The following is a 426794-nucleotide window of genomic DNA, read 5'->3' as shown; positions in this document are numbered from 1 at the left end:
AAAAAGGAGGATAACAGATGAGCGCAACACCCACACATCAGAAGCACTTCCAGTTCCTGACCAACGACCTGCAAAAGGCCATCCAAAAAAAGGAATGGACACTACAGCAAAGTTGGTGCAACGAGAAGAGCCGCAAGTATATCACCGAAGAGCTGACCTTCTATAAGAAGATCATGCAAACCACCACCTCCATTTATAATGGTGTAAAACAGGACTTGGTACAGCGGCACAACGCTTTCGTTAGCCGCAATTCAATGAAAGTGCAATTGGAAAAAGGACGCATGGAATCAGCGCATATGCTAGAGTCATCCGACCTGATCGATAAGCACCGCATAGCAGAGTTTAAGGTGATGATGTTCAAGTTTTGGTTTGCCATCCAGCAGGAGACAGACCAAGACACGATCCAAGCAAAGAGCCGAAGCATTGTAAGGCTCTATGCCCTGATCAGATTTATGGAAGAAGAAATTCCCTACGAGGAAACAGAAAAGACATTAACCGCAGAAGACGCAATCAGTAAAATATTATGAATACCTCAACGATACTTTTTTCACAGGCAATTGAAGCTAAGATGACCATGGATGGAAAGAACCTTTCCAAAAATGTAATCATTGTGCTAGGGTCAGAAACCGAAGGAATTGAAGGAAGTTTACAAGGGGATGACATCGTATTGGTTCAAAAGTTTTACGACTTGTTCAATTACGATTCAATGGAGCCAGTAAAAGAGCTGACCGATATCCTGGACAAACTAACTCCTGAAGTACTGACAATACTCTACCCATCTGATACAAGAGTCAACAAATACCACCCAAACAAAGACCTCTATAAAAAGCCCGCAGGTTTGACAAAACAGATCAAGTCATTCCACAAGGCTTTTAACTACCTAACCAAACGGAAAGGTATTGCAACCAAAAGAATCGTACTGAAAGTAATCAAGGCGGACTACTGGCAGCAAGCCCGAACACTGGATAGGATGCTGTTCGAATTTCCGGATCACGAAGAAGAAATCATTAAATCCCTAAGCAGCGAACATGAAAACAAATGGTTTGATCATGTCAAGCTGGCTGATGGAGAAATGGAACACCTGTACCGCTACTTTGGTATCGACTTTCAGGATCACACGGTACAAGACTTCTATAATATCTATAACAGGTTTGGAGATATTGACAAGTCTGAGTTTATCTATAAGTCTTGCATTTACCAACTGATCAGGGGTGAGATCAAAAAGATCAAGCACGTAGATGCAGACAAGTATATTCAAATCTTGGATAAGATTGTACTGATGTCAGTCCAGTATTTGGGCGAAAATGCTGACCTGTTTGTACGAGGCATGCAGCCAACTTCCTACGAATCGGTAAAAAGGAAATATGGAGCGGATTTTATCAAAGACATCCCCGCTTATGATGGGCTGGCGCTTGAGCCGGACAACACCAAGAACTACCAACGGAGGTTTACCACCAGCAAAGGCAGGTTGGAGTTTGACTATTACAATGTCTACGAACCGCTGAATGTTTATCCTGGCAATTTCAAAACTGCTGAAGAAGCAGCAGAAGCATGTCCCAATATCCTAAGCTATTTCCACCATATCTCACAAGGGAATGCGGAATGGGATGCACCAATATTGGGAGACAGATTAACGGTATTGCTTGACTGGTTCCGGATTGCCTATCGCTATCCAAAAGCCAGACTCCCTATGGTCATCCTGATGAGCCGCGAGCGTGGAACAGGTAAGTCAACCTTACTCAACCTGATGCGATACATCTTTGGAGCCAATGCCATGGTTACTGATATCAACGACCTGTTAGGCAGGTTCAACTCACACAACGCTTACAAGACATATATAGGTCTGGAAGAAATTAAGGTAGAAAGTGAAAGAGACCAGGCGATGAACATGCTAAAGGATTTGATCACAGGACACACAAGATTGATGGAACCAAAAGGTGTGATCAAGTCTGAAGTATCCAACTTTGCTCACTTCATAGCCACCTCAAACCATGAGGATAATATCATGAAGATTGACTCTGATGATGAGGACCGTTTCTTTATGCTGAAACCGCCAGTACTACAAGAGACAAAACCAAACATGCTGCAGATGATGAAGGAAGAAGTCCCTGCATTCCTGAGCATGTTAGTCCAGACTCCTATCCACCATGTAAACCCCAATGCCCGAAACAACAGCATTGCCGAAATGAAGATGGGCCGTCTTTGGTTCAATGTAAAGCACATTCAAACGGAAGAGTTTTTCAATGTGATCAAGCATTCAAAGCCAATGGCCATGAAAGAGGTCGAAACCTTTATGAGAGACCTTTTCCTCAACTTCAATGTGCAAACGGTCAGGATACACCCAAAGGTACTTTGTGACCTGATGAAAGACACCGCCAAGTTTAAGTACAGCCCTGATGACATCAAGCGAGTGTTTGCAGAAAAAGGATACAAAACCCTAAGTACAAGTGTGTCATTTATCTACATCCCTTTGGATGTGGAAAAAGACCATAAAGGCAACCTTCAGTACATCTATTACAGAGAGAAAATCAAGAACACCAGCGAGTACAGGATTCCCAAAAACCGCTATTACGAGCTTCAAGCTGAAGATTGGTTAACACCTGAAGAATTTGAAAGAATCAAGGGTAAGACAATCGACGACCTGAACATTGATGAGGAAAACTACTTGGTTGAAACCGCCAAAATTCACCTGAACGGCAACGCTGAAGACCTGGTATTTGAATACCTCAAAGCTCAGCCAATTAACAGCAGGTGGATAGAAATGGAAGACTTGATGGAAAGGTTTAACCGAAAGGTAGATAACCCAATCAAACAGGATCAATGGCGCAAGCATATACAGAGCTTTCACGACTGGAGCGAGAAAGACAGAACAGTAGTGATCTCAGACAATTACGACAAGATTCAATTTAAACCTCCTTTCTAATATGATAACGATTCAAAGTGAAGACCTCGAACTAATATTCAAGGCTACAAAAGCAGCACTGGAGTACAGAGCCAACCTAGGTAAACTCAATAATTATCCGGATGAATTAAAGCCAGACTTCGACTGCTTCAGTGATTGCTTGAACTGGTACCATGATATGTTACAGGATCAAAAGTCAAAGAAATCTGAACAAATCAGACTTGCTCAGATGATGGGAGAAACCGATCCAAAAGTATATGAGGATAAGCAACTGGAATACCAGCTGATGCACCAGGAATATATGAGGATAAGAAACATTATCAGCTATCTAAACAAAGAAGGAGTAGCATGGACCTAAACAAAAACCTCAACCATATACAGCAACTGGCTGAAGGGCATAAACGGACAGATACCATCAACCCATTTGACCATGCTTGGCAGGTAACGGAATGGAAAGATCAGAACTGTCTGAAATGCCGAAAATGCCTATCAGCTCACCACCCGAAATATGAGCTGCCATTGCTGAAAGAGAGTATCCAACTGGTGAAAACAGGTCAGGAGTGTATCGGGAAACTGGCACTTGAAATCATCTTTTACCAGGATACTATCCCCATTGAAGTGGCTGAAATGATGGGCATTGCTCAAAACCTAAACGATACATGCAAAGCATTTGAGCCATTGACGAAACATGAGAAAAAAGATCCTAACCAACTAAACTTATTCTGATGCATATCCTAGACTATTACGAACCTAAGTTCAAAAAACCTGAAGGTGTAACCGAAGCAATAATCAACAAGGTTCACCGCTTCGAGACAGCCTTATATATCGCGCTGGCTTATTACCGCAGCTTTGCCAGTGGCAACCAAGCAATGAAGCTCAAGTACAAAAACTTCGAGAGGAAAGCCGAAAGCTTTATCACGCTGTATGAAATGCCTAACAGCCCTGAGTTTGACCTGCTGGACAAAAAGACCGATGAGATATTCCCATACGTCGAATCGCTTTCCGGCAGCGATGAGTATCACTTCAGACTTATGGTATCAGTGGCCAGCAGCTATTTTGAGGAATACAAAAACGTGATGTTTCAAAATGCCCGAGCCATAACCAAAGAAGAATGGGAAAAACGAATCAAACGAGCAATCAATAGACAAGCTAAACGCAAGATGGAAAAGCAGATGAAGCAGGACATTTCAAATGCAGGTCTGGGACTTTCCACTTTCTCTCGCATGATGCAAAAAATCAGCTTAGACCTTCCTGAGCAGATCAAAAGCGTCAGACGCTATATGGACAATAACATCATTGTAGAACTTGAACCCGAAGTATAACCATGGCAACGATTTATTATATCACAGAAAAGAAAACCGAGACAGGTAAGAAGTTTCAGGAACTGGAAAGAAGAATGGAACAAGCTTATGATGATCAAATTGATTTCTGTTTTAAGTACAACATTAAACATTACCGTCCTGATGACTTTGCAGCTCAAGGAGGTTTTTCCTCTGTAACCTTTGATAAGGATGTTGAGGTGGATACCAAGGTTTGGAAGAACGTCTATAATTCTAGTCATGAATGGATGCCAAAACTGAACACCAAATTAGGTAAGACGATACAAAAAGAAATGGATGAATGTCTTCTAATAGGTAGAAAAGAGCTGAATCAATGCGTCGGTTATAAAGGCTTTCCTAATCATATAGGATACTCATTTAGAAATAAAAAATACTATGGTTTTATGGTCAGCGATACATTTAAGTTTGACCCTCCAAAAGACTGTAAAGAAATCACATTCACTGAGTACAAACACCTTTTCATTAATAATAATGAGTAGTTCTAATGGAATAATTCTAAGCATTGAGTTAGGCTTTCTTTTCATGTTGATAGCCTTGGTCATTTTTCTAAATATAGATGATGCTAAAAAACTAAAAGAGTCTAAAAAACATCATCGAGAAATAAGAAACCATATCGATCAAGAAAAATTCAAACTTGAAATCTTCGAAAATAATATCATAAAGCTTATGAAAAAGCCAAAAGGTCATACTCATTACTATAAAGAGGTTGGTGTTTTTTATGATATGGATGAAGCTATAGAAGCAAAAGTCAATGCTGAGTTTAAACGTGATCAAAGAGATGGATCAGGGACTCCCACATCTTATTATTAATCAATAACCCCTAAAACCATGGCCCTTATAAAAGTAATGCTACTCTACTTTATTGTCTTGGCTTTCGTCTCACTACTGGGAAGCTTATTAGACAAGAAGAAAGGAAGTCAAAATATATGGTCATACGATGATGATGATGACGATTATTACTATGACAGTGATGATGATGATTCTGAATAAACTCGTGCATTTTTCACCTAACGGGAGGGACTTCTCACCCCTCCCATTTTAACTACAAAAATCAATGGCAAAATCAACTCGGCTTACTCAGTTTATACACAATGCCTATATCAGAGTAAAATCAAAAGACTTTAAAGAAGAAGAACATTGTCAATATCACAATATACTAAGGGCAAGCTCTGACCTGGGAAAAGCAGCTGAAGCTGCAAACCTCAACAAAAAAGCATATATCAAACATTACATTAACAGTTTAACTCTTGTGAATTTTGTAAATCCAGAAACGTTCAACTTCCATATTCAGACATTTTACCCAATCTTTATCAAAGACACTTTTGAGGATAAATTAGCAAGTTCTTTTCTTTGGATTTGTGATTGGATTAGCAACAATGAAGGGAAGCTAATGATCAGTACCATTGGCTATGTGTATGAAAAGAACCTGGCAGGAAAACAACCTACATTCAAAAGTATAGAACATGCCCTGGTATATGCCGAAAAAAAGGTACTAGCACTTGATCCGGAAGGACCAGGAACAACACGAGAATATCAGGCAGGTGCAGCGTTAGCCGCAATTATGCAAGTGGCCAACTACAAAGGCGTGGACTTGTTTCTTCATGCAGGATGGAGATTGGCATTTAATCGAACTAGACCAGTTGATAGACCAAAAAAAACCATGCAATGTTGGTATTGTGAAGACAAACTATACGTGGATGGTAAGACGTGCCCTAAATGTATGGACAACTAAACCTGTTTATGATGGAAAGAAATATTAATTACACCGCCATTATTGGTTTTATCTGTCTGATATGTGTGATGGTGCTGCTCCTACTCCCGGCTATTATCGACTTCAATAAAGACATAAAAGATACGGTTGCAGGAAAATCTTATAAATGGCAGGAAGAATATGCATTGGATAGTCTGGATTGATTATCAACAAAACAACAGATCAACAGCCTTTGGATTCCCAAAGGCTTTTTTATGCCTGAAAAAAAACGAATCGAAAAAAAAATAGGGATAATACAATAACTAAAGATTTAGTTCTCAGTAAAACTCAGCGAAGTTGAAAATAGTGTTGATTTTGTTGATTTGTTGATAATGGTATATAAAAAACTAACTATCAATAACTTACACAATCAACAAAATTTTTAAAAATGTTGATAATCAACAAAAGTGTTGATCAGCTAAGGAGAGAATTAGTCAGGTTTTTTAAAGTATTTTAACAAAACACACCAAAAAGGGTCAAAAACCGATCAACAAACAACATGCTGTTGATCAGATTTACCAAAAATGTTGATCTTATAACTCATTGATAAACTAACACTTAACATAGACTATCAACAAATCAACAAAATCAACACTTTTTCCCAACTCTCCACGGAGCCACTAAATCACTGAAATTTCGTATTTGGTCAGAATTATGGGAATAGTACAAAATCTGACATATCCAAGATTTTGACCATGTACATTTGTCCTATTTTATGTACATTTGTCCTATTAGAAAGGTCTATAACGGACAAATGTATATCCCAATCAACCCCTCTTACACTACCCATTATCCAGCTTATTTTTTTGTGGAAATCAAATCCATGACCTATGTCAATGAGGTTAAGCCCTACAGTACTTTTGCTGGATAATTACCTGTACAAGTTTTTGAAGAAGCGCAACAAGCAGAAACGGCTTCGCATCAATCCTAATTTATGTATCGGTCAGAAAGGACCTGACCGTAAACGTATGCTCCATATGCTGGAGCAAGCAGAGAAGTACAACCGTGTGCATGTACTGATGCACAACCCTACACTATCCAGACGGTACCGCCTCCAACGACTGATCAAGGAATGGTTTTGCAAAGAAATGCTGGACTTTGTGCTCTACAATGCCAAGCGTAACCATGGCCATAATGTGCTTTTGATCATCAGTGAGTTTTTGGAGCTTCACCAAATCTCTGAAGATGACCTCCAGCGTGAAACAGCCTACAAGACTTGGCAACGCTCAAACCACAAAAAAGAGCTGGATCATTTTCTCGCCACCAATACAAATGATGATATACTTTTCTAATTGATAACAACATGACAACCTACTCAGGACAAACCAATATTGGCGGACTGGCCAAGATCCAGTACGTACTGGAAGAGGAAATAGCCTCCTTTCCCGAACAAATAGGTGCCAAGCTGGATGGTGATATAGAGCTGTATCCTACCAAGGTGTGGAAGGAAATCTACTTCACGCAGGAAAGCGGCTCACTGACAGTTAAGGAAAACCAAAGTAGCCAGGGAGAATACTTTGATACGGCACTTTCTTTCCAGCTCCCAAAGGTGCGGGAGATTGTAACCACCGAGCTAAGCGAGATAATAGGGAAAGAGTTGATCCTGCTTTGTGAGTATCAGAACGGAGACGTAAGAGCCGTTGGCACCAAGGAGCTTCCAGCCCGGATCACCTATGATGACGGATCAGGCGCTCAAACTGCTGACAAAAACGGGTACCGCCTATCTTGCCGTTATCAGTCAGCTTGTGATATTCCATTCTATGAGGGAGCCACCGAAACAGAAGTCAAGATACCAGACCTTATTGTAGAGAGTGGCAACCCTGAAGCACTACTGGTACAGGGCACCAACAATTATGAATGGGTACATGATCCGGATGCAGGACTTTCCTATCTGTATTTGGAAGATGGTAAAAGCTCCGTATCAGGATTTCAGTTTTGTGATGCACTGATTTCGGGTGATGTAGACCTGAGCGATGCCGGATGGACCAACCTTGTTTACTTATGTTTGAAGAATGCCAATAACCTGAACCTGACTTTGGGTGATTGGATTAAGCAGCAAGATGTTACGGTAGATGTTACCAATGCCATACTCCAAAAGGATAAGCTTTTGTCAATACTGGAACAGGTCGATAACATTGGCAGTAATCAGACCTTTACAGGACGTACCTTTAAGATTGGCGTACTGGTAGATGAGTTTGGGTTTGAGTCTTCAGCACAAGGGTTTCCGCTTATTCCTGGAGAGGAACCAGACCAATCATGTATTGACCTGATGGAAAAGCTGGGCGGAGAGAACTTTGACGGCAACGGGGAAGGCTGGACATTTACGACCGCTACTTTTGGCCTTGTGAAAGTGAAGATGAAGAAAGGGTATTTTGATCTGCGTAACCGTTTTTCTCAGAATTCAGGAGAAGGGCTGATCATTGTCCGGGGACCATACAACAATGTGTTTATCAATGCCACTGGTATGGAATCGTACTATGGTTTGGAGGGATCGATTGTGGAATTTTACCATACGGAACCTGATAGCCTGATAGAGCTTGATATGAAAAAGCTAAGCATCTATAATGTAGATTTTACTGATGCGGCAAATGCTTCTACAGCCACCTATGACCTTTCACTTAACCGTATTGCAGCTGTCTATCTGGACGTGTTCAATGAGCTGTTGCAGGAAGCTGGCAGTCAGATGACCATCAAGCTATGGAGCCACTGGTTTTACCTGAGCTTCTTTGGGGATGACAACTATATAGAGCAGGTACTGAAAAACCCACTGCGGGAAAGGCTGCAATGTGCCAATGTCTTTTTTGAAAAGGATAGCGGATATCAAAGCGACCAAGGGGCATCAAGCAGTATTACCCGATATGCTATTAATGATGATGGTGATATGATGGTATTGGCGGTAGCCAGTGTAAATGATGATCCTAATAACTATCAGGATATAAGCATCAACAATTCAGAATTTGGCAATGATGCCATCAAGGGGACATTTAAAGCATTGTATGCAAGGTTTGGAGACTTTTTCACTATCAATGATCAAACAAATCTGGAGGAAATCATCTTCAAGGAGTCAATTATTGGAGATGAGGTAAATGGCGGAAGACAGTTTATAGCCAACAATAATGCGAATTTACGCCTGATAGACGGTAGTGACTCAAAGTTATCTGTACTTCAGGGCAATGCCTATTTCAGGTTATGGTACAATCCTAAACTGGAAAGGATCTCATTTGCAGATACAGCACTGGTAAGGTTCTATGCAAGGGACAATGATATATTGCAGGAGATTGATATGCCTATCAATTACACAGATGATCGTACTATAGAGCTGAGAATCAACAACCACCCATTACTGGAGAAGGTGAAATCAATACAAACTACCTATGCAGGTGGGTACCAAAACAACAATGGTGTATGTATTGTATCCAACAATCCATTACTGGCAACCATTGGTAATACAGTTGGTACGGCTGACTTTAGTGGGCTTGATTTTGATGTGGATATCAGTGATCCTTCGGATACTGGATACCCTCAGTTTAGCCTGTCGCAAATGGCTTGTGATACTTTGCTATTCTCTAACACTACCAACTTGGGTAAAGGTGACTTTGTGATTTCTTATTTGCCTAACCTTACAGGGGTACTGGACCTGTCAAACGTCAGGATACATAACGAGTTTGGTAATGGGTACCTCTATCTTTTTGAATTGCCATTGGTGACTGGCGTAACACCATTCAAGGCAGGTAGTTACTCAGTAAGGTCTCAGATCCTGTTCAGGAATATGGACTCCATGCCTGATAACTTTGATTATGATTTTGCCAATGTCGAGTTCGGCTTCAGGAGTTACAATTTCTTTTTCAATATAGAGGGTAAAATAAGGAACATGCTTAATGTGAATGGAGAACTGAGAAGACTCAACTACAGGGGAAATGGTATGAGTGGTGTCTTGGATTGGTCGGGTTGTCAGTGGGTGTCCCGCTATAACGATGATGGGAACTCCAATGCAAACTATATCATTACGGAAGGGGATTTGGAAATAACGGTAGCAGATACCAGCGATGTTGTTGCCGATGACTTTACCGTAATCAAAAACAGTGGCGGTACCTTTACTGTCAAGAATGTAAGTGGAACAACACTGGCCACTATATAACAAGAAAGCCTCCCATCACCGGGAGGCTTTTTCACCTTTCTATTGAACAACTTTTTGTCCTACGGGAAAACATCTCCTATCCTGTTATTGCTTCAAAATCGAATCACCGAACTGAAGCGCAATGAATACAGCACTTATTTCTACCATACTTAATAGCGTCTGGGCTATTAATCAAGACTCTGTCAAAGGATTTGTACCACTGATCAACTCCATATTGTCCGGACGTAGTTTCTGGGAAGGAAAAGACCTTGCTCAGCTTCGGGAAGCGCACCGCTCCAACACGATGAATTATACTGTTGCCTCCAGTGGAGTAAGTAAGCAGAGAAGATTCGGGGTTGTCAAGATCCATGGTGTTGTCATGAAGAATGACCAACAGTGTGGCCCTGAGGGGACCATTACCAAATCAAAACAAATTATTGCCTTTGATAATGATCCGGATATTGACGCTATCCTGTTGGATATTGACTCTCCAGGTGGTCAGGCTGATGGTACACAAACATTGGTAGATACAATCCGAAATACCCGTAAACCTGTTGCTGCTTTTGTCAGTGATGGAATGGCCGCTTCTGCTGCTATGTGGATTGCCAGTGCAGCAGATGAGATTATTAGCTCACATGATACCAACCTGATCGGCTCTATTGGTGCAATGATGAATTATGTAGATGACCGTGAGTATTGGGAAAGTTTGGGCGTAAAGTTCAATAGTATTTACGCTGATGATGCCTCAGAAAAAAACAGTGAGTACAGGGCATTGATGGAAGGTAACACTGAACCATATAAGCAAAAAATCCTGAACCCACTTAACAATGCCTTTGTGAACGGTATCAAGAAAAACCGACGTGGAAAGTTGAAGCTAAATCATAAGACCTTGTTCAAAGGAGCCATTTTCACCAGCAGCGAAGCATTGGAAGTTGGTCTGATCGATGCCATTGGAGATGAAAACTTTGCACTCAAAAGGTTATCCGCACTTACAGATAAATCAAATTCTTCAAAAAAGACCAATACCAAAATGTCAAATATCACCACCAACAAATGGGCACGCACTTTTGCAGCTTTAAACGCTACTGAGCTTGACGCTACAGAAGAGGGCGTTGTGCTTAACAACGAACAGATGGATACCATCGAGCAGTCTTTGGCTGCATCAGAAGCGGTACAAACGCAGCTTGAAACTGCCAATGCCAATTTGGAAACAGCCAACTCTGATCTTTCAGCAGCTAACGAAAATATAGCTACGCTTGAGGCTCGTATCCAGGAGCTGGAAAAGAGTCCGTCCGCAAGCAGTACGCAACCAGCTACTGGCAATAGCGACAACGACAGCAGCCCATCTACTGACGCTGAAGCCGCTCACTTTTCTACTGTCGGAAAACAAAGACAGGAGCGTATCGCCAGAATGAGAAAATAATCCTTCACCTTCTAACATTTCATAGAAATGCCTGACGCTATTAATATTGAAGCATTACAGCAATACTGTGAGGAATTTCAGCGAGAGCTGATTACCATCCCCACCACTTCCATGGATGACATTTTCAATCACTTTAATGTCTTGCCAGGAATCAAGGACCGTTATGTTCTTTCCACGCTGCAACTTGAAAAGCTCCTAAAACCTTACGGTAAGGATTGGTCTAAAAAAGCCAATGTGGGTGCCATCAAGCCAAGGACCTTGCAGGTACAGATTGGTGAGGTCAACTTGGAAGAAAACCCATTGGAATACCGTAAGTCATGGTTAGCCATGCTTATGAAAAAGGGTGTCGATGCAAGTGACCATCCTTTTGAGAAAGAATTTTTTGAGCAGATTCTCGCTACTGTAGGTCATGAACTGAATATGGATGTCCTGTTTAATGGCATCTATAACAGTGCTGGTACCGATGCGGTGGATGTGAATAATGGCTTCTTTAAGATCATCACGGATGAGCTTGCCATTGGCGCGCAATCAGCGATAGACAATGCTGGTGATGCAACAGAAGGTTTTGACCTTACAAGAGGTAACGTCATTGCTACAGGTGCAATCACTTCAGCGGATGCACTAACGAAGCTTAAAGACATGTACCGTCAAATTGACGATGCCTTCAGAAGCAGACCTGTTAAGATGTACATGAGTTACAATGTTTACGATAAATATTGTGACGATTACAAAGCCGAGACTGGTGCAAATCCATACAATACCAAGTATGAGCAAACCTACTTGGAAGGCTCAGCGGGTATGTGTGAGATTGTTCCTTTGGCTGGAATGGGTACCTCTCAACGTGTGATCATTTCTCCTGAATGGAATATGTGTGTGGGTATTGACGGTGAATCTGACCAGGAGAAAATCGAGGTAATGAAGACCAACCCTAAAACGTTGGCCATCTTCCTTGCGCTTGCCTTTGGTGTTCAGTTTGCCACCCTAGATGCGGTTTGGATCAACGACCAAGCCTAACCAATAAAGGTCTGATTGATAACGCCAATCAGACCTATTCTCTCACTTCTTACAAATCATATCAATCATGTTAGAAGATGTTTTATGGAACGATGGCGAGCCAAACCCTGGGGGACTGGAACAGATCCTTGCCATTGCCAAACTTGAAGATATTGTAACGCTTCCTGTTCCTGTATCTGACGAACCTGCTTATGTAGATAACCTGCTGTCAGATTTGGTGACGATCACGGGAGATATTGTATTCGCCAATACTGTAGGGTTCACGCGTGTCTATGGAACCATTGAGACATTGAAGCTTGATGGGGAATCTCAGGGTGAGTTTGACGGCATGTCAAAATTGAACTCCATAGAGTTTTTGCATCCGGGTTCCAAAGGGGAAATGCTTGGTTTTGACCAGTACACGCAGAATGGCAACTTCATTATCCTTGTGCGTGAAATGGATGGCCAAACACGTATGCTTGGACATCGTGGCTATCCGGCCAAGCGTGTATCTGGTGGAGTTGCTACAACTGGTGCTGCTTCAGCAGATCGAAGAGGTAATACATTCAATTTCCAATCAGCTCGAAAAGGTCCTGCACCTATTTTTATGGGTACTGTAAAGTTGTCTGATGACAGCGTGCAAGATCCATTCACGGGCGTAATCACTCCTGGCGTATAATGAAAGACATCAAAAAGTATTTGGAACAAAAGACACCCTCCTATGAGGCGGGTGTCAGACTATACCTGAAGTACGGCAAGAACCGTAACCTTGTAGCCCTATTCCAAAGAGGAAAGACAGACTACAATGTCCGGAAGCTTAACTCTGTACTGAAGTACATGTACCTGAAGTATGAGCAGGACACAAACAGTAAAAAGGCTCAGGAAGAAAAGGTAAAGCAGGAAAACCAGCCTATTAAACTTGAAGCTGCTGAAGAAACTACAGCAGAGCAGGAAGCTGAAGATACTGAAGCTCCAGCTGAGCAGGAAGCTGAGGAAGTTGATTTCAAGGAAGGCTTAACCGAGCTGACCGAACCTGATGACCGGGTGGATGAGGCAAGCTTGGAACCGCTGTACAAGGAAAGAAGGGCTTTGTATGATGAGTTCAATTTCCTGTTCCATAACAAGCTAAACGCTCAGACTCATATCGAGGAACGAAAGGAAGCCGCTCTCAGGTGCAAGGAGATTGCTATCAAGATACTTCCTGAAGTGCATAACAAACTTGATGCAGCCAAGAACGGGGAAAAGGTAGTGCCAACGCCTGAGCCTACAACTCTATCTGAGGAAGAGCAGGAAGAGGTTAAAAAGAAAATCGTGCATGCTCAGAAGATGATTAGCAAATACAGAAAAGATGATAGCAAGGCCCATTTAGTTGAGAAGTGGGAAGATACCCTTGCTGAACTGAAAGCATCCATCGCGTGAAAAGAAAATTAGGAGGTTACTACAAAAAACTGCTGAATGATAAAGGCAACCTGTTGGACAGGATCAAAGCCAACAGCATTGATGAGTCTGTAGAATTGAGCGCCAAAGAACAGGCTGCTTCAATCCGGATACGTGCTGCATGGTCGATGTTATTGTCTGGACAGAAAAAATCCAATGTAGTAATCTCCTTAATGGATGAGTTCGGTATCTGTGAAAGTCAGGCATACAAGGACTGCAAGGCAGCATATAGGCTTTATGGAAATTTGAATATAGCTGAGAAGGAAGGTCTAAGGGCTATTCATTATGAATTGGCCATGGATGCTTTCAGGATAGCGGCTAAAGCAAAGGATGTAGAGTTTATGCTCCGAGCCAATGAGCAGATGATTAAGCTCTCAAGGCTTGAACAGGCTGACGGTGCTGTACCTGATTTGCCAACACATCAATACTTGATCCAGCTAATTTCAAATGGTGAGGTAATCGATATTGACTTTGAGGACCTTTCCAGCCTTCCTAAGCAAAAACATCAAATGGTGGTTGATGCAATGGAGGAAATGGAAGTAAGTAGGGAAGAAATGAAAATGATACTCGATGGCAAAGAAAAAGAAGAAGAATGATCTTGTAATAAAGCAGCTGAAATTCAATAAACCTCAGCTTCGATACATGATTCACAAGTTTGCTTCTTCAATATCTATTTGGGGAAGGGGAACAGGTAAGTCTTCATTGATTGCATGGCTGATGCACTTGATTGTACAGCTTATGCCTCGCTCAAAGTGGATGCTTGTTGGCAGGACCTACAGTGCCATTTTAAGTAAGACACTTCCCTCTACGGTAGCTTCACTGGAACGGATTGGCTATATCAAGGACTATCATTTTTTCATTGGCCGGAAGGCTCCAAAGCTTTGGGACTGGGATGAGCCTTACGAACCGCCAGCCAAGTATGACAACTGTATTTATTTCTATACCGGGACAATCTTTCAATTTGTATCTCAAGATGGCAATAGTAGTTCTGCAAGGGGTGTCAACTCTGATGGAATTATAGCCGATGAAGGGTTGGAGCTTGACAAGGATAAGTTTGATAAGGAAGTCTCAGCCACCAACCGTGGTAACCTTGACTATTTTAAGCATATCCCTTTACACCATGGTGTTTTCATTTTTAGCTCCATGCCTTATATGAACCAAGCGGATTGGTTGCTGGAATATGGAAGTTATTACAAGGATGATTATCAGACGGATATCATCGACATCAGAAATGAAATTGTTGATCTACAGATAGACTTCCTGCAATCAAAAGAGCAGGAACAAAGGCTGCTGATTTGGGAGGATATCAAGAAGCTTAACAAGCTACTAAAGTACTTCCCTTCCAAAAAAGGGATGTTCTATTCTGAAGCTTCAGCGTTTGACAATATCCAGAACCTTGGCTTTAAATATATAGAGCAGCAATTCAGGGATTTACCGCTATTCATTTTCATGATTGAAATGCTGAATAAAAGACCAGGGAAAGTTGAGGGTGGCTTCTATCCTATGCTGAGTGACAGGTTACACACCTATGTAGCAGAGTCCAACTTCAGTTATCTGGAAAAACTGGGCTACAACCTTGAAGCACTCAGCAAACGAGATAGCCGATTTGATACGGATGTAGACCCAAACAAACCGCTGATCATTTCAGTGGACTGGGGTTCTATAGTATCAACACTACCAGTGTCACAGCAGCATGGACGGGAGATGCGAACAGTCAATGCTTTGTATGTGAAGCATCCGAAACTGACCTATGACCTGGCTAATGATTTTGGAGACTATTACCTCGCGCACCTCAAAAAGGAAGTGACATTCATTGAAGATCATTGGGGCAATACAAAATCGCCAGGATCAAAGACGACTATGAATGATGACTTTGTAGCGCAACTGAGAAAAAGAGGCTGGCGAATAAAACGAATCAATCTTGGCAGACCTGCACTACAATCAGAGAAGTATCAGATTGCTCACAAGATTTTTGCAGGCAACCATGAGCGTATTGACCGCTGGACCTTCAACCGTGAAAACTGTAAATGGCTATTGCTATCTATGATGCAGGCCAAAGTCAAGGAAGGACGCAAAGGCGAAATACAGAAGGACAAGAGCAGGGAGCGGAACGCAAGTGTTGACCAACGAACCACTACCCACTTTTCAGACTCATGGGATTTGCAGGCAGTGGCCGTCAATAAAGGAAAGATCACACCAGGTAGTTCTTTCGTGCCGAATGGCTAAAAAAAATTCTGTACTGGGATTTTCGAAATATCTACTCTAACAATATCAATAAGGCGGTTTTTCAATTTCTAAAACCTTTAAAATTCTATTTAAAGACAAAGTTGACCCCGCCGCGCACTGTTGCAAAAACTTCACCCTAAAGGTGAAAAATATGGTATATGACAGTTCACCCTATGGAAAATACAATCACTAGAACGCACGCAATAGAGATGATGAGGAAAGAAGGAGCAGTCTTTTCCATCACATTTGTCACTGCTGACAGCAACCGTAACCGTGGGGGTGAAATAGTTCACCTTTCGGATTGCCAGTTGCAGGGTATCAGCCATGTACATGGGAATCGCAGGGTGAAGACCAAAGCCGGGAAGATCCGAGAGTTCTGCATTTTCCTGATGACACATTTTAATGATCACCGAGTAATCCCTAGCTAATGAGCGCACAGAGCATATATATCAGTGAGAACGGAGCTGCTGCTTACATCGGTGGTGGTGTCAATGCATTGGTCAAGACCAACATTGGTCCAACCTCCAAGACTTCCAGCAGCAGTTCATCAGGTAATACAGAGATAGCACACTGGGGAAAGAACAACCTCAGACCACAAGAGATGTACGAGGATGTAAGCCGCTCAACAATACTCAAACGGACATTGGAGTGGAAAGCCAAGGCCCTATATGCTGGCGGTATGGTGTACGGTGTCACTGAGATAGATGATAAGGGCAACGAGACGTTTATCCGCAAGCAGGACAAGGAAGTGGAGGAATGGCTCAAGAGAACCAACTTCAAGCGTATGTACCTGTTCCCTGCTTGCCTGGACTACTTCTATTACCATACAGTGTTCCCTGAATTGATCATGGGTAATGGCCGTAATAAGATAGCCAACATCAACCGCATCAAAGCAGCATGGTGCAGATGGGGCCTGATAAAGAGTGGCCCACTCAAGAAATGCTATATCAATCCGGACTGGAAAGCAGCCAAGGAAGAAGACCAGACCATTGTTGATGTCATCAATGTAGAGTATGACCCTATACAATCGGTAAAAGATAGTAAAGCAGATAAGCTGATCTATCCCCTATCATTCCCGGCAATCGATGAGGAATACTATCCGCTCCCTGCATGGGATACCGTCCGTAAGTCCGGTTGGTACGAAGTAGCCATGGGTATTCCTGAGTTCAAGAAAGCTGCACTCAAGAATCAGCTAACACCCGCATTCCATATAGAAATAGCTAAATGGTGGTGGGAGGACAAGTACGAAGAATGGGGCACCATGTCAACCAGTGAAAAGGTAGCTACAGTAAAGAAAGAAATGGAATGGTTTACTGAAACCATGACTGGTACTGATAATGCCATGAAAGCCATCATGACTGCTACAGATGATGACGGAATGGGTAACATCCGAAAGGGTTGGACCATTACCCCAATTGACAATAAGCTGAAAGACGGTGCCTATATCGAGGATTCGCAGGAAGCCAGCTCACACACCCTATTCGCAGCAGGAGTTCACCCAACGCTTATTGGTAGTACACCAGGAAAGCAGATGGGTAACGCTGGCGGCTCGGAGCAACGAGTAGCTTTCAACAACTACATCCTCACTTCTCAGCCTGACCAGGATATCATCTTGGAGCCGGTGCAGTTCATATTCGACTACAATGGGTGGGAGTATGAAGTGAAATTCAAAAACAGCCTGATTAACAAGCTTGACTCAGGCGCTGAAGTAACCGAGAAAACCAATAGCTAATATGTTAATCTCTACACCTGAAGAACTGGCCAACAATCTTGACAACGTCAAGGATGACTTTGATATCGACCTGATAAAACCTGCCATCCGCAGGACAGAGCGCAAGCATATCATTCCAGTGATCAGCAAGGCATTGTATGACCGCATCAATGACAAGTACGAAGCCGACCCTGCTACACTGACAGATATTGAGCAGGAGCTATTGGACGAGATCCAGTCAGCACTCGCTAACCTGGCATTTGCCAGTTACATGACAAGTGGCCAATTGGATATCTCAGAGTCTGGTTTCCATATCAACCAAAGCGAGACGCAAAAAACTGCATGGCCTTGGCAGATTGCCAACCTCAAGAAACAGTTGTTGCAAACAGGTTTTGAAGGGATCGATATGTTACTGGAGTTTCTCGAAACAAACAAGGCAGACTTTCCGGAATGGGTAGCCTCAAATGCCTACACCATCAACAAGGAGCACTTTGTCAATACTATCGACCAGTTCCAGCTATACTATAACCTACACGGTTCACGGACTACATTCCGTAGTATGTCTTCCGTTATCCGCAAGGTGGAAGACTTCAACATCCAAGCCGAATTAGGCAAGGACTTCTACGATGAGCTAAAAGCCGAAATCAAAACAGGCAACGTCTCAGCCGACAACCAGACGCTGATTGACATGCTGGTTCCGGCAGTAGTACTGCTGTCATCAGCAACAGCCATCCGTGAGTTTGTGGTCATCATCACAGACAATGGCATCCGATCATTTGACAGCTACGAGGGAGCAGCCGAAAAAGAGAAAATGGCAAGCATGAGCGACATTGACATGACCAGCCAGAACCTTGAAAACGACGGGGGAGCATACCTCAAAAAGGCTATCGATTATTTAAAGGAGAAAGCATCAGACACCCTGTATGCCACCTTCTTTAATTCAGATAAATACAGCAATGAAAAAGAATGTCGGGACCCACACACCAAAATGTACTACTGATATGATTGAAGAAGCCAAACTCGCAACCGAAGCAGGAAGCACTTTTATTCAAAAAGCCAAGCAGCAGCCATTCATTGTAGTGCTGCTCATAGCAATACTTTTTATCTCCTATTTCGTCAACTGGATTCAGTTCAATGACTTCAAGGAAATCGCCATTCGTAGCGTCATTGCGATCGAGCAGAACACAGCCGCTATGAAAACAATTACCGACTCAAGCAAGGAAGATCAACAGGATATGGAGGATGGAATGAATCGGGAGTTTCAAGTAATCAATAAAAAGCTCGACCTGCTTATAGGTCAAAAATAATTCTTCACCTAAAAACCATTGACTAATGTCAGACATCATCCAAAAACGGAAAAAGCGCAAAAGTATCGCTATCACCATCTTATCATTATTGACCTTGGCAGGAACCTTCTTTGGGATCACCAAATACACAGGCCCTATCGTAGGCGCTGGTCAGGAGATCATCAAGAACATTCCAGACACGCCAGCTAATTATCAGGAACCCGTCGAAATCGACACAATCGCAATGATCTATGAGCAACTACAAAGCCACCCTGACAAGGATCAAGGGCAATTCCAAACAGACCGAGGGCATCTTTTCGCTCTACAACAACAGGCAGAAACTGTTCGAATGCCGCAGTTTAGAATTACCATGGCTCAACAATCAGCAGAACATATCCTGCATCCCGACTGGGACTTACCACTGTACACTCAGGACTACGGGCAAATACAAGAACAGAGCCTTTCATGTCACAGAGAAAAACGGTCAGGAAGTGAAAGGGAGATCAGGAATACTGATCCATTCCGGCACCTACAACAGCCATACAAAGGGTTGCGTCTTGCTGGGACTGGATCTATCCTCAGACCTCAATGCTGACGGGCAACTCGATGTTACCTACTCAGCCGCAGCCATTGAGCTACTGGTAAAACTGGCCATCACCTATGGCATGGAATCTTTTGATTTGACAGTCAACTAATAACCAAAAAGCCGCTCGCCATTGGGCGTGCGGCTTTCTTTCGCTTATGATCGAGGCAACAATAGGAAAGTACAAAAGGAACATAGCTGAAAACTGGAACGAGCTTACCCCAAAGCAGGTACGCCAAATCGCCAACGTATTCCATTCAGCCAAAAGCCATAAGGAGGCAAAAGTCAAGATGCTCAGAATACTTTTGGACGTTCCTTTCAGCACCTTCAAGCTGCTGACCAATGTCCAAATCATCAACATTTGGGACTGTACAGATTTCATATTCAATGAAACCCGGCTAACACAAAACCCCTATCCTGAACTTTCACTCGGTACCCTAAGAGGCACCAAACTGATCGGACCAAATGACAAGCTGAACAATATCAACCTGCTCGAATTTGCAGCAGCAGACAGCTACTATATCAAGTTTTGCGAAAACCCCGACAAGTACATCAGCTTCTTATACAAGATGGTAGCCGTCCTTTGGCGACCCGCAACCGCAACGCCAACCGAAACAGACAAGCGGATACCCTTTTCAGAACCAAGTGTCCAGCAGAGAGCCGACCTGATCCGCAAACACATCAAGCCCGACCAGCTGACCGCTATCAGGATATTTTACTACGGTTGCCGAAAGATGCTCAATGGCAGGTACAAGAATGTATTTGAAGGCGGTGAAAAAATCAAAGGAAAGTCATACGGATGGCTGGAACTGATCAACGGCATGGCTGGCGATAAGTTTGGAGACTGGCAAGCCACCTGCAACACCCTATTGCATACCGCTTTTATCAGCTTGGATATTGATATGCGAAACCAAAAGAACCTGAAGAAATGAGACACGGAGACTATATCACCATGATGAAGCAAATGCAGGAAGCCCATATTGACTTAAAAGGTTATGCCCGCATCATCACAGGAGCCGACCCCATCCAATCCGCCATGGACATTGAAAGTTTCTTGGTAGCCAAAGGCAAAAAGCGGCAAAGTCAACAGCTCCCACTGCTGATGGTCGAAACCACCGAAACGGGATACCTCGACAACGGAGCAGACAACCACCTACGGGACAGTGCAGCAGGTTTTTTTATCCTGGATAAAGCCACCACTGACGACGAAAAAGATGAGGCCATTTCAATAGCAGAAGTCATTGCAGAGGATTGTATCGGATATATCAAAAAACACCTGCTCGACAACCGAGCAAAGTACTTTATGAGCATTCAGGATTTGCGGATCGAAAAGATAGGCAACCTCGCCAGCCAATACTATGGCGTATACGTCAGCTTCCTGTTCCGAACCAACAGCACCACTGACCTGAAGTACAAACCAGAAAAATTCACAGCCAATGGCTAAAGCACTATCCAACGTCAAGCTGGTCGCACTCCTACTCGATGAGCTTTTTGACAAGTACCGTCTTGAGTTCCGGAACCTCAACATTGGCGACACTGGAGAGTTAGCCCGATCCATTAACCGCCACATTCTGGCCAACCCTCAGATGGTCAAAAGCATCAAGATATCATACCTCAGACGGGGTATGTATGTCGATCAGGGAACAGGACGGGGACTGAAGTTCAGCGAAGGAGCAGCCGCAAACTGGAAAAGAAAGCGGTTTGGCAAAAAGAAGATCAATACCGGAAAGTCTTATTACAAACGCAGAAGAATGATGCAAGCTGCAAACAAACAGACGCAGCTAAGGAAACCAAAACCATGGTTCACAACACATACAGCTTGGTTCTATAGAAGGCTGATGGAACGCACACTCGAAAACTCAAGCGACAGAGCTATTGAAGAACTGCTGGAAGCAATTCCACGAATGATCGAACTGTAATGGAAAAGAAAATAAGGAAAGTGCTAATTGTTGGAGCACCGCCAATGCTTGGAACCTTGGCATCTAAAATACTTAGAGCTGAAAAGAGCCTAGTTGTAGCTAAGCATGATTTAGCAAAACTACCTATAGGTTCAAGCGAGTTCCACCATAAAAAAGAAAGGATTAAAGCAGCTTCATTACTTCTAAAGCATATCAAAGACAATGGCATCTAATACAGATAAACGGACCGTCGAGATTATCATGAACGGCAAAAAAGCCGAGGCTAGCATGAAAGAGATGAAAGCCGCTGCTGCTGTTCTGAATAAGCAACTCGAAAAGATGCCGACCAATACCAAAGAGTTCGCTGATAAATCAAAGGAACTCAAAAAGGTAAGGACCCGGCTCGGTGAAGTAAGCAAGGAAGCACGCTCCAACAACCAAAACATGTCCATGATGGCCAAAGCCCAACCGCAGATTTTCAGCATGGCAAAAGCTGGATGGGCGGCAGTGGCGGCAGGTATCGGTTTGGCAGCCTCCGAGCTTCAGAGAATCATAGCCGAATACGCAAAGCTCAACCGAGTAACCCAACGTTATTCCGAGCTGCAAGGTGATGCCCTACATCAGGCTACAGGTCAGGCGAAAGCCTTGGCTGATACCTTTGACGCTGATGTAAACGAGGTACTAAGGGCATCCAACACCCTTGCAAAAACCTATGGCATGACCTTTCAGGACTCTTTGGAGATGATCAAGAAAGGCTACCTCCAAGGAGCAGACGCAAGCGGGGATTTCCTCAGCAAAATCAACGAATATACTCCTGTAATGAAACAGGCGAATATTCAAGCGGAGGACTTTGTAAAGCTGATGGTACAGGAAGAAAAAGGTACCATATTCGACGACAAGCTAATTGATGCGGTCAAAACATTTGCTGAACAGATAAGAGAATTAACACCAGCAGCAAAAGCAGCATTGGCACCATTGGGCGACGCATTCAATGAGGATGTAATCCAAAGGATCAACAGCGGCAAAGAATCCATGATCGACATATTCCAGGACATTATCCGGAAGGCTCGTGAGATGGGACTCAATGCCCAACAAACCCAAACCCTGATTGCAGATTTGGGAGGTGGCCCGCTGGAAGACTTGGGAGGATTGGAGAACGCATTCAACAACATTGATGCGGCCATGAAATCCAACCTCGACACATTGGATGACCTAGGAGAAAAGCAAAAGGAACAGGTCGATTATGCCGAAAAGATCAACACCGAATACGCTCGACTGTCAGCCAACACCAAAGACCTGGTAGAAGGGACAAAGAACTTTTTCAATGTCGTACTGGCTGAATCGCTTTCACTGCTAAACCGCATCATTGAGAGTTATGATACACTCGATGAAAGGATCGCCAAGAACCTGAAAAACATCAAGGATGCCACCACTGAGGACTTACCTCAGATGATTTCAGACAGTGAAAAAGAACTCACAAAGCTGGTCAAAAAACAGGAAGACCTTAATTCATTGATTGACGGTGGTCCCGGTGCCATGTCCGACGCATCCTATGAAAGTCTGCTCAGAAAATTAAGGGAAACCACCTTGCAGGTAGATACGCTCAAACAAAAGCTGGTAGACCTTAGAGCAGAAGAAGCACTCAGAGCCAAGCAAGCCAATGACGCTGAATGGGCTGCTGACAGAGACAAGCAACTCGAAGCACAAAGACTGGCAGAAGAAAAAGCAAAGCAGGAAGCCGCTGCTGATGAACGTATCGCAGCAGAGGAAGCCAAGGAAGTAAATACAGAAGAGGTTTATGACCAAAACCTTGAGCTGATTGGCATTGAAGAACAACTGGCAGCCAAGAGCATTGATCTTGAAGTTCAAAAACAAAACCTGATCAATATCTTACGGGACCAAACACTCGACAAACATAAAAAGAGGATGGCCGCTCAAAAGGCGTATGATCAGATGATGTTTGACAATATCATGACAGGCACCAACCTGATAGCCAACTCACTTTCAAGTGTGGCCGAATACATTGATGAGTACTCCAAGTTTGGCAAAGCGGTTGCGGTTGCTGAAATCTTTGCCCAACAAGGTTCTGCCATTGCCAATGCGACAGCAGGTGCTATCAAGGCCGCAAAAGATAAAGGACCCGCATTCCCATATGTAGTTGGGGCCTATATCGCTACAGGTATTTCAGCAGCAATCACAGGTATAGGACAAGCCCTAAAAGCTGTCAACAAATCCAAGCCACCGGAAGCACCTAAATACAATTCGGGAGGAGGTGCAACCGTATCAGGCGGTACCACATATGCAGCAGGTGGAGCCACCTTCTATGACCAAGGCAGATGGTCCCCTATCCGAAGTGCCGGAACCTTTGCAGGTGGTGGCCATGTAGGAAGTGCACACTATGGCATCATTGGCGAACGTGGAGCCGAATGGGTAGCACCTAACTGGATGGTAGACTCTCCAAGTTATGGACCAATCATTGGCATGCTGGAGATGATCCGAGCCAACAAGTTTGCAGCAGGAGGCAGCACACAAGCCGCAACCCCACCACCATTGGATACAAGCATGTTCGAAAAACAGACCATGCTATTAGGAGCGGTAGTTCAAGAGCTACAAACCCAAAGGGAGCAACCGAAATATGCAAAGATCATCTGGACAAATGATGACACCACCAATAGCCGGGAAGAAGTTGAGAAGCAAGAAACAATTGAAAACTTCGTAAAAATATGAGGACTTATATCCAGCAACCAGTAGGGCTTTTGCCAAGCCTCAACCGCATACTGATGCACTTTTCTGATACGGAAGACGACTTCCTTTTTGTCAAGGTGGAAGACCTCGAATATGGCGAAATGTCCATCATTCAAAAGCTGGTCAGAAACAACCAGGAAGAATTTCTCTTTGACTTATCCGAACTGACAGATTCACAGCTCGAATTTATTTCCCCCAATCCGGAAAGTGTCAGCATCCAGTTTCTGCCATTTCACCTAAAGTACTTCAAGCTACAGGAAAGCACCGACGGTGTCACCTATACGGATGTAGTGGAATGGTCAGCCATCAAATCAAAGATCCAGTTCGCCAACATCAACCAGCAATACAGCAGTAGCCTATTTGCCGCACTGACAAGCCGAACCGTAAGCGAAACCGCCAACTACTTTGTAACAGTGGCAGGCTATCCCAATGATCCGGTAGAGTTCAAGATCATCTACGATGACGGCACTACCCATACCGAAACACAGCTATTGCCATCGCCCACTTACAACGATGTCGTGTTTTCGGCCATCAAGCAAAGAGCCTATCTGGTACCCGTGGGTTTTCCTCAGCAAGGTTATGCAGACAAGCAACCAGGGAAAGTGATCAGCCGGGTGGTCATCACCTTCAACAACGAGACCTTGACACTTTACCCATCCAGCAAAAAGAGTATCTACGAAGTGGAACTCCTGTATTGGGACCGCTATTCCGGCAACTTCGAAACCCTGATCGCCAAAGGGCAAAGCAGCAGCGAAAGCGAGTTCCAGCGAAACGACTATTCCATCTATGGGCCAAGCTACAGCACCACACTGGTAGACAATGGCATGGTGCAGAAAGTGGAAGAAAAGATGATGATGAAACTTCGTACAGGCTATTTCAAATCCAAAAGCGAGTTCCAGTCAGCACTCAATATCATGTCGGCCGAAAGGGTACTGGCCAAACTGTCAGACAAGTATGTAGAGGTAGCCATCACCGACAAGAAAATCAAAGGCCCACAAGATGGAGACACCCTTTACAGTTTTGAGTTTTCAATCGATATCCCAAACAGATGATCAGCATAACCGTCAGCGGTGAAGTACTGCCAGTAGACAAAGACACCAGCATCAACTTTGTGGTGGACTCAGACTATTTCAACCTCGAATACCTTTCCGGAACACATACCTACTCGTTTGTGATCCCCTATACCGGTGCCTCAAAAAAAGTGTTCGGCTTTGAGCATATGCCCGAAGTGTACAAGAACAACTTTATCAACACCTACGACTGCCAAATCAGCTTCAAAGGATTTACCCTTATATCCGGTAAGCTCATCCTGCAACGCTGTACCAGCAAAGGCTATGAGGTATTTGTCACCTCCAACACCTCCATACTCGCAGAAATCAAAGAGGTTACTTTGCCTGAGCTATTCAGCATCAAGATAATCGGTTACTTAGACCGCAACACCCAACTGGTACAGGAAGGCTACACACCCGTAGCAGACCTGTTTGCTTCAGATGACTTTCAGCAGATCCTCACCCGAACAAATGAGGATTCGGTCGTGTTTGACGATTCCGTATTCTGCATCTCAACTACCTACCTATTGGAGCAGCTATTTGCAGCACTTGGCTATGAGATGGAAATGATTCTCAGGTTTCCGGCAGAGCAGTACAAATCCGTAATGTGGTTTACAGACCACCCTAACAATGGGCTGTATTGGGATACCGCCTACGATATCGCACCACCAAGCCTAACAGTTTCTACATTCCTGAATGCCCTGGCTAGAAATTTCGGCATCTTCACATACTTTGATACCGTCCAAAACAAAGTAACCCTGATGGATATCCACTCATTGCCGGGCTACCTATACTATGAGAATAACTACGGGTTCAAGTACTTGGATGTCCTATCCATCGAGAGTTCCGAAAAAGGGCATATAGACAAGGTCTCATTTTCACACAATACCAAACAGGGAGACCCAAAACCAACCCTGAACGGAACGGTGGACACCTATCAGGATTTGCCACCTGTAAACTTTGCCAGTGGCGAGACCTACTATGTAAGAGCCAACACCAGCTGGTACAAGTCAATCGACCTGCTTTGGCAACCAATATTAGGATTTAACCGATATCCAAAAGAAGTAGTCTTTCGGGAAGGAGACCAGAAGATGGAGATCAACACAGGCGTTGACCCTGTTTATATGGTCAATAGAGGAAAGATAATCAAACAAAGCAGCTTTGATTTGGTCAGGCCAATAGAACCCACTAACACCCCTGGGTATTTAGGTGTACAAATTCGATACGATGATACCGACCCAAACAACGAGCCGTTGCCTGATATCGAAGACCTAATGGAAGTGGAGATCTATTACAAAGACAATAATGTAGAAGTACGCAGAAGAGGGCTTATCACATCCCATGCACGTACACACTCACAAGGTGAAGAGCATTTCCTGAATATAGGCACCAATATTCCATTGACATTTCCTATACAGGAAGAATTGGACGGGGAGTTTGAATTTGAGTTCACCTATGGGTTCCGCTACTTTCCCGAAATAACAGGCGATAAGTCTGGCAGGATTGGACACCTTAACCATAGCAACTTTCCCGACTATCAGCCAATAGATGATTACGAAGGGAACAACTACAACTATGTTACGGCTACCAACTACCAAACCAGTAACCCACAAATCAGGCTATCCAACAGGCAAGACAACCAAATACAGTACTCCCTGATTTGGGACGATGAGGAAGGACTATACGAGACTTTCCACAAAAGGGCCATGCTGTTTCTAGCCAACTGCAAACTGATCAAGATCAAGCCCAAAATGACCATTGCAGACATTATCAGCTACCAGCCATTTAGCTGGTACCAAACAAACAACTTCCATTACCTCCCAAAAAAGTTAACATATAAGTTAACCCATGACGGGATTAAGGATGTCAAGATGGAAGCAAGGGTGCCAAAAGAGGGAGCAGTTCTGGAGTAATAAAAAAGCCCTGGTCAAAGCTAGATTGACCAGGGCTTTTCAAACAGTAGGGTATATCAATTACCACTAAGCATCTTCTTTGCATCATTAACATCCTTGTTATGATCCACTTTTGAGTCTTTTAGCTTCAAATCAAAGTCTTTCTTTGACTCAATGTCTAAATACATATAGTAAAATAGAACACCTGATGTATAAGAAGTACCTCCCATAGTAATGGTAAAAACACGATTTCCATTAATATCATTATAGCATGCCATCAAATCCCCTTTACTAAGTGCTGGTGACTTGGCATATTCTTTTTCGTAGACTACCTCATATTTAAGCTCATTTTTAAATAAGGACATTAGTTTGAATAAGGCCGCCTCTGTTGCATCGTGATCTAATGCTGAATACATAGTAAATGTTTTAAGCTCTTTTTCTCCCGCACCATAGGCTTTGTTAGTTCCATTAACAATAAACTCAATCCCATTGAATTTCATTCTATGGAAAAAAGCAGATACAGGCACTTCCTTTATTGCACTCCTATACTCTTTTTTACTCATACCAGCCTTAAAGTCCCCAATCAAAGTGGTTCCTTTTTGAGCATAAAGACAGGTTGAAAAGATTAGGGTGATGGTTAGAATCAATATAGTTCTCATAAAAAAATTGGGCTATATGTTAAACGAAATTAAACAGGAGGGAAAATATAAAAAGTTCGGCTAGCAACCGAACTTTTTTGTGTTCAATTATTACGTTGGTCTTGTTGATATTCTTGCAGGTAGGATTATAGTTTAGGCACTCAAGATCAAATCAAGTTCAGCCTCGATACTGATCTGTAGCATGTCTAGGTAATAGGTATCAGTTGTTCGTTCAGACTTGTGGCCAAGCATGCGGGCAATGGTCTGCCTTCTTACCCCTTGCTGGTATTGTACCATGGAGAAAGTACGCCTTCCCACATGGGTAGTCAAATTCTTTCGAATACCCATTACCTCAGCCAGAATCTTAAGGTTCATATTATAGCCACTATTACCAATCTTAGGGAGCTTGTAATCGTAGCTGTTCAGGATTTTCATCGCAACCGAATCAATCGGGACGATAAACTCAACCTTTGACTTGACACGCTTCTTCTTGATGCAAGCCTGATTGCCGATATAGTGCAGATGCTTCTCATAGTCAAAGTCCATCAGGTCCGCATAGCTCAGCCCCGTACGGCAAGAAAATACCAGCAGGTCGGCAGTTCGCTGCAATCGCTTCCTGAAAAACTTCATCTTCGTAATCGCCTCCAGCTCATCGCTGCTTATGTACACCCGTTCAGCGTCTGTAGTTCTGGAATACTTAAGCCCCAGAAGTGGATTAACATACAAGTACCCCTTATCCACCGAAAAGGCAACTACCGCTTTCAGCTCCTCCACCAACTTTGCTATATAGTTGACACTATACTTATGCTTTCGCATCCAGTTGATAAAGGTATCAGCCCAAGGCCTTGTTACCTTGTTCACATCCATATCAGATGCGCCAGTTTCCTTCAAAAACTCCTGAAACCGCAAGCACCTCCGTTCAATATTGTAGAGGGTGTTCGCCTTAAGCACCTTGCCCTTCATCTTGATCCATTCTTTCCAGACACCTAGCAGACTTATGGACTTTATCTCTACAAACTTCTCCCAACGTTCACGCAATGTTACAGGCGTGATAGACATTCTAAATTTGCGCATCTCCAGATACACCATCTTGACCTCATTTCGGATAATAGCAAGTTCCTCGTTGTCTGCACTGGCGTGTTTGTGGTTGATCATATCCCCATTCCAATGCTTTTCCAAACAGCGGATACCTGTACTGAACGGTGTACCCCGATCACCATTCACTTCGATACGGGCATAGATCGTAACATAACCATTTGATGCTTTGCGTGCCAGGTACTGCACACTCATGGATCTTGAATTGTTTTTAATCATGATTGAAACAAAAAAATTGAGTTATTAAAAAAATAAATCTCAATCTATCCTAAAATGAAATCGCAAGTGTTACCAAGACTACCTCAAGTGTTACCGGGAGTGTTACCAAAACATGCAATAAATCCCTGTTACCACTAGTGTTACCAAAATTGTAAGGCATTGAATATCAAAAACATGGGAATAAAAAAACCGTAAAACACTGTACTTGCGTTTTACGGTAACTCCCTGATCATCAGTAATATTGCGTTTTTTAATTAATCCCGAAGGGATTGAACAATAGTAGCCGTAGGCAAAAGCCTGCGGTATAAGTAAATCACATTTATCCAACTCCAAAGGAGTTGAACCTTTAAATCATTCAAGCGTTTAAAACTTCCGATTTCAATTATACCGCTACTTAAATCTTTCCTTTCAAAAGAGCTAATCAGGTTTTTATCCAATAGTTCTAAAAAAATACAATTCAATCCCCCATTAGAGCGCTTCCTGCCTATTCGATGATTTTTTCTTGTCTGATACAGGTGATTTTTCGATAAGAACTCTATGTAAAGATCTGCTGCTCCACGCCTTGTAATCACACCCTATTTCTGATACCGATATCACGGCTAACGATTATGCAAATTCAACTTTTACCTTACGTCCTTATACTTACTCATTTTTTCTTACGCTCCGATACATCCTTATTTTATTCCTTCAAAGCAACCTAAAACCAAAACCTTAGGCTTATGATTGACCCAAACGTTGAAATTGACGTCATGCAAAGGCACCTTGACAAGCTGCGCTTGAAACGGGAAGTAATAGAACTCGACCGGATGAAACTGTATGTCAAAATCCGCAAGCTGGAAACCAAGTATCAGGAGATGAAAACACAATACAGACGATTGGCTGTAGAGTTGGAGTCTATCTCCAAGTGGTTAAATGGAGAAGGGCAACTTGATCGGACTAGCCGAATAAAATACAAGATGCAGTACCAACAGTGCCTAATTAAGCTGTACAGGATCGAATCTTTTTTCCTTAACTATCTAGTAATACTGGTAGAAGAGCTCAAGATCAGGGAACAATCACTGAAGTCACTCTCCGAAAAGCTGGAATTGCTTTACGAAGAGGAGCTGCAAAAAATGCTAACCCTTCAAGACGACATGCCTGAAACGGTTGACATTGCTGCACAGTTCAAGGAAATGCCGCTTGTCAGTGCCCAATCATGGATCAGATCATTCTCTGAAAGCCTTTTTGTTCCAAAATCCGAATACGTTCCCATCACTGCCACCTTCGGATTTTCACCACACATCCCGAAGGCTGCAGGCTGATTCCTCCATACACAATCAGGTAAAAAATTACATCTGACCTCTGTGCATTACCGCATAAATGAGGGCGGGATAATTATGTTCTGGTAAATAATCTTCCCTTTCTTTTTACACTTCATTCTGCCACTTTCTTAACTTTAACCCGATTAATCACCTAACCAGACATACATTGAAAGTAAAAGCACTTTACATATACCCGATCAAATCATTGGGCGGAATTTTGCTTGACGAAGCCCACACACAGGAAAGAGGCTTCAAGAACGACCGCCGATGGATGCTTGTGGATGCCAATGGAAAATTCCAGACACAAAGGCAAAAAGCTGAGATGGCCCATTTGATCCCATTTTTTGAAAACGGAAATCTTCTTGTCAAAGACCGCCGTGACGATGACACTTTTGAAATTCCGATGCAGCCTGCCGGCGATCATATCTCTGTTACAGTATGGGATGATACTTTTATGGCTCAAAAGGTGGATAATGCTGCTGATAAATGGTTTTCTGATAAGTTAGGGTTTGAGGTACAGCTTGTTTATATGACAGACAAAAGCGAGCGTCCACTTCCTGCCGAATATGTTCCGGAAGAATCAGAAACCAGTTTTGCTGACGGATTCCCCTACCTGATCGCCAATCAGGCTTCACTGGATGACTTGAACCAAAAAATCAATGGCGAATACATCAGCATGGAGCGCTTCAGACCCAACATTGTGGTGGAAGGAGTTGAAGAAGCATTTGCTGAAGACAATTGGTATGACCTGGAAATCGGAACGATTCCTTTTAAAGCGGTAAAACCTTGTGGCCGTTGCGTTGTCACTACCATTGATCCCAATACAACAGAAAAAGGAAAAGAACCGCTATTCACCCTTTCAAAATATAGAAAGGTAGGTAAAAGCGTGATGTTCGGGGAGAATGCAGTCTCGCTGAAGGAAGGAACTGTCAAGGTTGGGGATACGGTTGAAGTAAAGTCCTTTAAAAAATAAGTTCGCTGGAGGTTGGCATTTGTGTCAACCTTTTCTTTTTGGAATGAAAAAATAGAGGGGATTAGATGCCGCTCCTACGGAGCTAAGTCAGGTGAAAATACTATTTGGTTACAACGATGAGGATCATATGAAACAAGAAAGTAAGTAGCTCCATAGGAGCGAAACCTTATTTGAATGAGGGTAATTACTTAATGCTTGGTTATAAAAGGAAAAAACACAGCAAAGGCGGATCTCAATCCGTCAAAAAAAAACCCATCGCCCACATTATCGCAATGTATTTTGATAATATTCCTTGATCTTATCAGGTGAAACTCCTTGCTCAAACATCCTGAAAGCCTTATAGTTCACCATACTCACTTTTAGGTAACTGTTATTGAAATATTTTCGGGATGATACCTGTGTATATTTCGGAATTATATGATAGCCATACTTGGGGGTCAATCGGTACGTCAATTCAAAATCTTCCATAATCGAGAACTCCTCATTGAAACCTCCCTCCTTCTCAAAAACTGCTCTAGGAATATATAATGTCTGGTCTCCTCCGCCCGAAAACTTGGTATGAAAATGTGTAGCCCATGAATTCACCCTTAATGGTAAGCTCCCCGGAACAAACCACATCCTGTAACCTCCCACCTGATGTCCTGCCTTCAGCGCATTGATAATATCAGTCGGAAAGGTCAAAGGCGGGTAGCTGTCTGCATGCACAAAATAGAGCACATCTCCCTTAGCTTGACTTGCGCCAATATTCATTTGAACTGCCCTGCTAGCCTTGTTGCTGTTGATTGAAACTACCCATGTAGGCATTGATTCTTTGTGTATTTTCACATCACTGGCATCTACTACCAACACCTCTTCCACCAATGGGTGATCCTTGATATTCGCCAAATGCTGAAGCTGCTTATGCAAGGCTTCACTGTCATTGTAAACTGGAATAATGATACTGATGGTTTCCATAGAACCTAGGTTAAGCAAGAATCGAATTGGAATAGAGGTTTTCTATCCTTTTACATATTATGATGTACTAAATGATGATGTTACCCTGTTTCACCCTTTCAGGGTTATGAGATAGTGAACACTGTCAACTCCGGATTACCATCCTGAGCTAATATGGTTTGTTTCCTTTGAAAACAGCGTTCGCTGTAAGAGAAATAATCCCAAAGGGATTCAATAATAGTAGCTGTAGACAAAAGCCTACGGTATAAGTAAATCCATTTACACAACTCCAAAGGAGTTGAACCTATAAATCATTGAAGCGTTTAAAACTTCCGATTTTAATGATACATCTGCTTACATGTGGGCTACTCAATTTAGCATTCACCCTTGCCTTACCAAAAATAAAAACCCTAAACATGTGACTAACCATCACTTGCTTAGGGCTTTTTTATGTCAAACCTGATTATCTTCAGTCGTTAATTACAATAGTCTTACCGGCAAAACTTACAGTGTCACCTTTGTAAAGCTTCTTGCCTACACGTGTTTCCACTTCATCATTGACCAGTACTTCTCCTTCACGGATAACTATCTTTGCCTCTCCACCAGACATGACAAGGTTAAAAATTTTTAGCAAATGGTTCAGCTGTATGTATTCTTCTCCTTCTCTAAGATTGAATTCCAACATCGTCTTTTGTTTAAATGTGAAAGGACAAAGATAGCGGTTTTTATGGCTGTTCCATATGTCCTTTTTACAGAAAAGGCTTCTACTACTGCTCTCTTGATGGGCTTGACTTTGGCTGCTCTGTTCCTACCACAATCCCATTTGCTATAAATGCATTATGCTTATCCAACTCAACAATGGTGTAAGTCTTCTGCATCTTATTTTCCTTCTGAATATTGATCACTGTGGTAGTTCCTGCCTCAGTTCTGACAGCATCCCCTGCCTTCAATAAGGCTACCTGATCAAACTGGTAATCTCCTTGCGTTTTTTGCGGATTCACGGACAGCCACTCCCCCTTTGCTGAGAGTAACGGGTGATCTTCTGTACAAGTCAATGTACTTCCATTTGAAAATTGGATTTTGACTAAATGCTTGTGATATGGGCTTGCCAACTTTTGAATAGTTGCAGGCATCATTTCTCCTGTCTTTTGATCAAAGCTAATTACCTTATCCCCGACAGAAAGGTCTTCAATATTTTGCTCTGAACCATCTGCCATCTTGATACGTGTACCCGCAGCAAAACAGTGTACATCAATTCCGTCAAAATAAATCTCCGAAATAACGACATCATCATACTTGTCCCCTTTATAGACGTCCACAATTTCAAACTTAATGGTCCAGTCCGGTTCCTCTCTCAACTTATCCCTATCAGCGCCATCCGTTATCTTGCCAAGAGGAGATATCCTAAAACCTTGTGACGATCGCTCGTCTTTCAGGTGAAGCAAAGCATAAGGCTTGTCATCTACATACATTTTCAGGGTCTTCACCCTTGAGTTGTTTCTCCATGCCGCTTCACTTTTCAGATAGCCATTACCGACTATGATTTGAGTTATCCTTGGGCTGGTTGCCTTAAAATGGTAAAGCAGGTACTCTCCGATTCCATATCCATCTACTCCTTCCACCCAAGCAGTTTCAAGATCAAGGTCATGGGCATTGTCCGGAACATATGTATTTTTTCCTTGCGCTGTCAGAAAAGATGAAGCCGTGACACTGAAAGGACCACCACCACAGTACCAACTGCAACCACCACCCACTGGATCAAAATAGCTTTCCTGAACTTCCGAGAAGTTATTCAGCAATTCTTTTTCTTCTTCAGTAAGGCTCTCCACTCCTGTTCCTTCTTCACCATATGCTTTTGTAAAAGCTGCTTCAGCCACTTTATACTTTTGCAATCCTTCTTCGCTATAATGCTGGATGGTGTAAGAGTTCAATTCTCTCAATGTCTGCGCATGGGTAAAAAGACTGCCAAGCATTAGCAGACCAAAAATCAGATATTTCATGTAAGTCTAATGTTTGTTATTGGGTTATTTATAATCAAAATTGAATATATCAATTATAGCAAAATTTCAAGATTGCTTATTAAGCTTTGATATAAAAAATGCCTTCACTCATGTGAAGGCTGCATCCTTTTATTTATTTCTTTATTCCCTCAAAAACATTCCCATCATTATTGGTCCAAATCATTTTTTCCACCCTCCCGTTATCATCTGCCACAAAATCAATAAACGCATAAAGTGTTCGGCTAAAAAACCTCCCATCCTGCAAGGGCACCAACTCTGAATATCCTCCTTCGTTGGCTCTAGCTTTGATCAAACCACCAACATATTCTACATATACTGTAAAGTTTGGTCCGAAAGCATACCCACCAAGTAGGTCTTCTGCATTAGGAGGATACTGGTCTGCTCCTGCAAAAGTTTTGGCCCTAGAATGATACTCCTTATCAAAAAGAATCGCTGCCAAGTCTCTCCTCAGGAAGTCGGCTACTCCAGTCTGGATATTGCCCAATATGATTACACTAATATCATCGTCTTTGTAATGCAAGTAGTCGGCTATATAGCCATTAATCCTACCATCATGACCAAACACGTCCCTGCCAAAAGACTTGTAAACCGAAATGCCGTAACCATAGCCATTTCCATCATCCTTGAAAAACGTATCCGTTTGCGCTTGGCTAAAAAATGTCCCTTTCTGAAGTGCGTTGATCCATTTCAATAGGTCCTGAGTCGTACTGTACAATGAACCGGAACCTTTCATCAGTTCTGAATCTACCTGCTTTGCCAACTCCAAGCCATCATATCCTTTCGGATTGTATCCCACTGCAAGGTTTTCCACTATTACACCTTGCTGATCATGCCCTGTGGCATTCATTTCTAGTGTATCAAAAATGGTTGCTTTCAGGTAGTCACCATAGTCTTTACCACTTACCTGCTCTATCAGCTGTGCCAAAACGGCATAGCCTCCATTTGAGTACTGATATTGGTTGGTCGATTCTAATTGATGACTAAGTAACAGACCTGCTAATTCACTCAGTGAGGTATTACTACATGAAAGTTGAGAGAAGTCCGGTAATGCGAAGATATCCACAACACCTGAAGTATGTGTAAGTAACTGATGAATCGTAACCTGTTTTGCATTGGGGTATTGTGGAAAATATTTTGACAATGTGTCTGTGATTTGAAGCTTTCCTGCTTCTTCCAGTTTCATTATGGCAGCAGCCGTAAACTGTTTGGAAATAGAACCAATCTTAAAGCGTGTCATCTCTTGGTTTTGTACTTGAAAGGCTACATTGGCGTCCCCATAACTTTTAGCAAAAACGACACTGTCTTTCTGTACAATCAGCACATTGCCACTGAAGTCATTGGTTTGGGTATAGGAAGAAATGTATTGGTCAATCTTGTCTGAAAGTGATTGGGAAAATAGGTTCATAGAGATCGTCAGCATAAAAGTAGCTATCCAGTACTTCATGGTATTTGCTTTAAATAGGTTGAGAAACAGTTTGTCATTAGAAAGACGGCAAGAATCTCGGATGGCTGCTTAACCAGAAAAAAATATAATCTAGGCCATCTCTTTTGAGCGGTACTTATAAACACCAAAACATCACTTAAAAAAATAAGGCACTGCCTTGATTTGCTGTAAATCAAGACAGTGCCTCATCTAGGTTTACACTAACAAGGACTACCACATCATCACTGCGGTATCTCCCGACGAGAAGTTGTAATACAACCTAATCCTTAATACATACTTCCTGTCCTTGAACAGTTTTACATTGAAATTTGCATTTAGGTCAGTGCCGCTATCATCGTCTCCAATCAGGTATTTCAACTCACCATTCACCTCCTCAAACAAGACCATAACTGTATCCGACCCTCCAAATGTCTGAAAGTTATACCGGCGGCTGGCATCTGGTGTCACGACAAAGTTTTTCTGCTCTCCTACATTAATGGATAGTTTTTGTGACTCCCAAGGCTTTAGCTCCGGAAAGCTTGGTTCCAGTGGGGGATAGAAAAATCGAACCCTTTCAATATCTTTTTCAGACAAGCCGTCCTCAGGTATCAATGGGGTATTCTGGTATTCGGATGGCTCCAATATCATCCCTGACTGAAACGGGTAATGCATAATGGAATCCTTGTCCCATACAGAGCCTTCCACTGTTTCAGGGGGAAGTTTTCTAATAATATTCCAATACGTTTTGTCTCTTGACCAAAAATTGGGCGGGCCAGCCAACTGCCTATAAACGGCTTCCTCATTCCACACAATTCCTGCATTTGCATTCTGATGTTCGTGCGGAAATCCCATCGCATGCCCGATCTCATGCAAAGCGGTATCAATCTCTCCGTCAGCGGTAAGGTCCCAACCAAAGTTCATGGTTCTTTCATTTTGACCGATATTAAGATTATCCCGTCCAACGTATGACCAGGCGCCATCATTCTGAAGAAACCCGATACGAAGTTCTGCCTCATCACGGGTATTTACTTCTCGAAACTCCAAGCCTATCCCCAAATCCTTCCACACCTTAAAAGCCTGCCTTACGATATTCTTTTGATCCTCACCACCACCCATTTCTCCATCCGTAAAAAAGTAATAATGCAGGATGGTTCCATTGACCCACTTCTTCGAAATGACACGCAAGAGTTCCGCTCTTTCCCGAGAAACTTCAGGGCCAAACACTCTTTCTGGTACTACTGGCAAGGAACATTTGATATCGATCTTTTTCTTGACCGCTTTTTTCGATTGGCGTTTATTGTCAGCACCATTGCTTGACAATTCTTTTTCAATCTTGTCTAAACGCTTCAGGATTTGCTCCTGTAACTTTTTATCACTCATTTTTTAGGGTTAATTGGGTTAAACTAATTGGGTAATTTAGAAAGCAGACCAACTATTTAGCCTACTGATAACCAAAAGAGTAACAAAGAAAAAGCCAAGCAACAATCTACTACGCCATAATACCTTCCTGTTTCACATCCATTAGTAACTATTCATAATCAGAAAACTAATAACAGTATAGATTACAACTGTCAATACGAGTAATACCATTACCCTTTTCTTTCTTTTTTCCCTAAATGGATTATCAATCACTTCTGTTTTAGCAAGTCGGTCTCCTAACCTTGCGTTACCCTTACTAGTCAAAAGTACCAACATTTCAACAGGCCATACTGCAAGAAAAAGGTTTCTTAGAAAGAGGTGCCCAATGGATGGGACCTTACGAATATCTCTATTGTCACGCACTTCAATTCCTGCAATCCACCTACCTGGACTGACCCCTCTGTAAAGGTCTTTGCACATAAACAATACTGCCCCAAGTGCTGACAGAGCAGAAAGGGCAAACTGCTCGTCTCCATAAATATCTCCAGCCAACAGTGCCTTTCCTTTCCATATCAATGCTATAATGAGCATAACAGCCGAGATCAATAAATAATCTAAAACAAAGGCTATAAACCTTTTGGTAACAGAGGCGGGGGTTATTGGATAAGTATCTTGCATAATGTGCGTCTAATTTTATCACAGAACACCTACTCTTAAGAAAAGGATTCCTGCTCTTGATCAACACGAATGTCTGGCTACATTCTTTTCATTACGGCAAGAAACGTATCTTTGCCCTCAGCTTAAAGGAGATTCACCAACTCAATAGGTTTATACAGTTACACTATAACAGGGTAGCTATTCAAAATATTAATCCCGCAATAGTTCAACAATGGAGTTTTTTAAATGCCTTCATCCGGATGTCATCGCATTTATCAATGATCACTTGAATGATGACCCGTCGCAACTAATGTTGCAGGCCAACCGCTTTCCTGAAATTCCAATGACCGAAGTGGTCATTCAGCTAACAGGTAAGCAAAAAGCTAAAGATAAATTGCCTGAATGGTACCATAATGACCAAATACTCTATCCAGTTAAACTATCTATGGAGCAGTGCTCTTCTACACTTACTGGTATGTTCAAGGCCTCACTGGTAGAAGGTGAAACAGGTGCAGACCTAACAGGTGGTTTTGGTGTAGACGCTGTATATTTTGCTGACAGGTTCAAAGACTTTTATTATATCGAGCAGCAAGAGGCTCTGACCAAAATTGCCGCCCATAACTTTAAAGTATTACAGAAAGACAATGTAGAAGTACGTTGTGAAGATGGTTTGCAGTTTGTAAAACAATTGGATGAGAAGCTCTCCTTCATTTACCTTGACCCTGCCCGTAGAGGAGACCGCAATGAAAAAGTGGTACGTATTCAGGATTGCGAACCCAATGTATTGGAGATGATGGATACCTTGTTATCGAAAGCGGATCAGGTAATGCTGAAGCTCTCTCCCATGCTGGATATCAAACAGGCTATACAGCAAATGCCTAACACCCAAAAAGTCCATGTTGTTTCTGTTCAGAATGAGTGCAAGGAGATTATCTTTATTTTAGCTAACGGAGACAAGCAACCTGTTGAGATCTGTAGTACCAACCTGTTGAAAGACGGCTCAGCCCAAACCTTTTCCTATATCCTTAATGAAGAGGAATACTTGGCTTCCAACTATGCTGAAACAAGCAAAAAGTACCTTTATGAACCCAGTACTGCCATTCTGAAAGGTGGTGGATACAAAAGTATTGGCGTTGCTTATGACTTAGAGAAGTTGCACCCCAACAGTCACCTGTACACTTCTGATAAGCTCGTGGAGGATTTTTCAGGAAGAGTATTTGAATGTGAGCAAGCTTTTGGTTTTGGCAAAAAGGAAATCAAGAAACACCTGAATATGAAACAAGCCAATATTACGGTCAGAAACTTCCCGCTGACTGTAGCGCAAATCAGAAAAAAAACGGGTATTCAGGACGGCGGAGAAATTTACTTATTTGCCACTACTGACATCAAAAACCAAAAAGTGATTCTGAAGTGCAAAAAAGTACTTAGTGATAGAGCTTGAGGTTAAACTGGGCTTCCTTTATGGAAGCCCAAAAGCGAGCTAAGCAGCTTCCCAAGATACCTTAACAGGGTTCTCTAGCATATCCAAAACAGGTGAAGTTTTCTTGACATACTCGAACAGTTCATCCAACTTTTCCTGAGGTGCATCTGCCTTTACTTTATATTTTACACGGATATTGTCATAGCCTGGTCTCTTTTGTTCAGATAGTCCCAGAAAGGCATGCAGGTCTATATCTCCTTCCAATTCAAATTCCAACGATTCGATTGCAATGCCACTTGCTGCAGCATTATAGACAAAACCAACAGTCAAGCAAGAAGCCAAAGCATGCAAGATTGCTTCCACTGCATTTGCCCCTCTGTTTTTACCTAGCAGTATGCCGGGTTCGTCACCTTCCACCACAATTGTTTCTGTCCTTGTACTGTCTTCTGTTTTGGCACCATAAAAGTTTCTGAATTCTGTTTTACAGTGTCCTCCTTCCACCCACTTTGTTTTAGACCTGAATTGAAATTTAGCCACTTCAGGATCACCTTTTACCGCTTCGATTGTTCCAATCAACTGATCTACATTAACACCGTTTTTTTCCATCTTTCTGCCTTTACTGGTTTCACAAACGTTTTGGCAACTGGCGGTTCAACACCGATGCTATCAGAAATTATCAATCCCATATCACAATTTCAATGTTATAAATCATCTAAAAATCCATCTTCTTTTGAAACTATGTTAGATGATAAATCCATCGTTCTGAATCAGATATCTCCCCTTTGTTCGTTAACATTGTACTTATTCGGGCTCGATTATTGTTAATTGAATCCCGTATCTATTAAACACTTGTTAATTATATCAATTTCATTATGACAAGAATCACTACACTTTATGTCTACTTTTTGTTAGCTACCTGCACCTTACTTTCAAGCTGCGACACTTTAGATAAGTTGACTCAATTTGAATTAAAATATACTTCAAATGTGACGATACCTGCTACTGTTCCAATAGCAAGTCCATTTGAGATTTTCACGCCTGAAATCAAATCAGACAGTGAGTCACAAATGTCTATCAACAACACTAAAAAAGATTTGGTAGAAGAGATCTACTTGAAATCAATGACCTTGACTATCAAGTCTCCTGAGGGAGAAGACTTCAGCTTCCTTGAAAGTCTGGCTGTTACTATCAGCGCTGAAGGACTTGAAGAGCAACAGATTGCTTTCAAAGACAATATTGGAGAAAACGTAAGTGATGTAATCGAAATGGAGGTTGAGAAGATCAACCTGCGTGAGTATATCCTGAAAGATGAGTTTAAACTAAAAGTAACTACAGTTACTGACGAACTGAATTCAAAATCTTACGATATCGAGATATTCACAAAGTATCATGTGAATGCTGAAATTCTAGGTATCTAGTCCATATACTTCACTACCATTTAAGCCGACAATCTAAAATTGTCGGCTTTTTTTATCTCAAGGCTCTTTTAAGGTTACTCCCCAAAAATCTATATCTTGCCCACTAACACAGGAAAAAGGCTCTCCGCTATTAGATCGATAAACTTAAACTAACTAAAATGGAACTGATTCAAACGCCTACAGCTCAAACTACTGCTGCCACAGACCTGCTATTGGGTTTGCTCTCTCTATTCTTCTCCTATTCCATTTATAAGATGAAAGCCAAGGATAAGGGTAAAGCCACTATATGGGCAGCTGCTTTTCTATTACTTTCAATAGGGGCGTTGGTAGGAAGTGTACGTGCCGGGTTTGTACTCTCGGATGCTACCAAGTTTGCTCTTAACCAACCTTTTTACCTTTCTCTCGCGTTGACGGTTGCCCTCTTTGTCATTGGTTTATTTTATGACTTGACGAATGGTCATATCACCAAAACACATGTGTTATCCATCTTAGGGATTGGTGCTTTCTTCTACATTCTGACCGTTATTTTCTCAGGAATGTTCTTTATCTTTTTAGGTTATGCTGCGGTAGCCATGCTGCTTGCCCTGTTTGCCTATTCTGTCTTTGCCGTTAGCGGAAAAGTAAAAGGGGCATCAATGGTTGCATCAGGTATTTTACTCACCCTGACTGCCTTTGCCATCCAAGCTTCAAAAGCCATTTCTTTTCACCTTATCTGGGACTTTGACCACAACGGAACTTTCCACCTCGTACAGATATTGGGTACTACCTGTATATTTATAGGCATCAGTATCTCATTACAAAAGACGGACAATACAAAAACAATCGCCTGATATTAATACTCAGGACGAAGACAAAGAGGGTACTGCATGCAGTACCCTCTTTTTTTTATATTTCTGATTAATCTCATTGACCTATCTCTTACTTAAATTTTTTTAGCTGAATACTTGTTTCTCCAATATTAGTATCATCAAAACCACTCAATATTATGCTTTCCAAATCACAGATTCATAATGCTTTTATGCGAGTAAAGACAGGTGATAAATTCTGTATGTTTCTTGCAGAATTGAACAAGTTAGGTGTTACCAAATGGGATTTCCATACAACTGATGGAGCTAATATTTATTACGGCGAAAATGACTATGTCATGGAAATGGAACCTATCTATGAGGAAGTTGATGTGGCCGAGTCTCCGTCACTGGACTTACTTCAAAAAGTACTACAGGAACATAAGGATGGCTTGACAGACTTTCATTCATTCTGTGAAAATACAGCTTCGGCAGGTGTTTCCAAGTGGGTTGTCGACCTACAGGAGATGGTAATCATTTACTTTGACAAAAATAACAACATGATGCTTGCAGAGCCTATTACTGACATTAGTCACAGCTATGACTAATACCCACAAATAGTTGAATATGAGATATATCATATGCTAAAATTTGGCAAAAACTTATATTCAAAAAAACCTTCAACTCATCTACTATGAAATACCTACTTCTCTTTATTTTCTGTTGCTGCTTTCAGCTAAAATCTTTTGCTCAGATTGATGAAGTTAAAATGATCCAAACCCTTTATGGGATGGAAAAAAAAGCCATTGTTGAGGAATTTATGAACTTATCCGAACCTGATGCTTCTGTGTTTTGGGATATTTATGCCTCATACGAAGCCGAACGGAGGGAGAATGGCCGGAGAGTACTTGAAACACTAAATGAGTATACTCAGAATTACAATGTGATGGATGACGCTAAAGCTGATAAGTTTATACAAGACGTATATGCCATTGACAATGTAAGCGATAAAATTTCCAAAAAGTATTACAAAAAAGTAAAGAAAGCCTTGGGTGCTCAAACGGCAGCCAAGTTTACACAAATAGAATCTTATATTAAAACAGCTGTCAGGCTGGAGGTGATGGAAAACCTACCTTTTATTGATGAGCTTACTGAAGATTAATGTGACGTCCTGAAATAGCGTTACAGATTTACAATGATACAACTTTATATGGATCCCACTAGCTCAAGTGCTGGTGGGTTTTCTTTTTTATAGGTCTTAATCTTTATCTCTCTTTGCAGGTGCATGTATTCTGGCGTTTTCATCCTGCAGGATAAATGGGGTCTTTCCGTGTTGTAGATGTCTATACTCTGCTTGATTATTTTCTTCATAAGTTGGATATCATTGATTTGGATTCCTCTTATAAACTCCTGCTTAAGGATGCCATTTACGCGTTCAGCTACTGCATTTTGATAAGGATCATACTTCTCAGTCATGCTACAGGTTACCTGTGCGTCGTCCAGCATTTCTTGATAATCATCACAACAATATTGTAACCCTCTATCGGAGTGATGGATCAAGGCTTCTGCAGGGTATTCCCGTTGCTGGAGTCCCCTTTTCAATGCCCGGATAGCCCCTTGTGCATTTAAGCTGTTGGATACATCATAGCCAACAACCTTTTTGGAATAAGCATCCGTGACCAAAGCCAGGTACATCGGGTTTTGCCTTGTGCCTATGTAGGTGATATCAGCCACCCAAAGCTGCTCTGGGCGCTTTACCTCCAAGTGTTGCGTCAGGTTCTTGTGCTTACGGAAACGGTGATGTGAGTTGGTGGTCACGTGATATCTTCTGCGAGGCTTTATCAGCATATGGTTAGCCCTGAGGATATCGAAAAGCCAATCTCTTCCTACATCAAGAGTCCTTAACTCCTGTTCCAAGATGGTGTACAGTTTGCGCACACCCAAGCGAGGCTGTCGCATGCGTACCTGCGTCACTAGCTCCAATACCTTCACCGTTAGGGCTTCCCGCTTCTTTTGCTCCTGCTTACATCTGTAATAAAACTGCCTGTTTACCCCGAGTAACTCACAACATTCAACCTTGCTCCAACCGTGTTCAATGTTGCTGCCCTCGATTACTCGGGGGATATATTTTTTCGCACCGGGATGTTATATTCTTTCTCTGCCATCTCCAGCATCATATCAAAGAGAATGATCTTCTTGTCAGCTCGTTCTACCTGCTTCTCTAGGGTTTGCTTCTGACGTTCCAGCAGCTTGACTTTTTGCTCCAGCTCCAATATTCTTTGCTCAGGGGTTTTCGACATTTTTAAGGGGTGTTTGTTGGACCAGTCCAAGTTACCAAATTTTCGCAACCAGTCACGAACAGTAGATTTGGCTTGAATACCATATTTGTCACAAGCGCCCTGTACTGAGAGCTTGCCTTCTTCCAATTCAGCGACCACTTGAAGCTTGAAGGACATTGTATAATCCTTCTGAGTTCGCTTTATATAAACCTGATTTACTTGCTTCTCTTCCATGACGTTACAGTTTTGGTGTAACGCTATGCTAAGACGGGACATAAGATTATAAAAAAACCTTCTACAATGGATATGTAGAAGGTTTTTATACCTTATCAGGCCTGTTCTAGTACTACCTTGTTCAAGATTTCTGATACCTCTTTGGCCCTTGTCCAAACCAGAAAATGGCTTCCTCCCTTAATCAAATAGTCATCAGGCTGATTGTAGATCGGTATCAGCTTATCCCGATCCCCATGAATCTTAATAATATTGGGTAAACGTTCGTCGTGTTTCCAGTTTACCACACTATCAATACCCCACCAAATAAAATCAGGGTGCATATCCTTGATCATCTGCCTAAACATTTCTACCCCTTCCCTCAAATATCCACTCTTCACATTATTCGGAACCCCCATCAATCGCTCCGTAAATCTTCCAGGGCGGGTAAACATTCCTTTTGGCACCACTTTATTTAACCTTAATTTGGTGACAATAGGTAACCAAGCCATCAACTCATTCTTATGGGAGGCACTGGCAATTAGTATATTCAATGGATTATTAATAATCTTTGAAATTTCGCTTGCCAACATACCGCCAAATGACGTTCCGACAATAATCGCATTTTCCCTCATCCCATACTTTTCAACCAAACGTTGTGCATATGATTGCATAGTATCCCTTTTCTCCGGCACCAACCAATCCACATACACGATACGCTCCTCAAAATCGAGCTTGAGTCTGCTATATGTACGTCGATCAGTACCAAGTCCGCTTATAAAGAAGATGTTTTTTTGCATAAAGAGAGGAGCTAAATAATCAAATATACAAGTGATTGACCCTGTCAGAAAATCGAAATATCATAGGTATTTTTATCTACTTTCTTGACCTTGTTTGGTGCTATGGCACTCACTATATAAGTAATAAAATTCTGATGACCATCCAGTAGTTGTAAACGAACGACTCTAAAACCTAAGTATGCCCGAATTGGCACTTCAAATGAGGGAAGGTGTTGAGAAAACAACCTTACTTTCAGTTTAAGCTTATCACCCTTAATAGAGGCTACTTTAAGCTCTTTTACCTTGTCCCCTTTAACTTGCCTCTTTAGAATCTTAACCAGAAATCGGGTAGGAATTCTTTCAAAATTGATTTTCAACATAGGTTTCAGTTTCAGTGAATGCTACATTTTTAAAAGCTCTATAGTCATCCACCACTTTGCCGAGCTGTGCTATCGCCAATGATACAATTCCGATATCATCCAACCAACCAACTATTGGCGCAAAATCTGGAACTGCATCTACAGGTGCCACTACATAGATAATGGCAGCAGTAATAATCGCAATTGCCCATTTGTCGAGCTTGAAACTTCCATCCCAACTGTCCTTGACCATATTAAGCAATAACCTGAAGTTCTCTTTCTGTTCTCCAAGCTTGCCCAGTTTCTCTTTCGCCACAGCTACATCTGCATTACTCAATTTCTTTCGCTTGTAACTATCGTATTTCTTCTCCGCTTTATTTCTGTTCAAAAATTTCATACAGTTTGATTAATTGCGTCGTTTAAGACGAGATTATTTGACAACAGGTTTCCCTAATCAACATTTATTAGGTTTAAAATCCAAAAACCTCCTGTAAAATAAGGTATTAGACAGTTGAATAAAGAAAAGCAGCAGACCTGTTTAACCAAGACTGCTGCTCTATAATGACCGAAAATGCTTCTTCTTATCTAGTTCAGCTTATAATTAAGACTCGCTCCAATACTGGTTATATAATAGCCTAAAGCATCAGAGTTGGGGACAAACGAGACCAGAAAGGCATCCATTTCCAAATACGTTTTCAAGTATAGTTTTCCCATATCTACTTTAATGCCTGGTGCTACAGACATAGATATAAAAGGCATTTCTTCTCCTATTTCATTATAATTGATTCCCCCTGAAAATATAAAATGAACACCTTTTTGAGGTGGAATATATCCATAAGTCACGGGAATCTTGAACCTACTTTTTTGGACTCCTTCTCCTTGATTACTTGTACTTACTTCTTGATAGTAACCAATCCCGAAGTAAGACTTTTCACTAAATTCAGGATTATTGATATGAATGATTGCCCCTACAAATGGACTAGGGTTCTCTCCTTCTACATCCAGCTTTTTAGAAAACCATCTGGTATCTGCTCCCACTTCAAGAATGTACAAGAGTTTATTTTTCTTTCTGTAAACCAAACACTCTTGTTCTGGACAAGCAATTCCATGATAAGTTGTACCAAACTTGATGACTTTCCTGTAATCGGGCTTATTCATCTGGTTGATGCTTTCCTGCATTTCAGGAACATCCACTGTCAGGCTTTTTAACAAGTAAGTATAAGGTTTACTTACCTTTTCATATTGCTTACCATTCACTGTAACGGTTTGCTTCTCATAAACCAGTTTTTGCAGCTCTGTAGTGTCATTAGCTACATAATACTGATTTACTCTTCCTTCATTTTGTAACAAGTAGAAGTCAAGCTCCCCATCAATCAAATATTCAAAAAAGTAAGCTTTTCTAGCTCCTTCTTCCTGAATGACTTTTGAGATATAAAATTTTCCTTTCTCGAATCGGTATCCATAAATCTCTTCAGGTTTATAGCTAACTACTGTATCGGTTCCTCTTTCTTTAAAGTTACAAAGAATAGAATTTTTGTAATAATTAGCATCTTCAATTTGACCGTACAGGGTATCTGTTTCATTGACAAGTATATGCCCATCTTTAAAGTTTTTTTGTGCGATTGTGGGTTGAATAAAAAATGCACATAACACCAGAAATAAAAATAATATCCTAGACATAAATCTGATTAGTAGTTCAAAATAGCAAAGATATCGGCTAAACATAGGAATACTATATCGCTTATAAAAAAAGCAGTAACCATTTGAAATGGCTACTGCTTTCTATTTCTACCCTAAGAAGGGCTATTGTTATGCTTTCACATCCAATTTGATGGAAAGGTCTTTCAGTTGATCATTGTCAATCACTGAAGGAGAATCGATCATCATATCCCTTCCTGATGTATTTTTAGGGAAGGCAATAAAGTCACGGATAGAGTCTACGCCACCAAACAGCGCACACAGACGGTCAAAGCCGAATGCTACACCACCGTGAGGAGGTGCACCATATTGGAATGCATCCATCAGGAAGCCAAACTGTTTCTGTGCTTCCTCTTTTGAGAAACCAAGTGCATCAAACATTTGAGACTGCTCCTCCTTATCGTGAATACGGATAGAACCACCGCCTACTTCTACACCATTGATCACCATATCATAAGCATTGGCTCTTGCTTCAGCTGGTGCTGATACCAACTTATCACGGTCCTCAGCTACACATGAGGTGAATGGGTGGTGCATTGCGTGATAGTGTCCTGTTTCTTCGTCTTTTTCCAACAATGGGAAGTTCAATACCCACAATGGTGAGAATTTGTTTCTATCTCTCAAGCCAAGACGAGAACCCATTTCCAAACGCAGTTCGCTCATCGCTTTGCGTGTGTGATCCAAATCACCTGACAGTACCAACAGCAAGTCTCCAGCTTTAGCGCCACACTTATCAGCCCATTCTTTCAGGTCCTCTTGGCTGTAGAACTTATCAACAGATGATTTGAATGAACCATCCTCATTGCATTTAACGTAAACCAGACCTTTAGCACCAATCTGAGGGCGTTTTACCCAATCAGTCAGACCATCAAGTTCCTTACGTGTGTAACTAACACAGCCTTCAGCACAAATTGCCAATACGATTTCTGCACTGTCAAACACGTTAAAGCCTTTGTTTTGCGCAACATCATTCAGCTCTACAAACTTCATTTCGAAGCGTGTATCAGGCTTATCATTACCATAGTATTTCATGGCATCTGCATACTCCATACGAGGGAAGTCTGGCAAATCAACACCACGTACTGTCTTGAAAAGGTGTTTTGTCAATCCTTCAAATGTCTGAAGGATATCCTCACGCTCTACAAAAGACATCTCGCAGTCAATCTGAGTAAACTCAGGCTGGCGGTCTGCTCTCAAGTCCTCATCACGGAAACACTTTACAATTTGGAAGTAACGGTCCATACCCGCCACCATCAGCAACTGCTTAAATGTTTGTGGTGACTGTGGCAATGCATAGAACTGTCCTGGGTTCATGCGTGATGGCACCAAGAAGTCACGAGCACCTTCTGGTGTAGATTTGATCAACACCGGTGTTTCCACTTCCACAAATTGAAGGTCACTCAGGTAGTTACGGATTTCTCTGGCAACCTGTGCTCTCAGTTCCAATTTCTGACGTACAGGGTTACGACGGATATCCAAGTAACGGTATTTCATACGAAGGTCATCACCTCCGTCTGTTTCGTCTTCGATCTTAAATGGAGGTGTTTGTGCACCATTCAGGATTGAAAGTGCTGTCAGCTTCACTTCTACATCACCTGTTGGTATGTTAGGGTTTTTAGAAGTACGTTCTACTACCTTACCAGTCGCCTTGATCACAAATTCACGACCCAGTTCTCTTGCTGTTTCAAGTAGTGACGCATCTGTATCCCCTTCCAACATCAGCTGTGTGATGCCGTAACGGTCTCTTACGTCAATCCAGATCAGTCCACCTTTATCACGGATTGTCTGTACCCATCCGCTTAGCGTAACTTCCTGTCCGATATGCTCACCGCGTAGTTCTCCGCAAGTATGAGTTCTTAGCATTATGATATATAGTTTAGAATTGTGTATTCGATTTAACTTACCTTTTTGCAAAGGTAAAATATGCTTAAAGCAGAGGCTAAAATCCAAGCCGCGTAAATTTAAATATTTTCGGGATAGATTATGGGTTACGTTCATTTAAAAAGCTCAAAAGGGTAGGTAATTACATTGAAAATCACCTACCCTTTTGTTTTGGTATTATTGTTTCTGCTCAAACAACCTTTTCAGTTACATTTTGTGTGCTTTTTTGGAAATGCTTGCCATAGCTTAACTTACGCCATACCCATTCCAATGGTCCCTGCCCTACCTTCAATTCCCAGAAATAATTAAAGGTCAGCAGCATCAAAGTGAACAACAGGCAATAAAGCTGTATCTGCAAAGGTGTTAGCAGGTTATATTGGGCAAAACCAAAAGCGTAAAAGAGGATACTTGATAAAATACTCTCTCCGATATAAGTCGTTAGTGACATTTTTCCCAACACTTGAAAAGGCTTCCATATTTTACTCTTTATTGTAACCACGACAAGCGAAACGAACAATAATGTGGTAATATACTGATCCCATTGCATCCACACTTTGAATGTAATGGTGGTTTTGAAATAGGTAAACAGCTCTATTGGCAAGTGATTCACGATGGATAGCATTACCTTCAAAAACAAAGTGATACCCAATAACAAATTGTAACGTCCTACATTACTGAGCGACTGTAAGAAATTGGCTTGACCTAAGTACAATCCCATTATATAGCAGGCAACTACAGGTGGAAAATAGAAACTCAATACCCAAGGGTTTTTCCAAATATGTTGGTACTGCTCAATACGGTAAAGACATTGGTCTATAAAGTTTCCTTGCTGAAACAATTGTACCATTTCCTCAACCGTAAGTGTCATCCCTTTATAGCTACTTGCTGCTCCTACAATTTCAAAGTGACGCAAAACCATTAATGCTGACGGATACAAGGCTAACAGTATTGCTATTCCCAACAACACCTTTTTATTGAAGCGTAACAACAGTACTCCAACTAATCCAAACAGTGCGTAATCAAGTAGTATATCCCCTCCTAATAACAATACGATGTGTAAAATGCCAAAAAGTGCCAACACCAGATTTCGCTTTATCAATAGCCAGCTACTTTGCCATTTATTCCATTGCATACTCATCCCTAACCCAAACAGCAAGGCAAAAACCGTTGCCGTTCTACCACCAAATAACTCTACCCGCACGAAATTAATGACATCATTATACCAGTTTGGACCTCCTCCATAAAGCTCACCAAAACGGGCTGAAGGAAATGAAAACCATACAATATTCACAATGAAAATTCCCCAAAGAGCTAATCCTCTGAGTGCATCTAAGTGGGGGTACCTTTTGTCTGCCTGCATGCTTTAAAAGTTTAGTTCTAATTATTAGTTGAAAAAATGTTTATATGTTATTTACAACAAACAAAAATATGTCAATAATGTGATTAGCAAAATAATTCCTGAAAAGAGACTGAAGATAAAGGTTAATATATCAGGCTTGTTACGTCAATCTGGTATTTGTTGGTCTTAGTCGCTGAGCCACCTTCTCCCGATAGCTTCTACCGATCGGCAGTTCTATATCCAAGATATCAATATGGTCTGCATTAAAGGCCTGTATCTTGTTAACAGCAATGATAAAAGACCGATGAATTCGCATAAAGTCCTGTTCCGGTAAATTATCCTCAAAATGACTGATCTGATGCTTGGTCACAATCACTTTATTATTGGTGTGTATTTTTACATAGTCCTTGAGACTCTCGATGTACACAATGTCTTTCAGCAACAGCTTTTGGGTTTTCTTATCCGCTTTGACATAGATAAAAGGTAAAGGTTGCTGTTCCACAATTCGATTGCTAATTTCATGCTGCAATGACTGATAGTACTTGTTCATAGCCTGCATAAATCGTGTAATGGGAATGGGTTTTACCAAGTAATCCAAAACATTAAGTTCAAAAGCATCCACAGCAAAATCACGGTATGCTGTCGTGATAATAATTTGTGGACGCTTGACTGCAGTTATCAACAGTGTTCTTAAAAAATCAATCCCAGAAACCTCTGGCATGTTGATATCCAAAAACAATAAATCTACCTCTTCAGTATGTAGCTTTTCGCTTGCTTTGATGGCATCAGTACAAACACCTAACAATACTACATTCGGTAGTTTGGAAAGGTAATTTTCAATTACTTCTGCTGCCAAAGGTTCATCCTCTACTATAAGGCATTTTGTTTTCAAATTCATAAGTGACTTGTTGTTCGTTTTTGTCAGCTAGGTATAAAGTCTATCTTTAACGTTACCGAAAATGATTCTGCCTTATCTTCTATTTTCAGTTGATGCCTATCTGCATATATCAATGAAAGATGGCGTTTTACATTCTGTAATCCTAGTCCGTTTCGGTGTTTGGCAGGCTCTAACCTTTTACTATTTTCCAACATCATGGTCAATTGCCTATTATTCACCTCTAGATCAAAATGCACCCATGCCTCATCCAACTTATTGCCTACACCATGTTTAAAACTGTTTTCCAGAAAAGTCAGCAACACCAATGGCGCTATCTTTTTACCTGTTGTTATACCGGCAATATTAAATTGGACTTCAACTCTGTCTCCATACCTTAGCTTCTCCAAAGCAATAAAATTCTCTAACTGCTCTATCTCCTGATCCAAAGAAACCTGCTGCTGTTTGGCACACTCAAACAACATATAATCCAGCAATGAAGACAACTTCATCACTACTTCAGGCGCTGCATCCGACTTTTTGAGTGTAAGGGCATACAGGTTATTCAATGTATTGAATAGAAAGTGAGGGTGGATCTGACTCTTGATCAGCTGAAGTTCTGTTTCTGTCTGTTGTTGCTTTAATAGCAAATTACTTTTTTCACTCTTGATCCAGTATCTGAGTAACCTTATAGCCATTGCCGCAAACACCACCATCAATAAGCTTACACCTAAAAGCTTAAAGTTATATACTTCCTGTGGCAATACATCCGTTTTCAGTTCCTGATCAGCATTATAATAAACAAATAGCCCTAGTGTTACGATCGTAAAAAGAAAAGAAACTGAGATTACAGTGTAGACAAAAAATAATAGAAATCTTTTGTAATGCCCTTGCAAAAGGTAGCGAGGTATGAGCAGGTAATTGGTAAAATATGCTGTTCCGATAGTAAGTGGAAGATAAAAGACAATAAACTGACGAAGCTTATCAGCTTGATCTTCACCTGAAAAAAACAGTCCCAAATAAAACAGCAGGACTATTGCCCAAAATACAATATGTGCAATGATACGGTTATACCGGTTCCAATATGCGCTGATACTAATCTCCATAAATTCAAAGATCACACTTTCGTTTAAAAAATGCTGCCACAGTAGATAAAGGTCCACTTATCTACTGCTTTTTACATGATTTGATCGACCAATAGCAGATTCAAAACTTCTTAGCCTCTCTTTTTTGCGTATTTCACTACGCTCATCAACCTGTAATCATTCATTTATCGGTTACCTGTCAAATCCTCCTATAATTATGTCGTTCGTCTACTTTTCAAGCATCCAGTACAGAAACTAGCTACATTGGTACCATAGTTTGGAACATAAAATCTGTCTGGCCGGACATTACCAAATCCAAAATTTATTTTAACTAAAAACCTTTTCAGACATGATTTCAAAATTTATAGAATTCCTGATCACGGGCGGTATGGAGTTTATGGGAACGCTTTCTTTACTAGCCTTAATTAATATAGCAATCACAACTTTTAAAACTTATCAACTCTTTTTCAAAAAGGTCAATTCAGATAAGTTATTTAAGTTACACAAAGGACTGGATGCTATCATCTTTATTGGTAGTTCATGTTTTTTTATCGGAATACTTGGTCAAATGATAGGCTTATGGGCTGCATTTGAAGCAATTGAAGCTGCAGGTGGAGTCTCTATGGGGCTGCTAGCTGGAGGGCTTAAAGTATCTATGCATACCACTTTATATGGCTCCGCAATATTTCTAGTGTCAAGTGTCGCTTGGTTTGTACTTCGCAGTCAATACAAGAAGTATGAAATCAAGGCTACAGAGCAAATGATGAACAAATTGAACAGCCTGTAGGTTTACTATTCAACAGGGGGAAACTATCTTTTCCTCCTGTTGATATCATCACATTGCTGCCAACCTACGATTATGAAGCTGCTATATGTACTTCTTTTTACACTGTTATTGGTCTCTGCTTCCTGTAACGATGACGACAGTTCCGTTATACCACCATCTATTCTAGGAGAAAATCCGCCAGTAAATGTACGCTACCTTGCTTTGGGCGATTCTTACACCATAGGTGAAGGCGTTACAGAGAAAAACCGTTGGCCTGCACTATTGGCTGAAAGGTTGAGGGATGACAATATTCAAGTATCCAAGTTACAGTATGTAGCCCAATCAGGCTGGACAACATCACAGCTGATTGAAGCTTTAGGAAGTGCAGATCTTACAAATGGTTATGAACTTGTTTCGATCCTAATTGGTGTAAACAATCAGTTCAGGCAACAAAATATGGAGGCATTCAAGGCTGAGTTAGGCTTTCTGATTGACTTCTCTATCACCTTGGTAGCCAATGATAGCTCAAGAGTATTGTTACTTTCCATACCCGACTACAGTGTTACTCCTTATGCCCAAGCCATCTATGGCAATACAGAAAGAATTGCTGAAGAAATAACAGTCTTCAATCGAGCAATTAAAGAATTGGCAGCTGAAAAAAACATCCCATACATCAACATTACCGACTTATCCCGTTTTGCTAAAAACGATTCTTCTTACCTCGCTGAGGATCAACTCCACTTATCTGCTAAGATGTATGCCCTTTGGGCAGGAAGGGTTGAACACACTGTATTAAGTCTTTTTAAGAATTCATCACCTTAGATTTTCACATATTCTACCGATATTATGTAGTCAACATTCCACACTGACCTATCTATTTCCACACAAATCCCCCTTTAACACTCTTTAATCCAGCAATTTTTCTTTTGGCATAGTTCTCTCAATTATGCTATTAAATTCAATACAATCATTCACAATTGTAAAATCAAAACTCTGAAAACTATGAACTCACTAAAAAAAGCCTTTCTGTTTCCTTGTCTGATTGCTTCAGTTGGTTTCTTAGCTACATCATGTGACAACTCTAAGCAAAACAACCAAACCACTATGGAAGAAAAAACTAGAGGTGTGCAGCAAGACTTGGAAGAAGAGTACAACGATGTTAAAGAAGACTTTAATTCAGCAAAAGAAAAGATGACTAATGACCTGAAAGACATTCAGGCAGATATAGATAAGAAAATCCAAGAAATTGATGCTGAAATGGCTGATGCCTCTGACGAGTCAAAAGCAAAACTGGAAGAATCAAAAGAAGCTTTAACCAAAGAAAAAAATAAAGTGGATGAAGCGCTGCAAAACCTGAGCAATTCAACTGAAGAAACTTGGGGAGATGTAAAGCGTAACACTGAAAACGTAATGAGTGATGTTGAAAGCTCTTACGAGAAAACAGTAAATGACGTTAAAGACTTCTTCAAAGACTAATAGTCAATAAGTATGAGGAAAAGAGACTGCTTTAAGGGGTAGTCTCTTTTTTTATGCCCTTCAATCGATTCTTTTATCAATTGTAGTAAAATGTCTTTGTGCGGTTGATAACTCAGCTTCTGCTGTAATTATTTCTTTTTCTACATGCTGTAGTTGTACCTTCAATGAACTCAGCTTTCCTTCAGAAGTAATAACAGTCTGCTCTGCATCAAAAACCTCTTCTCTTTTGCCTGATTTCTTTACAACCTTGTTGCTTTTTTTGATGAGCTTCTCATTTTCCTTGATTTCCTTCTCGATTTTTTTCGCCCTTTTATTCAGTAGTTTTAGCCTGTCTTCTTTCTCCTCTATCTGGTTTTTGTAGTAGTTTTTATAATGATATCGGATAAACTCTTTAACCGCCTGTTGCATAGAAGACATTGCCTCAGGGAAATCGGTAGAGTTAAGTGATACATCATACCCTAATTGGTAAGCAAAAGCGGCATCTGCTGTTCCGGGGATCACTCCAGGTGTTACATTTACCCATACATCACCTTTCTTGTCTGTAATGCCCTTCATCTTGATTTCTTTTGCAATAAGCACGCTTTTCTTCTCCTTTAGGCGAATACCATACTCCTGCTTTGCAAAACGCTTGATATCACCTTTTGCTTGATCGATATCAGACTCAATAGTTGTCACCCATGCTGACATTCTGTTACCTTTTATGGTTATCTCTTTTTCCTCCAGTGCCACCATTTGCTGAGACAAAGCTACTTCTGAAATAAAACAAGAAAGCACGACAATTAAACTTAAAGGGATGATTCTACTCATAGCTGTAGTAATTGTATAGTTAGGGTTAGTAGGTATATAAAGTAATCAATACCGGAAGGATATGTTAATTGTTACTGTTAAAGCATCTGAAGGAAAAGGTAAAAAAAAAGACCTTCAAGAAATTCCTTGAAGGCCTTGTGCGGATGGAGGGACTCGAACCCCCATGCCTCGCGGCGCTAGATCCTAAGTCTAGTGCGTCTACCAATTTCGCCACATCCGCGTCTCAGTTTCAGTCAACTTTGTGTTGTTGTTGTCCCTGATTGTGATACAAAAGTAGTATGAATTTTAGCAAATGCAATACCTCTAACATAATAAAATTGCACTATTCTTTTATTAAACTGATTTTCAGCAAGAAAAAATTCAAACTTTTTTTCTCTTCAGTTTATTTACCTGAATATTTCTCCCAGCGCTCTGAGTTAAAAAACTCAGGGTAGTCTTCTGCTGCAAATACTTTTGATGGTGTTGTCTCCATACTACTCGCTAATGTTTCTAGCTGGACAAGAAATTCACTGTACTTTTTTCGAATATAGTAGCAGTCCATCAGTAAAAGTCGTGCTTCTATCATTTCCTCCTTGCGCTGTATGATATCTTCACACATCTTCTCCCCTTTCTTGACTTTCCCCTCTTTCACTAATAACTCCGCTTTCTTGTAATCAAGGTAAATATCCCCGCCAATCAGTACATCCAAAAACTCATATTGCTTAAGCGCTTTGTGTGTTCTTCGTTCCTGTGTATAGATATCCGCTAAAACAAGTGTCAAGCCTGGACTTTGTGGATGCTTTACCAAATAACGGTTGATTAAGGCATCTTTACTTGAATCCTTGACAGCAAAAGCTGCTATAAGAGCAGAAATAAGCAATGCCTCTTTATCTTGATATACTGAAGGCAAACGCTTATAGTATTTCATGGTTTCTGAGAAATCTCCTTGCTGATTCATAATGAACACACTATCGATCAGCAATTGGTTTTCCCCTGCATTTCTGTTCTTAAGAGGAAGGTCAGACTCCATCACTAATACTGAAGAGATCGTCTCTGACAACCACAACCCAGCATCATAGGTATAGATATCCTCAATCTTATAAGAGTCTCCTATCTGACTGAGGTAAATTTCATGGTAGTTTAACCAGCCATCCTCACCTACATGTCTGAATAATAATGATTTTCGTACTGATGATTTTTCCAATATCCGTACAAACTCATAAATCCCATCAGTTCCTATCGACTGCAATACGATGTCTCCAATATTTAACTGCTGCTGTAATTCGCCTTTTAAGGACGAAGCTTCTACAGGGGTAATATTGAATGGTGCAAATACTTTTTTAGTAAAAGCATCATAGTCTATATTCTGTGTAAAAAAAGTAGGGTCACGGTGATAGAGTGAACTGTCAATCGTTAAAGCAAAATCTAAACAAGGGTCTTTCTTTGCTTGTGCATGAACCGCATTCACCATGCACCATAAAGTAATGATGCAAAAATTCACTCTCATAAAATATGTCATAGCCAAAGCAGAATTAGGAATTTCATCAACTAGGTTTCATAGTATTTTTCACAGTCTAATCTCTGTCACAGAAGTTATGCCGAAAAATCTAATTTGTGATAAATGTATGAAGACTTATTGTGTTTAAAAAGGATTATTTATAACTACTACTCAATGTGTTTCAATTAGATACATCTAAATCAATAGATATGTCATTACCTAAATATAAATTGACATTCCTTAAAGGTTATGAAATAGAAAAGCACTTTATGGAGAAATGACTTCACCAACAAAGTGCTTACATATAACATTCATAATACAACCAATGCTGTTATCTCATCACGACAGGACCTTGTTGATTAATCTTAGATACATACAACGAAGTTTCAACACCAACAGCAGCAAATGCATGTTGTTTAGCAACTCCCACTTGCTTTGCAATATCCTCTCCTTTACACAACGAGAAAATAGATGGACCAGAACCAGAGATCGATGTTCCTAATGCCCCTGCTGACAATGCTGCATCCTTTACCTGCTGATATCCTGGGATCAATATCGACCTGATAGGCTCTACAATTACGTCATGGATTGAACGCCCGATCAATTCATAATCTTCTTGTAACAATCCTGCCACGAGTCCCGCTACATTCCCCCACTGTACGATAGCATTCTTCATTGGGATCTCTTTTCTGAGAATTTCCCTAGCATCTTTGGTAGGCACCTCAATATTAGGGTGAATAATAGCACAATACAGGTCATCTGGCGTATTCAGACGAATTACATCTAAAGGTTCATAACTCCTGATAAGTACAAAGCCTCCATAAAGTGCAGGAGCTACATTGTCAGCGTGTGCGGCTCCGCAAGCAATTCGTTCTCCTTCCATAGCAAAAGGCAAGAGTTCCTCCCTTGTCAATGGGTTTCCTAACAACTCATTAACCGCCACAACACCTGCTACTGTACTGGCAGCGCTGGATCCTAGCCCACTGCCAAAAGGCATTTTCTTATGCAAGGAGATCTCAATACCCAAATCAGGTTTCCCTATGTGCTCAAGATACTTCAGGACAGAAATACTTACCGTGTTTTTTGCAGGGTCAAAAGGCAACCTACCTTCATCACCTGTTATTTCCACGATCTCCACCCCTGGTGTATCTTTTCGTTTCATGACGACTTCATCACCGGGTTTTTCTACAGCAAAACCTAATATATCAAACCCACAAGCAACATTTGCTACAGTTGCGGGGGCAAAGACTTTTACACTCATATTCAAAAAGTAGGATGATCAATTTAAAAGGTAAAGCACTTAACGTAAAAGCCAAACAGACTTTGCATCAAGATACAAAGTCTGTTTGAACTTAAACGACTATTCATGACTTGTATCAGGCATTGGTCAAGTAATTCCCGATCGTAATAATTTCAGCAAACACGCCAGCTGCTGTTACTTCAGCTCCAGCTCCAGGGCCTTTGATTACCAATGGTTCATTCAGGTATCGTTTTGTAGTAAAAACGACCATGTTATCACTCCCTGACAAATGGTAAAAAGGGTGGCTTTCATCTACAGCTTTTAAGACTACTCGCGCTTCTCCATTTTCAAGCGCAGCCACAAACCGAAGAACTTTGCCTTCCTCATTAGCTTCAGTCATTCGCTTTTCAAAAAGGTGTTCATGCTTCTGAAGCTGCTCAAAAAACTCATCTACTGAAGCGGCATTTAAGCATGCCTCAGGCAAGATATTCTCTACTTTTACATCTTCAGGTTCTAATTTGAACCCAGCCTCTCTAGCTAGAATCAATATTTTCCTAGCCACATCCATCCCACTCAAGTCATCTCTAGGGTCAGGCTCAGTAAAGCCTTTTTCCTTTGCATTCTTTACTATATCTGTAAAACTCTTACCCAACGTAAATGAGTTGAAGATATAGGACAGTGTACCTGACAGAATTCCTTCTATTTTATAAACCTTATCTCCGCTATGTTTCAGGTCATTCAATGGGGAGATTACAGGCAAACCTGCTCCCACATTGGTCTCGTACATAAACTTAACCTTTCTTCTAGCAGAGATGTCTTGTATCGCTTTGTAATCATTGTAAGTACCCGAATTACACAGTTTGTTTGGTGTACAGATTGAAATACTCGCATCCAAAATAGAGGCATATTCTTTTACACCATCCATACCAGGCGTACAGTCTACAAATACACTGTTCGCAAGGTTCATCTGCTTCATTCTGGCTATATAGGAAGGTGTATTAGAAGGTACACCTACCGACAGGATATCTTCTTTTGACAATTCCAGATTGATGCCTTTTTCATCCAAAAGCATTTTCTGCGAATTAGCAACTCCAATTACCTTAATATTCAGTCCTTGTTCTTGAGCCAAATACTCCTGCTGCTCCTTAATCTGACGTAATAATGTACCTCCAATAAGTCCCCAGCCAAGTACAAAAACATTGAGTGTTACTTTATCAGAAAGAAAGAAAGCCTCATGCAGTGCATTTATCGTTTTAGCCAAGTGACGCTGCTCAATCACCGTTGAGATATTCAATTCTGAAGAGCCTTGTGCTATAGCCGCTATGTTTACACCATTTTTCCCCATTGCCGCAAACATGTTTGCAGCAATTCCTGGTGTATGTTTCATATTCTCACCAATGATCGCCACCACTGATAAGCCTGTCTCTATTTCTATCGAATCAACTTTACCTGCATTGATTTCAATTGAGAATGCTTCATCTATTGCCTCTTTAGCTTTTACAGCTACCTCAGGCGCTACAGCAAAGGTAATTGAGTGCTCTGAAGATGCCTGTGTTATCAAAATCACAGAAATATCCTCTTGAGCCAAAGTAGAGAACAATCGAGCAGAAACCCCTGAGACACCTATCATACCGCTACCTTTCAACGTTAGCAGGGCTATATCTTTAATAGATGAAATACCTTTGACTGGCAACTCATCGTGACCACTCTCCTCAGAGATAAACGTTCCTTCAAAAGAAGGATTAAACGTATTTCTGATAACCAATGGAATCTTCTTCTTAAATGCAGGTTGAAGTGTTGGTGGGTAAATCACTTTAGCTCCAAAGTGAGATAACTCCATTGCTTCTTCATATGAAAGCTTTTCCAAAGTAAATGCTTCAGGAACCACTCTTGGGTCAGCAGTCAGTACGCCATCTACATCCGTCCATATTTCAATACAGTCAGCATTTAATGCTGCACCAAAGATTGCCGCAGTATAATCAGATCCTCCTCTACCAAGTGTAGTGGTTTGACCATCATCCGTAGAAGCTACAAAACCTGTGATAATATGAAGCTTATCATTTCCTGCAAAGTGTGTCCCTATATTAGCATTGGTCACTTCAAAGTTCACTTTTGCACTTCCAAAACTCTTATTGGTTTGGATTAAGGTTCTGGCATCTAAAGCTTCAGCAGGTAGCCCTTCTTGTTTTAAGAACTCTGCAATGATTTGGGAAGACAAACGCTCTCCAAAGCTTTGGAGCAGGTCCATAGCTCTCAAAGAAATTTCTTTCAGTAAAGATATTCCCCTAAGCAAATCTTCCAGCTCATTCAAAAGGCGTTTTGTCTGAGCAAAGACTCTACTTTGAGATTGGACTCCCATCAACTCCCTAATAGCTGTAAAATGGGTTTCCTCAATTTCTTTAAGCAAATGAAGGTAGTTTTCATCACCACCAGCAGATAATTGTCCTGCAGTGATAAGTTTGTTCGTAATCCCACTCATGGCAGAAACGACCACTGCCATGCGCTTTCCTTGTGCAGTATTGTTTTGTAAAATCTTACACACTTGCCGGATACTATCAACAGTACCTACGGAAGTTCCTCCAAACTTGAGTACGATCATAAAGTTGCGTGTCTTGGTGTCTGTACTTATTTAATAACCAAGGCGCAAAGCAGGAAGGTAAATAGAAAAAAACATTGATTAGTTAATGCTGTAATGGTCTACTTCCTAATGAGAGATGGCTTAAAACTCTCCACACACTTTCGCCTATAATTAAAAATTAGCCCACAGATAGAGTAGAATTTTAAATAATATCTAAATCTGACTATTAATTTTTGAAAAAATACAATTACAACCATTATTTTTTTAAAACAAAGGGAAATACAGAATTTTCATGCTACACATTCAATATTTATCCACAAATACATTTACCCTTCTCTATACTGATTTCCAATAAGATGTGTATTTTTGCGGCTTCAATAGATTTCAAGTGTAAAAGTCCGTCAACCAATTAGGCTTTATGCAAACAAACCTCTCATACAAGAAAAATAAAACAGTAAACGAAGTTCCTGCCTTCAGTAAGGCATGGTGGTTAAGTTATATCAAGGTATTATTAGGTGCTACTATTATTGCATTTGGATACGTGACCTTTTTCATCCCATTCAAAATTATCCCAGGTGGACTTTTTGGTTTCAGTACGGTCATAGGATACCTAACAGGATGGCCTATTGGTATGATTTCTCTTACTATTAATATTCCACTGCTTATTTGGGGAATAAGGGCTTTAGGCAACAGTTTTGGGGCCAAAACAATATTAGCCATGATATGGGCTTCACTCGCTGTTGATGGATTTACATATCTAACCGAATCGCAGGGATTCACTGATGACAAATTAGTTTCAGCCGTATTTGGAGGTGTTTTGATTGGACTTGGTGTCGCACTAACCTTACGTGAGGAGGCTACTACAGGGGGGACAGATACACTTGCTAAAATCTTATCTCATTATTTCAATGTCTCTGTTAGCCGTTTTGTCCTAATCATTGACGGCTCTATTGTTATTCTGGGGTTAATTGCATTTAAGGACCTTTCTTTAGCCCCTTATGCAATTGTTGCTGTCTTCTCTATCTCAAAAACCATTGACTCCGTATTAGGTGGGTTTAACAATAAAAATGTGCTGATGATTATTTCAGAATACCATCAGGATATTCGTCAGTATATTCTTACTGAATTAGACAGAGGAGGAACTTATATCAATGGTCATGGTTTATTCTTTACAGAAAAAGAAAAACAGATCATCCTTACTGCTATCAGCCGAAAAGAAATGGTTGCTTTAGAAAACTACATTAAGGTGATCGATCCAGAGGCATTTCTGATGGTGCTTCCTGCTCATGAAGTAAAAGGAAGTGGCTTCAACCCTTTGAACCAACATTAAGCATATAAAAAGCCTTGGAACTTACCATTCCAAGGCTTCTTTTATATTTCACCTTAAATACTTAGTGCTGTACAGGTACATTAACTACTTGACTTACCCCTCTCACTTCCTCTGTTTGCCCTTTTGAGTTTTTACGCAAAACAGTCTTTATATCTATTACAAGCCTTCCAGACTCTCTAGCCAGTCTATCCAAAGATGCATCTTGTCTTCCTCCTGAGAGCTTAATTGGAGATCCTACAGGTCTTGTCCCTCTAGCACCAATGATTTCCCACTCCATCGCTCTATAACTTGCCTCTTTTGGCAAAGCTGCAGCAAACTCTTCATTAGGTTTTACTCTGACTGAAATTTGTCTGGTGTTTTCTGGAATACCTCTTTTTAAGTCAACTTCTTTACCATCTGCAAGCACAACGATATCAGGTTTAGGAATTCCTCTAGTCTGAAACTTCTTTGTACCTATCATATTGCCGTCACTTTTTACAGTAAGAGCCACTTCTCTTGCCCTAACATCAGGGTAAATAGTTACAGCTTTACCTTTATTCTCTAATTTAGCATTAGAAGCAGTAAAAGTTGGGTTATAGCTTTGTCCCAAAGCTGGGACATCCACAATAAGTTCATTAGCACAGTTTCTATAAAGGGCATTTACTGTGGCTGAATTAATTTCTATAGTAGGTTTGACTACATAATACTCCTCTTCAATCATCAAGGTGGTATCACCAAAAGGAGTTCTGTAAGTAATACTTCCTTCCCATATTTTTTTCACTCTGCCATCTTTATCATATTGACCTGGTGTAGCAACAAACTCGATCTTACCTACTCCATCATTAACAGATACTGTTTCCCCATTATACATCATCTTAGGACGTGCTGCAGATGAAGAAGCTGCAATAAACATATCTGCTACATACTTAGTACCAGCTGCTACATATTTTGATTCGGGCTTAACGACAGGAATTACCTTATCGAAATCAACTTTTGCATCAACTTTCTTTGCCAAAATATTTAAGACAGAGGCTTCTGCCTGTAGTACATCTGACTCCAACTGACTAAGTACTGCTAATGCTGCAACATTTGGGGTGTGATCAAACTGCAAGTATGCAAAATCTTTTTTCCTGTTTTCCTTCATCATAGGGTCCTTGGAGTTAGCATACTCAGGAATTTCCTTACCATCTTTGGCTATTTTCTCAATAGGGGTAAACACTTTAGATGAGTCTTCGTGCTCTTTCCCTATTTTATTAAGAAAGTTGACATATTCATCTAGCTTAGCCTTTAATTCATAGGCTTTACCATTCTTTTTACCCTCAGGGCCAATTGTAAAGTTCATTTGCCCATCATAATTGGCTTTATCTGTCAATTCTCCTGTTTCAGGATCTTCACCTGCCAACTCTCTAATCTTATCCTTCATTCCCTTTATTAGCCCTGTAACTTCATTTGTCCTTGTCTTAATAGCCTGCGCATCATCAAAGGCTTCCTGAATAGGGTTCTGTTGTTTTTTTGCAGTTGCAACCTTACTGATTGCATCCATCATTTTATCATTTTCCTTTTCTGTAATGTTATTAGAGAATTGCAATGATTTTTCGATGAATATAAACTTGTCCAGTACAGTATTACTCACTTGCAATGCCAGTAATGCTAGTAATACCAGATACATAAGATTGATCATCTTCTGTCTTGGAGTTTCTTTTCGATTTGCCATGGTTTAATCAAATTATCAAAGCTGGTTTAAAAACAGGTCGATAGGCTCCATTTACAGCTATAGTTGTCCTTATTGAGGAATAAAGAACAATTTTATGGGTATTAGTAAGGGTTATTTGTATAGGAGTAAATGGAGTATAAAAGGTTCAAAGAAATGAATATCTGCCTTATGTCAGTTTTTTTTCACTTTATTAATTAACTGAAAATAAATCATTTAATCAACCTTACATATTACCTATTAAAAAATGAGAGCCTCGATTTACCTTCAATAACATATCCATGGCTATAAAGTGTTATTTGCAGGCATTAAAGACAACTGAGCATTACATGAGGGAATATTTTAAAAAGACTAATATGAGTTTCAAGAATAAAAAAAGGGTATCCATTTGAAATGGATACCCTTTTTTATTTGCTGTCAGAAATTAGTTAGACCACAAGTTAGACTCATACTCTAACAGTTGATATTGATATTGCTGACCTTTGATCAGAGCAATCTCACCTCTACCTTCGTCATTATAGATATCAAAGATATCACGACCTTTTGCATCAGTAAACTTCGTAACTTTTGCATTGTAAAGGCTCAGGTCAAAAGCTTCCGCTAAGTTTTTATTCTCAGCAGTGTTTTGCTCATTGAACCAAATTGCTTCTTTATTTTGATCAAAAAGGTTATCAACCAATTCTTTGTAAGAGAACGAAGCAATTGGGTCTTCAACCCCTTTAGCTCCATTCATATCTGCTGGTAGTACCAACGTGAGTGATTGAATATCACGAATCCACATACCACGACACTTATCAAAGATCATATCAACCTTTACATCAAGAAGTGAAATATCCTCTGGATCCAATTCGTCGGACTCTTGAGTAGCAGCTGAAGCTGTGCCGGTGTCTCCCCAGCCACCGCCCCAACCACTGTCTCCTCCACCCCAATCATCAATTGGGTCAGAGTTTTCAATGATATCGCGACGCTTGATCTTCTCCATGAATTCCTGATTAGTCATTCTGGTCGTTAAAGAGTCATTCTTGTATGGTCTAAGCAATGTACTCTTTACCGCTTCAATGATCAACTTCGAAATCCAATGCTCTTTAGCAAAGAAAGGAGTATTGACTTTGTCTTTCAAATCCATTCTAAGCCACACTGTTTTCTTGTACATGATATCCGCAGGCCTTACAGGTCTGACAGAGTGTGGATTATCTTCACTCTCATAGATCTCCTGAGCGTTAGCAGTCGAGGCAAATGCCAAACTTGCTACAAACCACACAAGAATTTTGAGACTCTTTAACTTCATAATTTTATTCTTTAGTTACTGGAACGTTAATTACGTTCGATGTCATACGAACACCTTCAACATTACCCAAAGAGTTCTTTCTTACAAGAGATTGAATTTCGATTACCAAACGGTCAGAATTCTTAGCAAGGTTTGATACTGATACTTTTTGAGTACCACCCGAAACTCTCTGAGGAGCTCCTACAGGTCTTGGTCCTCTAGCACCTAGTACTTCCCACTTCACTACACGGTATCTAGCCTCATTAGGCAATGCCGCTGCAAATTCTGAGTCAGGACGAACTCTCAACTCAACTGATCTAGTTCTCTTTGAGATACCACTTGCCAAGTCTACTTTTTTGCCATCAGCATAAATTTCAACTTCTGGAAGTGGAATACCTTTAGTTTTAAAGGTTTTCTTTCCAATCAAGCTACCTCCACTTTTTACAGTCAGGTCAACACTTTTCGCTTTTGCGCTTGGAATAATAGTTAAAGCCTTACCTTTATTAGATGTCGATGCATTAGTTGCTGAGAACTGAGGGTTGTATGATTCACCCAATGCTGGTACATCTACGATCAATTCGTTCGCACAGTTTCTGTAAAGTGCATTTACTGTTGCTGAGTTGATCTCGATTGTTGGCTTAACTACATAATACTCTTCTTCAATGTTCAGAGTTGTATCACCGAATGGAGTTGTATATGTAATAGTACCTTTCCAAGTTTTCTTAGCTCTACCATTGTTATCATACTTACCTGGTGTTGCCTTGAATTCAACGATACCTTCTCCATTTTCTACAGAAATGCTACTCTCATTGAATGTCATTCTTGGTTTTGCTGAAGAAGATGAAGCCGCAATAAACATAGTAGCTTTATAATCTGTACCAGCAGCTACGTATTTAGACTCTGGCTTAACTACAGGAACAACTTTATCAAAGTTTACTTTAGCACCTGATCTAGTCTCCAATACGTTCATTACCTCAGACTCTGCCTGAAGTACTTCAGACGCTAATTGACTCAATACAGCTAGAGCGGCAACGTTAGGTGTGTGATCAAACTGAAGTTGTGCAAAGTCTTTTTTAATATTCTCCCTCATTGAAGGGTCATTAGACTGTGTATACTTAGTATCTTCACTACCGTCTTTTGCTATCTTATTGATTTTATTGAAAGTAATTATCTCCTGAGTCTTTGCTTTGTGCTCTTCAATATTACTTACTCCAATCTTATTAAGAGTTTCTACATAGCTATCAAGTAATGTTTTCAACTCATATGCAGTTCCTGATTTAGAATCCCCAGGTCCTAAAGTATAAAGCATTTGACCATCGTAACCTGCCTTATCTTTTAGTTCTCCTGTTTCAATATCAGGACCAGCAATTTCAGTGATCTTGCTCTTCATTTCATTAATAAATGAAATCACTTCCTTGGTCTTATTCCTTATAGCTGTTGCATCATCCAACAAAGCAGCAGTCTCTTTATTATCTTTCTTCTGATTAGCTACAGAAGCAATTTTACTAACTACTTGCTCATTTGCTGTAGAAGTTATGTTATTTGAGAAATCGAATGACGATTCAATAAACATAAACTTGTCCAGTACCGTGTTACTTACCTGAAGGGCAAGCATGGCGAGCAACACTAAGTACATCAGACCAATCATCTTCTGTCTAGGTGTCTCTTTAGCTCCTCCTGCCATATTATTTTCAGTTTTTGATGTTTAAAAATAGGGTTTAACTAAAAATTGCAGGAAGGCTTAACCTTTCATTGCTGAAAGCATCTTACCATAGATGTTGTTCAACTTAGACAGGTTACCTGTAAGTGCTGACATCTGAGTTTTGAAATGCTCTGACTCTTTACTTGCATCTGACATATTCTGCATTGCAGAACTCAAGTTACCGTAGAACTTGTTCATTGCTTTCAAGTGGTTGTTAGCATCTTTCAACTCCATTTCATATACAGCGTTCAATGCTCCTAAGTTTTTACTTACAGCTTGAACTTGCATATGGTATTCTTTAGCGTCTTTAGATGCACCAGCCATTGCATTCATAGCTTCTGCAGTACCAGAGAATGACTTATTCAACTCACCCATTGATCTAGTAGCAACTTGTAGACTCTTAGTATATTCATCTGAAGCAGCAGCAGAATTTGAAAGATCTCTCATTTGTGCTACTGATGCGTTCAGCTTCTCCATACCAGAACCAAAGCTCTTGAATGTTTCAGGAGTCAAGTTCGCATTTTCGATCATTTTATCGATAGCAACTAAAGCACCACCGTTAGAAGATCTTGATGAAGTTTCAACAGCTTTAACTTCGTCAGTTAGCAATTGAGGGTATACATTTTCCCAGTTATAATGTTTATCTACTGGAGGTGTTGGGGCAATAGCACCAAGCAAAAACAGGAAAGCTTCAGCTCCAAGACCTACGATAAGCATTGGTCCCGCACCAGGCCAGTGCTGCAGCTTAAACAGTGCTCCTACGATTACTACAGCTGCACCAACAGCGGTGATCTTTGGCACCCAAACTCTGTTAAATTTCTCGTTAAATGTTTCTTTGTGATGACTCATTTTCGTTTGCTTTAAGTTAACCGGCTAAAATTTAAATAAAACTCGAAGAGTATGTATCGAGCATTACTCTCATTTATCAGTTTTAGGGTCAGGCTAAGAGCCTTAGCTAATATGATTCTATCTAAAAAAATTAGACTATTCCCATCCTTGGTACCCACCAAGACTAATCATTACACATCTAAATCCGATAAATGATCTTGCTTGTGTTTCGTACTCATAAGTACGAGTACCTGTTTGCACGTAGAATGGAATATCTTTCCAAGATCCACCTCTAACCACTTTTCTTGGTTCATTTGGATCTCTATAAGTAGGGTTCAAATCCCAAACAATAGGGTAACTAGCTGGGCTGTAGGCATCATCACACCATTCAGCAACGTTTCCAGACATATCGTATAAGCCAAAACCGTTAGGGAAATAAGCTCCTACTGGTGCTGTATAAGGGAAACCATCATCATAATAGTTACCTCTACCTGGCTTAAAGTTGGCAAGTGCACAACCTTTTCCATTACGGATATAAGGTCCACCCCAAGGGTACTTAGCCATATCTAATCCACCTCTAGCAGCATATTCCCACTGTGCTTCTGAAGGCAAACTAAATTTAGGCATAGGAGCCAATCCAATACTATCACGGTAATCGTTATAGTACTTTGTTCTCCATTTACAGAACTCCTCTGCGGCTTTTCTATTCACACCTACTACTGGATAATCTCCAAAAGAAGGGTGTGAGAAGTAGTATTCCTGCATAGGATCACCCATATGGTAAGAGAAATCTCTCATCCACACAGTTGTATCAGGGCGCAATTCGTCTTGAACTCTGTCAAAGTCGTAATCAGCACTAGTATCTGATGCAGAAGTCATGTAATTGATGAACTGGCGATATTCATTGTTTGTAATCTCAGTTTCATCCATGTAGAAACCACTGATTGTGATTTGCCTGTTCATGTTTATTTTTGATGAAGTAATATCTTCATCTGACTGTCCCATATGGAAGGTTCCACCAGGTACGACTGTCATGCCGTATGGTACAATTTGCGAATCCCAATCGCCAGGAGGTGTAGCACCTACAAGGTTGCCTTCATCGCTATTATTTCCTCCAAATATGCTACATCCTTGAAAAAACAGAGATAATACAAGGGCAGCCCAAGTCAAATTCCTCAAAAGTGATGAGTTATTCATAATTCTTTATATGATTTCGAGCGTTTCAAGGTACAACGTTAAGACTTTAAAATATATTAAGGAACAGCTATACCTTAATTTTTAATTAAATGTCAGTTTTGTTTTTGGGAATTTTTCCAACTGAATTGCAAAAATAAATCCAAAATTGATTCATCTAGAAAAAAGTCTATTACTTTTAAAAAATATTTCATAGAAAATCACTAAAAAAATTCCCAATCAACATCAAAACGCTATACTTTTTTAAAAAGTACAATATATTATAAAAAAATTACTCAATCCTAAAATCTAAACCTCGGAGTTCGCAAAATAGACGGCTCTGCTTTACCTGGTGCCATAAATTTGTAGGACAACATAATTTCATGCGAAGTTGCTGATTTAGCATCTTTTTGCTCTAATGTATAATCGAACGCATAACCTAGTGTTAAGCGCTTATCTCTTGTCAAGTAAGCTCCTGCCATCAATATTGCAGCCTCTAACTCTCTAGCAGAAAGTCCTATATAGGCTTTATCGTCATAGATAGCAAGAGCACTCGCCTCTATAGAATACGCTTTAAAGTCGCTTTTCAGTATAACGGATGGCTGTAAAGTTATTTTAGAAGACATATCCAAATTCATTCCCACCAGAGTAGTAAAATGTGTCGCTAATGAGTAAAACCCTGCGACTTCTGTATCAAAGTCACTCTGTTGTAGGTGGTTGGCAGATACCCCAACAAAGTAATTAGGGTGATCAAAATATAACCCCGCACCAAAATCAGGCGTAAATTCATTTACACTTCCTGTTGGTTTTGTTGGGTCATTAGGATTCACATATCGTAAACTATTATCCAAGCCAAAGTTAAAGACTCCTCCTCTTACACCAAATGACAGACTTCCTTTATTTACAGGTATATGATAAGAGAAAGAAAGTTGAACCTCTCTTCTTGTTTCAGGACCTAATTCATCATTGATTACATGAAGCCCCAAACCACCTTTTAATTGAGTCAGTGGCATACTAACACTAAAAAGTTGAGTAGTAGGAGCACCGCCTCCGTCAACCGTAGGCTCATAACCTGCCCATTGAGATCTATAGAGTACTTTTGTTTCTATAAACCTTGAGTCAAGTCCAGCCGTTGCAGGGTTGTAATAAAGCTGATTGAACATGTAATGACTAAACTGAGGGTCTTGTTGCGCATGTGCCGTCCCCAAACACCAAAATGTTAAGCATAAGTAAGCAGCCAGTAGTCTCTTCATAGCAGAGGAGTATTTCCTTGGTTATTGGTTATTGTTTTCAAGCAGTTCTGTCAGACGTCAGAAGATCAATTCAGTCAAGTCAACAACACTTATACCCCACATACTCTCTTATCCAAATGCTTATCAAGTGATCACACACCGCTAGACTGAAAGTCTATAATACATCTAATCGTTATTTAATGAAATTAGCACATTTTTTCAAATTCAGCTGTAAAATAGCCAACTAATCGACAAAGAAACGAAGAAGGCCGTATTTGCAACATTACAAATACGGCCTTCTCTAAATCTTGACTTCCTATACTAAATATCGTTGTGCTCCTTGATGTAAAGCTCAATCGCACCTGTCATGGAAGGGGCATTAGGAAGTGGTGCCTCAACATCCAATCTCAAATCATGCTCTCGTACAGCTTTTGCCGTAGTAGGTCCAAAAGCTGCAATTCTTGTATTGTTCTGTTTAAACTCAGGGAAGTTCTGGAACAATGACTTAATACCTGAAGGGCTGAAGAATGCAATCATATCATAGTAGATATCCTTCAAATCAGATAGGTCGCTAGCAACAGTTCTATACAAGACAGCCTCAGTCAAATCGAATCCATTCTCAAACATGAATGTAGGAATGTCATCCTTGCGAATATCAGAGCAAGGGAAGAGAAACTTCTCTTTCTTATGCTTCTTGATAATCTCAAGCAGATCATTAGCCGTTTTCAGTCCTGTAAAGATTTTTCTCTTTCTAACAACAATATACTTCTGCAAGTAATTTGCTGTCAGGTCTGAAATACAGAAATACTTCATATCAGCAGGTACTTCTATTTTCAGGTCTTTACAAATTCTGAAAAAGTGATCAATCGCATTCTTGCTAGTAAAGATTACCGCAGTGTGGTCAAGAATATTGATCTTTTCCTTGCGGAATTCTTTGGCGTCAACAGCTTTAACTTCGATAAATGGTCGGAAGTCGACTTGAATACCGTACTTTTTCGCCAAAGCGTGATAGGGTGAATTTAGGTCTGCAGGTTCAGGCTGAGATACAAGGATGGATTTGACTGCTTTTTTCTCAACTGTACCAACTCCTTGTTCGGTTTTGTTTGCCATGCTGTAAAATGATTTCAATTAGAAAACCAATTCAGTAAACGGGAACTAGATAAATACTTTGACTGCCAGCAATGTTGGCAGAAATTCTGTGGCGCAAAAGTACGAAATTATATACTTATTCCTAAATGAAATCTGTCGAGAGACTACAACAAACACTAGAAAGGACTTCAACAACAGACTCAATATCAACCCAATACCCACCAAATTTACATTTACAGCATCTATGTTAAAAAGACACAAACCACCTACTAAAAGGTACAGAATGGCAAAAATTTGGGTTACTTCGATAAATGAATAAACATGTATTGACATCAACTGCTTTTCATTATAAATCTTTCCCAAAAGCGCGATTAAAACAAATCGCCCTAACACAAACAAAAGTACCACTGTAAACAGGGTCAAAAACTTCCAATAAAAGGTGTTGGGTTCGTCTGCCCAATACTTATCTGATATAACACTTGCCTCCTGTCCGAGCAACAAAATAATAAAGGCTCCAACCAACCCATATGACACTACAAAAGTAATGACACTCAAGCCTGTCAGCTTTTCCTGCTCCACTTTTCCTCGCAAAATGGCATCAAATAATTTCCCCAATGAATACCTATCAATACGCAGATCAGATATTCTCCCAAAAAATGCCAATAGGATCATCACTGCCACACCAACTACTGTCATATTATGCAAAAATGGGGAGTCTGCTTTTGGTAAAATCTTTAATGCAGCATCCTTAAACTGTTCCAGTAAAGGCTTTTCTACCCCCTTTTTAACAATTTCCGCATTAGGTACCTTACCTGTTTTTAATTCATCATAAACAGTAAGTAACATACTTCCTTTTCCTTCAGACTTTACCAAGCTATCAATATCCAGCATCAACTGGTTGGCATCTTTACTTGTATGGAATAGTAATTTATTATTGATAAAGATACCGCTTTGGTTATTGAAGTTGAGTTTTAATTTATACCTCAAGTAAGGAGACGCATCAAACAACAGGTAGTAATTACTTACATCCTTATGAACAGATGGAATATAAGGCACAAAACCATCCGACCTCTTGTCGTACACCAACCAGTCATCGTTAAGTGAGTGTACCACATTTTCATCCTTACTTTTTTCCTTATCACTTTCTTGTTCCTGAGCATGAGCCATGCTAAGTGTCAACAAGCTGATAACCAAAAAAACATATTTCTTGAAGCCGTTCAGTGAATAATTCCCGTTCATCTTATATCATCATTTCCTAAAAGTACAAATCCACTTTCAGGTTTTAGTTACCTATCATTAAAATCTACTGACTAATCCAAAATGTACTTTAGCCAGTTTTGCACTAAATGGTTGTCCTGCCACTTTTCCAATAGCATATGCCAGGTTAAACACCCCCGCTTTTGTAGCAAAACTCAGTCCACTACCAATTCCTATCGGGATCTTTGTATCACCATCAACACCGCTATTTATCCACCCTCCATCTGTAAAAAGAAACAGATAGGACTGTTGTTCAAAAAACAGGCGCCACTCAACAGTACAAATACCATAAGCAGACACAAAAAACTCTGCCTCATTAAAACCTCTCAACGATTTAAAACCTCCTACTCTATATAAATCATTTAGAAATAAGGTATCGCTGTACATCCAACCAATATTTTCCCGCAAAAATAAGGTAGAATTCTTTCCCGTCTTAATGTACTGTTTAAAATCCGTGTTAATTTCTATTTGGGTAAGGTTTGATATACTATCAGTCATAGATTCGGTCTGTAAAGTCACCGCTTTATCACCTCCTGCTATAGAGAAATCTATTGTATATCCTTTTCGAGGAAAGAAAAAGTCATCTAAGTCTATTTGCTGATAGCTCACACCATACAGCAACACGTTGCTATCAGGGTATTTCTGTCCCTCACTTCCCTCTTCTTCAATACTTCTGCTATCCTTCCACTCAGTAAAAAAACCGCTCATTCCTCCTGAAGGAAATCGATATTTCAACCCTAGTTTCCTATTTAAGTTGATATAACTCGAGTCTTCCTTTTGCAAGAAAAATTTAGCTTCCAGATCAAGAGGTGTTTTCAGTAGGTTCGGATGCTCATACAAAATGTTTAGTGTTTGGGAAGCTTCCTTCAGTCGTTGCCATTCAAAAAACACATGTTTTCCGGTTCCAAGTGGGTTGTATAAATCTAACTTAAGTTGACCTGTCAGCAACAGTTTCCCTTCCTCCTGAGCATTCGGTAAAAAACCAACAATACCATCAATCGTATTGGCTTTTCTTCTCTTCAAGAATAGCTCAACATTTGCCTTATTATTTTCAAACCTCACTTCAGGGATCCGTTCCAATACAAGGTAAGGTAGTGCTTTGATTCTTTTTTCTACTTCCTTTACACCCTTTTGAGAGAATAAGTCCCCCTCTTTGATTCCTAAGTAAGTATGAAAGAATTTTTTTTGAACCTTCAACCGTTCATTTGATTTGACAATCAAGGTGTCAAACACGACTTCAGACCCTGCCCGATAATTTAACGCTGCAAAAACACCTTCCTGTGTTTCCTTCAAACTATCTAATTCCAGTTCTGCAAATGGGTAACCGTGGTTTTCTGAATAGTCTAGCATCAACTTTCTGACTTTGCCCCACTCAGTAAAACTCAACTTACGGTTAGTAAACCCTACTTTTTTAAGTATCTGAGGTGGAACATTAGTAGAAGTGAAATTCAAATATTCAAACTGCTTACCCCTATAAACCTGAACAGACAATGTATCTGCAAGTTTCATCACGTTATCTAATGAGGCTAACAGATAACCTTTAGTTCTCCATTCTTCCAAGATAGATGTAACCTTAGCCATCTGCCCCAAAGAATCCGTAGGTAAATTGCTATCAATAGCAAATTCATCCCCAGTCTCCGAATCTATCATTCGTAGCATGTACTGCCCTCTGACTGTAACAGAGCAGGCTAAAAATAAGATTACAAAGGCTAATCTAATCTGCATGCTATGCATTTTCCTCTTACTCCCAAAAAGTCAGCAGTATACAAACAAAAAATTCCGCTTCCAAAGGGAAGCGGAATCTTATATTTATTCTATCATTTTTATAATTTATTGGACAGTTACCTTACCTGCTCCATGGTAGGAGTGGTACTCGCCATTGTACATGGCATCTGCACTGACTGGTCCCATTCTAAACTCACCTTTGGAAACAGCCCTTACTACATAGTAGTAATCCTTAGGCTTACTTGTGGCTGTAGTAAAGAAGTTAACTCGATCATCTCTAAAGTCAGAATGCTCAGGCGCACTTCCTTTTGCCCACTCCATTCCAGGTACTTGACTGATTCTTGGGTTTTCCACTTCAAAACCTGCTGGCAACATGTCTGTAACTACTACATTCTCTACATTTCTACCATCAGTTTCCAAAGTAATCTTCACTACAATCAAGTCATTTTGATTAAAGGCATCAGCACTTATCTGGTTACCATTTCTATCAAGGAAACTTCTTCTCACTTTCAATTGGCTATCTCCCTCCTTAAACTCTCCTGTTGTACTCAGACCTTCCATTTCCCAGAAGTAATAAAGTTTTCCAGCACCTTCTGCCTTAATTTCAACCTGCTTGCCCAACACTCCCTCTTTTGCTACTAAGTCATTTCCATTAAATGAATCTACTTTTTTACCATCAGCGCTTACCACCCCTGTCACATTACTTGATTCATTTTTACGGGTAAATTTACCTAGTGCCAGCATTCCAAAAGCGCTTTCCTGTGTAGAAAGATACTTGCTGTTTTTCATTTCCTGTGTAAGCTCACGTGCCAATGAACCTATCTGAGCATTATTTGGATCAGCCTCAAGCATTACATTCAACACCAATGCCCTATCTCGGATAAATGAAGCGAAACTACCACCAAACTCTTTTTCCGTTTTCTCCTTTCCAAAAGCAGCTGGCAAGACAGTTCGGTAACTTTTCATATCTCCTGACAAAAGGTAAGTTGAAGCCAACAGGTATTTAGAATCTGTTGTCAACAATTCAGGTTTTGCCTTGTAATAGTTCATGGTAGCTAGATCGTGATACCCCATATTTGCCAATACATACATAGAATAGAACACTTCTCTTGAAGCCACCTCTCTCTCATATCGTGAGCCACTTACATAGTAATAATACTTATGCGTTCTCTTTTGCTTCAGTCTTCCTTTCAGGTAAGCATAGAGCTTGTCCAATAATTTTTTATCCACATGATACCCTGCCTTAGAAGCCTCTTGCAAGAAATGGGCAGCGTAAACACTCCCCCACCAACTCTCATAAGAGCCTCCTTGCCAATAAGAAAGTCCACCACTGTAAAGCTGCATTGTCTTTAGCTTGTTGATAGCTTCCTTTATATTATAATCGGCATTGGCTTTAGTTGACTCACTTCCTTGCCCCAACACATTGGATAGGTCTGCAAAATAAAGTTGAGGGAACACTGCGGACACAGTCTGCTCTACACATCCGTATGGATACCTAAGCAAATAATCAAGGTTATCTGCAAACTGAACCACAGGTGATTTACTTACCAACAGCTTTCCTTTGATGGAAGTATCCAGATAATCTCGCTTCAAATCAACCTTAGCTGTCTTTCCTGCATCCACAACACCTGCACCACTTGCCTTCAGCAATGATGTGGAAGGTCTTACCGTCAGGTCTGTTTCACTGATAAAGTTCTCGCCATTTGTTTTAGCAATCACCTTTACCTTACCTGTCCCTATTGCTTTTGCAGCACTCAACTCAAAGTTAATCAACTTCTCACTATTGGCAGGTATGGTAACACTTTCTTTACTATCTCCTTCATTTTTCAATGCTCCCTCCAATTCAAAAGAAGCATCGACCTTCATTGCCTTATCTGTTGTATTCGTAAGCGTGACAGGCATCTTTACCTTATCAGAAGGACTCATAAACCTTGGCAATGCCGTACTAACTACCAATGGGTCTGCTACTGTAATATGGGCCGAACCTGCACCAAATGCATCTCCTTTTACTGCTACAGCCATTACACGAAGACTTCCTGAAAACTCCGGAACATCTATCTTGTATGTTACTTCTCCATCACTGTCTGTCTTGAGCGTTCCACTCCAGAAAGAAACCAGTTTTACCCTTTTGTTTGAAAGTGGGTTCACGCGTTTTCCCATCTCATCCGCAAAGGCTCCTGCACCAAACCTTGCGGCTTGAGGTTTCAGTTCAGGGAATAGCTTTGGATACAAATCATAAGAGTTCACTTCCAACGCTCTTTTCTGGAAGAAATAACTGAAAGGATCTGGTGACTGATAGTTTTTGATCTGCAATACACCTTCATCCACTACCGCTACCGTTACTTCAATATCTGATTCCTCCAAAGAAGATTTAATCGTAATTTCCTGCTGCTTACGTGAGCGTGACTTTTCAGGAGCTTCTACCGTCAGCTGAATCTGCTTCTCCGAGTTTTTCACATTGATTGGCTCAATACCATGTGCTACGGTCAGTGGTATAGCATCATCGGTTAATGGCTTAATCAATGTTGCAGAGATATATGCATTTGGCAAATAGCTTTCTTTGATTGGGAGTTGCAGCGTTGCCGATTTCTTTTCTGTATCAATGACAAAATGATCCAAGACTTCTTCACGCTCAACTGTTACCAGCAGTTTCCCAGAGAATGGTGCTTTGAACAAGACATTAGCAGTTTCACCAATTTCATAGTTCTCCTTATCCAGTTCCATTGAAATACGCCCTTCCTTATCTACTTCAAATGAAGAGTTGGTAGTACTACCCCATCCGTAAGCATAAAATTCTCTACTTACATAGGTATCCGAACCTTCTGCATAGACTCTCAGCTCATATTCTCCTGACTCTTGTGGCACAAATGAATATGAAGAACCTGAGCCATTCAGTGAGATCTGCTTATCTGCAATTACTCTTTCCTTCTTATTGGATACATAGCGGTACCTGCCATAGTTGTTTCGCTCCAATACAGATTGCCAATCGTACTTGATTAATTTCAATCTTGCTTTGGCTGACTTATACACTTTCCCTGTATGGTTGACCGCCACAAGAGGTACTTGCATTTGGCTTCTAGCTTTGATGTACCTGTCTGTGTTCTTGATACCAACAAACACATCCTGTGTAACCACCTCGAAGCGAGTGATCCTGTTAACAGGTCTTCCCGTTTCATCAAAAACAGTGGTATATATTTTCCCTTCTAATAGACCTTTATTCTTAAAGTTCTTAGCGATTGCAAACTGCTCTTCAAGGTTACCTTCATTGTCGGTCTGACCTTCACGATATTCCTTTTCAAAGCGAAGGTTATCCATTCCTTTCAAAGAGAAATCATATTCACGCAGGTCTTTAGGAGAAAAATACTGCTTACTGAGTTGCATTTCCACTTCATAATTTCTTCCTGCAGCAGGTGGTCCAAACAAATTCAAAGCTTGTGCTTTCAGCACTAACGCTTCTTCTGTTTTCAGCGATTCCTTATCTGTATTTACATTGACCTTAATTCGGTCAGGCATAAACTCTTCTACACTAACCTTATAGCTACTTAAAAGCACATCATTCGCTGTATGTAACTCTACGCTATATGTACCTGTAATCGTAGAAGCTGGTAGTTTTACATCTGTCTCATACGTACCCTGCTTATTCAGCTCAGCCTTCTCGGAAACAAACTCATTACCATCAGGCATCAGCACTTTCAACTTGATTGGTAAGTCCTGTACCGCTTTCCATTGACTGTCCCTAACTACTGTCTTCAGGTGAATCGTCTCACCAGGACGGTACAAGTTTCTATCACCATACAGGTAAGCCATTAGCCCTGTCACATTGCTACGCATACCACCAACCTCATAGCGATATTTCTCAACCTCAGTCTGTCTGAAGTGCATATAGTTAAAGTCATTGCCTTTTTTAGCCAATAACATATTCACATCAAAACCCGGTACCGTAGACTTCAGATCCTTAAACTGTGCTACACCAGAAGCATTCGTTTTCAGTGTATAGACTTCCTGATTGTTGGTACTTACCAATGTGACTTCCACATCTGCCAAAGGCTCCGTAGTCATTACAGAGTTAGCAAAAACCGTAATTGAATTACCTCCTCTTTTAGCAATAAGCCCAATATCAGAAACGGCAACCAGCTTACGAGCTTTCAAATAGCGCTGATCTGTACTTCTCACTGTCAATACATAAACTCCTTCAAAGGGTTTGCTATCAGGAATATTCAAGTCAATCAAATATTGTCCCTCCGCTTCCTTTAAAGCTTTGGTTTCGATGGTTTCATTGAATATCTCATCTCCATACTTACCAAAATCAGTATAGTAGTAGTTCTCATCGTAATAGCTACCCAAATGCCCGTTATCTCTCAGGTAAGCCAACAGGTTGTTTTTATAAATCTTATGGACAGCAACTTCAATTTCTTTTACATTGACAATCTTAACGCCTACCTGTCGTACTCCTTTTTTATTCAGGTAAATCGCCTTGCTATCTCCAAACCCGATAGAGGGATCTACATTTCCAAACATGACATCCTGAGTGAAGTCCGTCCCAAGCTTATCTTGAAATACACCTTTAAGGCCTTTATCAACCACAAGCTTGTACTCCTTGCCCATTTCAAAATTACCTTTGACCAAAAAGCCATAATCCAGCTTTTCAATTTCAAAAGGTAACTTAGGAACTACCTTCACAAATGGCTTCACCTCTTCGACTCCTACCCCTTGATTGGTATGAATATGCACGATATACTGTCCTTGGTGGTATTCTGACTCAGCTCTCAGCACCTTAAACTTTTCTCTGGAAGGCACTTCTGATTCAAAAAGTATATCATCCGCTTTATAGGCACTTTCAGTTGTACCCAAGCCCTTGGCAATTTCAACCTTAAGCGGCTGCTTCTCCATCTTTCCAGAACCAACCAAGGCTATTTGAATCGTTTGTCCGTCAGCCGTAGTATTCAGCTTATAGGGAGCTTCTTTGTCACTTGTTTTCACTTTCAGAAGCTTATCCAGTTCCTGCGGTGAAACTTTATAGTTAAAATTCAGATTCATTCGAACTTCAGGCTCACCTTGTTGCCCCATAGTCCAAAAAATATCCGTATTTTGAAGTGTTAGGTATGGTGTGTGAAATGCAAAGCGGCTGCTTTCCTTTTCAATCTTAGTACCAGCTGCCTGCTTGAAAAAAGCCTCTGTAAACTCGGCCTTATAATCTGTACTAGGCATAAACCCTTGCTCAGGAGAGAACTCAAGTTCCTTACCCGATTTCCAACGGAATTTACCCACTACTGCAGGCTCAAATTTGATCAGTTCGTCATCTAGCCAATCTCCGATATAGACCGGTTCAGCGACCTCCCTGTCAAACATGAAAGTAAGATTCTGTTTCAGGTCAATTTCTTCATCAAAATTTCTGTAGGTTACACGAGCTTGGTTGGAATTCAGCGTTGAGCACGCTGTCAGCCATAAGGCACCAAAAAGTACAAGCAGTGTCTTGAATAGTTTCTGAATAGTCATCATTTAAATTAGAATAAAAAAACTACGAGCAGGATTATTATTTTTGTTAATAAAAGGTATTTGTAATTTGTATGATTTAATGTAAGTATAAGTATTCAACAAATCACCACCAAGATAAATTGTATTCAAATTATAATTTAATGAATGCTGCTAATTACAACAACTTCATACACAGCTAAAACCACTATTATACATGTTTTGTAGAGATCGGAAAATTTGCTTTGCATCGCTTTTGCTTTCCATTTTCGGGACTATTTTAGTCTCACATATTTCTCATGCCCAAACCAAGCAGGAAAAAGCAGCGATAGAAGCACTTTTCAACAAGAAATTTGAAATAGCTGAACAAAGCCTTCGTAAAGCAATGGCTACTGACACTTCCAGTACTATTGCCTGTTATGCATTAGCCAAGACACTTTACGAAAAGGAACAAAACCTGAAATCTATCGAAGCTTATGAGGTTCGCTTCAAAGACTTCCAGCCATATTTTGATATGCTCTCAGAAGCATTCACGCTAAGTAAAGTGGCGGCCAAAATGTATGCGGATCTCTCTGATCAGGATAAGGCGACTGTAAGGCAAAGTATTTCTTCCTCTGACACGGAAGTGACCGGCTACCTCTCCTCTCGAATTGAAAAGGAAGCTTATTTTTTGATCTATAATGCTCCCTACCGCAGAAACACTGCCCAACTGTACAGTACAGGTATTTATAACCGAACAACAGATGCCGAAAGGGTCATGGGACTTCGGGAAGAACTTATACGCCAGTGTGGTGATTACTTGGTGGATTACCCTAACTCTCCGTACTACAAAAGAGTCCAACTACTCAGAAAAGAAATTCTGGAAGAATACACCCAAATCAAATCACTCAGGCAATATGGGGAACGTGATGGACAGCTATACGAGAAATACTGCAAAGACATAATAGCGCTTTATACCCCTGATGAGCTTCAACATATTGTCCCTGAATTTTATACAGCTGAATATGAATTTGACGCACGCTTCAAAAGCCGCTCTACCTCCTATCAAAAACTGAAGACTTTTGCCGAAAAAGAGGGATACAGCATTTTGGAGGTATTGTGTAAACTGAATATTCATTACAATGGGTGCGATGGGACAAATGACGCTCTTTACGATCGCTTTATTCGCACACTTGCTCCTGCTGACATAGCTTACATTGCGGTTCAGCGCAAAGCCAAAAAAGATATTGATAACAAGGACTATAAGTCAGCTGCAAAAACATTTCACACATACCAACCACTCTTCCCTAAAAAGAAAAAACTCTTCAGTAAAACCATACAACTCCTGATGGAGCAAGATCAACCACATGTACTGAAAAACCTTGGTGCATCTATCAACAGTATTGCCAAGGATTTTCAACCTGTCATCACATTGGATGGAGAAGAACTTTTCTTCGCTCGTAAAACAGCCGATACAGGGGAAGACGTTTTCTATTCACAAAAAAATGAAGACGGATCATGGAGCGCAGCAAAGCCATTATCCCATAATATAAATTCCAAATCACATGAAATCCCGCTTGGTGTCACCACTGACAAGCAAACCTTGTTACTTTATGGTAACTATAGTAACCTTCCTCGCTTTTCTTATGTAAATGGAACCGAAAAGCAGCTTGGGAAAGGTGATTTCTACTACGCTCAAAAAGATTCTTCAGATAATTGGGGAGGCTTGAATGTGTTCACCAATCCGATCAACACACCACACTACGAAGCTGGCTTGAGCATGACTGCTGATGGTCAAGCTTTATTCTTCTGTTCAGATCGTCCAGGTGCTGTAGGTGGGCACAATCCCAACTACCCTTCTGATAAGCTATATTACCACGGCTCCGGTGAGTTCAATCTGGATATTTATGTATCTGTCAAAAAAGCTGACGGGACTTGGGGCACTCCTATCAACCTTGGAGAGGTAATCAATACACCTTTTGCAGAAAAGAACCCATACCTACATCCTGATATGCAAACCCTCTATTTTTGCTCTGATGGACATTACGGATTAGGAGGATATGACATTTACATGTCCAAACGCTTAGACCCTAATTCTTGGACAGCTTGGAGTGAGCCAATTAATTTAGGAAAGAGTATTAACAGCACAGGTAATGATGCCTTTTACCTCACTCCTACAGGTGAGTCTGCATTGGTTGTATCTGCAGGGCAACACGACAGTTTTGGCAAAGAAGATATTTATGAGGTCAGTATTCCAAAAGAGAAGCGCCCTGCTCCAATTGTATTTGTTCCTGGTAAAATCACAGATAACAAAGGCATTCCTATAAGAACCAATATTCACTTAATTGATCCAGAGGATACCCTTAACGTTAAAAAGATCCCTACCAATAGCGACGGAACTTTCCTACTGATGCTAGAACCTGGTAAAGACTATTTCTATTATCCTGAAAAAGACTGGTACTTCAGCAGTGGTGTTGACATCAACCTGACTGTAACCAGAAATCCTCTTATCCTTAAGCGAAATAAGCTACAGCTAACGTCTCTTAAGCCTTCTGATAAGGACAAGACACCTCTCGTCCTCAAAACGCTCCATTTCGATACGGATTCAGACGTTATCAGGCCTGATTCTTTCATTGACCTCAACAGGCTAGCCAATTATATCAAGGCACACCCTTCTCTACGCATCAAGATCGTTGGCCATACAGATAATGTTGCCGAGGATGACTTCAACTTGGACCTATCTGAACGAAGAGCTGCAGCCGTCAAAAATTACCTTGTTGACAAAGGATGTGAAGAACAGCACCTTATTGTTTCAGGTTTTGGAGAAAGCAGACCAATCGCTACGAATGATACTTCAGAAGGACGACAACTCAACAGGCGTGTTGAGTTTATCGTATTGAACGAATAGTTTTTATACAAAAAAATCCCTCTCAGGTGATTTTCCTGAGAGGGTAAAAAGTTAAAATGTTTCGCCCTGTTGAATATTGAAACATTTAATCAACGATGTTGATGAGTTAATAAACTAAAATCAGGTTTCTGTAAAAAAAACACTTAAGATCAGTAAAGTATCACCTTATAACATAGTAGTAGATAACACGCTTAGTTACTGATTAAGTAGCATACTGTAAAATGAAAAATGTGAAAGCAGTATATCTTGATGCTGTCAAATACTTTAGTACAACAGCAGAATAATCATATAGTGTATAGAAAGTAAAAATGAGAAATGATGTATCTCTTTTAAAGGTCCTAAAAGGATCTTTTTTGTTGTTCTTACTGAAGCAAATTTACAATCGTTTTGTTAATAAAAACAAAAATAATATTCACTTTTTTATCTTTTATTATAAAAATCAAATACAATCTCAATAATAATTCACTGTGTTGTTGGTATATATAAAAATAATACCATTCGCCATTTGAGCGTTTTTTAGTAAAGAAAAGTTAATCATATCTATTATCTTTCAGCTTCGGCTCTTTAAGCCAAACAATCGACCAATTCATTCGTCAATGGCACAGGACGTATTACACCTGCCTGACATTCAATTGACCAATAAAATATCATAAGTTAAAACGCAAACATTCTATGAACTACCAACCAACAAAAGCATTTGCTCAGCAAATGGACCAGCAAGATAAGTTATCGGAATTCAGAGATGAGTTTCATATCCCACTATCAAATGGAAAACCTTCCATTTATTTTTGTGGCAACTCCCTTGGCGCTCAGCCAAAAAGTGTTGAGACAGAAATAGCCCTCCAGATGGAAAACTGGCGTAAACTTGGTGTTGACGGACACTTCTATGGAGACACGCCATGGTATAGCTTTCATGATAAGATGGCTGAAAAGGCTGCTCCAGTAGTAGGAGCCAAACCTCATGAGGTTGCTATCATGAATACCTTGACGGTCAACCTGCACCTAATGATGGTTACGTTCTATCAGCCAAGGCCTGGAAAACATAAAATCATGATGGAAGCAGGGGCGTTTCCTTCAGATCAGTATGCTGTCGAGTCTCAGGTAAAGTTTCATGGATATGATCCTGAAGAATCAATTATAGAGTTAAGTCCTAGAGATGGTGAAAAATTACTTCGCACTGAGGATATCATCGAAGCTATCAATACACATAAAGATGAGCTTGCTCTGATCATGATGGGAGGTATAAACTATTATACAGGGCAGGTTTATGATATGGCAGCTATTGCGGAAGTAGGTCATAAAGCGGGTATTTATGTCGGTTTTGACCTTGCTCACATTGCAGGCAATGTACCTGTAAAACTCCATGATTGGGACGTTGACTTTGCTGTTTGGTGTACTTACAAGTACATGAACTCAAGCCCTGGAGGTATTTCAGGAGCATTTATCCACGAAAGATTTGCCAACAATCCAGACCTTCCAAGGTTTGCAGGTTGGTGGGGACATGACAAAGAAGAGCGATTCTTGATGGAAAAAGGGTTCAAGCCTGTATATGGTGCAGAAGGATGGCAATTAAGTAACTATCCAATCCTACTGATGGCAGCTCATTGGGCTTCCCTCCAAATTTTTGACAAAGCCGGTATAGATAATTTGAGAGCCAAAAGTATTGAGATGACCAACTATCTCGAATTTTTGGTCAACAAAATCAACACAGAAGTAAAAACTGATATTTCAATCATTACTCCAACCGATGTAAACCAAAGAGGTTGTCAACTTTCATTGGTATTTGGGCAGCATGGCAGAAAAGTTTTTGAGATGATATCAGAAGCAGGTGTCATTTGCGACTGGAGAGAACCTGACGTTATCAGAATTGCTCCTGTACCACTATACAACACCTTCAGTGAAGTTCTTGAGTTTTCAGAAATCCTGAAAGCCTCTTTATTGAAACTGGAAGAAGCATTAAGTGCAGAAGTAAATTAATCATACCACAATAGAGCAGATAGGGAAACAATGTACATTTCTCTATCTGCTTTCATACTAACTCCTCTAGAGTTATTTTTTTTCTTTAACTTCAAACAACTAAAGAGGCTATATAGCCTTTAAACCCAAGAAATAGCTAAAAACATGAGAAAAACAGTTGTTTTCCTGTTATTGACACTAACAGGAACAATAGCTACGCACTCACTTTCACTTTACGCACAAGAAAAACCCAAATTTGCCATTACCACTATCAAAAAAGCTGACTATTGTCCAAGTGGTGGCGTCAATTACAAAGAAGGTTTTGTGAAAGCTGACATGCCTGACACTGAAGTAGAAATTACGCTATACCTTCAGAACTATGATAACACCTGGACAAAAAAGCACTTTAAACACAAAGGCTCAGGTTTTATACAACTCAACCTCTCCTCCTGTAATTTTACCGGAAACTATTATGCTTATGCTAAATACACCAACGTATTAAGTATGTCTGTTCCTTCATTGCAGGATATCAAAGAAAAGCATAAGCAATTGGGAAACCATCCAAAGTTCCGAATTTCCAAACAAACAAAAATAAAGGATTGTACTAGTGAGCAGGATGGAATATGTTTTCAGGAAGGACAGGTATTCACTCCAAACGGTGAAGCTGTTTCTATCACTATTTTCATGCAGAAACAGGATGGCTCATGGCGTAAAAAGCATTTTCGGTATGTAGGCAGTGGTACTCTACCACTAGACATTAAGGATTGTGACCTGAATGGAATTTACAAGACACGTATAACTGTCGAATCATCCAGATAAAAAAGCGGGAACCTGATGGCTCCCGCTTATATATAACTTGTCTTATAGATTACAGCTCCAATGGCTTGTACTCCAAGTCAAATGCGTCTGCAACAGCCTTGTAAACAACATCACCTTTGATGATATTAAGACCTTTTTTAAGCTCTGCATTATCTTTACAAGCCTGCTCCCAGCCTTTTCCTGCTAGCTCAATTGCGTATGGCAATGTAGCGTTAGTCAAAGCAAGAGTTGAAGTGTAAGGAACTGCACCTGGCATGTTTGCTACACAGTAATGCAGGATACCGTCTACTTCATATACTGGCTCAGCATGTGTTGTTGGTTTTGTTGTTTCAAAACAACCTCCTTGGTCAACAGCAACGTCAACAAGCACTGCACTTTCTTTCATATCTTTCAGCATCTCTCTTGTAATCAAGTGAGGCGCTTTAGCTCCAGGGATCAGTACCGCACCAATCACCAAATCAGCTTCTTTAATTTCTGCTCTGATGTTGTACTCCGAAGACATCAGAGTCTTAACATTTGCAGGCATGATATCATCAAGTTCTCTCAATCTAGGCAAGCTGATATCCATGATCGTAACATCAGCACCAAGTCCTGCTGCCATCTTAGCAGCCTGGGTACCTACGATACCACCACCAATTACCAAAACTTTTGCAGGCTTAACACCTGGAACGCCACCCATCAAGATACCACGACCTCCCATAGGTTTCTCCAAGAATTTAGCACCTTGGTTAGTAGCCATTCTACCAGCTACCTCAGACATAGGAACCAATAGAGGCAAGCTTCTGTCAGCTTTCTCAACAGTTTCATAAGCCAAGCAAACCGCCTTACGATCAATCATTGCCTTTGTTAGTGGCTCATATGATGCAAAGTGGAAGTAAGTGAATAGCAACTGATCTTCTTTGATCAACTCATACTCAGGCTCAATAGGCTCTTTCACCTTCATGATCATTTCAGCAATAGCATACGTTTCTTCAATTGAAGAAAGGATCTTAGCACCTGCTGCAACGTATTCCTCATCCGGAAAACCACTGCCTTTACCCGCAGTAGATTGTACATAGACAGTATGTCCTCTTTTTACCAGTTCTTGTGCACCTGCTGGAGTCAGTGCCACACGGTTTTCATTGTTCTTAATTTCTTTAGGAACACCAATAATCATGGTTACAAATGTTTAATAATTGAAAACGTCATTGCTATGATTGGCCTGTCACAACGCAACACCGCCATTTGTAGAAGTCTGTCAGTAGTAATGATACATAAGACATTACTCCCCTTTGTTGCCGCAAAACTATAAATTTGTTTGATATATGCACACGGTTTATTTCAAAAAGTTGTGTATAAAATACACTAATTGAATAGGTTTTATCTTAAAAGCACTGATATCCGTGATTATCATTTCATGATTAGACACAAAAAAGCCGTAAACTACTGATTTGCAGCTTACGGCTATTTACAATATATACTATGGCTAAAGATACTTTTTAGTAACCAAGTGATTGGTTTTCTACTGATGCTTGCTCCAAAAGTTTGGAGTACTGGTCAGGCGTAATGTCTTTTGTGAAGTATTTGATAGGATTTACTTTCTTTCCTTTATAAACTACTTCATAATGAAGGTGCGGTGCAGTAGATCTACCCGTATTTCCTACTTCCCCGATTAACTGACCTCTCACAACCTTCTCTCCATTCTTAACATGGAATTTTGACATGTGAGCATATTTGGTTGCATAACCAAAGCCATGGTCTATCTCAATTTGCCAGCCATATCCACTGTTTGACTTTTTGGCCATTGTGACTTTACCATTACCCGTAGCGTAAATTGGAGTTCCTTTATCTGCTGAGAAGTCAATACCTGTATGAAGTTTTCTAACTTTCAGAATCGGGTGGAATCGCATACCAAAACCAGAAGCCAACCTTTTGAGGTTCTTGTTATCAACTGGCTGAATCGCAGGAATTGAAGAGAGCATTTCAGCCTTATTTAAAGCCAACTCTGTAATATCATCATACGATTTCGTCTGGATATACATTTGTCTCTTCAGGTTATCTATCTTTTCAAAAGAAGACGTGATAAGATCCTCTCTGGATAACTTCTTATCCAAAAGGTCTTGATATTTTTGGCTACCGCCAACACCCGCCGTTCTTACTTCAGAAGGGATTGGATCTGCTTCAAAAATAACGCGATAGATGTTATTGTCTCTGTCTTGCAGCATCGCCAAGACTTGGTTGGCTTCCTGTACTTCGTCATCCAACAACTCATATTGGTATAACAACTCATCATTTTCTTTACGAAGTCTTGCCTCTTCTGCTGATGGGAAATACTTATCGTATACCAGCGAAAAGATGAAACCGAATACAGAACATAAAAAAAGTATTCCTATACCATTGATAATAATATCGAAGTTTGATGTTCTGATTCGCTCATAACGACACGTTTCCGTATCGTAGTAATATTTGATCTTAGCCATAACAACTTCAAATTCGGTTCTTTTTTCTAGCTTTTGGATGCAATTGCAACTAAAAAGCGGGGGAAATTACAAAATCACCCGTACATAATTGGGCTGAAAAGTATGCATTTTTCTTGAAAAAATCACATAATTGAACTTTTTCATAGATTTTTATGCATTTTTCTTAGCGATTTTACAAACTCCGTGCTATAAAACACCTAACGGAATTTTTTCAAACTTATTCCTCTAGAACGTTTTTCTATTAACTTTGCAGGAACCTGTTTTTTCGACAGATAAGAAAGGATAAATAGACTGAAATACAGCCAATATTAAGATACATTTGGATAATAAGATGGATGCAAAAACGATAAGGAAGAATTTCCTCGATTTTTTTCAGGAAAAACAGCATGAGATTGTGCCATCCGCACCACTGGTAGTGAAAAATGACCCGACACTGATGTTTACAAATGCGGGGATGAACCAGTTTAAGGACTATTTTCTAGGCAACAAGACAGCTGAAACAACTAGAGTAGCAGATACACAAAAATGTCTTCGAGTATCTGGTAAGCACAACGACCTTGAGGAAGTAGGTATCGATACCTACCACCACACCATGTTTGAAATGCTGGGTAACTGGTCATTTGGTGACTACTTTAAAGAAGAGGCCATAGCCTGGGCGTGGGAGTTGCTTACGAAACGTTTTGACCTACCTAAAGACCGCATGTACGTTACTGTATTTGAAGGTGACAGCAGTGATGGGCTTGAGGCTGATAATGAAGCAGCTGAATTCTGGAAAAAACATATCGAGGAAGACAGAATCATTTTTGCATCCAAAAAAGATAATTTCTGGGAAATGGGTGATCAGGGCCCGTGTGGACCTTGTTCAGAAATCCACATCGACTTAAGAGATGAAACTGAAGTATCAAAAGTTTCAGGTAAATCTCTAGTAAATGAGGACCACCCATTGGTAGTGGAAATCTGGAACCTTGTATTCATGCAATTCAACAGAAAGGCAGACGGTTCACTTGAGCCACTTCCTGCCAAACACGTGGATACAGGTATGGGCTTTGAACGTCTGGCAATGGCGATTCAGGGTAAGAAATCCAACTACGATACAGACGTATTCCAACCAATGATTCAGTTCCTAGCGAAGAAAGCAGGAAAAGAATACGGTAAGGATGAGAAAACGGATATTGCTATCCGTGTAATTGCTGACCACATCAGAGCAATCACGTTTGCGATTGCGGACGGACAGTTACCATCCAACAACAAAGCTGGCTATGTGATCAGACGTATCCTGAGAAGAGCTGTACGTTATGGTTACACTTTCCTTGGTTTTGAGGAGCCATTTATGTACCAACTTGTGGACATTCTTGCTGACCAGTTCAAGGAAGTTTTCCCTGAGGTTGTAGCACAGCAAGACCTAATTGAAAAGGTAATCAAGCAAGAAGAAGCTGCTTTCCTTAGAACACTTGACAAAGGTCTGCGTATCCTGAATGATTTGATGGAGAGCAACCAATCGTCAAAAGTAATCCCAGGTAAAGAAGCTTTTGAACTTTACGATACTTATGGCTTTCCATTTGACCTGACTTCACTGATTGCGCGTGAAAACGATTTTAGTGTAGACGAAAAAGGCTTTAATGAAGCGATGACAGAACAGAAAAACCGTTCAAGAGCAGCGGCTGTTTCTGAGAAAAGTGACTGGACTGTAGTGCACCCTGGCGATGAAGTAAACTTTGTAGGGTACGATTCAACTACGGCATCCGCTCAAATTTTGAGATACCGTGAGGTAACTGAAAAGAAAAAGACGATTTTCCAACTGGTATTGGACAACACGCCATTCTACCCTGAAGGTGGTGGACAAGTTGGTGATAAAGGTATCCTGATTTCAGGTGATGAAAAAGTTGCCATTTTCGATACGAAAAAGGAAAATGACCTGATTATTCATTATGCCAACAAGCTACCTTCTGACTTGGAAAGCGAAGTGTTCTGCCAAGTGAATGAAGATGCTAGAAGGCTGACTGAAAACAATCACTCTGCAACTCACTTGCTACATGCTGCTTTGAAAGAGGTATTGGGTGACCATGTAGCCCAAAAGGGTTCATTGGTAAACGACAAGGTACTTCGTTTCGACTTCTCTCACTTCCAAAAAGTGACAGAGGAAGAAATTGCTGCAATCGAAAAAAGAGTGAATGAAAAGATCCGTGAAAACATCCAACTGAACGAGCAACGCAATACGCCTATTGAAGAAGCGAAAGCAATGGGTGCTACAGCTCTGTTCGGAGAGAAATACGGTGACAGCGTTCGTGTAATTACATTCGACAAGGATTACTCTATTGAACTTTGTGGTGGTACACACGTTCCTGCTACAGGCAAAATCGGTCTATTCAAGATAGTTACTGAAACTTCTGTAGCAGCTGGTGTAAGACGTATCGAAGCAATTACAGCTGATGCGGCAGAGGCTTATGTAAATGAGCAACTAAACCTACTTGCTGAAATCAAGGCGCTACTGAAAAACCCGAAAGACCTTGTTAAGTCTGTTTCGGATATGTCAGATGAAAAGGCTGCCTTGAGTAAAGAAGTAGAGAAGCTACGTAATAAAGAACTTCAGTCAGTAAAAGCTGAGATTGCCAAAAGTGCAGAAGTAAAAGACGGCTTCAACTTTATTGCTCAAAAAGTAGAGGTACCTAATGCACAACTGTTAAAACAATTGGCTTACGACCTGAAAGCAGTTGTGGACAACATGTTCTTGGTACTTGCAGCAGATATCGAAGGCAAACCTCAGATTGCCGTGATGATTGATGAGGAACTGGTAAAATCTAAAGACCTTCATGCTGGTAAGATTGTAAAAGAACTAGCCAAGGAAATCAGAGGCGGTGGTGGCGGCCAGCCATTCTTCGCTACTGCAGGTGGTAGTGACATCAGCGGACTCGACGCAGTTGTTGCGAAAGCCAAAGAATTGGTCTAACAATATTTCAAAAGGGTTGAGCTTGAATGCTCAATCCTTTTTCTTTTAGAATAAGATATCAGAGGCTTTGTATTCATTCCTGAAAACAATTTCCTCTTATCACCTCTTTTCTCTAAAAAGAATTAAACCTGAACCACTATGTTTACTGGAATCATAGAAGCATTAGGCGAAATTGTCAACATTGAAAAAGACAGAGAGAACATCACTTTCACCGTCAAATCAGCTATTTCGCACGAACTGAAAATTGACCAAAGCTTGGCACACAACGGTGTTTGTCTAACAGTCACTAAAATCGAAGGGGACGAGCATCAGGTAGTAGCCATCTATGAAACGCTTCAGAAAACCAACCTTGGCAAACTAGAAAAAGGAAGCCTTGTCAACCTTGAGCGTTGTATGCCTGCTCATGGTCGCTTTGATGGCCATATTGTACAAGGACATGTTGACCAGATTGGTACTTGTATCGCAAAAGCAGACGAACAGGGAAGCTATAGGTTTACTTTTGAGTACGACCCCAACAAAGGAAACTTCACGGTTGAAAAAGGGTCTATCACAATCAACGGCACCAGCCTTACAGTGGTAGATGATACTGAAGGACAGTTCAGCGTCGCTATTATCCCATACACTTATGAACACACCAACTTCAAGCAAATTGAAGTAGGGACTACTGTCAATCTGGAGTTTGACATTCTAGGTAAATACATGCAAAAGATGATGGAGAGAATGAAGAAATAACACTCAACATCATAAACATACCAAAAGTGATTTGAGGTATTAAAACAGGATTTTATTTGTATGAGTAATGAATCCTTTTTATACTTCAAATCATTTTTATTTTTGTACATATTTCTCAAGCCCCAAACGGTACGTTTAGCTTGAAACCAATTACAATTAAATCGAAGGTATTGGTAACATTCATCAGGCGTTAAGGCCAACAAACCTGAGTTACGTGACAAAGCCTTAAACCATAGGCAATACCAATATCAACTAAACAAAATAAATCATGAACTGCATTATCGTTGACGACGAAGAAGTATCGAGAATGATTGTCAGAGATTTCGTGGAAAGAACCCCTTCATTGAAACTGATTGCGGAATGTGACAATGCGGTAGAGGCTTTCAAAATCATGAAAGAAGAAGCCATTGACATCATTTTCTTGGATATAGAAATGCCTGAAATGACCGGTATTGAACTGGTTCAATCCTTGGATAGCCTGCCACAAGTAATCCTGATTACAGGCAGAAAAGATTTTGGTGCTGAAGCTTACGAATACAGTTTGACTGATTACCTGATCAAACCCATCAATTACCCTCGCTTTATGAAAGCGGTGGAAAAAGCACAAAATAACCTGCAAAAGGATATTCTGGACACACAAGGCAATGACGACAACATTTATGTCAAAGCTGACAACCGTATTGTCCGTATCAAACTGTCTGATATATACTTTATAGAAGCTCTTTCCGACTATGTGATTATCAATATGGAAAGCAAGAAATATATCATTCACTCTACCATGAAAGGACTTGAGCAGAAGCTCCCTTCCGATATGTTTACACGAGTGCACAGGTCCTACATTGTCAACCTCACCAAGATTGACAGCATTGAGGATATGTCGATTGTAATGCCACAAAAAGCCATTCCAATCGGTAACTCCTATAAGAGTGCGTTCCTGTCTAAACTGAATTTCTTGTAATCGACCATTGAAGTAATCATCACTTGGAAGTACCTTTTTTATCTTTTGAAGACTCAAATAAGCAAATACGCTCTCAGGTACTTGCTGCATTTGAAGCTTTTTATGACGGACAACAGTACATCATGGGGCAAAAACTGCAAAAGTTTGAAGAGCAGTTTGCCTCCTTCTGTAACTCCAACTATTGTGTTGGTACAGGCAATGGCATGGATGCCCTTTATCTTGCACTGAAAGCCTTGGGAATAAAAAAAGGAGATGAGGTGATCGTACCTGCACTGACTTTTGCCGCAACTGGTTTAGCTGTTATACATACAGGTGCTACCCCTATTTTTGTGGATGTAATTCCTGAAACAGGTAATATTTCCCCATCACAGGTTAAAAATGCTATTACTTCTAAAACAAAAGCTGTAATCCCTGTCCACCTTTATGGACATCCCTGCCAAATCAGTGAGATAATGGAGATAGCATCCACACAGGGACTTTTTGTCGTTGAGGATAATGCACAAGCTCAAGGGGCTACCTTCAATAGAAAGCGAACGGGCAGTTTTGGACATTTAAGTGCAACAAGCTTTTACCCTACCAAGAATCTTGGTGCGTTGGGAGACGCCGGAGCCATTACAACCAATGACCAAACGCTTTACGAAAAATGCCTTCGGTTACGGAACTATGGTTCATCTGACAAATACATTCATGATACTTTTGGAACCAACTCAAGACTTGATGAGCTTCAAGCCGCTATCTTAAATATTAAGCTTGAGTATTTAGAAAGGTGGAATGAAGAAAGAAGAACGATTGCCCGTTGGTATCTGGAAAGGCTTTCATCACTTGTACAAATAAAGCTTCCTGTCGAACAGGAAGGTTATCAACATGTCTACCATTTATTCACAATCCAAACGGAGAAAAGGGATGAACTTCAGACTTTTTTACATCAAAAAGGCATCGGCACTTTGATTCATTATCCTGTACCGATGCACTTACAAAAAGTCTTTGCTGACTTATCCCGAAACAAGAAGAGTTTTCCAGTTGCTGAGCGCATTGCAAAGACAACATTGAGTCTTCCAATTTATATTGGGTTAAGTGAAACAGAGGTTGACTATGCCTGTCAGCAAATCCACCAATTCTTTACCTCTTAGAATGAGAATCCAAAACGGAAATTGAAAAGCCAACTATCCTCTTCAGAAAAACTCATATAAAGTGATAGGGCAGCGATGTTAAATGGTGCAACAAAAAAGCCCCCACCAAAGCCATTGTGCCACTTATCTGAGTCTTCACCATCCAACCAAACCCTACCGCTATCCCAAAAGGCCGAAACACCACCTGACCCTCTTAAGTAAGGGGTATTGATTCGGAACAATTGTAATCGGCTTTCTAGGTTGGTAAACATGTAATGTCTTCCCCAAAATATTTCTTTTCTATAACCTCTCAGGTTTTGTACGCCTCCCAATCTATTTGACATAATGAAAGAATAGTCACCAAAGTTAGCAGCGCCTCCCACTCTTCCTGCCAAGGTCAACAATGTTGGCAAGCGAAAAGAATAATAAATAGAACCTTCCCCTTTCAAATTGAAATAATGTTCATAATCATTTGAGAGTGGTGCATAAGCTGTAGCCTCAGCTTCAAAAACAGCCCCATAAGTAGGTAACATAGGTCGATCTCGACCGTCTGCTTTCATATTGACTTGAGCTCCCAAGTAATTATAGTGAGTTTCAAAAACTCCCTCATTTTCTTCAGCAAATTGTCCAATAAAGCGTTCATTATTATCCCTATCTTCATCGATCTCTGCTCTATTTAATGCTGCGCCAAATGCAAAGTGACTTCTCTGTCTCTCTCCCATAAACTTCTTGAGCATGATTTTTCCCATAGAACGTTCATGGTTCAGTCTATAAAACTTGAAGTTATCGCCGTCATATTCATTCTCATTCCCAAGGCCTGCAAAGTTACTGACATAGGTTGGCACATTAATATCTGCCTCTACTGACAAAGCCAAGTCACCCAACACCTTTGTAAAATCTCCACGGTAAACGATGCGGTTCGCTGCTGTAAAAGGGGAAATACCCAACAATATCAAATGCTGTGAAGAGAATGGCTCTTTTCTGAAACCATATCGCTGAATCAGTGTCCCCCCTCCTATGATTAGAAGGTCATCCACATTATAAGTGGCAAAAAGTAAAGGATACGCCACATTTGGCTTATAAGCTTTACGGTTATAGTTGTTGACTGACACGTCATCACTCAACATTAGGCGAGTATCTTTTCCCTTATTGACTTTAGTATCCCCTTTGGTGTCATATACCAATGTTCCATTTCCTAAAAAAATCCCTGCATTACTGTTATCCTCGACTACATCTTCTCCTTCTCCTCCAATAATCCTTACCTTGATGCCATTCTTGGATGTTCCATTCAGCTTAAACTCATCTTCTCCTCCAAAGCCATAAAGGCGTACTTCCTTGGTTTCATCAGGGTAAAAGGTTCGATGATAAAGCTCCTGCTTCAAGTTTCCTTTCTTACTGATTTTCCTTACGGTTACTGCTGTCTCCCCATTCTCTTTCCGTTCTACTTCAAACAACTCTTTCTTATCAGAACCTGTCACATCCACCTCTTTGGCTAGTGAAGTGTACAACTCTGCCGCATACTCAGGTATCTTATCCCGTCTGGCTTTTAGTTTTCGAACCGTTTCACTCCCCACTAATGCTTGTACTGTATCCGGCCATTCTGCTACAGCCTTTTCAATAGACGCATCCGTCAATCTTGCTTTCAGAGAATCTGCTTCAGCAATCCATTCCTCTTCTGAGGCTTCAGATAAAAATGACCTATCAAAATAACGGGCGTTAAAAGCTAATCCCTCTGGCCACCTAATTTCATCATTAAAACCTTCCAGTTTAGGAAGTGCCCACTTTCGGGAAGCTATTTTCGGAAGAATACCTTCATTAATAAAAAATACCTGATCCCGGTCTCGAGGTATTGGACGAAACATCTTTCCTTTGCCCTCATTTTCAAAACTCGCCCATCGCCATTGGTCATCATGTCTGTCCCAATCGGCAATCACCATATCAAAAAGGCGGCTTCTAAGTACAAACTTATAGTCAATTACATTATCGTTATCTTCCTTAACCTTTTCCAATACCTTACCTGTACTGTAAATCTTTTCAGAGTTACCAAAATAAGCAGCATCGCTCCAATCATCGTCCGGTCTTTCCTCATATAAGTAAAGTCCATTCGCAAACTCCTCTCTATAATCACCAAATCGGGGATCATCAGGAACGTAAACCAGTTTGGGGTTTGTATGGTAAATACCTGCTGCTTCAGCCAAAGAAGGAACTATATATGCGCCATACGGGTTGGATGCCGAAATTTGATCCTGCACAATATCTTCTGCCACTGTTCCACGCAGGAATACAGGAATCGCCTTTGCAGGGTATTTCTCAACAGAACGCAATACATACTGTTTTTCATCAGGAGCCTCCAACCGTAAAGATCTTGTTTGCATGCCGCCACCCCGCTTCACTATCTTCAAACCTCCATGCTCACTACCAATATCAAAAACAGGCACTTCCACAGGAGCTTTCCATACATCTCTGTAATTATCTCCCATGTAATTCCTCTTGGATTTACCTGCTGTATACTGGTCACTTGCTACTGCCATAACCGTGCTGTCTGCAAATGCTTTCACATTCACTATTTCAGGTTCAGGCTCTCCTTGGTAAGGAGCTGTAAACAGATATTGGGAATATATTACCTCTCCCTTTTTATCTCCTTTTCCTACATAAAAATCTACCCATACCGCTCCATCCTTGTAAAAGCTTACTTCGGCAAAACCAATTTCCTCTGCATGAAACCTTGAGTAAGAACCGCCTTTCACATAAGTCGTTTTACTACCCGATCCACTCACAATGTACTGTACACTGTCCTTGACTATATGCTGTAAACTATGCTCATGCCCTGCTGCATAAATCAGATTGGGATGCTCCTTGAATATGGCTTCAAAGCGTTCCACCATGTATTTGTAACGGAAATTAGACTTGTCTTGAGGGCTAATACCCAGTTTGCGGGAAAGGGGGTGAATAGACCCTATTATAGGCAATGGTACATACAACCAAGGTTTAATGAGTGTAAGAGGAAACACATGGTCATTGAAACTGAACTTTCCTCCATGGGAACCATAAGTGTACATTGGGTGATGCCCAACCACTATGATTTTCTTATGCGAGTTACTTTTGATAATATCCTCAAGCTGCGAGATTACATCCTCTTCTGTTTCGATTTCATCACATTGATCTCCTTTAGGCTTATCCCAAGGGAATACCATCCATTCAGTATCCAGCACCACCATGAGAATTTCATCATTTAGGGGTATGGCAATTGGCCCTGGGCAACCACCGTCAGGTATAAGCACATTTTTGTTCATCAACTTATCCACATAAGCATTTTCTCTTATGATGTAAGCATACCCATCTCGACTTCCTTGATTCCAATCATGGTTACCAGGAATCATGACTATATCACCCTTATAATCCAAAAATGGGCTAAGCTGATTAAACAACCTTCCTGTATCAAGTTGTACAAATAGGTCATCCCCTTCCCTAACTCCCCAAGGGTATACATTATCTCCCAGATAAATTACAGCTGAATTGACTCCTGCCTTTTTTGCACGTTCCTTCAGTAAGGTGACATTATCATCTTTTTCGATAGCATCTCCTCCATCACCGATAAGTAGAATGGTATAGGATTTTTCAGTATCAGAAGGTCGCTCCTGTGCAAAAAGAATTACAGGAAAGCATAAAAGCAGAGATAGTAGACTATGTAAATAGTTTTTGTTCATTATGATAAAAATTGGCGCTTCCGCATTAGAGTTCACCTCAATCCTTATAACCTACGGTTACCTTTCATAAGGAAAGTACAATATATAACCTCTTTTACCCCGCCCCTCACTTCCTATCAGTAGGTCTCCATTGGGCAAGAAGGTAATCGCTTCAGGCTGTCTGTAGATTTCATCATCCAAGAGAGCCACTTCTTCCAGTTGCTGGTCAGGAGAAAGCACTACGAGCTTTTTGCCTTGATGCGCCAAAACAAAATAAGACTGTGTGTTTGGGTGGATGGCTATTCCAGAAGGCATAAAATCTTTGTCTGCATCTTCATTTACCTTATCAAAATCACCTGAATCGATTTCTATAAAAGCCGATTCCTCCAGTTGCTCCGTTTCCAAAGACCATCGGTAAACAGGCGTTTTCTTTTTCTTTTTACCATCAATGCCTCCACGTCCTTTCGGAACCACAAGTAAGTATGCTCCATCAGCAGAAAAGCAAAGTCCTTCCAAATCATTCTTTCTTGTAAAAGGAAGTTCATAAACTGTTGTTTCGGCTTCCTCATCCATCAACCTTACCCGATGAAGCTTTCCGTCACTACTGATTACAAATACCTCATCTCCTCTTACAGCAACGCCTTCATAGTCATCCGGCTTTCCAAACTTCTGTTTCCCAACCACCTCTTCAGCTTTTAGGTCATAAAAGAATAGATAGCCCAACTCGTCCTGCACACAAACGATCAGATCATCTTTCCAATAAGATATTCCTGAAATCTCCTGTAACTCGGCAGGCATATTGTATTTTTTGGTAGGTGCATTGATAGCATATCCAGCGATCATGTCAACATAATTTGAGGTGTCATGCTCTGAGTATTCTGTCGATTGGCTGTTTCGCCCACATGAGCAGGTCAAAAAGAGAAGAATTATGGGCAGCATCGCCATTATGTGTTGCTGTCTGACAGCTTGTAGAATTTTGTCCATCCGCTTTCGGTATTGTAAAACATTGTTACCGAGTGTAACAATTTCAATATATTATGGTTTTCTTGCAAGGTATAATTGTTGTATTATCAGACAAGTTCATTTTACCGATAATCAACTTCAATACAATTGCTTAGCTCAATTCACATAGCTTAATCAATTAAAATGCAAGAAGCTACAGTTCAAGATAAAGCTCCTTCTAGTAAGAAAAAGAAGCGAAAGGAATACACCAAGGGAGTGGAAACAATGTTCAGGATTACATCCCGAAACCACATTAACCTAAGTGAAATGGCTGACAATAAAGCCAATATCATGATTACGGTTAATACCACCATAATTTCCCTCTTCTTCTATTTGATCTACAGGTTCTATGTAGAAGGGGTTATGATTATTCCAACTACACTTTTTATGCTGACGAGCCTTGGCTCAGTCCTGTTTGCAATATTGGCGACCCTCCCGAATATTACAAAAGGTACTTTCAGCCGTGAGGAGGTCATGCAAGGAAAAACCAATCTGCTGTTCTTTGGAAACTTCCATGAGGTTTCGCTGGAAGAATTCCAATGGGGCATGAAGTACATTATGGAGACAGAAGATGCTGTTTACCAAAGTATGGTCATGGACATCCACCTTCTAGGTAAAGTGCTTGCCCGTAAATACAAGCTGTTGAGGATTTCTTATACGATCTTCATGATCGGTATTGTCATTTCGTCAATAACCTTTTTAGTCCTGATGAATATTTACGGCATCTAGTATGTCCCAACTCTTTGTTACTTATAATGGTTATAGGTATAACAGCAGGTTTTGATTCACCAAAATTTCCCTGATTCCTAATGCAAGAGCGACTTATTCAACAATCCATTACAGAAAAGGCTGAACAATTCGTCAATGAATTTTTCAAGGAAAAGAAAGACCACAAGTTCTTTTTCCATTCACTTGCGCACACCAAAGAAGTAGTGGAAAACGTCAAGAAGATTGGTCAGGCTGAAGGTATTTCAGAAGAGGAAGCTGAAGCCCTCTGCATTGCCGCATGGTTTCATGACACAGGGTACCACCACTCCTGTTATGCTCACGAAGAAAGCAGCGCCATCATTGCCGAGAAGTTTCTGAAAGCAAATAATGCTGATAAAGCGCTGATTGAAAAGGTAAAGCAGTATATTTTGGCTACCAAACTTCAGCAGCTTCCCCAAACACTTCCAGAGAAGATTATAAAGGATGCAGACCTTTTTCATTTAGGGACTGAGGATTTTGAGAAAAAAAGCAAGCTCCTCCATCAGGAATTGAAAGAAGTGTTTGGTAATACTTGCAGTTCTGAAAAATGGAAGGAAAACAATGTCACTTTCCTAAGCAAGCACCAATACTTCACAGACTATGCATTGGAACATTTGGAGCCTGTAAAGCAAGCTAACCTAGAGAAGGTTATCAAAGAAACAGAAAACAATTCAGGTGCTGTAGAAGAAAAAAAGGAAAAGAAGAAGAAGAAAAAAAAGAAGAAAGAATATGTAAAAGGGGTTGAAACCATGTTCAGAATTGTTGCCCTGAATCATATAAACCTGAGTGATATGGCTGACAAGAAAGCCAATATCATGATTTCAGTCAATTCCATGATTTTGTCTTTGATCTTCTATTTGATCTACAGACAGCATGTTCAGGATTTTATGTTCATTCCAACAACAATTTTTGCAACAACTTCCTTAGTAACAGTCGTATTAGCATTAATGGCTACTCGTCCTAATATAATGGAAGGGAAATTCAGCAAGGACAAAGTATTGGATGGCAAAACCAACTTGATGTTCTTTGGTAATTTCCATAACTATACTTTAGACGAATATACATGGGCCATGAAGCATACCATGAAAAAAGGCGATGCCGTCTACGATAACATGATCATGGATATTCATGCATTAAGCCATGTCTTAGCCCGTAAATACAAGCTGCTCCGAAGGTCTTATACAGTATTTATGTATGGAATCGTACTTTCTGTAATTGCATTCCTACTTACTTTAGGCTTTGAGAGTCATCTTGTTAATTAATCCATAAAAGCATTTATAAATGGTCAACTACTATCAATATAAAACATGGAAAAGCCTATTCCACACCCTTATTACTTGGATATTGGCAGTACAGCTTTTCCGCTTGATTCGCCTTGTCGGCATTACTGAGTATGAATCAGACTCAATGGTCACCAGTATATTCAAACAGACTATGTTTGATCATAGCTTACTGATTACTACCATAATTGGTGCTGCGGTTGGTGTTCTTTTCTGGTTGAATCAATATATCTTCAAAAAGGTAGAACGCAAGTACATGATGTGCTATGCAAATTCATTGATTTACAGAGGGGTATCGTTCCTTACCGCTGTCATTATTGCAATCGTACTAAGCCTTATCATTTTGGCTGTAGCCGCTACACATTACAATAATGTGGGTTTAGTAGATGTCATCAGTATTTTCATTTTTGATAAAACTATATTGGTATTTTCGCTCTATATACTGGTTTGGGCAACCATCATCAACTTGATTGCCCAAATCAAAGACAAGTTAGGTCCTGGTGTATTCTTCCATCTTATGACAGGTAAGTACCAGATCCCAAAGGAGGAAGATCGCATCTTTATGTTTATTGACCTTAACAACTCTACCCAGCTTGCAGAGAAACTGGGACATTTGAAGTATAGTCAAATGCTGCAAGAGTACTATCGTGACCTGACTGACAGCATCTTCAAATACGGAGCTGAAGTTTATCAGTATGTAGGCGATGAAGTAGTATTAACATGGAAGACAAAAGAAGGATTGAAAAAAGCCAATTTCATTAGATTGTTTTTTGACTTCCAAGATAAGATTAAACAGAAGGCTCAAGTATATACAGACAAATATGGAGTTGTACCTAGCTTCAAAGCGGGTGCTAATATGGGGCTCGTCACTGTAGCTGAGGTAGGAATCATCAAAAAGGAAATTGCTTATCATAGTGATGTCTTGAATACTGCCTCAAGGCTTATGTATAAATGTCAGGAACTGCATGAAAAGTTTTTGATTACAGAAAAGTTAGCGAAGGCTATTCCATCATTGGTTTATGTAAACCTTGGCTCTGTACCGTTGAAAGGAAAAAGTAAGGAAGTCAATGTTTGTGCTATACGTACTTTAAAACAACTTCAAGCTAACACAAGTAAAGTTATTGTACCCTCCGGACAGTTGAAACAGGCTTAAGGCTTTTCTATTCTAAAAGCTTAAAACCCCTCCTAGATACAACAGGAGGGGTTTTTATTTGCTCTTTTAGTAACATACTAACCTTTACCTTAAAAATTTATCAATTAAACTAGCCATCAAAGCCGATTAATTAAAAATAATTCAACATTTCTATGTTTAATTTGAAAATACAATAAAAATCAATTCATTTACTTAAATTATTTGCAATAAAAGAGAGTTTTATTTTACTTTGTATCAACAAGAAAGGGAAATACTTAAAGAAATATCAATCAAACGAGATGATATTTGAAAAAATAGTAAAGTTCAACTTTAGGGAACTTTATCTACAGACAGAATAGAACCACACACTGTAGGGTGATGAAACTGGCAGACATGCCCTCCTGTCTCGGGGGTGGGGAGTCCGGCACAAAGCCTCAAGGATTTGATGATTTTCTATCTACAAACCTTTGTTGCCTAACCGCCCCGTGAAGGTTCGACTCCTTCCCCTACAGCTGCTCTTATAGCAAACGGCTATAATTGAGTATTTGAAATAGAATATACAACTACACACTGTAGGGTGATGAAACTGGCAGACATGCCCTCCTGTCTCGGGGGTGGGGAGTCCGGTACAAAGCCTCAAGGATTTGATGATTTTCTATCTACAAACCTTTGTTGCCTAACCGCCCCGTGAAGGTTCGACTCCTTCCCCTACAGCTGCTCTTATAGCAAACGGCTATAATTGAGTATTTGAAATAGAATATACAACTACACACTGTAGGGTGATGAAACTGGCAGACATGCCCTCCTGTCTCGGGGGTGGGGAGTCCGGTATAAAGCCTCAAGGATTTGATGATTTTCTATCTACAAACCTTTGTTGCCTAACCGCCCCGTGAAGGTTCGACTCCTTCCCCTACAGCTTTCAACTGAATTGAGATTTCAGACACAAAGCAAGAGAAACAAAGTCTCAACTCTTAGGTCTAACATCTCAAATCTAAATCACACTGTAGGGTGATGAAACTGGCAGACATGCCCTCCTGTCTCGGGGGTGGGGAGTCCGGTATAAAGTCTCAAGGATTTGACGATTTTCTATCTGCAAACCTTTGTTACCTAACCGCCCCGTGAAGGTTCGATTCCTTCCCCTACAGCATACTGTAACTTTCAAAAAAAGTAGTAACCCTCTGGTCAGTGTCACTCATTGGCTGGGTTACTACTTTTTTTATTGGTCCTTGCCAAGGTTTCGATCCATTTCTTCAGCCACAGCCGCCAAAAAACTCACTACTTCTTGGTAGAACTTAATGTCTATTTTTTCAAATGTATCTGTTGGTTTGTGATAATCAGGATGGTCCTCAACTCCAAAGTAGAGAAACGGGATACCTTTTTTATGAAAATAGCCATGATCTGAAGCAAACACCCAATTCTCAGCTCCCTTATCCTTTGGTCTATCATGACCAAACTTCAACTTGAAATCAAAACTTGAAGCTACTCGTTTCACAATAGGTTTAAGAAAAGCGTACTGGTGAGTTCCTGCTGTATAAAGCACGTTATGCTCACCGCCTCTACTTACCATGTCCAGATTGATATTCAAAACGATTTGGTCTTTTGAAAGCGGCCCCTCATAGATAAACGACTTCGCCCCTTGTAATCCCATTTCTTCCGCATCAAACGCTGCAAAAAGTATTGAATACAATGGAGGGTTTATATTGAAAAAATTTGCTATTTCAAGCATTGCTGCCACACCAGAAGCATTGTCATCAGCTCCGTTGTAAATCTCTACGCCATTAGCGCCCATATGATCATAATGAGCAGAAACCACTATAAACTTGTCCTTGTACTGGCTCCCTTCAATAAATCCTAAAATATTAACCCCATCAAAATTGCTTCGTAGAAACTTATTGTAGAAAGTGAATGGGAAGGTATACCCTCCTCCACTTAAAGGTTTCAGGCCTATTGTCTCATATCGGCTTATGATATAATCTGCCGCTTTTTGACTACCTGTAGTCCCTGTTTTTCGTCCTTCCATTTCATCACTCGAAAGAATTTTCAAGTCTTCCACTAAAAGTGACTTTCTCTCTAATTGCTGCCCCTTTACTGTTAGAGCAGATAGCAGTAATACACAAAAAAATACAAAAAAAGACCTCATAGTATTTAGATAGTAAAAGTTAGTAGCATAAATAGGGTTGAACTCTTTTCAAGTCCTTTTCATTTACTTCTTTGATGTTAAGCAAATCAGTAAAACCCTTAAACGGCCCGTGTTGTCTCCTGAATCGAATAATTCGTTCAGCTATTTTATGCTCAACGTACGGGTGTTTTGATAATGTACGTTCATCAACTTGATTTATGGATATTTTTTTGATGAAAATAGTATCTAACAAAGCATGTTGTTGCAGTTTCTCTAACTGATAAGCTTGTATTCCCCAAACTTCCTCCAACTGACTTAAGGAATAAAAGCTTCCTCCCAATAGATTTCGGTATTTAATAATTCTTGCAGCTGTCTTTTCTCCAATTCCTTTTAAGGTGACTAGCTCTTCCTTCTTCACTTTATTGATATCAAAAAGGTCTAACCTTTTCTCCTTTATCTTTGCTCTTGGCAAACTATCAGGCAGGTCAATATAAGATGACACCATCTGATAAGTCTTCTCCGGAAAACCATATATTTTCTGCAAATCCTTTTTCACATAAAAGCGTCCTCCTTTTGCCCTGTACTTCAAAATACGTTCAGCAATATAGGATCGCACTCCTAACTTCTCCCATCCTTCTTTTGATAAAGTATTCGGATTAAAGTTAAAATATTCAACCCTCGTTTTTGTAGGAGCTGAGTCAGCTTTCAGTGTCTTATTTTCTTTTGCTGCAAGTAAAATAAAAGGCTCGAGTTCTTTATATAAAGTATCTGGAAAACCATATATCTTTTTCAGGTCTGACTTCTTATAAAACCGTCCTCCTTTACTTCGATAATTGACAATCCTGTTAGCCAATCTTTCTGATACACCCAATTTTATCCATTCTGCTTCTACTATTTCATTTGGGTCAAACACAAAATAAGCAGGAGGTTCTTGGATATGTTTTTGACTTTCAATCACAGCAACCAAACTATCCAGCAAAATCCTATCTGACTCGCTGTGATCTTCTATAAACAGGACTGACACTTTTGAAAAGATCATTGGAAAGACCAGAAACAGCACCGTAAGTGGCATCAGTACAATAAAGCCGTTGCGCTCACGGTAACTCCAACCGAAATAATTGCGTAGCCATTGATGAATGTTTTGCATTGGAAATTATTGATTGATAATCCAGACTAGGAAAAAAAGGTAGGTTTAGTTTTTTTTGCGGTATTATTTGATGCACATGGAGTCCGAGTGATCTTCATTGGGTCTCCAAGGTTTCTGTGCATAATCTCTACACGGACTTTGTTCCGTTAATTACTAACTTCTTGAATTTAAATCAACAATCATTTATGAATAACTGCATTTTTGTAGGTGTTGCTGGGGGAACGGGATCTGGAAAATCAACCGTCTCACATGAACTGATGAATATCAAAAAAGGGATTGTACAACTAGAGCAAGATGCTTATTACAAAGACCTTAAAGGGCTAAGTGTAGAAGAAAGAGCTAAAACTAACTTTGATCATCCTGATTCGATTGACTTTGATTTGTTGATTTCACATATCCTTGAGCTTAAAAAGGGAAATGCCATTGAAAGACCAGTCTATGACTTTACGACTCACTCCCGCAAAAAGGAGACGATCAGAATAGAGCCTGCACAGCTTGTTATTGTCGATGGTATACTGATTTTTGCGATCCCTGAACTACGCAAGTTACTTGATATGAAAATCTTTGTGGATACGGATGATGATGAACGTTTACTGCGAAGAATTGAGCGTGATATCAAAGAAAGAGGCAGAACGTTTGAGTCTGTAAAAGAGCAGTACCTTAAAACTGTAAAGCCAATGCACCTTGAGTTTGTAGAGCCTTCAAAACGCTATGCAGATGTGATCATTCCTAGAGGAGGTAAAAACAGGGTAGCCGTTAATATGGTCATTGCCAAAATGAAACGAATCCTGCAAAAAGGACATATGGACTAAGAGTGTCCTAAAAAAATTAGACTAGAGATTAAGTAATACCTTAAATCTCTAGTCTAGTATATCTTCAACTATATTTTATCAAACCTGTTCAGGTCATATTTTTCGATAATGTCAATTAGTTTTCGGGGGTATTTAGGGTCTGTTGCATAACCTGCCTTCTTAAGACCATATGCCCATCCTTTATAATCTGTGATTTTCAGCTCGAATAATGGTTTGTACCAAGTGCGAGAGCGAAGAAAATCTCCATGATCCTCATAAGAATGCAATACTGACTGATACTGCCTGAAGCATTCATTCTTGGCATCATCATCCATTCTGATAAAAGGTCCATCCCATGTTCCTCCACACTTTACTCCAAAATGGTTATTGGCTTCTTTTGCCAAACGGCTATTCCCTACACCCGACTCCAAAAGTCCTTGAGCCAAAGTAATGCTGGCTGGCACTCCCTTTTTCTGCATACTCATAATGGCGTAGCGCTTATAAAGGTCTATATACTCAAAAGGAGTCAGTATTTTATTAGGGTCAACATACACCTCCTGAACATTGTCTGATAGCCTGTCTGAGTCACTAATACGCTCACCTGTTGCTTCAGAATAATTGGTGGATGATAAATTATTTTTAGATGACTCAGAACGAACAGCATAACCACTTTCTGCTTTTCGTTTGATAAGGGCTTCATTTCTCATAGCCCTGTTCTGATAAGTAAATGATTTGAACTGCTGGCATGAGGACAATAGCGCCAGCCCGAACAATAGCAGTACGGTTGATACTCTCATGTGTGGAAGTAGTTTTAGTTTATCCTAAGATACGCTGTCTTTGCACTGCTATTTCTTAATATTTGTTGTTGGCTATTTGGAGCAGCATTGCAAAAGAAGACTGTTTGTCTTAATAAAAGTGTGATACGTAAACAAGTTTTGAATCACTTTGCCCTAATAAAAGGTATTCCTGTGATATATTAAAATGCAATATACATGGTATTACCAAGCATCGTATCACGAAGAAATACAATTTATCCAAAACATAGTATCAAAAAAAGCCATTTCCCATTAGAAAACAGGAAATGGCTTTTGTATTTGCTAAGACGCCTAAAACTACTTCAAGTTTTTCAGCAATTCTTTCAGTGATACTTTCTCTCCAATAAACTTATTCAGTTCACTTACAGGCAGACGGAACTGCTCCATTGTATCACGCTCACGCACCGTCACTGTATTGTCTTCCAATGTTTGGTGATCGACTGTGATACAGAAAGGAGTACCAATCAAATCCTGACGAGTATAGCGTTTTCCGATTGCATCTTTCTCCTCATATGAAACGGTGAAATCGTATTTCAACTCTTCCATCACTTCTCTTGCCTTGTCAGGCAAACCATCTTTTTTGGTCAGAGGGAAAATTGCAGCCTTGATAGGTGCCAGTGCAGGGTGGAACTTCAGGTAAGTTCTTTCCTTCGTCTTGTCACCATCCTCAATCTTCTCTTCAGTATAAGCACCACAAAGAACGGACAGGAACATACGATCCAAACCTACTGATGTCTCAATCACATATGGCACTACGTTTTTATTCAGTTCTGTATCGAAATACTGAAGTTTCTTTCCTGAAAGTTCCTGATGAGCTGTCAAGTCAAAATCTGTACGAGAATGAATACCTTCCAACTCTTTTGTTCCGAATGGGAACTTGAATTCGATATCTACTGCAGCATTGGCATAGTGTGCCGTTTTCAGGTGGTCGTGGTAAATATAGTTTTCCTCACTACCTACCAACAAGTGCCACTTCAGACGCAGGTCTTTCCAGTACTCATACCATTGCATTTCAGTACCTGGCTTCACGAAATATTGCATTTCCATCTGTTCAAACTCCCTCATACGGAAGATAAACTGACGAGCAACAATCTCGTTACGGAATGCCTTACCAATCTGTGCAATACCGAATGGAGGACGCAAACGCGTAGTATTCATTACATTCAGGAAGTTCACAAAGATACCCTGAGCTGTTTCTGGACGTAAGTAAACTTTTGCAGCATCACCAGCTACAGCACCTAGCTCAGTATTGAACATCAGGTTAAACTGACGAACCTCAGTCCAGTTTTTGGTACCACTGATAGGACAAGCAATATCACAGTCTTCAATCAACTGCTTCATAGCTGCCATATCCTCATCCTCCAACGCTTTCTTCAGTCTGCCCTCAATTTCCTCGATTTTACCTTTGTTACGAAGTACATTGGGGTTTGTCGCCAAGAACTGCACTTCATCAAATCCGTCTCCAAACTTCTTCTTCCCTTTTGTTACTTCCTTATCAATTTTTGCCTGATATTTGGCAATATGGTCTTCAATAAGTACGTCGGCTCTGTATCTTTTCTTGGAGTCCTTGTTGTCCACTAGCGGATCATTAAAGGCATCCACGTGACCTGACGCTTTCCACACTTGTGAATCCATAAAGATGGCTGCATCAATGCCTACAATGTTTTCGTGCATCTGCACCATCGCAGCCCACCAATAGTCCTTGATGTTCTTCTTTAGTGCTGCACCGTTGGAGCCGTAATCATATACAGCCTGCAATCCACCATATATTTCACTTGAAGGGAATACAAAACCGTATTCCTTAGCATGGGAAACCACTTTCTGGAACAGATTGTCCTGATTTTGATCCTTATTTGCCATTTGGGACAGGTATTTAAAGCTTGTTTATAAGATGTTTCTATTTCAAATTCCTCAGCAATTGCCGAATCATTGGGCAATTGCCAAGATGCAAAAATAACCAACTTATACGAATTAAAAATTGTATGGAAAAGGTTATATCCTAAAACTCTTCCCAAGGAGTAGTTATTTCAAACATAATTGGTCAGAAAAATAAAAAATTGGAATAAATTTTTACAATTTTGTGCTTATCCAATCTATTTCAATTTTTAAGATTTACTTTCTGTGTCAGTTCCGCAGACAGACCTGACCTGTAGAACATACATATCATGTTTACCACAAAACTGATCAAAACACTTAAGTTTCACCTTACCGAGGGAGAAGAAGGTAAGCAGTTGCTCGTTGACATTGTAATGCTCACCTTGCTTTCTGTCAACCTCGTTCTCATTTTTTTTAACGGCTTTTTTTCCAATGAATGGGTACAAGACATACTTCAGGAATACCTACCATCCTTCTATTATCTTTATCATGATAATATTTATGAAAACTTCAACCTGATTGACGGTATCTTCGTTGTCATCTACCTTTCAGAGTTTTTTATCAGCTGGATTATCGCAGTCAGGAAGAAGACTTATGACAAGTGGTTTTTCTACCCTGTTCTTCACTTCTATGACTTATTAGGTAGTTTACCTTTTGATAGCTTCCGTTGGCTCAGACTCCTCCGTTTTTTAGCTATTCTATACCGTTGGCACAACCTAGGCATCATCAACTTATACAAGAGTGACATCGTGCGTACGGTGGTTCATTACTACAACATTATTATGGAAGAGATCACTGATCGAGTGGTGGTCAATATTCTACAAGGCATCAAAGCTGAAATCCAATCAGGCAACAATGTCACAGATCAAATCATTAACGATGTTATAAAACCCCATAAGACCGAAATCATCCAATGGGCATCAGAAAAGGTAAGTATTGCAACAGAAAAAGCTTATAACGAATACAAGGACGAAGCAAAAGAATACATTGATGATGTAATCAAAGAAGCTGTGAATGACAACAGTGAAATTCAGGATATCAACAAAGTACCGTTGGTAGGAAGTTACATCACAGGCAGGTTAGAGCATGCAATTGGGGAAATTGTGTTCAATGTAATTGAAGGTCTTTTCACAGATGTCTCTACAGCTAAAAATAAACAGATGATTGAAGAGATCGTAGACAAGGCTGTGGATTATATTCTGACAGATGAAGAGAATGGAAAATTGAATGACACATTTGTAGATATCACCTCCAAAGTAATCGACATTCTGATCGCTCAGGTCAAAGTCCAACAATGGAAACTGAGAGAAAAGAAAGAAAAAGAGGAAACAGGACAGGTCATAACGACAGAAAGGTATACGGGAGATACGGATGATCTTCCAAGTGATGTAACAACTATATGATGTGCTGCAACACATCATATAGTTGGTGCTTACATTTTTTCAGGACTCTTTTGAACGTCGTCTGTTCCTATACTCCAGCAAAAGCATAAATACAGCAGAAAAAGCTGCTGAGAAACCCCATGCTCTCAAGACTGGACTTCCTTCCGAAACAGCATATAGACTCAATAGAAGTCCAATAATTAATAATGGAATACCTACTGTTATAAAATTGATGCGAGGTGGTCGGTTTGCAGCTGCTAATACCCTTTCGAGTACTTCGTCATCAATTTGCCTTATGGTATCTGAGATTTCTTCAGAAAGATATCCTTCAGATTCCATGATTCTACGAATTTCAATGTACGTTTTGCCTGAGCGTTGCAAGTTACGGTAGTGGTTGAGGTCAATCGGTCTTCGGGTTTTCATTCGGATTGGATTAAAGGTTTTTGTGAAATGAGTGATGAGGTTGCCTGCAACGGGTTTTGCAGGTAAAAAACCTTTGAAAGCTTTTGCAAGTGTTTGCAAAGCCAACGGTAGCGGCACTCGAGTAATATCAGAAATGATTTAGCTGTGTTGCTGTCTTCAAATAAATTACAAAGATGTGCCCACAAATAAAATAATTGAATTATTAAAACTGATTATATCTATACACTACCGTAAGTTGACATACATATTGAATTATCCCCATAATAATTAGTCTGATAACTGTCCGCATAGAGTGTTAGGAAGATTTGCATCAATACGTTGTTGCATAATTCCCCTATTTAGTTTTTACTTTTCTCGGAACTTATGAGGAGATGGCTGTTTTTAGAAGATGATTAATTAAATTCTACAAACCTTACGTAAGGTTTTTTGCTTTTATCAACCCCATTTAAGCTTCCCTACTTACTTTTCAGAAATTTCCCCATGAAAAAGCTATACCTACTCTTTTCGCTGTGTGCCTCTTTTTTTCTCCTCAACTTACCTAAAGGCTATACACAAGAAGACCTTCAGAATCGGACTGATAATATCATCATACATGATTCACTGTATTTCTATGGCAATGCCCGAACATTGACAGCTTATTACGATGAAAACATTGAGGTTCAGGACAACGTGTCATGGATCGGTTTCAAGGTAAATAAAGGTGTGTTAGGACATAAAGACATAGCTGTTATCGCCCACTTTGAATGGGGTGTCAACATTGTAGACAACAATGTGCAGTTGAATGCCAATGGTGGTTCTCCAAATGCCGATTCTTTCTTTGATGACAAAGATGATCCTTTCACTACCAGACAAGGATACCTTGGTGTCAAACTTGCCAAATATGGTGAGTTAATCTTAGGAAAAAGATGGGGTGTTTATTACGATGTAGCTGGAGTTACTGACAACTTCAATGTTTTTGGTGGGCAAGCAAGTGGTACTTACAACCCATTTACCGATGGAGGTCTTGAAGGTACAGGGCGTGCTGCCAAAGCGATTATGTATAGAAACAAGATTGGAAACCTCGGAATAGGACTTCAAACACAGCTAAATGGCTCATCTGAAAACTATGCTGCCTGTTTACATTATAACTTTCCAAATGGCTTACTTATCGGCTCTGCTGTAAACTTCGCTGAATTTGTCGATGAGTTGGATAGTCTGTCTATTAATGTCTCTGAACATGAATATATACGATCCCTAGTTGTAGGGGTACGTTACCAGACTGACAGGTTTTATGGAGCTATTACTTATATGAATGCCAATGATGAGTTGTTTGTAGGAAGCTCCGTATTAAGTAAGGAAACAGAAGACCAAGATGTTCAGAATGTTTACATCTTGCCTGCCCAAGGACTAGAAATCTACCTTAGGTACAGGCTCACCAGACATTTCGATATTTATGGGGGAATAAACTATTTAGATCCAAAAGACGACCCACTATCTGTAGGTGCTGACGCTGACACAAAGCTTGAATACTATGTCATAGCAGGTGAATACCGTCCTGTACCAGATGTCTTTATTTATTCAGAAGTAAAATTCAGTAACAGTGTCACCACCAATGGTTCAGAAGACCCTAATGTCTACACTATTGGGATAACCTATAACTTTAACTGGTCTTTAAGCACCAATAAAATATTCAAAAAATTCTAAGGCTGTGTATTCAGGGTATCATGCTCAACAGCCCAAGCTTCAAAAGAATGAGTTTGAACGTCTACAGGCTGAGGGTGATACCACATCCAATACAGTCGTGCTCTTAGATCCGTTGAAAAACCTAAAAGTCCAATCAGCATAAAAATGCCCACACCGAATAGTAACCACTTCTTTAACCTGTTCATCTTTGTTTCTTTTGTCAACTAACAAATATAAACATTTACAAACTCATTATTCAAGGTTCTCCGTATCCAAGGCATATAACTTTAATTCCTCAAAGGTGACAAACTCCAAAGCAGCTTCATGAGTAGACTCCAACAGTAACGGTGGCGCTACACCTGCTTCTAAAGCCTCTTTCCACCTTAATACACACAGACACCACTTGTCTCCTTCTTTTAGTCCCGGAAACTGGTAGGCGGGTATTGGTGTAATCAAGTCATTTCCTTTAGAGACAGAAAACTGTAAAAACGCCTCAGTCATCACTGCACAAACCACATGTGCTCCCCTATCTTCTGGACCTGTTGAGCAATAGCCATCACGGAAGAAACCAGTTCTAGGTGAGTAGCAGCAAGGCATAAGTTTAGTACCTAATACATTTTTTTCCATGTTGATTGTTATAAAAAAATAGCCTTCCATCTTAAGGGAAAGGCTATTTGAATTGATTACTGCTTAGCAATAGTCTCTTTAACCATACCACATGTCAGCATTTTATCACCAAAATATGGGTTTCTAATTTCTTTTTCACTGCTCAACCAAAAAGCGCCTTTATTATCAAAAGCCATTGGGCAGTATTGTTTATAAATAGGAGCTGTTACATCAGCTGTTTTTACTACTTCATAAACTTTTTCTGAAAGCACCTCAAAACTTGTGCGCTGAGCTTCCACATCATCAGTCGCTGCTACCTGACCTGCTACATCCTTAATCGCAGCAAATGCTTCTTCAGACAACTTTTCTGCAAATTCACTTGCTGCTTTTTGAGCAGCCTTAGCATCAGTTTTCACCAAGGCATCCTTAATTGGTAAATATCCATCCAGTAACACTTGTACTTGTTCATTGGAAATCTTAGCTACAGGTGTTTCAGCTATATCCTCAGCTTGTGCCGGTACTGTTTCATGCTGATGGTCATGCCCTTCATGATGTGTATCTTTCGACTCACTGCCACAAGCAGTGAAGCCCAATAGTACCACAATCCCTGGAAGTAATAATTTGAATAGTCGGTTCAGTTTCATCTTTAATTATTTAATAGTCACTATCGTTTGTATCGCAATATAAGCAGAGAAACAGAATATGGTTAAAATGCCATTCTCAAGTATCTGACAAAAACTTATGTTCATCTCAAAAAATGACTTTACACATACTCTATCTCACTCACTATCAGTAAATTTAAAGAATGTATAACATTTTCAAGAGCTAAAAAACTGTACTACCCCTTGAAAATGAAGTGTATTACAAAACTTTCAATTACTATGAAACTACTCAAAGTAACCTTGACTGCCATCTGCATTTGCCTGTTGACAGTCAACTTTGGATTCTCTCAAACCAGAGGTGCTGAAGGCGTAATGTCAGCCACTGACATGATAAGCAAACACGTTTCCAATCTCGAAGAATGGGCTAATACTAACCTTAGTCTCGATGATACTCAAACCTCCCAGATGAAGGAAATGAACAGCGATCTGGTAAACCGAATCAATGAAATCGATCAGAGTGATGCATCTCCTGATGATAAAGTTTCTATGGTTAAAGATGCAGCTAAAGAGCGTAAAAAAGGCATGAAGGACCTACTTGGAAAAGACGATTTCCAAAAACTTCATGAATGGCAAGAAAACACACTGAAGGAAGTTGACATGGGAGAACAACTTGGCGATGCATTGGAAGGCACTAGCCTAGTGGATGAAAATGGTCACTTAACCCAACAGGCTATCAATAAAATTCTCGGTATCTAAATTCAGAAGTATAGTTCATAAATACACACGGACAGTGACTGCTGTCCGTTTTTTTATGGTTAATGCGTCATACAAACAAAGCCTTTCCCTATCTTGTTTCTTTCATAAAGGTTTTATTATGAGTATGTCAACTATGTATAAGGAAAGCTATTTACCCGTAGACCATGATTTTCGTGAACAAGTAATAGCACTTGCAACACAGAAAAAGCATATCAAGGTATTTTATTTTGATCCTGATAATAATCTGGAAGATGCAAAAGGATCCATCATTGACATGGTCACCAATAACAATGGAGAGCATGCATTAATTGGAGGCAAAGAAGTGAGACTGGATAAGATTATAGCACTTGACGGTAAACCGGGACCTTCTTATGATGAGTATGACAGCTACGGGAATGCCTGTATGAACTGTAACCTAGGTTATGATTGAATCAAGCGACACAGTATTGTAAAATAAAAAAGGTCAAGTTTTTTTAAGACTTGACCTTTTTGTTTTAGTGGCGGAGGCAGGACTCGAACCTGCGACCTTCGGGTTATGAGCCCGACGAGCTACCAACTGCTCCACTCCGCATTGTAGTGTAATCTTTAATTAAGATAGTGATTTTCTAAGAAAAAGTCAATCGCCATCTAGATATTATCAAACCGTTTGTTTGATAAGCTAGTGGCGGAGGCAGGACTCGAACCTGCGACCTTCGGGTTATGAGCCCGACGAGCTACCAACTGCTCCACTCCGCATTGTAGTGTATTTTAAAGATGCTTTTCTGACCAACTGTCAGACGCCTTAGTGGCGGAGGCAGGACTCGAACCTGCGACCTTCGGGTTATGAGCCCGACGAGCTACCAACTGCTCCACTCCGCATTGTAGTGTATTTTAAAGATGCTTTTCTGACCAACTGTCAGACGCCTTGGTGGCGGAGGCAGGACTCGAACCTGCGACCTTCGGGTTATGAGCCCGACGAGCTACCAACTGCTCCACTCCGCACTATCGTTATGCTATTTTTGAGTTCTGATAACACGAATAATACGTGCTTCTCTCAAACGCAGTGCGAAGGTATGAGGATAATTCAAGAAAACCAAATATATTTGTAACTTGGCTTGTCTGCGCTTAACAGATCTGTAACAAAAAATTAAGATAACCACTTGATAATCTTACCAAAGCGCATGCATTTTTCTGACAAAATAAAGATTTAAATAAATTCCATGAGTAATCATAAAGCAGGCTTTGTAAGCATTATTGGCAAACCCAATGTTGGAAAATCTACTCTGATGAACCACTTGGTGGGAGAAAGACTTTCCATTATTACTTCCAAAGCGCAGACAACTCGTCACCGCATCATGGGTATCATCAATGAAGATGACTACCAAATCGTTTACTCAGATACTCCTGGTATCATCAAGCCTAAATACAAGCTTCAGGAGTCGATGATGGATTTCGTTAAAAACTCCCTTGAAGATGCTGATGTTATTCTTTTTGTGACCGACATTTTTGAGAAGTTTGATGAATCTGAAGTCGTTGAGCGACTCAAAAAAATGGATATTCCAATTATCTTACTTGTCAATAAAATAGACCTAGCTGACCAACAAAAAGTTGTTGAAAAGATGCAGTTCTGGCAAGAAGCACTTGCTCCAAAAGAAATTGTACCTATTTCAGCCTTACATAAATTCAATGTCGATCACCTGCTGGATGCTATTCTGGAGTATATTCCAGAACACCCTGCTTTCTTCAGCAAAGAAGACCTGACTGACAAACCTCAGCGCTTTTTCGTTTCAGAGATTATCCGTGAGAAAATTCTACTGAATTTCGAACAAGAAATACCTTATGCCTGTGAGGTAACGGTTCACACCTTTAAAGAGGAAGCGGATATTATCAGAATTGGAGCTGACATCGTAGTTGAAAGGAAATCACAAAAGGCGATTGTTATTGGAAAAGGAGGACAAGCTCTGAAGAAAGTTGGTACTCAGGCTCGAAAGGATATGGAAGCCTTCTTCCAGAAAAAAGTATTCTTGGAGCAATATGTAAAAGTTGATCCAGACTGGAGAAGCCATGACTTCAAATTGAGACGTTTCGGCTATATGGAATAGCCTTGTCTTCATTTCCTGTAAATACCATAGATAAGCCAATACATTTATTTGTATTGGCTTTTTTCATACTTCACTATTTTGGTCTCACACAGAAAAAAGCCTAAAAAAATGAACACTCACACCATTAATAATCAATTAATTACAAAACAACTCATTCATTTTAAATGTTTTTTTTTAGATTTTTTTGTCCATTTTTGCGACCCGATTGTCATAAGAGTAATGCAGAAGCTCAACTTTTTGACTTTTGGACCACAATTTATGGTGTTTATTAAAGTGTTAAAGCGATGACATATACTACTACAACTAATAAAATCAAAAGCAATGCTCCAAAAGCATCTAAATCATATGCAAAGCTATTTGAGGCTGCTTTAAAAAACTTTGATCTTTTTGTTGAAGAGGAAAAAGAACGCAATTATCTCGAAGTAAAGAGAAAGTTTGCAGGACACTTTTAATATCCTTCAACATCTAAATATAATAATGCTATTCGACGACCTTACAGTCTTTGATTTTTCGAGAGGAATCAGTAAACTCTTCAATACTTTTTGAAGAGTTTCTTTTTTCCCTTTCGGTTATAACGATACCACTCACCCACAGGCTCTCCCTGTTCGTAATGCCCTTCATACTCCAATACTCCTTCCTTATCAAAAAAGTGCCAAAGACCTTCCTCCTTACCTTTCAAAAATTCACCTCTATAAGCAACCGTTCCTTCCTTTGAGTAAAATATCCACTCTCCTTCTGGAAAGCCTTGTTCATATACTCCTTTTCTCTCAATCTTACCATCTGGATAGTAAAACATCCACTCTCCTGTATAAGTCCCTTTTTTATACTTCCCTTCTTTTTTCACCTTACCATCTCGATAGAAGCTCAATGAGGCTCCCTCTAACAATCCACCAACCCATTGTTCAATATCTGTCAGCTTTCCCTCAAAGTCATAATACCTGCATTCTCCGTCTAGTATACCATCATGATAATGCTCTACTGCGTTGCGGATGCCATCAGGGTAATAAGTTATCCACTTACCTTGTTTTAAACCATTTTCAATTATACCCTTAGCTTTTAAGGTACTGTCATTATACATAACCTCTATTGTATCTTGTGCGAACAAGTTTATGTGTGTAAGACACAACAGCAAGCATAAAAATATCAGAGCTCGATTTCTTTCCATTTTAAAAAGGTATAAAAGTAAAAAGACCTGCAATAGCGTGATGCTATGCAGGTCTTTATCCTTTGGCTACTTATTTTATTCTTAGTCAAGCGTGATTTCCAATGCCAGACCTCTCAATTCGTGAACCAATACGTTGAATGATTCAGGAATATTTGGTTTCGGCATGTTTTCACCCTTCACAATTGCTTCGTAAGCTTTTGCTCTACCTACTACGTCATCGGACTTCACAGTCAGAATCTCACGAAGTACGTTTGCTGCACCGAATGCTTCCAGTGCCCAAACCTCCATCTCACCAAAACGCTGACCACCAAACTGAGCTTTACCACCCAATGGCTGCTGCGTAATCAATGAGTAAGGACCGATAGAACGGGCGTGCATCTTATCGTCAACCAAGTGACCCAGTTTCAGCATGTACATGATACCTACTGTTACTGCCTGGTCAAAGCGCTCACCTGTCAGACCGTCATACAAGTAAGAACGTCCAAAGCTTGGAAGTCCTGCCGCATCCAGCTCTGCCACTACTTCGTCTTCTGTAGCACCGTCAAAGATTGGTGTAGCATACTTTCTACCAAGAATTCTACCTGCCAATCCAAGAACAGTTTCATAAATCTGACCAAGGTTCATACGTGAAGGTACACCTAGTGGGTTCAAACATACGTCCATTGGCGTACCATCCTCTAGGAATGGCATATCCTCTTCACGTACAATTCTTGCAACCACACCTTTGTTACCGTGACGACCGGCCATCTTATCACCCACTTTCAACTTACGCTTCTTAGCAATGTAAACTTTAGCAAGTTTCACAATACCTGTAGGCAACTCATCACCTACTTCCAGTGTAAATCTATCGCGTTTGAAACGGCTATTTAGCTCGTTACGGATTTTTGTATAGCTTCTAACCAGTTCACTGATCAGCTCATTTGTATTCTCATCCTCAGTCCAGTTATCCAAGATCAGATCACCCAACAGGTTAGCCTCTTCTGCTACAGCGTAGCTAGACTCATCCTTATAAGGGTTCTTTTCTGGGAACAGGTTAGCTTCGATGTTCTCACGTGAGAATTTCACACCTTTGCTTAATACCTCTTCACCGAACTTGTGGTAAACACCTTGAGATGTCAAGCCATTCAGCAATTCTACCAATTTGTTGATAGCTTTTGCTTCAAGGCCTTTCAGGTTACGAGAGTACTCCTTTTTCAGCTTTTCAACTTCCTGTTTTGCTTTTGCTCTCATGTCCTTGTCTTTCTTAGGACGAGAGAATAGCTTAGTACCAATTACAGTACCTCTCAGTGAAGCTGACGCTTTCATTGAAGCATCTTTAACGTCACCTGCTTTATCACCGAAGATTGCTCTCAGTAGTTTTTCTTCTGGAGTTGGGTCTGACTCACCTTTTGGTGTAATCTTACCGATCAGGATATCTCCTTCTTTCACAAAGCTACCTACACGGATGATACCGTTTTCATCTAGGTTCTTCACTGCTTCCTCACTTACGTTTGGAATTTCAGAAGTCAACTCTTCCTCACCACGTTTTGTATCACGCACTTCAAGTTCAAACTCTTCAATGTGCAATGAAGTATAAACGTCATCTCTTACAACTCTTTCAGAAATTACGATCGCATCCTCAAAGTTGTAACCTTGCCAAGGTACGAAGGCAACCAACATGTTTTTACCCAATGCCAACTCTCCATTTTCAGTCGAGTAGCCTTCAGAAAGAACCTGACCTTTTTGAATACGCTCACCTTTCTTAACGAGAGGCTTCATATTCATACAAGTATCTTGGTTCGTTCTTCTAAACTTCACAAGTGGGTATTCCATCACATCGTTTTCGAATGTAACCAGACGTTGTTCCTCTGTCAAATCGTAACGGATGTGGATTTTCTCTGAATCTACGTATTCGATCACACCATCAGCCTCTGCTGTAAGCACGGCTTTAGAGTCCATCGCAACACGTCTTTCCAGACCTGTACCTACAATTGGTGCCTCAGGACGCAACAATGGCACCGCTTGGCGCTGCATGTTTGATCCCATCAGGGCACGGTTGGCATCATCATGCTCCAAGAAAGGAATCAATGACGCTGCAACTGATACAATCTGGTTAGGAGCAACGTCCACATAACTGATTTCTTCTGGAGATTTCAGTGGGAAGTCACCCTCAAATCTTACTTTCAGTGTATCGTCTTCGAAAGCACCATCTTCTTTCAGGTCGATGTTAGACTGTGCAATGAATACACCATCTTCTTCTTCAGCACTTAGGTATACGATCTCCTCTTTTACTTTTCCTTCCTGTACAGGACGGTAAGGAGTTTCGATGAATCCCATGCTGTTTACTTTTGCGTAAACACAAAGTGAAGAAATCAGACCAATGTTTGGACCTTCCGGAGTTTCAATAGTACACAGACGACCGTAGTGTGTGTAGTGAACGTCACGAACCTCGAAACCTGCACGCTCACGAGATAGACCACCTGGACCCAATGCAGAAACCCTACGCTTGTGCGTAACCTCTGCCAGCGGGTTAGTTTGGTCCATAAACTGAGACAGCTGGTTGGTACCGAAGAACGAGTTGATCACTGATGACAACGTACGTGCGTTAATCAGGTCAGCTGGTTTGAAATCCTCGTTATCTCTTACGTTCATTCTTTCTTTGATCGTACGAGCCATACGAGCCAAACCTACGCCGAACTGTGACCAAAGTTGTTCACCTACTGTTCTAACACGTCTGTTTGAAAGGTGGTCAATGTCATCAACTACCGCTTTAGAGTTGATCAGTGTGATCAGGAATCTGATGATTTCAATGATGTCCTCTTTTGTAAGAACTTTCACATCCATCTCAGTATTCAACTTCAGCTTCTTGTTGATTCTGTAACGACCTACATCTCCCAAGTCATAACGCTTGTCTGAGAAGAACAGGTTGTGAATAATTTCACGTGCAGTTTGCTCATCTGGTGCTTCAGTGTTACGAAGCTGACGATAAATCTGCTCAACCGCCTCTTTCTCAGAGTTTGAGTTATCCTTATGAAGCGTATTGTAGATGATCATGTAATCCGCGATATTGATATCAGCGCGGTGCAGGATTACAGTATTTACACCTGCATCCAAAATCACATCAACATCTTCATCCTGGATCTCGTGGTCACGCTCCAATACAACCTCGTTACGGTCAATTGAAACTACCTCTCCAGTATCTTCATCTACGAAGTCTTCTGTCCATGTTTTCAGGACACGTGCTGCAAGCTTTCTGCCTACAATTTTCTTAAGGGCAGCAGGTGTTGCCTCTACTTCTTCAGAAAGGTTAAACAGACCTAGGATATCCTTATCAGTACCATAACCGATAGCCCTAAGCAGTGTTGTAACCGGGAATTTTTTCTTACGGTCGATGTAAGCATACATAACGTTGTTAACGTCTGTCGCAAATTCGATCCATGAACCTTTAAAAGGGATGACCCTTGCAGAGTACAGTTTAGTACCGTTGGTGTGCTTAGACTGAGCGAAGAATACGCCCGGAGATCTATGCAGCTGTGAAACGATTACCCTTTCAGCACCATTGATTACAAAAGACCCCTTCTCTGTCATGTAAGGAACAGTACCAAGGAATACTTCCTGCTCAATAGTTTCGAAATCTTCATTATCCTCATCGTTGCAAGAAAGCTTCAGCTTCGCTTTCAACGGAACGCTGAAGGTCAAGCCTCTTTCGATACACTCATCTACCGAATATTTAGGCGGATCGATGGTGTAGTCGATGAATTCCAGCACAAAGTTTTCTCTGGAGTCCGCAATAGGGAAGTTCTCCTGGAACACCTTGTAAAGCCCTTCCTGCTTACGCTTTTCAGGCGAGGTTTCCATTTGGAAGAAATCTCTGAATGAGCGAAACTGTACGTCTAGGAAGTCAGGATAATCGATAATCCTATCAACTGACGCGAAGTTTTTCCTGCCGTGTATGAATGTAGCCAAGGTAATTATATGTTTGATTTATAGAAACAAACTCAACTGAAGTTCTGGCATTAGTCGAAAAATGCCAAAAAATCAAGTATTATTATTGCAAAATAGAGCGCAAAACTACGATTTTCGTTTTGCATAAACAAATTAGTGCCGCATTATCAATCTTATAAAGATAATAATTTTTATCTAATAAGCGTTAATGCGTCCACGAGATTATATTAAAGAATCTTAATAAACCTAAAATTTCTTTTATCGCCCTTCCTGACAAGATCAGTCGCTAATATTTCGTAGCAAGGTTTTCACTTTGTCATTATTGTAGCTTGCCATACCAGCATGTTTTAGTACAATTTTCCCATCTGGTGAAACTATAAAAGTAGTAGGCACTGAACTACTCTGAAACACTTCAGGCACGGAAGACTTCAACTGATAAACAGGGAAATCATAAGCTTTCCTTTCTAAAAACTTTTGCAACTTCAAAGGGTCCTCATCTACCGATATCATCACAAAGGCAATCTCTTCATTTTTCATTTCACTATATAACTCATAAATCTCAGGCATTTCAGCCACACAAGGCGGACACCAGGTTGCCCAAAAGTTGATAAACAATGTTTTGCCTTTCAAGTCCTGTAAAGACATCACATCCCCCTCCATATCTTCCAACTGAAGGTTATAATCTGCCTTACCGAACCCTTCCTCATTAATATTTGGCTTCATAACCCCAGTTCTCAGAAGTATTCCCTGTATTGTTCCAAATACTTCAACATGCCACCCTGTGAAGTATAATCCTCCTATCACTAAGAGCATTATACCCCAATCGCGTATTTCCTTTTTTACCTTTTGATTCATATTAGCTGAATGATCATCATAAAGTTTGATTTGTGGACAAAATAAAAAAAACCTCTCCAAACACAGAAGTGTTTTGAAAGGTCTTCTTCGTAGTTATTACTTAAAGGTCAAATTAGTATTTGCCCCATTTGATATAGCTTTCCAAATCCTTATCTCCCCTACCCGAAAGGTTAACTACTACTACATCATCCTTTTCAAATTTCATTTTCCCTAAAGCTCCCAATGCATGAGCTGATTCAATTGCAGGAATGATGCCTTCCATTCTGCTCAGCTGAATACCTGATTGCATTGCTTCCTCATCGGTTACGTATTGGAACTGCGCTCTACCTGAATCAAAAAGGTGTGCGTGAATAGGTCCAATACCTGGATAGTCAAGACCTGCCGAAATAGAGTATGGTTCCACTACCTGTCCATCTTCGGTTTGCATCAATAGTGTCTTGCTACCATGTAAAACACCTGGTTTTCCAAGTGCAGTCGTTGCCGCCGATTCTCCAGAGTTCACTCCTAAACCTGCAGCCTCTACTGCAACTAACTTCACATCCAAATCATCCAAATAATGATAAAATGCTCCAGCCGCATTACTACCTCCACCCACACAGGCAATCACATAATCAGGATTTTCATTACCTGTATGTTCCTTCAACTGCCATCTCATTTCTTCAGAAATCACGGACTGAAACCTTGCTACCATATCTGGATAAGGGTGTGGTCCAACCACGGAACCGATAATATAATGTGTGTCCGCAGGGTTATTGATCCAGTGACGCATTGCCTCGTTCGTAGCATCCTTCAAGGTCATACTACCGCTTTCTGCAGGTATAACCGTTGCCCCAAGAATTCGCATTCTTTCTACATTTGGACGCTGTCTTTCCATATCCAGTTTTCCCATGTAGACAATGCACTCCAGTCCCATTAAAGCACAAACTGTTGCTGTTGCAACCCCATGTTGTCCCGCCCCAGTTTCAGCTATGATTTTCTGTTTCCCTAGACGCTTAGCTAACAGAATCTGACCAATTGTATTATTGATTTTGTGTGCACCTGTATGGTTCAAATCTTCACGTTTTAAGTAAATATTTGTCCCATAATATTCTGACAATTTGCCTGCAAAATAAAGAGGGGTTGGTCTCCCTACATAATCCTTAAGCAAACTGTCAAACTCCTTTTGGAAAGACTCCTCACCAATCATCTGTAAGTAGTTTTCCTTCAACTCTTCAACATTTGGGTAAAGCATTTCAGGAATAAAAGCTCCACCAAACTGTCCATAGTAGCCTCTTTCGTTAGGTTGTTTATAAGTCATCATACTTTGTATATAAAGTGCTTGTAGTTCAAATCATATTCGCTTTCAAATCCTCCAATAAGGATATATCCTTCAATCCGGGAGCTGTTTCAAAACGGCTATTCACATCCAATGCATAAAGCTGCGGATGTATAAGTGTATTTACTTCTTTAATGTTCTCAAGACTAATGCCTCCACTCAAGAAAAATGGCTTATCACTTGAGTATCCCTCTAGTACCGTCCAGTCAAATGTTTTACCTGTACCACCATGTGCAGGGCTTTTAGTATCAAATAGAAAGAAGTCAACATGTGCTTCGTATGGAGCTAGCCTCGAAAAATCAAATGATTCATCTACCCCAAATACTTTCACCACCTGATATCCTGCCTGCTTTACCTCCTTACACATTTCAGGTGATTCATTCCCATGTAATTGAATAACATCTAACTTATAGCTATCCGCTACTTTCAATAATGAATTCACTTCCATGTTCACAAATACTCCTACTTTTTGAACCGTATTGGGAATCAAACGAAGTACAAGCTCAGAACTTAGAACATCCCCTACATAACGGGGTGATTTTTCATAAAAGATGAACCCTATATAGTCAGGAGATAATGAAAGCAAAGCTTCGATATTTCCAGCATCTCGCATACCACATACTTTCAGCTTCATACCTTTTCTCTGTTAGATTGCTTCAATAAACTCCTTACATGCTTTGCCCGGATCTTCCGTTTTCATAAAGTTTTCACCAATCAAGAATCCATCAAAACCGAAATCTTTCAACTCCCGTATGGTGGATGGATCACTAATTCCGCTTTCCGATATTTTCAAAAACTCATTTGGGATCAATGATGATAAACGTTTTGAGGTTTCTACGCTGACCTCAAATGTTTTCAGGTTTCTATTGTTGACTCCTACCAAATCAAGGTGCTCGTTCAAATGTCCTTTCAACTCGTCTTCATTATGAACTTCCATCAACACTTCCAGCCCTAAGTTTTTGGCAGTCATAGCCAATTCCTTCAGTTTTTTTGGCTCAAGGCAAGCAGCAATAAGTAACACAAGGTCTGCCCCGATAGACTTTGCTTCAATTAACTGATATTCATCTACCACAAAGTCTTTTCTCAAAAGAGGGGCTCTATGTACACCTCTTGATGCCAAAAGGTCATCAACCGATCCTCCAAAAAACTCCTCATCGGTCAATACTGATATAGCGGAAGCCCCAGCTTCTACATAAGCTGATGTAACGTCAGATACTTTGACATTGCCATTAATCAATCCTTTGGAAGGTGATTTGCGCTTGAATTCAGCTATAATACCCGATCTATTAGGACTTGTAACCCATGCTTTGGCTGAAAGTGGTGCTATATCAAACAAAGGGCGCTGCTCCAATTTACTGATCGGCAGGTATTCCTTTCGAGTTGCGACTTCCTTGATTTTATGTTCAATGATCTTGTCTAGAATTGTCATTTTCAGGTTATTATTTGGGGTAATAAATGAATTATCAAGCACAAACTGCCAGCAACTTTTTCAAACTTTCCAATGCCCTACCAGATTCCAATGACTCTTTTGCCATTGCTACTCCTTCTTCAGGGCTTACTTGTTTAGCACAGCTGATCGCCATGCCTGCATTAGCCAATACTGCTGCATTCTGGCTTTGCGTTCCTTGTCCTTCCAAGATATTGGTAAATACTTTGGCTGCTGCCTCAACTGTATCACCACCATAAAGGTCATCTTGGTTAATTTTCGGTAACCCAAGGTCTGAAGGTGAGAGCAAATATTCTCCTTGATTAGAAATCATCTTGAAGTCTCCTGTCAATGAGATCTCATCATAACCATCCAAGGCATGAATAATAGAAAAGTAATTATCTGTTTGCTGCTGAAGATAAGCATAGAGTCTTGCAACTTCCAGACTGAACACCCCTAAAAATTGCCTTTTCGGAAAAGACGGATTTACTAAAGGTCCTAGAATATTGAAGAAGGTCTTTACTCCCAACTCTTTTCTAACCGGGGCGATATTCTTCATTGCAGGATGGAAAAGCGGTGCATGTAAGAAGCAGATATTAGCCTCATCCAAACTCCTTTTTAAAGTATCCTTATCATTTGTAAACTGGTAACCTAAACTAGCCAACACATTAGAAGAACCGCTTACAGACGAAACTCCATTGTTTCCATGTTTTGTTACATGCTGCCCCGCTCCCGCCACTATAAAGGATGATAAAGTAGAGATATTAAAAGTGTTTTTCCCATCTCCTCCTGTTCCTACTATATCTACAGCCTCATACTCATCCAAATCCACTTTCAGACAAAGCTCCAACATAGCATCACGGAAACCTGTTAGTTCTTCCACTGTAATACTTCTCATCAAGTAAATGGTCAAAAAGGCAGCCATCTGACTGGAGTTATATTGCCCTTGTGCCAAGTTGATAAGAATTTCTTTTGCCTGTTCCCTGCTTAGGGATTTATATTCAAATAGTTGATTCAGTATCTCTTTCATTTCTCAAATAAGTCAAAGTCATCAATTTCTATTTTACTTCCTGTTCCAACCACCTTCTCATAATCTCTTTCCCATGCTCTGTCAGTACTGACTCAGGATGAAATTGCACACCACATATCTTATAGGTTTTATGTGCTATTGCCATGATATCCCCAGCCCCGCTTCTAGCCGTCACTTTTAGGTCAGTTCCTTCAATCGAATCCTTATCAATAACCCATGAATGGTAGTGTGCTATGCTAAAGCTTGAAGGAAGTCCCTTGAACAATAAAGTGTTCTGATCTTCAATCTTAACCTGACTTGAAATACCGTGCTGTACGTCAGGTAAGTTGTACAACTTTGCCCCAAATACCTCCCCTATTGCCTGATGCCCCAAGCAAACTCCCATAATGCTCTTGGTCCGTGCATATCGCCTAATCAAGTCCTGCATAATACCTGCTTCCGAAGGAATACCTGGACCAGGCGAAAGTAGAATCTTGTCATAAGCAGCCACTTCCTCTAAAGTTATTTTGTCATTACGGTAAACCTCAGGTGTATAACCCAGCTCTCGGATCAAGTGCACTAAATTGTACACGAACGAATCATAATTGTCGAGTACCAGTATCTTTCTATTGTTCATTGTCTTACGCTTTTCTTATCCAATACTCACTTACATGCTTGATGCTATTTCAAGGGCTTTTCTCAATGCTGCCAACTTATTGTGCACTTCCTGCAACTCGCTTTGCGGGCTTGACTTTGCAACCACACCTGCCCCTGCCTGATAGTGGAGTTTGTTATTCTGACTCAAGAATGAACGGATCATAATAGCATGATTGAAGTCCCCATTAAAACCTAAAAAGCCTATCGCTCCACCATAGTAGTTTCGGCTCACCTTTTCATTTTCATCAATAATCTCCAATGCCCGATACTTTGGCGCTCCTGACAATGTCCCTGCAGGAAAAGTATCTGCCACCACTTTAACTGAATCTCTATTGTCCTCTAAATCTCCACTCACTTTAGACACTAGGTGAATCAGGTGAGAATAATATTGGATTTCTTTATACACCTCCACTTTTACATTATGACCATTCCTACTCAGGTCATTACGAGCAAGGTCTACCAGCATTACATGCTCTGCATTCTCTTTAGGGTCTGCCAAAAGTTTCTTTGCCAATTCTGCATCCGCCTCATCATTACCTGTGCGACGGAATGTTCCTGCAATAGGATGTATAGTTGCCTTTCTATCCTTTACTATTAGCTGCGCCTCAGGTGAAGAGCCGAAAATCTTGAAATTACCGTAATCGAAATAGAATAGATAAGGAGAAGGGTTAATGGAACGAAGTGCGCGATAAACATTAAATTCATCACCACGGAATTGTTGTGAATAGCGTCTTGAAAGTACCACCTGAAAAACATCCCCTCTGAAACAGTGTTCTCTTCCTTTTTGGAGAACTTCCAAAAACTCATTATCTGTAAAACTTGAAGTTTCCTCTCCTTCTATACTAAAATCAAAAACTGGAATATTACGGCTATTGATTAGTTGAGATATTTCTTGCAGACGGGATGGAGTTTGAGCACTTTCTAATTGATGTTCAAAAATATGCAACTCGTTCTTGAAATGGTTGATTGCAATTACAAAACGAAAGGCTTGATAACAGATTTCAGGAATGTCATTGGTGCCTTGCTTATTTTTAAACTCAATATCCTCAAATGATTGAACCGCATCATAAGACATATATCCAAACAAACCATTGGAAATAAACTTGTGGTCTCCAACCTCTGTCTGGAAACTTTCCATAAACTCCGCAAGTAGACCTACTGCATCAGACTTACTCGAAAGTGTTTGCTGCTCAACAGATGCATCAGGATACTGAACCTCTAGCTGTGTTCCTGATACCTCAAACTTGGCAATCGGTTCACAGCATATAAACGAGTAACTGTTATCAGCTCCATGATAGTCTGAGCTTTCAAGCAAAAAGGTATTTGCAAATTTATCCCTCAGGCGTAAATAGATACTTACGGGTGTAACTGTATCTGCTAACAATTGGGTACTTTCAGTGATCAGTTTAAAGGTTTTCATCAGGAGAACGTGATTTTATATAGACCTAACTAAGTTACATTTTTTTAACCTGTTGAGAAGCAGCCTTAAAGTAGATAAACACAAAAAGGGCTTGCTGAGTGAACAGCAAGCCCTTCTATAATGTATCTGCAGAATTGTCTTCTCTAACTTTCGATACTTTCAGGTACAGTCAGCGGTTCACTCAAATTATTACTTGAGCGCCACCACCAATTAGCTACCATATGGAAAGTATTTGTCGTCATTGGGAACAAAGGTATAACAGGAATCGAAAAAACAAAATTTTCTATTTGAAAATTAATCTTAATGATTTTAAGACCAACCACTTACTACTACTTACAACATAATGCAAGTAATTTCCCTTATATCTTCACTTCCTGATAAACCACCTCTCCATCCATCACAACAGCTTTGTAATAAGCCTTATTTACCTTGTAATATTGTTCTCCATACAACCTAGTTACAACAGCTCCTTCAGGCAAACGCCTTACAATTCTTATGGACGGCTCCTGTACTACTACATAAGCTACTTCACCATCAATCACAGTGGTTTGGTAATAGGCATTTTGATATTGATAGTATGTTTCTCCATGGTCATTGAAGGACTTTGTTCCATCAGGTAATTCAGAAACTACAACCCCTTCAGGTGCCTGTACTACTTCAAATTTCCCTTTTGCTCTCTGTAGGTAAAAGATGCCTGCATAATAGTAATAATCATCTCTCCCAATAGTGAATAGTTCTGCATATTCAGGCAAGCTTCTCACTATCGTTCCTTGTGGTGGCGCCACTACAGTATAGGCATTCCCTTCTGCCAAATAGTATGTTCCTCTATCATAATAATACTTTCTACCACCTGTCCAAACTACAGAAAATGTAGCTCCAGCGACCGCAACCCTACTACCTACAGGCCTCCAGTAACTTCCCCAAATAGATGAACCTGCATATACAACTTTCTTAGTCGGTCGTGAAACAACTACTTTTCGTACGGGTTTATATACTACCACTTTTCTTTTTGGCTGTACCATCACTACTTTTTTCTTATCTGGGTAGTGTTTCTTTCTTTGTGCCTGCAATGGCAATACCGAAATAATAAGTGCGAATACAACCAAGATGGTCAATAAGTTTTGTCTATTAGTTTCCATAGCGATAATCGGTTAGTTTGAATATGGAAGCAACATACTTTATTGATCAGCTTACTGAAAAAAGAATATACCTACTGACACTATTTACCGACCAAACGAAGGAGTTTACCGACTTTTCTTCAAGCTAGCTGCTCTTTCTCAACACTCGCCATTGTTATACCTTAGCACAAAAAAAGAGGAAGATGTCAAGCACCTCCCTCTTCTAATAATTTAGCTATCTATTTCCACGATCCTTAGTTCTCTTCTGAAGGAGGTAATAGTACTTGGTCTATTACATGAATGACTCCATTACTTGCTTCCACATCTGCAGGGTCTATTGTCGCATCAGTACTTCCTTCTGGGTTGGCAATAGTAATAGCACCTGACTCTGAATCAACATTGAATGTAAGGTCCTGCCCCAACAGTGTAGTTGCTGTATTTCCATCCTCTATTGTTGAAGAATCAATCAAGCTATCTGAAACTACATGATACTGAAGAATTCCTGTCACCAAATCCTCATTTCCTTCAACTAGCAGCTCTTCTAAGGAGTTATATTCTGGCAAATCTGCGATTAAAGCATCAAATGCAGCATTAGTTGGAGCAAATACGGTATAAGCTCCTTCACCTTGGAAAGTTTCTGTTAAGCCCGCAAAAGCCAAAGCAGAATCCAAAGCACTAAAGTTCTCATCACCTGCTACTATAGCAGCAATAGTTTCTGGTTCTTCTTCATCAAATTCAGGCACCAACACCATATCAATGACATGGATTACACCATTCGATGTTTGTACATCTGCCATTGTAACCTGAGCTTCGTTTATAAACACTGACTCACCATCGACAGTAATATACAGGCTATCACCATTAACAGCCACAAGCGTATCACCATCCATTAAGTCAGCAGCCAAAAACTCACCCTCTACAATATGGTAATTAAGTACCAACGCAAGTGTGTCAGTGTCAAGACTACTCAAAGTCGTATCCAACGCAGCTTCAAACGCTGCATTAGTTGGAGCAAATACTGTGTACTTTGTTGTGCCATCATCAACAAACAACTCGTCTCCAACTTCTGCCAATGCAAATGCAGTAACTAAGGAGTCAAAATCTGCATCAGGAATTACATCTACATAATTTACATCTACTGTAATCATGTCTCCTATTGTACCAGGTAACAACACATGATTAATCACATGCAAGACCCCATTGTCTGCATCCAAATCAGCAGGGTCTATCAATGCCGAATCCAATAGTGTATTACCGATTGTAATGTTGTCTCCTACAGTAAAAGTAAGTAACGTGTTAGCTAAAGTTGATTCAGTATCGCCATCAGAGATCTCATCAGATCCAATCGCTTCTGTTCCAATAACGTGATGGCTAAGTACTCTATTAAGCACATCACTGTTATCTTCTGTCAATAAATCATCAACAGAAATCCCTAATGTATTTGCCAGCTCTGTGAAAGCAGCGTCTGTAGGAGCAAACACCGTCATGTCTCCATCAGCTTCCAATGCCTCAGTCAAACCTGCGGCCTCAACAGCAGCAATAAAAGAAGTAAGATCTCCTTGTTCAGTTGCAACATCTATGATTGAGTTTTCTACAGGTGTTACACCACCACCGTCGTCATCATCGTCATCACAAGCTGAAAAGGTGAGTCCTGCTACGAGCAAACATAGCCAGTAGGTCCATTTGATTTTTCTCATAACAAATTAATTAGTTGGTTGATTTTGAAGAGGTATCTAACTAGTCTTAATATTCGGGTTATTTTTAAGATACCCTAGAAAGATAATACCACGACAACTAGTTCAGTTACCATGATCAATCTAAATTACATTTATTAAGAAGGTTCTTATTTAATTGTAATTGCTTATTGTTTTAGTGATGAAATATGAATTAGGTGTGTAAATATTGGAGTGAAATAGAAGGAGGTTAATTTCATTTTTGATTACAAGATGCTGAGGTTATTATCTTTTTTATATTAGCGCAACACGTCCACTATATAATTTAAGTAAAATTATTTCTCATAACAATATATGCCTTATACTGTAACCTACTTTGACAAAAGGAGACTCTAAGAAGTCTCCTTTGTATGCTATTTCTATCTAATCTGTTACCGATATTGTCAAAGTGTCTGTGCTCATACCTGTGAAGATCCCTAAACCATTCTCAATATTGGAAGGTGGTGGTGATAAACTGATGGAGCTTAGTTCACTTGAATTGTCTTCATAAAGACTAGCATAGTCTGCATTGAGGTGGTATAGAATCACGTTATAATCCCCATAATAATTAAATGATTGAGGCATAATCTGAAAAGCGAGTCCTTGTACTGGCTGACTCCTGAAGCCTCTCATTGGTATATCTTCCTCTTCCTCATCATCTGACAATTCAAGAATAGAAACAGGGGCTTCTTCCAAGTTCTCTAGTACCACCAAATAATAATCATCTGCATCGCCAGTCCATTCAGAATAAACTGGGTCGGAGTACTGTGGTCGTTCCATATACCCATCACTTTTAACTGTAACACTTATCTGGTCAGTAGACAAGTTAAAGTTTTCAGGGTGATAGGGAATCGTTGTATATCCAGAGATCTGTATGCCATTGTGCTCGAATGACATTGTATAAGTTTCTCCTTCCTGAGGAATTATAGCTAGAGAATAAATACCCTCTCCTTCTGCTGTCATTGTATAAGTTTCCGATCCATATCCTATACTAATTTCCAAATCATCCAAGGTCACGAAAGTACTATCTTCTGCCCCAAATGGCAGGTCTTCCGTTACCTTAATACTGATTGGACTCCCTGCCTTTAAATAACCTTCCACTACTGGCAGAGGCTCATATTCGGAATAGGTTTCAAATGTCGTACATGCCTGTATGACCGTAAATGCCAACAACACTACAGCCATATATTTCTTTATTGTCATGGTCATAAAAGTAAAAGTCTTCATCACTGTAGTCTAATAGAAAAAGTAAGGTTAGGAGTAATACCAAGTAAATTCACATCTGTCTCGATTAACTCATTATCCACAACTGTAAACTCCTTATACCAAACATTGATATGGTTATACACATTGAAAATGGAAGCTCCCAAAGTACAAGGCCAATTACCCCATTTGAAATTATAGTTAGCCGAAATATCCATACGGTGATAGTCTGGCAACCTTCTAGAATTCTTTTCACCTACCGTAATATAGTCCTCTGTTGTTCCATCCAACAGTGTAAGCGTATATCCTGATTCTGGTGCGGTATAGGGTCTACCGGTTCCATATACCCATGTAGTGGAGAAGGTCCACTTTCTGAATGAATAGTTTAGTACGGTCTTAAACTCATGTGTCACGTCATGATCGGCAGGGAAGACATTTTCTGACAAATCAGGAAAGTCATAGGCAACTTGTCCCAAAGTATAACTAACCCATCCTGTCAGATCTCCATTCTTCTTTTGAGCCAGTAATTCAATACCATCTGCCACCCCGTCTCCTTCGTAAAATTGCTCCTGCAAAGTAGCTTCACCTGTATTACTAGAACCGGGAGGGCCTAATGTTGGCTGAAAGCTGGTCGAATACTCCGATATGCCTGTTAGTGGTTTATGATATAACTCTACGTCAAAAAGGTAGTCATCCAATTCATAACTGATTCCACCAATATAGTGTACCGCTTTACTTACTGGTAAGTTCTCATTGTTAGACAACCCCCAAAAGTCCTTACTGCCTTGTTCTATATCTTGTCTTACAATCCTATTCACGAACTGATGATATACACCTGTTGCTCCTTTCAGTTTCCATTTATCCGAAAGCTGGTACTCTGCCAATGCTCTTGGCTCAAAATAAAGTTTGCCCGATACGTCATAGTAATTGACTCTTGCACCTCCTGTCAACGTCAATTTATCATTCAGCAATAATAGTCGGTCTTGTATATATGCGGCTGTTACACTCCCTTTATCACTTTTATCCAAAATAGTGACCGTGTCATTTCTACTATAGGTATAATCCACCTGATACTGTGAGTGCTGTACTCCCATCTCAATCACCTGCCTGTCTGAAAGTTGCCATTCTGCGTCAAGCTTAGCAGTCAGGTCATACACATCATTATTTTCCAATATCCCATTGTTAGCAGAAGTTGCGGCATCCTCATCCGGTCTTTGGATAGATCTCTCCGATGACCTGTCTCGCTTGCTAAAGTAGTTGGAGTAACTAACCAATGTGTTGGTAAAGAATTTTGGAGACCACTGTCTTGACCACTTTGCACTGCCACTAAGATTACCCCATCTGGTCAAGTCATTGGTAGTATTTGAAAAATCAAGAGAGGAGTTACCAAAAGAGGGAGCACTCATACTACTGGAGTTATCCAAGTTATCCACTCCATTAAAAAAACTTAGTGAGAGGTTATCTTTTTCAGTAGGCTTATAAGTCAGTTTAGCATTCAAGTCATAAAAATAAGACGCCACCTCCGTATCCGCATTAGAGCGTCCTCTTCCACCGAAAGGTCCTCCTCCTGGGCCTCCGGGACCAGGTCCTCCATCCAATGTATTGTCATCATCTGAATCATCATTGAACTGGTCAAATATTTTGCTGTAAATAGGACCATCGTATGATTTCCGACCTGCCACAAAGAACGAAACCTTTTGACTGAGTGGAGCTTCTACAAAGGCATTCAGGCTCAACAAACTAATATCTACTCCTGCATTAAATGCCCGTTGGTTTCCTTCTTTTCCCACCAACTCTGCCACACTAGAAAGCCTTCCCCCATATTTTGGTTCAAATCCTCCTTTGTACAGGTAAATGTCCTTGATAGCATTGGCATTAAAAGCACTGTAAAAACCAAAAAGGTGATCTACATGATAGACTGTAAAGCCATCATAAAGTACCAAGTTCTGATCAGGTGTCCCTCCTCTTACATATAAACCGGAAGAAGCTTCCTGCGTACCACCGATACCAGGCATCAATTGAAAGGACCTAAAAATGTCTTTCTCACCAAGGTTTGGAATCGAACTTAACATGGAAGGCGTCATCTTAATGGCACTTACCTTTTGGTTAAGTACCATAATATCTTCACGTTCTCCCTGTACAATTACCTCATTTAGTTCATTGGCTTGTGAGACCAATTCAAAATTCAATGTCTTTTTAGAAATAGCAGGGGAAAGTGTAATCGTCTCGGGGCGATACCCTACTGAAGATACAATAATAGAAGAGGTGTCAGATGGGACTTGCAATAGGGTAAAGTAACCATCTACATTAGAAGTAGTACCGATGGTAGTACCACTTACCACAACAGTTACATAAGGCAGAGACTCTCCTGTACTCTTTTCCGTGACCCTTCCAGATACAGTTAAATCAAATTGTGTAGGGTCTCCGGCATAGCTGCGTTTTACTTCACTCCGAAGTTTATCGGTTTCAACTTTATCAAATTTACCTACTAAATGGATTTTACCGTCTTCCCCAAAGTAGTATTTCAGCTTATAGGTTTCACAGATACCATCCATTACCTTGGTAAACTCAGTATTGAAATACCGATAAGAAAATTCATACTGATGAAGCTTCTCCTTATCATAAACCAAGTTTAACTGGTATTCCTTGTTAAGCCTATCCAGCACTTCATCAAGTTTTCCAAGATAAAGACCATCTACTTTGGCTTCTGGAAGCTTGGTTTGTGCAAATAGAAAAAATTGTCCCGTTCCAAAAAAAATGAACAGCAACATCACGGTTTTCCTCATAGTTGTGGCAGTTTTAGTTTACAAATAGGAACTTGCAATCTATACTGCACATACTAATCAAGCCGGAATTAGAGACAAACAGAACAATTTTAGAGACGAATCACTTTTTAATGGTCACTTCAGGAGTAATTGCTTAAACGTTTCTTTCCCTTCCGTCAATTGCTTTAGGTTTTCAATCACTTTTAGTGCACGATCTTTTCTCAATAGCGGACTTTGCACCCCTGCTACATAAACGATTATAGAGCGTTGTTTGCCTTCCGTAAGCTTTGAAAAACGTCTTGCGCCTTCTTCATCATGACATAATAAAAGCCCCAATTCTTCAGGCATGTCCGTTCCATAAGGGCTTATTTCTTCTTTTAGGGTCAGTACAACAGTATCCCCCAATTTAACACCTAAACCTTCCATTCTAGTAGTACTGATTCCTACATACCCTCTACCATCTTCTGTCTGCATCAGCACACTACAATAAGTAAGCACCTCATTAATCGTACACAGCAAGTTATGGCAGGAGTTTTCACTAAATACATTGATGATTTTTTGAGGGACTTCAAGATAATAGATACCCGATGAAGCACTCAGCAATTGGATAGGGGTTTCGAAAGTAACAGAGGTCATCTTAAATTATTAGGGTAAGAAGGTTGCATTTTCAGTTGATATAAGATAAAAATTAATTTATATCCTCTCCAATACGTTGTTACATTTTTGTTCCTCTAAAAAATGGTATAAAAAAGACAGGTGTTACGCCTGTCTTTTCTATAACTTATCCTTTATACTTATCCCACCTTCTTTGGTCATTCAGCATCCGGCTTTCAAACTTATGAGGAGTCGGAATAGATAACTCTATAGGCTTTTGATCAATTGGGTGATTCAACTCTAGCTTTACAGCACTCAAGAAAAGTCCCTTGCCTGTAAAATTACCTTTTTCCGGACCATATAGCTTATCTCCCAAAATCGGAAAACCTAAGCTTGATGTATGGATTCTCAGTTGATGCGTTCGTCCTGTATGAGGTTTTAACTCCAACAGTGACAGGTATTCACATTGAATCGATCTTACCCTTTTTAACAATTTAAATTCAGAATAGGCCTTCTGCTCTTCAATTGGTAAGTCTATAGCTCCTGAAGTCGGCGTTTCTCCAATCACCAAAGCATGATAGGTCTTCTGAATTGTTTTTTCCTTGAACATATTTCCCAAGACAATTCGAGCCTCCATCGTACGAGCAGCAATCAGCAAACCGCTTGTAGCACTATCCAATCTATGTACAGGCTTTGCCCATTGCAATGCATTCTTGGCATTTGATCTTGGAACATTCGCCACCAAGGCATTTTCTAGGGTTCTGTATTGGTTACCACTAGTCGGGATACCTGCCGGCTTATTGACTACTACCATATGCTCATCCTGATAAATGATCTCCAAGTCTATCTCAAACCCTTTAGGTGGCGTTACTTCCTTGGCATAGAGGTCTAGACACATACCTGGCATTATCCACCTTCCAGACTCAGCAGGGGCTCCATCAATATGCAGTAGCCCTTTCTTTATGGCTTTTTTAACACTATTATGAGAAGGCAATGCCTCAAACAAGTCATAAGCGTAATCCACAAAGCGTATTTCTCCTATACCTTCCGGTACTATATGCGTCTCAATCTTTTCCACTATCAATTAAATGGTTGGTTTTGCGCCACAAAGATAGCAGGAAAAGACCAAACCTTACTTTTCTTCACTCATCGGTACTGTAAACCACAATTTTGTCTCCTTTGCTGCTGACTGTCCCATACCTGGGGCTGCCCCTCCTGGACCTCTTCCACCTCCTGGACCACCCATACCTCCTTGCATACCTTGGCCTCCTGGACCACCCATTCCGCCACCATTCATACCGCCACCCATTCCTGGACCGCCCATACCTCCTTGCATGCCTTGCCCTCTTTTTCCTTGACCATTCATTGGAGGTCCCATTCTAACAGCATCTTCCAATTCGATACCTACTGCAAGTTGTGTTATCTCTTTATCAGATAAAGACTCCAGCTTACTACGGTCTACTTTCAACAGGCAATACACGTACCCCTCTTCATCTGTTTCTAGTTGACCTTCTACAAAAGCACTATCAGAGGGTTCTATTATTTTCGCTTCATTATTCTCAACCCACATCACACCACCGTTTTTGTTACCACCCATCAATAACATTCTATCACGCTGAGCTTCATCTCTTCTTTCTCCCAGTGGTGGTTCCATTCTAGCCGTTGGGTTATCTCCTCTTTGTCCCATTTCTGGCATTTCCATCTCTGGCACACCTATTCCAGGCATTAGTGGGTATGTCGCCATAATATCTTTTTTCTTCTTCCCATCAGGGTTAAAGTAAAACTTGATACCATTTTGCATAATACCCTTTATCGTCTTTACACTTCCCACTTTGAGGTGCAAGTAAAAGTACTGGTCATCATTTTTAGCTTCATAAAAAAGCTGGCTTTCTGAATCGTAGTGTCCGAAAGGTCCTTGTACCAATAAGGATGTTGGTGTTTCCCATTTTGCTTTATGCTGAGGTAATCTGCTACAGGCCGAAAAAAGCAGAACCGCTATCAGGAGTGACAATCTTGTTTTCATAAACTGTTTATATCGTTAATAAAAAATCTCATTAAAAATGATAGACTTGACCTGCGCAGACAAAAAACATCGACCTTCTGTAGCTTTGCATCGAAATTTGGAAGGATTTCAACGATGAAACTTCCTTGACGTCTGAAGGGATTTTTTTAAAGTGATTGAGTATCCGCTTTCAGAAGTCAAAAAGGGTTTCTTATATTAGGTTCTGTATCTTTACCCAACATCCAATTAAATTACCAGCCCATGAAGCAATGGATATCAATCATTGGCCTATTGCTACTGATGAACATTAGTGATAGTTATGCACAAGTGTATAACTATATAGAAGAAGATGAGAATAAAAACGGAAAGGTTAAGCAAGACCCAAATACGCAGTCTGACAAGGTACCACTGAGAGATAAGCTTTTTTTTGGAGGCAATGTCGGTTTTCAGTTTGGAGACGTAACCCTCGTCAACCTTGCTCCACTGATTGGTTACAAGATTACACCACAGCTGCATTCAGGTGTTGTTTTTTCCTATACCTACTATAAGGACAAAAGATTCAATCCTACATTTAATCAAAATATAATTGGAGGTCGTATCTTTGCACGCTATATAGTAAGCGTTACCGAGCAGTTGCACATTTTCCCACATCTTGAGTTCCAGACCATGCGGTACGAAACCCGTAATGGCTTATTTGAGGTACCTGCTGAGTGGTATAATTCTGTCTTGCCAGGTATCGGGATACAACAGCGAATCGGTCAGAGGTCTGCGATCAACATTTATGCACTGTATGACCTCAATTATAATAATGATACTTCAATTTATGATTCACCTTGGGTTTTCAGGGTGGAGTTCAATATATAACAACAGCAGTTTTTACAATGTGGAATATCTGGCACCTAAAAAACCAGATTACCCAAATTACTATGTTGTACAAATTGCTACCCATATCAAACACATACTATGGCTAAGATTAACTACGGTAAAACATGGTGGGGGCAACAATGGCTTAAGGCGCTCTCAGACATTGACTCTACAAACCGCCTCCCGAGAGGAAAGACCTATGCCAACAAGGGAGCCGTATTAGACATTAAGGTTAGTAACGGTAAAGTTGAAGCAAAAGTAAGGGGTTCCTACGGAACCAACTATCGCCAAACACTGGCTCCTGAAAAACACTTCACTGAACAGGAAAAAGAGTTTATAGTCAATCAACTGACTGAAAATGACAACCGGATCACGTTATTGCTTTCCGGACAATTACCTCCTGAATTATTCGAGATTTGTCAGCAAGCTAACATCCAGCTTTTTCCCGAGCATTGGGTAGAACTGGATATGCACTGCTCCTGTCCCGACAGAGTGGTTCCCTGCAAACACCTTGCGGCGGTCATCTATGTACTTGCTAATGAGATTGACCGTAATCCGTTCCTGATCTTTGAACTGAATGGACTAGACCTCCCCATGGAACTAGAGAAAAAAGGTATCTCTATTCAACAACAAACACTAGGGGCGATACCTAAACTCGAAGACCTTACACTATCAACTCCTTACGAAGCTACTTCTACTCGAGAAGGACTCGAACAACTTGACTTCTCACACATTCCAGATCTTTATGAACAAATCTTTGGGCTGATCTCTGAAAACCCTCTATTCTGTGCCAAAGACTTCAAAGCTGTCTTACAGAAAGGCTACAAAAATGCCATCCGTAAAGCAGGTGCTCCACCTGAAGAAGAAGACCATGAAGACTACAGTCAACACCATAAGCGACTGAAGTTTGCGGAAAGCATCAATATCGTATTGGATACTGACATGGCGGTGCTGGACTTACTGTGTTACACAGACAAAGAGTTTCAGCGCTTCTCAGGCAACAAGGTATTTGACATGGCGGTACTGGTAGCCACCATCCAATCAATCAAGGAAGAGGAGTTGGTGCAATACCCATATGAAGTAAAGCTATTGTATTTCCTTTATCTGTTCTCCATTAAACTGATCAATGTATCGGCATATATTCCACAGATCGTTGAGACAGCTAACAACGAATTCACAATCCGATGGATTCCGGCCCATATCAGCAATGAAGTACAGGATGTATGTGCAGCTATACAGCAATTGATCTCCCCTGACTTGCTAACATACAAAAGCGATCAGGGCACCAAATACTTTACACAACAGGAAACACTAAATATTCTATGTCACCTGTTTATTCAGCACTTTATGCTGGAAGGCAGCCAAACCATTATACTGCCAGAGACAGATCAACTGATTTTTGACTGCTTCTTTGGTGATTATCCTGTCTCATTCAATCAGTCTGGTAAAAAGGAAATTCCCGTAACTGTCAACCGCTGGTTGGGTAAGTTTTTCCTTTCACACAAACGTTATACACCATTTATCCGAATCGATGAAGAGGACAGCCGTTTCTTTATCCGACTGTTTGTTGAAGACCGTGAAAATGGCAAAGACGAAGCCCCTATTTCACTGACCCACTTCCTGAATGAGCCTTCTTTTGCAGCAAGCAAATTTGATGTACTTCAGGATTTGCAGTTGCTGACGGAATACTTCCCTGCATTGGAAGAGATGGTCCGAAACCAAGGCAGACAGCCTATTATGCTAGATGCTGTTGAGATGGTTGGAATTCTGTTGGATATTTTACCACTGATTGAAATGCTTGGTATCAGAATCATGATGCCAAAAGCGCTTCGCAATTTGGTAAATCCAAAGTTGGCACTCTCTCTTCACAAGAATGGACAAGAAGCTGGAGAAAAATTCCTGAGCCTTCAGGATATGCTGGACTTTGACTGGAAAATCGCCATCGGCAATAAGGCCATCTCGGCCGATGAGTTTAAGAAAGCCGTGAAAGGTATTTCAGGTCTTGTAAAGATTCAGGATCAATTTGTCTTGATCAGTCCAGAAGAGATCAAGAAACTACTAGCACAACTTGAAAATCCACCGAAGATAAAGCCAAATGAACTGCTGCAAGCTGCACTCAGTGAAGAGTACGGAGGTTCTATGGTTGATATTTCTGAAGAGGTTAGACAAATGATCCAGCACTTCAAAGAAATTAATGAGATAGCCCAACCAAATGCTCTAAAAGCTGAGCTGAGGGAATACCAAAAGAAAGGCTACGAGTGGATGTACAAGAATGCTCGTCTTGGGTTTGGCAGTTTGATTGCTGATGATATGGGCTTGGGTAAAACCCTACAAGTCATTACAACATTGCTAAAGTTCAAGGAAGAAGGATTGTTCAAGAAAAAGCAAGGACTCATCGTCGTTCCTACCAGTTTGCTTACTAACTGGAAGAAGGAAATTGAAAAATTCGCTCCTTCACTGAAAGCAACTGTCTTCCACGGTCCACAACGAAAAGATCCTCCTAAGAATGTAGAAGTGATCATCACAACCTATGGGGTAGTAAGAACAGACCTTGAAAAGTTCAAGAAACTAAAGTTATACTGTCTGGTTATTGACGAGGCTCAAAACATTAAGAATACGACTACGGCTCAGACCAAAGCCGTAAAATCACTCAGAGCGGACCTTCGTATTGCCATGAGTGGTACACCTGTAGAAAACCGCCTGTCAGAATACTGGAGTATTATGGACTTTACCAACAAAGGATACCTTGGTACACTAACCAACTTTACCAATACCTTTGCAAAACCAATCCAGAAAGAACGGGATCTGCAAAAACTGCAACGCTTTATGCAGATCACTGAACCATTTATCTTACGCCGACTCAAGTCAGATAAACGCATCATCAAGGATCTTCCTGATAAGGTAGAAAACAACCAGTACTGTAGCCTGACTAAGGAACAAGCTGCCATCTACCAGAATGTAGTGGATAACATCATGAATAAAATCAGGGATGAAGATGAGCAAAGCACTACCAGAAAAGGTTTAGTTCTGAAGCTGATGATGGCGCTGAAACAGGTATGTAACCACCCATTCCAGTATATGAAGAAAGGTGAAAATGAATTTGCCTTGTCTGGAAAAGCGCAACGTATGTTTGAGCTACTGGATTCTATTCAGGAGAATGGCCAGAAGACACTTATCTTCACCCAATACCGTGAGATGGGTAATCTACTGACAGAGTGGATTGAAAACCGTTATGGCAGAAAGCCTCTATTCCTGCATGGTGGTACTTCCCGAAACGAACGGGACCAGATGGTGGAAGACTTCCAACACAACCATGCTACCAACGTATTTATCCTTTCATTGAAAGCAGGTGGTACTGGACTTAACCTTACAGCGGCAAGTAACGTGATTCACTATGACCTATGGTGGAACCCTGCCGTTGAGGCACAGGCAACAGACCGTGCATACCGTATCGGGCAAGAAAATAATGTTATGGTACATCGCCTGATTACACAAAATACTTTTGAGGAAAGAATCAACGATATGTTACACAGTAAAAAAGACCTTGCCGATATGACCGTCAGCCTTGGCGATACTTGGATTGGTGAGTTAAGCGATGAGGAACTTCAACGAATTGTGTTGCTGAAAAATTAGTATTTAATAGAATCGCATTAAAGCTGAAATAAGAAAAGGAAACCATAAAGGTTTCCTTTTCTTTTACCCCTTAAATAGGAATTATTCTATCTAATATCTTATTCTACACCCAGCAACTCTACTTCAAAATAAAGGATTGAGTTAGCAGGGATAGGACCGATTGGACGGCTACCATAACCCAATTCAGGAGGAATTCTTAGCATAGCTTTCGAACCTACGTTCAACAGTGCAATCCCTTCATCCCAACCTTTGATTACTCTCCCCATTCCTAATGGAAACTCAAACGGTTGACCACGATCAACAGAACTGTCAAACTTGGTTCCATCTTCCAAATAACCTTGGTAGTGTACTTTAACTACTTTACCTTTTTCAGGCAATACTCCCTGACCTTTATTGATCATTTTAACGCCCAGACCTGATGCTGTAACTTCATAACCAATTTTATTTTTCTCCACTGCCCATGTCTCCAAAGCTTCCTGTATAAACAGCACATCAATGGTTTTAAGCTTCAATTTTTTATTATTCGCGATTCGCATCAGGTAAGGAATTGTTTCCTCTCCTTCAGCAGGAAACTCAACAGCGAGTGTTTTTTTCTTTTGATTAATCAGGAAATAGTCTTCTTTTTCCCAAAACTGAGCACATTGTCCTTCAAAATTTGGATGCTTATAATAATAGTCAGCTTCTTTCTCGGCAGGGTTACAGTCCTCACACTGAGCCTGTACATTGGTCATCAAAAAAATAGACAGACCAATCAGGGTAAAAAGTTTTCTTAACATGGTTTCGTTTAAATTATTTATTGAGTTTTATATCTGCTAATTCAAGGTTGGGCAAGATACCACTTTTTCTAAAAGCTATATTAGTCAATTCCCAAATCCAATTCCCTTAACTTCTCTCCAAACACTTCCTGAACTCGCTGAAACAATTGTCTTTCCTCCTTACGGATATGCAATACCATCAATTCACCAAGTGCATGCATTGTATTGACCGCTGGGTTTTCAAAATCTATACTATCGTACAATTCCTGAATCTGTTGGTGCTCATCAACCAGCTCTTCCAACAAGCGGTCCACTTCTTGGTCAACACCTTTCAAGAACGGAACCAGTACCACTTCTTCAGCTTGTGTATGAAGCTTCCATAACCCTTCAAATACCTGCTGCAAATAAGCAGCCTTCCCTTTCGGCTCAGTTGGCAATCCTTTATATGGCGGCGCATCCTTTTTAAGCAACTGCCCTGCCAATAAAAGTTGGTGGTGTTGACGAGATAATGGTATCAGTGCTTCGTGTCGTTTCATTCTTCATTGAAAAATTAGTTTGACACAAAAAAACAATTCCCGACAGAGAATAAAAAGCCTATCGGGAACTGTGTATCACAATGTACTGTGTGTACCGTCGCAGAAGCACTCATTATTAGTATGTTTGCACCCACACCAAGCAATCACCTTATCTTCTTCAATCACCGCTTTTACAGGGGCAAAGTCTGTTCCTTTGTGGGAGCCATCACAGAATGGCTGCTTGTCGCTTCTCCCACAAGCACACCAGAAGTATGTGCCTGCTTTAGTCTCTTTCACATATGGTTGTTTCTGTGGAATAATTGGTTGATCTGACATAACAATTAGAATTTGGGTTACTAGTTAATCCTTTACTTTAAGGTAACTATCACATCAACTTTATCCTAACTGCCCTAGCCATAAAAAAGGCTTCTGCATTTTTGATCAAGTCAAAAACACAGAAGCCCCTATATACCATTCACTATACTTTTTTACAGCTTTAACTGCAACTGTAAAAGCCACATTCCTTCATGATCTTCCACTACTGCTTCGCTATTATAGATAGGCCTGCTCGAGTACTGTGCTGACACTTTCATATTATTGCCATAAATAAGGTAATGCAATCCAAAATCTCCTTGCCAAGAGTCACCGTTCAGCCCATCGAAATCCTTGTAATACACAGCCGCAAATGGCATCAACCTATGACCATTATTCAGTAATGTTTCCGGCATCAGATAGCCTGCCTGAATTGTTGCTATATTACCTGTTCCTAAAGTGTATTGCTGTATACCGTGTCCTTGCAATGCTTGCTCTTCAGTAGGATTGGCTGTAGCAAACCCTCCCATTACGGTTGTTTTCCAAAGGTAGTTATCACCATAGTCGTAGTGGTAAAATGAACCATATGCTGACAAGGCACTTCCCTTTGCTAAAGGAGTCTCGAAGAAAATATCAGCGGCTAATGCCAATTGATGATGCTTTTCGACATAAGCCTCAGCATCAGCATTACGCAATACACCGGAAGCATTATTGTGGTATTGGAAACCTGCTCCCACATTCAATATCTTGCCTTTTTTACCAAAATAGGTGAGTGAGGTAGAATGTCCCATCTTAACAGGCTCATTATACAAAAAGCTCCAAGAGGCATACCCTCTTTGTGAAAGGCTACTGTTTCCTCTATTATAAGCAGTGTTATTTACGCCTCCTTCTATAATATCCTGATCTTTGGCTACCTTATTCCCAATTCCTTTTCCTGCTACATAGGCTGCTGGGTAAGGTTGGTTGACCGCCAACTCATAATTAAGCCTTCCTAATACTTTACCATGAAGGAATACACCTAACTGACGTACAAACTTATCGTTTACGTTTACGTTCGGAAAACTGAAGCCTGGATTGTCTATCGCCAGCGTCCCCGAATAAGCGATATCAGTAAGACGAGACAACCCTGAATATGCATGCTGACCTGCTCCCAAGTAAGTATTATTGGCAATCCTCACTTTTCCCCAAAAATCATGGAAGAAAGTATTGGATGTCTGCCCTGCATAAAATGGCAAACTCGTATTACCGAACTGCGTAAAGAAAATGAATTTCTTATCGAAGTTAGCCATCATCGTTAGCCTAGCCCTTCTTATACTGAAGTCAAAGTGACTGTCAGCTGCCTCCAAAGTTTGAGCATTCGCCGTACCCGGATTCATATCCGAATAGCGAGCCCACATCTGGAACCCCATTCCAAATTTCAGTGTGTTTTTCCCATCCTCAGTCAGGTTAATTTTAAGTCCCTTACTCAAGACTTCCTTTAATGGATCCTGCCTTTTATCATCGTCAATTTCCTGTGCAAAAGATGGTATAGCAAAGGCTAATAAAATTGGTAGTAGTGAGATGCTGAATCTGATATTCATTATGCTTTCTTATTCTTAATAGTATGACCTGATTGTATGAATCCACAAAGTTAAAAAGCTTCAAATTTTTCTAAGTGATGATTATCACTGAAATAGTATATTTTTTATTAATAATGTAAAACTCTTTTATATTCAATCATTTAAACAAAAAAAGGCAACCCATAAGTAGTTTGAATACTCATTGGTTGCCTTGCCTAATATCAAGTCAGTTCTATTGTTCTGGATCTGTTCTTAATATATTCAATTTGCTAAGTAACTCCACATTTTCCCCATCAAATGAATACTGATAAAAGCCGTCATTTGCCGTCACCAACAACCTTCCCTGATATGGAATTACATCATTGGCTGGTATATTGAATATATTTTTCAACTTGATGTCATTACGGTTAGTAATATCATACAGTTTGAGCACATCGTCACAAACAAACAGTTCATTTCCTGCTACTCCCAAACCTTTAGGGTTTGTCATATCATAGCTTCTCAACAATTGTGGAACTTGCATATCTTCAATACTGATAATGTCCAATTGATTGACACCTCTCCAGCATCGCCCTGATTCGGCACGCAATGTAACGTATGCAAAACGATCATCTGCTACAACAGGGTCACAGCTTACCACATGCTCAAATTTGGATACATACTGTGGGTATTCTGGACGGCTTGCATCATAAATATACATTCCATCCTGAGAACCTATAAAAAGGTAGTTCTGACGAGGAAAGATGGTCTCTATCCCAAATCCAACTGGATTCATGCTCACCAGTTCAGGTGAAGCACTATTGGTTATATCATAAGTAGAGAGTTCCTCATGGTTGACGGTGTAAAGGTAATCTCCCACAATAGCAAAACGTGCCATTGAACCGCCTTTACCGCCTGCTGCATCTGCTGATACAGCTCCAACGTCTCCAGCAGCGTCACAAGATTGTAATAGAGCTGCTAAGCCTAGCATATATATGCATAAAAGAAATGTCCTCATGTCAAATAATTATACTTTGTTATTTAATGGGTTTGATCTATTGGGTGTAGACTCACTCAGCTTTCTTTTCCCACCCTACGATTACTGTACCTTCCTGTCGCTGTTCCTTTTGATATTCCCAAGGGATAAAGTTGGCATCAGGTGGATACAACTCAGGTAATACATTATAAATACGTTTTGTTTCTTTAACCGCTACTGGCAATGTGATATCCAGTGCGACAAGGTCTACTGCATTATCCGCATACAGTACCTTATCTTTTACTGCGATGTCAACACAGCCTGGCACCTGAATAAAGGCTTTTACTAATGGGTTTGTAGGGTCTGAGTTATCAATGACATGTATTCCTTCATACCGTTCGTTCAGAAATACATAATCACCTAATAAATACATCTTGCCTGGATTTTGGATAGCCCTAGGTGAAGAGGCTATAATGGACGCTTCAAGGTCTGAGCGTTTCATGATTACAGGTACATAGGCTGACTCATTAGCTACAGGGTCTACAATAGGCGGCTCTTCACCACCACTGATATACCAGCATCCTGATAGCAAGAGTGCAAGTAGCATTACAAAAAAGGAAGTTCTTTTCATGGAGATATAGTTTGGGTTATTCTAAAAAAAGTATTCCTCTTCTCTGACAACTGAAATCTATTAAAAAACAAAAAACTCATGTCCAAAATAGAACATGAGTTTACCCCTGTTAAATATTCTCCATATAAGGAAAATCTCTTGCTCAGCAGAAGGAAAAAATATGCTTCCACTGTATCCTATGTGTATATATGTGTGTATTAAGTGTGTGCTAAACTAGCCTAAAAGAAAGGCATAAAAAAACAAGCCGATAACGCACCGCTCAACCACTTACCCTTGCTTGCTTCCGCACCTGGGGGATTCGCAGGAGCCGATCGTATCGACTTGCGGTTGCAAAGGTAACACTTTTTTACATTCTGTCAATACTATTGCAGAATTTTTATTCGAAAAAGTAGCTAAAAAATCTCTTCCCCTTCCCCTTTAAATAGAAAAACCCTTTCTTAAACCTTTAACTATCAAGACTTAAGAAAGGATTCTCTCTAATAAGAAAGACGAAAAAAATCTTTCAAAATTTATGCATTCACCTTAATCAGGTAATAGTTTTTCTTACCCTTTTGTGCCAATAAATATTTGCCTTGTAGCAATTCAAAGTCAGTTGGCTTCTCTTCACCTGCGATTTTTGCTTTGTTAATGCTTACACCGCCACCCGCAATCATTCTACGAGCTTCACCTTTTGACTTAAATACTATACCACCTGTAGCAGCTGAAAGCAGATCATTTACATCTTCAAGGTCTACCAAGTCTCCTTTTGAAATTTCTACTTGAGGTACTCCTTCAAATACCTGTAGCAGCGTACGCTCATCCAATGACTTCAGGTCATCTGTTACATTCTTTCCGAAAAGGATAGAAGATGCCTTGATAGCCATTTCCAAATCTTCTTTGCTATGTACACGCTCTGTGATATCTTCAGCTAAAGCACGTTGCAAGGCACGCTGATGAGGAGCTTCTCTATGTTCTGCAATCAGGGCTTCTATTTCCTCTTTTGTCTTAAATGTGAAGATTTTGATATACTTCTCAGCATCCTCATCTGACACATTCAACCAGAATTGGTAGAACTGGTAAGGTGATGTTTTCTCAGGATCAAGCCATACAGCTCCACCTTCTGTCTTACCAAATTTAGTTCCATCAGATTTTGTAATCAGTGGACAAGTCACCGCAAATGCTTCACCACTTGCTTTTCTTCTGATCAACTCAGTACCAGTCACAATATTACCCCACTGATCAGAGCCTCCCATCTGTACCTTACAACCTTTAGTTGTGTAAAGGTGGTAGAAATCCCATCCTTGTAGCAACTGGTATGTAAACTCTGTAAATGAAAGCCCTGTTCCTGCCTCAAGACGTCTTTTTACAGAGTCCTTTGACATCATGTAGTTCACGGTAATATGTTTACCAGCATCCCTTACAAAATCGATAAAGCTGAAGTCTTTCATCCAATCGTAGTTGTTCAGCAATTCTGCCGAGTTTTCACCACAATCGAAATCCATAAATTTCTCCAACTGCTTACGGACACCTGCAATGTTTTTAGCAATTGACTCTTCGTCCAGCAATACACGCTCGTCAGACTTGAACGATGGGTCTCCGATCATACCTGTAGCACCACCAATAATCGCCAACGGCTTATGACCAGCACGCTGAAGGTGGTTCAGGATCATTACTGACACTAGGTGTCCTACATGCAACGAGTCTGCCGTAGGGTCAAAACCTACGTATGTCGTCGTCATTTCTTTATTGAACTGCTCTTCAGTACCCGGCATCATATCATGGATCATGCCTCTCCACTTCAGTTCTTCTATCAGGTTTTTCTTTATTGATGACATTTTTATTGGCTAGTTATACTAATATAAAAATGGGTGGAACCTCAGATTCCAAATTCATTGAAATTTCTGTTCAATTTTTCAATCAAAATGATCTAAATAGACACAAATAAAAGGATCTCTCCTTTTTCAATCCTCAAATAAGATCACTTCAATGATTAAAAATGGAACTTTTTTAAATAAAGGTCGCAAGTTACAGAAAATGGCTGAAACTAAACACCCTACTAATCAGAATGAAAATATACTCAGCAGTTCTAAATTTATAAGCTTCAAATCCTGTAAAGTAATCAACAAGCTAATTGCAAATGTTCCTAATACCAGACTTGCTTGAAGTTTTCTACTTGTCAGGTAACTATCCAAAAATGTGATTACTGTCAGAATAATAATGACAGGGTACAACACTGTCAAAATTGAGCCTGCCAAGACGATGATTTTATCAATACCAACCACTGCCAGCACTGTACTGAAAGCCGCTGTTACCAACACAGTTGTTCTATACTTCAGCTTTCCTCCACTGATTGATTGAAATATATCTCCTGTCATCGCCAATAAGCCTATAGATGAAGTCAGACACGCCAATGCTACAGTTATACTCAACACTGCCTGTCCTACACCTCCCAATAACCTATCTGCAATGGTTGATAATAATGGAGCATTTGATTGCCCTGCCAAAGTTTGGCTTGTCGTAGCCCCAACATAGATCAAACCTCCATAAATTATAGCCAATAACACTCCGGCTACCAACCCTGCATTTACAGAGATCTTAACTTGTTCATTAAAAGATGTATACCCCTTTCGTGTCAGGTTAGTCAAGAAGAGTCCTCCGATCACTACCGACCCTACAGCACCCAAGGTTTGATATCCTTGTGTAATTCCCTTTCCAAAGACATTTGTAATTACAGAAGCCGTCTTTTCCCCAATAGGCGCTGTCACTCCCAAATATATAATGTACAATAATACAGCGACCAATATAGGAGCCAATATAGAGCCTAGTCTATCTAGAATCTGAGATGGTCTCAATACAAAGAAGAGACAAATTCCAAAATACACTATCGAAAACAACCAAGGGTTTATTTCGCCCAATTGTGGCACTACACTCAACTCATAAGTCAATGCCCCATTTCTTGGGATTGCAATAAGTGGTCCTAAACAAATAATGGACACAGCGCCTATCACCTTACCAAAATTAGGATGAATTCGCTTGCCGAAATTTTGAGTGTCTCCCCCTACTTTAAAAAGTGCAATCAGGACAGCTACTGTCAACCCTACATCAGACATTAAAAAACCTATAGCACCTTGCAGCCAACTTTCCCCTGCCTGATTTCCTAAGTTTACAGGAAAAATCAAGTTGCCAGCACCAAATACCGTTGCAAAAAATGCTAATCCCAGTACGAGCGTATCCTTTGCTCTTTTATTCATCGATTTGTTTGTTATTGTGGATTTAAACCCGTGATAATACAACGTATATGTAAAAATAATCTCACCTGTTAAGATTCGTTAGACAGAAAAGCAGTTCACCAATGGGAAAATAAAAAAGGACCATCCAACAACGGATGATCCTTTCATTCAATAATATATTGTCATTCAGAATTTAAGACTTGATCAACAGTTTTTGTCCCGGACGAAGACTGTTAGATTTCAACCCATTCCATTTCTTTATATCATTGACAGAAACACCGTTGTTCTTGGCAATTTCCCAAAGTGTATCTCCGCTCTTCACAGTATAATATCCATTTGAAACAGGCTTGCTGCTTGCTGTTGATTTCTTCACTGAAGAAGAGCTAACAGAACTGTTGCTTTTCTTTGCTTTGTCTACAGCTACAATCAGTTTCTTGCCTGCATAAATGGTATTACCTCTCAGGTTATTCCAACTTCTAAGCTGTGTAATAGACACGCCATACCTTTTGGCTATAGCGCCTAAGTTTTCACCACTTCTAATCGTGTGATAACCTGAAGCATTTACTTTTGCATTTGATGATGAAGACCTTGATGCTGTTTTCTGTTGAGGTGAAACATGTCCTCTACCATAGATCTTCAATTTCTGACCTGCATAAATGGTATTACCTCTCAGGTTATTCCATGCTTTTATCTCCCAAACTCTTACACGGTTTCGTTGTGCAATCAAACCAAGAGACTCACCCCTTCTTACATAGTGATAATAAAAACCATCCAAATAGCTACCACTCTTTCCATCATACTTAGACTTTGCTAGAATAGAGTCACGGTTGCTGTCAAACATTTCTTTTCTCAATGCAGGAATCTTAATAGGATAGTTCTTGATCCCATCAGGTATATATCCCCATCTTACTTGAGGGTTTAACTCTTTCAAGTCATCATCACAAACCATCAGTTGCTCTGCCAGTTTTTTAAGGTCTACAGATTGGCTTACCAAAACCTCTTCTGTTGGAATCTCATAGAATGGCTGCTCCTGAATCAGGTTATGCTCATCAGCATAATTCAATGCATACATCATAGCCACAAACTGAGGCAGGTATGAACGAGTCTCTCTTGGTAGCTTGTGATAAATATCCCAGAAATGGAATTTCTCTGATCTCCTTTGTGCCTTTCGAATATTACCAGGCCCACAGTTGTAAGCAGCCAAAGCAAGCTCCCAATCATGGAAGTAATTATAAAGGAATCTCAAATACTTGGCAGCTGCCCTTGTAGCCTTCTCTGGGTTCATTCTCTCATCAAAGTGAGAGTTCTGCTTCAAGCCATAGTTCAATCCTGTTCTTGGCATAAACTGCCAAAGACCTCTTGCCCCTACCCTTGAAAGTGCTGTAGGCTTTAACGCTGATTCAATAATTGCCAAATACTTCAACTCTTCAGGTACTCCTTCTTCTCTGAAAATTCTTTCAAACATTGGGAAGTACATATTCTTTCGCTGAAGAATTAGCATTGTATAGTCACGGTTTCTGACCGTAAAATAATCAATAAACTTTCTTACACGTTCGTGATATGTCAATGGAATATCGCTTTCAATACATGCTAAGCGATCCATAATGATATCATCTGTAGGGTGTGGAATGTAATCATTCTCCATCAGGATATTATCCAAATGGACAACCGATGTGGTATCAAAGTCCTCCAGTGCATCCTCAGTCCAAGGTGCATACGGAGCAGCTTCCACTACCTCAAGTGTATCGAACGGGTAAATATACCCTTCGGGAGGTGGTACAGTATAAATACTGTCTTCCCATGTAAATGCTGGATTTTCATCTTGGGCAAATACCGACGAGACACTAAAAAGCATCGTCGCTACCCATAGCAAGGTTATTTTTTTTGGTGTGCGCATATCATTAACACAAATTCTTCCCTGGGGGTGAGTTGTTGTTCTACGATGGAAAAAATTGTTTTAAAAAGTATCGATATAAGGTATTAAACGATCTTTTTACTGTACAATTAATTATCCCAATGTTACAAGCAATAGACATGCCATCGAATTTTCAGGGCATAATACCCTCTTTGGCTATGTCCTCCTCTAGCAAAACCAATTTTATATTTTCATTCTGTTTACTTCATTTTGTAAACAGCATACTAGGCTCTAAGCCTTACATAAACAATGTTATGGAATTTAGATTGTATAGAAGATCGCATTTACAAAAATTGATAATGGTTTCCGAAACAACCTTCTACACAATCATTTATTATCATAACGTAGCCAAATAATCGGCAAACGTTAACATTTTTTCTTCTTCAAAACGGTTGGCCATTACTTGCAGTCCAATTGGTAACCCTTGGCTATCTTCTCCGTTAGGGATAGATATCGCTGGCAAACCTGCCAAGTTAGCGTGAACCGTATACAAATCTCCCAGATACATTTCCAGGATATTATTTTCATTATACTTTCCGATTTCGAATGCTGTTGAAGCCGTCGTTGGCATCAACAAGAAATCGTGGTTGCTCAACAGCTTTTCTGAAGCTTCTTTAATCAACCTTCTTACCTTCTGTGCTTTTGTAAAGTATGCGTCATAATAGCTAGCACTCAGTACAAAAGTACCCAACATAATACGGCGCTTAACTTCTTCACCAAACCCTTCAGAACGGGTAAGTTTATACATTGACTCAATGTCTTCTGTATTTTCACTTCTTGTGCCATACCTTACTCCATCAAACCTCGAAAGGTTTGTACTTGCTTCTGCTGTAGTCAGAATGTAGTAAGTTGGCAACAGGTAGTCCAATAGAGGAAAGTCAACAGGCTCTACATCATGTCCTGCGGCTTTCAGTGATGCTATCTTCTCAAAAGTATTAGCCTTAATATCTTCATTCAGATGTTCACTTTCAACTGTTTCTCGGATATACCCAATTCTGTACTTACGGTCTTCACTGCTCTTTACAGATGCTGAATATTGAGGCACAGGTTTATCAGAAACCGTTGCATCATGCTCATCTGCCCCTGCAATTACCTCTAGGGTAATGGCTGCATCTTCTACATTCTTGGCTAAAACACCAATTGTATCAAAAGAGGATGCATATGCAATCAGACCCCATCTAGAAATTCTAGAGTAAGTTGGCTTTAACCCAACCACTCCTGTAAAAGCGGCTGGCTGCCTTACAGAGCCTCCTGTATCAGAACCTAAAGACACAAGACAAAGGTCTGCTGATACTGCTACAGCTGAAGCCCCTGAAGACCCTCCTGGTACTCTTGAATTATCTACATTATTTAGAACAGGGCCAAATGCTGAATTTTCATTTGAAGACCCCATAGCAAATTCATCACAGCTCTGACGACCAATGATAATCGCATCCTCATCAAGCAAACGTTCAATCACAGTAGCCGAAAACTGGGAAACAAAGCCATCTAGAATCTTACTGGAAGCCTGAAGACCATGCCCTTGATGAGCAATCACGTCTTTAATTCCAACTACCATTCCGGCTAGCTTTCCAGCATTGCCTTCAGCGATTCGGGTGTCCACTTCTTCCGCTCTTTTCAATGCCTCATCAGCATATACTTCCAAGAATACGTTCAAGTGTTTATTGTCCTCAATATTCTTGAGATAATCCTTTACCAACTGTTGGCAAGTAACCTGTCCTGCTTTTAAAGCGGTGCTTATTTCTTTGAATGAAGAATACACAGAGCTAAGTAAATTTGTTATTAGAGAAAACAGTAAAGCGTGCCTGACAAAGCCCTTTTACATCGGTAAAAGAGTGAAAGTGCCAAAACGCAATAAAAAAGAAGTTTATCAATTTGTCGAAACAAAGATAAACTTCTCTTCTTTCAAAAGAAATAACTTATTTTTTATAGATATACCCAACAAAACACTGGCACATCTCTTAGCTTTCTTTCTTATCATCTTTCAAACCTTCTTCAATTTCGCTGCTTAACTGCTTTTTCGCGTCATTGAATTCTCTGATACCTTTACCAAGGCCTCTTGCCAGCTCTGGAATTCTTTTCGCACCAAAGAGCAAAAGGATAACAAGAATAATAATTAACCATTCGAAGCCCCCAGGCATACCAAAGAGTAATATAGCTAGTGTTTCCATAGTTCAGTTGTTTTTAAATGTGCCGCAAATCTAATTTATTATTAGTAAATAACAAAAGAATTCCTGTATTTGAAATCACTTACAATTCATTGAATATGAAGCTGAAATATACTTTTCAAACTAGCATAAACTGTCATTTTAATGCTTCATTATCCGAGCTAAGTTCGTAAATTTCTTTCAGTATTCTTCCTTTTATATTACATAGCCAGTATGACAATACTATCCGCAGATCAAATCCGACAATGGGATGCCTACACAATTGCCAATGAACCTATCCCCTCCATTGACTTAATGGAACGTGCCTCACTAAAGTTTACGGAATGGTTTACAAATAAGTTCACAGCGCAACAGCCTGTACATATCTTCTGTGGCACAGGCAATAACGGTGGCGATGGACTTGCTATTGGCCGACTTTTACTTGAGCAAAAATATGATGTCAGACTTTATGCTGTCAGGTTTTCAGACAAGCAATCTCCTGACTTCAACACCAATGAAAAGAGGCTGAAAAAACTGAAAGAAATTAAAAATATTAACAATAAGGAGGACTTTCCTGTCCTTCATTCACAAGACCTCGTAATCGATGCCATATTCGGTTCCGGCTTATCAAGACCTATCACAGGCTTTACAGGTCAACTCATCGACCATATTAATAGCAGCAATGCTACAATCATCTCTGTAGACATTGCATCAGGACTCTTTTGCAATACACAAAGCACATCTGTACATATCATCAAACCTGACCATACGGTAAGCTTCCAAACACCAAAGCTATCCTTTATGCTCCCTCAAAATGAAGTATTTACAGGAAACTTCACGGTAGTCGACATAGGTTTAAGCCCTGCCTTTATCCGACAAACCTCAACCCCTTACATTTATACAGACAGTTCCTTTATCAACTCTATCATCAAGAAGCGAAGTAAGTTTTCACATAAAGGCACTTACGGTCACACGTTGCTTATTGGTGGTAGCAAAGGAAAAGTAGGTGCTATTCAGCTTTGTGCAAAAGCAGCACTTCGCACCGGTTTAGGCTTGCTTACCACTTATGTACCATACTGCGGGTTCAATATCATGCAAACAACTGTACCCGAAGCCATGTGTATGACAGACCCTGAGTTTGACCTTTTATCCAAAGCACCTGTACCACTAGACAAGTACCAGTCTGTAGGAATTGGTCCTGGAATCGGCACATTCATGGATACTCAGCAAATGATGGAGGATATTCTGGAAAACTATGATAAACCAATGGTATTAGATGCGGATGCCTTGAACATTTTAAGCCAGAACAAAGAACTTCTTGACCAACTTCCAGAAGGTAGTATTCTAACACCACACCCAAAAGAATTTGAACGGCTACTCGGTGACCAAACATTCGAGGATGATTATGAACGGTTAGAACTTCAAATCATGTTTGCCAAACGGTATCAGGTAGTAGTTGTTCTTAAAGGAGCTCATACATCTGTTGCTACACCACTTGGAAGGGTTTATTTCAATTCTACTGGAAATCCAGGGATGGCTACAGGAGGAAGTGGAGATGTCCTAACAGGCGTAATTACAGCATTACTATCACAAGGCTATGCTCCGGGTGAGGCTGCAATCCTAGGGGTTTATTTGCATGGGCTCGCTGGTGACTTGGCTGCTTCTGAATATGGTCAGGAAGCTTTAATAGCCTCTGACATCATCAACAATATTGGCAAAGCATACCAACACCAACACAATTCATAAAAAGGGATACCCTCAAATACAAAAGCACCTCAGTAATTGATACTACTGAGGTGCTTTTATTTTAGTAATCATTAAACCTATGACTATTTATTATCATTGATCTCTCCAATGCTGTCATAGATCTCTTTTACGTATTTCGTGTCTTTAGCTCTTGCCCCTTCAAATAAGGAAATTGCCCTGCGATAAGTCTGAATGGCCATTTGGCTATTGTTGCTTTTCTTATAAAAGTCTCCCAGATTCTTAACTGACAATGCATGCTCCAAAGTAAGCTTACCATAAAATGTTCCTTTCACTGCACATTCTTCTTTCAACAATGGTTCTGCTTCTTTGAATTTTTGCTGAGCAGTCAACAGCTGCGCCATGCTACCAACTGCCTTGGCATAAGCAACATGCTGTTTTCCTGGCTTTTCAGCAGTAATCTCTATCTCTTCCTTAATTAAAGCCTCAGCCTCTTCGTAACGCTCTCGCTTGATGTAAAAATGAGCCAAATTATCCAATGCTTCCGCATAATCAGGGTGGAATTGAGGCAAGCTGCTTTTTCTCATTTCAATTCCTTCCTTAAATATTTTTTCAGCTTCAGCATCCATTCCTTTTGCTGCCTTTATTTTTCCCAATGCATCTCTGCTAGCAGCATATTCAGGACTTGTAGCACCTAGCTTCTCTTTTCTTACACTAATCGCATTTTGAATATACTCTTCAGCTTTATCAAGGTTACCCCCATCCATATTGATGCGAGCCATTTCCATACTTACATCTGCAGCTTCTACACTCTGCATTCCATAGATATCGGCTACTGCTTTCATCTTGATGTGCAAGATATCGTCAGCCTCTTTATGAGCTCCAAGCTCATTAAATTTCTTTACGATTTCATCTATCTCAGATACATAAGCCTTACGGTCTTCCATATGCTCTCCCGCTTTATGCAGATAGTTGACATAAGCTGTAACCGCTTCAGTAGTCAGACCAATCTGCTCAAAAGCTTGTGACTGCTTCTTATACACATCCAAATGGTCTTGTATCTTTCCTGCTGCACTATAGGCTTGCCCTGCCTCTTTGTACATAGCTACTGCTCCTTCAAACTTCTTGCTTGCCATCAAGACATCTCCAGCCTCATCAGTAATATCACCAAAGTAAGCTGTCTTTCCACCTGAAAGTTCTTTAGTAATCGTATACAGCTCCTTATAATACCCTGCTGCTGGAGCATATTTCTTTCCTCCTGCAAACAGCTTGGCTAAGCTATGTAACATTTTGGCATATGCATCTGACTGCTTGCCATTTACTTTTTCTCTTACACTCAGACCTTCTTCGTAATACTTTGCCGCTTCAGGATACATACGCATCTGTACTGATGTCTCAGCCATCAGTTCTTTTAACTCAGCCATCTCTTCAGAGGAAGCTTTCCCCACTCCTTGCAAGGCTGTTTCATACGTTTTGAAGTAAACAACAGCATCACCATACTGCTTCAACTCTCTATATGAAAGTGCCAAATAACGTAACGTCAACAAGTAATCTTCATGCTTAGGATTGTTTTTCCCTTCAAGACGAGCTTTTTGCAGCTCCTGAATAGCCGCGCTATATTTACCTTGGTCAAAAGCCTGCTTTCCTTGGCTGTAATATACGGTAAGTGATTGTGCCTTGAGACCGACACTTGAGAGAATACTCAAAAGGAGAATAAATAGAACCTGTTTCAAGGTAATTGCTTGTTTTGTTTTTGAGAATATTTTCGATAATGTGTAAAAACACTACCTATTAATAAAATAGGAAATAGGTGTTTGGGCTTAAATTGAAGGTAAAGTATACAAAAGTGACTCCAAACATATTTATACGTCAATAAAATATTGAACTTTTTTTAGATAAACGAATTTCTACCACACATTATTATCTAAACCTCTGTTCCTAAGCAATCTCTCCTTATACTACAATTCAGCCTTCTGATTTATCACTTGCAAGCAGTGATTTCAAACAATATTTAGTAGAATTGCGATAGATTCATACTACGTAATCTTTTTATAATTACAATCATATCATAAACATGCTAAAACGAACAATTATTCTGGCACTGATGGCCGTGCTTTCCCTGCAAGGTTTTGCTGCTGAATCAGCAAAAAAGCCTTCTGATGAAGGTATGTGGCTTCCAATGTTTATTGACAGGCTGAACTATGTTGACATGAAGAAAATGGGGCTTAAGCTAACCCCTGAAGAGATCTACAGTGTCAATAACTCATCCCTGAAAGATGCAATTATCTCTTTTGGCGGATTCTGTACAGGTGAAATCGTATCAGACAGAGGTTTGATCTTAACCAACCATCACTGTGGTTATGACGGTATCCAGATGGTAAGTACAGTAGAGAAAAACTACCTTGAGAATGGCTTTTGGGCAAGAAACCACGCAGAAGAAATTCCAATTGAAGGACTGTTTGTTCGTTTTCTTGTAAGAATGGATGACGTTACCGAACGCATCAACAAGGAACTGGGCGACCTTACAATGGATGAGCGTATCAAGAAAGCTCAAGAACTGATGAAACAAGTTCAGACAGAAGCTGAAGAGAAAAATCCTAACTATGAAATTCAGGTGAAGTCATTCTTTGACAACAATGAGTTCTACATGTTCACATATGAGCGTTATGACGACATCCGTCTGGTAGGTACTCCTCCTGAATCAATTGGTAAGTTTGGTGGTGACACTGACAACTGGATGTGGCCTCGCCATACAGGTGACTTTTCTATGTTCCGTGTTTATGCAAGCAAGGACAACAAGCCTGCTGCTTACAGCAAAGAGAATGTTCCTTACAAACCTAAACACCACTTACCTGTTTCTATCAACGGTGTAATCAAGGATGATTTTGCCATGATCATGGGCTACCCTGGCTCTACTGATCGCTACCTGACTTCTTACGGTGTAGAACATCAGATTGATGTATTCAACCCTCTTTTTGTTGAAATGAGAGACGCTCGCCTTAAGACATGGAGAAAGTACATGGATGCTGACCCTAAGGTAAGATTACAATACGCATCTAAGTTTGCTAGTACTGCCAACTACTGGAAGTATTTCATGGGACAGACCAAAGGACTAAAACGCCTGAAAGTTTATGACAAAAAGCAAAAAGAAGAAGATGCTTTCACAAAGTGGGTCAATGCTGATGATAGCAGAAAGACAGCTTATAGCGATGCCCTTCCTAATATTGAAGAAGGCTTTAAAGCAAAACATGACGCTACCACTGAGTTGATTCTTTTCACTCAGGCTGCAAGAGCAATTGAATCAACAAAACTGATCAATGCGCTGCAAGGTTATGCTAAATCAATGGGTGGTGAACCTGCTCCTGAAGCAAAGGAGAAAATCCTTAAAACTATTGAAGATCACTTCAAGGACTACAATTACATGACAGACAAGGAACTTTGTGCTGTAATGCTCAAAAAATACAAGGATGTCCTGTCAAGACCTGAAAACAAGAATCTTCCTGTTCCTGCTGTATTCAATACTATTGAAGAGCAATTTGATGGGGACTTCCAAGCTTTTGCTGACTCAGCTTACGAAGCTTCTTTCCTGACTACGAAAGCGAAAGTGGGTGACTTCATCGAAAATCCTTCTGCTGATGTGATGCAAAATGATATTTTGGTACAGGCAATGGGTTCTATGACTGAAGCATTCTTTGAGGTAAGACAAAAATCTCAAGAAGCTGAAATCAAAATTGCTGACGGTAACAGACTGTATGTAAAAGGTATCCGTGAGATGAACAATGAGCTTCCTGCAGACCAACAGAAGAAATACTACCCGAACGCTAACTCAACTATGCGTCTGACTTACGGTTCGGTACAAGATTACTTCCCTGGTGATGCCATGTTCTACAGCTACTACACAACAGCTCAAGGACTACTTCAAAAAGAAGATCCTAAAAACCCTGAGTTTATTCTGCCAAAAGAAGTTAAAGAGAAGGTTTTGGCGAAGGACTATGGACGTTATGCTGATCGTACTGGTGAGTTGAGAATTGGATTCCTTACAAACAACGATATTACAGGTGGTAACTCAGGATCTCCTGTTATCAACGGAAACGGTGAACTGATCGGTTTGGCGTTTGATGGTAACTGGGAAGCTATGAGTGGTGATATTGCCTTTGAACCAGAGCTACAACGTACTATCTGTGTAGATATTCGTTATGTACTGTGGGTAGTGGATAAGGTATATGGAGCTACTAACCTCGTTAATGAAATGACATTGATGAGTGGTAAGCCAGAAAAGAGCAAGAAGTTTGAGGCACTGATGCCTGAAAAGTACTAATCCGTAATAAAGGATTAAAAATCAAAGTAGCTCCGCCCAAAAAGCGGAGCTATTTTTTTACCTACAGGTGATGAGTTTGGCTCAATTGGCAACTCTTGGTTTATACCTTTATATTGCTCAGAAATTTTTCAATCCATCAACGAATAATAATTTCAAGCTGCATGTATGTACTCAGTGTATTTCAACGATTGAGAAAACGCATCGATAACTCACCAGGCAAGCAACTCGTCTATATCCTGATTTGGTGTGTTGTCCTGTTTATTGCTTTTGGGGTCCTATTTAAATGGCTGGAAGATGTCAGTTGGGAAGAGTCCTTCTGGCAAGCTTGGCAGACATTCACAACCGTCGGTTATGGTAACAAGCCTGCCGAAACATTAGAGGGACGTATCGTAACGATGTTCCTTAGTACCTTAGGCATTGCATTCGTGGGGATGCTTTTTTCAACTGCTTTTGACTACAAACAATATCTTAAAGATCAAAAAAGACTTGGCTTCATGGAAAATCCTATCAGAAATGGTTATGTGATATTTAATTTCCCTGGCACTTCCGTAACGACCCGCCTGATTCGCGAGTTAAGAAACGTGGAAAAAGGTGTGGGACTATGTATTGTAGATGGTAATCTTGAGCAATTACCTGACAGCCTGCAAAGCGAAAAGGATCTTCATTTCGTAAAAGGTAACATCTTGAGTCAGGATACCTATGAAAAAGCACATCTCAATGAAAACAAGGCTGTAATTGTTTTCCCTGTTGATAAAAACAACAAGGCTTCTGATGGCTCAACACGAACAATGATTGACTTGGTAAAACGCTTTACCAATGGAGGAACACGCATAATGCACGTACTAGTTGACGAGGAAAATGCATGGATGTTTGAAGATACCAGCTCTACTCAAATTTATGGAGACCTTGAAGTATTGGCACTAGTCCAAGAGTGTCAGGATCAACATTCGGCACAAATCATTGAGCAACTTCTCAGTAATTCACAAGGTGCAAGCCCACATACTGTTTATCCGAAAAAAGTAATTGGTTGGACTTGGAGTGAACTAGAGGAAAAAGTTACCATTGCCAAAAGAAACTCTGGCACCAATTGTAACTTGTTTGCTTTGGTTCAAAATGGCAAGCTCAATACCTGTCCTCCTTCTGACCAGATCATCACAGAAGATGCGGTTATCTCAGTTATAGCTTATAAAGACTTCAATTGGAGTAATTTTGAACAGCAACTAAGCTAGTTGATATGCTATAGTCAAACAAAAGTGTAAGTTTTTCAGTCTTATTCAGAAGAAGCAACAATGTTTTACACAGCAAATTCATGTATTTATCAGTAATTTGTTGTGAAAACAACCGACAAACCTCGTCTCGATAATTTAAAGCAAAATGAACGATTACTATACATTAAAAGTCAAAGAAGTGGTCAAGGAAACAGATGATGCTGTTACCCTACGCTTCAAGCAGCCTATTTTCAAGAAGATCAAGTATCAGTCAGGACAGTTTCTTACCCTGATTTTCAATATAGACGGCATAAAAAGCAGACGTTCTTACTCTATGTGTTCAACTCCTTCATTGGACAGTACCATTGATGTCACCGTGAAGCGAGTAGAAGGAGGTTTGGTTTCTAATTACATCAATGACCACATTACAGAAGGCAGCTCTGTAGAGGTTATGCAACCAATGGGGCTTTTCACTTTTGAGCCAGACAAGTCTAAATCCAGACACATTGTTCTTTGGGGTGCAGGCAGTGGTATTACTCCACTAATGTCAATTATGAAGTCCGTTTTGTTCTTCGAGCCAGAGAGTAAGGTCTCCCTCGTTTATGGCAACCGAACTGAAGACAGTATCATTTTTAAAGATAAGCTTGATATCCTGAAAGAGCGATTCGGTGACAGATTACAGGTTGTTCATGTTTTAAGCCGTCCTGATCATACTTGGGGTGGTTATTCTGGTAGAATAGACGACATCAAAGTCGTTAATATCATGAACAAGCTACCCAAAATGGAAGAAGCACGTCACTTCCTCTGTGGTCCTGAAGGCCTAATGGAGTCTGTAAAAACTGGACTGAAAACACTTCGTGTATCTAATTCAAGCATCCACTATGAAAGCTTTGTTCCTAAACAGGACGCTGTAGCTGAAGATATTTCAACTCATAAGGTAAAAGTAATTTTGGATGGTGAAGAGGATGAGTTTACCGTAACTCCTGACAAGACAATCCTTGAAGCTGGTTTGGACGAAGGCTTAGACCTCCCTTATTCATGCCAAAGTGGTGTTTGTACTGCTTGCCGAGGTAAATGTATCTCAGGGAAGGTTCAAATGACAGAGCATGATGCCCTCAGTGAAGATGAAATCAAACAAGGGTATGTACTAACTTGTCAAAGTCATCCAATGACTGACAACGTTGTCATCGAGATGGGATAATTTTTCAGATATTCACATAAATAAAGCCCTTCAGGGAAACTCCCTGAAGGGCTATTTTTATTATAAAAGGTTATGCTTCTAACTTGTCTGGGCTACCCTGATTTTTGAAAACAATTTTATTGTCTTCTACATCTATCAGTACCGTACCTTCATTACTGACATCCCCTTTCAGGATTGACTTTGAAAGATTGTTCAACAAATATCGTTGAATGACCCTTTTTAGTGGTCTCGCCCCAAACTGAGGATCATAACCTACCTCTGCCAGATAATTGAGCGCTTTATCTGTTGCTTCCAGATGAAGTCCATTGTGTGCCATTCGCTTGCGGATATCCTCAAACTGAATCTTGGCAATTTTCTTCATCTCATCCAACTCAAGTGGCTTGAACATGATCAACTCATCAATACGGTTCAAAAACTCTGGTCTTACTGACTGCTTCAATAACTCAAACACTTTCTCCTTCGTTGCATCCAGCAATACCTGCTTCTCATCCGGGTCAGGGTTTTTCTCCTTAATTAGAGCAAAATCCTCCATAATCATCTGCGAACCAATATTGGACGTCATAATGATGATGGTATTCTTAAAGTCAGCTACCCTACCCTTGTTGTCAGTCAAACGACCATCATCTAGCACCTGCAATAGGATATTAAATACATCAGGGTGCGCTTTCTCTATCTCATCCAATAAGATCACTGAATAAGGCTTTCTTCTTACAGCTTCTGTCAGCTGCCCACCTTCATCATACCCTACATAGCCCGGAGGTGCTCCAATCAAACGGCTTACCGCATGACGCTCCTGATACTCCGACATATCAATACGTACCATTGCATGTTCATCATTGAACAGGAACTCCGCCAAAGCTTTAGCTAGCTCTGTCTTACCAACACCGGTTGTACCTAAGAAAAGGAATGAACCGATCGGACGACGAGGGTCTTGCAAACCTGCTCGGCTTCGCCTTACCGCATCGGCAATGGCTTCAATGGCGACTCCTTGACCAGCCACTCGCATACTCAAGCCAGTCTCCATATCCAGTAGTTTCTCTCGCTCAGATTGCAGCATTTTGGTCACCGGAACACCCGTCCAGCGTGAAACCACATCTGCGATATCCTCAGAGGTCACCTCCTGCTTCAATAGAACACTACCAGACTCTTCCAGCTTTTTGACTTCTTTTTGAAGCTCTTCTAACTTTTGCTCAGACTGAGGAATCTTACCATACTCCAGCTCCGCAACCAAACCAAAGTTACCTTCACGTTTTGCTCGGTCAATTTCAACTCGATACTGGTCAATGTCCTTTTTCAAGTTTTGAGCCTGTTCAATGATTCCCTTCTCATGCTTCCAACGAGCTTTCAGCGCATTGAGCTTTTCATTAAGGTCTGCTATTTCCTTTGAAAGAAGCTCCTCTTTTTCCTTATCGTTTTCTCTTCTGATGGCCTCACGCTCAATCTCCAATTGCATCACTTTACGCTGAATCTCATCAATGGATTCAGGCATCGAGTCAATCTGAATACGCATACGGGAGGCTGCTTCATCCATCAAGTCAATTGCCTTATCAGGCAAAAAACGATCTGAAATATATCGGCTTGAAAGTTCTGCTGCCGCAATGATTGCATCATCTTTAATCCGTACACCATGGTGCACTTCGTACTTTTCTTTTATACCACGCAATATGGAAATCGTGTCTTCAACAGATGGTTCATCTACCATCACTGTCTGGAAACGACGTTCCAACGCCTTGTCTTTCTCTATATATTTCTGATACTCCTTCAGAGTAGTTGCTCCAATTGAACGTAACTCACCTCTTGCCAAAGCCGGCTTCAAAAGGTTCGCTGCATCCATAGCGCCCTCTCCACTGGCTCCAGCACCTACCAATGTATGAATCTCATCAATAAACAGTACTATCTGCCCTGCGGAGTCTACCACTTCCTTGATAACTGCCTTCAGCCTTTCCTCAAACTCACCTTTGTATTTGGCTCCCGCCACCAAAGCACCCATATCCAAGGCACAAAGTGTAATGTCCTTCAAGTTTTCCGGAATATCTCCTGCCACGATCCGTTGTGCTAACCCCTCTGCAATTGCAGTCTTACCAACTCCCGGTTCACCAATCAGCATAGGGTTATTCTTGGTACGACGTGATAAAATTTGCAATACACGGCGAATCTCTTCATCACGACCAATTACAGGGTCAAGTTTACCTTGCCTTGCCAATTCAGTCAAGTTTTGAGAATACCTTTCCAAAGAACGGTACTTTGCTTCTGCATTCTGATCTGTTACTTTATTTCCTCCTCTCACTTCCTCTATCGCTTTCTTTAAATAATCCTCTGTAAAACCAACATCCTTGAGCAGTTTTGCTACTTGATCATTCCCTTTCAGAATAGCCATTAACAAATGCTCCACCGCCACATACTCATCTTTCATATCTGCCATAATCTGTTGAGCAGCTTGTACCGCCTTAGCAGCATCATTAGAAAAGTAAGGGCTTTGACCCGACGACTTAGGATACCCATCTACAACTTTATCCAACCTACTTTTAAAGGTATCCTGATTCACTCCAAGTTTCTTAAAGAGAAATGAGAACAGGTTTTCTTCATTTCCGACCATTGCTTTCAACAAATGACCAGTCTCTATTACCTGTTGCTGATTTCCCTGCGCAATGGTAGCTGCTTTCTGTACTACTTCTTGCGACTTAATAGTAAACTTATCAAAGTTCATAACGCTATATGTTTAGGTAGGTCAATGACCTACTTCTATTACCTTTTATTTCTGACTGTTTATTAACAAAGTCATGTCCAACCCAGCAAAATATCACTGAAACTGACAAGTCTTCACAAATCAGAAATATCCACTACCTCAATAATGACTAAATGTCAGATTAGCAGCAAATTACATATCAAAATAATGACATTTTGTCTTGAGTTAATTTGATTTAACACTCCTCTTCTATTCTTAATTCGGATTAATCTATCATCAGTCAGTATTAACCTTAAAAAAACATTAGCTAACACTTACTATCCTGTGAATATGACGTTACTACTTCTAGCGATATAACATTACACAATACCTAATAAATCAAGATTCCTAATTTATTAACCCAAGTTCTAACCTATGAAAATCCTATTGCTAGTGACTGCCTTCAATGGCTTAAGTCAACGAGTATGGTCTGATTTACGCAGCAAAAAACACGATGTAGAAGTACTGGTTTTTCAAAATGAAGCTCAAATTGAAAAGGAAATCAACGATTACATCCCTGACTTGATAGTTGCTCCATACTTGAAGTCTGTTATCCCTTCCAACATTTACCGCCAATACAAATGCCTTATTGTCCACCCTGGAATTAAGGGTGATCGAGGGCCTTCTTCACTGGATTGGGCTATTATGAAGCAAGAAGAAATATGGGGAGTCACTATTGTAGAAGCTTCTAAAGAAATGGATGCTGGTAATATTTGGGCTAGTCGCACATTTCCTATGCGGGATGTCTCAAAAAGTAACCTTTACCGTCATGAAGTCGCACAAGCTGCCACTGAGTGCGTAGCAGAAGCCATTGAAAAATTCATTACCAACCCTTCCTATCAAGGAGAACCATTAGACTACGCCAAACCCGATGTAAAGGGTGAACTACACCCTGCCATCAAGCGCAAAGACCGTAAGATTGATTGGCTCGCTCCATCAGCTGACATTATCAGAAAAATAAAAGCCGGAGATAGCAACCCTGGAGTGTTAGATAATATTTTGGGAGAAGAATATTTCTTGTTTGGAGCACATCTCGAAGGGAAACTAAAAGGCAAGCCAAAAGAAATTTTGGCACAAAGACATGGTGCTATCTGTATTGGAACTAAAGATGGCGCCATATGGATCAGTCATCTTAAGAAAAAATCAGGAGGCTTTAAACTACCTGCCACTGTTGCGATAGGGAATAAAAGTACACATATTCCCCACGCAATGCTCTCACTAACTGAAACCTACCAGCAACGCCCCACATTTAAGGAAATCAAAATAACAAAAGAAGGAAATATTGCCTATCTGCACTTCGACTTTTATAATGGGGCAATGGGTACCGACCAGTGTAGACGCCTTATTCAAGCTTTAAAGTTTGTCAAGCAATTACCTGTAAAGGTCGTTGTCTTAATGGGTGATGCGGATATATGGTCTAACGGAATTCACTTGAACCTTATCGAAAATGCATTAAGCCCTGCTGAAGAGTCATGGGCTAATATCAATGCCATGAACGACTTGGTGAGAGAAGTAATTATAACTGATAAACAGATCACCATATCAGCGATGCAAGGCAATGCTGGAGCAGGAGGTGCTATTTTGGCTTTAGCTGCTGATTATGTATTTGCCCGTGAAGGAGTTGTACTTAATCCTCACTATAAGAAGATGGGACTTTTTGGCTCCGAATATTGGACATACCTTTTACCCAAAAGAGTCGGACCTATTATAGCAGAACATATTATACAAAGCTGTGAGCCTATCAGCGCTTTTGATGCCAGACAACTAAACCTTATTAATGATACTTTTGGTAAGGATATCAATTCATTTGTATCAGAAACAAAAAATAGGGCAATATCCATGACTGCCAACAATATATGGTTAGAGCTAATCAGAATAAAACATCACCAACGGAAAGCTGACGAAAAACAAAAACCACTAGCAGAATACCGAAAGAAAGAACTTGAAAGGATGTATCAAAACTTCTTTGATCCCGAATCCATATATCACACTCTCCGACATCAATTTGTTCACAAAATCAGCTGTGGTGTTTCGCATCCGACACACACTCCTGAATACAATATTTAAACCTGATAAAGCTGTACCTGCAAGGGTACAGCTTTTTTTATTTATATGTTCACCACTTATTAAGTACAACTTTTTATGCTGAAATTCGAATAACCAATATAGCCCTTTGGCTACTAAACATTAACTAATGCCAATAGCTGAAGCAATAAAAGCTAACTTTATAAACTCACGATTACTTACTACTCAAACACAAAATGAAAAAAGATCCATTTAATGACTTATCCCAATACGCCAAAGTCCCCAAAAAAACGATTGGGAGTATTTTACTGGGTGTTGCAATACTAATAGCGATTGCCAGCAGTACCTTTCAGATCGGACCTGAAGAAGTGGGGGTTATTACCCGGTTTGGAGAGTTCAAGAAAACCGTTCCATCAGGTCTTAACTTTAAGATGCCCTTCATAGAAGAAGTTTACAAAGTTCCTGTAGAACGCCAGCAGAAACAAGAGTTTGGTTTCCGTACTGTAAGAGCGGATGTTAGGTCTGAATTTAGAGAAAGTGATCAGGCTCGTGACGAATCCTTAATGCTCACTGGCGACCTAAACCTTGCAGATGTAGAATGGGTTGTACAGTACCGTATAGAAGATCCTTACAACTATTTATTCAAAGTAAGAAATCCGGAAACTACGCTTCGAGATATTTCAGAGTCAGCCATGAGACAAATCGTTGGGGACCGTACCGTCAACGAGGTATTGACAGTTGGTAGGACTGAGATTGCCAGCAAGCTAGAAGAACTGGTTCAGTCACTATGTCGAGAATACTCGCTCGGTATCAAGATTGAACAAGTAGTGCTACAGGACGTAAACCCTCCTGAGCCTGTAAAAGCCGCATTCAATGCTGTAAACGAAGCCCAACAGGAAAAAGCGACACTCATCAACCAAGCTAAATCTGAATACAACAAAGTTATTCCTAAAGCAAGAGGTCAAGCACAGGAGACGATTCAAAAAGCTGAAGGTTATGCAACAGAGCGTGTCAATACAGCCAAAGGAGAAGTTGCCAGATTCAATGCACTCTATAAAGAGTATGCGAAAGCTCCTCAGGTAACCAAGCGTAGGATTTACCTCGAAACAATGAGTGATGTTTTACCAAAACTTGGGTCAAAAATCATTACAGATGAAAAAGGGAGCAATGTACTGCCATTACTTCAAATGCAACTTCAAAACGAAAAACAGGAAAAATGAAACATATAGGAATAATTGGAACACTGATTCTGGCTGGAATGGTACTGATTGTATTCTTCCAAACTGTTTATGTTGTAGATGAGACTGAACAGGTGGTGGTAACGCAATTTGGTAAACCTGTAGGCGAAGCCGTAACAAAACCTGGTATACAGTTTAAAGTCCCTTTTATACAGAAAGCTAATTACTTTGATAAACGCTATCTGGAGTGGGATGGAGATCCTAACCAAATCCCAACCAAAGACAAGAAATTCATTTTTGTTGATACTTATGCACGTTGGCAGATTACTGACCCACTACAGTTTTTCAAACGATTAACCAATGAGCGCGGCGCACAATCTCGCCTAGATGATATACTAGATGGGGAAACCCGAAACTTTATAGCCAATCACCTTTTGGAAGAAACTGTCCGTAGCAGCAATCGCCAGCCTGTAGAGTCAGACGTAATCAGTGAGCTGATTGGTGATTCACTTAGTGTCATTAATGTCGGTCGAGACAAGATTCAGCAAATGATACAACAGTCGGCAAATAAACAAGCCGAAGACTTGGGAATTGCGATCCTTGACTTTCGCTTCAAGCGTATCAACTATGTAGAGGAAGTTAGAACACAAGTGTATGAAAGAATGAAAAGTGAGCGATTCCGAATTGCTGACAAGTTCCGTTCTGAAGGACAAGGTGAGGCTTCCCGTATCAATGGTGAAAAGGAGAAAAAGCTCAAGATAATTCAATCTGACGCTTTCAGAAAAGCTGAGGGAATCAAAGGCGAGGCTGATGCGGAAGCGGCTGCCATTTATGCTCGTGCTTACGACCAGACCAATAGCTCAAGGGAGTTTTATGGCTTCCTGAAGTCAATGGAAACTTTTCAGAATACCTTCAATAAGGAAACGTCTGTAATTCTTTCTACTGACAGTGAGCTTTATAGATTCTTAAAAGACATGAAATAAAAATATACACTCAGAATGCTGTTTTTAGCGATATAAACAGCATTCTTGAAAAATATTTGAAAATTTTCACTGCAAAGGAACAATTCTATTAACCACCATGTTTTAGTATTATAAAAGATATTAAAGAAGCTTTACTACTCACTTTAATATAAAATTGGACCTAAGAGTCCGTGAGAATAGTTTCTAACGAAGCTAAAATCAAAATAGAAGTAGAAGAGTAGTAAGTAGTTGTGGGAGAACCAAATTTAAAGTTGACCGTAGTGGTTAAAGTTAGATAAATGGATTTTTCCACAACTTTTTTTTGTCCCTACTCAAACTAATGGTTGTACTCTGAAACGGAAAGGTACTCTTTCTTCACCCCATTGAAAGAATCAAACACTTTTCGATGTTTTTTCAACCCATATTCATCATCCCTTTCTTCATACATTTTCACCCAACTAATCAAGTAATCCAACGTTGCGCGTTGTTCCTTTTCCGAATCAAACTTATCAGGTTCCCAAGGTCTGAGTTGACAATGTTTTACACACGTTTCTATGCCTGGATTCAGAAACCTTAATTCAGAGCAAAAGGGTAAAATAGCTTCAACAAGATCTCCATAACACCCCTCAATTACCCAATGCTCATGGGCATCAATAAAATCCTGTAGCAATTTGGTACTCTCTTCAATCGGCTTTCGAGCAGGCCCTGCATTCCAAGCTACCTCATCCAACGAGAGTATTGGAATATTTTGATTGTTGACTATTTGGCGAGCCATTGATGTTTTTCCACTCCCCGAATTACCAAGCAGAATAATTCTCATATAAGTAAGTTTGTGATTAATATAAAGCCAACCTCATCAACAAGTCAGTCTGTTCATCTTCTCCTAGCTTAAAAACATGCTGACCAAAAACTTCCATCCCATTCTTTTCATAAAACCGGATAGCTCTCTGGTTATGTTCCCAAACACCTAGCCATAACCACTCTACATTTGTAGACTTGGCAATTGCGACCGCTTTCTCAAAAAGCTGTTGTCCAACTTTTTTCCCTAAATACTCTGACAGCACATAAATCCGCTCAATTTCACAAGCATTTTGCAATTCTGATTCAGTTTGAGCCTCTCCCAAGTTCAGTTTCAGGTAACCAACTACATTTCCATTTACCTCAGCAAAATAGAAATCAGACAATGGATGCACTACTTCAGCCTTCAGCTTATGATAGTCAAAACTCTCTGATAAGTAGTCTTCCATATCCTCATTAGTATTGCTGTCGCCAAAAGTTTCCAGAAATGTCCTTCTACCCAGTTCCTGCAAAAACTCAACTTCATTGCTGCCAACTTTCCTGATTGATATATTGATGATTTCCATAATATCAAATACTTCAATTTTGGGTGACTACTTTGTTAGAGTAAAGGAGAAATTGTTGCTGGTCAGCATCAAACTGTACATGCTTGACATACCCAAGCCCGATACGTTCTATCAGTCTTCGTGACTTCAGGTTTTCTTCGGTCGTGATAGCCCAAACCTCATCCTGCCCCAACACTTGACGTGCATACTCCAACACTGCTACGGCTGCTTCAAAGACAAGTCCTTTTCCTTCATATTCAGGTAAAATGGCAAAGCCAATATCTGGCTTTTTTAAGTCAGAGCGCTTTACCAAACCACACAATCCAATTGGCTGGTTTTTCTCTCTCAGTACCATCTTGTAAAGGCCAAAACCATTCTCCAGATAGCTACTGATCAATGATTGCTGGATATAACTTTCAGCATCCTCCAATGTCCGAATTCCCCTATCACCAATAAATTCAATCCAACTTGGTGTATTGAGCAATTCATAAAAGAATCTCCCATCCTCCAATGTTGCTTCGCAAAGCTGAAGCCTTTCAGTCTGTACTGTGATACTCATTTTTGTGCTGGTAATACGTTGTGCTAGTTTAATAAGTCTCTTTCAATGATCTCAATGCTATCAAAGTAAATGGCGCTGAGAGGATCTCTCATCATCAATTTTTTCTCCACTGAAGTAATTTCCATTGATGGCTCTCTCCCGCCAAAACTGTGTTGAATCGTAATAAGATTGTTGTGTATCAAATTCTGTCAACAAGATTCCTTCACAATTCTTTTCCTGTCTACCCACAATCACTCCATCTGCCCTCACTATAAAACTGCCCCAACAACTTTCTTGAGCAGAAGTATTGCTACAGCTTATCCAAACATAATTATTAGCTGCATATGAAATCATGGTTGCTGGCATTGTAATTTCTGGATATGTCCGCCCTGGATTCAAATGAAAATACGCCTCTCCTATTTGAGATTCCATAAACCGTTGACGTTCGCTATCCATATTACCTGCATGGTAGGAATGGAATACAACCTCTACATGTCGTTTTTTAAGCTCCCTGTAGAGTTCGGGGTACCTGTAATCATGGCAAATCAATACGCCACACTTTACACCCTTAATTTCAAAGGTAGTAAAATGATTTCCTGAAGAATAATGAGCAAGGTCACCAACAGTTCCCGTATCATCACCTGCACAAAATAGCTTATCATATCTGTCCTCAATATCTCCCCGATCATTGATTATATAAAGACTATTGTGCGGCTTGTTGTTACCTGAAAGTCTATGGGAAGATCCCAAAATCACCCATAAGGCAAGTGACTTTGCTTCAGCCATAATTTCCTTTGTTGACTGAAGTAATGTAGCCCAATCAAAGTCTTTAAAACTTTCAAAATCAACCCCTGCATAACCAGACAAACTACCTTCAGGCAAGTGTATAACATCACAACCTTCCTGCGATGCCTCTCTCATTTGCTTGAGGATATAATCCTTGTTTTTTATAATATCAGCTGAGATAGGAAATTGACTTGTCGCTATTTTTAGAATCATCTATCTGTTTTTTTGAACAGTTAAAGCTACTTGTGTTTATACACTGCCATATTAGTAATATTCTTATTTAAACTGACAATCATCAAGTTAGAAGGGCATAAAAAAACGCCTCAGGAAGTTAAGACTTCCTGAGGCGTTTTGCTTTGGCAGAGAGGAAGGGATTCGAACCCTCGATACATTGCTGTAAACACGCTTTCCAGGCGTGCGCCTTAAACCGCTCGGCCACCTCTCTGTATCCATGGCGGATAGATTTTTGTTGCGGGTGCAAATATACAAAGTTATTCCCCCTTGTCAAGGATAGTATATTTTTTTGTACTATTCCCCGTTCAAATATGCTGACACTTCAGTCAATCCATGATGAACCTCCTCTGCAAACAGGTAAATTCTGAAAGCTCCTGTAAATTCAAACCAAAGAAAACCTAAATGATAAAGCTCGTCCATCATATCAGAAACATCTGCCTGTAAAGCAAAGAAACCTTTCTCTCTCAAATAGTTTTTTACGTCCAGCGTTGTTGTATACATATTGTCCAACAATAACTCTTCTGTTGCTCTTCTTACAATATCAAGGTCAATTCTTTTCATCATCTTATTCAGGATTTTATAGTGAAGAAATCAAATTGGCAGAGAAGTTAAAAAAGTAGCCAAAGGGCTTTAAAGAACTGGTAAACAGCATCCCTGCCTGCTTTGAGTATAAAATGGGTTAATGAACTTCTACTAGGTACTGTACTGTACACTGTGCTTCATTGTAGACAATGTATTCATTATTAATCAGGTCAGCACCTCCCTTAGCATACAGCGAATCATATTTCTCATTCCTTTCTTTCAAGTTCTTTTCGTTCAAATCATAACACCAAGACTCGTGCTTCTTGATTTTCATTTGGTTACCAACATGTACATTATAAAGTGCCAGAAAAGCTCTGTTTTCTCCTCCTCCTGTCCAGTAAGCTCCTCGTAGGGAGGTATAATTCAGTGACTTTTGGAATTTGTCGGCAAAGTAAAGTCCATAACCAAACATTTTCCCATTGATCACAGCTGCTGGTCTCAACACCAAACCATTTTCCATAATTGACATCCAGTTCTCATTTCGGCTACCATGCCAGAAAAGCTCTGTCTTTTTGTTTTTCTTTTCACTCAGGAACTGGTCAAATTTCTTTTGAGTACGCAGGTTTATCACTTTATAAGCACGTTTGAAGCGAGTAGACTGGTCATCCATTTTCTTCATAATCGTTTTGATTACTTTTGGATCATTTTCCTGCTCAATTCTCAAGCCCATTGCTTCCAACAGGTTAATGCTTTGTTTTTCTTCAATGGCTTCTTTCTTCTGCTCATTGATCTGTACCTGTCCACGCATGACATCCAACGTTTCCTGCTCTGTATTCAGCATTTGCTGTACCTCTTCTAAAGCGGCTGGCGTATCGATTTCCTTGAGTAAATGCTCTTTAACATTCCCCATCTTACGTGGGATAATTTGGTAAAGCTCCAACAACGAAGTATTAAAAGCATTGATATCCATATTCTCTTCCACTTTGGCTACCAATTCATCCAATATTGCCTGTGCCTGTGCTACCTGCTTTTCAGTTACCTGATCTGCTGTTACGTTATAGTTATAGCTGATTGACTTGCTAGCATAAGCCATTAGTTCTTTCACCAACTGCTCTACTACTGCATCATCGATATCCGCTAGTTCAATTGAGTCTTCCTTGGTTTCTGCAAAAAGATGGGTCTGGTCTTTATAACCCTTTCGGATTTTTTCATTGTATTTAGTATCCCACTGCGAAATGTTGTAAGTAGCCTTTGAGCTTCTACCACCAACTCTACCGTAGAGAACTGTAAAGGTGTCATGCGAAGTATCTTCCCTCATTTCATAGTACTTATTATTATTGTTGGATGTCACCATAATAAGTTTACAAGTTCTAAGTTTTTGAGCTGTTGCTTCCATAATACCAGTAATTTGAGTTTTGGTTTTACATATACCTTATCTCCTCAATGCCGTCCCTCTCTCTTTTTGATATTACAAAGATGTTAGCGCAGACCGTAAAGGAAGTATGGGGTGATTTTTTTTCGAAAAAATTTAAGAAGACACACAAAAGGAAGTGGATTCTGAAAATATAAATGCATTTCTGAAGATAGAATTCAAACAGCAGCAGTATAAACAGGTTAAGTTTATAGCCTATTTAGAGATAAACAGAAACTGATATGAAGAGAATCAATGTAGCCATAGTTGGATTCGGATTGGGTGGTAAAGTTTTCCACGCACCAATCCTTAGTAGTCTTGAAGAGTTTTCCATCACAAAGATCATGACCTCAAACCCTCAGCATACTGCTTTTGCTCAGGTGCATTATCCTAATGCAGAGGTTGTCACTTCTTATGATTCGATTCTAGAGGATCAAAATATTGAGTTGGTCGTCATTGCCACACCAAACCACTTACACTTCTCACTAGCAAGTGATGCACTTAAGCATCACAAACATGTAATCGTAGAAAAGCCTTTCACTGTCACTACTGACGAAGCCGACCAGCTAATAGCTTTAGCGAAGCAGCAAGAACGGATTATCACTGTGAACCATAATAGACGTTGGGATAGCGACTTCCTGACTATCCAAAAACTGGTTAAGTCTGAAGTACTCGGCGAAATCATGGAGTATGAAGCACACTTTGACCGCTTTCGCAATTATGTAAAGGAGGGCGCATGGAAAGAAACTACGGTGTCAGGGTCGGGTATTCTTTATGACTTGGGTAGTCACCTGATTGATCAGGCTCTTTCGCTTTTTGGTTTACCCAAAAGTGTTTATGCTGACTTAAGAATGCAGCGAGAACACTCACCCGTTGTGGATAACTTTGAGGTTATTTTATCCTATAATGACAAGAAGGTAACCCTTAAAGCTGGTATGCTTGTCCGTGAAACGGGGCCTCGCTACAGTATTTATGGTAGGGAAGGCACATTTATCAAGTCAGGAATGGATGTTCAGGAGGAACTTTTAGGCAAAGGAAAAAAACCTAATGATGATGCTAATTGGGGGACTGAACCTATAGAAAATTGGGGAACATTGAACACCACTTTCAAAGGCCTTCATTTTAAAGGAAGTATTGAAAGTGAAAAAGGAGACTATAGAAAGCTATATAAAAACCTTGCGGGGGCCATTAGAGGGACAGAAGAGATCGCTGTTAGTGGAGAGCAAGCCCGTAACGTAATCAGTATTATTGAGCTAGCCTATTTAAGCCATCAGGAACAAAGAGTCATTTCTTTCGAATAAAAAATAAAAGCCTCCCCAAGATTAATGGGGAGGCTTTGTGCATTTAAGCAATATATCATTGTGATGTGTATCCGTATTATTTCACTTCTTCGAAGTCAACATCAGTTACGTCATCATCCTTGCCGCCAGCATTAGCATTGGCACCTTCAGCACCTGCTCCTCCTGCACCCGCAGCATTAGGGTCAGCACCTGCTGCTCCAGCATCGCCACTAGCCTGATACATTTCCTGAGAAGCTGCCTGCCATGCAGCGTTCATAGCTTCCAGTGCAGTATCGATTTTAGCAACATCCTGCGCTTGGTGAGCTTCTTTCAGGTCTTTCAGAGCCGTTTCGATAGCCGACTTGTTACCTTCAGAAAGCTTGTCGCCATATTCTTTCAGCTGCTTTTCAGTTTGGAAAATCATCGCATCTGCGTTATTCAGTTTTTCCACTTTTTCTTTGGCAGCGTTGTCAGCATCAGCATTCGCTTCAGCTTCCTGTCTCATTCTTTGGATTTCCTCCTCAGTCAGACCAGAAGAAGCCTCAATACGGATGCTTTGCTCCTTGTTAGTACCTTTGTCTTTCGCTGATACGTGGATGATACCGTTGGCATCAATGTCAAATGTTACTTCGATTTGAGGTACACCTCTTGGTGCTGGTGGAATACCATCCAAGTGGAATCTACCAATCGTTTTGTTATCGTTTGCCATTGGACGCTCACCCTGTACTACGTGGATCTCTACAGACGGCTGGTTGTCAGCAGCAGTTGAGAATACCTGTGACTTCTTCGTAGGGATTGTCGTGTTTGACTCGATCAGTTTAGTGAATACACCACCCATTGTTTCGATACCCAATGAAAGCGGCGTTACGTCCAACAGAAGAACGTCTTTTACTTCACCTGTCAATACACCACCTTGGATAGCGGCACCAGTTGCTACTACCTCATCAGGGTTTACACCTTTAGATGGCTTCTTGCCGAAGAATTTTTCTACTTCCTCTTGAACTCTAGGGATACGAGTTGAACCACCTACCAAGATTACGTCATCGATATCTGAAGTAGAAAGACCTGCATCTTGCAGTGCTCTCTTACAAGGTTCCATTGAACGACGTACCAGATCGTCAGCCAATTGCTCGAATTTTGCTCTTGACAGTGACTTCACCAAGTGTTGTGGTACACCATCAACTGGCATGATGTATGGCAGGTTGATCTCTGTAGAAGAAGATGAAGAAAGCTCGATTTTCGCTTTCTCAGCAGCTTCTTTCAGACGTTGCATCGCCATAGGATCTTTTCTCAGGTCGATAGTTGGGTGATCTTTCTTGAACTCTTCAGCCAACCAGTCGATCAGTACTTTATCAAAGTCATCACCACCAAGGTGTGTATCACCATTTGTTGAAAGTACCTCAAATACACCGTCACCCAATTCAAGGATCGAGATATCGAAAGTACCACCACCAAGGTCAAATACTGCGATTTTCTTGTCACCGTCCATCTTGTCCATACCGTATGCAAGTGCTGCGGCAGTTGGCTCGTTGATGATACGTTTTACTTGCAGACCAGCAATTTCACCAGCCTCTTTAGTTGCTTGACGCTGTGCATCGTTAAAGTATGCAGGAACTGTAATTACCGCTTCTGATACTTCAGTACCCAAGTAGTCCTCTGCTGTTTTCTTCATTTTCTGAAGTACAATCGCAGAAACTTCTTGAGGTGTATATAATTTATCTTCGATTTTAACTCTTGGTGTATCGTTTGGTCCTTCTGCCACTTGGTAAGCGATTTGCTCGATCTCACCTGTCACTTCAGAGTATTTTCTACCCATGAAACGCTTGATAGAAGATACAGTGTGCTTAGGGTTAGTGATGGCCTGACGTTTTGCAGGGTCACCTACCTTTCTTTCTCCATTATCCAAAAACGCCACTACTGAAGGAGTTGTTCTTCTACCTTCAGAGTTAGGAATTACAACTGCTTCGTTACCTTCCATTACGGAAACGCAAGAGTTGGTTGTACCCAAGTCAATGCCGATGATTTTTCCCATGATTGATCTATATTATTTTGTTGTTCTCTTAAATTTTCAAATCCAGTAAATTTCTTTACGCCTAACCTTTAGACAACAGCTGTGCCAACAGAATTTACATGACATAATGTCAGAAAGTAGGAAGATTTGTGACATTGAAGAGAAGAAAGAGTGACAGGAAATAGTATTTTTCTGACATTCCATTTGTCAAGATGTCGGGGTCAGGCACAAAAAAACGTCAGTAACTGTTCTTACACAGTCACTGACGTCTTAGCCTAACAATAAAGAGGTCTATCTTAAATTAGAAGCCCATTTTCTTTGGTCTCCAACCATTTTGCTCAATATCTTCAGCACTTTCAATTACCTTATCGTGCATTTCCTGCTTATACTCTTTCAGGTTTTCTGCGATTTTCTCATCAAAAGAACCTAAAATCTGAGCAGCGAGAATACCTGCATTCTTTGCACCGTCCAGAGCAACTGTTGCTACAGGAACACCACCTGGCATCTGTAGGATAGAAAGTACAGAGTCCCAACCATCAATTGAGTTACTTGACTTCACAGGCACACCAATTACTGGCAGTGTAGTCATAGAAGCTACCATACCTGGCAAATGAGCAGCACCACCCGCCCCTGCGATGATTACATTAATTCCTTTTGCACGTGCAGACTTTGCATATTCAAAAAGACGATCTGGAGTACGGTGTGCAGATACGATGGTAACTTCAAAGTCTACGCCTAATTTTTCTAAGACCTCAGCAGCATCAGACATTACTTTCAAGTCAGACTGGCTGCCCATAATTATTCCTACTTTCATGATTTGTTATGGTTAGCATTTGGAAATATGCAATTTCCCATTGAGCAAAATTTATATCTATAACCCTTTGATCTTCTGAAAATAAAACCATCAAAAGACATACAGAGTGCATTTTCACGACAAAACTATGGGATAGTAAGTATGTTTTGCAAAATTCATACAAGGAATTTGTTGTCAAACCTTAATAGAAGGTCATTATATCGGCTTATTAGACACCCAAAGAGAGGATTTAGGTCATCTTCTTAAATCCAATAGAGATAATGTATATAAACATTGATGAAGGTGATTATATTTGTGCCGTCATAGAAAATCTTTGCCACTAAAATAATTATTCTGTGAAAATCGTTATCGCGGGCGCAGGAGACGTAGGGTTCCACCTTGCCAAGCTCCTCGCTAATGAGAGTCAGGATATCACACTGGTTGATGTAGATGGAGACCGCCTCCTTCACGCTTCTCAGCACCTTGATGTTGCCACTGTAAAAGGCTCATCAAGTTCATTTATGGTGCTTGAGCAAGCCAAAGTAAATAAAGCCGACATGCTGATTACAGTAACGGCATCAGAAGAAAACAATCTTTTGACGGCATCTCTTGGTAAGCAGATGGGCGCCAAGCGTACGATTGCAAGGATCAATAACAGTGAATTCCTGCAAAACAGAGATCGCTTTGATATGCGTAAACTAGGCATAGACGAGTTGATTTCGCCTGAACTGCTGGCAACAAAAGAGGTAAAAAGGCTGCTGAAAGAAGCTGCCATCACCGATACTTTTGAGTTTGAGAGAGGTTTACTTTCCCTAATCGGTATCTCGATTGAAGAAGCGGATCACCTTCATAACAAAACCTTGAAGGAAACTGCCTATCTCAATCCTTATTTTGATTTCCTTACTGTAGCTGTGCTTCGCAATAACGAAACACTGATTCCTAGAGGAGACACCCGTTTTGAGGCTGGAGACCATGCTTACTATATCGCCAAGCCTGAAGGGGTAGAAAGAGTACTACAGCTTACAGGTAAAAAGCTTGAGAAAAAAATCAAAAGCATCATGATTCTGGGCGGTAGCCGTGTTGGTTACTATGCAGCAAGGTCACTGAGCTATAAATACAATATCATCCTGATTGAGAAGAATAAGGAAAAGTGTTTTGAACTTGCAGACTTACTGCCCAATACACTTGTCATCAATGGGGATGGGCGAAATGTAGAACTTCTCGAAGAAGAAGGTATCGAGAATGTTGATGCATTTATTGCCGTAACAGGAGACTCGGAAACCAATATCATTTCCAGTCTGGTTGCTAAAAACCACGGGGTTCGAAAAACAATCGCCCTAGTTGAAAACATGGATTATATCCACCTGTCACAGAACATTGGAGTGGATACCCTCATCAATAAGAAGCTGATTGCTGCCAACTTTATTTTCCGCTATATTCGTAGAGGTGAGATTCTTTCTCTTACAAGTATCCACGGAGTGGATGCTGAAGTCCTTGAGTTTGTGGTCAACGAAGGTGCTGCGATCACAGAAAAGCCTCTTTCAGAGCTTGACTTCCCTAAAACTGCCATTATTGGTGGCATCATCAGGAAAGGTAAAGCCCACATTCCAAAAGGAGACTTCCTTTTTTATCCTTATGACAGGGTTGTTGTACTTAGCAAACCTGAATGTATCAGAAAAGTAGAAGAATTTTTCAAATAACAGATTTAAGGTCCACTTATGACCTATATACTGGACATCCGCTTGCTGTAAAGCCTGTAGGTGTCCGGTATTTTGTCTAAGGGGTACTTGTCTGTTTTCTTGTTATGAGAAACAAACCACTTTTTAATTATCCATTGGTCATTAGCATTGTCGGCATCCTGCTGATGATCAACTGTGTGTTTATGCTATTCTGCCTGCCATTTTCATTCTATTTTGGTGATCATGACTGGCTTTCAATATTATTTGCATCCCTAATCAACGGAGGTGTAGGTGCTTCTGCATTTTTCTATTTCAAACAACATGCACTTACGCGTGAGCTGAAAAAGAAGGATGGTTATATGATTGTAACTGTCGGATGGTTAATGGTATCCTTTTTTGGATCCCTTCCATATCTAATCAGTGGAGAAATCCCGACACTAACTGATGCATTCTTTGAAACACTCTCTGGCTTTTCTACTACAGGAGCCTCTATTCTGACCGATATAGAAGCTGTTGGAAAAGGTATTTTGCTTTGGCGAAGTATGACACAGTGGATTGGAGGAATGGGGATTATCGTATTGACTGTAGCAATCCTACCAATACTGGGTATCGGTGGAATGCAGCTATTTGTAGCTGAAGCACCAGGTATCTCTCCCGACAAATTACAGCCACGCATCAAGGAAACTGCCAAACGTTTATGGTGGGTTTACCTTATCCTGACTTGTGTCGAAACGATACTGTTAATGTTTGGAGGTATGACCTTCTATGATGCACTCAATCATGCGTTGACTACGATGGCTACCGGTGGATTCTCGACTAAAAATAGCAGTGCTGCCGAAATGACGCCCTACATTCAATATGTACTGATTGTCTTCATGTTTATGGCTGGATGTAACTTTACACTCAACTACTATGCATTTAAAGGGCGATTTAAGGAGATTATCCAAAATGAGGAGTTCAAATATTACGCAGGACTTGTCGTAATCTCAACGATGATTCTTACCGTGGTGGTTTACTATCAGTTGCCTGAAATAGGTGTTGAACAGTCTTTCAGGGATGTACTATTCCAAACACTTTCCATCATTACTACGACTGGTTACGTTTCGGCCGATTACACAGCATGGTTACCATTTGTTACTATGTGGATATTCCTGTTGATGTTTGTCGGGGCAATGGCTGGGTCAACAGCTGGTGGTGTTAAAATCGTTCGCCATATTATCCTGCAAAAAAACAGTTTTCTTGAGCTTAAAAGACAGCTGCACCCTTCTGCCATCATTCCGGTTAGGTTTAATGGCAATGCCGTATCTCCCAATATTACCTATAACGTACTGGCATTCATCATCACTTACTTCTTTATTTATGCAGTAGGTGTGCTTATCATGTCTATTATAGGTTTGGATTTTCTGACAGCATTAGGCTCAGTTGCCACATGTTTGGGAAATATTGGTCCGGGTCTTGGCTCGGTTGGACCTGTTGACAATTTTGCACATTTACCAGGTGTCGCAAAATGGGTACTGTCTGCACTGATGCTACTTGGCAGGTTAGAGCTGTTTACCGTACTGATTATTTTCACGCCTTACTTCTGGCGTAGAATCTAATAAGGATTTTAAATATCAAACACAAAAAAGCGCTGTAAGATACTTTACTCTTACAGCGCTTTTTTATGGAACTATATTTAGTTAGCTATTCGACTCTCTCACGAATCAAATACTCGTTCCGGCTAGTATTATTCAATGAAATCAGCTCAGCAAGGAACCCCGCCAAAAACAGTTGCACACCTATAATAATAAGTGTTAGCCCCAAATAGAAAAGTGGTTGTTCTGTCACTTGTCTACCAATTTCCATATGCATCGCCGATCGGTATACTTTATCTCCCAATAACCAAAGTGCAGCACCTCCTCCAAACAGGAAAGACAGTACTCCCAGCATCCCAAAAAAGTGCATTGGCTTTTTACGAAAGCGGGAGACAAACATAATAGACATCAGGTCAAGCAAGCCATTAACAAAGCGTTCCAAACCAAATTTGGTTGTTCCATATTTACGGGCTCTGTGCTCAACTACCTTCTCCCCTATTTTAGTAAAGCCTTCCCATTTGGCGATTACAGGGATGTAACGGTGCATTTCCCCATACACCTCAATGTTTTTGACTACTTCTTTACGGTAAGCTTTCAAGCCACAGTTAAAGTCATGGAGATAGATTCCTGATGCCGCCCTTGTAGCTGCATTGTATATCTTTGTGGGAATAGTCTTGGTAATAGGGTCGTATCGCTTCTTTTTCCAACCTGAAACCAAATCATACCCCTCCTCCATAATCATCTGATACAGTTCAGGAATTTCATCAGGGCTATCTTGTAGGTCTGCATCCATTGTAATTACCACATCTCCTGATACCATTCTAAAGCCAGAATGCAGTGCTGCAGACTTACCATAGTTTCTTTGGAAACAAATTCCCTTGATACAAGGATTACTCCTGTTAAGGTCCTTAATTACTTGCCAAGAGCTATCTGTACTACCATCATTGACCATGACCACCTCATAAGTAAAGCCATGCTGCTGCATGACTCTCTCAATCCAAGCTGCCAACTCCGGCAAAGACTCTTCCTCGTTAAGTAGTGGCACAACCACTGATATATCTATTTGTTCCATAAAAAAATTTATGTGTTGCAATGATTCTATAGGGTTACTGATTTGTACCTCTATTTCTTGAAGTACTTCTCATAAAAGTAGCGATTGCCAGCATTAAGATTAATCCCAATGCCGTCAATGATACAAACTGTACCAATTGAAACAAAGGTAGCTGGTAAACCCATTGGGAAGATTCCAATACAGTTTCTATTTCCTGCGGTGTTACCTCTGGGTTCGCTTCTAACTGTATTCTTACAAGCTCAAGTTGCCTATCAATAAACTTGCTATCAAACAGGACATACACCAAATTAAACAGCGAACTCAAGGCATAAGATACCACGATCATCAACCCTCCAATACGAATTGCTCTTTTAAAAGGCAAGCTACCTTCTGTATGCTCCTTATATTCATTATACATCAGCACCAATGCAGCAATCTCTACCACATATATCAACCCTCCCCAAGGAGATAAATCCATTCCTGACCTATACAGGTATATGGTAAACAGGAAATGAAATACTCCATAGATGGCGCCAAATTTCAGTACCAAGTCTTTTGTAATCGAATTGCTCATAATCATTCTTTTCCTAATACCAGAAAGCGGTATTTTACTTATTAACTGATGACTTTCAGTAATTGCTCAATAGCAAAGTCTACTTCCTCTTTTCGGTTGTACTTGCTAAATGAAAAACGGATACTGGTTCGTTCAGGGTCTCCGCCCAGCTCAGCGATCACATGTGAACCTTGCTGTGCGCCACTTGAACAAGCACTTCCGCCTGATACCGCTACTCCATTCAGGTCCAACATAAACAACAGCATATCCTTTTGGGCAATTGGAGGAAGGCTCACATTCAGGACCGTATAAAGGCTATTCTCCAAGTCTCCTGAAAGGCCATTGAAAGTCACTCCTTCTATTTTTTCCAACAATTGTCCTTTCATATACTCTTTCAGCTCTTTGATATAGGCTGTATGCTGATCCATATGCTCTATAGCCAGCTCCAGTGCTTTACCTAACCCAACAATACTGCCCAAATTCTCAGTGCCACTGCGCATCTCACGTTCCTGTCCACCGCCAGTAATCAGAGGTTGCATTTTACTGCCTTTACGTACATATAAAAAGCCTACTCCTTTAGGACCATGAAACTTGTGAGCAGAACCCGCTAAAGTATCTACTTTCAGCTCCTTTACATCAATCATAAAATGACCAACGGTCTGAACTGTATCGGAGTGTAATTTTGCACCATACTGCTCACAAAGAGCTCCAACTTTCGGTAAGTCCAACAGGTTTCCAATTTCATTGTTGGCATGCATCAATGTTACCAATGAGTTAGGATACTCCTTTAATTTTTCTTCCAGTTCATTGAAGTCAATCTCACCCTGTTCATTCACCTTAAGATAAGTCACACTTACCTGTCCCGTTTTTTCCAGCTCTTCAACAGTATGACTCACTGCATGGTGCTCTATAAGGGTTGTAATAATATGGTTGATACCGTAAGCTTTGATCAAGCCTCGGATTGCTGTATTGTCAGATTCAGTCCCCCCTGAAGTAAAGTAAACCTCTCCTGGAAGTGCATTGATAGCCTTCGCCACTTGCTTGCGAGCCATTTCTAAAGTAGCTTTCGCTTCCCTTCCAAATGAATGCGTAGAAGAAGGATTACCAAAGGTATTTTGCATATGGGGAAGCATTGTGTCCAAAACTTCCTGATCGATGGCTGTTGTTGCCGCATTATCAAAATATACTTTCATAGCACTTGTGCAGTCCGTTTGTCAGATGATTGTTCTGTGTATCAAATTTCAGTCTAATACACTCCATTTTTAATATGGTTTCACAAAAATATGATATTAAGCAGAAAAACATATTAAGTAGCTGTTTCATGCTTCAAAACATGGTAATTCTTTAATCTGTTGTGAGACCTATTTTTTTCCAATAAAAAAGGGCTGGCATTTTCATACCAACCCTTTTAACTCGCGATACCTAGTTGGAATTATCCATTGATAATCTCCTTGATATCTGAAATGATCTTATTCGCTAAATGATCTGCTGTAGCCAATGTATCTGACTCTGCATAAATTCTGATAATTGGTTCGGTATTCGAGCGGCGTAAGTGTACCCATTCTTTATCAAACTCAATCTTCACACCATCAAGCGTATTGATTGGCTTATTGCTGTATTTCTCCTCAATGCTTTTCAAAATACCATCTACATCAATACTAGCAGTCAGCTCAATTTTGTTTTTAGAAATATGGTACTCTGGATATTTCTTTCTCAACATTTTCGCACTTCCTTCAAAGTTTGCCAAATTAGAAAGGAATAAGGCAATCCCTACTAATGCATCACGACCATAGTGAAGATCAGGATATATCACACCTCCGTTACCTTCTCCACCGATCACGGCATTCTTCTCTTTCATCATCTTCACAACATTCACTTCTCCTACTGCCGAAGCAAAATGCTCACCGCCTGCAGCTTCAGTTACGTCACGAAGCGCTCTTGTTGAAGACATATTGGAAACTGTATTTCCTGAACGCTTTTTCAGTACATAATCAGCAACTGAAACCAAAGTATACTCTTCACCGAACGGTGTTCCGTCTTCACAAATCAAAGCCAGTCTGTCTACATCAGGGTCTACTACGATACCTACATGGTAGTTTCCTGCCTCCAGCTTGCTACAGATTTCAGTAATGTTTTCAGGAAGTGGCTCAGGGTTATGAGGGAAATGCCCTGTTGGTTCAGCATACAAACACTCTACTTGTGCAACACCAAGCGCATTCAATAGCTTTGGAACTGAAATACCACCTGTCGAATTAACAGCATCCACAATTACACGGAAGCCTTTTGCTTTAATTGCCTCTACGTCAACATCAGGCAAATCCAGAATCATCTGAATATGCTTATCAATATAAGAGTCATCCTTGGTGTAAGAACCTAAATGCTGATTGGTTTCAAATTCAATATCAGCCTTATCAGCCATCTCCACGATCTGTTGACCTGCCTCTGCCGAAATAAACTCACCAGCAGGGCCTAACAGTTTCAAAGCATTCCAGTTACCAGGGTTGTGGCTAGCTGTCAGGATAATACCTCCACCAGCTTGCTCCTCTACTACAGCCAATTCTACAGTAGGCGTCGTTGATAACCCAAGGTCAACCACATCAATTCCTTGTGCCTGCAAAGTGCTGACAACAATATTTGAGATGATTTCACCAGAGATTCTGGCATCACGCCCGATCACTACTTTTCTTTTATCTGAATTGCCTTTTACCCACTCACCGAAAGCAGCAGCAAACTTCACAACATCAAAAGGAGTCAGCGATTCGTCTGGCTTACCTCCGATTGTTCCTCTGATTCCCGAAATAGATTTTATAAGTGTCAATGTCTATCTTGTTTGATTTGGTCACAAATTTATAATTTTTATTCAGAAAGGCTGAACTTTCAAAATATCCGACTTTCTAGTACTCAAAAGTGATTATTTCATTTTTAAAGAGTACTCTGCAATTTAGTCCAAACTGTCGAGCTTTCTCAACATAATTCCTTGATTTTCTTCTATTATAACCCAATAACCAAACTTGTTGTGGCGCCAATGTCTTAATAGAATCCCAATCAGGAATTGCCTCACCCGAGAGACACAGTACATTCAAGTTTATAATTGGAGGTAAGTTATTTTTGGACTTCCACCAAAGTAACTTAGCCCCTTCGTCTGTCATTAAAACACCACTGTCAAGTCGTTTTATATTTGGAGTTTGCGTTACTGTCTTCGCATCATTTACCTGCTCATATTCCACAATAGACTTTATCTCTCTTTTATAATGTTTTTCAGTAGCGTCTAAAACAAATGAAGCTTGCCCTCCTTTTTGAACCACAGCAGCATACATGGCTCCTTTCTGAGAAACGCCCACCATAAATTGCGATTTTCGTTGATGTGTCCATATATCGAAAGATTTGCTACAGCAAAAAATCATCGCAACAACACAACCATACCAAAGCCATCTCTTGGACTTCAGTACAAAAAGCAAAAAGGTGTAGAGCAAGACCATATATAACAAGAGTACCTCTACTCCTGATACAGAAATAGGCCAAATAACAGCGCCTGGCAAAAGCTTTACAAATTGGACCGCTTCATTCATTAACCATACTGTCCCCTCTAAAATGCTTCCTGCAAAAATCGCCAAAGAGTTTGAAAATATGGCTAATACAAATATCAATACACCCTCCCAAACGATTAAGAAAGCCAGATTGATCACAAAAAGATTACTTAACCAAAAATAGACTGGAAACTGGTGGAAGTAATAGACACTAATAGGAAAAGTTGCTATTTGAGCGGCCAATGACACACAAGTTAATTGCCAAGTCCACTCCATCCACGTTGCTTTTGGCACCCAAAAACGTACTAACCTAGGCTGTAAAACTACAATACCAATGACAGCCAAATAAGATAACTGAAAGCCTACCTGCAAAAGGTAGTATGGGTTTATCATTAAAAGTAAAAAGGCCGAAAAAGCAATTGTATTCAGTGTCTTGCCTTTCTTCTGTAGCATTTCTGACAATAACAATACTGTGTACATCGTCGCTGCCCGAACCACTGATGCTGACAATCCTGTGATAAGAGCATAACCCCAAAGCAAGCAACATCCAAAACAAAATAGTATCAGTCTGTATTGCCAAGCCCACCTTCTTCTCCTGAAAAGCAATAGTACACCTCCAATCAAAATGCCCACATGCAAACCTGAAACAGCCAATACATGCATAGCTCCGGTATCCGCATAAGATTGTCTTAATTCAGGATCCAAATTACTTCTCTCTCCTATCAATAGAGCCTGTGCAGTACCTAACTCACGCTCCTGACTGATCGCACTTTGTAATATGGAAATTGTCCAACTTCTTACTTTGTAAGCTACGGCTAACCACCAAACACCTTTACCGTTTCCTGTAAGTCCCCAATTCTCTGTAGGTACATACAGCTGACTATAAACCTGCTTTGTAGCCATGTATTCTCCCCAATCAAAACTTCCTTTGTAGACAGGTTTTTCAAATGCCTTTGGCCTACCTTTTATGAACACTTCATCTCCATACTTTAAGACAAGGCTATTGGTATCTTTCTCAAAATATACCTGAATACTGCCTGTCGCTATTGCCCAATCATGATTGCTCTCTGTTTTGACTTGATTTATACTCACAATTGCTTTGACAGAATTGGCTGTTTCAGAAGGCTCATCTTCGATAACTGCCGAGAAATATTGAATATCATGCTTATTTAAGAAATGCCCTGATAACCAACTAGGTTGTTGATAAGCAATAAAAGTAGCAAAGAGCAATACAACTAAAAGCATTGTAACACTACCTTGAAATGCATTTCCTTTTCGAAACTTCTCCTTCTTTTGGTAATAAAACAACACCAAATAAATGACCGCAACTGCAAGTGTCAACCAAAGTCCGTAAGGAGCAAAATCAACAAACTGAAAACCTAATAGAATACCGAAAACCTGGGCGATTACAATTCTAACAAATGGATGAGAAGACCAGAATTTTTCCATTTACGACAAGGTAAGACTATCAAACTCTTTAACGTATGTAGTGCTACTAGTTAGGAGTTTGATTAGCAAGACAAAAATGTCTTTTTACCTGAAAACATACATGGATTTCACAAATAGGGAATGAGAGTTATTTTAGGATTAGCAACGCTTCTTTAATCTTGCGTTTAAGAACTGTTCATAAAACCCAAAAAGTTACATCCTAAAATTTTTAATTAGTTCGTGTAAGAAATTTTTTCCAAAAATAAAATATTGATTTCTCCATACCTCCTAATTAGTTTTATCCCAACATAAATTAGCATAAACAGCAACCATGAGATAATCTCTCCTTAGAATAATACTGCTAACAAAAAAAGCATTCCTTAACTGAACACCTTCAAGGATATTTTGGTTTTCATGATATAATGATATTATTTTTAACCATTAATCATGATTGTTACTTAAAGTAGCACATTAATTGTTCTTTAACTCAAATACAAAGGCCTGACTCAACTACGGAACCCAAAACTCCACAGGTAGCAAAGGCCATTAAACATATCACTGCGGATCCGCAGCGAGTTAATCATAAAATCTCTCAAATTCTCATTCGTGCCCTTATGTTAGTATTAAAAAGAGATGGACGCCGAGAAAGCGTCAAATTCGACAAAATCCTACGCAGGATTGAAGCTCTTTGCGATGGCTTTGACCGCAAGTTTGTTGACCCCGTTGAGGTAGCCAAAAAGGTTATCATGGGGCTTTATGATGGTGTTACCACCACAGAACTTGACAGTCTTGCCGCAGAGATAGCTGCTTCCATGACGACAAAGCACCCTGACTTCGCTCAATTGGCTGCCAGGATTTCTATTTCAAACTTACACAAGACAACCAGTCAGTCATTCTCAAGCACTATCAAACGCCTGTACAATTACATAGACCCAAAAACAGGTGAAAATGCTGCCCTTATCTCAAAAGATGCTTACGAAGTAATACGTGCCAATGCAAAGCGACTGGATGAAGCAATTCATTACGACAGGGACTATGATTTTGACTACTTCGGCTTTAAGACCTTAGAAAGGTCTTACCTGCTAAAAGTTGATGGAAAAATTGTTGAACGTCCTCAACACCTTTTTATGCGGGTTGCCATTGGGATTCACCTAGATGATGTTGAAGCAGCTATTGAGACATACAACCTTATGTCCCAAAAGTGGTTCATTCATGCAACTCCTACACTTTTCAATGCAGCTACACCAAAACCTCAAATGTCCTCTTGCTTCCTTGTAGCGATGCAGGAAGATTCCATTCCAGGCATTTATGAAACATTAAAACAGTGTGCTTTGATCTCACAGTCGGCAGGCGGTATTGGACTGAATATTCACAATGTGAGAGCCACTGGTTCTTACATCAAAGGTACCAATGGCACATCCAATGGTATCATTCCTATGCTGCGTGTATTTAATGATACAGCACGTTATGTAGATCAGGGTGGAGGTAAGCGCAAAGGTGCATTTGCTGTTTATATTGAACCTTGGCATGCTGATATCTTTGAATTCCTTGACCTGAAGAAAAATCATGGTAAGGAAGAATTACGTGCTAGAGACCTGTTCTACGCACTGTGGGTCTCCGACCTTTTTATGAAACGTGTGGAGAACAATGAAGAGTGGTCTTTGTTCTGTCCAAATGAAGCACCTGGATTGGCAGACTGCCATGGTGAAGAGTTTGAGAAACTTTACGAAAAATACGAGAGAGAAGGAAGGGCACGTAAAGTCGTAAGAGCACAAGACCTTTGGTTTGAAGTAATGGAGTCTCAAGTGGAGACTGGCACACCATATATGCTGTATAAAGATGCAGCCAATGGCAAATCCAACCAACAAAACCTTGGTACTATCAAGTCAAGTAACTTGTGTACAGAAATCATTGAGTATACATCAAAAGACGAGGTTGCTGTATGTAACCTTGCTTCGCTTTCATTACCTAAATACGTCACTGAAGAAGGCAATTTTGACCATAAACGCTTGTACGAAGTAACAAAAGTGGTCACTCGAAACCTCAATAAAATTATTGACACCAATTACTATCCTGTTCCAGAAGCAAGAAACTCAAACCTACGTCACAGGCCAACTGGTTTGGGGGTACAAGGACTTGCTGATGTGTTTTTGAAACTCCGTATGCCATTTGATTCTGAAGAGGCTAAAGGATTAAATGAAGATATTTTCGAGACCATTTATTTTGCTGCTATGGAAGCGTCTATGGAGCTGGCTCAAGTGCAAGGACCTTATGAGTCATATGAAGGCTCTCCTGCTTCTAAAGGCACCTTCCAGTTTGATATGTGGGGAGTAAAACCGAAGTCAGGCAGGTGGAATTGGGATGCTCTCAAAGCACAAGTGAAGCAACATGGTATCCGAAACTCCCTGTTATTAGCTCCGATGCCAACAGCATCTACTTCTCAAATTTTGGGCAATAATGAATGTTTTGAACCATACACTTCCAATATCTACAGCAGAAGGGTACTTTCTGGTGAGTTCACCATTGTAAACAAGCACCTGCTCAAAGATTTGGTTGAAATGGGAATTTGGAATGATGACCTAAAAAATGAACTGATTGCCAATAATGGCTCCGTTCAAAATATCAGACGCATTCCTCAACACCTCAAGGACCTTTATAAAACAGCTTGGGAAATCAGTCAAAAACATATCATTGATATGTCGGCTGACCGTGGGGCATATATCTGTCAGAGTCAGAGCTTGAACGTTTTCATTGAGAACCCTAACTTCGGCAAACTGACTTCCATGCATTTCTATGCTTGGAAAAAAGGTCTTAAAACAGGTATGTACTACCTAAGAACCAAGGCTGCGACCGATGCTATCAAATTTACCGTAGACACACAGAAGCTATCACAGTCACAAGCAGAAGAAGCTCCTGTATCAGGTCAATCCTGTTCTTTGGATGATCCAGATTGTATGTCTTGCTCTGGTTAATAGCTACAGGATAAACTGATTCTCTATACAACTGTGATTTATTAGGGAATTATAGATATAGAAAAGCCGTCTATCAGTATTTTGACAGACGGCTTTTCTTATTTCTTTATCTAACAGGAAGTAAATTACTCACTCTTTCCTGCTATTTCTCTGTTCATTTCCAATGACTCAGTAGCTGCTTTTTGCTCCTCTTCATGTGCTGAGAATTTTTTCTGGAAAACCAGAATAAACAACACTCCCAAGAAAATTGCCGAATCAGCTATATTGAATACAGGGCTAAAGAATATAAAGTGATTTCCTCCCACTACAGGTACCCAAGATGGATAAGTGCTTGACACCATTGGGAAATAAAGCATATCAATCACTCTACCATGGAACCAAGGAGTTGGAGAATTAGGAATCACATTTCCATCAATCAATACTCCATAAAACACACTGTCTATCACATTACCAAGTGCTCCACCTAGAATCATTGCCAAACAAACCAAAAAACCCCAATGAGCCTTTCGTCTTGCTAAGTAGGCAATTGCATAAGCGATACCACCTGATGCTACTATGCGGAACAAGGTAAGGATCAGTTTGCCAAACTCCATGTCAAACTGCATTCCGAATGCCATTCCTGGGTTCAATAGGTAATGAAGGCGAAACCAGTCTCCCAATACGTTTACTTCTCCAAGTGGTCCCATTTCCATATTGAAATGCACCAACATTTTTGAAGCTTGGTCGATCAGGATCACCAGCAATGCCACCAAATAATATTTTTTATATTTCTTCATCTAAAAAGTAGTTGTTCTTTTCAATCAGGTTTAAAGCACGCTCTATCAACCCTTGATGTTACAAAAGTTAAAGTGCCTGTTGTTTACGATTCCCTTATCAGAGACAATAAAAACAGTTAAAGCGTTCCCTGTTTGTATGTAAGGGTTCCAAAAAAGTATTAACAGGCGCCTAATTTAACCAACATCCTCTTAGGATAGAAATGTTTTTTTGCTGAAACTCCTAAATTCAGATTTCACTAGGCCTTAGCTTTATTTTTGTTAGCCAGCTGACCACATGCTGCGTCAATGTCTTTACCTCTACTACGGCGTACATGAACATTTACTCCTTTCTTGCGCAAGTATTCGGCAAACTGATCAATCTTGTCCTTTTCAGCATTCAGGAAATCTGCTTTGTCAATTGGATTGTATTCAATGATATTCACTTTACAAGGCAAATGCTTACAGAATCTGTAAAGTTCATCCGCATCTTTAAGTGAATCATTAAAATTATTGAATACGATATATTCGTAAGTAACTGGGCTTTTTGTCTTGGCAAAGAAGTACTTCAGTGCATCTCTCAAGGCTGGCAAGCTGTTCTGCTCATTGATTGGCATAATCTGGTTACGCTTCTCATCATTGGCAGCATGCAACGAAAGTGCAAGGTTAAACTTCACATCCTCGTCTGCTAACTTACGGATCATCTTGGCAATACCAGCCGTTGATACCGTGATACGCTTGGCTGACATTCCCAATCCAAGGTCTGAGGTGATATACTCAACCGACTTCAATACGTTAGCATAATTCAGCAATGGCTCTCCCATACCCATATACACGATATTGGAAAGGTTCATCCCGTAGTTATCTTGTGCTTGCTTATTGATCTCAACCACTTGGTCATAGATTTCGGCAGCATCAAGGTTTCGCTTACGGTCCATATACCCTGTCGCACAGAACTTACAGGTCAATGAGCACCCTACTTGAGAAGAGATACAGGCAGTCATACGGGTGTCAGTCGGAATCAGTACACCTTCTACCAAATGTTCATCATGCAACTTAAAGGCTGACTTAAATGTACCATCGTTACTGTGCTGCATGTCAGCTACAGAGATAGGTGCAAAAAAGAAATGCTCTTCCAACATCTCTCTTGTCTTTTTTGAGAGGTTTGTCATCTCTTCAAAAGAGCGTGCTGATTTCTTCCAGATCCAATCCTGAACCTGCTTGGCTCTAAACCCTTTCTCCCCGTTTTCCTCCAGAAACTGTTTAATATCCTCCGGAGACACTTTCCTAATATCTTTCTTCTTGATTACTTCCACTGTGTGATTCGATGATTTAATTGAATGGTGCAAAGCTACACATAAAAGGTTACAACCTGACAACCATTCAGCTATTTCACCATTGTTGATCTCTAAAACTATTCAATCAAAAAAAACCTGAACCTAGTAAATAAGTTCAGGTTTTTTTGTGAATTATACTAAACCAGCCTAAAAACCCTAAACAGGTGATTATAACCAGTTTAATGAAATGTATAATTATCTCAGCTCATCTGCTTTTTTCAGAGCAGCTTCAGCCTCGTCATATTTCTTAGTCAGCGTGTAGATTCTAGCCAACAGCTCCCAGTACTTTGCTTCGTCTGGCTTCACGTCTTTCGCTTTAGTTGCCAAAGGCTCTGCTTTTGCAGTCATTTCAGCAATCTTACCTTCCAGCTCAGTCGCTTTTGCTTTGTCTTTGAAAGAGCCGCTTGCACTTCTTGGCAGGTCGTTCAGCTCTCTGTTGTAAACTGTTGCTCTGTTGTAGTACAGTGCACTTGCATTGTACAGACCATCAGTGTTCTCAGGGTTGATAGACAACAGGTTGTCGTACTGAGCAGCAGCTTTGTCAAAGTACTCTTGGCTTTTTGCCATATCGCCATCTTCTCTAGCTTTCTCAGCAGACTGGTCATAAAGAACAGCCAAGTTGAAGTTCAGCATTTCATCCTTAGGCTTAGCAGCCAATTGTGACTCGATAGATCCAATTGCATCGTCAAGTCTGTCCAGTCTTGCATAGTAAGAAACAACTTGAGCATTCAGTGTTTCGTCTTCTGGCATTACTTCCAGACCTTGTTTAGCAACTTCCAAAGCTTGAGCGTAAACCTCATTTGCTTTTTCTTGAGCAGCTTTTACATCTGACTCAAGCTTAGCCAATTTTGCTTTTTCCTCTTCCAATTGCGCTTTTGCATCAGCAGCAGCTTTCTTGTTTTCAGCTGCTTTTTGAGCAGAACCTCTGTAACGCTTACCAGCGCCTTTACCGTAGTAATCAGCTCTTTCAGTAGCTTGCTCAAGCTCTTTATTCAGCTTCTCGATGTTACCTTTTGCTTCTTTGATGTCATACTGCTTAGAAGAGATTTCTTCTTCGTAAGGAGCTGCTTTCTTAGAAACAAAAGTAAGCTCTTGGTAATACATGTTAGGATCAACAAAGTCCAAAGCTTTCAGCTTGTTGATCAACTCCACTGTTTTTTCTTGTGCAGCAATAGCCTCTTCGTCTGAAGCCTCACCTGCTACAGTAGCAGCAGCATAGAAAGCGTATTTACCAGCAGTTGTATCTTCTGGCTTTACATTAAATGCTCTTTCCAAGTTTTCCAATGCAGCTTGGTAATCATTTTCGTTGAATGCGTTAGCACCTGCTTGGAAGAAGTGGTTGTAAAGAACATCGTAGCTTGACTGTCCACCTTTCAGCACGTTTGCTGGCGCCTCAGGGTTGAACACTTCTTGGTATACAGAGCCTTTCTCCTCTTCTACCTCTTTGATTTTAAGGTAAGAAGCTTTTGCTTGCTCGATATACTCATCTACTTGCTCTTCAGGAGTTTCTTCTGAAGTAGCCAATGCAGTGTATGCATCGCCTAGCTCTTTCAATGTTTTAGCACTCGCAACTTCAGGTTGTACTTTATCAGTTTTACCTTTTGCTTTGTACTTTTCGTTTTTAGCTGCAACTTTTGCAACTTCTTGATCAGCTTTTTCCTGCACTGCCTGCAGGTCAGCTTTAAGTTCCTCAACAGATTTTTGTGGTGCAGCAGGAGTACCGTTCTGCGCAAATGATGTTGATAATACTGTTACAGAAAGCAACAGTAAAAAAGTGATTCTTAGGAGTTTCATAGAAAATTATACTTTTCTTAAATTATATTGCACTTTTTTAAAAGGTGTTCGCAAAACTAGCAGAAAAATACATAACTATTGATGACAAATAACATTATTTTAACCCTCCAAGTTGTTCTTTTAACACGTTTTAAAGCTTTGTAAACCCCTTTTATCCATTTAAAGTGTTCTGTCATTAATCGTGACTATCATTAAAACCCGATCTTTAAGTTAAAGGGTTTCAATACCTTCCTAATATTGAATATATCACACATCTTATAGACACTGTTATAACACACCAATAGAACAGTTTAATTTCTGGGAATTAAGTTTTCTCCAACAAAAAAAGGACTACTAGAATACCTAGCAGTCCTTTTGGGCTTTGAGACACTTTATTGTCTCTCAAAAATATTCGCTTACTCTTCTTCTTCAGAGGCAGTATTTTCTGCTGAAGGATTCTCCGTTTCTGTTGAAGGAGTTTCCAACACTTCACCTTCTTCAAGGATCTCCTCTTCTTTTTCAAGAGCATTTACTTTTTCTACTGAAGAAATCTCATCTCCATCATTCAGACGGATCAGTTTAACTCCTTGTGTCGCTCTACCCATGACACGCAAGCCTTCAACAGCCATACGGATCGTGATACCAGACTTGGTAATAATCATCAAGTCCTCTGCATCAGTAACCGTTTCGATTGCCATCAGGCTACCTGTTTTTTCTGTTACCTGCATCGTCTTGACACCTTTACCACCACGGTTTGTGATACGGTAATCCTCAATTGCAGTACGCTTTCCGTAACCTTTTTCAGATACCACAAGCAACGTTGTTTCAGGATCACTGATACATTCCATACCAACTACCTTATCCTGATCGCCTTGCAAAGTAATCGCCTTTACACCTGTAGCAGTACGTCCCATTGCACGAACTTTCTCTTCAGGGAACCTGATAGCAAGACCAGACTTAGCTGCCACAACAATATCGCTGCTGCCATTAGTCATGCTTACATTCAGTAGCTTGTCTCCTTCATTGATATTGATCGCTGCAATACCACTTGTTCTTGGACGTGAATAAGCTTCCAGCGTAGTCTTCTTGATGATACCCTTCTCCGTACACATTACTAGGTAATGGTTATTTACGTAGTCAGGATCAGTAAGCGTTTTCACACTGATGACCGCCTGTACATTCTCTTCAGGAGAGATTTCGATCATGTTCTGAAGTGGACGTCCTTTGGAAGTCTTGCTACCTTCTGGCAAGCGGAATACTTTCAGCCAGTATACTTTACCTGCATTGGTAAAGAACAACAGGTAGTTGTGGTTTGTAGCCAAGAATAGGTGTTCTGTGTAGTCATCACTTTTGGATGCTGCACCACGTGAACCTACACCACCACGTCCTTGCTGTCTATATTCTCTTAGTGCTGTACGCTTGATATAACCTTCTTTAGAGATGGTAATGATCATTTCTTCATCAGGAATCAAATCCTCGATTTCCAGATCATCTGCATTCATCTCAATCTCAGAACGTCTTTCATCACCGTATTTATCTCTCAGCTCTACCAGTTCGTCCTTGATGATACCCATACGCATCTCCTCACTTGCCAACACTTCTTTCAAGTAAGTTACTTGCTTGGTTACTTCATCGTACTCAAGCTGAAGTTTCTCTCTTTCCAGACCTGTCAGACGTTGCAGACGCATATCCAGAATCGCTTTAGCCTGTACTTCTGAGAAGTCAAACTGCTCCATCAAGCCCAATCTTGCTATGTCTCCATCCTTTGAGCTTCTGATCAGCGCAATCACCTCATCAAGGTTGTCAAGTGCTTTCAGGTAGCCTTCCAGAATGTGCAGACGCTTTTCTGCTTCTTCCAGTTCAAACTCTGTACGACGAACCACCACTTCGTGACGGTGTCTTACATAGTATTTGATCAGCTCATAAAGGTTCAGCGTTCTTGGCTTTCCTTTAACAAGCGCTACGTTATTGATACTGAAAGAAGTTTGAAGTTGTGTATGCTTGAACAGGGTATTCAGCACCACATCAGGCATTGCATCTTTCTTCAGTTCGTAAACGATACGGATACCTCTACGGTCCGACTCATCACGAATCGTGCTGATGCCTTCAATTTTCTTATCATTGACCAACTCAGCAGTCTTCTCAATCATGGAAGCTTTGTTCACCTGATAAGGGATCTCCGTTACCACGATCATTTCTCTGCCTGACTTGTTCTCTTCAAAGTGTGACTTCGCACGCATCACAACCCTGCCACGTCCCGTCTCATAGGCTTTCTTTACGCCATCATATCCGTAAATGATACCTCCTGTCGGGAAGTCAGGAGCCGAGATGTGCTCCATCAGTTCTGCCACCGTAATTTCAGGGTTCTCGATATAAGCAACCACGCCATTGATTACCTCTGTCAGGTTGTGTGGAGCCATATTAGTGGCCATACCTACCGCAATACCGGCAGATCCATTTACCAACAGGTTAGGAATCTTACCTGGCAATACCGAAGGCTCCTTCAGGGAGTCGTCAAAGTTTGGTACGAAGTCAACCGTATTTTTCTTCAAATCTGCCAGCATTTCACTGGAGATTTCTTTCATACGAGCCTCCGTATAACGCATCGCAGCGGCAGAATCACCGTCAACCGAGCCAAAGTTACCTTGACCGTCTACCAATGGGTAACGCAGTGACCACTCTTGTGCCATACGTACCATGGTATCATATACTGACGAGTCACCATGAGGGTGATACTTACCAAGTACCTCACCTACAATCCTTGCTGATTTCTTATATGGTCTGTTGTAGCTTAGTCCCAGTTCAGACATACCGTATAACACACGGCGGTGAACTGGCTTAAGCCCATCCCTTACATCAGGAAGGGCTCTTGAGATGATTACCGACATTGAATAGTCAATGTAGGCACCTCTCATCTCGTCCTCGATATTGATCGGGATAATATTTTCTCCTTCTGCCATTCTATTATATAATTAGTTCCGGATTCATTTCAAGCGACTTCTATTTGCCTGCTTGTACCGATTTCGCATTTCAGACTGCATTCAATATGGCAGGTGTTCTTGAAATACATTTGACATGAATTCAGACACCCAAATCAAAAATCCTAAAAATGTACTTTTCTAGGATTTTTTTTGCCTTTTAACGAAGTGGCAAGATACAAAAACAAGGCGCAACTCACAACATTAATACCAGCATGAATAAAGGAATAAATGGAATGTAAAATCGGTTTTAAAACCCGAATGGATTGCTTAAAAAAAGAACTCTCCGAAATACTTCAGTTCTAATGTATTATTGAAGGATTCCGAGGAGCTTATATTTATTTTTTCATACAAAAAATAAAGCCATTAGAAATATAGAACTGACATTAATATTAAAACGTGTTTTCCATTCATCTCTCCCTCCTTCCGAAAGCACATTGGTATACTCTGAACCTAGCCAAGGCTGGTTCTTACCCATAGCGAAGTCTACATAAGTATAAACACTACCTGCTGAAACCATTACCCTAACTATGTTCATCTAGGAAAGTATCATCATGGGTTTCAAATTTTCCACCCTTTGAAGTAGGGTAAAGGTGATGGATTGTATTCTTGAAAAATTTCCACGAAAACTCAATAAAACTAAACTTCACTGCGTAAACACATCTCTACCTACTCAGTACCTCTTTATACGACACACAGTGTTTAACATTTTTTAATGAGGCATCTTTTCCGCTTCCATTTTTACCATTCATTATTATTGCAAGGAATTGTGAAACTGGAAAAAGGCTTGAGCAAGTTGAAGTGAATATCCATCAGGATAAAGCATTAACAATGCTTACTCTCAACCATTCAAACCTCGTACCTGAGATCAAATAGTTAAAACCATAGACATAATCACCCTTTGTTAGGCTACAAAGCATTACGGTCTTGGTATTATTTTATATTTTGGCGAATCTGTTTTCAGTCATAAACAAAAACCAATGGAAATACTGGAGAAACAGAAGCGAGGAAAAGCTTCTGCCTCAAATATGGATCTTATGAAAAACTTCAAGCAAATCAACAACATCACCGGTTGGGCGGTGTTCCTTGTGGCGCTGATTGTCTATACAATCACACTGGAGGAAACTGCCAGCTTTTGGGACTGTGGTGAGTTTATTGCCGTGTCCTACAAGCTGATGGTACCCCACCCTCCTGGTACACCATTTTTTCAGCTAATCAACAGAATGTTCTCTTTCCTTGCTCTAGGTGATGTGACAAGAGTAGCTTTCTGGATCAACTTCTCGTCTGCATTTTTCAGTGCGTTAACGATTCTTTTCCTTCACTGGACAATTGTATTGTTAGGCATGAAAATCATTAAGCCTGCCAATGGAAAAGAGTACTCTACAGGGCAAATCATTACCCTGATGGGTGCAGGTGCTGTTGGTGCGCTGGCTTATACTTTCTCAGACTCTTTCTGGTTCTCCGCTGTAGAAGCAGAAGTATATGCAATGTCCTCATTCCTGACTGCCGCTATTATCTGGGCAATCCTGAAATGGGAACGTATTGAGAAAGCCGCTATCGCTAACCGTTGGCTAATCCTGATTGCCTATATCATTGGTCTTTCAATGGGTGTTCACTTGTTGAACCTTGTGGTACTACCTGCTATGGCCATGATTTTCTATAACAAGCACTACCCTGAAGGAAACTTGAAAGGGTTGGTTGTTGCTATTGGTATAGGTGGCATACTGATTTTGGTATTTATGTTTGGCGTAATCCAAGGACTTCCTGAAATCACTTTTGGCTTCGATAAGTTCTTTGTCAATACATTGGGAATGCCTTTCAGTACTGGTGGTATTTTCTTCGCAATATTGCTGTTGGGTGGTGTTGCATACGGAATATATTACTCCCAAGTACATGGCAAAGTAACCATGAACAATATTTTCCTTGGTTTGGCTTTCGTCCTGATTGGTTATAGCTCTTATACATTGCTACTGATCCGTTCCAATCAAGAGACACCAATTAACGAAAATGCTCCTGACGACCTACTGAGCTTCGTATCTTACCTGAAACGTGAGCAGTATGGTGACAGACCTCTGCTTTACGGACGTAACTTTACAGCTCAGCCTACTGAAACAAAACAGGTAGGTGACAAATACCGTCAGGCTACAAAAAATGGAAAAGACTACTATGAGGTATATGACCACAAAGTAAAACAAATTTACGACCGTAAAGACGAGATGCTGCTGCCTCGTATGTACAGCAAGCAACCAGGTCATGATAGACTGTATCAAGAAAAAACAGGCTTGCAGCAAGGAGAGAAACCTACTATGGGTGACAACCTTTACTTCATGTTTGACTATCAGCTAGGCCACATGTATGCCCGCTACTTTATGTGGAACTTTGCAGGTAGACAGAGTGACTATAAAGATGCAGGATGGAGCGCTCCTTGGGATGCTTTTGCTGCAGACCTTCCTGGTGTATTGGAAAACAACAAGGCAAGAACCAACTTCTTTATGTTGCCACTGCTACTGGGTCTGTTAGGACTATTTTTCCAGCAGACAAAAGATCAAAAAAGCTTCCTAGTAATGCTGATGATCTTCTTCCTTACAGGTGTAGCCCTTGTACTTTACCTAAACTCACCTCCAGTAGAGCCACGTGAGCGTGACTACATTTATGTAGGGTCCTTCTATGTATTTGCTATTTGGATAGGAATGGGTGTAATGGCCATTTCAGAGCTTCTGCAAAGTAAAGCTAAAGGCGTTACTGCCCCTGCCATAGCTACAGCACTTTGTATGGTAGTTCCTGTACTGATGGGTACAAGCGGATGGGAGAGCCATAACCGCTCTAATAGATTCCACTCTATTGATCAGGCTCGTAACACCTTAGCCAGTTGTGCACCAAATGCTATCCTATTTACAGGTGGTGATAACGATACGTTCCCTCTTTGGTATGTACAAAATGTAGAAGGCTACAGAACGGATGTAAGGGTTGCCGTATTGAGCTACTTTAGTACAGGATGGTACCTAGAGCAAATGCGTCAGCAACAGTATGAATCGGCTCCATTACCACTTGGACTGGATCAGGAAAACTACCGTGAAGGTAAAAACGAATATATTCCTCTTGTACCGGATGACAGAGCTAAAGGCGGTGTTAACCTGAGTGCTTACCTTTCTTTGGTTAACCAGAATAGCCCTGCCGTACAGGTTCCTTTAAGTGATGGAACACGTACAGCTATGCTACTTTCAGATACATTCGTTTTGGATGTAGACAGCTCGGGTGTTATCAATCAAGGCTTTATTCCTAAAGGAAAAGAAGATCAGGTTGTCAGCAAAATGGTTTGGAAACTAGGAAGAGGTAAACGCCATATCTTCAAAAATGAATTGGCGTTACTGGACCTGATTTCCAACAACAAAAACTGGGAACGTCCGATTTACTTCAACAATACATCAGCGAATACCTTAAGCATGGATCTTCGCAGATATATGATGCTGGAGGGCATGACTTACCGTCTGATGCCTATTATAACTGAAAACACTGGTGATGTAGGGGAAGTAAACACTGATGTAATGCTTGAAAACATCAAGCACTTCCAGTTCCGTGAGATGAACAACACTGATGTTTACTATGATGATGAGTACCGTAAGTTTGGAGCCAATACGCGTTACAACTTCTACCGTTTGGCTGAAGACCTATATCTGAAAGACCGTGAGGCTGAAGCTAAGCAAGTAATGGACTCTGTATTGTACCATATTCCTGACAATACGATTCCATACAGCTTCTATGCTCCACGCTATGCAGATCTTTACCACAGACTTGGAGATCATAAAATGGCAGACTCTATTGCCAATACTGTAGCTGAGCGAGCAAAAGAAACAATCGTTTACTACTTAAACCATAACAGCGCTGATGAAAGTGTGCAATCACTAGCTCAACGCAGTATGGTAACACTTCAGCAACTTTCTATGATGTATAAGAGCAATGCTGAAGAAGCGCAACAAAAAGTAAAAATGCTTAAGGAACGTGGTCAGGAAATTCTGGAGCTTCCTGAAACGCAACTGATGCAGGAAATTAAACGCAATGAAGAGTTGATTCACATCTACCACGAAAGAGCCAACAAATACGGTCAGATTTATGCTGAAGTATATGGTGATATGTATGGAAGATAGAATAAGATTCATCATCGGAAATAATTAATATAAAGGCTGCTCTATTAATGGGCAGCCTTTTTTTGTGATTAGTCAAGAAGTTTCACCTCCAAAACTTATCTACTATAGATTATTGTTCATTATAATTGATACAATTCTTCTAAAATGACCTTCCGCATTCTATTTCCCTTTCTTACGCTGTAACTTCGCTATTAACTATCACTCTGTAACTTCACCATCTATGTCCAATAAGCTTTACTTACTCCTCTTACTGTGCCTTGTTTCTCTACAGCTGATGGCACAGCGTACATACCTCAGTCATCAACTCAACAGTAATTCCCTAGAAATTACAACAAGTGACGGTAAAATCACGATTACCCCATATACTGAAGATGCTTTTCAGGTACAATTCCATAGCAAGGACACCACCAACTATCCTGCATTTGCTGTAGTTACTCCTCCTCAAAAACTTCAAACAGCATTTGCTTCCAAAGGCAACACCCTCCAGTATGGAACGGAAACAGAAGGCGCTTTAAATGTCCAAATCACTAAAACACCCTTTAATATTCGGTTCTATTATGGCAATAAATCTCTCACCTACGAAGCTGACGGTTACTTTGATACAGACTCACTCAAAGGCTTCAAATTCAGCACAGAAAAAGATGAACACCTGTACGGAGGTGGAGAAAGGGCTCTTCCTCTTGACCGGTCTGGATATAGACTTCCATTATACAACAAAGCACATTATGGCTATGAGGAACACAGTGAACAGATGAATTATGGAATGCCTTTAGTCATTTCATCAAAGAATTACGCCATCCTCTTTGACAATCCAACTAGTGGGTTTATTGACTTTGGCAAGACAGACAAACGAGTACTTTCCTTTGAAGCTTTAGGAGGAAACATGACTTACTTTATCATTGGAGGAAATACGCCTGCCGAAGTGACAACCCACCTTACAAAGCTGACAGGCAGGCAACCACTACCTCCAAGATGGGCTTTCGGAAACTTTGCCTCACGGTTTGGATACCATTCTCAACAGCAAGTCAAACAGGTTGCAGACCAATTCCGCCAAGAGCATATACCTCTGGATGCAGTGGTGCTAGACCTTTTCTGGTTCGGCCCTCAGGTGGTCGGTTATATGGGAAACCTTGACTGGTACCGTGACGCATTTCCAAACCCTGACCAGATGATTGAAAACCTGAATGACAAAGGCATCAAAACGGTACTTATCACAGAACCCTTTATTTTGACCACTTCCAAAAACTTCCCTCAGGCTGTAAGTCAAAAAGTACTGGGGACAGACCGCTCAGGTAAAGCCTTTGTCTATCAATTCTTTTTTGGTGAAACAGGGTTGGTAGACATTTTTAAACCAAGAGCCAAAAGGTGGTTTTGGAGCTTCTACGACAAACAGGTCAAAAAAGGTGTTGAAGGATGGTGGGGTGACCTTGGAGAACCTGAAGTCCACCCTAGCGAATTACAACATATCAATGGCAGCGCTGACTTGGTTCATAATGCTTACGGGCATGAATGGGCAAAAATGATATATGAAGGATATGAAAAAAACTATCCTGACAAAAGGCTATTCATGCTAATGCGATCGGGTTTTGTAGGCTCCCAACGTTATGGTCTAATACCTTGGTCTGGGGATGTAAACAGAACCTTTGGAGGTTTAAAACCTCAAGTAAATATTTCCTTGACCATGGGCATGAGCGGACTTGGCTATATGCACTCAGACCTCGGTGGTTTTGCCATTGGTGAGCAAACTGTTCAGGAAGTCGAAGAATTGTATATCAGATGGATGCAGTATGGCGTATTTCAGCCTATTTACAGACCACACAGCCAAGAAGGTATTCCTTCAGAGGTCATTTATTTTAAGGGAAAAACGAAAGACATCGTCAAACGCTATATTGAAATGCGCTACAAGCTTCATCCTTACATTTACTCCCTTGCCTTTGAAAACAGTCAAACAGGCATGCCTTTGATGCGTCCACTCTTTTTTGAAGAACCAAACAATAGAGAATTACTCAACTATGACAAGAGCTACTTGTTTGGTGACAACATACTTGTGACACCCATCACTTCCAAAGGAGAGAAGACAGCCAAAACATACCTACCTCAAGGCAACCAATGGGTAGATTTCTGGACTGATAGGACTTATAACGGAGGTCAGTGGGTAACAACTTCCCTAACAATGGATGACATCCCCGTTTTTGTAAAAGGAGGTAGTTTTATTCCTATGTCTCCACTGTTTCAAAGCCTATCCAACTACAATTCTGACAGCTTGACCATACACTATTTTGCAGATCCAAAAGTCAGTGAAAGCAATGGGCAAATGTATGATGATGATGGTAAAACAAAAGACTCCTTCAAGAAAGGGCAATATGAACTAATGACATTCAGTGCTGAGAATAAAAAAGGGAACATGACATTTACTTTCAACCAGTCTGGAGGAGTATATACAGGGCAACCCGAAACCCGAAAAATCGAGTTGGTTGCCCATCAGGTTCTGGTCGCACCAAAAAAAGTAAAAGTCAACAAGGATCACTTGGACGCCAAAGACTATCATTATAATCTTGAGAAGCAAACCTTAAGTATTCCTTTCAACTGGAAAAAAGGAGAAGAAGTCATTATTAAAATCAAATAATAAACAGAGAGCTTATTCCATAAAAAGTTCATTGAAACATATTGATAAGAAATTGTTTAAAACAATGATTTTTTGTCTCAGTGTATTTATATTTAGTTAGTAACTAACTACATAACCCAAACACTTTTTATGGAACAGTTCATGACCTTTATCCTGTCATGGAAAGGCTTTTTATTGCTTTTCCTAATTGTATCAGCGATTTACATTCACTTTAGGGGCAAAACCCGTTACTCGTTTTTAAGACAATTGACAGACCATAGTACTTTTATGGCACCTATCAATTTGTTGATGTACCTGTTTTCTTCCGCCCCGTCAAAACCATACCTTTCCACTGCTGACTTTCCTCAATTGAGTTTACTGAAAGACAATTGGGAAACGATACGTGAAGAAGCTCTTCTACTTGAACAAAGTGAACTGATTAAAGGCGCTGACAAATACAACGACATTGGTTTCAACTCTTTTTTCAGGCGAGGCTGGAAAAGGTTTTACCTCAAATGGTACAATGACTTTCACCCATCTGCATTGGAATACTGTCCTAAAACCATAGAATTGGTCAGACAGGTGCCAGGCATCAAGGCTGCAATGTTTGTCGTACTTCCTGCCGGTAGCTTTTTGCCGGAACACCGAGACCCGTATGCAGGATCTTTGCGCTACCATTTAGGGCTGATTACACCAAATGATGAAAAATGTGAAATTGTAGTTGATGGTCAATCCTACTTTTGGAAAGATGGCGAAGATGTATTGTTTGATGAAACTTATATACATCATGCTGAAAATGCAACAGAGAAAGATCGCCTGATTTTCTTCTGCGATGTAGAGCGACCTATGAAGCTAGTGATAGGAAAATGGTTGAACAGCTTTTTCAGTTGGTTTATTATGGCAGCAGCTGCTTCTCCAAACATGAAAAACGACAAGACAGGAAACCTCAACAAGGCTTTCCGCTATTTATATTCAGTTAGGTTATTAGGAAAGGAAATCAAGCAAAAAAACAAACCTGTCTACTATGGGTTGAAGTATGCCATTTTTGTTTCAATTTTCTATCTCATATTTTTCTAGAAAAACTCCTTCTGAAAAAAGGACAACGCTTAAAAGTGTTGTCCTTTTTATCTATTTAGATTCGCTTCCCTGTTTATTGATATACTCTTCCAGTTTGGCTATCTGCCTTTTCAGCTTCCTTGTCTTTTCAGAGTTGAGTCCATATGTATTGGCTATGGTTTTGGATTTCGGTAACTGATAAAGCTCCTGCAACTTATGCAGCATCTTCTCTAATTTTTTCACGTCTTCATCCGAAACGATCATCACTTCAGACAAAGAATTATCTATTTCTCGCAACTCTGCATCTCCCTTAAAACTTTCTCCTATCTTTCGAAGCTTTGTTACCTGATTGTTGTAAAGCTCTTTCACCTTTTTATTTCTATAAAGTAAAAAAGCCATCAGGATCAGAAACGGAACCAGTATTACTAAAAAGTATAACATATCATTAGATTTGTGTGCTTTGGTACTGCTAAATATAAGTAGTAAGCAGATTTGGATATTCAAATTTCCCGATCACTTTCAGATTAAAAAGTATCGTAAAGTGTTAGTCCATTCACTCAAGATCATCATTTATATTGATGTACTGTGCAAAGACTGGAAAAGTTGGAAAATAAAATTAATAGATACGGAAAATTAAAATAGAAATGGCAGCAAAAAGAATTCAACTCTCTAAAACCGGACCTGAGTTTTCACGTGTTGCAGCAGGTGTTTGGAAATGGGACAACCTTAATACGCAACAAATTGACACTTTGGTAAAGGCAGGAATTGAATCTGGTATTACCACATTTGATCATGCGGATATTTACGGAAGCTATACATGTGAAGAAGCTTTCGGAAAAGTGCTTCGTCAGGATAGCTCATTGAGAGACAAGATAGAGCTGGTTTCCAAATGTGGCATCAAACTGCTCTCTCCCAACAGACCTGATCATAAGGTTCACTCTTATGACACTAGCAAAAGCCATATTGTTAGTTCTGTTGAAAACTCGCTTAAGATGCTCGAAACGGAGTACCTTGACTTGTTACTGATCCATCGTCCTGACCCTTTGATGCATCCTGATGAAATTGCTGAAGCTTTTTATCAGTTACAGAAAAGTGGAAAGGTTCTTCATTTCGGTGTTTCCAATTTTACCCCGTCTCAGTTTGAAATGCTGAATTCAAGATTTACACTGGTAACAAACCAAGTAGAGATTTCTGCACTTCACCGTGATACAATCTTTGATGGAACTTTGGACCAATGTATTCAACACAGTATTGTACCGATGGCTTGGTCACCATTAGGAAGCGGACAGATTTTCACTGAAACGGATGATCCTACAGTAAGGAGATTACGAGATAAAGTAATTGAGATAGCTACTAACCATAATAATGCAGGCATTGACCAGATCCTGTTGGCTTGGCTGATGAAACACCCTTCTCAAATACTGCCAATTCTTGGTACAAGCAAGCCTGAACGTATAAAGGCCGCAGCTGATGCCATTGATATTGACCTTAGCAGAGATGAATGGTTTGAAATTCTGGTAGCTGCACAAGGTCATCCAATACCATAAGTCAGTTATACAAAAGAAAAGCACCATGTTTAATGTCATGGTGCTTTTCCTTTCTTTGACAAGAAATTTTATTGTTCTAAGATAAGTCCCATTACCTTGCCCTTTTCATTGTAGTAAACGACTCTATCCATATGTCCACCACTGTCATACATCTCTAACTTATTGAGTTTTCCTCGGGTATAAAACTGCTGAAGCACCATATAACCATCGTCATAGTGTATCACACGTTCTACCACTTTCCTTTTATTATAAATCGTCCAAATGCCATGGGGTTTTCCTTCTGAAAATCTTGCTACGATTGTACCATTTTCATCCTCTTCTGTAACCACCGATTTTTCAGTCAGGGCTGTCAGCAATTGGATTTCGGCATCAAAATTCCGTTTGATTGTCATAGCAGCATCTTTCCCTGTATGGCAAATGATACAACGGCTATGATCCAATAACTGATTCCCCTTTGCATAGACCAGCCACTGATCTCCTTGGTGTAAAAAACGATCTACAGTAACATCTCGCAAATGCATTGGAGAAAATAACATTACCTTCTCATCAATGTTACCTTTAATCAACTTATCTATACGAAAAATCACTTGCTGACCATTGAAAGCGACAATTTCTGTAATGCTTTCGGTGCTGCTTACGACAGAACCTACAAAAATAAGGTCTGACTCATGGTAGGTTCTTAGCTTTTGGGTATAAGATGGTTGTACTACTGAAATCAGCAGTAAAGTTATGAGTATTCTCATTACAGGGTTAATTGGTTTTTAGCTAGTTAGTGTAAGTTCTATAATTGGATGTATCCATAACATCCTAATGGGTTATTAAATCTCGAATACTGAAATACATCAGTAGATTCGCCTATATCATTGTGTACTATATTATGAAGTTAAGTAATAAAAAGCGGATAAACAGACAGTTCTCCAGATATTCTACATTTTAATACTGGATAAAGTGAAATTTAACGCTTTGAGAGGCTAAATGGTAAGTATAGTCCCATCTTAAAAACAAGAATGAACAGTTAACAAACAAAAAATCCCTGCATATTATTTGGCAACAATATGCAGGGAAGTATGATTATAACGCAAATGCTTCTGCCAGCAGCTCATAGGAACGAAGCCTATCCTTGAAATCATGTGTAATAGTCACAACCATCACTTCATCTGATCCATATTGCTCTGCCAAATTTTCCAGTTGCTTTTTGACAGACGCTGGTGTTCCGAATACCATCCGGTTACGGTTATGCATTATCCTTGCCTCTTCCATCGGTGACAACTGAATTTTCCGTATCTCCTCATATGGCAAAACAGGCACTCTCCTACCCGTCTCCACATAAAGCATTAGAATATCCATGGTACGTTGAAGTTCAAGCGCCTTCTCTTCCGTATCTGCACAATTCACAAAGACACAAACCAAACCTTGCGGTTGATCAGTTTTCCGCTCAGGGATAAACTCTTCACGGTACTTTTGCATGGCTTCCGGCCCGCCCAACGGATTGATGAAATGTGCCAAAGCAAAACCTACGCCTTGTCCTGCTGCATGCTGCGCACCAAACCCACTAGAACTCAATACCCAAATTGGTGGCGCTACTTCCGGTACAGGTGAAGCATAAAGTTTTGAGCCACCTGCATTGACCGGACCACTTGTAAAGGCTTTCAGTTCTGCAATCTGCTCCGGGAAACGGTCTGTATCATAATTTCCCTTATGCGAATTCAGGGCATAAATAGCTGGCGCATCTGTACCTGGTGCTCTTCCCACCCCCAAATCAATTCTGTCTGGGTATAAGGTAGCAAGCAGGTTAAAGTTTTCTGCAACCTTGTAGGCACTGTAATGTGGTAGCATCACACCTCCGGAACCTAACCTGATCTTTTCAGTATTGGCAGCCAGATGGGCTATCAATACTTCAGGAGTTGATCCTGCCAGTGTCTTGGTATTGTGATGTTCTGACACCCAAAAACGGTGATATCCCCACTTCTCAGCATGCTTCGCCAAACTTGTAGTATTCGCCAATGCCTGTGCTGGTGTATCACTTCCGGCAATAGGAGACTGATCAAGTATACTCAGCTTTATTCGTTGTGACATATTGCTTGTTCGCTTATTCAGCTGGTTTAGTCTGTAAAATTCAATATTGAATTCTTATAACTAAAGAGCTGACAAAAAAGTTGGCGACTGCCTAAATACTTCGATCACTGAAAATATCAAGCGTCCTCTTTATGCCCCTTTTCCTGTATACAGCTTACCTGATTTGATGACCAATACCACCTGATCAATGTTGTTAATATTCTCAATGGGATTTCCATTCAGAATAACAAGATTGGCTTTTTTCCCTTCTTCCAAGGTTCCTTCAGACTTCTCCATTGCAATTGCCTGAGCAGCATAAACTGTTGCTGCCTTTATCGCTTCCATTGGTGCAAAGCCACATTCATTAACCAACAACTTCATTTCTTCCTGCACGAATGTAGCCTGATCAGTATCCGAACCTGCCGAGATGGTTACCCCTGCCTTATGCGCTGCTTCTGTGATTCGCTTACACATCTCATATTTCCAATGCTGTTGCTGATTGCCTGCCACAAAATGTTTGTAGACGGAAACTGTTGCATCCAAAATCACCCCATTTTGTTTCATCTCTTCATACAGGTTTTCGACACCTAGCTTCTTGTATTCTTTATCCCAAAATGCGGTGTTGTCTTTTGATAAGTCTTGCTCCAACCAAGATTTGGGCAAATCCTTCTTTTCCGGATACTTTTCGTGTACCAGCATCGGTGAGTGCGAAACGGATACTACCCCAGCCCCAATAACCGCTGAGGGCTTGGTTGGAGGTAAAGCTGCATGTGCCCACACTTTAATCCCCTGTCTTGCTGCTTCTGTGCCTATTCCATCTATTTCGCTTTCAGTTAGATTTGCATACAGCTTGATACCCTTTGCTCCTGTTCCTCTTGCCTCAGCTACAGCCAAAGTCAAATCCGTATCATCTGCAATCTCTCTCATATAAGGCATCTTGCCACTTTCCCCTCCTTGTGCTGAAGCGATTGTCCTTGGATCACTGAAGAAAACTGTGCCTGCCATCAAGGCTGAATAGTATATGTCTGGTGATACAATATCTCCTACCAAAGCATCCCTTGAAAGACTTGACAATGCTCTGGTATCACCTGCCATATCCCTGACAGAAGTCACACCTGATAGCAACATTTCATGCAGTGTTTTTTCCGCATTTGCCCTAATCTCTTCTGTCGGGTTAGTCGCCAAATGCACATGCGTATCAATCAAGCCAGGTATAACGTATTTCCCTTTCATCCTTATAGCATGTAACGTATCATTTGCCACATATTCAGATGAAGGAAGTAAGCTGGAAATCTTGCCATCAGTAATGATAATGGTATAGTTATACAAGATTTCACCTTGCTCTACATCAACTATATTGACAGATTCAATGGCATAATTTCCTAAGGAAAGCTGTGCATTGGCTACTTGGCAAAACAAGAGCAATGCATAGAGAAAAGTAAGTTTGAGAAGTTTCATTCTGTTTAGTTTTTACGATGGATAGCCCTATTTCAGGCTGAAAAAATATTGAATTGAATAGCCTACTTATTACTCATCTTCATCTGATAAAGATCAAATCCTTCTGCCCAAAAGTCTTTTACTGTTTTCTCCAATTTGAACCCTACTTTCTCATAAAACCTATACGCCAGTTGGGATGTCCTGACCATAATGGTTTCTATTTCAGGATGACTATTTATTTCCTTTATCCGGTGAAGTAACAAGGCTTTCCCTATGCCTTTCCCTTGAACGTCCGGATGTACAAAATCCCATGAGATACGGGCTAACCGTTCAGACAGGAAATAATTAATCCCCCCAGCTCCAACGACTTGGTTATTTTCTTCCGCTACAAAATAACTTTCCAGCTCATTTTCGAGGTAATGGCGTAAATCAGCTTCTTCAGATACATCAAAATACTGCGGGGTATTAAGGCGAAGCAGTGCTATTACTTGTTGTTTGTCTTTTGTTGTGTAAGGTCTGATCATGTTTTTATTCCACTATTTTTTATACCGATAATGCCCAATCACCTTAAAATCAAAAAGCATATCCTCCATTACCTGTCCAGATCCGATATTATGCACTACCAGATTCCGCATGCCATCATCAGATTTCTGATCTACCAAAATGCCAATATGGGTTATAGCTCCACCAAGGTTCCAACAGACAATATCGCCTGACTGGTAATCTGATGGATTATCAGAAATGGCTAATACCTCTCCATGACGCTCAAAAAATTTCATCAGGTTAGGTACTCTCCTGTGGTCTATATTTTTGTCAGTAGTTTTCAGTCCCCATACCTTAGGGTACAAAGCAAAGTGTTTTGCCATATCCTCATGTACCGTACCTCCTTCTGAAGGTCAACACCCAATTTTCTATATGCCCTAATCACCACATCCGTACACACTCCTTTACCTTTTGGCACATCACCATTTGGATAAGTGATGGAAAAATAGCTAGGATCATAAACTACCTGATCCTGAGTTAAGGAAACTGTCACTTCCGCCAGATTTGAATAAAATGAATCCTGACTGAAACTTACTTGAAGAAAGGTCAAGTTTAAAATTACAAATAGGAGTGCTTTTAGTCTCATGGTAATCAAATGGTCATATTGTTTCCTTCTTAATCTTCTGTCTCGAGTATGGCTTGAATAAACTCACTATACTTTTCCTTCATTGGAAGATCATAATCAATACATATCTTTTTCTTTTCGCCCTGTACCACTTCTCCGGTTTTCGGATTTACACCGTCAGATGGATAGCTTTTCCAATATAATCCGACCCCTCTTTTTTGCCAATTTGGAAGATCATTGAAGTTGATACCGTTACTGAAAAGCAATTCATTTTTATCCGCAACTGACATTCCCTCCAGGTTTCGGGTTGCATTTTTCACCGATGCACCATTTTTTCTGAGGTTCCAATAGCAATGTGAATTCAGCGCATTCCTGAATGCATCTTCGTTTCTCCATCTGAAGTAATCAATCACATCTTCCTTTGTTGGCAACTGAGAAATCCTACAGTCAAAAGCTGCCACATCATTCAGTTGCATTGAAAATTTAGCACTGGCTTCTCCTGCCAACACCGAATTGTATTTTCTTAGCTTTCTTGAGAATACCGTTTCATTTTGGGCAAACAACAAGGAGATCTCATCACTCTCCGTATACCCATAGATCACTTTGAACCCGCATTGCATCAGGTGCTCTACTGTCTGTACCATATAATCCCTGAAACGTTCATCGAATGGTGCTTCAAACTGATGAACCTCTTTTGTCAGTCTTGTAAAATTTCGTCCGTCAATCCTTGCGACCATATATATTTTAGGCAGAACACAATAGTCGTGTGAGGTTTCAAATACCCTCATTTTCTTATCCAAATCGTCAAATTTCATCTTTCCATTTTTTGATTTCAAACATTCCATCCACGATCTCGACCTGATACAGCTCATCAAAACCTTCCTGAAAAGAAGGCAATTCCAGCTTTTTATAAGTAGATAAAATGCCTACTTCCGCAATTTTCTCCTTGCCTACTCGACCTTGATTTCTGAACAGGGAATCCTGTACAATGGACTTAAAAAAATAACCAATCACCTTATACTTTCTCTCCTTCAGTTTGGTGATATACCTTTGTCTCTCTTCTACAGTTGGGTTTGTATTGTCTACAACAAACCTTTGATGAAGCTCTATACACTTTTCTATAAATTGATTTTCCTTGTTTCTTGTATTGAGCAAATCCATACTGATCCTGACATGTGAATTAAAAAACCTTTCCTTATAGAATGTTGATTTCCCACTTGCCTGTATTCCAATAAAAATTATCCCCTCCATTAGTAATTGATCTTATTTTCCTTTCATCTCAAAAAATAACATACCTTTTTAGGAAAGGCTATTTATGTCAAAATATAATGCATAAAAAAAGCAATTGCTTTGGCATAAACTCCAATGCAATTGCTTTGATATATAACTACTCTTAGCTAAACTCTTATTTCTTTTGTGCTTTCTTTTCTAAATCAAAAAGGTCATTTAGCACATCTACTAACGCATCAGCATCATCCCTTTTACAAGCAGCTTTTAGTTGCAGTACAGGAATCTTGATAATCTTATTCATAATGCTAAGCGTAATCTTCTCCACCTTCTCTCTTTCTTCATCTGAAAGGTCTTTGATGCTTTTCGCAATTTCCTCTTGCCTAATCGCCTCCAAAGATTGCTTCAGCTTCTGAATTGTTGGAGAGAATACCATATTCTGTGCCCAAGAGCCAAACTCTTCAATTGACTCTCCAATAATACGCTCAACATCAGGCATTGCCTGTTTTCTTCTTTCCAAAGCTTTAGTTGCGCGAGTATTGATATCATCAATATCATATACCAACACACCTGGAATCGATTCTACGTCTGTGGCTACACTTCTTGGAACAGATAAATCCATAAAGCATTTGAATGCCAACACATCCAGATCCTTTACGTTTGCCTTGTCAAAGAAATCTGCTTTTGCTACAGATGAGATGATAACATCAGCTTCTTTTGCTGCCTTCCATATATTCTCAAATGGAATGGCTTCAAACTCACATTCATTTGCCAATTCTTCCGCCTTGGAGAAAGTACGGTTGGTAATCTGAACATTCGTGATGTCTGTATTTTGTAGGTTACGTACAACGTCTGCACCAATTTCGCCTACGCCTACTACTAATACTTTAGGATCTAGGAGATCGTTTGTTAACTCTTCCACCATCTCAACAGCTGCATACGATACAGATGCAGCGCCATCACGAAATGGTGTTTCCTGTGTCACTCTCTTATTAGTAAAGAACACCGTGTGCATCAGACGGTGCAAAAACGGTCCTGCCATTTCTGTATCCGCTGTCCACTGGTAAGAACGTTTGATCTGATTGGAGATCTGCAAATCACCAACAACCTGAGACTCTAGTCCCATTGATACCCTAAAAAGGTGCTGAAGCGCCTCGTGCTTGTTCGGTATATTCAGAAAGTACTGTGCATACTCCGAAGGGTCTAAGCCTTTCAAAGCACAAAGTAACTTGATCAGTTCTTCTGACTTATCATTTTCTGATGAATAATATACCTCTGTGCGGTTACAAGTAGACACTACTAGTGCTTCCTGAACTCCAAGGACTTCTTTGACTTTCTCCAACAAGGTACCGTATTCTCCTTCTCCTACAGAAAGAGACCCTCTTACTTCAAGTGGTGCTGACTTGTAAGAAAGCGATATGGCTTTAAAGTTGTTTTGCATCATCTCCTAGATTTAAGGCTTGCAGCAATCAGAAACTAACTCTGATGCAGGTTTTGAATGATAAATGAAATATCCTTCGTCTGCAAAACCAATGATTTTGGTCAACGGTTTTTCGTGCAAGAACATAAAACTCCAAACTCGCACAAATATAGCCAATTACAAGGAGGAATTCACTGCCCCAACTGCACGATGGGATAAAATTTAGATTGATTATAAATTATTAAGGGAGATTAGAATAAAAAATTAGCAGAATCCCATTGGATTCCTGAATTTTAAACTCCCAAACGATTAATCGACTACATGAAAAGACGTAACTACCATAACATGTCCATCAAAAGACTTGTACCCTTTATACTACTCACGGTATCCGTCATTGGTTACGCTGGTCAAGCGAGCGCACAAATTTCTGCTGTGCTAAAGACCGTAACGAATCAGGAAGAAGGAAAGCAAAGAGTAAGAAAACCGATCAAGCAAGAAAGTTTTCCAGATGACCACGAGTTTTACAAATTCAAGGAAATCGACGGTATTGAGTTCAGCTTAAGCTCTCCTTACCATACCTTGAAAACTCATTTTGACAACCTATCTCCTGAAAACTTTCACCCAGAGATTGCGGCACAAACAATAGTAGCTCCTAATTTGACCAAAAAGAAAAGACAGGAGATTGCTCAAAAGCTATTTCAAATATACTTAGCCAAAGGGAAGTACTTTTCTCCGGAGTCAATATCCAGAGACAAAAACTACGCTCCTGATGGTAGCAGCTCTCATAAGTATACTGTTTTTGAAGATATTCCTGAAATATATCTGGTCAAAAAAAATGACAAATGGGTATATGCAGACTTTACGGTCAGTCATATTGACGAACTTATAGAAGATGCTTACCCACTTCATACTTATACACTTGTTGACTTGGCTCAACAACTCAGCAACCAGTCTGGTCATCAGGTAATTCTTGGGCTGAAAGTCTGGCAGTATCTAGGAATTGCTTTAGTTACTTTGCTCGCATACCTGTCTTACCACTTCTTTTTGTTCATGTCCTTAAGGGTTATGCATGAAGTCTTCAAGAGATTTGGTTTCAAGCATATGGCTGACAGAGTGGTTCGCCCTACAGCAAAGCCTATTGGTTCCTTACTAGTATACCTTCTGCTGTTTTTCCTGCTTCCGGTGCTTCAATTACCAATGGGAATATGGAAGATTGTCACAATTACCCTAAAGGTATTGATGTATTATGCCCTGATAAAAGCCACACTCAGGCTCTCTTCTGGCGTATTGGATAAGGTTGAAACACGACTGAGTAGTGACAACAAACTATTGGAAAGACAGCTAATCCCTGTCATTAGGGTATTGACCAAATTGGTTATTTTAGTTTCAATTGTTATTCTGGCTTTGGATAGCTTTGACTATGACGTCACAGGACTACTTGCCGGTATTTCAATTGGTGGTTTGGCATTGGCATTGGCAGCCCAAGATACACTGAAGCACCTTTTTGGTTCGCTTATGATTTTCATTGACAAGCCTTTTAAAGTTGGCGACTGGGTTGTATCGAATAACGTCGATGGTACTGTTGAGGAAGTTGGTTTCCGTTCTACCCGAATAAGAACATTCCATGACTCAGTGGTCAGTGTGCCTAATGGCAAGATGTCTGACCTTGTAGTGGACAATATGGGTAGCAGAAAGTACCGTCGTTTCAACACTAAGATATCCATCACATATGATACGCCTCCTGATTTGATTGAGGTATTCGTAAAGGGATTGGAGGATATTGTCATGAAGCATCCAAATACACGAAAGGACTTTCATCAGATTCACCTCAATTCATTTGGCGCATCTTCATTGGATGTACTGTTTTATATCTTCTTTGAAGTACCTGACTGGGGAGCTGAACTTAAAGCCAGACACGAAGTCATGCTTGAGGTTATCAGATTGGCTGATGACTTGAATATCAGGTTTGCATTTCCTACTCAAACATTACATATGGAAACATTCCCTGGACAGTCCTCACTTACACCCACTTATGAGCAAAACCGTGATAATTGGGTCGAAATTGTTAACAACAGGAACTAGAAAAACTTCATCCGTACCCGAACTCAAAGCGTTTGCTGCACGTACATGAGCAGCAAACGCTTTTTTTTAGTACATATCAATATTTTAATGTAATTTTTATACTCTCTTTTCAAGACATCCTGTCAAAAGAGGAGGCGTAAATATTGAAAGTGCTGCGCTCCAAATCGTAAGAGCAAGACTGATTACTCAATATGGATGACACCCAAAAAACAACGTTGCAAGACAAGCTAGAAAAACTACAGGAGCAGCTGAACCTACTCAAAAATGAGTGGAAAACTCCAGATGCCAGACAACCTGACACTCGTGTAATGGGGTTGTTGGAAGAAGTGTTACATACACTTGATGAGAACAATATTTCCTCTGATACTTCCCTTTGGGAAACTATCAGCCAGAACCTGCTGCCCGCTTTGCAACTCAGCCAAAAAGGAGTTATACAAGAGGTTAATAGTGCTTTCTTTGAACTAACAGGCTTCAATACACAAGAAATTATTGGTGAAAATTTTTCTGATCTCATCATTACTTCTCAAGAGAATATTGCCATCACAGAACTCCCTACTTACTCTAAAGTAAGGCTGAAAAGCCATCATGGTATCCGTAATGTCAGCATTAGACTAATGAATGATGGAAACCATCTCATTTTACTATTGGAAGATATTACGGAGTATGTTGCAGCAGCTGAGAAATATAAACGTGATGACCAAGAGCTTCGTGATTTCTTTGCCCGTTCCAGTGACTTTATCCTTGTGTTTGATGAAATAGGCAACCTGCTATTTGTTAATGATACATGCTCCAATGCACTAGGGTACCCTGACAAAGAGATGGTAGAGAAAAACCTCTTTGAATTGCTAACAGACAATTCGGCTGAGGTTGACCTGCTCAAGATGAGGTTAAAGCGAGCTTGTGAAACAGGAAAACCCACTACTGTCAACCTTAGCATGGTAAGTCATGATCAAAACCAGATCAGCCTGAAAGGACAAGTAACTTGCCGCAAATCCTATAATTCGAAACAACCTAATATCTACAGGATGTTTCTAACCAACGTCACGGAACTGTTAGCTACTGAAAAGATCATCAACAAACAGGAAGCTCGTCTGGAAGCCATGTTTGAAAGTGGCAATCAGATCAAGTGGGTGATTGATCGTAACTTCAGACTTGTCAGATTCAACGAAAACTTTAGAAGAGCCTATAAGAATATATACGATGTAGATGTCTATAAAGGCATGCAAACACATGAGCTACATCTAGCTCGTAAAGACTTCTCTGGGTTTTGGGATATCCAGTACGCAAAAGCATTGGATGGTAACTCAAGACACTTTCAGTTACCCATCAAAACTCGTAATCATGAATCCCGTTGGCTAGATGTAGTATTTAGTCCTGTACGCTATGGCGACAGTGTCAAAGAAGTTTATGCCATCGCCCAAGATATTACCGAAGAGAAGCAAACTGAACTGGAACTGAAAGCAAGTGAAACCAAATTCAGCTCTGTCTTCAGTAGCTTGAGAGATGTGGTTTACTTCCAATCTGACCTGCAAGGCAATATCCTGATGGTAACGCCTTCTATCTATGAAATGACTGGATGGACTGCTGAAGAAGCTTCCACAATGTCTTTAGCCGATTTTTATGTCAGTGAAACAGCCATTAAGGAAGAAATAGCACCCAAACTACTTGTTGATAAAGAGATTAGAAATTATTCGCATAGGGTTATACACCGGAAAACAGGCGAAGAAAGGTATGTCTCTATTACTTTTTGGCTCTCCCGTAACCATGAAGGGAAACATGTTGTACAAGGTGTAGCCAAAGATATTACCGACCTCAGAAACATCAACATCAAGCTAGAAGAAGAGAAAGAGAAAGCTAAAGAAGCCTCTGAAGTAAAAAGGCAATTCTTATCCAAAATGAGCCATGAGATGCGCACTCCTCTCAATGGTATTATTGGTATCCTGCAACTAATGCAAGACACTCATTTGGATGATGAACAGCGCAAATACATCCGTACTATCATCAATTCTACCAATACGCTTCAAAGTATTATTGATGACATCTTGGATTGGTCAAAGATCGAAGCAGGACGAATGAAAATCGAGCCTGTACCTATTGATCCTAGGCTGACAATGGAAAAAGTGTATGATATCAACCTGCAATCGGCAAGGGAAAAAAACCTCCATTTCATCTGTGAAATTGATCCTACAACTCCTGAAGTAATTTTGGCAGACGAAATCCGTATTATACAGATTCTGAATAACCTTGTCAGTAATGCCATCAAATATACGAAGGAAGGCTCTGTTACAGTCAGGATGAAAGGCTCTCGTAAGTTCAAAAAACATATTCTTATGTTTGAAATTGAGGATACAGGTGTCGGAATCAGTGACAGGGACCGTACTTTAATGTTTGACAGCTACCTTCGATTAGACAATCCTTATTCCAAAATGCTAAAAGGAACAGGGCTTGGGCTTGCGATTGCTCGAGAGCTTTGCCACATGATGGAAGGAGAGATTTATGTCGAATCTGAACTTGGAAAAGGAAGTGTTTTCTGGTTTACAGTAGAGGCTGAAGATGCACAGGGTGCCGCTCCTACTAATCAGCCTGCAATAGAAGAAAATGCATTCAAGGAACGGTTCAAAAAGCCCCCTTCTATCCTTTTTGTAGATGACAATGCGACCAACAGAAAAGTTGGAAGGGCATTTCTTGAGAAAGCTGGCTGTTTGATTGAAGAGAGTGTGGATGGCGACGATGCCGTCAAGAAAGCTACTTCCAAAATGTATGACCTAATCATTATGGACATACAAATGCCTGTAAAGGATGGTGTAACGGCTACCAAAGAGCTAAGAGAGAAATATAACAAACTAGAACTACCCATTATTGCGCTAACAGCCTTTACCATGAAAGAGCAGATGGTAGAGTTTACAGCAGCAGGTATGAACGACGTTATCACCAAGCCTGTCAAAGCTGATGACCTTATCGGAATGGTCAAGAAATATTTACAGGAAAAACCCGAAAACAAAGATGTAATTCTGACAGAAGAGATTGTCAAGTCAACCCAACAGCAGGAGGAAACGATCTCCAATCAAGAGGCAGAAACTTCTGTTGAAAGTAAGGAACTAAACCTTAAAGACGACCTTTTGGACACTTCTAATGAAGTTGCATTGAGAGTAAGTACTGTAGCTGAACTGGCAAAATATGGAGGTACGGAAATCGTAAGAGATACTTTTGAAGGCTTTTTGGAAGAAACAGATGAGCTGATTGAAGAAATAAATACCGCTATGGCTACTAACGACCCTGAAGGAGTGCGAGCAAGTATGCATACTATTAAAGGGACTGCCGGTACACTTGGTGTTGAAAAACTAGCTCAAGCAGCTAAAAGTGGAGAGGGCAAACTAAAGGCAGGAGATGTATCTGACCTGAAAGAGGATGTTGACAAAGTTTTACTGTACTATAATGAATTCAAGGAGTTATACCAGAAATGGATGCCCCCTGAAGAATAGTATTTTTCTGTCCGTTCTGAGCCTATAAAACATCGTGCGTTAAGCTAAAAGGAGAAGAAAAAAAGTTATCTTTGTTGTACTAACCACTAAATATTTTATAAATTCTACAAGAATCGTATTGGTTTACAGATATTTCCAAAATTCAGGTCTATTTGATCTGCTTATATACACAGCGCCATCGTTGCCAGACCATCTTTGATCTGGCTTGCTGAATGGAATCCATCTTAACCGAACTAAAACCACAAACCCTTAAATCTATGGCAAAAAGAATATTGGTCGCCGAAGATAGTTCCGTTATTCAGAATATCACCAAAAAAGTTTTGCAGTTTCAGAACTATGAAATTGTCTCTGTTAAAAACGGACAGCAAGTGCTTGATAAGCTTGCAAAAGAAAACTTTGATGCTATCCTGCTGGATATCAGCATGCCTGTAATGGATGGAATGGAATGTGCCCGCAAAGTCAGGTCTCTAGACGATCCTTCCAAAGCAAAAATTCCAATTGTCGCTATTACAGGAAATGCCAAAAATTATACTATGGATGAGTTTAAGGCTGTAGGAATCGATATTTACCTCCAAAAGCCGCTTAACTTTGATAGTTTGGTGAACACCGTTAACCAAGTTACCAACAATTAAGCATTAGGACGATACTTGAGTTAGCCTGGCACCTGTCAGGCTTTTTTTATGCCTTTTGCTTCCTTGTAATTGTATATTTAGTAGAAATGGAATGAATTTTATATAAAAAAATTCAGAAGGTTTATTAAATTTTCGGCTTGTGGGCAAAGGTATGTCCTTACCTTTAAAGAAAATTGTGCATGAAACCGACGAAAAACCTACTGAATAAGATAGAAGATCTGTTTGCCGAAACAGACTATGTACTCCGATATGAAAAAGGTAGTTTTAAGTCTGGATATTGCATTCTGAAAAGTACCAAGGTTGTAGTAGTCAACAAATACTACTCAGTAGAAGGGAAAATTAATTCACTGACCGAAATACTCAGGCAACTGAAACCTGATATTGATGTGTCAAAGTTGTCAGAGAAAAATCAATCGCTGCTTGAGCAGTTACTGGCACAATAATTAATTCCTGAATCTTTTTTTATCCTAATCTATAAATAAAGCAGTGTCAGCTTGTCTATGGACAACTGGCAACCCATGATACTATGAAAGTTACCTTTTTGGGAACAGGAACATCACAAGGAGTTCCGACATTAACCTGTAACTGTGACGTATGCCGTTCGATAGATTTCAGAGACAAACGGCTCAGAACCTCTCTTCATATCATGACAGATGATGGGTTGAGCGTCGTATTGGATACAGGACCTGACTTCAGGCAACAGATGCTGAGAGAAAAAATACGTCACCTTGATGCTGTTGTTTTCACACACCAACACAAAGACCATACGGCAGGGTTAGATGATATTCGTGGATACTATTTTGCTCAGGAGCTTCAGCCTATCCCTGTTTATTGCACGCTCCCTGTTTTGGAACAGTTGAAACTAGAATACAACTACTTCTTTGCTGAGGAAAAGTATCCAGGAGTCCCTTCGGTAGACATACATATGATTGATCGTGATACCAACTTTAATATTGGTGATACAACCTTCAACCCCATAGAAGTACTACATGGTAAGATGCGAGTATTAGGCTTTAGAATTGGTAATTTCACCTATATCACGGATGCCAATAAAATAGAGCCTGACCAAATGGATAAAATTAGAGGAACTGAGATATTGGTACTGAATGCACTACACCATGAGAAGCACTACTCACACTTCACGTTAGAAGAAGCATTGGAAATTGTAGCTGAAATACAGCCAAAACAAGCTTATTTCACTCATATTAGCCATAGTCTAGGACTACATAAGGACGTGGAAGAATCACTTCCTGATGGCGTTCACCTTGCATACGATGGGTTACAGATAACGATTTAAACTAAAACCAAATATCCTTATTTAGATGAATATTGAAATTGAATCAATCATTGAAATTGCAGAAGCTGCAGGTCAAGCAATCATGAACATTTATGACGACCCTCAGTCTGACTTTGGTATTGAGAAGAAAGATGACAACTCTCCTCTTACAAAAGCGGATAAGGCAGCGCATGTAGTGATTGAAAAAGCATTAGTAAACCTCTCTTCAAATATTCCTGTACTTTCAGAAGAAGGAGGTCTACCAGATTATGAAACCCGTAAAAACTGGACACAATATTGGATGGTTGATCCATTGGATGGAACCAAAGAGTTTATCAAGAAAAATGGTGAATTTACTGTTAATATCGCCTTGATTGAAAACAACCTTCCTGTAATGGGAGTGGTTCATGTTCCTGCCAAGGGTATTACATACTACGCTGAAATTGGTATGGGCTCTTTTAAGAGAGTCAATGGTGAGGATACTCAGTTATTTGTAAGGAAAGCTACAGAAAATATTGTTGCTGTCAGAAGCAAATCACATGCTGCTCCAGAAGAGGAAGAAGTACTTGCTCGCTACAATGTATCAGACAGTATTTCTGTAGGAAGTTCCCTTAAGTTCTGTATGGTTGCTGAAGGCAAAGCAGATGTCTACTACAGACATGGACCTACAATGGAATGGGACACTGCCGCTGGACAAGCAGTTGTAATGGCAGCAGGAGGAAAAGTCTATAAAGGAAATACGGAAGAAGAGCTATTTACTTACACTAAAGAAAATCTGCTAAACTCCAGTTTCCTTTGCTTAGGGCTATAATTGAGTTTTTCTTTATAAATAAAAAGCTCTCATCACAGACACAGACTAGTGATGAGAGCTTTTTTATCTCTACTCTCCTATCATAATAAACCCTCCCCAATAATATGGTCTTCTATATTTCTGTTTGAGCTGCAATTGGGCTTCTCTAAATGCTTTACGCTTATCTCCAGTCTTCATCCACTGCTGATAAAAAGCGGTCATCAGTTCTTGCGTTGCGAAATCGTCCACTTGCCACAAACTAATAAGTACAGCATCCGCTCCTGCTATCGTAAATGCTCTTTCCAAGCCATATACTCCTTCACCTGTTTCAACCTGACCGAGCCCTGTTTCACAAGCGGATAACACCACCAATTCTGTATTTTCAAGGTCTAGATGCATAGCCTCATATGCTGTCAGAATACCATCCTCTACATCATACTTTTGTTCTGCTCTGAAATAGGTTTGCGCACCAGCCATTACCAGACCTGAGCGCAACATCGCCTCAGTCAAATCCTGCTTGGTTATGGAATCACTTTTCATAAAAAAGCCATGTGTCGCTATATGCAATACTCTTGGACTCTTAACGGCCTTTACCTCTTCCTCCAATGCTTCTTTACCAAAGTGGGTTGTTACTTTCCAACCTTCTTGTTGCAGTATTTTTTCAATATCATGAACCTCTTTTTCTGTACCAGGCAAGTCTTCAAAGTAGTATTCCTTCCAAATGCCACCAAACCTTACCCCTGCATTCCTTTCTCCACTTTGTGACGCCAACATCATATGTTCTGCCTTCTGTAACTCAAAAGAAGGTCTTCCAAACAATACAGCCTCTTCTATTGCTCCTGAAGGCTCTACTTTTGCCTGTTTGAGACTAACAATATCACGTGTACTGGTTATTCTATGGATATCTGCTTCATCCAATTGGTATTGTTTGGTAATTGTATTTTCAAGAATTGCTGGATTAAGCTGATTATAAACCCCATCAGCAGCCATATAAATATGCTGTGCATCAGGTTGTAATTGTTGAATTTTCTTCCATATAGGCTGCCAATAAGCTGAATAAAGGTCTATTTTGTTATCTACAAGAATAAGTCCCCTACTTGCTCCCGAAACATATCCTGAGTACTGCTTAAAGTACTGTTGTTCCATCTTATCACCATCTGACAGTACTACCGCTACAGGCATCTCAACTTCAGGTGTGATGATAAATGCAGTATAGTAGATTTGGCTACCAGTTGTTTTTTCATCTCTGTAGCTCATTCTAACCAACTCAACAGCTACTTCACCTTGTGCTAAAGACTTTTGAATGTCCTCCCATGTAGTTTCTTGCTCCTCTACTGAAGCCCTAAAACTTTCTGATCGCAGAGAAAGGTACTTCTCAAGCTTGTTGGCTTGCCGTTTCAGCTCACGAAGGCTCACCCCTTGTTTTTTACGCTCTTCAGCGCTCAGGTTTCCAACACGGGCAATTTGTTCCTGTACCGACTGCCACTTATGATACTCCTCTATCAGTTTAGGAGAGCCACTTTTCAATATACGGTGCTTGATTCCTTGCACACTATTCAAGAGAAAGCCTTTTAAAGCCAACTGTATCTCAAATCGGGATTCCAGCAAAGAATCAGACCACTTATTGGTCTGTTCAATAAAAATATGGTCAAGGTTCTCAAAAAATCCCTGATTGGCTTCCAAAAACTGTTTCTTCTCCGCTTCACTACTTCCCCCTAACTCATTCTTATACTCCGAAAGCTTAATCTTTGCAGCTTGAACCATCATGGATTCAGCCATTTGATACTGTCCTGTTTTACGGTATAGCTCAGCTAGTTGGTGTAAACTTTCAGCATATGAAGGGTGAGTGGTATTTAATGTTTCTTTTTTAAGCTCTAAAGCTTGCTGGTAAAGGCTTTCAGCAGATCCATACTTTCCCATTTTCTGATATAGCCCTGCCAAATTATGCAAGCTTTCAGCATATGCCGGATGGTGTGTTCCAAGCACCTTACCCCTAATAAACATCGCTTCTTTATACAAGCTCTCAGCATCACTCCACCTTCCAGTGTTACTGTACAACAATGACAAGTCATTCAATCCTTCGGCATATGCAGGGTGTATACGTCCCAAGCTTTTTTCCTTAACAGCCAATGATTCTTTAAAAAGTGGCTCAGCCTTATCATAATCACCTTCCCTGAAATAAAGAGTGGCTAACCTGCCTAAACTTTGTGCATATGCAGGGTGTGAAGTTCCCAATATACTTTCCCTAAACCTAAGTGCTTTCTTGAACAGGTATTCTGCTGTATCAAACCTACCCAAATCCTGATTCAGTATCGCTAACCTGTGTAAGCTTCCCGCATAGGCAGGATGGTACATTCCCAACTGCTCTCTATTAATTTTCTGTGCAGTGGTATAAAGTGGTTCCGCTTCCTCATACCTTGCCATACTTCTGTATAAGTCACCCAAGCTATTTAAGCTTTCAGCATACTCCGGGTGCCAATAACCTAGCTTGCGTGCCTTTATTTCCATAGCTTCTTTATAAAGAGGCTCTGCTTCCTGATAGCGTCCCATCTCAGTATATAATACTGCCAGGTTAGAAATACTTTTGGCATAGGTCGTATGGTCTTTTCCATTAACCCTTTCTTTCAATGTTATGGCCTCCTTAAACCTCTGCTCCGCTTCAGGGTATAAACCCATTCTCTGATAAAGCTCAGCCAAGTTTCGTAAGCTATTGGTATAATACAAATGCTCTTTACCAAATGACGCTTCTGCTATTTCCAATGCCTTCTTGTACAGCTGTTCAGCCTTCTTGTATAATCCTTTTTCTTGGCAAAGCATCCCCAAGTTATGTAGACTTGCTCCATACTCAGGGGTTTCTCGTCCATAAATGGAGTCTTTCAATTGTAAGGCTCTCACCAACATATCTTCCGACTTGGCATAATCACCCGTCGTCATATAAAGCAACCCCAGATTATTCAAAGTACTTGCATACTCCTTATCTTCTTCTCCCAGAACTGTCTTTACTAACTCTAACGTCTCACTAAAAGCCGTTTCCGCTTCCTTATAGCGCCCCATACTTTTGTAGAGCATCGCTAGGTTATTCTTCGTTCTGATATAATAAGGATGTTCCTTTCCCGGTGCAAGCGTAACGATTTCCAAAGCTGACTCAAACAATGGTTCTGCCTCTTTGTACCGTTCCAGTCCAAAGTAGAGTAAACCTAAATTATTCAGTGTCTGGGCATAACTGGAGCTATCCTTACCTTCCGACTGCTCCTTCAGGTAAAGCAATTCCTGATATCCCGTCTCAGCTTTATCGTTAAGGTTGGCTTTTTTATAAATATTGATGGTCCACTTAAGGGCTTCCAAATAATGGGGGTGCTTGGTTCCCAATTTCTCTGCGGCTTGTGCCAGATATTGTTCTGCAAAAGCGGATGCTTCCGTATACTTTCCAGCACGGCAGAGTTCATTGATTTGTTGATTTAGTTCTCCGATACTTTTTTGCGCATGTACAGGCACAATGAGCAGCATCAGCAGATAAAAGGAAAACAGCGTTCTCATGGTTATTAAAGGTGAAGTCAGGTAAAAGGAATAGGGCTTAATTGTATAGTATTCGTAAATGTGATGCAGCAACACTATTCTAGTCTCTAAAATCATGCAAGAATCGCAGAGTCATGAAGAAAAAGGTTAAAGAATAATTCTTCGTTGCTTAATAGATTCACTAGAAGATTCACCACAGTAATGTGGCAAGACCTAGTTTTATTACAATTTCAGAATAAAATGGGTATAAGGTCAAATATTGAACTAAAAAAAGAACGGGATGTTTAAATACACTCTTTCTTACAACTCCGAATTAAGAAAATTATAACCTAATACCTTACACAATAGCCCTTAAGCAAAAACAATTATTCATTAGCTACGGTAAAACTAGGTACAACATTTTTAAAACATATAACAATGCACCTCCTGACGGGTATATTTTGAGGGATTCAGGCTAGTAATTCTTAGGAAAGAAAGCATTACAGACCCATTTTATAAGGTAAAAAGAAGGATTTATTTTACCTTTAGAAGGTATTTGAATCTATTTTTTAAATTTATTCACAATTTTACTGACTTAAACTGACAAGCAGCACCAAAAAAGCTCGTTGCTCAAATACACTAAAACCGATTAAGAGTACCATACATATGATCCGAATTCTACCTTTTAAAGCTATGTGGTTATATCTGCTTTTGTTGATATTTCCACTGCTCACCTTTGGGCAGGCTCCTCAGCTGAACATAAGTTCTACAGCCAGCTCCCCTACAAACACAAACCCGATTCCAGTTACTATCAATTACAATCAACTTATTGATGGTTTGCATGTAGATAAGCTGGAACCGTTTAATGCGACAGTTGCTGACTTCAAATTTGCATACCCAAGCAAAGCGATACTGGAAGATAGTCTAGTTGATGCTACGGTCATTTGCGTTTCCCCACTTAGGAATGTATTTGTTGTGGATCAAGGGGCGAGCCTAATCAAGAAGGTTGTTCCTGAAGGAGATATAATTGCCGAATGGGACATAACTGCAACAGGAAACGTAATAGGTATCACAGCTGATAAAGACGAGAACGTTTATATCATTACAGATAACAACGAGGTCTTTATGTATGATCCTAACGGTAATGCTGTATTGTGGGACCTCTCTTTTGAAAGTGCTAGTGACATAGCAGTAACACCTGATGGCATGGTGTATATTTTAGATGGAGGTGGAGGAGTATTAACACAACATGACCCTTCCTTGGATGGACTAGAAACTGGGTATTGGGATATTCCTTTTTGCACCTTCCTTGAAGTTGGAGGTCCTAATGGTTACATCTATTTAGCTGATGACAGCTCCAATACCATTTACATAGTAGATCCTGCCAACTCATACTCCGTGAAAACACTAGACGGAAGTTATGGTGCTATTAATGATCTTACAATTGATGGCTTTGGTTATATCTACACACTGGACAAAGGCAGTTTCAAATTACTTAAGATTGACACTAATGGAGTAATCGTTGAGTCGATCTCGCCAAGTAACCCTTTTAAAAATCCACAAGCTGTATGCGTGGCTAACGACGGAAGAATCTATGCTTCAGACACGCCTGAACCTTTCTCAGCTTATATTGATTTATTGACCCCGGAAGCTACCCTCAACGTTTACCCTGACGCTGATGGCAGTGTAGGATTTGTAATTCCTGAAAGTACCGCTTCTAATTTAGCAGGAGAGGTAAACCCTGAGACTATATTTTCTATTGAATTTGATCAGACAGCTCCTACTTATGTCATTGAATTTCCTAATGGCGAAGCAACCAATGCAACCCCAATTCCTGCTAAAATTATCTTTAGTGAAGAGGTAATAGGGTTTGACGAAAGTGATTTTTATTTCTACGGTGCTAATGCCACAATAGAAACAGGTTCACTGGTTGAAGTTATCGCTAACAAGGAATATACTTTTAATATTTCTCCTAATTCAGGTATCGTAGATGAATATATCGACATTGAGATTGATGGTGAAGTAATTGATATCACCGACATGGCTGGCAATGACCTTATTTGGGATTACTTCTACACATATTATGATATTGTAAAGCCACAACCTTCCTTCAATTCTAATGAAGTGTCACCAACCAGTAATAGCTCCATACCTCTTGAATTTTTATTGGATGAAGACTTAATAGGGTTTACCCTGAGTGATTTGGTGACGACAAACGCTACAATTGACAGTGTAGAATATCTTGGAGAAGGACCTTATATGCTAAATCTAAACATTTTAGCAGATGGTGTTGCTACTGTTTCCTTACCTGCCAACACCAGAGCAGATTGGGCTGGCAACGGCAATGAGGCTGCTATATTCTCAGTAGTAGGTGACTTCACAGGACCTGTTGCCACATTTAGTTCTTCAACTTCATTAACCAATTCATCAGCATCAATCACTATCGATTTTGACGAAGCTGTTGTAGGCTTTGATTCAACTGACCTAGCAACAATAAATGCTACGGTGAGTAATTTCCAGCAGGTTTCAGTAAAAAGTTTTACAGCAGACATTTACCCTACAGTAACTGCTTCTGACAGTATTATGAAAGTTTGGATTGAGCCATCTGCACTTTCCGATTCACTTTTCAACGATAATATCCTGTCAGATACTTTAACTATCAATTATGATATTACAGGTCCTAGCTATACCATCGAATTCCCTAACGGCGAAGCAACCAATATCAGCCCAATTCCTGCCAAAATCACTTTCAGTGAAGATGTAATAGGGTTTGATGAAAGTGATTTTTATTTCTATGGTGCTAATGCTACAATAGAAGCAGGTTCATTGGCTGAAGTTACCGCCAACAAGGAGTATACTTTTAATATTCTACCTAATGCTGGTGTTGTTGAAGAATATATTGATATGGAAATTGATGGTGAAACCGGTAACATCACTGACTTGGCTGGCAACATCGTTAATATTGATTATTTCTATACGTTTTATGATATCATAAAACCACAGCCTATTTTCAATTCCAACGAACTATCGCCAACTAGCAATAGTAGTTTCTTGATAGAGTTAGCTTTTAATGAATACTTTGAAAACTTCACATTGGCTGACCTTATTACCACTAATGCGACGATAGACAGTCTCGATTACAATGGAGAGGGACTTTACACACTTACCATGAACATCCTTTCAGATGGTATGGCAAGTGTAACAGTACCTGCTGACATACATTACGACCCAGCTGGAAACAGTAACGCTGAAGCCACTTTTTCAATTGTAGGAGACTTCACAGGACCTGTTGCTACACTTCAGGCCAGTAAAAACATCACGAATGATATTTTAACACCTGTACCATTCAGTATTGACTTTGATGATAATGTTACTGGTTTCACAATTGCTGATATTTCTGTATCGAATGCTACTATCAGCAACTTTCAGCAGTTAACACCTTCCAGTTATTCAGCAGACCTATTACCAATTACTGAAGGTAATATGGAAGCTTGGATAGAAGCAGGAGCCTTAACAGATAGTTTAGGAAATGGAAACACACTATCAGATACAGTAATGGTTGTATATGATATTACAGGACCTATTGTACGATCAGAGGTACTTCCTGCAAACAAAATTTACCAAGCTGGCGAAACACTTTCCATCACTGTCAATTTTAATGAAGCAATTCAGGTTTCGGGCTCTCCTTCATTGGCTCTAGGCTTCAACAACCTACAAGGAAGCGGTACATGGGAAGCTTCTTATCAAAGTGCATCAGACAGCTCCATTACCTTTGCTTATACTGTCCAAGCAAGAGATGAAGATAAGGATGGTATTACCTTGCCACTTCCAATGATGTTGAATGGTGGCAGTATCACAGATATCGTCGGAAACGCTGCCACCCTAGACTTAGCCAATAATGGAAACACTTCCGGTATCTTAGTAGACGCTTTTGCAAACAAACCTGTAGCAAGAACCTACAATATCATAGAGGACTCCACACTAGAAGTTTCTATAGAAAAAGATCCAAATGATGATGCCAATGTTACACACTTTAAAGTATCCAACATTACCAATGGAGTGCTTTATCAACCTGACAGTATTACCATAATACCAGCAGGCACCTTCATCCCTGCAGAGAACCCAATTGTTTTTATTCCTACATTGGCATTCTTCGGAACAGCATCCTTTGATGTACAATCATCTATTTCTGCTGATGATACAGGTATTGCAGACATAGCATCCACCATCACATTCAATGTATTGGAGGCTAATGATCCTCCTATTTTAGAAACAGTAATCAGTGATATTGTAATGCCATACAATGCAGCCGACTCAAGCATTGTATTTTCTGACTATTTCTATGATGAAGAAGGTGCAACGTTATCCTATACAATAGACGGAACAGGCAGCTCAGTCACTTATTCATTGACTGGTGACCAATTATCATTCAGTATTCAAGATATTGGCACCACTGTAATTAGTGTTGTAGCAACCGATGATTTGGGAGCTCAAGCAGCTGCATCATTCTCTATTATTGTAGAGCCTGCATTATTGACAGTCAGTACAGATACACTTAGCAGACCTTACAATACTGCAAATCCAACCTTTAACCTATACTTCAGCGGATTTAAGGTTGGTGAGAATAAAACAGTATTGGCAACACTGCCAACTGTCTCTACTACTGCAACACTTTCTTCAAATGTTGGTATTTATCCTGTTACCATTTCAGGAGGAAATGACAGTCACTATACATTCAATTATATCAATAGCACACTAGAGGTTGTCAAGCAAACACAAAGTATTTCCTTTACACCAATTGAGGATATTGACTTACTTGTTAAACCTGAATTCAGTCTTCAGGCAGAAGCAACTTCAGGCTTACCTGTAAGTTTTGAAGTACTGGAAGGTAATGCCACCATAAATGGAGGTTTAGTTTCTCTATATGATACAGGAAAAGTGACGATAGCTGCATACCAAATAGGTGACCTTAATTTTGAAGCAGCGGCTTCTGTCAACGTCTCTTTCTACGTGACAGAATCTGAATATAATGTGTATGCAGTGACCTCTATCTATGTCAAGGCTACTGAAGCAGACCTTTCCCTTGGCAGTGGAAACCAACTTTTGGTTCAGCTTCCTGCGGACAGGCTTGATGTACTCAAATCAATTCTTGACTTTGATATGACCCTTGAAGACAGTACTGCTGTTCCCGAATGGCTAACACTAAGTACTGACTCTTCTCAGGTAATCATTGACAGAGATATTTCAGGTATATCAAATGACGATTTAAGTCTGCTCATCAGAGTTACAGGTGAAGAGAGAATTATAGAGTTACATTTCCTGATTCCGTCTGAAATATTTGCATATGCTCCATCCAATAGGATTGTCTTGGGTGTTGACGATGAATTCAAATCAAATATCAAGCTCTATCCTAACCCTGCTGTCGATATCATTAACCTTGAAGGCAACTTCAGTACGGGTTCACAACTATCGATCTTCGATGCAACAGGCAGATTGGTATTGGTTCAGTCTTTGGAAGGCTTACAGCAAACAATCACTGTAGCACAGCTTCCAAATGGTTTATACCATTTAATGATCAAAACAGACAAAGGAGTTTCGGCTCTTCAATTATTGAAAAGGTAACTGACTCATTATAGATTACAGATAAAGCCATGAACAAAATAAAATATTCATATCGCTTACTGCTTTTCGTCTTGCTTTCTACAATCTGGCAATCGTGTATTCCCATTTTCATTGTGGAGCCCGAAGAAGAAACAGCGAAAGCTGAACAACTTCCTTCAGAAGGTAAGGTCACACTCAATACACTTGACCTTGACTTAGGTTACAACGTATTAGCTAAAGCCGGAGTAGACCTATCTCAACTATCATTGGAAGGGTTTCACTTAGCTATTGTCAATGATTCTTCAGGAAAACAGATTGCCTATTTTGAAGACATGACCAAGGTGCCATTCCCTATCACACTCTTTGAAGGTCAGTATACACTTCATGTTGATAATGGAACACCGACCATGCCTGCCTTTGATGCACCACAGCTTAAAGGTCAACAAGGTTTTGAAGTAGGTGACGCTGTAGTCGCTATCAAAAGTATCGATTTTGAGGTCTTAAATACCTTACTAACGATCGACTACACTCCTGAAACCCAAGCGTTCTTTGATACTTATGAAATGACAGCTTCTTCAAGTGATGGTTCTCTTACTTATACAGGTGATGAACAAAGGGTTGGGTATTTCTCAGCTTCACCGATTACCATCAATGTCACGATGACTAAAAATGGAATCGTCAAAAAGAAAACGTTGGTCTTGAACGATGTCCGTCCAGGAGACTATAACGCTATTTTGGTAAAAGCCATTAATATTGATACATCCGTAGATATTGAACTGACTTCTCAGGGAATCTAGCTGCTACTCCGTTTAGGGCACTAGTTTTTCACTTTTCAGCCGAAAGTACTATCTTCAAATAGTTAAATTTCTCAGCTTTTGTTACTAAGTTGTTTAACTGGATAGCGCTTTCGGCTTTATTATTTTAATTAAAATCAGCATGGAAAATTTTTCATTGGAGGACTTCCTTATAGGTTTAGGTATTGGACTTGTCTTATGCCTTATTTTGTATATACAGCAAATGATCAAGCGGGATCAGCTCAAGAAGGAAATCAAAGACCTTAAAAAACACCTTCACCAAAAAATGGAATTGGATGCAGAAGCCATTGACCAACGTAAGAAGGAAATGGAAATGCTCAAGAAGGAAAACGAGAACCTGCGTATCAGCAATCAGGTATTAATGCAAAAGCCTGGCAGAAAAGAGATGATAACCTTACAAGTATACCAAAAAGCTATTGACTCACTCTCAGGCTCTTTGATTGGCTTTCCTCCTGCTTGGCAAAAAGCACTTCAGGAATCACAGCTTGAAGTCAAAGAAATTGAAGAAGGCAAATCTTTTATTCGTAAGATTCTTCCAAGTACATTTTTTGGAACTTCGCAGGCTCCTGAAATAGACGGAGACACAGAGTAAATTGCATATTGAATCAAGAAAGGCATTGTTGACAGCAATGCCTTTTCTATTGATATACAGTTAAACTGCAATTAGTCTTACAGTTTTTTAATCTCCCTTAAACACTTATTTTTGTGCGGTCATCAAGACTTCTTGTCTTTTTGGCTAATGAAAACGAAAGATATTTTTAAGCATCTAAATAATTAACTGTTATGTCGGCAAAATTTGATGTAATTGTAATTGGTAGCGGTCCTGGTGGTTATGTAGCAGCGATCAGAGCTTCTCAATTGGGTCTGAAAACAGCTGTTGTAGAAAAAGCTGAACTAGGGGGTATCTGCTTGAACTGGGGTTGTATTCCTACAAAAGCCCTGTTGAAAAGTGCACAGGTGTTTGAATACATCAGACATGCTCAGGATTACGGTGTAACGGTAGGTGACGCGAACGTAAACTTTGAGGCAATGGTACAGCGTAGCCGTGGTGTAGCCAATGGCATGAGCAAGGGTATCGAGTTCCTTTTGAAGAAAAATAAAATCGAGAAGCTTTTAGGTTTCGGTCGTCTGACATCAGACAAGAAAGTAGAAGTAGAAGCTGCTGACGGTACTAAAACTGTTTATGAAGCTGACAACATCATCTTGGCAACTGGTGGCCGTTCAAAAGAACTTCCTCACATTCCGATCGACAACGAAAAAGTAATTGGCTACCGCAAAGCCATGACAATGGAAAAACAACCTAAGAAAATGGTTGTAATGGGATCGGGTGCTATCGGTGTTGAGTTTGCTTACTTCTACAACTCAATCGGTACTGAAGTAACAATCGTAGAGTACTTGCCACGTATCGTACCTGTAGAGGACGCTGATATTTCAAAAGAGCTGGCTAAGAGCTTCAAGAAGCAAGGCATCAAGGTGATGACTGATGCTGCTGTAACTAACGTTGACACTTCAGGTGAAGGCTGTGTAGTGACAGTGAAAAGCAACAAGAAAGGCGAAGAAACTACTATTGAGTGTGATGTTGTACTTTCTGCTGTTGGTGTTGCTACAAACATTGAAGGCATTGGTCTGGAAGAGGCAGGTGTTGCTCATGACGCAGGCAAAATCCTAGTAGACGACTTCTACAAAACTAACATTCCAAATGTTTATGCAATTGGTGACATCGTTCACGGTCCTGCTCTTGCACACGTTGCTTCTCACGAAGGCATCATTTGTGTGGAGAAAATTGCAGGTCTGAACCCTGAGCCAATGGATTACAAAAACATCCCTGGTTGTACATACTGTGCTCCTGAAATCGCATCTGTAGGTTACACTGAAGAGCAAGCGAAAGAAGCTGGTTACGAGATCAAAGTGGGTAAATTCCCATTCTCTGCTTCAGGTAAAGCAAGTGCTGCGGGTCACAAGGAAGGCTTCGTGAAAGTAATCTTTGACGCTAAATACGGCGAATGGTTAGGTTGTCACATGATCGGTGCCAACGTAACTGAAATGGTTGCTGAAGCAGTTGCTGCCCGTAAGTTGGAAGCTACAGGTCACGAGATCATCACAGCGGTTCACCCTCACCCGACATTGTCTGAAGCTGTTATGGAAGCAGTTGCAGAGGCATACGGTGAGTGTATCCACTTGTAAGCATCTAATTGCAGTATATTTACTGCTACAAGATAAATCTTCAAAATCCACGTTGGCTATTCGCTGGCGTGGATTTTTTCTTTCCCTACTTTCCTTACTATTTCAATTTTTTTTTGTTTAGTATTAAACCTTTCTTCAAATGGTCTGTCAAATGACCATGATGCCCAACTTTACAACGATTGTGAATTCAGAAACACTCGAAGACACCGAAATACTACGTAAGTTCTCACTGTCCTCTACCAAAGAGGAGGCTTTTAGGGCCTTGCTTGAGAAGTATCAGGAACGTGTTTACTGGCATATACGTAAGCTGGTCATTACTCATGAAGATGCAGATGACCTAACACAGGAAACCTTTATTAAGGCATGGCATAACCTGAACGGTTTTGAAGGAAAATCACAGCTCTATACTTGGTTGTACCGCATTGCCACAAACCATAGTTTAAATTTTCTAAACAAAAAGAAGAAAAGATTCTTTTTATCTATACATGATGTAAACAAGGAACTGGCTAATAAGCTTGATGAAAGCGAATTAATATCAGGAGATGAAATACAGATAAAGCTCCAAAAGGCTATTCTGAAGCTACCTGAAAAGCAACGACTGGTTTTCAATATGAAATATTTTGAGGACATGAGCTATCAGGACATTTCAGAAGTACTGGACACTTCCGTTGGCGCCCTGAAAGCTTCTTACCATCATGCTGTAAAAAAGATTGAGCATATTTTAACCAATAGCTGATACCATGAAACTTGACGATATAAATAAAAACCCAAAGCCTTTTAAAGTACCTGAGGGATACTTTGACAAGGTCACGGATAAGATCGTTGACAAAGCGAAGGATACAAACGCTCCACTTACCAAGGAAGTAAAACTTAGGGATTACCGAAGAAGGTGGGTTGCCGCAGCTGTAGCTGCTTGTATTTTGGTAGCATTTACAGCACTTTTCTTAGCTGAGGATCCACATCCGTTCAAATCAGATGATGTTGTGGCAGAAGCTCCTCCACTACCTGAAGATATTACAGCTACAGATGCCGAACTCTATTTGTTACACAGTGGTATTTCTGCCTATGATGTAGCACTATTTGTAGAAGAAGAAGATATTGAAATCTCAGAAGGGCATGAGTCAGAATTAGAACAATATTTAGAAAGCGAAATTGAAATATCAGATATAGAAGACCTCTTATAAAATTTACCATAAAAAATGAATAGACTCCTTATTTTACTCGTCTTACTGGCTCTCAGCAGTGTCTCTGTGGCTCAAGTAAGACAAGGACGGATAGAAGCATACAGAAAAAACTTTATTACAGAACAATTGGCACTCTCTACAAAAGATTCTGCCCAGTTTTGGAAGGTCTATGATGAGTATACCGAAAAACAGGTTGCCATCAGAAATGAAATGAGAGAACTCGCTACAGGAAGTATTGCCAAAAGCGATGAACAACTCAAGAAAGACATTGACAGAACCTTGGCTTTGGAGCAAGAGTCTCTTGATCTTAAAAAGACATACATGAATAAACTCAGCAGTGTACTCACTGTACGGCAACTGGCGGCACTATTACAAGTCGAGGAAAAACTAAAACGGAAACTACTGGAACAAGTCGCCAATAGGAGACGACGATAACAACCTCAAAAACGCAAAGTTAGACTTTGCGTTTTTTTTATATTCATTTTTAATATTCTAATACAAAAAGCTTCTTTATCAGCGTTTAAAACAGTAACAAACTATTTTTTAATAACCTGTGAAGAAGAACTTTTTATTTTTTGGCTCCTATATAGGGATCAACTTTTTGCTGATTGCACTTATAGCGACAGCTACTCAACCCTTTCAGCACCATAGAAGTCTAGCATCTCCTGTCAGTACAGACACAACGCATGTTACACTTCAGTTTGTAGGAGATATTATGCAACATGGCTCTCAACGTAGAGCTGCAATGCTAGAAGACACTACCAAGTTTAATTACAAGTCCTGCTTCGAGCTGGTAGCTGATGAATTGAAAGAAGCTGATTTCACCATCGCCAACTTGGAGTTGACATTGGCAGGAGAGCCTTATACTAGTTACCCTACATTCTCAGCACCTGATAAGCTCGTCCAAGACTTAGTCTACTCAGGCGTCAATGTCATGGCAACAGCTAATAACCATAGCTACGACAAAGGGAAGAAAGGACTGATTCGCACATTAGATGTACTAGACAGCTTAAAAATACTTCGGGCTGGCACTTATCGTGATACTACAGAATATTTGAATAGCACCCCTTTAATATTGCAAAAAGACAGTATCCGATTGGCACTCCTCAATTACACATTCAGCACGAATGGGATTCGGGTAAGACCGCCAAATGTTGTTTGTGCTATCGACACTGCCCAAATACTACGAGACATTCATAAATCTAAAGCATCGAATGTGGATGCCATTATTGCCTTTATGCATTGGGGAGATGAATATACTGATCAACCAAACTCATATCAGAAAAGTATCAGTCGACTTCTTCACCAAAAGGGTATTGACTACGTTATCGGTGCCCACCCTCATGTACTACAGCCTATGGAGACCTTCAATGACTCTACCAAAGCTAAAAAGCAAGTGACAGTCTATTCACTCGGAAATTTTGTAGCAGGACAGGCTAATGAGAAACGGATGGGGGCTATTTTCAGGATGAAACTGCAAAAAATAGATCATAAACTAGAGCTAAGCGAATGCGGCTATATTCTGACTTGGATTGACAAGCCTTACAAGAATGGTAAAAGGCTATATCAGGTAGTTCCTGTAGACAAAGTAAAAACAACCCCTAAAAGCCCGAGGGCGCTTTATACAAAAAAGTATAGACACTTCTTTCAAAAATACAACAAAGGGGTTTTTGAGTACATGTATGACACCATTGACTCCAAATGGGTGCTCACACAAGCTGACAGCTCATTAGATCTTTAAGGGCACAAAAAAAGCGATAATCTTTTGATTATCGCTTTGTGCAGAGAGTGAGGGATTCGAACCCCCGGTACCTTTCGGCACAACGGTTTTCAAGACCGCCGCGTTCGACCACTCCGCCAACTCTCTAGGGATTTAGATCAATATCATGATCAAGGTCTTATATGCAGAGGGTGAGGGATTCGAACCCCCGGTACCTTTCGGCACAACGGTTTTCAAGACCGCCGCGTTCGACCACTCCGCCAACCCTCTGGATGGTTTTTTAGATCATCATCATGATCAAGGTCTTATTGCAGAGAGTGAGGGATTCGAACCCCCGGTACCTTTCGGCACAACGGTTTTCAAGACCGCCGCGTTCGACCACTCCGCCAACTCTCTGGATAATTTTTTTAGTTGCTTCATTCGATCATCAAAGACCGAACTGGTCTGTATGTGCAGAGGGTGAGGGATTCGAACCCCCGGTACCTTTCGGCACAACGGTTTTCAAGACCGCCGCGTTCGACCACTCCGCCAACCCTCTGAATGGCCATTTCGTTATTGCGAGTGCAAATATGTGAGGTTTTTTTATATCACACAACCCCTTCTTCAGTTTTTTTCTGTTTTTCTTCAAAAATACTCAATCGCTCTTTTGTCATATCCAAGGTTGTATTCACCTGAAAACCTATCAACAAAATATATGAAACCGTTAATATCCAGAACATTACACCTATCACAGCACCTATTGACCCATACAGTTTGTTGTAGGTATTAAAATTTTCCAGATAATAAGAAAAAACGCTTGATGTCAGGATTCCTAACGTAGTTGCGATCACTGAACCTGGTGAAATCAGCTTCCACCTTACCTTAATAGCCGGAGCCAAATAGTAAATTAGTGCAGTGTTGAGGAAGAACATAAACGTAATGACTATAATTCTGAGGATATGCAAAAGCAGATAAACAAAGAAGGTATCCACATACCCGTACTCTACCAGAGCATTCAAAATTACTTTACCGTATATCAACAGAATAATAGCCGAAAACATGGTAAATGCCAACTGTGCTGTGAGCAGGAAAGCAATACTATACTGTTTCCAAATAGTTCTTCCCTCAAATGAGTGCGTACAACTATTAAATGCATCCATCAGTGAACGCATACCACTTGTTGCCATAAATGCTGCTAGAAAGAAACCAAATGACAACAACCCTCCTCTAGGGCGACTTACAATATCCACTATGACTTTATTGACTGCATAGGTGACATACTCTGGCAACATTTCATCCAGAAAGTCAAAAATCATTGCATCAAAGTTGTCAATCGGCAAGTAAGGTATCAGGGTAAAAACAAAGATAATGGTTGGCAGTACTGCCAATGTAAAATTAAAAGCCACTGCCTGAGCCCTCTGTAACGTATCATCTTCATCCAGCTTCTTAAGAAAGATATACAGGATTGTATACAATGAAACGTCTAGTGACTTGAACCTTATAGATTTCAGATACCCTACAACCTTGCTTCCTGGTTTACTTTCATGCAGCCATTCTTCAAGAACGCTCATGAGATTTCTTTTTCGTAATTATCTGCAAAATATGGTTCCAAAAGTTTCAGTATTTCTTCTGGTGCTTTACAAGGTCGATGCGAATCACTACGCATAAAAACAAGTGTTGTCTTCCCTTGGTTTAGCAACTGCCCATCTTCAGACAGAATTTCATATTCGAAAAAAATCCTTGCTGAAGGTAATTCCTTGATCATCGTTTTGATGGTAATCAAGTCATCATACTTTGCAGGTTTGATATATTTAGAGTAGCATTCAAGAACAGGGAGCATAATTCCTTCCTCTTCCATCTGCTTGTATTTGACTCCCAACGCTCTAAGAGCTTCTACTCGACCTATCTCATAAAAACGGGCATAATTTCCATAGTACACAAAACCCATCTGGTCAGTATCAGCATACCTTATTCGCTCTTTCACTTCGTGTGAATACATAGTCTATTTGGTTTGTTTGCTCACTGTTTAAAGTGCAAAATAGGGTATTATCCCCAAATCCTTCAACCTGAACAAGGCTTTTCACTCTAAATCAAGTGCAGTAGAATTAACAAACATGAGAATAATATAAGATTATATCAATAAAGAATTTACCTCAAGGGCGAAAGGTCACTATTACTTTGTACTTAATCCAATGCAAGTTTTTAGATAAAACGATTATTGATGGGAAACATTTTCATCTTTAGTTTTAACTGGTTTTTCAAAAACCCAACTCACTTCATTTTCTATCCAGTACCACAGCTTCAACAGCATAACTTTCAACCATACTACTAAGGCACTCACTACTTAATCATTCTATCTAATAAAGTGCTTGTACTTTCAACCAGAAAACCTTTATGATTACTATCATCCTTTCCATTTTCGTGCTTGGCTATATGGCCATCGCCTTAGAACACAATATCAAAATTGACAAGTCTGCTCCTTCCTTGATTGTGGGTGTACTTTGCTGGACAGTCTATATTTTGATGGCAGATAAGCAAGCCCATACGATTGTTCATGAGCTGTATGAATATTTAGGAGAAATTTCTGGCATACTGTTTTTCCTACTTGGAGCCATGACTATCGTTGAGCTGATTGATGCACATCAGGGTTTTGAGGATATCACTCAGTTTATCACAACCCAAAAACGTATCAAGCTCCTCTGGATGGTCTGTATGCTTACCTTTTTCCTCTCAGCAGCACTGGATAACCTGACAACAACAATTGTCATGGTGTCCATTCTAAGGAAGCTACTAAAAGACCGACAGACAAGGATGTTTTTTGTATGCATGGTCGTTATAGCAGCCAATGCAGGGGGAGCATGGTCACCGATTGGAGATGTAACCACCACCATGTTGTGGATTGGTGGACAGATTACAGCCGAGAGTATTATTACCAAACTAATTCTACCCAGCCTTGCTTGCATCTTTGCTCCTTTGATGGTCATCACCTTTGCGTACCGCAAAAAGCTATACAGTTATCCAAATGAAAGGGGAAATACAGACAACTTAAACAACGATTTTGATCATCAGGAACCTGTTTCGGTAGCTGAAAGAAGAATTGTGCTTTTTGCAGGACTTGCATGCCTGATCTTTGTTCCATTTTTCAAGTCTGTAACGCACCTACCTCCTTTTATGGGGATTTTACTTGGGTTAGGCGCTTTATGGTTGCTGACCGAAATTATGCACAAGAGCAAGAACACAGAACAAAAACACCCCTTGTCAGTAATGGGTGTCCTGAAGCGGGTTGATGTACCTAGTGTCCTGTTTTTCTTCGGAATACTAGTAGCCATATCAAGTTTACAAGCTACAGGAATATTAAAGGAAATGGCATTGTTGCTTGACCATCATATTGGCAATATCTATACCATTGCGCTATCCCTTGGTTTGCTTTCCGCAGTTGTTGACAACGTTCCTCTAGTAGCTGCTACCATGGGGATGTATGAGTTAACTTTATTCCCTACTGATCATATTATGTGGGAGCTTATAGCGTATTGCTCCGGAACAGGTGGAAGTGCTTTGATTATCGGGTCTGCTGCTGGAGTTGCTGCCATGGGAATGGAAAAAATACCTTTTGGCTGGTACTTGAGAGAAGTCAGTTGGCTTGCCTTGATTGGGTACTTTACAGGAGCTGTTATTTTTATCACGCTATTTGCTTATTAAACAAAAAAGCCAAGAACCTGAACCGTTCTTGGCTTTTACTTTTATATCAGTTAGCTACTTCCTTTAGCTTCATTATTTCCTCCTTCATCACTACTACTGTATACTCCTCTTCCCGACCATCTTCCAACTCTACTTTCAGTAAATAGTTTTTCGGAATATAAGACCATTTCCCCTCCGTTATCAAATAATGGCCATCATTTGGCGCCATTTCCCTTTTCTTGACAGTTCCATCTTTCTCGAAAGTCAGTGCACTTCTGCCTCCCCTAATCACCGGGAAGTCAAACTGCTCATTTCGCATGACCACCACACTATCATTATCTTCTTCCAAACTATGTACCCAAGTCTGATAAAAGTAATCAGGAACAACTGTTTGCTCCTGTTGGGATTTACAGCTTCCCAACATGGCAAACAATAATATCAGGAGAAAGCTTATTTTGTATTGCTTCATATAAATTCGGTTGTATTTGATAATGAGAAAATACAGCTTTTAATTTAAATGTGATCAATCAGGACACAAAACCAATAGCCATACTTATTTCCACTCCAACAACCGTTTTTCATAAAGCTCTCCTTTTTTGCTGAGTAGCAACAGCCCCAAGAAAGTCATGGCTCCATTTAGCATTAGCAACTCGTAACCGAAACGGTAACCATTGAATAACTCTTCAGAAAAGAAATTCATCAGAAAGCATAAAAGTGGTGACAATGCACAAACCACAGGTACCCATTTGTCTTTGAGTTTCTTTCGGGTAAGCAACCCAAAGGCAAAAAGGCCCAATAAAGGCCCATAAGTATAAGTAGCTACCTTCAACACCGCATCCAGAGCTGATGTATTGTTGATCAATTTAAATAATATCACTGTCAACAACAGAATCAGAGAAAACATCATGTGTACCTGAATACGTCTTGTGCGCTTTTGGGCACTTCCTGTTTTGGTTTTTCCAAAATTAAGGAAGTCAATACAAAACGAGGTAGTTAGTGAGGTCAGAGCCGAGTCTGCACTAGAATAAGCAGCAGCTATAATACCCAAAAGAAAAACAGAAGCCGCAAATACCCCCAAATAGTCTTTGGCTAACATCGGGAACAGCTCATCTCCTTTGGCGGGCAATGGAATACCCATTCTATCTGTATAAATGTACAGCATAGCCCCCAATGTCAGGAAAAGAATATTCACAGCAACCAGTATCAAGCTAAACCAAAACATGTTCTTTTGGGCATCTGGAGCTGTACGGCAAGTAAGGTTTTTCTGCATCATATCCTGATCAAGACCTGTCATCACCAAGGCTAAAAATGCTCCCGATATAAACTGGGTGAAGAAATAACTTGGCTGAGATGGATCCCAGAAAAACGTCTTAGAATATTTCCCGTTTTCCTGAATGGTTTGTAGCATTTCGCTGAAACCTAACCCTAGGTCTTTTGCAATAATATACACCGTGATTCCCGCAGCCAGCAGCATAAATGTAGTTTGAAGAACATCCGTCCAAACTACCGTTTTGATGCCACCTCTGAAGGTGTACAGCCAAATCAAAGCTATTGTAATAAATACTGTCCAAAAATAAGGCACATTCAACTCATCAAACAGAAAAGTCTGAAGTACGATTGAAACAATATAAAGCTTTGCCGCAGCTTGAATAGTACGGGATAACAAGAAGAAAAATGCCGCTGTTTTATATGACCAAAAACCGAATCGGTCTTCTAGAAAAGAGTAAATAGAAACAAGGTTCAGCTTATAATACAAGGGTAACAATACTGTTGCTATCACAGCATACCCCAATACATACCCCATTGTTGTTTGGAAATAGCTAAAGCCTGATGTCCCTACCCATCCTGGAAGGGATACAAATGTTACGCCCGATAAGGTTGCTCCAATCATTCCATAAGCCACAAGATACCAAGGAGAATTCTTGTCAGCAGTAAAAAATGTTGTCTGTGTTGCACCTCTTGCCGTTACATAGGATATCAACAACACTCCTGAAAAATAGATGCCTATCAGAAGCAAGACCAATGTTGGTGTCATATCTTAAAGAATCATCATAGAAGTGGTCAATTCGCTGTCCCACTTCATTTTTTGGGATTTCATAAAAAATTTATCCTGCAATTTAATATCTCTCTGCAAACTCTAATGTCATTCATCAAAATTTATAATTAACACCCCTCGGTCTTAGGGCGAATACCCGTTTACCTTTTGCAAACATTTGCCTTTTTCCAATCCCTATTCTTTGACAGGAATGATTTTCACCGTTCCTTTGTTATTTAATTCGCTGAACAATTCATTGACTTGGAGAGTTTAGCACCTAAACAAGGTATTAATATCTAACAAACGATTCTTTTCAAGATGCCTGATATCAAATACAACAAGGACGAACTGTATCCAAAAAACGTATCTATATACACAGAAGCAAACCCTAACCCTAACTCCATGAAGTTCATGTTGAGCTTTATGCTGATAGAAAATGGGGACAACTTTGACTTCCCTGATCTGGAAAGTGCGAAAAACTCTCCTTTGGCAACATCTTTATTTCAAGAATTCCCATTTGTTGAGCGTGTATTTTTCATGAGCAACTTCGTTACGCTTACGAAAAATGACAGCACAGAATGGATTGAAGTAATCAATGATGTCAAAGCCTTTATCAAGAATTTCTTTGAAACAGGTCAAGAGGTTTTCAATGCAAACCAACCAGAGCAACAGTTGATCATTGATACTGACTCTGAAGCTGTCAAAAAAATCAAAGGTGTATTGGATGAGTACATCAAACCAGCTGTAGAAATGGATGGCGGTGCTATTCAGTTCCACTCTTTTGACGAAGAAAGCGGTGTTGTAAAGGTTTTGCTTCAAGGTTCTTGCAGTGGCTGTCCTTCTTCCACTGTTACACTGAAAGCAGGCATTGAAAACATGCTCAAACGCATGGTCCCTTCAGTGAAGGAAGTAGTTGCTGAAGGTGTGTAAAAAGCAACACAGTAAAAGATAAAAGGCACTGTAACTTGAGGTTACAGTGCCTTTTGTTTTTAGAAGTTCATTCATAACTAAAACTTCTGTAAAATACTTTTCAGGTCATCAATAAAAGCCTGAAAACATTGTATTTCTACCGTTAGCCTTTCTTCTTCCTCTTTCTTAATAGAAATTGCTCTATACTTCTTCTTATCCTCTAAATGATGTTCATAGTAGAAGAGTTTGGTCTCGATTGCTTTTTGCGCTTCAGATTTCATTTGAGACAATGTAGTAAATAGGGCTTAACTATCAACATGTTAGACTAAATTTCTATTTATCTCAATTTATATAGGTGATTTATTTCCACCATCAAATTATTCTTACTCGAAGATTGGCTCAGTTGCATGCAGGTCTTTCAAGTCCATCACAAAATTCCCTTCCTTGTTTACCCTATAAGCACGTTTGAAACGCTTGTCCCAAACGAATTCTGATACATAATAAGAATGTCTTGAATGCAATACTTCTCCATAACTATCGTCGTAACCTTTTGTCAAGATTAACACTTCTGCCTCATTCTCAAGCATCTCTTCTTTGGTCACACCATACAATGGACTATCCGCATCAATAACATGTACAATCGTCCAGCTTAGCGGAAAGAAGTGAATCTTGTCAATCTCTAACGTTAATTCGTAATAATGTCGGTGAAACAAACCATCTTCTTCCTTTTGTTCAATCGCAAAAATGACGATCGCCTCCATCTCCATCAGGGTATTTTTTCGCTTATTCGCAATTCTGAATTGTAAACTTGGCGTGGAACTACCTCGATAAGGGGTGATCAATAAGCTTTCACTGTAAAGAATATTGGCCGATGGCTTGGAGAATCGGGCAAATAGCAAACCTGTTGCCATAGCCGAGATCATCAAGCCTGTAAGTGCTTCCAAGCTGGCAACCATACTCGTTAGCATTCCTTCTGGAGATAATGCCCCATACCCTACTGTTGTAAAAGTTTGAACACTAAAGAAAAAGGTAGTAGCAAAGTCTTTCGTACCTCCCAATGGTACTGCTCCTGAAATATGCTCAACTCCTATCAGGAAATAAACAACAGCAAATACAACATTGATTCCTAACAGTAAACCAATCAGCATTACCAAAAAATTAGTCCACGAAGTGGTCAGCAGCCAATGGTACATGGCTTTGCCTCTAGATTCAACCCCTATACGGTGTACATTAAAACTTCCATCCTTATTGATAATCCTGCGGGCTTTCTGATAATATTTTACACCTAACCCCGGGTCTTTCACTTCCTTTGCCATAGTCTGTCTGTTAGTAAAACCCAAAAAAGTAGTTATCCTATTACCTTTTCAATTGATAATCAAGACAACTGACTAATATAAAAATGTTTCTGAAAAATAGGATATAAGCCATTGCTTTGCTTACATCTATTTACATATTCATAAAAATAAAAAGCATAAAACATCCATTTTGTTTTATGCCTTTCTTCAGCGTGACTATGTCAATGCCTTATTTTCCGTTAATCCACCTTTTTGTAACCTGAGCTACTCTCTCCCCTAAAAACTCAGCAGTTTTAAGATCACTGTCCAAAGGTGCTTTATCAGGTCCTTCATCTACATTCGACTGTGTCATTAAACCTGAGTAGGCTCCTATCCTATTCAAATCATCTACACTTCCTCCTGAGGAGTTATTGCCAGGCAGTATGCCCATACTTGTCCAGATCATACTCTGCTGCATGGCAAAAAGGTAAATATCTCCCAATGTATTTAGCTTGTCCCCACTCTGTGAACCTGAATTGGTAAAACCTGCCGCAATCTTGTCTTTCCATGCCTGGCTCTGCCATTTTTTGGATGCAGCTTCCAAAAACTCCTTTAACCCTGCCGAGACACTGCCCATATAAGTAGGAGACCCAAAAATAATAGCGTCAGCTCCGTCCAGACTGTCTAACTGATCAATTGCTTCTTTGGCTGTCAGTAACGTAACATCTGCACCTCCTTTTTTAGCACCATCCGCAACTGATTTGGCAACTTTTTCGGTATGCCCATATTGGCTGTGATACACAACAAAAATTTTCATAGCTGTTTATTTTTATGCGATGAGATTAGAATAACAGGCTCTGGATAGAACCTTTAGGTTGGTGTAATGAAAATACAAAATAGTAAAGAACTTACCTTAATTCTAAAGGCTAAAAAGTGTAAAGCCCACTACTGTACCTCCATTAATCATAAGAGCAGGGATAAAAGTCGGTAATCAATTCACCTGACTAAAACTCTGGTCATCCAAGGTTAGTGAAAAGCTGAACATTCCCCGATCTTTCCACAAATACCCTTTGGTTATGTTAGCTGTCTTTGTTGGCACTTTCACAAAAAACATCCCATTGATCATAAACAGAAACTCATAACTTTTTCCCACTTCAAATTGCTCAATCGGAATCGCATATTCATAAACTCCTTCTGCCACTTCTTCCATTTCCATATTCCCCACTTTCCAATCACTTATATCTCCTACCAGACATACAGTCTTCACATAGATATTCGTCACATACACATGTGACCATTCCAATGGAATAATATCCGTGAATTTGTTCAAGTCACAGCGGAAAACCACATTTCTTCCTTCCTTATAATACCCTTGCTGAACTAGTTCTCTTTCTGATCTGAAAAGAAAGTTTTTTGAATTATAAAAACGGAAATGGTAAGGCGTGCCAATAGCATTGCTGACATAAAAAGGTGGTTCTACCCAGTTCTCTCCATTGACCCTAAACTTGAACTCTGTATTCTGTATCGCAGAAAGTGGTTTGGTAAATGTATAAGTACCATCAGGCTGACGAAACATTGGCTCGCGCTCCCATGCATTGAACTCTCCCGCAATATCTACCGTTTCAATGTTCATCGTATCCAAAAAGGCCTTGATACCATTATCCTTATCAGTAGTGGATACATAATCATCTTTATCAAAATAAAACGTGACAGTACTATCCGAAAGCTTATAACCCAACTCAGGTCGGTCTACCACATTGGGCAGCTCCAAAACCAAGACAGAGAAAGGTAGGGCATGGATGGCATTTTCAGCTATATCAGAGAAAACAACAAAAGTATTATTGATCAGAAATGTGAATTCAGCACCATACTTATTATTCAAATCCTTTTTGTGGACTTTAAGCTGATAGTAACCATCTCTGACCTTATCCATTTTCCAGCCCGGCTCAGTCCAGAAGTTGAAGTCTCCAAGCAAATGTACTGTTTCAATATCTACCTCATCCTTATCAAAAATAAACTTACCATAAACCAAGTGTTGCAAGTCCATATAGTCTCCCCAGAAATCATGAAAACAATGCTTCCCATCAAAAGTCTTATGGTAAAAATTATACTCAGTTACATCGAAATAAAAAACAACCGTATCTCCTTCCAGCCTGTAAGCAATCGTCTGGGATTTCTGGCTACCATTCTCTTTCTTCAATTCCTGAAGGACCAAATTAGGACCATCATTACAAGAGAACAATAACAGCATCATTATGAATATCATTAACCTAAACATACCTGACTGGAGTTTCAAAGTTGTAGCGCAAAACGGAGTCTGCTTAAATTTAAATTCTCTCCTTTTTCACCAAAACAAAAATAGTGAGGGTAAAATGCACCGGTACAATGGTGAACGGCAACCATAAGTCTTGCTTTTTGCTTTACACCCTGCCCTTTATGCTTCTCACCCTTTTCGCCTGTCCTTCTCAAATCTGTTTGATATCTTCAATAAAGTGAAATGCACTGAATCTGATTCCTGTTTTGTTATTCTATAAATAAGCCGTAAAGTATATGACTTTCATCCCCATAAAACAGTTCCTAAGAAAAGACATATTCTGGTACATACTGCTTTGGCTAGCTGTATATGGCTTTTACCTTTACCAGAATACCTTCTACGAGGTACATTACCTCGGTAGCTTCTTTTACTATGCAGGTACGATTCTGCTGATGATGGTAGTTTACACTATTGCGGTCTTTATCAATATTGGTTTTCTTGTTCCAAACCTACTTTATAGAAAACGCTACAAACTTTTCATTCTCTTTTTCCTGCTTTGTGCTGTCTCTTTGGGTTGGGTGGTCTCTCAGATAGAGTACCACTATATGATCAAATACTATGTATTGAAAGAATGGGAAAGGGCAATCAACTGGACATGGCTCAACAACTCTTTACTGATTATCTTCTACTCTACTTTGGTGTTTGCTATCAACAGCGTATTACGACGGATTCAGGAAGAAAAATTACGCTTAGAAATAAAAGAGAAACAACACTTTGCTGAGGTTCAGTTTTTACGAGCCCAATTCAGTCCTCACTTTCTTTTCAATACCATCAACACCATTTTTCTGCTAATTGGAAAAGACTCTCAAAGAGCCAAAGAAACGCTACTTACGCTATCTGAGATGCTCAGGTATCAACTCTATGAATGTAATGGGAAGTATATCAATATTGAACAGGAAGTGGACTATCTCAAAAACTATATAGGCATACAGCGTATGCGGAAAAGCAAGCTGATAGACATCAATGCCAATTTTGACAGTAACCTCAATAACTTTCAGGTAGCTCCATTAATGCTCCTGCCATTTGTAGAAAATGCGTTCAAATATGTCTCCCACTTTCCTAATAAGCGGAATTACGTAGATATTGACCTGAGACGGGAAAGCAATGACCTCGTTTTCCATATTTCCAATTCAAAGGAGACCAAAAACTTTGAAGCTCCTGACGTGGAAAAAAAATACAAAGGTATTGGCATCAAGAATGTCAAAAGACGCCTCGAGTTACTTTACCCTGAGCAATACCAGCTGGATGTTAAAGATGTTACAGAGTGCTATACCGTTAAACTTAAACTTTCCATACAGGAATAAATTTCTGCTACACTAGAGATACTGGTTATGAGAAAAATTCAGTGCCTGATTATTGACGATGAAGAGCTGGCTAGAGAAGGTATAGCCGAATATGTAACAGATGTTCCATTTCTGAATACAGTATGTACCTGCGAAAGTGCCATACAAGCTCAACAGGTCCTACTGGAACATAAAGTTGACCTGATCTTTCTGGATATAAATATGCCTCGTATCTCAGGGCTGGATTTTCTGAAAATGCAGGCTAACCCACCTATGGTCATCATCACTACTGCCTACCCTCAATATGCCCTGGAAGGGTACGAACTCAACGTCTTGGATTACCTTGTCAAACCCATTCCTTTCGAACGCTTTCTGAAAGCTGTCAACAAAGCCTATGAACAGTTTGAGCTTTTGCACAAAGAAGTTTCCCCACCTGTTGACAACGAAGATTACATTTTCATCAAGGAAGATTTTCAATACCGCAAGATCAAGCTTACCGATATTCAATATGTAGAAGCTCAAAACAACTACATACGCATTATCACAACTGATGGGGAACACCAAACGCTCTATACGCTCAAGGAAATTGAAAAAAGACTGCCTGAAAAAAAATTCCTCCGTGTTCAGAAATCTTTTATAGTCAACATAAAACATGTCGATGCTGTAGAGGGGAATATGCTAATGGTTGGCGATACTGCCATCACGATGAGCCGTAGTCTCAAGCAAGAAGTGATGGACAGAATATTCAAAGGAAAATATGTAGGCAAATAAATAAAAAAGCTCGGCCACTGTTTAGTCACCGAGCTGCTTCCCTTTATTATGGTTTTTATTCTCCACCAATGATGATAAGTCTACGCTTTCTTTTCTTTCTCTTATTCACACGTTTCTTGACATCTTTTTCAGTAGAGTAAGGTTTTGTCTTTTGTGTATGCTTTGCATCTCCTCTATGAATATCTCCATACTTTTGGTTCTGTCTCAAGGTGTATGGATTTCCTCTCAATGCTTTTTCACCAAACATACCATGCCTGTGTTCTTGCTGTACCTTACAGCTCTTAATAGGGCAAATAGGTAACCTTTGTAAGATGGCATATGAAAGTTTCACTTCAAACGATGGACGAATCGTACCTGACTTGTCGTAGTTTGATGTTGTATTTAGTGCTGCTGAAAGTCCTTCAATCTGGTTTCCAATGGCAAAATCCATCTTGACAAGTGGCGTCAACAAAAGTCGGTCTGTTACATACACCTGATAACCTGCTCCGAGTCCAAGCCCAAAACCATTGCTGCTTGATGTAAATGAAGTTACAGGAGGTGCTGTCGGATTGTTCGGATCATTAGCGGGTAACTCCAAGCCATTTACATTGGCTTTCATCATATAGAATGTCGGCGAAACCCTCACAAAAAAGCTTTCTTTCACCTTAGGCAACAATCTGTTTTCAAAAAACTTGAATAGGTAAACATCTCCATCCAATGAGATATTATTGAACCTGACTTTCATATCAACTGCAGATTGTCCCTCAGCACCCGATGACGATGTCTTGAATTTCGAAACTGTAAAGGAAGCACCTACCGTAATACCATCATACACCAGAAAGTCTGCAGCTGCCCCAAAACGGAAGCCATGCTCCAAGTTGGGTAAAAACAAAGCATTATCAGGTTGGTTATTAAATTCATCAATGGCCTTATTCCATTTGGATGAAAGCATATATTCATAACCAACTCCTGCTCCTGCTTTCAAAACAGCATGTTGCGCAAAAAGGCTGGTTCCTGAAAAGAGTAGAAAGAATGCAATCAGTAATATTTTCATTCAAAAAAGGTTTTCCTGCAATTTCGTACAGTTCATTGATTAACGAGTGTAACAACAATAGGACTTTTTAAAGTTTTGCAGTTACAAAAGTACAAGTATATTTTTGTTATCTGGAATGAAGCAAGTTTCTTACCAACATTACAGGGCAAAGATAGGGCTTTAACAGTTCAATAAACTACTGAATTCGACACTTAATCACTAGTTCATAAAATGAAATTAACATTCTATAAATACCAAGGCACTGGAAATGACTTTGTCATGATTGATGACCGCAACGAACAGTTTGATATCAATGACCAAAAGTTGGTAGAGTTGCTTTGTCATCGCCGATTTGGTGTAGGTGCAGATGGATTAATTTTACTCAGAAATCATACTGAGCATGATTTTGAAATGGTATATTTCAATGCTGACGGAAAAGTCGGGTCCATGTGTGGAAATGGCGGAAGATGTACAGTACACTTTGCTCACTTCTTAGGATTATTCAATAACAGCACAACTTTCTGGGCAGCGGATGGACTACATGAAGCTTTTATTGAAGACGGACTCGTACACCTCAAAATGAATGCTCCTGCTGAAATTGAGCAAGGGGATGATTATTTCTTTATGGATACTGGGTCTCCACACTATGTTCAGTTTTTACCTGAGGTAATGGAACTGGATGTCTTTAAGGAAGGTCGAAATATCCGTTACAATGACCGTTTCAAGGCTACAGGAACCAATGTCAACTTCGTAGAGCAAACAGCGCCTCAATCACTGACAGTTCGTACATACGAAAGAGGTGTAGAGGACGAAACACTCTCATGTGGTACTGGCGTTACAGCTTGTGCAATTGCGGCAAGCCTACAAGGTGCCAGCAGCCCTGTTGCTGTCAAAGTGATGGGCGGTCAGCTTCAAGTCTCTTTCGACAAAGAAGGTGAGCAATACAGTAATGTATTTTTGATCGGTCCTGCACAGATGGTATTTAAAGGAGAATGGTCTCTGTAACTGGTTATGGCACCTTCTCTAAAATTGAATATTTAGAGAAGGTGCACGAAACCTTTATCAACCATTTAGAAAAATCATGGAACTTATTAAATTGTAAAAAGCCTGAAGTGTTCAGCACCAAAAGGCTTCCTAACTACTGATGAACACCATATATCAAACACCCCAAAAACTGTTCGGAGAGAGTTAAGAGAAGTCATACAATGAAGACTACTGCCATAGCAAGACGATAGTCCGACTTTCAAAAAGCTTATCAACTGAATCCACAAAGGCTTTTTTAACTTGATATTCCTACCATCAAAGACTTGCTAAAATATGAGACAAACCAGTGCGCTGCTCTTACTGATTGGCTTGGTTGCCATGGTCGGCTGTAGATCAGCCCTACAATCAGCTGATAGACGCTTTGAACGAGGAGAATACAATACCGCAATCAACATCTATGATGACATCCTGAAAAAAGGCTCCTTGCCTGAAAGCAAGCAGAAAATTGCCTATTACAGAATGGGAGAATCCTACCGCCTTTCCAATAGGCTTGTAGAAGCTATGCCCTACTATAAGCAAGCAAAAGACCTAGGATATGTTCCCGATGGCGTGAAATACTATTACGCAATGGGTCTGAAACAGAAAGGTGAATACGACAAAGCTGTCAACCTGTTCAACGAATACATCCGTGAAGGACAGAATTTTGACCTTCAACGCCTGGCTCGAACCGAAGTCAAAGCCATAGAAGAAATCAAAAAACTCCAAGAGCCTGACCCTTTTATCTTTATCAACAACTGCGCTTCCCTTAATACTTCACAAGCAGAATACTCACCAATCTACTGGAACGACCAATTGGTTTATACCGCAGCACGAGACACTGATATCATTTATGAAGGTACTGGTGGAGGCTATACAGACCTATACCTGTACAATTACATGGAATCTCCAGACAGTTGTGCCGGTACTTCCATTTACTTGGATTCACTTGTCAACACCCCTGGCTTACATGAGGCTTCTGCCACATTCAGCAAGGATGGTAAAACCATGATATTTGCACGAAGCAGTTCTGCTAAACGGAAAGAAGAGTATAAGGAAGTAAACCTTTATGAGTCTGTTTGGAATGGAGATGCTTGGTCTGACCCTGTATTAATTCCTATCAGCTTGCCTGATCAATGGGATGCTTGTCCGGCTCTTTCGCCAAATGGTGAAACGCTTTACTTCGCTTCCAATCGTCCAGGAGGCTACGGAGGGGTCGATATTTACCGTGCAACCAAAGACTATAAAGGAGAATGGGGCAATGTCCGTAATATGGGTAGCAAGATCAATTCAAGAGGTAATGAGATGTTCCCTTACGTTAGCAAGGATGGCAAACTTTATTACTCTTCTGATGGTTTACCAGGTTTAGGAGGATTGGATTTATTTGTCGCTACCCGTAAAGATGGTAAGATCTCTGTCAAGAATATGGGGGCGCCATTCAACTCTCCTGCAGACGATTTCGGCATCAGTTTCAAGGATAAGAAAAACGGTGTATTTACATCGAATAGAGAAAGTGATATGGCCAAAGGCAATGACGACATCTATTTCTTTGAAGACCGTACTCCACTCCTCAAACCTATTAGGTACTTCCTTGCTGGTACAGCAGTAGAAAAGAAAGACACAACTGAAGTGATTTTAGCCAATGTCAGTTTACAGCTAGTAGATGAAGGTGGTAAAATTATCGATGAAGTTACTTCGGATGAAAAAGGATATTTCCGTTTTACCCCACAGCTCGTAATGGGACCTGAATATGAAATTGTATCTGACAAGGTTAACTACCTTAAGGATACTACATCCTATACCACAGCTGATAAGGAGGTAGAACAGGAAGATGTAAAAGACCGTCCTGAGAAGATTGTCGATATTGTACTTGAAACAAAGGTTGACCTAACAAAAGACTTCTATGAGGAGTTAATACGTGAAGGTGAAATCACTCTGAACAATATCTACTATGATTTTGACAAATGGGATATTCGTTCAGATGCCGCCAAGGAGCTCGACAAATTGGTACAGTTCCTTCGCCAACACCCTGAGGTGAAGATTGAACTGGGTTCACATACTGACGACAGAGGTGGTGACCGCTACAACCAGAAGCTGTCACAGAAAAGGGCCGAATCTGCTGTGGAATACCTCACTTACAGAGGAATTGATGCTAGCCGCTTGGTACCACGCGGATACGGAGAAGAACAACCAGTAATCTATAATGCCCAAACTGAAGAAGAACATCAGCTAAACAGGCGTACTACAATAGCGTTACTGGAAGGAGAAGAGATATTTGATCAATATTAAAATAAAAGACAAAAATTCAGATTGGAAGTGCTGCCGACTGAGGCATAACAAATGCCCAGTCATTGCTTGTGGTACTTCCAATTTTATTTCATTGTCATGCACGATATAGAACCTTATTATGGATGGGAAAAGTATTATGTGGCAAGCAATGATGAATACTCCCCTTTTTATGGCAGAGAATACATCATCACACATTATACTCAGGAGATTTACGGTTACTATATCCACCCGATGTGGGACAATATAGGATCCGAGACTTTGTACATTAAGATTCTCTATGTCCATTACGGTGAAGGGTTTGCCATCATCGAATTACTGGGAGAATGGAATGACACACTCTACAATGATGTAATGTACCTCAAGAGGAACGTGATTGACCTGATGATAAATAAGGGCATCAACAAGTTTATCCTGATTGGAGAAAACATACTTAACTTTCACGGTTCTGACGAGTGTTACTACGAAGAGTGGTTTGAAGATGTAGAAGACGGTTGGGTTGTGGCTATCAATTTCAGAGATTTTGTACTGGATGAAATGTCACATTACAATATTGACTGGTACATCAACTGGGGAGGCAGTCTGGACATTGCCAATTGGCGAACATTTCTTCCCGTCAAACTGTACCAAATCATTAAACAGCAGATTACGTTCAGGCTTGGGGAATAAAGTCTTCTGCTGTTAACGTGTATTTTACGTTCAATTTTATATAAAAAGTATTCAAACTGTTATAATTGCACCTCTGTTGGGAAAGCCCCCTTCAGAGTGTGCATTTTTTTTATGTTAAAACCCTGAAGACGTCCTCAATAGAAGACGTATTATAGGAAACGTTTCACAGTTATGTTTGATTTTAAAGAGATTGTATCCGTATCACTGATTCTTTTCTCAGTGATTGATATGATGGGAAATATTCCGATCATCATTAACCTTCGTGCAAAAGAAGGACATATTGAGTCAGAAAAAGCAACACTTGTAGCTGGGGTTATCATGATAGCCTTCCTATTTGTTGGTGAAAAACTGCTAGGGTTATTAGGTATTGATGTAGCCTCGTTTGCAGTAGCTGGTGCATTGGTCATCTTTTTCTTGGGACTTGAAATGATTCTAGGTATTACCATCTTCAAGGAAGATCCTAACTCAACAAGTGGATCAATTGTGCCGTTAGCCTTTCCTCTAATTGCAGGAGCTGGTTCACTGACCACAATCCTTTCACTTAAAGCTGCCTATGGTCAGTTCAATATCCTCATCGGTATTATCCTGAACCTTGTATTAGTATATGCTGTTTTGAAAGGGTCCAAATGGATACAATCAAAGCTTGGTGACAATGGTACAGGAGTTTTAAGAAAAATCTTCGGCATTATTTTGCTGGCTATTTCCATCAGGCTGTTCAAAGATAATATTATGAACCTCTGAGACATCCATACTATCAAAATATATAACACTGATGAACACTAACGAAAAAATATTGGCTGCGGGAAAAAGAGTCTTCAAAATTGAAGCGGAAGAAATCGCAGCCCTCTCAGACAAACTCACTGATGACTTTGCAGGTGCAGTCCAAGCAATTCTTGACTGTAACAACGGTAAAGTGATCGTATGTGGCATGGGTAAATCAGGACATATTGGAAAAAAAATCGCTGCTACACTGGCTAGTACAGGTACGCCAAGCTTCTTTATGCACCCTGCTGAAGCTTTCCATGGCGATTTGGGTATGATTACCAAGGATGATATTTTCATTGGCATCTCCAACTCAGGAGAAACGGAGGAGTTGATCCGCCTGATTCCTGCTGTAAAAAGAAACGGCAACAAGTTTATCTCTATCTGTGGGCGTGCTGAATCGACGCTAGTTCGTAACTCTGATTTCTTCCTTGACATTTCAGTCAGCAAAGAAGCCTGTCCATTAGAATTGGCTCCTACGTCATCTACCACTGCTACTTTGGCTATGGGAGATGCTTTGGCTGTTGCCCTGATGGAGGAGAGAAACTTCAAACCTGAAAACTTTGCCATGTTCCATCCAGGAGGCAGTTTAGGCAGAAAGTTACTGACAAGAGTCAAAGATGTAATGCGATCGGAAAGCCTTCCATTTGTGACTCCTGACACTACTTTTCAAGACCTGATTCTGAAAATGAGTGAAGGGAAACTAGGTTTGGCGATGGTTGTAGAAGATGAGCAGCTAATCGGTATCATTACTGATGGAGACCTGCGTCGTGCTTGGCAAAAATACCAACAGCTTTTTGACAAGAAAATTGAAGATATCATGACTCGCGACCCTAAAACCGTGACAGCAGACATGATGCTAGCCGAAGCCGAAAAAATGCTAATCGACAACAAGATCACTTCTCTTGTTGTGGTAGAAAATGGCAATAAGAAACCTGTTGGAGTGATGCAGCTTTACGCTATCTGATCTCCTTTTCGATTATAATACAAAAAGGCAGTTTGCACCTTTTCGGGTAAACTGCCTTTCTTTTTTTCGGTTGCCTAATAGGTTTGAAGTTATTAGGTCATAGCTTTTAGCCCCCAATTTTGGAGTAATGTACTATCCTCTAACGGATATGTTAGTCATGCATTTCTAGAGTCCTTGAATTCTCAAGTACCTTGCAGGAATGATCTGCTCAGCCCAATCCATAAGAATGGCAGTGTGTAATCGAACATTGCAACATGTTAGTAGATGGTTGTAAGTACTGTTTGTAGTTTTGAGTTTTTAGCTAAATTATTTGGTTCTTCCTTTCCACAGAGAACCGCTTGTGGTAGTAAATTCTTTTTTAATATTTAGAGCCGAGTGGCACAACCTGTGGATACAACAGTAAAATTAACCGAGTAGCACCTTTCGGTGCCGTTGAATACATATAGCCAAGTAGCACAGGTTGTGTGTAGTAAAAGTGTGTGAGTATTTTTTAGCCAAGTAGCACATTTAGTGCTTTGTCTGTGTCAGTTAGTATAGTGTGAAATGTGGTAAATGTTTATCACTTATAATACTTTGGGAAAATGGGTTATAAATCACGTCTAAACATCAATATAAACAGTCTCTATTTTACATTCGGAACTATTTGAGAAATTGCTTAAGACATGTAGCTGTTTGTATTTTTTCCTTATTTCAAAGGTAATAGGGCAACTGTGCTTTTCTCTTGTAAAAAAGCGACAAAATTGCCCGTTATCAGAGTTTTATGAGGGATTTTCAACGAATGTACATAAAGTTATCCGTCATTTTTTCAACTGTTTGTAAACTGCCATCCCTCATTCTTGCTCAATGACACCACAACCGATTCTTTTTCCTGCATTTCCTGAAGGCTGTGAGGTGAAATCGTCTTCTCCTGCATGGATGATAACCGATTTCCCTATTACGTCCTTGGACTCATTTCCACATCCCACACACCACTCATCAGTAAAAAATGTCAAAGTTACCTTTCCATCTTCACCTGTTTCCAGATTACCAATATCCCCTTTATGATATGGGCCATCGTTGCCTATTTTACCATGATCCTTATCCATCGGATTCCAATGCCCTCCAGCTGACTTGCCATCTTCAGCAGAGCAGTCTCCATTCTCATGTAAATGTATAGCATGTGTACCAGCTGGCAGTCCTTCTACCTCTACCTTCATCGTGACTTTGTCTCCTTCATACAAAAAAGTGATCTCTCCTTTTACATTGCTCCCACTTGCAGCACCGATATGGGCTACTGCCTTTTTAGGGGCTACAGCATTTCCAATAATAGGAGAGTCGCCTTCTGAATACTCTGCCACTGTTTTGTCTTTTTCTTTGTTTTCTTGGGGCGTACCGCACGACATACATCCACATATCACCAGCAGCACCATTAGATCACTATCTTTCATATATCACTGATTATGTTACAATTGACATCCCCCTCTTCATCAACTCCACATACTCTGTTAAGCGTAAAAAAGCCCAATAGGTTCAACATATAAACACCCCGAAGCCCTGTCAGTAATGGAATAGTGATAAATATTGATTCACATAAACACTCTTCGTGGTATATCAAGCAAATGTTCCTAACTTTGTCTATCTGCAACAACTCAAACACAATCACGCGTGAAGACGGAAGGCATGGACAAGTACCTGCAAGAACAGGACGGAACATTTGACGAACAAATTTCAATTTATGGCGCTAGGGAAAACAACCTCAAAAACTTTGATGTAAGCTTCCCTCGCAACAAGCTAATCGTAATTACTGGCATCAGTGGCAGTGGCAAGTCGTCATTGGCATTTGACACTATCTATGCAGAGGGTCAGCGCCGCTACATGGAGAGCTTTTCAGCATATGCCCGTTCGTTTATCGGGAATATGGAAAGGCCTGACGTGGACAAAATCGAGGGACTTAGTCCTGTTATCTCAATTGAGCAGAAAACCACTTCCCGCAACCCTCGATCTACTGTAGGGACTACTACCGAAATCTATGACTTCCTAAGACTTCTGTATGCTAGGGCTGGCGAAGCCTTCTCTTATGTTACAGGAGAAAAAATGGTTAAGCAGACCGAAGACCAGATCATTGAGCTAATCATGGACAAATATGATAGCAAGAAAATGGTCATTCTGGCGCCTGTTGTCAAAGGACGTAAAGGACATTACCGTGAACTTTTTGTCCAATTGCGCAAACAAGGTTTCGGGAAAGTGCGTGTAGATGGAGAAATAATGGACCTAGTTCCAAAAATGCAGGTAGACCGCTACAAAACCCACGATATTGAAATCGTGGTGGATAGGGTTATTGTAAAAGAAGAAGACCGCTTCCGCATTACACAGTCTATCAAGACGGCTATGCAACATGGAGAAGGCATCATGATGATTTACCTTCCGGATGAAGCTGAGGGGAAAAACGTTAAACATTTCTCCAAACACTTGATGGACCCTGTATCAGGTATATCCTATGATGAACCTGCACCAAACATGTTCTCCTTTAACTCACCTTATGGGGCCTGTCCTACCTGTAACGGTATTGGTGAAGTGGAGGAAATCACCAAGGAATCCATCATTCCTGATCCAAAGCTAAGTATCAGCCGAGGAGGAATTGCGCCTCTTGGTGAATACCGTGATATCTGGATTTTCAAAAAAATCGAGGCAATCCTCAAGAAAAGAAAACTGAGTCTTTCCACACCAATTAACAAGCTTCCAGAAGATGTATTAGATATCTTGCTCTACGGCTCTGATGAAGAAGTGGAGGTGGAATCTACAAAATACCCTGGCACCAATTGGCATACAGACTTTGAAGGGGTTATCAACTTCCTGAAACGCCACTCTGAATCAGAAAAGATGCGAGAGTGGACAGAAGAATTTTTGGTAATCAATACTTGTCCAGACTGTCATGGTGGCCGACTAAAGAAAGAGGCTTTACACTTTAAGATTGATGAAAAGAACATTGCCGAATTGGCACAAATGGACATCAATACTTTGAGTGAATGGTTTGTTGGTATTGAGTCCCGCCTATCTGAGAAGCAGAACATCATTGCCCATGAGATATTAAAGGAACTTCGTAAGCGAATCGGTTTCCTTTTAGATGTAGGGTTGGACTACCTTACTCTCAATAGACCTCTGAAGACACTTTCAGGCGGTGAAGCTCAACGTATCAGACTTGCTACACAAATTGGCACACAACTCGTTGGTGTTCTTTACATTTTAGATGAGCCTAGTATTGGCTTGCACCAGCGTGACAATATTAAACTGATTCACTCTCTGCAAAACTTGCGTGACTTGGGCAACTCTGTAATTGTTGTCGAACACGATAAGGATATGATGCTTGAATCAGACTATATCCTTGACATTGGTCCGGGAGCAGGTATTCATGGCGGTAAAGTAATTGCAGCCGGAACTCCAGCAGAATTCCTGAAACAAAAAAGCATGACCTCTGACTTCCTGCAAGGAAAGCGTCAGATTGAGATACCTGCCCAACGTAGAAATGGCAGCGGCGAAGTGCTGATAATTGAAGGTGCTTCAGGAAACAACCTGAAAAACGTCAGTGTAGAGTTTCCTCTCAGCAAGATGATCTGTGTAACAGGTGTATCAGGCAGTGGTAAATCAACCCTGATCCACGATACGCTCTACCCTATTCTTAACCAACATTTTTATAGGTCAAAGAAGGAACCGAAAGCCTACAAGCAGATTTCAGGCTTAGAACATATAGACAAAGTCATTGAGGTAGACCAATCACCAATCGGTAGAACTCCTCGTTCCAATCCTGCTACATACACAGGTATGTTTACAGATATCAGGGCAATCTTTGCTAACCTTCCCGAATCCAAGATTAGGGGTTACAAGCAGGGAGGTTCTCCTTCAATGTTAAGGGAGGTCGCTGTGAAGAATGTCAGGGAGGCGGCAAGAAACTGATTGAGATGGATTTCCTTCCTGATGTATATATTGACTGTGAAACATGTAAAGGCAAACGATACAACAGAGAAACCTTGGAAGTTCGTTTCAAAGGCAAGTCCATCTCAGATGTATTGGATATGACCGTGGAACAAGCGTTGGAATTCTTTGAGCACCAACCTAAAATTCTTCGTAAGGTAAAAGCCTTGAATGATGTAGGACTAGGTTATATCACGCTTGGACAGCATGCCACAACCCTCTCAGGAGGTGAGGCTCAAAGGGTCAAGCTAGCTACTGAACTTTCCAAACGAGACACAGGCAAAACATTCTATATTCTGGATGAACCTACTACTGGACTCCATTTTCAGGATATCCAACACTTGCTTGATGTTGTTCAGAAGTTGGTAGACAAAGGCAATACCGTATTGATTATTGAACACAACCTTGATGTGATCAAAGTGGCAGACCATATCATTGATCTTGGTCCTGAAGGTGGTAGTGAAGGTGGAACAATTGTCTGTACAGGTACTCCTGAAGAAGTTGTAAAGAATAAGAAAAGCTATACAGCCAAGTTCCTCAAAGAGGAGCTAAAGTAAGACAGGTTTAGTTCAGTAACTGGCATATTCCTTTTACTGAATTTCTCTTGTACAAAAAAAGCCCTACCGATTATCGGTAGGGCTTTTTGCTTAGTGTATGTATGAAAATGAATGTCTGTATTGATTACAGAGCAATTGTTTCTGTTACGTTAGTTTCGTTGCCTTTGATTTTCACGTAGTAGATACCACTGTCCAAAAGTCTCAGGTCAAGCTGCTTAACAGGCTTGAATCCGTTTACGAAACGAGTGCTGTACACTTCTTCTCCTACTTCGTTTGTAATCGTGATGTTCAGTACTTTTTCAGCTTGCTTGTTGAAGAACAGGCTCAATTCTTTGCCTTGCAGCTTGAATTGGTATGGCATGTCCTTGCTTGTCAGCTGGTAGTCTTTCATGATTACAGTTTTCGCATCTGTGATTTCCAGTTTTCTGATTACACGGTTGTCTTCAAACTGAAGCGTCATTGTGTATTCACCTTTTTGCAGTGCTGCGAAATCCAGTTTTGCAGAAGTTTCAGTAATACCTTCAAATTTGCGGTGCATTACCACTTTACCTTGTGCGTTGTTCAAGATGAAGTCAACTGCTTTGCCTTCCATGTCTTTAAGTACCAATGTAGCTACTTGCTGACCTGTCGCCACTTTGAAGCTATAAGTAATACCACCTAATGGTCTGTATTCAGCGTTTGCATTGATAAGTGTAAAGATACTTAGTGTCAGAACGGCTAGAATTGTCTTTAATGTTTTCATAGTTGTTCTCTTTATTTTTGATTTCTTAATTTCTTGTTTCTAAAAGTCAGACTACGAAATGTGTTAGGTTTTGATCTTAATAAATCAGGACTTTAGATTATTTGATTTTGTAGTCCCTTTGTCGTTGTCTGACAATACAAACATGAGGAAGAAATTTTTCACTAACAAACAGCTCAATATTAAAATAATATTAAGGTTATTTTTACATTTAAAAAATATTTTAAGTGGCGAAAAGTAACTTACAGAATATTATTCTAAGATAAAGTTACACTTCTAAAATTATCTATCTCCCTAAGTGAGTAAGAACAAATATGCTTTGTTAAGTGTGTTAGGAACATTAAAATCACTTTGAGTGAGTAACTTAAGTCACTGAAATTTTATTTTAACTTTTTTTAACTTTTATGAAGTTGATTTTTTGAACCAACAATGGAAAAACGAAAATTCGCTAAAGATTTTTGGACATAAAAAAGCCCTCTTTAGATTATTACAAGAGGGCTTAATTTAACTCTTTAACAAAGTCGCTTAAACATGGGCACCTTCCCCTTTAAAAGCTACTCTAGGCTTCAAGTTAAGAATCCTAAACATATGATTATCATCATTTTTCTCCGGATTTGGGGTAGTCAGCAACTTGTCTCCAGCAAAGATAGAATTGGCTCCTGCCATAAAGCACATCGCCTGCTCTGACAGTGGCATCTCCTTTCTTCCCGCCGAAAGCCTGACCATCGCTTTAGGCATCAAGATCCGTGCAGTGGCAATCATTCTTACCATATCCCATACCGGTACACGTTCGTTCCCTTCCATAGGTGTTCCTTCCACTGCCACCAACGCATTGACAGGTACTGACTCTGGATGCTTTGGCAAAGTAGACAAGGTATGCAACATACTGATTCGGTCTTCATGCTGTTCTCCCAAGCCAATTATTCCCCCTGAACATACATTGACATTGGCTTTCTGCAAATTGTGAATCGTATCCAGACGGTCATCAAATGTTCGGGTGGTAATTACCTTATCATAATATTCTTTACCTGTATCCAAGTTATGGTTGTAAGCATGCAGCCCTGCCTCTTTGAGTTTCTGGGCCTGCTGCTCGTTAACCATTCCAAGCGTAACACATACTTCCATTCCCATCCCGTTCACTTCCGAAACCACATTCAACAAAGTATCAAAGTCACGGTTTTCCCTCACTTCTCTCCATGCAGCACCCATACAGAAGCGTGTACTTCCTGCTTGTTTTGCCTGTTTTGCCTTTACGATAATGTCATCTGCTCCCATCATTTTTTCAGGCTTTACATGTGTATTGTAACGAACTGATTGCGAACAGTATGAACAGTCTTCTTTACAACCACCTGTTTTGACAGAAAGCAATGTACAAACCTGTACCTCATTCGGGTCATGAAACTCACGATGCACAGTTCCAGCCCTATACATCAACTCCATAATAGGAGTGTTATAAATTTCTGTAATTTCTTCTCTAGTCCAGTTATTTCTGATTGTTGAAATGTCTTGCATATTTGTTTTGGTTAGTGATTGTCAAATCTTTTTAGCTACAATGTATATTGGTTCGTAGGTGAGCTTTACTCCTCCTGCTATGCTGAATCTGTCTTGATAGGATTCACAAAAATGTCGGAGTTGTTCCTTCCCCCAATGTTGCCTACTCAAACCCGTGACGCCTGTCTGCCTCAAATGTTTCAACACTTCAATTGGGTTTTCAAAGACGAGTACTTGCTGTTCTTGCTCAGCTTGGCTTATCTCAAAATAGGGACTGAGCATATCCGTAAGTTCATGCAAACATGGATAGTCTAAACCTGCTCCAGTCAATGCTCGGATTTCTTGCATATTGGCAGGTCCAAATGTTGAAAATGCCAACACTCCTTCTACCGCCATATGCCTATGAAGTCGCTTAGCAAAAGCTGGAAAGTTCGCTATCCATTGAAAGGTTGCACTAGAAGCAACCAAATCCAGCTGTTCCGGTAAAGCTTTCTGCTCAATATCTCCTACCAATGGAAAGGCACTATCAACTAGGCTCAGACAATTGTTCACAGCTTCGAATACCAAATCATTGAGCCAATACATATGAAAGGGTAATGCCTTTAATTTCTTTGTCAGGAAACCCGTTCCACACCCAATCTCTAGTATTCTTTGCGGTTTGACAGATTCATTCTCCAGCAACCCAAAAAGCCGATTTACCATATGTCGCTGGACAACTGCCTCACTTTCATATGTAGCAAAATTGTTACGAAAGCGCTCAGCCACTAGCTGCTTATCAATACTGACTGTTACCATTGTTCTGCTACTTTATCTTGCCTCAAAAAGAACCCTTCTGGAGACAGTAACTCCACCATCATACTGTCCCAAGTTTCCCATCTGTAAAATGGAAAATGAGGCAAAGGCAACTGCTTGGTAGGTACATTCAGCTCCTCACCCCAGAATTGCAGCTGATGTTTTGCAGGAAAAATAAGGTCTTCACTGCACACCAAAGCCTTATCAAAAGCACTTGAACTAATCCATTCGTCTGCGACCTTTATTCTAAACTGTTTCAGTTCTTCGCATTGACTTTCTAAAGACCTCAATGGACTAAACTTCTGGTATTGTTGAAAATAACTACCACACATTCTTCTGAAGAACTTTTGCCTTGTTACCTGAGAAAAGTTAGCAATGGTACCATCGAAAATCACAGGAGGTATCCCAAGATGCTCATCTATTGGCATCAATGTTCCATTTACCGCTATTCGAGTCCGAAAGCTTGAAAGCCATTCTGTTGGCATTTGTGAGGCTACCCAGACTCCTAAAGACCAAGCCACCAGTTCTGCATTTTTGTACCTACTTATCTCACTTTTCGCAACAGGGAGGTTTAGGTCATTATAGTCATACAGCATCAGCACATCCCAGTTCTCAGCTTGCAATTGACTAAATGGATGTACATCCTGCCCCCACCCTGCAAAAAAGACTAACAGCCGATCACCTTTTCCTTTTTGAATCCACTCTTTTTTCATGGTTGAATCGTTTTCTGTTGGTTCAGATGTTTTACTATCTCTCCAGTGCAACTCAGCAATGGCAAAAGCTGCTGCTTGCTGATAGATGATGTGAGAGACAAGCGTAACCTTGCCTGATTTACAGGGACAGTTGGTGGTCTTACCGGTAAAGTCATATAGTGGTAGCTTTCCAGCTTTTCAGCTAATGAAATCGCACCTTTCACTTCTCCTGTAATAACAGGGATGATATGACTAGAGGAAGGCATTAACCACCCTTGCAGCTCAAGCTGTGACCGAAGCCAAAGGCTATTCTCTCTCAATGCTTTCCTCCTTTCAGTTAGCTTCGGCAATTGTCCCCAAACATGAAGAGACCATTGGACCTGAACAGGAGGTAATGCAGTAGAAAAAATTAGTGTTCTTGAACGGTTGATAAGAAGGTTTCGAATCAACTCATCCGTTACAACCAGTGCTCCATAAGAGGCGACTGCTTTCCCCAAAGGGCAAACAATCACATCTATCTGCCCGATCACATTCTGGAATTCGCAAAGCCCTAAACCCTTATTCCCAAATATCCCCACTGCATGTGCCTCATCTACATACAATAGTGTATTGTAAGTTTCCTTTAAGCTGACCAATGCATGTAAGTCAACAAGGTCTCCATCCATGCTAAACACGGACTCTGTCACAATCACTACATTCCTGTATTGATGGCGATATTTCTTCAACAGTGTTTCCAAATGGGTATAGTCCAAATGCCTGTACCTCATTACATCTGCTTCAGAAAGGCGTATTCCATCTATTATGCTGGCATGGTTGAGCTTATCAGAAAGAATAAGGTCTCCTTTTTGGGTAAGCGCAGGCAACACCCCCAAATTAGCGTGATAGCCACTGTTAAAGAGTAAAGCAGCCTCTCTGTTATAGCTTTTAGCCACCACACTCTCAAGTTGACTGTAAAGCTCATGGTTACCACCCAATAGCCGTGATGATGCTGCACCTAACCTGAAATCAGTCCAATTCTGTTCAGCTAGCTTGCCATAGAAACTGTCCAACAATTCCCGATCTGTAGTCAGATTGAGATAGTCGTTGGAAACTAGGTTCAGTAAAGCTTTTCCATCTTTGAGGGTAAAAGACTCGTCCTGAAGATGTGTTGTGTGTAAAGTGCGGTACATATTTGCTTGCTGCAATTCGGCAAGCTGAACCGCTGTACTTTCGCGGAAGGAATATTTCTCCATGATGATTAGAAGGATACTGATTGATCAATTTTTTAAAAAGTAAAGGCATAGTATGTTCCTGCCTGTCTTGAGAAAGCAGGTATATATCTTCACTAGAAGAATCAATGAATTTCAGTTTCCTTAGAGGAGGAGAAATGCTTATTAGAGGAGAGGTAAAAAAAGGAATTGTGTTTCCATTACGGAATACGTCATACGATGACCCGATTCGTTCACTTACCTCAATTTCGGTAGCAGGGGAAATCCCCAACAGTAACAGCAACTCCCATAAGGGGTCTACACCATCCCCATGTTCGGTCTGTCTGTCGGCTTCTGCTCCTGCTGTCTTGTCCCTGTATGTAGCCTCTTGTTTTACCACATCCGTCACAGCACACAGCATATCTGAAGATAGTCTTGCTATCTTGATTTGCTTGCCCAATGAATGGAATATGGCATAAGGCTTACGGGACCATTTCTTGAAATGGAGCATTTCTTAAATTCTATTATTGATTAAAAACATCTTCAATTGCTGCATATACAGCATTCAGTTCCTTTTCGGAAATGACATAAGGTGGCAAAATATACACCACATTGCCCAAAGGTCTAAGCAATATACCTTTTTTCAAAAATGATTCGTACAAATAATTCCTTGATTTATTAAAATACGAAGCTTGTTCTCCAGCATCATATTCCAAAGCCAAAATGGTACCTCGCTGTCTGATATTCTTCGCAAAAGCAAAGCTTTGGGCTTTCTCAGCAAATACCTCATGTCTTTTCACTATTTCCTGAATACTGTCCTGACATTCAAGAGAAAGTAGCATATCCAAGCTAGCATTGGCTACTGCACAAGCAATTGGATTAGCGGTAAATGAGTGCCCATGAAAGAAGGTCTTCATAATATCTTCCTGAAGGTATGCCTCATAAACCTTTTCCACACATGTAGTCACTCCTAAAGCCAATGTACCTCCTGTCAGACCTTTTGAAAGGCACATTATATCAGGCTTGTGTTCCATATATTCTGACGCAAACAGATTTCCTGTTCTGCCAAACCCTGTCATAACCTCATCAGCGATACAAAGAATACCATGTTCCTTGGCTACGGACAACAGCTCATCCAGTACTTTTGGTGAATACATACGCATACCTCCTGAACCTTGTACCAATGGTTCATAAATAAACGCGGCTACATCTCCTCGCTCTGCTACTTCCCTGAACTGCTCTATGGTTCTGTATTCTTTCCCTGACTCTGGATAAGGGATCGCATCTACATCAAACAGGTATGGAAAAAAGGGCTGACTGAATGGTCCTCGATCTCCTACCGACATAGCTCCAAATGTATCTCCATGATAAGCACCCTCGAAGGAGATAATTCTACGGCGATGCTGCTCCCCCTTGTTCCAAAAATACTGGAAAGCCATCTTCATCCCTACTTCTGTAGCTGTACTGCCATTGTCAGAGTAAAATACTTTAGCCTGATCACCCGGTAAAACACCGATCAGTCTTTCTGCCAACTGTACTGCAGGCTCATGCGTAAAACCAGCAAAAATCACATGTTCCAGTTCTCTTGCCTGCTTTGCTGCTGCTTCAGCAATATACTTGTTACCATGCCCATGCAGGTTGACCCACCAAGATGAGATCGCATCAATCACTTCACGACCATCTTCCAAGACCAGTGTACAGTCAAAAGCTTTCTTGACAGGCAAAATTTCTGGTTGAGGACGTTGTGGCGTAAACGGGTGCCATACGTACTTCCTGTCTCTTTCTTTCAAGTCCATCATTGTCAATTTAGTTTTTCATTTTAATCAAAGGTTTTTCCTTAACTCTTCTGCATACTTCTTGACTGTTTCCTTATCCACTTTTTCCAATTGAGGGATTTTAAGCAAAGTCTTATACCCAGAATGTTTCAGGATAATACTTTCAGATTCTTTATTCTCTTCTCCATTAAACACAATACCTACTACCTCAATATTGCGTCTTTTCAATTCATTTACCGTCAACAATGTATGGTTAATACTACCGAGGTAATGGTTTGAAACCAGTACAACAGGCATCTTCCATTGCTGTGGCATATCAATCACAAAATCATGGTCATTTACGGGAACCAATACACCTCCTGCTCCTTCCACAATCAGGTCCTTTGATGTTTTAGGCGGAACCACAATAGAAAGGTCTATACGCTCTCCATCTTGAGAAGCCGCTGCATGTGGTGAGGCTGGCATACTCAACAAGTAAGCTTCCGAATAAAACGCAGACTGCTTATTGGAGACCAGTGCCTGAACTGTATCTGTATCTCGTGGAAACCCTGCCTGAATTGGCTTCCAATAGTCAGCCTTTAAAGCTTCAACAAATATGGCACTCACCAGCGATTTGCCACTGTCTGTCCCAATGGCTGTTATAAAAAATTGCATGGCAATAAAGTTTAAAATGAACTATTTAGATTCTCATAAAAAAGCAATATAAAGAATCTGTCAAGACATCCACATTGTGCCAAACCCCTAAACTCCATAAAAAAATGACCGGCAATTTTTCCCGATGTGACATCATCAGAAAGAATTACCGGTCATTTCAATTGGGTTGCTTTATTCGCAGTTAAACAGGAAAAGGTGGGTCGCGGGCTTTTACGGCTGTCAAAGGAAGGATGTTTGTCAGTTCCCGTCGACCAATAATTTCCCCAAAAAAGGGAAACCTACAATTTGAACTGTGCAGCACCAAATACTCCCCTTGCTCAATGAGCAAGAGGAAACTCAGTAAACGATATATGATCAAGGTTAAAGTCATTATGGTACATTTATCCCCATAATGAAATACAGAAAAAAGGTTACACGGTATTTCTGTATATTTCCTCTCTAAATGGACTATTTCTTAAAAATAAACTGATAACGGACTTTTTATGAAAACCCTAAAAAAACTACTGCTACTGACTGCTGCTGTTTTATGTTGCTCTGGACTATTTGCTCAAAGCAACAAAAAGATTGCTCTTGTTATACATGGTGGAGCAGGTGTTATTTTGAAAAAGAACATGACTCCTGAAAAGGATAAGGCATATCGTGAAAAGCTGCAAGAAGCACTGGATGCTGGCTATGCTATTCTAGAAAATGGAGGCACCAGTGAAGAAGCCGTAATCGCCTCTATAATGGTTATGGAAAACTCACCGCTCTTTAATGCAGGTAAAGGTGCAGTACTAACCAATGCAGGACACTGCGAACTGGATGCTTCCATCATGGATGGCAAAACACTGGAAGCAGGTGCTGTAGCAGGTGTTACCAACATCAAAAACCCTGTATTAGCAGCTAAAGCTGTCAAAGACAATTCTGTACATGTGATGCTGTCTGGAAAAGGAGCTGAAGCCTTTGCCAAAGATGAAGGGCTTGAGTTAGTAGATCCTTCCTATTTTATCACTGACAGGCGTAAGCAGCAACTTGAAAAAGCCAAGACAATGGACGAAAGCCGTGGTCACTTAGGAAACCCTGAAGGCAACAACAACTTCAAGTTCGGAACGGTTGGAGCTGTCGCATTAGATCAACAAGGAAATATTGTGGCTGCAACTTCAACAGGGGGAATGACCAATAAACGATTCGGTAGAATTGGCGACTCTCCCATCATTGGTGCAGGTACTTATGCCAACAACCAAACGTGTGGCATATCTAGTACAGGACATGGCGAGTACTTTATTCGATTGGCTATTGCTCACAATATTTCTGCACAAATGGAATACAAAGGTGTTTCTTTACAAGATGCATCACAAGATGTAATTATGAAGCAATTAACTGACCTTGGTGGTACGGGTGGAGTGATTGGACTTGATAAGGAGGGAAATATTATGATGACCTTCAATACACCAGGCATGTTTAGGGGCTTCAAAAAAGTCAATGGTGAAACAGGTGTATTTATTTACAATGATGAAGAATAGGCTTTTCATTTAAAAAAAAGAGGGCTCCTCCCACAAAGTTGATTGTGAGTGGAGCCCTTCTTTTTTATTTATCACTTAACTATTATCTATTGTCCAGCACCCTCTTCTTCATTGGTTATGATGGTTCGGTTTTCGTCAACCTGACCTCTAACCAGTCCTGATGGAGCATCATTAGAATGGATATTCACATAGGCATCGCCTCCAGTAACTGTTTCATAAATCGTCACATCTGTTACCATTACACTGTCTTGCACAAACTGATTGCCTTCTACATCTTCAAATGACACACCATCCAACAAGTCTACAATCACATCCCCATCTGCACCAGCAGCACCAGCATGTATATGTGCCATCGTCAGCATATCCTCCGCATCCAACCCTTCTACTTCAAGACTATAGAATAATACGCTATCGGCTGTCATACGAAGAATGGCTGTACCTGTCTCTGTTCTACCCTCTAAAGGATCTGTCTCATTATCTACGGCAAGTGGCACATCAGCAGCCATATCGATCATAACATCCAATTGACCTCTAACCAATCCTGATGGCACCTCAGTTGAATGTACATTTACATAAAGGTCCATTCCTTGGATTGTCGTCACTTCTTCTTCTGTCAGTGTCAACGTATCTGTTACCATGTTATCGGTAAATACTATATCTGTACCATCTACCAATGTGAACAAAACATCACCACTTTGAGCTGGATTACCAGTATGTATATGTGCAGCAGTCAACTCATCAGTCTCAGCCAAACCATCCACCATAATTTCATATATCAACTCATTGTTGTCATACAAGGTGAATTTTGCCATCCCTGTTTCTTCTCTGTCTGCTACGGCAGGCACTTCAAGTTTAGGACTTAAAGCTACTTCCCATTCCTGAACCACCTCTGGTTCAGTACCTCCACCTCCTCCTTCAAGCTGACCTCTCAATAAGCCATTTGGTTCTTCCGTGGAATGAACATTGACATATAGATTGTCAGGAGAATTCGTCAATGAATCAACTTGAGCTGTTGTCAGGTCAATCGTGTTAGTAACACTGTTATTGGAGTCAAATACTATATCTGTACCATCTACCAATGTGATCAGTACATCTCCTGTTTCTGTTGGTCCTCCCGTATGAATATGAGCCATAGTCAGCTCATCTGTGTCTGACAGGTCATTTACTGTAATTGTGTATTCTAACGTATTATCATCGTACAAAGTCAGCTCTGCTGTACCTGTTTCATCCCTGCCTGTTATGGCAGGTACCTCATCTGAAGGACTCAACTCTACGGTCCATTCTTGAACTATCTCAGGGTCAGGTGTGGGGGTTGTACCTCCATCATCGTCATCATCACATGAGGAGATGACAAAAAGGGACAACAAAAGTAGCACATACCAAGGTGTATTCTGTTTCATAGCAATTTGTATTGGGTTATGAAAAATAATTGCAAAGGCCCTATGAACTGGTTCTCCATAAAGCCATTTTCTATTAAATATTTACGTAAGAAGAGACTTGGTTGGATTTTGTAATTATGAAGGGTACAAAAATGGCAAATTGTAAAAGGGGGGAGGAAACTTGTTGGGAAAAGAAAGGTATTTCCTGCCACCCCTTTTTTTACTCCCTATACAATATTTTTGAGATATATTTTTTGCTGATTTTTAATCCGAAAAAACGGTCATTATTGATACTGGCAATCAGTTCTTATGATAATACCTAATATTTTTTCAACGTCACTCAACATTATTGCCACATGTATCAGATTCCATGCCATGAATGTGTTTTGAGTGCTAAAAATCCTGTATTTGATCCTTCTTTTTTTACCTATAAAATGGCTAACGAATTATACCACTGATTATCAATCAATAGTAGTTTAAGGTTAATTAAGGTAATAATTCAGTGTTTCTCTCTTTTAGTACTTAGGATTTGAGTAAGCTTTGTTATTAATATAAGGTTTTTAATTAATTCTCTTTTGCTTTAGTCCTTGATGGCTCTTTAAAACCATAGTTTATATTACCATTTTTTTCTTTCAAATTCATAACAACACTCACATTACATTGTGCCCACGAGTGAAAAATTATCTATTTACCATAAGAAGCCAACCCCGGTTTGCTGTTTAGTACTTATTCATGATGCTAACCACAAAAAAAGAGCACCTGCTTCTCAACAAGTGCTCTTTTCTAATCATCTATAAACCTAGATATTACAGGTCATTTTGCAACCACTGATCCAGCCATTTGAAAAACTCCCTATGCCATACCAAGCCATTCTGAGGTTTCAATACCCAGTGTCCTTCATTCGGGAAGTACAGGTATTTGCTCGGAACCCCTCTTAGTTGTGCAGCCTGAAAAGCTTGCATACCTTCTGACTCCGGCACACGGAAGTCGTTTCCTCCATGAATGACCAGAATAGGTGTATCCCAGTTTTGTACATATCTATGAGGAGAGAATTCTGTATACGCTTTCGCTTGAGGGTATTCCCAATATGGTTTTTTCAGCTCCCAATTAGCAAAGAACAACTCTTCAGTAGTACCATACCAGCTTTCCATATTGAAAAGGCCACAGTGCGATACAAAAGCTTTAAACCTTCCTTCATGGATACCTGCCAACATATATACAGAGTAACCTCCATAAGACGCTCCTACTGCCCCTAATCTATCTTGGTCTACATATGGCTCTTTGGCTACATCATCAATAGCTGCTAGGTAATCCTTTATCGGCTGTCCACCCCAGTCACCACTGATATCTTCATTCCATTTTGTACCAAATGAAGGCAGACCTCTACGGTTAGGAGCCACTACAATATATCCTTTGGATGCCATCAGCTGGAAGTTCCAACGATACGAATAGAATTGTGAAACTGGAGACTGTGGTCCTCCCTGACAATAAAGCAGTGTAGGGTATTTCTTGTTCGGGTCAAAATTAGGAGGCAGAACTACCCAAACTAACATGTCTTTGCCGTCTGTAGTTTTCACCATTCGTTTCTCTACAGTAATATTATCAAGCTTGCTGAAAATATCATTGTTGATTCCCGTAATGGCTGTTTCTGTTCCTTTCTTGATATTCACCGTCCACAGTTCTGAAGCTTGCTTCATTGACTGCTTCATTCCTATCAGCACATCACCCACCTGAGCTACAGATTGATAGTTGTGCTCACCTTCTGTAATCATGCGAATATCTTCTGCTGCTACCTCTTTCTTGTCAAGGTTTTTAGGCAGTTTGACTTCAAATAGCTGATAAGTTGCATTCACCGCAGCTACAAAATAAATTGATTTGCCATCTTCTGACCAGATAAAACTACCCACAGTCTCATCCCAATTTTTTGTAATGGCATATCTTTTTGCTTTAGCAAAATCATAGATGTACAAAACGTTTTTGTCTGACTCATAGCCATCACGTCCCATTCCCAACCATGCGATCTTGCTATTGTCCGGAGAGTAAGCAGGCTGATTGTCATAACCATCTACACCTTGCTCAAACTCAGTTGTCTTGCCTGTTTCCAGATCATAGAAGTACAATGAGGAATTTGTGCTTACTGCATAGTCCTTACCTGTTTTCTTCTTTGACACATATACCAATGTCTTACCATCCTGACTCCATGTGATTTCTTCAACGCCTCCAAATGGCATTAACGGTGCATCAAATGCTTCGCCTTCCATCAGGTCTTTTACTTGTCCTACCTGACCATTTTCGTAAGGAGCTATAAATACGTGACTGAAAGCACCATCTTCCCAATGATCCCAATGACGGTACATCAGGTTATCAATAATCTTTACATCTGCTTTTTTAAGATCCTCATACTGGTCAGCAGCTTCGATTTTATTGATGGTAATTTCTCTTGTGAATGACACATAGTTTCCTGCTGGAGAATAGCTGAAGTTACCAATACCACCTTCAATATCAGTCACCTGCTTTACTTCAGAACCATCAGGGTTCATCTCAAACAATTGCAGTCCATTTTTTTGAACAGCTAAAAAACCAACTTTCTTGCCATCAGGTCTCCACACAGCATTGTACTCTGAGAAAGAAGTTTCTGTCAGTTTAATTGGTTCTCCACCTGTAACAGGCATACTGTACAAATCTCTGTTCCCTTTATTTTCAGTAATATCATAATATGTAATACCGAAAAGTAACGTATTACCATCAGGAGAAACCTGCACGTCACTTACCCTGCCGAGTTTCCAAAGCAACTCAGGTGTCATTTTGTCTTGCGCATAGCCTTGCATCAAAAAGGCCATTGCAGCAAACAGCATCACCAGTTTTTTCATTTTTTTGCTTGTGTTTAGTTTACCTCTGTGATCAAATCACATCGCTGTATTTACAATGTGGTGCGAAGATATGCAATCGCAAATGTTTACACACTGTTAAAAACCTTATAATTCTAAAACCTTCCACTCAGAAGCTATCTCCATATATTTTCATCTGTAATTTTTCATGCTGATAATCAAAAATCTACTATCTTTAATACTACTTTTTTCATAAATTCTTTTGCAGAAATAATTCTTCCTGCTACTTTTGCACTGCTTAATCGGAAACAAGCTTTCCGAAATTCCTCAGTAGCTCAGTTGGTTAGAGCATCTGACTGTTAATCAGAGGGTCGTTGGTTCGAGTCCAACCTGAGGAGCTAAGCAAAAAATTGTTATATAATCTTCCTCAGTAGCTCAGTTGGTTAGAGCATCTGACTGTTAATCAGAGGGTCGTTGGTTCGAGTCCAACCTGAGGAGCTATAACAATTTAAAGAAAGACCTATTCCTCAGTAGCTCAGTTGGTTAGAGCATCTGACTGTTAATCAGAGGGTCGTTGGTTCGAGTCCAACCTGAGGAGCAATACAACAAACTTCTTATACTATCATTCCTCAGTAGCTCAGTTGGTTAGAGCATCTGACTGTTAATCAGAGGGTCGTTGGTTCGAGTCCAACCTGAGGAGCTAAAAAAAGCCTTGCAATTGCAAGGCTTTTTTTGTTTCTAATGGTTATCATTTTCCAATGTTTTCTGATTCTGTTCTTTCAATATAATCAGTTCCTCTTCCAGCTCTCGCTGCCTTCTTCCCATTTCCTCTTGTGTTGCTTCCAACTCCTCCGCATTCTGCCTTAACTCCTCTTCTCTAGCTTGAAGCTCATTGGTCAGCATCTGGGACTCTTCTAGCAACTGATTCGTGTGTTCGCTAGTTATAATTACTGACACGGCAGCTCCAAGGCTTTCTGCCACTTGCTCTGCAAATGCTATTTCAAAAGGCTTAATCTGATTTAGAGAGATCATTTCCAATACTCCCAAGACTTGGTCATTAAACTTGATAGGTACTATTAATACGCCTTTCGGAGTCGCATTTCCTAACCCTATCTTGATCTCAAGATAATCAGGTGGCACATCATCTATATAGATAGTTTCTGCCTCCAGACAACATCTTCCTGCCAACCCTTGATCCAAGGGAATTTCCTTGTCCAAAAACTTTTTTCGGTCATAGGCATAACAAGCTTTCATTAGCAATACCTTTTCATCGTCGGCACCTTCCTCTATCAGCATGATCGCAGACTGATGTACATTTAAGTACATCGTCAACTCAAAAAGTATCTTATCAAGAATTTTCTCCAATCCTTCAGGGCCGTTACTATGCAAAAGCTCTGTAAACAGCTCCATTCCTTTATGCTTCCATGTTTGAATCCGGTCTTCCTCTGCTACTTCTTTCAGCTTATGTCGGATTTTGTTCAGAGAACCTCCCAAAAGGTCTTCACTCCCGAAGACCGTAAATTCTGAATCAAACCTACCTGCTTCAATTTCTTGTGCAAAAACAGCTGTTTCCTTATTTCGGGCTATTAGCAGGTTCATAGACTCTAATGTCCTTCCTATTTCATCTTTAGTTTCAACATCCAAAGGTTTCACTAACCTTCCTTCTGCTAACCCAACAGCAGATTCTCTCACCTTGATCAATGGTTTGGTAAAGATAGCAGTGTAAAACCACCCTAAAATCAGGATAAGCAAGAACACTATAGCTGCTGTAAGCAATATTGTAAACTGAAGGTCATTTATCACTTCATATACTTCTTCCGTTTCTATTTCAGTTATAATAGCCCATTCCAGTCCCATAATATCCATTAGTGTATACGCACTTAAGACAGCCTTTCCCATAAAGTTCTGGGTTACCATCTCAGCAGCTTTCCCAGTGAAAGCTTTCCTTACAGGCTCGGTATTGACTTTTTGACAAAGTATTGGGGTATTGTACAGCTGTATTTGCCTCACAAGACCATTTCCTTCTGACAGTTCATCCAGATAATGTAGATACTCATCTGCATTCTCTTCAAAAAGCCTTGGATGACTCCTCAAAGTCAGGTTACGTCCCACTAAGTATGTTTCCCCTGTTTTCCCCAACCCATCCTCCTGCCAAGAATGGCTGCTACTCATGATTTCATTAATCGCCTCAAAAGGCAACTCAAAAAGCAGTACTCCCATCTGCTGCTGCTCATAATTTACCTGTACAGCAAAAAACATAACAGGCTCTCCAAAACCGCCTTCATATCGATTGAAGTCCAACACCACCACTTTATGCCCTACTGTTTCTGCTCTTGCTTTCAGGTAGGCTTCTGCAATGGCTGTATTATTGAAAGGGCTTTCTAGCAAATTCATCCCAAAATCAGAAGCCTTCTTCACAGAATAAAGAATATTCCCTTCTGTATCTGCCAACAGAATATCTCTGAAACCAAACTGGTAAAGGTAATTTCTAATTGTACTATGGTACTGCTGATGTGTCGCACTATAAAGTCCTGGGTCATCACTCCTCCTTCTTACCTGCTCCATAAGCTCCTTTTGAAATGTTTCATTAGGGTTATCCACAATGAACATCGACTGCATTAGCACTGTTTGCATTGGTGCCACCTTCAGGTAATTCAGAATAGAATCAGCCATACTTTTTCGCTTATAGCGCTGCACCATCTCTTCTTTATAGTACCGTAACAGCACACTTCGCTGCTTATCAACATAAGACTTTGTAAAGTAATGGTCCATCTGCCTATGTGCTTCCAACATATCGTGTGCAGCACTTTGAACAAAAGGGCTAGCTGCCATGACCATCACTTGCTTGCGGATTTGGTCAAAGTAGCGTCCCATTGCCTGTTTTTTAGCCGTCCTTATAGCAGTCAACTTTTCAAAGGAAGCATTCTCTATCGACTCACTCGAATAGCGAAACCCCACCCAACCTACAATAGAAACCGACAGCAAGGCTGCCATAAGAATTATAAAATAGATTTTGTGGCGAATACTGATCCTGTTAAGTAGGGTTAAGTCTTTAGTCAGCAAGGTGTCCTTCATAGGTTCTCTTTCAATAGAAGGTAAATTGTTTTTAGCTCAAAAATTATTCGGCGCAAGTTCAATTCGTTGTCATATATCCTATGAGCTAAACAGTATAAATTAAGTTGAACTTTACACCTTTTGGGTTATGTGGTAATTAAAATAACAAACAATCATTAATAATTGGATTGATGATAAGAAATCAATAGCCATAACTCCGTAAAATCCATGTGTTTTTCCTAATTTTGAACAATTTTTGGATTTTCGATGGACTTTTCGGAAACAAAGGCAATTCACTTCATTGCCCCTAACAGAATAATTGACTTCACTAACAAAAAATATACATCCCTTGGCAAAGAAAGCAGACAAAAAGGAGAAAGAGACTCCGTTGATGAAACAGTACAATGCGATCAAGGCAAAACACCCAGGAGCGCTATTACTGTTCAGAGTAGGCGATTTCTACGAAACGTTTGGGGAAGACGCCATCACTGCCAGCAAGATTCTGGACATTGTTCTAACCAAAAGATCTAATGGCAGTGCATCTGCAGTAGAGCTTGCAGGATTCCCTCACCATGCGTTGGACACTTACCTTCCTCGACTTGTAAAGGCTGGACAGCGTGTTGCTATTTGTGACCAATTGGAAGATCCTAAAGCTGCCAAGGGTATTGTAAAGAGGGGAATTACAGAACTTGTAACACCTGGTGTATCCTTCAACGACAATGTCTTGAATGTAAAACGCAACAACTATCTGGCTTCAGTACACTTTGAAAAAGATGCTGTTGGCGTCGCGTTTTTGGATATTTCAACAGGTGAGTTCCTTACAGCACAAGGTGACTTTTCCTATATCGAGAAGTTATTACAAAGCTTTGCGCCTTCTGAAGTAATCTACTGCCGTATACAGCGAGAAGTATATCAGGAACGTCTTGGTGATTTGTACACTACGTTCCAATTAGAGGATTGGGTATACACACATGAATTTGGTTATGAACGCCTGACCAAACATTTTGGCACCAAGTCACTGAAAGGGTTTGGTATCGAGAACATGAAGGCTGGTATTATTGCAGCAGGTGCTGCTCTATACTACCTAGAAGCCACTGAACACCATCAGGTCAGCCACATCTCAACGCTCAGCAGGATTGAAGAAGACAAATATGTTTGGCTTGACAAGTTTACAATCCGCAACCTTGAGCTTCTATATCCTCAGCAGGAAGGTGGAGTCCCATTGATCGAAACACTTGATCGCTCTGTAACGCCAATGGGTGCCAGACTAATGAAAAAGTGGACGGTTCTTCCGCTGAAAAACAAACAGGTAATTGATGAACGCTTAAATACCGTTGCTTTCTTTACTGAGGAAGAGGAACTCATGGAAGATACGCTTCAGCCTTTAAGGCAAATTGGAGATATTGAGCGACTGATTTCCAAAGTGGCAGTAGGTCGTATCAACCCAAGGGAAATGGTACAGCTTAAAAAAGCACTGAAGAATACACTCCCTATTAAAGATATCCTTGAAAAAACTGACGCACCTCAAGTTCAAAAACTGGCTGACAGATTGAACCGTTGCGACCTCCTGATTGAGAAAATCGAAAAAGAGTTAGATGACAATCCTCCTCTAAATGCAACACAAGGTGGACTTGTTAAAGAAGGGATAGATACGGAGTTAGATGAGTTGCGTAAAATTGCCTTTTCCGGTAAGGATTATCTGAAACAAATTCAGCAACGTGAAACAGAAAGAACAGGTATTCCATCACTGAAGATAGGTTACAACAAAGTCTTTGGTTATTACCTTGAAGTGCGTAATGCTCATAAGGATAAAGTACCTAGTGAATGGATCAGAAAATCAACCTTGGTTAGCTCAGAGCGATACATCACGGAGGAACTAAAAACCTATGAGGAAAAAATCCTGACTGCTGAAAGTCAGATTCAAGTCATAGAAAGCAGAATCTTCACTGAGCTTATCTGTACTGCTAATGAATATGTAGCTCAAGTACAGCAAAACGCAGGTACACTTGCCATCTTGGACTGTCTTCTGTCATTTGCACAAAACGCATTGGAATACAATTACGCCAAACCAACAATCAAGGATGACAAAAAGCTTCTCATTAAAGAAGGTCGCCACCCTGTGATTGAGCGTCAGTTGCCAATTGGCGAAGAGTATATTCCTAATGATATCAAGCTCAGCGATGACGATCAGCAAATACTGATAATTACAGGTCCGAATATGGCTGGTAAATCCGCCCTATTGAGACAAACAGCCCTTATTGTCCTGATGGCACAGATGGGGTCTTTTGTCCCTGCTAAGTCAGCTGAGATCGGATTGGTAGATAAAGTATTTACCAGAGTGGGTGCGTCAGATAACTTATCAAAAGGCGAATCCACTTTTATGGTTGAGATGACGGAAACCGCCAGTATTCTGAATAACCTTTCTGACCGTAGTCTTATTCTTATGGATGAAATTGGAAGGGGAACCAGTACTTATGATGGTATTTCGATTGCATGGTCAATTGTAGAGTACCTGCACAACCATAAGGGGGCCAAGGCTAAAACCTTATTTGCCACTCACTACCATGAACTAAACCAACTGGCAGAAGATTTCCCTAGAATCAAGAACTACAATGTAGCTGTCAAAGAGTATAAAGGTAAAGTAATCTTTATGCGTAAGCTTCAAGAGGGTGGCAGTGAGCACAGCTTCGGTATCCATGTTGCTCAATTGGCTGGTATGCCTTCAAACATTGTAGACAGGGCTAATGAGATTCTACACCATCTGGAACAGGACAAGATTACAGCGGAACATAAGGAAAGAGTAAAAGAAGTGCCAAAAAACAATTACCAGCTCAGCATTTTTGATGCTACTGACCCTGCAGCTGAAAAGCTTAAAAAGACCTTAAAGGATTTGGATGTCAACACTCTTACACCGATTGAGGCACTGATGAAGCTAAATGAATTAAAAGGACTTCTGAAGAACTAATGATAAAAAAGGTCAGTAGCTAATCACTACTGACCTTTTATCTATTTCCTTAATTGGCTTCTAAAATCATGTTGATACGGCGGGTAACCCGATCATCATTTCCTATACTCCTGATTTGCCTCAGAAACAGCTCCATATTTATCTGATCAGGGCTTTTATACAAGGCACTCATCTCATTCAGGGCTTTTTGTAAGACACTATTAGCTCCTCCCACCCCAAGATTCACTCCTAAGGTCACCGCCGCTGCTAATAGCTTCTCATCTGCTCCCATCAACTCTCCCCATGTATAATATTTACCGTGAAACTTAGCCGACCTTTCTAAAAGCAAATTGGTGTATCGTTCGTGTAAAAACTCCCGCTGCATCTTACGAATAGATACATCATGGGCTGCTTCTATAAAACAGGCTATCACTTTCACATCTTCACTCATATATTTCCATGCAGCGTCTCCCATTAAGAGCTTGCCTGTATCGTCCACCACTTGTATCATATTACTCCCTTCCTCATCACGATTCACTTCTATCCCTCTTTCACCAAAATAGCGATAATAAGCTTCTGGGTAATACAATGACAACTGCTTCATAAAAAGGGAAAGCTCTCCATATTTTGCATTGTTTTGAATGAAGCCGAACGAGAATACTCCTCTATCATAAGTATTGATAGCATCATATTTTCCTTCATGAGCAAATAGCACCTTATAAGCAAGTCTGTAAACCTGTTCATAAGGCTCTAACAGATCCTTGTCCATGTCTATTTCTCCAAGGTACCTGATTCCTTTAGGGTTCACAGCATGTGAACTGTTGATGGCATCATAAAAGCCTATCTCTTTCTGTAGACTTGTCAAACGGAGCTTATAGTGTATGCGGTAACCACGAGGATATTTCTTGTGATACTCTTTGCGAATATTCAACACTTCAACTGCCTTATGCCTATTACTTAACTGCTCTTTACGTATAAGCTCTTCATCTCCTCCATGATCATTAGAAGTAAAAGCGCCAAATACCGAGTAGATGGGTATGGTAACTAACCATACAAAGAGTCTTAGTTTCATAGCTTGTCGTCTGGGTTTAATTATCTGGTTATCAGATTTTGTATAGCTGACTTTTAAAAAATAGGTAGAAAGTACACATGTAATATAACACTGCACTTACAGCTAAACAATCAACAACTTCACCCTTTTCGACAACGATCAGCACATCATATTACGATCCTGAGAATATATATTGTCACCTCAAGATCATTAACAACTATTGTGAATAGAGCCTTATAAAGCTTCTCAACTGCCTTATTTCTTAATAATAGAAAACATTACCATTTATAAATAAAAGGCACATCGCTAGAGACTAAATAAAAAGGCAGCAAAACCTGCTGCTCACACTTTAAGTAAAGTACAAATACTGCTCAATCACGTTTCAGTTTACTGATTTCCTCATTGGCTTCAACGGAATCAGGACAGTACTCTAATGCTTTTTCAAAAGCGTCAAACGCTTCATTCTTCTGCCTCCTTTGTATATACAACTTCCCAAGCTTGCAGTAAGCATCTGCATATATTTCTTTCTCCTGCTTACCTACCTTAGATATATATTGGTTAATCGCTTGTATTCCTTCTTCTGTATGACTCTCTGTATCTAACGAAGCCAAGGCTACTAAATAATAAGTTTGAGGGAGTGATGAATACTGTTCTTTAAACCTCTCCAATTTTACCCAAAGATTTCCTTCTCGCTTCCAATATCCGACCAACTGCATATAATCACCAGCTTCTGCGCTTCCAGACAATAGCAACTGCTCAAGACACTCAACTGCCTTTTTCTCCTCTCCTGACTCATTATATATTTTTGCTTTTACCAATAAACCTGTTCGCTTATCATACTTCTCAATACTACTAGCCTCTTCCAATGCTTTAGGGGTTCCACCTAAAATAGCAGGAGCTTTCAAGTAATAGTCCACCAATGCCTTTCTAGCCTCAGTATGTTCTTTATCTAGCCGGATAGCCTCCTCAAATGAGGCTTTCATCCTTGGAGCCAATAACATTTGTCTAAATGTACCCGATTTCAGCGCTTGCAATCCTAAGCTAGCTCCCAATAGGTAATGGTACTCTGCTTTATCAGGATGTATCCTAAGCAGGTTAACCAAATAGGGCTCTGCTTTCTCAGGTTCTTCAAGCCCCACAGCTATATAACTCAAGTACAAAAGCACCTCTTCATTATTAGGAGCATTATGACGAAGCAATTCAAAAGCAGTCTGTGCTTGCTGAAGTGCGCCCTTCTCATAGAGTGCTATCGCTTGCTCAAGGGGTAATTCCTGAATGTTGTGTTTCATGGGTATGAATACAAGTATGAGGCTAATGAAAGTAAACATATCGACAGTTTTTTGGAGCAACTACCTGATAGGCTTATGGGTTTTCCTGAATCTAAAAAAATTGGAGGGGCTACGAAAGTTTGGGCAAAGAAAAACCCCTGCCAGAGTCTAGAATTGGCAGGGGTACCTGTATGCGTTATCTTTTCAGAATTTACCTTCGAAAGGCTGAATCAAACTTTGATTTCAACATCTACACCTGAAGGCAGTTCCAGCTTCATCAGCGCGTCAACTGTCTTAGAAGATGTAGGGAAGATATCTACCAGTCTTTTGTAAGTACACAACTGGAATTGCTCTCTCGCCTTCTTGTTTACGTGTGGTGACTTCAACACTGTAAACTTTTCCTTTCTTGTAGGCAACGGAATTGGACCGCTAACTACTGCACCTGTTTTCTTAACAGCTTCAACGATTTTAGCTGCAGACTTGTCAACCAAGTTGTGGTCGTAAGACTTAAGTTTGATTCTAATTTTCTGTGTCATATTCTTAATTATAAAATATTAGCCGTCTGCTAATAAGTTATGGAGTTTAATACAGCCTGACGATATCCATAATATACACCGAAAGGCCTAAAACAATCTGGAAGAGAGATTTGAACCACCTCTCTCCAGAATTAATTATTTATAAAGGATTAACCTTTTTGCTCTTTAATCACTTCTTCTGCGATGTTGTTAGGCACCTCAGCATAGTGAGAGAATGTCAACGTTGCTGCCGCACGACCTGAAGTCAGTGTACGCAGGTCAGTTACATAACCGAACAGTTCTGACAGAGGTACATCCGCTTGGATAGCTACTGCACCACCAGTTCTTGAATCTTGACCTTTAGGAAGACCACGACGACGGTTGATATCACCGATTACAGAACCAGTGTACTCGTCTGGAGTGATTACCTCAACAGCCATTACTGGCTCAAGAAGAACTGGGTTACATTTCTTCGCTGCCTCTTTGAAACCAAGTTTCGCAGCCAATTCGAATGACAGTGCATCTGAATCGACGTTGTGGTATGAACCGAAGAATACTCTAACGCGCATAGCATCGATAGGGAATCCTGCAAGAACACCATTAGACATTGCTGCCTCGAAACCTTTCTGTACAGCTGGAACGAATTCTTTAGGGATAACACCACCTTTGATTTCGTCAACAAACTGAAGACCAGCTTCAACGATTCCTTCTGCGTTAGGCTCAGCAGGCATCAGTTCGAACTGAACGTCTGCAAATTTACCTTTACCACCAGTCTGCTTCTTGTAAACCTCTCTGTGTTCAACTGAACCTTTGATGGCTTCACGGTAAGCAACCTGAGGAGCACCTTGGTTGATTTCAACCTTGAACTCACGCTTCAGACGGTCAACGATGATTTCCAGATGAAGCTCACCCATACCTCTCAAGATAGTCTGGCCAGTTTCGTGGTCAGTCTTCACTGTCAGGGTAGGATCCTCTTCTACCAGTTTCGCCAACGCAGTACCCAGCTTGTCTACGTCACCTTTAGTCTTAGGCTCGATAGCAACACCGATTACTGGCTCTGGGAACTTCATCTCTTCCAGAACGATTGGGTTGTCAAGATCAGACAGTGAGTCACCAGTCTTGATATCCTTGAAACCAACACCCGCACAAATATCACCTGCCTCAACGAAGTCGATTGGGTTCTGCTTGTTAGAGTGCATTTGCATCAGACGAGAGATACGCTCTTTCTTACCAGTTCTGTTGTTCAGGATGTATGAACCAGAATCCAGTTTACCAGAGTAAACTCTCATAAAGCAAAGACGACCTACAAATGGGTCAGTAGCGATCTTAAATGCCAACGCTGCGAACGGCTCGTTCACGTCTGGCTTTCTTGTCAGCTCAGCACCAGTGTCAGGGTCTGTACCTGTAGTAGGAGGCAGGTCCAGTGGAGATGGCAGGTAAGTACATACAGCGTCAAGCAATGCTTGAACACCTTTGTTCTTAAATGCAGAACCACACATTACTGGAGAGAATGACATGTCGATTACCGCCTTACGGATCGCTGCATTGATCTCATCTTCAGTAATTGAATCTGGATCCTCAAAGAATTTTTCCATCAGTGCTTCGTCGTAAGCAGAAACTTCCTCGATAAGGTTAGTTCTCCAATGCTCTACGTCATCAACAAGGTCTTCTGGAATATCGATTACGTTATATGTAAATCCTTGGTCTTCGTCGTTCCAAACAATTGCTTTGTTTGATACAAGGTCAACCACACCTTTGAAACCTTCTTCAGCACCAATTGGCACTTGCAAAGGAACTGGGTTAGCACCTAGTTTCTCTTTGATAGTCTTAACAGCAGCAAAGAAGTCAGCACCTGCACGGTCCATTTTGTTTACGAAACAAATACGAGGAACACCGTAAGTATCTGCTTGTCTCCAAACTGTTTCAGACTGAGGCTCTACACCAGATACAGCACAGAATAGGGCAACAGCACCGTCCAATACACGCAATGAACGCTCTACCTCTACAGTAAAGTCTACGTGACCAGGAGTATCAATGATGTTAATCTTGTAATCCTCAGTTTTGTCGTTTCTTTTACCTTGTTCTGTTGGGTAACCCCAAGTGGTAGTAGTCGCAGCAGAAGTAATTGTAATACCTCTTTCCTGCTCCTGCTCCATCCAGTCCATAGTCGCAGCACCATCGTGTACTTCACCGATCTTGTGAGATTTACCAGTGTAGAACAGGATACGCTCCGTAGTTGTTGTCTTACCAGCATCGATGTGAGCCATGATACCGATATTTCTTTGATGTGTAAGGTCGATTTTCGTAGCCACTGTTTATTAGAATCTAAAGTGAGAAAATGCTTTGTTTGCTTCTGCCATTCTGTGAGTGTCCTCTTTCTTCTTCACAGCAGCGCCTTCACCTCTTGAAGCAGCGATGATTTCACCAGCAAGCTTTTCTTTCATCGTCTTTTCATTACGCTTTCTTGCGTACATGATCATCCACTTCATACCAAGAGACTGCTTTCTTTCTGGGCGAACCTCGATAGGCACCTGGAAAGTAGCACCACCAACTCTTCTTGATTTCACCTCAACGCCTGGCATGATGTTAGAAAGTGCTTTCTTGAAAATATCAAGACCGTTTACTTTCTCTTCACCTTTGTTCATTCTTTCTTCAATAATTGCCAATGCATCGTAGAAAATGCTATAAGCAATACTTTTCTTCCCGTCCAACATCAAGTTGTTAACGAACTTAGTTACCATTACGTCTCCAAACTTAGGATCAGGAAGTACGTATCTTTTTTTAGGTTTTGCCTTTCTCATTGTTTTCCTTTTTAAGCCACCCTTACTGTCAGTAGTATTTCAGCCATCAATCGTTAATAGCTCGAATGCTTCCAACCCATAACTGATTAACTATCAACGCCTAACTCCTTCAGGGCTGCAGCTTTAAAATTATCAGAAATAAATACTTTTTTAGAACTTGAAGGTTATGCTCCCTTCAGAGATTATTTCGCAGCCTTAGGTTTCTTAGCACCGTATTTCGAACGACGCTGAGTTCTACCCGCTACACCAGCAGTGTCAAGTGCACCACGAACGATGTGGTAACGTACACCTGGAAGGTCTTTTACTCTACCACCACGGATCAGCACGATTGAGTGCTCTTGCAGGTTGTGACCTTCACCTGGGATGTAGGCGTTCACCTCTTTACCGTTTGTCAATCTAACCCTTGCTACTTTACGCATCGCTGAGTTAGGTTTCTTTGGTGTAGTAGTGTATACCCTTGTACACACACCTCTTCTCTGAGGGCAAGAGTCAAGTGCAGGAGACTTCGACTTGTACTCTACCTTTGTTCTACCTTTTCTTACTAGTTGTTGAATAGTAGGCATTTAACTAAATTTTAAGTTATTCAATTTTTCGATACTATACTTCTCGAAATTTTTCGATTGGCAAAGGTACGTATTTTATTGTTTAATCCAACAGCGGCTTGTAATGATTTTATTCTGAAGCTGTTACAGAATCTTAATTGTTAAGCACATGCTTTTATACATACGACTTAACCTCTAAGATCACCTTTACTACTCGACTGATAAATGCAAAAAACCTTAGTCTATAATCCTATTTTTCAACACATTGTCTATACTTAAAATTCCAAAAGTTCCTTTTTGGTTTCCTAAGCAGACACTAGTTGAGCATTTGACAATCATAAATCAGTGGACAAGATATTCAGAATAATCTTCTATTATCCTTCTCTCGACACCATAATCTGGTTATTCATAAAAAGTTAATGGGCAGGTAACTCCACCACAATCAGCACCTAGTTTACTGACTTGGCTTGTTAACTACCCATAAGTGCATTTTAATCTATTGATTAGAATTACTGGCTTACTATCCTTCGCTTTTCCACTGCAACTTTCAGTTGTGCCATTGCCTTTTCCACAATGCTTTTAGGACAAGCAAGATTCATTCGCTGCCATCCTTTTCCACCTTCCCCAAAAAGCCTTCCCTCATTCAATCCGATACCTGCTTCTTCTACCATAAACTGCTTTAAGGAAACATCATCTAAACCTAAAGCACGGCAGTCAAGCCATAACAGGTAAGTTGCATCAGGTACCATAGGCTTGATTTCTGGTATATGTTCTTTAATGAAATTGACTACTAAAGAGATATTACGCTCTAAATAAGGAAGCAATTGCTCTAACCATTCCTCACCATATGTATAAGCTGCTATCATGGCTTCTGTCCCCATAGTTCCTCCAAAGTCCAAATGCAAAGTACCCGCTACACTCCTATATTGTTTCTGTAAAGTCTCATTCTTAAAAACCAGGTAAGATGCATTCAGCCCTGCCAAGTTAAAGGTCTTACTTGGTGCCATGCATGTAATAACCCGATTGGCTGCTTCTTCAGAAACAGTAGCCATTGGAGTGTGTTTATTCCCCCACAAAACTAAGTCAGCATGTATTTCATCCGACACGATCAAAGTATCATATTTCTTCCCTAGTTCAACAAGTCGCTGTAACTCCGGTTTTGTCCACATTCTACCTGAAGGGTTATGGGGGTTGCAAACGATCATCACCTTGACACCTTGTGATAATTGCTCTTCCAGTACCGAAAAATCTATTGTATATTTCCCTTCAACTTCTTGCAGATGATGAGGAACTACCTTTCTGCCATTCCCTTTTATAGCTTCAAAAAATGGTGTATAAACTGGTGAGAAAACCAATACTTTGTCTTCCGGTTTTGTAAAAGCATGAACCAGTAATGAAAGTGCTGGAACTATTCCAGGACTGAATACCAACTCTTTTTGGTCTACCTTCCAGTTATGACGTCTTTCAAGCCAGTTTACCACCGACTCCCAACAGCGCTCTGACTGTATGGTATAGCCAAAAATAGGGTGTTCAACTCTTGCCTTTAAAGCATCTTGCACTTCTTTCGGAACTCTAAAGTCCATATCAGCTACCCACATTGGAATTACATCCTTGCTTCCGAATAGCTTTTCCCTAAGTCCATACTTTACTGTATCTGTTTCTTCTCGGCTAATGACCTCATCAAAGTTATACTCCATATTTATGTTGCTCTAAAAAGCCCTAGGATTGATTTTTTTTCTGATGTTTTTGCCAACTTCATTAAAAGCCATTAAAAAACAAAAGCGGCACTGGATGAATTCCAGTACCGCTTTTCCTGTATTTACAAAGATGGTAACTTATTTTATTAGCTTAATTCAGCCAAAACAGTTTTTCCTCCTTTTGTCTTATCTCCAATTTTAACCTTTACATCTGCATTCAGAGGTAAAAAGATATCAACTCTGGAACCGAACTTGATAAACCCAAACTCTTTTCCTTGTTCTACCTGATCTCCTTCTTTGATGTACCAACGAATTCTTTTTGCCAATGCGCCTGCAATCTGGCGGAAAAGTACTTCTACCCCTGCCTCATTTTCAATTACCACTGTTGTTCTTTCGTTTTCAGTACTTGACTTAGGGTGCCAAGCTACTAAGTATTTACCTGGGTGGTACTTGAAGTACTTTACAATACCTGAAACTGGGTTACGGTTTACGTGTACATTAAGCGGTGACATAAACACCGAAATCTGTAGACGTTTGTCTTTGAAATATTCAGTCTCTTCCACTTCCTCAATCACTACTACTTTACCATCAACTGAGGAGATAATTTGATTAGGGTTTACTGCAGTTCTGATAATCGGGTTTCTAAAGAACTGAAGAATCAGCAAGAAAAACACCACACTAACTGCCAGTACGACGTCATTTAGAATAGTCATTTCAGGCATCACCTGTCTCATGGCAACGTTGACAACTGTAAGGAGCGTCACCAAAACCAGCAGCATCTTGTAGCCTTCTCTGTGTATAGTCATCTTATTAAATAATTGATATTAAAACTTCTTATGAATGGGTTTCACTTAGTGAGAAACACCTCATTTCCCTTTTTATGTTCTAATCACTACTTGATAAAGCTTACAATAATAGCTTTCAAGTCAACAGAATACAATTCGATCGCAAATTTATTAAATAAAAAAAGATTTAGCACTTTCCACTGTTCAAAAAAAAGAACAAGAAAAGCACTAAATCTTTCAATTGTATTTACAAGAATTATGAAATTCTATTAATAACCACCTCTCAGCTTATAAGTTTCGGCTACTTTTTCAATTGCCACGATGTATGAAGCAATTCTCAACGAAACATCATAATCTATTGAAGCCTTATAAACACGCTCAAAAGCGTCCTTCATAATCCTGTCACTTCTGCGGTTTACACGCTCTTTTGTCCATTTGTAACCCAAACGGTTCTGTACCCACTCAAAGTATGACACCGTCACACCACCAGCGTTAGCAAGAATGTCTGGCACTACAATAGTCCCTCTTTCATTAATAATGTTATCCGCTTTAGCTCCAGTTGGACCATTAGCACCTTCTACAATCAGCTTCGCTTGGATTCTGTTTGCATTGTGGTAAGTAATTACGTCCTCCTTCGCTGCAGGTACCAAAACATCTACTTTTCCTGTCAACAGTTCTTCGTTAGAGATTGCCTCTCCACCTGTGAACCCTTCCAGTGAGCCGTTTTCATTTCTGTACGCAATAGCTTCCTTAACATCAATTCCATTGTCATTCCAATAACCACCAGTGTGGTCACTGATTCCAAGAATTTTCAAGCCACGTTCTTCAAGCAACAAAGCAGCATTGCTACCTACGTTACCGAATCCCTGTACAGCACAAGTTGCATGTGTAGGGTTGATTTTGAGTTTTTCAAGCGCTACCAGTGTCGAAACCATTACGCCACGACCTGTAGCTTCCACTCTACCCAATGAACCACCCAGTACAAGCGGCTTGCCTGTTACTACGGCATTGATTGTCTTGCCCTGTGCCTTTGAATACTCATCCATAATCCAAGCCATCACCTGAGGGTTAGTCCCCATGTCTGGCGCAGGAATATCAAGATCAGGACCAAAGATATCGTTCATCTTAACTGTATAAGCTCTTGTAAGTCTTTCCAGTTCTCCTTGTGACATCTTCCAAGGCTCGCATTTAACGCCGCCTTTTGCACCTCCGTAAGGGATATCCACAACTGCACATTTCCACGTCATCCAAGCTGCAAGTGCTTTTACTTCGTCCAAGTTTACTTCTGGATCAAAACGGATACCACCTTTAGATGGGCCAAGCGTGTTAGAGTGGATCACACGGTATCCTTCAAACACTTCTTTGCGTCCGTCATCCATTGTAATAGGCAGTGATACAATCACTTGCTTTGCTGGACTTTTCAACACTTCGTAGGTTTCCTTGTCTAAGCCTAGCTTCTCAGCTGCGATGTTGAAGCGTTCCATCATGGACTCAAACGGATTCTCTTTATCCTTAATCGGAGCCGGTTCGATGTATGCCATAGTACTTTTTTTGATTTGTTAAAAAAGTGATAAAATTAAGGCTTCTGAATAATAAGTGTCAGATTTACGCAGCAAATGTATAGGTTTATTTGAAAAGAAGTAAGTCTTGTTTAAAATAATTTGGAATTTATTCAGAAAGTTTTTCATCCAAGAATGATAACTTCTTGATAAAGAACACCTTCTCCTCTCCCCCATCATTTAAAGCATGTTCCGAATATCGAATCCCTGAGAACAAAAAGTTTTTATTAAACCAAGGTTGTACCCCTCCGTGATCGAAGTAAACTATCCGTTGTTCAGGACGGTTGTCCTTCATTGGCATCACAAGATTTTGCTCATCATACTCCATTCTGCCTGACACTTTGTAATGAATATTGTCTCGGTCAGGTTTGATAAAGTAAACCTCATCTGTATCGGCATAAACTTGGACCATCTCAATTGGCAAATCCATATTGGTATGATTCATTGAAAAGCTGTTATCCCACTTCAGTTGTCCGTCCTTATCAAACCCACATGCGAAAGCATGTTTATAACGAAATTGAATTGGAAAGGTTTTTCCTTCTTCTACCTTCGCATTGACCAAACCACTTGGTACATGCTCTCCTTTATTGATCAATAGGTTGTCATGGTCTTGCACAAAGTATTTCATTGACTGGTATCCATCACCAACCCAATCTGTACCTTCCCCACCTCCACGTAAAAGAATATTACTTTGCCTAGGGTAGATAAAAGATGCTTCTTCTGCGACAAACACAACTTGATTATCCGTCACTTCTAAATCATGCACAAACAAACGGTGTCTTAATAAGTGAATCTTATCTTTATCTCTTTTATCCTGAATCCTGACAACCATATCTTCCCGTTTCTTCTCAGGCAGGTAGTTGTAAAAATGTTTGAAGTAACCAAAGTCATAAAACCTGAATGCTTCCTCTACACCTTTGTTCAACACCATTGAATACACACCTTGTGCCAAATTATCATTTCGAAGACTATAAGTACCAAGCATTATCAACCTTCCATTACTTCCAAAATAAGGACGGAAGGTTATCAGGTTATAATTAGGGTTTGGTAACTCGAAATAATTGTAACGTAACCTCCCACTAAAATCATATGCGTTAATGTAAAGCCCTTTGAACTTCCCTGTATTTGGTCCTTTCAGCACCAACACCACTGTTTCTTCCTCAGCAAAAACATCCAACGTAACCAACGTTACTTTAAGCTGATTGATGGATTGCAAGATTTGTGAGTTCCCTGACTGAAAATCATAACATATTGCTAAAGGGTTTTTATCAGTTGTCCCTCCCAGAAAGCATTTACCTTGAGCAGTCTTAAAATGGGTAATTTCTATTTCCTCTAGGTTATCGTATGGTTTCTTGTCTATTTGTCTGGATACTACATCTACTTTCAATATTTCATACTCCCTACCTTTCACTTTCAGTAAAACATATACATCATTTCCATCAATATCATAATCCATCACAATAGTCTCTGATGAGATCTCTTGTACATGACTCCACCTTTCGGTCAAAGTAGAATCCAGATAAGAAATATGTAAGGCTGATTTCCCCTTAGAATAGTCCGCACTGTTAAGCACGACCAAAACCCCTTTTTCTCCTAATGAGATTATTCTATAATCCTCCCCTTTGCTGTCTTCAATAGGAATCTTGTATATCTCTTCATTTACTGATTGTGAATTGGCATAGCCAAGTGAAGCTAAAATAAACATCAAGGCCAAAATGGCCCTGTATATCAAATGAACTTTGGTAAAATGGGAGAACATTTGGGTATTGGAATTCATAGTATCTGATTCGTTATAAGTTATAAACACATAGAGGTCTGAGCTACCTGGTTGCGGAGGTTATTTTCAACATTATTATATGCTGGTATGTTGAAAATCGATCTTGTACTATTCCTAAATATGGCGAGGCTAAAAAATGATTCTCCGTAAAAGGAAAATATAACTGATTATTTTACTATCAGTGTAGTATAATATAAATTTACGTGCACCTGATTAAGGTAAAATGGTAAACATTAATTTACGCCTAAACATTGAACATAATCAAGAACACCAGAGAGTTTCGCTCAAAGATTTTGAAAGGCTGTACTATTGCTGGAAAAAGTTTTTTTATCTGCACATGCATCTTGTTATTACTGCATTTCATCTTCCCGTTCCAACCAAAAATTCCTTACTCACAAGTAATTCTTTCGGATCAGGGAGATGTTATTGATGCTTTTTTAAGTAAGGATGACAAATGGCGAATGAGGGTTGAACTCAACGAGGTATCAGAAACACTTCAGAAGGCCATCGTCCATAAAGAAGACAAATACTTTTATTACCATTTAGGCATTAATCCTTTTGCTATTTCCAGAGCCTTTATCAAAAACATCCTTACAGGACATACAACCTCTGGAGCTTCGACGATCACCATGCAAGTTGCAAGGTTGTTAGATCCCAAACCTCGTACCTATGTAAATAAACTTGTTGAAGCATTTAGGGCATTGCAGCTGGAACTCCAGTTCAGTAAAGATGAAATACTTGAGCTATACCTTAACCTCGTTCCTTATGGGGGTAACATTGAAGGCGTAAAGGCTGCATCCATGTTATATCTTGGTAAACAACCTGACCAGTTAAGTCTTTCTCAAGCTACAGTACTTTCAATTATCCCCAACCGCCCTACATCATTGGCATTAGGCAAAGACAACACAGCCATTGTCAGAGCTAGAAATAAATGGCTTAAGATCTTTCAGCAAGATGATCTTTTCGAAAACACCTTGATTGAAGATGCTTATACTGAACCCTTGATCGCTTATCGACGATCCCTTAAACGCATCATCCCTCACTTGGGAACTCGGTTGAGATACCAAATCCATACAGATCGTATCCTCACTCATATTGATACTGAGCTTCAACAACGGGCTTCTCACCTGACAGCCCAATACATTAGTAGGCAACAACAATATGGTATTTACAATGCCTCTGTGATCATCGTAGAAAATGCAACACGAAATGTTGTCGCTTACGTAGGTTCACCAGACTTTTACAGCGATAGGCACAGTGGACAAGTAGACGGTATTCAGGCTGTCCGTTCTCCAGGAAGTACACTTAAGCCATTGGTCTATGGTTTAGCATTTGACATGGGTGTGTTAACGCCAAATAGGATTATGCTTGACGTTCCCAGTGTGTTCGGCACCTACATTCCCCAAAACTTTGATGAGAAGTTTCATGGCAAACTTACCGTCACGGATGCGTTGGCAAAATCACTTAATATTCCAGCTGTACAAGCATTGGATAAAATTGGCGTCAACAATTTAATCGCTTCTTTAAAGAGAGCTGGATTCAACAACATAGCCAAGCAAGAATACAAACTTGGACTATCATTAGCGCTTGGAGGCTGTGGTGTAAGTCTTGAAGAGTTAGCAGGGTTGTATTGTAGCATGGCAAATAAAGGATTATATGCCCCCCTTCGTTACACTCAATTGGATACAGTTAGCTCAACCGCATCAGTTCTTTCTGATGCAGCCTCATATATGATATCAGACATTCTTCAGGAACCTGATCGACCAGATTTGCCTAACGCCTATTTAAACAGTGTAAACTTGCCTAAAGTGGCTTGGAAAACTGGAACCTCTTATGGTAGAAAGGATGCTTGGAGTATTGGGTTTAATAAGAAATATACAATCGGGGTATGGGTTGGTAACTTTGACGGGACAGGCTCTCGAGAATTGACTGGAGCCCATGTCGCAACACCATTACTATTCAGACTTTTCAACACCATTGATTATAACTCAGAAAAGGGTTGGTTCCAGATGCCTGACAACCTAGAAGAACGATTGGTCTGTTCCGAGACAGGACGAGTGCCAGAACGCACATGTCAACACTTGATTAATGATTTTTACATCCCCCAAGTTTCTGACAATATCAAGTGTACTCACCAAAGGTATGTTTTTGTATCAGATGATTCCTCAATCAGCTACTGCTCCCAATGCTTACCTTCTGCAGGCTATAAAAAGCTTCTTTACCCTAATATCAACCCTGCATTGGTTACATATTTTGAAGAGAAAGACATTCCTTACAAAAGGATCCCAATGCACAATCCAGCTTGTAAAGCTATAGTCAAGGATAATCCACCAAAGATCACTTCGCCTTTAGAAAATCGGGAATACCTAATTGGGGATGAAGCCACTGAGTTATTACTCAGTTGTCAGGCAGCTAATGATGTGGACTGGGTATACTGGTATATCAATGACCAGTTCTACAAAAAGTCTCCTTCAGAAGAAAATGTCTTTTTCAACCCGCCGAAAGGAAAAGTCAAGATTTCATGTAGCGATGACAAAGGCAGAAATCACAATATCTTCATAACCGTACTGTAGAAATGGTTTTACTAAATAACTGCACTATTAAATTACATTCCTTGTATTAATTTTTGTATTTTATGCAGAATTTCGGCTGGCACAGGTTATTTTCACTTAGAAAAACACAAACCTTTCAGCAACATTATCTGTCTAAAAGCACTTATCATTATTGTACTTTTCAATGCTTTTAGCCAGACAATCAACTTACAAAATATAGACTGTCAGCCGTGCTGTGAATTTTTATAATATACCGAGACTGACAACTAACAGATAGAGACCACAAATACGATTATGATTGAAGCCGCTGGAATCTTGGTTCTGGGATTTTTTGCCCAATGGTTATCGTGGAGGATTAAGATCCCTGCCATCCTTCCCTTGATCATTATAGGACTGCTTGTAGGTCCCATCTCGACTTTCTTGACCGCCAATGGACATAAGTTTATTGATGGTGACAAGATTTTCCATCAAGACCTTTTGTTTGATGTAGTCAGTATTTCTGTAGGACTTATTCTTTTTGAGGGAGGTTTGACCCTCAAGTTTAAAGAAATCAGAACCTTGGCTAATACCGTCCGGAACCTGATCTTTTTTGGAACCGTCATCACATTGCTTGGCGGAGGGTTTGCTGTACACTGGATCATGGGCTTCAGCTACCAAATATCCTTTCTTTTTGGCGCACTCATCATTGTAAGTGGTCCAACCGTTATCGGCCCCATTCTTAGGAATGTACGTGCCAATAATAACATCAACACAATACTCAAGTGGGAAGGTATTCTTATTGATCCAGTTGGTGCCTTGGTAGCTATCTTGATTTATGAATTTATCATTACAGGTCAGTCTAATGAGCACTTTACCATTTTTGCCTTAAAAGGTTTTTTGATGATCATTTTGGCGGGGCTTGTAACAGGCGGAATCTTCGCATGGCTCACTTACATCATCCTCAAACGAAACCTTGTTCCCCATTACCTGCGAAATACTGTCATGTTGGGGATCGTAATTCTGACCTTTGCTGTTTCTGATACAATTAGTGCTGAATCAGGACTACTTGCCGTTACCGTACTCGGAATGATACTAGGTAACCTGAAGATGGAACAGATTAAACATATTCTGAGTTTTAAAGAAGATGTATCCATCATTCTGATATCCTTCTTATTTGTCATGCTTTCATCTCGTACCAATGTAGATGACCTTGCCATGCTACTGGACTACAGAAGCTTATTACTATTCCTTGTTATCATCTTTGTCCTGCGACCTCTAGTTGTATTCTTGAGTACCATCGGCTCTACCCTCAATTGGCGTGAAAGGCTATTCATTGCCTATATATGCCCTAGAGGTATTGTAGCTGCCGGTGTAGCTTCCATTTTCTCAGTTAAGCTTTCTTCTCCTGAATTGGGCATACTTTCTCCAGAGCAATCTGCCGAGGCAGCCATGCTTTTGCCACTGACCTTTATGACCATTGTGGGTACAGTAATCCAGCAAGGACTGACGGCTAAACCACTTGTGAAATTTTTGGGAGTAGGAAGGTCAGAGCCAAATGGCATCCTGTTTCTTGGTGCAAACGAAGCAGCCCGTTTTATGGCAAGATACCTAAGATCTAAAGGTATTTCAGTCATGCTTGGCGATACCTCTGTATACAATATCAGAGAAGCAAAAAACATGTTATTACCTGTATACGAAGGCAGTTTACTAAGTGATGAAGCACTCGAAAAAGTAGACTTCTCTCAGTTTGGACAACTACTTTCGACAACTTCCAATACAGATATTAATATCCTTGCCAACAAAATCATTGGACAAGAGATTGGTGATAAAAACGTATTCAGACTACCTTCCGAAAGAGAATTGAAAGTAGATAAAGAGACTTTGCCTCCTAACCTGCTTTTCAATGCTACCTATGATTTTATCGGGATTACACAAATATTCCGAAAGAGACCAAAAATCATGGAAAAGGATGTCAATTCGATGGAAGAATTCCAACAAGTTCTAGAAGAAAACGACAAGATATTACCTCTATTTATCTTAAAACCGGGACATAGAGCAGAACCTGTAACCCCAATGATTTCTAGCGTTACTGAAGGTGACAGATTAGTTTACATCAACCTTTAAATCAATAGGTTGAAACTTGTGGTTTCATGGTTTCGTGATATCACATCATTAAAAGTTAATAATGTTAAAACCTTTGATGCTCAATGTTTCACCATTTATCTATGTACGATATAGTTCGTGGTGTATAGAGGGGAATTATGGAACTATCTCAACCAAATTTCAACGCAGTTATTGACTTCGGAAACACCTTTGGAAAGGTAGGCTTATTTGATGGCAACCAGTTAGTGCTATCCAAAAGTCAGCTTGAAGAGAAGGATGTTTTACTATTCATTGAAGAACACAGTCCCCAACGGGTGATTATTTCTAATGTCGGAGCTTCTAAAGAACAGTTACTTCAGAAGCTGAGTCAACAATGCCGCACTTTGGAATTTACCCATGAGACATATGTTCCTATCACAAACCAATACAGCACACCTAAAACACTTGGCTTAGACAGGCTAGCAGCCGTTGTTGGAGCTAAAGTATTTTTCCCTCATGACCATTGTTTGGTCATTGACATGGGAACTTGCATTACCTATGACTTTATTACATCAGAAGCACAGTATCTTGGAGGAGGTATCTCCCCGGGCATGAAGATGCGTTGTAAAGCACTCCATGACTATACTGCAAAGCTTCCTTTAGTAGAACCTGTAGCATCTGTACCACTAATTGGAGACAGTACCAATAGTAGTATTTTATCAGGTGTAGTCAACGGTATTGCAGCTGAGATGAATGGAATTATAGAAAAATATACAGATAAATTTGAATCAATCAGGGTTTTGCTATGTGGTGGAGATGCAAATTTTTTTGAATCTTCTTTAAAACCTCACATCTTTGCAAACCGTGATTTAGTCCTCCACGGCTTAAGTAGAATCTTACAAGCGAATGAAGAAGATATATAGTATAGCAGCGGCATTAGCCCTTATTTTTTCAGTACAAAACGCTTTTTCACAAAGTGCTAATTCACCATATACTGTTCTCGGGCAAGGAAACTACCTAGGCTTGGGTAGCATGAGAAATAATGCAATGGGTGGAGTTGGTGTCAGTATGGGTAGCTATCAGTTTTCAAACTTGCTTAACCCTGCTCTGTTGACACACAATAAGTTTACAGTGTTCGAAGCTGCATTTTACATGGAGCAACGTAACCTGGAAGAAAGTGGCTTTCCTAGCCAGTCTGACATAGGTGGAGGTATCTCATATTTTAACTTTGCCTTTCCTGTAAGCAGAAACTGGACAATGGGATTAGGGTTAAGACCTATGACAACTGTTAACTACGAGGTTAACAATCAGGTAGAGCTTCTAAATGACCAAGGAGCAATTGTTAACTACTATGAGAAAAAGGAAACTGGAGACGGTGGTCTCAATCAAGTTTACTTCTCTCACGGTGTCAATATCTGGAAAGGACTTGTCTTAGGAGTAGAGCTTGGTTATGTATTTGGTAACCTTGACAGAGAATTCAGTTCGACCCTATTGGATGGTCAGAGCAATTTTATTGTTACTAAATTAGAAAGAATAAACCACCGCCAATTTACATTCAAGCCTGGTCTCCTTTACACTCAACCAATTGGTGATAAGGACAAGGCTAAAAAGCTAAATTTCGGTGCGACATGGCAGCCAAAACTGGATTACAACTTCAAGTATGATCAAGCTTTGATCATCAAGAACAGCAGTGACGTTGCCATTAATGTTGACACGCTCGACTCTAACTCAGACCTAAAAGAGGTTTTTCCTCAAGTGGTTACAATGGGAGCCAGCTTTGAACAAACGGGTAAATACAGCGTCGGTGTTGACTATGAAAACAGAAGTATTTCATCTAGTGACCTGATTAAGAATAATAATACGCTACCGTCATCTGGTTTTCAGCTAAAAGATAGCCAAAGACTTAGCATTGGTGGCGAATACACTCCAGACTACTTATCTGCTTCCAACTACTGGAAAAGGATTACAGTAAGAGCTGGTTTCAAATACGAAGAGTTCAACTATGAAAAATATATCTCTTCTGCTCAAAGCAGCAGTACATTAACTGATGCTTTAAAGCTAGATGATTATAGCTTCAGTGCTGGATTTTCACTACCTATTGGGCGAGGTGGAGCTTCTACCCTAACCATGACAGGTATCTATGGCTGGACAGAAGGCCAAAATGAAAATGCACTTAGAGAAGAGTATTTCAAATTACAACTTGGACTGACAATTAATGACCCTTCTTGGTTCATTAAAAGAAGAGTAAACTAAAATACAGATTGACATTTACCATGAAAAAGTTCAGAAGTTTCCTTTTGATGGCTTTGCTTTTGGGTACTGCACAATTGACGTACGCTCAAGAGGAAGGCGGTGACGCACAAGCAAAAGCAAATGAATTCACTGAAGCAGCAGCTGCTGATGGCTCAACTAAAAAAGGCTGTGATAGCAGAGGCTATTGCTGGGGTGAAGATGTAACAACTGCTAAGTCAAAGTACACGTACTTTACTGACTTGTATAAAGCAAAAGACTACAAGAATCCAGACTTATTAAACAGCCTGAACTGGTTGCTGGATAGCGTGCCTTACCTGCACGAAAACTTGTATGCTTACTCACTAAACCTTTATACAAAGCTTGAGCGTAACGCTGAAAAAGCAAAAGACACAGCCAAGCAGAGAGAGTATCAGGATAAAATCCTGAAGCTTTATGATGACAGAATCCGTTACTTCGGTGACGAAAATGACAACCTGTCAAAGAAAGCAACTGTCGTATATGACTTCATGAAAGACAGAGACGAGTTCAAAAACAACTTGCCTGAATACTTGGAGTTCTACGAAAAGATTGCTGAAATCGAAGGCAAAGAAAAAGCTGAGTCAAGAAACGTTACAGCGCACGCTGTAATATCTTACCAGTTGGCTGCCAGCAACAAAAATGCTTCGATCAAGTTCAAAAACTCAGACGGATATAAGAAGCAAATGTCAGCTATCTTGACATGGGAGCCTCTTATTAAAGATGAGCAACAAGGAGCTACAGCGAAGCAAAACGTAGAAAATGCGAAAGCTGAGTTGGCTAAACTGAAAGAAGAGTTCAAAAACACTGACCCTGATTTCAAGAAGTACGGTGACTACGATGAAGACTGGTTCCTAAACAAATATGACGAGCTGTCTGAAGTGACTGAGTACAATATCGAAAACGCTAAAAACGATAGAGATAAAGCTTCTTGGGAAAGAACTCAGCAGGTGTTGAATAAAATTCTTCCTACAATCGTACAAGTAGACTGCGATTTTATCGAGAAGAAAATGGGACCTCAGCTTGATGCCAACCCAGAAGACACTAAACTAGCTAAGAGAATTATCCAGTTTAGCTTGAAAGAGAAGTGTACAGATAATCCATACTTCTTGCCTGCAGCTATCACTGTATTCAACGACACTAAAGATCCTGGTACTGCTTCAGTAATCGGTTCTAAGTACCTTTCTCAGGATGATATTGCAAAAGCACTTGAGTGGAAACAAAAAGCAGCTGACCTTTACGAAGACAACCCTGCTAAGAAAGCTGAAGTAATGCTTGACATTGCAAGACTGACACTGAGAAAAGACGGTAAAGCGGCTGCAAGAAACGTTGCAATGGATGCTGCTAAAACTGACTCTTCAGTTGCTGGTGAGGCTTACACATTTATCGGTGACCTTTACATGAACTCTTACAAGGACTGTTTCGATGTACAGGACGAAGTGAAGACAAGAGCATGTTACTTGGCCGCTTACGATATGTACTCTAAAGCTGGTAACAGCTCTAAGATGGCTAAAGCACAAGAGCAATTCCCTGCGATGTCTGACATCTTCCAGATGGCATCTAAAGGTTATGAAGTAGGAAAACCTATCAGCGTTGGTTGCTGGATTGGTGGAACTACTGTTCTTCGCAAGAGACCATAATTTATCTTTAGATAAATAAAATATACAGAGGCTCTGATCTTCCATTGTGTAGATCAGAGCCTTTCTTTTTCTGCCACCATATTTCTTGCTTATAAAAAAAGTTAAGGAATAGTTCCTATAAACAGGAATTTATACTTTTAGAGGCGTTCATAAGGGCTTTTGCAAGCTCTTATAGTACTCTTTTTCTTAGAGAATTACAGTGGCTATCAGTGCGAATGAAAGGAATTAAATCTATTCAGTGTTTCAATTCATTCCAATCTGATTATTTTTGCCTCTTCATAACCATTGGTTACATATCTTAGTTGAATCCTTTATGAAAAAACTAACATTCTTCATACTGATTATAGCTGCAGGAATTACTGCCTGCTCTACTACCAAGAAAAAAGACGATCTGTCACAAAAGCTTGATCCGAATGCGCCAGAATACATGGCTAAAAATGCGACTACCATCTATACTGAGGACACCAAACTCAAGATGAAAATGGAAGCAAAGGTACAGATGCGTTTTACAGATGGCAACGAGCGTTACCCTGAAGGTATCTTTATCACTACTTTTAATCAGGATGGAAAAGAGCAGTCAACTCTAGTCGCTGACAGTGCTATCTACTTTTACAAGGATCACCTATACAGAGCAATGGGGAATGTCGTACTGAATGACAAAAACAAAGGGCAGAAATTAGAAACCAACCTATTGAATTTCAACAATGAAAGTGGTGACATTTTTACGGATGACAGCGTAAAGATCACTACAGAGGGAGCTACTACTTTTGGAGTAGGAATGAAAGCTAACCAAAATGATCCTGATGACTATGAAATTCAGAATATTACGGGTACAATTTCTGAATAAAATAAAAAGGTTATAAAAGCGCCGCCTTTATAGGTGGCGTTATTGGATAAAAGAGGGAAGGTCTAAAATGTTATGAAAAAAGCAGTCATTATCGCCTTTGGTACAGCAGCATTTGTAATTGGGGTACACCAATCATTTTACTATGGAATCGGGGCAAGTTATTGGTTATTTATGCTTTCCGGTATTTGTGTACTACTATTGCAGTACATCAACAAAAAAAATGAGGAGAAGGGAAAGAATAAGAACAAATAAACAGACTAACACCAACCAACTATGAAATTCAACTTCATTTCTGAACTAGTTTACTTACTAAAATCTGCTGTAATATACACTGCAGCCTATACAGGAATTATGTATTGGCTTGATGAAGAAATGACACTTGCCAATTACCTGCAAGGCATGATGGTTATCTTATTGGTAGCTTATATTGTCAGAGTAATTTTCAAGGTCATGAACAGCCTCAAATAAAAACTCTTTTTACATCTCAAAAAGGGTTTTTCGCATACTGGCAATCTTCTGTTCAGTATCAACCAAGTATTCAATGGTGCGAGCAATATCTTCTGGAATACCCAATACACGAGCTGCATGATTCGCTGCATCGCGTTCAGTTTGGGGATAATTCATATCTGCTCGGGCCATTTTAATGGCATTATAAAGCAGCGTACGTGAAAAGTTGATGGAAATATCCACTTCCATTTCATCTATAATATTGTAAAGGTTTCCTTCCTTATAATCAAAAGAAAGGACATCCTCGATAATATGAGTTGGCATATCGGAAAGTATAGCAAACTCATCCTTGAACCACTTCTTTTCCTGAATAGAAATTTCCCTGTCAGCTCCTGCTACCATCATCAAAGCATAACCATAATTACGCTGAGTCTTATCGCTGGTATAATGCATTCCCAAAATATGCCTATCTATCACAGATGCCATTCTAAATTCAGGTTGTAAAGGTCGTTCATTTCCCACAGTCACATATGAAGACTCCTCTACTTCAAAAATTGATTTTCGTGTCAATTCTAGAGACTTTTCTGTATTAACCAACCCTTCAATCGTCCGAGCCAGATAAAACGGCACACCAAGGCTTTCAGCAAGCCTTATAACAGCTTCTTTTTCTTCAGGTGCATAATCTTGGTCTGCTCTTGCCATTTGTACAGCATCGTATACCAATGCGCGCTTAAAATTAACAGGCAGATCGATCTTTATATCAGCCAAGAGTTTATTAAGGTCTGCATTCTTATAGTCAAAACCGATCACCAGCTGCTTCTGCTCATCAGTAGCCTTCAGCTCTTCCATAAATTCGTTGAGCATCCATTCCATTTCTTTATCAGAAACTTCTCCATCAGCACCAGCAATTGTCAGTAAAGCATAGGCATAACTTATCCATTTGTCTTTCTGTTGTTCATGCTTTTTATCATAGATTAATGAAGCCAAAGGAGAGGCTTGGATCAATGCTGTTGTCATTGTTGGAATTTGGTTTTAGTTTTTAAATATGGCAGGTGCTATCCTGACTTTTTTATGGGCTATAAACTGAGTAGTCACCTATTTTGACAGTACGTAATACTGGGCTTCTCTATTAATTTAACTCAAGTTGCACTTTATAAATCAGGTTACCATGGAAGGTGTTGTTTAGGATGAAGAGCACCAAACACACCTGTCCAATGGCAACCATCAATGAAAATACCGTATGCATCTACTGTTTTGTAGATGATTACCTGAAAGCAACTAAGCTCAAAGAGCCTAGACAGCGTCGGATGTCCGACAGCCAGATCATTACCTCGGCCCTGCTGGCATGTGCCCATTTCGGTGGCAACATGGTACAATCTCTGGAGTACCTGAAAGCGCATCATGGCTTTAAGCCCATTGATAAGTCCGGGTTCAATCGCAGGCTTCACGGTTTGTTTGAGACGATCTTATTTATCTTCTCGGCATTGGGCAAAACCCTGATGGAGCTCAACACTAGCGGGGATTACCTCATAGACAGTTTTCCTGTAGCTGTCTGCCGGAATATCCGTATCCCCCGATGCAGAATCCTGCGAGGTGAACCCTACAGAGGCTATAATTCCTCCAAGAGGGAGTACTTCTATGGATTCAAGGTGATGTTAATTACCACATCTTCGGGCATTCCTGTCCAGTATTTTCTTATGGCGGGTTCAGTCCATGATATAACGGGGTTTCAATCCATGAACCTTGAAATTCCGGAAGGAAGTTCCCTGTATGGGGATGCCGCCTTCACCGATTACGATCTGGAAGACCTTTATGCCGAATGCGAAAACATTCGCATTTTGGCCGACCGGAAATCGAATGCAAAACGAAAGGATGAGCCTTGGCAAGCCTTTATCAAGAAGGTCTTGAGGAAGAGGGTGGAAACCACATTCAGTGGTATTACAGCCAAGTTCCCTAAGCATATTCATGCTGTCACGCCACAGGGTTTCATCATTAAAATTTTCTTATTCATTTTTGCCTATACAATCGAAAATGTCGCTTGGTAGGAAAATCAAACGCAACTTGAATTAATTTAAGTAAAATGTATGTCCTGCTAAAATCTATTTCTGATCCATTTCAGGTAATTTATCCCTAAATAGTACAACCCGAGTATTATTAATATTAAAAATCATATACGCTTTAAACCTGACACTGGTTGTTACGATCATGATTTTTTAATCAATAAAAAACTCTTCCTGTTACTGGAAGAGTTTTTAAAAGCCTTTATGACATCATATTTTAAACGGTTTTCCCTGACCAAGCTATAATGCCACCTTTCAGGTTATACAGCTCCGTAAAGCCTTCTTTAGCCATCATTTTGCAAGCTCTCTTGCTTCGATTACCCGATTTGCAATACACAAAATAAGGCTTGTCTTTATCCATATGCTTGAGTCGCTCTACAAAATTAGGACTCATCACATCTATGTTCAATGCATTGTGAAGTTTTTCCTCCTTATGTTCCATTCTTGATCTTACATCAAGAATTATAGGTTTCTCTGTTCCTTTCAGTTTTTCTGCAAAAGCTTCGTCATCCAAAGTCTCGAAGCCTTGATCTCCTCCAAACAGGTTTTTGATAAATTCTAGCATTGAGATGATTTCAGGTGTTTATTTTTTTCCAAATACAATCGGTGCATGTTCTTTTTCCAATGCAGCAAAACCTCCTTTGATATTCTTAAGGTGCGTAAAACCTAACTGCTTCAACAATGAAACCGCAATCATTGAACGGTAACCACCACCACAATGAACAAGATAGCCTGTCGTTTCTTTATCCAACTCCGAATGACGGTGTAGTAACTCCTGAAGCCTGATTACCTTCGCTCCATCAATATGGGCTTTTTCTACTTCTCCCGGTTCTCTTACATCCAATGTCACATCACTCATTCGCTTCATTTCCTTAACAGCCTCAGCTGCTGAAATGGAATCTACTGTATCAATCGGTTTTTTGGCAAATTCCCAAGCCCCAAAGCCCCCCTCAAGGTAACCAAGTACATTTTCATAACCAATACGCGCCAGTCTTGTCACCGTCTCCCTTACTTGCTCAATATCTTTGGCTACAATGATCAGCTCTCTTTTGATATCTACCATCGTACCGACCCAAATAGCAAACTGACCATTCAATCCTATATTCAGTGCACCTTTCACAAACCCTTTTTCAAATTCGTCTGGAGTACGGGCATCCAATACCAAGGCACCTTTATTCTGTGCCTTTTCTACTTCTTCAAGAGACAATCCATTCATATTGGCTGAAAATACTTCATCCAAAGGTTTATAGCCTTGCTTATTGATTTTGGCATCTTCAAAGAAATAAGCAGGCGGCGCCACCAAACCATCTGTCAGTTTTGCTACAAACTGCTCACGTGACATGTCTTGCAACGCATAATTGCTTTGCTTCTGCTCACCGATTGTACTGCTATTCTCTTTTCCAATATTCTTTCCACACGCAGAGCCTGCTCCATGTTCAGGATATACAATGACCTCATCACTCAATGACTTTATCTTTGTATTCAGTGAATCATAAAGCATACTAGCCAAATCTTCTCTGGATATATCCTGATTAACAGCAAGGTCTGGTCTTCCTACTTCTCCAACAAATAAGGTGTCGCCTGTAAATACAGCATGGTCATTCCCTGCTTCATCCTTCAATAAAAAGCTTGAGGACTCTAATGTATGTCCTGGTGTATGTAACACTTGAATTGTTGCATTTCCCAATGAAAAGGTTTCTTCATCCTTTGCTACATGTACATCATAGGATGGGTTTGCATTTGGACCATACACTATAGTTGCACCTGTTTGCTTCGCAAGCTCTAAGTGACCTGATACAAAATCAGCGTGGAAGTGTGTTTCCAATATGTATTTGATGGATGCATTATGCTCCTTCGCAATTGCCAGATATGGTGCTGACTCACGAATAGGGTCTACAACAGCCGCTTCCCCATCTGAGATAATGATGTAAGATGCTTCTGAAAGACATTTCGTATAAAGCTGCTCTACTTTCATGTGTGTTATACATCTAATTAGTCTAAAAATGCATTGCCGGTAAGGTGCCCAAATATATGGATTTTCACTTTTAAATTACTGACTAATACTTTCATAAGCTCATAACAACAATCATTGTTTTCTCTTTATCCATTACAGTCCAATAAGGTAATTTCACTTAAAAGAGCTAACTGCTTTTTAGTTAGTTGCTCCTTTTCTTAAAAAGGTGGGACACTCCCAATACTAATACGAGAGACAAACAAGCTGCTGTACCCAGTGCTCCTCCAAACCCTTGAAAAAAACGACTGGAGTTCAAGTATAGAATTGAAAACACAAACCCTGAAAGGGCGACCCACCTAAACTGTGGGGTAACCTGAAGCGATGCCATTCCGACAAATGAAGCTCCTATTACTACAATTGGAAGGTGAGTTGACAGGTATTCGCCTAAGCAATTAGGATAAAGGTAAAAAACCAGTCCAATAACGAGTGCCACTAATGCAGAGGCACGTACAGGTCCCTGATGAAGCTTTACATTAAGCCAAAAAGTAATCAGAGCCCCTAAAGTACCAGCTACTGCTACCAAAAAAATATTCATACTTAAAACAAAAAGAATAGAAAGAGAGAAGTTACTGTTACGCCTCCGAAAGCAATTGTTCCTAATTTCCCTCCGAAACCATTGAAAACATTTTTGGAGTGGACTAAAAGCATTCCTGACACAAAACTTGCTATTATGATAAAGGTATGATCATGAGCAACCTTTTCTTGAGACATCCCCACAAATGCCCCACAATACAAGGCAGGAGGTACCTGTTTCAGGAATTCTGACTTCTTACTGAAACTAGGAATAAAAGATGCAAAGACGCCCACTATACCGGCTGCCAATACAGGCCCTAAATGAGCTTCAACATTCAAACAGTAGGAGGCTGATGCTCCAAGCATGACAAAGACAATCAAAGAATAATCTTCAACTGTGTGGTCATGTTCGTGTAATGGGGATTTCAGATATGAGAAACCCATTAGTAGAAACAATACAATCATACTCCCTATTGCAATGAACACCTCCATCCGTTCAAAAAGAATGGCTGATAAAAAAGTAATATGAAGGTGAATCAGAAGGAAGAATGATACTTTCCGACTTAATTTTTTCATAAGATGAGATAGTGTGCTTTGGGGCACAAAGGTAGCTACCACTTTCTCATAAACAAATGGGGCGATACAAGATTACTGTGTACATAAAAAAACAGTTACCCAAAAGAGTAACTGCTTGTCAAGGTAATTTTATTTTGATGCTATTCATGAGGATGTGCAGTATGGGCTTTTACATACTGCATTATTGTATAAGCTGAGATAAAACCCGAAGCACACCCCTCAATCACTATGACAAATGCTGCCATAAATGGTGTAATGTAATGACCTAGTGGTTCATGCTCCCGTATATAGACCATAAACTCAGGGTCTATCCATGAGAGATAAACAAAGATAAAAACAGCAAAGGGCATGACCCCTAGTACCGTTGCTTCAATACCAGCTCCCAGTCCCTGAAAATAAGTAAACCCCCAACCTAGGTGTTTCTTTTCCAACGAAATGGCAGTATACACACCTGCTATTAGAAATATAAAATTAATGGCTCTCAACTCTACGACTTCCAAAAGTCCTAGTGCGCGCATAATAATGAAGAACAGAAGGTACCCCGTAAACATGATAGCCCCTCCCGTAAGTGAACTCTGTCTCATAAAATCGCTGATTTTTTTGGTTTGTGTAGATAAGAATAAGGAATAGTAAGTTTGAAACCAGATAGGTAGAGTTGCCTAAATAGCTTCACCCTACAGATTGAATGCGGATCACAAAACTCATCATCAAACTGATAAGCAGCCATTTACAACTCTACACCTCTGTTGTTCTTCTTAACAATAAAGAGGCTGTCTTGTTCAAAATAGCCTACCAGGCTAACTGTATAACAAATTATAATACTGATGCATTCAACCAGTGACCTACACAAAACTCAAAGCATAAAATCAGCCCCTTGGCTTAGCCTTTTCTGATATCAGAAACCTAAACTCAGGGTGTCTTTCCATATAAGCCGCCATAAACGGACAGAGTGGTATCAGCTTCCAGTTATTTTGTTGCAATAACGTAATCACATTGGCAGCCATCTTTGTCGCAATGCCCTGACCTTTTAGCTCTGGTGGCACTTCTGTATACAAGATGTACAAGTCACCATGGTTGGTTAGTTTATACTCCATAAAGGCTAGATATCCATTGATATCAACCTCAAAACGTTTCTTCTCCTGATTATTAATAAACTGCACTGAAGGTTCCATATTATTCTGGTTTTTATGAAAAAAAAGGCAATGCTATAAAGGAATAATCCTTTAAGATAGGAATAAAAAAAACCCGACAGATAGTTCTGTCGGGTCTGAATGCTTTTAAAATCGTAATAGTTGATTGTGTACTTTTTTAAATCTGTTGGCAGGTTATAAAAAGTTTTTGGCACACATCAATATTACTAATAATACTTCTTGGTTCAGGAAATTTCGATTACTTCATTAAGATGATTGACAAATCTGTATTCCGAAATTCCTAACGATGAATCCTGTACAAGTTTGACCCATTTAAAGTATTTCATAAACCACTTCATGCGTTTGGAAGGAATGCCTACCATGAAATAGCTGTAGAGATATGGGTGTAAGTACAGTGTAACATTTTTTTCGTTTTGTTTTCCCAGAATGTATTCAACGTCTGACTCAATCTGATCAGAGATCATGATCGATGCGGTGATTTTTCCGGTTCCATTGCAAGTCGGGCATTTTTCCTGAGTCTTGATATTGAGTTCAGGTCTAACCCGCTGTCTTGTGATCTGCATCAAACCAAATTTGCTGAGTGGTAGCACAGTATATTTGGAGCGGTCGGACTTCATTTCCTTCTTCATGTGGTCATACACCGCTTTCCTGTGCTCAGCTTTTTTCATGTCAATAAAGTCAATGACGATGATGCCTCCCATATCTCGCAGTCTGAGTTGTCTTGCGATCTCACTCGCTGCTTCTAGGTTGACGTTAAAAGCTGTTGTCTCTTGGTCTGTCTCTGCATTTGACTTGTTTCCGCTATTCACGTCAATAACATGAAGAGCCTCAGTATGCTCGATCACCAAATACCCTCCGCTTGGCAGACTAACCGTTTGCCCGAAGAGTGTTTTCAGTTGTTTCTCAATTCCAAATTGCTCAAAAATCTTGGCTTTGCCAGTATAGTGCTTTACGATTTTCTCCTTATCAGGAGCGATGGTCTTGATAAACTTCTTGATTTCCTCAAAGGCTTCTGAATCATCAACTGTAATACTGTCAAATGATTCGTTCAGAATATCCCTCAACATGGATGTGGCTCGGCTCATTTCACCAATTACCTTTTGTCTTGGCTTGGCTGTTTTGAGTAACTCCACTCCTCTTTTCCATTTTTCTATCAGGTCCCTCAGGTCCCGATCCAGTTCAGCAACATCTTTTCCTTCAGCTACTGTTCTGATAATGACTCCAAAGTTTTCAGGCTTAATGGAAGAGATCAAGCGCATCAGGCGTTTCCGTTCTGAAGCATCCGTGATTTTCTTCGATATATTAATGGAGTTAGAAAATGGAACCAATACAAGGTATCTTCCTGCAATAGACAGCTCACAAGACAGTCTAGGACCTTTCGTAGAGATTGGTTCTTTGACAACTTGTACAAGTACGCGCTGATTTTGCTTAAATACTTCATTGATTTTACCCAGCTTGTCGATTTCAGGCTCCATACGGAAATCACCTAACTTATAACCGACATGCTTGTGGTGTTTACCTTGGGCAAGTTTAATGAATTTTTGAAGAGACCGAATACGAGGTCCAAGATCCAGGTAATGCAAAAAGGCATCTTTATCATATCCAATGTCGATAAAGGCTGCATTTAGCCCTGGTACGACTTTTCGGACAACTCCCAAGTAGATATCACCAACCTGAAATTTGCTGTCCTCGCTGTCGTAATGAAGTTCAACAAGACTTTTATCACGAAGCAGTGCTATACGACCACCATTTTGAGTAGAATTGATAATTAATTCATTACTCAACTCGATAAAAGTTTAGGATTACACTCTTGTTAGTCAGTACAATAAATTTCTAGGTACCGCCGTCTGCAATACCTCATTCACAAACAAATGAGAAAACCCCATAAAAACGCCACAGACCTTGATTTAAAACAGGAGTAATTTACCTGTCAAATCAAGGTCCTGATTGGCGAAAAAGACTTATGAGTTCTTCTTCTTATGTCTGTTTTTTCTAAGTCTCTTCTTTCTCTTGTGAGTTGCGATCTTATGTCTTTTTCTTTTCTTTCCGCAAGGCATATGCTTTACAGTTTAAGTTTATAAAAAATTTCACCTTCTATATTAAAAAGCCATTAAAGGCTTTCAAAGTTCAAAACAAGACGCAAGGTAAAGCTTTATTTATTAAATTCCGACTTTTCTTAGGCAATTTACCTTTAAAAGAATCAGGTCTTTAACTTCTAAATCCCCCTCAGGGTATTTACCTTCTCGTTATTCTTGTCACCATCCTCTTTCCTTACTCAATTTTTAGTGCTTCAGTTCTTCTAGATACTGATTCACTGAAGTAATAATCTGAGGCTCCTTCACATTCTTTTTCACGTGCTCCAGTACTTCGATAGCTTCAGCTTCTTTTCCTGTCTCCTTATAGCAAAGCCCTAAATAGAACCAGCTTTGCATATCCTCTTTATCTAATTCTGTAAGCCTCTTGAACCTTCCAACACCCTTGTCAAACTGCCCTGACTGGATTGCAAGCAATCCAAGGTTAAATAAAGCAAGCTTTTGGTCAGGTTCTTCATTCAATACCTCCCGAATCATCGCAATACCCTGCATAGGGTTAGCTGTCGGTACATATGTCATACCCAATTTCACCTTAACATCAAGATCTTTTGGGTTGGCTTCCAGATATTTTTCAAAAAGCTGTTGCGTTTTTTTCGCCATCTCAGCCACCTTTTCTGCATCTAGTGCGAAAGTGAATGCCTCATAATAGATGTCACCCGCTTTCAAAATATATGCTGACTTAGGATACTCAATACTGAACTGCTCAGCATAATAAGCTGCGCTATCATAACGATTAATTTCCTTGAAGGTAGCGATCAACTCGTCAAGACCTGCCCGTTTTTCACGCTCATCACCAGCTGTATTGTACACCTCTTTCTGTGCCTCAATGTTTGATAACACTTCAGCAGGTATATTGGCCTGATGAGTCGTAGGCTGTGTATCTTTTTGCGCTGGTGCAGCAGCTTCTGCAGTCGTTCCTTCAACTTGTTTGTTGTTGTTTTTCACTACAGCTCTTGGCATCAGAGCCAATCCTACTACTACCACTGCCGAAGCAGCCAAAACTATTACTTGGGATCTTGACATAGCTTAGATATTAAAAAAAAACAGACATTTATAAAGGTCCGTACTCCAACTCGGTGGCTAGAATATACGGAACCTTATAATGTCTTTAATCAATTTGGCTGATTACTTGTTTCCGTTTGCAAGCTTCACCTTATCACTGTTTTTGATTTTCTCAACAAATGACTTGGACGGCTTAAAGCTTGGAATATAGTGTTCAGGAATACTGATTGACGTGTTTTTAGAGATATCTCTACCAATTTTGCTAGCTCTTCTCTTGTTCACAAAGCTACCGAAGCCTCTCACGTAGATGTTCTCGCCATCTGCCATTTTGCTCTTCACTACTTTGAAAAACGCCTCTACTGTTAATGTAACATCATTTTTGTCCAGACCTGTCTGGTTCGAGATCTCATTAATTACTTCCGCTTTTGTCACTGTTCTAAAATTTTGTGTTTCTAGACCTAATATTCTCGTAATCAACCACTTCAAAAGGCCTGCAAATTTATGTTTTTAATCCTTTTAACGCAACCATTCTGGAAGGTTTCCTCAGATATTTATAAAAAATTACAATTCATAAATTCTTGCAGGTATGTCACACAGACATGTATTCCTATGTCAAGTAATTGTATTATTTCTATTAATATTACTCTCAAAGTTCAAAAAAACACTACAATTCACTCATTATCAAGTAAATAAATGTTAATCTGAAGTTTTATCAAATTATAACAAGATTTCACCTAACGACTATTTACTACTTAGTCTTGTGGATTCTGCTATCTTGTTTGATATAGACAGATATTCGATTTTTCTTATATGTTGTATTCAAAAACATACAATCATCCCTCAAGTAACACTTGGGTTGTCTTTATTCATGGCGTTGGAGGTAGCTCAGCTATTTGGTTCAAACAGCTTAGAGAGTATCAAAAACACTTTAATCTACTGCTTATTGACCTCAGAGGACACGGTAAATCACAAAAGCTACCGGATCATGTCACCGAAAATGTTTACACCTTTAAAGATATAGGACAAGATGTAATTAACATTATGGATGAACTATCCATTCATAAAGCTCATTTCATTGGAATTTCTTTAGGTACCATCATCACTCGAGTCATTGCAGAGTATCATCCTGATAAAGTTCTGAGTATGATACTAGGGGGTGCAGTCACCCAACTTAATATTCGTTCCAGCATTCTGCTTTGGCTTGCTGACCAAGTAAAAAGTATTGTACCCTTTATATGGTTATATTCCTTCTACGCTTTTATTCTTATGCCTAGAAGAAGAAATCGCGAATCCAGAATGCTTTTCATCCGTGAAGCAAAAAAACTCTCAAGAGCAGAAATTATGAGGTGGTTTAAGCTAACCTCTCAGCTATCTCCCCTTCTTAAGCATCTTCGTTCTCATGAAGTCCCTGTACCTACTTTATATATTATGGGTGAAGAAGACTATATGTTTTTGCCACTTGTAAGAAAGACGGTAAACCATCATCAATTCTCGACACTACATATTATTAAATCCTGTGGACATGTAGTTAATGTTGAATGCCCAGAACAATTTAATCTTCTATCACTAAATTTCTTGAAGACTATCTCCTCTTAAACTAAAAAAGCCTTGCGACATATTGATATGTGCAAGGCTTTGTGCTTGTATAAGACTGGCAGTGACCTACTCTCCCGGGTGTTATCCCAGTACCATCGGCGCTGCGGGGCTTAACTGCTCTGTTCGGAATGGGAAGAGGTGTTCACCCGCGCTCTCACCGCCATGAAGGCTTTTGAAAGGCTTTCTGTTTCTTTGATTTTTATAGTATCATACTGCCTGGAGGCCTGCCCGCCTTGCGGGCAGAAGAAAAGCGAAGGAAAGTCACGGGGGATTAGTACTGCTCGGCCCGGGTCTCTCAACCCTTTCACCTGCAGCCTATCGACGTTGTCATCTACAACACCCCTTTAAGGGAAGCCTCATCTCGGAGCGGGTTTCGCGCTTAGATGCTTTCAGCGCTTATCCCATCCGAACATAGCTACCCGGCAATGCTCCTGGCGGAACAACCGGTGCACCAGAGGTTCGTCCAACTCGGTCCTCTCGTACTAAAGTCAGAACTCCTCAGGCTTCCTACGCCCACAACAGATAGAGACCGAACTGTCTCACGACGTTCTGAACCCAGCTCGCGTGCCACTTTAATGGGCGAACAGCCCAACCCTTGGGACCTTCTCCAGCCCCAGGACGTGACGAGCCGACATCGAGGTGCCAAACCTCCCCGTCGATGTGAGCTCTTGGGGGAGATCAGCCTGTTATCCCCAGAGTACCTTTTATCCTTTGAGCGATGGCCCTTCCATGCGGAACCACCGGATCACTATGTCCTAGTTTCCTACCTGCTCGGCTTGTCAGCCTCACAGTCAAGCCCCCTTGTGCCATTGCGCTCTCTGCACGGTTGCCGACCGTACGGAGGGGACCTTTGAAAGCCTCCGTTACTCTTTTGGAGGCGACCACCCCAGTCAAACTACCCGCCAAGCAATGTCCCCCGTTAAGGGTTAGACACCAGGCAAGCAAAGGGCGGTATTTCAAGGGCGACTCCCCGGATCCTGGCGAACCCGGTTCACAGTCTCCCGCCTATCCTACACATCACTTACCCAGAGCCAATGCTAAGCTGCAGTAAAGGTTCATGGGGTCTTTTCGTCCCGTTGCGGGTACGCGGCATCTTCACCGCGACTACAATTTCACCGAGCTCATGGCCGAGACAGTGCCCAGATCGTTACACCATTCGTGCAGGTCGGAACTTACCCGACAAGGAATTTCGCTACCTTAGGACCGTTATAGTTACGGCCGCCGTTTACCGGGGCTTCGGTTCAACGCTTCGCTTACGCTAACGTCCCCCCTTAACCTTCCGGCACCGGGCAGGTGTCAGGCCTTATACATCGTCTTTCAACTTCGCAAAGCCATGTGTTTTTGTTAAACAGTCGCCTGGGCCTTTTCACTGCGGCCTCTCCCGAAGGAGGAGGCGTCCTTTCTCCCGAAGTTACAGGACCATTTTGCCTAGTTCCTTAGCCATGAATCACTCGAGCGCCTTAGTATGCTCAACCCAACCACCTGTGTCGGTTTGCGGTACGGGCCGCATGGCTTGCTTTTCTTGGAAGCGTGCTCCCCCTGCTATCTGCGCCCCCGAGGGTTTGCAGTACTGTCGGACGAGTCCTTCAACGCAGTATTCCGTCACTGCGCGAGGAGTCACACACTCCGTCACTTTCGTTGCCATGCGGGTGCGGGAATATTTGCCCGCTTGCCATCGGCATCGCCCTTCGGCTTAGCCTTAGGTCCCGACTGACCCCGGGCCGATTAGCGTTGCCCGGGAAACCTTGGTCTTTCGGCGAGAGGGGTTCCCACCCTCTTTATCGTTACTTATGCCTACATTTGCTTTTCTACGCGCTCCACCACACATCACCATGCGGCTTCGATGCCCGTAGAATGCTCCCCTACCACTATTACTAGTCCGCGGCTTCGGTACTGTGTTTAATGCCCGATTATTATCGATGCGCTGTCACTCGACCAGTGAGCTGTTACGCACTCTTTAAATGAATGGCTGCTTCCAAGCCAACATCCTGGCTGTCTCCGCGACTGCACTTCCTTTGTTCAACTTAACACAGATTTGGGGACCTTAGCCGGCGGTCTGGGTTCTTTCCCTCTCGGACTGGGACCTTAGCACCCCAGCCCTCACTGCAGGGCTTAATCTTGCGGCATTCGGAGTTCGTCTGGATTCGGTAGGCGGTGAAGCCCCCTAGTCCAATCGGTAGCTCTACCTCCGCAAGAAAACACCCCACGCTGCCCCTAAAGGCATTTCGGGGAGTACGAGCTATTTCCGAGTTTGATTGGCCTTTCACCCCTACCCACAGCTCATCCAAAGACTTTTCAACGTCAACTGGTTCGGGCCTCCAACGGGTGTTACCCCGTCTTCACCCTGGCCATGGGTAGATCACACGGTTTCGCGTCTGCCCCCACCAACTATGGCGCCCTATTCAGACTCGCTTTCGCTGCGGCTCCGTCCCTTGAAGAACTTAACCTTGCTGGTGAGGTGCAACTCGTAGGCTCATTATGCAAAAGGCACGCCGTCACCCAACTGATGGGCTCCGACCGCTTGTAGGCGTACAGTTTCAGGATCTATTTCACCCCGTTATTCACGGTGCTTTTCACCTTTCCCTCACGGTACTTGTTCGCTATCGGTCTTCCAGGAGTATTTAGCCTTGGCAGATGGTGCTGCCTGCTTCAGAGGGAGTTTCACCGGCTCCCCCCTACTCAGGGTACTTGCCTGATCAACACATTACCTGTACGGGACTCTCACCCTCTGCGGCGGCGCTTTCCAGCGCCTTCCAGTTCCGTGTCTTCACATTATGCAAGCCCTACAACCCCGACAGTGCCGTAACACCGACGGTTTGGGCTTCTCCGCGTTCGCTCGCCACTACTTGCGGAATCACTCTTGTTTTCTCTTCCTGCGGGTACTTAGATGTTTCAGTTCCCCGCGTTGGCTCTAAAACCATGCCTTCAGCATGGTGGGTTGTCCCATTCGGATACCTTCGGATCAAGGGTCATGTGCACCTCCCCGAAGTTTTTCGCAGCTTGTCGCGTCCTTCATAGCCTCTGGAAGCCCAGGCATCCACTGTACGCCCTTTATTACTTTCTCTTGCTTTTCTTCTTGCCGCCTGCCGTCAATACCGAACAATCAGCATCAACTGCGGCAGGCAGGCCTCGTTGCTTTTTAATTTGGCAGTATGTCAAAGAACCTTTCTTTTCCGTCTTGCGGTCTCCCTTGTCCTGTTTCTCGTCTGAAACTTGAAGGGAATACCCGGAAAATGAGGTGGAGGATATCGGAGTCGAACCGATGACCTCCTGCGTGCAAAGCAGGCGCTCTAGCCAGCTGAGCTAATCCCCCGGTCATCTAATCTCAAGGATTGTTTTGAGTGACTTGGACAGTGTTCACGCCGTACAACCAACGGCACAGGCGCCTTCCCCTACAACTACAGGGACGGTCTCCAGAAAGGAGGTGTTCCAGCCGCACCTTCCGGTACGGCTACCTTGTTACGACTTAGCCCCAGTCGCTGGTTTTGCCCTTGAGAGCTCCTGTTACGGCCACCCTCTTCAGGCCCACCCAACTCCCATGGCTTGACGGGCGGTGTGTACAAGGTCCGGGAACGTATTCACCGCGTCATTGCTGATACGCGATTACTAGCGATTCCAGCTTCACGCAGCCGAGTTGCAGGCTGCGATCCGAACTGAGATAGGGTTTTTGGGATTCGCTTCATGTCGCCATGTCGCTGCCCTCTGTCCCTACCATTGTAGCACGTGTGTAGCCCTGGGCGTAAGGGCCATGATGACCTGACGTCGTCCCCGCCTTCCTCTCTGCTTGCGCAGGCAGTTCCTCCAGAGTCCCCGGCTTTACCCGATGGTAACTGAAGGTAGGGGTTGCGCTCGTTGCGGGACTTAACCCAACACCTCACGGCACGAGCTGACGACGGCCATGCAGCACCTTCCCATCCGTCCGAAGAAAGATCTATCTCTAGACCTGTCGAATGGGATTCGAGCCCAGGTAAGGTTCCTCGCGTATCATCGAATTAAACCACATGCTCCACCGCTTGTGCGGACCCCCGTCAATTCCTTTGAGTTTCACTGTTGCCAGCGTACTCCCCAGGTGGAAGACTTATCACTTTCGCTTGGGCACCCACCCCGAAGGGCAGACACCTAGTCTTCATCGTTTACGGCGCGGACTACCAGGGTATCTAATCCTGTTCGCTCCCCGCGCTTTCGTACCTGAGCGTCAGTTACCGGCCAGTAGGCTGCCTTCGCTTTCGGTGTTCCTCCCCATATCTGTGCATTTCACCGCTACATGGGGAATTCCGCCTACCTCTCCGGTACTCAAGTCTGCCAGTATCAATGGCACTTTCACAGTTGAGCTGTGAACTTTCACCACTGACTTAACAGACCGCCTGCGTACCCTTTAAACCCAATAATTCCGGACAACGCTTGCACCCTCCGTATTACCGCGGCTGCTGGCACGGAGTTAGCCGGTGCTTATTCATAGGGTACCGTCAGAGCAGGGCGCACCCCACTTGTTCTTCCCCTATAAAAGAGCTTTACGACCCGAGGGCCTTCTTCGCTCACGCGGCATGGCTGGGTCAGGCTTGCGCCCATTGCCCAATATTCCCTACTGCTGCCTCCCGTAGGAGTCTGGTCCGTGTCTCAGTACCAGTGTGGGGGATCATCCTCTCAGAACCCCTACTGATCGTGGCCTTGGTGGGCCGTTACCCCGCCAACTAGCTAATCAGACGCATGCCCATCCGCTGCCGGATCGCTCCTTTAACTATTCACCCATGCAGGTAAACAGTGCTACGGGGCATTAATCCGGATTTCTCCGGGCTATTCCCCTGCAGCGGGCAGGTTGCATACGCGTTACGCACCCGTGCGCCGGTCTCAGGCTCCCCGAAGGAAACCCTACCCCGCGACTTGCATGTATTAGGCCTGCCGCTAGCGTTCATCCTGAGCCAGGATCAAACTCTCCATTGTAAGAGATTGTTGACTTGGGCTGCCCCTTGAAAGGAACAGCTCCAATTGTCGTCGTGTTTTCTGACCTGTCTCCTGCTTTTCAATTGTTGGAATTGACGCTTGTGCTTGTCTTGTCGTACTTGTTTTGCGTGATCGAAATAAAACCCTAAAGCCTTATCCCTTACCACTGTCCTAAATCCTCTCAAAGAACTTTTCAAAATCCAACTTCTTGGACTTTTCCGTGGATCCTTCCGGAACCTTTTCGCTTGAAGCGGCTGCAAAGGTAAGAAAACCTTCACCAAAACTCCAAGACTTTTCTTTATTTTTTATTTCCGAACCGTTAACTCGAAAACCTTCCCGAAAGAAGCGGATGCAAAGGTAAAACCTTTTCCCCGTTATTTGCAAGCAACATTGTGAATTAATTTTCACTTATCCATTGTCGCTGTCAGGAAGCATTATCACCGCTCCCGTTGGAGTGGCTGGTCGCTGCGGGTGTTTCCCGTTTTGCGGAGTGCAAAGGTAGGAAAAAGTTATTGCTGTGCAAGACCTAGAATTGCATTTTGGGAATAATGAAAGTTAACAACCACATAACTCCCTAACATTCAACACTCTTGAATTTTAAAATACTTACACTTTTCAATTCTCACTGATTTGATCATAACCTAATAGTGATCATTCTTCATTCATTAATAGATTCCAAAAAACACTTAAGGATAGTCAACTTATTATCTTATTAATACAATAAACGGTAACTTTACCCCTGATTTAATTGTTGTTCAGACTTAGGCTTGACTCAATAGATATTCATTTTTATTCATAAATAACATTAGTAATGCAGAAAGGATTCTTTTCGGCTTTTGAAACTCCTGTTGATTTTGTCAACAAATTAAGAGCAGTCTTTTATATTATGGTAGGAGTTACTTTACCTATTTTCCTATTTACTTACCTCAAGTCAAGAAATGGGGAGTTTGAACCTTCATTTCCTGAACTTGCAGAACAGCTTAAATATATAGTACCCATCTTATGTGGTATTAATAGTATTATCGCCTATTGGCTTTATGAGAAGCGTATAAGAGCAGCAAGAGAGCTTCCTAGTTTAAGAATAAAACTAGAAGAGGTATTAAGAGGAAGCTTTTACAAGTTTGCCATGCTTGAAACGACTACTATTTTAACCATTGTAGCTTATCTACTAACAGGTCATATATTATTTGCAGGTGTATATATAGGTATGTTGATTCTGTTTGCTATGAGTAACCCTACAGTATATAGTGTCATTGCTGATTTAAGACTACCGAAAAAAGAGGCTGAAATAATGAAAGGCAACCTTTCATTGGAAGGTTAATTAGAAAATTAAAAAGCCATGCTGCATTAGCATGGCTTTTTAATTTTGGGATAGAAGCTATCAGCTAGCTTAGATTGTATTTACGTTGTTCAAATCTTCCAACGCCTTTTTCAATCTTTCTATCATTGCTTTTTCACCTTCTCTCATCCATTTACGTGGATCGTAGTATTTCTTGTTAGGCTCATCAGCCCCCTTAGGGTTACCGATTTGACCTTGCAAGTAATCATGGTGTTGAGCTTCGTACGCTCTAACGCCATCCCAAGTAGCCCACTGTGTATCTGTATCGATGTTCATTTTGATTACACCATAAGAAATCGCTTCTCTGATTTCTTCTACTGATGAACCTGAACCACCGTGGAATACAAATTTCACTGGCTTATCTTCAGATGTGTTATGCTGCTCTTTGATATACTTCTGAGAGTTATCCAAGATTTTTGGAGTCAGCTTAACGTTACCTGGCTTATATACACCATGAACGTTACCGAATGCTGCTGCAACCAAGAACTTGTCGTCAATTTTGCTCAGCTCTGTGTAAGCATAATCTACTTCCTCAGGCTGCGTGTACAACTTAGAAGAATCAACGTCTGTATTGTCAACACCATCTTCTTCACCACCTGTGATACCCAATTCGATCTCAAGTGTGATTCCGATTTTTGACATTCTTTCGAAGTACTTCTTAGAGATCTCGATGTTCTCTTCCAATGACTCTTCTGACAAGTCAATCATGTGAGAAGAGTAAAGCGGCTTACCATGCTGCTTGTAGAATTCCTCATTGGCGTCCATCAGACCGTCAATCCAAGGAAGAAGTTTTTTAGCACAGTGGTCAGTGTTCAGGATTACATGCACGCCGTAAGCTTCCGCTACTTCATGTACGTATTTAGCACCTGCAACACCACCAAGGATTGCAGCCTTCTCACCTTCGTTGCTCAGGTTACCTGCAAAGAACTTTGCACCACCATTTGAAAACTGAATGATGATTGGGGCTTTCATATCTCTTGCAGCTTCCAATACTGCATTCACAGAGTTAGTACCTACACAGTTTACTGCAGGTAAAGCAAAGCCTTTTTCCTTTGCATACTGATAGATTTTCTCTACGTCGTCACCAGTAACTACACCTGGTTTGATGTTGCTGATATCTGTGGACATTGTTAATGTGGTTTAAAGTGAATATTGTTCGGCAAAGATAGCAAACTGCTTTATGTTTTAATATATAAAACCGGCATCAATTAGATGATTTTTACCATGAAAAGCGAATGAGAATCGTTAGCAGGAATAAAAACAATTCCGATTCAGCATTAGTTTTCCTAAAGTTAAAAGGCTTAGGGTGAAATTTATTTTATCCAATAATTTATTAGAAAATTATTAAAAGCATCTTTTTTGCTTGCGGATTAAAAAAGAGTACCTTCACTTATCTATGGCTAAATGAGCAAGCCTGTTTCAAAAGGGTTCCTCTTTTGGTTTATTTATCAAATTATTAGATATCTTTACGCTCTATTTCGGGATATAGCTTTGAGATACAACTAAGCATAAATATATTTTAATCGTATCATAAACTGTGTAACAGTCTTTTTTGCTTATGAGTTGGTTTAAAAGAAAGGAACAAGGGATTACCACCCCAACAAGCGAAAAAAAGGATTCGCCGGATGGCCTTTGGTATAAAACACCAAGTGGCAAGATCATCCATATGAAAGAACTGAAGGAAAATGCCTTCGTTTGCCCTGATGATGAATATCACGTCAGAATTGGCTCAAAAGAATACTTTGAGATCCTGTTTGACGACAACAAATACAAAGAACTTGATGAAAACCTGACTGCTGGCGACCCGCTTTCGTTTCAGGACAGCAAGCCTTACCCTGAAAGAATCAAAGCTTCTCAACGCAAAACTGGTTTGAAAGATGCTGCCAGAACTGCTGTTGGTAAAATGAATGGAGTTGATTTGGTCGTATGCTGTATGGACTTCAGTTTCATTGGCGGCTCAATGGGTTCAGTAGTTGGTGAAAAAATTGCGAGAGGGATCGATTACTCACTGAAGCATAAGATTCCTTTTATGATGATCTCCAAATCAGGTGGTGCACGTATGATGGAAGCTGGCTTTTCTCTTATGCAAATGGCAAAAACTTCTGCCAAACTTGCATTATTATCTGAAGCAGGCATTCCTTATATCTCACTATTGACAGATCCTACTACTGGTGGTGTTTCAGCATCATTTGCTATGCTAGGTGATTTCAATATTGCAGAGCCTGGAGCATTGATTGGTTTTGCAGGGCCACGTGTCATTAGAGAGACAATTGGCAAAGACCTTCCTAAAGGTTTCCAAAGTGCTGAGTTCTTATTGGAGCATGGATTCTTGGATTTCATCGTCAACAGACGTGAACTGAAATCAAAGCTTACTTCTCTATTGAAAATGCTTCAATAACTGTAAGGTGATCATATCTCGAACTTAAGCAAAACAGCTGCATTTCTTTTATAAGGAAATGCAGCTGTTTTTTTTATTTATAAACACTTGAAGCCAAACAACTTCTATTATTTCTTTTTACATTTGCGATTGTGCCATAACAGTAACACGCCTTATAACCGGACTTCGATAGGACATTCCTACACAACGCTTTGGCACACTATCTGAACTAAACTAACCTAAAGAAACAAACTGCCGACAAAAGAAACATGAGAACAAGGAACAGCAGTATTCTCAAAAATGTAGACTGGACATTGATCTTCGTTTACTTTACCATCGTCATTCTAGGCTGGCTTAATATTTATGCAGCCGTTTACCAGCCTGATGCCCCAACCAGTATCTTCTCTCTGGACCTGAACTCAGGTAAACAGCTTTTATGGATTGCAGGAGCTACATTATTGATCATCTCCATTATGGTGATCGACTATAAGTTTTTTGACACCTTCGCTTATATCATATTCGGAGCCGTCATTGTCTCCTTGATAGGAGTCCTACTTATTGGTCACTCAGCTGGTGGTAATACCTCCTGGTTTAAATTAGGCTTTATCCGGATTCAACCTTCAGAGTTTGCTAAGTTTGCGGTATCGTTGGCTATTGCCAAGTACTTGAGTGATTCAAGCTTAAAAGTTGAAAGACCTAATGTTTACCTTAGTGTATTAGGCATCATTGCCATCCCAGCCGTCTTGGTATTGGCACAAAAGGATACAGGATCTGCTATGGTCTTTGCTGCATTTGTATTCCCACTTTATAGAGAGGGATTCCCTGCCATTTATATGGTTATTGGTTTGACAGCAGTTATCCTATTTATTTTGGCATTGATTTTCCCATGGGCACAGCTTGCCATAGGCATTTCAGCACTTTCTGTAATAGTAGCCATACGGTTCCGTAAGAATATCAGAAGTGTTATCCTAGTTTTGTTGATCGGTCTTACAGGTATCGGCTTTACCAAAAGTATTGATGTCATTCTGAATGACGTGATGCGCCCTCACCAACGTAAACGTATTGAAGTATTGATTAATCCTGATGCTGACCCACTCGGTGTAGGCTATCAGGTAACGCAATCAAAAATTGCCATTGGCTCAGGTGGTTTTGCAGGAAAAGGGTTCCTAGAAGGTACTCAAACCAAGTTCAACTTTGTACCTGAGCAAAGTACTGACTTTATATTCTGTACTGTAGGTGAAGAACATGGATGGATCGGTAGCCTGATTGTAATGGGCCTTTTCTTAACACTGATCGTCCGACTGATTTGGGTAGCTGAAAGGCAGCGATCAAGGATGTCAAGAGTATATGGTTATAGTGTTGCCTCTATCTTCTTCCTCCACTTTATGATTAACATTGGGATGACTATTGGCGTATTTCCTGTAATTGGTATCCCATTGCCATTCTTCAGTTATGGAGGATCATCACTTTGGTCATTTACAATTCTACTGTTTGTCTTTATCAAGTTAGATGCACACAGAATGCATGTACTAGTAAGATAGACTTAGATTTCAGATATAAAGAAAAGAGCCCCTTTCAGTTGAGTTGAAAGGGGCTCTTTTCGTATTCATAGCTCCATTACCAATACCGCCAAAAAGTCCACATTCTTCTTCGCTTTAAATATTGAAGGTCCCATTCCATTTCATAAGCTTCTCGTTCAAAACATATATTCCTATAAGCGATATATGCATCCTTATACTTATACAGGTTGTAAAGGTAATGTCCCAGATAAAGCAGGTAAAACGGGATTACCAGCAACTCCTGTTGTTGCCTGATATGAATCAACTCATGATTGATCAACACAGGGTTTACCTTCAGCTCTTTTGTTTTCACAATAATAAAAGGATACAATGTAATCCCAGCAATACGGAGCCATTGGCAGAACTTGTGACTTGTGACAATGATTGGCATTTCTTGTGAGAGTTAACTTTCAAAGTAAGTGATGTGATAAATTAAAGTTACTGCTAATAAAACAAGAATGCCATCTCAAATACATGAGATGGCACAGCTATCAATATGATTTTAGTTCTTTTTATTAGGGCTTTTCTACGGCCTCCTTATATTGGATTTCGTACAGGTTAGCATAATACCCACCTTCTGCCAATAACTCATCGTGTGTTCCGGCTTCCTTGATCTCACCTTTGTCCATCACAATAATCTTATCCGCATTTTTGATTGTAGCCAACCTGTGAGCAATAGCAATAGAAGTACGCCCTTTCATCATACGCTCCACTGCATTCTGAATCATCTCTTCCGTTTCACTGTCTACAGAAGAAGTTGCCTCATCCAGAATCAATATCTTAGGGTCATATACCATCGCCCTCACAAAAGAAATCAGCTGGCGTTGTCCCACTGAAAGCGTTGCTCCTCTCTCCATTACCACATAGTCCAAACCTTCAGGAAGCCTGTTGATAAACGTATCAGCTCCTACCAATTTTGCAGCCTTTATAATTTGCTCATCTGTGATATCAGTATTTCCTAAAGTGATATTCTCTCTGATAGAAGATGAGAAAAGGAATACATCCTGTAGTACCAACCCGATATGCTGGCGCAAACTTTCAAGCGTATATTCCTTGATATTTCTACCATCAACATTTACACTTCCCTTCTGAATTTCATAGAAACGGTTTATCAGGTTAATGATAGAAGACTTACCAGCACCTGTCGCACCTACAAACGCAATAGACTCCCCTGCCTTTACTTCAAAGGAAATATCTTTCAATACATATTTCTCATCCTCATAAGCAAACCATACATGATCAAACTTCACCTCCCCTTTTACATGGTCTAGATCAACAGACCCATTGTCTTCAATCACGTTAGTGGTATCCAACACTTTTAGAATACGATCTGAACTCACTATCCCCATCTGTAAAGTATTGAAACGGTCTGCAATCATACGGATAGGTCGGAAAAACAGTGAGATATACATAATAAAAGCAATCAATACCCCTACTGTTACCTCTTCCTGCAATACCTGTCTTGCACCAAACCACACCAACAAACCCGTACCCGTTGCTGCAATCACCTCCGCTACAGGATAGTAGACAGAATAATACATTACTGTACGCAGCTGTGCATCCAAGTGCTCTTTGTTGATATCCTTAAATTTCCCATACTCTCTGCGTTCACTGTTGAAGATCTGCACGATATTCATCCCTGTGATATGTTCCTGCACAAAAGTGTTCAGGTTAGAGACTGCCGTTCTTACATCATTGAACGCTACCTTTATTTTCTCCTTAAAGATATAGGTAGAGAAAATCAGGATAGGCAATGTCGCCAAACTGATCAGTGTCAGGCGCCAGTCTGTATATAGCATTACTGCCAGAATAAATATCAGCTGAAGCAAATCACTTAGTAATGCAGCCAGACCATTGGTAAATACCTCTGAAAGGGTTTCCACATCCGATACTGTACGAGTTACCAACCTACCAATAGGCGTTTTGTCATAATACTTTAGCTGTAACTTCAGGATATGACGGTAAAGTACTGTACGGATATCTCGGATGACATACTGCCCTAACCAACCTGACAGATAAGTATGGCTAAATTGCACCAATGCCTGTATTACAGCCATCCCTATCAATAGAAGGGTCATACTCATTAACCCCTGTAAGTCCCCAACCACAATATACTTATCAATAGTCTGCTCAATCAAGTATGGCCGTACAGGAGCCAGTATACCCAATGCAATGGTCAGGAAAATCAAAAAATAGAATTGCCATGTATATGGCTTTACAAACTTGAAAATTCGTCTCAGGATCTGCCCGTCAAAAATATTCCCGCTATTGTGAACTTCTTTATTACTCATATATCTATATCAGTACAGCCGACAGAAAAACACTCCTTTCCATGTCATGCCTGAAAATGTCCGTTAATTATTAAACCCTTGCGACAGTAAATATAGTCGGCTTGCCATACATCTCTCTACTATTTACAATAGTACAGCTAATGTAGAACATGTTTGCAAAGTTATTGTTCAGAAGAATAAAGCCACACCTATTTCGGAAAAAAATTACACTCCCGTCAACACTGCTTTTTTTAGCCCCAATGATAAAAATTTGGATTTATTGGTGTTTTTAATACACTTTTAAAATTAAACGTTTATTCTGAACATTCATTTAATCATGAAATTATCATCTGAATAAAATCCAATTTACCTCAACTGTATGAAGCTCGAAGGTTAAAATCAAGAATTTAAAGTTATTAACTACTCATTTACAGAAAGATACACCATGCGGAAAATTTAGGAAATCGCTTAAATTTGTGTTTGCTATATAAAACAGCCAAGTATTACCGCTTAACTGTTTCGCAAAAAACTTCTATTCGTTAACATTGCAGCAAACTAAATAATGCTGACAAACAAAAGCACAACTATAATGGGAGAGGTATCCGTATTTGATAAAGTATCTGAAATGGGACACGAACAAGTCGTGTTCTGTCATGACGAAGCTACAGGCCTTAAGGCTATCATCGCTGTCCACAACACTGTATTGGGTCCAGCATTGGGTGGTACAAGAATGTGGATGTACGAGAACGAGCAGCAGGCTTTGAACGATGCTCTGAGACTTTCAAGAGGTATGACGTTCAAAAACTCAATTGCAGGCCTGAACCTTGGTGGTGGTAAAGCTGTAATTATCGGTGACGCCCGCAAGCACAAAACTGAAGCACTGTTGAGAGCTTATGGCAAATTTGTCAGAAACCTTAACGGTAAATATATCACAGCAGAAGATGTAGGAATGAACTCTTCTGACATGGAACATATCGCTGCTGAAACTAAACACGTAAGTGGTATGCCTGAGGCTAGAGGTGGTTTGGGTGATCCTTCTCCATTTACAGCATATACTACTTATATGGGTATGAAAGCAGCTGCCAAAAAAGCTTATGGCACTGACTCATTGGCTGGCAAGCGTGTTTCTGTACAAGGTGCAGGTCACGTAGGCGAATACCTGATCCAACACCTGAAGGAAGAAGGTTGTCAGATTTATGTATCTGATTTCTATGCAGACAGAGTAAAAGAAGTGGTGAACAAGTACGGTATCGAAGGTGTTGGTCTTGACGAGATCTATGACCTTGATGTTGATATCTACTCTCCATGTGCACTAGGTGCTACTGTAAATGATGAAACACTTAGCAAACTGAAGTGTGACATTATCGCAGGTTGTGCCAACAACCAATTGGCTGACGAGAAAATCCACGGCGACCTTTGTCGTGAAAAAGGCATCCTTTATGCGCCAGACTTCTTGATCAACAGCGGTGGAGTAATCAACGTTTATGCTGAAGTAATCAGCTCAAACAAAGAGTGGACTAAGCACAAGTGTGAGGAAGTATATGACCAAACACTAAGAGTATTCGAAGGTTCAGATGAGCATAACAAGAATACACAAGAAGTAGCAATCGAAATTGCACAGCAGCGCATAGACAGCATTGCTAAAACAAAAGCTACTTTCTAAGCAGAACGATTTGTATGAATGATATAAAGGTCTGTCAGCTGAAACACTCAGCAGGCAGGCTTTTTTTTGTAAAAGTCTCTGATCTCAAGTCTCTAATCTTATGTCTAATTATTTACATTTGTAATTCAGCAAACTGTAAATGAATGAGCTTCGAAATCAAGATACCTCTTTTTGAAGGTCCGTTTGACCTCTTACTTTTCTTTATTCAGCGTGATGAGTTGGATATCCATGATATTCCCATTTCTCAGATCACCAATGATTTTATGGATTACCTAGATCAGCTGGAGCAAATGAATATGGAAGTGGCTAGTGAGTTCATTTTGGTTGCTGCGACCCTAATGCGTATCAAAGCCAAGATGCTACTTCCAAGGGTTGAGAAGGATGAGGAAGGAAATGAAATTGACCCTCGGGAGGAATTGGTCAAGCACCTGCTGGAGTACAAGAAGTACAAATCTGTTTTGGGTATCTTAGAGGAATGGGAGGAAAACATGCTTTTCCGTGAAGGAAGAGGAAATGTCATGGCTGAGGTTACCAAGATAGAAGAAGCGCAAGGTGTCGAAGCCGAACTTCAGGATGTTGACCTTTTTAAGCTATTGCGTTTTTATCAGGAAGCACTCAAGAACTTTGAAGCTGTTCAAAACAGACCTAGACATGAGGTAGTCCCCTACCCTTACACCCAAGAGGAACAGCAAACTTATATCCTAGCGCAGTTGGAGTTCCAACCTGAAATAGATTTTATAGACTTATTCAAAAATGACTTCAATAAGATTGCCGTGGTCTTCAACTTTTTGGCTGTACTTGAATTGCTCTCCATGAATAAGATTACCCTTACCGTCAGAGAAGGCTATAATAATTTTACGATTCACAGACTGGAAGAGACCAAGAGCTAAATAAAAAACCTAGATCCTGAACCAAATAAATTGGGTACAGTATCTAGGTCTAAGTTCTTTCTCTTTATTCTAGAGAGCTTAATGACAAATCATCTCAGTCTTGTTACTCAGTGTCATATCATCTGTAATATTGGATGATGTCCCTACATTGTAAGCCCTGAAAATCAAAAGTCCTCCCATCAAGACAAATACATAAGGATAAAGCCTTTTTACATGGTTTCTGAAATTCATACTCACAAACTGTCCAGCTAAAGCAGCGCTCAACATCAAAGGCATTGTTCCTATTCCAAACATCAGCATATAACTCATGCCCTGAGTCATGCTACCAATTGCTACAGCATTTACGAGTGCCATATATACCAAACCGCAAGGTAAAAAACCATTTAACAGTCCAATTGTAAAGAAATTGTGTAGCCCTGCCTCTCTCAATAGTTTTCCTAATTGTTTACGAACAACACCAAACCACGAACCTAAAACAGGAATTTTCATCAGAAAGGTCTCAGGGTTTACAGAAAACAACCCTACCAACAGTAACATTACACCTAAAATGGCTGCAATGTAGACTTGGTAACCAATCAACCAGACAAGACTCTTACCCAATAAGCCTGCTATACCACCCAGCAAGGCATAGGTAACCGATCTGCCCAGATTATACAGAAGCCTTTCCAATACTGTATGCCAATGGTTATGGTTACCTTGTTTGCCTTGCATCGCCATAGCGATTGGTCCGCACATTCCAAGGCAATGAAAGCTACCTACAAACCCTAGTATAAAAGCTGTCCAAAGCATATTATGGAATGATTACTGATTTTTCGAAATAGTATGATTTACCTGCCTTTTCCCAATCAAGCTGCACAACCCATCTTCCTTTGGCTATATTATTTACCTCAATCTGCTGCTTGTTGTCACTGTCCAGTACCAATGCTTCGGTAAAGTCCATACGTGAATCAGCAGGCCTGTAAAGCTTTACTGTACCATTAGCATTTGCTGCCTCATCGGGCATTGCCACTACCAATGCCTCATTTTCTAGCTGATACTCTACCCTTGGCTGCTCCTCTAGCTGCTTGGTATTTTCCATCTTGGCCTTCTTATCAGAGTAAGCCAACTCTTCAGCATAATATTCTTTACTTACCATGTTAATCGGCACATCAAACGAGCGAATGACCATGGATAGGATAAAAGCGGCAAAACATACAAAGGCGATCACAACGCCCCATCCCCAGTTGAATTTCATAGTTTTATCGTATTTAGTTGGAGACTTGAGATAAATGGCTGTTATATACCTCAAATCCTCTGTCTTACATCTTGTGTTATTTTGCTGGACCAAGGAAATTGGTTTCAACATGCTCCAATTTCTCTTCTCCTGAATAGATTTCGAATTGAACTTCCGTTTTCATTCCTTCCAATCGCTCAGCAGGAATGTCCACAAAGAAGATTCCGTCCAGAATGTCTTGTGCCTTCAGCTCCAGTTCATCACCTCCCGCAAAAGTAATCTTACCTTCAGGAGCTACGAGTTTCACTGTAATAGGCATATTTTCGTTGGTCTTGTTTATAACCTGCAAGGAGTAGATGTTTCGGATGTCTCCATTTTCTGCCTTTTGGTAAATCATACCAGGTACTCTCAAAATAGTTGTTTCTGTACTATCTCGTGAGGTAAGCAAATACCCGAATGCGCCAACCAACAATGCGAGTACAACGGTATAGGCTATAATTCGAGGTGTAAATCGGAATGGCTGCTTTTGTTCGATACTATTCGCAGATGCATACCTGATCAAGCCTTTGTCTTTACCAATTTTATCCATTACAGCATCGCAAGCATCCATACAAGCGGTACAGTTTACACACTCCAACTGAATCCCGTTACGAATGTCAATACCTGTTGGACAAACCTGTACACACAGATTACAGTCAACACAATCGCCTTGCTTTTTTTCAAGGTGACTTAAGGTCAATGGTTCCACTGTAACAGCCGCTGCCGTATTGCAACCACTGCATGGAGATTGCTGTTTGCTCTTTTTCAGCTTCCCTCTTGGCTCACCTCTTTCATGATCATAGGTAACCGCTATTGAGTCTTTGTCCAGCAATACGCCTTGCAGACGACCATAAGGACAAACTGCGATACATGCCTGCTCTCTGAACTTGGCAAATACAGCATAGAATACTAAGGCAAAAGCAAGGTGGGCTACAAAGAGTCCCCAGTTGTCAAGCGGTGACTGTGTCATCATATTCAACACACGCTGTCCACCGAAAATGTATCCCAAAACCATATTGGCTATCAGGAAGGAGAAGGAGAGAAAGATGGTATGCTTGGCTGTTTTTTTAAGGATCTTGTCAGTAGTCCAAGGTTGTTTATCCAGTTTACGCTGTTGATTGGCGTCTCCTTCAATCCAATATTCAATCCGACGGAAAACCATCTCCATAAATACTGTCTGCGGACAAGCCCAACCACACCATACCCTACCATATACCACCGTAAACAGTACGATAAAGATGATCAGCATGATCATCCCCAATACAAAAATGAAGAAGTCCTGCGGTACAAAAAGGTTTCCTAAGATGACAAACTGTCGTTCAAGGATATTGAACATCAGAAATGGCTCACCATTTACTTTTAGAAATGGTCCGGCAAAAAAGAATGCGATCAGCAGGTAAGCAACCCACTTACGGGCATTATAAAAACGGCCTTTAGGCTTCTTGGGGTAAAGCCAAATTCGCTTTCCATCTTCGCCTACTGTTGAGATGGAATTTCTGAATTCTTCAGGGTTTTGGCTGTGCAGTTGGTTGACCATAGTCGATGAGATTGTCTATTGTCAGCAGCAAACCTCCATGGGGAAAATCCCAATGGAGGTATTACAAACTAGCTGAATATATATATTACCAAGTATTACTGTTCGGCTTCCCACTTCTCCCCTTGTGGCGCTTTGCCATTTTCAGGATTTGATCCCTGCAACGTCAGGATAAAACTTGCCACTCTCTGGATCTGCTGTGGCGTCATTTTCTTTTCCCAAGACTGCATCGCTGTATTTGGTACACCATACTTCACTGTCTTGAAGATGTCTTTGATACCACCACCATGCAACCAGTATTCGTCTGTCAGGTTTGGTCCTGCTCCACCTTCACCTACTTTACCATGGCAGGTACGGCAGTTTTTAGTAAAGATGTCCTGACCTTCTGCCAACGCTGCTTCTTCTGAGGCTACTTCTACATTTGTCTCATCAATCAAGCTTGCCATTTTGGCTAGGTAAGCATCTCTTGCCTGCTCAGCTGCTACCATCTCAGCTCTATACTCTCGAACTGATACTGCATCATCTGCATCTGTCCACCAGTGATAAACACCCAAGTAACAGAAAGCAAAAACAATGGTAAAGTAGAACATATACTTCCACCAAGGTGGCAATTGGTTGTCCAGCTCCCTAATGCCATCATATTCATGATCCATTAGGATATCTGTTTCAAGTTCCATTGGTTTGGCTGCATTGAATTTCTGCCAAAACCATTTCCACCAGCCTGTCTCAGCTTCCTCAACTGCTTCAGCAGGCACTTCTTCTTTTTTGAGTTGCAAACTCACTACATAATACAGCGAGAATGCAATTCCCATGATAGCTATAAACAACAGGAACAACACAAAAAGCATTGCAAGTACCAGAATATCGAAGTTTTCAACTCCTGCCAGCAACTGGTCACTTTTTGTAGCTGCCATTGTATTTCCTCCTGCCATCAGCAATGGTAGCAGGAACAAGACTTTTTTGTGTAGATTTAGTTTCTTCATCTCTCATTCAGGGTTTAGGCAGTTACTACAGTTGACAGTTCCCGTTTACGCTGAACCGTTACCAACACAGTGTAAAGAATCAGGGCTAGTACCAGAAAAAGTAGAAACAGGATAAAGATGCCCGCTCCCAACAGTATCATGACCCACTCTCCAGCGGAATAACTTTCCACAAACCCTTGCAATCCAGAAGCCGCAAAGCTAACCTGAGGACTTACCAAGAGCATTGTCATAGCCATGAGCAGGCCAGTCAGATATTTATACATTGCTTTCATTGGTCAACTCATTTTTGTGTGCGTCTGAATCAAGTTCTAACGGCAAGGACGAGAGTGCATTCACCTGTTCCTTTTTCATAGAGAAGGCATAAATCAACCAAGCTGTGAAAAAAGTGAAGAAGATGATGATTCCGATAACAGGAAAAACCTCAATGCCTTCAATCGATCTCAGAACGTCTTTATACATATTTTTTATGGTTGACCCATCGCCCTCTTAGGCGACGGGAGGTTTATCACTTATTTTGAAGGTACGTTGTCAGACTTACCAACATCAGTTCCCAGACGCTTCAGATAAGCAATCAGGGCTATGATCTCCTTGTCTTTAGAAGCTTCAATGTCGTCACCTTTCAGCTCTGCCACGATAGAAGCTGCTTGCTCTTCCAAGTCGTCATTTGCCTTAGCGGCATACCCTTCAGCATAAGGAACACCCAGTTTCTGCATCGCTTCGATCTTAGACGCTGTAGTCGTCTTATCCAGATCATTTTCAAGCAACCAAGGGTATGGAGGCATGATCGAACCTGGTGATACCAGCGTAGGGTCCATCATATGGCGGTAGTGCCAAGCTGCATTCGGGTTATTGACCCCAATACGGTGCAAATCAGGACCAGTACGTTTAGACCCCCATTGGAATGGTCTATCGTAGATAAACTCACCTGATTTAGAGTATTCTCCATAACGCTCTGTTTCCGAACGGAACGGACGAACCATTTGTGAGTGACAGACATAACAACCTTCTCTCAGGTAAATGTCACGTCCTTGTAGTTCAAGTGGTGTGTAAGGTTGTACAGATGCGATTGTCGGTACATTAGACTTCACCAAATATGTTGGCAGGAACTCCACCAAACCACCAATTGAAATCGCCACGATTGACCAGATTGTCATTTGGATTGGACGTCTTTCAATCCACTCATGCCATCTTTGGATTCTACCTCCATCACCTGTCAGTGCTGGTGCACTTGCTTCTTCTTCGGCTTGCAGCGACCCTTTCTTGATCGTCATGAAGATGTTATAAGCCATCATCAAGGCACCTGTCAGGTAAAGTGTACCACCCAATACTCTCAGTTTGTACATTGGAAGAATTTGTACCACTGTCTCCAAGAAGTTAGGGTACTTCAAGAAGCCTGCTTCAGTAAATTCTTTCCACATCAGCGATTGTGTCCAACCAGCCCAATAAAGCGGAATAGTATAGAACAGGATACCCAGTGTACCAATCCAGAAGTGCGTATTGGCCAATTTTGTAGAGAAAAGCTCTCTCTTATAAAGCCGTGGTATCAACCAGTAAAGCATACCGAATGTGAAGAAGCCATTCCAGCCCAAACCTCCAACGTGTACGTGAGCAATGGTCCAGTCTGTATAGTGAGAAATTGCATTCACACTCTTGAATGACATCATTGGCCCTTCAAACGTAGCCATACCGTATGCAGTAATCGCTACCACAAAGAATTTCAATACAGGGCTAGTTCTTACAGTGTCCCAAGCACCTCTCAAGGTCAGTAGACCATTCAGCATACCACCCCATGATGGAGCAATCAGCATTACAGAGAATACAGTACCCAGTGATTGTGCCCAGTCAGGCAATGCTGTATAGAGCAAGTGGTGTGGACCTGCCCAGATATAGATAAATATCAGGGACCAGAAGTGAATGATTGACAACCTGTAAGAGTATACAGGTCTATTTGCCGCCTTTGGTACGAAGTAGTACATCAGGCCTAGGTAAGGGGTTGTCAGGAAGAATGCTACGGCATTGTGACCATACCACCATTGTACCAGTGCGTCCTGTACCCCTGCAAAGATTGGATATGACTTCGTGAATGAAATCGGAAGCTCAAGGTTATTGACAATGTGTAGTACAGCAACTGTCACAAAAGTCGCAATAAAGAACCAGATCGCTACATACAGGTGTCTTTCTCTCCTTTTGATCAGTGTCATGATCATGTTTACACCGAATACTACCCATATTGCTGCAATAGCAATATCGATTGGCCACTCCAACTCAGCATATTCCTTAGCTGAGGAAATACCCATTGGTAAGGTAATCAGTGCGGAAAGAATGATTAACTGCCACCCCCAGAAATGGATTTTGGTCAGTACATCGCTAAACATACGAGCCTTGACCAACCGTGGCAATGCATAATAGATACCTGCAAACATACCATTTCCCACAAAGGCGAAAATAATGGCATTGGTGTGCAACGGTCTGATACGACCAAATGTGAGCCAAGCGGTTTCCATGTTCGCTTCAGGCAGTACCATCTGTATGGCGGCTATAAGCCCCACCAGCATCCCTGCCACGCCCCAAAAAATAGTAGCAACTGCAAAATTCCTTACAGCTACGTTGTCGTAGAAAAAGCGCTCCAGATTGGATTCACTATTCCTCTGAACGGTCTGACTGATTTGTTCTTTTGTAATCATTTTCTTCAAACAGTATTCTGATGCTTGGTGTGTAAGTATCATCATACTGATCTGAGTTTACAGACCAAATAAAGGCCAACAGGAAGCAAATTGCCACCACCAAACTTATCCCGATCAATATGACTATAGCACTCATAGGTTTAAATAAATGTAACTGTCTCGAACAAAAGTAAGGTGATGCTCATCGATGGACATTGACCGCCGTCAACCCTTTTATTGACTTTGATCAACAAAATTTAGAAATGGATATTTTTAATGACTGTAAAGGGTAAAAGACTGATTCTGATCAAAAAAACTCTCTCAAGAGTAGCGTATAGAATCAGGTATTTCGTTATTAGAAAAAGAATGGTGGTTAATGAATTAAAAAAATACTACCCGCAGTCAGAATATTCTTCCATCTGATCATGGAAGTTTACTATTTTGCACTATCATCACACTATTGATTAGGCTATCAACTAATACTATACTGTACAAATAAGGTCCACATGCAAAGACAGCCCCAACAGCTTAAGCTACTGGAAATAAAGAATCTTACTATTTCATCTTTAGGCAATACTGGTTACCATACGATCATTGACGACTTATCCATTAGTGTCAATAAGGGAGAAACCTTAGGCATTGTTGGAGAGTCTGGCTCAGGAAAGTCTGTTACGGCTCTTTCACTGTTGCAGCTCTTGCACACTCCCTCTATCCAAGTAAACAGTGGTGAGATCCTTTACAACAGTCAAAAGTTTGGAGAAATTGACTTGCTCAAGCTTCGCCCAAGCCAAATAAGAGGAATTAGAGGAGCTGAGATAGGGATGATTTTTCAGGATCCAATGAGTTCACTCAATCCTGTTTATACTTGTGGAAACCAAATGATAGAAACCATTCTTGAGCACCAAAATGTCAGTGCCCAAGAAGCTTGTAAACGAGCGCTTAACCTATTTGAAAAAGTAAAGCTTACCCCTGCCAAAAAGATTTTCCGTTCCTATCCTCACCAAATTTCAGGAGGACAGAAACAGCGGGTGATGATTGCCATGGCGCTTGCCTGTGAGCCTTCTCTACTTATTGCGGATGAGCCAACTACCGCACTTGACGTAACAGTACAGAAATCTATTCTAGAACTGGTACAGGAGCTTAACAATGAGTTCAATACCTCTACCCTATTTATATCACATGACCTTGCCGTGATAGCCGAGATGGCTGATCGTGTTGCAGTAATGTATAAAGGTAAAATTGTTGAGCAAGGTAGTGTGTGGGACATCTTTGAGAATCCGCAACATCCTTATACCAAAGGGCTATTAGCTTGTCGTCCAAGACTAGACATCAAGTTTAAAAGACTTCCTGTATTATCTGACTTTGTAGACAGCCTTACCGAATCTGGAATTGGCATCAGGGGACGTTATGCTTCTGTGGGTGAAGCCATTATTTGGAACAAGCAAACAGAGGATGAGATCAAGCAACGTAATCAGGAGCTAGCAAGTCAAAAGCCCATTCTTTCGGTCAGAAATCTGGAAACACATTTCCCCGTCAGCAAAAACTGGCTTGGCAAACCGACTCAATGGATGAAAGCGGTGGATGATGTATCTTTTGATGTATTTTCAGGAGAGACTTTAGGTCTTGTTGGAGAGTCAGGCTGTGGCAAGACTACACTCGGAAGAAGTATTTTGCAGCTTATTAAACCTTCTGCTGGTGAAATTATCTTTGAAGGAAAAGATATCACCAAGCTAAGTGAAAAGCAGCTAACGACGCTTCGAAAAGATATTCAAATCATTTTCCAAGACCCATATGCTTCATTAAACCCAAGGCATACTGTTGGGGAAGCTATTATGGAACCAATGCGTGTACATAATATTTACCGCTCTGAAAAGGAAAGAAAGATTGAGGCTATCAAATTACTGGAACGTGTCAACCTAAATGCCGCTCACTTTAACAGGTATCCGCATGAGTTTTCGGGAGGGCAACGTCAACGTATCAGCATTGCCAGAACATTGGCTGTAAAACCCAAATTCATTATCTGTGATGAATCTGTTTCAGCCTTGGATGTTTCAGTACAGGCGACAGTACTGAACCTACTGAACGAATTACGTGATGAATTCAATTTCACCTATATCTTCATTTCCCATGACCTTGCTGTAGTCAAATTTATTGCAGACCGTATCATGGTAATGAATGAAGGTAAAATTGTAGAGATTGACTTTGCTGAAAACATTTACAAGAATCCGAAAGAGGCTTATACCCAAAAACTGATTGATGCCATTCCTAGAGGTGACCTTCAGGATATTCAACGTGCTATGCTTAAGCGCCTAATGCAGAAGAGAGAGCGTAAAACCGTGGCACAAGCATTGGAACTCAGCCCTGAAAGTAAGAAATAATGCAAAGGCTTATCATTCTGTCTGACTTATGGGGAAAAGAAAAAGCTGAATGGACTCAGCTATACACTTCAGTACTTGACAACACCTTCGATATCCAATATTATGATTGTTGCGAATTGGGTAACGTCAATAAGGCCGATTATACTGAAGCAAGCCTGCATCAGCAATTTGTAAATGGTGGAGTTGAAAAAGCAGTTCAAAGCCTATTGGCAAAAGAGACAGGTCCTACATATGTTTTAGCATTTAGTATTGGGGGTACTATTGCTTGGAAAGCTGCCCTTCTAGGATTAAACATCCTCAGTCTATTTGCTGTCTCTGCTACTAGGCTAAGGTATGAAAAGGATAGTCCTCCCACGAATATCAATCTGTATTATGGTGATGAAGATCCATATAAACCTGAACAGGCTTGGTCTAACCAGTTTCAATTAGCTTTTGAACTAATTTCTTTTCACAATCACTCTCTTTATAAAGACCCTGCTTTTGCTAAAAAGCTTTCAAATACGATCGCCCTTTGTGTATAAGAAAAAAGGCAGTAAGTTTTAGAAACTTATTGCCTTTTCTATTTAAAGTTACCTATTTCGGTTATTATGGTCTAAAGCCAATTACCAAAATATCATCTGTCTGCTGAGACACACCTTCCATCCAATTCATCAGCTTTCTTCTTAATACCTTACGCTGACTATCCATTGGCTGGTCATGTATTTCCAAAAGCATCTCCTTGAAGTTTTTCATCAGGAACTTGCTACCCTCTTGATTGAACTGGTCTGCATAACCATCTGAGAAAATATAGTAAGCCGCATTATCATCTAATGAGAAAGTATGCTTGGTATAGCTTTCACTTTCATAACGGTCACTTCTTCTTCCTCCGATTGGCATGCGATCACCTTTAATCACTTCCATTTCACCATCGACAATCCTTACCAGTGGGTTTTTAGCGCCTGCATACTCAACCTGACGTGTATCATAATTGATTACACAAAGAGCTAAATCCATTCCATCTTGATTCTCTGTCTCGCTTTGGTTCAGCTGTTTGTGAACACGGTCATGCATCAGGTTCAATACTTCATCTGGAGATTCGATATCCCTTACATTGACGATCTCATTGAGCAAGTTGTTGCCAATAATACTCATAAATGCACCCGGAACACCATGACCAGTACAATCTACTGCTGCCATAAACAGCTTACTGCCTTTCTTCAGGAACCAGAAGAAGTCACCACTTACAATATCTCTTGGCTTAAAGAATACAAAAGAATCTGCAAGCAGGTCATTGATCAAGGTTCTGTTCGGCAGCATTGCCTGCTGAATACGCTTGGCATACTTGATACTTGAAGTCATCTTCTGGCTGGTCTTCTGGATCTCCTGGTTTTGAAGCTCCATCTTATGATAAGACTCAGCGTTTTCCACTGCAATTGCTGTGTATACTGCCAGGTTTCGAAGGATGTTGATATGGTACGGTGTATAAGCATTTTTCTTAAAGCTTTGAACCGTGATTACACCAATTACCTTATCCTTTGTTTCCAATGGCAAGTAAATAATAGACTCTGGGCTTTTTCCAGCCTCAGGAGCCTTCATCTCCTCGATATACTTATTATACTCTCTCTCGTAATCAAGGATAAATACCTCCTTATGATTCTTGATACTCCATACTGAGAATCGGTGATCATCATCCATAGGGTGATAGAATGTTGGTAGCTTTTCACCCGCTTCCAATGCACCCCTAAACTCGATATGGTTCTTGATCGGATTAATAATACCTACACCAAATGCAGAAGCATCCATCAAGTTATTGACGTGCTCATACATGGTAGAGATAATATCTTCTGTAGAAAGGGTAGATGTCAACTCCATACCCATATCAGACAGGAGTTCTACGTCTTTCAGCGATTGCTCCAGCTTACTGTGCTGTACCTCAATCTGCTCTTTCTGCTTCACTACCTCCGATGTACGCTCATCTACAATTTCCTCCAGACTCTCGTATACCAAGGCGTTGTCCAATGCAATACCTACATAAGCCGCCAAGTTTCGAAGGATGTTCAGGTCCTGCTCTCCATAAGCGTACTTTTGGTTACTCTGGATGGTAATTACTCCCAAAGGACCTACTTTACCAACAAGTGGCATGTAAATTACCGACTGAGGAAGCCCTGAGGTATCTGCAGGAAGCTGTGTATCAAGATATTTATTGAAATCTTTATCCAAATCATGAATCAATACTTCCTCTTGTCTTTTAAGACAGTAAACCGAAAGTTTTGAATCATCTGATATTTCATAAAAATAAGCAGGAAGCTTTTTATCATACTCAATGGTACCCGGAACGTCAATCCTGTTTTTACGTGAATTGTAAACACCAATTGAGAAGATTTTGGCGTCCATCAGGTTGTTGACATTCTCATATACCGTTTCGATAATTTTATCTACCGAAAGGTTGGCTGTAATGTCCTGACCTATCTCACCCAACAGTTTTACTGTTTCAAAAGCATTCTTCAGTTCCTGCTCATGTGCCTTTGCCTGTACTGCAAATTTCTCTGCATTTGCCAAACGCGCTTCCATCAATGAAGCATTGTCAATGGCAATAGCTACATAAACAGACAGGTTTCTAAGAATATTCAGGTGGTAATTTGTGTAGGCATTTTCAGTCTTGCTCTGTACTGTGATTACACCAACAGTCTCTTGCTTGTCCCTGATTGGCAAATACACCACTGACAGCAAATCTCCACCTACATTAGGCGCAGGCAGTTCTGTCTCACCAAAGTAGTTCGCATATTCCTTATGGTAGTTGCTGATCAGAATTTCTTCACTATTCTTAAAACACCTAACAGCTAACCTGTTTTCCTCGCTTAAAGAGTAGTAATTGAATGGCAAACGCTCTCCATTTTCAATAGACCCTGAAAACTCGATGCGTTCTTTTTCCTTATTGAAAATTCCTATATCGAAAGCATAAGCATCCATCAGCTCATTCACTTTCTCATAGACTGTTTCAATAATGGTTTCTACCGAAGTAGCATCTGTAATGGCTTGACCAATACTTCCCAAAGTAGCGATTTGCTGTTCAAAGCTTTCACTCAATGACTCGATTGACTTTTCCTGCTTTGTCACCACTGGCTTTGGCGCTTCTTTTACAGCTACCTCTGTCTGCTGGCTAAATGCCTGCTGTGCCTGAACCATCAGCGATTGGTTCAATACACAATTCTGCAATGTGATTGCCATTTGAGGAGCTAAAAGCTCCATATACTCCAATGTTTCAGGAGTGAATGTCTCTTCTTTTGTTCTGTTTTCTATTAACAGGAAACCTACATTAACATCCTGATTTACCAATGGAAGCAAACTGACCATAAATGGCTTTACAGTATTGAGATACTCGTCCTCTCCAAAGTGTACTACCATTTGTGTCTTGGTAATAGAAATGGTACGAGGTTTTCTTTTCAGTCGCTCAAACACCTGTAAAGGAAGGGTGGAAGTGTCAGCCATAACTGCTTCCTGATGGATTGTCAGTTCGCCTTTATCAAGCTCGGCTAAAATCTTGTAATGGTCACCTGATTTAATCACCAGCATTACACGATCAGGATTCAGCTGTTCATTGGTAAGTTGAATCAACTTGCGTGACAGACCTGAAAGTGTTACTTCCCTTGAAATGTCTTGGTAGACTTTGATCAGTGTATTCTCATTCTCCATGGTATATTCAGCAGTAGCCCCATTGGGGTAGATTCCAAAAAAATATGCGGGACATGTCATTGAAAATATTACCTGACAGTCCAATCAGCAGCATATATATGGTAGTATTGGCTGCTTGCCCTTTTCAAAAGAGCCTTGTTTGATATAGCAAAATACAATTATTTCTACAAAAAGTAATGCTAAATACAAAACGGAGAAATCCCCACAATAGGTATAGGGACTCCTCCATTAATTTTATTCTTCTAATCTTATCACCTTTACAATACCATCAATATCCTTGAGATTATTGATAAGGTTATCAGCTTCATCTGTGTCATGCACTGAAAGTCCGATAGTTCCTTTGAAGATACTACTCTCAGTATCAATGGAAATAGACTTGATATTCACACACATTTGTGTCGAAATAATCTTGGTCACATCATTTACCAAACCAACACGGTCAGTTCCTTCCACCTTCAGCTTAATTTCGTACTCACTGTCCTGACTGTTAGCCCAACGTGCCTTGATAATTCGGTAGCCATAGTTGGCCATCATCGAAACAGCATTAGGGCAATTGGTTCTATGTATCTTGATACCATTATTGATCGTGATAAAACCAAAGATGTCATCTCCAAATATCGGGTTACAGCATTTTGCCAATGAGTAATGTACGCTTTCCATATCCTCCCCGATCACCAGTTCGTCACCATCTTGTCGGATACGTCTAATGCGCTTTTTAAACTCCTTGGCGGTTTCAGGTACAATCTTCTCTGAGCGCAATTTTTCATTTTGCTTGTGCTGCTCATTGAATTTCTTGATCTCTGTATGATCAATAATACCTTCCCCTACTTGAGAGTATAGATCCAGCTCAGTCTGTAAACCAAAGTAGTCTTTCAGTTGCTTCAGTGTTCGGTCATTGAACGGCAAGTGCATCTGCTTAAGCTTACGCTCAACAATCTCACGACCGAGTTCAGACATTTTTCTCTTGTCTTCTTTCAGGTAAGACTTGATCTTTGCTCTTGCCCTTGAGGTTTTTACAAATTGCAACCAACCTTCTGTTGCCTTTGGCTTATTGGCCGTCAGAATCTCAATCTGATCCCCATTTTTCAATTCATGGTTCAAAGGCACCAGTCGACCGTTGATTTTTGCACCCAAACATTTGGCTCCTACCTCAGTATGAATATCAAATGCAAAGTCCAATACAGTAGAACCTTTAGGGAACACTTTCAAATCCCCTTTAGGAGTAAAGGCAAAAACCTCTTTATTGAATAGGTTAGAACGGAAATCGTCCAAGAATTCGATGGCACTCATCTTGTCATTCTCCATCATCTCACGGACGGCATTCAACCAGCTTTCTATACCTTGTTCCCTTGGCTTTCCATTCTGAGCGCCTCCTTTTCCTTTTTCCTTGTACTTCCAGTGAGCTGCGTATCCTTTTTCAGCAATCTCATCCATCCGCTCACTTCTCACCTGTACCTCTACCCAGTGACCTTCAGGACCCATAACTGTAGTATGCAAAGACTCATAACCATTGGCTTTCGGCATACTGACCCAGTCTCTCAGCCTACTCACATTTGGTCTATAATGATCGGTTACCACAGAGTAAATCTGCCAACATTTCGCTTTTTCCATCTCCATGGTCGAACCGAAGATGATTCGAATTGCAAACAGGTCAAACACTTCCTCAAACGGAATGTTCTGTTTACGCATCTTATTAAAGATAGATCGAATGGATTTTGTACGTGACTTGATCCGGTACTTTATCCCCATTCTATCTAGGTCTCGCTTGATCGGCTCTGTAAAGGTATTGGTAAACTTTACCCTTGCTGGCTCCGACTTTCTGAGTTTCTCAGATATTTCATCATAAGTTCTCCTGTCCGAATACTTCAGAGAAAGGTCTTCCAGCTCAGACTTTATATTATAAAGTCCTAACCTGTGTGCCAACGGTGCATAGATGTACTCCGTTTCTGACTTGATCTTAAGACGCTTGTCTTTTGGCATACTCTCAAGCGTACGCATATTGTGCAAACGGTCAGCGATCTTCACCAGTACCACACGGATATCTTCCGAAATTGTCAACAGCATCTTCCTGAAGTTTTCCGCTTGCAGCGAATCTCCCTTTGCTGATGTTTCCGATATCTTGGTTAACCCTTCAACAATTTTGGCTACTTTCGAGCCAAAATGCGTTTCAATGTCATTAAACGTATATTCAGTATCCTCCACCACGTCATGCAAAAGTGCAGACACGATAGAGGTAGTACCTAATCCTATTTCTTCTGTAACAATAGTCGCTACTGCCACAGGATGATAGATAAATGGCTCCCCTGACTTACGACGCATATCTTTATGCGCCTCAGTAGCAAATACAAATGCTTTCCTGATGGTTTTCTGGTCATCCCCCTGCAAATATGGACTTGCTTTTTGCAGCAGGTTGCGGTACATCTTCAGCAGCGTCTTGTTTTCCTTTTCAACGTCAATATTCATGACACACCACGGTATTTAATCTTAACTAAGCAAATGAATGCAGGACCTTATCCCTGAATACTATGCAAGGTATAAAACATAATGTTGCCTGACATCTAAGTCAGTAAAAATTCGTTCACCAAACATTATAAACTCACTTTTACAACTAAACAAATTATGCTTGTGTTATAGTAGGGTGTACGCTAGGTCTATATAATAATGTAATGGGCTATATTCCTTAGCTGAGTACTTCTTATACACCCCCTATCGTATTTCACCTCCTATTTGGTGCTTTATTCTATATAAATTACGTTATAAATCTTAAAAAAATCCCATAAAAGACCATATTTAAAGCTTCTTTATAAAAAAAATCACGCAAGGCATTGCAAAAAAACTTCTTATCATTACCTTTGCACCGCATAAATTGAATGTACAGAGGCAACATTCGATGCGGATGTGGCGAAATTGGTAGACGCACTAGACTTAGGATCTAGCGCCGCGAGGCATGGGGGTTCGAGTCCCTCCATCCGCACAATAATCTGACAGCTAATAACAAACAATTCTCAATCTGACAGGTTGAGAATTTTTTGTTTAGAGTCAGCCCTAGTATTTTCCTTGGCAGGTTAGCCTCTGCCTATCAGTGCAAAATGGGAAACCCTGCAAGTGAAGATCTGTAGATTGTCACACACAATAAATCTTAAGAACCTTGGAATTCAAATTTGATAAAAAAGAGAACTCTTACGGCCTGTTGACTGTACAGGTGGCAGAGAGCGACTTCCTACCTGAATTTAACAGACGAGTTAAAGAACAGGCACAAAGAGCCAACTTCAAAGGCTTCCGTCAGGGTAAAGTTCCTCCATCATTGATGAAAAAGATGGTAGGTAAAGACCTGAAAATGGACGTTTTCAATGCAACAGTTGGTCAAGCAGTTGACAACTACCTGAAAGAGAATGATATCAAAACTATGTTCCAGCCAATGTACAAGGGTGATTTCCTGACTCCAGAAAAACTGGATGCAGAGAAAAACTTCACGCTTGAGTTCGAACTGATGGTTGATCCTGAATTCGACTACACGTTGGACAAAAGAGTTAAGGTTAAAGGATACGAGCTGGAAGTAACAGATCAGGACGTTGAGAACACAATCAACAAACTGATGGAAACATACCCTAATCAGGTAGATGCTGAAGCTGTTGCTGAAGGTGACTCTGTAAAAGCTGTATTCAAAGCAGAAGCTAACGACTTCGAAAAAGAAGCAGTTTTGGAGCTTGACGAGAAAGTTCAGGATGAAGTGAAGAAAGCTTTCATCGGTAAAAAAGTAGGTGAAGAAGTATCTTTCGATGCTGAAAAAGTATACGAAGACGCTAAGCGTTTGAGACTGCTTTTCGGTGGTGACAAAGAAGAGGCTAGCAAATTCACTGGCACTTTCACTGCTAAGATTGAAAACATCAGCAGAAAAGAGACTCCTGCATTGGATCAAGAGTTCTTTGACAAAGTATTGGGCGAAGGCAAAGCAAGCAACGAAGAAGAATTCAGAGCTGAGCTTAAGAAGATCATCGGTGAGGCTAACGAACCTGCGATCGACTCTACTTTGGCGGATGCTATCAGAACTAAACTGTTGGACAAAACTTCATTCGAGCTGCCAACTGACTTGCTGAAGAAAGTGATGAACAACTCTAACCAGAACAAACTTTCTGACGAAGAGATTGAGGAGAAATTCCCATCATTCGAAGAAGCTGTTAGATGGAGAGTAATCACTAACAAAATCTTCGCTGATGCTGAGCTTAAAGTTGAGCACTCAGAAGTTGAAGCTGCTGCTGGCGAGCAAATCCAAGCTCAAATGGCTCAGTTCGGTATGGCTGATATGGAAGAAGAGCAACTGTCTCAATTCGTTCAGAACTACCTGACTTCAGAGAACGGTAAGTACTTCGAGCAAACTTACGAGCAAGTTTACAATGACAAGCTGATCAGCTACGTGAAAGAAAAAATCACTGTTGACGCTGAGAAAGTAGATTTGGCTCAGTTTGAGGAAATCTTGAAGGCTTCTATGGAAGATAAAAAGAAGAAGTAATTTTCTTCTAGAGAATAAATACAAAAGCCCTCTGCTTCAAATGAAACAGAGGGCTTTTTTAATCTATGACCTGACTTCAGGAAAGTGCAAAGTACTCTTCCAACTCTTTTAGAGTTGCTTCTTCCGTCACAATATCTTTTACGAGTTCACCTTTCTGCATCACTACAATTCTTTCACAAACCTCCGTTACATGATTAAGGTCGTGGCTTGAAATCAGTAAGGTCGTACCATGTTCTTCCTTAAATTCCCTCAGTAACTTCTTCAGACGAATCTGTGTCGTAGGGTCAAGGTTTGCAAAAGGCTCATCCAATACCAACACCTCAGGATTTGGTAACATAGCAGCTACTATTCCCACTTTCTTTTGGTTTCCTTTTGAAAGGTCACGGATGTATTTCTTGTGTCCCAAAATTTCGCCATTAAACAACTCTTCATACTGTTGAAGTCTAGCACTAATCTCCGCCTTATTCAGCCCATGTAACTTTCCAACAAAAGCAAAGTATTCATCCGGTCTTAGGTAACCAATCAGGAAGCCTTCATCCAAATAAGAGCCTGTATAGCTTTTCCATGTTTCACCCTGTGACACATCAGCTCCATTGGAGTAAATATGTCCACCAGAAGGTTTTACAAGATCCAACAGCATCCTGAAAAGTGTTGTCTTTCCTGCTCCATTATTACCTACCAACCCAAAACTCTGCCCCTTTTCTATTTCAAGTGATGGGATATTAACCACCACATTATCCTTGTATTGCTTTAATATATATTGAATAGATATCATCTTATATGTCGTTTTTGGTCATAAACTTAAATCAGCTTTCTCTAAATGTCTCTGCAATCTCATACTTGGTGGATGTGATCTTTTCAGCGATTTCCTTGATCCACACATTTGTCAGAGACAAACTCAGCAAGCTGCAAGCGCCAATTGCTATCAGTCCATTCTCATAGGCTCCGAATGCCCAGAAAGGCGCAAAAATCATATACGGTAAAGAGAACAAAGGAAGCCCTACAAGCAACTGACTTTTCCCCACTCCCTGCCAGCTGTAAGCCGAAGCATTGAGTTCCATCTTACGACGGTTGTATACTGAAAAGCCCAGCATAATAACGCTACCTATACCAATACAGTATAGGTACATCGCTGTATTAATTGCTATGAACTTTATATCTATAAAACCATATAGAAGCGACATCAGGTAGCATAGGGTCGTAACGCCATTAATCAGCCAAAGCTTTGCTTTATAATATTTTTTCAGGTCAATATTCTGGGAAAAGATGCCGTCAATGTAAGCTCCTTCCCATGAGAGAATAAACTGACCATAGTTAATCATAAAGATTCCGCACATAAAAACCCCTGTAAAAAGAAACATGCCATATGAGTCTGCATACTGGTCATTCAAAACGAATATCAACCCATAAGCAACTCCCAGAGGAATCATCAGAAGCATACCACGGGTTCTCTTGTTTCTGATAATCATTTTTGCTTCCAGCATCATATAGTTTCCTGTCTCTCCCAACTTATCCAAAAATGATAACGCAGGTATATCTCCAAGCTTGAAGGCATCCTTTGGCACTGCATCCAAATAAGTATGGTGAAGCAGGAAGTTGTAATTCGCAAAATAGAATACCAAGGGATACAGGATAAGCAGAAGCGAAAACCAAGGATAATCCAGAAAGAAAGTAAACGTATAGGTAGATATTGTAATCAGGGAAATGATATCAAACCGGTCGAGCAATATCAAAGTAGCATAGAGCAATACCCCTACAAAAAGCCACTTGCTATTCATATGTGACAACCGTTTGATAAAGCCTCCCAGATATGAATTACCAATTACAATTAAGTAAATACCAATCCCCCAAAGCATGCTGGTTTGTATTCCATAGGTCGGAAGCACACCTTTTACAGTAAAGGGCACCAGTACCAGCAGCGGTAAAAAGTTGTACACATTGAAAAGCATCCTGAAAAGGACATGGTGAGCCACTTTCTTTTTGGAAATTGGCAGGTGCAGATAAGGCCATGCAGACATTACAGGTAAGTTGGAAAAAATGTAGCGTACCAGAATATCTCCAATAACATAATAAAGTAATAGTCCACTAAAAGCATATTCTACTGGCACACCAGGGAATAATTCTTTTAGAATAAGGTCAGAAGCATACCCAATCAAAGCAAAAGAGCCTGCGATATACAAGACCAGCAATGCCACAAAGATGTTGACTGCTATATTGTTTCGCCACATTTTGGCTCGCCAATTTTCTTTGAATTGGTGCTTGAACAAAGTCAGCATACGAGAAGTCAGTTAAATGTTCAGTGTTCAGTTACAGCGCACCCTCTTCGAATTTTTGTTATAATAATGGGTACCCGAAGGAATGTATTTCTACAATAAAGAAAAAGTTTTCGTACTCAAGTTCAAACGAAATATTCTAAAATAAGGTTGAAATAATGACAATATAAATAGTTTAGAAAAAGGGTTTCTCTAAAAAAATCCTATATTCTTTTACTTTGCCACAGTACTGATGATTATCAGTCAGGCATTAATTACGCACATAAAAAAACACCTTAAATAATTGCTTATTTTCAATAAATTTATAAAGAGATTTATTAATTTTACGCCTTCGTTTTTGGGTGTACCCCGAAACAACTTGCAAACTTTCAGCTTGAAGCTACTTCCGTAACTGATGTTACCAATTAGCTAAAGGCATTTTTCAGACACTTATTTAGTCAATAAATACATAAATCCTTGGGATGAAATTATCTGAATTCAAGTTCAACCTTCCAGAGAAACTGATAGCAAAATACCCTTCTGAAAATAGGGATGAGTCAAGATTGATGGTAATCCACCGTGATTCCGGCAAAATTGAGCACAAAGTGTTCAAGGATGTTATCAACTACTTTGATGAAGGTGATGTATTCGTAGTCAATAACACCAAAGTATTCCCTGCGCGTCTATATGGCAACAAGGAAAAAACAGGGGCTAAAATTGAAGTGTTCTTGCTAAGAGAACTCAACAAGGAGTCTCATCTTTGGGATGTACTGGTAGACCCTGCTAGAAAGATCAGGGTAGGTAATAAGTTATATTTTGGTGATGGCAACCTGGTAGCTGAGGTAATTGACAATACTACCTCTAGAGGACGTACTATCCGTTTCTTGTTTGACGGTGACGATGCTGAGTTCTACAAAACTATTGAAGAACTAGGAGAAACTCCTCTTCCAAAAGACTTGGAGCGTGCAGCTGAACCAAGTGACAGAGAGCGTTTCCAAACAATCTTTGCAGAAAAGAAAGGAGCTGTTGCAGCACCAACAGCTGGTCTTCACTTCACTCCTCAAGTAACTAAGAGACTTGAAATTAAAGGAGTTGATCTGGTTCCAATTACATTGCATGTTGGATTGGGCACCTTCCGTGAAGTAGACGTGGAAGACCTGACCAAACACAAAATGGATTCAGAAAACTTCCAGGTTACTCAAGAGACTGTTGATATTGTAAACAGCGCTCTGACAGGTAAAAGAAATGTATGTGCAGTTGGTACTACAGTGATGCGTGCACTTGAAACATCTGTTTCAGCATCGAACCTTCTGAAAGCAAATGAAGGGTGGACTGATAAGTTTATCTTCCCTCCATACGATTTCAAAATCTGTCGTTCATTGGTAACCAACTTCCATAAGCCACAATCTACACTGATGATGATGGCTGCTGCCTTTGGTGGTTACGAACTGGTCATGCATGCTTACGAAGAAGCTGTAAAAGAAAAATACAGATTCCTTACTTACGGAGATGCAATGCTTATTCTCTAAGTAAGTCTACCAAGACGTTCTTCCTACAGCCCCAAACTGTGGGAAGAACGACTTATCCACACTTCTCCCCACAACACCAGCTACTGACACATACTACTATCTGCAATCATGCCCAAAAAAAATGTCCAACGTATTCCTTTCTTTCCTCTCAACCTTATTGTGTTTCCCAGCGAACCACTAAATCTTCATGTTTTTGAACCCCGCTACAGGCAGCTTGTCAAGGATTGTCTAAACCTGAATACTCCTTTTGGCATTCCTCCCCATATTAATGAAAGAACTATGAGTTATGGCACTCTCATGGAAATTGAAGCTGTAGTTAACAAGTATCCAGATGGGCGCATGGATATCAAAACCAAAGGGATTCAAACTTTTTATATGAATAGCTTTGAGAACCCAATGGAGGATAAGCTGTATGCTGGAGGAAGTGTGGTGGAAATCCCTATGAATGACAATGCAAATGATGCTCAGAAATGGATGCTAGTTGAAAAAGTGACAGAGCTTTTTGACTTGATGGAAGTTAATATTTCATTTGATGCAAAAACACCTTTTCTATCCTTCAAGTTAGGTCATCACATTGGACTGTCCGTAGGGCAAGAATACCATCTCCTGACAATTCCTGATGAATATAAAAGAATTGAATACATGCTTGACTATGTTGAGAGAGCACTTCCTATTGTACGGGAGATTGAACGAAGCAAGCAGCGTATAAAAATGAATGGACATTTCAAGAATATACGCTTCCGCTTCGATGAGTAAAAGTATCTTACTTTTCTTGAAGCAACGAGTCACCATCAAACGTGACTGGCAAAAGGCTCTTCATGCTGTCTGCCACTAAGTATGCCCCCCCTTCTGTCTGCATAATCATTCTAATTGGCTCACCTTGTTTGTACTCATACTCTAGAAGCGCCTGTCTGCAAGACCCACATGGTGAAACAGCTACAAAATCCTTATTATCAGGTCTTGCCACAACTGCAATCATTTCAATTTTTTTCCCTGGACGATTTCCTCCAATCCAATATACCGCACTCCGCTCTGCACACATGCCTGACGGGTACGCTGCATTCTCCTGGTTACTTGCCACTACTATTTCTCCATCTTCCAAAAGCATGGCTGCTCCTACATTGAATTTTGAATAAGGAGCATAAGCCAAACTGGATGCTTCTTCTGCTCTACGAACTAACTTTTGGAACGATGAAGGCAGTTCATTCAGATTCTCATAAAAATCCAAATCAGTATTTAAAGTGATTCTTTTTGGCATCTTTCAAATTGTTATGTTGTCAATAAATCCAACTTCACGACAAAGTACATAAGTACCTGCTATTGTTCTTATAATTGGATGGTAAGAATATTTCAACAGAAATACTTCTTACTGATTCGCCACCCCAATAATTTTCATATTTTGGTACCCATTAACATCCAACTGTTCTATAAACAATACAATAAACTAACACATTAAGATGCACAAAATTTTTATTATCGGGGCAGGAAGATCCGCTTCATCCTTGATCAGCCATTTGCAGGAGCGGTCTCTAGAGAAAAACTGGAAACTCGTAATTGGTGATTTTCAAAAAGAACTAGCAGAAAGCAAAGCCAAAAACCATCCACACTGTGAAGCCATTTTTTTTGATGCCAATGATGCTACGCAACGTAAGGCAGAGATTTCCCAAGCTGACATAGTGATATCAATGCTTCCTGCAAGCATGCACTATTTGGTAGCCAAAGACTGCATAGCCTTGAAAAAACACCTGATCACAGCCTCTTATGTCTCTAAAGAAATTGAACAATTACATCAGGAAGCAATCAAGAATGATGTACTACTACTGAATGAGATTGGACTGGACCCAGGTATTGACCATATGTCTGCCATGCAGATGATCAAGGGTGCTAAAGATAAAGGATACCATATTGAAGCGTTTGAATCCTTTGCGGGAGGTCTGCTTGCTCCTGAAAGCGAAAACAATCCTTGGAAATACAAATTCACTTGGAACCCTCGTAACGTAGTATTAGCAGGACATGGTGGTGCTGTTAAGTTCTTACATAACGGACGTTATAAATACATTCCTTATAACAGGGTTTTCCGCCGAACTGAAATCATTAATATCGACGGATATGGCAGATTTGAAGGTTATGCCAACCGTGACTCTCTAAAATACATTGAGAAATATGGGCTTCAGAACACCCCTACCGTCTATAGAGGAACACTGAGACGTCCTGGTTTCTGCCGTGCATGGGATTGCTTTGTGAAAATTGGGGCTACAGATGACAGCTACATTATGGAAAACTCCGAAAACATGACTTATCGTGAGTTTATCAACTCATTCTTGGCTTACAACCCCAATGATTCTGTTGAGCTTAAACTGATGTATTACCTGAAAATAGATCAGGACTCTGATGTCATTGAGAAATTACACTCATTGGATATTTTCAGTGACAAAAAAGTGGGACTGAAGAATGCGACTCCTGCACAGATTCTTCAGAAAATACTGGAAGACAAATGGACATTGGCTCCAACCGACAAAGATATGATTGTTATGTACCATAAGCTGGTATATGGTACTGGTACCACTCACCGCCTTCTAACTTCACATATGGTTATTAAAGGTGATGATCAGGTTGAAACAGCTATGGCTAAGACAGTAGGTTGGCCAATGGCAATTGCGACTGAGTTATTGCTAGATGGCAAGATCAGTATGAGAGGTGTTCAGATTCCAATTCACCCTGAAATTTACGAACCTGTCTTAAGTGCATTGGCACAAAAAGGTATTGTATTCCAAGAACATGAAATTGAACTGGACCCTCAACAGATGAGTAGCTTATAATAGCTGAAAAGGGAAAAAACATTTAAGCAAATCCCATTTATTCCCTTAAAAAATTCTATTTTTATATTACATATAAGCTAATAATCTTACATACTTAGATAAAATAGGTCTAGGGTATGCAACAAATAAAGCCGCTCCATAGGCAAGCACTATGGAGCGGTCTATTAAAAATCCACCTTAAAATTCCTTCAAACCAATGTCCCAACTAGAATATACAGATCAAGGAAGTGGTCCTTGTATCGTTTTACTGCATGGATTCTGTGAATGCAAGGAGATATGGGAAAACTTATCAGCTAAGCTTTCCAAGGAGTTCAGGGTTATTTGTCCCGATATGCCTGGCAATGGAAAAAGTCCGCTTACTGATGATGTGCAAAGTCTTTCTGATTATGCACGAAAAATAAATGAGACACTGCAAACTGCTAGTGTTGAGACATGCGTAATGATTGGGCACTCATTGGGTGGGTACGTTACACTTGCCTATGCAGAGCAATTTCCCGATGCACTTTCAGGAATAGGATTATTTCACTCTACAGCATTCGAAGACGATGATGACAAACGTGAAAACAGGGATCGAGCGATTGAGTTTGTCCGTCAGAATGGCGCTGAAAAGTTTATCAAATACATGTTTCCTAACCTTTTCTCTGCTACGACCAAAGACACCAAGCCAGAGGTAATAAAGCAAGCCATCGAGTTGTGTCTTAACAAGTGTAGTATTGAGAGTGTAGAAAGGGCTTCATTAGCCATGAAAGCGCGTCCAGATAGGATCAATATTGTTAAGACTTTTCCTAAACCTATTCTATACATAATAGGAAAAGAAGACCAGTCTGTACCGCTTCAAAAAGGCTTGGAGCAATGTTACCTTCCTTCAGACAGTCATGTCCACTTTATGCAAGAGGTTGGTCATATGGGTATGTTTGAAGCTCCCGAAAAAACATTGTCCACAATTAATTCTTTTGCACATTATTGTTATATCCAATAACAACCTAAACATCGAATTTTGTTACCCCAAGGTTCCAAAACCTTGGGTCCTTTAACCAATTATTATAACCCATATGGAATTACTCGAACAACTATGTGGCATTCATGCACCATCTGGTAATGAGGCTGCTATGAAAGAGTTTATTCTGGAGTATGTATCAAAAGAAAAGAAGCACTGGATAGTACAACCAGAGATCTTTTCTGGAGAACAGTTTCAGGACTGCATTGTACTTGTATTCGGAAAGAAACCACGCACGGCCATTTTTGCACATATGGACAGTATCGGGTTTACGGTGAAATACGGAAATGAGATTGTAAAAATAGGTGGTCCCAAAACCCAAACAGGCTACAAACTCACTGGTTCTGATAGTAAAGGGCCTATAGAGTGTGAAATGGATGCTCCTGAGGGAAGTAAAAAGTCTTTTTACACCTTTGAAAGAGAAATTGAAAGGGGAACCGACTTGGTCTTCAAATGTGATTTCAGACAAAGCAAAGAGTATATCCAATCTTGCTATATGGATAACAGACTAGGCTGTTGGAATGCCCTAAAAGTAGCCGAAACACTAGAAGAAGGGATTATCTGCTTTTCCACTTATGAAGAAGTTGGAGGCGGCAGTGTCGGCTTTTTAGGTAAGTTTATCTATGAAAAGTATGGAATACAACAGGCGTTGATCTCTGATATAACTTGGATCACTAAGGGGGTTAAAGATGGAAAAGGGGTTGTGATCTCCATGAGAGACAGAGGAATTCCTCGGCGCATTTACATAAATCAAATCATTCATTTAGCAGACCAATCAGGCATTGATTACCAACTAGAAGTGGAAGACGCTGGCGGAAGCGATGGTCTGCAATTACAAGCAGCTCCTTATCCATTTGACTGGTGCTTTATTGGCGCTGCTGAAGACAATGTCCACACTCCTGATGAAAAAGTACACCGTCACGATATTGACTGTATGGTCAAACTATATCAATACTTAATGAAGCATTTATAGCCTCTCATAGGCTTGATGTCTATATAACCCATTCGATTGTCATATTAAAAAACTTATTATCATCATGACTAGACTGAAAATAACATCATTATTATTCTGGTTTCTGACTTTATCATGCTGCGTCAATGGTTATACCCAAAATAACGATTACGACAAACTCATGGCAGCTATCCAAGGCAACAATGTTTCTGACTTGCAAGCAATGGTTGACCGTGGTACAGACCCAAATGCAAGAGACATTTTCCAACAAACTACTTTACATAAAGCTGCCAAATTTGGTCGTTTGGAATGCACTGAAGTCCTGCTTGAGGCTGGTGCTGACCCAAATGCAAGAGGCAAAAACGACAAGACACCTCTTTATGATGCTGTATTTGCTGGTGAAAACCTGATTGTCAGCACACTCTTGACATATGGTGCAGACCCTAACCTTCCATATGGAGAAGATGAGAAAAACCTTCTTCACCTGCTGTCTGACAGAACCAACCGACTGAGCACTATCATTATTCTACTGGACAATGGAGCAGACCCTAGAGCTGTAGATAGGCATGGAAAAAATGCAATCTACTATGCTCGAAAGAACAAGAACAAAGAGCTGGTAAAACTGATGAAAAAGTATCGCTAGTTTTCCACCATAAACTGTAAAATAAGAAAAGCGTCTTTCGAAGACGCTTTTCTTATTTTTACCAATAACCTCATATTTCAGGTTGCATTACCACTAAAAAGCCTTTACTCTCCATATTCATATCTTTCTGTTGGTTAATGGATATCTTATATCTATGAGAGGTTTTATCGGAATGATACAAGTACACTTTCAAGGTCTGAGCCATTCCACTATCTGCTTTTTCCAAAGCCTGCTCAAAAGCTGTTTTGTCTTCTATCTCTACAAACCAGTCCTGTAAGAATTTATTTCTCATTTCTTTTCTTGAATACCCCGTCACTCCCTGAAATCCTACACTTGTTGATTTAATGGCACCATCTAACCTCAACTCCAAAATAGAGAAATGCGATTCATATAGGTTAATCTTTGTCTTGGTCTGATATTCCCGTTGTTTATCTTCTGTTGTAAAGTGGGCAAACTTGATCACTTTATATGGCTGACCTTCCAAGTCAAAAATTGGATTATAAGAACCTTCCAACCAAACCATTTGCTCATCTGAGCGCAGACGTTTGTACTCTCCTGAAGAAGATGTCCCCTCTTTAAGACTGTCCCAAAGCATCTTATATCTCGGCGAGCTAACTTCCTCTACAGGAACCAAGTTCTTCTCATGAATACCAATCAAGTCTTCCTCCTTATACCCCATCAGGTCTGTATAAATCATATTGGCAGCCAAGATATTCCCTTCCATATCAAACTCTATCATTGCCGTATTCTTACTGATAGCTTTCAATATATTCTTATTGAGGTTTGACTCTTCTCTAAGCTCAATCAGCTTATTACTAAGTTCTTCCTGTGTATGGTGGAGCTCTTCTGCATTCTTTCTCATTTGGTCTTCTTGCTCCTTGAGCGTCTTGTTCATCTTGATCGAGTCTTCCAACAGTTTTCGTGTATTACTGTTAACCAAATATACCGAAACAGTTGCCGCAAGCCTTTCAACAGCATCCTTTACAAAATCGATCTCATGCTTTTTTAGGTCTCCAAACGAAGCCAGTTCCAATACAGCCACAACATCATCATTGAACAGGACTGGACAAATCAACAGGTACTTGGGCGTAGCCTCCCCCAATCCTGAAGTGATCTCTGTATAACCTTCAGGTAAAGAGTTTAAGTAAAGGTATTGCTTCTCGATTAGTGCCTGCCCTATCAAACCTTGATCTATCGGAAGCCTTTTTTGTAAGTATTTCTTTTTGTCATAGGCAAAAGCCCCAATCATTTCCAGATACTTTCCCTCAAAGTCCTCTTTTACCTGAAACATAGCTCCCTGATTAACATTAAGGTATTTCACTAAAAACCTTACAAAAGCAAAGGACAGTTCATCCAGTGACTCATACTGCTCATTAACCAATATCTCACTCAGCTGAACCAAACCTATCGCTCTCCACTGGTTTTGTGCCTCATGCTCCTCATAATAGCTTAACAACCTTTGAGTTTTCTTTAACTCTTTGCCAATCTTATGTTCTGCTATTAACTCAGAATACTCCATTTCAAAAGTGCCTTTACCTAACTCCTCTACGGCCACTACTGTCTCATCAAAAATATTATCGACCTTATTTAAGACATCGTAAATAGCTGCAAATTTCGCATCACCAAATTTAGGCTCCTTATTAATCAGGTAGCAGGCATATTCATACGCCAAACCCAATGGATTTAACAACTTCTTTCTCAACAGCAGATATATATCTATCAAGAGGATGATACTTACCAATAAAACTATCCCGTAGAATACCGTATACCTATCTTCTGCTGCCTGAATATCACCCGTGATGGCACTCTTAAAAGTCCTGTTTTTACTTATTAGTCCTGAACTTCTTCGTTCCAGAAACTCCTGTAAATCTTCTACCCTATAACCACTCCTCTCCTCCTCCAATCCTTCTATAGATTTATCTGTCCTTACAGCTTCACTCAAACGAATACTTTCAGCCCAGAGCTTATCAATTTCAACAGCTACCTCATTAAAGCTTTCCTCATATGCTTTTCCAACTTTAGTCATTACATCTCCTTGCAATGGCTCCATTGTGACATTTTCATTTCCCCTCAACAGAACACCTCCATGATTAATCACACTAATTTCATACCCTACACGGTCTACATCCTGTTTCAACTTGAGTAACACACTTCTATTTTTACTCCCAACATATTCTCGCACAAGAAAAAGAAAGTCTTCAATTTTGTGCTCGTGCTCGAATATTCGCTCTTCTAAGAAACGTTTATCCCGCTGAAAAGACTTAAGAAGGGCGACTCCTCCAAGCAACACCATCATACCTATAATGATGAAAGAAGCAGTAAGCCTAAATTCTAAAGAAAGCTTCATAATAGTTAATGAGGTTTCGCCATGATCACAAAATGAGAAGAAGGAGGAACATGGCTTTTGAAATACAAGGAATGTTGAGTGTAATCAGGTTCTTTTACCAAGATGGTAATGATTCATAATAGAGAAGTTCTATAGAAGAAATAAAAAAGCAAACTCCTTTGAAAAAATAAATAATGGAAAAACAGATTATTTTCCTGAAAACCTACATTAGCCTCCCCCCATTCACTTTTTAAATAGCTCCCCGATTTGGTATGTTTCCAACTCATTATTCCGTACAGGAAAAATCAATTGGCTATCAACATTTTAACAACCTACAAGTGAGTCTGACTATACAGAAAGTAGGTCTAATTCACCGACTAACCTTGGCTGTCCATTATTCATGAGACCTACATTAATCACTTTTTATGACTTCTTGTCACAACCGGAGACTGACAAATGGATAATACTTGCTGTTTTGCTGTTTGTTATAGTTTCATTATTTCGAAACTGGGTAAAGCCTTCTTTGCTGTTTTTTATCAGCGTCATTACATTAATGGTATTGGGTGTTACTGAGCCAGCCTCAGTACTAGAAGGACTCAGTAATAAATCTGTTATCACCATTCTATTGCTGATCATTATCACCGCTTCTATCAACGAACATTTCAATCTTGAAGCCCTGCTAGACAAAACAATCGGCAGCATCAAAAATGCCCGAGTATTTATGTTCAGAATGACAGCTAGTGTTGCTATCCTTTCCTCCTTCTTAAACAATACGCCTGTTGTCGCTCTCATGACTCCTTACGTGTACAATTGGAGTAAGGAACATGGGGTTCACCCTTCGAAACTACTGATTCCTCTTTCTTACTCTACCATACTGGGAGGTATGATTACGCCTATCGGCACTTCTACTAACCTGGTGCTTATTGGTCTGATGCAAGCACATGGCTTGGACACGCTCCATTTTACCGATTTTCTATTCTTAGGCATTACAGTCACTTGTGTAGGCATAACTTACTTATGTACTTACGGCTATAAACTTTTACCTAAAAAGCAGGAAGCCTTCACTGATGTACGAAATATTGCTCCTGAATACTTAGTGGAAACAGAAGTGGTTGAAAACGCGCCATTCATAGGAAAAACACTTGCGGAAAGTGGGTTAATGGATTACCAAAATATGTATCTGATTGAAATACATCGAAACAATGAAACAATCTCACCAATACCTCCTGACCTAGCACTTGAACCACTTGACAGGTTGATCTATATGGGACAGACAGAAAAAATCATGTCAGTTATTCATTCTGAGATAGGGCTACGAATGCCTAATCATGACGAGGATCTTAGCATTGTTGAAGCCATTGTTTCTGCCAACTCTATCTTGATTGACCAAACTGCTGAAGAGGTAAACCTCAAACTCAACTTTGATGCTGAGCTTTTAGCTATTCAGCGAGAAGGAGAAAAATTCAATAAAGGATTGGAAAAGAGAAGGTTTAAAAGTGGTGACCTACTGTTACTTTCAGTTGAGGATAACTTCTTCAAAAACAGTCAATCATTAAAAGCATTTTATGTACTCTCACACCTCACAAAACCTCAAAGCAAGCTTGGTCGTGTCACCAATAAGTTTCTTTGGATGTCCGCTATCATTATTGGTGGGCTACTGTTTGGGTTTTGGGACATCTTCACCACTACATTACTGATACTAACTTCATTGTTGGTACTCAAACTGACTTCCTTTAGAAACCTTTCATCCGAAATTGACCTAGACTTGGTTGTTTTACTTGTTTCTGCTCTAGCACTCAGTAAGGCGTTTATCGATACAGGTGCTGCTCAGATGGTATCTGCACTTTATATCCAACTATTCTACCCATTAGGTCAAATCGGAATATTAAGTGGCTTATTTCTATTAACCGTCATCATTACTTCTTTTGTCACCAATGTAGCGGCTGTATCAATAACATTTCCAATTGCTTACTCTGCCAGTATTGAACTCGGGGTTGACGGAACACCTTTCTTTCTGGCGATTGCATTTGGCGCATCTGCAGCCTTTCTGACACCTGTAAGCTACCAGACCAACTGGATGGTCTATGCTCCTGGTGGTTATACCCCAAAAGATTTTCTAAAGACCGGACTTCCTCTCACAATTATTTATACCATTATTTGCCTGTCATACATCATTTTACGCTACAACTTGTAAGAGAAATTTTCTTAAATCTGTAAAATAATTAAGGAAATTTTTTCACTCCGTACTTCATTTACGGTCTACTCAAATACCTTTGTCATATAACAAGATCAGAAAAGTAATACTCATATCAATACATTTGTATTTTCTGATGGTTCGGCTGTAAAATGCCGTTGTATTTATTAAATTGTTTCAGCGTTTAAGAATTCAAAATTTCATATAAGATGGCTTCAGAAAAAGATCAACAAGAGAAATTAAAAGCGTTAGAGCTTACTATTGCCAAACTAGAAAAATCATACGGTAAAGGTGCTGTCATGAAGATGACAGATGAGCATGTGGTAGATGTAGCTACAATCTCAACAGGTTCTTTGGGACTTGATCTGGCATTGGGTGTAGGTGGTCTTCCTAGAGGTAGAATTGTAGAGGTTTACGGTCCTGAATCATCTGGTAAAACAACGCTTGCGCTTCATACCATTGCTGAAGCACAAAAGCAAGGTGGCATGGCTGCCTTTGTAGATGCAGAACACGCTTTCGATAAAATATATGCAGAGAAGCTTGGCATTGATATGGATCGCCTGCTAATCGCACAACCTGACCATGGTGAGCAAGCACTTGAAATTGCTGAACACTTGGTACGCTCAGGTGCTATTGACATTATCGTTATCGACTCAGTAGCAGCCCTGGTTCCTAAAGCTGAGCTTGAAGGAGATATGGGTGACAGTAAAATGGGTCTGCAAGCAAGATTGATGTCTCAAGCATTAAGAAAGCTGACAGGTGCTATTAACAAGACAAACTGCTGCTGTATCTTTATCAACCAGTTACGTGATAAGATCGGTGTAATGTTCGGTAGCCCAGAGACAACTACAGGTGGTAACGCTCTTAAATACTACGCTTCTGTTAGATTGGATATCCGTAGAATTGGTGCGATCAAAGAATCTGCTGACAACATCACTGGTAACAGAACCAGAGTGAAAGTTCAGAAGAACAAAGTGGCCCCTCCATTCAAGCAAGTTGAGTTTGATATTCTTTACGGTGAAGGTATCTCAAGAGCTGGTGAAGTATTGGATATGGCTGTTGATCTGGACATTGTGAAGAAAGCAGGTTCATGGTTCTCTTACCAAGGCACTAAGCTAGGACAAGGTCGTGAGACTGTAAAAGAGATGATCAAAGACAACCCTGAACTAATGGAAGAACTGGAAAGCAAAGTAAAAGCTCACTACAATGGTGAAGAGGTTGACACTAAAAACGCTGCTGCTGAAGCCGCTCCTGCACCTGCAAGCGCTGCTGCAAAAAGCGAAAGTAAATAAGCCTAACATACAGATAAAAAAAAGCAGGGTATCCAGTATTGGATACCCTGCTTTTTTATGTTGTACTCTCTAAAAGTAATTTTTAGTTATTCATATTCAGAGAAATATCAAGCCTGATAGTACCTGACGAACGGATATTAAAAGTTGAGATATCGTAGTTCTTATGTTCATAACCTTCTTCTGAAACAAAAATGACATAACTACAATCCTGCTCTAGCTTAAACCTGTAAGTACCTTCCTTGTCAGTAAAGACACTTTGCTCTTTGTCATCATGCAGGTTTAGTAAGGTTACTTTCACATTCCTAAGTGAATTACCACTACGTACATCTGTCACGTTTCCTTTAATAGCCAAGCGGTAGTCCATTGCTTCCACTTCTAGGTCTTTCCAAATCTCTTTCTCCTTTTTAATCCCTACTGTTGACAGTTCTACCGCTTCCATTCGCTTGTAGCCCCTTACCGAAGCACTCAGTTCATAGATATTTTCATTCTTGATATCAAAGCTGAAATTACCTTTACGGTCAGTCCTATGGATTTGTCTTGTATCATCCAGTACATTGGTCAGTGTTACCAAGGCTCCGGCAACATTAACCTTTCTGTCCTTAATCATTACAGCTCCATTCAGCTTCATGTCAATTACTTCAATCATATCTGAATCTTCACCTGTCAACAATCGGGACATTGGCAATCGCTCTACTGTCAGCTGGTAAATATCGTTACCACCTTTGCCTCCTCTTCTGTTGGATGTAAAATAACCTTCACGCTTTACAGAATTCAGAATCAACCCAAAATCATCATCAGATGAGTTTACTGGTGCTCCAAGGTTAACTACTTTATTAAAACCTTCATCTTTCTGGGAGGTTGCTTCATACATATCCAAACCACCCAACCCCAAATGTCCATCTGAAGCAAAATAAAGTGTACTGTCTTTGTGAATAAAAGGAGTCAACTCATTCCCTGCTGTATTAACAGGCTCTCCAAGGTTCATTGGATACGTCCACTGCCCTTTATACTTATAACTCACATAAATATCCGTTCCACCGTATCCTCCTTCCATGTCCGATACGAAATAGAGGGTATTTCCATCTTCACTTAAAGATGGCTGCGAAACAGAAAATTTATCTGAATTGAAAGGAAGTGGCTGTGCAAACTGCCAGTTGTTCTCAGCTATTGCCTCCACTTCATAGAACTGGTATTGCTGCATTTCTTCATCAGGGTTCTGTCTATCACAAACCGCAATAATTACCTTTCCTTCCTTCTTCCATGAAGTTGCTCCCTCATGATGAAAACCATTCAGCTTTTGATCCTCTATCACAACAGGTCTTGTAATTTCATTTCTGAAAATGTCATGAATAGGTGAATAGTAGAAGTTGTAATAGGCTTTACGCCCTGCTTTTCTTAGGTACTTGCCACTATTCTTATCAGACGCAAACAAAATACCTCCCTTATAATAAGCAGGCATACTTTCCGAATGCTCCGTATTGACGGCTAATGGCATTACAGTATAACGATCCTTATAAGAGCGGTAAATCACCTCTTTTTGGTCAGCTTCTGTTTTTCTTTCAAACTTCCAAATACCATCCTGACCGTTTGTAGGGAAATGCATATTATGCAATTTGGAAAGCTCCTTTCTAGGTTTGTTTTTGGAGATGATGTACTTCAATTTTACTCCTGCAGTAAAGTACCCATCCTTACTTGATGGATCTCCTCTCATATCACCTTCTGAAAAACGTTCTCCTGCTACCACTCGATTATCACCGGTCAATACAGCTATTGACTCTTGCGAACGGTCGGCCATCTGTATGGCTAAACTGTTGTCCTCAAAAGAAGAAGTAGCAATATAGCGGTTGCTCACATCATCGAGGTAATCAGTGAATGTTGCCCTAAAGCCAAACTCAACCCCTAAATCAAAACGATCATTCAAGCGGAAGTTTACACCAGCACCATAAGGTATCGTAAAACCTAACCTGCTGTAACTTTGTCCTTCTGTTTGCAATGGTCGAAGTGGAACCCAAAAATCACCATTTCCCTTCGTTGTTTTCGCCTGAGGGTTGTGTACATAAAAACCTAAACCTGCAAACAGGTAAGGATTCACCTTAGGTCTCTCAGAAAAGTGATTTGTATGGCGGAAGACATTGAACTGTCCACGGGCTGCTATTTCCCAAATATCATTACGGAAGTGTAGGTTCCTAGCATACGCAAAGGTATTTGGATCACTGCTCTGTGCATCATCCCCCTTAATTCGGGACCAAGAAAGTCCTGCCGATGCACTCAACCGTTGTGTAAATTGTTTTTCAGCACCCAAACTGAATGAAGCTCCCGATAGACCAAGATCTGTCCCAAAGGCAGAAGGGGATGGTGATAAATCCCCATAATAATGGGCCGTTCCTACCTGAAAATACAAGCTTAAATATCTGTCTGTCAGAATTTGGGGCTTATAAAAAATGCTTTTTTCTTTCTCCTGTACATTCAAAAGTTTCTCTTCTCCTTGTGCATTAGCCAATTGACTTGTCACAAAAAAATGAGTAATCAAAAATAGTAGTACAGGCAGTGACTTGCTGCCAAGCATAATCAGTCGTTTTTAGCTTTTGTAATTCGTTTTATTCCCTTTAAAAAATCTCAATGGAGTACCCAAAAATGCTTATTGCATCGGTCTTCCTCAAAACCTTTCATTACTATAACGTAGAATTGTTCTTTTTCAAGATTTATTTACACTAAAAACTCGAAAATAACACTAATTATCAATATTAAACAACTCTTAATGAAAAGTATAACACTAAGTCTACATAATCTCCTAACATACTAGGATACAACTACTAATTATCGCTCCTGAATATCAAAAGAAAACCCTACTGACCGAAAGCATATGGTCAGCAGGGTTGACTACCTTTTTTGTATATAACTAAGTGTATTTACAAATAAGTAATTCACTTAAGCTCATTATTGCTCTTGAGCCACTCTCTCTTTTTGTTCAAAAGCAAAAAGGTCTTCCAAAGTCAGTTCACGTGTCTCTCCATAAGCTTTCAACACATTGAAATCCAGCTTCTTTTTATCCCCTACCACACAGATCACATAATTCTGATCCTTGATAAAGTTCTGGTGAAAAGCCTTAACGTCTTCCAATGTCATATTCTGAACAGCGTTGTACACGTCTTTTCTAATATCATGATCAAGTCCCTTTTTCAAGGCACTTTCATAATTAAACAATACCGAAGACTTTGTGATACGCTCACTTTCAATCTTGCTCAACAAAGATGCTTTTGCTGTATTGAAGGCTTTCTCATCTTCAGGCAAGTTGTCCATCAGCTTTTTCATTTCCCTCATTGCTTCGTTCAACTTGTCTGCTTGCGTTCCTACATAAGCCAATGTATAATCTGCTTTCGCTTTTTCGCTACTTGTACGGTATGCACTGAATACGGAATAAGCTAACCCTTGCGCCTCTCTCATTTCTTGGAAAACAATAGAGCCCATACCTCCACCGAAGTACTCATTGAACAACCTTGATGCGGCTTCTCTTTCAGCCGAATACTCATTGCCTTTAGCAAGGAATAGTATTTCAGCCTGAACCATATCATAATTGGTCCAGAAAACCTTCGTCTTATCCACGTCCTGCTTTACAAAGTCTTTCTGCTCAGGCAGTGGCTTCAACTTTTCAGGAAGTTCACGGTGCTGATTCAATGTCGCAACTACTTCATCCATTTCTCTTGGACCATAGTACAATACTCTGTGTTCTAATGTAGGAAGTTCTTTCATCAGCATAACCAACTCCTCTGCTGTCAGGTCCTGCAACTCTTCATTGGAAAGTGTATTGGTTAATGGAGAATTAGCACCGTACAAACCATAATTCATCATGCCTTGGAACAGGATTCTGCCCTTATCCTTCTGAATGTCCTGTCTTTCTTTAACCTTGTTTGCGATCAGCTTGTCTAATGCATCTTGGTCAGGCTTCGCATTTTTCAACAAGTCCTCGAACAGCACCAACGCTTTGTCCATGTTCTCATCAAGTCCATCCAAGTAAACATATACACGATCTTCAGCTACGTTTACACCAAAGTTACTTCCTAACTTATAGAACTCTTTTTTCACCTGCTCAGAAGACAACTTGTCTGTACCCAAATATTCAAGATACTCAACAGCCAAACTTAATTTAGGGTTGGTATTGCTTCCCACATCCAGTAAATAATATGCTGTAAACAGGTCATTTTCCTCGTTATTCTTATATCGAACCAGTACATCGCTTTTCATTTTAGTCTCCTTGATGTCTTTTTGGTAATCAAGGAACATTGGGTTCGATTTAGGAGACTCCATTGCTGCAATCTCCATCAAATAATCAGACTGCTTGTCTCTATTCAGTGATACTTTTGAGATTTGAGGCTTTTCTACTTTCTGAGCATTAGGGTCTTCGCCTGTGCGCTTGTAAACAACTACATAGTTATCCTTATAGTACTCGTTTGCAAATCTCACCAACTCATCTTTTGAGATAGTTCTCATCTCATCGATATCATCCACATAGTCTTCCCAAGCGATATTGTTCGTAAAAGCTATCACAAACTCACCCGCCCTACTACTATTTCTTTCAAACTTCTTGATTTGGCTTTTCTTCAAATCATTTACAACCGCATCTAGTAGCCAATCCTCAAACTCTCCTTTTTTCAGTTTTTCTACCTGAGCAAGGAGCAAGTCTTTTACTTCTTCTAGCTCCTGACCCTCTCTAGGCACTCCATAAAGTACGTGCATAGAATAGTCGTTCATTTCATATGGATAACAACTAGCATCCAACACCTCCTGCTTTTGCTTCAGGTTTAGGTCAATCAATCCCGCACTGCTGTTTGACAATATCATATCACAAAGCTTCATTTTCAGGAACTCTCTCGAGTTTGAAGATTCACCCGGAAAACGATACGCCATTGTAACCATTGCAGCACTTGGACCAAACACTTCTTTCTCAGCAGGTGCTTTCAAACCTTCAGTTGGAGTGAAAGCATATGCTTCCAGGTCCTCATTAGGTTGCCAGCTTCCAAAGTATTTATTGATCAGCTCAATGGTCTTTTCTGGATTAAGGTCACCACTCAAGCAAATCGCAACATTATTAGGCTTGTAATACTGGTTAAAATAATTCTTGATCTCTGTGATAGAAGGATTCTTCAGGTGATCAATTGTTCCAATTACAGTTTGTGTTCCATACTTATGCTCTGGGAAAAGTGAAGACATCAGCGTCTCGTAAACCTTCCATTGGTCGTTGTCCAATGAGCGGTTTTTCTCTTCATAAACAGCCTCCAGCTCCGTGTGGAACAAGCGGTTAACGATCATACTGAAGCGCTCACCTTCAACTTTCAGCCATTTTTCCAGCTCTGTAGAGGGAATATCATTTACGTAAACTGTTCTGTCAGTTGTTGTGTACGCATTCGTACCTTTAGCTCCCATTTGAGATACCAGCTTATCATACTCATTGGCAATAGCAAACTGAGAAGCTTCATTAGAAACTTGATCGATTTTAGTATAATACGCTTTTCTTTCTTCAGGGTCTTCCAGTGTACGATAGTGCTCAAACATACGCTCAATACTATCCAGCAATACTTTCTCCTGTTCAAAATCCTGCGTACCAATTTTGGAAGTACCTTTAAACATCATGTGCTCAAGGTAGTGAGCCAGACCTGTAGCATCTGACGGATCATTTTTTCCTCCCGCTTTGACAGCAATATAAGTCTGAATTCTTGGTGCATCTTTGTAGACACTCAAGTAAACCTTCAGTCCGTTATCTAATGTGTAGATTCTTGCTCCCAGTGGGTCATTTGACACGTACTCATAAGTGAAGTCACCTTCAGTAGCTGTATGAGTTTCATATTTTTGCTGCATTTCCGAAGGTCTTTCACAAGCAAAGACACCGCAAATAGCAGCAGTCATCATCAGCGATTGTAGCTTTCGCATAGAAAGTTAGGGTTTAAGGGTATAAATAATTGTCGTTGTACAGATTGCAACTTTGAAGAAAAAATCGTTGCATTGACACTCTTAAGATAGGCAGATAAATAAGAAATTTCCAAGATATACTATCAGCTTAGAAGGCAAAAGTGATGTTTTAGCAAATTTTAAGTAATATTTTTTCTAGGAAAGGTTAAATTTTTATTAAGCAGAAAATGACAATTCCTTTTGATGAATTTTTTAACTCATCAGTTCAAAACACAACCATATCTACCAAGTTTACAAGCACTTAAACTTCTTGTGTATTTATTACAATCATTTATCTTGAGATTATTTTAGGGCTCTGTTATTTTTACATGTTCCTACATATCGTATAAAATACCTTGACAACCGTTGCGAAAGTTTATTGATTGCCCTTTTCAGATAAAAAATGTAATTACTTATTTGTAAATTTGCACATTAGGAAAAGCAAAACGACTTGCTGTTTTCGTTTGTCAATCGTCACACAACAATAATATGCTAGATAAAATCACCAAGGCTATCTCGAAAATCTTTGGGACAAAGTCCGAGAGGGATTTGAAGGAGATTATGCCTATCGTTAATCAGATTAAGGAAGAATACACCAAACTTTCAAACATTACTGACGAGGAACTCCGCCAAAAAACCAAGGATTTCATTGCCCGCATCGAGCAAGAACTGAGTGAGATTGACGCTCAGATCACGGAAACAAATGAAAAGGCAGAGAACCCGGCAGCTTCCGCTTCTGAGAAAGACGCTCTTTTCAAGCAGGTGGATAAGCTGAAAGAACAGCGTAACACTCGTTTGGAAGAAGTTCTAAATGATATATTACCTGAAGCTTTTGCGGTAGTAAAAGAAACAGCCCGCAGGCTTACAGAAAATAAAAAGCTGACTGTCAATGCTACTATGTATGACGAGCAGATGGCAGCAAAATGCCCTAACGTTACAATCGAAGGCGACAAAGCAGTATGGAGCAACAAATGGCTAGCTGCTGGTAGCGAAGTAGAATGGAATATGGTCCACTACGACGTACAGCTGTTCGGTGGCGTTGTATTGCACCAAGGCAAGATTGCTGAGATGATGACCGGTGAAGGTAAAACACTCGTGTCAACACTTCCTGCTTACCTGAATGCGCTAGCAAAAAGAGGTGTACATATCGTTACAGTGAACGACTACCTTGCTATGCGTGACTCTGAGTGGAATGCACCACTTTTCGAGTTCCACGAACTGAGCGTAGATTGTATCGATAAGCACCAACCCCACTCTCCTCAGAGAATTGCTGCTTACAACTCAGATATTATTTACGGTACAAACAACGAGTTTGGCTTTGACTACCTGCGTGACAACATGTCCCGCAACAGAAAGGAACTGGTACAACGTGACCACCACTTCGCTGTAGTCGATGAGGTTGACTCCGTACTGATTGATGATGCTCGTACACCATTGATTATCTCAGGTCCTGTACCAAGAGGTGACCAACATGAGTTTTTCGAGCTGAAGCCAATGGTAGCTAAGCTTGTTGAAGAGCAACGTAAGCTAGTTCAAGGTTTCCTGACAGATGCCAAAAAGCAAATTGCTGCTGGTGAATCCAAGGAAGGTGGTCTGGCATTGCTTAGAGCACACAGAGGTCTGCCAAAAAACAAACCACTTATCAAGTACTTGAGTGAGGTTGGACATAAGCAAATCCTGCAAAAGACAGAAAACATCTATATGGCGGACAACAACAGGCTGATGCCAGAGGCAGACAAGCCGTTGCTGTTCAAAATTGAAGAGAAAAACAATACAGTAGACCTGACTGAAAAAGGTCTAGATGTTATTACAGGTGGAAACGATAAAAACTTCTTTGTACTTCCTGATCTAGGTACAGAAATGGATCTTATCGAGAAAGATCCTCAAATGTCAGATGAGGAAAAGGTTGAAGCAAAGGACAAACTTATCGCTGACTACGAAATCAAAACTCAGCGTATCCACACAGTCCAGCAGCTATTGAAATCTTACACTTTGTTTGAAAAAGATGTTGACTACATCGTAGTTGAAGGCAAAGTAATGATTGTCGATGAGCAGACTGGTCGTGTAATGGAAGGACGTCGTTACTCTGACGGTCTACACCAAGCATTGGAAGCCAAAGAGAACGTTAAGATCGAAGCTGCTACACAAACATACGCTACAGTTACACTGCAGAATTACTTCAGAATGTACCACAAGCTTGCGGGTATGACAGGTACAGCAGAAACTGAAGCGGGCGAGTTCTGGCAAATTTATGAACTGGACGTTGTAACTATCCCAACCAACAGACCTATTGCACGTCAAGACATGCAAGACAAGGTTTACAAAACTGTAAGGGAGAAATTCAATGCTGTTGCTGAAGAAATCCAACATATGGTACAGCAAGGCAGACCGATACTGGTAGGTACAACATCAGTAGAAAACTCGGAAGTTCTGAGCCGTATGCTGAAGATGCGTCGCATCGAGCACCAAGTACTGAACGCTAAGCACCACGCAATGGAAGCTGAGATTGTAGCGAAAGCTGGTCAGCCAGGCACCGTTACAATTGCAACCAACATGGCAGGTCGTGGTACCGATATCAAACTCTCTGATGAAGTTAAAAATGCTGGAGGTTTGGCTATTATTGGTACAGAAAGACACGAATCTAGACGTGTTGACCGCCAGTTGAGAGGTCGTGCAGGTCGTCAAGGTGATCCAGGTAGCTCTCAATTCTATGTCAGCTTGGAAGATAACCTGATGCGTCTGTTTGGTTCAGATCGTATTGCTAGTGTAATGGACCGCCTTGGCCTAGAAGAAGGTGAGGTTATTCAGCACTCAATGATTACAAAATCTATTGAGCGAGCGCAGAAGAAAGTAGAAGAAAACAACTTTGCTATTCGTAAGCGACTGCTGGAATATGATGACGTAATGAACTACCAACGTGAAGTAATCTACCGCCGTAGAAGAAACGCCCTGTTTGGTGAGCGTCTACAATTGGATATCATGAACTCTTTCTTTGATGCAGCTCAATTTATCGCTGAAACACATCAAGGTAACTTTGAAGGCTTTAAGCTGGACGCTTTGAAAGCATTGGCTGTTCATACAAAGATTTCAGAGAATGATTTCCACAAAATGAATGAGGAGGAAATCACGGTAGCGCTATACAAAGAAGCTATTGATCAATACCGAGCTAAGAATAAAGCGCTGACTGAAAAAGTACTGCCAGTATTCAAGCAGCTTTTTGAAGAAAGAGGTGCAGTAGTTGAAAACATTGCAGTTCCTGTTACTGACGGCAGACACATGATGCAAATCACTGCTAACCTGAAGGATGTTGTAGAGACGGAAGGTGAAGCGCTAGTGAAAACTCTGGAGCAAAACATTACGCTTGCTGTAATTGACCAGGAATGGAAAGAACACCTGAGAGAAATGGATGAGCTGAAGCAGCAGGTACAAAATGCTGTTCACGAACAAAAAGATCCATTGCTGATCTTTAAGTTTGAGTCTTTTGAATTGTTCAAGAGCTTCCTGAATCAGGTAAATGAGGATTGTGTATCATTCTTGAGCAAAGCCAATATAGCTGTTCAGGAGAAACCTCCAGTTCCTGTAACCAATGCAGTACCTGAACCTGCTGAAAAAGTAACTGCTGAAAAAGCAGAGGTTCATTCGTCATTGGAAACTCCTAAAGCACATGATCCATCTGAAGCTGCTGTGGAAGTAACAAAGCCAATCAGCTCAGAAAAAGAGTACGGGAGAAATGACAGAGTAACTGTAAAATACAGTGATGGCACTGTCAAAGAAGATGTGAAGTTTAAAAGTGTGGAACAAGACGTAAAAAACAATAAGTGCATTATTGTAAAAAGCTAAACCACACTATTCATCTTGATAAACAAGGCGGTTTCTCTTTTTGAGAAACCGCTTTTTTTATCCCTTCACATTCAAATTGTTCTGTTTTTAGCTTTTCACAAATCCATTACGTTACAAACTGATGCATTGGCATAAAATTTATACCTTTGTCTAAATATTATACCCTTACTTTTGCATCTACACAAACATGAAAAAGATATTAATTTACATAACCTTTTTACTGCCTGTACTATTTACAGCCTGTAAAAGTGGACAAAAAGGGGCCTCTGCTAATTACGATGACCTGTTTAAAACGGACCTTACGAAATATCGAGTAAGTTATCATCCTGATACGACCAATCAATCGTCTGTATCAACTGAAACCGGGGTTTCAGCAGAAGGTGTTCCCGAAGGCTATATCAACAGTAAAGTTGATGAAAAACTAGGACTAATGGCCCAAAGAGAACTTGGTGGTATCCCTGGTTACAGGCTATTGATTTTCTCAGGAACCAATCGTCGTAAAGCCGAAGAAATCATCAGCAACCTAAAATACAATATGGGGATGTTTGATGTAAGTATGGAATACGAACAGCCTAACTATAAGGTCAAAGCAGGGACCTACTTTACAAAGTTGGATGCACATGCGGACCATGTTCAGTTGAAAAAAGCATTCCCTTCAGCTATTCTTGTTTCAGAGAGAATTAACCTTGCTAAAGCTCGTCTGAGACAGCGTAGAGCTGACAGTGAACGTCAGAACCAACTTCAAAAAGAAGAGGATTTGGATAATAATGCTACTGAAAGTGGCTATTAAATAAGAAAGCGGTGAAGCAATTAGATACTTCACCGCTTTTTTATTTAATCTGTGTTTATGGGAGTTATTTTTTATTAGCCTGTCTAACCAGCTGAGCCACTTCATCCCACATATCAGAAGACAACTCATCCAAGAAGTTAAACTCACCACCATTCTTTAACCACTCTCCTCCATCAATCGTAATCACCTCACCATTGACAAAAGAAGAAAAGTCTGACACCAAGTATGCTGCCAAGTTTGCTAGTTCCTGATGCTCTCCAACACGCCCTAAAGGGATTCGGGATTTTGGATCCATCTTTTCTTCCAAATTTTTAGGGAACAGTCGGCTCCATGCACCTTCCGTCGGAAATGGTCCTGGAGCAATTGCATTGGAACGGATACCATATTTTGCCCATTCTACAGCAAGCGAACGTGTCATTGCCAATACACCTGACTTGGCACATGCAGAAGGTACAACATACCCCGAACCTGTCCATGCATAAGTTGTAACTACATTCAGTATAGTTCCTTTCTGCTTATTTTCAATCCAGTCTTTTCCCAAAGCCAAAGTACAATTGTAAGACCCTTGCAATACGATTCCTATTATTGTATCAAATGCCTTATGAGAAAGACGTTCAGTCGGACTGATAAAGTTACCGGCTGCATTGTTAACCAGCCCGTCAACCTGACCAAAAGTATCCTTTGCAGACTGTAATACAGCTTCCACCTCATTGTATTTCCTTACATCGCAGGTAACGGGTAGAACCTTCCCTCCTGTTTCAGCCATCAGCTCCTCAGCCGCTTTGACCAAGACATCTTCCTTACGACTTGAAATAACAACGTTAGCTCCTAGTTCTAAAAAATACTTTGACATTGACCTTCCCAAGCCTGTCCCTCCTCCTGTCACCAGAATTGTTTTTCCTTCAAGACTTCCAGCCTGAAGCATTGGTTTATTATACATATAATTTTGTTGTTTATGGTTGTGAATCGGTATTCACTGTAAGTAAGTAACTGATTAGGCTATCTACAAAAAAAGCCAGTGAAAATTTCACTGGCTTATTATTATGAACTTCTTAGAACATGATTATCAATTTTGTCCTAATTCCTTTTTATAGCGGGCGTCATTATTTAAGATTTCCACAGCCTCTTTAATATCTTCATCATCATCAAAAGAAGCTTCTATCTCACCTGCTTCCAGATAATAACGTTTTGCTATTTCTGCCTCCAATACTTCCTTAATTTCGTCTTTGAAGTTCATCACATCACTTTCCTTATTATGATAGATTTTTTTCTTCAAGTCTTCTATCTCGGTCTTTACTTCATTGTAATACTTGTCTTCCTTCGCACTATCAATCAGTTTTGCCAATGACCTTTCTATTTTTGTTTTATAGTCATAGTCTTTGCCTTTCAACCAATTCACAAACTTCTCAAACTCTGTATCACTTAGCTCAAATTGCTTAGCAGAAGAAATACTAGTATGCTCATGATGGAAAGTTGTAGCGTAATCAAAGATTAAACCTTTGCTGATTAAACTTCTGGTAATTTGGGCATAGTTAAAACCTTTTACCGTTACATCAGGCAAAACGCCACCCCCATCATAAACAACACGTCCATTCTTTGTTTCAAATGCCATTCTCAGTGAATCAGGAACCTCCTCAGGTTTTCCCATCTCGTCTCTATGACTGTAATCTATCGCCTGAATACATCTTCCACTTGGAATATAGTACTTAGCCACTGTTACTTTCAGTTTAGAGTTATACTCCAAAGGACGAGTAGCCTGTACCAAACCTTTACCAAACGAACGCTCACCTACCAATACACCTCTATCATAATCCTGTATTACACCTGATACAATCTCAGCAGCTGAAGCACTTGATCTACTGATCAATACAGCCATCGGGATATCAGTGTCTATTGGGTTATTTAATGCACGATGTGAACGGTTCCAATCTTCAATTTTACCTTTAGTCGTTACAACCTCTACACCTTTCGGTAAGAAAATATTAGAGATATCAATTGCTTCACTAAGAAGACCTCCAGGGTTACCTCTCAAATCCAAGATGACTTTCTTAGCGCCTTTTTCTTTTAGGTCAATCAAAGCATCTTTTACTTCTTTGCTCGCTTTTCGCGTAAAGTCTTTCAGCTGGATGATCCCAATATCATCTGTTACCATACCATAATACGGTACATTTTTCAGATGTATTTTTTCACGTGTCAAGGTTACTTGAAGAGGTTTCTCTTCTCCAAAACGGTCAATCGTAAGCACGACATCCGTACCTGCCTGTCCTTTCAGCAACTTGCTGATCTCATCGGCGTTTTTCTCGTTGATTTCAACATCATCAACTTTAATAATCTTATCCCCGATATGTAGTCCCGCTTTGAATGCTGCATAACCTTCATTAGGCATCAGCACAGTGACCTGTCCATTTCTGTTTCCGACAACAACACCTAAGCCACCATATTCGCCTGTAGTCATCGTGCGGTAGTCCTCAATTTTGTCTTCCGGAATATAATTGGTATATGGGTCCAGTGTGTTCAGCATAGCCTCAATACCAGCATTCATCATAGTGGTTGGGCTAATTTCGTCTACATAATAGGTATTCACCTCTTGAAACAGCTTGGTGAAAATTTTCATGTTCCGAGCAATTTCAAAGTATTTGTCAGAGGTGTTTAGGGTGTTGAATGATACTAGCAGCACAGTAGCAGTAACTGCAACTAGGATTAACCTTAGTCTTTTTATTCGCATAGCTCGTTAATTATTAGATGATAAGGTAAGAAGTCCCTGCAAAAAGAGAGGTTAACAATTAATTTACACTTTTTGGATTAATGCACAAAAAGCGGACTAAATTCAATTACTTTTCAGCTTTTTCAACAAAGCTTTCATTCGCTTTTCGATCATCGAATAGGGTTCTTGCTTCTTACTTACATATACAAACCCAAGAGCAGCTAAAGGGGTTTCAGAATTTTGCAATATATGTTTGTTCAAGCGATAGGCTTCTCGTACCTGACGCTTAATTCGGTTGCGGTCTACCGCTTTCTTGAAATTTCTTTTGGAAACAGATACAAGCATTTGCGGATACGGGGTTGCATCCTGATACTCATCCTGTTTAAAAGGCTGGTAATACAGTTTGAATGGGTACAAAAAAGTAGAGGAGCCTTTAACGAAAAGCTCCTGAATTACTTTTTTGCTCTTCAGCTTCTCTTTCTTCGAAAAAGTATATCGATTCTTTTCAGAAGAAAGAGGCGAATGTTTTTTGTGTTCCTCCATTGACCTTGATCTGTCAATAAGGCGACTTAAAGAAAGCAGAAGGCATAATACCTAATGTATTATGCGTTCTTGCTAGCTTTTCTTTCTGCACGTGCTACAACAGTCTGAGCTCTGTTTACTTGACCTTTGTTGTAGTTCAGAACTTCCTGATTTTTCGCGACTTTTTTCGCTACTCTCTTTTTCATAATAGTATATTTTTCAGATGAAACCAGAATTACCTCAACTCAAGCTTATTTGCCTTTTTTCTCGCTAGAAACAGTCAGTTTCTTTCTGCCTTTCTTTCTTCTAGCTGCCAATACAGCTCTACCTGCAGGAGTAGCCATTCTAGATTTGAACCCGTGCTTATTTTTTCTCTTTCTGTTCGAAGGTTGATATGTTCTTTTCATCGTTTTATCAATTTTTTATTCGGCTTGCAAAAGTAGTGATCTTTTTTTTAAATGCCAACTCTGCTTTCTTCTATAAAGGTTTTATCCTCAATCTTTTATTTCTCGTTCCTAACACATTAGCATTCAGAACCTTCAAAAAGAATGGATTTCAGCATTAAAAAGACGCATTCTATGGCGGATTTTGCGTATTCTTGCTAATATAATCATTACTGAATATTAGTCAATTATCACTACATAATTGTTAATCTGAGATATGAGTAGAAGATTGCCTGCAGAATGGGAATTTCAAGATGCTGTTCAGCTGACACTACCCCACCAAGATACTGACTGGTGTGACGTACTCCCAGAAGCACAACAGTGCTTTAGTGCCATTGCGACAGAAATCAGCAAAAGGCAAAAGCTAATCTTAGCTTGTCAGGATATTGAAGAGGCCAAGACTTGGCTTGGCGATATTAACTATGACAACGTTATTTTCAAACAAGTTCCTTCCAATGATACGTGGGCTCGTGACCATGCTGCTTTTACAGTATATGACAACGAGCAATTGGTTCTTTTTGACTTTATGTTCAATGGATGGGGGCTTAAGTTTGCTTCAGACCAAGATAATCAAATCACACGCAGGCTTCATGAACAAAATACTTTTGGGAATACTCCAATAGTAACATTTGGTTTTGTCTTGGAAGGAGGTTCTATAGAATCAGATGGTCAAGGAACATTATTAACCACCTCAAACTGTCTACTTTCATATAATAGAAACCCTACTTATAGCAGAATAGAGGTAGAAAATAAACTGAAAGAGTTTTTTGGAGCTAACAACGTACTATGGCTGGATCATGGACACCTTGAAGGTGACGATACAGATGCCCATATTGACACATTAGCTAGATTATGTGACACCAATACCATTGCTTACGTACAGTGTACAGATAAAGAAGACCCTCATTACCATGCTTTAAAACAAATGGAAGATGAGTTGAAAGCTTTCAGAACTAAAGGTGGCAAGCCTTATAAGTTGATTGCTTTACCTATGGCACCAGAAAGGCGAGACCCTGATGATGGACATAGGCTTCCTGCAACGTATGCGAACTTCCTTATTATGAATGGTGCCGTACTCGTGCCTACTTATAAGGCGGAAGAAGCAGATGCCATTGCACTGAATGCACTAGCTGAAGCTTTTCCTGACAGGGAAATTATCGGTATTGACTGCTCTGTACTTATTAAACAACATGGTTCTTTACATTGTGTCACGATGCAGTACCCTGAAGGAACTCTTTAAAATTAAAGTCTGCTAACAAAGTGTTGGAAACCCTCGGTACCAACACTTTTTTTGTACGTTTTCAATAACTGCTCTTTCTATCCTTTTAACAATGACACTGTAGGTCTAATATACTTTATATAGCAGTTATGTGTTAAACCTCACAACTGCTGTAACTTTACCTGTTTAAAGAATAAGTAACCTAAATACTTATTAGTAATAGACAACACCTTGCCTTAATAGGCTATCTACTGAACTGTCAACTTCAAAAGAGCCTACATCCTCCTTGTTGAATCCCATCTATAGATGTATAGTATATATTGATTTCTAACTTTTGGTAATAAGCATTAACCTTGAGAAAGAAAACCTTACATATATTTCACAACCCTTTTTTAACTAATTATTATTGTCTTTATATCACAACAACTAAAATCAAATCTTGTCTTTGTCTAAGATTTTAAAACCATGCTCCTTGGCTTAGTCTTGAATAGACAGCCTTACTACTATGCAGCTACACTTCTAGCTGACTCACTTTCAACAACGGGTACTATCAACTAACTAAACCCTTACTACCAGCGAGCTATGCTTTATCAAACTTTTGTCCCTTCTTCCCAGCTAAGTGCTGCTGTTAGGCACTTTTGGGTAGCTGAAGCAAATGCACCTTTCACTACGATAGGTCAACGGACAGTCCCTCGAGCTTGTCCCCTACTAGTGATATTTGAAACCGCTCCTCCACAAATTAGTTTATCCAGTAAAAAAATCGTTGCACTCCCCAATGCTGTATTGCTATTGCCTCGCAACAACAACACTCTCACATTACCACAAGAAGGTGGCGTAAAAGCCACAGGAGTAGAACTCACCCCTCATGGATGCATTCAACTCTTGGGTATTGATGTTACCAAGAATTCCAGCTGCTTTATTGATATGGAAGCGTATATGGGTAACTGTTTCACCCAATTGCAGGAACAAATCTATGCAGAAGAACTACCTGTCAGAAAAGTGGAAATTCTATCCAATTTCTTGATCAACAACCAGCACATCCACACTCCTGCCAAAAACTTATCAGCCCGAACACAGGAAGCTTTACACTATATATTAGAGCAAGCTGGGCGAATGGATGTGTCTGAGGTGGCAGAGACCTGTTGCACGACACTAAGAAATCTTCAACGTGATTTTAAAAAAGCGATTGGTTTGTCCCCTAAACAGTTTATCAGTCTTGTACGCTTCAACAATGCTTTCCGTATGATGGTCAAACAACCACATCAATCCTTAGAAAGCATTAGTTACGAATGTGGATACTATGATCCTTCACACCTGATAAAGGATTTCAGGAAATTCATGGGAGTTGTACCTTCACACCTGAAGGCCAAGGAACGTAAAAAAATAGACTTAGTAATGGGGATGGCATGATTAAGCCACTTCCCCACTGTCTTTAGGCAATACGATACGAAATGTGGTTCCTATACCAGGTGCTGATCTCTTGACACTGATTTTTCCACCATGGTAATCTTCCACAATACGTTTTGCCAAGGTCAGTCCTAATCCCCACCCCCGTTTCTTTGTTGTAAAACCTGGTTTGAATACTGTCTTGATTTTCGATTTGGAAATACCTTTTCCATCATCTGTGACATCAATAACAACCATTTTACTGTCCTTGCTTAAAGATAGTTCAATATCAATATGTCCTTGACTGTTCATGGCGTCAACTGCATTCTTACACAGGTTTTCAATTACCCATTCAAATAGTGGGGCACTTACCTTGGCATTTAATCCCTCATCATAAGATTTGACAGACATAATCACTTTTGAGGAAATTCTCTTTGACAGATAGCTAACCGCCCTACGAACTGCGATATTCAAATCAGCCCGCTGAAGTTGAGGCACCGAACCAATACTCGAAAAACGGGCTGTAATCATTTCCAAACGGCTAATATCCTTTTCTAACTCAGTGATTATTTCTTGATCAAACGATTCATCTGTCTTGAAATATTCAATCCAAGCCATCAGAGAGGATATTGGAGTCCCTAGCTGGTGTGCGGTTTCTTTCGCCAAACCAGCCCAAACCTGATTTTGCTCAGCCCTTTTGGAAGACCTGAAGATCATATAGGCAATAATGAACAGGACCCCAAGTACAGAGAGCTGAATCACGGGAGCAAACCTAAGTTCCTTTACTAGGGTAGAGTTTGTGTAGTAAATATAGTTATGTACATCAGGAGCTATCTCAATCACAATTGGAGGATATTCTTGCTCCATCAAATCTACCATCTCTAGTAAAAAGCTGTCTTTGGACACTCCTTCCAATTCTTCTGGTATTTCGATATTTCTAGAACTGATTGGATGCTTATTCCCATCCAAAAGTACAACAGGAATGAGATCGTTTGCTTGAAGTACTTCCGTCAATAGAAAAGTAACATCAGGATTATCTTCTGAAAGGCTTGCCATCCTTGCCTGTGCCTTGGCAAAGAAGTCAACCTGTCTTTTTTCACGATCAGCTAATCTCCTTACCAGAATATTGGTATAAATAACGGAAGTCCCTCCAATCAGAATACCTAGAATTGCGATAATCCATTTAATTGCTGTCGTATTTCGGTAGATACTGTACTTCATTCAAAAACAGGTTGGCAAAACTTAGGCTGGAATTATTTTACAATGATTTCATTGCGAATTTCCTTGTCAGAAATATATTTTTCAAGATAAATATCTTTGAGGCTAATTTGCTGCTTTTCTGCAAACTCCTTCAGCTTCTTATTAATATTTGCAGGATTGGGCGCAAACATACTACTTACATCTACATTAACACTCACAGCTTTATAGGCTGGCAATTCTTTTACTTCAAAGCCTTCAGCCTCCAATTGACTACCCTTCGCAAGAACGCCTGCAAAAACCTTTACATCACTTTTATCCTGATCAGGATTACCATCATAACAGATAACCAGCTTACCTTCCAGTTTATGTGAATTAATTGCCATATAAACCTCATCCAACATTTCTGTCAGTTCCTCATCTGTTACTTTTCCTTTATACTCCTTACCGACAAGCTTAAATGCTTCTTCCTCTACTATTGTTGGCTGTATTTCGTTGAAATTTCCATATTTCACATACGCCATTCCTCCAATTAAAAGTACAAAAGCAATGATTGCTGATGTCACTACTGTCTTATTCATTATACTATTGTTTGTCTGTTGTCTGAATCTAATTCACCCTCTAACTTCATTACAGAGTGGCAAAACAATACGAATTCATTCAATTAGCCAAAATATTTTGATTTACACTGCTCAGAATATCATGGCAGTAATCAGCATTGCTCCTGAAATCACAATAATGACAAACACGGAATAGATACTTCCTATCATACCCATCTTCATAAGTGACCGGCTCCACTTCTCTTTATATACCCTTCTAAACATTTGGAAGACATACCAACAAAGCATCGTGAATAGCCCATAATAAAGCCAACTTGATGTCGAACTAGGTAAATATCCCACAAGCCAGATCAGGATCATCCAGAAAAAGAAATACGCATGCAAGTGTATTGAAAAAACCAGGTGTTCGACGTAGTAACGTTTTAAACGGTAATAGAACAGCCCTAATAACAGTCCAAAAAGAGGTAATAAAATAAATAGGGCTTGGGGAATATTGTTAAGCACTGCATGGGTCAACTGTACGCCATTATCTTCAATTGCTTTTCGACTTTGAAGAAAGATGGTCTTTTTGATATAACTTGGACTTTGAACACCCAAGCTATCAAGAAATGCATCATCAGATAAATTCCGTTGTTCTTTTGAAAGCATAAACAATCGGACAGCTAACAGTAAATTTGGGTTTAGCTCCTCATCTACTTTATGCTTGATGCCCATTGGCAAGTCTGTTACAGTATCCGCCAATGCCAACTCTTTCTCTAATGAGTCCTGCATTTCAGCAAGCCCTCCTTCTACACCAACACTATGAGTACTACGATTAGAGAGTCCTATCAACAAAAAGAATAGAATACTACAAGCCAGATATATTCTGATTGGGTGCACATATTTTACTCTTTTACCCGCCAAAAACTCATTGGTAAGTTTACCTGGTGCGAAAATAAATGGAATGACTGAGCGCCCTATCTTGGAATCGAAACTGAATAAGTTTTCAATAAAATCAAGGCACAAAATTCGAAATGACACTTTGTATGTTGTCTTTTTTTGCCCACAATGAGGACAGTAAGTCATGTCCTCACTAAGCATATGATTGCAGTTCAGACAGTGTTCAGTTTGGGTATTCATCACTTTATCTAATCAAATTGGTCAACTTTCACTTTAAGGATTAAAGTTAGAAAAGTTAAGTGATCCACTATCTAATACTCGGCAAAAAAATAGCGGTATATTAGGATTATCCCTGTATATACCGCCATTGATTTATGCTTAACCCCGTTCTTCCTTTATTTAGAAAGGCTCTTCAGGTAGTCTCGGTTAATTTGCTCAATAAAGTCCAATATATCGTCCAACCCCACTTTTGTCTCAGAGGATGTTACAAAATAAGGAGGCATCTCAGCCCAAGTCTCCATTAACTTTGCAGTATACTTATCAACAGCATTGGTCACAGCACCAGGCTTAAGCTTATCCTGCTTTGTAAAGACAATGACAAATGGAAGTCCTTTTTTTCCCATCCATTCCATAAACTCCAAGTCTATCTTTTGTGGAGCATGTCTGATATCAATCAGGACAAAAGTACAAAGTAGGTTTTCTCTATTCAGTAGATAACCATCAATGATTTTACGGAAATCTGCTCTTAGTGTCTTACTTACCTTTGCATATCCATAACCAGGCAAATCGACTAAGTACCAATCTTCATTGATAAGAAAGTGATTAATCAACTGTGTCTTACCTGGTGTACCCGATGTTTTAGCCAACTTGCTAAAGTTGGTCATTGCATTGATCAGAGAAGACTTACCAACATTAGAACGCCCAATAAAGGCATATTCCGGTAAGCTTTTATTCGGACACTTTTTATGATCCGAATTACTCATCACAAACTTTGCTTGCTTTATTTCCATTACTATATTTTATATCGTATTCCTACAGGTTTTTAATACCTATTTGTCCAGTAAACCACCAGACAAGGTACAAAGGTACAAAAACCTGATTATGTTACATTATTGAGCCTTTTATCAATTGTGAAGGGTTTATAATTGGGTCTCCGCCGAACTCTATTCTAGAATCTATATATTTGTACGGTCGCTAGCGACCATGTAACCTTAATATTACAGTGTTGGTCTTTCATTGTACCAACTCAAATCTCAAAACTAAACGAAGAACTCAATGAACGCATACGTATTTCCGGGACAGGGTTCCCAGTTTCCGGGTATGGGAAAAGATCTTTACGAAAGCTCAGCAAAAGCTAAAGAACTGTTTGATAAAGCTGATGAAATTTTAGGTTTCAGTATCACGAAAGTGATGTTTGAAGGAACTGCTGAGGAGCTGAAAGAAACTAAAGTAACACAACCTGCTATCTTTTTGCACTCTGTTGCACTTGCCTTAACTGCTGACAACTTCAAGCCAGAAATGGTTGCAGGTCACTCTTTAGGTGAGTTTTCAGCACTTGTGGCTAACGGCACACTAAAGTTTGAAGATGCACTGAAGCTTGTTGCTCAACGAGCAATGGCAATGCAAAAGGCTTGTGAAATGAATCCTTCTACAATGGCTGCTATCTTGGGTCTTAGCGATGAGCAAGTAGAAGAAGTATGTACAAAAACGGAAGGCGTAGTAGTTGCTGCCAATTACAACTGCCCAGGACAGCTTGTAATCTCAGGTGCTAATGAGGCTATTGAAAAAGCTTGCGCATTGGCAAAAGAAATGGGTGCTAAGCGTGCCTTGCCACTTCCTGTAGGTGGAGCTTTCCACTCTCCGCTGATGGAACCAGCAAGAGAAGAGTTGGCAAAAGCTATTGAAGCTACTGAGTTCTCAGAGCCTACTTGCCCTGTTTACCAAAACGTGGATGCTAAACCGTATACTGAAGCAGCTAAGATCAAGGAAAACTTGATCTCTCAATTGACTTCACCAGTAAGATGGACACAATCTGTTCAGCAAATGATTGCTGACGGTGCAACAACATTCACCGAGTGCGGACCAGGAAAAGTACTGCAAGGACTTGTGAAAAAGATTGACCGCAGCGCTGAAGTTGCTTCGATCTAATAACACTACTAAAAAAGCCATTACATCTAAATGTGTAATGGCTTTTCTAATTTGGCTTGGTTAGCTTGCTGCGATCACCAAATGCTTTTCTTTTCTTTGCTCCTCCTTTTCTGCTACTGCCTCAAGAATTCCAACCAGGTCCTGATTGTAAATAGGCTTACTCAGTGAGAAATCCATTCCGATTTGCAATAGCTTCCTCAATTGTCCCCTTAGAGAATAAGCTGTTGTTCCAATGATTGTAACAGGTACACCTGTCACGTTTTCACGATCTCTGATCATCTTGACAGTTTCACGCAACTCATCACCTAAAGTTGCTTCATCAAGAATAATCATACTGTACTGTTCAGCCTTAAGTTTGGCCTTCAGGTTTGTTTCGTCGTTTACGATGTCTGTTTTCCATCCAAGCCGCTTCAGCATTAATTCCATGTGGGCGGCATCGATTGCTTTGGATTCTGCGAGTAATACTGAATTCATACCTTCACTTTCGAGTTTTGAGGGAGTCAATAAAAATGCTAATTCAACGAAGTTCTTTAGGAGTAGGTCGATCTACTTCCTTTTATTAATACGTAAAGTTGTAGGAAAAATAATATAGGCTATAAGATACAAGCCTCAGAATTGCTATTCTTCAATCATCTTGGACTATAAAGCTCTAAAATTTATGTAAATAATTCAATCTTAGCGATAAATATTTATATATACTTTATGACTTTTCGCCAAAAGGAGGCTTTATGCTCGAGACATTCCTTGTTTGTTACATGAGTTGTTCCAAACAACTTTTACGTTTATCCAATACCAACCTTAATAGATTTGTACAATTTTATCTTTTTTTAAGAAAATTACAAGTCTTTCCCTCTATACAACTTATAATTTTCAATAAGTTAAAGGCTTTGTCAAAATGAACCAACCCTTTCCTAACCAATGTAATGTATTAAATGGTTCCGTATCGAATTGGCAAATATCTTTCCAAACTGGATCTAACATTACAAATACTTTATTACCAACCCTCCTGAATAACGCAGAAACCGGATTTTCAACAGGGTGTATATTGTTAATATAGTCAAATGTTAATGCATTACTACTTACCAAAAAGCCAAACACATATTCCAAGAATAACAAAAGTCCTTCTTCTTTCAATGATACTTATTTATATTAAGCTTGTGTGTGTGTTTCAGTATATCGGAATACGTTTTGAACATTTCACCTAGACAAAATATTTTTTCATAAAAATCAACATTCATTGCGCTATGGATCAAACTCACAAATATGATATGGGTGTCGTCGGCAATTGTGCTTATATGGCATACATTGACAAGGAAGCAGATGTGAAATGGCTTTGTTGGCCTCGCTTTGACAGCAGTTTTGTTTTTGGCGGCCTGCTAGACAAAGAAAAAGGTGGCAGCTTCAAAATAATTCCAGAAACTGACAGCTTCGAAACCAGTCAACATTATGTGAAGAATACCAATATCCTGACGACAGAGTTTCACCTTTCTGACGGAAGTGGTTTCAAAGTAACAGATTTTGCTCCTCGATTCTATCAGTACGAGAGGTACTACAAACCCCTGATGCTGGTTAGAAAACTTGAGCCCACCAAAGGTATTCCCCGTGTAAGTGTTCAATGCGACCCAGTTGGCAATTACGGAAAGCGTGTACCTGAAAAGCAACAAGGCAGTAACCACGTTCGCTTCCTCGGATATGACCAGCAAATGCGGCTAACGACCAATATCCCGCTAAGCTACATTATGGATAATACTTCCTTTGTCCTTACTGGTGCTGTCTATCTGGTGCTTACTTATGGAGTACCACTAGAAGCATCCTTGGAATCAACAGTGGAAGAGTTCCTGATCAAGACCAAGCGATATTGGCGCCGATGGGTTAAATCAACCAGTATCAGTGCCTTCCATCAGGAAAAGATGATTCGGTCTGCTCTTGTCCTCAAGATCCATCAATACGAAGACACAGGGGCCATCATCGCCTCAGGTACCACAAGCTTACCGGAACACCCCGGAAGTACCCGAAACTGGGATTATCGATACTGTTGGATGCGGGACACCTACTATACACTGAATGCATTTAACAACATTGGTCACTTTGAGGAAATGGAAGATTACTTCCGGTACATTGAGAATGTCGCCCAAAAAGAAAGTAATCACCTCCAGCCGCTCTACAGTATTACTGCCGAAGACAAATTGATCGAAAAAGAGCTAAGCCATCTGGATGGTTACCTTGGCAATAAGCCCGTCAGAGTCGGCAATGATGCTTACACCCACATACAGAATGATGTTTACGGCCAAGTGCTCGTCTCCCTGCTTCCATTCTATGCAGATAATCGCTTCAAGAATCCCAACAGGCAATACACCCGCCAAAAAATAATGGATGTCATCGATAAGATTGAGGAAACAATGGATCAGCCGGATGCTGGATTGTGGGAATTCAGGAACAAGGCCCAACGCCACTGTTACACTTACCTCTTCCATTGGGCAGGTGCCAGTTCAGCTGAAAAAATTGCAGACTACTTTGGGGACAAGAGCATGAAGCTCAAGGCCAGAAACCTCAAGAAGGCTTCAGCTGAAAGAATAGAGGCTTGCCGAGATCCAGAAACAGGTGTCTATATGCAGGCGATAGGTTCAAAAGATATGGATGCAAGTTGTTTACAGCTGATTTCCATGCACTACCTTGATCCTAACTCTGAAGCAGCCCGTAAGCACCTTGCTGGAATGGAAACGGAGCTAAAAGGCAGCGATGGTTTATTCTACCGGTACAAGCACTCCGATGACTTCGGTAAGCCGGAATCCACTTTCCTTGTTTGTGCATTCTGGTACATTGAAGCATTGGCCTGTGTCGGAAGGCTGGAAGAAGCGATCAAATATTTTGAACAGATCAGCTCATACTCCAACCATTTGGGATTGCTCAGTGAGGATGTGGACGAAAGGAACGGCAGCCAGTGGGGTAACTTCCCTCAGACGTATAGTCATGTGGGACAGATCAACGCGGCATACCGAATAGCCAAGAAGCTTGACCTTCCAAACTTCCTGTAACTATATAAAACGGCTGAGTGAACTCAACTTCACTCAGCCGTTTTTTTTTATTTCTGATCGAAATGTTTGCTCGCCTTTAGAAAAGACTCATAATCACTGATGTTTAAAATATCTTTCACCGCCTTGTGCTTGTCAGGTTGCTTATCAAAATATGCCTTGGTAATCTGATAGCCCACCCAGTAGCCAAGGTCATTCGGGCGGTCATCCTTTTCATAGCCTCCATAAAGCCAACCATTGTAATCCATTCCATTCATTTTTTCCTGAAACTCTTTTTCCAATGCTTCCTTATGGGCTTCTCCATAAGCAAAGGCTGTTTGATTGATATGTTTTCCCGAGATCAACTCACCCAAAAAATCTGCACTACCTTCCTTTATTGCTTGCTCTAGCAGCGTAGGATTTTCATTGTCATATTTTTGCTGAAAGTGAATCAGCTCATGTGCCACAATGTATGGCACATCTTCAATGCGGCTTTGCATCTCCGCTCCGATAATCAATCCATTTTCGGTGGCTGTCCCTCCAGAGTTAAACACACCGATTACAAAATATACAGGCGGAAACTGCGCTTCAGGGTACCAATACTTGAACGCATAAAATGTTGACCTGATCTGCTTCTCTGTTTCCTTGATTCGATAAGTATTGTCCCTCAACCCGAGATACTTTTCCTTGTTGTCCCTTACTCGTTGCAATAATGTATCGGCATGCTGAATACGATGGGGAATAAAATCCTTAAGCCCTTGGCTACCTATCTCAAGGTATTTGTCACCAAAAGGGTTTCTCGGATAGCCACCTCCCAACAGGTTAAAAGCTTTCCAGAAATTATCGATATCACTGGTCACGAGCTGAGCAGCATCAGGATCGGTTGTAAACTTGCTCTGACCGAGAAGCGTACTGCAAACCAATAGCAAACTCAAAAGCAGTGTGTATTTCATTGGGTTATTTTTTGATAATAAAAATCTAGTCCTCTTTTACTTACTTGATTTGCGCTTTCACTTGGGCGACATCCACCCCTTTTGCTATCAGCATCTGCTCCGCCTCTTCTGACAGAAGGTCTGCTAATTGCATTAGGGCAGGATCAATATCGGCATAACGTTCGAGCATAAATGCAAACCTATACTCAGCAGGTTCCCATGTGTCTGCACCCGCATCGTTGTGCTGTGCCTGTGCTTCCATTTTATCCAGTGCGTGCGCTACCTTCGCCTCATTGCTCAAGTAGTTTTCATAGTCATTCCAAAGATCAAACACTTCCTCACCAATCAGTTTCGGCAACAAGGTCTGAATCTTCTCCATCGCTTTCTTCTCATTCAGCTCTTTCTGCTTTTTGATTTCAGGATTGGAAAGGGATTCGGTCAATGGAATATCTGTTGCATAAATCTCTACAAGGTCATGTACTACAATCATCTTGAGTAACCTTAGTGTATCTACCTGTACCTTAAGGTAAGGTGTGATCATCATGGCCAGTAAAGATAATTGCCAACAATGCTCGGCTACACTTTCTACTCTCCCATTAGACAAATAGCTATGTCGTAACTCAAACTTCAGCTTTTCACTTTCTTTCAGAAAATTCCTGATAGCCGTAATCTCCTTTTTCATGGTAATCCGTTGTTCGTTTTTGATTCGGTCTTAAAAATTCATCGAATTTATTATCATTGTAAACTACAATACATTCTAGCGTTGTTAATATTTGAGAATTCTTAAACAAGTAGGGAGAACATTCCTAACCTGATAATGTTAACTCATTCGGGACATTTCTCTATCAAATATATAGGCTTAAAAGAGGACATTGATTATAAGTCACTTTCTCTTTGCTCATCTTTTTTTAAAACATTATGGCATTGATAATCGGATTGCTGGCATTTTTAGCCCTAATCATTTTACTGAGAACACTTTCAAGCAAAAAGGTAAAATTCCTTTACCGTAACCTCTCCGCGATTGGACTTGGAGCTGCTTTTGGTTTATTGATCTATCACTTTATGCCTGCTGATATCTACGCAGAGCTTAAATTTTATATCAAGTCCGTCTCTGGGGTATATATTCGGTTATTAAGGTTAATGATCGTCCCTATTATTTTTGTAAGCATTACCACTACCCTGATTCATATCGGAAAAGAGAACAACCTTGGCAAATCTATTGGGCAGGTTTTAGCCTATTTTATATTATCAATCACAGGTGCTGCACTGATTGCCTTTGCCACTTCCAATGCCTTTGACTTCGGTCACTTGATTGATATCACAAAAAATACTGCCGAACAGTCGGACAGCAGGATTGCAGAACGCATCAGCAGTATTGGGGATGCTTCACTGGGAAAAGTGATTTATGGTTACACCAAAAATGTTCCTACCTCCATCTTTGCAGCTTTCGCCGAAAACAATATCCTCGGTACGCTGATTATCGCGCTGATGGTTGGCTTTGCTACCCGCAGGATGTATGGCAAAAAACCTGAAAAAGTGCAGCTGGTTGTGGACGGACTCAATGCCATAAAAGTGATCGTCAACTCCATCACCATGACGGTCATCAAACTGACTCCTTATGGAATCCTTGCCCTGATAAGTGTGGCGGTGGCTGACAAAGGCCCTGCCTTGTTTGGAGATCTTGCCAAGTTTGTGGGCGTATCATACCTGACGATGGCGTTGATATTTGTGATGCATATGGTCGTGAAGGCGGCAAGTGGCCTGAACCCGATCAACCATATACAAAACCTGCTACCTGCTATTGTGACGGGTTTCTCCACACAGTCAAGTGGTGCAACGCTTCCTGTTACCATTAAGTCATTGGAAGAAAGAAATGGCGTGGATACGGAAACAGCCAACATTACAGCCTCACTAGGAACTACAATGGGTATGAACGCATGTGGCGCTATGTGGCCTGTATTTATGATCGTACTGGGTGTGGGCGTAACCAATGCCTTGGCAGGAACAACAGTCGTAGACTTATTCTCTGTCTCGTCTATCGTGACAATGCTGCTGGCAGTACTGGTTTCTTCGTTCGGAATAGCAGGACTTCCAGGCACAGCCTCTTTTGCAGCCATCACAGCCATGACGCTAATGGGACTTGACCCTGCCGTAATGGGTATTGTCCTGACCTTTGTACTGTCTGTTGACTCATTGATTGACATGGGACGTACTGCTACCAATATTTTTGGTGTTTCAAGTGCAGCCACTTTTGTATCACGTATCAATCACAGGTTGAATAAAGAGACGTTTAGTAAAAAATAAGCCGTTAGGTACCAGTGCTAGACATTAGATGAAAAAATCCCCTGCCTCCTAAAGAGACAGGGGATTTTTTATGCGTATCATCATCTCAACTGTAAGTGAATATGGTCATCATGTCTGACGGCATGGCATCCGTGAAACCTGATGCGGGCATCCTGCACAGCTGTTCGCTTGACAAGATGTGGTTCAAGAAAAACTTTTCCCACTTCCTCAGATAAGAGCAGACTTTGAAGCAAGTAACGGGTAGCCTTTACATTCATGCTCAACTGCGAATGCGTTGTTCCCATTGTCAGGTAGCGAGCATAACTGTATTGCCAATACCCTGACTGCTCACATTCCTTTGCTGTATCCTTCTCATTTTCTTTCGGTGCTTCAAACACGCCATAACCCGTGACGGTCGGCACTTCATTGACCAGCTTTCCGTCTGCATCCTGATAAATAAAAGAAAGATCGACCTTCTTGCCATCATTGTGGCTTAAATGCGGGATCAATGGAAAACCATTAAGGAAAGGAAAGTTGGCATCAAGGTAATGGACTTTAATGACTGGGTATTGTTGCGCCACCTTATCAGCAGTTGCTGCCAATACCTCATTGAGCTGGGGCCTGACATAATTCCTGAAACAAAGGTTTGTCACAAAGGAAGCGGCTTCCAGATGGGTATGCTTTGCGACAGGTTCACGTCCTGCCAACCTTGCCAATTGGGGGACAAGCCATAAGTTACTCACCGCATAAAGCAACACGAATGTACCTAGACGTTTGATGCTTCTTTGTGACTTGGGTCTTATCAAGGATAAAGTGATCAGGTAGATCATGCCGCCAACTTGCGTCAGTACAGTCAGTATAAAAAACAGGGCAAGCCTGAAAAGCCATTTCATAAAAATCGAGATTAAAGTTAGTTCGTTATGTTCTTTTATTCGGTGAAGTCATCCGTTAAGGTTTGAAGAAAAACTTTTAGGGCTTGCTGCTCCTCATCAGAGAAGCGTTCCTCTTTCTTGGACATCAACAATAAAGTATCAAGATAAACAGTCTGATTAATTCCTTGCTGATAAAATTCCAGCACATCGTCCAAGGTTGCAAACCGACCGTCATGCATATACGGAGCAGTCAGTGTAATGTTCCTTAGGGTTGGTGTCTTGTACCTGCCCATATCTGCACTGTCCAGCGTGATGCGGTAACGACCTTGTGCCATTCCTTCATGTGCACTACTATATAAGGTGTCCAAACCATTGTTGTGGTAACGGAAGTCCGTAAACAACGGAAGCCGATGGCAGCGCTCACAATGGCGGATAAAAACTTTTTCCCCTCTCAGTTCCTCTTCCGAAAAAGCAGCCTTTCCTTTCTTCACTGCATCATACTGGCTGCTGAAAAGATAGAGCGAACGTTGGTACTGTGCCAATGCTCTGGCTACATAAGCACTCTGTACGGAATCTATTCCAAACAAGTCTTGGAACTGCTGGCGGTAACCTGCGTCCTCATTCAACCTTTTGGTTAGTTCTTTCAGGTCAATGCCCATCTCATCGTGATGGGTCAGTGGCCCAAATGCCTGTGACTCCAAATCATTGGCACCGCCATCCCAGAATAATTTTTCTGACCAGCCTATATACATCAGTGTCGGCGCATGGCGTAACAATTGGTTTCCTGTTACACCTGCGGTTGATAGGGATACGCCGTCCGTAAAGGCTTTGTCTGGTTGGTGACAGGTGGCGCAGGACACTTTGCGGTTTGCAGAAAGCAACGGATCAAAAAATAATTGCTTTCCCAACGCAATGCCTGCCGAAGTGGTAGGATTTCTTTCAGGTGCAGGTGGCGACAACTCGGGTGTCGCAGTACATGACCACAACCCGATTATCAGACAGACTAGCACACTAAGGAAGTTTGTGTTTCCCATTCCTTTTTCAATATAACTGTGGGGCGACTCAATGTGGTCGCCCTATAAAATCCTCTACTGAACCACTTCAAACATCTGGGCGTAATTGTTAGCAATCAACTGTGTGTAGGGACCAAACATGGTATCTTCCGGACCATTGCGTTCCAAAGTGATAAAGGTGGTTTTTCTTGATGCTTCCGGCAACGACTGCTCTGCCTTGTCTCCAAATATCTTGTCCACATTTACCTTTAGCTTTAGCGTGCCGTCTCCTTTTGACAAGTCCATCGCAGCTGGCAAGGTCACGACCCTATAGTTGTCATCACCACCGATATGGTAAGCCAATCCTCTTGCCTCACCTCCATCGGGGTAATACTTTCCTTCGAGCAAGACAAACTTGTAACCCGTATTCCAGTTCCATGCCATCGCATTGTTTGGGTCAAGGTCTCCTGTGTTGTCAATGGAATAGTTGCGGTCAGGATCTACACCAACCGCAAACGTAATGGTATCGTACTGTTTGGATGGAATACCCGAGACTGTAAACGATGCTTCGTTGCTCATGCCATCGTGTGCAATCAGGTGATAACTTTCCGACTCGCTGAATGCCGCATCAGACGATTCGCCTTGCAGGGAAATATTGGTCAGGTAAAAGCGGAAGTCGCTCACCTCGAACGTTTCTCCCAATGCATTGGTATAATGCTGCTCTTCCAGTACCAATGGTGCCCCGTCCATCAGCAACTCCAGCTGTATGGAAAGCTGTACATTTTTGGTCGCCTCATTTTCTTTATCGCAGCCCAACAACAATAGTAGGCTGGCAAGGCATATCACATTCAGGATTTTCATGGCTTTATTGATTTGGGTCTGCAAAATCAGGGTTGGTAACAAAAGTATCGTCCGTCAGCATATGCAAGAAAGCAACGATAGCCTGCTTCTCTTCATCGGTCAGGTAAAGTTTGATCGGGTCATCAGGAAACAGCTTCTCATTACTCGCCTCCAATATCAGCGGGTCCAATGTTTCACTCTTTATAATGTGTTCATCATAATGCTCCACCACTTCTTCCAATGTATTAAACCTGCCATCATGCATATAGGGAGCCGTCAATGCTATATTCCGTAGAGAAGGCGCTTTAAATTTGCCTTTATCCGTTGCTTTTTCTGTAACGGCAGCCAATCCGTCCTTCAGGTTTTCATCCGAATCCAATCCATTGTTGTGAAAACCCTGAAAGCCTAACTGGTCTCCATCGACCAAGGGACCCAAATGGCAGTCACCGCAGTTGCCCCCTCTCAATCCCTGATCGGGAATTGGATGCGTGAAAAATAATTCCATCCCTTTCAACTCCATATCGGTTGGCTCATAAGTTCCTTCCAGATAACGGTCATACTTACTGTCTGCCGAGATCAGTGTCCGCTCAAACTGTGACAAGGCTTCGGCTATCCTAATTGCCGTAATGCCTGCCGAGTCAAATGCCAGTTCAAAGAGCTTGACATATACTTCATCCGCTTCCAGCTCTTCCACTAGTTCATCCAAATCCTGATGCATCTCCAAAGGGTTTTCAATAGGTGCCAATGCCTGTTGCTCCAATGTATTGACCCTGCCATTCCAGAAAAACTTCTTTTGCCAGATCAAATTGGAAAGCGCCATGGTATTCATGCCTGTTGTTTCCCCTGTAATTCCTTTATCAGCCACCATATTGGAAGCAAAACCAAACTGCTGTTGGTGACAGCTCGCACAGGATTGGGTGTTGTCTCCCGAAAGCCTTTTGTCATAGAAAAGCTTACGCCCCAGTTCCACTCCCTTTACAGTAAGTGGATTGTTCTCGGGCAAGACATAACCATTCCCAAATTGAGGAGGAAGCTCAAGGGATAAAGGCTTGTTGGAAGGTTCACTTATAGGTGAAGGCGTATCTTTGCAGCCATATATCAGAAGGATACTCAATATAAAAGGGAGTTGCCGAGTCAGTACAGTGAAGCGAGTGTTCATAGAGGTCTTGAAAAATTGGGATGCGACAAATCAGCATCACCTAAAAGTAAGACAAAAAATGCGATAGGCAAAGTAGTTACAAAGCGTAGGACATACCTCTCCCGTTTGCTATCTATCTCAAACAGCAACAGGTATCATGTAAGTTTATGGATGAAAATACTTTAGCCGGCCTTAATTTTTTTGTACTCCCCGTGACCAAGCCCTAAACCAATCAACATTCTCTCCTCTACATTTTCAATATGGGGCAAGTCAATGGGTGGCGAAACTGCCTGATTACTTTGTTTATCACTTGTTGTTGGTGACGATACAGGCTCTTCTGTTTTATTCAGCTCTGCTTCCAACGCTTCACACACAGCCGTCAATTCATCTGCCATCATTTTCAAGCCTCTTTCCTTAGCCTTTAGTTCTGCCAACAACCAATCGGAATGCTTGGCATAGAAGCGCTCAATTTTTCCCATTTGGTAACGGCTCTGATAAAAATCAATCTCAACATCAAGACTACTTCCTTTGCCATTTACCATCACGGAAGAGGCTTTCTTATGCAAGGTTTCCATCCGGCTATACGCTTCTTCGAGTTGCCTGCGTTTCATCTCTATTTTTCTGATCCTGATATTGACCTTCATATAATCACAAAGGATAGAATCACGCTTGAGTTGCAAGCGTTCCAATTCTTCTTGCCTTTTTCGCAAGGCCATTTGATTGATACTCATAAGGTGGATTGGTTTATATGAAACATGTGGTAAAGGGAGTGGTAATTATGTTCGATGGGATATGTCAATGGATACATCGATGGATTAAAATCCACCGCTAACAGATGTTGTCCTTTCAGGACAATGATTAAACTTGAGAAGTGGGTTTTAACCCATCGAATGGAATACATTGAAGATAAGATGAACATAGTTTTTAACTAAGGACTGACCCATATTTGATTGTTTGATCGATGGATACGTCGATGGATTAAAATCCACCACTTACAGATGTTGTCCTTCCAGGACAATGATTAAGATAAAGAAAGATCGGTGACCTATTCCCGAAGGGTAGGATGTCCAAAACATTAGATTTTCTTCCGGTCAATTTGAGAGTGCTTTCATACGTTTAAGTACTTGATTTTCTTTTAGGTAATTAACCTCCCACTCCTTGATTTTGGACAGAAAAACCTGTTCCTGAGCGCTCTTGATATCGATATCCAATACCACCTTGCCAGCAAGTTTTCTTGTTACCAGTGCCAGGTAGAGCACATAGGAGGTGACACCATACAGCTTATTGGGAGACTTCCTGTACTTGAAGATGCCGAATAAAGACTCAATAACATCAGAAGAGCAATGCCAGCAGGCCTGCTCTTCCAGTTTCGAGACCTCTTCCTTCAGGTATGTTTTCACAGTTTCTATGAATTTATTCAGTTTCTCATAAGGTGTTACTGTCTCACAGTACGAGAGGCACACATCAATGCTTTCGGTGGATAATCCACTGTTCTTAAGGTGTTTGTTGATCTTGCAGGTGATAACAACAAGTGTTTCCAACTCCTTGACAATCTCGTTATGTTCCTGCAGGAAGGCAAAGCATTCCTGTTCTTCCCGGGTTAGGGTGGAATATTTTTTTTGTATCGCCAACACCCAATCGATAGTGGGCGTCAGATTTAGGAAGCGGGAGTGGTCACGCTGCCTTGGCGGCAATAGGTAAGCCACAGGCTTCATAATGTTTTTGTGGGTGCAGGCTCCCAACGACTTCATGAAGGCGATATATCGATCATCTTTCTTGTAGCACCTTTCTGCCAGTAGCGCCAGCTGGTGACCAACATCCTTGACTCGGCAAAGTTCCGCAGCCTTGATACCTGCGACCAAATTGTTGTTCGAGTCGCTGATGACGTACTTAGGTGCCTCGCCTTGTGTCTGGGCCACCTCCTTCAGCACACGCTTGATCTGGTCAGCCTTCCAAGATTTCTGTACTTCTATGTGAAGTACATCCGCATCAGCGGTCGTAAGTACCTCTGCTGTGGTATTTTCTGCCTCCACGCCCAGTACCATCAGCATCCGTTCATCACCAATGGTCATGCATTCATCCACAATCAGGGCATACTCCTTGTCGGTAAAACGGCCTTCTCCTTGATTGAAAGAAAAATACCCCAGCTTCTTGACCCAAGTCTCGACTGCGCTCTTGCTTGGAAGGCTGGTCAAGTGCCAGCCCAGTGCACTATTCAAATATTGCAGACAAGAAACCACACCCCGAAAGCTGCAGCCGCCCACTACATAGAGGTGTATACAGATACTCACCATCAAGACATTGTACTTATGTCCAGCTATGGGGAGCGAGTGCTCAGCTGGAGGACCTACAGATGACAGCTGTTGCCGCAACTGCTTGTTCTCTCTTTCCAATGCCTTGAGCAACTGTTGGCTATTCTGATATTTCCCCTTCCAACTCCCTCTGCTTTTTTCCAGTGCACAGACCCTTCCGCGTAACTTCTTAACCGTGTAACGGTGATTAAACTTGTCCTGTAGCTGTTTTTGCTGTATGTTTACCGACATAAACTCTTTCCGTATTTTGTGCGAAAATTTTATTTTCAGTTCAACACAAAAATGGCAAGAGTTTTTTTTATGCCTTTGGACACCCTACCCGAAGGGGCTAAATACATCAGTGATGGGATTTATCCCATCGTAAAAGGAAAGGCTATTTTTTTAAGCCCTGAAAGGGCGCAATAAATGCACTAACCATCTATTGCCGATTTTTCACCCCACCCCAATTAAAATAACCAAAACACGAAAGTAACAACACCATCCCCATCCACAAACCATGTATGAAAAAAGGCAAGAATAAAAAAAGGCGCTTGAAGCGCCCTTTCAAAAACGGAGGTCCGTCTGATCGTGCCTAATATTTATTGCATCAATCATTCGGCATAAGATCAAATACCTGTTGATTGCACTTTATCGATAGGCTTTGGATTTTGCCCGTAAGCCACAATCGTTACTTAAAAAATTCTGGCTTGAAGTTCATCAGGTAAAGCTCGCTGCGGGAACGTGTCATCGCCGTATATAACCACCTCATAAAATCATGGTCCAGCATCTCGTCTGTCAGGAAACCTTGATCGACAAACACGGCATCCCACTGACCACCCTGCGACTTGTGGCAAGTCAATGCATAGGCAAACTTTACCTGCAAGGCATTTAGGTATGCGTCTTCACGGATCATCTTGTTGCGTGCCTTCTTGTCTTCCACATCGGCATAGCCTGCCACCACACTTTCGAACAGCTTACGGTTGTCCTCTCTAGACAAGTTGGGTGTAAAAGAATGAAGTGTATCCAAATGCACCTTTACCTCTACCTTCGGGTGGTTTTCATAGTCAATTAGTCGGATCGTCAAATCTGCAAAACGGAACCCGTGCATCTCTTCTACATTGCGGACTGCCATGACTTCAATAAATTCACCGTTCGCCAAGAAGCCTGCAGGTGAATCCTCTGGTAACCAATGGTAGTTGTTCCGCACCACCATCAAATGGTCCCCTGCTTCCAATTCATCTTCACGAAAATGAATCGCTCGGCGGATATACTGGTTGTATTGGGTAGCTGTACGGTTGGAACGACAAATGATCACCGTATTCTCAATGCCGAATTTGTCGTAGCCATATCGGAGACCGTCTTCCAACTTATCGGCTGTCATACGATAGACATCTTTGTAGCTTTTGGTTACCAAGCCTATCTGAGCCGTATGCTTGGAAATTTCATTACGGATAGAAGTCGCATTGAAAAGAATGCCCGATTCAGCCTCCTGCCTTACGACCTCTGTCAATAAGTGGCTGGTCAGGTCAAGACGAAATTCTTTTGACAGGTAGTCAGGGTCCAAAGCAGGGCTTAAGGTCTGGTGAACGGGCGGCAACTGTGCCGTGTCTCCGATCAGCAGCAACTTATTGCCTGAGTCCGGATTCTCATACACATAATTCACCAACTCTGTCAGCAGTCCCCTGCCGCTGATGTCTTGCCTGTCATCAATCATGGAAGCCTCATCCACAATAAAGACTGTGTTGGTGTAGTAATTTCTTTGACGCTTGAATTGAAGCACTCCCGTATTAGGGTCTTCTTTCTGCGTGAAGATGATCTTGTGAATGGTAAATGCCATCTTCTTTGCATAGATTGACATCACCTTCGCTGCCCTACCCGTAGGCGCAAGCATCAGGGTCTTGTGGTTGTAGCGCTTGAGCACCTGTACCAATGCACTTACCACCGTCGTCTTACCGGTACCTGCATACCCTTTCAGCAGGAAAGCCTTTCGCTTTCGCTCCTTGTCAAGAATAAAGTCATTGAGCAGTTCAAAAAGTTTGGCTTGTCCTGCCGTAGGCGGAAAACCGAACTGCTGATGCAGGTAGTCTGAAGGTTGCATATTCAAAGTATTCATGGTACAGTTTAGATCACTCAAAGTGAGTTCCGCAAAGTTAACCGCATTAGCGCTACTGCCAAACAGATTCGTGTTCAGGCTTTTTATTAACATTCAATCACACACACTTTTATTGTCCTTAACAATCTTGGCGACTATATTTGCGACACTTTTAAAATCACTTAAAACAATCTGGTTTGAAGCAGTGCTATACAAAATATAGTCTTTTGATGCTTTCAGCACTTCTGTTGCTGAACACCTTGGCTATACCTTTGTATTACCTCGACTACGAACTCCGCAAAGATTTCATCACGGAATACTTCTGTATCAACAAGGACAAACCTGAGCTTCACTGTAACGGTCAATGTCACCTGATGAAAGAAGTGGAACAGACTTCTTCTGAACAGAAAAAGAAAGCGGAGAAGCCAATCTCCACCGTTGTTTACTTAATTCAAGAAATGACACAGGTAGCAGCACAGGAAAAAACAGTGCTGCCATTATTGGCTATCAAACACACCACCCCTTACACGCAGAAGTTATTTGACTTCTACACCCACAACATCTTTCACCCACCCTGTTAAGGTCATTTCTCTCTAACAAAGGCAAGAGTTCCTTTTGTCTTTTATTCTTTTTCGGGTTGACACATTGTGCAATCCCTTTTCTGTATGGTCGGATATAACGGTTCTCCGTTTGTGCACGACAGGTTCTGTCTGTGCATTGGGAAAGGTACGTCTCAAGACGTCTTTCATTTCCAATGTCAACTTTCCTGTACCACAAACTAAAGGAGTCCATCCGCCCCTACCTGACATTTACATGACCTTATTTTTAAAAAAAATTAGAATGAAAAAGCTGAATCTCTTTATCTCCATCATCGCAACACTTTTTATCCTTTCATCTTGTGACAACAATGACGAGGCAACCCCTCAGGAGTCACCGTTGGCTAGCTACCACCAAATGACTGAGCAAACGTTGAGCAACACAGGATTGACCTTGAATTTACGGTCAGGTGAGGCAGACCTTTTTGCAGGATACAACAAGTTTTTTGCTGAGCTAACTGATGCAGACGGCAATCAGGTGACCAATGCTGAAGTAAAGCTAATGCCGATGATGGATATGGTGATGGGTGAAATGACTCACTCGCACGCTGCTCCTGTTGACCAACCGACACTGATGGAAGAAGGCTTCTTCAAGGGTGGCATCAACTTCATTATGCCAAGCACAGGAGAGACAGGTGTATGGACTTTGCATGTAACGGTGTCTGCCAATGACATGACAGATGAGATCATGCTGCCTATTACGGTATCTGACAAGAACCTGACTTATGCTTCTGGACAGGACAATGCCCAGTATCAGACGATCATCAGAAAGGAAGTTGACGGCACTAGATATTTTGTTGCCTACTACTTTGTGGAAGACAAGCCAATGGTGGGTTCAAACGAGATCGTGATCACGGTACACAAGATGATGCCGATGGACACAATGGAAGGTATGGAGATGGAGCACAACGGTTTTATGCCTGTCAATGACCTGACAGTAGAATTCCAACCTTGGATGCCTTCAATGGGACATGGCTCTTCCAACAACGTTAACCCTATTGCATTGGGCGACGGTCACTACAAAGGCACCGTGAACTTCAACATGACAGGTGACTGGGAATTAAAACTAAAAGTAATGGACGGAGAAAAAGTATTGCTGAACAGCATGGCTGAAGACGCAACAGATGCCTCTTTCTACCTTGAGTTTTAATTGAACAGATAAAGACATAAGATCAGAGACAAGAGATGCAATATGACATTGTATCTCTTGTCTAGGTTCTCCATACTAATTGAAGAGCTACCTCCCGACTACTTGAGGTATGATTTAGGTTTAATCGAAATCTTGAATCAGTATGGGAAACTAGTATCTAACAGCTCACAATTATGATAAAGACATTACAACTGTCAGTCCTGCTGTCTTTGGTTGTCTCCTTTGTCTCTGCACAGCACGCCCCTCTTCCCGATACGCTCAAGACCATTCAACTGAAAGAGGTAGTGATTGCAGACCCTTATGGACAGAATGCCTTAAATTTTTATCAGTACAGCCAGCTGGCTTCTGTGGAACAGATCCTGAACCGCACCAGTGAAGTGGCACTGATCAAAAGAGGCAACTACGCCTTGGAGCCGATGATCAATGGCTATTCGGCAGGGCAGCTCAATATCACCATCGATGACATGAAGATATTCGGTGCCTGCACTGACCGCATGGACCCCGTCACTTCTTATGTAGAGACGAGCAACATGCATTCATTGGAGATCAGTACAGGTGCGGAAGGAAACAAGCAGGGCGCCAACATTGGCGGAAGCCTTAACATGTTATTGAAGCAGGCTAAAACCAATCAGGAAAAACAGTGGGCTGCAAACCTTTCAACAGGTTACTGCTCTGTTTCCAATGGTATGGACATGACGGGAGCCATCAACTATTCTGGAAAAAAATTGGGCGTCCGCTATTCGGGCACCTATCGTGACCACGGCAACTACACAGATGGCAACGGCAATGAGGTACTCTACTCGCAGTTCAGCAAGATGAACCATGCCTTGCATGCCCTTTATGATTTAGGTAATCAAAGAAAACTCACTTTGTCACTTGTCACCGACGACGCATGGGATGTCGGCTACCCTGCCCTGACCATGGATGTCAGCAAGGCACAAGCCCGCATCTACGGGATAGGCTTTGAGCAGATGGCGATCACCGAACACTTCCATCACTTCAAGGCTAAAGTGTATGGCAACAATATCACCCACATCATGGATGACTCCAAACGTCCTGACGTTCCAATCAGGATGGACATGCCCGGATGGAGCGATACTTACGGCATGATGACGGAAGGCATGTGGCGATGGAAACAACACAGCCTGACTGTCAAAGCTGAGGCTTACCAAAATAAGGTAAGGGCAGAGATGACCATGTATCCGCCCAATGAAGGAGGTGTGCCCATGTTTATGCTGACATGGCCAGATGCCAAAAGAAATGCTGCAGGTCTTTTTGTACAGTGGAAAAGCAACTGGGGAAAAAGATGGATGTCAACGTTAAGCCTAAGGACAGATGCAGCTTCTACAGACATGACCTCAGAGTTTGGCAGGCAACAGTTCGAGACGTTGAACTACAGCATCACTGAAGCAGACAAAAGAATATTGGCAGCTCCTACACTCAGGTTCGATTACGACCTAAGCAACCACTGGCAACTTCATTTCACGACTGCCTACACCACAAGGCTTCCGACGGTGACAGAACTTTATGGCTTCTATCTCTACAACCGCTTTGATGGTTACGACTACATCGGCAACCCTGATATTGAAAATGAAAAGGCATGGCAGTTTACAGCAGGCACACAATTCCATAAAGGTATTTTAATGCTGAAAGGAAACATCTTCTACCATTACCTCACTGACTATATCATGGGAGAAGTAGACCCGAACCTAATGCGCATGACTGTTGGAGCCAAAGGCGTGAAACGTTTTATCAATGTACCGAATGCCTATATGGCAGGGATCAATGCAGAAGCCAACGTCACATTCAATGAACATTGGCAATCGGTCAATACTTTACAGTACACCCGTGGAGAAACCAGTGAAGGAGACCCTTTACCAATGATGCTTCCACTGAGGTGGGTAACGGCACTCCGTTACCAATACAATAAGTTCTACACACAAGGTGAATTGGAATGGTCAGCCCAGCAGGAACGGGTAAGTGAAGCATTTGGAGAACAGGCAACTGATAGCTACCATACCCTTAACTTAAGAGTCGGCTACCAGTGGCAATGGCAAAACGCGCATTGGCAAGTCAATGCCGCCGCCGAGAATTTGCTAGACACCTACTACCGTACGCACCTTGATTGGGGTGGTATCTACCGACCGGGAAGGAATATTTCTTTAAGTCTTTCAGTAGGCTTCTAAAACACGAAAGGCTGTCAGATCCTAAACCTGACAGCCTTTATTTTTAACAGTCAACCATCCTTTCCTATCCTACTTTAGACCAATCAGAAAAAAAGACTCATTTTTTTAAAAACTTTTCATTTTCTGACAAACAAATGAACTCCCCGCAAGTTAATAAGCTCTATTCTTTCATCATTTAATAATCTTTTTCTCTACTCCTATTCTGTTTGTACCCAATGATTTTCATTACTCTAAATTGATGATTAACAAACATTCACCCAGTTAGTTCGGTAGTTACCGAACTAAGTCTGATCTTTGTATTCAAGATAGAATGGATATGACAGACTTAAGAACATTAGAAGAGCAGAAAGAAAAGTTAATTGAGCAGTTAGGTTGCTTTTTAAGCAGAACCGTTCCACTTCCACCATTGAGTGGTCGCATGGCTGCACTCTTAATTATTGAAGGAGGAAAAGGAACCACTTTCGATCAGCTAATCAAATCGTTAGGTGCTAGTAAAAGTTCAATCTGCACTAGCCTTCACCAATTGGAAGAGCTTGAGATGGCTACTTACTTTCAAAAGGAAGGTGACCGAAAAAAATACTTTGTGATATCACCAAACAGACTTATTTCCCGAATTAATGAGGTGATCGCACATTTTAAAGAAGAAGCAGCATTACACAACCAGCTTATTGAATATAAAGAGGCAATGCAGAAAGTAAAGCCAGAAGAGTACTCAGAGTCTTCTAGTAAGTTTATGACAGCATATACCTCATTTTTGAATGAAGCAATTCAAGTTTTTTCACGAATAAAGGATTCAATCTCAACTAAACCTTAATAAAGTTAACAAACAGTTATGAACATCAAGCGTATTACTATGTCGCTTCTGGTACTAGGAGCTGCATCAAGCTTTTTCAGCTGCTCCAGTAACCAAGCTCCTCCTTCAGGTGGTCAGCAGGCTATGCCTTATCCAGTAACTGAAGCCCCAGCTCGAGACATTACAGCTTTTGATGCTTACCCTGTAAGTATCGAAGGCACTCAAAATATTGAAATCAGAGCCAAAATCGACGGATATATCCAACAGATATTTGTAGATGAAGGACAAACAGTTAAAAAAGGTCAGACACTTTTCAAACTGGAAACTCAATCGCTTAGCCAACAAGCTAACGCCTCAAAATCAGCCATTGAGGTAGCCAAAGCTCAAGTGAATGTAGCTCAGGTTGAAGTGGATAAACTGGTTCCTTTAGTAGAAGAAGGTATTATCAGTGAAGTCCAACTGGAAACAGCCAAAGCGCAATTGGCTTCTGCCAAGTCTCAATTGGCTCAAGCACAAAGCAACTACAGAAGTGTTTCTGAAAATATTGACTATACACGTATCAAAAGCCCTGTAAACGGTGTGGTAGGTACAATTCCTTACAGACAAGGAACACTGGTAGGTCGTACAGAGACTCAACCGCTTACTACCGTTTCAGCTATTGATAATGTATATGCCTATTTCTCGATGAATGAAAAAGAGTTTTTGGCATTCACCAGAAATACTGAAGGCGGATCATTGGATGAAAAGCTGAAGAACATTCCTTCAGTAGAACTGATGCTAGCAGATGGAAGTACCTATTCTCATACAGGTAAAATCCAGACAGTAACTGGACAAATCAACCCGAATACAGGTGCCATTAGTTTTAGAGCAGTATTCCCTAACCCTGAAAAGCTTCTTAGAAGTGGTAGCAGTGGTCAGATCAGAATCCCTAAAACTTACAAAAATGCAGTGGTCGTACCTGCTCAGGCAACTTATGAGATGCAAGGTCAAACTTATGTCTATGTTGTCAACAGTGACAATACTGTGAAGGGAACTATCATTGAGCCAGCAGATGAGGTAAACAATCTTGTAGTGGTTAAATCCGGCTTGGAAGCAGGACAAAAGATTGTGGCAGAAGGTGTAGGCAAGTTGAAGTCTAATGTATCCATTGTACCACAGGCTGTACCATTTGATCAGGTTTCAAACAACATCAAGCCTGTATTCAAAAACTGATTCGGTTTAGTCAATACTTTTTAAGCTACGGTTTCATCCAGCTTACTGAAAAATTAGAAACATGTTACAAAAATTTATAGAGAGACCCGTGCTGTCTACGGTGGTATCCATTATCATCGTGATTTTGGGTGGCTTGGGGATGTACTTGCTTCCGGTAACGGAGTATCCAGACATTGCCCCTCCAACCGTTCAGGTGACAGCCAGTTATCCAGGTGCCAACTCACAGACGATTCTTGAAAGTGTGGTGGTTCCTATTGAAGAGCAAATCAACGGTGTGGAAGGTATGACTTACATGACTTCCACTGCCAGTAACGATGGTAGTGCTACCATTCAGGTATATTTTGAAGGTGGTATAGACCCTGATATTGCAGCGGTAAACGTACAGAACCGAGTATCAAGAGCTAACGCTTTGCTGCCTAAGGAAGTAGTGCAGACAGGTGTAATCACCCAGAAGCAGCAAACCAGTGCCCTGATGTTCTTGGCTTTCTATTCTGAGAACAAGGACTACGGTGAGAAATTCATCCAAAACTACCTGAACATCAACGTAGTTCCAGAACTACAAAGGATCTATGGTGTAGGTGAGGTACGTCTGTTTGGCGCTAAGAACTATACGATGCGTCTTTGGGTAAAACCAGAGAAACTTGCCAACTACAACCTGACACCTGCTGATGTAAGTGCAGCCTTGAGCGACCAAAGTTTGGAAGCAGCTCCCGGTGCATTGGGTCAGAATGCTGGTCATGCATTTGAATACACCTTACGTTACAAAGGTAGACTTAAGACAGAAGAAGAGTACAGAGACATTATTATCAAGACATTTGACAATGGTCAATACCTTCGTTTGGGTGATGTAGCTGATGTAGAGCTAGAAGCACTTTCATACAGTACAACAACCATTGCGGATGGTTATCCAGGTATTAACCTTGGTATCTTCCAGACACCAGGTTCCAATGCCAAGGAAATTATTGAGACTATTGAGGCTAAGCTGAAAGAAACAGAGTCTACGTTACCTGACGGCATCAAATACAAGATCAACGTAAATGCCAATGACTTCTTGAACGCATCCATCAGTAAGGTAATCAGCACCCTGATTGAGGCATTTATCCTCGTATTTATCGTGGTGTTTATCTTCCTTCAGGATTTCCGTTCGACATTGATTCCAGCTATTGCGGTTCCAGTGGCGATTATCGGTACATTCTTCTTCCTGTATGTATTCGGGTTCTCGATCAACCTGTTGACACTGTTTGCCTTGGTACTAGCCATTGGTATTGTAGTGGATGACGCCATCGTAGTAGTGGAAGCTGTCCATGCCAAATTGGATGAGGGCTATGATAATGCCAAGTCTGCAACATTGACAGCCATGAGCGAGATCAGTGGTGCCATCATTTCCATCACATTGGTAATGTCTGCGGTATTTATTCCAGTGACATTTATGCAAGGTCCTACTGGTGTGTTCTATACACAGTTTGGTATCACCCTGATTATCGCAATCCTGATTTCTGCGGTAAACGCCCTTACACTTAGCCCTGCGCTTTGTGCCCTGTTGCTGAAAACGCATGATAAGGATCACGCCCCTAAAGGTGGGTTACAACGCTTCTATACAGCATTCAATACTGCATTTGAAGTAACGACTAACAAGTATAAAAATGCGTTGAGTTTTCTGAGCAAGAAGAAGTGGATTACAATTGCGATTCTGGTAGCATCTGTAGCGGTAACTTTCTGGGCAAGTGAAACAACTCCTGCAGGCTTTATCCCTGATGAAGACAGAGGTTATATCTTTGCCAATATCGAGACACCTGCTGGTTCATCTTTGGACCGTACTCAGAAGACAATCAACCAACTGGACCAAGAGCTGGCGAAAATGAGCGACGTAATCGAAAGCCGTTCGTTTGTAACAGGTTACAGTATCCTTTCAGGGGCTGGTAGCTCTTACAGTTTGGGTATCATCAAGCTGAAAAACTGGGAAGAAAGAAAAGCACCAGGTACTGACGTAAAAAGTGTCATCGGTAGACTATTTGGTCTTTCAGTCAAATTCCCTGATGCCAAGTTGATTTTCTTCTCGCCACCAAGTATTCGTGGTTATGGTAATGCCAGTGGTTTTGAGTTCAAGGTACAGGACCGTACAGGCGGTAGCTTTACAGACCTTGACAAGAATACCAAAACACTGCTTGGTGCACTGATGCAGCGTCCTGAGATCATGTATGCTTCTTCTTCATTCAATACCAACTTCCCGCAGTATATGATCGATGTCAATACAGCGAAAGTAAAAGAAGCTGGACTTGCAGTAAGGGATATCTTGACAACCATGCAAATGTACTTGGGTGGTGCTTATGTCAATGACTTCAGCCGCTTTGGTAAGCAGTACCGTGTATACATTCAGGCTCCACCTGAAGACCGTATCAGCAAGGATGACCTAAACAATATCTTTGTGCGCACACCAAAAGGTGAAATGGCGCCAATTACATCATTCGTTTCACTGAATAAGGTATATGGACCTCAATCAGTAAACCGTTTCAACCTGTACAACTCAGCTTCAGTAAACGGACAGGTGAACCCAGGCTTCAGTACTAGCCAAGCGATTGAGATCATTGAGCAAACAGCTAAGGAAGTACTTCCTAAAGGGTATGACATTGACTACTCAGGTCTGACTCGTGAAGAGGTTAACTCAACAGGTGAAGCACCTCTAATCTTTGGTTTGAGTATCCTGTTCGTATTCTTCCTGCTGGCGGCACAATACGAAAGCTACCTACTGCCATTGTCAGTACTGCTGTCACTTCCGGTAGGTATTGCAGGTGCATTCCTGTCTACCAAGTTCCTGGGACTGGAAAACAACATCTACTTCCAGATTTCACTGATCATGCTGGTTGGTCTATTGGCCAAGAACGCCATCCTGATTGTAGAGTTTGCCCTACAGCGTCGAAAAGCGGGGCTTTCACTAGTAGACTCAGCACTGGAAGCAGCCACTTCACGTCTGCGTCCAATCCTGATGACATCCTTTGCCTTTATCCTAGGTCTGATGCCTTTGGCAATGGCCACAGGTGTAGGTGCTGTTGGTAACCGTTCGATCGGTACTGGTGCAGCAGGTGGTATGTTGATCGGTACGCTACTGGGTGTGTTTGTTATCCCTGTACTGTTTATCATGTTCCAGTGGCTACAGGAAAAAATCAGTGGAAACAAGGAAGAAGCAGTTAACCCTTCTTCAGAAAAACAACTGGCAGAATATTAAGCATGAAACTGATGAACTATAAAATATTACGAGTACTCGCTACTGTCTCAGTAGCCTTGTTGGCCCAATCATGTTTTGTGGCCAAGAAGTATGAGGGCTCACAACTCGATACTAGTAAGCTATACCGTGTTGAGGATATCCAATTAAATGATTCAACATCCATTGCCAATATTCAATGGGGTGAATTCTTTACGGATCCTTACCTGCTTACACTGTTGGATTCTGGTTTGCAAAACAATCAGAATATCCAGATTGCAATTGAAAACATCAATGTAGCTCAGTCTTACTACAAGCAAGGTAAGGCTGCATTGCTGCCATCTGTTTCTTTGGGACCTAGTGCTACCTATACCACTAACTCAGAGCATTCACAGATTGGTGAGATTACAGGTATGTCTAACACAACGGTACTTGAACTGTACCAGTTGTCAGCAAACCTTTCTTGGGAGATTGATATTTGGGGTAAGCTAAGCAGCCAAAAACGTGCTGCTTATGCCTCATACCTTCAGACTGAAGCGGCACAGCGTGCTGTCCAAACACAACTGGTTGCTTCCATCGCATCTTCTTATTACCAACTGCTGGCTTTGGATGCCCAAATCAAGGTGACGGAAGAAACTGTCAGCAACAGGGAAAAGAGTATCAAGACAATTAACTCCCTGAAAGCATCCGGAAATGTAACAGAAGTATCTGTTAAGCAGAATGAAGCACAACTGTACACTTCCCAAGCCATTCTTGTTGACCTGAAACGTCAAAGAAGGGTACTTGAGAACACATTGTGTCTGCTGATTGGTGAAGCTCCTCATGCGATTGAAAGAGGTGTATTGGCTGACCAGCAAATTGAAACAAACTTGAGTATCGGTGTACCGTCTCAACTGTTGCAAAACAGACCTGACGTTACTGCTGCTGAATATGGCTTGGTCAATGCATTTGAGCTAACCAATGTAGCACGCAGCAGCTTCTACCCTTCGCTTACTATTACAGCTACGGGTGGTTACCAAAGTCTTGGTATTGACAACCTGTTCAACCCAGGTTCTATCTTCACGAACCTAGTGGCAGGTCTGACACAACCGATCTTTAACAAGAGGTTGAATAAAACCAGACTGGAAGTAGCAAAAGCACAGCAAAAACAGGCTCTACTACGTTTCGAACAGTCACTACTGACTGCCGGAAATGAAGTATCCAATGCATTATACAGCTATGAAACTTCCACTGAAAAGTTAGTCATCAAAGAAAAAGAGTTGGATGCACTTCGTAAAGCAGCCAAATACTCTGAAGTCCTTTTGGAAAACGGTGCTACTACATATTTGGAAGTACTTGTTGCCCGTGATCAGGCACTGAGTTCAGAATTGAATACGATTGACAGCAAATACCAACAGCTCAATTCCATCATTACGCTTTACAAAGCACTGGGTGGAGGAGCTTCCTTAACCAATAATAACTAGCAAATATCCTCCCCCCGCCTAGCCATTGGCGGGGACTTATATTGTTCGTTAATTACCCTTGAATCTAAAAAGCGACCCGGAATTTTCCAGGCCGCTTTTTTCATCTAACTAGTTTGGGGAACAGAAGTCATGATGCTTATTGAACCGCAGGTATAATCACCTGATCAATCACATGAATCACTCCATTACTTGTCATGATATCAGCCGCCACTACAGTAGCGCCATCTATCATAACTGTACTGCCATCAATTGACACAGTAACTTCAGAACCTTCTAAGGTCTGGATCATTTGTCCATCAGAAAGAGACGTTGACAGCGCTTCAGCGCCTACGACATGATATTTCAACACACCCATCAATTGCTCATCAGTCAAATCATCCAAACTGTTGATACCATTATCGACATCCAGCAAGGCTTGAAAGGCTGCATTCGTAGGGGCAAACACCGTATACTTCGTTTCTCCGTCCACGCCAAACATACCTGCCAGCTCTACACGTTTCAGCGCATCTACCAAGATAGAGAAGTCTGAATTGCCTAATGCCACATCCAGAATTGTATTGGGCAACAACACATCACCTACAATATGGATAGTACCATTGGTTGTTGCTACATCAGGAGTGGTTACCATGGCTCCACCTACATATACATTCCCATCCATGATTTTCACTTCAAGCTTGGCTCCTGACAGTGTTTCAACCATCTGCCCATCAGTCAAATCTGACGACATCACATTGCCTGCTACTACATGAAACTTCAGTACTCTATCCAACTGGTCTGCCGAAAGGTCTGTCAAAGCATTGATGCCATTATCGACATCCAGCAAGGCTTGAAAGGCTGCATTTGCTGGAGCAAACACCGTATACTTCGTTTCTCCGTCCACGCCAAACATACCTGCCAGCTCTACACGTTTCAGCGCATCTACCAATACAGAAAAGGCTGCGCTTCCCAAAGCCACATCCAGAATTGTATTGGGCAACAACACATCACCTACAATATGGATAGTACCATTGGTTGTTGCTACATCAGGAGTGGTTACCATGGCTCCACCTACATATACATTCCCATCCATGATTTTCACTTCAAGCTTGGCTCCTGACAGTGTTTCAACCATCTGCCCATCAGTCAAATCTGACGACATCACATTGCCTGCTACTACATGAAACTTCAGTACTCTATCCAACTGGTCTGCTGAAAGGTCTGTCAAAGCATTGATGCCATTATCGGCATCCAACAGGGCTTGAAAGGCTGCGTTGTCTGGGGCAAATACTGTAAAAGAAGCTGACTCATCAGCAAACACTTCTGCAAGGTTGGCTGTAGTAAGCGCAGAAAGTAGTGTACTGAAGTTTTCGTTTTCAGTAACCAGCTCTGCAATAGTTGGCATTGGCTCTTCAGGCAACAATACTGAGTTCACAACGTGAATAATGCCGTTGCTAGCCTCTACATCAGCTTCGGCTACTACACCTCCACCTACAATTACATTACCTCCTTCAATGGAAACCAGTAACTTTGTACCTGCCAAGGTGGTCAATTCCTGTCCGTCTGAAAGGTCTGATGCCATCACACTCCCTTGTACCACATGGTGGGTCAGTACAGTTGTCAGTTCTTCATCTGAAATATCATCCAAACTGTTGATACCATTATCAGCATCCAATAATGCCTGAAAGGCAGCATCTGTTGGAGCAAATACAGTGTAGTCTGCATTTTCATCTTGAAAAGTGGCTGTCAGTGATACTCTTTCCAATGCTGCTAACAGCGTACTAAAACTACTGCTCCCTGCCACAATCTCAGCAATGTTCTTGGTTTCTCCCTCCTCAGGGGACATACCATCACTGCTATCATCGTCACAAGATGTAAATGATACTCCCATCAGGAATATCGCCATCAGCAGCAAAATGTTTACTTTTTTCATGGTGCTTATATTTATGTGAAATAGATATTTGTATGTACAGCACCTTGAATTTTGTGTAATAAGAAGAGGTTTATTTAAAATTTGTGAAAAGGGAAAAAGCTTTACCCATAACATTAGAGAAGGTAAATAATGTTACAACTTAGAGTGTTTTTTTATACGCTTTTAAATCAAACCTCACTTTAAATAATCCAATCAGAAATAAAGTTTCACTTTTATATGATTGGGTAATACATAGAAAAGCCATCGTTAAACAGGTTGTTAGTCAAAATTTATCTCAACATAAAAAAGCAGGCATTAATCAATAAGAGATCAATGCCTGCTAAACGACTGTGATTGGTATTTAGACTAGAAGTCCACCAAAACGGATGCTGTAAATGACCTACCTAACAGCGGTCTGGCAAAAAATGTATTACCAAAGTCTGATAAAATGGTACCAGATCTTGGGTTACCTTCTGTCAACCCTGCTGAATTGGTTAAGTTGGTTCCGTAAACACCAAGTGTTACGTCTCCAAAATCATAAGCAATAGAAGCATTCATCTGTCCATAGCCTGGCAGCTCAAATGAATTGGCGACATCACTATAACGCTTACTGTAGTACTGTCCCGTTACACTGACAGTCAACGCTTCTATAAAAGTATAAGCAATCCGTCCTGTTCCATAAAACTGAGGAATCCTTCTGATCTGGTTTCCATCAAAGTCTAACAACTGTTCTTCACCATCCACAACTACAGTCTGCTCAAAATCTTTGTACTGCAAGTCCTGCAATGTTGCGGTGACATTAACATTTACCCCACCAAACTTACCGATGAACTCTGTCTCAAGACCATAACCAATACTTTTGGCATACTCTGTCAGCCCTTCAAACTCTCCTGTATCTGGGTTAAATACCTGATCCTGGAATGGTACATCATTGAATTGGCTAAAGAAGAGCGTTGCAAAGAGACCAAAGTTCTTGCTTGAGAGTTTGGTACCCAATTCATACTGAAAGATATCTTCCACTATTACATTGTCAGACAAACCTCCATCAGCACTTGGGTCTACATTGAAATTGAAATTCAAGTCATCAGGAGCCCTAAAACCTTGACTGGCTCTGGCAAATACCGCAAAGCGATCTGTGAAAGTATAGTTCACCCCAATTGACCATGCCCAATTGTCATAATCAAATTCGACAGGGAGATATTCATTGCTTCCATAAAGGACATCATCATCTGCCGGAGAATTAGGATCACCAAAGCTGGTTTCTTCATCATAGTTATAAGAACGATTAGTCTCTACCGTACCTGTCATGTCCCCTCTTTCGTACCTCACTCCCAAATCAAGGTTCAGGCTTCCTAACTTGATGATATCATTCAAGTAAAAGGCATTTACTTTGGTCAAGAAATCATAGTTCTGGTAGTTTGAGCCAATCCTTGTAAAGCCATTGATAGTAAGGGATGTTCCAGCGTTACCATCTACCAGATTAAGCATCCGTGGTTGGTCTGAGACATCTGTCAGGATATTGTGCCACCACCATTTACCTGCTACTCGGCTATGGGAAGTATAGTACCCTGCGGTCAGTTCATTGTTGCCAATAGTTTTGGTGATCAATAGGTTATTTGAATAATCATCCAAGTTAAGGTCTACAGCCCACCAACCTAACTCTGTCACCAGACCATTGCCATTCAGGTTTTCCAAATCAGCCGATGAAATAACCGCCTGTGAGCCTCTGGCATAACTATATTGTGGCGCAGAAATTCCTTTAGAATCAGCAAACTCCTGTGCGGTAAGGATATCTCCGGCAAACGGGAAAATACCATTAAAGCCTGAAGTGATATTACTGGCTTTGAAGTAACCTTTAATTACCCACTCACGACCAAGGTCATACTGAAACTCGCCTCCTGCTGTAAATACATTAGGACTCATCCCATCTGCCAAATCTTCCACGACCTCAGTACCTGTTGGTGTCACATTGCGAATAATCCGCATATCATTACCTGTCAAGGTCCCAAAGTTGATATCAAAGCCCGGTAACTCTTCAGGGTCATTGGGGTTCTGCATTGGAATAGGCAAGTAAGCAATTGCCCTATCCTTCAGGTATTTTACCCTTGCCACCACATATCCACGATCCATCTCGTAACGGAGGTTGGCTTTTATTTGTCCACCTCGGTTGGCTGTAAAGTCTGGCTCCCTTATACCATCATCTTCTCTGTAAAAACCTCCAATATGATAGAATACTTTATCCGACAAGGGTCCTCCAAACTCCAATTCCGTCTTGGACATTCCAAAATCACTGATCGTTTGTTTGAAAGAGCCTTCAAAATCCAAACCTCCCATCTTATCAATAAAGTTGATAATACCACCCGGGGCATTGCTGGCGAAAATAGCACTGGAACCACCCCGAACGTTTTCAACTCTATCAATATTTTGGTCTACTCTGGCAAATACGTCCACATTACCAAAAGCTAATTCCGGTGATTCGAAAACAGGCATCCCATTTTCCTGCATCACGACATAGCGGTAGCTACCATCAGCAGGGATCCCCCTTGCCCAAAGGTTACCATTGGCTTCGCCTCCAGAACTCTCTACATAAAAACCCGGTACCACTTTCAATAAATCCGGTAAGTTACGGGGTGCATAGTCCTCTATTTGCTTTAGCCCCACAGACGTAATTGCCACACTGGACTCCAGCTTTGACTGAGGGTTTACCGCACCGGTTACCACTACATTATCCAGCTCCATCAAGTCTCCCTCAAGATTGAAGTTGGCTTCAACAGTACCTCCTGCAGGTACTGTGACATCCTTTTCTGAGCGAACATACCCGACACTGGATGCCTGAATTGTTTGAGACCCTGAAGGGGCATTTTCAATAGTATAGTGTCCATCAACATCTGTTGTTGCGCCTGTTGCCGTACCTTTTACGACCACACTGGCGCCTGGAAGTGGGGTACCTGTATCATCCACGACTGTACCCATTACCTTACCTGTATCTTGGGCATAGATGCTCCAAGGTACAGCTAACAGCATTAAAGATAGTAGTGTAGCTATTATAGATTTCATAGCGTTGATTGTTGGTTGTTTGACATCGTTTTTCACCTGATTGACAGCTAATAATAATCCTAATGATCAATTTCCTACCTAAATCAATCAACCGTTAAAATAACACTTATCAATTTGACATTCAGTACTTTAACAACGTAAACGTTACCGTAAACGATTACAACCAACTTTCGATTGGACAGAAAAGTGATAAAAAATGGTGAAATGAATGTTATACCAAGAAAAGAGGTTAACAAAACTCAAGGTGAATATGAAAAAACACACTACTATCTTAGACTTGGCCCATCAATTGGGCGTCAGTACCGCTACCATTACCAGAGCCTTAAAAGGACACCCAGATGTAAGTGAATCCACCCGAAAAAAAGTATTATCTCTCGCAAAAAAACTCCATTACCACCCCAATGCAGTTGCGGCAGGATTACGTCAGCAATCCAGTAAACTCATCGGTGTCATTGTTCCTGACCTTACTGCTTTGCCCTATACCAAGATGGTCAGTAGCATACTATATCAGGCTAACCTTGCTGAATTACAAGTAATCGTTTGCGAGTCGAAAGGGGCTACTACATTAGAGGCACACCATACCTCAACATTAATAAACAGAAGGGTGGATGGTCTTTTGGTGGCGATAGCAAAAGAAGACGGAAACTGTACTCATTTCTACGAGGCTGAAGCCGCCGGTATTCCGATTGTTTTCTTTAACAGGGCATCTACAACCTTTGTCAAGGCGCACACTGTCGTTCCTGACCACTTCACTATTGCCTATGAAAGCACTAAAAAACTGATTTCGGATGGATACACGCAGATTCTGTTTTTGGAGAAAAACGCAAAACCTGATTTTTTGAAAGGTTACCTTCAGGCATTTAGAGATTGTGATGTTCCTGTCAAAAAAGAATGGGTCACCTCTTTTGAACTTGCAAACGCTCAAACTGGCGCCCAATATACCCATTACTTATTCAAAGAAGAGATCCCATTTGAAGCCATTATTACCAACAACACTTCTTTGGCAAATGGGATACAGCATGTTCTACAACAGTTAGCGGCTCAACACATCAAAGTAATTAGCTTGGTTGACAATCCTCATCAGGATTCAGAGCCATTGAACCCAATTTATGTATCACCTCACAGTATCGGAGAAAAAGCATTTGAGCTGCTGTTAAATGATTTACAGCATTCAAACAATGTTCCCAGCCAGTATCATCATGTGAAGATGCCTCCACAGTTTTTACATGAAGAGCATTTTCAGCAAAATAATTTCACCATTTCAACGTGGCATTCACAACCTTCCATGCGTAAACATGAATAGTTTCTAGTATATTGGACAGATTATTTTGAACTTTACAAACACGACTCTCAATCTTTGAGGTTTTGTCAACTAACAGTCAAAGCACTTACTAATGAATACACTTGGACAAATATTCAAAATAACCACTTTTGGAGAATCACACGGCAAGGCAATCGGCGTAACAATTGACGGCTGTCCTGCTGGCTTGGAGCTGAGCGAAACAGACATCCAGAATGAGCTTGACCGCCGAAGACCGGGACAGTCAAAGATTACGACACAGCGTAAAGAAGCTGACAAGGTTGAAATCTTTTCTGGGGTCTTTGAAGGCATGACAACAGGCACACCGATCAGCATGGTCATCTTTAATGAAGACCAACGCAGCAAGGACTATTCGCACATCAAGGACCAATTCCGTCCGTCTCACGCTGACTATACCTATCATGTGAAATATGGAGTACGTGATTACCGTGGAGGAGGAAGAAGTTCTGCTCGTGAAACAGCTGCAAGAGTAGCCGCTGGTGCAGTGGCCAAACAATTGCTAGCCAAAGCAGGTATCTCATTTCAGGCTTATGTTTCAGAAGTTGGCAACATCAAAGTAGATGACGATTACTCCAAGCTTGACTTCTCACAAATAGAACAGAATATTGTCCGTTGCCCTGATGCCCAGAAGGCTGACCAGATGGTAGAGCTGATTGACAATATCCGTAAGAACAGAGATACGATTGGTGGTATTGTAAGCTGTGTGATCAAGGGAGTTCCTGCCGGACTGGGAGAGCCGATTTTTGATCGTTTACATGCAGAACTTGGCAAGGCTATGTTAAGTATCAACGCTGTAAAAGGCTTTGAGTACGGAAGTGGTTTTGAGGGTACCAAGATGAAAGGTTCTGAACACAACGATGCTTTCTATCAAGACCTAGCTGGGAATATCCGTACGGCTACTAATCACTCAGGCGGTATTCAGGGTGGTATTTCAAATGGAGAGGATATCTACTTCAAAGTAGCCTTTAAGCCAGTTGCCACAATCATGATTGACCAAGAAAGTGTGGATGCTGATGGGAATACAGCGATTGTCACGGGTAAAGGACGTCACGATCCTTGTGTAGTTCCAAGAGCTGTACCTATCGTAGAGGCAATGGCTGCCTTGGTAATTGCTGACCATTGGTTAAGAAGCAAGGTGAACAGATTGGATCAGTTGATTTGATTTTAGGTTTCCTTTAAGATAACGCTGCCGAAGCACTTTGCTTCGGCTTTTTTATGCGCTACACTTTTTCTACTTCCGCAAAAGGCAGTACAATTTATCTGGAAAAGTACAATTTCACTTCTCCACCCCACCTTTGGTGAATAAAAAGCATTGATGGCCTACATCCGCACTCCCCTAACCGAACACGCTGAACCCCTCCTAATCCTGAAAAAGGTAATTGCGGCTTTTTTCTTACAATGAGCTTATCCTATTCACCTCCCATCGCACGTGCTTTCTATTATCTTAATAGGATCGCATTTCATTTACATTAGACATTTATAAACATGAGAGAAATTCTGAAAGACGACGTCAACAAGCTGAAAACCTACGAGCAGCTTGTACTCAAGAAAAACAAGCTGGCTGCAGACTCCTTCTTTCTCGGTTTACGGATTGAGAAAATATTGGAGAAAAGGGAAAAGAAAGCAGACCTTATTCGCTTGCTAAGCTATGAGGTAAAAACCGCTGATGCACAACTCAAAGACCCTGCACTTGCCAAGTATGAGCTTGAGATCTCTGTCAAGAAATACCGCCACTTAAACGAGATAAAGTCTGCGGAAAAGTTTCTTAAAAAGCATACGAACAACTTCATTCTTGAGCTTAGGCTAAAGAAGGCTAGTATGGAAGCGATGCTGGCACATGTGGAAGAAACCTGCCAAATCCTGAAAGAACTGATAGACGAAGAGAAAGCAGCTGCCCAACAACCGACCTTGGAAGCAAAGCCGCAAACAAAAATGGACAGTACTGTGGATACGAACACGAACCTGAGCGAACTCACTCCGTATCCATCCATCAACACTGTCCATTCAGACCGAATAGCCTCTCTGCCAACAATACTACGGCAAAACGCCGCCAGTTAAAGCTATTCTGCTATAAAACCTTACACCTTATAGACACCAGAACCCTTACTTCTGGAGGCAGGTAAGTTATGTCCAATTGACAACAGTCAAAGTGTGATCTCATCCAGAAGTCCTGCCACTTTCCCTGTAAGCTGCTGGTTGCTGTATTGTTCGGCAATGCCTTTTGTGGCGGGTACTTTACCATCCATCCGGTACTTGTCCTGCATTTCTGTCAATACCTGCTTCAACGCGTCTTTCTCTCCATACTCGAAGGCATAGCCAGCTTCTGCATCCCTGACCATGCGAACAGCATCTCCCGTGGTATCTCCAATGCAAATGATCGGGCGCTTCACCGCAAGGTATTCAAACAGCTTGGCAGGAATTCTGCCTCCCGCATTTTCTGCTTGATTGAGCAACAACAATAATAATTGACTGCTTGCACAGATTTGCAATGCTTCCTCTCTTGGAACATAGCCCATCATACCTACCAAATGGCCAATGCCTAATGACTCAATATGTTGTTTGATAGCGGCATCTACCTCACCAATCAACTTCAATCGAAATACTTTGTCCCAGTCTTCACGTTCTTCTGACAGCTCCTTAATCACTTCTAGCAATGCTGAAGGGTGACGGTCATCGCCCATCAGTCCCATATGAACGAGTGTAAGCTGCTGATCACTTTCTTGTTTCAGGTCCTTGTAGTCTGCTTCATCATAACCTAGCGCTACCGTTGAGACCTCCTTCGCCCCTATTTCTTTCAAGTCCTTATTCCATTGGTCGCTGACAATCGTAATACGGTCAGCCCATTTGAATACGTCCTGCTCCATACGATGGTGCTTTGCCCTTCCCCAAGGAGCCAACCTCAACTTCTGGAAGTAATCAACCTGTGTCCAAGGGTCCTGAAAGTCTGAGAGCCAAGGCAGACCTGTAAGCTTCTTCAATTCACAGGCAATGGCATTGTTGGTATGAGGAGGTCCACTTGACCAGATGGCGTCTACAGGATTTTCTTTCAGATAAGTCGTTAGATACTTCACCGACGGTTTAATCCAGAATGCCCGTGCATCCGGAATAAAAAAGTTGCTGCGCACCCATACAGAGAACTTGTGCAACAGGCTTTCCTTATCATCATTCGCCACCAACGCATTGATCACGTTCTCATCCTTTTTCTTCCCCATCAATGTGCGGTAATACTTGTAGGGCTCGAAAATAGGCTGCTTGATTACAGTGATACCTTCAGGAATATCTTTCAGGTTAGAGTTGTCAATCCCTGCCCAGTCAGGATTTTCCGCTGTATAGATCACAGGCTCCCAACCGTACTCCCTCAAGTATTTGGCTATTTTCAGACATCTCAACACTGCCACACCTGCATTGGGAGGCCAGTAATAGGAAATCATCAGGACTTTTTTCATCGGAAAAAATTTAAAAAAGGCGAGGCATTCACCTTAACATGATTACCTCGCCTTCAATATATCTGCTATGTTTTCTTAAACTCTTTTGCCCATGCTGTCATGGATCTGAACCAGAATATCCTCCAGTCCATACTTATATTCCCAAGTAGGGTAATGTGCCTTGAACTTGGACACGTCACTGATCCACCAGATATGGTCACCGATACGGTTTGTTTCCGAGTAAGAGTAGTTCATCTTCTTGCCCGTGATTTTCTCACACACCTCGATAGCTTCTGCCATTGAGCAGTTTGAATGACGGCTACCACCCGCATTGTAAGCTTCGCCCTGTCTTGGGTTTTGGTAGAAGTGCCAGAACATATTCACCAAATCCCAGCTATGGATATTGTCCCTTACCTGCTTGCCTTTATAACCGAATACAGTATAGTGATCACCCGTAATCGCACATTTCATCAGGTAAGAAAGGAAACCGTGTAGCTGTGTACCTGAGTGCTTAGGCCCTGTCAAACAACCGCCACGGAATACACCCACATTCATTCCGAAGTACTTACCATACTCCTGCGCGACGATATCAGCAGCTACCTTTGAAGCACCAAACAGGGAGTGTTTTGTATCATCAAGGCTCATGGTCTCATCAATTCCATGTTGGAAGAACGCGTGATCTTCCGCCACTTCCCAACGTTTCTCCAACTCTACCAACGGTAACTTGTTTGGGTTGTCGCCATATACCTTGTTGGTTGAAGTGAAGATGAAAACAGCTTTTTCACTGTAAAGACGGGTAAGCTCTAACAGGTTCAAGGTACCATTCGCATTGATGGTAAAATCTGTCAGGGGTTCCTTCGCTGCCCAGTCATGGCTTGGCTGTGCAGCTGTATGCACTACCATCTTGATATCGGTGCTGTACGTCTTGAAGATTTCCTCCATTGCCGAATAGTCACGGATATCTACATTGTAATGCTTATAGTTTGGGATTTCCTGCTCCAAACGTGTCATATTCCACGCAACGGATGCATCTGCTCCAAACAGAACCTGACGGGTATTGTTGTCAATACCAATCACCTGATCAAATTTATCAGCAAAGAATTCTACTGCCTCACTGCCGATCAGTCCGGCAGAGCCTGTGATTATTACTACGCTCATCAGTTTGTTTATTTTGAAAGGGAACTGCTATACAATTCTCCAATGGTTTCAATCTCTTATCGAAAAAACGTTATTAGCAAAAGTAATATAAACCTTTTTTATACCTATAATTCTCAACAACTTCCCTCACTAAATCCCCGCTCACACCCCTAAAAACAGCCATTCAGGTTTCTGTCCCCATTCCTATTCCACTTCAATGTGTAATACTAAACACATACACCATGTGTATATAATTTGTATATTGTCCACACGGCGTCCACACGACATCCACGCAAGTAACCCAACAAAAGTATAAACTAAGCAATAACAATGGCAGAAGTAAAAGTAACTGAACGTAAACAAAGAGACGGTCGGATTGTACTATACCTCTACTACCGACACAACAGCAAAAGATTTCGCAAGTCCACAGGAATCAAGCTGTTCGAGAAGCCAAGAGGTGAAAAAGAAAGGCTCCACAACCGCAAGGCATGGCTTACAGCCGAGAAGTTGGCACTCGAACTGCAAGTATCCTTAAAGGAAGGTACAGGTTCACAAACAGCCTCCAGGATCACCCTTCACCATGCAGTAGACCATTTTACCGCAACCAAGACCAAGGAGAACACCCGCATCATGTATCAGCAGATGAACAAGCGGGTCAAAGGCTTCTTCAGCAGCCATCTCAAGCTATCAGAGCTCACCAAAAGCCATTGTCGAGACTTTTACGATTACCTCTGTCAGGACAGTGGCAAGGTCAGTACTGCTAACCTACGCTTTATCAACTTCAAGGCAGTGCTCAACTACTTCGTCAAAAAGGAAATACTATTAAAAAACCCAGCCCAATATATAGAGAAAAGGAAGAGCGATAGCAGTCAGCGGGTCTACCTCAACGAATCAGAACTGGAGCTGCTTAAGAGAACAGGCTGCAATGACAAGGAACTCAAACGATACTTCCTGTTCGCCTGCTATACCGGATTAAGGTACTCAGACCTGAAAGCACTTACCTATGACCAGATCAGGGACAACACAGTCTACATCTCCAAGCAGGTCAAGACCTCAGACAGCGTAACTATACCGCTTTCAGCATTTGCAAAATCCCTGCTGGACAGAAAAGGCAGAGGATATGTATTCAGAATTCCATCCAACTCTTTGGTAACATATCGGTTGGCAGACTGGACACGAAGGGCAGGAATCGACAAGAGAGTAACCATCCATACTGCCCGACATACATTTGCCACCCTATTGCTGACAAAAGGTGTTGACATCTATACCGTCAAGGACTTGCTCGGACACAAAAGCCTTAACAGCACCATGGTCTATGCCAAGATCATCAACCTTAAACGCCAAAAGGCAATAGAACTTCTTGATAGTCAGTAACCTTCAAGAAGTCCTACTAGGAAATACCCCACAAAATGTAACTATTTAAAGATTTTATAATTTTATTGCGAGTATTAACCTTATTACTTTTTCAACAAATTGACCTATTAACCTCAATGGATATTAATGAGAATAAAGAAACACTCAAACTGTTTCCTGTCGCTGTAACTGGAGCACTCGAACACCTATCAACCTGCAACTGCACCTCCAGAGAAAATTACCTAACAGTCACATGTCTAATGTTCTGTCATCAGGTATTCTGTCAAAAAGTTTACTGCAAAGGGCTTGAATGCAACAAGTCTACCAAGTCATTTATTACGGATGCCTTACGGGAAACCATTAACTCCCCCTACTTCCAAGGAGCGAATGACCATCTCAAAATCGCCATACGGCAATCGCTTGCCATCTTTACAGACAACCTCAATCAAATTGTAGATAACCATGAATCAGCAATCGGACTTATGCAAAAACTGCCCTTATCTCTTTGATAAGTGATACCCTTTGAATAGTCTCCATATCAAGGTCAATCACTTCTTCACCTTCCAGTGCTTTGACCTTGATACTGTTGCTGACCGCAATATTGTTCTCCAGCAACCTGCAAATAATGGCTTCTGCCACACCCTCAATCTCAATTCGAAAACTTCCCTTGAAACAGGTACGAAGCGTTCCCTTCTCAATATCCTTCAGATGGAGGTCAGCATTCACAAAAGCCTGATCCTTGAATGAGATTCTCCCCAGCGTCGTAAACCAGCTACCTGACTCATCCACATGCTCCCGCTTTTCCACATGCCCACTGTCACCTCGCAGGCGCATCCTGTCAGCATTGGCTAGCAGGTCCTCTACTTGTACATCCAATGCATCCGCAAACCGCTCCAGTGTACTGAGTTTCATATCCCCCGAAAGCATCGCATAAAGTGTCACCCTCGCTATCCCCATTTTCTTGGCTAACTGTGTCTTTGTCAGGTCTTTTTCTTTCAGCAATGCATCAATGTTATCAGTAATCGTAAACATAAAATTTGTTGTCAGTCGTAGAAAAAAAAGGGCAGAATCAAAACCGATACACTTGTATTAATATGCCTACATTATTACATTTAGTGTAAGTATTTGATAATACAGTTATATGTATCATGTATAACAATACGAATATAGAAATTATGGACAAAACTAACCCAACTCCAGACCTAAACCGACTGGCAGAAATCATTGCCACAAAGCTCAAGGAGCAATTGCAGACCGAAGTCCGCAAGTACCAGCTCAACTCCAAGCCTTTCCTTTCCATCGATGACGTCGCAGAAATGCTCGAAGTCTCCCGTGACCGTGTGTATGCTTACATCCGCAACCGGCAGCTGCCCCACTACAAGAACGGCAATACCCGACGCATCTTTTTCTCACCCAAAGACGTCCGTGACTTCGTGCTGCGCAACCGCATCGAGGCAGACGACATTGCCCTGAGTGAAGCCGAACTGCAAATCCTCTCAGGCAAATACTGATGCCATGCGATTCTACCTCCATGAAACCATACTCGGCAAGGACTTCAGGATTCGTGTCACCATGCCCGAGTCCTGGCAGTTTCCCGCCAAGGCAGACACTTTGGCGCAGCTGGCAACGCAGGTTTTGGTAGAAGTCAAGCACCTCGGCGAACCCGACAGTGCCTACCATGACATCACCTGTTTCTGCCACACCCTTGGCATCACCCAAAACATCACCCGAAGGCTGTTCGGCACCCATTACTGTAACTGAATAAACAACCTGTATCCATGTCCATCGTAAGACTTCCCAACCGTACCCACGGCTTCACCACCGTAGACAACTCATTTGCCACAGACCGACGCCTGTCCTACAAGGCAAAGGGCATTATGATCTACATCATGACCAAGCCCGACCACTGGCGCATCAACCTCAAGGACCTTGAAAAGCAATCCCCAGACGGCACCACCGCCATCCGCTCCGGACTCAAGGAATTGCAGCAGTTTGGTTATGCCGAGATGCGTACCCTCCGCACCCGAAGCGGTAGGATCACCGGAAAGGAGTGGATCATCCACGAGAAACCACAGCGGGAGAAGATTGAACCAACTGTCAGCAAAACCGATACTCAGCTCAGCCGACATTCAGAAAACCCGAATATCGGTTTACCTGCACCTATAGTAAATACTGACGTTAGCAAAGACTTATCTAAAGCAAATACTGACTTAAGCAAAGGTGCTTTCGCACCGACCTCACCACAAAAACAGATTGATTTCAATAAATCGATAGAGACCAAGGAAAGAGAAGAAGAGAACATCACACCACAGGAAAAAAGAAAAGTGCCGCCAAAAGAAAAAAGCAACCCATACCTCCAGGCTTACGACACCTTCTGCCACAAGCAACTGGGCATACCACCCAACCGCCATGCCTCACCGGCAGCAGACCGCAAGGCACTCCGCAGCATCGAAAGCTACCTGGAAGCCGTCGTCTGGCACCACTACCCCAAGGCATCAATGCAGCTGATCGCAGAAAAGAAACTGACCCTCTGGCAAAAGGTCCTCACCGAGTGGAACACCATCAAACAGAAAGATGCCTTCCTCTCACGGCAGACCCGCCTGGTGCAGATCGCCGCCAATATACAGCAGCTCATACAGCTCAACCTCGAAGACCATCAACAAGCAAACAGACAAGCAAGACATGGAGAAGTACCCAAAAAATTCAACACCAACCTCAGCCCCTTCACAGGAGAAGTCATCGGAGACTTCTACCAGGTGCTTAACGGACGATGAGATACGTACCCGAGCCAACCATTACTACACCATCATGATCCGTGAAGCACAAACCCTATACGGCTCCCTTGACAGCTGGACCCAGTGGCTTTACCAGTTGCTGACCGCCTACTGCGTCGGCAGCATCTCACTCTGCAAGCAGTACGACATCCAGCCCCACAAGGGACTGCTGCTCTCTGGCGCACCGGGTATTGGCAAGACAGCCGCCATCAGCCATTTCCGACGCAAGTTCAAGAAACTCTCAGGACAGCTCTACTACTGCCACGACATCATGAACGAGGCACGCGCCTCAGACCAGTACCTGGAAGGCTACCGCAAGAAACAGCCCATGATCTTTGACGACCTCGGCATCGAACACAAGGTCAAGCGCTACGGCAACGACATCAACGCCATGGACGAGATCCTCTATATCCGCCACAGGCTCTTCACACAGCATCAGGTCGCTAGCCACTTCACCACAAACCTTACCATCACAGAGATGGAGCAGCGTTACGATATCCGTATGGTGGACCGCCTCCACGAGATGGTCAATATCATCCACCTCAACAGAACCACCTCCTACCGCCGCTCCCCATAGGAGTAGCAGTATTCCAAATGGCATCCCAACACCAAAGGACACCATTTGGATTTAGTGAACAGTGGGTTTTTTCTCAGCCAGCATCAAGGGCAGCCAAGGACAGTGGGTTACTTCCTCCGGCTGCCAGTGCAACTGAAATAAAAGTAGAAGCAGAAGGCATTTTGCCCTCTGCCTCTCTATTGACAATAACCCATCAAAACAAAAAGCCAAACCCATCAGGGTCTGGCTTAGCTAAGCTTTATAATTTCCTTTAAATAACTTCCTTATCTCCTTGCTTACCACCTCTTCACCATAACGCAGGACTTTCCGAATGGCTTATAACGGTAAATTGTATGAGTAGTGGCAGATTGCGTGGCACTTTCCTGTCAAATCGCTACGCAGTTTGAGCGTGCTAATAACTTTGATATTTACCACATCACCTGTCATTACTTATACAAAATGTTGTGTTGCGTATTTATTCAGTCAAATTTAATACAGTTCTTCCTTTTAATTTTCCCTTTAGCATTAATTCAATTTTTAGCGTTACATCCTCAAGTTTAATTTCATTGCAAGTGTAATCTAATTGTTTAGGTTTCCATTCTTGAGCTAACTTATTCCACACTATTTTTCTGTATTTCATTGGATAGTTTTGAGAATCTATTCCAATGAGTGTGACACCTCTCAGAATGAAGGGAAAAACGGTCAAATCAAGTTCTGGAGATGCAACATTTCCACAACAAGTTACAACACCCATTGAATCAATTGATTTAATTATATTTTCAAGTATTATACCACCAACAGTATCTATAGCACCGGCAAACAAAGGTTTTAACAATGGCTTTTTAACAAAATTTTCAACCTCACTACGCAATAGCACCTCCTCAGCTCCAAGATTAATTAAATAGTCCCGTTCTGTTTCCTTACCTGTTATTGCTACGACCGAATAACCCAATTTACTTAAAATGGAAACACTCAACGCACCAACTCCACCGGTTGCACCTGAAACCACAATTTTACCATCCTCTGGCTTCATCAACTCCGTAAGTCTTAATACTGACATTCCTGCTGTTAAACCTGCAGTACCATATATCATTGCCTCTTGCATTGTCATTTTCTCAGGCAATTTTACAACCCATTCTGATGGAACTTGAATATACTCAGCAAATCCGCCATCTGTATTCATGCCTAAATCATAACTGGTTACAATTGCTTTTTCACCAATAGTAAACAAATCACTGTTCGATTTTACTATTGTTCCAACTGCGTCAATACCCGGTGTGTGTGGATAATTTCTCGTTACTCCTTTATTTCCCGAAGCTGATAAAGCATCTTTATAATTCAATGAACTATAGTGCACTTTTACTAAGACCTCATTGTTGTTTAAAGTGCTAAATTCCATTTCTTTAATTGAGCCTTGATAATTACCATCAATCTCTTCAATTCGAAATGCTTTAAATGTAGAACTATTCTGTACCATCATTTGTCTTAAAATTTTACTTATTTTTGCTCAAATTTCAGGATAAATATTTTGTCTGTCAAGAACTTACAAATGGTTGGTATACGAACATTTATTTCTGTTTTAGTATTTTAAAGACTTTGAGGGAAGAAAAAAATGAAAAAAAGTTATTGTCCGATTGATACATTTATAAATGTTATTAAAGGGAAACGAAAAGGCACTATTATTTTGCACCTTTTCCAAGGTGATAAAAGATATAGTGAATTGGTTAAACTATTAACCGATATTAGTGAACGAATGCTGACTAAACAACTAAAAGAATTAGAATCGGATGGACTAATAAATCGAACTGTTTTTCCCGAAGTTCCTCCTCGCGTTGAATACAGCTTAACTGAACTTGGTAAAGAGATTCATCCTGTCCTCAAAGGAATGTATAAAGGAGGAATCCTTTTTGAAAAATCTATTGATGAATTTCATATCTAATCATTTACCAATTTCACCCTGTATGTAAGGGGTTTCCAATATGCCACACAATACCCAGCTATCGTTTGTTCAAACTTAACCCTTTCCAATATAGGACTATCCCAATATTGAATAAACAGATACTAAGTGTTATAAATAACTTTACTGCATTTATTTGACAAGGCACAAAGGAAGATTTTATAGAGGTTAGCCTATTTTGCTACTCATCAACACCAATTTACCTCCCAATCCTTTGAATCTTTAAGATCAAGGGTTAGACATGTAGGCTCAATTGGTCACAAAAAAAGCCAAACCCATCAGGGTCTGGCTCAGATAATCATGATTTATTCCTTTAAATAAATAGCATATTGACAGTACTACTATTTCAGTTGAAACTTAACATGATCAATACTGCCGGTATAGGCAAAAGGAGCTGAATAAGCCGAAGAAACAGTAGAACCTAAATCTTTACCGATATCCATTGTTTCTGTAGCCGAATACCTGCTAGGCACAACCTTATCTACCTTACCACTGCCCACCTTTTTGCCATTTACCAATAACTGCGCACTGCCTCCACCCCCTGGTTCTTTAGACTCTTGCGTGTAAACCATCTGAATATCTAAATTTCCTTCAGGCAAAACAGAAGATGTTACCTCATAGTGGTTCAAATGGAAGAAGTTATAATAATAAATGAGCTTGCCTCCTTTAACATACAGGGAATACCCCGCAGAGGTACCACCATTAGCAACGATTACACCTTCGTCACCTTTTGAATAATCGATTTTAGCAGAAATGGTATGCGTACGTGCATACACAGGAGGAGCACTTCCCTCAGGAATACGTGTAGTCCCGGGTAGATAGATAAATTCCGTTTTTCCCCTCACTACCGATGGACGGTTAGGGTTTGTAGCACGTTCTACAAAACGGTCGTCCAATGGATACACATTAAACTTTTTAGCTTCCTCATCAAATATGCCTTTCAATTCTTCCAGCTTTTCAGGATGATCTTTTGAAAGGTCAGAAGCCTCTGAAAAGTCTTCCTCAATATTATACAACTCCCATTGGTTATTCTTAAATCCGACAGACCCTGACAATTCCCATGGCACACCATGAAAAGAAGCAGCAACCCAGCCATCATGATAGATGGCACGGTGTCCACCCGTTTCAAAATACTGAGTGGTACGGGTATCAGCCGCATTGGCATCCGAGAATGAATAATTTATAGGTACACCTGCCAATGGAGTCTGATCTACGCCATTGATGCGTGTAGGCATTTCTATATGAGCAGCCTCATAAATTGTAGGAGCGATATCAATCACATGATGAAACTGGGTTCTTTTCTCCCCTTTGGCTTGGATTGATGCGGGCCACGAAACAATCATACCATTGCGAGTACCACCAAAATGAGACGGTACACGTTTCATCCATTGAAATGGCGTACTGCCTGCCCAAGACCATGGCACCGCAAAATGGTTCTCATGCTCAGGCCCACCCAAATTGTCCATTTCTTTTAACTGTCTCTCTACATTGTCAGGAAACCCATTTTGGGTCATCATATTGTTCAATGTCCCTGTCATACTCCCTTCAGCACTAGAGCCATTGTCTCCAATAATATAAATGATCATGGTATTCTCACCTCCGGGCAAACTTCTCGCGCTTTCTATCAATTTTCCTGTCCAGTAATCCGTATGTGCCAAGAAGCCCGCAAAAACCTCCATCTGACGGGCATATAGTTTCTTTTCATCAGCACTTAAACTTTCCCAGGCAGGAATAGCCTCTGGTCTAGCAGTTAGTTTAGTGCTTTCCGGAACAATGCCCATTTTCTTCTGACGTGCCAAGGTATGTTCACGCATGGCATCCCAACCTTCATCAAATTGGCCCCTAAACTTATCTATCCATTCCTTTGGTGCATGCAAGGGAGCATGCGTAGCCCCTGTAGCAAAGTACATAAAGTAGGGTTTCTCAGGGTCAATGGATTTCTGCTGACTCATCCAAGCAATGGCATCATCAGTAAGGTCTTCCGTCAAGTGATATCCTTCTTCCGGTGTTTTCTCAGGCTCTACAGGTATGGTATTTTTAAATAGCTGAGGCTCATACTGATTGGTTTCACCACCTTGAAACCCATAAAAGTATTCAAAACCAAGTCCGGTTGGCCATTGCTCAAAAGGTCCAATTGGACTGGTTTCCCAATCGGGTGTATTATGCCATTTACCAAAGGCAGAGGTACTATAGCCATTTTGTTTGAGCACTTCGGCAATCGTTCCAACATCCTTTCCCCAAATACTGTTGTACCCCGGGTAACCAGTTGACAATTCGGATATCGTTCCAAAACCTGTCTGATGATGGTTTCTGCCTGTCAGGAGAGCAGCACGTGTAGGACTACAAATACCTGTCGTATGAAACCGTGTATAGGTAAGCCCTTCTTTGGCTAGCTGATCCATAGCTGGTGTAGGTATTGGCCCGCCCATAATACCAGCTTGCCCGAAACCTACATCATCCAAAAGGATGACAAGCACATTGGGAGCCCCTTTAGGCGCTTGATAGGGTTGCGGATAGTCTTCCTTAGAATCTTCGAAAGTTTCACCTATTTTTCCATTAAACTTTTGCGGAGGGTGAGGTAATACGTTTTCAGGTTTTGTATCAGTCTTGGTGTTTTGACCGCACGAGAATATCAATAAAGGCAGGATAAATATCAAGAAGTTTTTCATAGTCGAAGGTTTATTGTTGATAACATCAAGCAAGCTATCATTTATTCTAGCTTGCCCCCTCTTAATATAGCACTAGCCTAAGATATAATAAACGGATATAGGTTGTTATAAGCCGTTTTACATTACTACTTTAACAAGTACCCCCCTCACCCCAAAGCCACTACCTCCTCATCCTTTCTATCATCTCCTTCAGCTCCCTAATCTCCGAAATGGTACTTTCCTGCTTCTGCTCAACACTCCCCCTCATCCTCCAAATCCTTTAGATCTTTAGGATCAAGGTTCAGATATAAGTAGTCAGTCACAAAAAAAGCCAAACCCAACAGGGTCTGGCTTAGCTAAGCTTTATTATTTCCTTTAAATACCCACCTTTTCGATAGTACTTTTAAATTAGGCACCTAATTATACTTCTTTATCCAGCAACAATCTCAATTCTTCATAACTGTCAAAGACACAATCCGCCCCAGCATTTATCAATTCTTGTCTTGAGAATGTACTTGTCAAAGCATAAACCTTACAGCCCGCCTTTTTACCAGACAATATCCCATTGAAGGAATCCTCAATAACCATGGCATTATCCTGATCTACCTCCATTAAATCCAGCGCCTTAAAGTATGGATCAGGAAATGGCTTGTGCCTTAACGTCGCATCAGCTGATATTACTTGATCAAAAAGTCCCATTATATTCAAATATTTATCCAGGTTCTGAAGCTCTTGCTGAGTTGAAGAAGTGACCAATGCTGTACGAAGCCCTTTTAACTTCACATGCTCCATAAAGTCCAAAAAGCCCGTAATCATCGGCATCTTTGGAAGGAATTCAGCTAGATATTCACGACGCTTTTTTATAAACAATTCATATGGTCGATGTTGGGAGTCTAAATGTTCAGAGGCATACATAAAAAATTTATCTTCTGGTACACCTTTAAAATTATCAAACACATCATCAGGATAGCTAATACCATAAGCATCCAACACCATTGCCTTAGTCTCCGTATGAACAGGTTCAGAATCTATAACTACACCGTCAAAATCAAAAAATATAGTAGTGATCATAATGCTAAATA

At 40.6% G+C, this 426794-nt stretch carries 343 protein-coding genes, 16 tRNA genes, 3 rRNA genes, 1 other RNA gene and 1 pseudogene; 158 read left to right on the top strand and 206 right to left on the bottom strand.

Going from position 1 to position 426794, the window contains the following annotated elements; genetic code table 11:
• Nucleotides 1–17: 17 nt before the first annotated feature.
• The 30 genes from V6R21_RS32370 to V6R21_RS32225 all read left to right on the top strand — a co-directional run bounded on the left by V6R21_RS32370 (nucleotide 18) and on the right by V6R21_RS32225 (nucleotide 27373).
• The gene (locus V6R21_RS32370) at nucleotides 18–527 is read left to right on the top strand and encodes a hypothetical protein (protein WP_334241745.1); all 510 of its coding nucleotides are present in this window, start codon (nucleotides 18–20) and stop codon (nucleotides 525–527) included.
• The gene (locus V6R21_RS32365; protein WP_334241743.1) at nucleotides 524–2923 is read left to right on the top strand and encodes a primase-helicase family protein; all 2400 of its coding nucleotides are present in this window, start codon (nucleotides 524–526) and stop codon (nucleotides 2921–2923) included. Before V6R21_RS32370 ends, V6R21_RS32365 begins: the two co-directional genes overlap by 4 nt.
• 1 nt (nucleotide 2924) lies before the next feature.
• Entirely contained in the window at nucleotides 2925–3260 is a 336-nt protein-coding gene (locus tag V6R21_RS32360; protein WP_334241741.1) for a hypothetical protein, read from the top strand.
• Nucleotides 3251–3628: a hypothetical protein gene (locus tag V6R21_RS32355; RefSeq protein WP_334241738.1), complete on the top strand. Its 378-nt coding sequence runs from the start codon at nucleotides 3251–3253 to the stop codon at nucleotides 3626–3628. The genes V6R21_RS32360 and V6R21_RS32355 overlap by 10 nt, the downstream gene beginning before the upstream one ends.
• Nucleotides 3628–4224 (top strand): hypothetical protein, encoded by a 597-nt coding sequence (locus tag V6R21_RS32350; RefSeq protein ID WP_334241737.1) that lies wholly within the window; start codon nucleotides 3628–3630, stop codon nucleotides 4222–4224. Before V6R21_RS32355 ends, V6R21_RS32350 begins: the two co-directional genes overlap by 1 nt.
• A 2-nt stretch (nucleotides 4225–4226) precedes the next feature.
• The gene (locus tag V6R21_RS32345; protein ID WP_334241735.1) at nucleotides 4227–4721 is read left to right on the top strand and encodes a hypothetical protein; all 495 of its coding nucleotides are present in this window, start codon (nucleotides 4227–4229) and stop codon (nucleotides 4719–4721) included.
• Nucleotides 4714–5052 carry a hypothetical protein gene (locus V6R21_RS32340; RefSeq protein WP_334241733.1) on the top strand — a complete coding sequence of 113 codons (339 nt, stop codon included), beginning with the start codon at nucleotides 4714–4716 and terminating at the stop codon, nucleotides 5050–5052. The genes V6R21_RS32345 and V6R21_RS32340 overlap by 8 nt, the downstream gene beginning before the upstream one ends.
• 18 nt (nucleotides 5053–5070) lie before the next feature.
• Nucleotides 5071–5232 carry a hypothetical protein gene (locus V6R21_RS32335; protein WP_334241731.1) on the top strand — a complete coding sequence of 54 codons (162 nt, stop codon included), beginning with the start codon at nucleotides 5071–5073 and terminating at the stop codon, nucleotides 5230–5232.
• 64 nt (nucleotides 5233–5296) lie between these two features.
• The gene (locus tag V6R21_RS32330; protein WP_334241729.1) at nucleotides 5297–5974 is read left to right on the top strand and encodes a hypothetical protein; all 678 of its coding nucleotides are present in this window, start codon (nucleotides 5297–5299) and stop codon (nucleotides 5972–5974) included.
• Complete coding sequence (locus V6R21_RS32325; RefSeq protein ID WP_334241726.1) at nucleotides 5959–6156, top strand: hypothetical protein; 198 nt, start codon at nucleotides 5959–5961, stop codon at nucleotides 6154–6156. The genes V6R21_RS32330 and V6R21_RS32325 overlap by 16 nt, the downstream gene beginning before the upstream one ends.
• 666 nt (nucleotides 6157–6822) lie before the next feature.
• Nucleotides 6823–7284: a hypothetical protein gene (locus V6R21_RS32320; RefSeq protein WP_334241724.1), complete on the top strand. Its 462-nt coding sequence runs from the start codon at nucleotides 6823–6825 to the stop codon at nucleotides 7282–7284.
• Nucleotides 7285–7295: 11 nt separating this feature from the next.
• Nucleotides 7296–10130, top strand: a complete 2835-nt coding sequence (locus V6R21_RS32315) for a hypothetical protein (protein WP_334241723.1) — start codon at nucleotides 7296–7298, stop codon at nucleotides 10128–10130.
• Nucleotides 10131–10251: 121 nt separating this feature from the next.
• A complete protein-coding gene (locus V6R21_RS32310; RefSeq protein WP_334241721.1) occupies nucleotides 10252–11532 on the top strand; it encodes a S49 family peptidase in 1281 nt (426 codons plus the stop codon).
• A gap of 27 nt (nucleotides 11533–11559) precedes the next feature.
• Nucleotides 11560–12546: a hypothetical protein gene (locus V6R21_RS32305; protein WP_334241718.1), complete on the top strand. Its 987-nt coding sequence runs from the start codon at nucleotides 11560–11562 to the stop codon at nucleotides 12544–12546.
• A gap of 67 nt (nucleotides 12547–12613) precedes the next feature.
• On the top strand, nucleotides 12614–13204 hold the full coding sequence (locus V6R21_RS32300) for a hypothetical protein (RefSeq protein WP_334247585.1): 591 nt from the start codon (nucleotides 12614–12616) through the stop codon (nucleotides 13202–13204).
• The gene (locus V6R21_RS32295; RefSeq protein ID WP_334241714.1) at nucleotides 13204–13944 is read left to right on the top strand and encodes a hypothetical protein; all 741 of its coding nucleotides are present in this window, start codon (nucleotides 13204–13206) and stop codon (nucleotides 13942–13944) included. Before V6R21_RS32300 ends, V6R21_RS32295 begins: the two co-directional genes overlap by 1 nt.
• Nucleotides 13941–14558: a hypothetical protein gene (locus V6R21_RS32290; protein WP_334241712.1), complete on the top strand. Its 618-nt coding sequence runs from the start codon at nucleotides 13941–13943 to the stop codon at nucleotides 14556–14558. The genes V6R21_RS32295 and V6R21_RS32290 overlap by 4 nt, the downstream gene beginning before the upstream one ends.
• Complete coding sequence (locus V6R21_RS32285; RefSeq protein ID WP_334241710.1) at nucleotides 14533–16188, top strand: hypothetical protein; 1656 nt, start codon at nucleotides 14533–14535, stop codon at nucleotides 16186–16188. The genes V6R21_RS32290 and V6R21_RS32285 overlap by 26 nt, the downstream gene beginning before the upstream one ends.
• Nucleotides 16189–16361: 173 nt before the next feature.
• On the top strand, nucleotides 16362–16616 hold the full coding sequence (locus V6R21_RS32280) for a hypothetical protein (RefSeq protein WP_334241707.1): 255 nt from the start codon (nucleotides 16362–16364) through the stop codon (nucleotides 16614–16616).
• On the top strand, nucleotides 16616–17920 hold the full coding sequence (locus tag V6R21_RS32275) for a hypothetical protein (protein ID WP_334241705.1): 1305 nt from the start codon (nucleotides 16616–16618) through the stop codon (nucleotides 17918–17920). The genes V6R21_RS32280 and V6R21_RS32275 overlap by 1 nt, the downstream gene beginning before the upstream one ends.
• A 1-nt stretch (nucleotide 17921) precedes the next feature.
• The gene (locus V6R21_RS32270) at nucleotides 17922–18899 is read left to right on the top strand and encodes a DUF6712 family protein (RefSeq protein ID WP_334241703.1); all 978 of its coding nucleotides are present in this window, start codon (nucleotides 17922–17924) and stop codon (nucleotides 18897–18899) included.
• A 1-nt stretch (nucleotide 18900) separates the two neighbouring features.
• On the top strand, nucleotides 18901–19206 hold the full coding sequence (locus tag V6R21_RS32265; protein ID WP_334241701.1) for a hypothetical protein: 306 nt from the start codon (nucleotides 18901–18903) through the stop codon (nucleotides 19204–19206).
• Nucleotides 19207–19436: 230 nt separating this feature from the next.
• A complete protein-coding gene (locus V6R21_RS32260; RefSeq protein WP_334241700.1) occupies nucleotides 19437–19880 on the top strand; it encodes a DUF5675 family protein in 444 nt (147 codons plus the stop codon).
• 46 nt (nucleotides 19881–19926) lie between these two features.
• Complete coding sequence (locus V6R21_RS32255; RefSeq protein ID WP_334241698.1) at nucleotides 19927–20700, top strand: hypothetical protein; 774 nt, start codon at nucleotides 19927–19929, stop codon at nucleotides 20698–20700.
• Nucleotides 20697–21212: a hypothetical protein gene (locus tag V6R21_RS32250; RefSeq protein ID WP_334241696.1), complete on the top strand. Its 516-nt coding sequence runs from the start codon at nucleotides 20697–20699 to the stop codon at nucleotides 21210–21212. The genes V6R21_RS32255 and V6R21_RS32250 overlap by 4 nt, the downstream gene beginning before the upstream one ends.
• Nucleotides 21205–21687, top strand: a complete 483-nt coding sequence (locus tag V6R21_RS32245; RefSeq protein WP_334241694.1) for a hypothetical protein — start codon at nucleotides 21205–21207, stop codon at nucleotides 21685–21687. The genes V6R21_RS32250 and V6R21_RS32245 overlap by 8 nt, the downstream gene beginning before the upstream one ends.
• Entirely contained in the window at nucleotides 21687–21899 is a 213-nt protein-coding gene (locus V6R21_RS32240; protein ID WP_334241692.1) for a hypothetical protein, read from the top strand. The genes V6R21_RS32245 and V6R21_RS32240 overlap by 1 nt, the downstream gene beginning before the upstream one ends.
• Nucleotides 21889–24393, top strand: coding sequence for a phage tail tape measure protein (locus V6R21_RS32235; RefSeq protein ID WP_334241690.1), 2505 nt, complete (start codon nucleotides 21889–21891; stop codon nucleotides 24391–24393). The genes V6R21_RS32240 and V6R21_RS32235 overlap by 11 nt, the downstream gene beginning before the upstream one ends.
• Complete coding sequence (locus V6R21_RS32230) at nucleotides 24390–25463, top strand: hypothetical protein (RefSeq protein ID WP_334241688.1); 1074 nt, start codon at nucleotides 24390–24392, stop codon at nucleotides 25461–25463. The genes V6R21_RS32235 and V6R21_RS32230 overlap by 4 nt, the downstream gene beginning before the upstream one ends.
• A complete protein-coding gene (locus V6R21_RS32225) occupies nucleotides 25460–27373 on the top strand; it encodes a hypothetical protein (protein ID WP_334241686.1) in 1914 nt (637 codons plus the stop codon). Before V6R21_RS32230 ends, V6R21_RS32225 begins: the two co-directional genes overlap by 4 nt.
• Nucleotides 27374–27429: 56 nt before the next feature.
• Here the strand turns inward: V6R21_RS32225 and V6R21_RS32220 are convergent, their stop codons facing one another.
• Nucleotides 27430–28011: a hypothetical protein gene (locus tag V6R21_RS32220; protein WP_334241683.1), complete on the bottom strand. Its 582-nt coding sequence runs from the start codon at nucleotides 28009–28011 to the stop codon at nucleotides 27430–27432.
• A 132-nt stretch (nucleotides 28012–28143) separates the two neighbouring features.
• Nucleotides 28144–29304, bottom strand: a complete 1161-nt coding sequence (locus V6R21_RS32215) for a site-specific integrase (RefSeq protein ID WP_334241681.1) — start codon at nucleotides 29302–29304, stop codon at nucleotides 28144–28146.
• Between the two features lie 719 nt (nucleotides 29305–30023).
• On the opposite strand from V6R21_RS32215, the gene V6R21_RS32210 reads away from it, so the two are divergent.
• The gene (locus V6R21_RS32210) at nucleotides 30024–30605 is read left to right on the top strand and encodes a hypothetical protein (RefSeq protein ID WP_334247584.1); all 582 of its coding nucleotides are present in this window, start codon (nucleotides 30024–30026) and stop codon (nucleotides 30603–30605) included.
• Nucleotides 30606–30771: 166 nt separating this feature from the next.
• The gene (locus V6R21_RS32205) at nucleotides 30772–31578 is read left to right on the top strand and encodes an MOSC domain-containing protein (RefSeq protein WP_334247583.1); all 807 of its coding nucleotides are present in this window, start codon (nucleotides 30772–30774) and stop codon (nucleotides 31576–31578) included.
• Nucleotides 31579–31842: 264 nt separating this feature from the next.
• Here the strand turns inward: V6R21_RS32205 and V6R21_RS32200 are convergent, their stop codons facing one another.
• The 6 genes from V6R21_RS32200 to V6R21_RS32175 form a co-directional block, all read right to left on the bottom strand.
• Nucleotides 31843–32532, bottom strand: a complete 690-nt coding sequence (locus tag V6R21_RS32200; RefSeq protein ID WP_334247582.1) for a TIGR04283 family arsenosugar biosynthesis glycosyltransferase — start codon at nucleotides 32530–32532, stop codon at nucleotides 31843–31845.
• Nucleotides 32533–32980: 448 nt separating this feature from the next.
• Nucleotides 32981–33196 (bottom strand): RNA-binding S4 domain-containing protein, encoded by a 216-nt coding sequence (locus tag V6R21_RS32195; RefSeq protein WP_334247581.1) that lies wholly within the window; start codon nucleotides 33194–33196, stop codon nucleotides 32981–32983.
• An 82-nt stretch (nucleotides 33197–33278) separates the two neighbouring features.
• Entirely contained in the window at nucleotides 33279–34511 is a 1233-nt protein-coding gene (locus tag V6R21_RS32190) for an NADase-type glycan-binding domain-containing protein (RefSeq protein ID WP_334247580.1), read from the bottom strand.
• Nucleotides 34512–34644: 133 nt separating this feature from the next.
• On the bottom strand, nucleotides 34645–35976 hold the full coding sequence (locus V6R21_RS32185; protein WP_334247579.1) for a serine hydrolase domain-containing protein: 1332 nt from the start codon (nucleotides 35974–35976) through the stop codon (nucleotides 34645–34647).
• A 210-nt stretch (nucleotides 35977–36186) separates the two neighbouring features.
• Nucleotides 36187–37335 carry a M12 family metallopeptidase gene (locus tag V6R21_RS32180; protein WP_334247578.1) on the bottom strand — a complete coding sequence of 383 codons (1149 nt, stop codon included), beginning with the start codon at nucleotides 37333–37335 and terminating at the stop codon, nucleotides 36187–36189.
• Nucleotides 37336–37476: 141 nt separating this feature from the next.
• The gene (locus tag V6R21_RS32175) at nucleotides 37477–37992 is read right to left on the bottom strand and encodes an RDD family protein (protein ID WP_334247577.1); all 516 of its coding nucleotides are present in this window, start codon (nucleotides 37990–37992) and stop codon (nucleotides 37477–37479) included.
• A gap of 211 nt (nucleotides 37993–38203) precedes the next feature.
• Between V6R21_RS32175 and V6R21_RS32170 the strand changes: the two genes are divergently transcribed.
• The gene (locus V6R21_RS32170; RefSeq protein ID WP_334247576.1) at nucleotides 38204–39412 is read left to right on the top strand and encodes a class I SAM-dependent methyltransferase; all 1209 of its coding nucleotides are present in this window, start codon (nucleotides 38204–38206) and stop codon (nucleotides 39410–39412) included.
• A 39-nt stretch (nucleotides 39413–39451) separates the two neighbouring features.
• Here the strand turns inward: V6R21_RS32170 and V6R21_RS32165 are convergent, their stop codons facing one another.
• Entirely contained in the window at nucleotides 39452–39997 is a 546-nt protein-coding gene (locus tag V6R21_RS32165; protein ID WP_334247575.1) for an OsmC family protein, read from the bottom strand.
• A 266-nt stretch (nucleotides 39998–40263) separates the two neighbouring features.
• On the opposite strand from V6R21_RS32165, the gene V6R21_RS32160 reads away from it, so the two are divergent.
• From V6R21_RS32160 to V6R21_RS32145, 4 genes are all read left to right on the top strand, one after another.
• On the top strand, nucleotides 40264–40809 hold the full coding sequence (locus tag V6R21_RS32160) for a hypothetical protein (RefSeq protein WP_334247574.1): 546 nt from the start codon (nucleotides 40264–40266) through the stop codon (nucleotides 40807–40809).
• A gap of 158 nt (nucleotides 40810–40967) precedes the next feature.
• Nucleotides 40968–41639 carry a DUF6962 family protein gene (locus V6R21_RS32155; RefSeq protein ID WP_334247573.1) on the top strand — a complete coding sequence of 224 codons (672 nt, stop codon included), beginning with the start codon at nucleotides 40968–40970 and terminating at the stop codon, nucleotides 41637–41639.
• A gap of 155 nt (nucleotides 41640–41794) precedes the next feature.
• Nucleotides 41795–42202 carry a DUF1398 domain-containing protein gene (locus tag V6R21_RS32150; RefSeq protein ID WP_334247572.1) on the top strand — a complete coding sequence of 136 codons (408 nt, stop codon included), beginning with the start codon at nucleotides 41795–41797 and terminating at the stop codon, nucleotides 42200–42202.
• An 86-nt stretch (nucleotides 42203–42288) separates the two neighbouring features.
• Nucleotides 42289–42756 carry a hypothetical protein gene (locus tag V6R21_RS32145; RefSeq protein WP_334247571.1) on the top strand — a complete coding sequence of 156 codons (468 nt, stop codon included), beginning with the start codon at nucleotides 42289–42291 and terminating at the stop codon, nucleotides 42754–42756.
• A gap of 44 nt (nucleotides 42757–42800) precedes the next feature.
• On the opposite strand, the gene V6R21_RS32140 is transcribed toward V6R21_RS32145, so the two are convergent.
• The 10 genes from V6R21_RS32140 to V6R21_RS32095 form a co-directional block, all read right to left on the bottom strand.
• Nucleotides 42801–43691: an IS3 family transposase gene (locus V6R21_RS32140; RefSeq protein WP_334247622.1), complete on the bottom strand. Its 891-nt coding sequence runs from the start codon at nucleotides 43689–43691 to the stop codon at nucleotides 42801–42803.
• Nucleotides 43692–43705: 14 nt separating this feature from the next.
• A complete protein-coding gene (locus tag V6R21_RS32135; RefSeq protein WP_334245294.1) occupies nucleotides 43706–44107 on the bottom strand; it encodes a transposase in 402 nt (133 codons plus the stop codon).
• A 95-nt stretch (nucleotides 44108–44202) separates the two neighbouring features.
• Nucleotides 44203–44883 (bottom strand): alpha/beta fold hydrolase, encoded by a 681-nt coding sequence (locus V6R21_RS32130; protein WP_334247570.1) that lies wholly within the window; start codon nucleotides 44881–44883, stop codon nucleotides 44203–44205.
• Between the two features lie 44 nt (nucleotides 44884–44927).
• On the bottom strand, nucleotides 44928–45242 hold the full coding sequence (locus V6R21_RS32125) for a hypothetical protein (protein ID WP_334247569.1): 315 nt from the start codon (nucleotides 45240–45242) through the stop codon (nucleotides 44928–44930).
• The gene (locus V6R21_RS32120) at nucleotides 45223–45609 is read right to left on the bottom strand and encodes a YkvA family protein (protein WP_334247568.1); all 387 of its coding nucleotides are present in this window, start codon (nucleotides 45607–45609) and stop codon (nucleotides 45223–45225) included. Before V6R21_RS32120 ends, V6R21_RS32125 begins: the two co-directional genes overlap by 20 nt.
• Before the next feature lie 197 nt (nucleotides 45610–45806).
• Nucleotides 45807–46901, bottom strand: a complete 1095-nt coding sequence (locus tag V6R21_RS32115) for a hypothetical protein (protein ID WP_334247567.1) — start codon at nucleotides 46899–46901, stop codon at nucleotides 45807–45809.
• A gap of 129 nt (nucleotides 46902–47030) precedes the next feature.
• Nucleotides 47031–48782 carry an aspartate--tRNA ligase gene (gene aspS / locus V6R21_RS32110; protein WP_334247566.1) on the bottom strand — a complete coding sequence of 584 codons (1752 nt, stop codon included), beginning with the start codon at nucleotides 48780–48782 and terminating at the stop codon, nucleotides 47031–47033.
• Between the two features lie 208 nt (nucleotides 48783–48990).
• Nucleotides 48991–50160 carry a DUF418 domain-containing protein gene (locus V6R21_RS32105; RefSeq protein WP_334247565.1) on the bottom strand — a complete coding sequence of 390 codons (1170 nt, stop codon included), beginning with the start codon at nucleotides 50158–50160 and terminating at the stop codon, nucleotides 48991–48993.
• A gap of 139 nt (nucleotides 50161–50299) precedes the next feature.
• Nucleotides 50300–51037: a LytR/AlgR family response regulator transcription factor gene (locus V6R21_RS32100; protein WP_334247564.1), complete on the bottom strand. Its 738-nt coding sequence runs from the start codon at nucleotides 51035–51037 to the stop codon at nucleotides 50300–50302.
• A gap of 23 nt (nucleotides 51038–51060) precedes the next feature.
• Complete coding sequence (locus tag V6R21_RS32095) at nucleotides 51061–52119, bottom strand: sensor histidine kinase (RefSeq protein WP_334247563.1); 1059 nt, start codon at nucleotides 52117–52119, stop codon at nucleotides 51061–51063.
• Nucleotides 52120–52447: 328 nt separating this feature from the next.
• Between V6R21_RS32095 and V6R21_RS32090 the strand changes: the two genes are divergently transcribed.
• The 3 genes from V6R21_RS32090 (at nucleotide 52448) to V6R21_RS32080 (ending at nucleotide 54340) form a co-directional block, all read left to right on the top strand.
• Nucleotides 52448–52885: a MotA/TolQ/ExbB proton channel family protein gene (locus V6R21_RS32090; protein ID WP_334247562.1), complete on the top strand. Its 438-nt coding sequence runs from the start codon at nucleotides 52448–52450 to the stop codon at nucleotides 52883–52885.
• 72 nt (nucleotides 52886–52957) lie between these two features.
• Nucleotides 52958–53686, top strand: a complete 729-nt coding sequence (locus tag V6R21_RS32085) for an SGNH/GDSL hydrolase family protein (RefSeq protein ID WP_334247561.1) — start codon at nucleotides 52958–52960, stop codon at nucleotides 53684–53686.
• A 180-nt stretch (nucleotides 53687–53866) separates the two neighbouring features.
• The gene (locus V6R21_RS32080) at nucleotides 53867–54340 is read left to right on the top strand and encodes a sll1863 family stress response protein (protein WP_334247560.1); all 474 of its coding nucleotides are present in this window, start codon (nucleotides 53867–53869) and stop codon (nucleotides 54338–54340) included.
• Nucleotides 54341–54400: 60 nt separating this feature from the next.
• Here the strand turns inward: V6R21_RS32080 and V6R21_RS32075 are convergent, their stop codons facing one another.
• The 5 genes from V6R21_RS32075 to thrA form a co-directional block, all read right to left on the bottom strand.
• Nucleotides 54401–55147 (bottom strand): hypothetical protein, encoded by a 747-nt coding sequence (locus V6R21_RS32075; RefSeq protein ID WP_334247559.1) that lies wholly within the window; start codon nucleotides 55145–55147, stop codon nucleotides 54401–54403.
• A 138-nt stretch (nucleotides 55148–55285) separates the two neighbouring features.
• Nucleotides 55286–55367 (bottom strand) — tRNA-Leu (locus V6R21_RS32070).
• Nucleotides 55368–55529: 162 nt separating this feature from the next.
• Entirely contained in the window at nucleotides 55530–56633 is a 1104-nt protein-coding gene (locus V6R21_RS32065; RefSeq protein ID WP_334247558.1) for a tetratricopeptide repeat protein, read from the bottom strand.
• Nucleotides 56634–56955: 322 nt separating this feature from the next.
• Complete coding sequence (locus V6R21_RS32060; protein WP_408613135.1) at nucleotides 56956–57885, bottom strand: homoserine kinase; 930 nt, start codon at nucleotides 57883–57885, stop codon at nucleotides 56956–56958.
• Nucleotides 57886–58000: 115 nt separating this feature from the next.
• Entirely contained in the window at nucleotides 58001–60463 is a 2463-nt protein-coding gene (thrA, locus tag V6R21_RS32055) for a bifunctional aspartate kinase/homoserine dehydrogenase I (RefSeq protein ID WP_334247556.1), read from the bottom strand.
• Between the two features lie 397 nt (nucleotides 60464–60860).
• Between thrA and V6R21_RS32050 the strand changes: the two genes are divergently transcribed.
• A complete protein-coding gene (locus tag V6R21_RS32050) occupies nucleotides 60861–61772 on the top strand; it encodes a YitT family protein (protein WP_334247555.1) in 912 nt (303 codons plus the stop codon).
• 61 nt (nucleotides 61773–61833) lie between these two features.
• On the opposite strand, the gene porM (V6R21_RS32045) is transcribed toward V6R21_RS32050, so the two are convergent.
• The 10 genes from porM (V6R21_RS32045) to V6R21_RS32000 all read right to left on the bottom strand — a co-directional run bounded on the left by porM (V6R21_RS32045) (nucleotide 61834) and on the right by V6R21_RS32000 (nucleotide 79234).
• Complete coding sequence (gene porM, locus V6R21_RS32045) at nucleotides 61834–63465, bottom strand: type IX secretion system motor protein PorM/GldM (RefSeq protein ID WP_334247554.1); 1632 nt, start codon at nucleotides 63463–63465, stop codon at nucleotides 61834–61836.
• Nucleotides 63466–63886: 421 nt separating this feature from the next.
• Complete coding sequence (gene porN, locus V6R21_RS32040; RefSeq protein ID WP_334247553.1) at nucleotides 63887–64750, bottom strand: type IX secretion system ring subunit PorN/GldN; 864 nt, start codon at nucleotides 64748–64750, stop codon at nucleotides 63887–63889.
• A 4-nt stretch (nucleotides 64751–64754) separates the two neighbouring features.
• Nucleotides 64755–66413, bottom strand: a complete 1659-nt coding sequence (porM, locus tag V6R21_RS32035) for a type IX secretion system motor protein PorM/GldM (protein ID WP_334247552.1) — start codon at nucleotides 66411–66413, stop codon at nucleotides 64755–64757.
• A 57-nt stretch (nucleotides 66414–66470) separates the two neighbouring features.
• Nucleotides 66471–67280, bottom strand: a complete 810-nt coding sequence (porL, locus tag V6R21_RS32030; RefSeq protein WP_334247551.1) for a type IX secretion system motor protein PorL/GldL — start codon at nucleotides 67278–67280, stop codon at nucleotides 66471–66473.
• Between the two features lie 135 nt (nucleotides 67281–67415).
• Nucleotides 67416–68456, bottom strand: coding sequence for a T9SS ring complex lipoprotein PorK/GldK (gene porK, locus V6R21_RS32025; RefSeq protein ID WP_334247550.1), 1041 nt, complete (start codon nucleotides 68454–68456; stop codon nucleotides 67416–67418).
• A gap of 278 nt (nucleotides 68457–68734) precedes the next feature.
• On the bottom strand, nucleotides 68735–69685 hold the full coding sequence (locus V6R21_RS32020) for a PorP/SprF family type IX secretion system membrane protein (protein WP_334247549.1): 951 nt from the start codon (nucleotides 69683–69685) through the stop codon (nucleotides 68735–68737).
• A 300-nt stretch (nucleotides 69686–69985) separates the two neighbouring features.
• Nucleotides 69986–70774, bottom strand: coding sequence for a uroporphyrinogen-III synthase (locus V6R21_RS32015; protein WP_334247548.1), 789 nt, complete (start codon nucleotides 70772–70774; stop codon nucleotides 69986–69988).
• 45 nt (nucleotides 70775–70819) lie between these two features.
• Complete coding sequence (locus V6R21_RS32010) at nucleotides 70820–71992, bottom strand: DUF4271 domain-containing protein (protein ID WP_334247547.1); 1173 nt, start codon at nucleotides 71990–71992, stop codon at nucleotides 70820–70822.
• 57 nt (nucleotides 71993–72049) lie between these two features.
• Entirely contained in the window at nucleotides 72050–73735 is a 1686-nt protein-coding gene (locus V6R21_RS32005) for a BamA/TamA family outer membrane protein (protein ID WP_334247546.1), read from the bottom strand.
• Between the two features lie 105 nt (nucleotides 73736–73840).
• Nucleotides 73841–79234, bottom strand: coding sequence for an alpha-2-macroglobulin family protein (locus tag V6R21_RS32000; protein WP_334247545.1), 5394 nt, complete (start codon nucleotides 79232–79234; stop codon nucleotides 73841–73843).
• A 190-nt stretch (nucleotides 79235–79424) separates the two neighbouring features.
• Between V6R21_RS32000 and V6R21_RS31995 the strand changes: the two genes are divergently transcribed.
• The 3 genes from V6R21_RS31995 to V6R21_RS31985 all read left to right on the top strand — a co-directional run bounded on the left by V6R21_RS31995 (nucleotide 79425) and on the right by V6R21_RS31985 (nucleotide 84869).
• Nucleotides 79425–82094 carry an OmpA family protein gene (locus V6R21_RS31995; RefSeq protein WP_334247544.1) on the top strand — a complete coding sequence of 890 codons (2670 nt, stop codon included), beginning with the start codon at nucleotides 79425–79427 and terminating at the stop codon, nucleotides 82092–82094.
• A 672-nt stretch (nucleotides 82095–82766) separates the two neighbouring features.
• Nucleotides 82767–84071, top strand: a complete 1305-nt coding sequence (gene kynU, locus V6R21_RS31990; RefSeq protein WP_334247543.1) for a kynureninase — start codon at nucleotides 82767–82769, stop codon at nucleotides 84069–84071.
• A 144-nt stretch (nucleotides 84072–84215) separates the two neighbouring features.
• On the top strand, nucleotides 84216–84869 hold the full coding sequence (locus V6R21_RS31985; RefSeq protein ID WP_334247542.1) for a hypothetical protein: 654 nt from the start codon (nucleotides 84216–84218) through the stop codon (nucleotides 84867–84869).
• Nucleotides 84870–84918: 49 nt separating this feature from the next.
• Here the strand turns inward: V6R21_RS31985 and ald are convergent, their stop codons facing one another.
• Nucleotides 84919–86025: an alanine dehydrogenase gene (gene ald / locus V6R21_RS31980; RefSeq protein ID WP_334247541.1), complete on the bottom strand. Its 1107-nt coding sequence runs from the start codon at nucleotides 86023–86025 to the stop codon at nucleotides 84919–84921.
• A 322-nt stretch (nucleotides 86026–86347) separates the two neighbouring features.
• Entirely contained in the window at nucleotides 86348–87328 is a 981-nt protein-coding gene (locus V6R21_RS31975; protein WP_334247540.1) for a M23 family metallopeptidase, read from the bottom strand.
• A 331-nt stretch (nucleotides 87329–87659) separates the two neighbouring features.
• Between V6R21_RS31975 and alaS the strand changes: the two genes are divergently transcribed.
• The 4 genes from alaS (at nucleotide 87660) to V6R21_RS31955 (ending at nucleotide 93095) form a co-directional block, all read left to right on the top strand.
• Nucleotides 87660–90275: an alanine--tRNA ligase gene (gene alaS, locus V6R21_RS31970; RefSeq protein ID WP_334247539.1), complete on the top strand. Its 2616-nt coding sequence runs from the start codon at nucleotides 87660–87662 to the stop codon at nucleotides 90273–90275.
• A 138-nt stretch (nucleotides 90276–90413) separates the two neighbouring features.
• On the top strand, nucleotides 90414–91007 hold the full coding sequence (locus tag V6R21_RS31965; protein WP_334247538.1) for a riboflavin synthase: 594 nt from the start codon (nucleotides 90414–90416) through the stop codon (nucleotides 91005–91007).
• A gap of 268 nt (nucleotides 91008–91275) precedes the next feature.
• On the top strand, nucleotides 91276–91965 hold the full coding sequence (locus V6R21_RS31960; RefSeq protein WP_334247537.1) for a LytR/AlgR family response regulator transcription factor: 690 nt from the start codon (nucleotides 91276–91278) through the stop codon (nucleotides 91963–91965).
• Between the two features lie 23 nt (nucleotides 91966–91988).
• On the top strand, nucleotides 91989–93095 hold the full coding sequence (locus V6R21_RS31955) for a DegT/DnrJ/EryC1/StrS family aminotransferase (protein WP_334247536.1): 1107 nt from the start codon (nucleotides 91989–91991) through the stop codon (nucleotides 93093–93095).
• Here the strand turns inward: V6R21_RS31955 and V6R21_RS31950 are convergent.
• Nucleotides 93092–96781 (bottom strand): BamA/TamA family outer membrane protein, encoded by a 3690-nt coding sequence (locus V6R21_RS31950; protein WP_334247535.1) that lies wholly within the window; start codon nucleotides 96779–96781, stop codon nucleotides 93092–93094. The genes V6R21_RS31955 and V6R21_RS31950 overlap by 4 nt on opposite strands.
• A gap of 57 nt (nucleotides 96782–96838) precedes the next feature.
• The gene (locus V6R21_RS31945; protein WP_334247534.1) at nucleotides 96839–97744 is read right to left on the bottom strand and encodes an esterase-like activity of phytase family protein; all 906 of its coding nucleotides are present in this window, start codon (nucleotides 97742–97744) and stop codon (nucleotides 96839–96841) included.
• 162 nt (nucleotides 97745–97906) lie between these two features.
• On the opposite strand from V6R21_RS31945, the gene V6R21_RS31940 reads away from it, so the two are divergent.
• The 3 genes from V6R21_RS31940 (at nucleotide 97907) to V6R21_RS31930 (ending at nucleotide 100942) form a co-directional block, all read left to right on the top strand.
• Entirely contained in the window at nucleotides 97907–98491 is a 585-nt protein-coding gene (locus tag V6R21_RS31940; protein WP_334247533.1) for a Pycsar system effector family protein, read from the top strand.
• Between the two features lie 80 nt (nucleotides 98492–98571).
• Nucleotides 98572–99771 (top strand): Pycsar system effector family protein, encoded by a 1200-nt coding sequence (locus tag V6R21_RS31935; protein WP_334247532.1) that lies wholly within the window; start codon nucleotides 98572–98574, stop codon nucleotides 99769–99771.
• Between the two features lie 19 nt (nucleotides 99772–99790).
• Complete coding sequence (locus V6R21_RS31930) at nucleotides 99791–100942, top strand: adenylate/guanylate cyclase domain-containing protein (protein WP_334247531.1); 1152 nt, start codon at nucleotides 99791–99793, stop codon at nucleotides 100940–100942.
• 1195 nt (nucleotides 100943–102137) lie between these two features.
• Here the strand turns inward: V6R21_RS31930 and V6R21_RS31925 are convergent.
• Both V6R21_RS31925 and V6R21_RS31920 read right to left on the bottom strand, forming a co-directional pair.
• Nucleotides 102138–103061 carry a M28 family peptidase gene (locus V6R21_RS31925; RefSeq protein ID WP_334247530.1) on the bottom strand — a complete coding sequence of 308 codons (924 nt, stop codon included), beginning with the start codon at nucleotides 103059–103061 and terminating at the stop codon, nucleotides 102138–102140.
• Between the two features lie 19 nt (nucleotides 103062–103080).
• Nucleotides 103081–104187 carry a ComEA family DNA-binding protein gene (locus V6R21_RS31920; RefSeq protein ID WP_334247529.1) on the bottom strand — a complete coding sequence of 369 codons (1107 nt, stop codon included), beginning with the start codon at nucleotides 104185–104187 and terminating at the stop codon, nucleotides 103081–103083.
• Between the two features lie 185 nt (nucleotides 104188–104372).
• On the opposite strand from V6R21_RS31920, the gene udk reads away from it, so the two are divergent.
• Nucleotides 104373–104999, top strand: coding sequence for a uridine kinase (udk, locus tag V6R21_RS31915; RefSeq protein WP_334247528.1), 627 nt, complete (start codon nucleotides 104373–104375; stop codon nucleotides 104997–104999).
• Between the two features lie 68 nt (nucleotides 105000–105067).
• On the opposite strand, the gene V6R21_RS31910 is transcribed toward udk, so the two are convergent.
• Together V6R21_RS31910 and V6R21_RS31905 are read right to left on the bottom strand one after the other, a co-directional pair.
• Nucleotides 105068–105775: a glycoside hydrolase family 73 protein gene (locus V6R21_RS31910; RefSeq protein WP_334247527.1), complete on the bottom strand. Its 708-nt coding sequence runs from the start codon at nucleotides 105773–105775 to the stop codon at nucleotides 105068–105070.
• Nucleotides 105776–106090: 315 nt separating this feature from the next.
• Nucleotides 106091–107653, bottom strand: coding sequence for a glycine--tRNA ligase (locus tag V6R21_RS31905; protein ID WP_334247526.1), 1563 nt, complete (start codon nucleotides 107651–107653; stop codon nucleotides 106091–106093).
• Nucleotides 107654–107958: 305 nt separating this feature from the next.
• On the opposite strand from V6R21_RS31905, the gene V6R21_RS31900 reads away from it, so the two are divergent.
• The gene (locus V6R21_RS31900) at nucleotides 107959–109071 is read left to right on the top strand and encodes a hypothetical protein (protein WP_334247525.1); all 1113 of its coding nucleotides are present in this window, start codon (nucleotides 107959–107961) and stop codon (nucleotides 109069–109071) included.
• Nucleotides 109072–109110: 39 nt separating this feature from the next.
• Here V6R21_RS31900 and V6R21_RS31895 read toward each other — a convergent pair whose 3' ends face one another.
• Nucleotides 109111–109473 carry a hypothetical protein gene (locus V6R21_RS31895; protein WP_334247524.1) on the bottom strand — a complete coding sequence of 121 codons (363 nt, stop codon included), beginning with the start codon at nucleotides 109471–109473 and terminating at the stop codon, nucleotides 109111–109113.
• A 480-nt stretch (nucleotides 109474–109953) separates the two neighbouring features.
• On the opposite strand from V6R21_RS31895, the gene V6R21_RS31890 reads away from it, so the two are divergent.
• The gene (locus V6R21_RS31890; protein WP_334247523.1) at nucleotides 109954–111156 is read left to right on the top strand and encodes a porin; all 1203 of its coding nucleotides are present in this window, start codon (nucleotides 109954–109956) and stop codon (nucleotides 111154–111156) included.
• Here the strand turns inward: V6R21_RS31890 and V6R21_RS31885 are convergent.
• From V6R21_RS31885 to V6R21_RS31875, 3 genes are read right to left on the bottom strand one after another with little or no spacing between them, the layout of a single operon-like run.
• Nucleotides 111153–111341 (bottom strand): hypothetical protein, encoded by a 189-nt coding sequence (locus tag V6R21_RS31885; RefSeq protein ID WP_334247522.1) that lies wholly within the window; start codon nucleotides 111339–111341, stop codon nucleotides 111153–111155. The two genes, V6R21_RS31890 and V6R21_RS31885, sit on opposite strands and share 4 nt — an antisense overlap.
• Nucleotides 111342–111387: 46 nt before the next feature.
• Entirely contained in the window at nucleotides 111388–111762 is a 375-nt protein-coding gene (locus tag V6R21_RS31880; protein ID WP_334247521.1) for a DUF2237 family protein, read from the bottom strand.
• Nucleotides 111763–111818: 56 nt separating this feature from the next.
• Nucleotides 111819–112385, bottom strand: a complete 567-nt coding sequence (locus tag V6R21_RS31875) for a DUF3347 domain-containing protein (RefSeq protein ID WP_334247520.1) — start codon at nucleotides 112383–112385, stop codon at nucleotides 111819–111821.
• Nucleotides 112386–112622: 237 nt separating this feature from the next.
• On the opposite strand from V6R21_RS31875, the gene V6R21_RS31870 reads away from it, so the two are divergent.
• A complete protein-coding gene (locus tag V6R21_RS31870) occupies nucleotides 112623–113099 on the top strand; it encodes a hypothetical protein (RefSeq protein ID WP_334247519.1) in 477 nt (158 codons plus the stop codon).
• 118 nt (nucleotides 113100–113217) lie between these two features.
• Nucleotides 113218–113529, top strand: a complete 312-nt coding sequence (locus V6R21_RS31865; protein WP_334247518.1) for a hypothetical protein — start codon at nucleotides 113218–113220, stop codon at nucleotides 113527–113529.
• Nucleotides 113530–113597: 68 nt separating this feature from the next.
• Here the strand turns inward: V6R21_RS31865 and V6R21_RS31860 are convergent.
• The 4 genes from V6R21_RS31860 to V6R21_RS31845 form a co-directional block, all read right to left on the bottom strand.
• Nucleotides 113598–113670: transfer RNA gene (locus tag V6R21_RS31860), tRNA-Met, on the bottom strand.
• A gap of 91 nt (nucleotides 113671–113761) precedes the next feature.
• Nucleotides 113762–113834: transfer RNA gene (locus V6R21_RS31855), tRNA-Met, on the bottom strand.
• A 50-nt stretch (nucleotides 113835–113884) separates the two neighbouring features.
• Nucleotides 113885–113957, bottom strand: a tRNA-Met gene (locus V6R21_RS31850).
• A gap of 47 nt (nucleotides 113958–114004) precedes the next feature.
• A tRNA-Met gene (locus V6R21_RS31845) sits at nucleotides 114005–114080 on the bottom strand.
• A 218-nt stretch (nucleotides 114081–114298) separates the two neighbouring features.
• On the opposite strand from V6R21_RS31845, the gene era reads away from it, so the two are divergent.
• Nucleotides 114299–115180: a GTPase Era gene (gene era, locus V6R21_RS31840; protein WP_334247517.1), complete on the top strand. Its 882-nt coding sequence runs from the start codon at nucleotides 114299–114301 to the stop codon at nucleotides 115178–115180.
• Nucleotides 115181–115464: 284 nt separating this feature from the next.
• On the top strand, nucleotides 115465–115632 hold the full coding sequence (locus V6R21_RS31835; RefSeq protein ID WP_334247516.1) for a hypothetical protein: 168 nt from the start codon (nucleotides 115465–115467) through the stop codon (nucleotides 115630–115632).
• An 80-nt stretch (nucleotides 115633–115712) separates the two neighbouring features.
• Here V6R21_RS31835 and V6R21_RS31830 read toward each other — a convergent pair whose 3' ends face one another.
• The 16 genes from V6R21_RS31830 to V6R21_RS31755 all read right to left on the bottom strand — a co-directional run bounded on the left by V6R21_RS31830 (nucleotide 115713) and on the right by V6R21_RS31755 (nucleotide 136366).
• Nucleotides 115713–116285 (bottom strand): toxin-antitoxin system YwqK family antitoxin, encoded by a 573-nt coding sequence (locus tag V6R21_RS31830; RefSeq protein ID WP_334247515.1) that lies wholly within the window; start codon nucleotides 116283–116285, stop codon nucleotides 115713–115715.
• 141 nt (nucleotides 116286–116426) lie between these two features.
• Nucleotides 116427–120290, bottom strand: coding sequence for a DNA-directed RNA polymerase subunit beta (gene rpoB / locus V6R21_RS31825; protein WP_334247514.1), 3864 nt, complete (start codon nucleotides 120288–120290; stop codon nucleotides 116427–116429).
• A 258-nt stretch (nucleotides 120291–120548) separates the two neighbouring features.
• Nucleotides 120549–120992, bottom strand: a complete 444-nt coding sequence (locus V6R21_RS31820; protein WP_334247513.1) for a TlpA family protein disulfide reductase — start codon at nucleotides 120990–120992, stop codon at nucleotides 120549–120551.
• A 244-nt stretch (nucleotides 120993–121236) separates the two neighbouring features.
• Nucleotides 121237–122424, bottom strand: coding sequence for a tryptophan synthase subunit beta (gene trpB / locus V6R21_RS31815; RefSeq protein WP_408613127.1), 1188 nt, complete (start codon nucleotides 122422–122424; stop codon nucleotides 121237–121239).
• Between the two features lie 25 nt (nucleotides 122425–122449).
• Nucleotides 122450–123073, bottom strand: a complete 624-nt coding sequence (locus tag V6R21_RS31810; RefSeq protein ID WP_334247512.1) for a phosphoribosylanthranilate isomerase — start codon at nucleotides 123071–123073, stop codon at nucleotides 122450–122452.
• 12 nt (nucleotides 123074–123085) lie between these two features.
• Nucleotides 123086–123868, bottom strand: coding sequence for an indole-3-glycerol phosphate synthase TrpC (gene trpC / locus V6R21_RS31805; protein ID WP_334247511.1), 783 nt, complete (start codon nucleotides 123866–123868; stop codon nucleotides 123086–123088).
• 34 nt (nucleotides 123869–123902) lie between these two features.
• Nucleotides 123903–124895: an anthranilate phosphoribosyltransferase gene (trpD, locus tag V6R21_RS31800; protein WP_334247510.1), complete on the bottom strand. Its 993-nt coding sequence runs from the start codon at nucleotides 124893–124895 to the stop codon at nucleotides 123903–123905.
• 28 nt (nucleotides 124896–124923) lie between these two features.
• On the bottom strand, nucleotides 124924–125511 hold the full coding sequence (locus tag V6R21_RS31795) for an anthranilate synthase component II (protein WP_334247509.1): 588 nt from the start codon (nucleotides 125509–125511) through the stop codon (nucleotides 124924–124926).
• Between the two features lie 30 nt (nucleotides 125512–125541).
• Nucleotides 125542–126951, bottom strand: a complete 1410-nt coding sequence (locus V6R21_RS31790; protein ID WP_334247508.1) for an anthranilate synthase component I family protein — start codon at nucleotides 126949–126951, stop codon at nucleotides 125542–125544.
• 359 nt (nucleotides 126952–127310) lie between these two features.
• Entirely contained in the window at nucleotides 127311–128090 is a 780-nt protein-coding gene (locus V6R21_RS31785; protein WP_334247507.1) for a DUF6515 family protein, read from the bottom strand.
• Nucleotides 128091–128323: 233 nt separating this feature from the next.
• Nucleotides 128324–129766 (bottom strand): fasciclin domain-containing protein, encoded by a 1443-nt coding sequence (locus tag V6R21_RS31780; RefSeq protein WP_334247506.1) that lies wholly within the window; start codon nucleotides 129764–129766, stop codon nucleotides 128324–128326.
• 399 nt (nucleotides 129767–130165) lie between these two features.
• On the bottom strand, nucleotides 130166–130990 hold the full coding sequence (locus tag V6R21_RS31775; RefSeq protein WP_334247505.1) for a DUF4249 family protein: 825 nt from the start codon (nucleotides 130988–130990) through the stop codon (nucleotides 130166–130168).
• Between the two features lie 17 nt (nucleotides 130991–131007).
• A complete protein-coding gene (locus tag V6R21_RS31770; RefSeq protein WP_334247504.1) occupies nucleotides 131008–133770 on the bottom strand; it encodes a carboxypeptidase-like regulatory domain-containing protein in 2763 nt (920 codons plus the stop codon).
• 114 nt (nucleotides 133771–133884) lie between these two features.
• The gene (locus V6R21_RS31765) at nucleotides 133885–134385 is read right to left on the bottom strand and encodes a DUF1905 domain-containing protein (RefSeq protein ID WP_334247503.1); all 501 of its coding nucleotides are present in this window, start codon (nucleotides 134383–134385) and stop codon (nucleotides 133885–133887) included.
• 145 nt (nucleotides 134386–134530) lie between these two features.
• Complete coding sequence (locus V6R21_RS31760) at nucleotides 134531–135421, bottom strand: RluA family pseudouridine synthase (RefSeq protein WP_334247502.1); 891 nt, start codon at nucleotides 135419–135421, stop codon at nucleotides 134531–134533.
• Between the two features lie 54 nt (nucleotides 135422–135475).
• A complete protein-coding gene (locus tag V6R21_RS31755) occupies nucleotides 135476–136366 on the bottom strand; it encodes a hypothetical protein (protein WP_334247501.1) in 891 nt (296 codons plus the stop codon).
• Nucleotides 136367–136606: 240 nt separating this feature from the next.
• On the opposite strand from V6R21_RS31755, the gene V6R21_RS31750 reads away from it, so the two are divergent.
• Complete coding sequence (locus V6R21_RS31750) at nucleotides 136607–137209, top strand: hypothetical protein (protein WP_334247500.1); 603 nt, start codon at nucleotides 136607–136609, stop codon at nucleotides 137207–137209.
• Nucleotides 137210–137308: 99 nt separating this feature from the next.
• Nucleotides 137309–140842: a DEAD/DEAH box helicase gene (locus V6R21_RS31745; protein WP_334247499.1), complete on the top strand. Its 3534-nt coding sequence runs from the start codon at nucleotides 137309–137311 to the stop codon at nucleotides 140840–140842.
• Between the two features lie 98 nt (nucleotides 140843–140940).
• Here the strand turns inward: V6R21_RS31745 and V6R21_RS31740 are convergent, their stop codons facing one another.
• The 12 genes from V6R21_RS31740 to tatA form a co-directional block, all read right to left on the bottom strand.
• A complete protein-coding gene (locus tag V6R21_RS31740) occupies nucleotides 140941–141618 on the bottom strand; it encodes an FKBP-type peptidyl-prolyl cis-trans isomerase (protein WP_334247498.1) in 678 nt (225 codons plus the stop codon).
• A gap of 80 nt (nucleotides 141619–141698) precedes the next feature.
• Nucleotides 141699–142133 (bottom strand): hemerythrin domain-containing protein, encoded by a 435-nt coding sequence (locus V6R21_RS31735; RefSeq protein WP_334247497.1) that lies wholly within the window; start codon nucleotides 142131–142133, stop codon nucleotides 141699–141701.
• A gap of 75 nt (nucleotides 142134–142208) precedes the next feature.
• Nucleotides 142209–142448 (bottom strand): CDGSH iron-sulfur domain-containing protein, encoded by a 240-nt coding sequence (locus V6R21_RS31730; RefSeq protein WP_334247496.1) that lies wholly within the window; start codon nucleotides 142446–142448, stop codon nucleotides 142209–142211.
• A 152-nt stretch (nucleotides 142449–142600) separates the two neighbouring features.
• Nucleotides 142601–144004, bottom strand: coding sequence for a hypothetical protein (locus V6R21_RS31725; RefSeq protein ID WP_334247495.1), 1404 nt, complete (start codon nucleotides 144002–144004; stop codon nucleotides 142601–142603).
• Nucleotides 144005–144215: 211 nt separating this feature from the next.
• Nucleotides 144216–144980, bottom strand: a complete 765-nt coding sequence (locus V6R21_RS31720) for an LVIVD repeat-containing protein (RefSeq protein ID WP_334247494.1) — start codon at nucleotides 144978–144980, stop codon at nucleotides 144216–144218.
• 52 nt (nucleotides 144981–145032) lie between these two features.
• Complete coding sequence (locus V6R21_RS31715; protein ID WP_334247493.1) at nucleotides 145033–145569, bottom strand: hypothetical protein; 537 nt, start codon at nucleotides 145567–145569, stop codon at nucleotides 145033–145035.
• A gap of 234 nt (nucleotides 145570–145803) precedes the next feature.
• An RNA gene (ffs, locus tag V6R21_RS31710) (signal recognition particle sRNA small type) lies at nucleotides 145804–145896 on the bottom strand.
• A gap of 182 nt (nucleotides 145897–146078) precedes the next feature.
• Entirely contained in the window at nucleotides 146079–147383 is a 1305-nt protein-coding gene (tyrS, locus tag V6R21_RS31705; RefSeq protein WP_334247492.1) for a tyrosine--tRNA ligase, read from the bottom strand.
• Nucleotides 147384–147608: 225 nt separating this feature from the next.
• Nucleotides 147609–148799, bottom strand: a complete 1191-nt coding sequence (brnQ, locus tag V6R21_RS31700) for a branched-chain amino acid transport system II carrier protein (RefSeq protein ID WP_334247491.1) — start codon at nucleotides 148797–148799, stop codon at nucleotides 147609–147611.
• A 172-nt stretch (nucleotides 148800–148971) separates the two neighbouring features.
• Nucleotides 148972–150675, bottom strand: a complete 1704-nt coding sequence (locus tag V6R21_RS31695) for a LysM peptidoglycan-binding domain-containing protein (RefSeq protein WP_334247490.1) — start codon at nucleotides 150673–150675, stop codon at nucleotides 148972–148974.
• A gap of 355 nt (nucleotides 150676–151030) precedes the next feature.
• A complete protein-coding gene (gatA, locus tag V6R21_RS31690; RefSeq protein ID WP_334247489.1) occupies nucleotides 151031–152455 on the bottom strand; it encodes an Asp-tRNA(Asn)/Glu-tRNA(Gln) amidotransferase subunit GatA in 1425 nt (474 codons plus the stop codon).
• A 199-nt stretch (nucleotides 152456–152654) separates the two neighbouring features.
• Nucleotides 152655–152864 (bottom strand): twin-arginine translocase TatA/TatE family subunit, encoded by a 210-nt coding sequence (tatA, locus tag V6R21_RS31685; protein ID WP_334247488.1) that lies wholly within the window; start codon nucleotides 152862–152864, stop codon nucleotides 152655–152657.
• 210 nt (nucleotides 152865–153074) lie between these two features.
• On the opposite strand from tatA, the gene V6R21_RS31680 reads away from it, so the two are divergent.
• On the top strand, nucleotides 153075–154586 hold the full coding sequence (locus V6R21_RS31680; RefSeq protein ID WP_334247487.1) for an NAD(P)H-hydrate dehydratase: 1512 nt from the start codon (nucleotides 153075–153077) through the stop codon (nucleotides 154584–154586).
• 83 nt (nucleotides 154587–154669) lie between these two features.
• Here V6R21_RS31680 and V6R21_RS31675 read toward each other — a convergent pair whose 3' ends face one another.
• Nucleotides 154670–156277 (bottom strand): tetratricopeptide repeat protein, encoded by a 1608-nt coding sequence (locus V6R21_RS31675; protein WP_334247486.1) that lies wholly within the window; start codon nucleotides 156275–156277, stop codon nucleotides 154670–154672.
• A 341-nt stretch (nucleotides 156278–156618) separates the two neighbouring features.
• Here V6R21_RS31675 and V6R21_RS31670 point away from each other — a divergent pair, with 341 nt between their 5' ends.
• The 3 genes from V6R21_RS31670 (at nucleotide 156619) to V6R21_RS31660 (ending at nucleotide 161271) form a co-directional block, all read left to right on the top strand.
• Nucleotides 156619–158862, top strand: coding sequence for a S46 family peptidase (locus V6R21_RS31670; protein WP_334247485.1), 2244 nt, complete (start codon nucleotides 156619–156621; stop codon nucleotides 158860–158862).
• Nucleotides 158863–159023: 161 nt separating this feature from the next.
• Nucleotides 159024–160091 (top strand): potassium channel protein, encoded by a 1068-nt coding sequence (locus V6R21_RS31665; RefSeq protein ID WP_334247484.1) that lies wholly within the window; start codon nucleotides 159024–159026, stop codon nucleotides 160089–160091.
• Nucleotides 160092–160236: 145 nt separating this feature from the next.
• Nucleotides 160237–161271 (top strand): ferredoxin--NADP reductase, encoded by a 1035-nt coding sequence (locus V6R21_RS31660; RefSeq protein ID WP_334247483.1) that lies wholly within the window; start codon nucleotides 160237–160239, stop codon nucleotides 161269–161271.
• A gap of 70 nt (nucleotides 161272–161341) precedes the next feature.
• Here the strand turns inward: V6R21_RS31660 and clpB are convergent, their stop codons facing one another.
• Nucleotides 161342–163978: an ATP-dependent chaperone ClpB gene (clpB, locus tag V6R21_RS31655; RefSeq protein ID WP_334247482.1), complete on the bottom strand. Its 2637-nt coding sequence runs from the start codon at nucleotides 163976–163978 to the stop codon at nucleotides 161342–161344.
• Between the two features lie 393 nt (nucleotides 163979–164371).
• Here clpB and V6R21_RS31650 point away from each other — a divergent pair, with 393 nt between their 5' ends.
• The 3 genes from V6R21_RS31650 (at nucleotide 164372) to hflC (ending at nucleotide 168182) form a co-directional block, all read left to right on the top strand.
• Entirely contained in the window at nucleotides 164372–166063 is a 1692-nt protein-coding gene (locus V6R21_RS31650) for a hydrogenase maturation protein (RefSeq protein WP_334247481.1), read from the top strand.
• Between the two features lie 194 nt (nucleotides 166064–166257).
• Entirely contained in the window at nucleotides 166258–167241 is a 984-nt protein-coding gene (hflK, locus tag V6R21_RS31645; protein ID WP_334247480.1) for an FtsH protease activity modulator HflK, read from the top strand.
• On the top strand, nucleotides 167238–168182 hold the full coding sequence (hflC, locus tag V6R21_RS31640) for a protease modulator HflC (protein ID WP_334247479.1): 945 nt from the start codon (nucleotides 167238–167240) through the stop codon (nucleotides 168180–168182). Before hflK ends, hflC begins: the two co-directional genes overlap by 4 nt.
• 316 nt (nucleotides 168183–168498) lie before the next feature.
• On the opposite strand, the gene V6R21_RS31635 is transcribed toward hflC, so the two are convergent.
• From V6R21_RS31635 to V6R21_RS31605, 7 genes are all read right to left on the bottom strand, one after another.
• Nucleotides 168499–168981, bottom strand: a complete 483-nt coding sequence (locus tag V6R21_RS31635) for a P-loop NTPase family protein (protein ID WP_334247478.1) — start codon at nucleotides 168979–168981, stop codon at nucleotides 168499–168501.
• A gap of 16 nt (nucleotides 168982–168997) precedes the next feature.
• Nucleotides 168998–169525, bottom strand: a complete 528-nt coding sequence (locus tag V6R21_RS31630; protein ID WP_334247477.1) for a GNAT family N-acetyltransferase — start codon at nucleotides 169523–169525, stop codon at nucleotides 168998–169000.
• Between the two features lie 13 nt (nucleotides 169526–169538).
• A complete protein-coding gene (locus V6R21_RS31625) occupies nucleotides 169539–170063 on the bottom strand; it encodes a GNAT family N-acetyltransferase (protein ID WP_334247476.1) in 525 nt (174 codons plus the stop codon).
• A 60-nt stretch (nucleotides 170064–170123) separates the two neighbouring features.
• Nucleotides 170124–171041, bottom strand: coding sequence for a carbon-nitrogen hydrolase family protein (locus V6R21_RS31620; protein WP_334247475.1), 918 nt, complete (start codon nucleotides 171039–171041; stop codon nucleotides 170124–170126).
• Between the two features lie 144 nt (nucleotides 171042–171185).
• Nucleotides 171186–171273 (bottom strand) — tRNA-Ser (locus V6R21_RS31615).
• Nucleotides 171274–171356: 83 nt separating this feature from the next.
• Complete coding sequence (locus V6R21_RS31610; RefSeq protein WP_334247474.1) at nucleotides 171357–171626, bottom strand: hypothetical protein; 270 nt, start codon at nucleotides 171624–171626, stop codon at nucleotides 171357–171359.
• Between the two features lie 115 nt (nucleotides 171627–171741).
• A complete protein-coding gene (locus tag V6R21_RS31605; RefSeq protein WP_334247473.1) occupies nucleotides 171742–172980 on the bottom strand; it encodes an ADP-ribose polymerase in 1239 nt (412 codons plus the stop codon).
• 257 nt (nucleotides 172981–173237) lie between these two features.
• On the opposite strand from V6R21_RS31605, the gene V6R21_RS31600 reads away from it, so the two are divergent.
• Nucleotides 173238–174296, top strand: a complete 1059-nt coding sequence (locus V6R21_RS31600) for a Gfo/Idh/MocA family oxidoreductase (RefSeq protein ID WP_334247472.1) — start codon at nucleotides 173238–173240, stop codon at nucleotides 174294–174296.
• 76 nt (nucleotides 174297–174372) lie between these two features.
• Here the strand turns inward: V6R21_RS31600 and dnaK are convergent, their stop codons facing one another.
• Entirely contained in the window at nucleotides 174373–176307 is a 1935-nt protein-coding gene (dnaK, locus tag V6R21_RS31595; RefSeq protein ID WP_334247471.1) for a molecular chaperone DnaK, read from the bottom strand.
• A gap of 280 nt (nucleotides 176308–176587) precedes the next feature.
• Entirely contained in the window at nucleotides 176588–177100 is a 513-nt protein-coding gene (gene purE / locus V6R21_RS31590) for a 5-(carboxyamino)imidazole ribonucleotide mutase (RefSeq protein ID WP_334247470.1), read from the bottom strand.
• 335 nt (nucleotides 177101–177435) lie between these two features.
• On the opposite strand from purE, the gene trkA reads away from it, so the two are divergent.
• Both trkA and V6R21_RS31580 read left to right on the top strand, forming a co-directional pair.
• Complete coding sequence (gene trkA, locus V6R21_RS31585) at nucleotides 177436–178779, top strand: Trk system potassium transporter TrkA (protein ID WP_334247469.1); 1344 nt, start codon at nucleotides 177436–177438, stop codon at nucleotides 178777–178779.
• 104 nt (nucleotides 178780–178883) lie between these two features.
• Complete coding sequence (locus tag V6R21_RS31580; protein ID WP_334247468.1) at nucleotides 178884–180356, top strand: TrkH family potassium uptake protein; 1473 nt, start codon at nucleotides 178884–178886, stop codon at nucleotides 180354–180356.
• Between the two features lie 85 nt (nucleotides 180357–180441).
• On the opposite strand, the gene V6R21_RS31575 is transcribed toward V6R21_RS31580, so the two are convergent.
• The 5 genes from V6R21_RS31575 to V6R21_RS31555 all read right to left on the bottom strand — a co-directional run bounded on the left by V6R21_RS31575 (nucleotide 180442) and on the right by V6R21_RS31555 (nucleotide 186912).
• Nucleotides 180442–181404 carry a glycosyltransferase family 2 protein gene (locus V6R21_RS31575; protein ID WP_334247467.1) on the bottom strand — a complete coding sequence of 321 codons (963 nt, stop codon included), beginning with the start codon at nucleotides 181402–181404 and terminating at the stop codon, nucleotides 180442–180444.
• A 34-nt stretch (nucleotides 181405–181438) separates the two neighbouring features.
• Complete coding sequence (locus tag V6R21_RS31570; RefSeq protein ID WP_334247466.1) at nucleotides 181439–181957, bottom strand: DUF4199 domain-containing protein; 519 nt, start codon at nucleotides 181955–181957, stop codon at nucleotides 181439–181441.
• A 41-nt stretch (nucleotides 181958–181998) separates the two neighbouring features.
• Complete coding sequence (locus V6R21_RS31565; protein WP_334247465.1) at nucleotides 181999–183129, bottom strand: cysteine desulfurase family protein; 1131 nt, start codon at nucleotides 183127–183129, stop codon at nucleotides 181999–182001.
• Between the two features lie 239 nt (nucleotides 183130–183368).
• Nucleotides 183369–184754 (bottom strand): phosphoglucosamine mutase, encoded by a 1386-nt coding sequence (gene glmM, locus V6R21_RS31560; RefSeq protein ID WP_334247464.1) that lies wholly within the window; start codon nucleotides 184752–184754, stop codon nucleotides 183369–183371.
• A gap of 76 nt (nucleotides 184755–184830) precedes the next feature.
• On the bottom strand, nucleotides 184831–186912 hold the full coding sequence (locus tag V6R21_RS31555; protein WP_334247463.1) for a ComEC/Rec2 family competence protein: 2082 nt from the start codon (nucleotides 186910–186912) through the stop codon (nucleotides 184831–184833).
• Between the two features lie 593 nt (nucleotides 186913–187505).
• Here V6R21_RS31555 and V6R21_RS31550 point away from each other — a divergent pair.
• Nucleotides 187506–189863, top strand: a complete 2358-nt coding sequence (locus tag V6R21_RS31550) for a ribonucleoside-diphosphate reductase subunit alpha (protein WP_334247462.1) — start codon at nucleotides 187506–187508, stop codon at nucleotides 189861–189863.
• Nucleotides 189864–189988: 125 nt separating this feature from the next.
• Here the strand turns inward: V6R21_RS31550 and V6R21_RS31545 are convergent, their stop codons facing one another.
• The 5 genes from V6R21_RS31545 to V6R21_RS31525 form a co-directional block, all read right to left on the bottom strand.
• Nucleotides 189989–190639, bottom strand: coding sequence for a lipoprotein signal peptidase (locus tag V6R21_RS31545; protein WP_334247461.1), 651 nt, complete (start codon nucleotides 190637–190639; stop codon nucleotides 189989–189991).
• 236 nt (nucleotides 190640–190875) lie between these two features.
• Nucleotides 190876–191931 (bottom strand): 23S rRNA (adenine(2503)-C(2))-methyltransferase RlmN, encoded by a 1056-nt coding sequence (gene rlmN / locus V6R21_RS31540; protein WP_334247460.1) that lies wholly within the window; start codon nucleotides 191929–191931, stop codon nucleotides 190876–190878.
• A 216-nt stretch (nucleotides 191932–192147) separates the two neighbouring features.
• On the bottom strand, nucleotides 192148–193746 hold the full coding sequence (locus V6R21_RS31535) for a hypothetical protein (RefSeq protein WP_334247459.1): 1599 nt from the start codon (nucleotides 193744–193746) through the stop codon (nucleotides 192148–192150).
• Between the two features lie 395 nt (nucleotides 193747–194141).
• On the bottom strand, nucleotides 194142–196685 hold the full coding sequence (gene gyrA / locus V6R21_RS31530; protein ID WP_334247458.1) for a DNA gyrase subunit A: 2544 nt from the start codon (nucleotides 196683–196685) through the stop codon (nucleotides 194142–194144).
• A 364-nt stretch (nucleotides 196686–197049) separates the two neighbouring features.
• Nucleotides 197050–197241, bottom strand: coding sequence for a hypothetical protein (locus tag V6R21_RS31525; protein WP_334247457.1), 192 nt, complete (start codon nucleotides 197239–197241; stop codon nucleotides 197050–197052).
• 442 nt (nucleotides 197242–197683) lie between these two features.
• Between V6R21_RS31525 and V6R21_RS31520 the strand changes: the two genes are divergently transcribed.
• The 3 genes from V6R21_RS31520 (at nucleotide 197684) to V6R21_RS31510 (ending at nucleotide 204530) form a co-directional block, all read left to right on the top strand.
• Nucleotides 197684–200848, top strand: coding sequence for a glycosyltransferase family 117 protein (locus V6R21_RS31520; protein ID WP_334247456.1), 3165 nt, complete (start codon nucleotides 197684–197686; stop codon nucleotides 200846–200848).
• Between the two features lie 220 nt (nucleotides 200849–201068).
• On the top strand, nucleotides 201069–203474 hold the full coding sequence (locus V6R21_RS31515) for a TIM-barrel domain-containing protein (protein WP_334247455.1): 2406 nt from the start codon (nucleotides 201069–201071) through the stop codon (nucleotides 203472–203474).
• Nucleotides 203475–203603: 129 nt separating this feature from the next.
• Nucleotides 203604–204530 (top strand): aspartyl/asparaginyl beta-hydroxylase domain-containing protein, encoded by a 927-nt coding sequence (locus V6R21_RS31510; protein ID WP_334247454.1) that lies wholly within the window; start codon nucleotides 203604–203606, stop codon nucleotides 204528–204530.
• A 51-nt stretch (nucleotides 204531–204581) separates the two neighbouring features.
• Here the strand turns inward: V6R21_RS31510 and V6R21_RS31505 are convergent, their stop codons facing one another.
• Complete coding sequence (locus V6R21_RS31505; RefSeq protein ID WP_334247453.1) at nucleotides 204582–204950, bottom strand: hypothetical protein; 369 nt, start codon at nucleotides 204948–204950, stop codon at nucleotides 204582–204584.
• 203 nt (nucleotides 204951–205153) lie between these two features.
• Between V6R21_RS31505 and V6R21_RS31500 the strand changes: the two genes are divergently transcribed.
• Complete coding sequence (locus V6R21_RS31500; protein ID WP_334247452.1) at nucleotides 205154–206056, top strand: aldo/keto reductase; 903 nt, start codon at nucleotides 205154–205156, stop codon at nucleotides 206054–206056.
• Between the two features lie 68 nt (nucleotides 206057–206124).
• On the opposite strand, the gene V6R21_RS31495 is transcribed toward V6R21_RS31500, so the two are convergent.
• The 9 genes from V6R21_RS31495 to hemA all read right to left on the bottom strand — a co-directional run bounded on the left by V6R21_RS31495 (nucleotide 206125) and on the right by hemA (nucleotide 213324).
• Entirely contained in the window at nucleotides 206125–206799 is a 675-nt protein-coding gene (locus tag V6R21_RS31495) for a toxin-antitoxin system YwqK family antitoxin (RefSeq protein WP_334247451.1), read from the bottom strand.
• A 328-nt stretch (nucleotides 206800–207127) separates the two neighbouring features.
• On the bottom strand, nucleotides 207128–208132 hold the full coding sequence (locus V6R21_RS31490; protein ID WP_334247450.1) for an LLM class flavin-dependent oxidoreductase: 1005 nt from the start codon (nucleotides 208130–208132) through the stop codon (nucleotides 207128–207130).
• Between the two features lie 129 nt (nucleotides 208133–208261).
• Complete coding sequence (locus tag V6R21_RS31485) at nucleotides 208262–209569, bottom strand: amidohydrolase family protein (RefSeq protein ID WP_334247449.1); 1308 nt, start codon at nucleotides 209567–209569, stop codon at nucleotides 208262–208264.
• Nucleotides 209570–209631: 62 nt separating this feature from the next.
• Nucleotides 209632–210072 carry a GNAT family N-acetyltransferase gene (locus V6R21_RS31480; protein ID WP_334247448.1) on the bottom strand — a complete coding sequence of 147 codons (441 nt, stop codon included), beginning with the start codon at nucleotides 210070–210072 and terminating at the stop codon, nucleotides 209632–209634.
• A 12-nt stretch (nucleotides 210073–210084) separates the two neighbouring features.
• Nucleotides 210085–210414 (bottom strand): DUF1287 domain-containing protein, encoded by a 330-nt coding sequence (locus tag V6R21_RS31475; RefSeq protein ID WP_334247447.1) that lies wholly within the window; start codon nucleotides 210412–210414, stop codon nucleotides 210085–210087.
• The gene (locus V6R21_RS31470) at nucleotides 210372–210677 is read right to left on the bottom strand and encodes a DUF1287 domain-containing protein (protein ID WP_334247446.1); all 306 of its coding nucleotides are present in this window, start codon (nucleotides 210675–210677) and stop codon (nucleotides 210372–210374) included. The genes V6R21_RS31475 and V6R21_RS31470 overlap by 43 nt, the downstream gene beginning before the upstream one ends.
• 29 nt (nucleotides 210678–210706) lie before the next feature.
• Nucleotides 210707–211471: a tRNA(His) guanylyltransferase Thg1 family protein gene (locus V6R21_RS31465; RefSeq protein ID WP_334247445.1), complete on the bottom strand. Its 765-nt coding sequence runs from the start codon at nucleotides 211469–211471 to the stop codon at nucleotides 210707–210709.
• Nucleotides 211461–211907, bottom strand: a complete 447-nt coding sequence (locus tag V6R21_RS31460) for an ATP-binding protein (RefSeq protein ID WP_334247444.1) — start codon at nucleotides 211905–211907, stop codon at nucleotides 211461–211463. The genes V6R21_RS31465 and V6R21_RS31460 overlap by 11 nt, the downstream gene beginning before the upstream one ends.
• Nucleotides 211908–212061: 154 nt before the next feature.
• Complete coding sequence (gene hemA, locus V6R21_RS31455; RefSeq protein WP_334247443.1) at nucleotides 212062–213324, bottom strand: glutamyl-tRNA reductase; 1263 nt, start codon at nucleotides 213322–213324, stop codon at nucleotides 212062–212064.
• A 300-nt stretch (nucleotides 213325–213624) separates the two neighbouring features.
• Here hemA and V6R21_RS31450 point away from each other — a divergent pair, with 300 nt between their 5' ends.
• From V6R21_RS31450 to cysQ, 6 genes are all read left to right on the top strand, one after another.
• Nucleotides 213625–215385, top strand: coding sequence for a mechanosensitive ion channel family protein (locus V6R21_RS31450; protein ID WP_334247442.1), 1761 nt, complete (start codon nucleotides 213625–213627; stop codon nucleotides 215383–215385).
• Between the two features lie 191 nt (nucleotides 215386–215576).
• The gene (locus V6R21_RS31445; RefSeq protein WP_334247441.1) at nucleotides 215577–218867 is read left to right on the top strand and encodes a PAS domain-containing hybrid sensor histidine kinase/response regulator; all 3291 of its coding nucleotides are present in this window, start codon (nucleotides 215577–215579) and stop codon (nucleotides 218865–218867) included.
• A 257-nt stretch (nucleotides 218868–219124) separates the two neighbouring features.
• Entirely contained in the window at nucleotides 219125–219499 is a 375-nt protein-coding gene (locus V6R21_RS31440; protein WP_334247440.1) for a response regulator, read from the top strand.
• Between the two features lie 179 nt (nucleotides 219500–219678).
• Nucleotides 219679–219942 (top strand): hypothetical protein, encoded by a 264-nt coding sequence (locus tag V6R21_RS31435; protein ID WP_334247439.1) that lies wholly within the window; start codon nucleotides 219679–219681, stop codon nucleotides 219940–219942.
• A gap of 83 nt (nucleotides 219943–220025) precedes the next feature.
• Nucleotides 220026–220796: an MBL fold metallo-hydrolase gene (locus V6R21_RS31430; protein ID WP_334247438.1), complete on the top strand. Its 771-nt coding sequence runs from the start codon at nucleotides 220026–220028 to the stop codon at nucleotides 220794–220796.
• A gap of 25 nt (nucleotides 220797–220821) precedes the next feature.
• The gene (gene cysQ, locus V6R21_RS31425) at nucleotides 220822–221586 is read left to right on the top strand and encodes a 3'(2'),5'-bisphosphate nucleotidase CysQ (RefSeq protein WP_334247437.1); all 765 of its coding nucleotides are present in this window, start codon (nucleotides 220822–220824) and stop codon (nucleotides 221584–221586) included.
• Nucleotides 221587–221655: 69 nt separating this feature from the next.
• Here the strand turns inward: cysQ and V6R21_RS31420 are convergent, their stop codons facing one another.
• Nucleotides 221656–225102 (bottom strand): tetratricopeptide repeat protein, encoded by a 3447-nt coding sequence (locus V6R21_RS31420; RefSeq protein ID WP_334247436.1) that lies wholly within the window; start codon nucleotides 225100–225102, stop codon nucleotides 221656–221658.
• Nucleotides 225103–225753: 651 nt separating this feature from the next.
• Between V6R21_RS31420 and V6R21_RS31415 the strand changes: the two genes are divergently transcribed.
• The 8 genes from V6R21_RS31415 (at nucleotide 225754) to V6R21_RS31380 (ending at nucleotide 236585) form a co-directional block, all read left to right on the top strand.
• Complete coding sequence (locus V6R21_RS31415) at nucleotides 225754–230682, top strand: Ig-like domain-containing protein (RefSeq protein WP_334247435.1); 4929 nt, start codon at nucleotides 225754–225756, stop codon at nucleotides 230680–230682.
• Between the two features lie 29 nt (nucleotides 230683–230711).
• The gene (locus V6R21_RS31410) at nucleotides 230712–231458 is read left to right on the top strand and encodes a DUF4493 domain-containing protein (RefSeq protein ID WP_334247434.1); all 747 of its coding nucleotides are present in this window, start codon (nucleotides 230712–230714) and stop codon (nucleotides 231456–231458) included.
• Nucleotides 231459–231597: 139 nt separating this feature from the next.
• Nucleotides 231598–232068, top strand: coding sequence for a hypothetical protein (locus V6R21_RS31405; RefSeq protein ID WP_334247433.1), 471 nt, complete (start codon nucleotides 231598–231600; stop codon nucleotides 232066–232068).
• 191 nt (nucleotides 232069–232259) lie between these two features.
• Nucleotides 232260–233660 carry a dihydrolipoyl dehydrogenase gene (gene lpdA, locus V6R21_RS31400; RefSeq protein ID WP_334247432.1) on the top strand — a complete coding sequence of 467 codons (1401 nt, stop codon included), beginning with the start codon at nucleotides 232260–232262 and terminating at the stop codon, nucleotides 233658–233660.
• Nucleotides 233661–233799: 139 nt separating this feature from the next.
• Nucleotides 233800–234396, top strand: a complete 597-nt coding sequence (locus tag V6R21_RS31395) for an RNA polymerase sigma factor (RefSeq protein ID WP_334247431.1) — start codon at nucleotides 233800–233802, stop codon at nucleotides 234394–234396.
• A 4-nt stretch (nucleotides 234397–234400) separates the two neighbouring features.
• Nucleotides 234401–234844 (top strand): hypothetical protein, encoded by a 444-nt coding sequence (locus V6R21_RS31390; protein WP_334247430.1) that lies wholly within the window; start codon nucleotides 234401–234403, stop codon nucleotides 234842–234844.
• 15 nt (nucleotides 234845–234859) lie between these two features.
• Nucleotides 234860–235279 carry a hypothetical protein gene (locus tag V6R21_RS31385; protein ID WP_334247429.1) on the top strand — a complete coding sequence of 140 codons (420 nt, stop codon included), beginning with the start codon at nucleotides 234860–234862 and terminating at the stop codon, nucleotides 235277–235279.
• A gap of 118 nt (nucleotides 235280–235397) precedes the next feature.
• Nucleotides 235398–236585, top strand: a complete 1188-nt coding sequence (locus tag V6R21_RS31380) for a CapA family protein (RefSeq protein WP_334247428.1) — start codon at nucleotides 235398–235400, stop codon at nucleotides 236583–236585.
• 41 nt (nucleotides 236586–236626) lie between these two features.
• Here V6R21_RS31380 and V6R21_RS31375 read toward each other — a convergent pair.
• From V6R21_RS31375 to V6R21_RS31350, 6 genes are all read right to left on the bottom strand, one after another.
• Nucleotides 236627–236711 (bottom strand) — tRNA-Ser (locus V6R21_RS31375).
• A gap of 38 nt (nucleotides 236712–236749) precedes the next feature.
• Nucleotides 236750–236834: transfer RNA gene (locus V6R21_RS31370), tRNA-Ser, on the bottom strand.
• Between the two features lie 41 nt (nucleotides 236835–236875).
• Nucleotides 236876–236960: transfer RNA gene (locus V6R21_RS31365), tRNA-Ser, on the bottom strand.
• Nucleotides 236961–237017: 57 nt separating this feature from the next.
• Nucleotides 237018–237102, bottom strand: a tRNA-Ser gene (locus V6R21_RS31360).
• A gap of 49 nt (nucleotides 237103–237151) precedes the next feature.
• Complete coding sequence (locus tag V6R21_RS31355; RefSeq protein WP_334247427.1) at nucleotides 237152–238114, bottom strand: YihY/virulence factor BrkB family protein; 963 nt, start codon at nucleotides 238112–238114, stop codon at nucleotides 237152–237154.
• Nucleotides 238111–238542 carry an acyl-CoA thioesterase gene (locus tag V6R21_RS31350; protein ID WP_334247426.1) on the bottom strand — a complete coding sequence of 144 codons (432 nt, stop codon included), beginning with the start codon at nucleotides 238540–238542 and terminating at the stop codon, nucleotides 238111–238113. Before V6R21_RS31350 ends, V6R21_RS31355 begins: the two co-directional genes overlap by 4 nt.
• Before the next feature lie 395 nt (nucleotides 238543–238937).
• Between V6R21_RS31350 and nhaD the strand changes: the two genes are divergently transcribed.
• Entirely contained in the window at nucleotides 238938–240242 is a 1305-nt protein-coding gene (gene nhaD, locus V6R21_RS31345; protein WP_334247425.1) for a sodium:proton antiporter NhaD, read from the top strand.
• A gap of 46 nt (nucleotides 240243–240288) precedes the next feature.
• Here nhaD and V6R21_RS31340 read toward each other — a convergent pair whose 3' ends face one another.
• Complete coding sequence (locus tag V6R21_RS31340; protein WP_334247424.1) at nucleotides 240289–240690, bottom strand: hypothetical protein; 402 nt, start codon at nucleotides 240688–240690, stop codon at nucleotides 240289–240291.
• Nucleotides 240691–240774: 84 nt separating this feature from the next.
• A complete protein-coding gene (locus V6R21_RS31335; protein ID WP_334247423.1) occupies nucleotides 240775–242256 on the bottom strand; it encodes a sodium:solute symporter in 1482 nt (493 codons plus the stop codon).
• Between the two features lie 318 nt (nucleotides 242257–242574).
• On the opposite strand from V6R21_RS31335, the gene V6R21_RS31330 reads away from it, so the two are divergent.
• Nucleotides 242575–243186: a NifU family protein gene (locus V6R21_RS31330; RefSeq protein ID WP_334247422.1), complete on the top strand. Its 612-nt coding sequence runs from the start codon at nucleotides 242575–242577 to the stop codon at nucleotides 243184–243186.
• 77 nt (nucleotides 243187–243263) lie between these two features.
• Here the strand turns inward: V6R21_RS31330 and V6R21_RS31325 are convergent, their stop codons facing one another.
• The 4 genes from V6R21_RS31325 to V6R21_RS31310 all read right to left on the bottom strand — a co-directional run bounded on the left by V6R21_RS31325 (nucleotide 243264) and on the right by V6R21_RS31310 (nucleotide 246693).
• A complete protein-coding gene (locus V6R21_RS31325) occupies nucleotides 243264–243446 on the bottom strand; it encodes a hypothetical protein (protein WP_334247421.1) in 183 nt (60 codons plus the stop codon).
• Between the two features lie 102 nt (nucleotides 243447–243548).
• On the bottom strand, nucleotides 243549–244481 hold the full coding sequence (locus V6R21_RS31320) for an ion channel (protein WP_334247420.1): 933 nt from the start codon (nucleotides 244479–244481) through the stop codon (nucleotides 243549–243551).
• A gap of 208 nt (nucleotides 244482–244689) precedes the next feature.
• On the bottom strand, nucleotides 244690–245256 hold the full coding sequence (locus V6R21_RS31315; protein WP_334247419.1) for a flavodoxin family protein: 567 nt from the start codon (nucleotides 245254–245256) through the stop codon (nucleotides 244690–244692).
• 174 nt (nucleotides 245257–245430) lie between these two features.
• Nucleotides 245431–246693 (bottom strand): hypothetical protein, encoded by a 1263-nt coding sequence (locus V6R21_RS31310; protein WP_334247418.1) that lies wholly within the window; start codon nucleotides 246691–246693, stop codon nucleotides 245431–245433.
• 296 nt (nucleotides 246694–246989) lie between these two features.
• On the opposite strand from V6R21_RS31310, the gene V6R21_RS31305 reads away from it, so the two are divergent.
• Both V6R21_RS31305 and V6R21_RS31300 read left to right on the top strand, forming a co-directional pair.
• Entirely contained in the window at nucleotides 246990–248057 is a 1068-nt protein-coding gene (locus V6R21_RS31305) for a sensor histidine kinase (RefSeq protein ID WP_334247417.1), read from the top strand.
• Between the two features lie 27 nt (nucleotides 248058–248084).
• Nucleotides 248085–248807, top strand: coding sequence for a LytR/AlgR family response regulator transcription factor (locus V6R21_RS31300; RefSeq protein WP_334247416.1), 723 nt, complete (start codon nucleotides 248085–248087; stop codon nucleotides 248805–248807).
• Nucleotides 248808–248862: 55 nt separating this feature from the next.
• On the opposite strand, the gene V6R21_RS31295 is transcribed toward V6R21_RS31300, so the two are convergent.
• Nucleotides 248863–249840, bottom strand: coding sequence for a hypothetical protein (locus V6R21_RS31295; RefSeq protein WP_334247415.1), 978 nt, complete (start codon nucleotides 249838–249840; stop codon nucleotides 248863–248865).
• A gap of 210 nt (nucleotides 249841–250050) precedes the next feature.
• Between V6R21_RS31295 and dapF the strand changes: the two genes are divergently transcribed.
• From dapF to V6R21_RS31270, 5 genes are all read left to right on the top strand, one after another.
• On the top strand, nucleotides 250051–250824 hold the full coding sequence (gene dapF / locus V6R21_RS31290) for a diaminopimelate epimerase (protein ID WP_334247414.1): 774 nt from the start codon (nucleotides 250051–250053) through the stop codon (nucleotides 250822–250824).
• Nucleotides 250825–251136: 312 nt separating this feature from the next.
• Nucleotides 251137–253128, top strand: coding sequence for an OmpA family protein (locus V6R21_RS31285; RefSeq protein WP_334247413.1), 1992 nt, complete (start codon nucleotides 251137–251139; stop codon nucleotides 253126–253128).
• Between the two features lie 96 nt (nucleotides 253129–253224).
• Nucleotides 253225–253794: a hypothetical protein gene (locus V6R21_RS31280; RefSeq protein WP_334247412.1), complete on the top strand. Its 570-nt coding sequence runs from the start codon at nucleotides 253225–253227 to the stop codon at nucleotides 253792–253794.
• 171 nt (nucleotides 253795–253965) lie between these two features.
• The gene (locus V6R21_RS31275) at nucleotides 253966–254535 is read left to right on the top strand and encodes a MarC family protein (protein ID WP_334247411.1); all 570 of its coding nucleotides are present in this window, start codon (nucleotides 253966–253968) and stop codon (nucleotides 254533–254535) included.
• A gap of 31 nt (nucleotides 254536–254566) precedes the next feature.
• Nucleotides 254567–255523, top strand: coding sequence for a KpsF/GutQ family sugar-phosphate isomerase (locus V6R21_RS31270; protein ID WP_334247410.1), 957 nt, complete (start codon nucleotides 254567–254569; stop codon nucleotides 255521–255523).
• Between the two features lie 830 nt (nucleotides 255524–256353).
• Here the strand turns inward: V6R21_RS31270 and V6R21_RS31265 are convergent.
• The gene (locus tag V6R21_RS31265) at nucleotides 256354–256950 is read right to left on the bottom strand and encodes a superoxide dismutase family protein (protein WP_334247409.1); all 597 of its coding nucleotides are present in this window, start codon (nucleotides 256948–256950) and stop codon (nucleotides 256354–256356) included.
• 232 nt (nucleotides 256951–257182) lie between these two features.
• Between V6R21_RS31265 and uvrA the strand changes: the two are divergent.
• Nucleotides 257183–260028, top strand: a pseudogene (gene uvrA, locus V6R21_RS31260) (excinuclease ABC subunit UvrA).
• 124 nt (nucleotides 260029–260152) lie between these two features.
• Here uvrA and V6R21_RS31255 read toward each other — a convergent pair.
• The 8 genes from V6R21_RS31255 to bioD all read right to left on the bottom strand — a co-directional run bounded on the left by V6R21_RS31255 (nucleotide 260153) and on the right by bioD (nucleotide 267358).
• Nucleotides 260153–260770, bottom strand: coding sequence for a hypothetical protein (locus V6R21_RS31255; protein WP_334247408.1), 618 nt, complete (start codon nucleotides 260768–260770; stop codon nucleotides 260153–260155).
• 522 nt (nucleotides 260771–261292) lie between these two features.
• Entirely contained in the window at nucleotides 261293–262270 is a 978-nt protein-coding gene (gene bioB, locus V6R21_RS31250) for a biotin synthase BioB (RefSeq protein WP_334247620.1), read from the bottom strand.
• A 30-nt stretch (nucleotides 262271–262300) separates the two neighbouring features.
• On the bottom strand, nucleotides 262301–263053 hold the full coding sequence (gene bioC / locus V6R21_RS31245; RefSeq protein ID WP_334247407.1) for a malonyl-ACP O-methyltransferase BioC: 753 nt from the start codon (nucleotides 263051–263053) through the stop codon (nucleotides 262301–262303).
• The gene (locus tag V6R21_RS31240; RefSeq protein ID WP_334247406.1) at nucleotides 263047–263763 is read right to left on the bottom strand and encodes a DUF452 family protein; all 717 of its coding nucleotides are present in this window, start codon (nucleotides 263761–263763) and stop codon (nucleotides 263047–263049) included. The genes bioC and V6R21_RS31240 overlap by 7 nt, the downstream gene beginning before the upstream one ends.
• The gene (locus V6R21_RS31235; protein ID WP_334247619.1) at nucleotides 263760–264791 is read right to left on the bottom strand and encodes an aminotransferase class I/II-fold pyridoxal phosphate-dependent enzyme; all 1032 of its coding nucleotides are present in this window, start codon (nucleotides 264789–264791) and stop codon (nucleotides 263760–263762) included. Before V6R21_RS31235 ends, V6R21_RS31240 begins: the two co-directional genes overlap by 4 nt.
• Complete coding sequence (locus V6R21_RS31230; RefSeq protein WP_334247405.1) at nucleotides 264763–265440, bottom strand: hypothetical protein; 678 nt, start codon at nucleotides 265438–265440, stop codon at nucleotides 264763–264765. The genes V6R21_RS31235 and V6R21_RS31230 overlap by 29 nt, the downstream gene beginning before the upstream one ends.
• Nucleotides 265441–265453: 13 nt before the next feature.
• Complete coding sequence (gene bioA, locus V6R21_RS31225) at nucleotides 265454–266728, bottom strand: adenosylmethionine--8-amino-7-oxononanoate transaminase (protein WP_334247404.1); 1275 nt, start codon at nucleotides 266726–266728, stop codon at nucleotides 265454–265456.
• A 24-nt stretch (nucleotides 266729–266752) separates the two neighbouring features.
• A complete protein-coding gene (bioD, locus tag V6R21_RS31220) occupies nucleotides 266753–267358 on the bottom strand; it encodes a dethiobiotin synthase (protein WP_334247403.1) in 606 nt (201 codons plus the stop codon).
• Nucleotides 267359–267840: 482 nt separating this feature from the next.
• On the opposite strand from bioD, the gene V6R21_RS31215 reads away from it, so the two are divergent.
• Nucleotides 267841–268860: an isoaspartyl peptidase/L-asparaginase family protein gene (locus V6R21_RS31215; protein WP_334247402.1), complete on the top strand. Its 1020-nt coding sequence runs from the start codon at nucleotides 267841–267843 to the stop codon at nucleotides 268858–268860.
• Between the two features lie 86 nt (nucleotides 268861–268946).
• On the opposite strand, the gene V6R21_RS31210 is transcribed toward V6R21_RS31215, so the two are convergent.
• Complete coding sequence (locus V6R21_RS31210) at nucleotides 268947–270260, bottom strand: CHRD domain-containing protein (RefSeq protein WP_334247401.1); 1314 nt, start codon at nucleotides 270258–270260, stop codon at nucleotides 268947–268949.
• Between the two features lie 785 nt (nucleotides 270261–271045).
• Nucleotides 271046–273109: a S9 family peptidase gene (locus tag V6R21_RS31205; protein WP_334247400.1), complete on the bottom strand. Its 2064-nt coding sequence runs from the start codon at nucleotides 273107–273109 to the stop codon at nucleotides 271046–271048.
• A gap of 282 nt (nucleotides 273110–273391) precedes the next feature.
• Between V6R21_RS31205 and V6R21_RS31200 the strand changes: the two genes are divergently transcribed.
• The 4 genes from V6R21_RS31200 (at nucleotide 273392) to V6R21_RS31185 (ending at nucleotide 273767) form a co-directional block, all read left to right on the top strand.
• Nucleotides 273392–273465 (top strand) — tRNA-Asn (locus tag V6R21_RS31200).
• Between the two features lie 26 nt (nucleotides 273466–273491).
• Nucleotides 273492–273565 (top strand) — tRNA-Asn (locus V6R21_RS31195).
• A 26-nt stretch (nucleotides 273566–273591) separates the two neighbouring features.
• Nucleotides 273592–273665: transfer RNA gene (locus V6R21_RS31190), tRNA-Asn, on the top strand.
• Between the two features lie 28 nt (nucleotides 273666–273693).
• Nucleotides 273694–273767: transfer RNA gene (locus V6R21_RS31185), tRNA-Asn, on the top strand.
• A gap of 38 nt (nucleotides 273768–273805) precedes the next feature.
• Here V6R21_RS31185 and V6R21_RS31180 read toward each other — a convergent pair.
• Nucleotides 273806–276142: a GAF domain-containing protein gene (locus V6R21_RS31180; protein ID WP_334247399.1), complete on the bottom strand. Its 2337-nt coding sequence runs from the start codon at nucleotides 276140–276142 to the stop codon at nucleotides 273806–273808.
• A gap of 328 nt (nucleotides 276143–276470) precedes the next feature.
• Here V6R21_RS31180 and mutS point away from each other — a divergent pair, with 328 nt between their 5' ends.
• On the top strand, nucleotides 276471–279086 hold the full coding sequence (mutS, locus tag V6R21_RS31175) for a DNA mismatch repair protein MutS (RefSeq protein WP_408613123.1): 2616 nt from the start codon (nucleotides 276471–276473) through the stop codon (nucleotides 279084–279086).
• 49 nt (nucleotides 279087–279135) lie between these two features.
• Here mutS and V6R21_RS31170 read toward each other — a convergent pair whose 3' ends face one another.
• The 10 genes from V6R21_RS31170 to V6R21_RS31125 form a co-directional block, all read right to left on the bottom strand.
• The gene (locus V6R21_RS31170; RefSeq protein WP_334247398.1) at nucleotides 279136–280137 is read right to left on the bottom strand and encodes a hypothetical protein; all 1002 of its coding nucleotides are present in this window, start codon (nucleotides 280135–280137) and stop codon (nucleotides 279136–279138) included.
• A 350-nt stretch (nucleotides 280138–280487) separates the two neighbouring features.
• Complete coding sequence (locus V6R21_RS31165; protein WP_334247397.1) at nucleotides 280488–281405, bottom strand: tetratricopeptide repeat protein; 918 nt, start codon at nucleotides 281403–281405, stop codon at nucleotides 280488–280490.
• A 209-nt stretch (nucleotides 281406–281614) separates the two neighbouring features.
• A complete protein-coding gene (rpsJ, locus tag V6R21_RS31160; protein WP_334247396.1) occupies nucleotides 281615–281920 on the bottom strand; it encodes a 30S ribosomal protein S10 in 306 nt (101 codons plus the stop codon).
• Between the two features lie 149 nt (nucleotides 281921–282069).
• Entirely contained in the window at nucleotides 282070–284211 is a 2142-nt protein-coding gene (gene fusA / locus V6R21_RS31155) for an elongation factor G (protein WP_334247395.1), read from the bottom strand.
• A gap of 6 nt (nucleotides 284212–284217) precedes the next feature.
• Complete coding sequence (rpsG, locus tag V6R21_RS31150; RefSeq protein ID WP_334247394.1) at nucleotides 284218–284700, bottom strand: 30S ribosomal protein S7; 483 nt, start codon at nucleotides 284698–284700, stop codon at nucleotides 284218–284220.
• Nucleotides 284701–284882: 182 nt separating this feature from the next.
• Nucleotides 284883–285263 (bottom strand): 30S ribosomal protein S12, encoded by a 381-nt coding sequence (gene rpsL, locus V6R21_RS31145; protein WP_334247393.1) that lies wholly within the window; start codon nucleotides 285261–285263, stop codon nucleotides 284883–284885.
• Between the two features lie 488 nt (nucleotides 285264–285751).
• The gene (locus V6R21_RS31140) at nucleotides 285752–286939 is read right to left on the bottom strand and encodes a MalY/PatB family protein (RefSeq protein WP_334247392.1); all 1188 of its coding nucleotides are present in this window, start codon (nucleotides 286937–286939) and stop codon (nucleotides 285752–285754) included.
• A gap of 146 nt (nucleotides 286940–287085) precedes the next feature.
• A complete protein-coding gene (locus tag V6R21_RS31135; protein WP_334247391.1) occupies nucleotides 287086–287745 on the bottom strand; it encodes a phosphatidylserine decarboxylase family protein in 660 nt (219 codons plus the stop codon).
• 248 nt (nucleotides 287746–287993) lie between these two features.
• Nucleotides 287994–289265 (bottom strand): Glu/Leu/Phe/Val family dehydrogenase, encoded by a 1272-nt coding sequence (locus tag V6R21_RS31130; RefSeq protein ID WP_334247390.1) that lies wholly within the window; start codon nucleotides 289263–289265, stop codon nucleotides 287994–287996.
• A 127-nt stretch (nucleotides 289266–289392) separates the two neighbouring features.
• A complete protein-coding gene (locus tag V6R21_RS31125) occupies nucleotides 289393–291060 on the bottom strand; it encodes a hypothetical protein (protein ID WP_334247389.1) in 1668 nt (555 codons plus the stop codon).
• 344 nt (nucleotides 291061–291404) lie between these two features.
• Between V6R21_RS31125 and pbpC the strand changes: the two genes are divergently transcribed.
• From pbpC to V6R21_RS31085, 8 genes are all read left to right on the top strand, one after another.
• Complete coding sequence (gene pbpC / locus V6R21_RS31120; RefSeq protein WP_334247388.1) at nucleotides 291405–293633, top strand: penicillin-binding protein 1C; 2229 nt, start codon at nucleotides 291405–291407, stop codon at nucleotides 293631–293633.
• Nucleotides 293634–293906: 273 nt separating this feature from the next.
• Complete coding sequence (locus V6R21_RS31115) at nucleotides 293907–295715, top strand: cation:proton antiporter (RefSeq protein ID WP_334247387.1); 1809 nt, start codon at nucleotides 293907–293909, stop codon at nucleotides 295713–295715.
• Between the two features lie 137 nt (nucleotides 295716–295852).
• The gene (locus V6R21_RS31110) at nucleotides 295853–296596 is read left to right on the top strand and encodes a type III pantothenate kinase (protein ID WP_334247386.1); all 744 of its coding nucleotides are present in this window, start codon (nucleotides 295853–295855) and stop codon (nucleotides 296594–296596) included.
• Complete coding sequence (locus V6R21_RS31105) at nucleotides 296580–297926, top strand: hypothetical protein (protein WP_334247385.1); 1347 nt, start codon at nucleotides 296580–296582, stop codon at nucleotides 297924–297926. Before V6R21_RS31110 ends, V6R21_RS31105 begins: the two co-directional genes overlap by 17 nt.
• A 20-nt stretch (nucleotides 297927–297946) precedes the next feature.
• Complete coding sequence (locus V6R21_RS31100) at nucleotides 297947–299581, top strand: hypothetical protein (RefSeq protein WP_334247384.1); 1635 nt, start codon at nucleotides 297947–297949, stop codon at nucleotides 299579–299581.
• A gap of 313 nt (nucleotides 299582–299894) precedes the next feature.
• Complete coding sequence (lptC, locus tag V6R21_RS31095; RefSeq protein ID WP_334247383.1) at nucleotides 299895–300428, top strand: LPS export ABC transporter periplasmic protein LptC; 534 nt, start codon at nucleotides 299895–299897, stop codon at nucleotides 300426–300428.
• Between the two features lie 72 nt (nucleotides 300429–300500).
• Entirely contained in the window at nucleotides 300501–300680 is a 180-nt protein-coding gene (locus V6R21_RS31090; protein WP_334247382.1) for a hypothetical protein, read from the top strand.
• 21 nt (nucleotides 300681–300701) lie between these two features.
• A complete protein-coding gene (locus V6R21_RS31085; RefSeq protein ID WP_334247381.1) occupies nucleotides 300702–300896 on the top strand; it encodes a hypothetical protein in 195 nt (64 codons plus the stop codon).
• Between the two features lie 9 nt (nucleotides 300897–300905).
• Here the strand turns inward: V6R21_RS31085 and V6R21_RS31080 are convergent, their stop codons facing one another.
• Nucleotides 300906–301892, bottom strand: coding sequence for a TerB family tellurite resistance protein (locus V6R21_RS31080; protein ID WP_334247380.1), 987 nt, complete (start codon nucleotides 301890–301892; stop codon nucleotides 300906–300908).
• 206 nt (nucleotides 301893–302098) lie between these two features.
• On the opposite strand from V6R21_RS31080, the gene V6R21_RS31075 reads away from it, so the two are divergent.
• On the top strand, nucleotides 302099–302920 hold the full coding sequence (locus tag V6R21_RS31075; RefSeq protein WP_456298559.1) for an IS982 family transposase: 822 nt from the start codon (nucleotides 302099–302101) through the stop codon (nucleotides 302918–302920).
• Between the two features lie 232 nt (nucleotides 302921–303152).
• Here V6R21_RS31075 and V6R21_RS31070 read toward each other — a convergent pair whose 3' ends face one another.
• The 9 genes from V6R21_RS31070 to V6R21_RS31030 form a co-directional block, all read right to left on the bottom strand.
• Nucleotides 303153–303500 carry a rhodanese-like domain-containing protein gene (locus V6R21_RS31070; protein ID WP_334247379.1) on the bottom strand — a complete coding sequence of 116 codons (348 nt, stop codon included), beginning with the start codon at nucleotides 303498–303500 and terminating at the stop codon, nucleotides 303153–303155.
• An 18-nt stretch (nucleotides 303501–303518) separates the two neighbouring features.
• Nucleotides 303519–304910, bottom strand: coding sequence for an MBL fold metallo-hydrolase (locus tag V6R21_RS31065; RefSeq protein ID WP_334247378.1), 1392 nt, complete (start codon nucleotides 304908–304910; stop codon nucleotides 303519–303521).
• Between the two features lie 181 nt (nucleotides 304911–305091).
• Nucleotides 305092–305484, bottom strand: a complete 393-nt coding sequence (locus V6R21_RS31060) for a hypothetical protein (RefSeq protein ID WP_334247377.1) — start codon at nucleotides 305482–305484, stop codon at nucleotides 305092–305094.
• 2 nt (nucleotides 305485–305486) lie between these two features.
• Complete coding sequence (locus tag V6R21_RS31055) at nucleotides 305487–306038, bottom strand: hypothetical protein (protein ID WP_334247376.1); 552 nt, start codon at nucleotides 306036–306038, stop codon at nucleotides 305487–305489.
• A 140-nt stretch (nucleotides 306039–306178) separates the two neighbouring features.
• Nucleotides 306179–306622: a DUF4199 domain-containing protein gene (locus V6R21_RS31050; RefSeq protein ID WP_334247375.1), complete on the bottom strand. Its 444-nt coding sequence runs from the start codon at nucleotides 306620–306622 to the stop codon at nucleotides 306179–306181.
• A gap of 282 nt (nucleotides 306623–306904) precedes the next feature.
• Complete coding sequence (locus V6R21_RS31045) at nucleotides 306905–307210, bottom strand: GNAT family N-acetyltransferase (protein ID WP_334247374.1); 306 nt, start codon at nucleotides 307208–307210, stop codon at nucleotides 306905–306907.
• A gap of 203 nt (nucleotides 307211–307413) precedes the next feature.
• Nucleotides 307414–308973: an Rne/Rng family ribonuclease gene (locus V6R21_RS31040; protein ID WP_334247373.1), complete on the bottom strand. Its 1560-nt coding sequence runs from the start codon at nucleotides 308971–308973 to the stop codon at nucleotides 307414–307416.
• A 498-nt stretch (nucleotides 308974–309471) separates the two neighbouring features.
• A complete protein-coding gene (locus tag V6R21_RS31035) occupies nucleotides 309472–310305 on the bottom strand; it encodes a tetratricopeptide repeat protein (RefSeq protein ID WP_334247372.1) in 834 nt (277 codons plus the stop codon).
• Nucleotides 310306–310407: 102 nt separating this feature from the next.
• Entirely contained in the window at nucleotides 310408–310749 is a 342-nt protein-coding gene (locus V6R21_RS31030; protein ID WP_334247617.1) for an HU family DNA-binding protein, read from the bottom strand.
• Nucleotides 310750–311094: 345 nt separating this feature from the next.
• Between V6R21_RS31030 and V6R21_RS31025 the strand changes: the two genes are divergently transcribed.
• Entirely contained in the window at nucleotides 311095–311880 is a 786-nt protein-coding gene (locus V6R21_RS31025) for an alpha/beta fold hydrolase (protein ID WP_334247371.1), read from the top strand.
• A gap of 53 nt (nucleotides 311881–311933) precedes the next feature.
• Here the strand turns inward: V6R21_RS31025 and rrf are convergent.
• From rrf to V6R21_RS31005, 4 genes are all read right to left on the bottom strand, one after another.
• A 5S ribosomal RNA gene (gene rrf, locus V6R21_RS31020) occupies nucleotides 311934–312045 on the bottom strand.
• Nucleotides 312046–312132: 87 nt separating this feature from the next.
• Nucleotides 312133–314944, bottom strand: a 23S ribosomal RNA gene (locus V6R21_RS31015).
• Between the two features lie 175 nt (nucleotides 314945–315119).
• Nucleotides 315120–315193, bottom strand: a tRNA-Ala gene (locus tag V6R21_RS31010).
• Between the two features lie 104 nt (nucleotides 315194–315297).
• Nucleotides 315298–316821 (bottom strand): 16S ribosomal RNA (locus V6R21_RS31005).
• Together the 16S, 23S and 5S rRNA genes with 1 tRNA gene alongside form the textbook arrangement of a ribosomal RNA operon.
• Nucleotides 316822–317632: 811 nt before the next feature.
• Between V6R21_RS31005 and V6R21_RS31000 the strand changes: the two genes are divergently transcribed.
• Complete coding sequence (locus tag V6R21_RS31000) at nucleotides 317633–318142, top strand: hypothetical protein (RefSeq protein WP_334247370.1); 510 nt, start codon at nucleotides 317633–317635, stop codon at nucleotides 318140–318142.
• Nucleotides 318143–318211: 69 nt separating this feature from the next.
• Here the strand turns inward: V6R21_RS31000 and fbaA are convergent, their stop codons facing one another.
• Nucleotides 318212–319288 (bottom strand): class II fructose-bisphosphate aldolase, encoded by a 1077-nt coding sequence (gene fbaA, locus V6R21_RS30995; protein WP_334247369.1) that lies wholly within the window; start codon nucleotides 319286–319288, stop codon nucleotides 318212–318214.
• A gap of 430 nt (nucleotides 319289–319718) precedes the next feature.
• Here fbaA and accD point away from each other — a divergent pair, with 430 nt between their 5' ends.
• Both accD and rodA read left to right on the top strand, forming a co-directional pair.
• Nucleotides 319719–320558 carry an acetyl-CoA carboxylase, carboxyltransferase subunit beta gene (accD, locus tag V6R21_RS30990; protein ID WP_334247368.1) on the top strand — a complete coding sequence of 280 codons (840 nt, stop codon included), beginning with the start codon at nucleotides 319719–319721 and terminating at the stop codon, nucleotides 320556–320558.
• Between the two features lie 248 nt (nucleotides 320559–320806).
• Nucleotides 320807–322078: a rod shape-determining protein RodA gene (gene rodA, locus V6R21_RS30985; RefSeq protein WP_334247367.1), complete on the top strand. Its 1272-nt coding sequence runs from the start codon at nucleotides 320807–320809 to the stop codon at nucleotides 322076–322078.
• A gap of 76 nt (nucleotides 322079–322154) precedes the next feature.
• On the opposite strand, the gene V6R21_RS30980 is transcribed toward rodA, so the two are convergent.
• Both V6R21_RS30980 and V6R21_RS30975 read right to left on the bottom strand, forming a co-directional pair.
• Complete coding sequence (locus V6R21_RS30980; RefSeq protein WP_334247366.1) at nucleotides 322155–322487, bottom strand: hypothetical protein; 333 nt, start codon at nucleotides 322485–322487, stop codon at nucleotides 322155–322157.
• A 124-nt stretch (nucleotides 322488–322611) separates the two neighbouring features.
• The gene (locus V6R21_RS30975; protein WP_334247365.1) at nucleotides 322612–324387 is read right to left on the bottom strand and encodes an ABC transporter ATP-binding protein; all 1776 of its coding nucleotides are present in this window, start codon (nucleotides 324385–324387) and stop codon (nucleotides 322612–322614) included.
• Nucleotides 324388–324928: 541 nt separating this feature from the next.
• Between V6R21_RS30975 and V6R21_RS30970 the strand changes: the two genes are divergently transcribed.
• Nucleotides 324929–326029, top strand: coding sequence for a Glu/Leu/Phe/Val dehydrogenase dimerization domain-containing protein (locus V6R21_RS30970; protein WP_334247364.1), 1101 nt, complete (start codon nucleotides 324929–324931; stop codon nucleotides 326027–326029).
• Between the two features lie 143 nt (nucleotides 326030–326172).
• Nucleotides 326173–326919 carry a segregation and condensation protein A gene (locus V6R21_RS30965; protein ID WP_334247363.1) on the top strand — a complete coding sequence of 249 codons (747 nt, stop codon included), beginning with the start codon at nucleotides 326173–326175 and terminating at the stop codon, nucleotides 326917–326919.
• Between the two features lie 78 nt (nucleotides 326920–326997).
• Here V6R21_RS30965 and V6R21_RS30960 read toward each other — a convergent pair whose 3' ends face one another.
• The 8 genes from V6R21_RS30960 to ccoS all read right to left on the bottom strand — a co-directional run bounded on the left by V6R21_RS30960 (nucleotide 326998) and on the right by ccoS (nucleotide 333508).
• Nucleotides 326998–327708 carry a sulfite exporter TauE/SafE family protein gene (locus tag V6R21_RS30960; RefSeq protein ID WP_334247362.1) on the bottom strand — a complete coding sequence of 237 codons (711 nt, stop codon included), beginning with the start codon at nucleotides 327706–327708 and terminating at the stop codon, nucleotides 326998–327000.
• A 1-nt stretch (nucleotide 327709) separates the two neighbouring features.
• Nucleotides 327710–328153 (bottom strand): FixH family protein, encoded by a 444-nt coding sequence (locus V6R21_RS30955; protein WP_334247361.1) that lies wholly within the window; start codon nucleotides 328151–328153, stop codon nucleotides 327710–327712.
• Nucleotides 328154–328229: 76 nt separating this feature from the next.
• On the bottom strand, nucleotides 328230–329708 hold the full coding sequence (gene ccoG / locus V6R21_RS30950) for a cytochrome c oxidase accessory protein CcoG (protein ID WP_334247360.1): 1479 nt from the start codon (nucleotides 329706–329708) through the stop codon (nucleotides 328230–328232).
• 95 nt (nucleotides 329709–329803) lie between these two features.
• Nucleotides 329804–330688 (bottom strand): cbb3-type cytochrome c oxidase N-terminal domain-containing protein, encoded by an 885-nt coding sequence (locus tag V6R21_RS30945; RefSeq protein ID WP_334247359.1) that lies wholly within the window; start codon nucleotides 330686–330688, stop codon nucleotides 329804–329806.
• A 14-nt stretch (nucleotides 330689–330702) separates the two neighbouring features.
• Nucleotides 330703–330924, bottom strand: a complete 222-nt coding sequence (locus tag V6R21_RS30940; RefSeq protein WP_334247358.1) for a hypothetical protein — start codon at nucleotides 330922–330924, stop codon at nucleotides 330703–330705.
• A gap of 19 nt (nucleotides 330925–330943) precedes the next feature.
• Nucleotides 330944–331147 carry a hypothetical protein gene (locus tag V6R21_RS30935; RefSeq protein WP_334247357.1) on the bottom strand — a complete coding sequence of 68 codons (204 nt, stop codon included), beginning with the start codon at nucleotides 331145–331147 and terminating at the stop codon, nucleotides 330944–330946.
• A 50-nt stretch (nucleotides 331148–331197) separates the two neighbouring features.
• A complete protein-coding gene (ccoN, locus tag V6R21_RS30930; RefSeq protein WP_334247356.1) occupies nucleotides 331198–333372 on the bottom strand; it encodes a cytochrome-c oxidase, cbb3-type subunit I in 2175 nt (724 codons plus the stop codon).
• Nucleotides 333329–333508 carry a cbb3-type cytochrome oxidase assembly protein CcoS gene (gene ccoS, locus V6R21_RS30925; protein ID WP_334247355.1) on the bottom strand — a complete coding sequence of 60 codons (180 nt, stop codon included), beginning with the start codon at nucleotides 333506–333508 and terminating at the stop codon, nucleotides 333329–333331. The genes ccoN and ccoS overlap by 44 nt, the downstream gene beginning before the upstream one ends.
• 349 nt (nucleotides 333509–333857) lie before the next feature.
• Here ccoS and V6R21_RS30920 point away from each other — a divergent pair, with 349 nt between their 5' ends.
• Both V6R21_RS30920 and V6R21_RS30915 read left to right on the top strand, forming a co-directional pair.
• Nucleotides 333858–335729 carry an ABC transporter ATP-binding protein gene (locus tag V6R21_RS30920; protein WP_334247354.1) on the top strand — a complete coding sequence of 624 codons (1872 nt, stop codon included), beginning with the start codon at nucleotides 333858–333860 and terminating at the stop codon, nucleotides 335727–335729.
• Nucleotides 335729–336250 (top strand): hypothetical protein, encoded by a 522-nt coding sequence (locus tag V6R21_RS30915; protein ID WP_334247353.1) that lies wholly within the window; start codon nucleotides 335729–335731, stop codon nucleotides 336248–336250. The genes V6R21_RS30920 and V6R21_RS30915 overlap by 1 nt, the downstream gene beginning before the upstream one ends.
• 64 nt (nucleotides 336251–336314) lie before the next feature.
• Here V6R21_RS30915 and V6R21_RS30910 read toward each other — a convergent pair whose 3' ends face one another.
• Nucleotides 336315–339461 (bottom strand): GAF domain-containing protein, encoded by a 3147-nt coding sequence (locus V6R21_RS30910; protein WP_334247352.1) that lies wholly within the window; start codon nucleotides 339459–339461, stop codon nucleotides 336315–336317.
• Between the two features lie 174 nt (nucleotides 339462–339635).
• Nucleotides 339636–341864, bottom strand: coding sequence for a RelA/SpoT family protein (locus tag V6R21_RS30905; RefSeq protein ID WP_334247351.1), 2229 nt, complete (start codon nucleotides 341862–341864; stop codon nucleotides 339636–339638).
• Between the two features lie 429 nt (nucleotides 341865–342293).
• On the opposite strand from V6R21_RS30905, the gene V6R21_RS30900 reads away from it, so the two are divergent.
• Both V6R21_RS30900 and tig read left to right on the top strand, forming a co-directional pair.
• Nucleotides 342294–342375, top strand: a tRNA-Leu gene (locus V6R21_RS30900).
• A gap of 174 nt (nucleotides 342376–342549) precedes the next feature.
• The gene (gene tig, locus V6R21_RS30895; protein ID WP_334247350.1) at nucleotides 342550–343911 is read left to right on the top strand and encodes a trigger factor; all 1362 of its coding nucleotides are present in this window, start codon (nucleotides 342550–342552) and stop codon (nucleotides 343909–343911) included.
• Nucleotides 343912–343987: 76 nt separating this feature from the next.
• On the opposite strand, the gene V6R21_RS30890 is transcribed toward tig, so the two are convergent.
• Together V6R21_RS30890 and V6R21_RS30885 are read right to left on the bottom strand one after the other, a co-directional pair.
• A complete protein-coding gene (locus tag V6R21_RS30890; protein ID WP_334247349.1) occupies nucleotides 343988–344686 on the bottom strand; it encodes an ABC transporter ATP-binding protein in 699 nt (232 codons plus the stop codon).
• Between the two features lie 31 nt (nucleotides 344687–344717).
• Nucleotides 344718–346187, bottom strand: a complete 1470-nt coding sequence (locus V6R21_RS30885; protein WP_334247348.1) for a DUF5687 family protein — start codon at nucleotides 346185–346187, stop codon at nucleotides 344718–344720.
• 458 nt (nucleotides 346188–346645) lie between these two features.
• Between V6R21_RS30885 and queA the strand changes: the two genes are divergently transcribed.
• Nucleotides 346646–347692 (top strand): tRNA preQ1(34) S-adenosylmethionine ribosyltransferase-isomerase QueA, encoded by a 1047-nt coding sequence (gene queA, locus V6R21_RS30880; RefSeq protein WP_334247347.1) that lies wholly within the window; start codon nucleotides 346646–346648, stop codon nucleotides 347690–347692.
• Nucleotides 347693–347800: 108 nt separating this feature from the next.
• The gene (locus V6R21_RS30875) at nucleotides 347801–348448 is read left to right on the top strand and encodes an LON peptidase substrate-binding domain-containing protein (protein WP_334247346.1); all 648 of its coding nucleotides are present in this window, start codon (nucleotides 347801–347803) and stop codon (nucleotides 348446–348448) included.
• Between the two features lie 7 nt (nucleotides 348449–348455).
• Here the strand turns inward: V6R21_RS30875 and V6R21_RS30870 are convergent, their stop codons facing one another.
• Complete coding sequence (locus tag V6R21_RS30870) at nucleotides 348456–348950, bottom strand: cytidine deaminase (RefSeq protein WP_334247345.1); 495 nt, start codon at nucleotides 348948–348950, stop codon at nucleotides 348456–348458.
• 199 nt (nucleotides 348951–349149) lie between these two features.
• Here V6R21_RS30870 and V6R21_RS30865 point away from each other — a divergent pair, with 199 nt between their 5' ends.
• The 4 genes from V6R21_RS30865 (at nucleotide 349150) to V6R21_RS30850 (ending at nucleotide 353103) form a co-directional block, all read left to right on the top strand.
• Nucleotides 349150–350511, top strand: a complete 1362-nt coding sequence (locus tag V6R21_RS30865; protein ID WP_334247344.1) for a saccharopine dehydrogenase family protein — start codon at nucleotides 349150–349152, stop codon at nucleotides 350509–350511.
• Between the two features lie 196 nt (nucleotides 350512–350707).
• On the top strand, nucleotides 350708–351490 hold the full coding sequence (locus V6R21_RS30860) for an alpha/beta fold hydrolase (RefSeq protein ID WP_334247343.1): 783 nt from the start codon (nucleotides 350708–350710) through the stop codon (nucleotides 351488–351490).
• A gap of 73 nt (nucleotides 351491–351563) precedes the next feature.
• Complete coding sequence (locus V6R21_RS30855) at nucleotides 351564–352481, top strand: aminopeptidase (protein ID WP_334247342.1); 918 nt, start codon at nucleotides 351564–351566, stop codon at nucleotides 352479–352481.
• 64 nt (nucleotides 352482–352545) lie between these two features.
• Nucleotides 352546–353103, top strand: a complete 558-nt coding sequence (locus V6R21_RS30850; protein ID WP_334247341.1) for an ankyrin repeat domain-containing protein — start codon at nucleotides 352546–352548, stop codon at nucleotides 353101–353103.
• A 70-nt stretch (nucleotides 353104–353173) separates the two neighbouring features.
• Here V6R21_RS30850 and V6R21_RS30845 read toward each other — a convergent pair whose 3' ends face one another.
• A complete protein-coding gene (locus V6R21_RS30845; protein ID WP_334247340.1) occupies nucleotides 353174–355450 on the bottom strand; it encodes a PAS domain S-box protein in 2277 nt (758 codons plus the stop codon).
• Between the two features lie 379 nt (nucleotides 355451–355829).
• Between V6R21_RS30845 and V6R21_RS30840 the strand changes: the two genes are divergently transcribed.
• Nucleotides 355830–357623, top strand: coding sequence for an SLC13 family permease (locus V6R21_RS30840; RefSeq protein ID WP_334247339.1), 1794 nt, complete (start codon nucleotides 355830–355832; stop codon nucleotides 357621–357623).
• A gap of 209 nt (nucleotides 357624–357832) precedes the next feature.
• Nucleotides 357833–358915 carry a recombinase RecA gene (gene recA / locus V6R21_RS30835; protein WP_334247338.1) on the top strand — a complete coding sequence of 361 codons (1083 nt, stop codon included), beginning with the start codon at nucleotides 357833–357835 and terminating at the stop codon, nucleotides 358913–358915.
• Between the two features lie 82 nt (nucleotides 358916–358997).
• Here the strand turns inward: recA and V6R21_RS30830 are convergent, their stop codons facing one another.
• The gene (locus V6R21_RS30830; RefSeq protein WP_334247337.1) at nucleotides 358998–361481 is read right to left on the bottom strand and encodes a DUF6089 family protein; all 2484 of its coding nucleotides are present in this window, start codon (nucleotides 361479–361481) and stop codon (nucleotides 358998–359000) included.
• Between the two features lie 371 nt (nucleotides 361482–361852).
• Nucleotides 361853–364840, bottom strand: coding sequence for a M16 family metallopeptidase (locus V6R21_RS30825; RefSeq protein ID WP_334247336.1), 2988 nt, complete (start codon nucleotides 364838–364840; stop codon nucleotides 361853–361855).
• Between the two features lie 507 nt (nucleotides 364841–365347).
• On the opposite strand from V6R21_RS30825, the gene secA reads away from it, so the two are divergent.
• The gene (gene secA / locus V6R21_RS30820; RefSeq protein WP_334247335.1) at nucleotides 365348–368698 is read left to right on the top strand and encodes a preprotein translocase subunit SecA; all 3351 of its coding nucleotides are present in this window, start codon (nucleotides 365348–365350) and stop codon (nucleotides 368696–368698) included.
• A gap of 187 nt (nucleotides 368699–368885) precedes the next feature.
• Nucleotides 368886–369488, top strand: coding sequence for a hypothetical protein (locus tag V6R21_RS30815; RefSeq protein ID WP_334247334.1), 603 nt, complete (start codon nucleotides 368886–368888; stop codon nucleotides 369486–369488).
• Nucleotides 369489–369552: 64 nt separating this feature from the next.
• Here V6R21_RS30815 and V6R21_RS30810 read toward each other — a convergent pair whose 3' ends face one another.
• The 5 genes from V6R21_RS30810 to rpmH form a co-directional block, all read right to left on the bottom strand.
• The gene (locus tag V6R21_RS30810; protein WP_334247333.1) at nucleotides 369553–370428 is read right to left on the bottom strand and encodes an SDR family oxidoreductase; all 876 of its coding nucleotides are present in this window, start codon (nucleotides 370426–370428) and stop codon (nucleotides 369553–369555) included.
• Nucleotides 370429–370554: 126 nt separating this feature from the next.
• A complete protein-coding gene (locus V6R21_RS30805) occupies nucleotides 370555–372102 on the bottom strand; it encodes a S41 family peptidase (protein WP_334247332.1) in 1548 nt (515 codons plus the stop codon).
• 213 nt (nucleotides 372103–372315) lie between these two features.
• Nucleotides 372316–372735 (bottom strand): ribonuclease P protein component, encoded by a 420-nt coding sequence (rnpA, locus tag V6R21_RS30800; protein WP_334247331.1) that lies wholly within the window; start codon nucleotides 372733–372735, stop codon nucleotides 372316–372318.
• Between the two features lie 59 nt (nucleotides 372736–372794).
• Nucleotides 372795–372920 (bottom strand): hypothetical protein, encoded by a 126-nt coding sequence (locus tag V6R21_RS30795; RefSeq protein ID WP_334247330.1) that lies wholly within the window; start codon nucleotides 372918–372920, stop codon nucleotides 372795–372797.
• A 45-nt stretch (nucleotides 372921–372965) separates the two neighbouring features.
• Nucleotides 372966–373121: a 50S ribosomal protein L34 gene (rpmH, locus tag V6R21_RS30790; protein WP_334247329.1), complete on the bottom strand. Its 156-nt coding sequence runs from the start codon at nucleotides 373119–373121 to the stop codon at nucleotides 372966–372968.
• Nucleotides 373122–373374: 253 nt separating this feature from the next.
• Here rpmH and V6R21_RS30785 point away from each other — a divergent pair, with 253 nt between their 5' ends.
• A complete protein-coding gene (locus V6R21_RS30785; protein ID WP_334247328.1) occupies nucleotides 373375–374397 on the top strand; it encodes an agmatine deiminase family protein in 1023 nt (340 codons plus the stop codon).
• 561 nt (nucleotides 374398–374958) lie between these two features.
• Nucleotides 374959–375786: a helix-turn-helix domain-containing protein gene (locus V6R21_RS30780; protein ID WP_334247327.1), complete on the top strand. Its 828-nt coding sequence runs from the start codon at nucleotides 374959–374961 to the stop codon at nucleotides 375784–375786.
• On the opposite strand, the gene V6R21_RS30775 is transcribed toward V6R21_RS30780, so the two are convergent.
• The 4 genes from V6R21_RS30775 to yihA all read right to left on the bottom strand — a co-directional run bounded on the left by V6R21_RS30775 (nucleotide 375787) and on the right by yihA (nucleotide 379408).
• Nucleotides 375787–376983, bottom strand: a complete 1197-nt coding sequence (locus V6R21_RS30775) for a sensor histidine kinase (protein ID WP_334247326.1) — start codon at nucleotides 376981–376983, stop codon at nucleotides 375787–375789.
• 32 nt (nucleotides 376984–377015) lie between these two features.
• The gene (locus V6R21_RS30770; RefSeq protein ID WP_334247325.1) at nucleotides 377016–377540 is read right to left on the bottom strand and encodes a GyrI-like domain-containing protein; all 525 of its coding nucleotides are present in this window, start codon (nucleotides 377538–377540) and stop codon (nucleotides 377016–377018) included.
• 111 nt (nucleotides 377541–377651) lie between these two features.
• Nucleotides 377652–378539, bottom strand: coding sequence for a DUF3667 domain-containing protein (locus V6R21_RS30765; protein ID WP_334247324.1), 888 nt, complete (start codon nucleotides 378537–378539; stop codon nucleotides 377652–377654).
• Nucleotides 378540–378793: 254 nt separating this feature from the next.
• Entirely contained in the window at nucleotides 378794–379408 is a 615-nt protein-coding gene (yihA, locus tag V6R21_RS30760) for a ribosome biogenesis GTP-binding protein YihA/YsxC (protein ID WP_334247323.1), read from the bottom strand.
• Between the two features lie 265 nt (nucleotides 379409–379673).
• Here yihA and fabD point away from each other — a divergent pair, with 265 nt between their 5' ends.
• Nucleotides 379674–380546 (top strand): ACP S-malonyltransferase, encoded by an 873-nt coding sequence (gene fabD, locus V6R21_RS30755; protein WP_334247322.1) that lies wholly within the window; start codon nucleotides 379674–379676, stop codon nucleotides 380544–380546.
• A gap of 60 nt (nucleotides 380547–380606) precedes the next feature.
• Here the strand turns inward: fabD and V6R21_RS30750 are convergent, their stop codons facing one another.
• Nucleotides 380607–381020: a response regulator gene (locus V6R21_RS30750; protein WP_334247321.1), complete on the bottom strand. Its 414-nt coding sequence runs from the start codon at nucleotides 381018–381020 to the stop codon at nucleotides 380607–380609.
• Nucleotides 381021–381416: 396 nt separating this feature from the next.
• Nucleotides 381417–381680, bottom strand: coding sequence for a hypothetical protein (locus tag V6R21_RS30745; protein WP_334247320.1), 264 nt, complete (start codon nucleotides 381678–381680; stop codon nucleotides 381417–381419).
• A 110-nt stretch (nucleotides 381681–381790) separates the two neighbouring features.
• On the opposite strand from V6R21_RS30745, the gene V6R21_RS30740 reads away from it, so the two are divergent.
• Nucleotides 381791–383581: a glycoside hydrolase family 15 protein gene (locus V6R21_RS30740; RefSeq protein WP_334247319.1), complete on the top strand. Its 1791-nt coding sequence runs from the start codon at nucleotides 381791–381793 to the stop codon at nucleotides 383579–383581.
• 47 nt (nucleotides 383582–383628) lie between these two features.
• Here V6R21_RS30740 and V6R21_RS30735 read toward each other — a convergent pair whose 3' ends face one another.
• Complete coding sequence (locus V6R21_RS30735; protein WP_334247318.1) at nucleotides 383629–384510, bottom strand: DUF2268 domain-containing putative Zn-dependent protease; 882 nt, start codon at nucleotides 384508–384510, stop codon at nucleotides 383629–383631.
• Nucleotides 384511–384550: 40 nt separating this feature from the next.
• Nucleotides 384551–385171, bottom strand: coding sequence for an HD domain-containing protein (locus tag V6R21_RS30730; RefSeq protein ID WP_334247317.1), 621 nt, complete (start codon nucleotides 385169–385171; stop codon nucleotides 384551–384553).
• A 236-nt stretch (nucleotides 385172–385407) separates the two neighbouring features.
• On the opposite strand from V6R21_RS30730, the gene V6R21_RS30725 reads away from it, so the two are divergent.
• Nucleotides 385408–386793, top strand: a complete 1386-nt coding sequence (locus V6R21_RS30725; RefSeq protein ID WP_334247316.1) for a cation:dicarboxylate symporter family transporter — start codon at nucleotides 385408–385410, stop codon at nucleotides 386791–386793.
• 80 nt (nucleotides 386794–386873) lie between these two features.
• Here the strand turns inward: V6R21_RS30725 and V6R21_RS30720 are convergent, their stop codons facing one another.
• The 6 genes from V6R21_RS30720 to V6R21_RS30695 all read right to left on the bottom strand — a co-directional run bounded on the left by V6R21_RS30720 (nucleotide 386874) and on the right by V6R21_RS30695 (nucleotide 393157).
• Entirely contained in the window at nucleotides 386874–387665 is a 792-nt protein-coding gene (locus tag V6R21_RS30720; protein ID WP_334247315.1) for a hypothetical protein, read from the bottom strand.
• Between the two features lie 35 nt (nucleotides 387666–387700).
• Nucleotides 387701–388678 carry a cytochrome-c peroxidase gene (locus V6R21_RS30715; RefSeq protein ID WP_334247314.1) on the bottom strand — a complete coding sequence of 326 codons (978 nt, stop codon included), beginning with the start codon at nucleotides 388676–388678 and terminating at the stop codon, nucleotides 387701–387703.
• A gap of 54 nt (nucleotides 388679–388732) precedes the next feature.
• A complete protein-coding gene (locus V6R21_RS30710) occupies nucleotides 388733–389497 on the bottom strand; it encodes an MbnP family protein (protein WP_334247313.1) in 765 nt (254 codons plus the stop codon).
• A 4-nt stretch (nucleotides 389498–389501) separates the two neighbouring features.
• Nucleotides 389502–390635, bottom strand: a complete 1134-nt coding sequence (locus tag V6R21_RS30705) for a cytochrome-c peroxidase (RefSeq protein ID WP_334247312.1) — start codon at nucleotides 390633–390635, stop codon at nucleotides 389502–389504.
• 161 nt (nucleotides 390636–390796) lie between these two features.
• On the bottom strand, nucleotides 390797–391345 hold the full coding sequence (locus V6R21_RS30700) for a hypothetical protein (RefSeq protein WP_334247311.1): 549 nt from the start codon (nucleotides 391343–391345) through the stop codon (nucleotides 390797–390799).
• Between the two features lie 360 nt (nucleotides 391346–391705).
• On the bottom strand, nucleotides 391706–393157 hold the full coding sequence (locus V6R21_RS30695; RefSeq protein ID WP_334247310.1) for a hypothetical protein: 1452 nt from the start codon (nucleotides 393155–393157) through the stop codon (nucleotides 391706–391708).
• A 51-nt stretch (nucleotides 393158–393208) separates the two neighbouring features.
• On the opposite strand from V6R21_RS30695, the gene V6R21_RS30690 reads away from it, so the two are divergent.
• Nucleotides 393209–393331, top strand: a complete 123-nt coding sequence (locus V6R21_RS30690) for a hypothetical protein (protein ID WP_334247309.1) — start codon at nucleotides 393209–393211, stop codon at nucleotides 393329–393331.
• A 262-nt stretch (nucleotides 393332–393593) separates the two neighbouring features.
• Here V6R21_RS30690 and V6R21_RS30685 read toward each other — a convergent pair whose 3' ends face one another.
• Nucleotides 393594–395018 (bottom strand): ATP-dependent DNA helicase, encoded by a 1425-nt coding sequence (locus V6R21_RS30685; RefSeq protein ID WP_334247308.1) that lies wholly within the window; start codon nucleotides 395016–395018, stop codon nucleotides 393594–393596.
• A gap of 209 nt (nucleotides 395019–395227) precedes the next feature.
• Between V6R21_RS30685 and V6R21_RS30680 the strand changes: the two genes are divergently transcribed.
• The 7 genes from V6R21_RS30680 to V6R21_RS30650 all read left to right on the top strand — a co-directional run bounded on the left by V6R21_RS30680 (nucleotide 395228) and on the right by V6R21_RS30650 (nucleotide 405596).
• Complete coding sequence (locus V6R21_RS30680; RefSeq protein WP_334247307.1) at nucleotides 395228–395578, top strand: hypothetical protein; 351 nt, start codon at nucleotides 395228–395230, stop codon at nucleotides 395576–395578.
• Between the two features lie 259 nt (nucleotides 395579–395837).
• Entirely contained in the window at nucleotides 395838–396743 is a 906-nt protein-coding gene (locus V6R21_RS30675) for a FixH family protein (protein WP_334247306.1), read from the top strand.
• Nucleotides 396744–396916: 173 nt separating this feature from the next.
• Nucleotides 396917–398929 (top strand): TonB-dependent receptor, encoded by a 2013-nt coding sequence (locus V6R21_RS30670; RefSeq protein ID WP_334247305.1) that lies wholly within the window; start codon nucleotides 396917–396919, stop codon nucleotides 398927–398929.
• A 316-nt stretch (nucleotides 398930–399245) separates the two neighbouring features.
• Nucleotides 399246–399743, top strand: a complete 498-nt coding sequence (locus V6R21_RS30665; RefSeq protein WP_334247304.1) for a GbsR/MarR family transcriptional regulator — start codon at nucleotides 399246–399248, stop codon at nucleotides 399741–399743.
• A gap of 18 nt (nucleotides 399744–399761) precedes the next feature.
• Nucleotides 399762–400934: an efflux RND transporter periplasmic adaptor subunit gene (locus tag V6R21_RS30660; protein ID WP_334247303.1), complete on the top strand. Its 1173-nt coding sequence runs from the start codon at nucleotides 399762–399764 to the stop codon at nucleotides 400932–400934.
• Nucleotides 400935–400995: 61 nt separating this feature from the next.
• Complete coding sequence (locus V6R21_RS30655) at nucleotides 400996–404157, top strand: efflux RND transporter permease subunit (RefSeq protein WP_334247302.1); 3162 nt, start codon at nucleotides 400996–400998, stop codon at nucleotides 404155–404157.
• An 11-nt stretch (nucleotides 404158–404168) separates the two neighbouring features.
• Nucleotides 404169–405596: an efflux transporter outer membrane subunit gene (locus V6R21_RS30650; RefSeq protein ID WP_334247301.1), complete on the top strand. Its 1428-nt coding sequence runs from the start codon at nucleotides 404169–404171 to the stop codon at nucleotides 405594–405596.
• Nucleotides 405597–405732: 136 nt separating this feature from the next.
• Here the strand turns inward: V6R21_RS30650 and V6R21_RS30645 are convergent, their stop codons facing one another.
• Together V6R21_RS30645 and V6R21_RS30640 are read right to left on the bottom strand one after the other, a co-directional pair.
• Nucleotides 405733–407505, bottom strand: coding sequence for a fasciclin domain-containing protein (locus V6R21_RS30645; RefSeq protein ID WP_334247300.1), 1773 nt, complete (start codon nucleotides 407503–407505; stop codon nucleotides 405733–405735).
• Between the two features lie 345 nt (nucleotides 407506–407850).
• On the bottom strand, nucleotides 407851–410541 hold the full coding sequence (locus V6R21_RS30640; RefSeq protein ID WP_334247299.1) for a TonB-dependent receptor: 2691 nt from the start codon (nucleotides 410539–410541) through the stop codon (nucleotides 407851–407853).
• Between the two features lie 250 nt (nucleotides 410542–410791).
• Here V6R21_RS30640 and V6R21_RS30635 point away from each other — a divergent pair, with 250 nt between their 5' ends.
• The 3 genes from V6R21_RS30635 (at nucleotide 410792) to V6R21_RS30625 (ending at nucleotide 413920) form a co-directional block, all read left to right on the top strand.
• Nucleotides 410792–411844 carry a LacI family DNA-binding transcriptional regulator gene (locus V6R21_RS30635; RefSeq protein ID WP_334247298.1) on the top strand — a complete coding sequence of 351 codons (1053 nt, stop codon included), beginning with the start codon at nucleotides 410792–410794 and terminating at the stop codon, nucleotides 411842–411844.
• A 91-nt stretch (nucleotides 411845–411935) separates the two neighbouring features.
• The gene (gene aroC / locus V6R21_RS30630; RefSeq protein WP_334247297.1) at nucleotides 411936–413024 is read left to right on the top strand and encodes a chorismate synthase; all 1089 of its coding nucleotides are present in this window, start codon (nucleotides 411936–411938) and stop codon (nucleotides 413022–413024) included.
• 323 nt (nucleotides 413025–413347) lie between these two features.
• Nucleotides 413348–413920: a hypothetical protein gene (locus V6R21_RS30625; RefSeq protein WP_334247296.1), complete on the top strand. Its 573-nt coding sequence runs from the start codon at nucleotides 413348–413350 to the stop codon at nucleotides 413918–413920.
• Nucleotides 413921–414006: 86 nt separating this feature from the next.
• On the opposite strand, the gene V6R21_RS30620 is transcribed toward V6R21_RS30625, so the two are convergent.
• On the bottom strand, nucleotides 414007–415308 hold the full coding sequence (locus V6R21_RS30620) for a glycosyltransferase (protein WP_334247295.1): 1302 nt from the start codon (nucleotides 415306–415308) through the stop codon (nucleotides 414007–414009).
• Between the two features lie 75 nt (nucleotides 415309–415383).
• Nucleotides 415384–416445 (bottom strand): NAD-dependent epimerase/dehydratase family protein, encoded by a 1062-nt coding sequence (locus tag V6R21_RS30615; protein ID WP_334247294.1) that lies wholly within the window; start codon nucleotides 416443–416445, stop codon nucleotides 415384–415386.
• 309 nt (nucleotides 416446–416754) lie between these two features.
• Between V6R21_RS30615 and V6R21_RS30610 the strand changes: the two genes are divergently transcribed.
• Complete coding sequence (locus tag V6R21_RS30610; protein WP_334247293.1) at nucleotides 416755–417798, top strand: tyrosine-type recombinase/integrase; 1044 nt, start codon at nucleotides 416755–416757, stop codon at nucleotides 417796–417798.
• A 116-nt stretch (nucleotides 417799–417914) separates the two neighbouring features.
• Nucleotides 417915–418286, top strand: a complete 372-nt coding sequence (locus V6R21_RS30605) for a hypothetical protein (protein ID WP_334247292.1) — start codon at nucleotides 417915–417917, stop codon at nucleotides 418284–418286.
• Here the strand turns inward: V6R21_RS30605 and V6R21_RS30600 are convergent.
• Nucleotides 418258–418809, bottom strand: a complete 552-nt coding sequence (locus V6R21_RS30600; RefSeq protein ID WP_334247291.1) for a helix-turn-helix domain-containing protein — start codon at nucleotides 418807–418809, stop codon at nucleotides 418258–418260. The genes V6R21_RS30605 and V6R21_RS30600 overlap by 29 nt on opposite strands.
• 143 nt (nucleotides 418810–418952) lie before the next feature.
• Here V6R21_RS30600 and V6R21_RS30595 point away from each other — a divergent pair, with 143 nt between their 5' ends.
• The 5 genes from V6R21_RS30595 to V6R21_RS30575 are packed head-to-tail and all read left to right on the top strand — an operon-like array spanning nucleotide 418953 to nucleotide 421382.
• Nucleotides 418953–419288, top strand: a complete 336-nt coding sequence (locus tag V6R21_RS30595; RefSeq protein ID WP_334247290.1) for a helix-turn-helix domain-containing protein — start codon at nucleotides 418953–418955, stop codon at nucleotides 419286–419288.
• 4 nt (nucleotides 419289–419292) lie between these two features.
• Nucleotides 419293–419538, top strand: coding sequence for a hypothetical protein (locus tag V6R21_RS30590; RefSeq protein ID WP_334247289.1), 246 nt, complete (start codon nucleotides 419293–419295; stop codon nucleotides 419536–419538).
• Nucleotides 419539–419555: 17 nt separating this feature from the next.
• Nucleotides 419556–420551 (top strand): hypothetical protein, encoded by a 996-nt coding sequence (locus V6R21_RS30585; protein WP_334247288.1) that lies wholly within the window; start codon nucleotides 419556–419558, stop codon nucleotides 420549–420551.
• Nucleotides 420552–420585: 34 nt separating this feature from the next.
• Nucleotides 420586–421128 carry a P-loop NTPase family protein gene (locus tag V6R21_RS30580; RefSeq protein ID WP_334247287.1) on the top strand — a complete coding sequence of 181 codons (543 nt, stop codon included), beginning with the start codon at nucleotides 420586–420588 and terminating at the stop codon, nucleotides 421126–421128.
• A gap of 17 nt (nucleotides 421129–421145) precedes the next feature.
• Entirely contained in the window at nucleotides 421146–421382 is a 237-nt protein-coding gene (locus tag V6R21_RS30575; RefSeq protein WP_334247286.1) for a hypothetical protein, read from the top strand.
• Nucleotides 421383–421582: 200 nt separating this feature from the next.
• On the opposite strand, the gene V6R21_RS30570 is transcribed toward V6R21_RS30575, so the two are convergent.
• Nucleotides 421583–422587 carry a YhdH/YhfP family quinone oxidoreductase gene (locus V6R21_RS30570; RefSeq protein ID WP_334247285.1) on the bottom strand — a complete coding sequence of 335 codons (1005 nt, stop codon included), beginning with the start codon at nucleotides 422585–422587 and terminating at the stop codon, nucleotides 421583–421585.
• 132 nt (nucleotides 422588–422719) lie between these two features.
• Between V6R21_RS30570 and V6R21_RS30565 the strand changes: the two genes are divergently transcribed.
• Nucleotides 422720–423046 (top strand): winged helix-turn-helix transcriptional regulator, encoded by a 327-nt coding sequence (locus V6R21_RS30565; protein ID WP_334247284.1) that lies wholly within the window; start codon nucleotides 422720–422722, stop codon nucleotides 423044–423046.
• A 359-nt stretch (nucleotides 423047–423405) separates the two neighbouring features.
• Here V6R21_RS30565 and V6R21_RS30560 read toward each other — a convergent pair whose 3' ends face one another.
• Both V6R21_RS30560 and V6R21_RS30555 read right to left on the bottom strand, forming a co-directional pair.
• On the bottom strand, nucleotides 423406–425733 hold the full coding sequence (locus tag V6R21_RS30560; protein WP_334247283.1) for an arylsulfatase: 2328 nt from the start codon (nucleotides 425731–425733) through the stop codon (nucleotides 423406–423408).
• 399 nt (nucleotides 425734–426132) lie between these two features.
• Nucleotides 426133–426783: an HAD family hydrolase gene (locus V6R21_RS30555; protein WP_334247282.1), complete on the bottom strand. Its 651-nt coding sequence runs from the start codon at nucleotides 426781–426783 to the stop codon at nucleotides 426133–426135.
• Nucleotides 426784–426794: the final 11 nt, after the last annotated feature.

Origin of the sequence: Limibacter armeniacum (genome assembly GCF_036880985.1) — a bacterium.
GTDB classification, from domain to species: Bacteria; Bacteroidota; Bacteroidia; order Cytophagales; family Flammeovirgaceae; genus Limibacter; species Limibacter armeniacum.
This window is presented reverse-complemented; position numbering and strand designations above follow the sequence as displayed.

Excerpts from the sequence above, each read along its gene's own strand:
- V6R21_RS32370 (WP_334241745.1), top strand. The coding sequence starts at position 18 with ATGAGCGCAACACCCACACATCAGAAGCACTTCCAGTTCCTGACCAAC.
- V6R21_RS32365 (WP_334241743.1), top strand. The coding sequence starts at position 524 with ATGAATACCTCAACGATACTTTTTTCACAGGCAATTGAAGCTAAGATG.
- V6R21_RS32360 (WP_334241741.1), top strand. The coding sequence starts at position 2,925 with ATGATAACGATTCAAAGTGAAGACCTCGAACTAATATTCAAGGCTACA.
- V6R21_RS32355 (WP_334241738.1), top strand. The coding sequence starts at position 3,251 with ATGGACCTAAACAAAAACCTCAACCATATACAGCAACTGGCTGAAGGG.
- V6R21_RS32350 (WP_334241737.1), top strand. The coding sequence starts at position 3,628 with ATGCATATCCTAGACTATTACGAACCTAAGTTCAAAAAACCTGAAGGT.
- V6R21_RS32345 (WP_334241735.1), top strand. The coding sequence starts at position 4,227 with ATGGCAACGATTTATTATATCACAGAAAAGAAAACCGAGACAGGTAAG.
- V6R21_RS32340 (WP_334241733.1), top strand. The coding sequence starts at position 4,714 with ATGAGTAGTTCTAATGGAATAATTCTAAGCATTGAGTTAGGCTTTCTT.
- V6R21_RS32335 (WP_334241731.1), top strand. The coding sequence starts at position 5,071 with ATGGCCCTTATAAAAGTAATGCTACTCTACTTTATTGTCTTGGCTTTC.
- V6R21_RS32330 (WP_334241729.1), top strand. The coding sequence starts at position 5,297 with ATGGCAAAATCAACTCGGCTTACTCAGTTTATACACAATGCCTATATC.
- V6R21_RS32325 (WP_334241726.1), top strand. The coding sequence starts at position 5,959 with ATGTATGGACAACTAAACCTGTTTATGATGGAAAGAAATATTAATTAC.
- V6R21_RS32320 (WP_334241724.1), top strand. The coding sequence starts at position 6,823 with ATGTCAATGAGGTTAAGCCCTACAGTACTTTTGCTGGATAATTACCTG.
- V6R21_RS32315 (WP_334241723.1), top strand. The coding sequence starts at position 7,296 with ATGACAACCTACTCAGGACAAACCAATATTGGCGGACTGGCCAAGATC.
- V6R21_RS32310 (WP_334241721.1), top strand. The coding sequence starts at position 10,252 with ATGAATACAGCACTTATTTCTACCATACTTAATAGCGTCTGGGCTATT.
- V6R21_RS32305 (WP_334241718.1), top strand. The coding sequence starts at position 11,560 with ATGCCTGACGCTATTAATATTGAAGCATTACAGCAATACTGTGAGGAA.
- V6R21_RS32300 (WP_334247585.1), top strand. The coding sequence starts at position 12,614 with ATGTTAGAAGATGTTTTATGGAACGATGGCGAGCCAAACCCTGGGGGA.
- V6R21_RS32295 (WP_334241714.1), top strand. The coding sequence starts at position 13,204 with ATGAAAGACATCAAAAAGTATTTGGAACAAAAGACACCCTCCTATGAG.
- V6R21_RS32285 (WP_334241710.1), top strand. The coding sequence starts at position 14,533 with ATGGCAAAGAAAAAGAAGAAGAATGATCTTGTAATAAAGCAGCTGAAA.
- V6R21_RS32280 (WP_334241707.1), top strand. The coding sequence starts at position 16,362 with ATGGAAAATACAATCACTAGAACGCACGCAATAGAGATGATGAGGAAA.
- V6R21_RS32275 (WP_334241705.1), top strand. The coding sequence starts at position 16,616 with ATGAGCGCACAGAGCATATATATCAGTGAGAACGGAGCTGCTGCTTAC.
- V6R21_RS32270 (WP_334241703.1), top strand. The coding sequence starts at position 17,922 with ATGTTAATCTCTACACCTGAAGAACTGGCCAACAATCTTGACAACGTC.
- V6R21_RS32265 (WP_334241701.1), top strand. The coding sequence starts at position 18,901 with ATGATTGAAGAAGCCAAACTCGCAACCGAAGCAGGAAGCACTTTTATT.
- V6R21_RS32260 (WP_334241700.1), top strand. The coding sequence starts at position 19,437 with ATGAGCAACTACAAAGCCACCCTGACAAGGATCAAGGGCAATTCCAAA.
- V6R21_RS32255 (WP_334241698.1), top strand. The coding sequence starts at position 19,927 with ATGATCGAGGCAACAATAGGAAAGTACAAAAGGAACATAGCTGAAAAC.
- V6R21_RS32250 (WP_334241696.1), top strand. The coding sequence starts at position 20,697 with ATGAGACACGGAGACTATATCACCATGATGAAGCAAATGCAGGAAGCC.
- V6R21_RS32245 (WP_334241694.1), top strand. The coding sequence starts at position 21,205 with ATGGCTAAAGCACTATCCAACGTCAAGCTGGTCGCACTCCTACTCGAT.
- V6R21_RS32240 (WP_334241692.1), top strand. The coding sequence starts at position 21,687 with ATGGAAAAGAAAATAAGGAAAGTGCTAATTGTTGGAGCACCGCCAATG.
- V6R21_RS32235 (WP_334241690.1), top strand. The coding sequence starts at position 21,889 with ATGGCATCTAATACAGATAAACGGACCGTCGAGATTATCATGAACGGC.
- V6R21_RS32230 (WP_334241688.1), top strand. The coding sequence starts at position 24,390 with ATGAGGACTTATATCCAGCAACCAGTAGGGCTTTTGCCAAGCCTCAAC.
- V6R21_RS32225 (WP_334241686.1), top strand. The coding sequence starts at position 25,460 with ATGATCAGCATAACCGTCAGCGGTGAAGTACTGCCAGTAGACAAAGAC.
- V6R21_RS32220 (WP_334241683.1), bottom strand. The coding sequence starts at position 28,011 with ATGAGAACTATATTGATTCTAACCATCACCCTAATCTTTTCAACCTGT.
- V6R21_RS32215 (WP_334241681.1), bottom strand. The coding sequence starts at position 29,304 with ATGATTAAAAACAATTCAAGATCCATGAGTGTGCAGTACCTGGCACGC.
- V6R21_RS32210 (WP_334247584.1), top strand. The coding sequence starts at position 30,024 with ATGATTGACCCAAACGTTGAAATTGACGTCATGCAAAGGCACCTTGAC.
- V6R21_RS32200 (WP_334247582.1), bottom strand. The coding sequence starts at position 32,532 with ATGGAAACCATCAGTATCATTATTCCAGTTTACAATGACAGTGAAGCC.
- V6R21_RS32195 (WP_334247581.1), bottom strand. The coding sequence starts at position 33,196 with ATGTTGGAATTCAATCTTAGAGAAGGAGAAGAATACATACAGCTGAAC.
- V6R21_RS32190 (WP_334247580.1), bottom strand. The coding sequence starts at position 34,511 with ATGAAATATCTGATTTTTGGTCTGCTAATGCTTGGCAGTCTTTTTACC.
- V6R21_RS32185 (WP_334247579.1), bottom strand. The coding sequence starts at position 35,976 with ATGAAGTACTGGATAGCTACTTTTATGCTGACGATCTCTATGAACCTA.
- V6R21_RS32180 (WP_334247578.1), bottom strand. The coding sequence starts at position 37,335 with ATGAGTGATAAAAAGTTACAGGAGCAAATCCTGAAGCGTTTAGACAAG.
- V6R21_RS32175 (WP_334247577.1), bottom strand. The coding sequence starts at position 37,992 with ATGCAAGATACTTATCCAATAACCCCCGCCTCTGTTACCAAAAGGTTT.
- V6R21_RS32170 (WP_334247576.1), top strand. The coding sequence starts at position 38,204 with ATGGAGTTTTTTAAATGCCTTCATCCGGATGTCATCGCATTTATCAAT.
- V6R21_RS32165 (WP_334247575.1), bottom strand. The coding sequence starts at position 39,997 with ATGGAAAAAAACGGTGTTAATGTAGATCAGTTGATTGGAACAATCGAA.
- V6R21_RS32160 (WP_334247574.1), top strand. The coding sequence starts at position 40,264 with ATGACAAGAATCACTACACTTTATGTCTACTTTTTGTTAGCTACCTGC.
- V6R21_RS32155 (WP_334247573.1), top strand. The coding sequence starts at position 40,968 with ATGGAACTGATTCAAACGCCTACAGCTCAAACTACTGCTGCCACAGAC.
- V6R21_RS32150 (WP_334247572.1), top strand. The coding sequence starts at position 41,795 with ATGCTTTCCAAATCACAGATTCATAATGCTTTTATGCGAGTAAAGACA.
- V6R21_RS32145 (WP_334247571.1), top strand. The coding sequence starts at position 42,289 with ATGAAATACCTACTTCTCTTTATTTTCTGTTGCTGCTTTCAGCTAAAA.
- V6R21_RS32135 (WP_334245294.1), bottom strand. The coding sequence starts at position 44,107 with ATGGAAGAGAAGCAAGTAAATCAGGTTTATATAAAGCGAACTCAGAAG.
- V6R21_RS32130 (WP_334247570.1), bottom strand. The coding sequence starts at position 44,883 with ATGCAAAAAAACATCTTCTTTATAAGCGGACTTGGTACTGATCGACGT.
- V6R21_RS32125 (WP_334247569.1), bottom strand. The coding sequence starts at position 45,242 with ATGTTGAAAATCAATTTTGAAAGAATTCCTACCCGATTTCTGGTTAAG.
- V6R21_RS32115 (WP_334247567.1), bottom strand. The coding sequence starts at position 46,901 with ATGTCTAGGATATTATTTTTATTTCTGGTGTTATGTGCATTTTTTATT.
- aspS (WP_334247566.1), bottom strand. The coding sequence starts at position 48,782 with ATGCTAAGAACTCATACTTGCGGAGAACTACGCGGTGAGCATATCGGA.
- V6R21_RS32105 (WP_334247565.1), bottom strand. The coding sequence starts at position 50,160 with ATGCAGGCAGACAAAAGGTACCCCCACTTAGATGCACTCAGAGGATTA.
- V6R21_RS32100 (WP_334247564.1), bottom strand. The coding sequence starts at position 51,037 with ATGAATTTGAAAACAAAATGCCTTATAGTAGAGGATGAACCTTTGGCA.
- V6R21_RS32095 (WP_334247563.1), bottom strand. The coding sequence starts at position 52,119 with ATGGAGATTAGTATCAGCGCATATTGGAACCGGTATAACCGTATCATT.
- V6R21_RS32090 (WP_334247562.1), top strand. The coding sequence starts at position 52,448 with ATGATTTCAAAATTTATAGAATTCCTGATCACGGGCGGTATGGAGTTT.
- V6R21_RS32085 (WP_334247561.1), top strand. The coding sequence starts at position 52,958 with ATGAAGCTGCTATATGTACTTCTTTTTACACTGTTATTGGTCTCTGCT.
- V6R21_RS32080 (WP_334247560.1), top strand. The coding sequence starts at position 53,867 with ATGAACTCACTAAAAAAAGCCTTTCTGTTTCCTTGTCTGATTGCTTCA.
- V6R21_RS32075 (WP_334247559.1), bottom strand. The coding sequence starts at position 55,147 with ATGAGTAGAATCATCCCTTTAAGTTTAATTGTCGTGCTTTCTTGTTTT.
- V6R21_RS32065 (WP_334247558.1), bottom strand. The coding sequence starts at position 56,633 with ATGAGAGTGAATTTTTGCATCATTACTTTATGGTGCATGGTGAATGCG.
- V6R21_RS32060 (WP_408613135.1), bottom strand. The coding sequence starts at position 57,885 with ATGAGTGTAAAAGTCTTTGCCCCCGCAACTGTAGCAAATGTTGCTTGT.
- thrA (WP_334247556.1), bottom strand. The coding sequence starts at position 60,463 with ATGATCGTACTCAAGTTTGGAGGAACTTCCGTAGGTACTGTTGATAGT.
- V6R21_RS32050 (WP_334247555.1), top strand. The coding sequence starts at position 60,861 with ATGCAAACAAACCTCTCATACAAGAAAAATAAAACAGTAAACGAAGTT.
- porM (WP_334247554.1), bottom strand. The coding sequence starts at position 63,465 with ATGGCAAATCGAAAAGAAACTCCAAGACAGAAGATGATCAATCTTATG.
- porN (WP_334247553.1), bottom strand. The coding sequence starts at position 64,750 with ATGAAGTTAAAGAGTCTCAAAATTCTTGTGTGGTTTGTAGCAAGTTTG.
- porM (WP_334247552.1), bottom strand. The coding sequence starts at position 66,413 with ATGGCAGGAGGAGCTAAAGAGACACCTAGACAGAAGATGATTGGTCTG.
- porL (WP_334247551.1), bottom strand. The coding sequence starts at position 67,280 with ATGAGTCATCACAAAGAAACATTTAACGAGAAATTTAACAGAGTTTGG.
- porK (WP_334247550.1), bottom strand. The coding sequence starts at position 68,456 with ATGAATAACTCATCACTTTTGAGGAATTTGACTTGGGCTGCCCTTGTA.
- V6R21_RS32020 (WP_334247549.1), bottom strand. The coding sequence starts at position 69,685 with ATGAAGAGACTACTGGCTGCTTACTTATGCTTAACATTTTGGTGTTTG.
- V6R21_RS32015 (WP_334247548.1), bottom strand. The coding sequence starts at position 70,774 with ATGGCAAACAAAACCGAACAAGGAGTTGGTACAGTTGAGAAAAAAGCA.
- V6R21_RS32010 (WP_334247547.1), bottom strand. The coding sequence starts at position 71,992 with ATGAACGGGAATTATTCACTGAACGGCTTCAAGAAATATGTTTTTTTG.
- V6R21_RS32005 (WP_334247546.1), bottom strand. The coding sequence starts at position 73,735 with ATGCAGATTAGATTAGCCTTTGTAATCTTATTTTTAGCCTGCTCTGTT.
- V6R21_RS32000 (WP_334247545.1), bottom strand. The coding sequence starts at position 79,234 with ATGATGACTATTCAGAAACTATTCAAGACACTGCTTGTACTTTTTGGT.
- V6R21_RS31995 (WP_334247544.1), top strand. The coding sequence starts at position 79,425 with ATGTTTTGTAGAGATCGGAAAATTTGCTTTGCATCGCTTTTGCTTTCC.
- kynU (WP_334247543.1), top strand. The coding sequence starts at position 82,767 with ATGAACTACCAACCAACAAAAGCATTTGCTCAGCAAATGGACCAGCAA.
- V6R21_RS31985 (WP_334247542.1), top strand. The coding sequence starts at position 84,216 with ATGAGAAAAACAGTTGTTTTCCTGTTATTGACACTAACAGGAACAATA.
- ald (WP_334247541.1), bottom strand. The coding sequence starts at position 86,025 with ATGATTATTGGTGTTCCTAAAGAAATTAAGAACAATGAAAACCGTGTG.
- V6R21_RS31975 (WP_334247540.1), bottom strand. The coding sequence starts at position 87,328 with ATGGCTAAGATCAAATATTACTACGATACGGAAACGTGTCGTTATGAG.
- alaS (WP_334247539.1), top strand. The coding sequence starts at position 87,660 with ATGGATGCAAAAACGATAAGGAAGAATTTCCTCGATTTTTTTCAGGAA.
- V6R21_RS31965 (WP_334247538.1), top strand. The coding sequence starts at position 90,414 with ATGTTTACTGGAATCATAGAAGCATTAGGCGAAATTGTCAACATTGAA.
- V6R21_RS31960 (WP_334247537.1), top strand. The coding sequence starts at position 91,276 with ATGAACTGCATTATCGTTGACGACGAAGAAGTATCGAGAATGATTGTC.
- V6R21_RS31950 (WP_334247535.1), bottom strand. The coding sequence starts at position 96,781 with ATGAACAAAAACTATTTACATAGTCTACTATCTCTGCTTTTATGCTTT.
- V6R21_RS31945 (WP_334247534.1), bottom strand. The coding sequence starts at position 97,744 with ATGGACAAAATTCTACAAGCTGTCAGACAGCAACACATAATGGCGATG.
- V6R21_RS31940 (WP_334247533.1), top strand. The coding sequence starts at position 97,907 with ATGCAAGAAGCTACAGTTCAAGATAAAGCTCCTTCTAGTAAGAAAAAG.
- V6R21_RS31935 (WP_334247532.1), top strand. The coding sequence starts at position 98,572 with ATGCAAGAGCGACTTATTCAACAATCCATTACAGAAAAGGCTGAACAA.
- V6R21_RS31930 (WP_334247531.1), top strand. The coding sequence starts at position 99,791 with ATGGTCAACTACTATCAATATAAAACATGGAAAAGCCTATTCCACACC.
- V6R21_RS31925 (WP_334247530.1), bottom strand. The coding sequence starts at position 103,061 with ATGAGGTCTTTTTTTGTATTTTTTTGTGTATTACTGCTATCTGCTCTA.
- V6R21_RS31920 (WP_334247529.1), bottom strand. The coding sequence starts at position 104,187 with ATGCAAAACATTCATCAATGGCTACGCAATTATTTCGGTTGGAGTTAC.
- udk (WP_334247528.1), top strand. The coding sequence starts at position 104,373 with ATGAATAACTGCATTTTTGTAGGTGTTGCTGGGGGAACGGGATCTGGA.
- V6R21_RS31910 (WP_334247527.1), bottom strand. The coding sequence starts at position 105,775 with ATGAGAGTATCAACCGTACTGCTATTGTTCGGGCTGGCGCTATTGTCC.
- V6R21_RS31905 (WP_334247526.1), bottom strand. The coding sequence starts at position 107,653 with ATGGCAAATAAGGATCAAAATCAGGACAATCTGTTCCAGAAAGTGGTT.
- V6R21_RS31900 (WP_334247525.1), top strand. The coding sequence starts at position 107,959 with ATGTTTACCACAAAACTGATCAAAACACTTAAGTTTCACCTTACCGAG.
- V6R21_RS31895 (WP_334247524.1), bottom strand. The coding sequence starts at position 109,473 with ATGAAAACCCGAAGACCGATTGACCTCAACCACTACCGTAACTTGCAA.
- V6R21_RS31890 (WP_334247523.1), top strand. The coding sequence starts at position 109,954 with ATGAAAAAGCTATACCTACTCTTTTCGCTGTGTGCCTCTTTTTTTCTC.
- V6R21_RS31885 (WP_334247522.1), bottom strand. The coding sequence starts at position 111,341 with ATGAACAGGTTAAAGAAGTGGTTACTATTCGGTGTGGGCATTTTTATG.
- V6R21_RS31880 (WP_334247521.1), bottom strand. The coding sequence starts at position 111,762 with ATGGAAAAAAATGTATTAGGTACTAAACTTATGCCTTGCTGCTACTCA.
- V6R21_RS31875 (WP_334247520.1), bottom strand. The coding sequence starts at position 112,385 with ATGAAACTGAACCGACTATTCAAATTATTACTTCCAGGGATTGTGGTA.
- V6R21_RS31870 (WP_334247519.1), top strand. The coding sequence starts at position 112,623 with ATGAAACTACTCAAAGTAACCTTGACTGCCATCTGCATTTGCCTGTTG.
- V6R21_RS31865 (WP_334247518.1), top strand. The coding sequence starts at position 113,218 with ATGAGTATGTCAACTATGTATAAGGAAAGCTATTTACCCGTAGACCAT.
- era (WP_334247517.1), top strand. The coding sequence starts at position 114,299 with ATGAGTAATCATAAAGCAGGCTTTGTAAGCATTATTGGCAAACCCAAT.
- V6R21_RS31835 (WP_334247516.1), top strand. The coding sequence starts at position 115,465 with ATGACATATACTACTACAACTAATAAAATCAAAAGCAATGCTCCAAAA.
- V6R21_RS31820 (WP_334247513.1), bottom strand. The coding sequence starts at position 120,992 with ATGAAGCCAAATATTAATGAGGAAGGGTTCGGTAAGGCAGATTATAAC.
- trpB (WP_408613127.1), bottom strand. The coding sequence starts at position 122,424 with ATGATGACTTATAAACAACCTAACGAAAGAGGCTACTATGGACAGTTT.
- V6R21_RS31810 (WP_334247512.1), bottom strand. The coding sequence starts at position 123,073 with ATGAAGCTGAAAGTATGTGGTATGCGAGATGCTGGAAATATCGAAGCT.
- trpC (WP_334247511.1), bottom strand. The coding sequence starts at position 123,868 with ATGACAATTCTAGACAAGATCATTGAACATAAAATCAAGGAAGTCGCA.
- trpD (WP_334247510.1), bottom strand. The coding sequence starts at position 124,895 with ATGAAAGAGATACTGAATCAACTATTTGAATATAAATCCCTAAGCAGG.
- V6R21_RS31795 (WP_334247509.1), bottom strand. The coding sequence starts at position 125,511 with ATGAACAATAGAAAGATACTGGTACTCGACAATTATGATTCGTTCGTG.
- V6R21_RS31790 (WP_334247508.1), bottom strand. The coding sequence starts at position 126,951 with ATGAAAACCTTTAAACTGATCACTGAAAGTACCCAATTGTTAGCAGAT.
- V6R21_RS31785 (WP_334247507.1), bottom strand. The coding sequence starts at position 128,090 with ATGGAAACTAATAGACAAAACTTATTGACCATCTTGGTTGTATTCGCA.
- V6R21_RS31780 (WP_334247506.1), bottom strand. The coding sequence starts at position 129,766 with ATGAGAAAAATCAAATGGACCTACTGGCTATGTTTGCTCGTAGCAGGA.
- V6R21_RS31775 (WP_334247505.1), bottom strand. The coding sequence starts at position 130,990 with ATGACCATGACAATAAAGAAATATATGGCTGTAGTGTTGTTGGCATTT.
- V6R21_RS31770 (WP_334247504.1), bottom strand. The coding sequence starts at position 133,770 with ATGAGGAAAACCGTGATGTTGCTGTTCATTTTTTTTGGAACGGGACAA.
- V6R21_RS31765 (WP_334247503.1), bottom strand. The coding sequence starts at position 134,385 with ATGACCTCTGTTACTTTCGAAACCCCTATCCAATTGCTGAGTGCTTCA.
- V6R21_RS31755 (WP_334247501.1), bottom strand. The coding sequence starts at position 136,366 with ATGAAAACAAGATTGTCACTCCTGATAGCGGTTCTGCTTTTTTCGGCC.
- V6R21_RS31750 (WP_334247500.1), top strand. The coding sequence starts at position 136,607 with ATGAAGCAATGGATATCAATCATTGGCCTATTGCTACTGATGAACATT.
- V6R21_RS31745 (WP_334247499.1), top strand. The coding sequence starts at position 137,309 with ATGGCTAAGATTAACTACGGTAAAACATGGTGGGGGCAACAATGGCTT.
- V6R21_RS31740 (WP_334247498.1), bottom strand. The coding sequence starts at position 141,618 with ATGTTAAGAAAACTTTTTACCCTGATTGGTCTGTCTATTTTTTTGATG.
- V6R21_RS31735 (WP_334247497.1), bottom strand. The coding sequence starts at position 142,133 with ATGAAACGACACGAAGCACTGATACCATTATCTCGTCAACACCACCAA.
- V6R21_RS31730 (WP_334247496.1), bottom strand. The coding sequence starts at position 142,448 with ATGTCAGATCAACCAATTATTCCACAGAAACAACCATATGTGAAAGAG.
- V6R21_RS31725 (WP_334247495.1), bottom strand. The coding sequence starts at position 144,004 with ATGAATATCAGATTCAGCATCTCACTACTACCAATTTTATTAGCCTTT.
- V6R21_RS31720 (WP_334247494.1), bottom strand. The coding sequence starts at position 144,980 with ATGAGGACATTTCTTTTATGCATATATATGCTAGGCTTAGCAGCTCTA.
- V6R21_RS31715 (WP_334247493.1), bottom strand. The coding sequence starts at position 145,569 with ATGAAAAGAACTTCCTTTTTTGTAATGCTACTTGCACTCTTGCTATCA.
- tyrS (WP_334247492.1), bottom strand. The coding sequence starts at position 147,383 with ATGTCATCAATAAAGAAAAACCTGATAGAAGAACTGAAGTGGAGAGGC.
- brnQ (WP_334247491.1), bottom strand. The coding sequence starts at position 148,799 with ATGAATAAAAGAGCAAAGGATACGCTCGTACTGGGATTAGCATTTTTT.
- V6R21_RS31695 (WP_334247490.1), bottom strand. The coding sequence starts at position 150,675 with ATGCGCACACCAAAAAAAATAACCTTGCTATGGGTAGCGACGATGCTT.
- tatA (WP_334247488.1), bottom strand. The coding sequence starts at position 152,864 with ATGGAAACACTAGCTATATTACTCTTTGGTATGCCTGGGGGCTTCGAA.
- V6R21_RS31680 (WP_334247487.1), top strand. The coding sequence starts at position 153,075 with ATGACAATACTATCCGCAGATCAAATCCGACAATGGGATGCCTACACA.
- V6R21_RS31670 (WP_334247485.1), top strand. The coding sequence starts at position 156,619 with ATGCTAAAACGAACAATTATTCTGGCACTGATGGCCGTGCTTTCCCTG.
- V6R21_RS31665 (WP_334247484.1), top strand. The coding sequence starts at position 159,024 with ATGTATGTACTCAGTGTATTTCAACGATTGAGAAAACGCATCGATAAC.
- V6R21_RS31660 (WP_334247483.1), top strand. The coding sequence starts at position 160,237 with ATGAACGATTACTATACATTAAAAGTCAAAGAAGTGGTCAAGGAAACA.
- clpB (WP_334247482.1), bottom strand. The coding sequence starts at position 163,978 with ATGAACTTTGATAAGTTTACTATTAAGTCGCAAGAAGTAGTACAGAAA.
- V6R21_RS31650 (WP_334247481.1), top strand. The coding sequence starts at position 164,372 with ATGAAAATCCTATTGCTAGTGACTGCCTTCAATGGCTTAAGTCAACGA.
- hflK (WP_334247480.1), top strand. The coding sequence starts at position 166,258 with ATGAAAAAAGATCCATTTAATGACTTATCCCAATACGCCAAAGTCCCC.
- hflC (WP_334247479.1), top strand. The coding sequence starts at position 167,238 with ATGAAACATATAGGAATAATTGGAACACTGATTCTGGCTGGAATGGTA.
- V6R21_RS31635 (WP_334247478.1), bottom strand. The coding sequence starts at position 168,981 with ATGAGAATTATTCTGCTTGGTAATTCGGGGAGTGGAAAAACATCAATG.
- V6R21_RS31630 (WP_334247477.1), bottom strand. The coding sequence starts at position 169,525 with ATGGAAATCATCAATATATCAATCAGGAAAGTTGGCAGCAATGAAGTT.
- V6R21_RS31625 (WP_334247476.1), bottom strand. The coding sequence starts at position 170,063 with ATGAGTATCACAGTACAGACTGAAAGGCTTCAGCTTTGCGAAGCAACA.
- V6R21_RS31620 (WP_334247475.1), bottom strand. The coding sequence starts at position 171,041 with ATGATTCTAAAAATAGCGACAAGTCAATTTCCTATCTCAGCTGATATT.
- V6R21_RS31610 (WP_334247474.1), bottom strand. The coding sequence starts at position 171,626 with ATGATGAAAAGAATTGACCTTGATATTGTAAGAAGAGCAACAGAAGAG.
- V6R21_RS31605 (WP_334247473.1), bottom strand. The coding sequence starts at position 172,980 with ATGGAAGCAACAGCTCAAAAACTTAGAACTTGTAAACTTATTATGGTG.
- V6R21_RS31600 (WP_334247472.1), top strand. The coding sequence starts at position 173,238 with ATGAAGAGAATCAATGTAGCCATAGTTGGATTCGGATTGGGTGGTAAA.
- dnaK (WP_334247471.1), bottom strand. The coding sequence starts at position 176,307 with ATGGGAAAAATCATCGGCATTGACTTGGGTACAACCAACTCTTGCGTT.
- purE (WP_334247470.1), bottom strand. The coding sequence starts at position 177,100 with ATGAAAGTAGGAATAATTATGGGCAGCCAGTCTGACTTGAAAGTAATG.
- V6R21_RS31580 (WP_334247468.1), top strand. The coding sequence starts at position 178,884 with ATGAGAAACAAACCACTTTTTAATTATCCATTGGTCATTAGCATTGTC.
- V6R21_RS31575 (WP_334247467.1), bottom strand. The coding sequence starts at position 181,404 with ATGGAACAAATAGATATATCAGTGGTTGTGCCACTACTTAACGAGGAA.
- V6R21_RS31570 (WP_334247466.1), bottom strand. The coding sequence starts at position 181,957 with ATGAGCAATTCGATTACAAAAGACTTGGTACTGAAATTTGGCGCCATC.
- V6R21_RS31565 (WP_334247465.1), bottom strand. The coding sequence starts at position 183,129 with ATGAAAGTATATTTTGATAATGCGGCAACAACAGCCATCGATCAGGAA.
- V6R21_RS31555 (WP_334247463.1), bottom strand. The coding sequence starts at position 186,912 with ATGGAAAAATTCTGGTCTTCTCATCCATTTGTTAGAATTGTAATCGCC.
- V6R21_RS31550 (WP_334247462.1), top strand. The coding sequence starts at position 187,506 with ATGTTAGTATTAAAAAGAGATGGACGCCGAGAAAGCGTCAAATTCGAC.
- V6R21_RS31545 (WP_334247461.1), bottom strand. The coding sequence starts at position 190,639 with ATGAAGAAATATAAAAAATATTATTTGGTGGCATTGCTGGTGATCCTG.
- V6R21_RS31535 (WP_334247459.1), bottom strand. The coding sequence starts at position 193,746 with ATGAAACTCCTAAGAATCACTTTTTTACTGTTGCTTTCTGTAACAGTA.
- gyrA (WP_334247458.1), bottom strand. The coding sequence starts at position 196,685 with ATGGCAGAAGGAGAAAATATTATCCCGATCAATATCGAGGACGAGATG.
- V6R21_RS31525 (WP_334247457.1), bottom strand. The coding sequence starts at position 197,241 with ATGAACATAGTTAGGGTAATGGTTTCAGCAGGTAGTGTTTATACTTAT.
- V6R21_RS31520 (WP_334247456.1), top strand. The coding sequence starts at position 197,684 with ATGGAAATACTGGAGAAACAGAAGCGAGGAAAAGCTTCTGCCTCAAAT.
- V6R21_RS31515 (WP_334247455.1), top strand. The coding sequence starts at position 201,069 with ATGTCCAATAAGCTTTACTTACTCCTCTTACTGTGCCTTGTTTCTCTA.
- V6R21_RS31510 (WP_334247454.1), top strand. The coding sequence starts at position 203,604 with ATGGAACAGTTCATGACCTTTATCCTGTCATGGAAAGGCTTTTTATTG.
- V6R21_RS31505 (WP_334247453.1), bottom strand. The coding sequence starts at position 204,950 with ATGTTATACTTTTTAGTAATACTGGTTCCGTTTCTGATCCTGATGGCT.
- V6R21_RS31500 (WP_334247452.1), top strand. The coding sequence starts at position 205,154 with ATGGCAGCAAAAAGAATTCAACTCTCTAAAACCGGACCTGAGTTTTCA.
- V6R21_RS31495 (WP_334247451.1), bottom strand. The coding sequence starts at position 206,799 with ATGAGAATACTCATAACTTTACTGCTGATTTCAGTAGTACAACCATCT.
- V6R21_RS31490 (WP_334247450.1), bottom strand. The coding sequence starts at position 208,132 with ATGTCACAACGAATAAAGCTGAGTATACTTGATCAGTCTCCTATTGCC.
- V6R21_RS31485 (WP_334247449.1), bottom strand. The coding sequence starts at position 209,569 with ATGAAACTTCTCAAACTTACTTTTCTCTATGCATTGCTCTTGTTTTGC.
- V6R21_RS31480 (WP_334247448.1), bottom strand. The coding sequence starts at position 210,072 with ATGATCAGACCTTACACAACAAAAGACAAACAACAAGTAATAGCACTG.
- V6R21_RS31475 (WP_334247447.1), bottom strand. The coding sequence starts at position 210,414 with ATGGCAAAACACTTTGCTTTGTACCCTAAGGTATGGGGACTGAAAACT.
- V6R21_RS31470 (WP_334247446.1), bottom strand. The coding sequence starts at position 210,677 with ATGAGACTAAAAGCACTCCTATTTGTAATTTTAAACTTGACCTTTCTT.
- V6R21_RS31465 (WP_334247445.1), bottom strand. The coding sequence starts at position 211,471 with ATGAAATTTGACGATTTGGATAAGAAAATGAGGGTATTTGAAACCTCA.
- V6R21_RS31460 (WP_334247444.1), bottom strand. The coding sequence starts at position 211,907 with ATGGAGGGGATAATTTTTATTGGAATACAGGCAAGTGGGAAATCAACA.
- hemA (WP_334247443.1), bottom strand. The coding sequence starts at position 213,324 with ATGCAAAACAACTTTAAAGCCATATCGCTTTCTTACAAGTCAGCACCA.
- V6R21_RS31450 (WP_334247442.1), top strand. The coding sequence starts at position 213,625 with ATGAAAAGACGTAACTACCATAACATGTCCATCAAAAGACTTGTACCC.
- V6R21_RS31445 (WP_334247441.1), top strand. The coding sequence starts at position 215,577 with ATGGATGACACCCAAAAAACAACGTTGCAAGACAAGCTAGAAAAACTA.
- V6R21_RS31440 (WP_334247440.1), top strand. The coding sequence starts at position 219,125 with ATGGCAAAAAGAATATTGGTCGCCGAAGATAGTTCCGTTATTCAGAAT.
- V6R21_RS31435 (WP_334247439.1), top strand. The coding sequence starts at position 219,679 with ATGAAACCGACGAAAAACCTACTGAATAAGATAGAAGATCTGTTTGCC.
- V6R21_RS31430 (WP_334247438.1), top strand. The coding sequence starts at position 220,026 with ATGAAAGTTACCTTTTTGGGAACAGGAACATCACAAGGAGTTCCGACA.
- cysQ (WP_334247437.1), top strand. The coding sequence starts at position 220,822 with ATGAATATTGAAATTGAATCAATCATTGAAATTGCAGAAGCTGCAGGT.
- V6R21_RS31420 (WP_334247436.1), bottom strand. The coding sequence starts at position 225,102 with ATGAGAACGCTGTTTTCCTTTTATCTGCTGATGCTGCTCATTGTGCCT.
- V6R21_RS31415 (WP_334247435.1), top strand. The coding sequence starts at position 225,754 with ATGTGGTTATATCTGCTTTTGTTGATATTTCCACTGCTCACCTTTGGG.
- V6R21_RS31410 (WP_334247434.1), top strand. The coding sequence starts at position 230,712 with ATGAACAAAATAAAATATTCATATCGCTTACTGCTTTTCGTCTTGCTT.
- V6R21_RS31405 (WP_334247433.1), top strand. The coding sequence starts at position 231,598 with ATGGAAAATTTTTCATTGGAGGACTTCCTTATAGGTTTAGGTATTGGA.
- lpdA (WP_334247432.1), top strand. The coding sequence starts at position 232,260 with ATGTCGGCAAAATTTGATGTAATTGTAATTGGTAGCGGTCCTGGTGGT.
- V6R21_RS31395 (WP_334247431.1), top strand. The coding sequence starts at position 233,800 with ATGGTCTGTCAAATGACCATGATGCCCAACTTTACAACGATTGTGAAT.
- V6R21_RS31390 (WP_334247430.1), top strand. The coding sequence starts at position 234,401 with ATGAAACTTGACGATATAAATAAAAACCCAAAGCCTTTTAAAGTACCT.
- V6R21_RS31385 (WP_334247429.1), top strand. The coding sequence starts at position 234,860 with ATGAATAGACTCCTTATTTTACTCGTCTTACTGGCTCTCAGCAGTGTC.
- V6R21_RS31355 (WP_334247427.1), bottom strand. The coding sequence starts at position 238,114 with ATGAGCGTTCTTGAAGAATGGCTGCATGAAAGTAAACCAGGAAGCAAG.
- V6R21_RS31350 (WP_334247426.1), bottom strand. The coding sequence starts at position 238,542 with ATGTATTCACACGAAGTGAAAGAGCGAATAAGGTATGCTGATACTGAC.
- nhaD (WP_334247425.1), top strand. The coding sequence starts at position 238,938 with ATGATTACTATCATCCTTTCCATTTTCGTGCTTGGCTATATGGCCATC.
- V6R21_RS31340 (WP_334247424.1), bottom strand. The coding sequence starts at position 240,690 with ATGAAGCAATACAAAATAAGCTTTCTCCTGATATTATTGTTTGCCATG.
- V6R21_RS31335 (WP_334247423.1), bottom strand. The coding sequence starts at position 242,256 with ATGACACCAACATTGGTCTTGCTTCTGATAGGCATCTATTTTTCAGGA.
- V6R21_RS31330 (WP_334247422.1), top strand. The coding sequence starts at position 242,575 with ATGCCTGATATCAAATACAACAAGGACGAACTGTATCCAAAAAACGTA.
- V6R21_RS31325 (WP_334247421.1), bottom strand. The coding sequence starts at position 243,446 with ATGAAATCTGAAGCGCAAAAAGCAATCGAGACCAAACTCTTCTACTAT.
- V6R21_RS31320 (WP_334247420.1), bottom strand. The coding sequence starts at position 244,481 with ATGGCAAAGGAAGTGAAAGACCCGGGGTTAGGTGTAAAATATTATCAG.
- V6R21_RS31315 (WP_334247419.1), bottom strand. The coding sequence starts at position 245,256 with ATGAAAATTTTTGTTGTGTATCACAGCCAATATGGGCATACCGAAAAA.
- V6R21_RS31310 (WP_334247418.1), bottom strand. The coding sequence starts at position 246,693 with ATGATGCTGTTATTGTTCTCTTGTAATGATGGTCCTAATTTGGTCCTT.
- V6R21_RS31305 (WP_334247417.1), top strand. The coding sequence starts at position 246,990 with ATGACTTTCATCCCCATAAAACAGTTCCTAAGAAAAGACATATTCTGG.
- V6R21_RS31300 (WP_334247416.1), top strand. The coding sequence starts at position 248,085 with ATGAGAAAAATTCAGTGCCTGATTATTGACGATGAAGAGCTGGCTAGA.
- V6R21_RS31295 (WP_334247415.1), bottom strand. The coding sequence starts at position 249,840 with ATGAAAATATTACTGATTGCATTCTTTCTACTCTTTTCAGGAACCAGC.
- dapF (WP_334247414.1), top strand. The coding sequence starts at position 250,051 with ATGAAATTAACATTCTATAAATACCAAGGCACTGGAAATGACTTTGTC.
- V6R21_RS31285 (WP_334247413.1), top strand. The coding sequence starts at position 251,137 with ATGAGACAAACCAGTGCGCTGCTCTTACTGATTGGCTTGGTTGCCATG.
- V6R21_RS31280 (WP_334247412.1), top strand. The coding sequence starts at position 253,225 with ATGCACGATATAGAACCTTATTATGGATGGGAAAAGTATTATGTGGCA.
- V6R21_RS31275 (WP_334247411.1), top strand. The coding sequence starts at position 253,966 with ATGTTTGATTTTAAAGAGATTGTATCCGTATCACTGATTCTTTTCTCA.
- V6R21_RS31270 (WP_334247410.1), top strand. The coding sequence starts at position 254,567 with ATGAACACTAACGAAAAAATATTGGCTGCGGGAAAAAGAGTCTTCAAA.
- V6R21_RS31265 (WP_334247409.1), bottom strand. The coding sequence starts at position 256,950 with ATGAAAGATAGTGATCTAATGGTGCTGCTGGTGATATGTGGATGTATG.
- V6R21_RS31255 (WP_334247408.1), bottom strand. The coding sequence starts at position 260,770 with ATGAAAACATTAAAGACAATTCTAGCCGTTCTGACACTAAGTATCTTT.
- bioC (WP_334247407.1), bottom strand. The coding sequence starts at position 263,053 with ATGGTAACAGTCAGTATTGATAAGCAGCTAGTGGCTGAGCGCTTTCGT.
- V6R21_RS31240 (WP_334247406.1), bottom strand. The coding sequence starts at position 263,763 with ATGAAAAAAGAGTGGATTCAAAAAGGAAAAGGTGATCGGCTGTTAGTC.
- V6R21_RS31230 (WP_334247405.1), bottom strand. The coding sequence starts at position 265,440 with ATGCTCCATTTCAAGAAATGGTCCCGTAAGCCTTATGCCATATTCCAT.
- bioA (WP_334247404.1), bottom strand. The coding sequence starts at position 266,728 with ATGATGGACTTGAAAGAAAGAGACAGGAAGTACGTATGGCACCCGTTT.
- bioD (WP_334247403.1), bottom strand. The coding sequence starts at position 267,358 with ATGCAATTTTTTATAACAGCCATTGGGACAGACAGTGGCAAATCGCTG.
- V6R21_RS31215 (WP_334247402.1), top strand. The coding sequence starts at position 267,841 with ATGAAAACCCTAAAAAAACTACTGCTACTGACTGCTGCTGTTTTATGT.
- V6R21_RS31210 (WP_334247401.1), bottom strand. The coding sequence starts at position 270,260 with ATGAAACAGAATACACCTTGGTATGTGCTACTTTTGTTGTCCCTTTTT.
- V6R21_RS31205 (WP_334247400.1), bottom strand. The coding sequence starts at position 273,109 with ATGAAAAAACTGGTGATGCTGTTTGCTGCAATGGCCTTTTTGATGCAA.
- V6R21_RS31180 (WP_334247399.1), bottom strand. The coding sequence starts at position 276,142 with ATGAAGGACACCTTGCTGACTAAAGACTTAACCCTACTTAACAGGATC.
- V6R21_RS31170 (WP_334247398.1), bottom strand. The coding sequence starts at position 280,137 with ATGAAACTAAGACTCTTTGTATGGTTAGTTACCATACCCATCTACTCG.
- V6R21_RS31165 (WP_334247397.1), bottom strand. The coding sequence starts at position 281,405 with ATGAAACACAACATTCAGGAATTACCCCTTGAGCAAGCGATAGCACTC.
- rpsJ (WP_334247396.1), bottom strand. The coding sequence starts at position 281,920 with ATGACACAGAAAATTAGAATCAAACTTAAGTCTTACGACCACAACTTG.
- rpsG (WP_334247394.1), bottom strand. The coding sequence starts at position 284,700 with ATGAGAAAGGCAAAACCTAAAAAAAGATACGTACTTCCTGATCCTAAG.
- rpsL (WP_334247393.1), bottom strand. The coding sequence starts at position 285,263 with ATGCCTACTATTCAACAACTAGTAAGAAAAGGTAGAACAAAGGTAGAG.
- V6R21_RS31140 (WP_334247392.1), bottom strand. The coding sequence starts at position 286,939 with ATGGAGTATAACTTTGATGAGGTCATTAGCCGAGAAGAAACAGATACA.
- V6R21_RS31135 (WP_334247391.1), bottom strand. The coding sequence starts at position 287,745 with ATGACTATACACAGAGAAGGCTACAAGATGCTGCTGGTTTTGGTGACG.
- V6R21_RS31130 (WP_334247390.1), bottom strand. The coding sequence starts at position 289,265 with ATGGCATACATCGAACCGGCTCCGATTAAGGATAAAGAGAATCCGTTT.
- V6R21_RS31125 (WP_334247389.1), bottom strand. The coding sequence starts at position 291,060 with ATGAATTCCAATACCCAAATGTTCTCCCATTTTACCAAAGTTCATTTG.
- V6R21_RS31115 (WP_334247387.1), top strand. The coding sequence starts at position 293,907 with ATGATTGAAGCCGCTGGAATCTTGGTTCTGGGATTTTTTGCCCAATGG.
- V6R21_RS31110 (WP_334247386.1), top strand. The coding sequence starts at position 295,853 with ATGGAACTATCTCAACCAAATTTCAACGCAGTTATTGACTTCGGAAAC.
- V6R21_RS31105 (WP_334247385.1), top strand. The coding sequence starts at position 296,580 with ATGAAGAAGATATATAGTATAGCAGCGGCATTAGCCCTTATTTTTTCA.
- V6R21_RS31100 (WP_334247384.1), top strand. The coding sequence starts at position 297,947 with ATGAAAAAGTTCAGAAGTTTCCTTTTGATGGCTTTGCTTTTGGGTACT.
- lptC (WP_334247383.1), top strand. The coding sequence starts at position 299,895 with ATGAAAAAACTAACATTCTTCATACTGATTATAGCTGCAGGAATTACT.
- V6R21_RS31090 (WP_334247382.1), top strand. The coding sequence starts at position 300,501 with ATGAAAAAAGCAGTCATTATCGCCTTTGGTACAGCAGCATTTGTAATT.
- V6R21_RS31085 (WP_334247381.1), top strand. The coding sequence starts at position 300,702 with ATGAAATTCAACTTCATTTCTGAACTAGTTTACTTACTAAAATCTGCT.
- V6R21_RS31080 (WP_334247380.1), bottom strand. The coding sequence starts at position 301,892 with ATGACAACAGCATTGATCCAAGCCTCTCCTTTGGCTTCATTAATCTAT.
- V6R21_RS31070 (WP_334247379.1), bottom strand. The coding sequence starts at position 303,500 with ATGCTAGAATTTATCAAAAACCTGTTTGGAGGAGATCAAGGCTTCGAG.
- V6R21_RS31065 (WP_334247378.1), bottom strand. The coding sequence starts at position 304,910 with ATGAAAGTAGAGCAGCTTTATACGAAATGTCTTTCAGAAGCATCTTAC.
- V6R21_RS31060 (WP_334247377.1), bottom strand. The coding sequence starts at position 305,484 with ATGAATATTTTTTTGGTAGCAGTAGCTGGTACTTTAGGGGCTCTGATT.
- V6R21_RS31055 (WP_334247376.1), bottom strand. The coding sequence starts at position 306,038 with ATGAAAAAATTAAGTCGGAAAGTATCATTCTTCCTTCTGATTCACCTT.
- V6R21_RS31050 (WP_334247375.1), bottom strand. The coding sequence starts at position 306,622 with ATGAGACAGAGTTCACTTACGGGAGGGGCTATCATGTTTACGGGGTAC.
- V6R21_RS31045 (WP_334247374.1), bottom strand. The coding sequence starts at position 307,210 with ATGGAACCTTCAGTGCAGTTTATTAATAATCAGGAGAAGAAACGTTTT.
- V6R21_RS31035 (WP_334247372.1), bottom strand. The coding sequence starts at position 310,305 with ATGTCAAGATCCCAAGTAATAGTTTTGGCTGCTTCGGCAGTGGTAGTA.
- V6R21_RS31025 (WP_334247371.1), top strand. The coding sequence starts at position 311,095 with ATGTTGTATTCAAAAACATACAATCATCCCTCAAGTAACACTTGGGTT.
- V6R21_RS31000 (WP_334247370.1), top strand. The coding sequence starts at position 317,633 with ATGCAGAAAGGATTCTTTTCGGCTTTTGAAACTCCTGTTGATTTTGTC.
- fbaA (WP_334247369.1), bottom strand. The coding sequence starts at position 319,288 with ATGTCCACAGATATCAGCAACATCAAACCAGGTGTAGTTACTGGTGAC.
- accD (WP_334247368.1), top strand. The coding sequence starts at position 319,719 with ATGAGTTGGTTTAAAAGAAAGGAACAAGGGATTACCACCCCAACAAGC.
- rodA (WP_334247367.1), top strand. The coding sequence starts at position 320,807 with ATGAGAACAAGGAACAGCAGTATTCTCAAAAATGTAGACTGGACATTG.
- V6R21_RS30980 (WP_334247366.1), bottom strand. The coding sequence starts at position 322,487 with ATGCCAATCATTGTCACAAGTCACAAGTTCTGCCAATGGCTCCGTATT.
- V6R21_RS30975 (WP_334247365.1), bottom strand. The coding sequence starts at position 324,387 with ATGAGTAATAAAGAAGTTCACAATAGCGGGAATATTTTTGACGGGCAG.
- V6R21_RS30970 (WP_334247364.1), top strand. The coding sequence starts at position 324,929 with ATGCTGACAAACAAAAGCACAACTATAATGGGAGAGGTATCCGTATTT.
- V6R21_RS30965 (WP_334247363.1), top strand. The coding sequence starts at position 326,173 with ATGAGCTTCGAAATCAAGATACCTCTTTTTGAAGGTCCGTTTGACCTC.
- V6R21_RS30960 (WP_334247362.1), bottom strand. The coding sequence starts at position 327,708 with ATGCTTTGGACAGCTTTTATACTAGGGTTTGTAGGTAGCTTTCATTGC.
- V6R21_RS30955 (WP_334247361.1), bottom strand. The coding sequence starts at position 328,153 with ATGAAATTCAACTGGGGATGGGGCGTTGTGATCGCCTTTGTATGTTTT.
- ccoG (WP_334247360.1), bottom strand. The coding sequence starts at position 329,708 with ATGGTCAACCAACTGCACAGCCAAAACCCTGAAGAATTCAGAAATTCC.
- V6R21_RS30945 (WP_334247359.1), bottom strand. The coding sequence starts at position 330,688 with ATGAAGAAACTAAATCTACACAAAAAAGTCTTGTTCCTGCTACCATTG.
- V6R21_RS30940 (WP_334247358.1), bottom strand. The coding sequence starts at position 330,924 with ATGGCTATGACAATGCTCTTGGTAAGTCCTCAGGTTAGCTTTGCGGCT.
- V6R21_RS30935 (WP_334247357.1), bottom strand. The coding sequence starts at position 331,147 with ATGTATAAAGACGTTCTGAGATCGATTGAAGGCATTGAGGTTTTTCCT.
- ccoN (WP_334247356.1), bottom strand. The coding sequence starts at position 333,372 with ATGATTACAAAAGAACAAATCAGTCAGACCGTTCAGAGGAATAGTGAA.
- ccoS (WP_334247355.1), bottom strand. The coding sequence starts at position 333,508 with ATGAGTGCTATAGTCATATTGATCGGGATAAGTTTGGTGGTGGCAATT.
- V6R21_RS30920 (WP_334247354.1), top strand. The coding sequence starts at position 333,858 with ATGCAAAGACAGCCCCAACAGCTTAAGCTACTGGAAATAAAGAATCTT.
- V6R21_RS30915 (WP_334247353.1), top strand. The coding sequence starts at position 335,729 with ATGCAAAGGCTTATCATTCTGTCTGACTTATGGGGAAAAGAAAAAGCT.
- V6R21_RS30910 (WP_334247352.1), bottom strand. The coding sequence starts at position 339,461 with ATGACATGTCCCGCATATTTTTTTGGAATCTACCCCAATGGGGCTACT.
- V6R21_RS30905 (WP_334247351.1), bottom strand. The coding sequence starts at position 341,864 with ATGAATATTGACGTTGAAAAGGAAAACAAGACGCTGCTGAAGATGTAC.
- V6R21_RS30890 (WP_334247349.1), bottom strand. The coding sequence starts at position 344,686 with ATGATATCTATTCAATATATATTAAAGCAATACAAGGATAATGTGGTG.
- V6R21_RS30885 (WP_334247348.1), bottom strand. The coding sequence starts at position 346,187 with ATGCTGACTTTGTTCAAGCACCAATTCAAAGAAAATTGGCGAGCCAAA.
- queA (WP_334247347.1), top strand. The coding sequence starts at position 346,646 with ATGAAATTATCTGAATTCAAGTTCAACCTTCCAGAGAAACTGATAGCA.
- V6R21_RS30875 (WP_334247346.1), top strand. The coding sequence starts at position 347,801 with ATGCCCAAAAAAAATGTCCAACGTATTCCTTTCTTTCCTCTCAACCTT.
- V6R21_RS30870 (WP_334247345.1), bottom strand. The coding sequence starts at position 348,950 with ATGCCAAAAAGAATCACTTTAAATACTGATTTGGATTTTTATGAGAAT.
- V6R21_RS30865 (WP_334247344.1), top strand. The coding sequence starts at position 349,150 with ATGCACAAAATTTTTATTATCGGGGCAGGAAGATCCGCTTCATCCTTG.
- V6R21_RS30860 (WP_334247343.1), top strand. The coding sequence starts at position 350,708 with ATGTCCCAACTAGAATATACAGATCAAGGAAGTGGTCCTTGTATCGTT.
- V6R21_RS30855 (WP_334247342.1), top strand. The coding sequence starts at position 351,564 with ATGGAATTACTCGAACAACTATGTGGCATTCATGCACCATCTGGTAAT.
- V6R21_RS30850 (WP_334247341.1), top strand. The coding sequence starts at position 352,546 with ATGACTAGACTGAAAATAACATCATTATTATTCTGGTTTCTGACTTTA.
- V6R21_RS30845 (WP_334247340.1), bottom strand. The coding sequence starts at position 355,450 with ATGAAGCTTTCTTTAGAATTTAGGCTTACTGCTTCTTTCATCATTATA.
- V6R21_RS30840 (WP_334247339.1), top strand. The coding sequence starts at position 355,830 with ATGAGACCTACATTAATCACTTTTTATGACTTCTTGTCACAACCGGAG.
- recA (WP_334247338.1), top strand. The coding sequence starts at position 357,833 with ATGGCTTCAGAAAAAGATCAACAAGAGAAATTAAAAGCGTTAGAGCTT.
- V6R21_RS30830 (WP_334247337.1), bottom strand. The coding sequence starts at position 361,481 with ATGCTTGGCAGCAAGTCACTGCCTGTACTACTATTTTTGATTACTCAT.
- V6R21_RS30825 (WP_334247336.1), bottom strand. The coding sequence starts at position 364,840 with ATGCGAAAGCTACAATCGCTGATGATGACTGCTGCTATTTGCGGTGTC.
- secA (WP_334247335.1), top strand. The coding sequence starts at position 365,348 with ATGCTAGATAAAATCACCAAGGCTATCTCGAAAATCTTTGGGACAAAG.
- V6R21_RS30815 (WP_334247334.1), top strand. The coding sequence starts at position 368,886 with ATGAAAAAGATATTAATTTACATAACCTTTTTACTGCCTGTACTATTT.
- V6R21_RS30810 (WP_334247333.1), bottom strand. The coding sequence starts at position 370,428 with ATGTATAATAAACCAATGCTTCAGGCTGGAAGTCTTGAAGGAAAAACA.
- V6R21_RS30805 (WP_334247332.1), bottom strand. The coding sequence starts at position 372,102 with ATGAAAATTTTCACCAAGCTGTTTCAAGAGGTGAATACCTATTATGTA.
- rnpA (WP_334247331.1), bottom strand. The coding sequence starts at position 372,735 with ATGGAGGAACACAAAAAACATTCGCCTCTTTCTTCTGAAAAGAATCGA.
- V6R21_RS30795 (WP_334247330.1), bottom strand. The coding sequence starts at position 372,920 with ATGAAAAAGAGAGTAGCGAAAAAAGTCGCGAAAAATCAGGAAGTTCTG.
- rpmH (WP_334247329.1), bottom strand. The coding sequence starts at position 373,121 with ATGAAAAGAACATATCAACCTTCGAACAGAAAGAGAAAAAATAAGCAC.
- V6R21_RS30785 (WP_334247328.1), top strand. The coding sequence starts at position 373,375 with ATGAGTAGAAGATTGCCTGCAGAATGGGAATTTCAAGATGCTGTTCAG.
- V6R21_RS30780 (WP_334247327.1), top strand. The coding sequence starts at position 374,959 with ATGCTTTATCAAACTTTTGTCCCTTCTTCCCAGCTAAGTGCTGCTGTT.
- V6R21_RS30775 (WP_334247326.1), bottom strand. The coding sequence starts at position 376,983 with ATGAAGTACAGTATCTACCGAAATACGACAGCAATTAAATGGATTATC.
- V6R21_RS30770 (WP_334247325.1), bottom strand. The coding sequence starts at position 377,540 with ATGAATAAGACAGTAGTGACATCAGCAATCATTGCTTTTGTACTTTTA.
- yihA (WP_334247323.1), bottom strand. The coding sequence starts at position 379,408 with ATGGAAATAAAGCAAGCAAAGTTTGTGATGAGTAATTCGGATCATAAA.
- fabD (WP_334247322.1), top strand. The coding sequence starts at position 379,674 with ATGAACGCATACGTATTTCCGGGACAGGGTTCCCAGTTTCCGGGTATG.
- V6R21_RS30750 (WP_334247321.1), bottom strand. The coding sequence starts at position 381,020 with ATGAATTCAGTATTACTCGCAGAATCCAAAGCAATCGATGCCGCCCAC.
- V6R21_RS30740 (WP_334247319.1), top strand. The coding sequence starts at position 381,791 with ATGGATCAAACTCACAAATATGATATGGGTGTCGTCGGCAATTGTGCT.
- V6R21_RS30735 (WP_334247318.1), bottom strand. The coding sequence starts at position 384,510 with ATGAAATACACACTGCTTTTGAGTTTGCTATTGGTTTGCAGTACGCTT.
- V6R21_RS30730 (WP_334247317.1), bottom strand. The coding sequence starts at position 385,171 with ATGAAAAAGGAGATTACGGCTATCAGGAATTTTCTGAAAGAAAGTGAA.
- V6R21_RS30725 (WP_334247316.1), top strand. The coding sequence starts at position 385,408 with ATGGCATTGATAATCGGATTGCTGGCATTTTTAGCCCTAATCATTTTA.
- V6R21_RS30720 (WP_334247315.1), bottom strand. The coding sequence starts at position 387,665 with ATGAAATGGCTTTTCAGGCTTGCCCTGTTTTTTATACTGACTGTACTG.
- V6R21_RS30715 (WP_334247314.1), bottom strand. The coding sequence starts at position 388,678 with ATGGGAAACACAAACTTCCTTAGTGTGCTAGTCTGTCTGATAATCGGG.
- V6R21_RS30710 (WP_334247313.1), bottom strand. The coding sequence starts at position 389,497 with ATGAAAATCCTGAATGTGATATGCCTTGCCAGCCTACTATTGTTGTTG.
- V6R21_RS30705 (WP_334247312.1), bottom strand. The coding sequence starts at position 390,635 with ATGAACACTCGCTTCACTGTACTGACTCGGCAACTCCCTTTTATATTG.
- V6R21_RS30700 (WP_334247311.1), bottom strand. The coding sequence starts at position 391,345 with ATGAGTATCAATCAAATGGCCTTGCGAAAAAGGCAAGAAGAATTGGAA.
- V6R21_RS30695 (WP_334247310.1), bottom strand. The coding sequence starts at position 393,157 with ATGTCGGTAAACATACAGCAAAAACAGCTACAGGACAAGTTTAATCAC.
- V6R21_RS30690 (WP_334247309.1), top strand. The coding sequence starts at position 393,209 with ATGGCAAGAGTTTTTTTTATGCCTTTGGACACCCTACCCGAAGGGGCT.
- V6R21_RS30685 (WP_334247308.1), bottom strand. The coding sequence starts at position 395,018 with ATGAATACTTTGAATATGCAACCTTCAGACTACCTGCATCAGCAGTTC.
- V6R21_RS30680 (WP_334247307.1), top strand. The coding sequence starts at position 395,228 with ATGCTTTCAGCACTTCTGTTGCTGAACACCTTGGCTATACCTTTGTAT.
- V6R21_RS30675 (WP_334247306.1), top strand. The coding sequence starts at position 395,838 with ATGAAAAAGCTGAATCTCTTTATCTCCATCATCGCAACACTTTTTATC.
- V6R21_RS30670 (WP_334247305.1), top strand. The coding sequence starts at position 396,917 with ATGATAAAGACATTACAACTGTCAGTCCTGCTGTCTTTGGTTGTCTCC.
- V6R21_RS30665 (WP_334247304.1), top strand. The coding sequence starts at position 399,246 with ATGACAGACTTAAGAACATTAGAAGAGCAGAAAGAAAAGTTAATTGAG.
- V6R21_RS30660 (WP_334247303.1), top strand. The coding sequence starts at position 399,762 with ATGAACATCAAGCGTATTACTATGTCGCTTCTGGTACTAGGAGCTGCA.
- V6R21_RS30655 (WP_334247302.1), top strand. The coding sequence starts at position 400,996 with ATGTTACAAAAATTTATAGAGAGACCCGTGCTGTCTACGGTGGTATCC.
- V6R21_RS30650 (WP_334247301.1), top strand. The coding sequence starts at position 404,169 with ATGAACTATAAAATATTACGAGTACTCGCTACTGTCTCAGTAGCCTTG.
- V6R21_RS30645 (WP_334247300.1), bottom strand. The coding sequence starts at position 407,505 with ATGAAAAAAGTAAACATTTTGCTGCTGATGGCGATATTCCTGATGGGA.
- V6R21_RS30640 (WP_334247299.1), bottom strand. The coding sequence starts at position 410,541 with ATGAAATCTATAATAGCTACACTACTATCTTTAATGCTGTTAGCTGTA.
- V6R21_RS30635 (WP_334247298.1), top strand. The coding sequence starts at position 410,792 with ATGAAAAAACACACTACTATCTTAGACTTGGCCCATCAATTGGGCGTC.
- aroC (WP_334247297.1), top strand. The coding sequence starts at position 411,936 with ATGAATACACTTGGACAAATATTCAAAATAACCACTTTTGGAGAATCA.
- V6R21_RS30625 (WP_334247296.1), top strand. The coding sequence starts at position 413,348 with ATGAGAGAAATTCTGAAAGACGACGTCAACAAGCTGAAAACCTACGAG.
- V6R21_RS30620 (WP_334247295.1), bottom strand. The coding sequence starts at position 415,308 with ATGAAAAAAGTCCTGATGATTTCCTATTACTGGCCTCCCAATGCAGGT.
- V6R21_RS30615 (WP_334247294.1), bottom strand. The coding sequence starts at position 416,445 with ATGAGCGTAGTAATAATCACAGGCTCTGCCGGACTGATCGGCAGTGAG.
- V6R21_RS30610 (WP_334247293.1), top strand. The coding sequence starts at position 416,755 with ATGGCAGAAGTAAAAGTAACTGAACGTAAACAAAGAGACGGTCGGATT.
- V6R21_RS30605 (WP_334247292.1), top strand. The coding sequence starts at position 417,915 with ATGGATATTAATGAGAATAAAGAAACACTCAAACTGTTTCCTGTCGCT.
- V6R21_RS30600 (WP_334247291.1), bottom strand. The coding sequence starts at position 418,809 with ATGTTTACGATTACTGATAACATTGATGCATTGCTGAAAGAAAAAGAC.
- V6R21_RS30595 (WP_334247290.1), top strand. The coding sequence starts at position 418,953 with ATGGACAAAACTAACCCAACTCCAGACCTAAACCGACTGGCAGAAATC.
- V6R21_RS30590 (WP_334247289.1), top strand. The coding sequence starts at position 419,293 with ATGCGATTCTACCTCCATGAAACCATACTCGGCAAGGACTTCAGGATT.
- V6R21_RS30585 (WP_334247288.1), top strand. The coding sequence starts at position 419,556 with ATGTCCATCGTAAGACTTCCCAACCGTACCCACGGCTTCACCACCGTA.
- V6R21_RS30580 (WP_334247287.1), top strand. The coding sequence starts at position 420,586 with ATGATCCGTGAAGCACAAACCCTATACGGCTCCCTTGACAGCTGGACC.
- V6R21_RS30575 (WP_334247286.1), top strand. The coding sequence starts at position 421,146 with ATGGCATCCCAACACCAAAGGACACCATTTGGATTTAGTGAACAGTGG.
- V6R21_RS30570 (WP_334247285.1), bottom strand. The coding sequence starts at position 422,587 with ATGATGGTACAGAATAGTTCTACATTTAAAGCATTTCGAATTGAAGAG.
- V6R21_RS30565 (WP_334247284.1), top strand. The coding sequence starts at position 422,720 with ATGAAAAAAAGTTATTGTCCGATTGATACATTTATAAATGTTATTAAA.
- V6R21_RS30560 (WP_334247283.1), bottom strand. The coding sequence starts at position 425,733 with ATGAAAAACTTCTTGATATTTATCCTGCCTTTATTGATATTCTCGTGC.
- V6R21_RS30555 (WP_334247282.1), bottom strand. The coding sequence starts at position 426,783 with ATGATCACTACTATATTTTTTGATTTTGACGGTGTAGTTATAGATTCT.